The 461,373-nt window shown below is 61.0% G+C and carries 396 protein-coding genes, 19 tRNA genes, 1 other RNA gene and 7 pseudogenes (2 of these 423 running past the window's edge); 182 read left to right on the top strand and 241 right to left on the bottom strand.

Going from position 1 to position 461,373, the window contains the following annotated elements:
* The 6 genes from ACSSVC_RS14870 to ACSSVC_RS14845 form a co-directional block, all read left to right on the top strand.
* Nucleotides 1-547 carry the 3' portion of an HAD family hydrolase gene (locus ACSSVC_RS14870; RefSeq protein ID WP_346631640.1) on the top strand. The gene continues 74 nt to the left of window position 1, outside the view, so the window shows 547 of its 621 coding nt (coding positions 75-621); its start codon lies beyond the left edge, outside the window; its stop codon occupies nt 545-547.
* A 1,159-nt stretch (nt 548-1,706) separates the two neighbouring features.
* Nucleotides 1,707-1,895 carry a DUF1843 domain-containing protein gene (locus tag ACSSVC_RS14865; RefSeq protein ID WP_123724079.1) on the top strand — a complete coding sequence of 63 codons (189 nt, stop codon included), beginning with the start codon at nt 1,707-1,709 and terminating at the stop codon, nt 1,893-1,895.
* Nucleotides 1,896-1,931: 36 nt separating this feature from the next.
* Entirely contained in the window at nt 1,932-2,561 is a 630-nt protein-coding gene (locus ACSSVC_RS14860; protein WP_346631641.1) for a DUF1842 domain-containing protein, read from the top strand.
* Nucleotides 2,562-2,612: 51 nt separating this feature from the next.
* Entirely contained in the window at nt 2,613-3,221 is a 609-nt protein-coding gene (locus ACSSVC_RS14855) for a DUF1842 domain-containing protein (protein WP_346631642.1), read from the top strand.
* A gap of 136 nt (nt 3,222-3,357) precedes the next feature.
* The gene (locus ACSSVC_RS14850) at nt 3,358-4,824 is read left to right on the top strand and encodes a GDL motif peptide-associated radical SAM/SPASM maturase (RefSeq protein ID WP_346631643.1); all 1,467 of its coding nucleotides are present in this window, start codon (nt 3,358-3,360) and stop codon (nt 4,822-4,824) included.
* A 225-nt stretch (nt 4,825-5,049) separates the two neighbouring features.
* Nucleotides 5,050-5,838 carry a helix-turn-helix transcriptional regulator gene (locus ACSSVC_RS14845; protein WP_346631644.1) on the top strand — a complete coding sequence of 263 codons (789 nt, stop codon included), beginning with the start codon at nt 5,050-5,052 and terminating at the stop codon, nt 5,836-5,838.
* A gap of 72 nt (nt 5,839-5,910) precedes the next feature.
* Here the strand turns inward: ACSSVC_RS14845 and ACSSVC_RS14840 are convergent, their stop codons facing one another.
* The 5 genes from ACSSVC_RS14840 to ACSSVC_RS14820 form a co-directional block, all read right to left on the bottom strand.
* Nucleotides 5,911-7,869, bottom strand: a complete 1,959-nt coding sequence (locus ACSSVC_RS14840; RefSeq protein WP_446440555.1) for a MacB family efflux pump subunit — start codon at nt 7,867-7,869, stop codon at nt 5,911-5,913.
* A 2-nt stretch (nt 7,870-7,871) separates the two neighbouring features.
* Nucleotides 7,872-9,023 carry a macrolide transporter subunit MacA gene (macA, locus tag ACSSVC_RS14835; protein ID WP_346631646.1) on the bottom strand — a complete coding sequence of 384 codons (1,152 nt, stop codon included), beginning with the start codon at nt 9,021-9,023 and terminating at the stop codon, nt 7,872-7,874.
* Between the two features lie 148 nt (nt 9,024-9,171).
* Nucleotides 9,172-23,913, bottom strand: a complete 14,742-nt coding sequence (locus ACSSVC_RS14830) for an amino acid adenylation domain-containing protein (protein WP_492612453.1) — start codon at nt 23,911-23,913, stop codon at nt 9,172-9,174.
* A complete protein-coding gene (locus tag ACSSVC_RS14825) occupies nt 23,910-37,025 on the bottom strand; it encodes an amino acid adenylation domain-containing protein (RefSeq protein WP_492612452.1) in 13,116 nt (4,371 codons plus the stop codon). The genes ACSSVC_RS14830 and ACSSVC_RS14825 overlap by 4 nt, the downstream gene beginning before the upstream one ends.
* Before the next feature lie 285 nt (nt 37,026-37,310).
* Complete coding sequence (locus ACSSVC_RS14820) at nt 37,311-43,691, bottom strand: amino acid adenylation domain-containing protein (RefSeq protein ID WP_492612451.1); 6,381 nt, start codon at nt 43,689-43,691, stop codon at nt 37,311-37,313.
* A gap of 641 nt (nt 43,692-44,332) precedes the next feature.
* Between ACSSVC_RS14820 and ACSSVC_RS14815 the strand changes: the two genes are divergently transcribed.
* Nucleotides 44,333-45,133, top strand: coding sequence for a helix-turn-helix transcriptional regulator (locus ACSSVC_RS14815; RefSeq protein ID WP_346631650.1), 801 nt, complete (start codon nt 44,333-44,335; stop codon nt 45,131-45,133).
* A gap of 60 nt (nt 45,134-45,193) precedes the next feature.
* On the top strand, nt 45,194-46,615 hold the full coding sequence (locus ACSSVC_RS14810; protein ID WP_404939092.1) for an efflux transporter outer membrane subunit: 1,422 nt from the start codon (nt 45,194-45,196) through the stop codon (nt 46,613-46,615).
* Nucleotides 46,616-46,635: 20 nt separating this feature from the next.
* On the opposite strand, the gene ACSSVC_RS14805 is transcribed toward ACSSVC_RS14810, so the two are convergent.
* The 9 genes from ACSSVC_RS14805 to ACSSVC_RS14765 form a co-directional block, all read right to left on the bottom strand.
* Complete coding sequence (locus ACSSVC_RS14805; protein ID WP_492612450.1) at nt 46,636-49,740, bottom strand: efflux RND transporter permease subunit; 3,105 nt, start codon at nt 49,738-49,740, stop codon at nt 46,636-46,638.
* Nucleotides 49,737-50,945, bottom strand: coding sequence for an efflux RND transporter periplasmic adaptor subunit (locus ACSSVC_RS14800; protein ID WP_346631653.1), 1,209 nt, complete (start codon nt 50,943-50,945; stop codon nt 49,737-49,739). Before ACSSVC_RS14800 ends, ACSSVC_RS14805 begins: the two co-directional genes overlap by 4 nt.
* 520 nt (nt 50,946-51,465) lie before the next feature.
* Nucleotides 51,466-52,356 (bottom strand): phosphoenolpyruvate mutase, encoded by an 891-nt coding sequence (gene aepX / locus ACSSVC_RS14795; RefSeq protein ID WP_346631654.1) that lies wholly within the window; start codon nt 52,354-52,356, stop codon nt 51,466-51,468.
* Nucleotides 52,357-52,411: 55 nt separating this feature from the next.
* Entirely contained in the window at nt 52,412-53,797 is a 1,386-nt protein-coding gene (fumC, locus tag ACSSVC_RS14790; protein WP_404939953.1) for a class II fumarate hydratase, read from the bottom strand.
* A gap of 87 nt (nt 53,798-53,884) precedes the next feature.
* Nucleotides 53,885-54,715, bottom strand: coding sequence for a hypothetical protein (locus ACSSVC_RS14785; protein ID WP_346631656.1), 831 nt, complete (start codon nt 54,713-54,715; stop codon nt 53,885-53,887).
* 122 nt (nt 54,716-54,837) lie between these two features.
* On the bottom strand, nt 54,838-56,067 hold the full coding sequence (locus ACSSVC_RS14780; RefSeq protein ID WP_346631657.1) for an aminotransferase class I/II-fold pyridoxal phosphate-dependent enzyme: 1,230 nt from the start codon (nt 56,065-56,067) through the stop codon (nt 54,838-54,840).
* 271 nt (nt 56,068-56,338) lie between these two features.
* The gene (locus tag ACSSVC_RS14775) at nt 56,339-57,574 is read right to left on the bottom strand and encodes an MFS transporter (protein ID WP_346631658.1); all 1,236 of its coding nucleotides are present in this window, start codon (nt 57,572-57,574) and stop codon (nt 56,339-56,341) included.
* Nucleotides 57,575-57,674: 100 nt separating this feature from the next.
* The gene (locus ACSSVC_RS14770) at nt 57,675-58,499 is read right to left on the bottom strand and encodes a hypothetical protein (RefSeq protein WP_492612449.1); all 825 of its coding nucleotides are present in this window, start codon (nt 58,497-58,499) and stop codon (nt 57,675-57,677) included.
* Nucleotides 58,500-58,501: 2 nt separating this feature from the next.
* Entirely contained in the window at nt 58,502-59,728 is a 1,227-nt protein-coding gene (locus ACSSVC_RS14765) for an MFS transporter (RefSeq protein WP_492612448.1), read from the bottom strand.
* A 95-nt stretch (nt 59,729-59,823) separates the two neighbouring features.
* Here ACSSVC_RS14765 and ACSSVC_RS14760 point away from each other — a divergent pair, with 95 nt between their 5' ends.
* Nucleotides 59,824-60,741 (top strand): LysR family transcriptional regulator, encoded by a 918-nt coding sequence (locus ACSSVC_RS14760; protein WP_404939082.1) that lies wholly within the window; start codon nt 59,824-59,826, stop codon nt 60,739-60,741.
* Nucleotides 60,742-60,815: 74 nt separating this feature from the next.
* On the opposite strand, the gene ACSSVC_RS14755 is transcribed toward ACSSVC_RS14760, so the two are convergent.
* Nucleotides 60,816-61,736, bottom strand: coding sequence for a hypothetical protein (locus tag ACSSVC_RS14755; protein WP_492612447.1), 921 nt, complete (start codon nt 61,734-61,736; stop codon nt 60,816-60,818).
* A 517-nt stretch (nt 61,737-62,253) separates the two neighbouring features.
* Between ACSSVC_RS14755 and ACSSVC_RS14750 the strand changes: the two genes are divergently transcribed.
* On the top strand, nt 62,254-62,730 hold the full coding sequence (locus tag ACSSVC_RS14750) for a PA2171 family ribosome-binding persister protein (protein WP_346631663.1): 477 nt from the start codon (nt 62,254-62,256) through the stop codon (nt 62,728-62,730).
* 427 nt (nt 62,731-63,157) lie between these two features.
* On the opposite strand, the gene ACSSVC_RS14745 is transcribed toward ACSSVC_RS14750, so the two are convergent.
* Together ACSSVC_RS14745 and ACSSVC_RS14740 are read right to left on the bottom strand one after the other, a co-directional pair.
* Complete coding sequence (locus ACSSVC_RS14745; protein WP_492612446.1) at nt 63,158-63,559, bottom strand: hypothetical protein; 402 nt, start codon at nt 63,557-63,559, stop codon at nt 63,158-63,160.
* A 42-nt stretch (nt 63,560-63,601) separates the two neighbouring features.
* Nucleotides 63,602-64,243, bottom strand: a complete 642-nt coding sequence (locus ACSSVC_RS14740; protein WP_492612445.1) for a hypothetical protein — start codon at nt 64,241-64,243, stop codon at nt 63,602-63,604.
* A gap of 729 nt (nt 64,244-64,972) precedes the next feature.
* On the opposite strand from ACSSVC_RS14740, the gene ACSSVC_RS14735 reads away from it, so the two are divergent.
* Nucleotides 64,973-65,680 carry a polysaccharide deacetylase WbmS family protein gene (locus ACSSVC_RS14735; RefSeq protein WP_346631666.1) on the top strand — a complete coding sequence of 236 codons (708 nt, stop codon included), beginning with the start codon at nt 64,973-64,975 and terminating at the stop codon, nt 65,678-65,680.
* On the top strand, nt 65,677-66,597 hold the full coding sequence (locus ACSSVC_RS14730; RefSeq protein ID WP_492612444.1) for a UDP-3-O-(3-hydroxymyristoyl)glucosamine N-acyltransferase: 921 nt from the start codon (nt 65,677-65,679) through the stop codon (nt 66,595-66,597). Before ACSSVC_RS14735 ends, ACSSVC_RS14730 begins: the two co-directional genes overlap by 4 nt.
* Before the next feature lie 582 nt (nt 66,598-67,179).
* On the opposite strand, the pseudogene ACSSVC_RS14725 reads toward ACSSVC_RS14730, so the two are convergent.
* From ACSSVC_RS14725 to ACSSVC_RS14715, 3 genes and pseudogenes are all read right to left on the bottom strand, one after another.
* A pseudogene (locus ACSSVC_RS14725) lies at nt 67,180-67,694 on the bottom strand (IS3 family transposase); the annotation flags it as partial.
* Nucleotides 67,695-67,763: 69 nt separating this feature from the next.
* The gene (locus tag ACSSVC_RS14720) at nt 67,764-68,306 is read right to left on the bottom strand and encodes an NADPH-dependent FMN reductase (RefSeq protein ID WP_346631668.1); all 543 of its coding nucleotides are present in this window, start codon (nt 68,304-68,306) and stop codon (nt 67,764-67,766) included.
* A 181-nt stretch (nt 68,307-68,487) separates the two neighbouring features.
* Nucleotides 68,488-68,628, bottom strand: a pseudogene (locus ACSSVC_RS14715) (putative metallopeptidase); the annotation flags it as partial.
* A gap of 199 nt (nt 68,629-68,827) precedes the next feature.
* Here ACSSVC_RS14715 and ACSSVC_RS14710 point away from each other — a divergent pair.
* From ACSSVC_RS14710 to ACSSVC_RS14700, 3 genes are all read left to right on the top strand, one after another.
* Nucleotides 68,828-70,006, top strand: a complete 1,179-nt coding sequence (locus ACSSVC_RS14710; protein ID WP_492612566.1) for an MFS transporter — start codon at nt 68,828-68,830, stop codon at nt 70,004-70,006.
* A gap of 124 nt (nt 70,007-70,130) precedes the next feature.
* Nucleotides 70,131-71,351 (top strand): MASE1 domain-containing protein, encoded by a 1,221-nt coding sequence (locus ACSSVC_RS14705; protein ID WP_492612443.1) that lies wholly within the window; start codon nt 70,131-70,133, stop codon nt 71,349-71,351.
* 46 nt (nt 71,352-71,397) lie between these two features.
* A complete protein-coding gene (locus ACSSVC_RS14700; protein WP_346631670.1) occupies nt 71,398-72,720 on the top strand; it encodes a hypothetical protein in 1,323 nt (440 codons plus the stop codon).
* Nucleotides 72,721-72,773: 53 nt separating this feature from the next.
* Here ACSSVC_RS14700 and ACSSVC_RS14695 read toward each other — a convergent pair whose 3' ends face one another.
* From ACSSVC_RS14695 to ACSSVC_RS14685, 3 genes are all read right to left on the bottom strand, one after another.
* Nucleotides 72,774-72,962: a hypothetical protein gene (locus tag ACSSVC_RS14695; RefSeq protein ID WP_346632064.1), complete on the bottom strand. Its 189-nt coding sequence runs from the start codon at nt 72,960-72,962 to the stop codon at nt 72,774-72,776.
* A gap of 47 nt (nt 72,963-73,009) precedes the next feature.
* Complete coding sequence (locus tag ACSSVC_RS14690; RefSeq protein ID WP_492612442.1) at nt 73,010-73,174, bottom strand: hypothetical protein; 165 nt, start codon at nt 73,172-73,174, stop codon at nt 73,010-73,012.
* A gap of 388 nt (nt 73,175-73,562) precedes the next feature.
* Nucleotides 73,563-73,883, bottom strand: a complete 321-nt coding sequence (locus tag ACSSVC_RS14685; RefSeq protein ID WP_346631671.1) for a hypothetical protein — start codon at nt 73,881-73,883, stop codon at nt 73,563-73,565.
* Nucleotides 73,884-74,155: 272 nt separating this feature from the next.
* Here ACSSVC_RS14685 and ACSSVC_RS14680 point away from each other — a divergent pair.
* Nucleotides 74,156-74,509: pseudogene (locus tag ACSSVC_RS14680) on the top strand (site-specific integrase); the annotation flags it as partial.
* A 78-nt stretch (nt 74,510-74,587) separates the two neighbouring features.
* Here ACSSVC_RS14680 and ACSSVC_RS14675 read toward each other — a convergent pair.
* From ACSSVC_RS14675 to thrS, 9 genes are all read right to left on the bottom strand, one after another.
* Nucleotides 74,588-74,664, bottom strand: a tRNA-Pro gene (locus tag ACSSVC_RS14675).
* Nucleotides 74,665-74,752: 88 nt separating this feature from the next.
* Nucleotides 74,753-75,109, bottom strand: a complete 357-nt coding sequence (locus ACSSVC_RS14670; protein ID WP_007920509.1) for a MerR family transcriptional regulator — start codon at nt 75,107-75,109, stop codon at nt 74,753-74,755.
* Nucleotides 75,090-75,392, bottom strand: coding sequence for an integration host factor subunit alpha (gene ihfA / locus ACSSVC_RS14665; RefSeq protein WP_002553164.1), 303 nt, complete (start codon nt 75,390-75,392; stop codon nt 75,090-75,092). Before ihfA ends, ACSSVC_RS14670 begins: the two co-directional genes overlap by 20 nt.
* 3 nt (nt 75,393-75,395) lie before the next feature.
* Complete coding sequence (gene pheT, locus ACSSVC_RS14660) at nt 75,396-77,774, bottom strand: phenylalanine--tRNA ligase subunit beta (protein ID WP_446440543.1); 2,379 nt, start codon at nt 77,772-77,774, stop codon at nt 75,396-75,398.
* A gap of 35 nt (nt 77,775-77,809) precedes the next feature.
* Nucleotides 77,810-78,826, bottom strand: coding sequence for a phenylalanine--tRNA ligase subunit alpha (pheS, locus tag ACSSVC_RS14655; RefSeq protein WP_011060419.1), 1,017 nt, complete (start codon nt 78,824-78,826; stop codon nt 77,810-77,812).
* Nucleotides 78,827-78,936: 110 nt separating this feature from the next.
* Entirely contained in the window at nt 78,937-79,293 is a 357-nt protein-coding gene (rplT, locus tag ACSSVC_RS14650) for a 50S ribosomal protein L20 (protein ID WP_081818697.1), read from the bottom strand.
* A gap of 30 nt (nt 79,294-79,323) precedes the next feature.
* Nucleotides 79,324-79,518 (bottom strand): 50S ribosomal protein L35, encoded by a 195-nt coding sequence (rpmI, locus tag ACSSVC_RS14645; protein ID WP_002553160.1) that lies wholly within the window; start codon nt 79,516-79,518, stop codon nt 79,324-79,326.
* A 60-nt stretch (nt 79,519-79,578) separates the two neighbouring features.
* A complete protein-coding gene (gene infC / locus ACSSVC_RS14640; RefSeq protein ID WP_169893379.1) occupies nt 79,579-80,130 on the bottom strand; it encodes a translation initiation factor IF-3 in 552 nt (183 codons plus the stop codon).
* On the bottom strand, nt 80,130-82,052 hold the full coding sequence (gene thrS, locus ACSSVC_RS14635) for a threonine--tRNA ligase (RefSeq protein WP_346631673.1): 1,923 nt from the start codon (nt 82,050-82,052) through the stop codon (nt 80,130-80,132). The genes infC and thrS overlap by 1 nt, the downstream gene beginning before the upstream one ends.
* A 386-nt stretch (nt 82,053-82,438) precedes the next feature.
* Between thrS and ACSSVC_RS14630 the strand changes: the two genes are divergently transcribed.
* Together ACSSVC_RS14630 and ACSSVC_RS14625 are read left to right on the top strand one after the other, a co-directional pair.
* Nucleotides 82,439-82,738: a hypothetical protein gene (locus tag ACSSVC_RS14630; protein WP_346631674.1), complete on the top strand. Its 300-nt coding sequence runs from the start codon at nt 82,439-82,441 to the stop codon at nt 82,736-82,738.
* A 292-nt stretch (nt 82,739-83,030) separates the two neighbouring features.
* Complete coding sequence (locus tag ACSSVC_RS14625; RefSeq protein ID WP_003179963.1) at nt 83,031-83,243, top strand: cold-shock protein; 213 nt, start codon at nt 83,031-83,033, stop codon at nt 83,241-83,243.
* A gap of 70 nt (nt 83,244-83,313) precedes the next feature.
* Here ACSSVC_RS14625 and ACSSVC_RS14620 read toward each other — a convergent pair whose 3' ends face one another.
* Together ACSSVC_RS14620 and ACSSVC_RS14615 are read right to left on the bottom strand one after the other, a co-directional pair.
* Complete coding sequence (locus tag ACSSVC_RS14620) at nt 83,314-83,625, bottom strand: I78 family peptidase inhibitor (protein ID WP_221808749.1); 312 nt, start codon at nt 83,623-83,625, stop codon at nt 83,314-83,316.
* Nucleotides 83,626-83,787: 162 nt separating this feature from the next.
* A complete protein-coding gene (locus ACSSVC_RS14615) occupies nt 83,788-84,093 on the bottom strand; it encodes a hypothetical protein (RefSeq protein WP_346631675.1) in 306 nt (101 codons plus the stop codon).
* 165 nt (nt 84,094-84,258) lie between these two features.
* Between ACSSVC_RS14615 and ACSSVC_RS14610 the strand changes: the two genes are divergently transcribed.
* Nucleotides 84,259-84,471 carry a hypothetical protein gene (locus tag ACSSVC_RS14610; RefSeq protein WP_123725702.1) on the top strand — a complete coding sequence of 71 codons (213 nt, stop codon included), beginning with the start codon at nt 84,259-84,261 and terminating at the stop codon, nt 84,469-84,471.
* 33 nt (nt 84,472-84,504) lie between these two features.
* Here ACSSVC_RS14610 and ACSSVC_RS14605 read toward each other — a convergent pair whose 3' ends face one another.
* The 8 genes from ACSSVC_RS14605 to ACSSVC_RS14570 form a co-directional block, all read right to left on the bottom strand.
* A complete protein-coding gene (locus tag ACSSVC_RS14605; RefSeq protein ID WP_492612441.1) occupies nt 84,505-85,533 on the bottom strand; it encodes a nucleoside hydrolase in 1,029 nt (342 codons plus the stop codon).
* 42 nt (nt 85,534-85,575) lie between these two features.
* A complete protein-coding gene (gene rbsD / locus ACSSVC_RS14600; protein WP_346631677.1) occupies nt 85,576-85,980 on the bottom strand; it encodes a D-ribose pyranase in 405 nt (134 codons plus the stop codon).
* Nucleotides 85,977-86,894, bottom strand: coding sequence for a ribokinase (gene rbsK, locus ACSSVC_RS14595; RefSeq protein WP_404938934.1), 918 nt, complete (start codon nt 86,892-86,894; stop codon nt 85,977-85,979). The genes rbsD and rbsK overlap by 4 nt, the downstream gene beginning before the upstream one ends.
* A 24-nt stretch (nt 86,895-86,918) precedes the next feature.
* Nucleotides 86,919-87,938: a LacI family DNA-binding transcriptional regulator gene (locus ACSSVC_RS14590; RefSeq protein WP_346631679.1), complete on the bottom strand. Its 1,020-nt coding sequence runs from the start codon at nt 87,936-87,938 to the stop codon at nt 86,919-86,921.
* 3 nt (nt 87,939-87,941) lie between these two features.
* Nucleotides 87,942-88,919 carry an ABC transporter permease gene (locus ACSSVC_RS14585; protein WP_102863626.1) on the bottom strand — a complete coding sequence of 326 codons (978 nt, stop codon included), beginning with the start codon at nt 88,917-88,919 and terminating at the stop codon, nt 87,942-87,944.
* On the bottom strand, nt 88,916-90,469 hold the full coding sequence (locus ACSSVC_RS14580; RefSeq protein ID WP_346631680.1) for a sugar ABC transporter ATP-binding protein: 1,554 nt from the start codon (nt 90,467-90,469) through the stop codon (nt 88,916-88,918). Before ACSSVC_RS14580 ends, ACSSVC_RS14585 begins: the two co-directional genes overlap by 4 nt.
* Before the next feature lie 57 nt (nt 90,470-90,526).
* Nucleotides 90,527-91,483 carry a sugar ABC transporter substrate-binding protein gene (locus tag ACSSVC_RS14575; RefSeq protein WP_123725709.1) on the bottom strand — a complete coding sequence of 319 codons (957 nt, stop codon included), beginning with the start codon at nt 91,481-91,483 and terminating at the stop codon, nt 90,527-90,529.
* Nucleotides 91,484-91,764: 281 nt separating this feature from the next.
* Nucleotides 91,765-92,226, bottom strand: a complete 462-nt coding sequence (locus ACSSVC_RS14570) for a hypothetical protein (RefSeq protein WP_492612440.1) — start codon at nt 92,224-92,226, stop codon at nt 91,765-91,767.
* 339 nt (nt 92,227-92,565) lie between these two features.
* On the opposite strand from ACSSVC_RS14570, the gene ACSSVC_RS14565 reads away from it, so the two are divergent.
* The 3 genes from ACSSVC_RS14565 (at nt 92,566) to ACSSVC_RS14555 (ending at nt 94,821) form a co-directional block, all read left to right on the top strand.
* Nucleotides 92,566-93,654, top strand: coding sequence for an asparaginase (locus ACSSVC_RS14565; protein WP_123725710.1), 1,089 nt, complete (start codon nt 92,566-92,568; stop codon nt 93,652-93,654).
* Nucleotides 93,655-93,857: 203 nt separating this feature from the next.
* Nucleotides 93,858-94,127 (top strand): DUF1654 domain-containing protein, encoded by a 270-nt coding sequence (locus tag ACSSVC_RS14560; RefSeq protein ID WP_102863635.1) that lies wholly within the window; start codon nt 93,858-93,860, stop codon nt 94,125-94,127.
* A 4-nt stretch (nt 94,128-94,131) separates the two neighbouring features.
* The gene (locus ACSSVC_RS14555; protein ID WP_346631682.1) at nt 94,132-94,821 is read left to right on the top strand and encodes an endonuclease; all 690 of its coding nucleotides are present in this window, start codon (nt 94,132-94,134) and stop codon (nt 94,819-94,821) included.
* A gap of 52 nt (nt 94,822-94,873) precedes the next feature.
* Here the strand turns inward: ACSSVC_RS14555 and ACSSVC_RS14550 are convergent, their stop codons facing one another.
* Nucleotides 94,874-95,230, bottom strand: coding sequence for an SPOR domain-containing protein (locus tag ACSSVC_RS14550; RefSeq protein ID WP_492612565.1), 357 nt, complete (start codon nt 95,228-95,230; stop codon nt 94,874-94,876).
* 264 nt (nt 95,231-95,494) lie between these two features.
* Here ACSSVC_RS14550 and csrA point away from each other — a divergent pair, with 264 nt between their 5' ends.
* Entirely contained in the window at nt 95,495-95,689 is a 195-nt protein-coding gene (gene csrA, locus ACSSVC_RS14545) for a carbon storage regulator CsrA (protein WP_007920550.1), read from the top strand.
* Nucleotides 95,690-95,927: 238 nt separating this feature from the next.
* Here csrA and ACSSVC_RS14540 read toward each other — a convergent pair whose 3' ends face one another.
* The 4 genes from ACSSVC_RS14540 to ACSSVC_RS14525 form a co-directional block, all read right to left on the bottom strand.
* Nucleotides 95,928-96,359 carry a VOC family protein gene (locus ACSSVC_RS14540; protein WP_446440539.1) on the bottom strand — a complete coding sequence of 144 codons (432 nt, stop codon included), beginning with the start codon at nt 96,357-96,359 and terminating at the stop codon, nt 95,928-95,930.
* Nucleotides 96,360-96,596: 237 nt separating this feature from the next.
* Nucleotides 96,597-98,063 carry a carbohydrate-binding protein gene (locus tag ACSSVC_RS14535; protein WP_346631684.1) on the bottom strand — a complete coding sequence of 489 codons (1,467 nt, stop codon included), beginning with the start codon at nt 98,061-98,063 and terminating at the stop codon, nt 96,597-96,599.
* 45 nt (nt 98,064-98,108) lie between these two features.
* A complete protein-coding gene (locus tag ACSSVC_RS14530; protein ID WP_346631685.1) occupies nt 98,109-98,738 on the bottom strand; it encodes a lytic polysaccharide monooxygenase auxiliary activity family 9 protein in 630 nt (209 codons plus the stop codon).
* Between the two features lie 346 nt (nt 98,739-99,084).
* Nucleotides 99,085-99,435: a hypothetical protein gene (locus ACSSVC_RS14525; RefSeq protein ID WP_346631686.1), complete on the bottom strand. Its 351-nt coding sequence runs from the start codon at nt 99,433-99,435 to the stop codon at nt 99,085-99,087.
* A 309-nt stretch (nt 99,436-99,744) separates the two neighbouring features.
* On the opposite strand from ACSSVC_RS14525, the gene ACSSVC_RS14520 reads away from it, so the two are divergent.
* Both ACSSVC_RS14520 and prfH read left to right on the top strand, forming a co-directional pair.
* Nucleotides 99,745-100,878, top strand: a complete 1,134-nt coding sequence (locus ACSSVC_RS14520; protein ID WP_346631687.1) for an RNA ligase RtcB family protein — start codon at nt 99,745-99,747, stop codon at nt 100,876-100,878.
* Nucleotides 100,878-101,504 (top strand): peptide chain release factor H, encoded by a 627-nt coding sequence (gene prfH, locus ACSSVC_RS14515; protein WP_492612439.1) that lies wholly within the window; start codon nt 100,878-100,880, stop codon nt 101,502-101,504. Before ACSSVC_RS14520 ends, prfH begins: the two co-directional genes overlap by 1 nt.
* 1,322 nt (nt 101,505-102,826) lie before the next feature.
* Here the strand turns inward: prfH and makC are convergent.
* Nucleotides 102,827-103,261, bottom strand: a complete 435-nt coding sequence (makC, locus tag ACSSVC_RS14510) for an alpha-pore-forming tripartite toxin MakABE regulator (RefSeq protein WP_492612438.1) — start codon at nt 103,259-103,261, stop codon at nt 102,827-102,829.
* A 1,128-nt stretch (nt 103,262-104,389) separates the two neighbouring features.
* Nucleotides 104,390-104,466, bottom strand: a tRNA-Val gene (locus tag ACSSVC_RS14505).
* A gap of 187 nt (nt 104,467-104,653) precedes the next feature.
* Between ACSSVC_RS14505 and ACSSVC_RS14500 the strand changes: the two genes are divergently transcribed.
* Complete coding sequence (locus ACSSVC_RS14500; RefSeq protein ID WP_492612437.1) at nt 104,654-105,937, top strand: NAD(P)/FAD-dependent oxidoreductase; 1,284 nt, start codon at nt 104,654-104,656, stop codon at nt 105,935-105,937.
* Between the two features lie 209 nt (nt 105,938-106,146).
* Here the strand turns inward: ACSSVC_RS14500 and ACSSVC_RS14495 are convergent.
* The 12 genes from ACSSVC_RS14495 to truA form a co-directional block, all read right to left on the bottom strand.
* Nucleotides 106,147-106,223 (bottom strand) — tRNA-Asp (locus ACSSVC_RS14495).
* Between the two features lie 101 nt (nt 106,224-106,324).
* Nucleotides 106,325-106,401, bottom strand: a tRNA-Asp gene (locus tag ACSSVC_RS14490).
* A gap of 59 nt (nt 106,402-106,460) precedes the next feature.
* A tRNA-Val gene (locus ACSSVC_RS14485) sits at nt 106,461-106,536 on the bottom strand.
* A gap of 126 nt (nt 106,537-106,662) precedes the next feature.
* A complete protein-coding gene (locus tag ACSSVC_RS14480; RefSeq protein ID WP_346631691.1) occupies nt 106,663-107,436 on the bottom strand; it encodes an SDR family oxidoreductase in 774 nt (257 codons plus the stop codon).
* Nucleotides 107,433-108,644: an O-succinylhomoserine sulfhydrylase gene (locus tag ACSSVC_RS14475; protein WP_346631692.1), complete on the bottom strand. Its 1,212-nt coding sequence runs from the start codon at nt 108,642-108,644 to the stop codon at nt 107,433-107,435. Before ACSSVC_RS14475 ends, ACSSVC_RS14480 begins: the two co-directional genes overlap by 4 nt.
* 36 nt (nt 108,645-108,680) lie before the next feature.
* On the bottom strand, nt 108,681-110,186 hold the full coding sequence (gene purF / locus ACSSVC_RS14470; protein ID WP_346631693.1) for an amidophosphoribosyltransferase: 1,506 nt from the start codon (nt 110,184-110,186) through the stop codon (nt 108,681-108,683).
* Nucleotides 110,187-110,227: 41 nt separating this feature from the next.
* Nucleotides 110,228-110,785 carry a CvpA family protein gene (locus ACSSVC_RS14465; protein WP_025130180.1) on the bottom strand — a complete coding sequence of 186 codons (558 nt, stop codon included), beginning with the start codon at nt 110,783-110,785 and terminating at the stop codon, nt 110,228-110,230.
* A 98-nt stretch (nt 110,786-110,883) separates the two neighbouring features.
* Nucleotides 110,884-111,537, bottom strand: coding sequence for an SPOR domain-containing protein (locus tag ACSSVC_RS14460; RefSeq protein WP_346631694.1), 654 nt, complete (start codon nt 111,535-111,537; stop codon nt 110,884-110,886).
* The gene (gene folC / locus ACSSVC_RS14455; RefSeq protein WP_346631695.1) at nt 111,521-112,828 is read right to left on the bottom strand and encodes a bifunctional tetrahydrofolate synthase/dihydrofolate synthase; all 1,308 of its coding nucleotides are present in this window, start codon (nt 112,826-112,828) and stop codon (nt 111,521-111,523) included. Before folC ends, ACSSVC_RS14460 begins: the two co-directional genes overlap by 17 nt.
* Nucleotides 112,825-113,745: an acetyl-CoA carboxylase, carboxyltransferase subunit beta gene (gene accD, locus ACSSVC_RS14450; RefSeq protein ID WP_019094939.1), complete on the bottom strand. Its 921-nt coding sequence runs from the start codon at nt 113,743-113,745 to the stop codon at nt 112,825-112,827. Before accD ends, folC begins: the two co-directional genes overlap by 4 nt.
* Before the next feature lie 259 nt (nt 113,746-114,004).
* On the bottom strand, nt 114,005-114,637 hold the full coding sequence (locus tag ACSSVC_RS14445) for a phosphoribosylanthranilate isomerase (RefSeq protein ID WP_346631696.1): 633 nt from the start codon (nt 114,635-114,637) through the stop codon (nt 114,005-114,007).
* Nucleotides 114,638-114,700: 63 nt separating this feature from the next.
* The gene (gene truA / locus ACSSVC_RS14440) at nt 114,701-115,525 is read right to left on the bottom strand and encodes a tRNA pseudouridine(38-40) synthase TruA (RefSeq protein ID WP_346632067.1); all 825 of its coding nucleotides are present in this window, start codon (nt 115,523-115,525) and stop codon (nt 114,701-114,703) included.
* Nucleotides 115,526-115,743: 218 nt separating this feature from the next.
* Here truA and ACSSVC_RS14435 point away from each other — a divergent pair, with 218 nt between their 5' ends.
* Nucleotides 115,744-116,403: a M24 family metallopeptidase gene (locus ACSSVC_RS14435; protein ID WP_492612436.1), complete on the top strand. Its 660-nt coding sequence runs from the start codon at nt 115,744-115,746 to the stop codon at nt 116,401-116,403.
* Nucleotides 116,404-116,476: 73 nt separating this feature from the next.
* Here the strand turns inward: ACSSVC_RS14435 and ACSSVC_RS14430 are convergent, their stop codons facing one another.
* From ACSSVC_RS14430 to leuC, 7 genes are all read right to left on the bottom strand, one after another.
* Nucleotides 116,477-119,062, bottom strand: a complete 2,586-nt coding sequence (locus ACSSVC_RS14430) for a motility hub landmark protein FimV (protein WP_492612435.1) — start codon at nt 119,060-119,062, stop codon at nt 116,477-116,479.
* A gap of 205 nt (nt 119,063-119,267) precedes the next feature.
* Nucleotides 119,268-120,278 carry an aspartate-semialdehyde dehydrogenase gene (locus ACSSVC_RS14425; protein ID WP_346631699.1) on the bottom strand — a complete coding sequence of 337 codons (1,011 nt, stop codon included), beginning with the start codon at nt 120,276-120,278 and terminating at the stop codon, nt 119,268-119,270.
* Between the two features lie 181 nt (nt 120,279-120,459).
* Entirely contained in the window at nt 120,460-121,572 is a 1,113-nt protein-coding gene (gene asd, locus ACSSVC_RS14420; protein WP_102863663.1) for an aspartate-semialdehyde dehydrogenase, read from the bottom strand.
* A gap of 54 nt (nt 121,573-121,626) precedes the next feature.
* Complete coding sequence (leuB, locus tag ACSSVC_RS14415; RefSeq protein WP_102863665.1) at nt 121,627-122,709, bottom strand: 3-isopropylmalate dehydrogenase; 1,083 nt, start codon at nt 122,707-122,709, stop codon at nt 121,627-121,629.
* A 51-nt stretch (nt 122,710-122,760) separates the two neighbouring features.
* On the bottom strand, nt 122,761-123,525 hold the full coding sequence (locus tag ACSSVC_RS14410) for a class I SAM-dependent methyltransferase (RefSeq protein WP_346631700.1): 765 nt from the start codon (nt 123,523-123,525) through the stop codon (nt 122,761-122,763).
* Between the two features lie 95 nt (nt 123,526-123,620).
* The gene (gene leuD / locus ACSSVC_RS14405) at nt 123,621-124,265 is read right to left on the bottom strand and encodes a 3-isopropylmalate dehydratase small subunit (protein ID WP_346631701.1); all 645 of its coding nucleotides are present in this window, start codon (nt 124,263-124,265) and stop codon (nt 123,621-123,623) included.
* Nucleotides 124,266-124,275: 10 nt separating this feature from the next.
* Nucleotides 124,276-125,694 (bottom strand): 3-isopropylmalate dehydratase large subunit, encoded by a 1,419-nt coding sequence (gene leuC / locus ACSSVC_RS14400; RefSeq protein ID WP_446440533.1) that lies wholly within the window; start codon nt 125,692-125,694, stop codon nt 124,276-124,278.
* A gap of 153 nt (nt 125,695-125,847) precedes the next feature.
* Here leuC and ACSSVC_RS14395 point away from each other — a divergent pair, with 153 nt between their 5' ends.
* Nucleotides 125,848-126,738, top strand: a complete 891-nt coding sequence (locus ACSSVC_RS14395; RefSeq protein ID WP_346631702.1) for a LysR family transcriptional regulator — start codon at nt 125,848-125,850, stop codon at nt 126,736-126,738.
* An 84-nt stretch (nt 126,739-126,822) separates the two neighbouring features.
* Nucleotides 126,823-130,101: an EAL domain-containing protein gene (locus ACSSVC_RS14390; RefSeq protein ID WP_492612434.1), complete on the top strand. Its 3,279-nt coding sequence runs from the start codon at nt 126,823-126,825 to the stop codon at nt 130,099-130,101.
* 49 nt (nt 130,102-130,150) lie between these two features.
* Here ACSSVC_RS14390 and ACSSVC_RS14385 read toward each other — a convergent pair whose 3' ends face one another.
* From ACSSVC_RS14385 to gltX, 12 genes are all read right to left on the bottom strand, one after another.
* Nucleotides 130,151-130,597, bottom strand: a complete 447-nt coding sequence (locus ACSSVC_RS14385; protein WP_346631704.1) for an Hsp20 family protein — start codon at nt 130,595-130,597, stop codon at nt 130,151-130,153.
* Between the two features lie 113 nt (nt 130,598-130,710).
* Complete coding sequence (locus ACSSVC_RS14380) at nt 130,711-131,670, bottom strand: tRNA dihydrouridine synthase (RefSeq protein ID WP_346631705.1); 960 nt, start codon at nt 131,668-131,670, stop codon at nt 130,711-130,713.
* A gap of 180 nt (nt 131,671-131,850) precedes the next feature.
* Nucleotides 131,851-132,285 (bottom strand): acyl-CoA thioesterase, encoded by a 435-nt coding sequence (locus ACSSVC_RS14375; RefSeq protein ID WP_346631706.1) that lies wholly within the window; start codon nt 132,283-132,285, stop codon nt 131,851-131,853.
* Nucleotides 132,286-132,331: 46 nt separating this feature from the next.
* Nucleotides 132,332-133,165, bottom strand: coding sequence for an alpha/beta fold hydrolase (locus ACSSVC_RS14370; RefSeq protein ID WP_346631707.1), 834 nt, complete (start codon nt 133,163-133,165; stop codon nt 132,332-132,334).
* Nucleotides 133,166-133,194: 29 nt separating this feature from the next.
* Complete coding sequence (locus ACSSVC_RS14365) at nt 133,195-133,734, bottom strand: TetR/AcrR family transcriptional regulator (protein WP_346631708.1); 540 nt, start codon at nt 133,732-133,734, stop codon at nt 133,195-133,197.
* A gap of 183 nt (nt 133,735-133,917) precedes the next feature.
* A tRNA-Glu gene (locus tag ACSSVC_RS14360) sits at nt 133,918-133,993 on the bottom strand.
* A 78-nt stretch (nt 133,994-134,071) separates the two neighbouring features.
* Nucleotides 134,072-134,147: transfer RNA gene (locus ACSSVC_RS14355), tRNA-Ala, on the bottom strand.
* A gap of 52 nt (nt 134,148-134,199) precedes the next feature.
* Nucleotides 134,200-134,275 (bottom strand) — tRNA-Glu (locus ACSSVC_RS14350).
* A gap of 78 nt (nt 134,276-134,353) precedes the next feature.
* A tRNA-Ala gene (locus tag ACSSVC_RS14345) sits at nt 134,354-134,429 on the bottom strand.
* A 52-nt stretch (nt 134,430-134,481) separates the two neighbouring features.
* Nucleotides 134,482-134,557: transfer RNA gene (locus ACSSVC_RS14340), tRNA-Glu, on the bottom strand.
* 79 nt (nt 134,558-134,636) lie between these two features.
* Nucleotides 134,637-134,712: transfer RNA gene (locus tag ACSSVC_RS14335), tRNA-Ala, on the bottom strand.
* A 279-nt stretch (nt 134,713-134,991) separates the two neighbouring features.
* Nucleotides 134,992-136,473, bottom strand: a complete 1,482-nt coding sequence (gene gltX / locus ACSSVC_RS14330) for a glutamate--tRNA ligase (RefSeq protein WP_446440215.1) — start codon at nt 136,471-136,473, stop codon at nt 134,992-134,994.
* Nucleotides 136,474-136,703: 230 nt separating this feature from the next.
* Between gltX and ACSSVC_RS14325 the strand changes: the two genes are divergently transcribed.
* Both ACSSVC_RS14325 and ACSSVC_RS14320 read left to right on the top strand, forming a co-directional pair.
* Nucleotides 136,704-137,750, top strand: a complete 1,047-nt coding sequence (locus ACSSVC_RS14325; RefSeq protein ID WP_346631710.1) for an HlyD family secretion protein — start codon at nt 136,704-136,706, stop codon at nt 137,748-137,750.
* Entirely contained in the window at nt 137,740-139,290 is a 1,551-nt protein-coding gene (locus ACSSVC_RS14320; protein WP_492612433.1) for an MDR family MFS transporter, read from the top strand. The genes ACSSVC_RS14325 and ACSSVC_RS14320 overlap by 11 nt, the downstream gene beginning before the upstream one ends.
* Before the next feature lie 112 nt (nt 139,291-139,402).
* Here the strand turns inward: ACSSVC_RS14320 and uvrB are convergent, their stop codons facing one another.
* Entirely contained in the window at nt 139,403-141,418 is a 2,016-nt protein-coding gene (uvrB, locus tag ACSSVC_RS14315) for an excinuclease ABC subunit UvrB (protein ID WP_346631711.1), read from the bottom strand.
* Between the two features lie 336 nt (nt 141,419-141,754).
* On the opposite strand from uvrB, the gene ACSSVC_RS14310 reads away from it, so the two are divergent.
* Both ACSSVC_RS14310 and ACSSVC_RS14305 read left to right on the top strand, forming a co-directional pair.
* Nucleotides 141,755-142,951: an amino acid aminotransferase gene (locus ACSSVC_RS14310; RefSeq protein ID WP_346631712.1), complete on the top strand. Its 1,197-nt coding sequence runs from the start codon at nt 141,755-141,757 to the stop codon at nt 142,949-142,951.
* Nucleotides 142,952-143,081: 130 nt separating this feature from the next.
* On the top strand, nt 143,082-143,279 hold the full coding sequence (locus ACSSVC_RS14305; protein WP_253167079.1) for a hypothetical protein: 198 nt from the start codon (nt 143,082-143,084) through the stop codon (nt 143,277-143,279).
* Nucleotides 143,280-143,285: 6 nt separating this feature from the next.
* Here the strand turns inward: ACSSVC_RS14305 and ACSSVC_RS14300 are convergent, their stop codons facing one another.
* The gene (locus tag ACSSVC_RS14300; protein ID WP_346631713.1) at nt 143,286-143,519 is read right to left on the bottom strand and encodes a hypothetical protein; all 234 of its coding nucleotides are present in this window, start codon (nt 143,517-143,519) and stop codon (nt 143,286-143,288) included.
* 269 nt (nt 143,520-143,788) lie between these two features.
* On the opposite strand from ACSSVC_RS14300, the gene ACSSVC_RS14295 reads away from it, so the two are divergent.
* From ACSSVC_RS14295 to ACSSVC_RS14285, 3 genes are all read left to right on the top strand, one after another.
* Nucleotides 143,789-143,864, top strand: a tRNA-Asn gene (locus ACSSVC_RS14295).
* Between the two features lie 604 nt (nt 143,865-144,468).
* A complete protein-coding gene (locus tag ACSSVC_RS14290) occupies nt 144,469-145,626 on the top strand; it encodes an MFS transporter (protein ID WP_346631714.1) in 1,158 nt (385 codons plus the stop codon).
* Nucleotides 145,627-145,721: 95 nt separating this feature from the next.
* A complete protein-coding gene (locus ACSSVC_RS14285) occupies nt 145,722-146,303 on the top strand; it encodes an SH3 domain-containing protein (protein WP_492612432.1) in 582 nt (193 codons plus the stop codon).
* A gap of 62 nt (nt 146,304-146,365) precedes the next feature.
* On the opposite strand, the gene ACSSVC_RS14280 is transcribed toward ACSSVC_RS14285, so the two are convergent.
* From ACSSVC_RS14280 to ACSSVC_RS14270, 3 genes are all read right to left on the bottom strand, one after another.
* A complete protein-coding gene (locus ACSSVC_RS14280; protein ID WP_346631716.1) occupies nt 146,366-147,907 on the bottom strand; it encodes a nucleobase:cation symporter-2 family protein in 1,542 nt (513 codons plus the stop codon).
* Nucleotides 147,908-148,231: 324 nt separating this feature from the next.
* Complete coding sequence (locus ACSSVC_RS14275) at nt 148,232-149,053, bottom strand: hypothetical protein (RefSeq protein ID WP_346631717.1); 822 nt, start codon at nt 149,051-149,053, stop codon at nt 148,232-148,234.
* A gap of 117 nt (nt 149,054-149,170) precedes the next feature.
* Nucleotides 149,171-149,995: an arylamine N-acetyltransferase family protein gene (locus tag ACSSVC_RS14270; protein WP_346631718.1), complete on the bottom strand. Its 825-nt coding sequence runs from the start codon at nt 149,993-149,995 to the stop codon at nt 149,171-149,173.
* A gap of 241 nt (nt 149,996-150,236) precedes the next feature.
* Here ACSSVC_RS14270 and ACSSVC_RS14265 point away from each other — a divergent pair, with 241 nt between their 5' ends.
* Nucleotides 150,237-150,821: a GNAT family N-acetyltransferase gene (locus tag ACSSVC_RS14265; RefSeq protein ID WP_492612431.1), complete on the top strand. Its 585-nt coding sequence runs from the start codon at nt 150,237-150,239 to the stop codon at nt 150,819-150,821.
* A 30-nt stretch (nt 150,822-150,851) separates the two neighbouring features.
* Nucleotides 150,852-151,376, top strand: a complete 525-nt coding sequence (locus ACSSVC_RS14260) for a GNAT family N-acetyltransferase (protein WP_492612430.1) — start codon at nt 150,852-150,854, stop codon at nt 151,374-151,376.
* A gap of 1 nt (nt 151,377) precedes the next feature.
* Here the strand turns inward: ACSSVC_RS14260 and ACSSVC_RS14255 are convergent, their stop codons facing one another.
* Nucleotides 151,378-152,949 (bottom strand): sensor domain-containing diguanylate cyclase, encoded by a 1,572-nt coding sequence (locus tag ACSSVC_RS14255; RefSeq protein WP_346631721.1) that lies wholly within the window; start codon nt 152,947-152,949, stop codon nt 151,378-151,380.
* 183 nt (nt 152,950-153,132) lie between these two features.
* On the bottom strand, nt 153,133-153,993 hold the full coding sequence (locus tag ACSSVC_RS14250) for a LysR family transcriptional regulator (RefSeq protein WP_346631722.1): 861 nt from the start codon (nt 153,991-153,993) through the stop codon (nt 153,133-153,135).
* A gap of 99 nt (nt 153,994-154,092) precedes the next feature.
* On the opposite strand from ACSSVC_RS14250, the gene ACSSVC_RS14245 reads away from it, so the two are divergent.
* From ACSSVC_RS14245 to tal, 9 genes and pseudogenes are all read left to right on the top strand, one after another.
* Nucleotides 154,093-154,743: an FMN-dependent NADH-azoreductase gene (locus ACSSVC_RS14245; protein ID WP_346631723.1), complete on the top strand. Its 651-nt coding sequence runs from the start codon at nt 154,093-154,095 to the stop codon at nt 154,741-154,743.
* Between the two features lie 282 nt (nt 154,744-155,025).
* A pseudogene (locus tag ACSSVC_RS14240) lies at nt 155,026-155,274 on the top strand (ABC transporter permease); the annotation flags it as partial.
* A gap of 20 nt (nt 155,275-155,294) precedes the next feature.
* The gene (locus ACSSVC_RS14235) at nt 155,295-156,569 is read left to right on the top strand and encodes an ABC transporter ATP-binding protein (RefSeq protein WP_492612429.1); all 1,275 of its coding nucleotides are present in this window, start codon (nt 155,295-155,297) and stop codon (nt 156,567-156,569) included.
* On the top strand, nt 156,566-157,942 hold the full coding sequence (locus ACSSVC_RS14230; protein WP_492612428.1) for a polysaccharide pyruvyl transferase family protein: 1,377 nt from the start codon (nt 156,566-156,568) through the stop codon (nt 157,940-157,942). Before ACSSVC_RS14235 ends, ACSSVC_RS14230 begins: the two co-directional genes overlap by 4 nt.
* Before the next feature lie 5 nt (nt 157,943-157,947).
* Nucleotides 157,948-158,640: a 2OG-Fe(II) oxygenase family protein gene (locus ACSSVC_RS14225; protein ID WP_346631726.1), complete on the top strand. Its 693-nt coding sequence runs from the start codon at nt 157,948-157,950 to the stop codon at nt 158,638-158,640.
* 50 nt (nt 158,641-158,690) lie between these two features.
* The gene (locus tag ACSSVC_RS14220) at nt 158,691-160,772 is read left to right on the top strand and encodes a glycosyltransferase (protein ID WP_346631727.1); all 2,082 of its coding nucleotides are present in this window, start codon (nt 158,691-158,693) and stop codon (nt 160,770-160,772) included.
* Nucleotides 160,769-161,872 (top strand): glycosyltransferase family protein, encoded by a 1,104-nt coding sequence (locus ACSSVC_RS14215; RefSeq protein ID WP_492612427.1) that lies wholly within the window; start codon nt 160,769-160,771, stop codon nt 161,870-161,872. Before ACSSVC_RS14220 ends, ACSSVC_RS14215 begins: the two co-directional genes overlap by 4 nt.
* 427 nt (nt 161,873-162,299) lie before the next feature.
* On the top strand, nt 162,300-163,301 hold the full coding sequence (gene dusA, locus ACSSVC_RS14210; RefSeq protein ID WP_404938897.1) for a tRNA dihydrouridine(20/20a) synthase DusA: 1,002 nt from the start codon (nt 162,300-162,302) through the stop codon (nt 163,299-163,301).
* Between the two features lie 178 nt (nt 163,302-163,479).
* The gene (tal, locus tag ACSSVC_RS14205) at nt 163,480-164,406 is read left to right on the top strand and encodes a transaldolase (RefSeq protein ID WP_317072265.1); all 927 of its coding nucleotides are present in this window, start codon (nt 163,480-163,482) and stop codon (nt 164,404-164,406) included.
* A 72-nt stretch (nt 164,407-164,478) separates the two neighbouring features.
* On the opposite strand, the gene rssC is transcribed toward tal, so the two are convergent.
* The gene (rssC, locus tag ACSSVC_RS14200; RefSeq protein ID WP_102863752.1) at nt 164,479-164,961 is read right to left on the bottom strand and encodes an anti-sigma factor antagonist RssC; all 483 of its coding nucleotides are present in this window, start codon (nt 164,959-164,961) and stop codon (nt 164,479-164,481) included.
* Nucleotides 164,961-166,142 carry a two-component system response regulator RssB gene (gene rssB / locus ACSSVC_RS14195; RefSeq protein ID WP_102864100.1) on the bottom strand — a complete coding sequence of 394 codons (1,182 nt, stop codon included), beginning with the start codon at nt 166,140-166,142 and terminating at the stop codon, nt 164,961-164,963. Before rssB ends, rssC begins: the two co-directional genes overlap by 1 nt.
* A 277-nt stretch (nt 166,143-166,419) precedes the next feature.
* On the opposite strand from rssB, the gene ACSSVC_RS14190 reads away from it, so the two are divergent.
* The gene (locus tag ACSSVC_RS14190) at nt 166,420-166,719 is read left to right on the top strand and encodes a PilZ domain-containing protein (RefSeq protein WP_346631765.1); all 300 of its coding nucleotides are present in this window, start codon (nt 166,420-166,422) and stop codon (nt 166,717-166,719) included.
* Nucleotides 166,720-166,785: 66 nt separating this feature from the next.
* Here ACSSVC_RS14190 and ACSSVC_RS14185 read toward each other — a convergent pair whose 3' ends face one another.
* A complete protein-coding gene (locus tag ACSSVC_RS14185; RefSeq protein ID WP_492612426.1) occupies nt 166,786-167,472 on the bottom strand; it encodes an MlaA family lipoprotein in 687 nt (228 codons plus the stop codon).
* A 204-nt stretch (nt 167,473-167,676) separates the two neighbouring features.
* Here ACSSVC_RS14185 and pcrP point away from each other — a divergent pair, with 204 nt between their 5' ends.
* Nucleotides 167,677-168,297, top strand: a complete 621-nt coding sequence (pcrP, locus tag ACSSVC_RS14180; RefSeq protein ID WP_446440204.1) for an HAD superfamily inactivated hydrolase PcrP — start codon at nt 167,677-167,679, stop codon at nt 168,295-168,297.
* Between the two features lie 122 nt (nt 168,298-168,419).
* Entirely contained in the window at nt 168,420-168,683 is a 264-nt protein-coding gene (locus tag ACSSVC_RS14175) for a DUF4404 family protein (RefSeq protein WP_102863756.1), read from the top strand.
* A 60-nt stretch (nt 168,684-168,743) separates the two neighbouring features.
* Here ACSSVC_RS14175 and queF read toward each other — a convergent pair whose 3' ends face one another.
* A complete protein-coding gene (gene queF / locus ACSSVC_RS14170; RefSeq protein WP_492612425.1) occupies nt 168,744-169,574 on the bottom strand; it encodes an NADPH-dependent 7-cyano-7-deazaguanine reductase QueF in 831 nt (276 codons plus the stop codon).
* A 68-nt stretch (nt 169,575-169,642) separates the two neighbouring features.
* The gene (gene copI, locus ACSSVC_RS14165) at nt 169,643-170,194 is read right to left on the bottom strand and encodes a copper-resistant cuproprotein CopI (protein ID WP_446440203.1); all 552 of its coding nucleotides are present in this window, start codon (nt 170,192-170,194) and stop codon (nt 169,643-169,645) included.
* A 158-nt stretch (nt 170,195-170,352) separates the two neighbouring features.
* Here copI and ACSSVC_RS14160 point away from each other — a divergent pair, with 158 nt between their 5' ends.
* The gene (locus ACSSVC_RS14160; RefSeq protein ID WP_346631770.1) at nt 170,353-171,033 is read left to right on the top strand and encodes a heavy metal response regulator transcription factor; all 681 of its coding nucleotides are present in this window, start codon (nt 170,353-170,355) and stop codon (nt 171,031-171,033) included.
* Entirely contained in the window at nt 171,033-172,394 is a 1,362-nt protein-coding gene (locus ACSSVC_RS14155) for a heavy metal sensor histidine kinase (protein ID WP_446440201.1), read from the top strand. Before ACSSVC_RS14160 ends, ACSSVC_RS14155 begins: the two co-directional genes overlap by 1 nt.
* A gap of 54 nt (nt 172,395-172,448) precedes the next feature.
* Here ACSSVC_RS14155 and ACSSVC_RS14150 read toward each other — a convergent pair whose 3' ends face one another.
* The 3 genes from ACSSVC_RS14150 to ACSSVC_RS14140 form a co-directional block, all read right to left on the bottom strand.
* Nucleotides 172,449-173,693: a lipoprotein-releasing ABC transporter permease subunit gene (locus ACSSVC_RS14150; RefSeq protein ID WP_404938891.1), complete on the bottom strand. Its 1,245-nt coding sequence runs from the start codon at nt 173,691-173,693 to the stop codon at nt 172,449-172,451.
* 71 nt (nt 173,694-173,764) lie between these two features.
* The gene (gene lolD, locus ACSSVC_RS14145) at nt 173,765-174,448 is read right to left on the bottom strand and encodes a lipoprotein-releasing ABC transporter ATP-binding protein LolD (protein WP_346631773.1); all 684 of its coding nucleotides are present in this window, start codon (nt 174,446-174,448) and stop codon (nt 173,765-173,767) included.
* 7 nt (nt 174,449-174,455) lie between these two features.
* Nucleotides 174,456-175,706, bottom strand: coding sequence for a lipoprotein-releasing ABC transporter permease subunit (locus ACSSVC_RS14140; protein ID WP_102863763.1), 1,251 nt, complete (start codon nt 175,704-175,706; stop codon nt 174,456-174,458).
* A 94-nt stretch (nt 175,707-175,800) separates the two neighbouring features.
* Here ACSSVC_RS14140 and ACSSVC_RS14135 point away from each other — a divergent pair, with 94 nt between their 5' ends.
* Complete coding sequence (locus ACSSVC_RS14135) at nt 175,801-176,388, top strand: PilZ domain-containing protein (RefSeq protein WP_346631774.1); 588 nt, start codon at nt 175,801-175,803, stop codon at nt 176,386-176,388.
* Between the two features lie 49 nt (nt 176,389-176,437).
* Nucleotides 176,438-177,160: a glycerophosphodiester phosphodiesterase gene (locus ACSSVC_RS14130; RefSeq protein WP_346631775.1), complete on the top strand. Its 723-nt coding sequence runs from the start codon at nt 176,438-176,440 to the stop codon at nt 177,158-177,160.
* A 42-nt stretch (nt 177,161-177,202) separates the two neighbouring features.
* On the opposite strand, the gene sthA is transcribed toward ACSSVC_RS14130, so the two are convergent.
* Nucleotides 177,203-178,597 (bottom strand): Si-specific NAD(P)(+) transhydrogenase, encoded by a 1,395-nt coding sequence (sthA, locus tag ACSSVC_RS14125; protein ID WP_011060278.1) that lies wholly within the window; start codon nt 178,595-178,597, stop codon nt 177,203-177,205.
* Between the two features lie 201 nt (nt 178,598-178,798).
* Nucleotides 178,799-179,719, bottom strand: a complete 921-nt coding sequence (locus ACSSVC_RS14120; RefSeq protein ID WP_346631776.1) for an FAD:protein FMN transferase — start codon at nt 179,717-179,719, stop codon at nt 178,799-178,801.
* 383 nt (nt 179,720-180,102) lie between these two features.
* On the opposite strand from ACSSVC_RS14120, the gene ACSSVC_RS14115 reads away from it, so the two are divergent.
* A complete protein-coding gene (locus ACSSVC_RS14115; RefSeq protein WP_346631777.1) occupies nt 180,103-181,395 on the top strand; it encodes an MFS transporter in 1,293 nt (430 codons plus the stop codon).
* A 159-nt stretch (nt 181,396-181,554) separates the two neighbouring features.
* On the opposite strand, the gene ACSSVC_RS14110 is transcribed toward ACSSVC_RS14115, so the two are convergent.
* On the bottom strand, nt 181,555-183,018 hold the full coding sequence (locus ACSSVC_RS14110; protein ID WP_346632073.1) for a glyceraldehyde-3-phosphate dehydrogenase: 1,464 nt from the start codon (nt 183,016-183,018) through the stop codon (nt 181,555-181,557).
* A 353-nt stretch (nt 183,019-183,371) separates the two neighbouring features.
* Here ACSSVC_RS14110 and mfd point away from each other — a divergent pair, with 353 nt between their 5' ends.
* From mfd to ACSSVC_RS14095, 3 genes are read left to right on the top strand one after another with little or no spacing between them, the layout of a single operon-like run.
* Nucleotides 183,372-186,821 (top strand): transcription-repair coupling factor, encoded by a 3,450-nt coding sequence (gene mfd, locus ACSSVC_RS14105; RefSeq protein ID WP_346631778.1) that lies wholly within the window; start codon nt 183,372-183,374, stop codon nt 186,819-186,821.
* Between the two features lie 10 nt (nt 186,822-186,831).
* On the top strand, nt 186,832-187,398 hold the full coding sequence (locus tag ACSSVC_RS14100) for a CsiV family protein (RefSeq protein WP_346631779.1): 567 nt from the start codon (nt 186,832-186,834) through the stop codon (nt 187,396-187,398).
* Nucleotides 187,399-187,409: 11 nt separating this feature from the next.
* Nucleotides 187,410-190,100, top strand: coding sequence for an SNF2-related protein (locus ACSSVC_RS14095; protein WP_446440197.1), 2,691 nt, complete (start codon nt 187,410-187,412; stop codon nt 190,098-190,100).
* A 52-nt stretch (nt 190,101-190,152) separates the two neighbouring features.
* Here the strand turns inward: ACSSVC_RS14095 and nagZ are convergent, their stop codons facing one another.
* Both nagZ and ACSSVC_RS14085 read right to left on the bottom strand, forming a co-directional pair.
* Nucleotides 190,153-191,151, bottom strand: coding sequence for a beta-N-acetylhexosaminidase (nagZ, locus tag ACSSVC_RS14090; protein ID WP_446440218.1), 999 nt, complete (start codon nt 191,149-191,151; stop codon nt 190,153-190,155).
* Between the two features lie 200 nt (nt 191,152-191,351).
* Complete coding sequence (locus ACSSVC_RS14085) at nt 191,352-192,059, bottom strand: TetR/AcrR family transcriptional regulator (protein WP_016967101.1); 708 nt, start codon at nt 192,057-192,059, stop codon at nt 191,352-191,354.
* 251 nt (nt 192,060-192,310) lie between these two features.
* Between ACSSVC_RS14085 and lexA the strand changes: the two genes are divergently transcribed.
* Nucleotides 192,311-192,916 (top strand): transcriptional repressor LexA, encoded by a 606-nt coding sequence (gene lexA / locus ACSSVC_RS14080; protein WP_123724029.1) that lies wholly within the window; start codon nt 192,311-192,313, stop codon nt 192,914-192,916.
* A gap of 10 nt (nt 192,917-192,926) precedes the next feature.
* On the top strand, nt 192,927-193,400 hold the full coding sequence (gene sulA, locus ACSSVC_RS14075) for an SOS-induced cell division inhibitor SulA (RefSeq protein ID WP_346631781.1): 474 nt from the start codon (nt 192,927-192,929) through the stop codon (nt 193,398-193,400).
* Nucleotides 193,401-193,506: 106 nt separating this feature from the next.
* On the opposite strand, the gene ACSSVC_RS14070 is transcribed toward sulA, so the two are convergent.
* The 10 genes from ACSSVC_RS14070 to ACSSVC_RS14025 form a co-directional block, all read right to left on the bottom strand.
* On the bottom strand, nt 193,507-193,740 hold the full coding sequence (locus tag ACSSVC_RS14070; RefSeq protein ID WP_011060267.1) for a hypothetical protein: 234 nt from the start codon (nt 193,738-193,740) through the stop codon (nt 193,507-193,509).
* A 157-nt stretch (nt 193,741-193,897) separates the two neighbouring features.
* Nucleotides 193,898-194,455, bottom strand: coding sequence for a LemA family protein (locus ACSSVC_RS14065; RefSeq protein WP_346631782.1), 558 nt, complete (start codon nt 194,453-194,455; stop codon nt 193,898-193,900).
* A 3-nt stretch (nt 194,456-194,458) separates the two neighbouring features.
* Nucleotides 194,459-195,475, bottom strand: a complete 1,017-nt coding sequence (locus tag ACSSVC_RS14060; RefSeq protein WP_492612424.1) for a hypothetical protein — start codon at nt 195,473-195,475, stop codon at nt 194,459-194,461.
* Nucleotides 195,475-196,518: a hypothetical protein gene (locus ACSSVC_RS14055; protein ID WP_492612423.1), complete on the bottom strand. Its 1,044-nt coding sequence runs from the start codon at nt 196,516-196,518 to the stop codon at nt 195,475-195,477. Before ACSSVC_RS14055 ends, ACSSVC_RS14060 begins: the two co-directional genes overlap by 1 nt.
* A gap of 50 nt (nt 196,519-196,568) precedes the next feature.
* The gene (locus tag ACSSVC_RS14050; protein ID WP_346631785.1) at nt 196,569-197,093 is read right to left on the bottom strand and encodes a DUF6586 family protein; all 525 of its coding nucleotides are present in this window, start codon (nt 197,091-197,093) and stop codon (nt 196,569-196,571) included.
* Between the two features lie 165 nt (nt 197,094-197,258).
* The gene (gene topA / locus ACSSVC_RS14045) at nt 197,259-199,871 is read right to left on the bottom strand and encodes a type I DNA topoisomerase (protein WP_123724035.1); all 2,613 of its coding nucleotides are present in this window, start codon (nt 199,869-199,871) and stop codon (nt 197,259-197,261) included.
* 114 nt (nt 199,872-199,985) lie between these two features.
* Nucleotides 199,986-200,222 carry a DUF1653 domain-containing protein gene (locus tag ACSSVC_RS14040; protein ID WP_446440193.1) on the bottom strand — a complete coding sequence of 79 codons (237 nt, stop codon included), beginning with the start codon at nt 200,220-200,222 and terminating at the stop codon, nt 199,986-199,988.
* Nucleotides 200,223-200,321: 99 nt separating this feature from the next.
* Nucleotides 200,322-201,497, bottom strand: a complete 1,176-nt coding sequence (fadA, locus tag ACSSVC_RS14035) for an acetyl-CoA C-acyltransferase FadA (protein WP_346631786.1) — start codon at nt 201,495-201,497, stop codon at nt 200,322-200,324.
* A gap of 28 nt (nt 201,498-201,525) precedes the next feature.
* Nucleotides 201,526-203,673, bottom strand: coding sequence for a fatty acid oxidation complex subunit alpha FadB (gene fadB / locus ACSSVC_RS14030; protein ID WP_346631787.1), 2,148 nt, complete (start codon nt 203,671-203,673; stop codon nt 201,526-201,528).
* A 557-nt stretch (nt 203,674-204,230) separates the two neighbouring features.
* Nucleotides 204,231-204,668: a hypothetical protein gene (locus tag ACSSVC_RS14025; protein WP_492612422.1), complete on the bottom strand. Its 438-nt coding sequence runs from the start codon at nt 204,666-204,668 to the stop codon at nt 204,231-204,233.
* A gap of 101 nt (nt 204,669-204,769) precedes the next feature.
* Here ACSSVC_RS14025 and ACSSVC_RS14020 point away from each other — a divergent pair, with 101 nt between their 5' ends.
* Entirely contained in the window at nt 204,770-205,207 is a 438-nt protein-coding gene (locus tag ACSSVC_RS14020; protein ID WP_123724037.1) for a universal stress protein, read from the top strand.
* A gap of 87 nt (nt 205,208-205,294) precedes the next feature.
* Here ACSSVC_RS14020 and ACSSVC_RS14015 read toward each other — a convergent pair whose 3' ends face one another.
* Nucleotides 205,295-207,214, bottom strand: coding sequence for an ATP-binding cassette domain-containing protein (locus tag ACSSVC_RS14015; RefSeq protein ID WP_492612421.1), 1,920 nt, complete (start codon nt 207,212-207,214; stop codon nt 205,295-205,297).
* Between the two features lie 213 nt (nt 207,215-207,427).
* On the opposite strand from ACSSVC_RS14015, the gene ACSSVC_RS14010 reads away from it, so the two are divergent.
* Entirely contained in the window at nt 207,428-209,356 is a 1,929-nt protein-coding gene (locus ACSSVC_RS14010; RefSeq protein WP_346631789.1) for a transglycosylase SLT domain-containing protein, read from the top strand.
* Between the two features lie 135 nt (nt 209,357-209,491).
* On the opposite strand, the gene ACSSVC_RS14005 is transcribed toward ACSSVC_RS14010, so the two are convergent.
* A complete protein-coding gene (locus tag ACSSVC_RS14005) occupies nt 209,492-211,270 on the bottom strand; it encodes an ABC transporter transmembrane domain-containing protein (RefSeq protein ID WP_404938872.1) in 1,779 nt (592 codons plus the stop codon).
* Nucleotides 211,271-211,529: 259 nt separating this feature from the next.
* Here ACSSVC_RS14005 and ACSSVC_RS14000 point away from each other — a divergent pair, with 259 nt between their 5' ends.
* The gene (locus ACSSVC_RS14000) at nt 211,530-211,709 is read left to right on the top strand and encodes a PA1571 family protein (RefSeq protein WP_346631791.1); all 180 of its coding nucleotides are present in this window, start codon (nt 211,530-211,532) and stop codon (nt 211,707-211,709) included.
* A 74-nt stretch (nt 211,710-211,783) separates the two neighbouring features.
* On the opposite strand, the gene pdxB is transcribed toward ACSSVC_RS14000, so the two are convergent.
* The gene (pdxB, locus tag ACSSVC_RS13995) at nt 211,784-212,926 is read right to left on the bottom strand and encodes a 4-phosphoerythronate dehydrogenase PdxB (protein WP_346631792.1); all 1,143 of its coding nucleotides are present in this window, start codon (nt 212,924-212,926) and stop codon (nt 211,784-211,786) included.
* Between the two features lie 188 nt (nt 212,927-213,114).
* Here pdxB and ACSSVC_RS13990 point away from each other — a divergent pair, with 188 nt between their 5' ends.
* The gene (locus ACSSVC_RS13990) at nt 213,115-214,524 is read left to right on the top strand and encodes an MATE family efflux transporter (protein ID WP_492612420.1); all 1,410 of its coding nucleotides are present in this window, start codon (nt 213,115-213,117) and stop codon (nt 214,522-214,524) included.
* Here the strand turns inward: ACSSVC_RS13990 and tusA are convergent.
* Nucleotides 214,521-214,772 (bottom strand): sulfurtransferase TusA, encoded by a 252-nt coding sequence (gene tusA, locus ACSSVC_RS13985; RefSeq protein WP_047302965.1) that lies wholly within the window; start codon nt 214,770-214,772, stop codon nt 214,521-214,523. The genes ACSSVC_RS13990 and tusA overlap by 4 nt on opposite strands.
* A gap of 219 nt (nt 214,773-214,991) precedes the next feature.
* Nucleotides 214,992-216,065, bottom strand: coding sequence for a 23S rRNA (cytidine(2498)-2'-O)-methyltransferase RlmM (rlmM, locus tag ACSSVC_RS13980; protein WP_404938868.1), 1,074 nt, complete (start codon nt 216,063-216,065; stop codon nt 214,992-214,994).
* A gap of 208 nt (nt 216,066-216,273) precedes the next feature.
* On the opposite strand from rlmM, the gene acnA reads away from it, so the two are divergent.
* The 3 genes from acnA (at nt 216,274) to ACSSVC_RS13965 (ending at nt 221,768) form a co-directional block, all read left to right on the top strand.
* Complete coding sequence (gene acnA / locus ACSSVC_RS13975) at nt 216,274-219,015, top strand: aconitate hydratase AcnA (RefSeq protein ID WP_492612419.1); 2,742 nt, start codon at nt 216,274-216,276, stop codon at nt 219,013-219,015.
* A 178-nt stretch (nt 219,016-219,193) separates the two neighbouring features.
* Complete coding sequence (locus ACSSVC_RS13970; RefSeq protein ID WP_346631796.1) at nt 219,194-219,985, top strand: CPBP family intramembrane glutamic endopeptidase; 792 nt, start codon at nt 219,194-219,196, stop codon at nt 219,983-219,985.
* A gap of 217 nt (nt 219,986-220,202) precedes the next feature.
* Nucleotides 220,203-221,768: a methyl-accepting chemotaxis protein gene (locus ACSSVC_RS13965; RefSeq protein WP_346631797.1), complete on the top strand. Its 1,566-nt coding sequence runs from the start codon at nt 220,203-220,205 to the stop codon at nt 221,766-221,768.
* Nucleotides 221,769-221,934: 166 nt separating this feature from the next.
* Here the strand turns inward: ACSSVC_RS13965 and ACSSVC_RS13960 are convergent, their stop codons facing one another.
* A complete protein-coding gene (locus ACSSVC_RS13960; protein ID WP_346631798.1) occupies nt 221,935-222,630 on the bottom strand; it encodes an alpha/beta family hydrolase in 696 nt (231 codons plus the stop codon).
* Between the two features lie 99 nt (nt 222,631-222,729).
* Here ACSSVC_RS13960 and ccoN (ACSSVC_RS13955) point away from each other — a divergent pair, with 99 nt between their 5' ends.
* The 14 genes from ccoN (ACSSVC_RS13955) to hemN all read left to right on the top strand — a co-directional run bounded on the left by ccoN (ACSSVC_RS13955) (nt 222,730) and on the right by hemN (nt 237,028).
* Nucleotides 222,730-224,154, top strand: coding sequence for a cytochrome-c oxidase, cbb3-type subunit I (gene ccoN, locus ACSSVC_RS13955; RefSeq protein ID WP_346631799.1), 1,425 nt, complete (start codon nt 222,730-222,732; stop codon nt 224,152-224,154).
* A 10-nt stretch (nt 224,155-224,164) separates the two neighbouring features.
* Nucleotides 224,165-224,773, top strand: a complete 609-nt coding sequence (gene ccoO / locus ACSSVC_RS13950; RefSeq protein ID WP_123725346.1) for a cytochrome-c oxidase, cbb3-type subunit II — start codon at nt 224,165-224,167, stop codon at nt 224,771-224,773.
* Nucleotides 224,774-224,776: 3 nt separating this feature from the next.
* On the top strand, nt 224,777-225,007 hold the full coding sequence (locus tag ACSSVC_RS13945) for a cbb3-type cytochrome oxidase subunit 3 (RefSeq protein ID WP_123725347.1): 231 nt from the start codon (nt 224,777-224,779) through the stop codon (nt 225,005-225,007).
* Nucleotides 225,004-225,945, top strand: coding sequence for a cytochrome-c oxidase, cbb3-type subunit III (ccoP, locus tag ACSSVC_RS13940; protein ID WP_123725348.1), 942 nt, complete (start codon nt 225,004-225,006; stop codon nt 225,943-225,945). Before ACSSVC_RS13945 ends, ccoP (ACSSVC_RS13940) begins: the two co-directional genes overlap by 4 nt.
* Nucleotides 225,946-226,439: 494 nt before the next feature.
* Nucleotides 226,440-227,882: a cytochrome-c oxidase, cbb3-type subunit I gene (gene ccoN / locus ACSSVC_RS13935; RefSeq protein ID WP_159897364.1), complete on the top strand. Its 1,443-nt coding sequence runs from the start codon at nt 226,440-226,442 to the stop codon at nt 227,880-227,882.
* Nucleotides 227,882-228,490, top strand: coding sequence for a cytochrome-c oxidase, cbb3-type subunit II (gene ccoO, locus ACSSVC_RS13930; protein WP_011060240.1), 609 nt, complete (start codon nt 227,882-227,884; stop codon nt 228,488-228,490). Before ccoN (ACSSVC_RS13935) ends, ccoO (ACSSVC_RS13930) begins: the two co-directional genes overlap by 1 nt.
* 5 nt (nt 228,491-228,495) lie before the next feature.
* Nucleotides 228,496-228,681, top strand: coding sequence for a CcoQ/FixQ family Cbb3-type cytochrome c oxidase assembly chaperone (locus ACSSVC_RS13925; RefSeq protein WP_011060239.1), 186 nt, complete (start codon nt 228,496-228,498; stop codon nt 228,679-228,681).
* Nucleotides 228,678-229,655, top strand: a complete 978-nt coding sequence (gene ccoP / locus ACSSVC_RS13920; protein WP_346631801.1) for a cytochrome-c oxidase, cbb3-type subunit III — start codon at nt 228,678-228,680, stop codon at nt 229,653-229,655. Before ACSSVC_RS13925 ends, ccoP (ACSSVC_RS13920) begins: the two co-directional genes overlap by 4 nt.
* 392 nt (nt 229,656-230,047) lie before the next feature.
* Nucleotides 230,048-231,463, top strand: coding sequence for a cytochrome c oxidase accessory protein CcoG (ccoG, locus tag ACSSVC_RS13915; protein ID WP_446440188.1), 1,416 nt, complete (start codon nt 230,048-230,050; stop codon nt 231,461-231,463).
* Nucleotides 231,464-231,481: 18 nt separating this feature from the next.
* Nucleotides 231,482-232,018, top strand: a complete 537-nt coding sequence (locus ACSSVC_RS13910) for a FixH family protein (RefSeq protein WP_346631803.1) — start codon at nt 231,482-231,484, stop codon at nt 232,016-232,018.
* Nucleotides 232,019-232,118: 100 nt separating this feature from the next.
* Nucleotides 232,119-234,569: a heavy metal translocating P-type ATPase gene (locus ACSSVC_RS13905; RefSeq protein ID WP_492612418.1), complete on the top strand. Its 2,451-nt coding sequence runs from the start codon at nt 232,119-232,121 to the stop codon at nt 234,567-234,569.
* A gap of 21 nt (nt 234,570-234,590) precedes the next feature.
* Nucleotides 234,591-234,821, top strand: a complete 231-nt coding sequence (ccoS, locus tag ACSSVC_RS13900) for a cbb3-type cytochrome oxidase assembly protein CcoS (RefSeq protein ID WP_346631805.1) — start codon at nt 234,591-234,593, stop codon at nt 234,819-234,821.
* Entirely contained in the window at nt 234,814-235,497 is a 684-nt protein-coding gene (locus ACSSVC_RS13895) for a sulfite exporter TauE/SafE family protein (protein ID WP_123725831.1), read from the top strand. Before ccoS ends, ACSSVC_RS13895 begins: the two co-directional genes overlap by 8 nt.
* 148 nt (nt 235,498-235,645) lie before the next feature.
* Nucleotides 235,646-237,028 carry an oxygen-independent coproporphyrinogen III oxidase gene (gene hemN / locus ACSSVC_RS13890; protein WP_346631806.1) on the top strand — a complete coding sequence of 461 codons (1,383 nt, stop codon included), beginning with the start codon at nt 235,646-235,648 and terminating at the stop codon, nt 237,026-237,028.
* Here the strand turns inward: hemN and ACSSVC_RS13885 are convergent.
* Nucleotides 237,025-237,504, bottom strand: coding sequence for a hypothetical protein (locus ACSSVC_RS13885; RefSeq protein WP_492612417.1), 480 nt, complete (start codon nt 237,502-237,504; stop codon nt 237,025-237,027). The genes hemN and ACSSVC_RS13885 overlap by 4 nt on opposite strands.
* Before the next feature lie 153 nt (nt 237,505-237,657).
* Here ACSSVC_RS13885 and fnrA point away from each other — a divergent pair, with 153 nt between their 5' ends.
* Complete coding sequence (gene fnrA / locus ACSSVC_RS13880; protein WP_011060230.1) at nt 237,658-238,392, top strand: Crp/Fnr family transcriptional regulator FnrA; 735 nt, start codon at nt 237,658-237,660, stop codon at nt 238,390-238,392.
* An 81-nt stretch (nt 238,393-238,473) separates the two neighbouring features.
* Entirely contained in the window at nt 238,474-239,022 is a 549-nt protein-coding gene (locus tag ACSSVC_RS13875) for an adenine phosphoribosyltransferase (RefSeq protein ID WP_346631808.1), read from the top strand.
* A 33-nt stretch (nt 239,023-239,055) separates the two neighbouring features.
* Here ACSSVC_RS13875 and ACSSVC_RS13870 read toward each other — a convergent pair whose 3' ends face one another.
* The 5 genes from ACSSVC_RS13870 to dnaX form a co-directional block, all read right to left on the bottom strand.
* Nucleotides 239,056-240,204 carry an acyl-CoA dehydrogenase family protein gene (locus ACSSVC_RS13870; RefSeq protein ID WP_492612416.1) on the bottom strand — a complete coding sequence of 383 codons (1,149 nt, stop codon included), beginning with the start codon at nt 240,202-240,204 and terminating at the stop codon, nt 239,056-239,058.
* A gap of 102 nt (nt 240,205-240,306) precedes the next feature.
* A complete protein-coding gene (gene recR, locus ACSSVC_RS13865) occupies nt 240,307-240,909 on the bottom strand; it encodes a recombination mediator RecR (RefSeq protein ID WP_346631810.1) in 603 nt (200 codons plus the stop codon).
* Between the two features lie 57 nt (nt 240,910-240,966).
* Entirely contained in the window at nt 240,967-242,010 is a 1,044-nt protein-coding gene (gene curA, locus ACSSVC_RS13860) for an NADPH-dependent curcumin/dihydrocurcumin reductase (protein WP_492612415.1), read from the bottom strand.
* 210 nt (nt 242,011-242,220) lie between these two features.
* Complete coding sequence (locus ACSSVC_RS13855) at nt 242,221-242,559, bottom strand: YbaB/EbfC family nucleoid-associated protein (RefSeq protein ID WP_015634779.1); 339 nt, start codon at nt 242,557-242,559, stop codon at nt 242,221-242,223.
* Between the two features lie 66 nt (nt 242,560-242,625).
* Nucleotides 242,626-244,743: a DNA polymerase III subunit gamma/tau gene (gene dnaX / locus ACSSVC_RS13850; protein WP_492612414.1), complete on the bottom strand. Its 2,118-nt coding sequence runs from the start codon at nt 244,741-244,743 to the stop codon at nt 242,626-242,628.
* Nucleotides 244,744-244,882: 139 nt separating this feature from the next.
* Here dnaX and ACSSVC_RS13845 point away from each other — a divergent pair, with 139 nt between their 5' ends.
* Nucleotides 244,883-245,653 carry a substrate-binding periplasmic protein gene (locus tag ACSSVC_RS13845; protein WP_346631813.1) on the top strand — a complete coding sequence of 257 codons (771 nt, stop codon included), beginning with the start codon at nt 244,883-244,885 and terminating at the stop codon, nt 245,651-245,653.
* On the opposite strand, the gene ACSSVC_RS13840 is transcribed toward ACSSVC_RS13845, so the two are convergent.
* A complete protein-coding gene (locus ACSSVC_RS13840) occupies nt 245,626-247,344 on the bottom strand; it encodes a putative bifunctional diguanylate cyclase/phosphodiesterase (RefSeq protein WP_492612413.1) in 1,719 nt (572 codons plus the stop codon). The genes ACSSVC_RS13845 and ACSSVC_RS13840 overlap by 28 nt on opposite strands.
* Before the next feature lie 18 nt (nt 247,345-247,362).
* Nucleotides 247,363-248,928, bottom strand: coding sequence for a methyl-accepting chemotaxis protein (locus ACSSVC_RS13835; protein WP_346631815.1), 1,566 nt, complete (start codon nt 248,926-248,928; stop codon nt 247,363-247,365).
* A gap of 444 nt (nt 248,929-249,372) precedes the next feature.
* On the opposite strand from ACSSVC_RS13835, the gene ACSSVC_RS13830 reads away from it, so the two are divergent.
* The 3 genes from ACSSVC_RS13830 (at nt 249,373) to ACSSVC_RS13820 (ending at nt 251,236) form a co-directional block, all read left to right on the top strand.
* Entirely contained in the window at nt 249,373-249,687 is a 315-nt protein-coding gene (locus tag ACSSVC_RS13830; protein ID WP_011060220.1) for a helix-turn-helix domain-containing protein, read from the top strand.
* Between the two features lie 146 nt (nt 249,688-249,833).
* Nucleotides 249,834-250,205, top strand: coding sequence for a VOC family protein (locus ACSSVC_RS13825; RefSeq protein ID WP_492612412.1), 372 nt, complete (start codon nt 249,834-249,836; stop codon nt 250,203-250,205).
* A 137-nt stretch (nt 250,206-250,342) separates the two neighbouring features.
* A complete protein-coding gene (locus ACSSVC_RS13820; protein WP_492612411.1) occupies nt 250,343-251,236 on the top strand; it encodes a DUF2167 domain-containing protein in 894 nt (297 codons plus the stop codon).
* Nucleotides 251,237-251,279: 43 nt separating this feature from the next.
* On the opposite strand, the gene ACSSVC_RS13815 is transcribed toward ACSSVC_RS13820, so the two are convergent.
* Nucleotides 251,280-252,206 carry a DMT family transporter gene (locus tag ACSSVC_RS13815; protein WP_492612410.1) on the bottom strand — a complete coding sequence of 309 codons (927 nt, stop codon included), beginning with the start codon at nt 252,204-252,206 and terminating at the stop codon, nt 251,280-251,282.
* A 100-nt stretch (nt 252,207-252,306) separates the two neighbouring features.
* Between ACSSVC_RS13815 and ACSSVC_RS13810 the strand changes: the two genes are divergently transcribed.
* The 3 genes from ACSSVC_RS13810 to ACSSVC_RS13800 all read left to right on the top strand — a co-directional run bounded on the left by ACSSVC_RS13810 (nt 252,307) and on the right by ACSSVC_RS13800 (nt 254,671).
* Complete coding sequence (locus ACSSVC_RS13810; protein WP_492612409.1) at nt 252,307-253,173, top strand: LysR family transcriptional regulator; 867 nt, start codon at nt 252,307-252,309, stop codon at nt 253,171-253,173.
* Between the two features lie 122 nt (nt 253,174-253,295).
* Nucleotides 253,296-253,847 carry a kinase inhibitor gene (locus tag ACSSVC_RS13805; RefSeq protein ID WP_346631820.1) on the top strand — a complete coding sequence of 184 codons (552 nt, stop codon included), beginning with the start codon at nt 253,296-253,298 and terminating at the stop codon, nt 253,845-253,847.
* A gap of 5 nt (nt 253,848-253,852) precedes the next feature.
* Nucleotides 253,853-254,671, top strand: a complete 819-nt coding sequence (locus ACSSVC_RS13800) for a helix-turn-helix transcriptional regulator (protein ID WP_492612408.1) — start codon at nt 253,853-253,855, stop codon at nt 254,669-254,671.
* Between the two features lie 10 nt (nt 254,672-254,681).
* Here ACSSVC_RS13800 and ACSSVC_RS13795 read toward each other — a convergent pair whose 3' ends face one another.
* The 7 genes from ACSSVC_RS13795 to ACSSVC_RS13765 form a co-directional block, all read right to left on the bottom strand.
* Nucleotides 254,682-255,185, bottom strand: a complete 504-nt coding sequence (locus tag ACSSVC_RS13795) for a GrpB family protein (RefSeq protein ID WP_404938848.1) — start codon at nt 255,183-255,185, stop codon at nt 254,682-254,684.
* Nucleotides 255,186-255,386: 201 nt separating this feature from the next.
* Nucleotides 255,387-255,483, bottom strand: an RNA gene (ffs, locus tag ACSSVC_RS13790) — signal recognition particle sRNA small type.
* Between the two features lie 141 nt (nt 255,484-255,624).
* Entirely contained in the window at nt 255,625-256,791 is a 1,167-nt protein-coding gene (locus ACSSVC_RS13785; protein WP_404938846.1) for a zinc-binding metallopeptidase family protein, read from the bottom strand.
* 117 nt (nt 256,792-256,908) lie between these two features.
* Nucleotides 256,909-259,281, bottom strand: a complete 2,373-nt coding sequence (gene ligA / locus ACSSVC_RS13780) for an NAD-dependent DNA ligase LigA (protein ID WP_404938844.1) — start codon at nt 259,279-259,281, stop codon at nt 256,909-256,911.
* Between the two features lie 108 nt (nt 259,282-259,389).
* Nucleotides 259,390-260,244, bottom strand: a complete 855-nt coding sequence (gene zipA, locus ACSSVC_RS13775; protein WP_123725813.1) for a cell division protein ZipA — start codon at nt 260,242-260,244, stop codon at nt 259,390-259,392.
* Nucleotides 260,245-260,501: 257 nt separating this feature from the next.
* Entirely contained in the window at nt 260,502-263,990 is a 3,489-nt protein-coding gene (gene smc, locus ACSSVC_RS13770; protein WP_346631825.1) for a chromosome segregation protein SMC, read from the bottom strand.
* 2 nt (nt 263,991-263,992) lie between these two features.
* The gene (locus ACSSVC_RS13765) at nt 263,993-264,652 is read right to left on the bottom strand and encodes a GntR family transcriptional regulator (protein ID WP_346631826.1); all 660 of its coding nucleotides are present in this window, start codon (nt 264,650-264,652) and stop codon (nt 263,993-263,995) included.
* A gap of 266 nt (nt 264,653-264,918) precedes the next feature.
* On the opposite strand from ACSSVC_RS13765, the gene xdhA reads away from it, so the two are divergent.
* The 4 genes from xdhA (at nt 264,919) to guaD (ending at nt 271,032) form a co-directional block, all read left to right on the top strand.
* A complete protein-coding gene (xdhA, locus tag ACSSVC_RS13760) occupies nt 264,919-266,373 on the top strand; it encodes a xanthine dehydrogenase small subunit (protein WP_346631827.1) in 1,455 nt (484 codons plus the stop codon).
* Nucleotides 266,366-268,765: a xanthine dehydrogenase molybdopterin binding subunit gene (xdhB, locus tag ACSSVC_RS13755; protein WP_492612407.1), complete on the top strand. Its 2,400-nt coding sequence runs from the start codon at nt 266,366-266,368 to the stop codon at nt 268,763-268,765. The genes xdhA and xdhB overlap by 8 nt, the downstream gene beginning before the upstream one ends.
* Before the next feature lie 96 nt (nt 268,766-268,861).
* Entirely contained in the window at nt 268,862-269,704 is an 843-nt protein-coding gene (gene xdhC, locus ACSSVC_RS13750; protein WP_492612406.1) for a xanthine dehydrogenase accessory protein XdhC, read from the top strand.
* A 23-nt stretch (nt 269,705-269,727) separates the two neighbouring features.
* Nucleotides 269,728-271,032: a guanine deaminase gene (gene guaD / locus ACSSVC_RS13745; RefSeq protein ID WP_404938838.1), complete on the top strand. Its 1,305-nt coding sequence runs from the start codon at nt 269,728-269,730 to the stop codon at nt 271,030-271,032.
* Between the two features lie 82 nt (nt 271,033-271,114).
* On the opposite strand, the gene ACSSVC_RS13740 is transcribed toward guaD, so the two are convergent.
* From ACSSVC_RS13740 to ACSSVC_RS13730, 3 genes are all read right to left on the bottom strand, one after another.
* Nucleotides 271,115-271,948 (bottom strand): nucleoside-binding protein, encoded by an 834-nt coding sequence (locus ACSSVC_RS13740; protein WP_346631831.1) that lies wholly within the window; start codon nt 271,946-271,948, stop codon nt 271,115-271,117.
* A 148-nt stretch (nt 271,949-272,096) separates the two neighbouring features.
* Nucleotides 272,097-273,047 (bottom strand): LysR family transcriptional regulator, encoded by a 951-nt coding sequence (locus ACSSVC_RS13735; protein WP_404938834.1) that lies wholly within the window; start codon nt 273,045-273,047, stop codon nt 272,097-272,099.
* A 186-nt stretch (nt 273,048-273,233) separates the two neighbouring features.
* Nucleotides 273,234-273,998: a GntR family transcriptional regulator gene (locus ACSSVC_RS13730; protein WP_025128787.1), complete on the bottom strand. Its 765-nt coding sequence runs from the start codon at nt 273,996-273,998 to the stop codon at nt 273,234-273,236.
* 318 nt (nt 273,999-274,316) lie between these two features.
* Here ACSSVC_RS13730 and ACSSVC_RS13725 point away from each other — a divergent pair, with 318 nt between their 5' ends.
* Entirely contained in the window at nt 274,317-275,507 is a 1,191-nt protein-coding gene (locus tag ACSSVC_RS13725; RefSeq protein ID WP_346631833.1) for a benzoate/H(+) symporter BenE family transporter, read from the top strand.
* A 191-nt stretch (nt 275,508-275,698) separates the two neighbouring features.
* Here ACSSVC_RS13725 and ACSSVC_RS13720 read toward each other — a convergent pair whose 3' ends face one another.
* Complete coding sequence (locus ACSSVC_RS13720; protein ID WP_102863834.1) at nt 275,699-276,043, bottom strand: YggL family protein; 345 nt, start codon at nt 276,041-276,043, stop codon at nt 275,699-275,701.
* Between the two features lie 234 nt (nt 276,044-276,277).
* On the opposite strand from ACSSVC_RS13720, the gene dacB reads away from it, so the two are divergent.
* Complete coding sequence (gene dacB / locus ACSSVC_RS13715; RefSeq protein WP_346631834.1) at nt 276,278-277,738, top strand: D-alanyl-D-alanine carboxypeptidase/D-alanyl-D-alanine endopeptidase; 1,461 nt, start codon at nt 276,278-276,280, stop codon at nt 277,736-277,738.
* Nucleotides 277,739-277,783: 45 nt separating this feature from the next.
* On the opposite strand, the gene ACSSVC_RS13710 is transcribed toward dacB, so the two are convergent.
* Entirely contained in the window at nt 277,784-280,183 is a 2,400-nt protein-coding gene (locus ACSSVC_RS13710) for a sensor domain-containing diguanylate cyclase (RefSeq protein WP_492612405.1), read from the bottom strand.
* Nucleotides 280,184-280,319: 136 nt separating this feature from the next.
* Nucleotides 280,320-282,584, bottom strand: coding sequence for a bifunctional 23S rRNA (guanine(2069)-N(7))-methyltransferase RlmK/23S rRNA (guanine(2445)-N(2))-methyltransferase RlmL (rlmKL, locus tag ACSSVC_RS13705; RefSeq protein ID WP_404938828.1), 2,265 nt, complete (start codon nt 282,582-282,584; stop codon nt 280,320-280,322).
* A gap of 545 nt (nt 282,585-283,129) precedes the next feature.
* On the opposite strand from rlmKL, the gene rmf reads away from it, so the two are divergent.
* The gene (rmf, locus tag ACSSVC_RS13700) at nt 283,130-283,345 is read left to right on the top strand and encodes a ribosome modulation factor (protein ID WP_016965693.1); all 216 of its coding nucleotides are present in this window, start codon (nt 283,130-283,132) and stop codon (nt 283,343-283,345) included.
* A 131-nt stretch (nt 283,346-283,476) separates the two neighbouring features.
* Here the strand turns inward: rmf and ACSSVC_RS13695 are convergent, their stop codons facing one another.
* On the bottom strand, nt 283,477-284,499 hold the full coding sequence (locus ACSSVC_RS13695; RefSeq protein ID WP_492612404.1) for a quinone-dependent dihydroorotate dehydrogenase: 1,023 nt from the start codon (nt 284,497-284,499) through the stop codon (nt 283,477-283,479).
* 229 nt (nt 284,500-284,728) lie between these two features.
* Here ACSSVC_RS13695 and ACSSVC_RS13690 point away from each other — a divergent pair, with 229 nt between their 5' ends.
* The 8 genes from ACSSVC_RS13690 to cobA all read left to right on the top strand — a co-directional run bounded on the left by ACSSVC_RS13690 (nt 284,729) and on the right by cobA (nt 296,331).
* Entirely contained in the window at nt 284,729-285,940 is a 1,212-nt protein-coding gene (locus tag ACSSVC_RS13690; RefSeq protein WP_492612403.1) for a CmpA/NrtA family ABC transporter substrate-binding protein, read from the top strand.
* A gap of 15 nt (nt 285,941-285,955) precedes the next feature.
* Complete coding sequence (locus ACSSVC_RS13685; RefSeq protein ID WP_015634757.1) at nt 285,956-286,531, top strand: ANTAR domain-containing response regulator; 576 nt, start codon at nt 285,956-285,958, stop codon at nt 286,529-286,531.
* Nucleotides 286,532-286,893: 362 nt separating this feature from the next.
* Nucleotides 286,894-288,105: a nitrate/nitrite transporter gene (locus ACSSVC_RS13680; RefSeq protein ID WP_346631839.1), complete on the top strand. Its 1,212-nt coding sequence runs from the start codon at nt 286,894-286,896 to the stop codon at nt 288,103-288,105.
* 7 nt (nt 288,106-288,112) lie between these two features.
* Nucleotides 288,113-289,783, top strand: coding sequence for a bifunctional protein-serine/threonine kinase/phosphatase (locus tag ACSSVC_RS13675; protein WP_492612402.1), 1,671 nt, complete (start codon nt 288,113-288,115; stop codon nt 289,781-289,783).
* 313 nt (nt 289,784-290,096) lie between these two features.
* A complete protein-coding gene (nirB, locus tag ACSSVC_RS13670) occupies nt 290,097-292,550 on the top strand; it encodes a nitrite reductase large subunit NirB (protein WP_346631841.1) in 2,454 nt (817 codons plus the stop codon).
* Nucleotides 292,547-292,864 (top strand): nitrite reductase small subunit NirD, encoded by a 318-nt coding sequence (gene nirD / locus ACSSVC_RS13665; RefSeq protein ID WP_123725797.1) that lies wholly within the window; start codon nt 292,547-292,549, stop codon nt 292,862-292,864. The genes nirB and nirD overlap by 4 nt, the downstream gene beginning before the upstream one ends.
* A complete protein-coding gene (locus tag ACSSVC_RS13660; RefSeq protein ID WP_492612401.1) occupies nt 292,864-295,581 on the top strand; it encodes a nitrate reductase in 2,718 nt (905 codons plus the stop codon). The genes nirD and ACSSVC_RS13660 overlap by 1 nt, the downstream gene beginning before the upstream one ends.
* Nucleotides 295,582-295,590: 9 nt before the next feature.
* The gene (gene cobA, locus ACSSVC_RS13655) at nt 295,591-296,331 is read left to right on the top strand and encodes a uroporphyrinogen-III C-methyltransferase (protein WP_346631843.1); all 741 of its coding nucleotides are present in this window, start codon (nt 295,591-295,593) and stop codon (nt 296,329-296,331) included.
* 78 nt (nt 296,332-296,409) lie between these two features.
* Here cobA and ACSSVC_RS13650 read toward each other — a convergent pair whose 3' ends face one another.
* From ACSSVC_RS13650 to ppsA, 8 genes are all read right to left on the bottom strand, one after another.
* The gene (locus ACSSVC_RS13650; protein ID WP_025128772.1) at nt 296,410-297,387 is read right to left on the bottom strand and encodes an OmpA family protein; all 978 of its coding nucleotides are present in this window, start codon (nt 297,385-297,387) and stop codon (nt 296,410-296,412) included.
* Between the two features lie 107 nt (nt 297,388-297,494).
* Complete coding sequence (gene sigX / locus ACSSVC_RS13645) at nt 297,495-298,085, bottom strand: RNA polymerase sigma factor SigX (RefSeq protein WP_011060195.1); 591 nt, start codon at nt 298,083-298,085, stop codon at nt 297,495-297,497.
* Nucleotides 298,086-298,171: 86 nt separating this feature from the next.
* Nucleotides 298,172-298,996, bottom strand: a complete 825-nt coding sequence (locus tag ACSSVC_RS13640; RefSeq protein ID WP_016964357.1) for a mechanosensitive ion channel family protein — start codon at nt 298,994-298,996, stop codon at nt 298,172-298,174.
* 2 nt (nt 298,997-298,998) lie between these two features.
* The gene (locus tag ACSSVC_RS13635) at nt 298,999-299,244 is read right to left on the bottom strand and encodes a hypothetical protein (RefSeq protein ID WP_011060193.1); all 246 of its coding nucleotides are present in this window, start codon (nt 299,242-299,244) and stop codon (nt 298,999-299,001) included.
* Between the two features lie 63 nt (nt 299,245-299,307).
* On the bottom strand, nt 299,308-300,303 hold the full coding sequence (locus ACSSVC_RS13630) for a zinc transporter ZntB (protein WP_346631844.1): 996 nt from the start codon (nt 300,301-300,303) through the stop codon (nt 299,308-299,310).
* Between the two features lie 25 nt (nt 300,304-300,328).
* Nucleotides 300,329-300,820, bottom strand: coding sequence for a ribonuclease E activity regulator RraA (gene rraA / locus ACSSVC_RS13625; protein WP_102863848.1), 492 nt, complete (start codon nt 300,818-300,820; stop codon nt 300,329-300,331).
* Nucleotides 300,821-301,075: 255 nt separating this feature from the next.
* Nucleotides 301,076-302,065: an alpha/beta fold hydrolase gene (locus ACSSVC_RS13620; protein ID WP_346631845.1), complete on the bottom strand. Its 990-nt coding sequence runs from the start codon at nt 302,063-302,065 to the stop codon at nt 301,076-301,078.
* A gap of 102 nt (nt 302,066-302,167) precedes the next feature.
* Nucleotides 302,168-304,543, bottom strand: a complete 2,376-nt coding sequence (gene ppsA, locus ACSSVC_RS13615) for a phosphoenolpyruvate synthase (RefSeq protein WP_492612400.1) — start codon at nt 304,541-304,543, stop codon at nt 302,168-302,170.
* Between the two features lie 174 nt (nt 304,544-304,717).
* Here ppsA and ppsR point away from each other — a divergent pair, with 174 nt between their 5' ends.
* Nucleotides 304,718-305,536, top strand: a complete 819-nt coding sequence (gene ppsR, locus ACSSVC_RS13610) for a posphoenolpyruvate synthetase regulatory kinase/phosphorylase PpsR (protein WP_102863851.1) — start codon at nt 304,718-304,720, stop codon at nt 305,534-305,536.
* A 74-nt stretch (nt 305,537-305,610) separates the two neighbouring features.
* Here ppsR and ACSSVC_RS13605 read toward each other — a convergent pair whose 3' ends face one another.
* Nucleotides 305,611-307,035, bottom strand: a complete 1,425-nt coding sequence (locus ACSSVC_RS13605) for an aminotransferase-like domain-containing protein (RefSeq protein WP_404938820.1) — start codon at nt 307,033-307,035, stop codon at nt 305,611-305,613.
* A gap of 93 nt (nt 307,036-307,128) precedes the next feature.
* Here ACSSVC_RS13605 and ACSSVC_RS13600 point away from each other — a divergent pair, with 93 nt between their 5' ends.
* A complete protein-coding gene (locus ACSSVC_RS13600; RefSeq protein WP_446440176.1) occupies nt 307,129-308,082 on the top strand; it encodes a DMT family transporter in 954 nt (317 codons plus the stop codon).
* Nucleotides 308,083-308,198: 116 nt separating this feature from the next.
* Here ACSSVC_RS13600 and prpD read toward each other — a convergent pair whose 3' ends face one another.
* From prpD to ACSSVC_RS13570, 6 genes are all read right to left on the bottom strand, one after another.
* Nucleotides 308,199-309,683: a 2-methylcitrate dehydratase gene (prpD, locus tag ACSSVC_RS13595; RefSeq protein WP_492612399.1), complete on the bottom strand. Its 1,485-nt coding sequence runs from the start codon at nt 309,681-309,683 to the stop codon at nt 308,199-308,201.
* A 160-nt stretch (nt 309,684-309,843) separates the two neighbouring features.
* Nucleotides 309,844-311,034 carry a 2-methylaconitate cis-trans isomerase PrpF gene (gene prpF, locus ACSSVC_RS13590; RefSeq protein WP_346631850.1) on the bottom strand — a complete coding sequence of 397 codons (1,191 nt, stop codon included), beginning with the start codon at nt 311,032-311,034 and terminating at the stop codon, nt 309,844-309,846.
* A 61-nt stretch (nt 311,035-311,095) separates the two neighbouring features.
* Nucleotides 311,096-313,690 (bottom strand): Fe/S-dependent 2-methylisocitrate dehydratase AcnD, encoded by a 2,595-nt coding sequence (gene acnD / locus ACSSVC_RS13585; RefSeq protein WP_346631851.1) that lies wholly within the window; start codon nt 313,688-313,690, stop codon nt 311,096-311,098.
* A gap of 202 nt (nt 313,691-313,892) precedes the next feature.
* Complete coding sequence (prpC, locus tag ACSSVC_RS13580; protein ID WP_123725785.1) at nt 313,893-315,020, bottom strand: bifunctional 2-methylcitrate synthase/citrate synthase; 1,128 nt, start codon at nt 315,018-315,020, stop codon at nt 313,893-313,895.
* Nucleotides 315,021-315,195: 175 nt separating this feature from the next.
* Complete coding sequence (gene prpB / locus ACSSVC_RS13575; RefSeq protein ID WP_011060181.1) at nt 315,196-316,089, bottom strand: methylisocitrate lyase; 894 nt, start codon at nt 316,087-316,089, stop codon at nt 315,196-315,198.
* Nucleotides 316,086-316,808 carry a GntR family transcriptional regulator gene (locus tag ACSSVC_RS13570; protein WP_346631852.1) on the bottom strand — a complete coding sequence of 241 codons (723 nt, stop codon included), beginning with the start codon at nt 316,806-316,808 and terminating at the stop codon, nt 316,086-316,088. Before ACSSVC_RS13570 ends, prpB begins: the two co-directional genes overlap by 4 nt.
* A gap of 267 nt (nt 316,809-317,075) precedes the next feature.
* On the opposite strand from ACSSVC_RS13570, the gene rloA reads away from it, so the two are divergent.
* The 4 genes from rloA to pabB all read left to right on the top strand — a co-directional run bounded on the left by rloA (nt 317,076) and on the right by pabB (nt 321,627).
* Complete coding sequence (gene rloA, locus ACSSVC_RS13565; RefSeq protein WP_402890994.1) at nt 317,076-317,612, top strand: retropepsin-like aspartic peptidase RloA; 537 nt, start codon at nt 317,076-317,078, stop codon at nt 317,610-317,612.
* A gap of 5 nt (nt 317,613-317,617) precedes the next feature.
* On the top strand, nt 317,618-319,150 hold the full coding sequence (rloB, locus tag ACSSVC_RS13560) for an osmotic stress tolerance membrane protein RloB (RefSeq protein ID WP_346631854.1): 1,533 nt from the start codon (nt 317,618-317,620) through the stop codon (nt 319,148-319,150).
* Nucleotides 319,150-320,136 carry an alpha-L-glutamate ligase-like protein gene (locus ACSSVC_RS13555; protein ID WP_346631855.1) on the top strand — a complete coding sequence of 329 codons (987 nt, stop codon included), beginning with the start codon at nt 319,150-319,152 and terminating at the stop codon, nt 320,134-320,136. Before rloB ends, ACSSVC_RS13555 begins: the two co-directional genes overlap by 1 nt.
* 147 nt (nt 320,137-320,283) lie before the next feature.
* On the top strand, nt 320,284-321,627 hold the full coding sequence (gene pabB / locus ACSSVC_RS13550) for an aminodeoxychorismate synthase component I (RefSeq protein ID WP_404939945.1): 1,344 nt from the start codon (nt 320,284-320,286) through the stop codon (nt 321,625-321,627).
* A gap of 233 nt (nt 321,628-321,860) precedes the next feature.
* On the opposite strand, the gene thrH is transcribed toward pabB, so the two are convergent.
* Nucleotides 321,861-322,478 (bottom strand): bifunctional phosphoserine phosphatase/homoserine phosphotransferase ThrH, encoded by a 618-nt coding sequence (gene thrH, locus ACSSVC_RS13545; protein ID WP_015634738.1) that lies wholly within the window; start codon nt 322,476-322,478, stop codon nt 321,861-321,863.
* Nucleotides 322,479-322,653: 175 nt separating this feature from the next.
* On the opposite strand from thrH, the gene ACSSVC_RS13540 reads away from it, so the two are divergent.
* The 3 genes from ACSSVC_RS13540 (at nt 322,654) to ACSSVC_RS13530 (ending at nt 326,248) form a co-directional block, all read left to right on the top strand.
* Nucleotides 322,654-323,388, top strand: a complete 735-nt coding sequence (locus tag ACSSVC_RS13540; RefSeq protein ID WP_492612398.1) for a phosphoadenylyl-sulfate reductase — start codon at nt 322,654-322,656, stop codon at nt 323,386-323,388.
* Nucleotides 323,389-323,916: 528 nt separating this feature from the next.
* Nucleotides 323,917-325,464 carry an NCS1 family nucleobase:cation symporter-1 gene (locus ACSSVC_RS13535; RefSeq protein WP_492612397.1) on the top strand — a complete coding sequence of 516 codons (1,548 nt, stop codon included), beginning with the start codon at nt 323,917-323,919 and terminating at the stop codon, nt 325,462-325,464.
* Between the two features lie 55 nt (nt 325,465-325,519).
* The gene (locus ACSSVC_RS13530; protein ID WP_446440174.1) at nt 325,520-326,248 is read left to right on the top strand and encodes an aspartate/glutamate racemase family protein; all 729 of its coding nucleotides are present in this window, start codon (nt 325,520-325,522) and stop codon (nt 326,246-326,248) included.
* 36 nt (nt 326,249-326,284) lie between these two features.
* Here the strand turns inward: ACSSVC_RS13530 and ACSSVC_RS13525 are convergent, their stop codons facing one another.
* A complete protein-coding gene (locus ACSSVC_RS13525) occupies nt 326,285-327,208 on the bottom strand; it encodes a LysR family transcriptional regulator (RefSeq protein ID WP_346631859.1) in 924 nt (307 codons plus the stop codon).
* Between the two features lie 126 nt (nt 327,209-327,334).
* On the opposite strand from ACSSVC_RS13525, the gene ACSSVC_RS13520 reads away from it, so the two are divergent.
* Nucleotides 327,335-328,081 carry a 3-oxoacyl-ACP reductase family protein gene (locus tag ACSSVC_RS13520; protein ID WP_346631860.1) on the top strand — a complete coding sequence of 249 codons (747 nt, stop codon included), beginning with the start codon at nt 327,335-327,337 and terminating at the stop codon, nt 328,079-328,081.
* Nucleotides 328,082-328,215: 134 nt separating this feature from the next.
* Here the strand turns inward: ACSSVC_RS13520 and ACSSVC_RS13515 are convergent, their stop codons facing one another.
* The 5 genes from ACSSVC_RS13515 to ACSSVC_RS13495 form a co-directional block, all read right to left on the bottom strand.
* Nucleotides 328,216-328,911 carry an HAD-IA family hydrolase gene (locus ACSSVC_RS13515; protein WP_346631861.1) on the bottom strand — a complete coding sequence of 232 codons (696 nt, stop codon included), beginning with the start codon at nt 328,909-328,911 and terminating at the stop codon, nt 328,216-328,218.
* Nucleotides 328,912-329,063: 152 nt separating this feature from the next.
* A complete protein-coding gene (locus ACSSVC_RS13510) occupies nt 329,064-329,225 on the bottom strand; it encodes a hypothetical protein (protein ID WP_346632082.1) in 162 nt (53 codons plus the stop codon).
* Nucleotides 329,226-329,334: 109 nt separating this feature from the next.
* Nucleotides 329,335-329,700 (bottom strand): glycine zipper domain-containing protein, encoded by a 366-nt coding sequence (locus ACSSVC_RS13505; RefSeq protein ID WP_047302868.1) that lies wholly within the window; start codon nt 329,698-329,700, stop codon nt 329,335-329,337.
* Nucleotides 329,701-330,098: 398 nt separating this feature from the next.
* Entirely contained in the window at nt 330,099-330,563 is a 465-nt protein-coding gene (locus ACSSVC_RS13500) for a hypothetical protein (protein WP_404938807.1), read from the bottom strand.
* Nucleotides 330,564-331,029: 466 nt separating this feature from the next.
* The gene (locus tag ACSSVC_RS13495; protein ID WP_492612396.1) at nt 331,030-331,215 is read right to left on the bottom strand and encodes a hypothetical protein; all 186 of its coding nucleotides are present in this window, start codon (nt 331,213-331,215) and stop codon (nt 331,030-331,032) included.
* Between the two features lie 530 nt (nt 331,216-331,745).
* Between ACSSVC_RS13495 and ACSSVC_RS13490 the strand changes: the two genes are divergently transcribed.
* Both ACSSVC_RS13490 and ACSSVC_RS13485 read left to right on the top strand, forming a co-directional pair.
* The gene (locus ACSSVC_RS13490; protein ID WP_492612395.1) at nt 331,746-332,015 is read left to right on the top strand and encodes a hypothetical protein; all 270 of its coding nucleotides are present in this window, start codon (nt 331,746-331,748) and stop codon (nt 332,013-332,015) included.
* A 1,237-nt stretch (nt 332,016-333,252) separates the two neighbouring features.
* Complete coding sequence (locus ACSSVC_RS13485; RefSeq protein ID WP_492612394.1) at nt 333,253-333,690, top strand: hypothetical protein; 438 nt, start codon at nt 333,253-333,255, stop codon at nt 333,688-333,690.
* Between the two features lie 68 nt (nt 333,691-333,758).
* On the opposite strand, the pseudogene ACSSVC_RS13480 reads toward ACSSVC_RS13485, so the two are convergent.
* A pseudogene (locus ACSSVC_RS13480) lies at nt 333,759-333,869 on the bottom strand (IS5/IS1182 family transposase); the annotation flags it as partial.
* A gap of 548 nt (nt 333,870-334,417) precedes the next feature.
* Between ACSSVC_RS13480 and ACSSVC_RS13475 the strand changes: the two are divergent.
* Nucleotides 334,418-335,647 (top strand): hypothetical protein, encoded by a 1,230-nt coding sequence (locus tag ACSSVC_RS13475; RefSeq protein ID WP_492612393.1) that lies wholly within the window; start codon nt 334,418-334,420, stop codon nt 335,645-335,647.
* Here the strand turns inward: ACSSVC_RS13475 and ACSSVC_RS13470 are convergent.
* Together ACSSVC_RS13470 and ACSSVC_RS13465 are read right to left on the bottom strand one after the other, a co-directional pair.
* The gene (locus ACSSVC_RS13470) at nt 335,633-336,619 is read right to left on the bottom strand and encodes a hypothetical protein (RefSeq protein WP_492612392.1); all 987 of its coding nucleotides are present in this window, start codon (nt 336,617-336,619) and stop codon (nt 335,633-335,635) included. The two genes, ACSSVC_RS13475 and ACSSVC_RS13470, sit on opposite strands and share 15 nt — an antisense overlap.
* Nucleotides 336,592-336,786, bottom strand: a complete 195-nt coding sequence (locus ACSSVC_RS13465) for a hypothetical protein (protein WP_492612599.1) — start codon at nt 336,784-336,786, stop codon at nt 336,592-336,594. Before ACSSVC_RS13465 ends, ACSSVC_RS13470 begins: the two co-directional genes overlap by 28 nt.
* A gap of 411 nt (nt 336,787-337,197) precedes the next feature.
* On the opposite strand from ACSSVC_RS13465, the gene ACSSVC_RS13460 reads away from it, so the two are divergent.
* On the top strand, nt 337,198-338,361 hold the full coding sequence (locus ACSSVC_RS13460) for an Arm DNA-binding domain-containing protein (protein WP_492612564.1): 1,164 nt from the start codon (nt 337,198-337,200) through the stop codon (nt 338,359-338,361).
* 180 nt (nt 338,362-338,541) lie between these two features.
* Here the strand turns inward: ACSSVC_RS13460 and ACSSVC_RS13455 are convergent, their stop codons facing one another.
* A complete protein-coding gene (locus ACSSVC_RS13455; RefSeq protein WP_492612391.1) occupies nt 338,542-339,918 on the bottom strand; it encodes a PIN-like domain-containing protein in 1,377 nt (458 codons plus the stop codon).
* Between the two features lie 1,490 nt (nt 339,919-341,408).
* On the opposite strand from ACSSVC_RS13455, the gene ACSSVC_RS13450 reads away from it, so the two are divergent.
* The gene (locus ACSSVC_RS13450) at nt 341,409-343,256 is read left to right on the top strand and encodes an AAA family ATPase (protein WP_492612390.1); all 1,848 of its coding nucleotides are present in this window, start codon (nt 341,409-341,411) and stop codon (nt 343,254-343,256) included.
* A gap of 121 nt (nt 343,257-343,377) precedes the next feature.
* Here ACSSVC_RS13450 and ACSSVC_RS13445 read toward each other — a convergent pair whose 3' ends face one another.
* Both ACSSVC_RS13445 and ACSSVC_RS13440 read right to left on the bottom strand, forming a co-directional pair.
* Nucleotides 343,378-344,427, bottom strand: a complete 1,050-nt coding sequence (locus ACSSVC_RS13445; RefSeq protein ID WP_492612389.1) for a phage portal protein — start codon at nt 344,425-344,427, stop codon at nt 343,378-343,380.
* The gene (locus ACSSVC_RS13440) at nt 344,427-346,184 is read right to left on the bottom strand and encodes a terminase ATPase subunit family protein (RefSeq protein ID WP_015634867.1); all 1,758 of its coding nucleotides are present in this window, start codon (nt 346,182-346,184) and stop codon (nt 344,427-344,429) included. Before ACSSVC_RS13440 ends, ACSSVC_RS13445 begins: the two co-directional genes overlap by 1 nt.
* Before the next feature lie 151 nt (nt 346,185-346,335).
* Between ACSSVC_RS13440 and ACSSVC_RS13435 the strand changes: the two genes are divergently transcribed.
* The 13 genes and pseudogenes from ACSSVC_RS13435 to ACSSVC_RS13375 all read left to right on the top strand — a co-directional run bounded on the left by ACSSVC_RS13435 (nt 346,336) and on the right by ACSSVC_RS13375 (nt 353,098).
* Entirely contained in the window at nt 346,336-347,214 is an 879-nt protein-coding gene (locus ACSSVC_RS13435; protein WP_492612388.1) for a GPO family capsid scaffolding protein, read from the top strand.
* Between the two features lie 44 nt (nt 347,215-347,258).
* Nucleotides 347,259-348,266: a phage major capsid protein, P2 family gene (locus tag ACSSVC_RS13430; protein WP_492612387.1), complete on the top strand. Its 1,008-nt coding sequence runs from the start codon at nt 347,259-347,261 to the stop codon at nt 348,264-348,266.
* Between the two features lie 11 nt (nt 348,267-348,277).
* Entirely contained in the window at nt 348,278-348,985 is a 708-nt protein-coding gene (locus ACSSVC_RS13425; protein WP_492612386.1) for a phage terminase small subunit, read from the top strand.
* Between the two features lie 115 nt (nt 348,986-349,100).
* Complete coding sequence (locus ACSSVC_RS13420) at nt 349,101-349,562, top strand: head completion/stabilization protein (protein WP_015634863.1); 462 nt, start codon at nt 349,101-349,103, stop codon at nt 349,560-349,562.
* The gene (locus tag ACSSVC_RS13415) at nt 349,562-349,774 is read left to right on the top strand and encodes a tail protein X (protein WP_015634862.1); all 213 of its coding nucleotides are present in this window, start codon (nt 349,562-349,564) and stop codon (nt 349,772-349,774) included. Before ACSSVC_RS13420 ends, ACSSVC_RS13415 begins: the two co-directional genes overlap by 1 nt.
* Nucleotides 349,775-349,819: 45 nt before the next feature.
* A complete protein-coding gene (locus ACSSVC_RS13410) occupies nt 349,820-350,143 on the top strand; it encodes a phage holin, lambda family (protein WP_015634861.1) in 324 nt (107 codons plus the stop codon).
* Nucleotides 350,140-350,982 carry an N-acetylmuramidase domain-containing protein gene (locus tag ACSSVC_RS13405; protein ID WP_492612385.1) on the top strand — a complete coding sequence of 281 codons (843 nt, stop codon included), beginning with the start codon at nt 350,140-350,142 and terminating at the stop codon, nt 350,980-350,982. The genes ACSSVC_RS13410 and ACSSVC_RS13405 overlap by 4 nt, the downstream gene beginning before the upstream one ends.
* Nucleotides 350,979-351,185 (top strand): hypothetical protein, encoded by a 207-nt coding sequence (locus ACSSVC_RS13400; RefSeq protein WP_492612384.1) that lies wholly within the window; start codon nt 350,979-350,981, stop codon nt 351,183-351,185. Before ACSSVC_RS13405 ends, ACSSVC_RS13400 begins: the two co-directional genes overlap by 4 nt.
* Nucleotides 351,182-351,661: a hypothetical protein gene (locus tag ACSSVC_RS13395; RefSeq protein WP_492612383.1), complete on the top strand. Its 480-nt coding sequence runs from the start codon at nt 351,182-351,184 to the stop codon at nt 351,659-351,661. The genes ACSSVC_RS13400 and ACSSVC_RS13395 overlap by 4 nt, the downstream gene beginning before the upstream one ends.
* Nucleotides 351,658-352,101, top strand: coding sequence for an Rz-like lysis system protein LysB (gene lysB, locus ACSSVC_RS13390; RefSeq protein ID WP_492612382.1), 444 nt, complete (start codon nt 351,658-351,660; stop codon nt 352,099-352,101). The genes ACSSVC_RS13395 and lysB overlap by 4 nt, the downstream gene beginning before the upstream one ends.
* Nucleotides 352,016-352,201 (top strand): annotated as a pseudogene (gene lysC / locus ACSSVC_RS13385) (Rz1-like lysis system protein LysC); the annotation flags it as partial. The gene lysB and the pseudogene lysC, both read left to right, overlap by 86 nt.
* A complete protein-coding gene (locus ACSSVC_RS13380) occupies nt 352,198-352,650 on the top strand; it encodes a phage tail protein (RefSeq protein ID WP_492612381.1) in 453 nt (150 codons plus the stop codon). The pseudogene lysC and the gene ACSSVC_RS13380, both read left to right, overlap by 4 nt.
* Nucleotides 352,643-353,098 (top strand): phage virion morphogenesis protein, encoded by a 456-nt coding sequence (locus tag ACSSVC_RS13375; protein ID WP_492612380.1) that lies wholly within the window; start codon nt 352,643-352,645, stop codon nt 353,096-353,098. The genes ACSSVC_RS13380 and ACSSVC_RS13375 overlap by 8 nt, the downstream gene beginning before the upstream one ends.
* Before the next feature lie 83 nt (nt 353,099-353,181).
* Here the strand turns inward: ACSSVC_RS13375 and ACSSVC_RS13370 are convergent, their stop codons facing one another.
* Complete coding sequence (locus ACSSVC_RS13370) at nt 353,182-354,165, bottom strand: DUF4062 domain-containing protein (protein ID WP_492612379.1); 984 nt, start codon at nt 354,163-354,165, stop codon at nt 353,182-353,184.
* Nucleotides 354,166-354,325: 160 nt separating this feature from the next.
* Between ACSSVC_RS13370 and ACSSVC_RS13365 the strand changes: the two genes are divergently transcribed.
* The 14 genes from ACSSVC_RS13365 (at nt 354,326) to ACSSVC_RS13300 (ending at nt 366,610) form a co-directional block, all read left to right on the top strand.
* Nucleotides 354,326-354,898: a phage baseplate assembly protein V gene (locus tag ACSSVC_RS13365; protein ID WP_492612378.1), complete on the top strand. Its 573-nt coding sequence runs from the start codon at nt 354,326-354,328 to the stop codon at nt 354,896-354,898.
* Nucleotides 354,895-355,239 (top strand): GPW/gp25 family protein, encoded by a 345-nt coding sequence (locus tag ACSSVC_RS13360; protein ID WP_492612377.1) that lies wholly within the window; start codon nt 354,895-354,897, stop codon nt 355,237-355,239. Before ACSSVC_RS13365 ends, ACSSVC_RS13360 begins: the two co-directional genes overlap by 4 nt.
* On the top strand, nt 355,236-356,147 hold the full coding sequence (locus ACSSVC_RS13355) for a baseplate J/gp47 family protein (protein WP_492612376.1): 912 nt from the start codon (nt 355,236-355,238) through the stop codon (nt 356,145-356,147). The genes ACSSVC_RS13360 and ACSSVC_RS13355 overlap by 4 nt, the downstream gene beginning before the upstream one ends.
* Nucleotides 356,147-356,770, top strand: coding sequence for a phage tail protein I (locus ACSSVC_RS13350; protein ID WP_492612375.1), 624 nt, complete (start codon nt 356,147-356,149; stop codon nt 356,768-356,770). Before ACSSVC_RS13355 ends, ACSSVC_RS13350 begins: the two co-directional genes overlap by 1 nt.
* Complete coding sequence (locus tag ACSSVC_RS13345) at nt 356,763-358,499, top strand: phage tail protein (RefSeq protein ID WP_492612374.1); 1,737 nt, start codon at nt 356,763-356,765, stop codon at nt 358,497-358,499. The genes ACSSVC_RS13350 and ACSSVC_RS13345 overlap by 8 nt, the downstream gene beginning before the upstream one ends.
* 4 nt (nt 358,500-358,503) lie before the next feature.
* A complete protein-coding gene (locus ACSSVC_RS13340; RefSeq protein WP_492612373.1) occupies nt 358,504-358,932 on the top strand; it encodes a phage tail assembly chaperone in 429 nt (142 codons plus the stop codon).
* Nucleotides 358,933-359,048: 116 nt separating this feature from the next.
* Nucleotides 359,049-360,218, top strand: a complete 1,170-nt coding sequence (locus ACSSVC_RS13335; protein ID WP_492612372.1) for a phage tail sheath protein — start codon at nt 359,049-359,051, stop codon at nt 360,216-360,218.
* A 57-nt stretch (nt 360,219-360,275) separates the two neighbouring features.
* Nucleotides 360,276-360,791, top strand: a complete 516-nt coding sequence (locus ACSSVC_RS13330; protein ID WP_492612371.1) for a phage major tail tube protein — start codon at nt 360,276-360,278, stop codon at nt 360,789-360,791.
* A 53-nt stretch (nt 360,792-360,844) separates the two neighbouring features.
* Nucleotides 360,845-361,174, top strand: coding sequence for a phage tail assembly protein (locus ACSSVC_RS13325; protein ID WP_492612370.1), 330 nt, complete (start codon nt 360,845-360,847; stop codon nt 361,172-361,174).
* Between the two features lie 8 nt (nt 361,175-361,182).
* Nucleotides 361,183-361,302 carry a GpE family phage tail protein gene (locus tag ACSSVC_RS13320; RefSeq protein ID WP_073843658.1) on the top strand — a complete coding sequence of 40 codons (120 nt, stop codon included), beginning with the start codon at nt 361,183-361,185 and terminating at the stop codon, nt 361,300-361,302.
* On the top strand, nt 361,292-363,874 hold the full coding sequence (locus ACSSVC_RS13315) for a phage tail tape measure protein (RefSeq protein ID WP_492612369.1): 2,583 nt from the start codon (nt 361,292-361,294) through the stop codon (nt 363,872-363,874). Before ACSSVC_RS13320 ends, ACSSVC_RS13315 begins: the two co-directional genes overlap by 11 nt.
* 6 nt (nt 363,875-363,880) lie before the next feature.
* The gene (locus ACSSVC_RS13310) at nt 363,881-364,321 is read left to right on the top strand and encodes a phage tail protein (protein ID WP_492612368.1); all 441 of its coding nucleotides are present in this window, start codon (nt 363,881-363,883) and stop codon (nt 364,319-364,321) included.
* Nucleotides 364,318-365,589, top strand: coding sequence for a phage late control D family protein (locus ACSSVC_RS13305; RefSeq protein WP_492612367.1), 1,272 nt, complete (start codon nt 364,318-364,320; stop codon nt 365,587-365,589). The genes ACSSVC_RS13310 and ACSSVC_RS13305 overlap by 4 nt, the downstream gene beginning before the upstream one ends.
* A gap of 79 nt (nt 365,590-365,668) precedes the next feature.
* The gene (locus ACSSVC_RS13300; RefSeq protein WP_492612366.1) at nt 365,669-366,610 is read left to right on the top strand and encodes a DNA cytosine methyltransferase; all 942 of its coding nucleotides are present in this window, start codon (nt 365,669-365,671) and stop codon (nt 366,608-366,610) included.
* On the opposite strand, the gene ACSSVC_RS13295 is transcribed toward ACSSVC_RS13300, so the two are convergent.
* The 3 genes from ACSSVC_RS13295 to ACSSVC_RS13285 all read right to left on the bottom strand — a co-directional run bounded on the left by ACSSVC_RS13295 (nt 366,607) and on the right by ACSSVC_RS13285 (nt 369,153).
* A complete protein-coding gene (locus tag ACSSVC_RS13295; RefSeq protein WP_492612365.1) occupies nt 366,607-367,491 on the bottom strand; it encodes a hypothetical protein in 885 nt (294 codons plus the stop codon). The genes ACSSVC_RS13300 and ACSSVC_RS13295 overlap by 4 nt on opposite strands.
* A 2-nt stretch (nt 367,492-367,493) precedes the next feature.
* Nucleotides 367,494-368,588, bottom strand: coding sequence for a hypothetical protein (locus ACSSVC_RS13290; protein WP_492612364.1), 1,095 nt, complete (start codon nt 368,586-368,588; stop codon nt 367,494-367,496).
* A 148-nt stretch (nt 368,589-368,736) separates the two neighbouring features.
* Nucleotides 368,737-369,153: a helix-turn-helix domain-containing protein gene (locus ACSSVC_RS13285; protein WP_492612363.1), complete on the bottom strand. Its 417-nt coding sequence runs from the start codon at nt 369,151-369,153 to the stop codon at nt 368,737-368,739.
* Between the two features lie 101 nt (nt 369,154-369,254).
* Here ACSSVC_RS13285 and ACSSVC_RS13280 point away from each other — a divergent pair, with 101 nt between their 5' ends.
* The 16 genes from ACSSVC_RS13280 to ACSSVC_RS13205 all read left to right on the top strand — a co-directional run bounded on the left by ACSSVC_RS13280 (nt 369,255) and on the right by ACSSVC_RS13205 (nt 379,287).
* The gene (locus tag ACSSVC_RS13280; protein WP_053157258.1) at nt 369,255-369,503 is read left to right on the top strand and encodes a hypothetical protein; all 249 of its coding nucleotides are present in this window, start codon (nt 369,255-369,257) and stop codon (nt 369,501-369,503) included.
* Nucleotides 369,504-369,543: 40 nt separating this feature from the next.
* Entirely contained in the window at nt 369,544-370,017 is a 474-nt protein-coding gene (locus ACSSVC_RS13275) for a YmfL family putative regulatory protein (protein WP_258611649.1), read from the top strand.
* A 233-nt stretch (nt 370,018-370,250) separates the two neighbouring features.
* Nucleotides 370,251-370,442: a hypothetical protein gene (locus ACSSVC_RS13270; protein ID WP_401021678.1), complete on the top strand. Its 192-nt coding sequence runs from the start codon at nt 370,251-370,253 to the stop codon at nt 370,440-370,442.
* Between the two features lie 2 nt (nt 370,443-370,444).
* A complete protein-coding gene (locus tag ACSSVC_RS13265) occupies nt 370,445-370,735 on the top strand; it encodes an Ogr/Delta-like zinc finger protein (RefSeq protein WP_492612362.1) in 291 nt (96 codons plus the stop codon).
* The gene (locus ACSSVC_RS13260; protein ID WP_492612361.1) at nt 370,732-371,103 is read left to right on the top strand and encodes a hypothetical protein; all 372 of its coding nucleotides are present in this window, start codon (nt 370,732-370,734) and stop codon (nt 371,101-371,103) included. Before ACSSVC_RS13265 ends, ACSSVC_RS13260 begins: the two co-directional genes overlap by 4 nt.
* 76 nt (nt 371,104-371,179) lie before the next feature.
* The gene (locus ACSSVC_RS13255) at nt 371,180-371,413 is read left to right on the top strand and encodes a hypothetical protein (RefSeq protein ID WP_492612360.1); all 234 of its coding nucleotides are present in this window, start codon (nt 371,180-371,182) and stop codon (nt 371,411-371,413) included.
* Between the two features lie 12 nt (nt 371,414-371,425).
* Nucleotides 371,426-374,146, top strand: coding sequence for a bifunctional DNA primase/helicase (locus tag ACSSVC_RS13250; RefSeq protein ID WP_492612359.1), 2,721 nt, complete (start codon nt 371,426-371,428; stop codon nt 374,144-374,146).
* A gap of 56 nt (nt 374,147-374,202) precedes the next feature.
* Nucleotides 374,203-374,331 (top strand): hypothetical protein, encoded by a 129-nt coding sequence (locus tag ACSSVC_RS13245; protein ID WP_492612358.1) that lies wholly within the window; start codon nt 374,203-374,205, stop codon nt 374,329-374,331.
* Between the two features lie 51 nt (nt 374,332-374,382).
* Complete coding sequence (locus ACSSVC_RS13240) at nt 374,383-374,679, top strand: hypothetical protein (protein WP_053149910.1); 297 nt, start codon at nt 374,383-374,385, stop codon at nt 374,677-374,679.
* A gap of 69 nt (nt 374,680-374,748) precedes the next feature.
* Complete coding sequence (locus ACSSVC_RS13235; RefSeq protein ID WP_492612357.1) at nt 374,749-375,012, top strand: hypothetical protein; 264 nt, start codon at nt 374,749-374,751, stop codon at nt 375,010-375,012.
* 2 nt (nt 375,013-375,014) lie between these two features.
* The gene (locus ACSSVC_RS13230) at nt 375,015-375,218 is read left to right on the top strand and encodes a hypothetical protein (protein WP_053149906.1); all 204 of its coding nucleotides are present in this window, start codon (nt 375,015-375,017) and stop codon (nt 375,216-375,218) included.
* Nucleotides 375,219-375,279: 61 nt separating this feature from the next.
* Nucleotides 375,280-375,738 (top strand): DUF2528 family protein, encoded by a 459-nt coding sequence (locus tag ACSSVC_RS13225; RefSeq protein ID WP_492612356.1) that lies wholly within the window; start codon nt 375,280-375,282, stop codon nt 375,736-375,738.
* A complete protein-coding gene (locus ACSSVC_RS13220; RefSeq protein ID WP_492612355.1) occupies nt 375,731-377,530 on the top strand; it encodes a DNA cytosine methyltransferase in 1,800 nt (599 codons plus the stop codon). Before ACSSVC_RS13225 ends, ACSSVC_RS13220 begins: the two co-directional genes overlap by 8 nt.
* Nucleotides 377,527-377,778 (top strand): hypothetical protein, encoded by a 252-nt coding sequence (locus tag ACSSVC_RS13215; RefSeq protein WP_492612354.1) that lies wholly within the window; start codon nt 377,527-377,529, stop codon nt 377,776-377,778. The genes ACSSVC_RS13220 and ACSSVC_RS13215 overlap by 4 nt, the downstream gene beginning before the upstream one ends.
* Before the next feature lie 12 nt (nt 377,779-377,790).
* Complete coding sequence (locus ACSSVC_RS13210; RefSeq protein WP_155499908.1) at nt 377,791-378,000, top strand: hypothetical protein; 210 nt, start codon at nt 377,791-377,793, stop codon at nt 377,998-378,000.
* Between the two features lie 93 nt (nt 378,001-378,093).
* Entirely contained in the window at nt 378,094-379,287 is a 1,194-nt protein-coding gene (locus ACSSVC_RS13205; protein ID WP_492612353.1) for an Arm DNA-binding domain-containing protein, read from the top strand.
* A gap of 133 nt (nt 379,288-379,420) precedes the next feature.
* On the opposite strand, the gene ACSSVC_RS13200 is transcribed toward ACSSVC_RS13205, so the two are convergent.
* Nucleotides 379,421-379,510: transfer RNA gene (locus ACSSVC_RS13200), tRNA-Ser, on the bottom strand.
* A 318-nt stretch (nt 379,511-379,828) separates the two neighbouring features.
* On the opposite strand from ACSSVC_RS13200, the gene ACSSVC_RS13195 reads away from it, so the two are divergent.
* From ACSSVC_RS13195 to ACSSVC_RS13185, 3 genes are all read left to right on the top strand, one after another.
* Complete coding sequence (locus ACSSVC_RS13195; protein WP_123725772.1) at nt 379,829-380,518, top strand: crotonase/enoyl-CoA hydratase family protein; 690 nt, start codon at nt 379,829-379,831, stop codon at nt 380,516-380,518.
* 212 nt (nt 380,519-380,730) lie between these two features.
* Nucleotides 380,731-381,453: a lysophospholipid acyltransferase family protein gene (locus tag ACSSVC_RS13190; RefSeq protein ID WP_346631864.1), complete on the top strand. Its 723-nt coding sequence runs from the start codon at nt 380,731-380,733 to the stop codon at nt 381,451-381,453.
* A gap of 155 nt (nt 381,454-381,608) precedes the next feature.
* Entirely contained in the window at nt 381,609-382,580 is a 972-nt protein-coding gene (locus ACSSVC_RS13185; protein WP_346631865.1) for a magnesium and cobalt transport protein CorA, read from the top strand.
* Between the two features lie 42 nt (nt 382,581-382,622).
* Here ACSSVC_RS13185 and ACSSVC_RS13180 read toward each other — a convergent pair whose 3' ends face one another.
* The 3 genes from ACSSVC_RS13180 to ACSSVC_RS13170 form a co-directional block, all read right to left on the bottom strand.
* Nucleotides 382,623-383,345, bottom strand: a complete 723-nt coding sequence (locus ACSSVC_RS13180; protein ID WP_123725770.1) for an amidotransferase — start codon at nt 383,343-383,345, stop codon at nt 382,623-382,625.
* Between the two features lie 104 nt (nt 383,346-383,449).
* Complete coding sequence (locus ACSSVC_RS13175; RefSeq protein ID WP_346631866.1) at nt 383,450-385,594, bottom strand: 3-hydroxyacyl-CoA dehydrogenase NAD-binding domain-containing protein; 2,145 nt, start codon at nt 385,592-385,594, stop codon at nt 383,450-383,452.
* Nucleotides 385,595-385,619: 25 nt separating this feature from the next.
* Nucleotides 385,620-386,825, bottom strand: coding sequence for an acetyl-CoA C-acetyltransferase (locus ACSSVC_RS13170; protein ID WP_346631867.1), 1,206 nt, complete (start codon nt 386,823-386,825; stop codon nt 385,620-385,622).
* Nucleotides 386,826-387,425: 600 nt separating this feature from the next.
* Here ACSSVC_RS13170 and ACSSVC_RS13165 point away from each other — a divergent pair.
* Nucleotides 387,426-387,875 carry a rhodanese-like domain-containing protein gene (locus ACSSVC_RS13165; RefSeq protein ID WP_492612352.1) on the top strand — a complete coding sequence of 150 codons (450 nt, stop codon included), beginning with the start codon at nt 387,426-387,428 and terminating at the stop codon, nt 387,873-387,875.
* Nucleotides 387,872-388,678 (top strand): c-type cytochrome, encoded by an 807-nt coding sequence (locus ACSSVC_RS13160; protein WP_346631869.1) that lies wholly within the window; start codon nt 387,872-387,874, stop codon nt 388,676-388,678. Before ACSSVC_RS13165 ends, ACSSVC_RS13160 begins: the two co-directional genes overlap by 4 nt.
* 37 nt (nt 388,679-388,715) lie before the next feature.
* Here the strand turns inward: ACSSVC_RS13160 and ACSSVC_RS13155 are convergent, their stop codons facing one another.
* The 14 genes from ACSSVC_RS13155 to ACSSVC_RS13090 all read right to left on the bottom strand — a co-directional run bounded on the left by ACSSVC_RS13155 (nt 388,716) and on the right by ACSSVC_RS13090 (nt 400,291).
* The gene (locus tag ACSSVC_RS13155) at nt 388,716-389,489 is read right to left on the bottom strand and encodes a transglutaminase family protein (protein ID WP_492612351.1); all 774 of its coding nucleotides are present in this window, start codon (nt 389,487-389,489) and stop codon (nt 388,716-388,718) included.
* Entirely contained in the window at nt 389,486-390,436 is a 951-nt protein-coding gene (locus ACSSVC_RS13150) for an alpha-E domain-containing protein (protein ID WP_346631871.1), read from the bottom strand. Before ACSSVC_RS13150 ends, ACSSVC_RS13155 begins: the two co-directional genes overlap by 4 nt.
* An 11-nt stretch (nt 390,437-390,447) precedes the next feature.
* Nucleotides 390,448-391,857, bottom strand: a complete 1,410-nt coding sequence (locus ACSSVC_RS13145; protein ID WP_446440164.1) for a circularly permuted type 2 ATP-grasp protein — start codon at nt 391,855-391,857, stop codon at nt 390,448-390,450.
* 435 nt (nt 391,858-392,292) lie between these two features.
* Nucleotides 392,293-392,634 carry a ribonuclease E inhibitor RraB gene (locus tag ACSSVC_RS13140; protein WP_016964989.1) on the bottom strand — a complete coding sequence of 114 codons (342 nt, stop codon included), beginning with the start codon at nt 392,632-392,634 and terminating at the stop codon, nt 392,293-392,295.
* Nucleotides 392,635-392,845: 211 nt separating this feature from the next.
* Nucleotides 392,846-393,082 (bottom strand): hypothetical protein, encoded by a 237-nt coding sequence (locus ACSSVC_RS13135; RefSeq protein WP_123725764.1) that lies wholly within the window; start codon nt 393,080-393,082, stop codon nt 392,846-392,848.
* Nucleotides 393,083-393,226: 144 nt separating this feature from the next.
* Nucleotides 393,227-393,835, bottom strand: a complete 609-nt coding sequence (locus ACSSVC_RS13130) for an START domain-containing protein (protein WP_346631873.1) — start codon at nt 393,833-393,835, stop codon at nt 393,227-393,229.
* Nucleotides 393,836-393,873: 38 nt separating this feature from the next.
* A complete protein-coding gene (locus ACSSVC_RS13125; RefSeq protein ID WP_346631874.1) occupies nt 393,874-394,128 on the bottom strand; it encodes a YkgJ family cysteine cluster protein in 255 nt (84 codons plus the stop codon).
* Between the two features lie 169 nt (nt 394,129-394,297).
* Nucleotides 394,298-394,807 (bottom strand): translation initiation factor 2, encoded by a 510-nt coding sequence (locus ACSSVC_RS13120; protein WP_404938799.1) that lies wholly within the window; start codon nt 394,805-394,807, stop codon nt 394,298-394,300.
* 76 nt (nt 394,808-394,883) lie between these two features.
* Complete coding sequence (locus ACSSVC_RS13115; RefSeq protein ID WP_011060145.1) at nt 394,884-396,323, bottom strand: aminotransferase-like domain-containing protein; 1,440 nt, start codon at nt 396,321-396,323, stop codon at nt 394,884-394,886.
* 205 nt (nt 396,324-396,528) lie between these two features.
* On the bottom strand, nt 396,529-397,341 hold the full coding sequence (locus ACSSVC_RS13110; RefSeq protein ID WP_346631876.1) for an OmpA family protein: 813 nt from the start codon (nt 397,339-397,341) through the stop codon (nt 396,529-396,531).
* A complete protein-coding gene (locus ACSSVC_RS13105; RefSeq protein WP_346631877.1) occupies nt 397,338-397,694 on the bottom strand; it encodes a DUF4398 domain-containing protein in 357 nt (118 codons plus the stop codon). The genes ACSSVC_RS13110 and ACSSVC_RS13105 overlap by 4 nt, the downstream gene beginning before the upstream one ends.
* A 9-nt stretch (nt 397,695-397,703) precedes the next feature.
* Nucleotides 397,704-398,528 carry a substrate-binding periplasmic protein gene (locus ACSSVC_RS13100; protein WP_346631878.1) on the bottom strand — a complete coding sequence of 275 codons (825 nt, stop codon included), beginning with the start codon at nt 398,526-398,528 and terminating at the stop codon, nt 397,704-397,706.
* Nucleotides 398,529-398,609: 81 nt separating this feature from the next.
* Complete coding sequence (locus tag ACSSVC_RS13095; protein ID WP_011060141.1) at nt 398,610-399,539, bottom strand: electron transfer flavoprotein subunit alpha/FixB family protein; 930 nt, start codon at nt 399,537-399,539, stop codon at nt 398,610-398,612.
* Nucleotides 399,540-399,541: 2 nt separating this feature from the next.
* The gene (locus ACSSVC_RS13090) at nt 399,542-400,291 is read right to left on the bottom strand and encodes an electron transfer flavoprotein subunit beta/FixA family protein (RefSeq protein ID WP_015634720.1); all 750 of its coding nucleotides are present in this window, start codon (nt 400,289-400,291) and stop codon (nt 399,542-399,544) included.
* A gap of 548 nt (nt 400,292-400,839) precedes the next feature.
* Here ACSSVC_RS13090 and ACSSVC_RS13085 point away from each other — a divergent pair.
* A complete protein-coding gene (locus tag ACSSVC_RS13085) occupies nt 400,840-402,504 on the top strand; it encodes an electron transfer flavoprotein-ubiquinone oxidoreductase (protein WP_346631879.1) in 1,665 nt (554 codons plus the stop codon).
* Nucleotides 402,505-402,672: 168 nt separating this feature from the next.
* Here the strand turns inward: ACSSVC_RS13085 and ACSSVC_RS13080 are convergent, their stop codons facing one another.
* Nucleotides 402,673-403,563 carry an AraC family transcriptional regulator gene (locus ACSSVC_RS13080; RefSeq protein ID WP_346631880.1) on the bottom strand — a complete coding sequence of 297 codons (891 nt, stop codon included), beginning with the start codon at nt 403,561-403,563 and terminating at the stop codon, nt 402,673-402,675.
* A 180-nt stretch (nt 403,564-403,743) separates the two neighbouring features.
* Between ACSSVC_RS13080 and ACSSVC_RS13075 the strand changes: the two genes are divergently transcribed.
* Nucleotides 403,744-404,796, top strand: coding sequence for an NAD(P)-dependent alcohol dehydrogenase (locus ACSSVC_RS13075; RefSeq protein WP_346631881.1), 1,053 nt, complete (start codon nt 403,744-403,746; stop codon nt 404,794-404,796).
* A gap of 94 nt (nt 404,797-404,890) precedes the next feature.
* Here the strand turns inward: ACSSVC_RS13075 and ACSSVC_RS13070 are convergent, their stop codons facing one another.
* Nucleotides 404,891-405,370 carry a GNAT family N-acetyltransferase gene (locus ACSSVC_RS13070; protein WP_346631882.1) on the bottom strand — a complete coding sequence of 160 codons (480 nt, stop codon included), beginning with the start codon at nt 405,368-405,370 and terminating at the stop codon, nt 404,891-404,893.
* A 204-nt stretch (nt 405,371-405,574) separates the two neighbouring features.
* On the opposite strand from ACSSVC_RS13070, the gene ACSSVC_RS13065 reads away from it, so the two are divergent.
* Nucleotides 405,575-406,792 (top strand): MFS transporter, encoded by a 1,218-nt coding sequence (locus tag ACSSVC_RS13065; RefSeq protein ID WP_446440163.1) that lies wholly within the window; start codon nt 405,575-405,577, stop codon nt 406,790-406,792.
* Nucleotides 406,793-406,875: 83 nt separating this feature from the next.
* The gene (locus ACSSVC_RS13060) at nt 406,876-407,202 is read left to right on the top strand and encodes a hypothetical protein (protein ID WP_346631884.1); all 327 of its coding nucleotides are present in this window, start codon (nt 406,876-406,878) and stop codon (nt 407,200-407,202) included.
* A gap of 54 nt (nt 407,203-407,256) precedes the next feature.
* Here the strand turns inward: ACSSVC_RS13060 and ACSSVC_RS13055 are convergent, their stop codons facing one another.
* The 20 genes from ACSSVC_RS13055 to ACSSVC_RS12960 all read right to left on the bottom strand — a co-directional run bounded on the left by ACSSVC_RS13055 (nt 407,257) and on the right by ACSSVC_RS12960 (nt 425,224).
* Complete coding sequence (locus ACSSVC_RS13055; protein ID WP_492612350.1) at nt 407,257-408,174, bottom strand: PfkB family carbohydrate kinase; 918 nt, start codon at nt 408,172-408,174, stop codon at nt 407,257-407,259.
* A complete protein-coding gene (locus ACSSVC_RS13050; protein ID WP_346631886.1) occupies nt 408,167-409,633 on the bottom strand; it encodes a purine-cytosine permease family protein in 1,467 nt (488 codons plus the stop codon). Before ACSSVC_RS13050 ends, ACSSVC_RS13055 begins: the two co-directional genes overlap by 8 nt.
* 123 nt (nt 409,634-409,756) lie before the next feature.
* Entirely contained in the window at nt 409,757-410,755 is a 999-nt protein-coding gene (locus ACSSVC_RS13045) for an ADP-ribosylglycohydrolase family protein (protein WP_346631887.1), read from the bottom strand.
* On the bottom strand, nt 410,752-411,465 hold the full coding sequence (locus ACSSVC_RS13040) for a GntR family transcriptional regulator (protein WP_346631888.1): 714 nt from the start codon (nt 411,463-411,465) through the stop codon (nt 410,752-410,754). Before ACSSVC_RS13040 ends, ACSSVC_RS13045 begins: the two co-directional genes overlap by 4 nt.
* 53 nt (nt 411,466-411,518) lie before the next feature.
* Nucleotides 411,519-412,100, bottom strand: coding sequence for a DUF1285 domain-containing protein (locus tag ACSSVC_RS13035; protein ID WP_346631889.1), 582 nt, complete (start codon nt 412,098-412,100; stop codon nt 411,519-411,521).
* Between the two features lie 18 nt (nt 412,101-412,118).
* Entirely contained in the window at nt 412,119-412,721 is a 603-nt protein-coding gene (locus ACSSVC_RS13030) for a DUF4823 domain-containing protein (RefSeq protein WP_102863903.1), read from the bottom strand.
* 100 nt (nt 412,722-412,821) lie between these two features.
* Entirely contained in the window at nt 412,822-413,790 is a 969-nt protein-coding gene (locus tag ACSSVC_RS13025; RefSeq protein ID WP_346631890.1) for a GTP 3',8-cyclase MoaA, read from the bottom strand.
* Nucleotides 413,791-413,928: 138 nt separating this feature from the next.
* Nucleotides 413,929-414,567: a TetR/AcrR family transcriptional regulator gene (locus ACSSVC_RS13020; RefSeq protein ID WP_159897239.1), complete on the bottom strand. Its 639-nt coding sequence runs from the start codon at nt 414,565-414,567 to the stop codon at nt 413,929-413,931.
* Between the two features lie 802 nt (nt 414,568-415,369).
* Nucleotides 415,370-416,161, bottom strand: coding sequence for a TatD family hydrolase (locus ACSSVC_RS13015; RefSeq protein WP_404938787.1), 792 nt, complete (start codon nt 416,159-416,161; stop codon nt 415,370-415,372).
* Between the two features lie 84 nt (nt 416,162-416,245).
* Complete coding sequence (locus ACSSVC_RS13010; protein WP_446440161.1) at nt 416,246-417,232, bottom strand: DNA polymerase III subunit delta'; 987 nt, start codon at nt 417,230-417,232, stop codon at nt 416,246-416,248.
* A complete protein-coding gene (gene tmk, locus ACSSVC_RS13005; protein WP_404938783.1) occupies nt 417,225-417,857 on the bottom strand; it encodes a dTMP kinase in 633 nt (210 codons plus the stop codon). The genes ACSSVC_RS13010 and tmk overlap by 8 nt, the downstream gene beginning before the upstream one ends.
* Nucleotides 417,858-417,876: 19 nt before the next feature.
* Nucleotides 417,877-419,058, bottom strand: a complete 1,182-nt coding sequence (mltG, locus tag ACSSVC_RS13000) for an endolytic transglycosylase MltG (RefSeq protein ID WP_404938781.1) — start codon at nt 419,056-419,058, stop codon at nt 417,877-417,879.
* A 3-nt stretch (nt 419,059-419,061) separates the two neighbouring features.
* Nucleotides 419,062-419,877 carry an aminodeoxychorismate lyase gene (pabC, locus tag ACSSVC_RS12995; RefSeq protein WP_404938779.1) on the bottom strand — a complete coding sequence of 272 codons (816 nt, stop codon included), beginning with the start codon at nt 419,875-419,877 and terminating at the stop codon, nt 419,062-419,064.
* A complete protein-coding gene (fabF, locus tag ACSSVC_RS12990) occupies nt 419,877-421,121 on the bottom strand; it encodes a beta-ketoacyl-ACP synthase II (RefSeq protein WP_011060119.1) in 1,245 nt (414 codons plus the stop codon). The genes pabC and fabF overlap by 1 nt, the downstream gene beginning before the upstream one ends.
* A gap of 110 nt (nt 421,122-421,231) precedes the next feature.
* Complete coding sequence (gene acpP / locus ACSSVC_RS12985; RefSeq protein ID WP_003175607.1) at nt 421,232-421,468, bottom strand: acyl carrier protein; 237 nt, start codon at nt 421,466-421,468, stop codon at nt 421,232-421,234.
* Between the two features lie 196 nt (nt 421,469-421,664).
* Nucleotides 421,665-422,405, bottom strand: a complete 741-nt coding sequence (gene fabG / locus ACSSVC_RS12980) for a 3-oxoacyl-ACP reductase FabG (protein ID WP_011060118.1) — start codon at nt 422,403-422,405, stop codon at nt 421,665-421,667.
* A 16-nt stretch (nt 422,406-422,421) separates the two neighbouring features.
* Nucleotides 422,422-423,360 carry an ACP S-malonyltransferase gene (gene fabD / locus ACSSVC_RS12975; protein WP_016968270.1) on the bottom strand — a complete coding sequence of 313 codons (939 nt, stop codon included), beginning with the start codon at nt 423,358-423,360 and terminating at the stop codon, nt 422,422-422,424.
* Nucleotides 423,361-423,486: 126 nt separating this feature from the next.
* Nucleotides 423,487-424,497: a phosphate acyltransferase PlsX gene (gene plsX / locus ACSSVC_RS12970; RefSeq protein WP_346631896.1), complete on the bottom strand. Its 1,011-nt coding sequence runs from the start codon at nt 424,495-424,497 to the stop codon at nt 423,487-423,489.
* A gap of 3 nt (nt 424,498-424,500) precedes the next feature.
* The gene (gene rpmF, locus ACSSVC_RS12965) at nt 424,501-424,683 is read right to left on the bottom strand and encodes a 50S ribosomal protein L32 (RefSeq protein WP_003179396.1); all 183 of its coding nucleotides are present in this window, start codon (nt 424,681-424,683) and stop codon (nt 424,501-424,503) included.
* Between the two features lie 13 nt (nt 424,684-424,696).
* Nucleotides 424,697-425,224: a YceD family protein gene (locus ACSSVC_RS12960; protein ID WP_011060115.1), complete on the bottom strand. Its 528-nt coding sequence runs from the start codon at nt 425,222-425,224 to the stop codon at nt 424,697-424,699.
* A 105-nt stretch (nt 425,225-425,329) separates the two neighbouring features.
* On the opposite strand from ACSSVC_RS12960, the gene ACSSVC_RS12955 reads away from it, so the two are divergent.
* Complete coding sequence (locus tag ACSSVC_RS12955; protein ID WP_404938777.1) at nt 425,330-425,908, top strand: Maf family protein; 579 nt, start codon at nt 425,330-425,332, stop codon at nt 425,906-425,908.
* Nucleotides 425,909-425,959: 51 nt separating this feature from the next.
* Here the strand turns inward: ACSSVC_RS12955 and sppA are convergent, their stop codons facing one another.
* Genes sppA through rluC form a run of 3 tightly spaced genes read right to left on the bottom strand, consistent with a single transcriptional unit; the run spans nt 425,960 to nt 428,579 of the window.
* On the bottom strand, nt 425,960-426,949 hold the full coding sequence (gene sppA, locus ACSSVC_RS12950; RefSeq protein ID WP_446440159.1) for a signal peptide peptidase SppA: 990 nt from the start codon (nt 426,947-426,949) through the stop codon (nt 425,960-425,962).
* A 21-nt stretch (nt 426,950-426,970) separates the two neighbouring features.
* Nucleotides 426,971-427,633, bottom strand: coding sequence for an HAD-IA family hydrolase (locus ACSSVC_RS12945; protein ID WP_404938772.1), 663 nt, complete (start codon nt 427,631-427,633; stop codon nt 426,971-426,973).
* Complete coding sequence (gene rluC, locus ACSSVC_RS12940; RefSeq protein WP_016965316.1) at nt 427,623-428,579, bottom strand: 23S rRNA pseudouridine(955/2504/2580) synthase RluC; 957 nt, start codon at nt 428,577-428,579, stop codon at nt 427,623-427,625. The genes ACSSVC_RS12945 and rluC overlap by 11 nt, the downstream gene beginning before the upstream one ends.
* Before the next feature lie 716 nt (nt 428,580-429,295).
* On the opposite strand from rluC, the gene rne reads away from it, so the two are divergent.
* Nucleotides 429,296-432,553, top strand: a complete 3,258-nt coding sequence (gene rne, locus ACSSVC_RS12935; protein WP_492612349.1) for a ribonuclease E — start codon at nt 429,296-429,298, stop codon at nt 432,551-432,553.
* A 62-nt stretch (nt 432,554-432,615) separates the two neighbouring features.
* Here rne and ACSSVC_RS12930 read toward each other — a convergent pair whose 3' ends face one another.
* From ACSSVC_RS12930 to ACSSVC_RS12875, 12 genes are all read right to left on the bottom strand, one after another.
* Nucleotides 432,616-433,212 (bottom strand): nucleotidyltransferase family protein, encoded by a 597-nt coding sequence (locus ACSSVC_RS12930; protein ID WP_346631902.1) that lies wholly within the window; start codon nt 433,210-433,212, stop codon nt 432,616-432,618.
* Complete coding sequence (locus ACSSVC_RS12925) at nt 433,209-434,204, bottom strand: XdhC family protein (RefSeq protein ID WP_492612348.1); 996 nt, start codon at nt 434,202-434,204, stop codon at nt 433,209-433,211. Before ACSSVC_RS12925 ends, ACSSVC_RS12930 begins: the two co-directional genes overlap by 4 nt.
* Nucleotides 434,204-436,519, bottom strand: coding sequence for a xanthine dehydrogenase family protein molybdopterin-binding subunit (locus ACSSVC_RS12920; RefSeq protein ID WP_492612347.1), 2,316 nt, complete (start codon nt 436,517-436,519; stop codon nt 434,204-434,206). The genes ACSSVC_RS12925 and ACSSVC_RS12920 overlap by 1 nt, the downstream gene beginning before the upstream one ends.
* Nucleotides 436,516-436,986 carry a (2Fe-2S)-binding protein gene (locus ACSSVC_RS12915; RefSeq protein WP_317072079.1) on the bottom strand — a complete coding sequence of 157 codons (471 nt, stop codon included), beginning with the start codon at nt 436,984-436,986 and terminating at the stop codon, nt 436,516-436,518. Before ACSSVC_RS12915 ends, ACSSVC_RS12920 begins: the two co-directional genes overlap by 4 nt.
* Before the next feature lie 251 nt (nt 436,987-437,237).
* Nucleotides 437,238-438,257 carry a UDP-N-acetylmuramate dehydrogenase gene (gene murB / locus ACSSVC_RS12910; protein ID WP_492612346.1) on the bottom strand — a complete coding sequence of 340 codons (1,020 nt, stop codon included), beginning with the start codon at nt 438,255-438,257 and terminating at the stop codon, nt 437,238-437,240.
* Entirely contained in the window at nt 438,254-438,718 is a 465-nt protein-coding gene (locus ACSSVC_RS12905; protein WP_123725733.1) for a low molecular weight protein-tyrosine-phosphatase, read from the bottom strand. The genes murB and ACSSVC_RS12905 overlap by 4 nt, the downstream gene beginning before the upstream one ends.
* Nucleotides 438,718-439,482 (bottom strand): 3-deoxy-manno-octulosonate cytidylyltransferase, encoded by a 765-nt coding sequence (gene kdsB / locus ACSSVC_RS12900; RefSeq protein ID WP_346631907.1) that lies wholly within the window; start codon nt 439,480-439,482, stop codon nt 438,718-438,720. The genes ACSSVC_RS12905 and kdsB overlap by 1 nt, the downstream gene beginning before the upstream one ends.
* A complete protein-coding gene (locus tag ACSSVC_RS12895; RefSeq protein ID WP_011060103.1) occupies nt 439,479-439,664 on the bottom strand; it encodes a Trm112 family protein in 186 nt (61 codons plus the stop codon). The genes kdsB and ACSSVC_RS12895 overlap by 4 nt, the downstream gene beginning before the upstream one ends.
* Nucleotides 439,665-439,687: 23 nt before the next feature.
* Nucleotides 439,688-440,698, bottom strand: a complete 1,011-nt coding sequence (lpxK, locus tag ACSSVC_RS12890) for a tetraacyldisaccharide 4'-kinase (protein ID WP_346631908.1) — start codon at nt 440,696-440,698, stop codon at nt 439,688-439,690.
* Nucleotides 440,698-441,126, bottom strand: a complete 429-nt coding sequence (locus ACSSVC_RS12885; RefSeq protein ID WP_346631909.1) for an ExbD/TolR family protein — start codon at nt 441,124-441,126, stop codon at nt 440,698-440,700. The genes lpxK and ACSSVC_RS12885 overlap by 1 nt, the downstream gene beginning before the upstream one ends.
* On the bottom strand, nt 441,123-441,758 hold the full coding sequence (locus tag ACSSVC_RS12880) for a MotA/TolQ/ExbB proton channel family protein (RefSeq protein WP_025128684.1): 636 nt from the start codon (nt 441,756-441,758) through the stop codon (nt 441,123-441,125). Before ACSSVC_RS12880 ends, ACSSVC_RS12885 begins: the two co-directional genes overlap by 4 nt.
* 102 nt (nt 441,759-441,860) lie before the next feature.
* Nucleotides 441,861-444,092 (bottom strand): DNA internalization-related competence protein ComEC/Rec2, encoded by a 2,232-nt coding sequence (locus ACSSVC_RS12875; protein WP_492612345.1) that lies wholly within the window; start codon nt 444,090-444,092, stop codon nt 441,861-441,863.
* A gap of 139 nt (nt 444,093-444,231) precedes the next feature.
* Between ACSSVC_RS12875 and ACSSVC_RS12870 the strand changes: the two genes are divergently transcribed.
* The gene (locus ACSSVC_RS12870) at nt 444,232-444,747 is read left to right on the top strand and encodes a DUF2062 domain-containing protein (RefSeq protein ID WP_346631911.1); all 516 of its coding nucleotides are present in this window, start codon (nt 444,232-444,234) and stop codon (nt 444,745-444,747) included.
* A gap of 53 nt (nt 444,748-444,800) precedes the next feature.
* On the opposite strand, the gene ACSSVC_RS12865 is transcribed toward ACSSVC_RS12870, so the two are convergent.
* From ACSSVC_RS12865 to ACSSVC_RS12850, 4 genes are all read right to left on the bottom strand, one after another.
* Entirely contained in the window at nt 444,801-445,580 is a 780-nt protein-coding gene (locus ACSSVC_RS12865) for an ABC transporter permease (RefSeq protein ID WP_102863930.1), read from the bottom strand.
* Nucleotides 445,577-446,509, bottom strand: coding sequence for an ABC transporter ATP-binding protein (locus tag ACSSVC_RS12860; protein ID WP_346631912.1), 933 nt, complete (start codon nt 446,507-446,509; stop codon nt 445,577-445,579). The genes ACSSVC_RS12865 and ACSSVC_RS12860 overlap by 4 nt, the downstream gene beginning before the upstream one ends.
* Before the next feature lie 132 nt (nt 446,510-446,641).
* The gene (locus ACSSVC_RS12855) at nt 446,642-447,265 is read right to left on the bottom strand and encodes a glutathione S-transferase family protein (protein ID WP_404938762.1); all 624 of its coding nucleotides are present in this window, start codon (nt 447,263-447,265) and stop codon (nt 446,642-446,644) included.
* A gap of 42 nt (nt 447,266-447,307) precedes the next feature.
* Nucleotides 447,308-447,967: a transglutaminase-like domain-containing protein gene (locus ACSSVC_RS12850; RefSeq protein WP_346631914.1), complete on the bottom strand. Its 660-nt coding sequence runs from the start codon at nt 447,965-447,967 to the stop codon at nt 447,308-447,310.
* 228 nt (nt 447,968-448,195) lie between these two features.
* Between ACSSVC_RS12850 and ACSSVC_RS12845 the strand changes: the two genes are divergently transcribed.
* A complete protein-coding gene (locus ACSSVC_RS12845) occupies nt 448,196-450,643 on the top strand; it encodes an acyl-CoA dehydrogenase (protein WP_492612344.1) in 2,448 nt (815 codons plus the stop codon).
* An 85-nt stretch (nt 450,644-450,728) separates the two neighbouring features.
* Nucleotides 450,729-451,136, top strand: coding sequence for a PA2817 family protein (locus ACSSVC_RS12840; RefSeq protein ID WP_346631916.1), 408 nt, complete (start codon nt 450,729-450,731; stop codon nt 451,134-451,136).
* Between the two features lie 157 nt (nt 451,137-451,293).
* Here ACSSVC_RS12840 and ACSSVC_RS12835 read toward each other — a convergent pair whose 3' ends face one another.
* Nucleotides 451,294-452,247, bottom strand: a complete 954-nt coding sequence (locus ACSSVC_RS12835) for a LysR family transcriptional regulator (RefSeq protein ID WP_123725726.1) — start codon at nt 452,245-452,247, stop codon at nt 451,294-451,296.
* Between the two features lie 89 nt (nt 452,248-452,336).
* Here ACSSVC_RS12835 and ACSSVC_RS12830 point away from each other — a divergent pair, with 89 nt between their 5' ends.
* A complete protein-coding gene (locus ACSSVC_RS12830; protein ID WP_446440149.1) occupies nt 452,337-452,963 on the top strand; it encodes an alanyl-tRNA editing protein in 627 nt (208 codons plus the stop codon).
* Nucleotides 452,964-453,005: 42 nt separating this feature from the next.
* On the top strand, nt 453,006-453,638 hold the full coding sequence (locus tag ACSSVC_RS12825) for a LysE family translocator (protein ID WP_123725724.1): 633 nt from the start codon (nt 453,006-453,008) through the stop codon (nt 453,636-453,638).
* A gap of 124 nt (nt 453,639-453,762) precedes the next feature.
* Here the strand turns inward: ACSSVC_RS12825 and ACSSVC_RS12820 are convergent.
* The 6 genes from ACSSVC_RS12820 to ACSSVC_RS12795 form a co-directional block, all read right to left on the bottom strand.
* Nucleotides 453,763-453,838, bottom strand: a tRNA-Gly gene (locus ACSSVC_RS12820).
* A 3-nt stretch (nt 453,839-453,841) separates the two neighbouring features.
* A tRNA-Glu gene (locus ACSSVC_RS12815) sits at nt 453,842-453,917 on the bottom strand.
* A gap of 104 nt (nt 453,918-454,021) precedes the next feature.
* Nucleotides 454,022-454,097: transfer RNA gene (locus ACSSVC_RS12810), tRNA-Gly, on the bottom strand.
* 3 nt (nt 454,098-454,100) lie between these two features.
* Nucleotides 454,101-454,176: transfer RNA gene (locus ACSSVC_RS12805), tRNA-Glu, on the bottom strand.
* A 104-nt stretch (nt 454,177-454,280) separates the two neighbouring features.
* Nucleotides 454,281-454,356 (bottom strand) — tRNA-Gly (locus ACSSVC_RS12800).
* A 2-nt stretch (nt 454,357-454,358) separates the two neighbouring features.
* A tRNA-Glu gene (locus ACSSVC_RS12795) sits at nt 454,359-454,434 on the bottom strand.
* 367 nt (nt 454,435-454,801) lie between these two features.
* On the opposite strand from ACSSVC_RS12795, the gene ACSSVC_RS12790 reads away from it, so the two are divergent.
* Entirely contained in the window at nt 454,802-455,572 is a 771-nt protein-coding gene (locus tag ACSSVC_RS12790; protein WP_346631919.1) for a hypothetical protein, read from the top strand.
* Between the two features lie 69 nt (nt 455,573-455,641).
* On the opposite strand, the gene ACSSVC_RS12785 is transcribed toward ACSSVC_RS12790, so the two are convergent.
* From ACSSVC_RS12785 to ACSSVC_RS12775, 3 genes and pseudogenes are all read right to left on the bottom strand, one after another.
* Nucleotides 455,642-456,505 (bottom strand): methyl-accepting chemotaxis protein, encoded by an 864-nt coding sequence (locus ACSSVC_RS12785; protein ID WP_371826160.1) that lies wholly within the window; start codon nt 456,503-456,505, stop codon nt 455,642-455,644.
* Nucleotides 456,503-456,727 (bottom strand): annotated as a pseudogene (locus ACSSVC_RS12780) (HAMP domain-containing protein); the annotation flags it as partial. The gene ACSSVC_RS12785 and the pseudogene ACSSVC_RS12780, both read right to left, overlap by 3 nt.
* A 1,082-nt stretch (nt 456,728-457,809) precedes the next feature.
* The gene (locus ACSSVC_RS12775) at nt 457,810-458,571 is read right to left on the bottom strand and encodes an SDR family oxidoreductase (RefSeq protein ID WP_346631921.1); all 762 of its coding nucleotides are present in this window, start codon (nt 458,569-458,571) and stop codon (nt 457,810-457,812) included.
* A 237-nt stretch (nt 458,572-458,808) separates the two neighbouring features.
* On the opposite strand from ACSSVC_RS12775, the gene ACSSVC_RS12770 reads away from it, so the two are divergent.
* Nucleotides 458,809-459,813 (top strand): NADP-dependent oxidoreductase, encoded by a 1,005-nt coding sequence (locus ACSSVC_RS12770; protein ID WP_346631922.1) that lies wholly within the window; start codon nt 458,809-458,811, stop codon nt 459,811-459,813.
* Nucleotides 459,814-459,882: 69 nt separating this feature from the next.
* Here the strand turns inward: ACSSVC_RS12770 and pyrF are convergent, their stop codons facing one another.
* Complete coding sequence (gene pyrF / locus ACSSVC_RS12765; protein ID WP_213664951.1) at nt 459,883-460,584, bottom strand: orotidine-5'-phosphate decarboxylase; 702 nt, start codon at nt 460,582-460,584, stop codon at nt 459,883-459,885.
* A gap of 316 nt (nt 460,585-460,900) precedes the next feature.
* Here pyrF and ACSSVC_RS12760 point away from each other — a divergent pair, with 316 nt between their 5' ends.
* Nucleotides 460,901-461,373, top strand: the 5' portion of a protein-coding gene (locus tag ACSSVC_RS12760; RefSeq protein WP_346631923.1) for a response regulator. The gene runs 292 nt beyond the window's last position; only the first 473 of its 765 coding nucleotides appear in the window; its start codon is at nt 460,901-460,903; its stop codon lies off the right edge, out of view.

Here is a 461,373-nt window from a genome sequence, read left to right as displayed (position 1 = left end):
ACTGATCCCCGACGACGCCCGTCGCCAGTGGTTCCTCGACACCGTCTGCACCCAGGCCTGGAACACCCGGCAGGACGCCGGGCGGCCCCTGGCCGAAGCGACCCGCAGCCTGGTGGCCGAGCATCCCGAGCATGCACCGCTGATCGAGGCCTATTACGGGCGCTGGCCGGAGATGCTCAAAGGGCCACTGGAGGAAGGCGTGGCCCTGTTGGAAGAGCTGCACCAGGCGCAGATGCCGCTGTTCGGGTTGACCAACTGGTCCCAGGAAACCTTTCCCTATGCCTGGGAGAATTATCCGTTTTTGCAAAAGTTTCGCGACATTGTGGTGTCGGGGCAGGAGCAGCAGATCAAGCCGGATGCCGAGATCTATCACACGGCTTTGGCGCGCATTCGTGCGCATTTGCCGGGGGTGGCGCCTGAGGAGTTGGTGTTCATTGATGATCATGCGCCGAACATCGTCGCGGCCAGGGCGTTGGGGTGGCGGGCGATTCATCATGTGGCTGGGGAGGAGACGCGGAGGCAGTTGGGGGAGTTGGGGGTGGTTTGAGTTCTGAGCCGAGGGTTTGGGGGCATATCCGTTGCTGCGGGGGTGGCGGCTGGCGGTTTCGCTCTTACAGCGGGGTGGGTACATATCCATTCCTGCGGTAACGGCCACTTATGGTTCCGCTCTTACAGCGGCTCACTTTTGAAAAGCGCAAAAGTAAGCAAAACGCTCTGCCCCTCCACTCGGTGCCTCGCCTAGGCTCGGCATGCCCTCACTCCGGCATTGATCCGTGGGCCGCCGCCACCGGCCATCCCTGGCCGGGTGGCGGCTAACCCGGCATCCCTGCCGGGTTACCCACGGCTCAATGCCTGCGTTCGGCCATCGTGGTTAACGGGGCGTTCAGATCAAGATCAAAATCAAAAGCGCGACAGCGGCCTTGCGGCCGGCCTGAAGCTAAGGGTGCGTGCGTTTCTGTAGGAGCTGGCTTGCCAGCGAAGGCGTCCGCCCAGGCGATGCATGTCTTGCGGGCCTCTTCGCCGGCAAGCCGGCTCCTACGGACAGCGCGTAAACGCGCTTGGCTTTTGATCTTGATCTTGATCTTCAGGCCCCTTCCCAGCCGGCCGAGCGTAGGCGTTGCGTAGGGGGCAGCTCGGCATGGATGCCGAGCTAGCCGCCACCCGGCCATGGATGGCCGGGTGGCGGCGGGCCCCCGGAGCAATGCCGGAGAGAGGGCACCCCGAGCCCCAGCGAGGGGCCCATGGAGGGGCAAGCGTTTTTGCTTACTTTTCGCTGGGCCGGCACTCCGGCGTTTGAAAAAAGTGAGTCGCCGTAAGGGCGAAACCCTAAGTGGCCATAACCGCAGCAACGGATATGTACCCCACCCCCACGCCATAAAAACGAACCCACCAGCGGCCGTGACCGCAGCAACAGATATGCACCCCGTCCCCCTCACCCTAAAGGCAAAACCGCCAGCGGCCACCCCGCATCACCGGATCAGCCCCGCGAAAAAACCCACCCCTCTATCGCCATCCGCAATCACCTCCCCCCCTCCATATCGCCCTTTGGAATGCCCCCCAGCCCCCCCCTCGAACCCCCGTGAATCCACCTGTCGGAAACCCACAAAATCAATGTGCCATTACCCCGCCCTTTCCACCCGCGCTGCTTAACTGCAAAAGCTGCCAAGTACCGCAGCACCCATCCACACCCACGGAAGGCACACGCCATGAGCAATGCATCTCAACATGTGATTCCACCCTACGGGGTGGCAATTCAATCGGCGATCTCCGAAGGCAAGCTGCCCCAGATGAAAGCCCTGTTGGCCAAGCGCGGTCCGAAAGAGTCCGAACCCAAGGATCTGCACAACGCCTACGAACAGCTGGCCAAGGAAGTCGCCCGCCTGGAACAGCACTAGTCGCTGTTTCCCCGTCATTGAATGGAGGCAAAGCATATGTCTGGTTCTATCCCCCAAGAAGGCCTGTTCCCCCTGAGCTATCGCATCGGTACCTCGCAACCCGGGGCCCCAACCCTGATCCTCAATCTGTTGGTCTACACCCCCGAGCAAAGCGTGCGCGGTACTTCGTCCATCACTCAGGCGGTCAATCCGCCCCTGGACCTGCATAGCGAAGTCTGGGGTCAGTACACCTACCTGACGGTCATGCCGCCGAGCACCAGCAAGATCCTCATCACCGCCCAGGGCAATCAGGGCGGACCCGGTTCCAACTCCGTCATCAACTTCAAGCTGCATCTGGTGGTCGGCGAGGACTGGAAGGAAGGCGTGGCCAACTACCAGTACTACAACGGACACAGCTGGGTATCGGTCAATCAGGTCCCCGCCCATCTGCAGGAGCCCGTGCAGTCCAGCACCCTCTCGGCCCCTCACCATGGCCAGCCCAACCGCCCACTGCCGCCGATCTCGGCGCTGTACGCTGCACCGATCCACGGCGCCATCGCCAGCGGCGACCTGGCGCAGATGAAGAGTCTGCACAAGGTGGCCACCCAGCAACTGGAGCAGCTGCCGCTGATCCGCACAGCGCTGGATGCGGCCAAGGCCGAGATCAGCAAGCACGAGCGGCGCTGATTCCGGCCGTCCAGCGAACCTGATGTCTTCCAAAAGATAAGGAGTTGCAGCATGACAATCGGACTGTTCCATACCCGCCTCATCGTCGCCAACCCTGTGATCGGAGGGCCGGTGCTGACCCTGGATCTGCTGGTCAACACGCCGCAGAAAAAAGTCAGCGGCGTGGCCCGGGTGACTCAGAGCACCTCGCCACCGGTGCACTTCCTCGCGGATGTCTGGGGCGACTACTCCCAGGTCAAACTGGACCCCTCCAGTGAAGGCCATATCGTCCTCAACCTGGCCGGTAACCCCAGCGGGCCCACCAGCCAGATCGCCGAGACTTTCCATCTGCAGGGCATTCTCGGCCTCGACTGGGCCAGCGGTTTTGCCAGTTATCGCTACCAGTACCAGGGCCATTGGCATGTGGTCCAGCATGCCGCCGTGAGCCAGGCGCCCGTGGATCAAGCGGCCAGCGCCGAGCTGGCGCCCAAGGACGATCAGCGGCATCTGTACCCGCAGCCGCTGTATGCCGTGGCGCTGCAGCAGGCTCAGAGCAGCGGCGATCTGGCGCGGCTCAAGGCGCTGGTGGCCCAGGGCGAGCAGCAACTGGCCAACAGTGACAACCTGAGCCAGGCGGTGCAGCAGTTGCAGGCGGAAATCAGCCGCCTGGAACGTCGCTGAGTTCAGGCACCCGGGGCCGGCCGACAAGGGTCGGCCCCAGGGTTGCGGTAAACCGATCGCGCCATTGCAACACAAGGAAGGCGCGCCTATTTCGATGGGTTGGTGCCGCGCACCGCTGGGTGCGCAAGGATCTTTCATGTCAGACAGTCTCCCCGTCCGCTACCTCAGCGAAACCGACCTCAAGCGCTATGTGCCGGTGCACGTGGTCTGGGAAATCACCCTCGCCTGCGACCTCAAGTGCCTGCATTGCGGCTCCCGTGCCGGGCATCGGCGCCCCGGCGAGCTGAACACCCAGGAATGCCTGTCGGTGATCGATTCCATCGCCGCCCTGGGCACCCGGGAAGTCACCCTGATCGGCGGCGAAGCCTATTTGCGCAAGGACTGGACGCGGCTGATCCAGGCCATTCACGACCACGGCATGTACGTGGCGATCCAGACCGGCGGACGCAACCTGACCCCGGCCAAGATGCAGGCCGCGGTGGACGCCGGGCTCAATGGCGTCGGCGTGTCCCTGGACGGCCTGGCGCCGCTGCACGACGCAGTGCGCAACGTGCCCGGCTCCTTCGACAAGGCCCTGGACACCCTGCGCCGGGCCAAGCAGGCGGGCCTCAAGGTCAGCGTCAACACCCAGATCGGCGCCGCCACCCTGCCCGACCTGCCGGCCCTGATGGAGCTGATCATCGATGCCGGCGCCAGCCACTGGCAGATCCAGCTGACGGTGGCCATGGGCAACGCCGTGGATCACCCCGAGTTGCTGTTGCAGCCCTATCAATTGCTGGAGGTGATGCCACTGCTGGCGCGCCTGTACCGCGAAGGCGCCGAGCGCGGATTACTGATGAATGTGGGCAACAACATCGGCTACTACGGCCCCTACGAACACATGTGGCGCGGCTTCGGCGACGACCGTGTGCACTGGAGCGGCTGCGCCGCCGGGCAGACGGTGCTGGCCCTGGAAGCCGACGGCACGGTCAAGGGCTGTCCGTCCCTGGCCACGGTCGGTTTCTCCGGCGGCAACGTGCGCAGCATGAGCCTGCACGACATCTGGCACTACAGCGAAGGCATGCACTTCGGCCGCCTGCGCTCGGTGGACGATCTGTGGGGCTACTGCCGCACCTGCTACTACAACGACGTCTGCCGTGGCGGCTGCACCTGGACCTCGCACTCGCTGCTGGGCAAGCCGGGGAACAACCCCTACTGCCATTACCGGACCCTGGACCTGCAGAAAAAAGGCCTGCGCGAGCGCATCGTCAAACTCGAAGACGCCGGCCCGGCCTCGTTCTCGGTGGGCCGCTTCGACCTGATCACCGAGCGCATCGACACCGGCGAGGCAGTCTCCAGCGTCAGCGACAGCGGCCAGGTGATCAAGCTGGCCTGGATCAACCAGGGCCAGGCCTCCCCCGAGGAAGGTCGCATCCCGCCGCGCCTGGCCCTGTGCCGCAGTTGCCTGGAGTACATCCACGCCCATGAAAGCACCTGCCCGCACTGCCACGCCGATGTTGCCGCCGCCGAGGCCCGGCACCAGCAAGACCGGCTGCGCCAGCAGGCGCTGATCAACACCCTGCACCAGCTGCTGGGCATGCCCCAGGAGCAACCGCGCCTGTAACCCCCGCCTGCCCCGCCGCCGCGCCGCCCCAGGCGCGGCGACGGTTGTAGCGGCCCCGCCTGCCGTGCAAGTTTTTGCGCACTTCATCAAACAGCCATCACAACCCTGTACTAGGATACGAGGCGACCCTTTGTCGATCCGCGCAAACAGGAGGTAAATCAAGCGAGCCCCAAACTCGTTGTTATAAGGCAGTCCTTCCACACCTTCACATTCATGGATGAAATGATGAACTCACAAGTACTGTTTCCACACATTGGCAAGGTCATCGCCAGCACCGGCAGCCGCAGTTTCCCGCGCATGCTGCACGACCTGATACTCACCCAACTGGCTGTGGACGCCACTCACATCACCCAACTGCGGGCCGACCCGCAACAGGCCAGCGGCAGAACCGGCAATACCTTGATGCAAAGCCGTCACCCGCTGTACAGCGACCTGCACGCCAGCAACGACCCGCTGCTGCGCGCCGGTTTTCCCGAGCAGCCCGACGAACCCTGCGGCAGCCCGCCACTGCTGCGTCACCGGGGCAACGCGGACCCGGCGCAATTGCACCTGACCGGTCGCAAGGATTCGTATCACTTCGTGCTGTCGGTGTACCGCAGCAGCCAGGCCCAGAGCTTTTCCCCCCAGGAACGCCTGCTGCTGGAGGACATCTCGCCGCTGTTGCTGCCCATGGTGGAAAAACACATCAGCGCCCTGCAGCCGCGCAGCGACTCTGCCGAGCAGGACCGCGCCGCCATCGAGGGCCTGGCGACCTTGCGCCTGCGCTTTGCCGAGCGCCTGGAGCAGTCCGGGCTGCGCCTGTCCAACCGCGAGCTGGAAGTCTGTGTCGGGCTGCTGGCCGGACGCACCGCACCGCAACTGGCCGAGCAGCTCAAGCTCAAGGTCAATACCGTCGAGAGCTACCTCAAGCGTGCCGCCATCAAGCTCGGCATCAGTGGTCGCCACTCCCTGCTGCGCTGGATGTACTCGCCCCAGGAAGACGCGCCGGGCACCAGCGATAGCACGCCGGCCTGATCAGACACCGGCCTTGATCCCGTAACCCCGACCCCGCCGGCCCCAGTGCCGGCGGTTCCGTCTGTGGGCCGGTCAATCCCGGGCCAGGGCCTCGATCGGGTCCAGCCGGGCGGCATTGCGCGCCGGAACGAAGCCGAAGACGATGCCGATCAAGGTCGAACAGGCGAACGCGGTGACGATCGAGCCCATGGAAAACACCATTTCCCATTCCTTGATGAACAGGGTGAACAGGTAACCGATGGCAAACGACAGGGCGATGCCGATGGCCCCGCCGATCAGGCAGACCATCACCGCCTCCACCAGGAACTGCTGGCGGATGTCCGACTGCCGCGCCCCCACCGCCATGCGGATGCCGATCTCCCGGGTTCGCTCGGTCACCGACACCAGCATGATGTTCATCACTCCGATGCCCCCGACCACCAGGGAAATCACAGCGATCAGCGACAACAGCAAGGCCAGGGAGCGGCTGGTGCGCTGCACCGTCTGCATGATGCTGTCGAGGTTGTTGGTGAAGAAGTCCTTGGTGCCGTGACGCTGCACCATGAGTTTCTTCACATGCTCCTCCACCACCTTGCTCGGCTGGCCGTCCTTGATCTTCACGCTGATGCTGTCCAGGTGGCGCTGGCCCAGCACCCGTCCCGCAGCCGTCTCGTAAGGCACCCAGACGTTGAGCAGGTTGCTGGCGGCGAACATGTTCTTGTTCTCGGCGGTGACCCCGATCACCGTACACGGCAAGTTGCCCACCAGGATCACCTGCCCCAGGGGGTCGACGTCCGGGCCGAACAGACGGTTGCGCGTGTTGTGGTCGATCACCACCACCTGGGCCTGGCGCCGGGCATCGTTCTCGCTGAAGGCGATGCCGGCCGCAAGCTTGAGATCGCGGACCTTGAAGTACAGGTGGCTGACGCCGTTGACCGTGGCATTGAGGTCGATATTGCCGTAGCGCAGCAACAGGCTGCGGCCCACCATCGGCGTGGCGCTGTCGACGTAGTACAGCTGGTTCAGGGCCGTCACGTCGGCGGGCATCAGGGTCTGGATCGCCGCCGCCCGGCTGTCGCCGAAACTGGCCCCGGGGAAGATGTCGATGGTGTTGCTGCCGATGGCCTGGATGTCCTTGAGCACATAGCGCTTGGCGCCCTCGCCGATGGCCACGATGGACACCACCGAGGTGATGCCGATGACGATGCCGAGCATGGTCAGCAAAGTGCGCATGCGGTGCGAGACCAGCGCCACCCAGGCCATGACGAAGGCTTCCTTGAACAGCCCGAGGCTGGCCACCAGGCGTCGCGCTCCGGCCGGCCGGGTGCTCACCGGAGCCTGCGTCGGCACCTCTTGCGCCCCGTGCGAATTGACCCGGTCGCTGACGATCTCGCCGTCGTGCACTTCGATGATGCGTTCGGCATTGGCCGCCACCTGAGGGTCGTGGGTGACGATGATCACCGTGTGCCCCAGGGCGTGCAGCTCCTGGAGAATGCCCATCACCTCCTTGCCGCTGTGGCTGTCCAGGGCCCCGGTGGGTTCGTCGGCGAGGATCACTTCGCCGCCGTTCATCAGGGCCCGGGCGATACTCACCCGCTGTTGCTGGCCGCCGGACAACTGGTTGGGCCGGTTGGCCAGGTGCCCGGACAGCCCCAGGCGCGCCAGCAGCTCCCGGGCCCGGCCATGGCGCTTGACTTGCGGGGTGCCGGCGTAGATCGCCGGCATCTCGACGTTGTGCATGGCACTCAAGTGCGGCAGCAAGTGATAACGCTGGAAGATGAAGCCGAAATAGTCCCGGCGCAGCTCCGCCAGGGCCTGATCGTCCAGGTCGCGGGTTTCCTGGCCGTTGACCTTGTAGCTGCCGGCCGTAGCGTAGTCCAGGCAACCGAGGATGTTCATCAGGGTCGACTTGCCGGAGCCCGAGGCCCCGGTGATCGCCAGCATTTCCCCGGCCTGGATGCTCAGGTCGATGTGTTTCAGGGCCAGGAACTCCCGCTCCCCGGCGGTGAAGCTGCGGCTGATGCCCTTGAGCTCCAACAATGGCTGGGTCATGGTCAGGCCCCTGCCGTGCCGGGCACCGGATCACCGATCACCACCTTGTCGCCCTCCGCCAGGCCCTCCTTGATCTGCACCTTGACGTTGTTGTTGATCCCGGTGCTGACGTTGCGCGACTGGGCATGGCCCTTGGCGTCCAGCACCCGCACCGCGAAGCTGCCGTCGGCGTTGCGCGGGCCCAGGGCCGCCACCGGCACCATCAGCACATCCTTGGCGGTATCCAGCACGATGCGCACCTGGGCGGTCATGGCAATGCGCAGCCGGTGGTCCGGGTTGGGCACGTCGAACAGGGCGTTGTAGAACACCGCGGTGTTCTGCTTGGGGGTGCCGGCGGTCTGGGTTTCGAGAAAGTTCTGCGGCGCCGGTTCAGTGCCCCGCAGCTTGGCGTAATAACGCCGCTCGGCTTCGCCGAGGATGGTGAAATACACCTCCTGGCCCGGGGCGATATGGATCACGTCGGCCTCCGAGACCTGGGCCTTGACGGTCATGGTGTCCAGGTCCGCCAGTTTCAGCAGCACCGGCGCCAGCTGGTTGGCAATCACTGTCTGGCCTTCCTGGGTCACCACCCCCACCACATCGCCGTCGATGGGCGCGATGATGCGGGTGTAGGCCAGGTTGACCTTGGCGGTGTCGATCTGGATATGGGCGCTCTTGATCTGCGCGTCCAGGGACAGCAGGTTGGCCCGCTGCACCTCGTAGTTGGACTCGGCCGTCTCGAAATCCTGCTGGGAAATCGACGCGTCCGACTGCAAGTCACGGTAGCGCTCGTAGATGGCCTTGGTTTCCTTGAGCTGGGCCGCGGTGGCGCGGCGCTTGGCTTGCAGGTTTTCCTCGTCCACCTGGGCCTGGCGCAGGGTGTTCTGCAGCACCAACGGATCGATTTCCGCCAGCCACTGGCCCTTCTTCACCTTGTCCCCGACCTTGACCTTGAGCGACTTCAACTGCCCGGAAACCTGGGCCCCGACGTCCACCTGCTTGATGCCCTCCAGCAGGCCCGAGGCCAGGACCGCGTTCTCGATGTCCCCCCGTTCAACCTTGGCGGTCAAGTACTGCGGCGGCTCTGCCGGCGCCTGCACCGTATAGAAAATCAATCCGGCCACAACCACCAGCAACAGCCCCATACCGATTTTGCGAAACTTCGACTTTTCCATAGATGACCACAAGTGCGTTGAGAGCGGGCTCCACCGGCCAGCGGCGAGCCCCCTTACAGAACACCGTGCTGCCGTAGTGAGCGGTGTTCCAGATGAATGAAACGCTGTCAGCCAACGGCGGGCACCCGGCCCGCCGCCGCATCCGGGTTCATGACACAGCCTCCCCCTGGGGCAGCGACTGCCCGTCGCGCCACCAGGCCGCCAGATGCTGGACGTTGGGGGCCTTGAGCAAGCTGAAATGGTTGCCCGGTCCCTGCCACAACCCCAGTTCCGTCACCTGCCGGCGCCAGCCCTGGACCATCGCCTCCTGCTCGCGCAGGTTGCCGGCGGCATCCAGGCGCGGATCGTCCGCCAGCACCAGGCGCACCGGTCCTCGGTAAGGGCGTTGCGGCTGGTAGCGGGTCCGCAGGGCGCTGGCGAAGGTTCGCGCCGGCCCCTGCATCGCCCGCGGATCGGCACGCTGGGACAGCAGGCCGACCCGGACCATGCCGGCATGCAGCAGGTGCATCTGCATGCCGTCGTCCTCGGCGGCAAACAGCTGCGGATCGATGCCCAGGCTCTGGCCGCAGGCCAGTTGCATGGACTCGATCAGCCGCAACAGCGCGGCCGTGCTGGTGTAGGGCCGCCCCACCACGCCGTTGCCTCCCGGGGCCTCGCTGTCGATCAGGGTCAGGGAGGCCACTTCGCGGCCTGCGGCCTGCAAAGCCCCGGCCATCTCGAAGGCGACCCAGCCGCCGAAGGAGTGGCCGATCAGGTGCAGCGGCCCATGAGCAAACTCCTGCTCGATGGCTTGCAGGTAGTAGCGCGCCGCCGCCTCCACCTGGGTGTGAGGCACACCGTGGCCATCCAGGCCCCGAGCCTGCAGGCCGAAGATCGGCCAGTCCGGCCCCAGGGCTTCGGTCAGGCCAATAAAGCCGGTGACGCTGTCGCCGGCCCCCGGCACACAGAAGATCGGCGTCTGCCCGGAGCGCCCGCTCTGGATCCGCAGCAACGGCTGATGGGGCGTTGCCCCGGTGCCGGCAGCGACCCGGGCCTGCTCGATGGCCTGGCTCATGGCCTGGCCCAGCTCATGGATGTTCGGCGCCTTCATCATGCTCAGGTGATCCCCGGGCACGCTGATGCAGTGCAGGCGTTTGCCCGGCAGCACCTCGCCCCAGCCCAGGGTCGGGCTGCGCCGGGACAGCTCGGTGGGCCGCTGGGCGGCGCAGAACAGGTGCACCGGCACGCCGATCGGGTGCAGGCGGTAATGGGCCAACGCATGGCCGTGGGCCACCTCGCGGTCCAGGTAATGCCCCAGCGTCTCGGGAGCCGCGCTTGCCAGTTGCTCGAACAGCAGGCCCTGTTCCCGGCAACGTTGCAGCAGGCCGGGGAAGTCCAGGCTGTGCAGTTCCTGGCGCAGCTGTTCGACGACGGCCAGCGGTTGCACTCCCGCCGCGCCCTGGGCGCTCCAGTAGGCGCTGCACTGCAACAGCAGGTGCTGCTTGCGGGCATCATTTGCGGACCAGCGCGCCTTGCCCTGGTCGGTCAGGCGTGGCACATAGCTGTCGATCAGGCCGAGGAACTCCACCTGCTGATCCTGCCCCAGCAACTGCTGGGCGATCTCATAGGCCAGCACCCCACCGAAGGACCAGCCCGCCAGGCGATACGGCCCTTCGGGCTGGACCCGACGCATGACCTCCAGCAAGCGTGTGGCCAGACACTCCAGGGTGCGCAACTGCGGCTGGCCAATGGCGATACCCGGCAGGCCGTAGATGGGGAAGTCCCCTTCCAGGTGCTGCCCCAGTGCCGGGAAGTAGGCGTCCAGGCCGGTGAACTCATGCACCAGGAACAGGGCCGGACCGCTGCCGCCGCTGCGCACCGTGACCCACTCGGGGTCCTGTTGCGGGGTCGCCGGGCGCGCCTCCAGCAAACGCGCCATGGCGGCCACGCTGGGGTGCTGGAACAACTGCGCCAGGCTCACTTCGAGCCCGGCCTGTTGCAGGCGGTTGATCAGTTGGATCGCCAGCAGCGAATGCCCGCCGTGTTCGAAGAAGTGCTCGTGGCGCCCTACTTGATCAAGTTTCAGCACCTGCGCCCAATGGGCCGCCAGGGTCTGCTCCAGGGGCGTTTGCGCCGCTTCAAAACACGCCGTGACCTGCGCCGCGGGCGTCGGTGCCGGCAGCGCATTGCGGTCCAGCTTGCCGTTGTTGGTCAGGGGCAGCGCCTCCAGACGCACATAGGCCTGGGGCACCATGTACTCCGGCAGTTGCTCCAGCAGGTGGTTGCGCAAGGCTTCGACGGCCGGCTCCGGCACCTGTGGCTGCACGCTGTAGTAGGCCACCAGACGCAAGTCCCCGGGCGCCTCCTCGCGCACCAGGACCACCCCATCGCGCAATCCGGGGAAGCTCGCCAGACGCGCTTCGATCTCCCCCGGTTCGATACGCAAACCACGGATCTTCACCTGCTGGTCGTTGCGCCCGAGGCATTCCAGCAGACCGTTCTCCTGCCAGCGCCCCAGGTCGCCGGTGCGGTACATCAGGGGTTCGGGCTCAGAGCTGAACGTTTCAGTGCTGAAGGGATCGGGGAGGAACTTCTCGGCGCTCAGCTCAGGCCGATTCAAGTAGCCCTTGGCCACGCCCTGGCCGCCGATGTAGATCTCTCCCACCACGCCGATGGGCAGCGGCTGGCCCTGGGCATCGAGGATGTAGACGCTGGTGTTGGACAGCGGCCGGCCGATGGGCACGCTGTCGGCGTCGGCCGCCAGGGCCTCGGGCTCATGGGTCACCGCGAAGGTGGTGGTTTCCGTCGGTCCGTAGCCATTCACCAGACGCAGGCCGGGCACCTCGGCCTGCATCCGCCGGAAGGCCACCGGGTCGGCCCGCTCACCGCCGCACAGGAGCATGCGCAGGCCACTGAACGCCTGGGGCATCAGCTGCACGTACTGGTTGAACAGGCTGGTGGTGAGAAACAGCAGCGTGACTCCGCAGGCCTTCAGCAACCCGGCGAAGGCCTCGGGGTCCAGCAGCGTCTGGTGGTCCACCACCACGACCCGGCCGCCGTTGAGCAAGGGCCCCCAGACGTCCATGGTGCTGGCGTCGAAGGCCGGGTTGGAGGCAAAGGCCACCCGGTCCCCGGGGTTGAAATCGGCGTAGCCGTTGTTGATCACCAACCGGGTGATGGCCCGGTGCGGCACCAGCACGCCCTTGGGCACGCCCGTGGAGCCGGAGGTGTACATGATGTAGGCCACCGCCTCGGAGGACTGGGCCAGGGCCGGGTTGTGCCCCGGCAAGCGGTCCAGGCGCAGGCGATCCAGCTCCACCCGCAGCAGCTGCGCCCCCAGCTGTGGGTCACCCGGCGGCGCCACCTCGGGGGCCACCGCCGCGTGCGCAAGCAGCACCCTGGCGCCGCTGTCCTGGAGCATGAACACCTGGCGTTCGGCGGGGGCGTTGATGTCCAGCGGCACATAGGCCGCGCCGCACTTGCTGGCCGCCAACTGCGCCAGCAAAAGGTCCAGGGAGCGTGGCAACAGCAGCGCCACCCTGTCCCCCGGCTGGACCCCGAGCCCCAGCAAGTGATGGGCCAGCTGATTGGCCCGGGTATTGAGCCGGGCATAACTCAGCACTTGCTCGCCATGGACCGCCGCCACCTGCTGGGGATGGGCCAGCACCTGTTCCTCGAAGCGCTGGTCCAGGGTCTGCCGGCGTGGATAGTCGCGGACGGTGGCGTTGAAGTTCACCAGCACCTGCTGACGCTCGGCAGCCGGCAGCACCGGCACTTGGCCGATGGCCAGATCGGGCGTCTGCTCCAGGGCCTGCAGCAGGTTTTCCAGGGCCTCGTGCAGGTAGTTGCAAATGCGCCGGGCATCGATGCCCGCCACCACGGCGGTGAGCATGAAGCCATCCCCCAGGTCGTCGATGCTCAGGGTCAGGGGGTAGTTGCTGCGCTCCTGGGCATTGAGCAACTGCACGCCCTCCCAGGCAGCGCCGGCTTGCCCGGACAGGCCGGCCGACGGCGCGCTGTGACGGTAGTTGAGCAGGCTGCTGAACAGCGGCGTACCCGCCTCCACTGCGCTGCAACGCTGCACCAGGGCCAGGGGCGCCTGTTCATGGCCCAGCAGTTGCGCCAGGCGTTCATGGGTGGCCAGCAGCGCATTGCGCACCGGCAGGTCCCCCAGATCCACCCGCAACGGCAAGGTGTTGATGAACACCCCCAGGGCCCGTTCGGCGCCCTCGCCGCCCTGCATCCGTCCCAGCAGCACGGTACCGAATACCACCTGCTGCTGGTTCGCCAGGCAGCCCAGGACCCGGCCCCAGGCCAGGTGCATCAGGCTCGCCGCGCTGACCCCCAACTGCCGCGCCTGCAAACGCAGGCGCCGGCTCAACAGGCGGTCCAGGGGTTGGCGCGCCTCGCTGAGCGGCGCGCTGGCGCCCTGCACTTCCTGCAAGCCCAGGGGCAGGGTCGGTTGCTGGATATCACCGAGCATCTCGCGGAAGAAGGCTTCATGTTCCGCTTCGCCGATACCCAGTCGGGCCTGGGCCACGTAGTTGCGATAGGGCACGGCGTCACCCAGCCGCTGCTGCTGACCGAGGAGGAAGGCCTGCAGTTCATGCTGCAGCACCTCAAGCGCCACGTGATCCATCACCAGGTGATGGAACAGCAACAGCGCCACCAGCCGCTGGTTGACCGGGTCCCGGGCGTAGACCAGGCGCAACAGCGGCGCCCGGGCAATGTCCAGGCGATAGTGCGTGCTGTGAAAGCGCGCCTGCAACTGACCGAGGATGTCGCCCTGACCCGGGTCGAGGACGATTTCCTCACCCTCCAGGGGCGCCTGGCGCCAGACCACTTGCAGCGGCTCGTCCAGCCCTTCCCAGAGCACCGCGCTGCGCAGGATGTCGTTGCGTTCGATCACCCCCTGCAAGGCCCGGGCAAAGGTTTGCAGGCGTGGCACCGTGTCGAAGGCAAACTGCGCCTGCAACACATAGGGGTCGCCCTGGCCGGCGGCCAGATGGTGAAACAGGATGCCGGCCTGCAACGGCGCCAGGGGGTAGATGTCCTGGACGTTGGCGGTGCCGCCGGGAACCGTGGCCACCACCCGATCGATGGCCGCCTGATCCAGCGTCAGCAACGGCAGCAGCTCAGGGGTGATGCGCGGGCAGTCGCGGTAGATCAGGTTGGCCGGCACCTGCACTTCACGGCCACGGCCCACGGCGGCGGCCAGGGCCGCCAGGGTCGGCTGGCCAAACAGCACCCGCACATCGGCCGAGAGCCCGGCCCGGCGCATGCGGCCGATCAGGCTCACCGCCAGCAGTGAGTGGCCGCCCAGTTCGAAGAAATGATCGTGACGCCCCACCCGCTCGACATTGAGCAACTCGGCCCAGAGCCCGGCCAGGAGGATTTCCACTTCGCCCACCGGCGCCTCGTACTCGCGCACGCTGGCCGCCTCCAGCCCCGGAACCGGCAGGTCCTTGCGCGCCAGCTTGCCGTTGGGGCTCAAGGGCAGCGCCTCCAGGTGCACGAACAGCGCCGGCACCATGTAGTCCGGCAGGTGCTCCAACAGCGCCTGACGCAACTGCTCCACGGCCAGGGCCGGGTGCCCGGCGGCGCAGGTGTAGTAGGCCACCAGGCGCAGATCCCCGGGCACGTCTTCCCGGGCCAGGACCACCGCTTCCTTGACCCCGTCCAGCTGGGTCAGGCGGGCCTGGATTTCCCCCAGTTCGATGCGCAGGCCACGGATTTTCACCTGATCGTCGTTGCGCCCCAGGTACTCGAGAGTACCGTCGGCCCGATAACGGCCCAGGTCGCCGGTGCGGTAAATGCGCGCGCCGGGGGCATCGCTGAACGGGTCCTTGAGGAAGCGCTCGGCGGTCAGCTCATCTCGATTGAGGTATCCCCGGGCCACCTGCACCCCGCCGATGTACAACTCGCCCACCACCCCCAGGGGCACCGGTTGCATCTGCCCGTCCAGCAGGTACATCCGGGTGTTGGCGATGGGCTTGCCGATCGGGGTGTTGTCCGGGGTCTCGGCCAACGGTCCGGCGCAATCCCAGGCGGTGACGTCCACCGCCGCTTCGGTGGGGCCATAGAGGTTGTACAGGGCGACCTGCGGCAACTGCTGCTTGAAGCGCCGTACCAGGCTGCCCGGCAAGGCCTCGCCGCTGCACATCACCTGGCGCAGGCCGCTGCAGTCCCGGGTATCGCCATAGGCCAGGAACACATCGAGCATCGACGGCACGAAATGCACGGTGCTGATGCCTTCATCGCGGATCACCTGGCGCAGGTAGGCCGGGTCCTTGTGCCCTTCGGGCCGGGCCATCACCAGCCGTGCACCGGTGAACAGCGGCCAGAAGAATTCCCAGACCGAAACGTCGAAGCTGAAAGGGGTCTTTTGCAGCACCGCGTCGGCGGCCGTGAGGCCGTACTGCTCCTGCATCCACAGCAGGCGGTTGACCACCGCCCGGTGCTCGTTCATCGCGCCCTTGGGCTGGCCGGTGGAGCCTGAGGTGTAGATCACATAAGCCAGGTGCCCCGGGGTCAGCCCGTTGACCCGGGGATTGACCCGGGGCTGGCGCTCCCAGAGTGGCTGGTCCAGGTCTACCAAGGGCACTGTCGGGCTGCCCGGCAGCTCCCGGGTGGCGCCCTGGACCAGCAGCGCCTGGGGCGCGCTGTCCTGGAGCATGTAGGCGATGCGTTCTGCGGGGTATGCCGGGTCGATGGGCACATAGGCACCGCCGGCCTTGAGGATCGCCAGCAGGCCGACGACCATTTCCAGGCCGCGCTCGACACAGATCGCCACCCGACTGTCCGGGCCCACGCCCAGGTGCAGCAGGTGCCCGGCCAACTGGTTGGCCCGCTGGTTGAGCTGGCGATAGCTCAAGCGCTGTTCACCGGCCTGCACCGCCAGTGCTTCGGGGCTGCGCAGTACCTGGGCCTCGAACAAGCCGTGCAGGGTCTGCTCCAGGGGGTAGTCCCGGGCGGTGGCGTTGAAGCCGTGCAGCAGTTGCCGGCGTTCGCCGGCATCCAGCAGCGGCACCTGCTCCAGCAGCGTCTGGTCGTCCGCCACCATGGCCTGCAACACCCGCTGCAGGTAACCGACATAACGCCTCATGGTCGACTCATCGAACAGCGCCGTGGCGTACTCCAGGCTGCCTTCGATCCGGTCCTGCACCTCCCCCAGGCTCAGGGACAGGTCGAACTTGGCGAAGTGGCTGGCCTCGTGAATGGCTTCCAGGCGCAGGTCCCCCAGCACCAGTTGCGGCCCGTCGCCGTTCTGCCAGGTCAGCAGGGTCTGGAACAACGGACTGTGGGACAGGCTGCGCACAGGACGCAGGACTTCCACCACCTGCTCGAACGGCAGGTGCTGATGGGCCTGGGCTTCCAGGGTCCGGGCCTTGACCTGGGCCAGCAAGGCCTCCACTCGCGGCGCGGCCCCCAGGTCCAGGCGCAGGGCCAGGGTGTTGACGAACAGGCCGATCAGCCCTTCGACCTCGGCGCGCATGCGGTTGGCCACCGGGGTGCCGATCACCACTTCGGCCTGCCCGGACAGCCGCCCCAACAGCAGCCCCCAGGCCGCCATCAGGGTCATGTACAAGGTGGTGCCATGGCGCTGGCTCAAGGCCCGCAGCCCGGCCGTCAAGGCAGCATCGAGGCGCACTTCGACGCTGCTGCCGGCGTAATCCTGCTGGGCTGGCCGCGGCCGGTCGCCGGGCAGCATCAGCAAGGGCGGCGCGCCCTCCAGGGCCTGGCGCCAGTACTGCGCCTGTTGCTCCAGCACCGCGCCGCTGAGCCAGCGCCGCTGCCAGTGGGCGAAGTCGCTGTATTGCACCGCCAGCGGCGGCAGCGGATCGGGCAGACCGCGGCTGAAGGCGGCGTACAGCGCCACCAGCTCCCGGGTCAGCACGCCCATGGACCAGCCATCGCTGACGATATGGTGCAGGGTCAGCAGCAACACGTGATGATCGTCCGCCAGGCTGATCAGGCGACCGCGGATCAGCGGCCCGCGCTGCAGGTCGAAGGGCGCCGAGGCCTCCCCTTGCACCAGAGCCTGCAAGGCTTCGTCGGCCTGTGGATGACCCCGCAGGTTCTCCAGCAGCAGGCCCAGCCCCGCCTCCACGGGTGCGATCAGCACCTCGGCCTCGTCGCCGTACTGGGCAAATCGGCTGCGCAGGGTTTCATGGCGCGCGACGATACGCTCCAGAGCCCGTTGCAGGGCATCGCCGTCCAGCTGCCCGCGCAAGCGCAGGCCAATGGGAATGTTGTAGGCGGTATTGGCCCCCTCCATCTGCGCCAGGAACCACAGACGCTGCTGGGCGAAGGACAAGGGCAACGGCTGATTGCGCGGTGCCGGCAACAGGTCCGGCAGGCTGCTGCGCTCGGCCCGTTCCAGGGCCTGGGCCACGGCGCTGAGCTGGGCATTGGCGAACAGCTCGGCCAGGGCCAGCTCCACCCCCAGGCGCTGGCGCACCTGGGACAGCATGCGCATGGCCAGCAGCGAATGCCCTCCCAGTTCGAAGAAGTGATCGTGACGTCCGACCTGCTGTACTTGCAGCAGCTCGCTCCAGATCTGCGCCAGGGCGATCTCACTGGCGCCCTGGGGGGCCACGTAGTCCCGGGTCAGCAGTGCATCGAGCTCGGGCCGGGGCAGCGCCCGCCGATCCAGCTTGCCGTTGGCGGTCAACGGCAGCGCCTCCAGGCCCACGTAGGCCAGCGGCACCATGTACTCGGGCAAGTGCCCGAGCAATTGGCTGCGCAACGCCGCCGGGGTCACGGTGACGGCCCCGGTCGCGGTGAAATAGGCCACCAGGCGGGTCTGCCCCGGTCGATCCTCCCGGGCCAGCACCACCGCTTCCTTGATCCCGGGCAGCCGGTTGAGGCAGGTCTCGATCTCCCCCAGCTCGATGCGCACGCCACGGATCTTCACCTGATCATCGTTACGGCCCAGGTACTCGATGCGTCCGTCCGCCCGCCAGCGAGCCAGGTCGCCGCTGCGGTACATGCGTGCCCCGGGCCGGTCACTGAAGGGGTCCTGGAGAAAACGTTCGGCCGTCAGCTCGTCGCGATTGAGGTAACCCCGGGCCACCCCGGCGCCCCCCACATAGAGTTCACCGGCCACACCGATGGGCACCGGCCGCTGCAACTCATCGAGCAGGTAGATCCGCGCGTTGGCGATGGGCCGGCCAATGTCCAGGGAACCGCCGGCGTGCATCAGCCCGGAGGTCGCCACCACCGTGGCTTCGGTGGGGCCGTAGTTGTTGATCACGGCGAAACTCTGCGGCTGGTTGAACTGCCGCAGACGGTCGCCACCGATCAACAGGGTGCGCAGCGTCGGATGCCCGAGCGGCTGACTGAAGGCGTATTCCGCCACGGGAGTGGGCAGGAAGCTCAGGTCCAGGGGCTGGGCTCGCCACCACTGCAGGAGCTGGTCGAGGTCCTGGTGGCCGATGCTGTCCGGCGGCAGGTGCAGGGTGGCGCCGCCGCACAGGGTCGGCCAGAACTCCCAGGCCATGGCATCGAAGCTCAGGCCGGCAACACAGGAAGCATGGCGCCCCGGTCCCAGGTCGAACGCCTGGCAGTGCCAGTCCACGAGGTTTTCCAGGGTGCCGTGTTCCACCATCACCCCCTTGGGCAATCCGGTGGAGCCGGAGGTGTAGATCACATAGGCCAGATGTTCGCTGCACAGCCCGGGCACTAGGGGATTGGCCAGGGGCTGCTGGTGCCAGTCCGGCTGCTGCAGATCGATCACGGCAACCGGTGGATCGCCCACCTGGGCGCGGGTGTCTTCCTGCACCAGCACGGCCAGGGGCGCGCTGTCCTGCAGCAGGTAGGCGATACGCTCCAGCGGATGGCTCGGATCGATGGGCACATAGGCGCCACCGGCCTTGACGATCGCCAGCAGACCGACGGCCAGCTCCAGGCCCCGCGGAACACAGATCGCGACCCGGGTATCCGGGCCCACACCCAGCCCGCGCAGATGGTGGGCCAGTTGATTGGCCCGGGCATTCAACTGGCTGTAGCTCAGGCGCAGCTCCCCGGCCTGCACCGCCGTGGCATCGGGTTGCTGGCCGGCACGAGCCTCGAAGCGCTGGTGCAGGGTCATGCCTTTGGGGTAGTCCTGCGTACTGGCGTTGAAGGCTTCCAGAACTTGCCGGCGTTCGCCGTCCTCCAGCAGTTGCACCTGGGCCAGAGGCTGTTGCTCATCCACCACCATGGCCTGCAGTACCTGCACCAGGTAGCCGACATAGCGCTGCACGGTCGCTGCATCGAACAAGGCGCTGGCGTAGTCCAGGGAACCACGGATCTGCCCCTGGCTTTCTCCCAGGCTCAGGGTCAGGTCGAACTTGGCCACCTGACTGGCCCCGGCCACGCCTTCGAGTTTCAGCTCTCCGAGCACCAGGTCCTGGGCGAAATCGTCGACCCAGGTCAGCACCACCTGGAACAGCGGGCTGTGGGACAGGCTGCGCTGGGGCCGGACGATCTCCACCACCTGTTCGAAGGGCAGGTCCTGATGGGCCTGGGCCTCGAAACTGCGGGCGCGGACCTGGGCCAGCAAGGCGGCAACGCTCTGCCCGGCATCCAGGTCCAGGCGCAGGGCCAGGGTGTTGACGAACAGGCCGATCAGCCCTTCCACCTCGGCGCGCATGCGGTTGGCCACGGGAATGCCGATCACCAGATCGGTCTGTCCCGAGAGGCGCCCCAACAGCAAGCCCCAGGCCGCCAGCAGGGTCGTGTACAGGGTGCAGCCATGGCGCTGGCTGAGGCGCTTGAGCTGGGCGCTCAGCGGCCCGTCGAGGAGAATCTCGACGCTGCCCCCGCTGAAGTCCTGTTGCTGCGGCCGTGGCCGGTCGCAGGGCAGCATCAGCAAGGTCGGGGCATCGGCCAGGGTCTGGCGCCAGTAGTCGCCCTGCTGTTGCAAGACCTCGCCACTGAGCCAGCGGCGCTGCCACAGGGCAAAGTCGCTGTACTGCACCGCCAGGGGCGGCAATGGGTCCGGGCGGCCCTGGCTGAAGGCTTCGTAAAGAGCCACCAGCTCCCGGGTCAGCACCCCCATGGACCAGCCGTCGGCGACGATGTGGTGCAAGGTCAGCAGCAGCACATGATGATCGTCCGCCAGGGCCAGCAAGCGCCCGCGGATCACCGGCCCGTGCTCCAGGTCGAAGGCTTGGGCCGCCTCGACCCGAACCCGCTCGGTCAGGTTCCGGGGGGTGTCCCGCAGGTCTTCGAACCCCAGTTCCAGGGCCTCTTCGATGGAGCCGATCAGCACCTGGGGTTGGTCTTCGCAGCGGACAAAACGGCTGCGCAAGGTGGCGTGCCGAGCGACGATGGCCTGCAGCGCCTGTTGCAGCGCCGGGCGATCCAGGCGGCCGCGCAGGCCCAGGCCGATGGGGATGTTGTAGGCACTGCCGGCGCCGTCCATCTGCGCCAGGAACCACAGGCGTTGCTGGGCAAAGGACAGTGGCAGGTCATGGTCCTGGGACGCCGGGAAGATCTCCGGCAACTGGCTGCGTCCGGCCCGGTCCAGCACCGCCGCCACCGCGCAGAGCTCGGCATTGGCGAACAGCTCGCCCAGGGCCAGCTCCACCCCCAGGCGCTGACGTACCTGGGACACCATGCGCATGGCCAGCAGGGAATGGCCGCCCAGTTCGAAAAAGTGATCGTGGCGCCCGACTCGCGGCAGGTGCAGCACCTCTTTCCAGATATCCGCCAGGGTGGTTTCAGTGGGCCCCCGGGGCGCCTGGTACTCGCGGCTGAACAAGGCCGCCTGATCCGGCGCCGGCAGCGCCTTGCGGTCCAGCTTGCCGTTGGCGGTCAGGGGCAAGGCGTCAAGCTGCACATAGGCCATCGGCACCATGTAGTCCGGCAGTTGCGCCAGCAAGTGAGCCCGCAGATCCGCCACCGACAGCGCCGCAGAACCCTCGTGCACAGTGAAATAGGCCACCAGCCGCGGGTTGCCCGGCTGGTCTTCGCGGACCAGCACCACCGCTTCCTTGATCCCGGGGAACGGGTTGAGGCGGCTCTCGATTTCCCCCAGCTCGATGCGCACGCCACGGATTTTCACCTGGTCGTCGTTGCGTCCCAGGTACTCGATACGCCCGTCCGCCAGCCAGCGGGCCAGGTCGCCGCTGCGGTACATGCGCGCGCCGGGCTGGTCGCTGAAGGGATCGGGGAGAAAGCGCTCGGCTGTCAGTTCGTCGCGATTGAGGTAACCCCGAGCCACCCCGGCGCCCCCCACATAGAGCTCGCCCGCCACGCCGATGGGCACCGGGCGCTGCTGTTGGTCCAGCAGGTAGATCCGTGCGTTGGCCACGGGCCGGCCGATGTCCAGGGAACCGCCCGCGGCTATCGGGCCGGACGTTGCCACCACCGTGGCTTCGGTGGGGCCGTAGTTGTTGATCAGGGCAAAACGCTGCTGATGGCTGAACTGGCGCAGACGGTCACCGCCGATCAACAGGGTGCGCAGGGTCGGGTGTTGCAGTTCCTGGCTGAAGGCGTACTCGGCCACCGGGGTCGGCAGGAAGCTCACCTCCAGGGGCTGGGAACGCCACCAGGCGAGCAAGCCATCCACGTCCTCGCTGCCGTCATGGGCCGGCGCCAGGTGCAGGGTGGCGCCGACGCACAGGGCCGGCCAGACCTCCCAGGCCATGGCGTCGAAGCCGAACCCGGCGAGGCTCGAGGTGTGGCTGCCGGCGTGCAGGTCGAAGGCCTGGCAGTGCCAGTCCACCAGATTGCACAGGGTCTGGTGTTCCACCATCACCCCCTTGGGCAGGCCGGTGGAGCCGGAGGTGTAGATCACATAGGCCAGATGGGCCGGGGTCAGCCCCGCCACCTCGAGATTGTCCTGGTCCTGGTCCTGCCAGAGACGCGGGTCGAGCTCGATCACCGGCACCGCCAGCGGCGGCAGGCGCCCCAGCAGATCGGCCTGGGTCAGTACCGCCCGCGGGCCGCTGTCTTGCAGCAGGTAGCCCAGGCGCTCGACGGGATGGGCCGGATCGATCGGTACATAGCAGGCCCCGGACTTGAGGATGGCCAGCAAGCCCACCAGGGTCTCCAGGCCGCGCCGGGCGACGATGGCCACCCGATCGTCGGGCTGCACGCCCAGCCCGCGCAGTTGCCGGGCCAGCCCGTTGGCTTGCCGGTTGAGCTCGGCGTAACTCAGGGCCCGGCCCTGGTGCCAGGCGGCCACCGCCTCGGGGGTGCGGGCCGCCTGGGCCTGGATGCGCCCATGGACGGTCTGGCCCCGGGGGTAATCCACGGTGCTCTGGTTGAAGCCCTCCAGCAGTTGCTGACGCTGGGCCAGGGACAGGATCGGCAGTTGCTCCAGGGCCAGCCGGGGCGTCTGTTCCAGGGCCTGGGCCAGGTGCTCCAGGGTGCACAGCAGATAGTCGAGGATAGGTCGCGGATCGACCTGGGTGCTGGCCAGCAAGGTCAGGCCGAAGCCTGTGCCGAGGTCGTCGACACTCAGGGTCAGGGGGTAGTTGGTGCGCTCCTCGGAGTGCAGGGTGCTGATCCCGGCCCAGGCGGCCTGGGCCTCGGTACTGACGGCGGCGCCGCTGTGGCGGTAGTTGAGCAAGGCACTGAACAGCGGGGTCGGCGCGCTCACGCCGCTGCAGCGCTGGGCCAGGGCCAGGGCCGCATGTTCATGGCGCAGCAAGGTGGTCAGCCGCGCATGGGTGGCCTTGAGGGCCTCATCCAGAGGCCGTTCGTCCACATCCAGGCGAAACGGCAAGGTGTTGATGAAGATCCCCAGGGCCCGGTCGGTGGCCTCGGCACCCTGCATGCGCCCCATCAGCACCGTGCCGAACACCACCTTGCGCTTGCCCGCCAGGGTCGCCAGCACCCGGCCCCAGGCCAGGTGGAACAGGCTCGCGGCGCTGACCCCGGCCTGCCGCGCCCGGGCCCGCAAGTGCTGGCTCAACGACTCCGGCAGGGCCAGGCTGGCTTCCTCGATGGCCCGCCCATCGCCCTGCACATCCTGCAGGCCGAACGCCAGGGTCGGCTCGTCGATATCGCCGAGCATCTGCCGGAAGAACGCCTCGTGCTCCTCTTGCGCGGTGCCCAGCCGGGCCTGGGCCACGTAGTTGCGAAACGGCAGGGCCGGCCCCAGGCGCTCGCCCTGCCCCATGAGCAATGCCTGCATTTCGTGGCGCACCACATCCAGGGCGCTGTGGTCCAGGGCCATGTGATGGAACAGCAGCATGGCGACAATGCGCTGCCCGGCGTCGTCCCAGGCATGCACCAGACGCAGCATCGGCGCCTGGCTGATGTCCAGGCGAAAGTGGCGGGCGTCGAAACGGCCATGCAACTGGGCCATGACATCACCGGCACCCGGGTCGGTTTCGACCTCCTGGAGAACCAGCCCGGCCTCGCGCCAGACCACCTGCATCGGCTGCTCCAGGCCATCCCAAAGCACTGCGGTGCGCAGGATATCGTGGCGCGCAATGACCCCGCGCAAGGCCTCGGCAAAAGCCTCCAGGCGCTCGCGGCTGGCGAAGGCAAACTGCGCCTGCATGACATAGGGATCGCCCTGCACGGCACTGACATGGTGATAGAGAATCCCCTCCTGCAGCGGTGCCAGGGGGTAGATGTCCTGCACATTGCCGACCCCGCCCGGCACCGTGGCGACAATGCGCTCGATGGCCTCCTGGCTGAGGTCGGCCAGGGGCAGCAGGTCCGGGGTGATGTGGCGGGTCGCCGGCGTGATGCCGTTGGCCGGCACCTCGACCTGCCCGGCCTTGGTCGCCGAGTATTTCCCGGCCCTGATCAGCTCGATCAGTTGCGGCTTGTATTCCCGCAACCGGGCCAGCAGGGCCGGTTCGCTCAAGGCCTGCTTGTTGCCCTGGACCACCAGTTGCTCGCCCTTGAGCACCAGTTGCACGTCCTTTTCCTTCAGTGTCGCCAACAGTTCGATCACGCTCACAGGATGATCTCCATTCGTTCGGTCATTGCCGCGTAGCCCGCCAGGGTCGGTTGTTCGAACAGCGCCCTGACATCGGCTTCCATGCCTTCCTCGCGCATCCGGCTGATCAGGCTCACCGCCAGCAGCGAATGCCCGCCCAGTTCGAAGAAATGATCGTGACGCCCCACCCGCTCGACATTGAGCAACTCGGCCCAGAGCCGGGCCAGGGTGATCTCCATGTCACCGATGGGCGCCTCGTATTCGCGCACCAGAGCCGCTTCCCGCCCCGGAACCGGCAAGTCCTTGCGCGCCAGCTTGCCGTTGGGGCTCAAGGGCAGCGCCTCCAGGTGCACGAACAGCGCCGGCACCATGTAGTCCGGCAGGTGCTCCAGCAGCTGCGCCCGCAGGGTCTCGATGGGCAACTGGCGGTCCGTCTCGTGACAGGTGTAGTAAGCCACCAGGCGCTGGTCCCCGGGCACGTCCTCCCGGGCCAGGACCACCGCTTCCTTGACCCCGTCCAGCTGGGTCAGGCGGGCCTGGATTTCCCCCAGTTCGATGCGCAGGCCACGGATTTTCACCTGATCGTCGTTGCGCCCCAGGTACTCGAGAGTACCGTCGGCCCGATAACGGCCCAGGTCGCCGGTGCGGTAAATGCGCGCACCGGGCGCATCGCTGAACGGGTCCTTGAGGAAGCGCTCGGCGGTCAGCTCATCTCGATTGAGGTATCCCCGGGCCACCTGTACCCCACCGATGTACAACTCGCCCACCACCCCCAGGGGCACCGGTTGCATCTGCCCGTCCAGCAGGTACATCCGGGTGTTGGCGATGGGCTTGCCGATCGGGGTGTTGTCCGGGGTCTCGGCCAACGGTCCGGCGCAATCCCAGGCGGTGACGTCCACCGCCGCTTCGGTGGGGCCATAGAGGTTGTACAGGGCGACCTGCGGCAACTGCTGCTTGAAGCGCCGCACCAGGCTGCCCGGCAAGGCCTCGCCGCTGCACATCACCTGGCGCAGGCCGCTGCAGTCCCGGGTATCGCCATAGGCCAGGAACACATCGAGCATCGACGGCACGAAATGCACGGTGCTGATGCCTTCATCGCGGATCACCTGGCGCAGGTAGGCCGGGTCCTTGTGCCCTTCGGGCCGGGCCATCACCAGCCGTGCACCGGTGAACAGCGGCCAGAAGAATTCCCAGACCGAAACGTCGAAGCTGAAAGGGGTCTTTTGCAGCACCGCGTCGGCGGCCGTCAGGCCGTACTGCTCCTGCATCCACAGCAGGCGGTTGACCACCGCCCGGTGCTCGTTCATCGCGCCCTTGGGCTGGCCGGTGGAACCCGAGGTGTAGATCACATAGGCCAGATGGCTCGGGCTCAGTCCGGGGCGTTGGGGATTGGCCTGGGGCTCCTCGCTCCAGACCCAGCGGTCGAGTTCCACCAGGGGCACCCTCAGCCCGCCCGCAAGAGGCCGACCGCCAGCCTGCACCAGCACGGCCTGGGGCGCGCTGTCCTGGAGCATGTAGGCGATGCGCTCGGCGGGGTACGCCGGGTCGATGGGCACATAGGCGCCGCCGGCCTTGAGGATCGCCAGCAGGCCGATGACCATCTCCAGGCCACGCTCGACACAGATCGCCACCCGGGTATCGGGGCCAACCCCCAGTTGCAGCAGGTGCCCGGCCAACTGGTTGGCCCGCTGGTTGAGCTGGCGATAGCTCAGGCGCTGCTCCCCCGCCTGCACCGCCAGGGCTTCGGGGCTGCGCAGCACCTGGGCCTCGAACAGCCCGTGCAGGGTCTGTTCCAGGGGGTAGTCCCGGGTCGTGGCATTGAAGGTGTGCAGCAGTTGCTGGCGCTCAGCTGGCGGCAGGATCGGTACCTGACGCAAGGGCCGCTGGGGCGCCTGTTCCAGGGTGTCCACCAGCGCGCACAGGGCCTGCTCCATGTAGCCGCAGATGCGCTCGGCGCCAATCCGCGCCAGGGTCATGGCGGTCAGCCGGAAGCCCTGGCCGAGGTCATCGACGTTGAGGCTCAGGGGGTAGTTGGTGCGCTCTTCGCTGTGCAGGGTCTGGATGCCCTGCCAGGCCTGTTGCACCGCCGGGCTCGGCACTGCGTCGCTGCCGTGGCGGTAGTTGAGCATGGCGCTGAACAGCGGCAGCGGCGCGACCACGCCGCTGCAACGCTGGGCCAGGGCCAGGGAGGCATGCTCGTGCCCCAGCAAGGCGCTGAGCCGGGCGTGGGTCGCCTTGACCGCCGCCCGGGTGCCGCTGTGGTCCAGGTCGACCCGCAACGGCAAGGTGTTGATGAACATGCCCAGGGCCCGGTCGGCCCCCAGTCCGCCTTGCAGGCGTCCCAGCAGCACGGTGCCGAACACCACGCGCTCCTGGCCCGAGGTGACGCTCAGGACCCGGGCCCAGGCCAGGTGGAACAGGCTCGCGGCGCTGACCCCCAGCAGCCGAGCCTGGGCCCGCAGGCGCGCGCTCAGGTCGGCGTCCAGGGTCCGTTGCAACTCTTCAATGGCCTCGCCGTCGCCCTGCACGTCCTGCAGGCCGAACGGCAGGGTCGGTTCGTCGATGTCCCCGAGCATCTCGCGGAAGAACGCCTCGTGCTCCTCGCGACTGACCCCCAGGCGGGCCTGGGCCACATAGTTGCGATAGGGAATCGCCGTGCCGACAGGCTCCTGCCCCAACAGACAGGCCTGGATTTCCTCGCGAACCACCTCCAGGGCGGTGTGGTCCAGGACGATGTGATGGAACAGCAGGATCGCCACCGTGCGCTGCCGGACCGGGTCCTGGGCATGGACCAGGCGCATCAACGGCGCCCGGGTCAGCTCCAGGCGCCAATGCCGGGCATCGAAGCGTGCATGCAATTGTTCGAGAATATCGCCCTCGGCCGGATCGAGGATGACCTCCTCCACCGCCACCCGGGCCCGGCGCCAGACCACTTGCAGCGGCTGTTTCAGGCCCTCCCAGAGCACCGCGGTGCGCAGGATGTCGTGGCGTTCGCCCACGCGCTGCAAGGCCTGGGTGAAATCCTCCAGGCGCTGGCGGTCGGCGAAGGCCAGATGGGATTGCAGCAGATAAGGATCGCCCTGGCGGGCGCTCAGGTGGTGATAGAGGATGCCCTCCTGCAACGGCGCCAGGGGGTAGATGTCCTGCACGTTTTCCACCCCGCCCGGCACCGTGGCGACGATGCGCTCGATGGCGTCCTGGTCCAGCTCGATCAGCGGCAGCAGCTCTGGGGTGATGCTCTGGCAATCGGTGCCGATCAGGTTGGCCGGCACCTGCACCTCGCGGCCGCTGCCCACGGCAGCGGCCAGGGCCGCCAGGGTCGGCTGGTTGAACAGCACTCGCACATCGGCGCTGAGGCCGATCTGGCGCATGCGCTCGATCAGGCTCACCGCCAGCAGTGAGTGCCCGCCCAGTTCGAAGAAGTGATCGTGGCGTCCGACCTGTTGCACCTGTAGCAGCTCGCTCCAGATCCGCGCCAAGGCGCTTTCCACCTCGCCCTGGGGCGCCTCGAATTCGCGGCTCAGCCAGGCTCCCTGATCCGGTTGCGGCAGGGCCTGGCGATCGAGCTTGCCGTTGGCGGTCAGGGGCAGCGCCAGCAAGCGCACATAGGCCACCGGCAACATGGAGTCCGGCAGTCGGCCCTGCAGGTGATCTCGCAGGTCCTGGAGATCCAGCTCGTGGTTGGAAACCTCGGCATGCTCGGTGAAGTAGGCCAGCAGACGCCCTTCGCGCACCAGTACCAGGGCCTCCTTGAGGGCCGGGTGGCTGAGCAGCGCGGCCTCGATTTCTCCCGGCTCGATGCGCATGCCGCGCACCTTCACCTGATCGTCATTGCGCCCCAGGTAGTCGAGGTTGCCGTCGGCACGCCAGCGGGCCAAATCGCCCGTGCGATACATGCGCGCGGTGGGCTCGGCGCAGAACGGGTCGTCGAGGAAGCGCTCGGCGGTCAGCGCATCGCGATTGAGGTAACCCCGGGCTACCCCGGCGCCGCCCACATAGAGTTCGCCGACCACCCCCAAGGGCACCGGGCGCTGCTGTTCGTCCAGCAGGTAGATCCGCGCATTGGCCATGGGTCGGCCGATGTGCAGCGAGCCGCCCACCGCGATTGGGCCGGACGTGGCCACCACCGTGGCTTCGGTGGGCCCGTAGTTGTTGATCACGGCAAACCCCGGATCGGCCGGGAACTGGCGCAGGCGGTCGCCGCCGATCAGCAAGGTGCTCAGGGTCGGGTGCCCCTGGCCCTGGCTGAAGACGTACTCGGCCACCGGGGTCGGCAGGAAGCTGATATCCAGGGGCTGGGCCCGCCACCAGCCGAGCAACGCTTCAAGGTCCTGGCTGCCCACCTCGGCCGGTGGCAGGTGCAGGGTGGCGCCGCTGCACAGGGTCGGCCAGACCTCCCAGGCCATGGCGTCAAAACCCAGGCCGGCGACGCTGGAACTGTGGCGCCCCGGGCCCAGGTCGAAGGTCGCGCAGTGCCAGTGCAGCAGATTCTCCAGGCTCTGGTGCTCCACCATCACGCCCTTGGGCTGGCCGGTGGAGCCGGAGGTGTAGATCACATAGGCCAGGTGCGCCGGAGTCAGCCCCGGCACCCGCGGATTGTCCAGGGGCGCCTCCTGCCAGACGCAGCGATCCAGATCGATCTGCGCCAGGCCTGGAATGCCCGGCAGCTCGCCGATCGCGCCCTGCACCAACACCGCCAGGGGCGCGCTGTCCTGCAGCAGGTAGGCGATCCGCTCCGGCGGATGGCTCGGGTCGATGGGCACATAGCTCGCCCCGGCCTTGAGAATCGCCAGCATGGCCGTCAGCAGTTGCGGCCCCCGCGGCAGGCACAGCGCCACGCGCTCGTCGGGGCCGGCCCCCAGTTCCAGCAGTTGCCGGGCCAGTTGATTGGCCCGCTGGTTCAGTTGCCGGTAGCTCAGGCGCAACGAACCTTGCACCAGGGCCACGGCCTCGGGAGCATCCTGCACCCGGGCCTCGAACAGGCCGTGCAGGGTCTGTCCACGGGGATAGTCGGCGCCGCTGGCATTGAAGCCTTCCAGCAACTGCTGGCGCTCCGCCACCGGCAATACCGAGAGCTGCCCCAGGTCCAGCTCCGGGGTCCATTGCAGGGCATCGGCCAGTTGCTCCAGAACCCGGAGCATGTAACCGCCCATGCGCTGTGCGCCCATCGCCGACAGCGCCAGCAACGACAGACTGAAGCCCTGGCCCAGGTCGTCGACGCTCAGGCTCAGCGGGTAGTTGCTGCGTTCCTCGCCCCCCAGCAGCTCGACCCCCTGCCAGATATCCAGGCCATCGCCCCGTCCGGCGTCCGCCACGCTGTGCCGGTAGTTGAGCAAGGCACTGAACAGCGGCGAACTGGCTGCCACCCCACTGCAGCGCTGGGCCAGGGCCAGGGACGCATGCTCGTGGCCCAACAGGGCGCTGAGCCGGGCATGGGTCGCGCGGACCCCGGCACGCACGCTGCCGGCGTCCACATCCACCCGCAGCGGCAAGGTATTGATAAACACCCCCAGGGCCCGGTCGGCGCCCTCACCGCCCTGCATCCGCCCCATCAGCACAGTGCCGAACACCACGTGCCGGCGATTGGACACCTGCCCCAGGACCAGGCCCCAGGCCAGGTGCATCAGCGCCGCGGCACTGACCCCCAGCTGCCGCGCCTGCTCCCGCAGGCGCAGGCTCAGGGCATCGGGCACAGGCACCCGGGCCTCTTCGATATCCCGGCCATCGCCTTGCACATCCTCCACGGCAAAGGCCAGGGTCGGCTCGTCGACATCACCGAGCATCTGCCGGAAAAACGCCTCGTGCTCGGCCTGACCGGCCCCCAGGCGCGCCTGGGCCACGTAGTTGCGATAAGGCACCGGGGTGCCCAGGCGCTCGCCGCGGTTGAACAGCAGCGCGCGCATTTCCTCGCCGATCACCTCCATGGCGGTGTGATCCAGGGCCAGGTGGTGGAACAGCAGAATCGCCAGCACCCGCGACTGCCCCGGGACCCGGGCATAGACCAGGCGGATCAGCGGCGCGCGGGCCAGGTCCAGGCGCCAGTGGCGAGCGTCGAAGCGTTGCTGCAGCTGTTCGAGCAGATCGCCGTCCGCCGGGTCCAGCACCTGCTCCAGAACCTGCAGTTCGGCCTGCCGCCAGACCACCTGCAACGGCTGCGGCAAGCCCTCCCAGAGCACTGCGGTGCGCAGGATGTCGTGGCGCTGGATGACCTGTTGCATGGCGCCGGCGAAGCGCTGCAAACGCTCCAGGCTGTCGAAGGCCATTCGCGACTGCAGCAGGTAGGGATCGCCCTGCTCGGCACTCAGGTGGTGATAGAGAATGCCCTCCTGCAGCGGCGCCAGGGGGTAGATGTCCTGCACGTTGGCCACGCCGCCGGGAACGCTGGCCACCACTCGGTCGATGGCCTGCTGGTCCAGTTCGATCAGGGGCAGCATCTGCGGCGTGATACGCAAGCAGTCGAGGCCGATGGCGTTGGCCGGCACCTGCACCTCGCGACCGCTGCCCACCGCGGCGGCCAGGGCCGCCAGGGTCGGCTGGCCAAACAGCACCCGCACATCGGCGCTGAGGCCGATCTGGCGCATGCGCTCGATCAGGCTCACCGCCAGCAGCGAGTGCCCGCCCAGTTCGAAGAAATGATCGTGACGCCCTACCCGCTCGACCTTGAGCAGTTCGCTCCAGATCCGTGCCAGGGCCGTCTCCACCTCACCCTCGGGGGCGACGAAGCCGCGGCTGAGCAGGGCCGACTGATCCGGCGCCGGCAGGCCCTTGCGCTCCAGCTTGCCGTTGTTGGTCAGGGGCAACGCGTCGAGGCGCACATAGGCCAGGGGCACCATGTAGTCCGGCAACTGCTGTTGCAGCGCCTGGCGCAGGGATTCGGCGGACGGTTCCGGGGCGTCGGCCTGCACGGTGTAGTAGGCCACCAGGCGCTTGTCTCCGGGTTCGTCCTCGCGGGCCAGGACCACGCCTTCCTTGACCCCGGGACAGGTCAGCAAGCGGGCCTCGATCTCCCCCAGCTCGATACGCAGGCCGCGGATCTTCACCTGATCGTCATTGCGTCCCAGGCATTCCAGCACGCCGTGCTCCAGCCAGCGGCCCATGTCCCCGGTGCGGTACAGCAGCGCCTGCGGGTGGTCGCTGAAAGGGTCGCGGATGAACTTCTCGGCGTTCAGCTCGGGACGGTTGAGGTAACCCAGGGCCACGCCATCGCCACCGATGACGATCTCGCCCTGGGCCCCCAGGGGCAGCGGCTGCTGGCGCTGATCCAGGACATACACCCGGGTATTGGCGATCGGCCGGCCGATGGGCACGTGCTCGGCGTCGGCCGCCAGTTGCCGGACCTCATGGGTGGTGGCGTAGGTGGTGGTTTCGGTGGGGCCATAACAGTGCACCAGGCGCAGGTGCGGCGCTTGCGCCAAGAGCCGGCGAAAGGCTGCCGGGTCGCCGCGCTCGCCGCCGCAGAGGAGTATCCGCAAGCCCTTGAGGGCCTCGGGAATCAGCTGCACATACTGGTTGAACAGCGCCGTGGTGACGAACAGCACCGTAGCCCCAAAGGTCCTCAGGGCGTGGCCGAAGCGCGCCGGGTCCAGCAGGGTGTGGTGATCGATGACCAGCACTCGCCCGCCGTTGAGCAAGGCCCCCCAGACGTCCATGGTGCTGGCGTCGAAGGCCGGGTTGGAGGCGAAGACCACCCGGTCCTCGGGGTTGAAATCGGCGTAGCCGTTGTTGATCACCAGGCGGCTGATGGCTCGGTGCGGCACCCGTACCCCCTTGGGCGTGCCGGTGGAGCCGGAGGTGTACATGATGTACGCCACGCTCTCGGAGGACTGCGGCAGGTCCGGGTTGTGGGCGGGCAATGCGCTCAGCCGCAGGCGATCCAGGTCCACGCGCCGGGCCGGGCCATCCAGCACCTCGTCACTGCGGGTCAGCAGGACCACGCTGTGACTGTCGCTGACCATGAAGCCCTGGCGCTGGGCCGGGGCGTTGATGTCCAGGGGCACATAGGCCGCGGCGCACTTGCTGATGGCCAACTGGCTGAGCAACAGGTCCAGGGAGCGCGGCAACAGAATCGCCAGGTGGTCCCCGGGCTGCACCCCCAGCTCCAGCAGGTGGTGGGCCAGCTGGTTGGCCCGGGTATTGAGCTCGGCGTAGCTGAGTAGGGCATCACCCTCCACCGCCGCCACCCGCTCCGGATGGGCCAGGGCCTGAGCTTCGAACAGTTGGTGCAGGGTCTGCCGGCGTGGATATTCACGGGCAGTGGCATTGAACTCCACTAGCAACTGCCGGCGTTCGGCCGGGGGCACCACCGGGATCTGTTCCAGGGCCATGCCCGGCATCTGTTCCAGGGCCTGGGCCAAGTGTTCCAGGACACATTCCATGTAGCGGCAGACCCGCTCGCCATTGACCTGGGCCACCGCCTGCAGGGTCAGGCGCAAACCCTCGCCGTCATCGTCGATGTTCAGCGCCAGCGGGTAGTTGCTGCGCTCCTCGGACGCCAGCACGCGAATGCCGTCCCAGGTCGCCGGCCCCTGATCGTCAGCGTCCTCCGGGGGACTGTGACGGTAGTTGAGCAGGCTGTTGAACAGCGGCAGCGCCGCCGGCACGCCGCTGCAACGCTGGGCCAGGGCCAGGGAGGCGTGCTCATGCCCCAGCAGTTGCGCCAGTTGCTGATGGGTACGGCCCAGGGCCTCGGCCACGCCCTGGGTGCCCAAGCCGACCCGCAGCGGCAAGGTGTTGATGAACATGCCCAGGGCGCGGTCGGCCCCCGAGCCGCCGTGCATGCGCCCCAGCAGCACGGTGCCGAACACCACGTCGTCGCGGCCGGACACTTGCCCCAGGACCCGGCCCCAGGCCAGGTGCATCAGGCTGGCGACACTGACGCCGAGGTTCCGCGCCTGCTGGCGCAAACGCCGACACAGTGCCGGCTCCAGCCGCAGCTGCTGCTCGCAGATGCCGCTGCCGTCGCGATTGACGTCCTGCAGGCCGAACGCCAGGGTCGGCTCGTCGATGTCCCCCAGCATCTCGCGGAAGAACGCCTGATGTTCCTGTTCGCCGAGCCCCAGGCGCGCCTGGGCCACATAGTTGCGGTAAGGCGCGGCAGGCGGCAGCTGCGCGCTGCGGCCTTGCAGCACCTCACTGATCTCTTGCACCAGCACCTCAAGGGAGCTGTGGTCCAGGGCCAGGTGATGCAACAACAGGATGCCCAGCCAGCGCTGCTGGTCAGCGTCCCGGGCACAGACCAGGCGCAGCAAAGGTGCCCGGCCCAGGTCAAGGCGATAGTGACGGGGGTCGAAACCGGCCTGCAGTTGCCCGAGTATCGTCCCCCGGGCGGGGTCCAGTTCCAGCACTTCCAACTCCAGGGGGGCCTGGCGCCAGACCACTTGCACCGCCTCGTCAAGGCCTTCCCAGACCAGGCTGGTGCGCAGGATGTCGTGCCGCTGGATCACCTGCTGCAAGGCCAGGGTAAAGGTCTGCAAGACGTCGTCGCTGGCAAACTCGAACTGCACCTGGAGCACATAGGGATCGCCCTCGACGCTGCTCAGGTGGTGATACAGGATGCCCGCCTGCAAGGGGGCCAGGGCATAGATGTCCTGAACGTTGGCCACGCCACCGGGCACCTGGGCCAACACCTTGTCGATGGCCGCTTGATCGAGGTCCGCCAGGGGCAGCAGCGCGGGCGTGATGCGCCGGCAATCGGCGCCGATCAGGTTGGCCGGCACCTGCACCTCGTGCTGCCCACCCACGGCGGCCGCCAGGGCGGCCAGGGTCGGCTGGCCGAACAGCACCCGCACATCGGCGCACAGATCCACCTGCCGCATGCGCTCCATCAGCTTGACCGCCAGCAGCGAATGGCCGCCCAGCTCGAAGAAATTGTCCTGGCGACCGACCTGGGGCAATTGCAGCAGCTCCTGCCAGATCCTCGCGATGGCCTGCTCCACCTCGCCCTGGGGCGCTTCATAGTCGCGTCGGGCGACCGCGGCGCTGTCCGGCGCCGGCAGGGCCTTGCGGTCGAGCTTGCCGTTGGCGGTCAGGGGCCAGGACTGCAGCAGCACGAAGGCGCTGGGCAGCATGTAGTCCGCCAGACTCTGGCGCAGTTGCTCACGCAGCTGCGCGGCGCCCGGAGCCGCTCCCGGCCGGGGAATCACATAGGCCACCAGGCGCTTGTCCCCCGGGGTCTCTTCCCGGGCGATCACCACCGCCTCGCCCACCCCGTCGCAAGCGGCCAGTCGCGCCTCGACCTCCCCCAGTTCGATGCGGAAACCGCGAATCTTCACCTGATCGTCGTTGCGCCCCAGGTACTCCAGGCTGCCATCGGCGCACCAGCGGGCCAGGTCGCCGGTCTTGTACAGCCGCGCCTCCGGCCGGTTGCTGAAGGGGTCGGCAATGAAGCGCTCGGCGCTGAGTTGATCACGGTTGAGGTAACCCCGGGCCACCCCGGCGCCCCCCACATACAGCTCCCCCACCACGCCCGTGGGCAAGGGCTCCCGGCGTGCATCCAGCACATAGAGTTGCAGGTCGGGAATCCGTCGGCCGATGGGGCTGCTGCCCACCCATTGCGCGTCCGCCGCCTGCAACGGCCGGTAGGTCACGTGCACCGTGGTTTCGGTGATGCCGTACATGTTCACCAGTTGCGTGCCGACGTTCTCCAGCCGGGCGTACCAGGGCTTGAGCATCCCCGGCTCCAGGGCTTCGCCGCCGAAGATCACCTGGCGCAGGGAATGCTTGAGCCCGCTCTGGCCCTGGGCCGCAATCAGCGAGCGGAAGGCGCTGGGGGTCTGGTTGAGGATGCTCACCCGGGCCTCGCACAGCAGTGTGTAACAGGCTTGCGGGGAGCGGCTGACGACCTGAGGTACCACCAGCAACTGGCCGCCATGCACCAGGGCGCCCCAGATCTCCCACACCGAGAAGTCGAAGGCGAAGGAATGGAACAGCGCCCAGACGTCGCGCCAGTTGAAATCGAACCAGTCGCGGGTGGCGGAAAACAGCCGGGCGACGTTGCGGTGTTCCACCATCACCCCCTTGGGCAGACCGGTGGAGCCGGAGGTGTAGATCACATAGGCCAGGTTGGCCGGGGTCAGCCCCGGCACTTCGGGGTTGTCCTGGGCCTCATGGGCCAGGGTGCGGCTGTCGAGGTCGATCAGCGGCACCCGCAGGTCGGCCACCAGGGCCTGGGTATCGGCCTGCACCAGCACGGCCACCGGGGCGCTGTCCTCCAGGGTGTAGGCGATGCGCTCCCGGGGATAGGCCGGGTCGATGGGCACATAGGCGCCGCCGGCCTTGAGGATGCCCAGCAGGCCGATGATCATTTCCAGGCTGCGCTCGACGCAGATCGCCACGCGCTGGTCCGGACGCACACCTAGCGCCAGCAAGCGATGGGCCACCTGATTGGCGCGGCGGTTGAGCTCGCCGTAACTCAAGCGCTGCGCCTGGAAAAGCAGCGCCGGCGCCTCGGGCTGGACCCGGGCCTGGGCCTCCACCTGTTGATGGATCAGCGGGCTGTCGGGGTACTGCCCCAGGGGCGTGTTCAGGCCCTGCAGCAGGTAACGCCGCTCGCTGGCCGGGAGCATTTCCAGGCTGTGCAACGGCGCCTCGGGGTTGCTCTGCAGGGCCAGGGCCAGGCTTTCCAGAGTGGTCAGCAGGTAGCCGCTGATGCGCTCGGCCCCCAGGGTGGCGTCCACCAGGGCGGTGATCAGCAGGTCCTCGCCCAGATCGTCGATGTTGACCGTCAGCGGGTAGTTGGTGCGCTCCTGGGCGCCCAGCACCTGGATGCCCGGCACCAGTTCCTGGACTTCGTCGCCATCGGCCCCGTGGCTGTGGCGGTAGTTGAGCATGGCGCTGAACAGCGGGGTCGGCGCACTGACTCCGCTGCACCGCTGGGCCAGGGCCAGGGAGGCGTGTTCATGGGCCAGCAAGGCGCTCAGCCGAGCATGGGTCGCCAGCACGCCGGCGCGCACGCTGTGCGCCCCCACATCCACCCGCAACGGCAGGGTGTTGATGAACATGCCCAGGGCCCGCTCACCGTCCTCGCCCACCTCCATGCGCCCCAGCAGCACAGTGCCGAACACCACCGCCTCGCGCCCGGACAACTGGCCCAGGACCCGGCCCAGGGCCAGGTGCATCAGGCTCGCCACACTCACGCCCAGTTGCCGGGCCTGGCTGCGCAGGCGCCGGCTGAGCTGGCGATCCACTGGCAGCCGGTGCTCTTCGATGCGCCGGGTTGCGCCCTGCACATCCCCCAGGCCGAACGGCAGGGTCGGCTCGTCGATGTCTGCGAGCATGTCGCGGAAAAAGGCTGCGTGCCGCTCTTCGCTCTGCCCCAGACGGGCCTGGGCCAGGTGGTTGCGAAACGGCACCGGCAGCGGCAGTTGCTCGCGCTGCCCCTGCAGGCAGGCCTGGATTTCCTGGCGCACCACATCCAGGGCGGCGTGGTCCAGGGCCATGTGATGGAACAGCAGCAACGCCACCTGACGCGAGTTGACCGGGTCCTCGGCGTGCACCAGGCGCAACAGCGGCGCCTGGCGCAGGTCCAGGCGGAATTGCCGGGAGTCGTAGCGCTGCTGCAACTGAGCCAGGGCATCGCCCCCGGCAGCGTCCAGCTGCAGTGCTTGACACTGCAGCGGCGCCTGGCGCAGGACCACCTGCAGCGGTTCATCGAGGCTTTCCCAGGCAATCGCGGTGCGCAGGATGTCGTGGCGCTCGATCACCCATTGCAAGGCCTCGGCAAAGGCTTGCAGCCGCTCCGGACTGGCAAAGGCGAAACGCGCCTGGAGCACATAGGGATCGCCCTGGGGCGCAGACAAGTAGTGATAGAGCATGCCTTCCTGCAGCGGTGCCAGGGGGTAGATGTCCTGCACATTGGCGGCGCCACCTGGCACGCCGGCGACGATGCGATCGATGGCCGCCTGCTCCAGCTGCACCAGGGGCAGCATGTCCGGGGTGATCCTGAAGGCCGGGCTCAGCCAGTGGCCGCCCTGCTCGGTCACTCGCTGCAGAAGTTGCGCCTTGTGCTGGATCAGGCTGTCCCAGAGTGCGTCGTCCAGGGCCTCGTCATCGCCCTGCACCAGCAGATCCTCGCCGTCCTGTTGAAGTCGGATCGCGAGGGTCGAAAGAACGGCCATCAATTCGCTGAACTGCATGTCGTAACCTGCCTGAGAATTCGGAAATGGTTGAAGAGAACGTCCTTGTTTCAGATGCAACCTTTCAGAGGCGGCGCAGGGCCCGAACGCTGAGCGGCCAGCGGCTTGGGCAAACGCCGCAGACACTGATCCCGCCAGGGCTCCCGGCAGCCTGGAAACGCTAAAACATCCGTTCTTGAGTGTCTGACATGGGAAGTCGGGACACGGCCCCGGCGCTGTCCCGGTCCAGCCGATGCCACGGCGAGCGCCGGCCCTGGGGCCGGCCTGCCGGGCCCCAGAGTTGGTTCAGAGACGCCGCTGGCGCTTGAGCTGGGGAATGGTGGTGGCGGGAATCTCCAGGCGCTGCAACTGACCCAGGGTATGGGCCGCCAGTGCCGCCAGGGTCGGCTGGCTGAACAGCAGTCGGGCATCGGCATGCAGGCCCTCCTGGCGCATGCGCGCCACCAGGCTGACCGCCAGCAGGGAATGCCCGCCCAGCTCGAAGAAGTGGTCATGACGCCCCACCCGCTCGACCTGCAACACCTCGGCCCAGAGCCGCGCCAGGGTCGTTTCCAGCTCGCCCTGGGGCGCCTCGAACTCGCGGCTCAGCACCGCGTCTTCCCCGGGTTCCGGCAACGCCTTGCGGTCCAGCTTGCCGTTGGCACTCAGGGGCAGCGTTGCCAACCGCACATAGGCGGCCGGCACCATGTACTCCGGCAACTGCTCCAGGACATGGGCCCGCAACGCCTCGATACCCGGCGCCGGCTGGTCCGGGTGCAGGCTGAAATAGGCCACCAGGCGCTCATCGCGCATCAGCACCGCCACCTCTCGCAGGGCCGGGTGTTGCGCCAGCCGTGCCTCGATCTCCCCCAGTTCCAGGCGCAGCCCGCGCAGCTTGACCTGGAAGTCGTTGCGGCCGAGGAACTCCAGGTCGCCGTCAGCGTTGTAGCGCACCAGATCGCCACTGCGGTACAGCCGGTCACCGGCCACGAAGGGGCTGTCGATAAAGCGCTCGGCCTGCAGCAGCGGCAAGCCCAGGTAACCCCGGGCCACGCCGACGCCGCCAATATGCAACTGGCCGCTGACCCCCAGGGGTACCGGCTGGTCATGGGCATCGAGCACATACAGCCGGGTATTGGTAATGGCCCGGCCGATGGGCAACTGCACCGCCGGTACAGGGGCCCCGGGCTCCAGGGTCCAGGCGCTGCTGTCCACCGTGGCCTCGGTGGGACCGTAGACGTTGTGCAGACGGGCCTTGGGCAGGCGTTGCTGGAACAGCCGGGCGATGGCCTCGGTGAGCTCGCCACCGCCGCAGAAGACGTCGGTCAGGCTGTGGCACTGTCCGCTCTCCTGCAATTGCAGGAACTGCAGGAGCATCGCCGGCACGAACTTGATCATGGTCACCTGCTGCGCTTGCACCAGCTGCGCCAGGTAGCCTGGATCACGCTGGCCATCGGGCCGCGCCAGCAGCAGGCGCATGCCGCTGACCAGGGGCCAGAACAGCTCCCACACCGAGCCGTCGAAACTGAACGGGGCCTTTTGCAGCAAGGTGCCGCCCGGGCATTGCCCACACAGTCGCGAACTCCAGTGCATCAGGTTGCCCAGGCCACGGTGCTCCACCATCACCCCCTTGGGGTTGCCGGTGGAGCCCGAGGTGTAGATCACATAAGCCAGGTGCCTGACCCCGAGCCCCGGCACCACAGGGTCATCCTCGGCCGGGTGCTGCCAGCGGTCGCGGTCGAAATCGATCAGCGGCACGGCCTGAGCCTGCAGCAGCGCGCGGGTGGGCTGGTGCACCAGCACGACCAATGGCTGGCTGTCATTGATCAGGAAGCTCAAACGCTCCAGCGGGTACTCCGGGTCCAGGGGTACATAGGCGCCACCGGCCTTGAGGATGCCCAGCAGGCCGATGATCATTTCCAGGCCGCGCTCGACGCAGAGCCCGACTCGCACGTCCGGCCCTACCCCTTGCTCGCGCAAGTGATGGGCCAGCTGGTTGGCCCGCTGGTTGAGCTGGGCATAACTCAAGCGTTGCTCGCCGGCCTGCAGGGCAATGGCCTGGGGCGTGCGGCGGACCTGGGCTTCGAACAGCCCGTGCAGGGTCAGCTCGCTGGGGTAGTCGGACCCGGTGGCGTTGAACGCCAGCATCTGCTGCCGATACTCCGCCGCCGGCAGGATGGACAGGCTCTGCAGCAGGGTCTGCGGTGCCTGCTCCAACGCCTGGACCAGCCCCTCGAGGGCGCAGCTCAGGTAGTCCAGCAGGCGCTGCGCGCCGATCCGCCGAGGCGCCCGAGCCCCCAGGCGAAAGCCCGGTTCCAGATCGTCCACCGCCAGCATCAAGGGGTAACTGAGCACTTCTTCGCTGCTCAGCAATTGCGCCCCCGGCACCCCTTGCAACAGGGCCTGGGCGTCGGCGGCGACGTTGTGCCGGTAGTTGAGCAAGGCATTGAACAGCGGAGTCGGTGCCGCCACGCCGCTGCAACGCTGAGCCAGGGACAGGGGCCCCTGCTCATGGGCCAGCAGCGTGCTGAGACGTTCCTGGGTCTGTCGCAGTCCGGCAGCCACCGTCAGCCCCGCCAGTTCCAGGCGCAACGGCAAGGTGTTGATGAACATGCCCAGGGCCCGGTCCGCTCCCGCGCCGGCCTGCAAGCGACCCAGCAGCACGGTGCCGAACAGCAGGTCCTCGCGGCCGCAGGAGCGTCCCAGCACCAGCCCCCAGGCCAGGTGGAACAGGCTGGCGGCACTGACCCCGAACTGCCGCACCTGATGGCGCAGGCGCTGGCTCAGGTCGCGGTCCAGCAGACCGCTGGCGTGTTGCTGATCCACCTGCTCGCCGGGACGCTCCTGCAACTCGAAGGCCAGGGTCGGCTGGTCCACCCCGGCCAGGTATTCCCGGAAGAACGCGGCATGGGCTGCCTGCCCCAACCGCGTGCGAGCCACGTAGTCGCGGTAGGCAAAGGCCGGCGCCAGTTGCTGTTGCCGGCCGTTCATATGGTCGGCAATCTGCGCCATCAGCAACGCTGTGGACGTGGCATCGTTGACCAGATGATGAAAGCGCAGCAGGGCGATCCAGCGCTGGTTCGGCCGGTCCTCGGCCCAGGCCAGGGCCAGCAGCGGTGCCTGGCGGATATCCAGCGGGTGGTGCCGAGGGTGGTAATGCTCGCGCAACTGCTCCGCCAGCGAGCCGCCCGCGGCCTGCGGCAACCACTCCTCCAGCGGCAACCGGGCCTGGCGCCAGACCACCTGCAGCGGCTGCTCTGCCGCATCCCAGACCAGGCTGGTGCGCAGAATGTCATGGCGGTCGATCACCGCCTGCAGGGCCTGGGCGAAGGCGTCCAGGTCCTCGCGACGGGAAAAGGCCAGCAGCGCGTGCTGCTGGTACGGGTCATGCCCGGCAAAGGTCATGTGGTGGTAGAGCAAGCCCTCCTGCAACGGCGCCAGGGGATAGATGTCCTGCACGTTACTCACGCCGCCGGGAACCGTGGCCAGCACCCGGTCGATGCTTTCCTGGTCCAGGTCCACCAGGGTCAGCATCTGCGGGGTGATGCGCCGGCAATCGGCAGGTACGCCATTGGCCGGGATCGCCACGTCCTGCCGGCCCTCCACCGCCGCAGCCAGACTGGCCAGGGTCGGCTGGCCGAACAGCACCCGCACATCGGCATGCAGCCCCTGCTCCTCCATCAGCTGGATCAGTTGCAGGGCCAGCAACGAATGGCCGCCCAGTTCAAAGAAATGGTCATGGCGACCCACCTGTTCCACCTGCAGCACCTGGGCCCAGAGCTGGGCCAGGGTGGTTTCCAGCGGGCCCTCGGGGGCCTGGTACTCGCGGCTGACCAGGGCCTCGGGGCCGGGTGCGGGCAAGGCCTGGCGATCCAGCTTGCCGTTGGCAGTAAGGGGCAATGCATCGAGCCGTACATAGGCCACGGGCACCATGGCGTCAGGCAACTGCCGGCGCAGGAAGTCCCGCAGGTCGCTGATCGGCACGGCCTCGCGGGCCGTGAACCAGGCCACCAACTGTCCGTCCCGGGCCTGGACCAGCACGTCCTGGAGCACGGGATGGGCGCCCAGGCGGGTTTCGATTTCTCCCAGCTCGACGCGCTGGCCACGGATCTTCACCTGGTCGTCATTGCGCCCCAGGTACTCCAGGCGGCCGTCGTCCAGCCAGCGAGCCAGATCGCCGGTGCGGTACATGCGCGCACCGGGCCGGGCGCTGAAGGGATCGTCGAGGAAACGCTCGGCCGTCAGCTCGTCGCGATTGAGGTAACCCCGGGCCACCCCGTTGCCACCGATGTAGAGTTCGCCGGCAATGCCGATGGGCAGCGGGCGTTGTCGCTCATCCAGCAGGTAGACCTGGGTATTGGCGATGGGCCGGCCGATATGCAGCGGCTGCCCGGCCTCGATGACCCCGGAGGTGGCCACCACCGTGGTTTCGGTGGGGCCGTAGTTGTTGATCAGGGCAAAGCGCTGTTCCTCGGGCAACTGACGCAGGCGATCGCCGCCGATCAACAGGGTGCGCAGGGTCGGATGACCGAGCCGCTGGCTGAAGGCGTACTCCGCCACCGGCGTGGGCAGGAAGCTCACCTGCAACGGCTGGGCCCGCCACCAGGCGAGCAACCCATTGAGGTCTTCGGGGCCGTCACTGGCCGGGGCCAGGTGCAGGGTCGCCCCGGCGCACAGGGCCGGCCAGACTTCCCAGGCCATGGCATCGAAACCGAAGCCGGCGAGGCAGGAGGTGTGGCTGCCGGCCTGCAGGTCGAAAGCCCGGCAATGCCAGTCCACCAGGGCCGACAGGCTCTGGTGCTCCACCATCACGCCCTTGGGCAAACCGGTGGAGCCGGAGGTGTAGATCACATAGGCCAGGTGCTGCGCCGTCAGCCCGGGCACCTGGGGAACGAGCGCCGAGCCTGACTGCCACTGAGGGTCGTCCAGCTCGATCAGCGGCACCGCCAGGGCCGGCAGGCGCTCGCGCAAACCGGCCTGGGTCAGCACCGCCACCGGCCCGCAGTCGTCCAGTAGGTAGGCCAGTCGCTCAGGGGGATGCGCCGGGTCCAGCGGTACGTAACAGGCGCCGGCCTTGAGAATTGCCAGCAGGCCGACCAGGGTCTCCAGGCTGCGCTGGGCCAGGATCGCCACCCGCTGATCGGGACCGACCCCAAGCCCTTGCAGGTGCACGGCCAGGGCATTGGCCCGGCGGTTGAGCTGGTCGTAGCTCAGCGCTTGCCCCTGGGCGACCAGGGCCACCGCGCTCGGGGTGCGCTGGGCCCAGGCCTCGATTCGCTTGTGGATGCGCTGCTCGCCAGCCAGTGGCTGACAGGTGGCGTTCCAACTCTGCACGCGCGCGCTCTGCTCTGCGGTCAGCAGCGAAAACTGCTGCACCGGCAAGGCCACGTTCGCCAGCCCCTGCTCCAGCACATGGATCAGGCAAGCGGCCAGCGCCTCGATCTCGTGAGGCTGGAAATACCCCGAGTCGTAGACGTAATGCATCCAGGCGTTGTCGTCGAAACTGTTGCTGCGCAGGTGAATGGCCAGGGGCGTCGGCTCGTGACGATTGGAAACTTTCACCGACGAGGCCACGGCATCGCCGTAGCGGTATTGCATGTCCTCCAGTTCATAGGACAGGGTCAGTTCGAACAATTGCCCGCGGTCTTCACGCAGCAAACCAAGGGCACGATTGAGCTCGCTCAGGGGAAAACGCTGATGGCGGAAATCCTGCTTGAGCACATCCCGCACCGCCACCACCAGCGCTTCGAAACTCAGCTCACGGCCGAAGTCCATGTGCACCGCACTGACCTGGGTGAAGGAGCCCACGGTCACCTTGAAAGCGGCGTTGGGCCGGTTCAGCACCGGCATGCCCAGGACCCACTGGTCGCGCTGGCCGATGCGGGTGAAATACACATGCAAGGCCGCCAGCAGCACATGGAAGGCCGAGGCCCCGGTGCTTCTGCCCAGGGCTTTCATCCGCTCATGCAGGGCTGCGGGAAAGGCCTGCACCAGGGTCGCCCCGGGCGTCCCGGCGTCCTGGCCCGGGCGGTAGCGCGGGCGCAGCAGCGGCTCCGGCAGGCTCTGGTACTTGGCCAGCCAGTAGTCCCGGTCCCGGGCATAACGGCTGGACTGCTGGTAACGGACATCGTCTTCGATGAAATCGACAAAGGACGGTGCGGCAGGGCCGGGTTCTTCGCCCCGCGCCAGGGCGCTGTAGAGATCACCTACGGATTGCGACAACTGGGCGAAGCCCCAACCGTCGAGGATCAGGTGATGGGCCTCGGCCTCCATCAGGTGATGCTCGGGGCTCAAGCGAAACAGCGAGAAACGGCACAGGCGTTCGCCGCTGAGCTTGAACGGCTGCTGCATCTGCCAGTGAATCCGCGCCAGCGCAGCGGCCCGCGGATCGGCCTCGGCGGACAGATCATGAAAGTCCATCTGCACCGGCCAGTGGCGGTCGAAATACTGCAACGGCAGGCCGTCGCTGCAGCCCTCCAGGGACAGCACGGTGCGCAGCACGTCATGCTTGCGCACCACCTCCTGCAACGTGCGCTGCATCAGCGCGGGCTGGATCGGCCCCTTGAGGTCGGCATAACCGCCGATGTTGTACAGCGGCGAGTCGCCGCGGCTCAGTTGATCCAGCCAGATATCCCGTTGCCCGGTGGTCAGCGGCAAGCCTTGGGCAGGCACCGGCCCGGCGCTCATGACAGCACCGGCGCGGAACATCCAGCAGGCAGCGCACCGTGGATGGCAAGGGTGATTTGCGCGACGAAGTCGGCCATGGCAAAGGCAGAAAAACGCGTCATAAGATCCTTCTCATGTGATGGGCCCGGGCACCGGCGTTCGCGGATTTAAGCATCGGCCCCACCCCCTGTATGTCACCCGAAACCCGGACATTCCAGGGCCGGATCGGGGCCTTCAGAATGGCCCTGACAGGTCGCCGGACAATCCCCCACGCAGGCACTTTCGACCGCCTCATCCGCAGCCCCGGAACGCTGCTGCGGATCAGCTGAAATAGCTGTAGGACATTGACCATCCGTACACGAGGCTCATGGCCTGGCCAACCCTCCCGTCAAGGCCGGATGAGCCTGTGCTTACAGTGACTTGCAGAGCCGCGAGGACGAACGTCGGCGGGCGTTGCGAGCCTGTTGCCGGCTCATAGGGGAAACCCCGGTAGCGCTCTGGCGCGGCCTGTCTGTCCCGGTTTACCCCTACAGACGCAAAGTAAATTCTTAGGCTTAAATCAGATTTTTCCGACTCGATCAGGTGCATGAACACTGTGCTGCGGGGCACCGTGGCAACCGCGTTTCGATCAGCGATTTGTCTCGATCAAGGATGATAAGGATATGGGTCTGACCAGCAGTATCGCCAACATGGAAACTCCACCCTTCTACTTCGAACTGGGGCAATTGATCTCCAGTACCGGCCATTGCGGATTCGCCAGGGACATGCTGCAACTGGTGGACAAGCTGGTGCCGGTCAGCCAGTTGCTGCTCAGCGAGTGGACCCTCGACGAACGCCAGGCCAGTTCCCTGGCAATCACCCTGCTGGGGCGTGCCGGGCTGCAAGAGGACCTGCCCCTGCCGGAGCCCCCGCGACGCCATGATCCCCTGCTGCACAAGATGCTGGAAATGGACGACTCGCTGCTGATTCAGATGAATGCCCAGGTCCAGTACGGGCCTTCGCGCAACACCCCGCACCAATGCCATCTGGTCTCGCGCAAAGCCAACCGCCGCTGTGTCATTACCCTCTACCGCGCCCCCTCTCAGGGCGGTTTTTCCCTGGCCGAACTGTCCTTTCTCAAGAGCCTGTCGGAAACATTGCTGCCGCTGTTGGAGCGCCATGCCCAACTGCATCGGCAACAGGCCCTGAAGAACCTGCGCAGCTGGAGCACCCGCCCCCTGGATGCGCGCCAGCAGACACCCCTGCAACGGGAGTTCGACGAGCGCCTGTCCCTGGGGGACATCAGCCTGTCGGCCCGGGAAAAAGAAGTCTGTCTGGGGCTGTTGACTGGAGGTACGGTGCCGGAAATGGCCCAGCGCCTGAGCGTCAAGAACAGCTCCATCGAAACCTATCTCAAGCGTGCCGCCGCCAAGCTCGGGGTCAGTGGCCGCCACGGCCTGGCCAAGTGGATGGTCGGCGCCTGAGGCGCGGTGCCGGCGCCCCCTGTCGTCCACCCTCAGGATGTCCTTGTCACGAGGCTGATCATGCGTAACTCCCCATCGATCCTGGCGGCCCTGGCCCTGACCCTCGGCGGCTGCTCGCTGATCCCGGACTACCAGCGCCCACAGCCGCCGGTGGCGCCCCAGTACCCTCAAGGCCCGGCCTACGCCTCGGCCACAGGCACGCCGGGGGCCGACTGGCAGGGCCTGTTCCAGGACCCCTTGCTGCAACAGTTGATCCACAGTGCCCTGGAAAACAACCGCGACCTGCGGGTGGCGGCCCTGAACGTCGCGGCCTACCAGGCCCAGTACCGCATCCAGCGCGCCGACCTGCTGCCGGCGGTGTCGGCCAGTGTCGACGGCAAGCGCCAGCGTCTGCCCGAGCAGATGACCGGCGGCAAGGCGCTGATCAATTCCAGCTATTCAGCGAACCTGGGCATCAGCGCCTATGAGCTGGATTTCTTCGGCCGCATCCGCAGCCTCAGCCAACAGGCATTGATGACTTACCTGTCCAGCGAGCAAGCCCGGCGCAGCGCGCAGTTGAGCCTGGTGGCCAATGTCGCCAGCGCCTACCTGACCTGGTGCGCCGACCAGGAACTGCTGGAGCTGACCCGCAAGACCCTGGCCGCGGATGAACAGAGCCTGCGTTTGACCACCCGCAACGGCAACGCCGGGAAGATCTCGGCCCTGGACGTGGCCCAGGCCCGCACCAGCGTCGACAGCGCCCGGGCCAGCCTGGCCCGCTACCAGCGCCAGGTGGCCCAGGACCTGAACAACCTGACCCTGTTGGTAGGTGCGCCGCTGCCCGCCGACCTGCCCCAGCGCAGGTTGGCCGAAGGCATGCTGGCCCAGGTGCCCGCGGGGCTGCCTTCGAGCCTGTTGCAGCGACGCCCGGACATTCTCCAGGCCGAGTACCAGCTGCAGGCCGCCAACGCCAACATCGGCGCGGCCCGGGCGGCGTTCTTCCCCAGCGTCAGCCTGACCGCCAATGCCGGCAGCTCCAGCAAGGAGCTCTCGGGGCTGTTCAAGGGCGGCGCCGGCGGCTGGACCTTTCAGCCGCAGATCAACCTGCCGATCTTCAATGCCGGCAACCTGCGCGCCAGCCTGGACTACGCCCGGCTGCAGAAGGACATCAGCGTCGCCCAGTATGAAAAGGCCATTCAGACCGCCTTCCAGGAAGTGGCCGACGGCCTGGCCGCACGCCAGACCTACCAGCAGCAACTGATGGCCCAGGGCAATCTGGTGCAGGCCAGCCAGGACTACTACAACCTGGCCGAGCATCGCTATCGCATCGGCGTAGACAGCAATCTGGTGTTCCTCGATGCCCAGCGCTCACTGTTCAGTGCCCAGCAGGGCCTGATCAACGACCGCCTGGCGCAGTTGCTGGCCGAGGTCGACCTGTACCGGGCCCTGGGCGGCGCCTGGAGCGAGGCACCAAGCCTGGCCCGCTCCGAAGTACAACCCTGACGCCAGCCTCGGCTTGAGCTTCAAGGCTGCGGTGGCCGCACTGCGGCACGGTCCTCCGGGGTGACCGATGTCAGTCGTGCCAGGCGCGGCGCCAGCCACTGGTTCAGGTCGTCCATGTAGCTGAAAACCACCGGCACCAGCACCAGGCTCAACAGGGTCGAGGTGATCAGCCCACCGATCACCGCCACGGCCATGGGCGCGCGGAATCCCGCGTCGGCTCCACTGCTGAACACCGCCGGGAGCATGCCCGCGACCATGGCGATGGTGGTCATGATGATCGGCCGGGCACGCTCGGCTCCCGATTGGATCAGGGCCTGGTGCCGGGGCAAGCCGGCGCGGCGGTTCTCAATGGTGAACTCCACCATCAGGATCGAGTTCTTGGTGACGATGCCCATCAGCATCAGCAGGCCGATGACCACCGGCAAGTCGATGGCCGCGCCATACAGCAACAGCCCGCCAAGGGCCCCACCGATGGACAGCGGCAGCGCGACGAGAATGGTCAGCGGCTGCAGGAAGTCACGAAACAGCAGCACCAGCACCGCAAACACCATCATGATGCCCAACCCCATGGCCACGCCGAACTTGTCGAACATCTCGTTCATGTACTCCGCATCGCCATACTCGACCCGCCGTACCCCCTCGGGCAGCGGGTCCAGGGCCGGCAGTTGGTCGATGGCTTCCAGGGCGGCTCCCAGGGTGAGCCCCGCCAGATCGGCGTCCACCGAGACCCGGCGCAGCCGCGACAAGCGTTCGATCCGCGCCGGCCCGCTGCCGTAGCCGATATCGGCCACCGCGCTGAGGGGCAGCACCTTGCCGCTGTCGCTGCTGACGCCGAGGTTGTTCAGGGCATTCAGGTCGCCCTGCTCGATGGCCGGCAGCAGCACCCGGATCGGCACCTGGCGGTCATGGAAATTGAAGCGTGCCGAACTGGCGTTGATCTCGCCCACGGTGGCGATCCGCGCCACGCTGCCGATGGCCAGGGGGCTGACTCCGGCCCGGGCCGCTTCATCCACCCGGGGCTGGATCAGCAGTTCCGGGCGCAGCAACGGCTCGTTGACCTGGACGTTGGCGATGCCCTCGATGCCGCGCATTTCTCGCTGCAGGGCATGGGCGGCCTGGCTCAGTGCCTGCCCGTCGGCGCCCACCAGGATGATCGAGATGTCCCGGGCTGCGCTCTCGCCGCGAAAGGCGTAGCGCAAGTCGGCAAAGCCGTTGAGCAGCGGCCGCAGGGATTGCTCGAAGGCCTTCTGGCTGAGCTCACGCTGATCCGCCGGCACCAGCCGCACCAGGAGCTGGGCAGTGGCCACATCGGTGGCCCCGGAGGAGTCCTCGCCGCCGGCGGTGGCAAACACCGACAGCACCTCGGGCCGCTGGCGCAACTGCTCGGCCATGCTGGTCAGCACGGTGTCGGTCCGGGCCAGGGAGCTGCCGGGGGGCAAGGACACGTCGATGCGCGACAGGCTGATGTCATTGACCGGCATGAATCCCGAAGGCAGCAGCGGCACCAGGGCCAACGAACCGATCAGGAACAGCCCGGCAATGCCCAGACTCTTGCCCCGGTGCTGCAGGGCCCATTCCAACAGCTTCAGGTAGCGCGCCAGCAAACCCCGGGGCGCTGGCGGGTGCGGGCCATGCCGGGAAGGCGCCTTGGGCTTGAGCAAGTAGGCGGCCATCAGCGGCGTCACCAGACGCGCCACCAGCAGCGATGCCAGTACCGCCGCCGAGACCGTGATGCCGAACGGGGTGAAATACTGGCCGACGAAGCCGCCGATGAAACTCACCGGCAGGAACACCGCGACGATGGTGGCGGTGATCGCCACTACCGCAAAGCCGATGGCGTCGCTGGCATCGATGGCCGCCTGGTAGGGGCGCTTGCCCTGCTCCAGATGGCGCTCGATGTTCTCGATCTCGACGATGGCATCGTCCACCAGGATGCCGATCACCAGGGTCAGGGCCAGCAGGGTGATGCTGTTCAACGAGTAGCCGAAGACGGCCATGACGACGAAGGTCGGCAGAATCGACAACGGCAGGGCAATGGCCGCCACCAGGGTGGCGCGCCAGCTTCTGAGGAATATGAAGACCACCAGGATGGTCAGCAGCGCGCCCTCGATCAGGGTCATGATCGCCGCATCGTAGCTGGCCAGGGTGTAGTCCACCGAGGACGAGATCGGGTGAATCTCCACGTCCGGGTTCTGCGCTTGCAGGCGCTGGAGGGCCGCTGCGACGCCTGCAGCCACCAGGGTGTCGCTGGAGCCCTTGGCGCGGAACACCGCAAAGCCCACCACTTCCTCGCCGTTGAGCCGGGCCCGGGAGCGGGCTTCACTGGCGCCGTCATGGACCCTGGCCAGATCCCCCAGCCGTGCCCAGCGTCCCTCGGGAAGAGCGATGGGGGTGTTGCTCAGGGCCTCCACCGTCAGCGCACTGCCCAGGGTGCGTATGGATTGCTCGTTGTTGCCCAGCCGGGTACGGCCGCCGGGAACGTTGATATTGGTCTGCACCAGTTGCCTGTTGACCTGCTCGGCGGTGATCCCCAGGGCCTGCAGGCGCTCGGCCTGCAGCTCGACCTTGACCTCGCGCTCGACGCCCCCCAGGCGCTGGACTTTCTGCACCCCGGGCACCGCTAGCAGATCGCGACTGAGCACGTCGTCGACGAACCAGGACAGATCCACCAGGCGCCGTTCGCTGCCCTTGAGCGCATAGTTGAGGATCGCCCCGCCCTCGACATCGATGCGGGTGATCATCGGTTCCTCGATGGTCTGCGGCAGGTCGGCACGGATCAGGGCAATGGCGTCGCGAATGTCGTTGGCCGCCCGCCCGGGATCGATACCGAGCTGGAACTCCACAGTGGTCACCGAGATGCCGTCGGCCACTGTGGAGGTGATGTGGCGAATCCCGGCGAGGCCGGACACCGCGCGCTCGACCCGCAGGGTGACCGAGTGTTCAAGCTCGGTGGGCGCAGCGCCCACCTGGGACACGACCACGGTGATCACCGGGAAGTCCACGCGCGGATTGGCGTTGATCGGCAGTTTCACAAAGGCCAGGCAACCGGCCACCGCCAGCACCAGAAACATCACCAGGGTCGGTATCGGGCGGCGAATCGCCCAGGAGGAAAGCTGCAGGCTCATGGTTCAAGGCTCTCGTCATCGGCCAGGACCACCACATCGCCGTCGCGGACGAAGGCCGAGGCCCGTGCCACGACCCGCTCCCCCGCCACCAGACCCGAGAGCACCTCCACCTGGATGCCGTCCCGCCGGCCGACACGGATCTGCCGCAAGCTGGCCACCTCCTGCGCATTGAGCACCACCACCGAAGCCTGGTCATCGCTGGCGAAGGTCAGGGCCCGTTGTGGCAGCACCAGGCCCAGGGTCTGTTGCGGCAGCTCCAGGGTGCTGCTGGCGAAACTGCCGGCGCGCAACCCCGGCTCGGCGGCCAGGGCGATACGCACCCGGCCGCGTCGGGTCAGGGGATCGACTTTCGGCGCCAGCAGGCGGACCTGGCCGGCCACCGGTGTCGCCAGCCCCGCGACCTGGACCTGGACCTCGGTGCCGACCTGCAGGGCGCGCAACGCGCTTTCTGCCACCTCACCATCCAACTCCAGCTGGTTGTCACGGATCAGCCGGAACAACGGCTCGGCACCGCTCAGGGCCCCAACCCGCGCCAGGCGCTCGGACACCACGGCCGCCACCGGCGCCCGTACCGTGGCCTTCTGGCGTTGCGTGCGGGCATCGGCCAGTTGCGCCCGAGCCTGTTCATACTCGGCCCGGGCCGCCGCCAGGCTGGCCTGGGTGGAACGTGCCTGAGCCCGTTGCTGGTCCACCTGTTGCGCACTGGCCGCGCCGAAACCACCCAGTTGATCAAAACGCTCCTGGCTGGTCCGGGCTTCCCCGTACAGGGCCTGTTGCTGACGGATCAAGGCCGCCGTGCGCCCAAGGGCCGCCTCGGCCTGACGCACCTGGGCGTCCAGGGTGGCCGTCTCCAGCTCCGCGAGGATCTGCCCGGCCACCACCCGGTCGCCCTCCTCCACCCGCACTGCGGCCACCCGTTGTTCCTGCAAGGCAGTGCCGATGGCAATCTCCTCCCGGGGAACCAGGGTGCCGCTGATGAAGATGCGCTGCCCGACATTGCCGGGCCGGGCCACGACGCTGCTGACCTTGAGCTCCTGCGGCGCTTGTTCGACACGTTGCACCAGCTCGGTCTCCGGCACCCACAGCGCCACCGCCGCCACCAGCAGGGTCAACAGCGCCGTCGCCAGCAGCTTCGGGGTATGTTGGGCAAGACGCTGCAAACGCCGGGCACGACTCTGCTCGGGAGTGAGATTGCTCAGGTTCATCTGACGGGTACTCGAAGGTTCACGGGCGCCATGGAAGCGGGCGCGATGGAGGCAGCAAGCGATCGATCCACTCTCGACTCGACACTCGGCGCGGGCCGCAAGGTACTGAATAGTCCTGCAACGACCACAGGCTAGCGCGGGGCCTTGGCCGGTGCTGTAAATCTCTGTGAAAAATAGTGCAGTAAAGCACCAGGGGCAGAACGGGAGGTGAGGACAGTACGGATACCGCGGGGGACGCAGAACGCGTCGGGCTTGAAGCGCCGACCCGGCCAGCCAAGGGCAGTAGGCAAAACAGGGACCGGGCAGGCAGGTGCTGCGATGTTGCAGCCCGCCCTGACCAGATACCGCCACTGAGCATGTTGCCTGTGGTACCTGGCCGGGCGAACGGGGCAATTCTAGGCAGCGCCCCCAACAACGTATGTAAGAAAATTCTGATTCCCGTGCATCTTCAGTCGCGCAATCAGCCGAGATAAAACCAGAATTTTCCAAGAACCCTCGGGACCGCCTCTGTCACCCGCGGCTAACGGGTGCCCGGCACCAGATCGAGGATCTCCTCGATGCCCAGGCAACGGGGCTCCACCTCCAGGGTCCGGCCATGTTCGAGAATGCCCACCGCCACATCACGCATCGCCATGTAGGCACTGCGCAGCATGTGGTTGGCATAGATCACCGCGTTGAAACCGGCTCCTTCCAGCTCGTCGAAACTCAAATGGGCATAGCTGGTGGGCACGCAGATCAGCGGCACCCGGGGACAGTGGCGGCGGAACTGGCGGGCGAATTCGAGGATCTCCAGGCCGTCCTTTTTCCGACTGTGGATCATGATCCCATCGGCGCCGGCGGCGACATAGGCCAGGCAACGCTCGATGGCGTCGTCCATGCCCTTGTCGAGGATCAGGCTTTCACAGCGAGCGATGATCAGCAGTTCTTCATGGCTGCGGCTGGCGCAGCCTACGCGGATCTTCTCGCAGAACTCCTCGATGCTGTCCTGGACCTGGCTCACGGCGGTACCGAACAGGGAGTTCTTCTTCAGCCCGCACTTGTCCTCGATGACCACTGCCGAGACTCCGGCCCGGTCCAGCATCTTCACGTGGATGGCGAAGTGTTCGGCCTTGCCCCCGGTGTCGCCATCGAAAATCATCGGCAGCGAACAGACATCGAAGATCTCGCGAATGCCGTGCAGGCGGTTGCTCGGTGAGAGGATCTCGATGTCCGGCAGGCCCTTGTGGGTCGAGTCGGTCAGGGAGCTGGACCAGATGGCGTCGTAGGTCAGGCTGGGCCCGGGCCCGCGCTCCAGCCTGGATTGTTCGGCCAGCAGCGCCGAGATCGGGCTGTGGGCTTCAAGGACCCGCAGACAGCGCTTGCGGCGCAGCAACTGGCTCAGGTTGGTTCGGCGAATATCAGCGTCCTGCATGGGATTCACGCGCCTCTTGTGAGTAGGAACAGCGGGTTGGCTGCGGGTCCTGGGGTCAGGGGTGGGTCATGTCCAGGGCCACCACATAGCGGTCGAAATCCGCGGCCGAAACGTAGCCCAGCTGTTGCGCCACCTCCCGCAGGGACTTGCCCTCGTGGTGGGCGGTCTTGGCGATGATGGCCGCCTTGTCGTAGCCGATGTGCCGGTTGAGGGCGGTCACCAGCATCAGGTTCTTCTCGATGTTGGCCTCGATCCGCGCCCGGTTCGGTTCGATGCCCACCGCGCAATGGTCGTTGAAGGCGCGGCAGGATTCGGCCAGCAAGGTGATGCTTTCCAGCACGTTGTGCACCATCACCGGCTTGTAGACGTTGAGCTGGAAATTGCCCTGGCTGCCGGCGAAGGCCACGCTGGCGTCGTTGCCGAAGACCTGGGCACAGACCATGGTCAGCGCCTCGCACTGGGTCGGGTTGACCTTGCCCGGCATGATCGAGGAGCCCGGCTCGTTCTCGGGGATGTCGATCTCGCCGATGCCGCAGCGCGGTCCGCTGGCCAGCCAGCGCACGTCGTTGGCGATCTTCATCAGGGCCATGGCCAGGGTGCGGATCGCCGCCGAGGTGTTGATCAGCGCGTCATGGGCCGACAGGGCGAAGAACTTGTTGGCGCAGGACTTGAACGGGTAGCCGGTGAGCTCGGCGATGATTCGCGCGCACTCGTCGCCGAACTGCGGATGGGAGTTGAGCCCGGTGCCCACCGCCGTGCCGCCGATGGCCAGGTCGTAGAGGCCGCCGAGGTTGAGTTCGATGGCCCCCAGGGCGTAGTCGATCTGCTCGACCCAGCCGCCGATTTCCTGGCCGAGGGTGATGGGCGTGGCGTCCTGCAGGTGGGTCCGGCCGACCTTGACCACGTCGCGATACTGCTCGGATTTCTCGAACAGGGTGTCTCGCAGGGTTGCCACACCGGGCAGCAGGGTTTCGAAGATTTCCGTCACCACCACCATGTACATGGCCGTGGGAAAGGTGTCGTTGGACGACTGCCCACGGTTGACGTGGTCGTTGGGATGAACCGGCTTCTTGCTGCCCACTTCGCCGCCGAGCATCTCGATGGCCCGGTTGGCGATCACTTCGTTGGCGTTCATGTTGGACTGGGTGCCGGAGCCGGTCTGGAACACCACCAGCGGGAAGTGTTCGTCCAACTGCCCGCTGATGACTTCGTCCGCCGCCTTGACGATGGGCAGCGCGATGGCTTCAGGCAGTTCGCCAAGCTTGAGGTTGGCCAGGGCCGCGGCCTTTTTCAGGATGCCCATGGCACGGATCATCGGCGCGCCCCACTGGAAGCGCGAACGGCCAATGGGGAAGTTGAGGATGGAGCGCTCGGTCTGGGCGCCCCAGTACTTGTTGGACGGTACGGAAATGGAACCCATCGAGTCGGATTCAAGACGCATGTTCATGGTTCTCCAGTCTTTGCTATGCAGCGCGATCAGTCATGGGACGCCGGGCCGTCACCGCGCCCGGCGTGGTTCGCAGGTGCCCTATGCCTTGAGCACGGAGGCCATCTTTTCCAGGTGCGCACAGGCCCGGACCACGTACTCGTCGGAGAGCGCGGCGATGCGCCGGTAGTTGATCTGCTGGCCGGTGGCCTGGGTGTAGAGCTTCAGGGCGTCGGTGGCGTGACGGAAATGCCGGGCCTCGACGGCGCCGCAGTGGACGCTGAGGAAGCCGGCGATGCGGTTGGCCTCCCCCGCCGGATAACCGCAGGATTCGCGCAGCCAGTTCTTCCACAGCGGCGTCATGAGGTTGTATTCGCCGGTGTTGAACAGCTCGGTCAGGGCCATCATCTCCAGGGCTTCCACCAGGTTCGGCGCCAGTGGGCGCTTCTCCCCGACCCAGGTGGAGAACTCCTTGGTGATGGGGTTCAGGTACTTGTCCTGCAAACGCCAGTTGTCGGAGCCGCAGATGGCCGAGGCCATGCGGTGGTACAGCTTGGAATGGTGGGGATGGCCGTGCATTTCGCCGAGGCCGACGTCTTCGACGATGATCTCGCCGCAATGCCGGGCGGCCTCCAGCAGCTTGAGCTTGTTGTCGTCGCCGGGCAGGTCCTCGGACTCCTGCAACAGCCGCACGATGATGCTGGACACGGCGTGGGCCGCGCCATCGGGGCTGCGCCAGCCGCAGAAGAAGGTGCACAGCGAATCCTCGGACCACCTGCTGGACGTCATGCGCTGGTAGGTCTGGCAGTAACCGTCCAGCTTGTCGGGATGGCTTTCAAAGCCGGTCAGCAGTGCCTCCACCAGATTCCGGTCTTCGACATCCACCAATGCCTGGTGCACGTAGCCGATGAACGCTTTGCGGGAACTCTCCATGTTTCTCTCCTGTATTTATTGTTCACTTCACGGACAGCAAGACGAGCGACGCCACCCAGGCCACCTGAGGGGCTCGGGAACAGCGGTGATGACGGTGCAACGATGGGCGACTTGAAGCGCCTTCAATCCATGACGATGGCCGACATGAACTGGGTGAAGCGGCCCAGGCCCTCGATCAACTCCTGGTACTCGACGGCGTAGGAAATCCGGATGCAGTGGGGGTCGCCACAACCCGACCCCGGGACCACGGCGATATGCGCCTCGGTCAGCAGCAGGTCGGCCAGGTGCTCCACATCCCGGACCTGCTCGCCCCGGTAGTAGCCCCCCAGCCGCGAGGAGATATCCAGGTAGAGATAGAAGGCCCCTTCTGGCGGCGCATAGCTGATGCCCTCCAGGCGATCCAGGTACGTGCGGGCGGCATGCAACTGCCGTTGCAGGAACGGATTGACCTCGGCGGCGAACTGGGATGAATCGGCGGTCAGGGTGTTGAGCGCGGCGTATTGGGACAGGCTGCTGGGGTTGGAGGTGGTGTGGCCCTGCAGATTGTGCATCGCGGCAATCACCGCGGCCGGGGCGCAGGCGTAGCCCACCCGCCAGCCGGTCACCGCCTGGCTCTTGGAAAAGGAGTCGATCAGCACGGTCTGCGGTTTCAGCGCCGGGAACAGTGACAGGATGTTGTGATGCGCATGGGGTTCGCGCACCAGGCCGCGATAGCACTCGTCGAACATCACCCAGAGCCCCTGATGGAAGGCCAGTTGGGCGATCGCCAGCAGTTGCTCGCGTTGATAGACGGTGCCCGTGGGGTTGTTGGGAGTGTTGATGACGATCATCCGGGTGCGCTCGGTCAGCGCCCCCTGCACCGCCTCGAGCGTCAGCCGGTAGTCGTCGCCACGGGTCTCGACCAACACGGGCGTGGCGCCCGCCAGGCGGATCTGGGTGGGAAAGGTTTCCCAGTACGGGGTCGGCACAATCACCTCGTCACCGGGGTTGAGCAGCACCATGCAGGCGTTGTACAGGGCCTGCTTGGCCCCGGCGGTCACTGCCACTTCATTGGCCGCGAAGGCCACGCCGGTGCGCTGGCTGACCCGCTGGGCAAGCTTTTCCCGCAGGGCCGGCAGGCCAATGGGCGGGGTGTAGCGATTGCGCGCGTTCTCGATGGCTTCGATGGCCCCGGTGCGCATGTCCTGGCAGGCGTCGAAGGACAATTCGCCGGCGGCGAAGTTGATCACCTTGACCCCGCTTTCCTTCAAGGCGTTGGCTTTGCTGCGCATGCTGGACGTACCGGGGGCACTGAGGCCCAGGGCACGCTTGGACAAGGAAAATCGGCTTGCAGTGGCTTCGCTGTTATTCATGTTCTTACCTGCGAAAACGATCTGGAAACAAGGCGCCCCGGATTCGGGAAACACCCTGCGCAGCCAACCTGGCTGAGGGCTCCAGCCAGGTCTTCTTACATTCTGATGACAGTCAGAATGTCCGGCCAATACCGTTTGCGTCGTGATTGATACTGCAAAAGTAAGAAATATCTGATGGCTGCGAGGCCCCTGCCGCGACCCCGAGCGCAGAACGCATCAGGCCCGGACAGAACAGCCCCGGGCCTGATGATTCAAGGGACGACAGCGAGCGTCAGCCAGGGCTGGACAATGACCGGGCATCCGCGTCCAGGCCGCGCTGCACATACCAGGACAGGGGCAGCGTCAGCAGCAGCGTGGCGGACAGGGCCATCACCGCCAGGGGTATCCCGGTGACGTCCCCCAGGCTGCCGAACAGCACCGGAGCCAGCGCCCCGCCACCGATGGTGCCGGTATAGAACAACGAGAACGCCTGCTCGCGCTTGCCAGCCCCCGCCAGGTCCGGCACCGCGCCATACAGCACCGAGGAGGTGCCGTTCAGGGCCAGGCCCAGCAAGGGCAACATCAGCATCAGGCCGTTGTAGGGCAGAAATACCGCCAGCACGATCAGGCTGGCGGTGGTGAACTCGGTGATCCACACCGTCTTCATCATGCCGATGCGCGCCCCCAGGTAACCGCACAGCAACTTGCCGAAGGCGCCACCGACAAACAGCAGGGTCAGGGCCAGGCCGATGCCGGCGGTGCCGGCGCCCTTGGCCTTGAGCAGAAACGGCAGGAAGGTCAGAAAACCCATGCGCACCGCACTGTCCAGGGTGCCGGTGAGGATCAACGCGCGCATCCCGCTGGCGGAGCCTTGCCCCTTGACCGCCTTGGGCGCCTTCTCGCTCATGGCCGCGGTGACGGCCCGAGAGGGAATCAGCCACCACAGCAACAGCGCGGCGGCCAGCCCCAGGAGGCCGATCAGAGTGACACTGGCGCGCCAGCTGATCACCGTCAGCAACAGGCCCACCAGACCGGGGATCAGGGTCTTGCCGATGTCCCCGGCAAAGTTGTACTGGGACAGGGCCTCCTTGACCCCGCCTCCGGCTTCATGGGTGTCGGTGATCAAGGAAGACGCCAGCGGATGCTGGGTACTGGCCCCCAGGCCGCCCAGCAGCAGGGCCAGGAGCAACACGCTCAAGCCCCCGGCCTGCCCCGCCAGCAGGTAGGCCAGCCCGGCCAGGGCCGTACCGCCCACCAGCAGGCGCTCGCGTCCCCAGCGCTTGGCGGCACGGCTGGCCAGCAGTTGGAACCCGGCCATCATCCCGGAATAGACCCCGCGCAACAGGCCGATCTGGGCATAGCTCATGGCGAACTGCGCCTGCCAGATCGGCAGCAGCACGTAGATCACATCGGTGAGGCCGTCGTGTACCGCATGAGCACTGCAACCGGCCACCAGGGAGCGGCGGCGTACCGAGGTGTCGCTGGCCGGCGAGGCCTCCAGGGAGGCGCTGTGTTTCAGGTCATTCATCTTGGGGGCAGGCTGCGAGGTGGAAGGGATAGGATCAGTCACAGGATAGGCAAGCCTGGGCCGGCCACCAGCCCCGTTGCCAGGGCCGGGCCGCACGCCATCAGCGCAACAGTTGAGTGCAGTCGCGCATCACCCGGGCCTTGCGCTGCAGGTATTCGCAGAAGATCTCCCGCGCCGCGTGGGGGTCGACACGCACCTGCATGGCATCGACGAACCCCTCGACCGCCGCCACCGCATGGGCGAAGTGATTGCTCTCGGTGCCGCCGGTGTGCACCGTGACCCAGGCCACGGTGGTGCGGGCCTTTTCCGCCGGTACGCCCATGTCGCGGACGAACCATTGCTTGTACAGCGGGTGGATGAACTCCACTTCACCGTGGGTATAGACCTCGTGGATCAGGGTGGTCAGCAGGCCCTGGAGCAGGTCGCGATCGCGCAGACGGCGAAAGTCGGTCCAGTCCTTGAAGGCTTGCGCCGAGGGCAGGCAGTTTTCCTTGAGCAGCCACTGGTCGTCGCCGCAAATGGGCGTCGCCATGTTGTAGAACAGGTCCGAATGCAGGGTGTTGCCCAGGGCGCCGAGGTCTTCATCGGTAATGCGCTGCAGGCTGCCACAGGCGCGATAGAGGCCGTCGGCGGCTTCCGAGCCCTGCCCCGAGCGGGCCAGCAAGGTGATGCGGTTGGCCAGGCCGGAAACGCTGGTGGCGGAATTGTTGGTCTTCGACCAGCTGGCGAAGAACTTGCGCAGCACGGCAGGCACGTGGCGGCGCGAGGTGAGCTTCTCGAAGGCATTCTCGATGTCCACCAGGGCGTTCTCTTCGCTCCAGAACGCCTCGAACAGCGCATGCTTCAAGACACTGGCCGGCATGTCGTTCAACACAGGTTCGACGATCTTCAACAACTGGCTCTGCCGGGTCAGTACGTTATTCATGGTCACCTCACGTATTCCTTGTTGGATGATGAATCTAGGGGGTTCACCGGCCTGGGATCGGCAACCGGTGCTTCGGGTTCGAGGGGCTTCCAGCCGCCCCAGGCAATCAGCAGCGACAGCAGTTGGAAGACCACGATCAGCGCCACACAGCCCTGCCAGCCCCAATGGCTCCAGAGCAGTGCCGGGACCACAGCGCCGAAACTGCCTCCCAGGTAGTAGAACGTCAGGTACAGCCCCACCGCCCCGGCCTTGTTGTGGCGGGCGGTGGCGGTGGTAAAGGAGTTGGCGGCGGCCTGGGCCAGGAATACCCCGGTGGAACTCAAGGCCAGGCCCAGCACGATCAGCCACAGGGAAGGCAACAGGGTCAGGGCCGAGCCGCCGACTCCGAGCAGGGCCGCAACCTTGAGCAACTCGGCCTGGGGCCGGGACTTGCTCAGGCGACCGGCGATGGGAATCACCACCAGTGCCAGCAGGAATACGCTGTAGATGGCCCCCAGCGCCGCGGCGCCCAGGTCGAAGGGCGGCAGGCTGAGGTAGAGCCCGGCGTAGGTAAAGGTGGCCACCTGGGAGAACAGCACGCAGAAGCCCACGCCATAGGCCGCCAGCAAGGGCCGGCGGCACAGCTCGCGCAGGGCTCGCACGCGGTTCTGGGCGCTTGTGCTGACCACTGGCGCATTGGCCGGCAACAGGAAATGGATGGCCACGCCGATCAGCAGGCTCAGGCCGGCCAACAGGGCGAAGGCCTCGCGCCAGCCGACGTATTCGGTCATGAAACCGGTGACGAAGCGTCCGGCGAAACCGCCCAGCACGGTGCCGGCCACGTAGAGGCTGGTGACTTCGGTGACGGTGCCGCCGCTCCAGCGATCGCCGATGTAGGCCACGCTGGTGGCGAACACCACCGGGATCAGCATGCCTTCGATGAAGCGCCAGACCAGCAACTGGGCGAAGCTGCCGGCACAGGCCGCCAGCAGCGCCGGCAGCGCCAGCAACAGGGAGGCCAGGACGATCACCGAGCGCTGCTGGAAACGGCCCGTGAAACGGCTGACAAAGGGCGCGGTAATGGCCACTGCCAGGGTGGTCACGGTGATGCTCCAGCCGGCTTCCCTGATGCTCACCTGAAAGCTCTGGGCGAACTCCTGGAGAATGCCCTGGGTTGCATACAGGTTGAGAAAGGCCGCACAACCGCACAAAAACAGGGCGATGCGGGCACAATGCTGGCGCGAATTCATGAAACCTCTCGTTTTATGACGAAAGGCCTTTATAAAATACGCCGCAACTCCAAGACCAATACCGATTTACGACCGATCAATACCCAGGGAACCGGATGCTCGATCTACGCAAATTGCGTTACTTTCTGACTGTCGCCGAGGAGCTGCACTTTGGCCGTGCCGCCCTGCGCCTGCACCTCGCGCAACCGCCGCTGACCCGGCAGATTTCGGCACTGGAAGCCGAGCTGGGGTTTCGCCTGTTCGACCGCACCAGTCGCACCGTCTCGCTCACCGCCCAGGGCCGGCACTTTTTGCCTTACGCCCGGGCTGTGCTGGAGCAGGTGGACCTGACCCAGGTCATGGCCAGCAAGCTGGCCAAGGGCTGCGCCGGGCAACTGGCCCTGGGCTACGCCAGCTCGATCGCCCTGTCGGACCTGTTCAGCCAGGCGATCCAGGCCTTCGCCCAGCGCTTCCCGGACGTACAGTTGACCCTGGTGGAAGGTGCCTCGGTCAGCCAGTGGTCGCAGATCGTCGATGGACGAATCGATATCGGCATGAGCCGTATGCAGCCTCCCAGCGAACAGAGCGAAATCCAGGCCCTGTCCCTGGGGGACGAACCCTTGGTGGCGGCCATCTCCAGCGACAGTCCCCTGGCCGCCCAGGATCAGGTGACCCTGGCCGAGCTCAGCGAACACCCGCTGATCCTGTTTCCCGCGGACTACGGTTCGGGGCTCAACGAGGCGATCGAACAACTCTACCGGCGTAACGGCCTGCCGCTGCGGCCGGGCCCCAGCGGCCGGCAGATCACCTCGATCATCGCCCTGGTCGCCGCCGGCCAGGGCATTGCCCTGGTGCCCCGCTGCACCCAGACCCTGGCCAAGAAAGGCGTGACCTACCGGCCGCTGACGGACCCCGGCGCCACGGCGCAACTGCTGGTACTGACCCGCAAGCAGGGGCGCAGCCAATTGGTGGAAGCCTTCATGGGGGTGCTCGACGAATTGCTGCAGGCGCAACCGGAGGCTGCAGGGCGTTAGTCAGCCGCCCCGAGTAACGGCCACCAGAGCAGGCCGCTGACAATCCATGGTCAACCGGCCTGCCCCTTGCAGCGCTAGCGGCAAACCACCCGAGTCTTTGCCCCACCTCGGGCGATGAGCAGATCGTTGCCGTTGGCGTCGCTGCCCACGAATTCAATGCTGTAGGCATACACCTGCCGATACGCCTTGCCGTCGTAACGGTAGTAACTCAGGTCATGCTCCCCGGCACTGACCCGGGCACTGGTCATCAGGTCGGGCAGGCCATTGCAGGCCGTTTCAAGCACCGCCACCGGGCCATCCTCGACCGCAAGCAACGGCTGGGGGGGCGCCGTGCTCGCCCGGAATAACCATTGGCTCGAATTGACCTGATTGCCGCTCATGCCGCAGCTGACAAACAACCACTTGCCATGGGGGCCGCGGCAGGTCAGCGCCAGCACTTCGTCCTCGGCGCAGGTGCCCGTGATGGCCTGACTTGAGTCCACACCCAACCGTGCCAGCACCTGGCCTGCAGGCGTCTCCACCGGATCGGCTGCACACAGCCCCTGGCCCCTGGGCCATTGTCGCGGAGCACCGAGGTACACCGGTGACAGGGCGGCAATCACACCATCCAGCTCCCGCGCCAGGCACTGGGTGTCCTGGCATCGACTGATGGCCCGGTCTTGCCGGGCGATCTTCTCGTCGAGCTGCCACGGGGTGTAGACCATGGCGATAGCCGCGTGCTGCAGAAACCGCGCCTTGAACAGCTTCTCCACCAGGGCCCCATCCTCACAGGTGCCCGCCGGCAGGGCCTTGCGCGCCTCTGCGGCGCTGCGCTGTGCACTTTCGTCATCGGCAAACCCCAGCGCGGCCACATCCGCACAAGGCTTGAGCAACAACTGCGACGAGAGGTAGCCGCCCGTCGCGTGCTCGCTGCTCGGGATCATCCGCTTGCCTTCTGCCCAGGCAGGCGCGGCCAGCACCAAGGTCCAGGCCAACAACATCACGTTGCGTTTCATTACTGCTCTACCGTCCATTGATTTGCTGCGAGCGTTGCCGCTCTTTCGACCTGTCTCTGCGAGCGGCGTGGCATAGCACCCGCCGCCCTTGCTGATGGCTAGAGGGCCACAAAGCGCGCTATATCAACAGATTCCAGGGCGCTGAGCTGACAATTTTGCAAGGGGTCGCCCGCCCCCACTGCCGAGAGCATTCATCAGCCTTTCGGGTGGTGGTTGATGCGCTACGCCATGGGCGCTGAGCTGTTGATCCATCATCGCAGTCGGCGATGCCTTGCATGCTGATGCAGTACGTTGGGTGCAGGGTCCACACCACGCCAATACCGTGATCTGCACTGCGTAAAGGTCATGTTCGTGCAGTCTGCATGAGGTCCATTGGCCAGCCAGATACGTAGCTCATTGAAATCTCGACGCTTTAAAAATCCGCTCCACTGGCATGGCCAATGCAGCCACTAACGGGACATTCATGAAGTGCCGGCAGAGATCGGCGATCTTCTATCCATGACCGTGAGGCAAAAAAATGAACGCCATCGACCTGCTGAAAGCCGACCATGAAAAGGTGAAGTCCATCCTGACTCAGTTGAGTGAATCGACTGACCGAGCAGTGAAGAAACGCACCGACCTGCTGGACAAACTCGAGCTGGAAATCACCATCCACACTCAACTCGAAGAACAGATCCTGTACCCCGCCTTCAAGCAAGCGGGAGATAAGGAACAGGCCGAAATGTACTACGAGGCCAAGGAAGAGCATCGGACCGTCGACTCGCTTGTCCTTCCTGACCTGAAGAACACCGACCCCACCCAACCCGAATTCGCGGGGCGCGTCAAAGTGGTGAAGGAGCTGCTGGAGCATCACATCGGGGAAGAAGAAAGCGAAATGTTCCCTCAGGCCAAGAAGCTGTTGGGCAACGCCAAGCTCGAAGAACTGGGTGAGCAAATGCTGGTAATGAAGGCCGCCCTCAAGAAAAGCCTGAGCGCCTCTAAACTCGCTGCGTAGCTCGATTGGGCCGCCTCTCGACAAGCCCGGTTCAGCGCCGGGCTTGTTGCCTCAACCCTCCCCGGGCAAGCGTTGGGCAAACACAACCTCAACTAAAGCCCACTACAAGCGCCAGACTTCATTGCCGGAGAAATCAGGTCGCCAACATCCGACCCGCTCCCGCAGCCATGCGTTTGCAGCGCCCTGGTCAAGCTTGGCCCTCCCCCAGGGCAACGACCCGTACCCTGGCAGCGCGTCGCTAACATTTCTTGGCGCAGGTGATTCAGATTACTGGCCCGAGCCAGACAACACAGCTTAGGGCGATGGGTGTGGAGGAGCTAAAAACGCAAAGGCCCCGCACATTCGCGAGGCCTTGCAATAGGTCTAATGGTCTTTCCCTCTGGTAGATGAGTAGGCCAAGAAACATGGCCTCCCCCTCTATCTTTTCTTACAACAGATCGTAAGTGATGTAGGCATTACCGTTATTACTCGTGGAAATCCACAACCCGTAACCGGCAGGAAGAGTAATCGGGTATGGCAGCGTCAACGCGGCTGGACCGGTAGCAGCCAGAATTGGTTTTGAAATGTCGCCCACGCCAGTTGGGGCAACATTACCCGTTGTCACGATACCGCTACTGTTAGCCGAAAAAGCACCTGTACGGATTACTACACCATTGACATTAGCAGCAGGGCTAATGAGCTGAGCCGTACCGAAGATCGAGGCGTTTTTGAATAACGCACCGAGTTTTACTGATTCCATTTTTTCACCTATTGAGTCGGATGTTTTGTCGCGAAGGACACGGTTTTCATGTCGCTCAACGGCGATGAGTTCGAAGCTCCAGGCTTTCAATGAGCTGGCCGCTACTACCTGATAGGACTGAATACCGAATTTTTACTTGGTCATGAGCAGATCGATAGTGCTTGTGTCACAGGTGTAGTTGGCTTTCTTGTCGAGCACCAAGTAAATGGCTGACGACTTGGTGACAGGCACTTTGCTGGCCGAGAACACTGCGCCGTTACCTCTGACCAAGTTACCCGACTGAAGAACCGTGTCCCCCAGATTCAAGGACCAGGCCACACCATCACCACAGCTAGCGTGGATGCTGTTGACCCGACCAAGAATATTGATCTCGCCTACCACGGGGCTCGTCCAGCGGATGATCGTCTGGCTGTTCTGACCTGGGTGAAACGCCACGTCGCCGGCTGCAATGGTAAAGCTGCCGTTCGCAGTGTAGGTGTAAGGTTTCAAGTGGACGGAGACATGAGCCCCAGACACTTGATCCATCCAGCACGTAGCGGGGAGGTTATTGCACGAGTCGGCTTTGAAGTATGGCAATGGGATGTAGTTTTCGGCTTTGTTCACTCCGGAAGAATTCTGCATAAACGTCCAAGGAGAGCCTTGTGGAGCAGTCTCCTTAGCCAGAATTACATCCCTTGCCAGATTCCATGACAGGGCAGTGTCTGCCGAGGCATTCATGCTGACAGCAAAAAGCGCTAACAGGCCAAACAGCGAGACGCTGATAATTTTATTCATCGGTTCACCTATAGAGTCGAATGATTAATCGCGGAGGATTCCGCTTTCATGTCGCTCAAAGGCGATGACTCGAGGCTCACGGCCCTCACTCGGAACATGTAGGGCAAAGCCAGCGCCTGGCTGGCCTTCAGTCCGTGGACGTCCGAAGAGTGAAGCACACTATCTCAACAAAATACTGTACATGCAACCAGTATTGTGTCGATCGTGTCTATCCCCCTTTCGAGCCTGCTCCGCCCAACCAGACGCCGGCGCCAGAACCGAGGGAGGCCCCATCTTTAGGCCTATTTCGGGCACAAAAATCTATGGCACTCCCCTTTTTTGCAATACTGATTAACGGGTGAAGTGGTTGGCTTACTTCAATCTATTCGGCGTTTTTTAGGGCATGCCGCGCGCCACGATGAGAGTCGCGTCTGATGATCCTGAACTACCGGCTGGCGCCCATTTGCACCGCCAACTCTTTGTCCAGTACCTTGATCTGTTCATCTTTTGGAATCGTTATGCCCTTTATTCGGCGAGAGGCGATCAGCAAATACATACCAATCTCAACACTGTATAAAAATCCAGAGTCATGCAGATGACTGGGGATTTTTCAGGATGACGCTGACAGGAGGCTACCCGTACGCCATCAGTGGCGTGTGCCAATATGTTTTCCTTTATATTTTCTCTCAATAGCTACAGAATCTGCGCCCTCAGAAACACCAATCAAATCTGTTTAAGGTGGGGAAAAGGATGGCCAATAAATTTCACGTAACTTTCGATATAGACTGGGCCCCTGACTCTTCTATCGAACTTTGCCTTGAAATTCTTAAATCAAAAAACGTTAAGGCAACGTTTTTTACAACTCACGAGACAGATTTAAATTCTGAAATTGAAAGACAAGGGCACAACTTGGGAATTCACCCAAACTTTCTGCCTGGAAGCTCTCAAGGTGCCAACACTCATGAAATCATAACCACCTGCCTAAAATATGCACCCAACGCAACAACCATGAGAACACATGCACTTGTTCAGTCTTCTCCAATGCTTTACCAAATATTCAAAGAGTTCCCTCAACTTAAGCTTGACGCCTCAATCCTAATGCACAAAGCAAAACATGTTGAACGTTTCAACTGGAACTTTGACGGTGTCAGCTTTGACAGAATAAATTACAACTGGGAAGACGATGCAGAATTTAGCAATCCAAATTTTGACTGGTCAAAAGAGTTCTTCCCAGGAGAAATATCCATCTATGACTTCCACCCAATACATATACATCTAAACTCCTGCAGCAACGATCATTACAGAAATTTGAAATCGTCATTAAATGGCATATCTCTGATGAAGGTAGAACGAAAAAATCTTGACTCGTTCATGAATACAGGCCATGGATCTAGAACCTTCCTTCAGTCCATCGTGAGTTCTGATGCAGAAAGCATTTCACTGGAGAGCATAAAGTGATTGGATTTGACACAAATAAAAACAGATCAGTAAACTCTGAGCTTTATAACGAACTCAAAAGCAAATTCAGCTTTAAAGAGTTCGGCCTTGTGTCTTCCAAATCAAAACAAGTAGTCACATTTATCGACTCTATAAAATTCGCCAGAGATCTGATCAGCAACAGCAACATATCAGTAGTAATTACCACCAATGAAATATCATCACTCTTAACATCCCAAAGACCAGACCTCACCATATACATATCCTCCTCGCCAAGATATGACTTTTATAGTGCATACAACGCACATGCAACAATAAAAAACTCATCAATGGCAGAGAGCAACATAAGCCCAACATCATACATACACAGTAGCTCTTTTGTATCCCCAACAGGGGTAACAATAGAAGATGGGGTCACCATAGAACCAATGGTAACCATTCTACCCGGCACGACAATAAAAAAAGGGGCCTTGATTAGATCGGGCACAACAATAGGCGCTGAAGGGTTTGAGCACAAAAGAACAGAATCAGGCATTCTTTCTGTCGTGCATGATGGAAGAGTAATAATTGGTGAGGACGTTGAGATAGGAGCTAACAACACTATAGCCAGGGGGCTTCTTGGGGTAGACACCGTTATTGGCAGTCAGACTAAGACTGACTGCCTTGTGCATATAGCTCACTCTTCAACTATTGGTGAACGCTGCCTAATTGCGGCATCTGCAATGATTGCTGGCAGCGTCAAGGTGGGGTCAGATGTATGGATAGGTCCGAATGCCACCATTTCATCGGGGATATCGATTGGACGAAATGCAAGTGTAACGCTGGGGTCGGTCGTCACGCGAGATGTTCCGGACCATGAGAGAGTCACTGGAAATTTTGCCATCGAGCACAAGCTCTTCTTGAAACAAATGGCCAAATCGACCAGAACGCAAAAATAAAAGAAAGCTCACAGGGTTGTAATGTAAACCTTGTGAGCTTCTTGGCCATTCGTTAAACGGGCCAATGCCATCATAGACCTGCTCGCACGTCACTCCCCCCGCACCGCGTTGATCAGCAGTTACTGCCAGGTATTGAGCTCTTTGATCAGCGCGCTGAGCACGTTGGCAAGCACCGGGGCTATGCGGGAAGCTGCCGCGATTGCGGCGGCAGTGCAGGAGTTTTTACACCGCCCTGTCGATTGATCGTTGCTAGGTCTGCTCCTTCTCGCGCTCCGCAGCTTCAGCCAGGCCCCAGGACTGTTGGCCGCCTGCGTCGCGAGACTCCTTCGGGACTGCAACTCTTCATCCGTCACTGACATCCCGTAGTGATATGCGCCGTCCAGCGTGCCAAATGCCACTACCAGAAACAGCAGTACGCTCAGGATAATTCCACCGACCTTCACCACCCACACACTCATGCCAGCAGAAGAACAGCAATAAGCGCCTGATGATTCTGAACAAGGTAGCGATGCACGGCCTGCACCGTACCCAGTGTTCCCATATGGGCAAGCAGATCAATTGGGGCATAGACATTTTCCAGCCTCAAAGTGAGGCACTTTCGAAGGCCTCAGGACTGACGCCGCCCAGATAACCGTGAAGACGCGTTCGGTTGTAAAACGCTTCAATGTAATCGAATACATCGGCACGGGCCATGTCACGGGTTTTGTAGATCCTCTTGCGAATGCGTTCTTTTTTCAGGCTGCTGAAAAAGACTCCGCCACGGCATTGTCCCTGCAGTTTCCTCGGCGGCTCATACTCGGCTCTAGTTGGTTGGCCAAACAAAAACGTTTCCAATCATCACTGCCATATTGGTTACCCTGATCCGAATGCACGATGACTCTGGTTTTGGGTTTACGGCGCCATACCGCCATGAGTAATGCCTCCAATGCCAGCTCCTTGCCCAGCGTTGGCTTCATTGACCAGCCGACCACTTTGCAAACATACAGATCCAGTACGACGGCCAGATATAACCAGCCCTGCCACGTCCGGATGTACGTGATATCGGTCACCCAAACCTTATGAGGGGCATTGACAGTGAACGCCCGGTTGAGTCGATTGGAATACCGAAGTCGGACAGATCGGTTAGCTCAAGCAGTGAGAAGGGAGGCACAGGCCTGTTCATTCGCTCACCTTCGCGATTCCTGCATGACCTCAATGTGGCTCTTGAATGCAACCAATGCCGAGACGATCTGCTTACTGATCTCTGGGCTCTCTGCGATGTCCGCCTCATCCATTCCTTTAGCGAGCAGATTCACCGTTATCGACGCAGGCTCGACAACTATTGCGGACATGGTGTTCAGCACCAACCGAAGCGCCGCTTGGGCATGACTCGCACGAGGTGAAGCGTTAAACAGTGCAACCGGCTTACCAGGAAACTCATGGCTGGCCACAAGCCAATCCAAGGCGTTCTTGAAAGAACCAGGTATTCCACGAGCATACTCAGGGCACGAAATAAGGATGCCATCTACCTTACCCACCAAAGCCCGTAACTCTGCGACGACCTGCGGCGGATCATCAGCCAGGTCCGGATCGAAGTGCGGTAATTGACCGACCGCCAGATACTGCTTGATCGACACCCCCTCAGGGCTCAGCACCTCAGCCGCACGTAGCAGTGCGGAGTTAGAAGATGCTGCGCGAATGCTTCCGGACACCGCTAACAATTGGACCATTTGTAAACATTCCATTCCCTAGTGAGATAGCACAGTGTCGCATACGTGAATCAAGACGATCTCAGACATGACTGGAGCCCTGTCCGGGAGGCTCGTTCGATCACCTCCCAGTCGGGCTGCTTGGCACTCATGTTGATTCCTTACTGGTCGCGAGAGGTGCGGATTATCCGAACCTGCCCGCCTGGTTGTGGATGCTTCCGCTATCGGCAAGGATCTCGGCCTGGAGCAATTCCCATACCTCGGGCGCTGGTGTCAGGCGGATGTCGTAGTCAGAGAGTTCGGACAACTCAAGCAGAGATACTGGAGGGCTAGGTCTGTCCACTGATCACCTGAAACTTGAAATAGTGGCGGGATGCCGGTGTTGGTAAGAGTCAAATTAAATGAGGTGCAGCGCATGTCGGAAGCTATTAAAAACATAGGGAAATTCGTTTCGCACACTTACCGAGCGTAAAATAAGGAAATCCAGAGAGCGATGGCGGTATCAACGCCGCAACCCTTGAGTACGGGTACGTGACAGACGCCTGCCAATCAATACAACGAAGACGCCGATGAACGCAGTGATTGATAACCGTAACAAGCTGATCATCACCTTGACGGTGATGATTTTTGGATTGAGCTACGGTTTGAGTGCGCCCTTGATTGCGATCAAGTTGACGACCGCAGGCTTCAGCGAAGTTTACGTTGGCATCAATGCCGCCATGCATGCGGTAGGTGTGTTTGCCATCGCGCCATTTCTACCGATGCTGTGTCGCCGTTTCAGTCCCAGACAGTTGTTGGCCATTTCGCTGGGCGCGCTGGTGGTGTTGTTGGCTGCATTCCCCTTCGTACCCATCGAAACCTGGTTTGTATTGCGCCTGGGCCTCGGGCTGTTCAGCGAAATCATTATGGTGGTGTCAGAAACCTGGCTGAACCACACGACGGTCGAGCAGGCCCGGGCAAAAACGATGGCGATGTATGTGGCCAGCCTGTCTTTGGGATTTGCCCTGGGGCCGTTCATTCTGTCCTGGTTGGGCAATGCGTCGTCGACAGCATTCTTTGTCGGCAGTTTGATTACAATTCTCGCCGGCCTCTCGCTGCTCGGGATCAAAGCCGATGGCCGCCCGATTGCGCACGAAAAGGGCCGCCCGCTCTCACTGTATCTGCATATCGCAACGCTTGCGCTGGTGGCGGCCGCACTGAACGGTGCACTGGAAAGCGCCGGAATGAACATGCTGGTGATTTACGCCATCAACGTGGGCTGGCCGGTGCAGCAGGCCACCTGGTTGCTGTCGATGCTGCTGTTTGGCGCAATCGCTCTACAGTTGCCGATTGGCTGGCTCGCCGACCGCATGGACCGCCGTCGCCTGATCATTGTGTTGTCGGCACTTTCAGCGGTTGGCGCGCTGATCTGGCCCTTGGCACTCACTGAGCGCTGGCTTTCGTATGGGTTGTTGTTTGTCTGGGGCGGTGTATTTGTCGGGATTTATACGGTGGTGGTGACTCAGGTCGGTGAGCGTTTCAGCGGCACCGAACTGGTCGGGGTATACAGCGCACTGTCGGTTGCATGGGGTATCGGCGCGCTGTTGGGCCCGGTATTAGCTGGGGTCTCCATGCAGTTGGGTCTGCACGGTTTGCCCCTGCTCACCGCCGCTTTGTGTGCTCTGTTCACTCTGTTTGCCGTCATGCACACACAGCACACACCCACGCCACCTCAGGCTTGAACCCTCAGCGTCATGGTGCCGTTGCCAGGCAATAAGCCATGACGTAATCCACATCCACATTTTTTGAATCGGAAAAACCCCAGTGATACTACCGAGGGCTCTACTACAGACCGCCAGCTTACTAATGTGGGCGCTGGCCTATTACGTGACGGGCATCATTTCACTCGAGTTCGATGACCCTGCCACCCAGGTGGCCGTGGTGTGGTTCCCGGCGGGCGTGGCCGTCTCGGCGTTCCTCATCTCGCAACGCTCCCGTTGGCCACTGCTATTTGCGGTACTGCTGACCACGCGAATTTTTCTGGACTTCCAGTGGCGACACGATTGGGCCTCCACGCTGGTGCATTCCTGCCTGGCCTTGATTACAGCCATTTGCATTGCCTGGCTGGTGCGCCGTTTTGCCCGGCGCAACGACTATTTACATGCCATTGTGCTTTGGATAGTCGCCACCGTGGTTCTGTGCGCGGTGGAAGCGGCATTGACCGAAACCTGGGTGTCGTTCACACGCGATATGCCACTGCAACATCTGCTGTGGGTGACCTGGATCGCCAACATTACCGGGGTGATCTTCACCACGATTGCGATCATGAGCCTGCTCCATGATGATCTGAATGTATGTCGCAGCGGGTGGCTGGCCAGACTCACGGGAGTGACCGCGTTTGTCCTGATGTGCCTAAGTACCTGGTTTATCTTCGGCGTCAATTCTCCCTGGTTGAAGTCCGGCATTACCGACTCGGCCGGCTCCGCGATGAACTTTGCGCTGGCGTGCATTCCAATCATCTTCTGCGTGGTTGTTTCGGTCACCTGGGCCGGGCGTGGCGCGACTCTGGCGTTGCTGACCCTGGCAACGCTGGTGATTCATCACACCGACAACGGCCAAGGGCCGTTTTTCCTCCAGGGGCTTAACCCGGGAGAACCGCTGCTGTTGGCCCAGTGCTATTTGTGCGCGACCGCCTTGTTGATCATTTTTCTGCGGGTGCTGGCCAAGTCAGCGCGCCGTTACGACCTCGACACCGGCCGGGAGACGGGTGAAGGGGTGATGTACCGGTTGCACCCCGAGTCAGGCGAGATTTACTGGGACGATAACCTTCGTGAAGTACTGGGCATCGACGCGCCGGTATTGTCCACCTTCAATGACGTGCTTGAACGCGTACACCCCAAGGACCAGGAAAAGCTGCGGCGCCATTGGTCGACTCAACAGCGCAGGCAGGGCGGCGCCTCGCTGACGTTCCGCATCACTGCGCAGGGATCGGATACCCGGGTAATCTGCGACAACACCCCAGGCCTGATGGCGGACTCGACCGGCGAAGTGATCGTGGGCAACTGGCAAATCAGTCACTACAAGTAATGATGCGCGACCTCGATTGGTAACGTTGGCAACAAGGAAACATCTCATGATTCAAATCGCATTGATGTTATTCGGCGCAGAGTTCGTCCGCTCCAAAGCCAAAGTGATTGGCTGCATCGGTTTGCTGTGGGGCTTGATTGGCGTGGGTGTGCTGATCGACGGCATGGACGGGGTGTTGTATTTCCCGATGAAGGCGTTCGGCATCCTGCTGTTGCTGGAAAGCCTGGTCACGCTGAGTGTCGCCTCGAGCGGAATCGGTGCGCAAAAGGCCGTGCTGTTTTTCAAGGGCGGCGTGTGTTTCTTCGTGTCCCTGTTGATTCTGGCCAACAAGACCTACAGCAACCTGTTACTGGCGATTATTTTCGGCTTCTCCTATTTCATCTTCGGTTTGCTGGTCATCACGTCCGCGTTTGTCGTCCGGTACCCTCATTGGCGCCTGTCAGTCGTCACTGGCACTGCCAAGGTGATCTTCGCCCTGTTGCTGTTCACGCCCTATCCCGTCGGTTACCAGTCAACCGTCTCGTTTTTCATAGGGTCATTGATGATCGTCAGCGCTATCAGTACCCTGCGCGTGGCCAGGCGCGCCAGCTTACTGGTGCGTGGGACGTCCTCCTTTGAGTTGCTGACGCCTACTGCGCCTGCGCTCAACGTCACAAAAAAGTCGGCAGTCAAACCGCAACTTGCTCAGGTGTCTATCAGCCCGCCAACTCATGAACCGTTGGTGGTGCATATCTGGACGCCGGAAGGCACGGCGGAAAATACGCCGGTGCCGCGACCGGTCATCAATCGTTATATCGCCGCAGTGGACAGCCAGGGGGTTATTTCCACCGGGCACGCAGCCCTGGAGTTGCAACCCTCGATCTATATCAGCCTGTACCCCGCCGCGGATATCGACCGCTCGCCCTCGGAGTTTTTCCGCATACTCAAAGCGACCAAGGACAATGATGTGCCGGGTACTTTCCAGCCTGACTATGAGAAAGAGGCGGCAGATTGGTGCGAATCGGACCGTAAGATAGTGTTCCATTACTACAACAGCGGTGCCCTTGAGCATTTCTGGATGAACTACAGCCTCGATAACCGCTACAACCTGACCTACCGCAACTGTTCAAGCTCAGTCGCTTATGCGCTTGAGGCGTCCCTCGACGGCGTGCTTGCGTTTCGCAGCGAGCGCTGGCGAGGCTGTTTGCGGACCCTGTTCATGCCTGAACTCTGGATTGCGGCGCAGGTACGCCGACGTGCGCTGACCATGGCCTGGACCCCAGGCCTGGTGATGGATTACGCCAGGGCGCTGCGGGCCATCGTGCACCCGGTTCCGCAGTCCTGGTTTCAGCGCATGCCCTGGAAAGCGCGTCACGTTGATAGCATTTAGACGGCCCGGATTCACCTTAAGCGATTCTGACGTCGCAGCCCCCTAAAGCTCATTCAAGTCACCATGATCGCGGTTTGCGAGTGGGCTTGCCCATGCAGCACCACGACGATAACCCCCTGAGGGAGACCGGTAGTCTTGGCGGCGCCTATTGCCTTGGCAATGGCGCCATCCAAATTATTCAAGGCTTTGTTGATGTCCTGGTGCATCGGTAGCGCGTGGCGCAGGCGGGTTACATTGCTCACGTGTTGTGCCCTTCCAGTGGCTGAGCAAAAGTAAACTTCACGCCCTCCTATGGGTAGTGGCAGGAGAAGGCGGCGTTTTGAAGAATCACGCCCTCACCCAGCACCTCTGCGGGAGCATCGCCGTACTTGGCAATGAACGCAGCCTTCAGATCATCTGCCGACAAGGTGAGCGTGATGTCATTGAGTTGGATCAGCGTCTTCTTGATACTCATAACAACCTCATTGCACACCACGACTTGGCGCATTCGAAAACGTGGCGCGGGCTACTTCCTCCGTCGCTCAATGCCGCCCGGCGCCTTGTCACTGCGCAGGCGGTGCTCGCAGTTCAATGTCCGACACAGCCAGACCTTCACCCGCTGCCAATACGTGACCATGAAGACGTGCCGAACGCACCAACCCATCCCGCGGTAAACCAGGTATCAAGCCTCTCGAAGAGGCGATACAGAAACTCCATGCGCTCGACTCCTTGGGCATGATCAAAGAAAGGGCCAGTGTTGGCTCAGGCATAGTCAAAAACGAAAAAGCCTCAGCGTATGCCGAGGCTCTTCGATTCAGCGCATCCGCTAACTAGCTCATTTGGTTCCGTGCACAAATGGCTACTTAGGGCTGCATGTCGTAGGTCATCATAATCGACGCCCTGTCGTTTTCTGGCGACCAGTACACACCTTGGCCAGCCGGCACAAACACCTCATACGGAATAGTCGACCACGCTTCGAGCTTACCCACATAGAACGCGTGATACTGGAGGTACCCACTGGGCTTGGTGGGCTTTACCGTACCTGTGAAGAGGGTTCCGCCATTCACGGAGCAAGTTCGAATAGTTACCCCTGCGGTGTTTTGTGAGGCATCAACAACAGTGACATAGGCTTCTATATAGCCTTTCGATTGATAGAATTTTTCACCGATCTTAACTGGTTGCATGTGTGGATTTCCTTGAGTTTTCAGTGATCACGGCCGATGCCGCATATAGCCGCTCTTGGCGATTACTCGAAGCTCAAGGCCTTCACACGAGTCGAGGAAGGTATGCACCAACGACACGCTGGTTTTCGCTTCTTATACACCCGAGGAGTGGAATGACTATCCCAGCAAAAAACTGTATATACAACCAGTATTTTGTACCCTATTTGCCCCCCTTCTGACTCCATCCAGAAAGATGGTTATGCCTCCCCAGCAGGATCCATCTTCGCCTCAGGAGGCATGACATCGTCTCGCCTTACCTGATCCATCGCCGACCAGACCGCAAGAAGCAGAAACAGTCGCAAACGAAGGACCACTGGACGCAGGTCGAGGAACGGTATTTGACGCAGGCCTTCAAAGAGGCTCGGGAGGCGGCGGGTTGTTACAAGGGGTGGAAAGAGGAGGAAATGCCGGGCTTCCACGAAGTGCGGGCGCTGTCGCTGCACCTGTATCAGAAAGCCGGAAAGGACGGTCAGAAGATCGCCGGCCACGCCAGCGAGGCCATGACCAAAAACTACCAGAAAGACCACGCAGAAATTGTCTGGTCAGAAGCAGTTCCAGACCTAAATATCAGCGAAATTATCGGTTAGTTTTGCGCGGGTTTTGCGCAGACACAAAAAAGCCGATCTAGATGATCGGCTTAAGTGTCTGATTTTCATCAGAAAATATGGTCGGGACGGAGTGATTCGAACACTCGACCCCTAGCACCCCATGCTAGTGCGCTACCGGACTGCGCTACGCCCCGACTAGGCGTGAAACCTGTTTCACTTCTCAGGAAACGTTGAGGAATATACCGCAAGCTTTTGAAAAGTGGAAGTATTTAATACGATGAATTACTTCTTGAGCACCACAAGCACATCTTCCAGCTCAGAGATCATCTGACGGATCAGTTGCTTGTACTGGGTGGTGTCATCTTTGGCCTCATCGCCGGAAAGGCGCAAACGCGCTCCGCCGATGGTAAACCCCTGGTCATAAAGCAACGCGCGGATCTGCCGGATCATCAACACGTCCTGGCGCTGATAATACCGGCGATTTCCGCGGCGTTTGACGGGGTTGAGTTGAGGAAACTCTTGCTCCCAATAACGCAGCACATGCGGTTTGACCGCACAGAGCTCGCTGACTTCACCGATGGTGAAGTAGCGTTTACCCGGAATGACCGGGAGCTCGTCGTTATGACTTGGTTCCAGCATAAGCCTCAACTCGGGCCTTCAACTTCTGCCCTGGACGAAAGGTGACCACACGGCGAGCCGTGATCGGGATTTCTTCACCCGTTTTCGGGTTGCGGCCAGGACGCTGGCGTTTATCCCGAAGGTCGAAGTTACCGAAACCGGACAATTTGACCTGTTCGTTGTCTTCGAGAGCGTGCCTGATTTCTTCAAAGAATAGCTCGACCAATTCCTTGGCCTCGCGTTTATTCAGGCCTAGCTCTTCGTAGAGACGTTCGGCCATTTCAGCTTTCGTCAGAGCCCCCATACGTCACTTCCTTAACGTGGCGTTCAACCTTTGTTCGAGCGAGGTGAGGATGTTTTGTGTCGTGGAATTCACCTCATCGTCATTAAGAGTGCGCGATGGATGCTGCCAGGTCAAGCCGACGGCAAGGCTTTTTCTATGCGGATCAATGCCTTTACCCTGATAGACGTCAAAGAGCCTGAGGTCTGTCAGCCATTCGCCTGCATTTTCACGAATTACGTCCAGAACGGCGCTCGCCGCAACGTCACGATCCGCCAGCAACGCCAGGTCACGGCGCACTTCTGGGAAACGCGAAAGCTCGTGGAACTTCGGAAGACGACCTTGAGCCACCTCACCCAGAACCAGCTCAAACACGTAGACCGGACGATCCAAGCCGAGATTTTTTGCCAATTCCGGATGAATAGCCCCCAGGTAACCGACCTCACGACCATCACGCTCGATACGTGCAGTCTGGCCAGGATGCAGCGCAGGATGCTTGCCCGGAGCAAAAGTGAATTCATCCAGTGCGCCAGCAAGGCCCAGCACTGCCTCGACATCCGCCTTGACGTCAAAGAAGTCCACACCGTCGCGACCTTGCGCCCAACCTTCAGGCAAGCGACTGCCGCAAACGACGCCAGCCAACATTGGCTGCTGCTTCAAGCCTTCCAGTTGACCGACAAAACGCAAGCCGCTTTCGAACATGCGGACGCGATCCTGCTGACGATTCAGATTGTGCTGAAGTGCCTTGACCAGGCCTGGCCACAAGGAGGAGCGCATGGCCGCCATGTCAGCCGAAATCGGGTTGGCCAACAGCAACGGTTCAACACCTGGATTGAACTGCTCAAACAGTTTCGGATCGATGAAGCTATAAGTGATTGCTTCCTGATACCCACGGGCTACCAGCAGGCGCCGCAGGGCAGGCAGATCACCTTGTGCTTCCGCCTTGGCCTGAGGAGCCAGACGAGCCTGCGGATAACGAACCGGCAAGCGGTTATAGCCGTAGAGACGCGCCAACTCTTCGATCAAGTCGACTTCAAGGCTGATATCGAAACGGTGGCTTGGCACTTCAACGCGCCATTGGCCTGCACCATTGGCAGTGACTGCCAGGCCCAACGCGGTGAGCAGACGCTCGACCTCGGAGCCATCGATTTCCAAGCCCAGCATCTGAGTGATGCGTTCAGCGCGCAGCGTTACAGGTGCAACAGATGGCAAGTGCTGCTCGCTGACCGCTTCGATGATCGGACCAGCTTCACCGCCAGTGATCTCAAGCAACAAGCCAGTTGCACGCTCCATGGCCTCGCGAGCCAACTGCCAGTCCACACCACGCTCATAGCGATGAGAAGCATCGGTATGCAGGCCATAGGAACGGGCTTTGCCAGCCACCGAAATCTGGTCGAAGAAGGCGCTTTCCAAAAACACATCGCGAGTGTTTGCGGTAACACCACTGTGCTCACCGCCCATAACACCAGCGATTGCCAGAGCACGGGTGTGGTCTGCAATCACCAGGGTATCGCTACGCAGGGTAACTTCCTGGCCGTCGAGCAGTACCAGCTTCTCGCCCTCTTCAGCCATGCGCACCCGAATACCGCCGTTGATTTCGGCGAGATCGAAAGCATGCAGCGGCTGGCCCAGTTCGAGCATCACATAGTTGGTGATATCCACTGCGGCATCGATACTGCGCACGTCGGCACGACGCAAGCGTTCAACCATCCACAGAGGGGTCGGCTTGGACAAATCGACATTGCGAATAACCCGACCCAGATAGCGCGGGCAGGCCGTCGGAGCCAGTACTTCCACAGGGCGTACTTCGTCGTGCACTGCGGCAACCACTTTCACTTCAGGGCGCTGCACTTTAGCGGCATAGAGCGCACCGACCTCACGGGCCAGACCAGCAAGCGAAAGGCAGTCACCACGGTTTGGCGTCAGATCGACCTCAATACTGGCATCGTCCAGGTTCAGATAGACGCGAACGTCCTCCCCCACTGGAGCATCGGCCGGAAGCTCCATCAGACCATCACTGCCTTCGCCAATCTGCAGTTCGGCCTGGGAACACAGCATGCCGTTGGATTCAACGCCACGCAGCTTGGCTTTCTTGATCTTGAAATCGCCCGGCAGCTCGGCACCAATCATCGCGAATGGGATCTTCAAGCCTGGACGCACGTTAGGTGCACCGCAGACCACCTGGAAGGTCTCTGCGCCGTTGCTGACCTGGCATACGCGCAGCTTGTCGGCATCTGGGTGCTGCTCGGTGCCGAGCACTTCGCCCACCACTACACCACTGAAATCACCGGCGGCTGGCGTTACGCTGTCAACCTCAAGACCGGCCATCGACAGACGAGCAACCAGCTCGTCACGACTCACCTGCGGGCTAACCCAGCCACGCAGCCATTGTTCACTGAATTTCATCCTGCTCTCCTAATAGATTCGTTACGGACGCGCGACTAGCGAAATTGCGCAAGGAACCGCAAGTCGTTGTCGAAGAACAGGCGCAAGTCATTGACACCGTAACGCAGCATGGCCAAACGCTCGGCGCCCATGCCGAAGGCAAAGCCCTGGAACTCTTCCGGATCGATCCCGGACATACGCAGCACATTTGGGTGAACCATGCCGCAACCCATGACTTCCAGCCAACCGGTCTGTTTGCAGACGCGGCAACCTTTACCGCTGCACATCACGCACTCCATATCAACTTCAGCGGATGGCTCGGTGAACGGGAAGTACGAAGGACGGAAACGCACGGCCAGTTCTTTTTCAAAGAACACCCGCAGGAACTCTTCAATGGTGCCTTTCAGGTCGGCAAAATTGATGTCGCGATCCACCAGCAGGCCTTCGACCTGATGGAACATCGGCGAGTGGGTGATATCGGAGTCGCTACGATAGACACGGCCTGGGCAGACGATGCGAATCGGCGGCTGCTGCGATTCCATGGTGCGGACCTGTACCGGCGAGGTATGGGTGCGCAACAGCATGTTCGCATTGAAATAGAAGGTGTCATGCATCGACCGGGCCGGGTGATGGCCTGGGATGTTGAGCGCCTCGAAGTTGTGATAGTCGTCTTCGACCTCAGGGCCTTCGGCGATGCCGTAGCCAATGTGAGTAAAGAACTGCTCAATACGTTCCAGGGTCCGCGTAATCGGGTGCAGACCGCCAGAGGTCTGGCCACGGCCCGGCAGAGTTACGTCAATGCACTCGGCAGCGAGTTTGGCGCTGAGTTCCGCCTCCTCGAAAGCCGCTTTGCGCGCATTGAGAACCTCTGTTACACGCTCCTTGGCAACGTTGATCAGCGCTCCGACTTGCGGACGCTCTTCGGCAGGCAGGTTGCCCAGGGTCTTCATCACCTGAGTCAGTTCGCCCTTCTTGCCAAGGAAGTGAACCCGGATCTGTTCCAGGGCATTGATGTCTTCAGCGTGTTGCACGGCCTCAAGTGCTTGAGAAACCAGCGCATCCAGGTTTTCCATGTACAGACTCCAGATACAAAATAGGGGAAGAGCTTGAAGGCTCTTCCCCTATTTATGACGTTTAACACCAGAGCCCACGAAAGGTGAGCCCGGATGACTGTCGGGGGTACTTAAGCCAAGGTGGCTTTAGCTTTCTCGACAATCGCAGCAAACGCCGCTTTTTCGTTCACTGCCAGATCAGCCAGAACCTTACGGTCGATCTCGATGGAAGCCTTTTTCAGGCCAGCGATCAGACGGCTGTAAGACAGACCGTTAATACGAGCACCAGCGTTGATACGAGCGATCCACAGAGCGCGGAACTGACGCTTTTTCTGACGACGGTCACGGTAGGCGTATTGGCCTGCCTTGATTACCGCTTGCTTGGCAACACGGAATACGCGCGAGCGTGCACCGTAGTAGCCTTTAGCAAGTTTCAGAATTTTTTTGTGACGTTTACGGGCAATGACGCCACGCTTTACACGAGCCATGAGTTACTTCCTCTATTCTTGATCCAAAAATTAACGAAGGCGCAGCATGCGCTCGACTTTTGCCACGTCAGACGGATGCAGCAAGCTGCTACCGCGCAGTTGACGCTTACGCTTGGTCGACATTTTGGTCAGGATGTGGCTCTTGAAAGCGTGCTTGTGCTTGATACCGTTAGCAGTTTTCAGAAACCGCTTAGCAGCACCACTTTTGGTTTTCATCTTTGGCATGTTCGGATACTCCGCATTCAGTTGATAAACATAATCAGAAGGCCTGCCGTGCCCTGTTGATTACTTCTTCTTTTTCGGGGCGATGACCATGATCAGCTGGCGTCCTTCCATCTTAGGATGCTGTTCGACCGAACCGTACTCTTGCAGGTCAGCTTCAACCCGCTTGAGGAGTTCCATCCCCAGCTCCTGGTGGGCCATCTCACGGCCGCGGAATCGCAAGGATACCTTGGCCCTGTCCCCGTCACTCAGGAAACGTACCAGGTTGCGCAGTTTTACCTGGTAATCCCCTTCCTCCGTCCCTGGACGAAACTTGATTTCTTTAACCTGAATCTGCTTCTGGTTCTTCTTCGCAGCAGCAATCTGTTTCTTCTTTTCGAAGATCGATTTGCCGTAATCCATCACCCGGCAAACAGGTGGGACTGCGTCGGCGGAAATTTCCACCAGATCCAGCTTGGCTTCTTCAGCTATACGAAGCGCTTCATCAATCGAGACGATGCCAATCTGCTCGCCGTCAGCGCCAATTAACCGAACCTCGCGTGCCGAGATATTCTCGTTGATCGGGGCTTTCGGTGCAGCTCGTTTATCTTGTCTCATATCACGCTTAATAATAATTACTCCGAATCTTGGCGACCACGCCGGGAAACCGCTTGTGCGAGGAACGCCGAGAATTGGTCCACAGGCATCGAGCCCAGGTCTTCACCTTCACGGGTACGCACAGCGACAGTCTGCATCTCGACCTCCCGATCTCCAATAACCAAGAGATAGGGAACCTTGAGCAAAGTATGCTCGCGGATTTTAAAGCCGATCTTTTCATTTCTCAAGTCGGACTTGGCACGAAATCCGCTTTGATTGAGTGTTTTTTCTACTTCAAGGGCAAAATCTGCCTGTTTATCAGTGATATTCATCACCACGGCCTGAGTCGGAGCCAGCCACGCAGGGAACGCACCCTCGTAATGCTCGATCAGAATCCCGACAAAACGCTCGAATGAGCCGAGAATCGCCCGGTGCAACATCACCGGATGCTTACGGCTGTTGTCTTCGGATACGTATTCAGCACCCAGGCGGATCGGCAGGTTGAAGTCCAACTGCAAGGTACCACACTGCCATACACGGCCCAGGCAGTCTTTCAACGAGAACTCGATCTTCGGACCATAGAACGCTCCCTCACCCGGCTGCAGATCATACGGCAACCCGGCACTATCCAAAGCCGCAGCCAGCGCATTTTCCGCACGGTCCCACAACTCATCGGAACCCACGCGCTTTTCAGGGCGAGTGGAAAGCTTCATCTCGATGTCCTTGAAGCCGAAGTCGGCATAGACATCCATAGTCAGCTTGATGAACGCAGCGGACTCGGCCTGCATCTGATCTTCAGTACAGAAGATGTGAGCATCGTCCTGAGTAAAACCACGCACACGCATGATGCCGTGCAGCGCTCCCGAAGGCTCGTTACGGTGGCAAGCACCGAATTCGGCAAGTCGCATCGGCAGCTCGCGGTAGCTCTTCAGGCCCTGATTGAACACCTGCACGTGGCACGGGCAGTTCATGGGCTTGATCGCGTAGTCGCGACTTTCCGATTCGGTGGTGAACATGTTCTCGGAATAGTTGGCCCAATGCCCGGACTTTTCCCAAAGGCTGCGATCGACCACTTGCGGAGTCTTGATCTCCAGATAGCCGTTTTCACGCTGCACTTTGCGCATGTACTGCTCAAGCACCTGGTACAGGGTCCAACCATTGGGATGCCAGAACACCATGCCCGGCGCTTCTTCCTGGGTATGGAACAGCCCCAAACGTTTGCCGATCTTGCGATGGTCGCGCTTTTCAGCCTCTTCGATACGCTGGATATAGGCAGCGAGCTGCTTCTTATCCGCCCAGGCAGTACCGTAAACCCGCTGCAACTGCTCGTTCTTGGCATCGCCGCGCCAGTAGGCACCCGACAGCTTAGTCAGTTTGAACGACTTCAGGAAACGCGTGTTCGGCACGTGCGGACCGCGGCACATGTCGACATATTCTTCGTGATAGTAGAGGCCCATTGCCTGTTCATTCGGCATGTCCTCCACCAGGCGCAACTTGTAGTCCTCGCCACGAGACTTGAACACATCAATCACTTCGGCTCGCGGAGTGACCTTCTTGATAACGTCGTAGTCTTTCTCGATCAGCTGCTGCATGCGCTGCTCGATAGCGGCCATGTCTTCGGGCGTGAAGGGACGCTCATAAGCGATGTCGTAATAGAAACCTTCATCGATGACCGGGCCGATGACCATCTTGGCGGTCGGATACAGCTGCTTGACCGCATGCCCTACCAGGTGAGCGCAAGAGTGGCGAATGATCTCAAGCCCCTCTTCGTCCTTTGGCGTGATGATTTGCAGGGTTGCGTCGCCGTCAATCACATCGCAGGCGTCGACCAGCTTGCCATTGACCTTGCCGGCCAGGGTGGCTTTAGCCAAACCTGCGCCAATGGATGCAGCGACCTCAGCTACGGAAACCGCATGATCGAATGAACGTTGACTGCCGTCGGGAAGAGTAATAGTGGGCATGGCGCCTCCTCTCCTAGTGGTGACCCCTACCAAAGGTCACGTGGGTTGGGATGAGCCAGTACGCGATTCAGTCCGACCGTTCTGTAACAAACGCCTGCCTCACAGTGGCAAGAGCCTTGCGGCCAACCGATAAACCGAACCAGAGTGACTGGGGTTCAAATCAAAATTAATGAGGCATAGACCGCGAGGGAGAAATGAAACACCCAAAGCTTGAAAACACCCAAGCCGGGCATGCTAGCACAGATAAATCGCAATCACCGCGCAGCAAGTTTCCCAAAAGATACTTTCCAGTCTTTTATTGAGGAAAGTGAACTTGCGATGTACGCCGAACCTCAAATACCCGGAGAATCGTCGTCCTTGCTATCGACCTCAGGAGAACTCGACTCATGCGCCTTACCCAATTATTTGCCCTTGCCACCCCACTCGCCCTGCTCCTGCCCTTGAGCGCACAAGCTGCATGGCCTGCCGGAGCTCGTGCCGACTATATGAAGGACTGCACTGCAGCAGCCAGCCAAAGCATCGACGCCAAAAGCGCCGAGAAACATTGCGCCTGCGGTGCAGACAAGCTGAATGAAAAATTCACCACCGAGGAAATCAAGGAGCTGATGAGCAAATCCAAGCAGCCTAGTGCTGAGCTGAGAACCCGAGCTCTGGACGCCATCGCTGCTTGCCGAGTGGTCAAATAACCTGACAAGGCTCGAAACAGTCTGTGCCAACGCCTGTCAGGAGGCCTGAAACGCGGTTTTTTTCACAATTTACGCAGCTTTTACGGGTTTTTTTATCACCGTTTGTTTTCCGTGAAAGCCCCTTAAACCGGGGCCTGCAGCCAACTCGAACGGTAAAATACACGGACACATCGGGCAAAGAGCACCTACAGGGGGCTCCCAAGCCGAACATTTCGACTATGATAGCTCGGTGTGCCCAGTTGGCCTGAGCAGCACAGCACTACTGAAAATATATGTTTCTTGGAGATACACCATGTCTAATCGCCAAACCGGCACCGTAAAATGGTTCAACGATGAAAAAGGCTTCGGCTTCATCACTCCTCAAGGTGGCGGTGACGACCTGTTCGTACACTTCAAAGCTATTGAAAGCGACGGTTTCAAAAGCCTGAAAGAAGGCCAAACCGTTTCCTTCGTGGCTGAGAAAGGCCAAAAGGGTATGCAAGCTGCACAAGTTCGCCCTGAGTAAGTTCTCAGCGAGCTAAAAAAACCCCGTCCATGTGACGGGGTTTTTTATGGGCGGGAAAAAAAACTAAGCCTCAACCACAGTTGACCCGAGTAACCACCAGACCAGCATCGGTATTGAGGTTCAGGCGGTCGGAGCGGTACTCCAGAGTAATCATGTCATTAGGCTTGAGGAAACGCGCATATTGCGCTCCTGCGCGAGTACGGGCCTGCTCCAACAGCTCGGGAGAAGCCTTCTTGCCGACGGCAAATTCGGCAGCTGTTGCTTCACAACGAGTGTGCCCGGACTCAGAGGCCACAGGTTCCTTTGTCGACCCGGTGGCGCTGCATCCACTGAGTACAACAGCGGCCAACAAGGTTCCGAATGAAGCGAGCTTCCAAGGCATGAAGCCTCCTTTTCAAAATTAAGCAGAGATCGTGCGACAGCCGATTAGCCTTTTGGTTTCAAAACAAAATGGCCTTTTGCCCTATGCCACGGACAGCGGATAAGTCTGCCTCAGGCATTGCGACATATTCACAGGACAATCGTCACTGAATATGAACAAGAATCAATAGACATCGATGTAGTCGAACGCCGGCTTCGGCCAGTTCTGCTTCAGCGCATTGAATATCTGCATTACCCAGACCTCATCGCTGGCCGCCACGTTTCCGACATAGCCGGACCCAGCGGCCCAGGTTTCCAGGCGAAACAACAAACCCTCGATCTCGACACCTCCCACAACTCCCGAAGAGATGTAAGCAATCCCGGTCTTGGTGACACGCAACTGGGTATGAACGTTGTCACTGGCCGACGCCAGAAGCTGGCGCACCGCCTCCAGAGTCAGGGCATCAGGCTGATTCAAATCGATTTGCACAAAAGCTTCCTTGAGCGCAGGAAAAGCGCCAGTGTCGCATAGCCCCCCGCTTGATGCCTAAGTCGGAGTGCCAAACGTCCGGCAACATGGTTAACTCTGCGACGCAGCAAACACCCGCCCAGGCCCAGCCCTGGTGCCCGCCTTATCCGAATTCGTGAGACTTTCATGGCCACCGTGAGTATCGACGCCGACATCAAAGCCAAATGGCCACAGGGCCAGTGCTCCTATAGCCCAGGGAGCCCGGAAGAGTTGGCGATCATTGGCATAGACCTGCTGGTCAAGGAACTGGGAACCCAGTCCGCCCGAGCGTTCATCGAGCAGGTTTTCGAGAAGTACCCGGCCGATCACCCGGGCGCACAGGACCCGGAACGAGAATAGAACCCCGCAGGCAGGAGCCTGCGGGGGCTCTGCTTACTTGAGGCGAGCCAGACGCTCGGTGAGCAAGTCGAAGAAGCCCTGAGCATTACCGCTCTCAACCCAGAACACGTTCTTTTCCTGCTTCAGACCGTCGTACCAGTCAACGATGGTCTGGCCGAACGTCGGCCCTTCACGACTGTCGACAACCATGTTGGCCTGACGTCCGCTGAACAGCTCAGGCTTTAGCAGATAAGCGATCACCGTCGCGTCATGCACCGGGCCACCAGGAATACCGTAGTGCTCCATGTCGCCCTTGACGTACTCATTGAGGATATCCCCTACCACCTTGCTGGCATTGTTGTTCAAGGCGGCGATCTTCTGCAGTCGCGCCTCGCTGGTCAGCACCTTGTGGGTCACGTCCAGTGGCAGGTAGGTCAGCTTGACGCCACTCTTGAGCACCACTTCGGCCGCTTGAGGATCGGCGAACAGGTTGAACTCCGCCACCGGGGTGATATTGCCGCCATTGAAGTGCGCCCCCCCCATGACCACCACTTCCTTGATGCCCTGGGTAATATCCGGCGCCTGGATCAATGCCAGTGCCAGGTTGGTCTGCGGACCCAACATGGCGATGGTGATGCTGTGGGGCTTGGCCGCCCGCAACGTATCGATCAGATAGTTGATCGCATTACCTTTGGCCAGTGGCGCCTTGGGCTCATGCACAGTTACCCCGGAAATGCCTTCCTTGCCGTGGATATTCTCGGCATAGATTGGCGTACGCAGCAGCGGTTTTGGCGCCCCGGCGTAGACCGGGACTTCATCGCGACCAGCCCACTCACGGGCCAGACGAGCATTCCGCGAGGTCTTGTCCAGGCGCACGTTGCCCGCCACCGTGGTCAAGGCACGAATATGCAACTCCTCGGGTGAGGCCAGGGCGAACAACAGAGCCACCACATCGTCGGCCCCCGGATCGGTGTCGATGATCAGATCGATTTTTTCCGCCGCCTGAGCGCCGGTAGCAGTGAGTAGAGACAAGAGCAGCAGACTCCGGAACCAGTGTTGAAACAGCAGAGCATAGCGGTGCATGGCGCACTCCTTGTGCAAGATAAGGAAAAGCCGGACAGCGGCCTAGAAGGTCACCCCGGCAACCAGGGCGATGTTGCAATACGGCTGGCACTCTCCCGTGCGAATCACCGCACGAGCCTGACGACTGAGCACCTTGAAATCTTCGTGACTCATCAATCTCCGGGTCCCCAGTTCGCCACCGAGGTTCAGCACGTCCAGCCCCAACAAGGGCTGCGGCCGCTTGAGCAGAATCTCCTCGGCCAGCACATGACTCTCCACCTGCATCTCGCTGAGCACTACCTTGAGGGTGCCGAGAAAATCGGGAACGCCGTGAGTCAGGGCCAGATCGATCAACTCGACGCCAGGAGGCACAGGCAGGCCGGCATCACCAATCACCACGATGTCACCGTGGCCCAAAGAGGCAATCAAGCGTGACAGGGCAATATTGAGCAAAGGTGTCTTTTTCATGAAGGGACAAAGGCCTGAACGTCGGACAGCGTGGGAATGGAAGGTTGTGCACCGGCACGAGTCACCGACAGCGCTGCGGCGACCTGACCAAAGCGAATCGCCTCGGCCTCACTCTTGCCGGCAGCCAGGGCGGCGGCAAAACCACCGACGAAGGTATCCCCCGCTGCCGTGGTGTCGATGGCCTTGACCTTAGGCGCCGGAAAATGCTCGAAACTGCGGCCATTGGCAAACAGCGAACCTTGCGCCCCCAGGGTGATGATGACCTTACCGGCTCCAGCGGCGATCAAGCGACCTGCCGCAGTCTCGGCACTCGCCAGGGAGTCCACCGCCACGCCACTGAGCGCGGACGCCTCGCTTTCATTGGGGATCAGGTAGTCGATCGAGCCGTACCACTGCGCCGGCAGCGGGCCACTGGCCGGCGCCGGATTGAGAATCACCGTCTTGCCCAGTTCACGCCCGCGCTTGAGGGTGTACCCCACCGTTGCCAAGGGCACCTCCAACTGACAGATGATCACGTCGGCCTCCTGCAACACCCGATCGAACCCCGCAACCTTCTCGGGGCTGAGCAGGCCGTTGCCACCGGCGACGATGACAATTGCATTCTGGCTACTGTCATCCACCACGATCAGAGCGACGCCGCTGGAACCCTCCACCACGCTCACCGCCTGGCAATCGATCTGCTCGGCGAGCAAGGCACTGCGCAATTGCTCGCCATAGGCGTCATCGCCGACACAGCCGACCATCGACACCTGCGCCCCCAGCCTGGCCGCCGCCACTGCCTGATTGGCCCCCTTGCCACCGGATACCGTGGCAAAGGATTTGCCAATCAGCGTCTCGCCCCCTCGCGGCAGGCGCTCGGCCCGGGTCACCAGGTCCATATTGAGGCTTCCCACTACCACTACTTTTGCTGGCATACATCGATACTCAATCGTTTGGATTCAGCGGAACTCGGCAAATGCGCTGCTGAGCGGCGCAGTCGATTCCCGCAAGACAATATTCGGCGTAACGATGCGCTGGTCGACCGGCAAATCCCGCGAGGCAATACGGCGCAGCAGCAACTCTGCCGCGGTTTCACCCAGTTGCAGGATCGACTGACCCACCGTGGTCAGCGCCGGGTAGACATAACGGCTCATGAGGATGTCGTCGAAGCCAATCACCGAGAGTTCACTGGGCACACGGATATTGCGCTCCGCCGCAGCCCGCAACACACCGATGCCCATCATGTCGTTGGCGGCGAAAATTGCGCTTGGCCGGCGCCCCTCAAGCAACTGCGCCGCAGCGCGATAACCACCGGTGCTACTGAAGTCACTTTCCAGGATGCGCCCTGCCGGCGCCTCGACGCCGGCCTCCTGCAATGCCTGGCGAAACCCCGCCAGGCGCATTTGCGCCACACTGGTGTTGGCCGGGCCACCGATGCAGGCGATGTCCCGGTGACCTAGCTCCAGAAGGTGCCGGGTCGCTAGGTAGGCACCGTAATGGTGGTCGATACGCACCAGATCGGCGTCCACCCCTTCCAGCCCGCGGTCGACAATCACCATCGGCGTGCGCACCCCGGCCAGGCCCTGAGCCAGGCCACTGTCGCCACCAGCGGATGTCACGATCAGTCCATCAATGCGCTTTTCCAGAAGCACCCGCAGATAGTTGCGCTGCTTGTCCGGGTTATCGTCGGAGTTGCAGAGGATCACGCAGTAACCGTTGCGCTCGCAGTAGTCCTCGATCCCTCGTGCCAGTTCGGCGAAGTAAGGGTTGAGACTATTGGGCACCAGCAGGCCGATGGTCGCGGTGGTCTTGGCCTTGAGTGAACGAGCCACTGCACTGGGTACATAGTCGAGGCGCTTGATCGCCGCCTCGACCTTGACCCGCACCTCTTCACTGACCGGCCGCGTCTTGTTCAGTACATGGGACACCGTGGTGTAGGAAATCCCCGCCAGCGCCGCCACATCCTTGATTGTTGCCATGAATCAAACCCGCCGATTGGCGCGCTGGCTGCGATAGGTATCCAGCACCACGGCAATCACAATGACCGCACCGGTGATGATGCGCTTGGTCGGTTCTGATGCGCCGATTTGCGCCAGGCCTGCAGCCAGCACGGAAATAATCAAGACGCCGAAGAAGGTACTGATCACCGAACCGCGTCCGCCCATCAGGCTGGTGCCGCCAATCACCACCGCGGCGATGACCTGCAACTCCAGACCGGAGCCCGCATTCGGGTCTGCCGCTTCCAGGCGAGAAATTTGAAACAGCGCTGCAATGCCCGCCAACAACCCCATCAGGCTGAACACCAGGATCTTGTAGGGTTTGGGATTGATCCCCGCCAGACGCACCGCCTCTTCGTTGGTACCGATACCGATCAGGTAGCGGCCGAACACGGTGCGCGTCAGCACCGCCTGGGCCAGGAAGATAATCAGCAGGGCAATGATAAACGACGGCGAAATGCCAAAGGCAATTGGATTCGACAACCAGGCGAAAGCATCACCGATATAGGCCGTGCGCGAGCCGGTCATCTGGTAGGCAACGCCCCTGGCCATTTCCAGCACCCCCAGGGAAACGATGAACGACGGGATGCGCCAGGCCACAGTGATCGAGCCCGTGATGGTTCCCGCCAACGCCGCACAGGCCATGCCCAGCAACGCCGCAGGCACCACGCTCCAGCCCCAGCCGAGAATTGCCACGCTGACCGTCGAGGCCGCCAGGGCCAGCACCGACCCCACGGACAGATCGATACCACCGATGATCAGGACGAAGGTCATGCCTACCGCCAGCACCATCAGGTCGGGGATCTGGTTGGCCAGGGTGCTGAAGGTGTCATAGGAAAGGAAGTGGCTGCTGAGCAGGGAGAACAGAACGATCATCCCCAACAACGCCCCCGCCAGGCCCAGGTAGGTGCCGAGGCCGTAGTAATGGCCGCCTCGCTTGCCGCTTGCAGGTGCAGTTTTCATGATGCATTCCTAGGCGTCGCTTCGCTGAGCAACGCATCTCGTTTTTGATAGCCGGCAAAGGCGGCGGCAAGCAATTCATCCTGGGTCCAGCTGTCACGCTCGAAGGTGTCGATCAGACGCCCGGCCGAGAGCACGCCAATGCGATCGCAGATCAGCATCAACTCACGCAAGTCGCTGGACACCACTACCAGGGCCTTGCCCTGGCGGGTCAACTCCCCCAGCAAGCCATAGATATCGAACTTGGCGCCGACGTCGATACCGCGAGTGGGCTCGTCGAACAGCAACACCGAACAGTCGCGCTCCAGCCAGCGGCCGATCACCACCTTCTGCTGGTTGCCGCCGGACAATTCGGACACCAATTGCGCCGGACTGGAACTGCGAATGCGCATGGCATCGATCTGCCGCTGGGCCAGTTGCTCTTCGTCCTGAGCATTGACCAGGCCGCCGCTGGAAATCGCCGGCATGTTGCCCAAGGCGATATTGGCGCTGATGGACTGGGTCAGCAGCAGCCCTTCGCCCTTGCGATCTTCAGTGATCAACGCAATGCCGTTGGCCACCGCATCCACCGGGGAGCGAATGCTTACTGGCCGGGCCGGCGTGCCCAGGGCAATGCTGCCGCTGTCGGCGACGTCGGCACCAAAGATAAGCCGCAGCAACTCGGTACGCCCTGCCCCGATCAGGCCGGAAATACCGAAGATCTCGCCACTGCGTACCTCGAAGGACACATCACAAACCTTGTCCGAGCGACTGAGGTTGTTCACCGTCAGCGCCGGCGCACCAATCTTGCGCTCACCCAGATCAATGTGTTCGCCCAGCTCGCGCCCCACCATCAGGTTCACCAGCTGTTCGCTGTTGTAGTTGGCCATGGGCTCGACACACACCAGGCAACCATCACGCAACACAGCAATGCGCTGGGCTACGCGGGCCAGTTCTTCCAGGCGATGGGAGATATAGATGATGGACACGCCCCGGGCCTGCAGGCGGGTGATCTGCTCGAAGAGCATCTCCACCTCACGGGAAGTGAGCATGGCCGTCGGCTCATCGAGAATCAGCACATGACAATCACCGATCAGATTGCGGGCGATCTCCACCATCTGCTGATGACCGATGCCCAATTCACCCACCAGCGTGTCGGGATCGATAGCGTCCAGGCCGACCTGGGCCATGGCCTCGATTGCCGCCTTGCGCAATTGCTTGCGGCTGATCCAACCACCGTTGCTGGGCAGGTTGTCGAGAAACAGATTCTCGGCCACCGACAGGGTTGGCAACAGGTTGAGCTCCTGCATGACCATGCGAACCCCCGCCTCTTCCGCTTGGGTCCGGCTACCGGGACGATAGTCCTGGCCGTTGAACTGCATGTGGCCGGTGGTGGGGCTGACCAGGCCACCGATGATCTTCGACAAGGTGCTCTTGCCGGCGCCGTTCTCACCGGTCAGGGCCAGCACCTCCCCGCGCATCAGCGTCAGGTCGATGCCGGTCAATACCGGTTGTGCATAGGTCTTGCCGATACCGCTGACCGAGAGGACAGCGTTCGCAGCGGAAACTGACATAAGAAACTCTCCATGCGCTCGCCTGAACGGGCGAGCGCCGTTGTGCCGCCGGAAGGACTACTTGGTGACCAGCTCGACTGGAGTTTCGATCACGCCGTTGGCACCGCTGTCGACTTTCTCGCCCTTGAGGATCTTCAGTGCGGTCTCGATGCCGAACACCGCCTGCTTGGCAGCGAACTGGTCGGCAGTGGCCAGGACCCGGCCATCCTTGAGCATTGGTTTGATGGCGTTGATATTGTCGTAGCCCACCACCTGGACCTTGCCTGCCTTACCGGCAGCCCGCACCGCGGAGACCGCCCCCACTGCCATGCTGTCGTTACCGGCCAGCAATGCCTTGAGATTCGGGTATTCACTGAGCATTGCCGAAGCCACACGGTTGCCTGCGTCGATTTCCCAGTCGCCGGATTGCAGCGAGACCACCTTGATCTGCGCGGCGTCCATTGCGTCCTTGAAGCCAGCAGTGCGCTGCTGTGCGTTAGTGGTGGTGGAGACCCCTTCGATGATCCCCACTTCGTCGCCGGCCTTCAGTTGCTTGGCCAGGTACTCACCCACCAGGCGAGCCCCCTTGCGGTTGTCCGGACCTACGAAAGGTACGCTGATGTTCTTGCTTTTCAGCACACCGGGATCGAGTTGGTTGTCGATATTGATCACCGTGATCCCGGCATCCACCGCCTTCTTGATCACTGGCACCATGGCCTTGGAGTCGGCGGGTGCAATCACCAGGGCATTGACCTTGGAGACGATCATCTGCTCGACGATGCGGATCTGGTTGGCGGTGTCGGTTTCGTCCTTGATGCCGTTGGACACCAGGTCGAAATCGGCGGAATGCTCTTTCTGATAAGCCTTGGCGCCGTCTTCCATGGTCAGGAAGAACTCGTTGGCCAGGGACTTCATGACCAGGGCGACCTTGGGTTTCTGCGAGGTCTCGGCATAGGCCGATGAGAGAGGGAGGGCAGCGGATGCAGCAGCCAGAACAGCAACAGCGAGTAAACGTCCAGCGAAGGGCAGCTTCATGAATTCACTCCGATCTTATGATTATTGTGAGCAGCGTTCGCACGGCAGGGTGAGCAGGCCGTCATCGGCATGGATGGGAGGCCGGTGCCGACCCTGGAAAGATAGACGATTGTCGTTATCCAAAGGCCGCGCAAACGTTTGCGTAAAACGAACTATGCGAACCTCGCCAGAGTTTGTCAACGCCGATCAGAGCCTGGAAAAAGGACACAGACAGCGGGGAAAACCCAGCTGTACGAGAGGAGAAGCCTGTCCGCACCGTAGCGGCGAACAGGCTCTGAGGGTCATGCAGTGGTGTTTAACAGGCCGCCTGAGGAGGAGGAGGAGGAGGAGTCCTTGGCCAGCTCACGAACCAGATTGCCCGATACCTCTGCCAGGGCCCCGTTGGTTTGGGCGATCTGCCCTTGAAGCCCCATGACCACGGTCTGCTTGGCTTCAGGGGTCGGATAGTCGGCGGCCTGGGCGGCAGCCAGTTGCTGTTGCTGCTGTTTGAGCTGCTCCTGCAACTCTTGCATGCGCTTGAGCAGCATCTTGACGACGATACTCTGATTATCTCCACCCGAGTCTGCGGCTTCGGACTTTTCGGCCTGCTTGCTGGAACCAACCCGGAGGGTGCCCGACTCATCGGTACCCAGCGCCGTGGATGCCTCCTCGGCAGCGGCCTTACTCAATGCATCAATGGTCGCCGGCGATTTGCCATTGATCAAAATCGCTCCTGCGCCAGGAAATCCGACTGACAGAGACATATGAACTCCTGAAAAAAAGATCCTGTCGGGTCATCGACCGCCCCGCGACATTCTTTAATGACGGCCCCTCCCCCCTTGTGCCGAACCACTGACGGGCATTTTCGGATTGCCGAACGCCCACCCGCGCAAACGTTCGGAAACCCGGACGCGCACCACTCCGCCGTCATCAAAAATAGAAATAAAATTGATATAAATCAGTAACTTAAAATACTTATCAGGCCAAGGTAGCGCTGGTACAGATCCTGCTCAATCCTCACTGCCTCGCCGCATACAGATCTGCGGCCGAGGTGTTTCTAGATGAACCTGCATCAGCACCGTCTCACTACTAGAGAGAAAATAATGAAATCTGCCTTCAAAACCTTCGTTCCGGGCGCTTTGGCCCTCCTCCTGCTTCTGCCTGCGGCCGTGCAGGCCAAAGAGGCTGAAACCCAACAGAAACTCGCCAACGTCGTGGTCCTCGCCACCGGTGGCACCATCGCCGGCGCCGGCGCCAGCGCCGCCAACAGCGCCACCTACCAAGCAGCCAAAGTCGGCATCGAACAACTGATCGCCGGCATCCCCGAGCTGAGCCAACTGGCTAACGTGCGTGGCGAGCAAGTCATGCAGATCGCCTCGGAAAGCATCACCAACGAGAACCTGCTGCAACTGGGTCGCCGCGTCGCCGAGCTGGCCGACAGCAAAGACGTCGATGGCATCGTCATCACCCACGGCACCGACACCCTGGAAGAAACCGCCTACTTCCTCAACCTGGTGGAAAAGACCGACAAGCCGATCGTGGTCGTCGGCTCCATGCGCCCAGGCACCGCCATGTCGGCTGACGGCATGCTCAACCTGTACAACGCAGTAGCCGTAGCCGGCAGCAAGAACGCCCGCGGCAAAGGCGTGCTGGTTACCATGAACGACGAAATCCAATCCGGTCGCGATGTCAGCAAGATGATCAACATCAAGACCGAAGCCTTCAAGAGCCCATGGGGCCCACTGGGCATGGTAGTGGAAGGCAAATCCTACTGGTTCCGCCTGCCTGCCAAGCGTCACACCATGGATTCGGAGTTCGACATCAAGAACATCAAGAGCCTGCCTGACGTAGAAATCGCCTACGGCTACGGCAACGTCAGCGACACTGCCTACAAGGCCCTGGCGCAAAGCGGCGCCAAAGCCATCATTCACGCCGGTACCGGTAACGGCTCTGTGTCCTCCCGCGTAGTGCCAGCCCTGCAAGAGCTGCGCAAGAATGGCGTGCAGATCATTCGCTCTTCCCACGTCAATGCTGGCGGCTTCGTACTGCGCAACGCCGAACAGCCTGACGACAAGAACGACTGGGTTGTGGCTCACGACCTGAACCCACAAAAAGCCCGCATCCTGGCCATGGTCGCCCTGACCAAGACTCAGGACAGTAAAGAACTGCAACGCATGTTCTGGGAATACTGACAGCCCCCCGCTCGACCGGTTCCGGTCGAGCAGGCGTCAACCACTCGCCCCCTCCGGGCGAGTGGTTCCGCCCCCCTGACAGCCTCGCCGCACCCTCCCCCCGTAAAAAATCTCCCCCACCCGCGAGACAAATGCGTAAAGCGTGGTCAGAGGAACTTCTTGAATCTTAAGCAGTTGCGAAATGTCCTACAGTTAAATACTGTATACACGTACAGCTTATTAAGGATTGTTCCGTGGCCACGACCCAAACGCCCCTCAGCTCCTACGAACGCCTGGGAGTACGCATCCAGAAAATCATCAACTCCCCTACCGCACAGAAAGCCAAGGCAGCCCTGATTTTCCGTCTCGCCGATGAGCCTCAGGACGAGTGGGAACGGCTCCTGGAGGAAATCGCCGAGAACGACAACGTCACCCTCGCCTATCGCGACGATGGTGGCGTGCAAATTTTCTGGGTCGTACCGAAGGAAGACTGAGTTGATGAGTGTCCGCTGTTTTGCCGTACTGCTGTTTTTCGTCACCTTCACCGCCCAAGCCGATGCCCCACGCACCTTCAGCGAAGCCAAGAAAGTTGCCTGGAAACTCTATGCCCCTCAATCAACCGAGTTCTACTGCGGCTGTAAATACAACGGCAACCGGGTAAACCTCGCCGCTTGCGGCTATGTACCGCGCAAGAACGCCAAGCGCGCAGAACGCATCGAATGGGAACACATAGTGCCGGCCTGGCAAATCGGTCATCAGCGCCAATGCTGGCAGCAAGGCGGGCGCAAGAACTGCACCCGTACCGACTCGGTTTATCAGCGCGCCGAAGCCGACTTGCACAACCTGGTACCAAGCATTGGCGAAGTGAATGGCGACCGCAGCAACTTCAGTTTCGGTTGGCTGCCGGAGCAATCGGGGCAATATGGCTCATGCCTGACCCAGGTGGACTTCAAGGCCAAGAAGGTCATGCCCCGCCCTTCGATTCGCGGCATGATCGCCCGCACCTACTTCTACATGAGCAAGCAATACGGTCTGCGCCTGTCGAAACAGGATCGACAGCTCTTCGAGGCCTGGAACAAAACCTATCCGGTGCAGGATTGGGAACGCCAACGCAATCAAAGCGTGGCTTGCGTGATGGGGCGCGGAAACGAGTTTGTCGGAGCCGTCAACCTCAAGAGCTGCGGCTGACCCAGAAGCGCCCCCTGGATACGGGCGCCTCTCGATGTGGCGGGAAGAGGATTTACTGCGCAGCCTGGTGCTCGATGACCGTGACATCGATGTCACGTTTCTTGGCCTTCACGAGTTTCTCGACCACTTCAGTCTTTTTCGCCTCGGCCTCGGCCTGGGAAGCAAAAGGCCCGAGCAGCACCCGCTTCTTGCCTTCCACGGTCACCACATTGGACATGATCCCGTGCTCGATCAGCCAACCGGTGAGATCACTTATCGCCAGGGGCAGTTCGCTGCCCACCCACACATCCCACTGCGGCGTGGTGGAGGCCTGAACCGGCTGAACCTGCGCCGCCGCTGAAGCACTCTTGTTCGCCTCGACTTGCTTGCCTTCGCCGCAACCGGCCAATGCCAACGCCGCCATCATCATCGCTACTTTGCGCACAACCTACCCCTAGAAAGTCTGAGGCGGCGATTTTAGCACTCAAGGCACGAGAGACCTCGTCACAAAATCAGGTCGAAACAGGAAGAATGATATTTATTGGCTCTGTATAGTTGCGCCTTGGGAATTAATAGATCGTATGCGCGTCAGAAAGAGGCACCCACTCAGTGGAACTTCGCACTAATCTATACCTAAGACCGACCTCTGCACTGTTTGAATCTGGTGCCCTACAAAGCCATCAAGGAGAAGATCATGCTGATACTCACCCGCAAAGTCGGTGAAAGCATAAACATCGGTGACGACATTACGATCACCATTCTTGGCGTCAGCGGCCAACAGGTCCGCATCGGTATCAACGCGCCAAAAGACGTCGCGGTACACCGCGAGGAAATCTATCAACGCATTCAAGCCGGACTGACCGCCCCGGACAAACGCGAAACCCCATGAATCCAATGAGCACCCGCTCCCTGCCTGTGCCCAACAGCTGGCGCGGCGCGTGCCCTGTTTGCCTTGAGCTTCTCCCACAGAACACCTGCATGCTCTGACCGGATTGCGGCTACAACAGATTCCCGCCCACTGGATTATCGTCAAGCACTGACTATCGCCCTTTTCTGGCAAATAACCGACCGCGGCCTCCCGGTACGCGGCGCCTCAGCAATGCAGGCGTCGCACCGGGGTTCGGCGGTCAGGCGCTGACCACTGGCTTGAACCCCAGATCCTCAGTGAACCGCAGCAAGTAGCCGTCCGGATCGAGCACTAGCAGGTTCAATTCACCGTGCAGCAACTCATCATGCCGGTACCAGCACTCCTGGATCTCCCTGCGCAGGGCGAAACCGGCATGCGCCAGAGCGGCAGCCAGTTGGCGAATGTCCGGGCACTCGATGGACAAGTTCATGCCTCGGCCAAAAGGCGCCTGCAAGGGGCCGACGCGCCACGCGGACTCCTCTTGATCATCCTGTTCCAGCATCAACTGAGCGCCATTGAAAGAGAGAAAAGCAAAGAAGTGTTCCGGACGCTGATACTCCACCTTGAAGCCGAGGGTATCGCGATAGAAAGACAGGCTGCGCTCCAGGTCCGTGACCAGCATTTCCGGAACCAGGTTATTCATTTGAAACATCGCAAGCTTCCATTGCTCATTGATCGAGCCGCGAGACTACTCCCAAGCCGCCCCCAGGTGCACCCCCGCTTACCAATGATTACAACTGGGCCAAAGTCACACCCCGCGCCATGCCCACACACCTGCCGCCGGTCAGCCATGGACAGCCTTCAGGAGACAAATAAAGGCGACCCGCATTCGGATCGACAACATCCGTGCGGGTCGCCTTGCCATTGAGCAGAACAATGACGTCACTGCTCAGCCATGACGCTCCAGCAACACCTTGCTCCACAGGGTGAAAGCCACCGAGGGCGTCCATGCCGGGTTTGAAGTGTGCTCTTGAAGGCAGAGATAGCGATTACCCTCATAGCTCACTCCGTCCTCCCGGAGATAGCGCTGGTTGGTACGCCACTCAGGGAAACTCGGATCGACGACGCCACCCGCGGTCCTGACACTCAGGCTACGACTGGGCAACGATTCACGACCCTGAGTATCAGTGGCCGTGACGAAGTAGCTGTACTGGGTATCGGCACTCAACCCTTTGTCTTCGAAGCCCAGGGAAGTCGCCTGCCCCACTGCATTGCCATCGCGGTACAGGGTGTAGAACTCCACCGGACGCACACCACTGGAAGCGCTCCAACTCAAACTGACGCTACTGCGACTGGTGCCCACCACCTGCAGATTGCCCGGCGCCCCGGGACGCTCAGGCTCTGCGCCATCGCCATGGATCAGCGGCGCATAACGGTTACGGAACTCCCAGTTGTACTGCACACCCTGCCGGCTGACTCCGGCATCCCAGTTCACCGACCAAGTCATCAAGCCCTTGATGGCGTGACCAGCATCCTGCAGGCGCTTGAACGCATTGCTCACAGCCGCAGGATCGATGACATAGCCAGTGGCCGCAGCATCGACGTTGCTGGGCAAACCGATTACCAGCTTGTCCGCCGCAATTCGGGTGTAACCGCGAGAGCCCGAAGCCAGGCTATCAGTCAGGTAGAACAGGAAGTCCTCCTTCATCTGATCATTGTTCTGGGCAATCCATGCACCCTGCCCGCCGTTGGCCTCCTGCACCCAGAGTCCATCGCCACCCTGGTTGTAGTATTGCGGTGCGACAAAGTCGTAATAGCCCTCCAGGGCTTGCAGGTAAGCCACGTACTTGCCGTTGCTGGTCAGGTACGGAAACTCCGGCGCCATGCTGATGATGAAATGCTTGCCCTGGCCTGCATAGTGATCCTTCACCAGCTTCAAGGCTGCCGGCAGCACGCTCTTGTTGTCGGCGTAATCAATGGCACTCTGCTCCAGATCGATATCCAGACCATCGAAGCCGTATGTCTCCACCAGGCGGATGATTTCGTTGGCCAAAGGCTGCTCGTTGCCCTTGTGCAACTCGATATGCGCATCAGCACCGCCCAGGGAAATCAGCACGGCCCGCCCCTGGCTGTTAAGCACACCGACCTGACGCCGGAACTCGGCGTCCGAGAGGTTGTAGGGCTTGAAGGTGGGAATGCCGTTGCCCTTCATGAAGGCTACCGCCACCACGTTGTATTCCTTGGGGACATCCAACAGGTTCAGGTTGGCAAACTGCCCCTGCTGATAACCATCGGCAGGACCGGCGGCCCAGTTATGCCAGAAACCCATGAGGATCTTCTTGCCGGCAATGCTCGGCATCATGGATGCCGCATCTGCTGCTTGACTCTTGATTAATGCAAAGTCGATTTTATTCACGCTCTAATCCTTCAGAACTGTTAAAGGGTGCTGTACGACCGAGACTTACTTGAAGTCCAGATCGAAGGCCTGATAAAACCCGTTGCCAGTATTGGCGACAACCCACACCAGCACCACAACATGGTGGCCTTTCTTGTTTTTTGGCAGCACAACTTCATGATTAGTTTTGGCCTTCAATACCGAGCCGAACTTGTCGAATGGAACTTCGGTATAAAAATCCTGATAAAAAGCCTGAGGCTCCAGCTGCGCGCGACTGATGCGCTGCTTAGGGTCCCAACCATCTTTAGTGATGAACCAGCTGTAGCCACGAGTGACGTGAGGCGCGGTGTACTCCCATTGCACCTGGAATACCTGGCCGGGGTCCACATTGAGCAGCGGCCAGCTGAAGGCACGATTGATTTTCTTCGACATTTCCTCATTGGTGAAGTTGATGCAGTCGCGCTCATCCACCTTGCCACCACTGAGAATGTGGCCATCTGCGGGTGGTACGGCGCTCCCTACATCGCTGTCGTAAGGTTTCGGGAAAGGCCCGGCGGTCAGAGCCGGGAAGTTTTTCCCGCCTTCCATTTCATTCACCTGCCAGGTTCCCAGCAATCCCAGCTCTACAGCAACCGCACCACGACTGGAAGGCGAAACGACGCGACCATGTTTAAGTTGAGCTTGTGGCTTGTTCATATATTTCACTCCATTGATTAATTAAGTCTTGCTCCTTGTTGAGCACCTTTAACTTAGCGCACTTTTCTCGACTTTTTTCATCACGCCACAAACTAACCATTCAGAACAATTTGCACAACTCAGCGCCAGCCCTATTAAACCCTAGGCTTCGTTATTTGAACTGACACTTTAAAGAGTCAATGTATTACACGCTTTTCTACACTAAAACTCATACTTTCTACCGAGATAAAATATCAAGCCGCACAACTTGCGTTGAAAACACGACACCCAGAAACAACAAAACCCGGCGATTGCCGGGTTTGCTGCCAGAAAGGCTGAGTGCCTGCGCCTGAAGCGCTGCCTGGGCTTACAGACAGGTCGCCAACGCCGCCAGTCGACGCTTCGAAACAGAGTTGTCCTCGATCGCGAAATAGTGGACAGCGGTGCCCGAGGGCTCGGCCTTGATATCCACGAAGACTTCCGCAGAACGGGTATACACCGTATATCCGCCTACCTTGCCAGGTTGCAGGTAGGCCGCCGCATCCACACCAAAGACCGCTTCATCCTGCCAGGCGAACTGTACGCATTGCGCCACCAGTTGATCGGCCTTGGTCGAGGTCAGGGTCTTGTTGGGTGTTCTTGTCCGGGCATCGTCCATGGTGGAACTCGCACAGCCAGCCAATAACACTGCAACCATCACTGCCATCAAAACCCGCATGCTGCCACCTCGTCCATAAAACGCGAGAGTATCGCTTACACGGCGGGAAAAAGCCGTTTGGGCAGAAGAAAAAATGCCGCGAGGCCAGATGCCTTTTGTTTACAAACCCCATTGCCAGGCCTCAGGCAAAGGATTAATCTTCGCGCCCCTTCCCACACTTTTGCCAAGGAGATCCACCATGCAACAGCTGATCACCCCTTGCAGGACGTGCCTGGTTTAAACGCTGTATCCGCTACCCGTTAGCGTCTTCGCTTAACCCCGTTCCGTCCTGCCACTACCTGAATATTTTTTTCCAATCAGGAATTGGACATGGACACTTGCATCCGTCATTTGTCGAATGGCGTCTCTCTTATCGCCTCCGACACCACCTGGATCGAAGACAAAGCGCTCCAACAACTGCACACCACCGCCCAACTACCCGGCATGCGCCAGGTTGTCGGCATGCCGGACCTGCACCCAGGCCGGGGCTACCCGGTGGGTGCGGCATTTTTTTCCACCGAGCGGGCCTACCCGGCCCTGGTGGGCAATGACATCGGCTGCGGCATGGCGCTGTGGCAAACCGACCTCTCCAGCAGCCGCCTCAACCTCGACAAGCTGGAAAAGAAAATTGGCAATATCGACCTCCCTCTGGATGAACAGTGGGATGAAGAACGAGCGCAACTGGGACTGCCCCTCACCGGCCACGAGCACTCACTGGGCACCATTGGCGGCGGCAATCACTTCGCCGAACTGCAGCAGCTCGATCAGGTGTATGACGCCGCAGCCTTGCAGGCTCTGGAACTGAATCCAAAAACCTTGTTGCTGCTAGTGCATAGCGGCTCTCGAGGCCTGGGAGAGGCCATCCTGCGGCGCCATGTGGATCAGCACAGGCACAACGGTCTGGAGATGACCAGCGCCGCTGGCATCCGGTACTTGCAAGAGCACGACGAAGCCCTGCGCTTCGCCGAAGCCAACCGACGACTGATTGCCGAACGCCTGCTGCACAACCTGCGAGCCAAGGGGCACGCCACTCTGGACATCAACCACAACCTGGTGTCCCCGGCGAATATCGATGGCGTCGCGGGCTGGCTGCATCGCAAGGGCGCCACACCATCGGACCAGGGTCCGGTGGTCATTCCGGGCTCCCGGGGTGACTACAGCTACCTGGTACAGCCCAATCCGACGCCTGTCAGCCTGTTCTCCCTGGCCCACGGCGCCGGACGCAAATGGCTGCGCAGCGACTGCAAGGGCCGGCTGGCGACCCGCTTCAGCTTCGACCAGCTCAAGCGCACTCAACTGGGCAGCCGAGTGATCTGCGAGGACCGCGGATTGATGTACGAGGAAGCACCCGAAGCCTACAAGAGCATCGACAGCGTAGTCGGCAGCCTGCGGGACGCCGGCCTGGTACAGATCATCGCCCGGCTCAAGCCGGTACTGACTTACAAACGCCGGGGGTGCTGCTGATGCTGCTCTTACAACTGTCCTCTGCCCAGGGGCCTGCCGAGTGCGAGCTGGCGGTGACCAAGGCTTTGCGTCTCCTGTATCGCGAAGCCGAGGCACAAGGCGTACTTACCAGCCTCGTCGAGCAGGTAGCTGGCCACGCCCGGGACACCCACAAGTCGGTCCTGATAAGCCTCGATGGCGAACAGGCTGCAAGACTGGCCGAACGCTGGACCGGCACCCTGCTCTGGACCTGCAAGAGCCCGTTCCGGCCTGGACACAAACGCAAGAACTGGTATTTCGCCGGACAACTGTTCAAGACTCCACAGGACAGCATGGACGGCCAAATCCGCTTTGAAGCCATGCGCGCCTCAGGTCCGGGCGGGCAACACGTGAACACCACCGACTCCGCCGTACGCGCCACGCACCTGGCAACCGGAATCAGCGTCAAAGTGCAGTCCGAACGCAGCCAGCACGACAACAAGCGCGTAGCACGCCTGCTAATCCTGCAGCGCTTGGCAGATCGGCAACAACAATCCGAGGAAGCACTGCGCCTGCAACGCCGCGACGCCCACCACCGAGTGGAGCGCGGCAACCCGGTACGCAGCTTCAACGGCAACGGATTCACCCCTCAAGACCACGTGCCATAGGATAATCGCTCCGAAGTCCTCGGAACCATCACTTATGCAATGCAACACCCTTCGGTCGTCAATAAAATCGCCTCACTTCTGGGATTTGAAATATAGTCCCAGACCCGACCCTCTATGTCGGAGGGCTCTCAATGATGTTTAAAGACGACTTCTTAAACTCTCACATTGACAACAGCCATGACAGCTCGAGAAATCTTTACCGACGCTTAAACTTGCTTTATTACGCCCCTCCAGACTGAACACTTGAAAGTGGAGAAACCCTTGAGCACTGGGATGACAAAGTAAAAACCCAAAAGACTATTACTTCAAAACTCAATCGACTAGTCGCAATGGAAACAAATAAAACTTCCTGACACTCAGCCAGCGGAGTAAATATCGATTTTCCACGCTGCTGCGTTTCAAATTACTACTTCTCTAAAACCGCTCCGGATAGTGACGAATACTTTCACGTTACATCTTCCAATGGAAGGCCCACTGAGACTGAGCGCCGGATAATTAGCATCCTTGATAATAACGCAAGAAATATTGTATCCAAGCCCCTTAAAATTGGACGAGAATAAGAACCAGGCCAACAACACAAGAAAAATTGATAACTCATACCTCCTGAATCCAGCCGCCAAGTCCACTCTCACCATAAAGCGCATGGCGGCACATACTGTTAAAAAGCCACTACAACCAGCCCAAAGACGAACAGCAGCAAAACGATGATCTGCTTACTAAAGCTCCCCGCCCTCGAACTGAGTTCAAATGGATTACTGAAGAGCGGGCATCTTTAAAAGCTCGCTGCAGACATTACCAAGGAGCGCAACCGAAGCAGTCCTTTATCATGCGCACTCCAATAGACACATTTAGCTGACGCTCAGGAGCAATCCTAATGGTTATCACATCTGCCTGAGCCACCATCTACTCACAGTAAAGGCAACGGAAAACTGCCAGGTTCAATCAAACATTCGTGACCGGAGAGCGAGCGGATTCTATGGTTTGCAATCGAATTAGATACGCCGTATTTCCCTCTGTCCGCCGAGGAGGACCACAACGTCGACGCCCCACTGCATCGATCTCGCCATTCCAGTCTCGCGCTACCCCGAAAGCAGGTGAAGCAAGGGTGCGCGGGCTGTCAGTGTTGATTCAGTTCACTGCACCATACGGCTCTCGACATCTAGATCTTCCCGAGGGCTATCCTGGATACAGACAGATAAAAAACACAAAAAAGCCCAGTTCGATGACAGGGCTTTTTTAAACTTCATACTGAGGCAACCAAACAAACTGCCTACAAGCAAAAGCAATTTACCTGTAGTTTATCTACGCCGTGACTACGCTCCTCACAATTTCTGGCTCACCTGAATGAATGCCTTGCACTTCAGAACCGCACCATTCATTTCAAGAGCAACTTCGTATTCCCACCGACCCGTTTTACTCCGCGACTGGATCTGACCGCGAAAGTGATGATCGCCAGGGCTCTTTATTTCCATTGGCACGCAGATTTCTTCGGCAATCATCGGCCCGTAAAAGCTGATGATTTTTACATGGTTCTGAGGCACAACCGGGGCCACACGCCAGTTGACGAACTGCCCATTCAGACAGGCTGTAATGAGCCCTGACCGGCCTTCAGAAACAGACCCTGAGCTTTTATTATTGTCCACCAAATATGCATTATCCTCTAGGTCTTTCGTTGCCAAAGCATTCTCAACATCCACCACAACCAAGACATTGATATCTTTGAAGCCAGCAGCGTTTCCAGTATCAACATTCGCCATAACAACACTCCTTTTGTATAAGTTATCCGCCTAACTCCATTCAAACAATCCTGACGGAAACTTGAGAGCAGCACTTTTTCTTGAAAGCAAATTTATCGATAGCTATCAAAAAACCTAACTTACCGCATCAATCATTGTGCAAATCTGTACCAAAAGCGGATCAGATAGTGCCTAAGCACTAAAGCAGAGCTTTGCTCAAATAAATTAGTAAGCCATCACCTAGATTGTCGATATCAAAAACTCGACCAACGGCGCCAACATCACCCCGCCCAGCAAATATATAAGACGAAGACAGACAAACTGCCTTAGCACTGCGCTATCGGCTTATAAGTATCCAGATCGCCTGTGAGGCCGACTTTGCCGTGGATGAATTTCAGGTAATAAAAACCCGACTCAATGTTCGGGTTCGGACATACGTGCGCGTGTCGCGTTACTTGTGCGCCATGGGAAAGCTGATCATCGACGCCGCGACCTCGCCGCCCTGGCTGAAGCGCGCAATCCGCCTCCCCTAGCCAGCCTTCAGCGCCGGGACGACATCGTGACCTGACTGAAGTCGGCTGCCGACATAGAGAAGAACACGCCAACCGTTTCGCCAGGAAAGCCCCAGGACAATGAAAACCCTGCGCACCTCAAAATCACCATGGACGCTGAGCTTCGGGACGTGGTCAGGGAATGCCTGCGCTCGCAACTGGGCTCGCCATACCCATCCACTACAAGCCCAAGGCCCGCCGGCGGGAACAGATCGACGCCAAGAACCACTAGACGTCGGTCACACCTGACTACCCGACCAAGAAGCGCAGTAAAGCCAGGGACGCAGCGTACGCACATGACCAAGTTCCAGCCGGTGAGCGCCCCACTTTTCATCAGATCCGGGCACTGGGCGCCTGGCTGTATGAGCAGCAGCAATTCCCCCAGGAATACATCCAGACGCTTATGGGCACTCGGACGAGAAGATGACAAAACACTATCAAGAGGGGCACGGCGAAAAGAAGATCAAGTACCTGGAGGTAGGCGCCGAATTGGCGTTCTGAGGTGGGCGTTTTGCAAAGCCTTGAAAATCGCAGACAACAAAAAAGGGCCCACCTTTCGGTGAGCCCTTCTAGACCGCCCAGCAGAGCGGATTTTGTTTGGTAGGCGCGATTGGACTCGAACCAACGACCCCCACCATGTCAAGGTGGTGCTCTAACCAACTGAGCTACGTGCCTGCTGTGAGGCGGCATTCTACGGAATTCCAAAGGGGTGTCAACACCTTTTTTGCAGCTAAGCCTATGAATATGCGAATTTTTTAATTCCGGGGCTGCGAAGAAGTTTTTCTTCCTGTCTGGTAGCGGATTTTCAACTCAGGTAGCATCGACGCACTCGTAAAATATATTAAACACATGAGGTCGCAGGATGGCGAACATTCCTTACCCACAGTCCTATTACGCTGCTTCCGCCAATGCGGCCCCGGAACGCCCACAATTGCAAGACGAGGTTGAAACCGACGTCTGCGTGATCGGCGCAGGTTACACCGGCCTGTCCAGCGCCCTGTTTCTTCTGGAAAACGGTTTCCGGGTGACCGTGCTCGAGGCCGCCAAGGTCGGCTTCGGCGCATCCGGCCGCAATGGCGGACAGATCGTCAACAGCTACAGCCGCGACATCGATGTGATCGAACGCAGTGTCGGTCCCAAGCAAGCACAACTGTTGGGCCAGATGGCGTTCGAGGGCGGCCGTATCATCCGCGAGCGCGTCGCCAAGTATCAGATCCAGTGCGATTTGAAAGATGGGGGCGTGTTTGCCGCACTGACCGGCAAGCAGATGGGCCACCTGGAGTCGCAGAAGCGTCTCTGGGAGCGCTATGGGCACACTCAGCTGGAGTTACTGGACGAGCGGCGGATTCGTGAAGTCGTAGCCTGCGACCAGTACAAGGGCGGCATGCTCGATATGAGTGGCGGCCACATCCACCCACTGAACCTGGCCCTGGGTGAAGCGGCTGCCGTGGAATCCCTGGGCGGGACCATTTACGAACAATCCCCAGCAGTACACATCGAACGAGGCGTCAGCCCTGTAGTGCATACCCCGCTGGGTAAAGTCCGCGCCAAGTTCATTATCGTCGCCGGCAACGCCTACCTGGGCAACTTGATTCCAGAGCTGGCAGCCAAATCCATGCCTTGCGGCACCCAGGTGATCACTACCGAGCCCTTAGGCGATGAGCTGGCAGCCAGCCTGCTGCCTCAGGACTACTGCGTCGAGGACTGCAACTACCTGCTGGACTACTACCGCCTCTCCGGCGACAAGCGCCTGATCTTCGGCGGCGGAGTAGTGTATGGCGCCCGTGATCCGGCCAATATCGAAGCGATCATCCGGCCGAAGATGCTCAAGGCCTTCCCGCAACTGCAAAACGTGAAGATCGACTACGCCTGGACCGGCAACTTCCTGCTGACCCTGTCGCGCCTGCCACAAGTTGGCCGCCTGGGAGACAACATCTATTACTCCCAAGGCTGCAGCGGACACGGCGTGACCTATACCCACCTGGCGGGAAAGGTCCTGGCAGAGGCCCTACGCGGCCAGGCAGAGCGTTTTGACGCCTTCGCCGACCTACCCCACTACCCTTTCCCTGGAGGCCAGTTGCTGCGCACCCCATTCACGGCACTAGGAGCCTGGTACTACAGCCTGCGAGACAAGTTCGGTTTCTGATAAAAGACCTTTCTGCGCCCCAATAAAAAACCGCCCAACAGGCGGTTTTTTTATGCTCGGACATTGCCACTCAAACAGCACAACCACCCCACGCTGATCGCAAAAACAAAAAACCCCGGTCTTTCGACCAGGGTCTTTGCTATCGATGCGAATCAAACCAAAGGCTTGTTCCGTTGCCTCAAGGTGTTCAGTGATCCTTGAGGCTGATATGGCGCAGCGGACGGGACTCGAACCCGCGACCCCCGGCGTGACAGGCCGGTATTCTAACCGACTGAACTACCGCTGCGTATCGCTTGGACTTGCGTCCATGTGAACCGTTTAAATCGTCTGACTAAAAAGCCTTAAAACTTTTCAGTCTCAAACCAGGTAAGCCTGATCTGGAAAATATGGCGCAGCGGACGGGACTCGAACCCGCGACCCCCGGCGTGACAGGCCGGTATTCTAACCGACTGAACTACCGCTGCGCGTCGGTTGGAGGCTTCCGTGGAAGCTTCCGTCTTTCTTGCGAAAGACACTCAGGAAATGGTGGGTGATGACGGGATCGAACCGCCGACATTCTGCTTGTAAGGCAGACGCTCTCCCGGCTGAGCTAATCACCCTTTGCTTCGCTGAGGCCGCGAAATTTACGCAGGTAACGAAGCTAAGTCAATAGCAGGCTTGAAGTTTTTTTAAAAAAACAGCAGCAAGCGACACGCTGCGAGGCTCAGGCAAAAGCCGAGACCGCATCATCCTTGATAAATCATTTTCTTGGTCATACCACCGTCCACCACGAACTCTTGGCCAGTAACGAATCCCGAGTTGCGCGACAGCAGCCAGGCCACCATCGCCGCCACGTCTTCCACCGTCCCTACCCTGCCCGCTGGGTGCTGGGCATGATCCGCATCAGACAATGGTTCGGCACGTCGCGCTACCGGATCACGAGCATCGATCCAGCCAGGACTCACTGCGTTGACCCGGATTTCCGGCCCCAGGCTGATTGCCAGAGCGTGAGTCAAGGCCAGCAAACCACCCTTGCTCGCCGCATAGGCCTCGCTGTCGGGCTCTGATTGCCGAGCACGGGTAGAAGCCAGATTGACGATAGAACCGCCATGGGCACGCAGATAAGGCGCGCAATGCTTGGCCAGCAGCATGGGCCCGCCAAGATTCACCGCCAGCACCCGATTCCAATAGGCCAGATCCAGGCTTTCCAGGGTAATGTTGTGGGGGTCGGCCACCGCAGCATTGCAGACCAGGGCGTCCAGGCGCCCGAACTGCCCCAGCACCTCAGCCACTCCCTGAGCCACCTGAGTTTCATCAGCCACGTCCATAGTGATGAACCAGGCGCTTTCACCCAGCACCTTGGCCACCTTGGAACCCCGCTCCCGATCCAGGTCGGTCAGCACCACTTGCCAACCTTCACTGATCAGCCAAGCAGCGATCCCCAGGCCAATGCCCCGCGCCGCGCCGGTGACCAGCGCGACACGACCATTGCCGCCTTGAGGCGTGGACAACTCGATCACAAGGCTGCCAGACCGCGAGCCAGGTCGGCCTGCAGGTCAGCCACATCCTCCAGCCCCACCGCAATGCGGATCAGACTGTCACGAATACCGGCAGCCTCGCGTTCCTGAGGCGCGAGACGCCCATGGGAAGTGGTACTCGGATGGGTAATCGTGGTTTTGCTGTCGCCCAGGTTGGCAGTGATCGAAATCAGCCGAGTCGCATCGATAAAGCGCCAGGCGCCCTCTTTACCACCCTTGACCTCAAAGCTCACCACCGCACCGAAGCCACGCTGCTGACGCTTGGCCAGTTCGTGCTGCGGATGACTGGCAAGACCTGCGTAGTGCACCTTCTCGACACCGTCCTGCTGCTCCAGCCATTGCGCCAGGGCCAGGGCATTGGAGCAGTGGGCACGCATCCGCAGGCTCAGCGTTTCCAGGCCCTTGAGGAAAACCCACGCATTGAACGGACTCAGGGTCGGCCCTGCAGTACGCAGGAAACCCACCACCTCTTTCATCTGTTCGCTGCGGCCAGCCACCACACCGCCCATGCAACGGCCCTGACCGTCAATGAACTTGGTCGCCGAATGCACCACCACGTCCGCGCCAAGCTTCAGCGGCTGCTGCAACGCAGGGGTACAGAAACAGTTGTCGACCACCAGCATCGCGCCCTTTGCATGAGCTATCTCGGCCAGCGCAGCGATATCCACCAACTCGGCCAGGGGATTGGATGGCGACTCGACAAACAGCAGTTTGGTGTTGCTCTTGATTGCCGCATCCCAACCGGACAGGTCCGCCAGGGGAACGTAATCAACCTCAACACCAAAACGCTTGAAGTACTTCTCGAACAAGCTGATGGTCGAGCCGAATACACTGCGCGACACCAGCACATGATCCCCAGCACTGCAAAGGCTCATGACCACCGAAAGAATGGCCGCCATGCCGGTGGCCGTGGCGACTGCCTGTTCCGCCCCCTCCAACGCTGCGATTCGCTCTTCGAACGAGCGCACCGTGGGGTTGGTGTAGCGCGAGTAGACGTTACCGGGGACCTCGCCAGCGAATCGCGCAGCCGCATCGGCGGCTGTACGGAACACATAACTGGAGGTGAAGAACATCGGATCACCGTGCTCGCCTTCCGGCGAGCGGTGTTGGCCGGCGCGCACCGCCAGGGTATCGAACGCTACGCCTTCAAGGTCGCTATCCAGCCGACCGGCATCCCAATCCTGACTCATGCCGCCTACTCCTAATGTCTTCTTAAATGCTCTGGATCAGTTGTTGTACAGATCGATGATGGCGCTGACCGCCTGGGTCTTGGCCTTGGACGCATCATTACGAGCGCTCTCGATCTTGTTCAGATAGGCCTCATCCACATCGCCAGTGACGTACTTGCCATCGAACACGGCGCAATCGAAGCTCTCGATCTTGATCTTGCCGCCACCGACCGCTTCGATCAGGTCCGGCAGGTCCTGATAGATGAGCCAGTCGGCACCAATCAGGTCAGCCACATCCTGGGTCGAACGATTATGGGCAATCAGTTCGTGAGCGCTTGGCATGTCGATGCCATACACGTTCGGGTAGCGCACAGCCGGGGCCGCCGAGCAGAAGTAGACGTTTTTCGCACCAGCTTCACGGGCCATCTGGATGATCTGCTTGCAGGTGGTGCCACGAACGATGGAGTCGTCCACCAGCATCACGTTCTTGCCACGGAACTCCAGCTCAATTGCATTGAGCTTCTGGCGCACGGATTTCTTCCGCGCAGCCTGGCCCGGCATGATGAAGGTACGACCGATGTAGCGGTTCTTCACGAAGCCTTCGCGGAACTTGACCCCCAAGTGGTTGGCCAGTTCCAGCGCCGCGGTGCGGCTGGTGTCCGGAATAGGGATCACCACGTCGATATCGTGCTCTGGACGCTCGCGCAGAATCTTCTCGGCCAGCTTCTCACCCATACGCAGGCGCGCCTTGTACACCGAGACACCATCGATGATCGAGTCGGGGCGAGCCAGATAAACGTGCTCGAAGATGCACGGAGTGAGCTTTGGATTGGTCGCGCACTGGCGGGTGTAGAGCTTGCCCTCTTCAGTGATGTAGACCGCCTCGCCGGGCGCCAGGTCGCGGATCAGGGTGAAACCCAGCACATCCAGGGAAACGCTTTCCGAGGCAATCATGTACTCCACGCCTTCGTCGGTATGACGCTGGCCGAAGACGATCGGACGGATACCATGGGGATCACGGAAACCGACAATGCCGTAACCGGTGATCATCGCTACCACTGCGTAGCCACCGACGCAGCGGTTGTGCACGTCAGTCACCGCGGCGAACACGTCTTCTTCAGTAGGCTGCAGCTTGCCGCGCTGGGCCAGCTCGTGAGCGAACACGTTGAGCAACACCTCGGAGTCGGAGTTGGTGTTGACGTGGCGCAGGTCGGACTCGTAGATCTCCTTGGCCAACTGCTCGACGTTGGTCAGGTTGCCGTTGTGCGCCAGGGTGATGCCGTACGGCGAGTTGACGTAGAACGGCTGAGCCTCGGCCGAAGTCGAGCTGCCCGCAGTCGGGTAACGCACATGGCCAATACCCATGTGACCGACCAGACGCTGCATGTGCCGCTGCTGGAACACATCACGAACCAGGCCATTGTCCTTGCGCAGGAATAACCGGCCTTCATGACTGGTCACGATACCGGCAGCGTCCTGGCCGCGGTGCTGGAGGACGGTTAGCGCGTCATACAGCGCCTGATTGACGTTCGACTTACCGACGATACCGACGATGCCACACATGCGACGCAACCCCTACTTAATGAAACTGAACTGAACACATCTTACTGAGGCGTTTTGGCCGGTAAGAGGTGCTCCTTGAACGGTATATCAGCGGGTACGCTGATACCGCTGGCCAGCCACTGACTGCTCCACCCCAGAATGAGGTTCTTGGACCAGTCTGCAACCAATAGAAATTGTGGCACCAGTCGCGACTGTTGCCACCAGGAATCCTGCTGAACCGGCCCCAGGCTCAAGAGCCCGACTGCCACGACCACCAGCAACGCGCCACGCGCCGCGCCGAAGGCCATGCCGAGAAATCGATCGGTCCCGGAGAGGCCGGTGACGCGAATCAATTCGCCGATGAGATAGTTGACCATTGCCCCCACCAGCAAGGTGGCGACAAACATGATTGCGCAGCCCGCGATCACGCGAGCCGAAGGAGTTTCGATATAACCGCCGAGGTACTCGGACAGTGAGCCACCAAACATCCAGGCAACGACTCCTGCGATGATCCAGGTAAGCAACGACAAGGCTTCTTTGACGAAACCGCGGCTCAAACTGATCAAAGCGGAGATGGCGATTATTGCAACGATCGCCCAGTCAACCCAGGTAAATGGCACAGTGCAGCCTACAGACGGATAAGGCGGCGCATTTTAACAGAGCGCTTGGCTGTCGGTAAGCTGCGATTCACTGTGCTTTTGAAATCAACCAGATAGCCTCAGCCACGCTCCGGCTGAAAGCGCACCACAAACCCCTTGAGGTTGTGCTGACGACCCAACAGGTCACGCAGACGGTCGGCCTCGGCACGCTCGATCAACGGCCCGACAAATACCCGATTCTTACCTTCAGCGGAACGGATATAAGCGTTATAGCCTTGGCTGCGCAGGGTTTTCTGCAGGTTTTCCGCACTTTCACGGCTCGACAGGCTGGCCAACTGCACCGACCAACTGATGGACAGACCATTGGCATCGACCCGACTCTGACTGGTATCAGGCTTGGTAGCGACAATCGGCTGGGCCGGGGCCGGGGCCGGCACAGGAGCAGGCTTTGGCGCAGGCTTGCTAGCCACTACAGGTGCCGGTGCAACCGCTGGCGTACTCGGAGCAATCGGCATCGACGGTGCAACCTGCTGGACCACGGGCTCCTCGACAGGAACCGACTCCTGAGGCAACACCTGGGGCTCAGGCACAACCACCGGTTCAACCTGAACCTGAGGCATGGCCGAGGCCTGTGGCGCTGGCGGCGCCTCAACCGTTACGTGGCGCTGCTCATCCTCTCGCGAGAACAGCATCGGCAGAAAGATCACCGCCAAAGCCACCAACACCAGCGCTCCAACCATTCGCTGCTTGTAGACCTTATCCAGCATTGCCATGTGCAGCTTCCTCCGTGGAGCGCCGGGCGAGCCACTCAAGCGCCTCGGCAACACAATAAAAAGATCCGAACAGCAGAATTTCGTCATCTGCGGTCGCTTGTGCACATTGCGCATCCAACGCCGCAGCGACACTGGCATAAGACGCTACCGAAGCACCAAGGTTCTCCAAGGCGGCCTGCAGATCTTCCACTGGACGCGCCCGAGGCGAATCCAGGGGGGCTACCGCCCAGTGCTGGACCGAGGACTGCAAACTGCCGACCACCCCTGACAGATCCTTGTCCGCCAGCAGGCCAAAGACCGCCAAGCGCTTGCCTGCTACGGGTCGACGCGCCAGGCGCTCAGCCAGATACTGCGCGGCATGGGGATTGTGCCCCACATCCAGCAGCAGGTTCAGACGCTTGCCCTGCCATTCGATCTGCCGACGATCCAGACGACCGGTCACCCGTGTCATCTGCAGAGCGGCACCGATCAGCTCAGGCTGCCAGGGCAACCCGGTAAGCAGGTAGGCCTGCAAGGCCAATGCCGCGTTTTCCATGGGCAGATCGAGCAGCGGCAGATCCCGCAGCTCGACCTGATTGCCCCCGGCATCCAGACCGCGCCATTGCCAATATTCTTCGGTGAGCCCAAGGTCGAAATCTCGCCCCCGAAGGAAAAGCGGACAACCCAGCTCCCGCGCCTTGTCCAGCAATGGCTGCGGCGGATTCAGGTCACCACACAACGCCGGCGCGCCGGCACGGAAGATTCCAGCCTTCTCGAAAGCCACGGACTCCCGGGAATCTCCCAGGTACTCGATGTGATCGACACCAATGCTGGTGACCAATGCCAGGTCGGCATCCACCAGATTGACCGCATCCAGACGCCCACCCAGCCCCACTTCCAGGACGACTGCATCCAGGGCCGCACGCTGGAACAGCCAGAACGCCGCCAGGGTGCCCATCTCGAAATAGGTCAGGGAGACACCACCACGCCCCGCCTCCACCGCAGCGAAGGCCTCGCACAGTTGCTGATCAGTGGCCTCAAGACCGTTGATCTGCACCCGTTCGTTGTAACGCAGCAGATGCGGCGAGCTGTAGACCCCTACCTGCAGGCCCTGGGCCCGCAACAGGGAAGCGACAAAGGCACAGGTAGATCCCTTGCCGTTGGTACCGGTGACCGTGATCACCCGAGGCGCCGGCTTGCCCAGCCCCATCCGGGCCACTACCTGCTGCGAGCGCTCCAATCCCATATCGATGGCCGAAGGATGCAACTGCTCAAGGTAGGCGAGCCAATCGCCCAGGGTACGCTGGGTCATAGGTTTGCTGGAGCCGGCGGAACCACGATCGGCTCAACGGGAGCAGCCACGAACTCCGGCGTCGGCAGCCCCATCAGCTGGGCCAGCAGGTTACCCAGACGTGGACGCAACTCCTGACGGGAGATGATCATGTCGATGGCACCGTGCTCCAGGAGGAACTCACTGCGCTGGAAACCTTCCGGCAGTTTTTCCCGCACAGTCTGCTCGATCACTCGCGGACCAGCGAAGCCCACCAGAGCTTTAGGCTCAGCGACGATCACATCACCCAACATCGCCAGACTGGCGGAAACACCACCGTAGACCGGATCGGTCAGCACGGAGATGAATGGAATGCCTTCTTCACGCAGACGCGCCAGCACGGCGGAGGTCTTGGCCATCTGCATCAGGGAGATCAGTGCCTCCTGCATCCGCGCACCACCGGAGGCGGAGAAGCAGATCATTGGGCAGCGATTTTCCAGGGCGTAGTTGGCCGCGCGGACGAAACGCTCGCCAACGATGGCGCCCATGGACCCGCCCATGAAGGAGAACTCAAAGGCCGAAACCACGACCGGCATGCCCAGCAGGGTGCCACTCATGGAAATCAGAGCGTCCTTCTCGCCCGTCTGCTTCTGCGCCGCTGTCAGGCGGTCCTTGTACTTCTTGCCGTCACGGAACTTCAGACGGTCAACCGGCTCCAGGTCAGCGCCCAGTTCGGCACGGCCTTCGGCGTCGAGGAAGATGTCGATACGGGCGCGAGCACCGATGCGCATGTGGTGATTGCACTTGGGGCAAACATCCAGGGTCTTTTCCAGCTCCGGCCGATAAAGCACCGCCTCGCAGGACGGGCACTTATGCCAAAGACCTTCAGGCACCGAGCTTTTCTTCACCTCGGAACGCATGATCGAAGGGATCAGTTTGTCTACTAACCAGTTGCTCATGCTTTCTTTCTCCAGTACCGGCGGCCCGAACGCTCTGGTTCGCAACCCCGCGTATGCCCTTGAGCTAAATTCATGTGTGCGGCGATGATCACTTCGCTACCGCGGTCAGCACCGGGCTCGACCTGCCTGCAACGAAATGCTCCTCAGCCATCTCGACAACCCGCGATAGAGCGGTTGCCACTCGATTCCGACCCCGCCTGAAGGCGGCGCCTGCCTGTTTTGTACAGTGGTGTTATGGACGGCGGCAGACTGCCAGCCGTCACATCGACTCGTTGCTGCGACGCACTGCCTGCATAAATGCCTGAATCTTTGCCGAATCCTTGATGCCCTTGCTCTGTTCCACACCGCCACTGACATCCACCGCATAGGGACGAACCCGAGCGATGGCCTCGGCGACGTTCTGCGCTGACAGCCCACCGGCCAGAATGATCGGCTTGCTCAGCCCCTGAGGAACCAGGGACCAGTCAAAAGCCTCGCCAGTTCCCCCCGGCACCCCCTCGACATAGGTATCCAGCAGAATCCCGCTGGCACGCGGATAAGCCTGGCAGACCGCGGCAATGTCATCCCCGGCTTTGACTCGCAGCGCCTTGATATAGGGACGGTGATAACCCTCGCAATCCGCCGCCGACTCATCGCCGTGAAACTGCAGCAGGTCCAGCGGCACAGCATCGAGGATTTCCCCCAACTCGCAGCGACTGGCGTTGACGAACAGCCCGACCGTGGTCACGAACGGCGGCAAGGCGGCGATGATCGCCCGCGCTTGCTGCACACTGACCGCCCGCGGACTCTTGGCATAGAACACCAGACCGATGGCATCGGCCCCCGCCGCCACCGCTGCCAACGCATCTTCTATGCGGGTAATCCCGCAAATCTTGCTGCGAACAGCTGACATGTCGTTTGAACCTCGGGGGCAAATTCGGAAAGTTCCGGATGGTAGCAAATGCTTTTCCGGGCGTCAGCCGTCAAGTTCAGACCAACCGGTGAGGAAATGTGGCCCGATGTATCGCTCCGGCAACTGGAACTCATCCTTGTATTCCACCTGCACCAGATACAGGCCGAAAGGATGGGCGGTGACCCCACCCGTGCGGCGAATCCGGCTCTCCAGCACTTCCCGCGCCCACTCAACCGGCCGTTCGCCCGCACCGATGGTCATCAAGACCCCGGCAATATTGCGCACCATGTGATGCAGGAACGCACTGGCGCGAATATCCAGGACAATCATCTTGCCGTGCCGGGTGACCCGCAGGTGGTGAATCTCCTTGATTGGTGACTTGGCCTGACACTGGCCGGCCCTGAACGCACTGAAATCATGGGTGCCCACCAGAAACGCGGCAGCCTGAGCCATCCGTTCGATATCCAGCGGCCGGTGATTCCAAGTGACCTCCTCATTGAGATGGGCCGGACGGATCTGATCGTTGTAGATCACATAGCGATAGCGCCGGGCGATGGCCTTGAACCGAGCATGAAAATGCGCCGGCATCTCCTGGGCCCAACTGACACTGATGTCGTGAGGCAGGTTGATATTGGCCCCCATGACCCAAGCCTTCATCGAACGCACGGCCTGAGTATCGAAATGCACCACCTGACCACAGGCATGCACGCCGGCATCGGTACGCCCCGCACAGGCCACCACCACGGGAGAGTCCGCGACCCTGGACAAGGCCTTCTCCAGGGTTTCCTGGACGCTGGGCACACCAGAAGCCTGACGCTGCCAACCGCGATAGCGCGAACCTTTGTATTCAACACCCAGAGCGATGCGGGAAAAGCCTGCGGCCGCCATTTCGGCAGCCGGGTTATCTATATTTGCCAAGAACTTACAGCCTGCTGATATGCGCAAAGGCGCTCATTATAAGGCTGCTGGGGGCAGACGCCATGCGCTGCCGCGGTTTAGTTGCAGATTGATTCCCATCGACAACGATTGCATCAACCCTCAGGTCGCCGCTATATAGCAATCTACATAACGATAGAGAACCCAACACCCTGACCGAGAGCCGATGAATGATCGCAATCAACAAAGAAGCCGTAGGCCTGGCCTACAGCCTGGAAGGCATGCTCCACGCCAAGCGCATGACCTGGGAGGCCATTGCGCAAATAGCCCGACGGATCAAGCCCGGCATGCACGAATCCGCCGCCAGGGAGATGGGCCTCGAAGTACTGCAGGACTTGGGCATGGACCGTATATGGCACCCACTGCTGATTCGTTTTGGCGCCAACACCCTGAAGACCTTCAAGCAACGCTCCGACGGCGATCCTCAACTGGAGGAAAACGACCTGTTCTTCATTGACCTCGGAGTCGTCTGGGATCGCCACGAAGGCGATTGCGGAGCGACTTTCGTCGTAGGTCGCGACGAGGAAATGCACGCCTGCGCCGCTGCCGCCAAGAGCCTGTTCGATCAGGTGCACGATCACTGGAAAACCCATCGAGTGGCCGGCCCCGAGCTGTACCGCTACGCCGAAGAGCAGGCCCGCGCAGTGGGCTGGGTGCTCAATCTGGAGATCAAGGGACATCGGGTCAGCGACTTCCCCCACGCGATCTATCGCGCCGGAGACTTGGGGGACTTCTCCGACTGTCCACAAGTGGGCCTGTGGATCCTGGAAATCCAGATCGCCCACCCTACCCGCCCCTTTGGCGCCTTTTACGAAGACCTGCTGGTCTGAATGACCGCCAAAAGTGCCACAAACAAAAACGGCAGCCTTATCGGCTGCCGTTCTGCTCAAGCATCGGGCCGCTTCAGGCCAGTCGTGCGAGCATTTCCTGCGCTTCGCTCTTCTGCCCTTCGCTACCCTCGCTGAGCACTTCGCCCAGGATGTCCCGCGCGCCGTCGTTGTCACCCATATCGATATAGGCCTGGGCCAGGTCCAGCTTGGTGGCCACTTCATCGCTGCCGGAAAGGAAGTCGAAATCCGCCTCCTCAGGTGCCGCCGCAGCATCTTCAGCCGTGAAGCTTGGCGTTTCCGGCTCCGGCTGATCCAGGCTCTGGGCCAGACGATCCAGCTCGGCGTTGACATCATCCAGCTCGGAGGCAAAGGCGTCCTTGGGCTCCGCCGCCGCATCCATCTCATCAGCCAGGGACAAATCGAAATCTGCCGACAGATCCAGATCATCCAGGGTCGACTCGGTGACGGTAGGCACATCGCCGGCCGGCAGATCCTTGAGATCGTCTTCCAGACTCAACAGGAAGTCGTCATCACTCTGGGTCGCCGTCGGCAGGTCCGCTCCGAGATCCAGGTCGAAATCCCCCAGATCATCCAGGCTTTCCTGGGCCGCAGTCTGCTGCTCAAGAACCGAGCCGAAGCTCAGGTCGTCGTCCAGAGGGAACTCCTCCAGCTCAACCTCAGGTTCGGCCGCCACCACCGCTGGCGAGGCAGCCTCCAGGTCATCCAGACTCAGATCGAAATCCGCATCCAGGCCTTCCACAGGCGCTGCAGGCTCAGCGGGCTGAGGTTCATCCAGCAGCAGCTCTTTAACGTACTGGGCATCCAGCTCCGCAGCCGCTGCCGCCGCAGCCAGACCCGCTGTCGCCGCCACCGCCACCATCGCCGGGAAACGACTCTTGAGCTGTTCGACCTGAGCGTGGTTATCGCCATTGGCTACCAGCTGCCGCTCCTGAGCGACAAAGGCGCTGCGATCACCCTGATGCGCATAGACCTCCATCAGCTTGAGGCGCAGATCACTGCGCTGCGGCTCGAGCTTGACTGCCTCTTCAAGAATGGCCGCTGCCTGGTTCAGGCGGCCTCCGTCGATATGGTTCTGCGCCTGCCCCAGCACATCGGTGGCTCGCTCAACCGGCGCCGCCGGAACTGGCGTCACCAACGGAGCCGGTTCTGGAGCTGGAGCTGGAGCTGGAGCTGGAGCGAGCTTGACGCTTGGCGGAGGGACTTCAAGACCTTCGAAGCTACCTTCAGGAAGGTCCAGCTCCTCGGCGAAATCGCTATTTTCCTCGGACAACGCCCGAGCCATGCGCAGATGCTTTTCCGCTTCTTGCTGAGCCTTGCGACGACGTGCCAGCAACAGCAACAGCAGCAACACAGCCACTATCGCACCGCCGCCGACCAGCCCGAGGAGGATTGGATTGGTCAGCAGATCACCATATTTATCTTCGTCAGCCTGGGCCGCTGGCACATCCGGAGCCGGACTGGCAGCCGGCTCACTGACCGGGACCGCCGGAACCACTGGCGTCGCCGCAGGAACCTCAGGCTTGGCCACCAGCTCAGCAGGCATCGCCGGCGCTGACGGAGCGACAGGGGCCGCGCCTTCAGCCTGCAGTTTGGCCAACTGGTTGTTCTTCAATTCGATCAGGCGCTGCAACTTGTCCAGTTGGCTCTGCAGATCCGCCATGCGCTCTTTGAGTTCGGCATTGTCGCGGCGGGTTGCGTCCAGGCTTTCCTGAGTCACCGCCAGCTTGTTGTTCAGGGCCTTGCTGTCACCCGCGGCGCCCTTGCCGCGAGCCTTGCCGTTCTCCGCAGAAACCAGGCTCAGGTTGTCCTTGGTGTTGACCTGCTTGGGCGCCTTGTCGGCCCCTGCACGACGAGTCGCATCCACCTGTTGCTGGCCTCGGGCACCGGCGCGACGCCCCTGACGCCAGGCGGCATTCTGCGCGGCAACTTCGGCAATGGCCTTGGGCTGCGGCAACGCGGTGCTCTGCACCACGTCAGGCAGGCGCAGAACCCTGCCGGTCTTCAACCGGTTGATGTTGCCATCGATGAAGGCATCCGGGTTCAAGGCCTGGATTGCCAGCATGGTCTGCTGAATCGATGCGCCATTGCGATTCCTGGCAGCGATCTCCCACAGCGTGTCACGGGCCGAAGTGGTGTACTGCGCAGGTTTACTGGCCTTGTTGGCGCGAGTGACCGGGGCATTCACCGCCGGGCCACTGACCGGCGCAGCCTGGGCAGCAGCAGCGGCTTGCGGGGAAAACTTCGACGGGTCCAGCAGCACGCTGTAATCACGCAGCAGACGACCGTTGGGCCACATCACCTGCACCAGGAACTTGACCATCGGCTCAGACAACGGCTGGCTCGAGGTCACCCGCAGCACACTCTTGCCGCCAGGATTGAGAACTGGAGTAAAACTCAGGTCATTGAGGAAGGCCTGGCGATCAACACCGGCCTTGGCGAACTCTTCTGCCGGGGCCAGGCTGGGCACCACTTCCGCAGCAGTAAGGTCCTTGATATCGAGCAATTCGATTTCTGCTACCAGAGGCTGGTTCAGACTCGACTTCAGGGTCAGCTCCCCGAGCCCAAGCGCCTGCGCCATACCGGAGGACAGCGCCGAGGCGGCCGCTATTGCTAACACCAGTTTGCGAACTTGAACCATAGCCTCATCCTTTGTTTGAACATTCCTCGGCCAGCGAGAAGGTTTTGTAGCGGCTGCCATAAGGCACTGCGCGGGATCATGAACGACCGCCACGCGGGATTATTTACTGCATGCCCCGGGAGCACCTGACGGCCACTCACCTCCAGCAACTTGCCAAGCATAGCGCCCAGCTAGATTCATTCTGCAAATTGTTGCCAAGTATCTTTTACAGCAGGTCTTTTATCAACAATTCAGCCAGCTGCACAGCGTTCAAGGCCGCACCTTTACGGACGTTGTCCGAGGTCAGCCACAGATTCAATTCCGCCGGATCATCGACACCACCACGAACCCGCCCCACATAGACTACGTCCTGGCCCACGGCGTCACCCACGGCAGTGGGATAATCACCGGCGTCTACCAGTTCCAGGCCGGGAGCCGACTCCAATGCCGCATTCACCGCGGCCAGGTCGACGTCGGCACCTGACTGCAAAGTCACGCTATAGCTATCGCCAAAAAACACCGGCGCTTGAATGCAAGTGACAGAAATCTTTAATAAAGGCTGCCCCAGCACTTCCCGCAACTCTCTCACCAGACGCTTTTCCAACAGGGTGTGTCCCTGGGCATCCGGCGTACCGACCTGAGCCAGCAGATTGAAGGCTACTTGGCGGTCGAAGAAACGCGGCTCCAACGGACGTACATTGAGCAGTTCGGCAGTTTGCCGAGCCAGCTCGCTGACGGCCTCACGTCCCTGGCTGGAAATCGCCAGGCTGGCAGTCAGGTTAACCCGCTGGATATCCAGCAAGTCCTTTAACGGCGCCAGCGCCACTGCCAGCGCCGTGGCCGACGCGCTGGGGCTGCTCAGTTGCACGGGCTTCTTCAGGCCGACCAGTACCCGGGCATTGGCCTCAGGCACCACATTGGGCGCCTGGGCCGACGGCAAGGCACCGGAGAGATCGATCACTGCACAATTGGCCGCTGTGGCACGGGGAGCGAAGCTCAGGGTCACCGCCGGGCCCGCGGCGAAAAACGCCAGCTGGACCTTGCTGAAGTCGAACTCGTCGACTTCCCGCACACGGACGTTCTTGCCGCGAAACGGCACCGAGTGACCGGCCGACTCGCTGCTGGCCAGCAGGTGCAGGTTAGCAACGGGAAAATCACGTTCTTCGAGAATCTGCACCAGGGTTTCGCCAACCGTGCCGGTGGCGCCGATCACGGCAATATCAAAGGACGGGGTCATGGTGCTACCTCAGGCGGAACGGGGGGAGCGGCACTTTACCCGGCACGGGGTGACGAGGCAATTCGCAGGGGGGAAGTCGTGGTTGGGCGGCAGCATTCTTCGCGGGCAAGCCGGCACCTGCATGGGCATGAAAAAGCCCGCGCCTTGTGCAAGGGACGGGCCTTTTCAAACGTTCAGAGAATCAACGTTCCAGCAAGATCCGCAGCATGCGGCGCAGCGGTTCGGCTGCACCCCACAACAACTGGTCGCCCACGGTGAAGGCACCAAGGAACTGCGAGCCCATGTTCAGCTTGCGCAGACGGCCAACCGGGATGTTCAGGGTGCCGGTGACCTTGGTCGGACTCAGCTCCTGCATGCTGATGTCGCGCTGGTTCGGCACCAGTTTGACCCAGGGGTTGTGCTGGCTGATCAGCCCTTCGATATCGGCGATCGGCACATCCTTGTTGAGCTTGATGGTCAGCGCCTGACTGTGGCAGCGCATGGCGCCGATACGCACGCAAATGCCATCCACCGGGATCGGGCTCTTGAAGCGACCGAGTATCTTGTTGGTTTCGGCCTGAGCCTTCCACTCTTCACGGCTCTGGCCGTTAGGCAGTTCCTTGTCGATCCACGGGATCAGGCTGCCGGCCAGCGGCACCCCGAAGTTCTCGGTCGGATAGGCATCGCTGCGCATGGCTTCGGCCACTTTGCGGTCGATGTCGAGGATGGCGCTGGCCGGGTTGGCCAGGTCATCAGCGACGGCCGCGTGGGTCGCGCCCATTTGCTTGATCAGCTCACGCATGTTCTGCGCGCCGGCGCCGGAGGCCGCCTGGTAGGTCATGGCGCTCATCCACTCCACCAGACCGGCTTCGAACAGGCCGCCCAGGCCCATCAGCATCAGGCTGACGGTGCAGTTGCCACCGATGTAGTTCTTGGTCCCGGCATCCAGTTGCTGGTCGATGACCTTGCGGTTCACCGGGTCAAGGATGATCACCGCATCATCCTGCATGCGCAGGCTGGAAGCGGCGTCGATCCAGTAACCCTGCCAGCCAGCTTCACGCAGCTTGGGGAAGACTTCGCTGGTGTAGTCGCCACCCTGGCAGGTCAGAATCACGTCGAGGGTTTTCAACTCTTCAATGTTGTAGGCGTCCTTCAGCGGAGCAATGTCCTTGCCCACCGACGGCCCCTGGCCACCGACATTGGAAGTGGTGAAAAACACCGGTTCAATAAGATCGAAGTCCTGCTCTTCAAGCATCCGCTGCATGAGCACGGAACCGACCATACCGCGCCAACCGATCAGACCTACACGTTTCATCGCAACTACACCTATACAAAAGTGGGCCACCGTCTGTGCGGTGGGCCCGAAAGATTACAGATTCCGCAGCGCGGCGACTACTGCATCGCCCATTTCCTGCGTACCGACTTTGGTGCAACCGGCCGACCAGATGTCACCGGTGCGCAAACCTTGATCCAGCACCCGGCTCACCGCCTGCTCGATGGCATCCGCCGCGTCGTTCAGGTTGAAGCTGTAACGCAGCATCATCGACACCGAGAGGATGGTCGCCAGCGGGTTGGCAACACCCTGGCCGGCGATGTCCGGCGCCGAACCGTGGCAAGGCTCGTACATGCCCTTGTTGTTGGCATCCAGGGAAGCCGACGGCAGCATGCCGATGGAACCGGTGAGCATCGAAGCCTCATCGGAGAGGATGTCGCCGAACATGTTGTCGGTGACGATCACGTCGAACTGTTTGGGGGCGCGCACCAACTGCATGGCAGCGTTGTCGACATACATGTGGCTCAATTCGACATCCGGGTAGTCCAGGGCCACCTGCTCCACCACTTCGCGCCACAGCTGGCTGGAAGCCAGGACGTTGGCCTTGTCCACCGAGCAGAGCTTCTTGCCACGTACCCGTGCCATGTCAAAGCCGACCCGGGCGATACGGCGGATTTCACTCTCGCTGTACGGCAAGGTGTCGTAGGACTGACGCTCGCCATTTTCCAGCTCACGGGTGCCGCGAGGCGCGCCGAAGTAGATGCCGCCGGTCAACTCGCGAACGATGAGGATATCCAGGCCCGAGACAATTTCCGGCTTCAGGCTCGAGGCATCGGCCAGTTGCGGATAGAGGATCGCCGGGCGCAGGTTGCCAAACAGGCCCAGCTGCGCACGAATCTTCAGCAAGCCGCGCTCAGGACGGGTGTCACGCTCGATCTTGTCCCACTTGGGTCCACCCACCGCACCCAGCAGCACGGCATCGGCGGCACGAGCACGATCCAGGGTCTCATCGGCCAGGGGCACACCGTGCTTGTCGATGGCAGCGCCACCGATGACGTCGTGACTCAGCTCGAAGCCCAGGCTGTACTTGTCATTGGCCAATTCCAGCACCTTGACCGCCTCGGCCATGATTTCCGGACCAATACCGTCACCTGGAAGAATCAGAATCTGCTTGCTCATGCGTTCCTCATTTGCTCTGTCGGCCCGCCCGCAGGCGCACCCGGAAAAGTTCTATCGCTCGGCCCACAGCACCAGTACATCTGTACTGAACGAACCATCGGCCTCAATCTCAAAATATTCGCGCACTTCATTGCCCATCGCCTGCTGCAGCTCGCGAATCGCCACCCGCAGCACCTCTGGCGTGCGCATGCGCTCGACCCAGGAGTTGTACTCCAGACGCAGGCGCTGACGAGCGGTACTGCGGGTATGCAGCCCCGCCTCGCTGACCTGGCGCAACCACTCCCCTGCCGAATAGTCACGGACATGACTGGTATCACGCAGCACTTCGACGCTTTGCAGGTAAGTGTCCAGCAGTGGACTGCCCGGCGACAAGACATCAATGAACGCCGCCACGCCACCGGGCTTCAGCACCCGGCGCACCTCTCTCAGGGCCAGGCCCAAATCGCTCCAATGGTGAGCCGAGTAACGACTGAAGACGAAATCGAACTCGCCGTCGGCGAACGGCAAGCGCTCGGCTGCACCTTTAACGGTGCGGACGTTGTGCAGATTACGCTCCTGCGCGGCTGCCGACACTACATCCAGCATCTGCTGGGAGAGGTCGTAGGCCACCACTTCCTTGACCAGCGGCGCAACGTGGAAGCTGACATGACCGGCGCCGCAGCCCAGGTCCAGGACTCGGGCATGGCCCTGGCCCGCCACTTCGGCTTGTAGCAGCGCGAATTCGGCGCCTTGAGCGTGTACGGCACTGCTCAGGTAGGCCGAGGCCTGCTCACCGAACTGCTTCTGTACCACCTGGCTATGGGCGTTGCTGGTCATGCTGTGGTCCTTTTGATCTGGGGGAACAGCGTTCGCTGGCAAGCCTGCTCCTACAACACAAACCTGTAGGAGCCGGCTTGCCGGCGATCAAGCGATCAGGCGTCGCGGAACAACCAGGGCTGGCTGGCCCGATGCTTGGCTTCAAAGGCGGCAATGGCGTCGCCGTCCTGCAAGGTCAGGCCGATGTCGTCGAGACCATTGAGCAGGCAATGTTTGCGGAATGCATCAATCTCGAACTTCAGTACCTTGCCGTCGGGACGGGTCACGGTCTGTGCCTCGAGGTCGATGTGCAGCTGGTAACCCGGAGTGGTTTCGACCTGCTGGAACAGCTCGTCGACTTCAGCATCGCTCAAGATGATCGGCAACAAACCGTTCTTGAAGCTGTTGTTGAAGAAGATGTCGGCATAGCTCGGCGCGATGATGCTGCGGAAACCGTACTCTTCCAGGGCCCAGGGCGCGTGCTCACGGCTCGAGCCGCAGCCGAAGTTCTCCCGCGCCAGCAGCACGCTGGCCCCTTGGTAACGCTCGGCGTTGAGGACGAAATCCTTGTTCAACGGACGCTTGGAGTTGTCCTGGTAAGGCTGGCCCACGTCGAGGTAGCGCCACTCATCGAACAGGTTCGGACCGAAGCCGGTGCGCTTGATCGACTTGAGAAACTGCTTGGGGATGATCTGGTCGGTGTCTACGTTGGCACGATCCAAAGGCGCGACCAAACCATTGTGCTGGGTGAAAGCTTTCATGCTGCGCTCCTTAGATCAATTCACGGACGTCGACGAAACGACCGCTGACAGCGGCGGCGGCGGCCATGGCCGGGCTGACCAGGTGGGTACGCCCACCAGCGCCCTGGCGCCCTTCGAAGTTGCGGTTCGACGTCGACGCGCAATGCTCACCGGACTCCAGGCGATCCGGGTTCATCGCCAGGCACATCGAGCAGCCCGGCTCACGCCATTCGAAACCGGCTTCGAGGAAGATCTTGTCCAGGCCTTCCGATTCGGCCTGGGCCTTCACCAGCCCCGAACCTGGGACCACGATCGCCTGCTTGATGGTGGAGGCCACTTTACGGCCCTTGGCGATCACCGCCGCGGCACGCAAGTCTTCGATCCGCGAGTTGGTGCAGGAACCGATGAACACGCGATCCAATTGAATGTCGGTGATTGCCTGGTTGGCGCTCAAACCCATGTACTTCAAGGCACGGACGATGGAGTCGCGCTTGACCAGATCCATTTCCTTGGCTGGGTCCGGCACGTTCTGATCCACGGCCAAAACCATTTCCGGCGAAGTGCCCCAGCTGACTTGCGGCTTGATCTGCGCGGCGTCGAGCTCGACCACGGTGTCGAACTGGGCATCGGCATCGGACACCAGGTCTTTCCAGGCCTCGACGGCCAGATCCCATTCAGCGCCCTTGGGGGCGAATGGACGACCCTTGACGTAGGCCACGGTCTTTTCATCCGCCGCCACCAGCCCGACACGGGCACCGGCTTCGATGGACATGTTGCAGATGGTCATGCGGCCTTCAACGGACAGTTCACGAATCGCGCTGCCGGCGAACTCGATGGCGTGGCCGTTGCCACCGGCGGTGCCGATCTTGCCGATCACAGCAAGGACGATGTCCTTGGCGGTCACGCCAAACGGCAAGGTGCCTTCCACGCGCACCAGCATGTTCTTCATCTTCTTGGCCACCAGGCACTGGGTGGCGAGCACGTGCTCCACCTCGGAAGTGCCGATGCCATGGGCCAGGGCACCAAAGGCGCCGTGGGTCGAGGTGTGGGAGTCACCGCAGACCACGGTCATGCCCGGCAAGGTCGCGCCCTGCTCCGGACCGATCACGTGGACGATGCCCTGGCGCACGTCGTTCATCTTGAATTCGACGATGCCGTATTCGTCACAGTTGTCATCGAGGGTCTGCACCTGCAGACGGGAGACCTGATCGGCAATCGCTTCGATCCCACCCTTGCGCTCAGGGGTGGTCGGTACGTTGTGGTCCGGGGTGGCGATGTTGGCATCGATGCGCCAAGGCTTGCGCCCGGCCAGACGCAGGCCTTCGAACGCTTGCGGCGAGGTCACTTCATGGATGATGTGACGATCGATATAGATCAGCGCCGAACCATCGTCGCGCTGCTTGACCAAATGCGAATCCCAGAGCTTGTCGTAGAGCGTCTTGCCGGCCATCGGACCATTCCTCATCAGCTTGTTTCTATGCCCCGGGCCCTGATCGTCGGCCGATCAATAACCCCTTGGCTTGTGAGGCTGATGCTATGGCGTTAGATTAAATAACTCAAATTCATATTTTTCATGCTTTGGATAACCAACTGGAATACGATCATGGACCTGGCCAATCTCAACGCCTTTATCGCCATCGCCGAGACCGGCAGCTTCTCCGGCGCCGGCGAACGCCTGCACCTGACCCAGCCAGCCATCAGCAAGCGTATCGCCGGGCTGGAGCAGCAACTCAATGTACGGCTGTTCGATCGCCTGGGCCGCGAGATCGGCCTGACTGAAGCCGGACGCGCGCTGCTGCCCCGGGCCTACCAGATCATCAACGTGCTGGACGACACCCGCCGCGCCCTGACCAATCTCACCGGAGAAGTCAGCGGCCGCCTGACCCTTGCCACCAGCCACCACATTGGTCTGCATCGCCTGCCCTCGCTGCTGCGGGCCTTTACCCGACGCTACCCCCAGGTGGCCCTGGACATACAGTTTCTGGATTCCGAAGTGGCTTATGAGGAAATTCTCCATGGCCGCGCCGAACTGGCGGTGATCACCCTGGCGCCCGAGCCCCACAGCCTGATCAAGGCGACTGCGGTCTGGGACGACCCCCTCGACTTCGTCGCAGCTCCGGAGCATCCGCTGGTCAGCAACGGCCAGGTCAGCCTGGCGGACATCGCCCTGCACCCGGCGGTTTTCCCCGGCGGCAATACCTTTACTCACCATATTGTCCAACGCTTGTTTGAAGCCCAGGGCCTGACACCGAACATCGCCATGAGCACTAACTACCTGGAAACTATAAAGATGATGGTTTCCATCGGTCTGGCCTGGAGCGTCCTGCCCCGCACCATGCTCGACGATCAAGTGGCGCGCATTCCTTTACCGGGCATACAGCTGCGACGCCAGCTAGGCTATATCCTGCATACCGAACGGACGCTGTCGAATGCTGCGCGGGCTTTCATGGCCTTACTGGATGCACAAGTCGATTGGCCAGGGAACCCGGCATAGCTTTTCCGGGTATAGCCCGTGCCACGCCGCACTGTCATGAGTATCCCGCGCCAAACGAATGACTCAGCTCAAGGCCTGACACCCATGCCAAAACCCGCTGACCGTATTCCACCCATGCCGCGCATCCATGCTGTCGACCCCCGGGAGTCGGAACAAAGCTGGGAAAGCGCGCCGCAGCTGCTCGCCGCCCTCAATGGCGCACGACTGGGAGCCTGGTATTGGGATATTGAAAGCGGACAGATCAGCTGGTCCCGGGGCACTCAGGCACTGTTCGGCTTCGATCCGCGCAAACCCCTGCCGGAAAACCTCGAATACCTCGATCTGCTCCCCATCGAAGACCGGGCCAGGACCGTGCGGGCTTTTCACTCGGTGCTGGCGGGGGCGCCCCTGGAACACGCCATGCACCACCGCATTCGCTGGCCCGATGGCAGTCTGCACTGGCTGGAGATCAACGGCAGCGTGCTGCCGGACAAGCACGGCAAGCCCCGAATGATCGGGGTGATCCGCGAGATCACCCACCAACGCCAGCGGGAGGAGGCCCTCAGCAGTTCGGAAAAACGTTTCGCCACCCTGTTCCACCTGTGCCCCAACATGGTGCTGCTGACCCGCCTGGAAGATGGCCTGATCAGCGAAGCCAACCAATACTTCGAAAGCCAGTTCGGCTGGCCCGCCGAGCACGTGATAGGCCGCACCACCCTGGAGATCGGTCTGTGGGTCAATCCCGAACAGCGAGCCCAACTGATCAAGGCCGTACAGAAAAAGGGCCAGGCCGCCAGCCTCGAAGTCCAATTCCGCGCCAGCAATGGCCAGATCCACGACGGCATTCTCAGCGCGCAGAAAATCGAACTGGAAGGCAAGCCCTACCTGCTGAGCACCTTTCTCGATACCAGCGAACGCAAAAGAGCCGAACAAGCCCTCAAGGACAGCCAGGAACGCCTCGACCTGGCCCTGGACTCGGCGCAACTGGGCACCTGGGATTGGCACATTCCCAGCGGCATGCTCTATGGCTCGGCCCGTGCCGCGCAATTGCACGGCCTGGAGCCCGCGCCCTTCCATGAATCCTTCGAAGCCTTTTTCGAGGGTGTACCCACTGAAGAACGCGACAGCATGCGCGATGCCTATCGCAGCCTGCGAGAAGGCCCTGCGGGCAACTACCAACTGACCTATCGGGTGCAGTTGGCGGACGGCAGCTCGCGCTACCTGGAGAGCCGCGCCCGCCTTTATCGCGACGAGCAGGGCAGTCCACTGCGCATGGCCGGAACGCTGCTGGACATCACCGAGCAGGTGGAACGCGAACAGCGCCTGATCACTTCCGAGGAGAAATTCGCCAGCCTGTTCCAGGTCAGCCCAGACCCTATCTGCCTGACCCTGCTGGAAACCGGCCAGTTCATCGAGATCAATTCAAGCTTCACCCAGACCTTCGGCTGGACCCAGGAAGATGTGATCAACCGCAGCGCCGAGCAGATCGGCTTCTGGGAAGACTCCGCCCCGCGCCTGCGGCGCATCGAACAGGTGATTCGCGAACAGGCACTGAACAACGTGGCAGTGGTGGTCAATCACAAGAACGGCCAGGCGCTGACCTGCATCATTTCCAGCCGCCTGATTACCGTCGACAAGCAGCCGTGCATCGTCACCACACTGCGAGACATCACCCAGCAACAGCGTTCCGAGGCCGCTCTCAAGGCCAGCGAAGAGAAATTCGCCAAGGCCTTCCACTCCAGCCCCGACGCCATCACCATCACCGAGCGCGACACCGGCCGCTACCTGGAGGTCAACGACGGCTTCTGCCGCCTGACCGGCTACCGCACCGATGAAGTGCTCGGCCGCACCATGTACCAGGTCGGCATCTGGGCCGAAGAAGCCCAGCTCGCCACGCTGCTGGCGGAGCTCAGGCTCAAGGGCCGGGTGCATCACCTGGAAATGCTCGGGCGTAACAAGCGCGGGGAAATCCTCACCCTCGAGGTCTCGGTGGAGCCGATCATCCTCAATGAGACCCCATGCCTGCTGCTCACGGCCCGGGACGTCAGCCTGCTGAAGAATGCCCAGGCACAGATCCGCCACCTGGCCTACCACGATCCCTTGACCAACCTGCCCAACCGCGCCCTGCTGATGGACCGCCTGAGCCAGCAGATCGCTCTGCTCAAGCGCCACAACCTGCGGGGCGCCCTGCTGTTCCTCGACCTGGACCACTTCAAGCACATCAACGACTCCCTGGGGCACCCGGTGGGCGATACCGTTCTGAAGATCATCACCGCCAGACTGGAAGCCAGCGTGCGCATGGAAGACACCGTCGCGCGCCTGGGCGGCGATGAGTTCGTGGTACTGCTCAGCGGCCTGGAAGGCTCGCGCAACGAGGTCAGCGAACAAGTTCGGCAACTGGCGGGAACCCTGCGCGAGCTGCTCTCGGAACCGATGTTCCTCGACGGCCAGCGCCTGCAAGTCACCCCCAGCATCGGTGTGGCGCTGATTCCCGATCACGGTTCGACCCCCACCGACCTGCTCAAGCGCGCCGACATCGCCCTTTACCGTGCCAAGGACTCCGGGCGCAACACCACGCAGATGTACCACAACACCATGCAAAAGGCCGCCAGCGAACGCCTGCGCATGGAAACCGACCTGCGTCTGGCCCTGTCCCGCGGCGAATTCAGCGTGCACTTCCAGCCTCAGGTGGATGCCCGCGACAACCGCATCGTCGGCGCCGAGGCCCTGGTGCGCTGGCAGCACCCGGAGCTGGGGGCGCAATCACCGACGGAGTTCATCAAGGTACTGGAGGACAGCGGCCTGATCCTTGAAGTGGGCACCTGGATTCTCGATGAGGCCTGCCTGGCCTTCAGCCAACTGATCGAACAAGGCCTGGTGGACCCGTACCACTTCAGTCTGTGCGTCAACATCAGCCCACGACAGTTTCGCCAGAACGACTTTGTCGAAAGAATCGAACACAGCCTGAGCGCCCATGCCCTGCCCTCATCATTGCTGAAGCTGGAGATCACCGAAGGCATCGTGATCCAGAATCTGGATGACACCATCAACAAGATGCGTCGACTGAAAAAACTCGGTGTCAGTTTTGCCATGGACGACTTTGGCACCGGCTACTCCTCCCTGACGTACCTCAAACGCTTGCCGGTAGACACCCTGAAGATAGATCAGTCATTTGTCCGCGATGCGACCCACGACCCCAACGATGCGGAAATCATCCGAGCTATCGTTGCCATGGCTCGCAGCCTGAACCTGAAGGTGATCGCTGAAGGCGTGGAAACACCGCAGCAACTGGAGTTTCTGCAGGGACTGGAGTGCCACCTGTACCAGGGCTACCTGCACAGCCGGCCGCTGCCCTTGAGCGAGTTCATGAAACTGCTGAAGTGACGGCCACAAAAAAGGGCGCCACCAGGGCGCCCTTTTTTTTGCAGCGGTCTTAGTGTTGCAGAGCCGGCTGCTGCGCACCGTTGATCGGGATGCGCTTGGCTTTGGCCTCTTCCGGCACGACCCGCAGCAGGTCGATATTCAGCAGACCGTTGCTCAGGGCCGCCGCCTTGACCTCGATATGGTCGGCCAGACGGAAGGACAGCTTGAATGCCCGCTGGGCAATGCCCTGATGCAGGTAGGTAACGCCTTCATTGGCGTCACGCTTGCCACCGCTCACGGTCAACACGCCTTTTTCCACTTGCAGCTCCAGGTCTTCTTCCTGGAAGCCGGCGGCCGCGATGACGATGCGGTACTCATCATCGGCGTGTTTCTCAACGTTGTAGGGTGGGTAGCTGCTGCCCGGTTCGTTACGCAGTGCCGACTCGAACAGATCATTGAAACGGTCGAAGCCGACAGAGGAACGGAACAGTGGAGCCAAGGAAAATGCAGTACTCATGGGTATTTCTCCTGATAGTCAGCGAGTGGTTATCTCCGCGACCCGAATTCGGCGTCGCGTACCCAAGAGATAGGGATAGGCCCTGACATTTCAAGAGGCGCTTTTTGAATTTTTTACGCCGCCTCGCTGTGGGGCATGCCCAACAGCCGCCCCACCTGATCCAGATCGGTTTCCCGACGCAGGGCGGTAAACAGCTCAACTGCCTCCGGATAGTTGCGGGTCAGCATGGCCAGCCATTGCTTGAGACGGCCCGGCGCCGAACGGGGTGTCAGTTGCACCACCACCTGGGCCCAGAAGTCCTGGAGCATGGGCTGCAGATCAGCCCAGGACATTTCCACCACCTCCTCTCCCGCCCGAGCCGCAGCGATCTGCCGGGCCAGATCCGGACGCGAGACCAGCCCACGACCGAGCATGATGTCCTCCACGCCACTGATCTCCCGACAGCGCCGCCAATCCTCGACGCTCCAGATATCGCCGTTGGCGAACACCGGCACCTTGACCACGTCCTGCACCCGTGGAATCCACTCCCAGTGGGCCGGCGGCTTGTAGCCATCGACCTTGGTCCGTGCGTGAACCACGATATGCTCCGCGCCGCCCTCGGCCAGCGCCGTAGCGCACACCAGCGAACCGTCCGGACTATCGAAACCCAGGCGCATTTTTGCCGTGACCGGGATATGCGCGGGCACTGCTCGCCGCACATGCTCGACAATCTGATTCAGCAGTTCGGGCTCCTTAAGCAGCACCGCCCCGCCCCGGGACTTGTTGACGGTCTTGGCCGGACAACCGAAGTTCAGGTCGATCACCTCGCTGCCCAGCTCGCAGGCCAACGCGGCATTTTCCGCCAGGCACACCGGATCGGACCCCAGCAACTGCACGCGCAAAGGCACGCCGGCAGCAGTGTGCGCGCCTTGCAGTAACTCGGGGGCGAGCTTGTGGAAATAGGCAGGCGTCAGTAGACGGTCATTGACGCGGATGAACTCGGTGACACACCAGTCGATCCCGCCAACACGAGTCAATACATCCCGCAGGATGTTGTCGACCAACCCCTCCATGGGCGCCAAGGCAATTTGCATGAAACACACTCAACGAAAAATCAGGCGAAAAAACGTCCGCCAGTTTACTGGGTTTCACCCGACAACAGGAGTTTTGTAGGAACGGCCTGGGGACGTTGCGCTAGCCAGCGAATGGACCCTGCCGCCCCCCATGAATACGTCTTCGCCGGCAAGCCAGTTCCTACGGAGAGGGAAAGGTGATCACGAGCCCTGCAGGGCCGGACCGTAGCCCTCAAGGAATTCGGTGGGCATGCGCTTGGGCTTGCCGCTGGACAGCTCGATGCAGACAAAGGTGGTTTGGGCCCGCAACAAGGTAGTGCCATCGCTCGGACGGACCAGCTGGAAACGTCGAGTCATCTTCAGACGCTGGTCCCAATCGACGATCCAGGTGGCCAGTTGCAACTCATCCCCTTCGTAAGCCGCGGCCAGGTAGTCGATCTCATGCCGTACCACGGCCATCGCCCGATCCAGGCGACGGTACTCGGCCAGATCCAGCCCGAGTCGTTGCGAATGACGCCAGGCGCAACGCTCCAGCCAAGTCACGTAGACCGCATTGTTGGCGTGCCCCAGGCCATCGATATCCTCGGCCACTACCTGCAGATCGATAACGAATGGCGTTGCCAGATCCCAACTCATGCCCAACTCCCGGTCAGATTTTTGACCGGGGCAGTGTAACGGATGCTCAGGCCGATTGGCGCGCCTGGAGATGGCGTCCGGTGACCAGGGTAATCACGGCATCGATCACTCGGGGGTCAGCCAATACCCGCTGATGACCACCCTCACTCAAGCGCAGCAAGCGACTGTCGAACCAGGCCTGGTGGATCAATTCCGACTCCTTGACCGATACAAACCGATCATCTTCGGCATGAATGATCAGGCCAGGCATCTCCAACTGATATTGAGCCACGTCCAGGGTCGCCGCGCGCATCCCCACATCCTTCTCCACTTGACGGATAAAGGCCGAGCGCGCCCTGGGCGGCAAGCGCATGTAGCGGGCGAAACCTCGCAACACACCAAGAATCCGAGCCGGCGCGGCGATACTGACCAGGGTTTCGGTGCGCAGCCCCAACTGCACAGCGAGCATGGCGCTGGCACCGCCCATGGAGTGGCCAATCACTGCGCGCAAGGGCGGCAATTCCGCCGCAGCTTCCAACATCGCTCGGGCAAACAACACCACATTGGCCTCATCTCCCGGAGAGCGGCCGTGAGCAGGACCATCCAGCGCTACTGCGGTATAACCAGCCGCCACCAGCGCCTCGATCAGGCTGGCAAATTGAGTGGGTCGCCCTTCCCAGCCATGCATCAGCAACACTGTCGGCCCCTGCCCCCAACGCAAGGCAGAAAGACCAAAGCGCAAGGTCAGACGCTCAGCACACTCCAGCAGGGGTAACTCCCACTCTCGGGGCGGCAGCTCACGGGGAGTCATGAACAACTGGCGCATCCGATTCGCCGCCCACTGAGGAGCTACCCAGCCCAGAGTGCCATTGACACCACGAATCCAGCTCAATCCGCTCATCACCCACTACCTCGCAACCGAACTTCAGGTCATAGAACTGCCGACTTGGCGGCACGCAGCAGACGATCGGACAACTCACCTGGCCCCAGAGCACGCGCCAGGGACAGCCCGCCAACCATCAGCGCCATATCCGCCAGGGCTTTGTCCGTGTCTTCGGGACTGGCGGCCAACTGCGCAACCATCAGCTCCATATGCTCGCTCAAAGCCTTGCGAAAACTCTCTGGAAGCCGCCCCAGCTCACCCACCGATGCCGGAATCGGGCAGGCCTGCTCAGTGGAGTCGCGGTGCTTGCGCGATAGATAGAACGCTGCCGTCAGCGCCCTGCGCTCTTCACCACTCAAACCTGCATCCATCTCATCGAGCAAGCCACGTCGGTGGGCGAGTAATTGGGTGAACGCCTCAAGCATCAGCGCATCCTTGCTCTCGAAGTGCGCATAGAAGCCACCCACCGTCAGCCCGGCAGCCCCCATCACCTCACCCACACTCGGTTCGGCCGGGCCGCGCTGGATCAACGCCGAACTGGCAGCCTGGAGAATACGTTCGCGGGTTTGAGCTTTTTTATCGTTCATCGTTGCCTCCGAATATTACGGACAAAATATTATTCTCATAATAATTTTCCGCAAGTCGCCAGTGTGACCGCCGGTCAGAAGTGCAGGCTGAGGAAGAAAGTAAGAGTTGGCCGGACGCCAGAAAAACAAAAGGGCCATTCAATGATTGAATGACCCTTAAAAATCCCGCATAGCGGGTAAACGTGGCGTCCCCTAGGGGACTCGAACCCCTGTTACCGCCGTGAAAGGGCGGTGTCCTAGGCCACTAGACGAAGGGGACACATACCCTTCTAACAGCTGATCAGTGCTGAGTACTGATCGATTCAAGGCCGGTGTGGCCAGGCCTTGAACTGTAAATTGGTGGAGCTAGACGGGATCGAACCGTCGACCTCTTGCATGCCATGCAAGCGCTCTCCCAGCTGAGCTATAGCCCCGGATTTTCGCCTCGCGGCGCAGCGACATCTTGCAACATCGCTTGTGTAAAACTGGCGTCCCCTAGGGGACTCGAACCCCTGTTACCGCCGTGAAAGGGCGGTGTCCTAGGCCACTAGACGAAGGGGACACATACCCTTCTAACAGCTGATCAGTGCTGAGTACTGATCGATTCAAGGCCGGTGTGGCCAGGCCTTGAACTGTAAATTGGTGGAGCTAGACGGGATCGAACCGTCGACCTCTTGCATGCCATGCAAGCGCTCTCCCAGCTGAGCTATAGCCCCGGATTTTCGCCTCGCGGCGCAGCGACATCTTGCAACATCGCTTGTGTAAAACTGGCGTCCCCTAGGGGACTCGAACCCCTGTTACCGCCGTGAAAGGGCGGTGTCCTAGGCCACTAGACGAAGGGGACGCAAACCCTTCTAACAGCTGATCAGTGCTGAGTACTGATCGATTCAAGGCCGGTGTGGCCAGGCCTTGAACTGCAAATTTGGTGGAGCTAGACGGGATCGAACCGTCGACCTCTTGCATGCCATGCAAGCGCTCTCCCAGCTGAGCTATAGCCCCTCGTCGGTGAGGACGGGGCGAATCTTAAGGGGCGATCGGAAGGCTGTCAATTTTTTTTCCGCATTTTGAAAAAAAATTTGCCGGGATAACAACCACTTACCGCCCCGCCCTAAAAACCCTGGCTTTTTCAGTCTCACCAGCCCGCGCCAACTCCCGTAAAAGGGGCGCCGCGAGCCGCCAGTAGCCTACTTGGTCAGCGATCAACCCGCCTCGCGCCTGAGACTCAAGCGTAGTCGAAAAGCCCGCTGCCCCTGGCAGCTCCCCTGCCGCGAAGCGCTATCAGCCGATGGCGCTCAGCAGTTTTTCCCATTCCTTATTTTCTTTCTTCGATACGCCGCCGAGCAGGTCGATAGCCTGGCGCAGACGGAAACGAGTCAGGTCCGGGCCAAGGATCTCCATGGCATCGAGCACCGACACCGAGCTGGCCTGGCCAGTGATCGCGGCGAACATCAGCGGCATCGCGTCACGCAGCTTCAGCTCCAAGGATTCGACCACTGCCTGAATGGTCGCGGTGATGCTGTCTTTCTCCCACTGGCGCAGGCTTTCGAGCTTCCACAAGATCAACTGCATCAGTTGCCGCACCTGATCGCCAGAGAGCTTCTTGGATTCGAACAGCTTGGCATCCGGGGTCACGCCACCGGCGAAGAAGAAGCCGGCCAACGGTGCGATCTGACTGAAGGTCTCCACCCGCCCTTGCACATGAGGCGCTATCTTCATCAGGTACTCAGGATTCAGCGCCCAGGTCTGCACACGGCTGGCGAACTCTTCCACCGGCAGGTCACGCAGCCACTGGCCGTTGAGCCAGGACAGTTTCTCGATATCGAAGATCGGCCCACCCAGGGATACCCGCGAAAGGTCAAAGTTATCGACCATTTCCTGCAACGAGAACTTCTCGCGCTCGTCCGGCATCGACCAACCCATGCGCCCCAGGTAATTGAGCATGGCTTCCGGCATGAAGCCCATGCGCTCATAAAAGGTCACAGAGGTCGGATTCTTGCGCTTGGACAGCTTGCTCTTGTCCGGATTGCGCAGCAATGGCATGTAGCACAGCTGCGGCTGCTCCCAGCCGAAGTACTCGTAGAGCAGGATCAGCTTCGGTGCCGAAGGCAGCCACTCTTCGCCACGCAGCACGTGGGTGATGCCCATCAGGTGGTCATCGACCACGTTGGCCAGAAAGTAGGTCGGCAGGCCATCGGTCTTCATCAACACCTGCATGTCCATGCGATCCCACGGGATCTCGACATCGCCACGCAGCAGGTCTGGCACCACGCAGACACCTTCAGTCGGCACCTTCATGCGGATCACGTGAGGCTCGCCGGCCGCCAGACGCTGGGCCACTTCTTCCTTGGACAGCAGCAAGGCACGGCCGTCATAACGCGGGGTTTCGCCACGAGCCATCTGCTCGGCGCGCATCTGATCCAGCTCTTCAGCAGTGCAGAAGCACGGGAAGGCGTGGCCCAGGTCCACCAGTTGCTGAGCGTACTTCTGGTAGATGTCGCCGCGCTCGCTCTGGCGATACGGACCATGGGGACCGCCCACATCCGGCCCTTCGCTCCAGTTGATACCCAACCAGCGCAAGGCATCGAAAATCTGCTGCTCGGATTCGCGAGTCGAACGCAACTGATCGGTGTCTTCGATCCGCAGGATGAACTCACCGCCGTGCTGCTTGGCAAAGCAATAGTTGAACAAAGCGATGTAAGCGGTACCTACGTGGGGGTCCCCGGTAGGCGATGGCGCGATGCGCGTGCGGACGGTGGTCATGGCATGTCTCGAAAAGATAGAAAAACGAGGAATAAAACAGGGGGCGAATGGTAACAGGCGACCCCGGCCCGGCTCCAGTGAGGAGGGCATTTAAGCCAAGGTTGCGACTACAGACCGCTGCCGAGCCCATGAATGGCCAAATATCAGCACCTGGCATTTACCACCCACGAGCTATCTGACAGATTCGCCCACTGATAAATTTCCTTACACTTTTTGACTACAGCCTGCCCATGCCTGCCCAACTCAAGCGTCGCCTGTTCGTTTTCCTGTCCCTGGTGCTACTGGTCGTCCTGGGCTTCCTCGCCCACTGGTGGTTTCATGGGCGCTTTTATGAAACCACCGACAACGCCTATGTGCAGGGTGAAATCACCCGGGTCTCCAGCCAACTCAGTGCACGGATCGACGAAGTCCTGGTGCAAGACAACCAGCATGTGGCCAAGGGTCAATTGCTGGTACGCCTGGAGGGCAAGGATTTCCAACTGGCGGTGGACCGCGCCCAGGCCGCCCTCGCCACCCGTGAAGCCGAACGCCTGCAAGCCCAGAGCAAACTGACCCAACAAGCCAGCCTGATTGCCGCGAGCCAGGCCCAGGTTGCATCGAGCCAAGCCAGCCTCGGCCGTTCGCAGATCGACCTTTCCCGGGCCCAGGCTCTGCGCAAACCCGGTTATGTCTCTGAAGAACGGGTGACCACCCTGTCCGCCGACAACCATATCGCCCGCTCCCAGGTGACCAAGGCCGAGGCCGACCTGCAAGCCCAGCGCCAGCAAGTCAACGCACTGAGCGCCGAAATCAAGCGCCTCGATGCACAGATCGCCAATGCCCAGGCAGACTTGGCCCAAACCCAACTGAATCTGACCCGCAGCGAAATCCACGCCCCCATCGGCGGCATCATCGGCCAACGCGCCGCACGCAACGGCCAGGTGGTGCAAGCAGGCGCCTACCTGCTGTCGATCGTTCCGGACCAGGACATCTGGGTCCAGGCCAACTTCAAGGAGACCCAGATCGGCCACATGCTGCCCGGACAAAAGGCCGAACTGACCTTCGACGCCTACGGCGACACACCGATCCAGGCCCGGGTCGACAGCCTGTTCGCCGCCTCCGGCGCACAGTTCAGCCTCCTGCCACCGGACAATGCCACCGGCAACTTCACCAAGGTGGTACAGCGCATTCCGGTAAAGCTGACCTTCGCTGCCGATAATCCCCTACAGGGCAAGATCCGCCCGGGCATGTCGGTCACTGTCAAAGTGAATATCAAAGACCCTGTCGATGGCCGGTGATCAACTGCTGCGTCCGCAAGGCGAGCCCAGCCGGCGCGACTGGATCGCGGTGATGAGCGCCATGCTCGGCGCCTTCATGGCGGTGCTCGACATCCAGATCACCAACTCCTCGCTGAAGGACATCCAGGGCGCACTGTCCGCCACCCTGGAGGAAGGCTCGTGGATCTCCACCTCCTACCTGGTGGCGGAGATCATCATGATTCCCCTCACTGCCTGGCTGGTGCAGTTGCTATCGGCACGGCGGCTGGCGGTCTGGGTCTCGGTGGGTTTCCTGATCGCCTCCCTGCTCTGCTCTATGGCCTGGAGCCTGGAAAGCATGATCGTGTTCCGCGCCCTGCAGGGTTTTACCGGCGGCGCGCTGATTCCCCTGGCGTTCACCCTGACCCTGATCAAGCTCCCCGAGCACCATCGGGCCAAGGGCATGGCGATGTTCGCCATGACCGCCACCTTCGCCCCGTCTATCGGACCGACCCTGGGCGGCTGGCTCACGGAAAACTGGGGCTGGGAGTACATCTTCTATATCAATGTACCGCCAGGCTTGCTGATGATCGCCGGTCTGCTCTATGGCCTGGAGAAGAAGGAAGCCCACTGGGAGCTGCTGAAAAGCACCGATTACGTCGGCATTTTCACCCTCGGCCTGGGCCTGGGCTGCTTGCAGGTGTTCCTGGAAGAGGGGCATCGCAAGGACTGGCTGGAATCGAGCCTGATCGTGACCCTGGGCAGCATTGCCCTGATCAGCCTCATCACCTTCGTCATCGTGCAACTCTCCCGGCCCAATCCTCTGATCAACCTGGGCATCCTGCGCAATCGCAATTTCGGCCTGTCGAGCATTTCCAGCCTGGGCATGGGCGTTGGTCTGTACGGTTCGATCTACCTCTTGCCGCTGTACCTGGCGCAAATCCAGAACTACAACGCCCTGCAGATCGGCGAAGTGATCATGTGGATGGGCGTGCCGCAGCTGTTCCTGATTCCGCTGGTGCCCAAGCTGATGCAATTCGTTTCGCCAAAATGGCTATGCGCCCTGGGATTTGGCCTGTTCGGGCTGGCGAGCTTTTCTTCCGGGGTGCTCAACCCGGACTTCGCCGGGCCGCAGTTCAATCAGATCCAGATCATCCGCGCCCTGGGCCAGCCGCTGATCATGGTCACCATCTCGCTGATTGCCACGGCTTATATACAACCCCAGGACGCGGGATCGGCTTCCAGCCTGTTCAACATCCTGCGCAATCTCGGCGGTGCCATTGGCATCGCCCTGCTGGCAACATTGCTGGACGCCCGAACCAAGACCTACTTCGACTATCTGCGTGAAGCGTTGGTACCGAGTAATCCCCAGGTGGCGGAACGCCTGGCGAACCTCACCGACAAATTCGGCAATGAAACCGCGGCACTGGGCAAGCTCAGCGAGATCACCCATCAGCAGGCGATGATCATGGCCTACAACGACGCCTTCCACTTTGTCGGCATCGCCCTGGGCATCAGCATGCTGGCGGTGCTGTTGACCAAAGCCCTACCCAAGGGTCTGAAGGCAGGAGAAGCCCACTGACCCACGAATTGCCTGCTGGGGCTGGCTTGCCAGCGAAGAGACTCTCGATCCATGCACAGAACTTGAGCGCCTCTTCGCCGGCAAGCCGGCTCCTACGAGGGATTAAGCGGCGTCAAACGGTGAGCAAGCGCTCGCGCAACTTGGTGATTTCGTCGCGCATCTGCGCCGCCGCTTCGAACTCCAGGTCCCGGGCCAGTTGGTACATTTTCTCTTCGAGCTGGCGAATGCGCTTGGTGATCTCGCTGGGCGAACGCAGTTCGTTTTCGTAACGGGCACTTTCTTCGGCGGCCTTGGCCATGCCCTTGCGCTTCTTGCTGCGCGACCCCGGCACTGTGGCGCCTTCCATGATGTCGGCGACATCCTTGAACACCCCTTTGGGGGTGATGCCGTTGGCCAGGTTGAAGGCAATCTGCTTGTCGCGCCGGCGTTCGGTCTCGCCAATCGCCCGCTCCATAGAGCCGGTGATGCGGTCAGCATAGAGAATCGCCCGGCCATTGAGGTTACGCGCGGCCCGGCCGATGGTCTGGATCAGCGAACGCTCGGAACGCAGGAAGCCTTCCTTGTCGGCATCGAGAATCGCCACCAGGGACACTTCCGGCATGTCCAGGCCTTCACGCAGCAGGTTGATCCCCACCAGCACATCGAAAGTGCCCAGGCGCAGATCGCGAATGATTTCCACCCGCTCCACGGTGTCGATGTCCGAGTGCAGGTAACGTACGCGCACGCCGTGGTCGGCCAAGTAATCGGTGAGGTCCTCGGCCATGCGCTTGGTCAGGGTGGTCACCAGCACTCGTTCTTCCACCGCCACGCGCTTGGTGATTTCCGATAGCAGATCGTCCACCTGGGTCAGGGCCGGGCGCACCTCCACTTGCGGGTCCACCAGACCGGTGGGGCGTACCACCTGCTCCACCACGCGCCCGGCGTGTTCAGCCTCATAGTTGCCCGGGGTGGCGGAAACAAAGATGGTCTGCGGGCTGACTCCTTCCCACTCATCAAAACGCATCGGCCGGTTGTCCAGCGCCGAAGGCAGGCGGAAGCCGTATTCCACCAGGGTTTCCTTGCGCGAGCGGTCGCCCTTATACATGGCACCGACCTGCGGCACGCTGACGTGGGATTCGTCGATCACCAGCAACGCATCCGCCGGCAGGTAGTCGTACAAGGTGGGTGGCGCGGCACCGGCGGGACGGCCGGAGAGGTAGCGCGAGTAGTTCTCGATGCCGTTGCAGTAGCCCAGTTCGAGAATCATCTCCAGGTCGAATCGGGTGCGTTGCTCCAGACGCTGGGCTTCCACCAGCTTGTTGTTGGAGCGCAGGTATTCCAAGCGTTCCTGCAGTTCCACCTTGATCCCCTCGATGGCGTCCAGCAGGGTTTCCCGCGGGGTCACGTAATGGCTCTTGGGGTAGAAGGTGAAACGCGGCAGCTTGCGAATCACTTCGCCGGTCAGGGGATCGAAGGCGCTGATGCTTTCCACCTCGTCGTCGAACAGCTCGATGCGGATCGCTTCCAGGTCGGATTCCGCCGGGTAGATGTCGATCACATCGCCGCGCACACGGAAGGTGGCGCGGGCAAAGTCCATGTCGTTGCGGGTGTATTGCAGGTCCGCCAGACGCCGCAGCAAAGCACGCTGGTCAAGTTTGTCGCCGCGGTCCACGTGCAGGACCATTTTCAGGTAGGTTTCCGGACTGCCCAGACCATAGATGCAGGACACCGTGGTCACGATGATCGCGTCCTTGCGCTCCAGCAACGCCTTGGTGGCAGACAGGCGCATCTGCTCGATATGGTCGTTGATCGAGGCGTCCTTCTCGATAAAGGTGTCCGAGGACGGCACGTAAGCTTCGGGCTGGTAGTAGTCGTAGTAGGAAACGAAGTACTCAACCGCATTGTTCGGGAAGAAGGCCTTGAACTCACCGTACAACTGCGCGGCCAAGGTCTTGTTCGGCGCCAGCACCAGGGTCGGGCGCTGTACCTGGGCGATCACGTTGGCGATGCTGAACGTCTTGCCCGAACCGGTCACACCGAGCAGGGTCTGGTGCGCCAGCCCGGCCTCGATGCCTTCGACCATCAGACGGATGGCTTCCGGCTGGTCGCCGGCGGGCTGGAAGCGGGTGACTAGCTGGAATTCGGACATAACGTACCTCTGGGATCATTCGTGCGCGGCGATACCGTACAGGAACGAGAAAGACCGCGTACGACCCATGTCGCCGAGGAAAAAACGGGAATGTGCTAGATGTGGAGCCAAATACTACGGCTTTCAAGGGAAAGGCCTGACACCCGCTAACACCCAGGATGTTGCAATAAGACTAACGGTCGAAAAATAAAGCGAAAAACTTGCCGCAAAAGGTCAATCGGCTGTCGCCCGCCGCGATGATGGCCTCTATACTAGCTCCCCGTTTGTGCACCGCTCTAGTGCATTCGGCTGGAGCGCGACACGTCCCTCCACACTCCATTCAGAGCCGCCGTAAAAATGAGCCTGTTCTCCGCTGTCGAAATGGCACCACGCGATCCAATCCTGGGCCTCAACGAAGCATTCAACGCCGACACCCGTACCAACAAGGTCAACCTTGGGGTGGGCGTGTACTGCAACGAGGAGGGACGCATTCCACTCCTGCGCGCCGTTGTCGAAGCCGAGACGATTCGCGCCGCTCAACACGCTTCCCGCGGCTACCTGCCGATCGACGGTATCGCTGCCTACGACCAGGCGGTACAGAAGCTGCTGTTCGGCAACGACTCGCCCCTGCTGGCCGCTGGCCGCGTAGTGACCACCCAGGCCGTCGGCGGTACTGGCGCACTGAAGATCGGTGCCGACTTCCTCAAGCAACTGCTGCCCAACGCCGTGGTCGCTATCAGTGATCCAAGCTGGGAAAACCACCGCGCGCTGTTCGAAACCGCCGGCTTCCCGGTGCAGAACTACCGTTATTACGACGCCAGCACCCACGATGTGAACCGTACCGGTCTGCTGGAAGACCTCAACGCCCTGCCGGCCCAGTCGATCGTGGTGCTGCACGCCTGCTGCCACAACCCGACCGGTGTCGACCTGAGCCCTCAGGACTGGAAAAACGTCCTGGAAGTGGTCAAGGCGAAAAACCTCGTGCCATTCCTCGACATGGCCTATCAGGGCTTTGGCGACGGCATCGACGAAGACGCCGCCGCAGTGCGCCTGTTCGCCGAGTCGGGCCTGACCTTCTTCGTCTCCAGCTCGTTCTCCAAGTCGTTCTCGCTGTACGGCGAGCGTGTCGGTGCCCTGTCCATCGTCAGCAGCTCGAAGGAAGAAAGCGCTCGCGTGCTGTCCCAGGTCAAGCGCGTGATCCGCACCAACTACTCCAACCCGCCAACCCATGGCGCAACCATCGTTGCCGCAGTGCTGAACAACCCGGAACTGCGCGCCCAGTGGGAGCAGGAACTGGCGGAAATGCGCCTGCGGATTCGCGGCATGCGCACCCAGATGGTCGACTTGCTGGCCAAAGGCGCCCCTGAGCACGACTTCAGCTTTGTCGGTCGCCAATGCGGCATGTTCTCCTACTCGGGCCTGACCGTTGAGCAAGTGACCCGCCTGCGCAACGAGTTCGGTATCTATGCCCTGGACACCGGCCGCATCTGCGTGGCCGCGCTGAACCAGAACAACATCGACGTGGTGACCAAGGCCATCCTGCAGGTGATCTGATTCACCGCAGCGCTAACAAAAGGGGAAGCCAACAGGCTTCCCCTTTTTTTGTCGGCGTCGCGCCATTCCCCTGCCTGGCCCCACAGCCTCTAGACTGTGACCCTGTGTTCCCCTGCTGATCGAGAAACCGATGAAAAACGATGACCTGCGGGCCGACCGCGACGAACTGGAGCATTACCTGCCTCGCTCGCAAAAACGCGAGAAAAGCCTGGTACTGCAAATTGCTCTCGGCGTATTTCTCGGCGGGCTGGCCTTGTGGCTGGTGCAACTGGCGGCCAGCTCGCTGATGGCCAAGCTGATGCTCGGCACCCTGACCTTTGGTGGCTGAGCAGCCTCAACCCTTCAGTTCAGCCAAGCGTTGGCTAGCGGCATCATCAAAGGCCACGTACAGCGCCTCGGCCACCTGGCTCTTGATGGCCTTGGCACTTTCCAGCCCGAGGACAAAACCTTCGGCCTTACCGCCGGCACGATTCAGATCGGGCGCCGATCCGGCCTGAACAATGGCGTCCAACAGCTTGCTGGCCTGAGGCCCCACCCCTTTGGGCAGATTGATCTGCTCGATGCTCATGACAGCACCCCGCAGCGAGGTGCGAAAAACCGGGAAGGAACCTGGGACAAATCGAAGCGAATCATAAAGGTTTACCTCTGCGACTTAAGGCCGGCAGCGCGTGAAACCACTTCCGGGGAGCCATGGTAGCCCCTATCGGATCACGTATAGGCCCGCTAGCCGATAAAACCCTCGAAGTAATGTCAGCAGATCATTCAAATCCTCGCTGCACTGAAAAAATATTCACGGCTTGTTGACTTCCCTTTCTGAATCAGTAAGATACGGCGCATTCCGCGATAGCTCAGTTGGTAGAGCAAGTGACTGTTAATCACTGGGTCCCTGGTTCGAGTCCAGGTCGTGGAGCCATATTCCTATACTGATTTGCCTTTTTCATCATGAGAGCGCCCTGCTCTTTCGGCCAATCAGCTCAAGCAAAACTCCCCAACAAATAAATAATCCGCCTGTCAGTCAGACCTGCGGATGCATCAGCGTTGCACGGCAGAAACTCCCTCGCCCCCCCCTGTTGCATTACCGCAAAGGCCTGACGTAGGCTGTGCGCCTCTCTATCCAAGCAGCCAGACGATGTGATGTTTCTGCCAGCACAGTCACCGTGCCCCTCCCCCTCGATGAGCCCCTCGGCAACCCTGGCTGTTGCCCAGCATGACTGCGCGATCAATCGTCGGCGCCGTAGCGTCCTGTTTGCCTTCACCTTCTCTCCGCACCCGGGCACTCGCTAGCCGCGATTGAGCCTGGCACCGCGCCGCCACCTTTGCGCCGGTTGCAGGAGCTGACTCGCTAGCGAAGACGTCCTGACGAGCAACTACCACTCGATGACTGCTTCGCCGGCAAGCCGGCTTCTACGCCAATGGCACATGCCCGGCCATCGCCCGTATCTCGGCGTGCGTTGTTACGCAGCGTGCGCAACACCTCTATTGTTTGCCGCCTGAACCTTCAGGCGCGAGTCTTGATCATGAACAAAGCCTTGCTAGCCGCCCTGATCCTGGGCATTTCCATTGTCGGCCTGAGCATAGGTTCCACAGTGCCGATCCTTGCCCTGCGCCTGTATCAGGCCGGCGCGTCGAACAACCAGATTGGCATCATGTCAGCCCTGCCTGCGGCGGGCATGATGCTTTCGGCATTCCTGGTCAATGCCCTGTGCCAGCGCCTGACCCGGCGCCAGATCTACCTGCTGTGTTTCAGTTTCTGTGCCCTGAGCGTGGCAGCCCTGGAACTGCCGGGCGCCAGCCTCTTCAGCCTGGGATTGGCCCGAGTCGCCATGGGACTTGGGGCGGGGCTGATCATTATCCTCGGGGAAACCTGGGTCAATGAAATGGCCGAAGACGCCACCCGCGGCCGCTTGGTGGCGGTCTACACCACCTGTTTCACCTTCTTCCAACTGCTGGGCCCAGGCCTGGTGTCACTGCTGGGCACCGAGGGGCCGCTCGTACTCGCCATTGTCAGCCTAGGTTATGCCGTGGCGATCGCCGTGGTCTGGCTGACTCTGCCCCAGGAAGACACCCCAAGCCCTCACGAGGAAAGCCGGACCTTCTCGGTGCTGGGCTTTATCCGCATCGCCCCGGCGCTGTGCGTGGGCATATTGTTCTTCGCCTTCTTCGACAGCGTGGTGCTGTCACTATTTCCGGTGTACGCGGCTACGCATGGCTACAGCATCAAACTGGCGGCACTGATGGTGACCATCATTCTCCTGGGAGATACAGCGTTCCAGTTCCCCCTGGGCTGGCTCTCGGACAAGCTGGGGCGCCCGGGGATCTACCTTGGCTGCGGCATCATCGCCCTGCTGATCGGCCTGTGCCTGCCGCTGTTGATGGCGTCCCCCGGCCTGCTCTGGCCGAGCCTGGTCATCCTCGGCGCGGCGGCGGGCGGCATCTACACCCTGGCGATCGTGCTGATCGGGCAATCCTTCAGCGGAGCGGATCTGGTGACCGCCAATGCCAGCGCCGGTCTGCTCTGGGGCATCGGCAGCCTGCTGGGACCGCTGCTCAGTGGTGCCGCCATGAGTGGCGGCAGCTATGGCTTGCCCCTGACCCTGTCGGCCGCTGCCGCAGTGGTGGTGGTATTTGCTCTGTCCCTGGTGCGCCAGGGGCAGTTCAGCAAAGTCACGGAGTAAGTCACGCTTTTCGAAGAGGCGGCCTGGAAACATTCACAGGCGGCCTCTTTGTCATTACCATCGCGCCATCCGAATCCCCTGATGGAAACTCTGCGATGGACCGACCTCTGCGCCTGCTGTCCCTGTGCGGGCTGTTGTCTGTGTTACCCCTGCCGGCCCTGGCCGCCTCCACGGTGGATTGCGCCACTCTGAGCGACAACGCCTCCCTGGAAGCCGGCGAATACAGACCGCCCCTGAAAGCCAAGGTCATAGGCGAAGGACGGCTGCACTTTCACAGCGCGCCGAACGCCGCCTGCGTGAACCAGAAACTCTATGTGATTCCGGGCGACGGCCTGACCCTGTACGCCTCCACCGACAGCGGCTGGGCCCAAGTCATGTACATCGCCAAAAACGGCGAGGACTACAGTGGCTGGGTCGAGGAAAAACGCCTGCAACTGGGCGGTCACTACGGCGGCCCACAGCTGCCGGCCGAGGTCACGGCCTTTATCCTGCGTCACGAAGATTGCCAGCACTTTGCCGGCGAGGAAGCGTATGACGAGGAGCGCCGGGCCGAATTGGAGAAAGCCGTCAATGACGTCTGCGTCGGCCATGATCGCCAGCTCGCAACCTTGCGCGGGCAGTACAAGGACAACCCCGAGGTCTTGCAAGCCCTGGAGCCCCTGGACAACCTCGAATAATCACTCTTCCATAAAAAACGGCGCCTTTCAGGGCGCCGTTTTTTATGGCGAAACGATTGCACTCAGTGCGTGGTTTGCGCACTGCCTCGAGCATGGCTCGGTGCCGAACCGTCTCCTGGCGAATTCGACGACTGCCCCGAAACCTCAGCCACCAGCGGCACTTCATTGCCTTCGGCATCGTGCAGCTTGCCACCGCTGAAGTAGTCCCCTTCACGCAGCACGGCGATGTCCTGGAAGCGCAGGCTGCGCTCGGTGCCGGCGACGAACACCGACTGCTGGTCAGAGTTGCCCGCGGTGAAATGGTTGAACGCCAGGTTCAGCAGGATCGCCATGATCGCCGACGAGCTGATGCCCGAGTGGAAGATCGTCGCGAACCAGCTAGGGAAGTGATCGTAGAAGCTCGGCGCAGCAATCGGGATCATGCCGAAGCCGATGGAAGTTGCGACGATGATCAGGTTCATGTTGTTGCGGTAGTCGACCTTAGACAGGGTACGAATGCCACTGGCCGCCACGGTGCCAAACAGTACGATACCGGCACCGCCCAGCACCGAGGTGGGCACCGCAGCGATCACCCGCCCCATGAAGGGCAGCAGGCCGAGGATCACCAGAAACACGCCCCCGGTAGCCACCACAAAACGACTCTTGATTCCGGTGACCGCCACCAGCCCGACGTTCTGGGCAAAAGCACTCTGAGTAAAGGAACCGAAGATCGGCGCGATCATGCTCGACAGCATATCGGCACGCAAGCCATCTCCCAGGCGCTTGGAGTCAACCTTGGTATGGATGATTTCACCCACCGCCAGGATGTCCGCCGAGGTTTCCACCAGAGTCACCATGACCACGATGCACATCGACAGGATCGCCGCGACATGGAAAGTCGGCATACCGAAGTGGAACGGCGTGGGCAGGCCGAACATCGGCCCCTGGGCAACACCGGAGAAGTCCGCCATGCCCAGAAACACCGCGATCACCGTACCAATGACCATGGCCAGAAGAATCGACAGCCGGGAAATCGCCGCGCTGCCGATCTTGCTCAACAGCAGCACCAGCACCAGGGTGAGAGCCGCCAGACCGATGTTCGACATGCTGCCGAAATCCGCCGCGCGGCTATTGCCGCCCATGGCCCAGCGCGCCGCCACGGGCATCAGCGTCAAGCCGATGGTGGTGATGACAATGCCGGTGACCAGCGGGGGAAAGAACTTGGTAATGCGAGAGAACACCGGCGTAATCAGCAGGCCGATCAGCGAAGCCGCAATCACCGCCCCCAGAATTGACTGGAAGCCGCCCTCCCCGCTGCTGGTGACAATCGCCACCATGGTCGAAACGCCCGCAAAGGACACCCCTTGAACCAACGGCAGCTTGCAGCCGAAAAACGGCACACCAAGCGTTTGCAGCAAGGTTGCCAGCCCCCCTGCGAACAACGAAGCGGCGATCAGCAGGCCGATTTCCGCCGGCGACAGACCGGCTGCCTGGCCGACGATCAGTGGCACCGCAACGATACCGCCATACATGGTCAGAACGTGTTGCAGGCCATAAGCCATATTCGCGGCAATACCCAAATTTTCATCTTCGGGACGTTGCTGTGAAACCTGGGGCGTATTCATGGTGTGGGGTTCCCTGTTTTTGTTATGCGCACACTGTATGCAACAACAAAGACAACTGTCCATAGGATTGTATACAGTTTATCGGTCAACCTTCGGGCACTTTCCCCCTGCTGATTCACCGATAAAAAGCCCTGCTCGGACTGCGTGGATCACCCTCTTTCCAGCCTGAAAGGCCGCCCCAGAGCCACCACTCAACATCGGATTCACAGGGGCTGTGCAGCGCCCCTCCCCCCCCTCGACCCCAGACCCACCTTCTGAAACGCAACGCAAAAAAAAGGTCGATCCATTGGCTGGATCGACCCTTACTGCACACAAAAAGACGAATCAGTTGGCCGGCACGCGGATCTTGTACACATTAGGTGCGATACGAATCCACTGATCGCTGACCAGCGGATAGACCCGGGTCCGCGCCGACAAGCGCAGCAGCTGCGAGTTGATGTCGGCCAGGGTCTTCACGTTGCCGTCACGCTGATAGCTCAGCATGTTGTCGCGCACATTGATGATGGTGTTCCAGGTGTCCTTGTTGTTGATGATGTACTGGGCATTGGTTTCGAATTGCTCACCCGGGTCATCATTGCGACCATTCGGACCGAGAAACAGGTTCCAGGGCATCCAGGTGTAGAAGCCATGGAAGGTGTCCCAACCCAGAGGCCGTGGCGGCACGCCCGCATTGGCCCGCACCACGCCCCGACCGATCTCCTCGAGCAAAGTCTTGGCCTGGTCATAGTCCGCCGCTACCGGCGGGGTGACGTTGACCCGATTGTCCTGGCCATAGCTGAGGAAACGCCCGCCAAAACCGTCCCAGAAGCCCTTCAGCTCCTTCAAGTGCCCACGCTGCACCACGGACATGTAGAAATCCCGCAGTTGGTTATAGGCGATGATGTGGTGCCGGCTCACCGGCACCGTGAACGCTGGCCCGACTCCGGAAGTCTTGAGATCGGCGCTGTAGTTGTCGGACGGTGGATAGGGCGACCCGGCCCGGGCGTCCATGCTCAAGTTGTAGTTGCCGTCGGGGTTGGGGACCGCGAAGCTGCTGGTGGAACACAGGCTGACCACTGCCAGCAGCGCGGCGAACAGCCCCTGCTTGAAACGCCGCAGCGGTGTTGCGGTACTGCTGGACACCGTGGATCGATATATTTTCTGCATGATTCTCTCCATAGAAAATTGCCGGTTTGCCGGTGGATTCTATGGAGCGCCAGTCTGGGAATTTAATCGGGAAGCACTTCCGTATTCGGCTCCCACCCCCGGTGCGGCAGGTCGTGATCAGTCCTCCAGCAAGCCTTCGAGCACTCGCGACAGCTCGGGATGCTCCGGCAGACGCAAGGCAAACTCGTCTCGCAACAACTGCATCAGTTCCCCCGCATCGGTGATCTGCCGCCGCTCGCTGGGCAGCCCCATGCGATGCAAGGCGTAGTTGCCGTTATTCAGGGTTCGACGCACCCCCGGCCCGATCAGCGCCACCTTCAACTGGCCGAGGAAAGGTGAATCACGGTGAGTCGAGACGTACCAGTTGCCCATTTCGTAGTCCACATCGCCCTGTATCTGCAGATCGAAGACGTACAGGGCCCGCCACTCATCCATGACCTTGGCGCGCAGGGTGTAACTGCCGTCTCGCTGGGTAATGCGATAGGGCTCGTGGGGCGTCGCCTGCTCTGCTTCGGTATCCAGCAGCAAGGGCGCCGTGGGCACCATGCCGCCGAAGCCGACATCGGCGATGTAGCGCTGTCCGTCCAAGTGCACCAGCGTCAACCTGTGACTGCGCGCGGTGAGCGCATCTTCCGGCCCCCCCATGACCACCCGCCCGGTGATGCCTCGGGCCTCGTAGCCCAGATGCTGCAACAACACCAGGAAGGTCTGATTGAGTTCATAGCAATACCCACCGCGCCCTTCTTGGAGAATCTTGCGTTCCACCGTACCCAGGTCAATGGGCACCGGCAGCCGCAACAAGGTGGAAAGGCTCTCGAAGGCAAACTCGCAGACATGCCGCCATTGCAGCTCCCGCAGGGTTTCCAGGGTCGGCGGCGGCGCGCTGGGGTAACCCAGTCGGCGTAAATAGAGGTCAATGTTCATCAGGTGCGGCTGGCTCATGCACAAATCCTTGAAATGAGTGTCGCGCAGGGCTGCGGAGAATCTTGTGCCGATCCGTTTGTCCAGCACCGGCCCCTGCCAGGTCGAGGATATGTATAAGCCAGAAACGGGGTAATCCAACAATCGATTCGGCTGATATTTTTTATCGCATTGGCCCCGGATTGGCTCTTGCCAAGGCCTGGCGGTGATTCTGTAATAGCCAGCGCCCTGCCCCTTCGCGCCACCTGGAGAGCCACACGCCATGCCACCACTGGAAGGCCCGCGGATCATTCTGCGTCCCCTGCAAGCCAGCGATGCCGACGCCCTGGTCAATGCCGCACAAGACGGTGAACTGTGGAACCTGCCCTTCACCGTGGTGCCCTCTCCCAGCACCATCGATCATTACCTGGAGGTGGCGCTCAAGGGGCGCGAGGCCGGCAGCGTGCAACCCTTTGTCACCTTGCTCAAGTCCACAGGCGAAGTCATAGGCTGTACCCGCTTCTGGAAGATCGACCCGAACAACCGCAAGCTGGAAATCGGCAGCACCTGGATCGCCAGCCGCTGGCAGCGCAGCTTCGTCAACACCGAGGCCAAGTACCTGATGCTGCGCCACGCATTCGAAGACATGGCCTGCGTACGGGTGCAGTTCACCACCGACGAAATCAACCATAAATCCCGCGCGGCGATCCTGCGTCTCGGCGCACACCAGGAAGGCATTGTGCGTCACGAGCGCATCATGCCCGATGGCCGCAAGCGAAACTCCGTACGGTTCAGCATCATCGATGATGAGTGGCCTGCCGTACGCCAGCATCTGCAACACCTGCTCGGCCAGTCCTGGCCGCGCTGAATCTCGGCAATCACCTACAAGGATGCAGTCATGTCTACCCCCCTCTCCTTTCGTCAAGGCCGCCTTGAGGACGCCCTGTGTATCAGCGGCCTCGCCACCCAGGTCTTCCTCGACACCTATGCCACTGACGGCATGCGTGCCGATCTGGCCGAGGAAGCCTTGAGCGTCTACGCGCCTCAGCAGTTCCAGCAGCGCCTGGCGGACCCTCACAGAATCCTGCTGCTGGCAGAACGCAATGAACACGTGCTGGGCTTCGTGGAAATCGCCAACAGCACCCGGGCGCCCCAGGCACATCTGGCTCAAGGAATGGAGTTGGTGCGGTTGTATGTACAGCGACACGCTCATCGACAAGGCGTCGGCCAAGCGCTGTTGCGGCAAGCCGAAAACTTCGCCCGGACGCAACGGGCACCCTGCCTGTGGCTCACCGCCTGGTCGGAAAATCATTCGGCGCTGGCCTTCTACCGGGCCCAGGGATATGACGCTACAGGCACCACCACCTATGAGTTTGGTGGCAATACCTACGCCAATCAGATCTTTTGCAAAGCCTGGCAATGACTCAACGGTCGGAGCGCTGTAGCAGGTCCTCGGCGCTCTCCACAGCCAGGGCCATCACCCGGTTGCGACCCGTGGCCTTGGCCTGATACAGCGCAGCATCCGCCCGCTCAATGAAGACCTCGATGCTGTCACGCCCCGAGGGCACGAAGGAGTAGCAGCCCAGGCTGATGGTCACGCGCCCCACTGGAGAGCCGGAGTGGCTGATGTTGTGCTCCATGACGCTCTGGCGAATCTGTTCGGCCATGGCCAGGGCACCGTGTATATCGGTATCGGGCAGCAGCACCGCGAACTCTTCCCCGCCATAACGCACGGCCAGATCGGTCTTGCGTTGACAGCATCCCTTCAGCGCCTGAGCCACTTGCGCCAGACAATGGTCGCCGGCCACATGGCCGTAGGTGTCGTTGTAACGCTTGAAGTAATCGATATCGGCCATGATCAGGCTCAGCGCAGTGCCCTGCCGTGCCCCACGACCGAACTCGATCTCCAGGGAGCGTTCGAACAGACGCCGATTGCCCAGACCGGTCAGGCTGTCATGGGTGGCAATCACCTCCAACGCCTCCTGGGCCTTGCGCAGGTCGGTTTCGATCCGCTCGTTGTTGCGCACCTGGCTCACGAACACCCAGCCGAACAGCCCCACTCCCAGCAGCACCAGAGCGACGATGGCTGTGGATTGATAGGCCGAGGCGTACCAGCCCTTGAGAATAGAATCCTTGGAGTTTGCCGCCGCCACCACCAGCGGATACGCCTGCAACTGGCGATAGCCATACAAGCGCGTCACCCCATCCACGATCGAGGTGATCATGGCGTTGCCGGAGGTGGCCTCGGGCAGGTACTTGCTGAAGATCTCGCCCCGGGACAGGGAGGCGCCCACCTGCCGCTCCTCGAACGGCCGCCGTGCGATCAGGGTGCCATCGGACAACGCCAGGAACATCACGCCCTGCTCGTCGATATTGAAGCTTTTGAAGAATTGGTCGAAGTACGCCAGCTTGATGCCGGCCATCAGCACTCCCTGGAAATTCCCGTCCTGGTCATTGATCCGCCGCGAAATGGGGATGATCCACTCGCCATTAGCGCGACTGCGAATCGCCGGGCTGATATGCGCCTGCAGCGAAGCGTTCTGCTGGTGGAACCTGAAGTAGTCGCGGTCCGCCACATCCTTGCCGTGAGGCGAATCGTTAAAGGAACTGACGACCCACTGGCCTTCCTTGTCATAGAGAAACACCCCGCTGAGCTGCACCAGGGCCTGTACCCGGCGGGCAAAGATCTGTTGCAGGCGCTGGCGCTGACGGGGCCCTTCACCGATGGCCTGGATCCACTCGGAAAGGCTCATCAACACTAGGTCGGCTTCCATGAAGGTGTCCTCCGCCTGCTGGGCAATGGCCCGAGTCAGGTTGGTGGAGTTGACCTCTGCCTGCATCAGGTCATGGCGCCAGGACTGCTCCAGCTGGAGGTAGAGCAAACCGCACAGGCACAGGAACACCGTGGCGATGAAGGCCACCGCGGCCTTGAGCAGCGGCAAACGCTTCAGGGTGCCGCCCGGGGCGTGTTGAGAATCGTAAATGGGGACAGGCAAAAGGATCGTCCTGACGGGAAAGGCCTGAGCTACAGGGCAGATCCCTGGTTGTTTTCGAGACTGGCTCAATGACCAGCTCCCTGTAAAGCATCGGTTCCGTGGCATTCGAACGCAGGCTGGGGCCGCTCGCAACCGCATTCGATCTTGCCCCACCCAGGGGTTATCGGCCGCAGAAGGCGATGCCTAAAGCGCGGATCGCCGGCTGGAACAATATTCGACGATGACCTGAGTCAGCGCCGCCACAACGGCCGGGTCCGCGTCGGGGGCAGTAAACAGTCGAAACTGAGCCTGAGGCAACTCTGGCAAACCGTATTCCGCCCCCAGTGCACAGAGCCCGGCTCCCAACTGACTGACCGCCATGGGCGCCACGGCGAAGCCCGACAGCACCGCTGCACGCAAGGCCGAATTGCTGCTGCAGAGCATGGCGGTACGCTGGGCAATGCCGGCTTTGGCCAACCGCCCCAAGGCCACCGCCCGATAAGGACAAGGCTCAGGAAACAGCGCCAGAGGCAAAGGCTCGGGCAAGGGCGTCACTGATGGCGGCAGACCGGCCCAGACCAGGGGTTCGGACCAGAGCAACTGGCCCGGCGCTGCTGTTTCGCACAAGGACCCCACCACCAGCTGCAAACTGCCCTGGGCCAGAAGATCCAGGAGGGTACCAGGAATGCTCACCTGCACATCAAGCTGGATCCCCGGGAACTGCCCGGCAAAATCCAGCAATGCACGCAGCAGACGGGGCTCGGCAAAATCCTCCGACAATCCAATTCCTACACGTCCGTGGAACGGCACCCGGGTCAACTCGGTCCAGGCGTCGCGGTTCAACGCCAGAATGGCCCGGGCGTAGGCCATCAGCCGCTCGCCATCGGCTGTCAGTTGCTGTGAACGGGTGGTGCGTTGCAACAGCGGCTTGCCGACCTGCTGTTCCAGGCGCCGCAGATGGCCGCTGACCGCCGACTGGGTCAAATGCAGTTTGTGCGCCGCACGACTGAACCCCTGCTCATCGACAACCGCGACAAAGGTGCGGAGTAGCAAGGCATCAAACATATTTCAATACGCCATCAATAAGACTGCAATCGACAATTTATATTTAAAAAACAACTATGTTGCAATAGCGGTCATCCCTGCCCACCAAGAGACTCGTTCATGACCCGGCTTCTGCACATCCAATGCTCCCCTCGCTTGCGTCGCTCCGCCTCCCAGGAAATCGCCCGCAGTTTTATCCAGCGCTATCAACAACAGGTACCCGACACCCAAGCCAGCACCCTGGACCTGTGGAGCCTGGAACTGCCGGAGCTCGATCAAACGGCAATGGACGCCAAGTACGCCCGACTCGCCGGCCAGCCGTTGAATGCTGGCGAGCAAGCCGCTTGGGACCGACTCCAGGAACTCGCCGCCCCTCTGCATCAAGCCGACCTGCTGGTGCTCTCCGTACCGCTGTGGAATTTCAGCATTCCCTACAAGCTCAAGCATTTCATTGACCTGGTATCGCACCAGGGAGTCCTCTTCAGCTTCGACCCCGAGCACGGGCTGCAGGGCCTGTTGCGCAACAAGACAGCGGTGGTGAGCTACGCCCGCGGCCTGGATTTTTCAGCCCAGTCGAACACTCCGGCCCAAGCGTTCGATTTCCAGAAACCCTACATCGAGGCCTGGCTGAACTTCATCGGCATTGCCGACCAGCACTCGCTGGTGGTGGAGAAAACCATTCTCGGGCCTGACATCGACCAGGCCTCCCGGCAAGCGACCGCGCGCCAGGCACAAGACCTGGCCGAGTATCTGGCAGCACGCCGCCCCTGATCCCCGTAAAAGGCCGGTGGAGCAGTTGACAGCTTCCGCCGGTTCCCGACCTGCCTGCGCCCCCTCACCCAGACGGAACTCCTTCCGCTTCTTCGTCTTTTCTCAACAGGCATCCCCTCATCGACGTGGGTCATCAAAAAGCTCACAAAAACACCGTCGAATCATGCATTTGTGGTCTATACACAACTCATAAAATATTCGATTCAAACCGCCGTCCCGTTCCTGTGAATTTCCAGGTCGTACGGATGGCGGTGTTGGAAGCTGATCACCAAGGAGCGGACGTTGATTGGGGGTAACACGCTTAACCGTTTCACGTTCAGGCCCTGGCACCATCGGGAACTGCTATTGGCACTGATCGAGCGTGAGGTCACAGGCCGCTATCGAGGATCGATCGCCGGCCTGCTCTGGTCCTTCCTCAACCCTCTGCTCATGCTGCTGGTGCTCACCGGCATGATGATCTTCAACCTATTTTCAGAATGCATCAGCCGTGCACCGGGACTGATCCCGAGTAACGTCAACTACGTGAAAGAAGGCCCACCAGGGGTTTGCCGATGTGCTCTGATCCAGTGATCAAGACCCAGGGCCTGGGCAAGTGCTATCAGATCTACGACCAGCCTCGGGATCGTCTGCTGCAATTGCTGCTGCCCCGCGGCAAACAGCGCTATCGCGAATTCTGGGCCTTGAAAGAGGTCTCCCTGGAGATTCGCAAAGGCGAAGCCCTGGGCATCATCGGGCGCAACGGCAGCGGCAAATCGACCTTGCTGCAACTGATTTGCGGCACCACCGGTGCCTCTTGCGGCAGCCTGACCCGCCACGGCCGGATCGCTGCCTTGCTGGAGCTGGGCTCGGGATTCAATCCGGAGTTCACCGGCCGCGAGAACGTCTACCTGAACGGTGCGGTGCTGGGGCTCAAGCGCGCGGAAATCGAAGCACGTTTCGAGGAAATCGCCGCCTTCGCCAATATTGGTGAGTTCATCGACCAGCCCACCCGGACCTACTCCAGCGGCATGCAGGTACGCTTGGCCTTTGCCGTCTCGGTGTGCGTGGAGCCGGACATCCTGATTGTCGATGAAGCCCTGGCCGTCGGCGACGCGTCCTTTCAGTTCAAGTGCCTGGAGCGCCTCGATCGCCTGACGCGGCAAGGCATGACCCTGCTGTTCGTGTCTCACGACATGAGCCTGATCAAGCGCTTCTGCAACCGCGCTGTGTATCTGCGCAACGGCGAAATCCGCGCCAGTGGCGCGCCGGAAACGATGGCCGAGCTCTACCTGCTGGACATGCGCGACGAACAGCGACGCTGGGCCAGCGCCGGCGCCGTCCAGGTCACGGCCAAGACAGCGCTCAACCCGGAACACGGCATAGCTTTTGGCACCAATGAAGGACGCATCACTTCGGCGGTCTTCAGCAACACCGGGGCGTTGTACTCGAGCTTTGTCCATGGCGACACCATCGAGATCGCCATCGACACGCTCGTCAGCGACACCGTCACCCGCCCCAACATCAGCCTGACCATCCAGGAGGCCAGGCTGCTGGTGATCAGCGGAATCAATGCGCCTCTGCAGAGCAGCGCCTCGGAAGATGGCTGGCGCCGCGCTTCGATCCGTCTGCAGTTCGCAGCCAACCTGGCTGCCGGGCGTTACCACATCACCCTCAAGCTGATGGATGGCGAAACGGAAGAAACCTCCCACCTGATTGAAAAGCAGGTCGCCCTCCTGGCCTTCGACACTCTGCCGGGCAACAAGCACTTTCTGGGCATGGTCGACTTGCACATCAAGCCCGTCACCCGCGAAGGGCAAACAACCAGGACGATCGAGGAACACTCATGAAGGACAAGGAGTGGCAGGTAGCGATCTTCGGTACCTTTGACGTGGCCAACTACGGCGATCTGTTGTTTCCCCTCATCGCCGCAGCCGAGTTGCAGGCGCGCTTGGGCACTGTGCACCTGCATGCTTTCTCCTATAACGCCCGCACCACACCACAGTGGCCCTACACCGTCACCTCGGTCAGCGAGCTGCCCCGGTTGATCGAGACCCTGGACGGGGTACTGATCGGAGGGGGGTTCATCATCCGCTTCGACAAACTGGTGGCCCCGGGGTATTACCCGCCAGACCCGCAGATCCACCATCCCACGGGTTATTGGCTGTCCCCCGCACTGATTGCCCTGCAGCACGATGTACCACTGATCTGGAATGCCCCGGGCATGCACTGCAACAACGTGCCGACCTGGGCGGCCCCTCTGGTCAAACGGGCCCTGGAACTCAGCCCCCACGTACAAGTACGGGATACCTTGTCTCAAGACACCCTGTCGGCGCTGAGCGATCAGGCCCGGGTCGAGGTACTGCCGGATACCGCATTCGGCCTGCCCAACCTGATCGACCTGCAGCAGCCCTCCGTGGAATACCGCCAACTCTGTGAACAGGCCGGCTTGCACGGGCCCTATCTGGTGTTGCATGCGATTGCCGGCCTGGAGGGGTTCCTGCAACTGTGGAAAACCCACAACCCGCTGTTTGCCCAGTGGCAGTTGCTGCTGTTGCCCATCGGCCCGGTACTGGGAGATCACGAATCGATTCTTGGCGACGACCTGCCAAGGGCCATATGCCTGCCCACTTGGCCAGCACCGCTGCTGCTGGCCGAAATCCTCGGCCACGCCCAAGGCGTGATCGGCCACAGTTACCACCTGGCGATCACCGCCCTGGCCTTCGGTGTGCCCCTTTTCAGCTCGGCCCGCCTGGACCTGGGCAAGTACACCGCCCTCAGGGACTACGAGGGAATCCATCCCCTGCACGCTGTTCAAGAGATAGATCCCCAGTGGTTCCTGGAGCGCCTGGTGCGGCGTACGCCCTGCCCGCGCCTGGTCGATGCCCGAGAGCAATTGCAGCGCCATTGGGATCGAGTGGCCGAACTCATCAGCCAGGGCCGCCGCCCCACCCGCCAGTCAATGGACCGACTCTGGCAGACACTGCCTGGACTACTGGAAGAGAGTCATCTGGACTGGCGTGAGGAATGCCTGGAAAAACAGGCTGAGCTGGAGGCAATGCACAAGCAAATGGAACAGTTGAAACAACAACAGTGGCAACAACAGGAACTCATGGGACACGCCTGCGGCGAACTCGATCGGGTATATCGCTCCAGCTCCTTTCGCATCACTGCGCCACTGCGTTCCCTTCGACGCCGTTTCAACCATCTACTGGGAAGATGAACAGGATGCTAGATCTGACGATGCTCACCAAACGGCCGTTGCACAGCCAACCTTTTCGCTGGGGCCAGATCGATGGTCTGTACACAGCGCAAGACGCTGCTGCGTTGGCAGCGACCTACCCCCATGACGCCTTCAAGCGGGTCTATGGATATGGTGGCGAAAAAGACTATGAGTACCAGGCGCGGCAATTGGTGGAAATGGGCACTGGGCGCATCGTCCACCCCGAAGGGCTTAGCCCCGCATGGCTGGCGCTCGCTACAGAACTGACCTCAGCGGCCTATCGTCTGGCGATGTCGACACTGACTGACCTGGACCTGCGCACAGCCCCCATGGAAATCAATGTATTTCACTATGGACCGCAGGCCTGCCTGGGCCCCCATCCCGACCTCAGCGACAAGCTGGTGACCCATATCCTGTATTTCAACGAATCCTGGGACATCAAAGAGGGTGGCTGCCTGAACATCCTCGGCTCTGCGGATCCGACAGATGTGGTAGCAGTGATCCCGCCTCTGGTCGGTAACTCTGCCGTCCTGGTGCGTGCCGAGCATTCATGGCACGCCGTATCGCAGGTAGTGGACAACTGCCGGACCTCACGCCGCAGCATGACCGTGACCTTCTACCGTGCCGGCTCTCTCAGCTCGATGTGGCCAGCCGATGAACAGACTCCTCTGCATGACTATGAAGGGCCTCATGACTAAACCCTGCGCAAACCTGAATGGCAACGTCATAGCCCTAAAGGAAACCGGGAATGTCACGGCCTGACCCCAAAGCGATGTTCAGGCACCTGCACAACACCTATCGGAGACTGCCACTGCCCTATCCTCTGCGTGCCTTGCTGAGCCGAATTTATCGCCAAATGTCGTCAATGCGGCGAGCACTGCGCCGCCAGGCAATAACCGACCGTCTGTTTCAACCTCCCCTTTGCCCCTTGCAGGAGCCGCTGGAGAATTCGCCCGACTACATATTCTGGGGCGTCATCGACTGGGATTTTCGACACCAGCGCCCGCAACACCTGGCCGAGCAGTTGAGCCTTGGCGGACGCCGCGTGTTCTACATCGCGGCCGCTCTGGAGGATGACCCACGCGACGGTTTTACGCTGCGCCCTCTTGATGAAACGGGGCGCCTGTTCGAAGTGCGGCTCTTTGCCCACACCGCGCCGATCATTTACCACGCAGTACCGGATGAAACCTTGATCTGGCAGTTGCGGCGCAGCGTCGGTGAGCTCCTGAGTTGGGCGAACTCGCCCCAGGTGGTATCGCTGATCCAGCACCCTTTCTGGGCTCCCGTGGCTGGAGTGCTGCCCAACAGTCGCGTGGTCTATGACTGCATGGATCACCATCAGGGGTTTGGCAACAACGCCGCGCAGTTGCAACAAGTGGAGTGCAGTCTGATCCGCGAAGCCGATGTGGTGCTGTTTGCCTCGGCATGGCTTGAACAGCATTGGCACCCGCAGATTCCAAGCACACCTGCCCAGCAGCGAGCGGTTCTGCGAAACGCCGCCGACTTCGACTACTTCTCAACACCCACGGAGCACTGCTATCAAGATCCGGAGAAACGCCCTGTAATCGGCTACTACGGTGCATTGGCCCATTGGTTCGACGTGGACCTGGTGTCTGCCATAGCCGAAGCATTTGCCCACTGCAGCGTACTGCTGATCGGCGCTGATACCGCGCGTATCGGCGCACGGCTGCGGGGTCACACCAATATCAAGCTCACGGGCGAGATTCCTTATGCGCAGCTGTCCGCGTATCTGCAGGCTTTCGACGTCTGCATCCTGCCGTTCCGTATCGAACCGCTGACCCTGGCCACCAACCCGGTCAAGGTCTATGAGTACCTGAGCGCCGGTAAACCGGTAGTGACGGTGGATCTCCCTGAGCTGCACGAGTTCAAGCAACAGGTCGCCATCGCCGAAGACACACCGGCTTTTATCAATGCCATCGCCCGAGCGTTGCAGGAGCCTGGATGCAGTGCTGCTTCTCGGCAACGCCAGGCCTTTGCCGCGCAGCAGACCTGGCAGCACCGGATACAGGCCCTACTCGCCCTGACTGAGAGCGTTGACCCGCAACCGCTGGTGAGCGTGATAGTGGTGACCTACAACAACCTGGCCTTCACTCGGGACTGCCTGGCGAGCCTGGCCGCCGATCCCCTGGGCGAGCCGCTGGAAGTCATCGTCGTGGACAACGCCTCCACCGATGGCAGCGTCGAGTTCCTCCAGCAGTGGTCAGCGAGCAGCGGACACTCGCTGATTCTCAACAGCAGCAACCTGGGTTTCGCCGCCGCCAACAATCAGGGCCTGGCCCTGGCCAAGGGCGAGTTCCTGGCACTGCTCAACAATGACACCCAGGTCACCTGCGGCTGGGCACAGACCCTGCGCCGCCACTTGCAGCGCGACCCTGGGCTCGGTCTGATCGGACCGGTTACCAACAACATCGGCAATGAAGCAAAGATCGACATCCGCTATCAGGACTCACGGGAGATGGCCATCCGTGCCCGCCAATACACCTGGCGCCACGCCGGCCTGAGCGTGCCTTGCGCCACCCTCGGTTTCTTCGCGGTGATGATGTCCAGGTCGACCTATCAGCGCATAGGCCCCCTGGACGAAGCCTTCGGGCTGGGCTTTTTCGAGGACGACGATTATTGCCGCCGGGTCGAGCAAGCCGGCTTGTCCTGTGCCTTCGCTGAGGACGTGTTCGTTCATCACCACCTGTCCGCGTCCTTCGAGCAGATGCCCGAGAACCAGCGCCAGCAACTGTTCAACCGCAACAAGGCTTTCTATGAAGCCAAGTGGGACCGCCCATGGGTCCCGCACGCCTCCCGGGAGGAGCCATGAGACTGGTCTATCTGTCGCCTGTCAGTTGGCACAGTTTCGACCAGCGGCCCCATGAACTGGTTCGACAGTTCCATGCCAGCACCCAGGCTCCGGTGCTGTGGATCGAACCCTATCCCACTCGCCTCCCGGTTCCCCGTGACCTGTTGCAGCAGCACTCGCCCGCCCCTCCCAGTGAACCTCTGCCTGACTGGCTGACCTTGATCCGCCCTTGGGCCCTACCGATAGAGCCCCTGCCCGGTTCGGGGTGGTTGAATCGACTGTTCTGGGGACGCCTGATGCAGCAGGTCAGGCACTTCGCTCAGGAACCGACCCAGCTAGGCATCGGCAAGCCCTCGCGACTGGCCCTGCAACTGCTGCGTGAGCCGATCTTCGTCGGCAGTTTCTATGACGTGATGGACAACGTGCCGGCTTTCTATAGCGGCTGGTCCCGGCGCGCCATGCAGCAACGCCAGCTCGAAACGGCCAGAGCCGTGACCACCGCCCTGACCTCCTGCTCGAGCCTGCAGCACTATTGGTTGCAGCAACAGGTCAATGCACGCCTGCTGCTCAATGGCTGTGCCAGCGAACGGCTGCCGTCCCTGCCACTGTGCCGATCCACGGCCCATGCGGCTCGCCCCGTATTCGGCTACATCGGCACCCTCGCCAAGTGGTTCGACTGGGACTTCATCCTCGCCCTGGCCCAGGCCTTCCCCGAAGCCGAAGTACGCCTGATAGGTCCGCAACACGGCGCCTCTCCCGTCGTACTACCCGCCAATGTCCTGCGCTTACCGGCGCTATCGCACCCAGCCGCATTGGTGGCGATGAGCGAATTCGACGTCGGGCTGATTCCGTTCAAGAGAAACGACATCACCCGCTTTGTCGATCCGATCAAGTACTACGAATACCGAGCCCTGGGCCTGCCGGTGGTCAGCACCGTCTTTGGCGAAATGAACGTTCGCCGCCACACACCAGGAGTCTTTCTCAGTGACACCGCCGCGGACATCGCCCAAGTGATGCGCCAAGCCCTGGCGTTCAGCGAGCCGCTGGCGAATACCCTGCAGTTCCGCGAGGCCAACTCCTGGGCGAAACGTTTCGAGGTGGCCCATGCCGCAATCCTGTGATGTGGTGGTCCGCGCCCTCAACCTGTCGGGCCTGGCCTGGCTATCGCCCCGCTTGTTTTCCGACTTTCTCCAGCACCGCGAGCCCTGCCGGCCCGGCCAACCAACTTCGAAGCCATTTCCGGCGCCTGCATGCTGGTCAAGCGCATAGCCCTGGACAGCGTCGGCGGCTGGGACGAAGGTTCTTTCCTGGTGCATTTGCGCGGGGGTATGGCTGAGGTTCGGCGTCATGGTCGGGTATTACTCCGCGGTGCGATTGGGGCGGATAGTTGGCGTAACTCGTTAACTTGCCAATCACCCCCCGTCGATCCCGGGGACAAACAAATTGCCCCTGCGCTTTCCTGATAAACTCCGCGCTATCAGATTTTTTTGTTCACGATGCGAAGAAGCTTGCTTCATTTGCCGCCGTAACGTCTCAAAGCAGAACCTCATGCCCTTGAACACCGAAGCTTCCCTACAGCAAACCTTTTCCCGTCGTTTCTCCGTGGCGCCGATGATGGATTGGACCGACCGTCACTGCCGATTCTTCCTCCGTCTACTGTCCAAACACACCCTGCTCTACACCGAGATGGTCACCACCGGCGCCTTGCTCAACGGCGATCATGAGCGCTTCCTGCGCTATCACCAGTCCGAACATCCTCTGGCGCTGCAACTGGGCGGCAGTACTCCAGCGGATCTGGCGGCCTGTGCGCGCATGGCCCAGGAGCACGGTTATGACGAGGTCAACCTGAATGTCGGTTGCCCCAGCGATCGGGTGCAGAACAATATGATCGGCGCCTGCCTGATGGGGCATCCGGCGCTGGTGGCCGATTGCGTGAAGGCCATGCGCGATGCGGTGTCGATTCCGGTGACGGTCAAGCATCGAATCGGGATCAACGGTCGCGACAGTTATGCCGAACTGTGTGATTTCGTCGGCCAGGTCCAGGATGCCGGCTGCACCAGTTTTACCGTGCATGCGCGAATCGCGATTCTCGAAGGGCTCTCGCCCAAGGAGAACCGGGATATTCCACCACTGCGCTATGACGTGGCGGCACAGTTGAAAGCGGATTTCCCGCAGTTGGAAGTCATCCTGAACGGTGGAATCAAGACCCTGGAGGCCTGCCATGAACATCTGCAGACCTTTGACGGGGTGATGCTGGGTCGCGAGGCTTATCACAATCCCTATCTGCTGGCCGAGGTGGACCAACAGCTGTTCGGCAGCACCGCACCGGTAATTTCCCGGGCCGAAGCTCTGGCGCAACTGCGACCTTATATTGCCGAGCATCTGGCTTGTGGTGGCGCGATGCACCACATCACTCGCCATGTGCTGGGACTCGGAACCGGGTTCCCCGGGGCTCGCAAGTTTCGCCAGTTGTTGTCGGTGGATATTCACAAGACCAAGGACCCGTTGGGCCTGCTGGATCAGGCTGGGCAACTGCTTGAAGGGCGTTAACCGTCAGCCGGGTTGAACCTGATCCGGCTTTTGGTATCTCAATTACCTGAGTCACGTCCCTGCATTCAAACACCTGTTTTCAGGTCACAGCCCTCGGGGCCGCTGTAAGCCTTCCGCGCCCTTGAGCGCCTGACAGCGCTCGGGTAATGTCATCAGACCCATAGGACAGAGCACGCTCATGACTTCCAAGCTGGAACAACTGAAGAAAATCACTACCGTGGTAGCCGATACCGGCGACTTCGACGCCATCGCCCGGGTCAAGCCGGTGGATGCCACCACCAACCCTTCGCTACTGCTCAAGGCCGCGGCCATTCCTGGCTATGCCGACCTGTTGAACGCTTGTGTCAGTGACTGCAAGGGCGATGTTGGCCTGGCCAGCGATCGCTTTGGCGTAGCTGTCGGCCAGGAGATTCTCAAGGTCATTCCCGGTCGCATTTCCACCGAAGTGGACGCTCGGCTGTCGTTCGACACCGACGCGATGCTCAAGCGTGCCCATCGCTTGGTCGAACTCTATGAAAAAGCTGGCGTAGGGCGCGATCGAGTGCTGATCAAGATCGCTTCCACCTGGGAAGGCATCCGTGCCGCCGAGAAGCTGGAGCGCGAAGGCATCCAGACCAACCTGACCCTGCTGTTTTCCTTCGCCCAGGCCGTGGCCTGCGCCGAAGCCGGAGTTTTCCTGATCTCGCCATTCGTGGGTCGGATCTACGATTGGTACAAGAAAGCCAACGGCAGCGACTACACCGGCGCCGATGATCCAGGCGTACAGTCGGTAACCCGCATCTACAACTACTACAAGGCCAACGACTACAAGACCGTGGTCATGGGTGCCAGCTTCCGCAACCTGAACCAGATCGAGCAACTGGCCGGCTGTGACCGCCTGACCATCAGTCCGGACCTGATCGAGAAGCTCGCAGCCGACACTGGCAAGCTAGAGCGCAAGCTGAGCCCGGGCAAGCCCGGCGAAGCCCGTCAGAGCCTGAACGAATCCCAGTTCCGCTGGGCCTCCAATGAAGACGCCATGGCCACCGAGAAACTGGCCGAAGGCATTCGCCAGTTTGCCCGTGACCAGGAAAAGCTCGAAGCCCTGCTGGCTGCCAAGCTCTGATTGCTCAGTGGTAACGCAAAAAGGGCGAACCCTCACGGGTTCGCCCTTTTTTATGTCGTGCGTTTCAGCGAATCAGTGACGCTCCAGGGCGTTCACCAGATCGTGGAAGGCTTCGCGGTTGGAGTCGTTGAGGCCCATCAGGATCTTGTGAGCCTCCAGGACCTTGATCCGCACTACTTCTTCCGACTGGTCCTGGGAAGGCAAGTCAGCCAGGCATTCCGGGCAAGGAATCGGACGATCGACGATGTTGAACACCTGATCGAAACCCATGGACTGCAACAGCCGGGTAATGTCTTCGTGGGTGGTGACGACGGTGGGCAATAGACCTACCTTCTGCCGCGACAGAATCGACAACTTGGCCAGCAGGCCCAGAGTGGTGCTGTCGATGCTGCGGGTTTCAGTCAGGTCGATCACGATCGCCGAGAAGTTCAGCGCAGTGAAAATCCGCTCAATAGTTGCATCCAACGCCGAACACAGGGTCAGGCGCACTTCACCGATGAACTTCAGAACGAAGGTGCCGTCCTGCTCGGCGAACTGGATTCTACCGGTACTCATTAAAGGTTCCTGCTCAACACTAACAGGGCGATATCATCCGGCATCTCCCCTAGCGTGGCCAATCCAAAAACTTGCCGCAGGCCATCCAGGCTGCCGCCCGCCGCTCTCACCCGTTCAGGCAAGGCCGCTTCTTTTTCTTTGAGTGTAGGTTCGGGCAAAAGGTCCAGAATGCCGTCGGACATCAGCGTCAGGCTGAACACCGGGGGCAGTTCCAGAATGTGGTCCTCATAGGTAGCCTCGTTGAACAGGCCCACCGGCAAACCACGCCCTTCCAGATAACGCACACTGTCTGGGGTATACAACACCGGCAACGGCAAGTGCCCACCAATGCTATAGGTCAACAAACCAGTCTCCTCGTCGATGACTCCACCGACCATCGTGACGTGTTTGCCCAGCTTACAACTGATCAGGCCACGGTTGATATGGCCCAGTACTTCCGAAGGCTTGAATTCCGGCAAGGTACCGTTGCGCTTGGATTCGAACAGCAGGCGCGTGGTCATGAACTTCAACAGCACGGTGACGAAGGCTGATGACGCACCATGGCCGGAAACGTCAGCCAGGTAGAAGGCTACCCGACGCTCGTCGACACGGAAGTAGTCGACGAAATCCCCCGACAGGTAGAGCGAAGGGATGATCTGGTGCGCGAAATTAAACTCATCGATCGACCAGGGACTGGTGGGCAGCATGTTCATCTGCACCTGGCGACCGGCGTTCTGATCTTCCTGAAGCAGATTGAGGCTGGCCTCGAGTTCGCGGTTGGCGGCTTCGAGCTTTTCTCGATAACGCTGGTTTTCCAGAAGCAGGCGCGCACGATCCAGGGCTCGACGCACCGAGTGCTCGAGCACGGCCAAGTCTTCCAGAGGCTTGATCAGGTAGTCCGCCGCACCCAGGCGCAGCGCTTCAACCGCGTCGTTCATCACGCCCGCGCCCGAAACTACTATCACCGGGGTTTGCGGCGACAACTCGGTCACTTGACGGATAAGTTCGAGACCGCCCATCTGCGGCATGCGCAGATCGCAGATCACCAGATCGGGGTTGTCGCGCTGGAATACCTGAAGACCCTGCTGGCCGTTAGCAGCCTGCAGTACGCTGAAGCCACTGTCTTCCAAATAGGCCGCGAGACTCGCGCGTACTACTTCGTCGTCATCGATTATCAGCAGCGTGGCACTGGTTTTTTGCATGTGGGCAAACGGCGCCAGAATTAGGTTGGCGTAGGTGGCTCGGCCCGGGAGGCAGGCGCACGCTACTGGATTCGCTTTCTAGCCACTCTGGAAGTGGAGCCAGGACCTTCAGCCCTGCACGCCCGCTTATCAGAGGTGCCCTTCTAAGGCGCAGACGGTACTCCCATCCGCGGGGCGTTTCAAGCTCATGCCGATGGTCGCCTGACGTCTTTACACCGCAAATCACCGGGAGTTATAAAAACCGCTAAAACCGCAACTCAATCGCAGGATGGAACCCATGAATCAAAACCAGCGTGACTACAGTGAAAAGCGCGATTACATCCGTATGCGGGTGGATGCCGAGGTCACGCTGATCCACCAGGGACAGGTGATAGAAGCGGTCTGCATTGATCTTTCCAGCAGCGGTATGCAGGTCCAGGCACCCCGCTCATTCCAGGTCGGCGACCAACTGAGTGTGCGTATCGACTCGGAGCACGCAGCCCTCAGAGGCCTGGAAGCGGAGACGGAAGTGGTCTGGGTCAACTCACAGGAGGGTGGAAGCCAGAAACTTGGGCTTACAATCCTTAAGATGAAGTAAACGTCTCCCCCATGAAAAAGGCGGCCTGAAGGCCGCCTTTTCAGTTTCTGCAGGACAATCGCCTGATCAGAAGTCGTCTTCGACCTGACCATCCTTGACCTTGAATTCGCGGTTCTGCAGATAGGCATTGCGAATGAAGGTATAGCGATCACCGCGGATCAGCTTGTCCGCAGCCAGCAGGCTGGCACGAGTATCAACCACGTTCACGCCCATGGTGATGTTGCGCGCGGGAATGTCGTTCATGTAGCGATAAGGCAAGGTGTAGCTGTCCACATACTTGGCCGGCGCATCACGCAGGGTACTAGGGCCCAGCAACGGCAACATCACGTAGGGACCGCTCCCCACGCCCCAGTAGCCGAGGGTCTGTCCGAAGTCTTCGTCGTTGCGCTGCAGCCCCATCTTGGTACCGACGTCAAAGAAGCCCGCCAGACCCAAAGTGGTGTTCATCAGCAGGCGCGCAGTATCCACACCGGCGGCACGGGGCTTGGCCTGGAGGACGTCGTTGGCCAGGTTGCCGACGTCACCGAGGTTGCGGAACATGTTGTGGATGCCGTCTTCCAGAAACTGCGGCGTTACAGCCTGATAGCCTTGAGCCAATGGCTTCAGGGCATAAGTGTCGAGGGTGTCGTTGAACGTGAAGATGGGACGGTTGATGCTTTCCCATGGGTCCTCTTCGGCCGCGTGGGCGACCAGGGGAGCCAGCGTCACACCGGCACTCATACATAGCGGAACTAGATAACGGCTCCAGCGCATAGCAGGAAACTCCTTGGATTGTTCTCTCGTGGGGCTATGCCCTGAGGTTAGGCTCAGGAGTATAAAACGGATAGGCCTGTTTAGGCAGCATCACTGCAAGCAGCCTTCACGCATCAGTCAGTCAATCCTGTTCGCATTCACCTCACTGTCACCTGCATGTCATCTTCCCCGGCTAGCCTCGAAAGGAATTTCAAGGACGTTGATATGCCCCACGCCGATGCCTTAGCCCAGACTGCAGCGCCTTTGACCGCCGTGCTCTTCGGCCTCAGTGGCTGCCTGGTGGATTTCGGTGCGCGCTCGCGCCTGCAAACCACCACGCGCCCTGGCCCGGAACAGGCCCGCACCACTCCCGGTGCGCTGGATACCTTGCGTGATCTGCAACAACTGGGCATTCCCTGTGCCTGGCTCGAGCAACTACCCTGCGCCAGCAGCAGCCACCTGGCAGCCGCCCTGCCCGACTGGATCAAACCCACTCCCGCCGTCCCCGCTCCCTGGCCCGCTCCCGACGCCTGCTGGCAGGCACTGATGACCCTCAAGGTGTCCCACCTCGATGGCTGCGTACTGGTCAGCGGCGAACCACAACTTCTGCAGTCGGGGCTCAACGCCGGTCTCTGGACCATTGGCCTGGCTTCCTGCGGCTCCCTGTGCGGCCTGACGCCCAGCGAATGGCAAGCGCTGAGCGAGCAAGAGCGCGAACTCAAGCGCGGCAAGGCCACCATGCAACTTTTCGGTCTGGGGGTGCACTCGGTTATCGACCACCTGGGGGACTTGAACACCTGCCTGGCGGACATCGAACTGCGCCGGCTCAAAGGCGAAAAACCCTGACATAAGCCTGTTGATCAGGATCATGCACAGTGCCTGGGAGTGGATTACTCTAAGCCGTGGGCATGGACCTTTGCCTCAACCGCGCGGTCCATCCCTGTGCCTATCAATAAAGGGAGAACGCCATGCCTGCCCGCGAACTGCAAGAACAACTCGATACCCTGCGCGAGCAATTGGAGCAGAACCCACCGCTTTCGGAAGCCGAGCGCGCCAATCTGCAGGAACTGATGCAGCAGATCGAGCTGCAACTCAAGCTGGAGACCAGCACCCACGACGCCAGCCTCGCCGACGGCGTCAACCTGGCAGTGGAACGCTTCGAACTGGAACATCCGGCCATCGCCGGAACCCTGCGCAATATCGTCCAGACCCTGGGCAACATCGGTATCTGATGGCGCCCGACAACACCACCCCATAAAAACAAAGCCCCGCATCATCTGCGGGGCTTCTGCTTACTGGCGAACCAATCGCTGATTGGCGAACTCCGCCGTTTCGGTACTGCGGTACGGATTGATATCCAGCCCGCCACGACGCACATAGCGAGCGTAGACGGTGAGTTTCTCGGGTTTGAGCAACCGCTGCAGATCAAGGAAGATCCGCTCCACGCATTGCTCATGGAAGTCCGAGTGCTGACGGAAACTCACCAGATAGGCCAGCAGGCTGGCGTGATCCAGCGCCGCACCACGGTACTCCACCACGACACTGCCCCAGTCCGGCTGGCTGGTCACAGGGCAATTGGATTTGAGCAAGTGGCTGTGCACGCTCTCCTCCACCACTTGCGAGTCATCGCAACGCAACAGTTCCGGTCGCGGATGCTCATAGCTGTCGACGCTGATATCCAGCTCGTCGATGCAGATGCCTGGCAGTGCCACTACACCTTGCGCCTCGACCTCCCCAAGGCTGCGAATACGCACCCCCACAGGCTTGCCTGCCGCGGCTGAGAGATCCTGACGCAAAATCGCCTCAAGCGTCGCTCGATCAGCGAATGGAGTCTGGTTCAGCGAATTGAGGTACAGCTTGAAAGACTTGGACTCGATGATATTCGGCGAATCAGCAGGAATGCTGAATTCGCCAATGGCCACCACCGGCTTGCCCGAAGGCAGCAGCCAGGACAATTCGAAGCAGTTCCAGAAATCCACTCCCTTATACGGCAGGGTATCGGCACTCAAGCCCAGCTCGGCCCATTTCGCCGCCCGAGGAATCGGGAACAGCAGGGATGGCGTGTAAGTGGAAACGTATTCACTGGACTTGCCCAGCGGCGAATGTTCGGCTGCGGGATGCATGGCGGAAACCTGACTGAAGAATCAGCGGATTCTACCAGCCTTTGCTTCCACCTTTGAGCCCCGAGCGCTTACGGACTGACCGTCAGCTTGCCGACCATGCCCGCCTGGTAGTGCCCGGGAATATTGCAGGCGAACTCCAGGCTGCCGCTTTTGCTGAAGGTCCAGGTCAGCTCGGCCTGCTTGCCCGGCTCCACCAGCACACTGTTGGGATCATCATGCTGCATGCCGTGATCCATGCCCGCCATGGAGCCGTGCCCCATGGCTGCGTGATCCATGGTTTTCATTGCCGTAGGCGTAAGCATCCCGCTTTGCTGCATCTTGAGCATCTCCTGCTGGTGCTCGGCATGCATCGCCGCATTGCCCAAGTTGAACTCATGGAGCAGCTGCCCCTTGTTGATCAACACAAAACGTACGGTCTCGCCGGCCTTGATCTCCAGGGCCTTGGGACTGAACGACATATCGCCCATCACCACCTCGACAACCCGAGTGGCCTTGGCGGCTGCGGCCGGCTGACCGAAGTCATAAGAGGCTGCCGGTGATGCCCATAGCGGAACGCTCAACAGCATCAGACAGCCTCCCACGGCCGAGCGGCTTCGCAACAACAGGTTTTGCAGATTCATCATCAGGCTCCAACAAGATCAGGATTGAGCATGTGGCAAACTCTAACGGCCCAGCGCTGCCAGCCAGCTGACGGCTAGATTACAACTTTGTCAGTTTGATCTGCCCAGGGGCCCCGGCAAGGTATAAAGCCCGGGCTCCACAAGCCACGAGTGCCACCATGAAACTGTTGATCGTCGAAGACCAGCCGAAAACCGGCCAGTACCTGCGCCAAGGCCTGAGCGAGGCCGGCTTCAATGCCGAGCTGGCGGCAGATGGCAATACCGGCCAGCACCTGGCGCTGACCGGTGACTACGCGCTGTTGATTCTCGACGTGATGCTTCCGGGGCGCGACGGCTGGCAGATCCTCCAGGCCGTACGCAGCGCCGGCCTGGACATGCCAGTGCTGTTTCTCACCGCCAGGGACGCCGTGGAGGACCGAGTCCACGGCCTGGAGCTGGGAGCCGACGACTATCTGGTCAAGCCCTTCGCCTTCTCCGAACTGCTGGCCCGGGTTCGCAGCCTGCTGCGCCGGGGCAGTGTGATTGCCCAGGAAACCACTCTGCAACTGGCTGACCTGCGCCTGGACCTGATCCGCCGCCGCGTAGAACGCAGCGGCCAGCGCATCGATCTGACCGCCAAGGAGTTCGCCCTGCTGGAAATGCTCCTGCGACGCCAGGGAGAAGTCCTGCCCAAATCGCTGATCGCCTCCCAGGTCTGGGACATGAACTTTGACAGCGACACCAACGTCATCGAAGTGGCGATCCGCCGCCTGCGCCTGAAAATCGATGACGATTACCCGAACAAGTTGATCCATACCGTACGCGGCATGGGTTATGTGCTCGAAGAGCATCCGGCCTGATGCGCCGCCTGTCACTCAGCGCACGCCTGGCGCTGCTGTTCGCCGCCTGCACTGCCGTGGTCTCGTTGTTGGCAGGGGTGCTGTTCAGTCGCGCCAGCGAAGCCCACTTCATCGAGCTGGACCAGCAACTGCTGGACGGCAAGCTGATCGCCCTGCGCAGCGTCTTGCGGGATGTGACCGAGGCCAGGGATTTTGCCCGGCATCAGGCAAGGCTGCAGGATGAGCTAAGCCATCAACCGGACCTGGCCCTGCGGATCATCGGCAGCGACGGCCAGCTCTGGTTCGACAGTGCTCCTGCCCTGCCCGCCTCCTTGCCCAGCGACACCGGCCTGCACAGCCTGAATCTGAGCAGCGCCGCCTACCGGATCTACACCGCGCCGCTCAAGCCAGATCAAGCCGACTCGCCACGGCTGGCCCTGCTGCTGGATATCACCCACCACCAGCACTTTCTGCAGCGCATGCAGCATCTGATCTGGCTCACCGTAGGCCTCTCGGCCCTGGCCACTGCCCTGCTTGGCGCCTGGTCCGCCCGCAGCGGTCTGCGCCCCTTGCGCCGCATGAGCGCAGTGGCCGCAGGAGTATCCGCCAGCTCCCTGACCCAGCGCCTGCCCCAGGCACAGATGCCCGCCGAACTGGCCGACCTGGCCAGCAGCTTCAACGCCATGCTCAGCCGCCTTGAGGAATCCTTCCAACGCCTTTCGGCCTTTTCCGCCGATATTGCCCACGAATTACGCACGCCCCTATCGAACCTGCTGACCCATACCCAAGTCACCCTGACCCGTCCGAGACCGATCGAAGACTACCGCGAAGCCTTGCACAGCAACCTCGAGGAACTGCAGTGGATGGCACAACTGGTCAACGACATGCTGTACCTGGCCAAGGCCGACCACGGGCTGCTGGCCCCGAAACGCGAAGCACTGGAGTTGGCCGAGGAAACCGACATGCTATTGGAGTTCTATGGGCCTCTGGCGGAAGACACGAACGTCAGCCTGAGTCGTGAAGGCCATGCCGGCTTTGTCGGCGATCGCAGCATGCTGCGCCGAGCGCTGTCCAACCTGCTGGACAATGCCCTGCGCTTCACTCCCCCTGGAGGATCGGTCCAGGTACGGATCAGCGACAGCCCACAGAACTTGAGCCTGAGCATCGAAAACAGTGGAGAGGGTATTGCCAGGGAGGTACTGCCGCGCTTGTTCGACCGCTTTTACCGGGCAGACCCGGCGCGGCGCGAGGGCAGCAGTGAACATGCGGGATTGGGGCTGGCGATCACGCAATCGATCATTCGTGCCCATGGCGGGCAGATCCGTTGCGAATCAGAGGCGGGCTGGACCCGCTTTGTGATCGAGTTGCCGAGCAAGCGTTAAGAGCCGGCTCCTACACCAATCAGGCAGGAGCCGGCTTGCCGGCGAAAGCGGATCTCAGGAATACCGCAAAGCGTGAGCCGGCTCGACTTTGGACGCGCGCCAGGCCGGATACACAGTCGCCAGGAAACTCAGAACGAAGCCGGCACCGCAGATCAGCGCCACATCCCCACCCTGCAGTTCGGAAGGCAGATTGCTGACGAAGTACACGTCGGAACTGAAAATCTGCTGGCCGCTGATCCGCTCCAGCCAGCCCACCAGCTCGCTCACGTTCAACGCCGCAATGACCCCCAGCACGCCACCAATCAAGGTACCGACAATCCCGATTACCGTGCCCTGAACCATGAAAATCGCCATCACTTGCCGCGGCGTGGCGCCAATAGTGCGCAGGATCGCGATGTCCGCGCCCTTGTCGTTCACCACCATGATCAGGGTGGCAATGATGTTGAACGCTGCCACTGCGACAATCATCAGCAGCAACAGACCGATCATGGTCTTTTCCATCTTCATCGCGCTGAACAGGCTGCCTTGGGTGTGGGTCCAGTCATCGGCCCGGAAGTCCGCACCCAAGCCCTTGGCGATATCCACCGCTACCTGTGGTGCGGCATACAGATCCTTGACCGCCAGGCGCACGCTCTGCACCTGATTGGGCTGCCAGTGCTGCATCTGCGCCGCATCGGCCATATGGATCAGGCCCATGGAGCCATCCAGTTCGGCGCCCACCTTGAACACCCCCACCACGTTCAGGCGCTGCATACGCGGGGTGATGCCCCCTGGCGCCGTGCTCACTTCAGGCACGATCAGGGTCAGCTTGTCGCCGACATTCAAGCGGAAACGCCGGGCCGTGATCTCGCCGATCACCACGCCGAATTCGCCGGGTTTCAGGTCTTGCAGGCTGCCCTGGACAATATGCTGGGCAACGATGGACACCTTGCCCTCCTGGGCCGGATCGATACCGCTGATCTGGATCGGTTGCATCGCCCCCTTGTAGGAGAGCATGCCCTCCATCTCGGTAAAGGGCACCGCCGCAGTGACTTCCGGATTCTTCAGCGCCGCAGCGGCCACTGGCTGCCAGTCATCGATGGGCTTGACCCCCACGATGGTGGCGTGAGGCACCATACCGAGGATGCGCGAGCTCATTTCCCGCTGGAAGCCGTTCATCACCGACAGCACCACGATCATCGCCAGCACGCCCAGGGCGAGGCCGATCATCGAGGTCATGGAAATGAACGAGACAAAACGATTGCGCCGCTTGGCGCGGGTGTAGCGCGTGCCGATAAAGATCGATAAGGGTCTGAACATGGGCAAGGCACCCTGGAAAAATTAATGACCCGGTGTCGACGGACAAGCCGCCGACACCGCGTGCGGCCGCATCAGATGGCGACCAGGTGACCTTCTTGCAGGTGCAGTACGCGATCCATCTGCCGGGCCAGGTTCATGTCGTGCGTCACCACCAGGAAGGCGGTACGCATCGAAGTGCTGAGCTCCAGCATCAGGTCCTGAATGCCCTGGGCAGTATGGGAGTCGAGGTTACCGGTGGGTTCGTCGAGCATCACCAACCCCGGCTGGTTCACCAGGGCCCGAGCGATGGCTACTCGCTGACGTTCACCGCCGGACAGCTCGGCCGGCTTGTGCTCCAGGCGATGACCCAGGCCGACTCGCTCCAGCAGAGCGGTTGCACGCTGACGGGCTTCAGGGATCGGCGTGCGGCCAATCAGCAGCGGCATGCAGACGTTTTCCAGAGCGGTGAACTCTGGCAACAAGTGGTGGAACTGATAAACAAAACCCAGGGCACGATTGCGCAATTGACCCCGGGCCTTTTCACCCAGTGCCGAAAGCTCCTCGCCGGCCAGCCAGACACTGCCTTTGGTCGGTGTATCCAGACCGCCCAGCAGGTTGAGCAAGGTACTTTTGCCAGAACCGGACGTACCCACGATGGCCACTCGCTCCCCCGGATGCAGCTCCAGTTGCAGGCCGGAAAGGACCACCACAGACTCCGGGCCTTCCTCGTAGGACTTGCCCAGGTCACGGCAGCTCAGGATTGCTTTTTCACTCATGCCCAACTCACTCATAACGTAGCGCCTCCGCAGGCTGGGTGCGCGCTGCACGCCAGGCTGGATACAGGGTGGCGAGGAAACTCAGGACCAGCGCCGCACCGCAGACCATCAACACGTCCTCGGCCATCAGTTGCGACGGCAGGTAGTCGATGAAGTACACGTCGGCGTTCAGGAATTTGTGTCCGATCAGGCCTTCGAGGGCGGAGATCGCGGCGCTGACATTCAACGCGGCAAGCATCCCCAGCACAGCGCCGATCAGGGTACCGACCACACCGATCACCGTGCCCTGGACCATGAAGATCGCCATGATGGTGCCCGGCGTGGCGCCCAGGGTGCGCAGAATGGCGATGTCGCCCTTCTTGTCGTTCACCACCATCACCAGGGTCGAGATAATGTTGAACGCAGCCACCGCGACGATCAGCAGCAACAGCAGGCCGATCATGGCTTTTTCCATGCGGATGGCCTGGTACAGGTTGCCGTGGGTACGGGTCCAGTCACGGGCGTAGAAATGATTCTCACCCAGTTGCTGGGCGATTTCCCAAGCAGTGCGTGGAGCCTGGAACAGGTCGTCGAACTTCAACCGCAGGCCCTGGACCTGATCCGGCTTCCAGCGATGCAGGCGCCCCAGGTCTTCAAGGTTGGTCAAGCCCAGGTAGCCGTCGATCTCGCCAGCGCCAACGTGAAAGATGCCCACCACGGTAAAACGCTTCATCCGCGGGAACATGCCGGCGGGGGTTACCGTGACCTCCGGGGCAACGAAGGTCAGCTTGTCTCCCAGGCCAACACCCAGCTTGGCGGCCGCCTTGTCGCCGATGACGATACCGAAACTGCCAGGAGCCAGAGCATCCAACTGCCCCTGCTGCATGAAGTGGTCGATGATCGACACCTGCCGCTCTTTGCCAGGATCTATGGCGTTGAGCAGCACCTTCTGCACCTGGCCATTGTTGGTCAGCAGGCCCTGCATCTGGGTGAAGGGTGCCACCGCCAGCACTTTCGGGTTCTGCTTGACCTTGTCGGCCAGGCTTTGCCAGTCGCTGATGGGTTCACCGGATTCGATGGTGGCGTGGGGAACCATGCCCAGCACGCGGGTGCGCATCTCATGATCGAAGCCGTTCATCACCGACAGCACCACGATCATCACGATCACGCCGAGGGCGAGTCCGATCATCGAGGTCAGGGAAATGAATGACACAAAATGATTGCGACGCTTTGCACGGGTGTAACGCGTGCCGATAAAAGCAAACAGAGGTCTGAACATGTCGGGGCTTGTGCAGAGGAAAAGAAGACGTCCTTGTGGCGGGGCCTGGTAAGCAGCTTTACACTCAGACCACTGCCTCTACCATGGGTTCGCCATGTCGACATTAGATGAAGAAGATCGCCGCGAATACTACCGTATCGAGGACACGATCGCACTGGAAATTAGCCCCTTGTCCGCCCACGACGCGGCGAGCAAGGAAGTGTTGCAGGATGAGTCTCCGCTGTTCAATTTGCTCAGCGAACTGCACCTGAGTGAATTCGAATCCCAGCACCTGCTGCGCCAGGTCAGCGAGCGCGATCGCACCCTGGCCAGCTACCTCAAGGCCATGAACAAGCGCATCGACCTGCTCAGCCAAGTGGTGGCGCAGACGGTGTTCGGCAAGTTCGGGGAGCCGCAGCGGGTCACCCTTTCCGAAGGCGGCATCGAGTTCAACCACCATCTTAGTTATCCCAGCGGCAGCCAACTGGCAGTGAAACTGCTCTTGATGCCGCAAGCCCTGGGCCTGCTGCTGCGAGCTCGGGTCACCCATTGCGAGCCACACAGCTTCGGCACCTTCGAGATCGGCACCGAATTCGAAGCATTGACCGATGCCCAGCGCCAGCTACTGGCGCGCTATATCCTGCAAAAACAGGCCCAGCAACGCCGCCTGGCCCGGGAACAGAGTGATCCCGCCGCTGGTTGAGCCGCAAGCCTGACCCCTCTTAAGGAACAACATCCGTGAAGGAGCAATTGTGACCCTGATCTATGGCCATCGCGGCGCTAAAGGCGAAGCACCGGAAAACACCCTGACCAGCTTTCAGGAATGTCTCAAGCACGGCGTGCGCCGTTGCGAGCTCGACCTGCACCTGTCCATGGACGGCGAGCTGATGGTGATTCACGACCCGACCCTCAAGCGCACCACCGACCGGCGCGGCAAGGTGGTAGAGCATTCCGCCGCCGAACTGGTGACCTACGATGCGCGCAAAGGCGGCCCGGGCTGGGTCAACCCCTGTCCCATTCCGCGCTTGGAAGAACTGTTCGAAAAATGCGATTTCGAACACTGGCAGCTGGAGGTCAAGAGCGCCTCGCGCACCCGCGCCGCCACCACCGTGCTGGCAATTCGGGAAATGGCCCAACGCTTCGGCCTGCTGGACAAGGTCACGGTGACCTCAAGTTCTCGGGAAGTGCTGAAAGCCGCAGTCGAGCTGACCCCGGACCTGTCTCGCGGGCTGGTAGCCGAATACGCCTGGCTCGACCCATTGAAGGTCGCCCAGAGCTATGGCTGCGAGATTCTTGCGCTGAACTGGACCCTGTGCACCCCGGAGCGGCTGCAACGAGCGCAGCGTCAGGGCTTGCATGTGTCGGTGTGGACAGTCAACGAGCCTGCGCTGATGCGCAGGCTCGCCGACTTCGGCGTAGATAGCCTGATTACAGACTTTCCCGGTTTGGCCAGCGCCACTCTCGAGAATTACTGAAATCGGTCTCCCCGGCCGGCTCAGGCCACCGGCCGGAGCCGCTCAAAAAAGCCGGTTGAGGCCGTCGTACGCCGCTACCCGATAGGCTTCGGCCATGGTCGGGTAGTTGAAGGTGGTGTTGACGAAGTACTTCAGGGTATTGAGCTCGCCCGGCTGGCTCATGATCGCCTGACCGATATGCACGATCTCCGAAGCCTGGTAGCCGAAGCAGTGCACGCCAAGGACTTCCAGGGTTTCGCGGTGGAACAGGATCTTCAGCATGCCTTGCGGCTCGCCGGCGATCTGCGCACGGGCCATGCCCTTGAAGAACGCCTTCCCAACTTCGTATGGCACCTTGGCTTGGGTCAGCTCCTGCTCGTTCTTGCCGATGGAGCTGATCTCGGGAATGGTGTAGATCCCGGTCGGTACGTCGTTGACGAAGCGCCAGCTACCGTTGTCGACAATGCTGCCGGCAGCGGAGCGACCCTGGTCATGGGCGGCACTGGCCAGGCTCGGCCAGCCGATCACGTCACCGGCGCCATAGATGTTTGGCACGCAGGTGCGATAGTTCTCGTCAACTTCGATCTGGCCGCGGCTGTTGACCTTGACGCCGATGTTCTCCATGCCCAGCTTGTCGGTGTTGCCGGTACGGCCGTTGCACCAGAGCAAGGCATCGGCCTTGATCTTCTTGCCCGACTTCAGATGCAGGATCACTCCGTTGTCGACACCCTCAACGCGGTCGTATTCCTCGTTGTGGCGCACGGTGATGTTGTTGTTGCTGAAGTGGTAGCTCAGGGCCTGGGAAATCTCCGAGTCCAGGAAACTCAGCAACTGGCCACGGTTGTCCACCAGCTCAACCAGCACGCCAAGACCACTGAAGATCGAGGCGTATTCGCAGCCGATGACCCCGGCGCCATAAACGATAAGTTTGCGCGGGGTGTGGCCGAGGCTGAGGATGGTGTCGCTATCGTAGATACGCGGGTGGCTGAAATCGATGTCCGCCGGGCGATACGGGCGCGAGCCGGTGGCGATGATGATGTGCTTGGCTACCAGCTTTTCCACCACGCCATTGGCACAGACCACTTCCACGGTCTGCTCGTCGGCAAAGCTGCCAGTACCGAAGAACACATCGACCCGGTTGCGGGCGTAGTAACCGGTGCGCGAAGCCACTTGTTTGGAGATGACCTTCTCGGCGCTCTTGAGCACGTCCGGGAAAGAGAACCAGCGCGGCTCGCCAATAGCCCGGAACATCGGGTTGGTGTTGAACTGCATGATCTGCCGGACCGAGTGACGCAGGGCCTTGGACGGAATGGTACCCAAGTGGGTGCAGTTACCGCCGACCTGGCGACGGCTATCGACCATCGCCACTTTGCGTCCTGCTTTCGCGGCGTTCATTGCCGCACCTTCTCCAGCGGGGCCTGAGCCCAGCACCACTACGTCGTAGTTGTAGACAGCCATGCGTACTCCTCAGAACAGGCCGAGATGCCCTTCTGGCATCTCCGGCTAAATCATGCCGCGGCCAGCGACATGAAGGATCAATTTGGCTCGGTTACGAACCCGGGCACAGTCTATAGAAGCGTCAACGCCGCGCACATTAACCCTTGGTCGCGTCGTAGGCTACTTTTGCCTGCACTACAGGACCCACAAGCGTGCGCAGAGTTATTGTTTTTGCCCGCCCAGAAACGCATCGAAGGCCGGGTTGCTGCGTGTGACGAAACCTTTATCGGCACGCATCACAAAAAATGCGCCAATGCGGTGTTTTTCCGCGTAGTCCCAGCCCGCTTCGGGCCCAAGAATCAGTAACAGCGTCGACAGGCCATCGGCCATGAGTGCCGAAGGATGAATCACTGTCACTGAGGCCAGCTTGTGAGTGATGGGCTTGCCGACCCGGGCATCGAACGTATGGGAAAAACGCTGACCGTCCTGCTCGAAATAATTACGGTAGTCGCCGGACGTGGATACGCCATAACCGTCCAGGGCGATCACCCGCTGGGCCACCTGCTGGTCGTCCCTCGGCTCCTCCAGGGCGATGCGCCAGGGCGAGCCGTCCACCTTGTGGCCCACCGCCTTGAGCTCGCCGGTGGCCTCAACCAGAAAGTTGTCGACGCCCAATTCCGTGAGCCGGGCAGCCATTCGATCCACAGCGTAACCAGCGGCAATGCTGTTGAAATCCACCTCCACGGCCGCGTCCTTGCACAGCTGCGCACCCTCGATACGCAAGTTTCCATGCCCAACCCGCTGCTGTACCTGCGCCAACGCCGGGGCACTGGGGACCTTTTCCTCACGCCCCTGGGGGCCAAAGCCCCAGAGATTCAGCAAGGGCTCCACTGTCAGGTCGAAGGCCCCGTCACTGTCACGAGACAACTGTTCGCCGACACGCACCAATTGCAGCACCGGCTCTGGCATCGACTGGCAGCTGTTGGCCGGCAGCTCATTGAAACGCTCGATATCCGAGTCACTGCGATAGGTGGACATCTGCCGGTCGACCTCAGCGAGGATCCCGTCGATTTCGCGCTTGACCAAAGACACTGCCGGGCCATTGGAATGACGCACGTACTGTACGGAGTAGGTGCTACCCATGGTCGAACCAGAGATGCTTTCCAGGCGATCGCCACCGCATCCCTGCAAAAGCACTGCCGCCCCCCACAATGCGCCCCCTAGATACCGACACTTACCCAACAAGGCTATCCCTCCTGATCAACCGCCCCGGAGGGTCGATTCGCCACACAAGACGCCATTATGCGACAGACGGAACCTGCTCGCGCGCCTCCCCTCACCCCTCGTTTACTGCATAAGCCTTGACCTAGAGCCATCAAACCCATCCAAGAGTTTTTGTTGCCTGAAGGCCCTCATACACATATGGTTACAAAACTGTTCAGCGTGCAGCCTCGAGCCCCGACTTTGCAGTAAGGGACGCATAACGACCAGGGATTGCTAACAAGACAGCCAAAGTGAGTGAAAAAATGTCCACGACCACGGGCAAAGGCAAGGCGATCTTTCGCGTTGTCAGCGGCAACTTTCTCGAGATGTTCGACTTCATGGTCTATGGCTTCTACGCCACGGCAATCGCCAAGACCTTCTTTCCTGCCGACAGCGCCTTCGCCTCACTGATGCTGTCTCTGGCCACTTTTGGCGCCGGCTTCCTGATGCGCCCCCTGGGGGCGATCTTCCTCGGTGCCTACATCGACCGTCACGGCCGCCGCCAGGGCCTGATCATCACCCTGGCACTAATGGCCGCGGGCACCGTGCTGATTGCCTGTGTGCCGGGCTACGCCACCCTCGGCGTCGCCGCCCCGCTGCTGGTGCTACTGGGTCGCTTGCTGCAGGGCTTCTCCGCGGGCGTGGAGTTGGGCGGCGTGTCGGTGTACCTGGCCGAGATCTCGACGCCGGGCCGCAAGGGCTTCTTCGTCAGCTGGCAATCGGCAAGCCAACAGGCGGCCGTGGTGTTTGCCGGCTTGCTGGGGGTGGGTCTGAACCACTGGCTGAGCCCCGAACAAATGGGTGAATGGGGCTGGCGCGTGCCGTTCCTGGTGGGCTGCATGATTGTTCCAGCGATCTTCATGATCCGCCGCTCTCTCGAGGAAACACCCGAGTTCCAGGCCCGCAAACATCGCCCTACCTTGCAGGAAATCATCCGCTCCATCGGCCAGAACTTCGGCATCGTCATCGCCGGCATGGCCCTGGTGGTAATGACCACCGTGTCCTTCTACCTGATCACCGCCTACACCCCGACCTTCGGCAAGGCCGAGCTGCACCTGTCGGACTTCGACGCCCTGCTGGTGACCGTGTGCATCGGCCTGTCGAACTTCTTCTGGCTGCCGGTCATGGGCTCGCTGTCGGACAAGATCGGCCGCAAGCCACTGCTACTGGGCGCGACCATCCTGGCCATCTTCACCGCTTACCCAGCGCTGTCCTGGCTGGTAGCCAACCCCAGCTTCAGTCACCTGCTGATCGTCGAGCTGTGGCTGTCCTTCCTTTATGGCTCGTATAACGGCGCGATGGTGGTGGCGCTGACTGAAATCATGCCAGTGGAAGTGCGCACCACCGGCTTCTCCCTGGCCTACAGCCTGGCCACTGCGACCTTCGGCGGCTTTACTCCAGCGGCCTGCACCTACCTGATCCATGTACTGGGTAACCAGGCAGCACCGGGCATCTGGCTCAGTGGCGCGGCGGTGCTGGGGCTAATCGCTACCCTGGTACTGTTCCGTGGCAACCGCCACGAACTGCGTACCGCGCAAGCGGCTGGCGGCGCCTGATACACAGCTTCGCCGGCAAGCCGGCTCCTAAGGGATCATGCCGGCGTGGCTTGTCGGCGAAACCTGCGGGAACGACGTTGTTGCAAGAATCGACTTGCCGGCGATAGCCGCAAACAAAAACGCCCCGACGAGTCGGGGCGTTTTCATTTCAGCTGTCGCTTAGCGTGGGAACGCTGGCGGGTTGACCCCAGCCATGTCTTCCATCACGCGTACTACCTGGCAGCTGTAACCGAACTCGTTGTCGTACCAGACATACAGAACAACGCGGTTGTCCTGAACGATGGTCGCTTCAGCGTCGACCACACCGGCGTGACGCGAACCCACGAAGTCGGTGGATACCACTTCCTGCGAGTTGACGAAGTCGATTTGCTTGTGCAGATCAGAATGCAGCGCCATGTAGCGCAAGTACTCGTTCATCTCTTCACGAGTGGCGGCTTTCTCAAGGTTCAGATTGAGAATAGCCATCGACACGTTTGGCGTCGGAACGCGGATCGCGTTACCGGTCAGCTTGCCGGCCAGCTCAGGCAGGGCCTTGGCAGCAGCGGTAGCAGCACCGGTCTCGGTGATGACCATGTTCAGCGCGGCGCTACGGCCACGGCGATCGCCCTTGTGGAAGTTGTCGATCAGGTTCTGGTCGTTGGTGTACGAGTGAACGGTTTCGACGTGACCATTGATGATGCCGAACTTGTCATTCACAGCCTTCAGCACCGGCACGATGGCGTTGGTGGTGCAGGAAGCGGCGGACACGATCTTGTCGTCAGCGGTAATCTCGGCATGGTTGATACCGTGCACGATGTTCTTCAGCTTGCCTTTGCCAGGCGCGGTCAGAACAACGCGGTCGATACCCGGGCAGGCCAAGTGCTGACCCAGACCATCGGCGTCACGCCATACACCGGTGTTGTCCACCAGCAGCGCGTCTTTGATGCCGTACTGGGTGTAATCCACCTCGGTCGGGTTCTTCGCGTAGATCACCTGGATCAGGTTGCCGTTGGCGGTGATGGTGTTGTTTTCTTCGTCGATGGTGATGGTGCCGTTGAAAGAACCGTGCACCGAATCGCGACGCAGCAGGCTGGCGCGCTTGGTCAGGTCGTTTTCGGCGCCTTTGCGCACGACGATGGCACGCAGACGCAGGCCGTCGCCACCACCGGTTTTCTCGATCAGGATGCGCGCCAGCAGACGGCCGATACGACCGAAACCGTACAGCACCACGTCAGTGCCTTTGCGAGCCGAAGCATTTTGCTGGCCAACCACATCAGCCATTTCTTCGCGAACGAACTGCTCGGCGCTGCGGCCATTGCCTTCGTTACGGAATTTGAACGCCAACTTGCCCAGGTCTACCGAAGCCGCGCCGAGCTTGAGCTCGCTCATGGCTTTAAGCAGAGGGAATGTTTCGTGGACGGAGAGTTCGCTATCGTCGGAGGAACGGTGGCGAGCAAAGCGGTGGGCTTTGAGAATCGCGATGACAGACTGGTTGATCAGGCTGCGGCCATAGATCGAGCTCACCACATTGTTATTGCGGTAAAGCTGACCGATAAGCGGAATCATCGCTTCTGCGAGTGCTTCACGGTCGATCCATTCACCAAGACACTGGTCGGGCTTCTGAGTCACGGGAACCTTCCACATGTAGGGGCAGAAAAAAGGGGCTACATTATGACGCCGAGTCCCTCTCGTAGCAATGCGCGCCTGTCGTGCAGAAGGTAACAAAAAGCCCTTGCAAAAAAATATCACTGCGCTACAGCCCAGTAAAACCGGGGCTTCCAGCACCGTCAATTTTTTGAACACGCCGGCAACCTGTCTGTAACCCTCCGTAACACCAGCCCGATCCGGCACTACATTTCGCTGTAAAAAGCGCATTTTGTTGTCATAGCCACTACATTTCCCCTAACCGGCGTAATAGACGCATCAGCCACTGACAGTGGCCGCCCGGGACCGTTACAATTACCGACTTTGTCGCAACGCTTGGAGCTTGACCGTCCGTGCCCGTCCTGCGTCTACCGCTACTCCCTGCCGCCGCCGGTAAACAGCATTGGGGCAATCTGCCCGGTGCCGCCCTGAGCCTGGCCATCGCCGAAGCCGCCAGCGCTGCCAAGCGCTTTACCCTCCTGCTGACTGCCGACAGCCAAAGCGCTGACCGGCTGGAACAGGAGCTGAGCTTCTTCGCCCCGGATCTGCCGGTGCTGCATTTCCCCGATTGGGAAACCCTGCCCTACGATCTGTTCTCGCCCCATCAGGACATCATTTCCCAGCGCATCGCCAGCCTGTATCGACTTCCGGAACTGGAGCACGGTGTGCTGGTGGTGCCGATCACCACCGCCCTGCACCGCCTGGCGCCGACCCAGTTCCTGCTGGGCAGCAGCCTGGTGCTGGACGTTGGCCAGAAGCTCGATGTGGAACAGATGCGCACCCGCCTGGAAGCCAGCGGCTACCGCTACGTCGACACTGTCTATGAACACGGCGAATTCACCGTGCGCGGCGCCCTGATCGACCTGTTCCCCATGGGCAGCAAGTTGCCTTACCGCATCGACCTGTTCGACGACGAAATCGAGACCTTGCGTACCTTCGATCCGGAGAACCAGCGCTCCATCGACAAGGTCGACTCGGTGCGCCTGTTGCCGGCCAAGGAATTCCCTCTACAGAAAGAAGCGGTGACCCGTTTCAAGGCGCGCTTTCGCGAACGCTTCGACGTGGACTTCCGCCGCTGCCCGATCTTCCAGGACCTGAGCAGCGGGATTACCCCGGCCGGTATCGAGTACTACCTGCCACTGTTCTTCGAAGACACCTCGACCCTGTTCGACTACCTGCCCCAGGACACCCAGGTGTTCTCCCTGCCGGGCATCGAGCAGGCCGCCGAAAACTTCTGGAACGATGTGCGCAACCGCTACGAAGAGCGCCGCGTCGATCCATCGCGCCCCCTCCTACCTCCAGCAGAACTGTTCCTGCCGGTGGAAGACTGCTTCGCCCGCCTGAAAAACTGGCCGCGCGTGGTGGCCAGCCAACAGGATATCGAGACCGGCGTCGGCCGCGAACGTTTCCCAGCCCACGAATTGCCCAACTTGGCCATCGAGGCCAAGGCCAACCAACCGTTGGCGGCGCTCTCGGGCTTTCTTGACGAATTCCCCGGCCGAGTGCTGTTCACCGCCGAATCCGCCGGCCGCCGGGAAGTGCTGCTGGAGTTGCTGGAACGCCTCAAGCTGCGGCCGAAGACCGTCGACAGCTGGCCGGATTTCGTCGCCAGCAAGGAGCGCCTTGCGATCACCATCGCTCCACTGGACGAAGGTTTGGTGCTGGACGATCCGGCCCTGGCCCTGGTGGCGGAAAGCCCGTTGTTCGGTCAGCGAGTGATGCAGCGCCGGCGCCGGGAAAAACGCGCCGATGCCAACAACGACGCGGTGATCAAGAACCTCACCGAGCTGCGTGAAGGCGCGCCGGTCGTGCACATCGATCATGGTGTCGGCCGCTACCTGGGGCTGGCCACACTGGAAATCGACAATCAGGTCGCCGAATTCCTCACTCTGGAATACGCCGAGGGCGCCAAGCTCTATGTGCCCGTGGCCAACCTGCACCTGATCGCCCGCTACACCGGCAGCGACGATGCACTCGCCCCACTGCACCGCCTGGGCTCGGAAGCCTGGCAGAAAGCCAAGCGCAAAGCCGCCGAACAGGTGCGGGACGTGGCGGCCGAGCTGCTGGACATCTACGCCCGCCGCGCCGCCCGGGAAGGCTATGCCTTTGCCGACCCTAAGGCCGACTACGCCACCTTCAGCGCCGGCTTCCCCTTCGAGGAAACCCCGGACCAGCAAAGCACCATCGAGGCCGTGCGCGAAGACATGCTCTCGGGCAAACCGATGGACCGACTGGTCTGTGGCGACGTGGGCTTCGGCAAGACCGAAGTGGCCATGCGCGCCGCTTTCATTGCAGTCCACGGCGGCAAGCAAGTGGCAATCCTGGTGCCTACCACCCTGCTCGCCCAACAGCATTACAACAGCTTCCGCGACCGTTTCGCCGACTGGCCGGTGACCGTGGAAGTGATGAGCCGCTTCAAATCGACCAAGGAAGTGAATGCCGCAGTGGCGGACCTGGCCGAAGGTAAGATCGACATCGTCATCGGCACCCACAAGCTGCTGCAGGACGATGTGAAGATCAAGAACCTGGGGCTGGTGATCATCGACGAAGAACACCGTTTCGGGGTGCGCCAGAAGGAACAGCTCAAGGCCCTGCGCAGCGAAGTCGACATCCTCACCCTGACCGCTACGCCGATCCCTCGGACCCTGAACATGGCGGTCTCGGGCATGCGAGACCTGTCGATCATCGCCACGCCACCGGCGCGACGCCTGTCGGTGCGCACCTTTGTCATGGAGCAGAACAAGAGCACGGTCAAAGAGGCTCTGTTGCGAGAACTGCTGCGTGGCGGCCAGGTGTACTACCTGCACAACGACGTGAAAACCATCGAGAAATGCGCCGCCGACCTGGCGGAACTGGTGCCCGAAGCACGGATCGGCATCGGCCATGGGCAGATGCGCGAACGCGAACTCGAACAGGTGATGAGCGACTTCTACCACAAGCGCTTCAACGTGCTGATCGCCTCGACCATCATCGAGACCGGGATCGACGTGCCGAGCGCCAACACCATCATCATCGAGCGCGCCGACAAGTTCGGCCTGGCCCAACTGCACCAGTTGCGTGGCCGGGTCGGCCGTAGTCACCACCAGGCCTACGCCTACCTGCTGACACCACCGCGCCAGCAAATCACCCCGGACGCCGAAAAGCGCCTGGAAGCTATCGCCAACACCCAAGACCTGGGGGCCGGTTTCGTGCTGGCCACCAACGACCTGGAAATTCGTGGCGCCGGCGAACTGCTGGGCGACGGCCAGAGCGGGCAGATCCAGGCTGTGGGCTTCACCCTTTATATGGAGATGCTCGAGCGCGCGGTGAAAGCCATCCGCAAGGGCGAGCAGCCGAACCTCGACCAGCCTCTGGGGGGCGGCCCGGAAATCAACCTGCGCCTGCCGGCACTGATTCCCGAGGACTACCTGCCGGATGTCCACGCCCGCCTGATCCTCTACAAGCGCATCGCCTCGGCGACCGACGAGGACGGCCTGAAGGATCTGCAAGTGGAGATGATCGACCGCTTCGGCCTGCTGCCCGAGCCCACCAAGAACCTGATCCGCCTGACCCTGCTGAAACTCCAGGCCGAAACCCTGGGAATCAAGAAGGTCGACGGCGGCCCTCAAGGCGGGCGCATCGAGTTTGCCGCGGATACTCCAGTGGACCCATTGGCGCTGATCAAACTGATCCAGGGCCAACCCAAACGCTACAAATTCGAAGGCGCAACCCTGTTCAAGTTCATGGTGCCAATGGAACGCCCGGAAGAGCGCTTTAATACACTGGAGGCGCTGTTTGAACGCCTCACCCCGAAAACTGCTTGAAGGACGCCCCATGCGCCTGTTCCGCTCCCTGACCCTGCTCCTGACTCTGGTCGCGCCGATGGCGTTTGCCGACGACCTGTATCAGGTGGAAATGATCCTTGTCCGGCAGAACGCCGAGCCGCAGATCCTCAGCCGTGCCGCCCCGGAAGACTGGGCCACCGGCGCTCAACATCTGAGCCCGGACAGCCAGCGCACCCCATCCCTGGGCGGGATCGTCGAGAAGCTCAATGCCAGCGGCAACTACAGCGTGCTGCTGCACAAGGCCTGGCAGCAGACCCTGGGGGAAACCCCGGTCAAGGTGGCCCTCAGCGACGGGCCGGAACAATTCGGCCAGTTCCCCATCGAAGGCACCCTGAACCTCAAGCTCGGGCGCTTCACTGATGTGGACGCGGATTTCTGGATCAACCAGATCGACAGCAATGGCCTGGTGACCCGTAGCGAGCGCCTGAAGCAGCAAAGTCACACCAAGAACGGTCAGCTCAACTACCTGGATAACGGCCATCTGGCGCTGCTGATCAAGATCACCTCGCTCACCGCACCGGCACCTCGCCCTGCTCCAACTGAAATACCGGACTGATCGAAGTCCCTATGACCCCGCCCCTGACCAAACCCCTGGCCCCATCCTGGGTCAATCGCTTCAAGGAACAAACCTTGGAGCGCGGCCGGCGCTACACCCTGGAAAGACGTGTACGCATCGTTACCGCTGGAGACAGCGCTATCACCGCCAGTTGCGAAGGCTCCGGAGGCAATGTCTATCGGCAGAACATCAGCCTGCGGGAATCGAGCAAGGGCAACCTGCTGCTGATCGACGCCCATTGCACCTGCCCGGTCCGCAGCAACTGCAAACACATCGCCGCCGTGCTGCTGCAAGTGGAAGAAACCCTGGCCTTCCCCGCCGCAGCCAAGGATGCCGAACTGCTGGAAAAGCTCTCCGCCGTCCTCGACAGTCGCCGCCCCGCCGCCCTGCCACAGCACTTGCTGGATGATGTTCAACCCGTACCGCGCCTGTGGCTGGCAAGCATCGAATTCAGCGCCTTCGAACCACGCAACGGCAAGATGCAACGCTATATCCAGCACCGTGCCGCACTGTCATTCAACTACATGGGCGAGTACGTCAGCGGCCAGAAGAATGCCGATGTGATCATCCGCCAGGAACATCAGACCCTGCGCATAAAGCGCCACCCCGAGCTGGAACAAGGCTGGCGCGAACAGCTGCGAAACCTGGGCTTCAAGATCGCCACTCGGCAGAGCAAGGCATTACCGGAAAGCGCCGGCGAGTTGTTCGAGATGGTCAACGACAGCGCCTGGCTGACCTTCACCCTCAATGAGCTGCCCAAGCTGCGCAACCGGAACTGGGAGCTGCAGATCGACGAAGGCTTCGGCTTCGACCTGACCGCCGTGGACGACTGGTACGCCAGTGTCGACGAAGCCCCTGGGCGCGACTGGTTCGACCTGGAGCTGGGGATCATCGTCAATGGCGAGCGTCTGAGCCTGCTGCCGATCCTGCTCAACCTGATGCGCTCCCACACCGAGATCCTCAACCCGGAGCGCCTGGCCAGGCGCCGTGACGACGAGTTGATCCTGGTGAACATTCCTAACCGACCCAACTCCTTGCACGGCCCGCTGCAAGTGGCACTGCCCTACGGCCGCCTGAAACCGGTGCTGGCAACCCTGGGGGAGTTCTATCTGCAGGAGCCCGGAGAAACCACTCTGCGCCTGAGCAGCGCCGATGCCACACGCCTGAACCCACTGCAGGACCTGCCGCTGCTCTGGGAAGGCGGTGAACATATCCGCACATTTGCCCAGCGCCTGCGCGACATCAAGGACTACTCGGCGCCGGTACCGGAGGGGTTGAATGCCACCCTGCGCCCCTATCAGCAGGAAGGCTTGAGCTGGATGCAGTCCCTGCGCCAACTGGAAGTGGGCGGCATCCTCGCCGATGACATGGGCCTGGGCAAAACCCTGCAGACCCTGGCGCATATCCTCAGCGAGAAAAACGCCGGCCGCCTGGACCGCCCTTGCATGGTGGTCATGCCCACCAGCCTGATTCCCAATTGGCTGGACGAAGCGGCGCACTTCACTCCCCAGCTCAAGGTGCTGGCACTGTATGGTGCCGGGCGCAAAAAACACTTCAAGCAGTTGGCCGAATACGACCTGTTGCTGACCACCTACGCATTGCTGCCCAAGGACGTCGAGCTGCTGGCAGCCCAGCCCTTGCACATGCTGATTCTGGATGAGGCTCAATACATCAAGAATCCGTCGAGCAAGGCTGCCCAAGCCGCGCGGGAGCTTAATGCCCGACAGCGTCTGTGCCTCTCCGGCACGCCCCTGGAAAACCATCTGGGTGAACTCTGGTCGCTATTCCACTTCCTGTTGCCGGGCTGGCTCGGCGACGCCAAGAGCTTCAACCGCGACTACCGAGTGCCCATCGAAAAGCACGCCAGCGAAGTGCGCCTGCAGCACCTCAACGGCCGGATCAAACCCTTCCTGCTACGCCGTACCAAAGAGCAGGTGGCCACCGAGTTGCCGCCCAAGACCGAGATCATCCATTGGGTCGAGCTCAACGAGGCGCAACGTGATGTCTACGAAACCATGCGCCTGGCCATGGACAAGAAAGTCCGCGACGAGATCACTCGCAAAGGCGTGGCGCGCAGCCAGATCATTATCCTCGAAGCCCTGCTCAAGCTGCGCCAGGTGTGCTGCGACCTGCGCCTGGTCAACGACTCGCCCCCGGCACGGGGCAGCTCGTCGGGCAAACTCGACAGCCTGATGGAGATGCTTGAGGAGCTGTTCGAAGAAGGCCGGCGCATTCTGCTATTTTCGCAGTTCACCTCGATGCTGAGCCTGATCGAAGCCGAGCTCAAACGACGCAAAATCGCCTACGCCCTGCTCACCGGCCAGACCCGGGACCGGCGCACGCCAGTGCGGGATTTCCAGAGCGGCAAGCTGCAGATCTTTTTGATCAGCCTCAAAGCCGGCGGCGTAGGTCTCAACCTCACCGAGGCCGACACCGTGATCCACTACGATCCATGGTGGAACCCGGCGACCGAGAGCCAGGCCACCGACCGTGCCTACCGCATCGGCCAGGAAAAACCGGTGTTCGTCTACAAGCTGATTGCCCGGGGCACCGTGGAGGAGAAGATCCAGCTCCTGCAACAAGAGAAGTCGGACCTGGCGGCAGGCGTGCTGGACGGGCGCAAGGCCGGCGACTGGAAGCTGCAGAGCGAAGACATCGAAGCCCTGTTCGCCCCGCTGCCGGACAAGAAAGCTGGCCGCTGACCCAATGTGGGCACCCGGGAGTTGCTCCTGGCGCCCATTTAGTCAGGCGTCCTCAGTCAATCAACTGGGCAGCCCTCAACGCCTCCAGGGCCTTGAGCCAGCGAGGGTCCTGCTTGTACTCGACATTGGCAAACGCCTGGCCACGCATCCGTGCAATGCGCGGCGACGGCTGCACTTTAAGGCGTTGAGCCGCGCTCAATGCCAACTCGGCCGCAGCACGGTCATTACACACCAGGCCCATGTCACAACCGGCGCCAAGAGCAGCTTCGATCCGGCTCGCGGCATCCCCCACCACATGAGCGCCGGCCATGGACAAGTCATCACTGAAGATCACCCCGTCAAATTGCAGTTCGCCGCGCAGGATGTCCTGCAACCAGCGCCGAGAGAAACCGGCCGGCTGGGGGTCGACTTGCGGGTAGATCACATGAGCCGGCATCACTGCCGCCAGCTGCTTGCTCAGACGAGCGAACGGCAGCAGGTCCTTGGCGCGAATCTCATCCAGGCTGCGCTCGTCGTTGGGGATCGCTACATGGGAATCGGCCTCGGCCCAGCCATGTCCGGGGAAATGCTTGCCCGTGGCCGCCATCCCGGCGCTGTTCATACCGCGGATAAAGGCCCCGGCCAACAGCGCCGCGCGCTCCGGATTCCCCTCGAAAGCCCGACTGCCCACCACCGCACTACGCTGATGATCAAGGTCCAGGACCGGAGCGAAGCTCAGATCCAGCCCCACCGCCAGCACTTCAGTGGCCATGATCCAGCCACACTGTTCAGCCAGGTACTCGGCATTCGGGTTGTCCGCGAGTGCGCGCATGGCCGGCAGACGAACAAAGCCCTGGCGTAGCCGCTGCACCCGGCCGCCTTCCTGATCCACCGCCAACAGCAGGTCTGGACGGATGGCGCGGATCGCCGCACTGAGCTCGCGCACCTGGCGCGGATGCTCGATATTGCGAGCAAAGATGATCAATCCACCCACTTCCGGCTGACGCAGGAGTTGGCGATCTTCAGCCGTCAGCCAGGTACCGGCGACGTCCACCATCAAGGAGCCTTGCAGGCCAACGGTCATAAAATTTCCTTAAACACAAATGCGCGCGCCATCAACGATGGCTTCCTGGAGACGCAGGCAGGGCCGCATCCGCGATGGGCACGACCGAACCGATCGACATCGACGAGAGGAAAGCACAGGGGGTAAAAACGAGAATCGGCATGGGCGGCTAGCTTAGCGGATGTAAGCTGTCGCGCCCACCCGTGAGGTCAAGCCTTGGCGACTGCCGGGGCCGACTTGCTACGCGGCTTGAGCTGAGCGCTAGCCATGGCTTCGTCCGTGACCCCGGTTTCGGCACGCATGCCGGCAGCGAGGAACGGCACCATCAGCCGCATCACCTGCTCGATGGAGGTATTGACCCCGAAATCAGTCTCGGCGATGGCGCGCAGCGCCTTGATCCCGGACATGCTGAAGGCCGCAGCACCCAGCATGAAGTGCACACGCCAGAACAATTCGATGGGAGGAATACGCGGCGCTGCTTCGTTAACCAGCAACATATAGCGGCGGAATACTTTGCCGTACATGTCTTCCAGATAACGCCGCAAATGGCCCTGGCTCTGACTAAAGGCCAGTCCCAGCAGACGCATGAAAATCGACAGGTCGTTGCCGCTGCGAGGCTGCACCACCAGCGCCTGCTCGACGAGGATTTCCAACAGTTCCTCAAGACTCGGCTTGCTGTCCGGTTTTGACTGACGCCGCTCCAGCTCGCGATCAAGACTGATGCAGAAAGGCCCAAGAAAGCGCGAGAACACTGCCTGGATCAACGCCTTCTTGGAACCGAAATGATAGTTGACTGCCGCCAGGTTGACCCCGGCCTTGCTGGTGATCAGCCGCAACGAGGTTTCGGCAAAACCTTTTTCCGCGAACAACTGCTCGGCAGCATCGAGAATGCGTTCAACGGTTTCCGACTGGGCCATGGCTACTCCGCCTGACAAACACTTGTTTGAAACATACGTTTCAGGCTCTGCAATGTCAAGCCTGCCAGCCTCTGCAGAGGCCGTTCGGCGCGCTATTTAATCATACCTGCCGACCTCTGTAGCCAGGCATCGGCGACGGATTCCACCATCAGGATGACGACCGCCCGGCCGACCCGGGAAAAAGGAGGATTGCCAAGTGACGTTCACTGTATATAATCCCAGTCACTGTATAAAAAGACAGAGCGATCGACATGCTAAAACTGACGCCACGCCAAGCTGAGATTCTGGCTTTTATCAAACGCTGCCTTGAAGACAACGGGTATCCCCCCACACGCGCCGAGATTGCCCAGGAGCTGGGCTTCAAGTCGCCCAACGCCGCCGAAGAACACCTCAAAGCTCTGGCCCGCAAAGGCGCCATCGAGATGACTCCGGGAGCCTCTCGCGGCATCCGTATCCCCGGCTTCGAAGCCAAAACCGACGACTCGCTGCCCATCATTGGTCGTGTTGCCGCCGGCGCCCCCATTCTGGCCCAACAGCACATCGAAGAGTCCTGCAACATCAATCCGACCTTCTTTCACCCTCGCGCCGACTACCTGCTTCGGGTCCAAGGCATGAGCATGAAGGACATCGGCATCTTCGACGGCGATCTGCTCGCGGTGCACACCACCCGCGAAGCCCGCAATGGCCAGGTTGTAGTCGCACGGATCGGCGACGAGGTAACAGTCAAACGCTTCAAACGCGAAGGCAGCAAAGTCTGGCTGATCGCCGAGAATCCGGAATTTGCCCCCATCGAAGTCAACCTGAAAGATCAGGACCTGGTGATCGAAGGCTTGAGTGTCGGCGTCATTCGCCGCTAAAGGAGGCTCCATGCAGTTCCCCCAGACACCACAGCAAGCACAACTGCCACTGTTCGAAGCGTTCCTGGCCCAGCCACTGGCGCCCGTACTCAAGGAAGCAGTCGAATCGCCCTGGAACAAAGATCCAGAAGCCTTCAGTGAACTGTCGTTACGCGGCGCCACCGGGAACTGCCTGAACCTTCTGGCCCCCATTCTCAGGGAGCTGAGCCAGGATCAGGACGCTCGCTGGCTGACCCTGATCGCCCCTCCATCCAGCCTGACCCAGAGCTGGTTGCGAGAGGCTGGACTGAATCGCGAGCGCATCCTGCTGCTGCATCCACGGGGCAATCAAAGCCCGCAGCAGCTGGCTTGTGAAGCCTTACGACTGGGCCGCAGCCATACCGTGGTCAGTTGGCTGAACCCGCTAAGCGGCAGCGCCCGGCAACAACTGATCAGCGCCGCACGCACGGGTGATGCGCAAAGCCTGAATATTCGCCTGGGATAAACACCGGGAAGTCGCTGTAAATGCGCTTGAATGACGCGAGGCTTCTCCAGGATTGAGAAGCCGAAATAAATATGACGAATAACCGGAAGAAAACCGATAAACGGGCTTAGTGGAGAACCCGTGGACCGTCTTCTTTATCGATTTCACCTTCAACCAGGCGTCCGGCCATCTGCACGCCGACGCTCAACATGGCCTTGGCCACTTCCACATGCTGACCTTGCAAAAAGGCTTTGGCATCCTCGGAGAAATCCAAAGTAACCAGAGAACCCTCGTCCTCAGCTCTGCGCAGCTCGATACGGCCGTCTGGCAATTCGACAATTTCTAGAAAGGACGTTGGCATAAAGGTCTGGTCTCCACGAAAGGCGGGGATTATATCAGTCATAACCCCAGCCTCGCTCAGGATCTTGCATGGCAGCGGCTACTGCTCGACGCTCCCCTTCCCTTCTCCACCCGATGAACGCTAACCCGAACCTGCCACAGAGGCGCAGCAGAGCCCCTCAGAAATTCGGCTTGTATTCAAAACCCGCCGACGCCTGGCTGTCGGAAAACGGCGTGACCCGTGACTTTCTCAGGGTCAACCGATTGACCAGCGAGCCGGGAAACAACTGAATGCTGTTATTGAAATGCTCCACATTCAGATTGAACAGTGTAATGGCGCCGCTGACATTGCTTTCCTGCTCGGCAACTTCACGCATCAAGTTGTTCATCAGCCCAGCGGACTTGAGCTCAGGATAGGCTTCAAACGCCAGATTCAACCCTCCCAGCAACGCCTTGGTACCCTGATCCACCGACTTCAGCGCATCGCCATCCGCCACAGACGGCAAGCTGGCGATTGCGCCACGGAGCCCGACTATTTTCTCCAGCAACTGGCTCTCGTAAGCCTGAAAACCGGCCACTTGCGGCTCAAGCACATCCAGCACCTTGATCTTCTGCCTCTGGTAGGTCAGCACATCCGACCAGGCCCGCTGCACACGGTTATATGCACCGACGATCTTGTTATAATGCACATAGGCAAGAACACCCAAGACAATCGCAATGACTAGCAACAACTCCATAACCTACTGCTCCATATCATCAGTGACTGTCAGCGGAAGCTCGAAATTGTTGTCCTGCAACTCCGCCAACTCGTGCACAAGGGCCAGAACCGGAAACAGGTTCGGCAATTTCAGCCCCTGCTCGATCTTTGCGTAGAAGCCCGGCAGATCCTCTAGGGTTCCCGGGTCCTGATAGGCCATGACTTCGGCATCATCGAAGCTCAGGCACAAGTGGCCCTGGCTGGAAAACTCCAGATTCACGTTCTTCAGCCGCTGGCAAAGACTCAGCAAGAAAACCAGGGTGGTGGGCGTTGCGAACCTCGCGCAGGCCAGCTCGCTATCGCCACAAAACATGAAAGTCCTGTTGAAGTCATCGAAGGTGGTCTCGAAAACCTTGCGCTTGGCAATTTTCTTATCCGGGAGATTGCTGCGCACTGCCACGCCCTTCACCCAGGGGAAGTCCACTACCAGGCTGAAGCGATCGAAGCTCTCGTACACCCGCTCGGACTCGCCATCGGATTTGTTCTTGATATGAGAGTTCACATAACGCAGGTGGTGAAAGACAAAAGACAGCTCATGCCGAGCTCCCTGATAGGTTCCCTTGGCCGAAGCCTCGATGCGACGACTGTCATTGCCACGGTCATAGTCGTCAAACTCATCACTCAGCTGACTGAAACGCTCATCAGCTGATCCACCCGGGTCCCACAGTCCATTACTGAGGAGCGAACACTTACGAGCTATCTTCTTCGGCAGCTCGTCAAAGGCTGCCTTACGGCTCATCCAGATGTACAGACTGGCAAAACCCAGGCAAGCCGCAACAAACACCATCGGGATCACACCGGCCATCGCAGGCACGGCCGCAGCAATAGCCAGCATCAACAGCACCAGGGGCTGGGCATGATCGAACGCCAACCCCCCCTTGAAGGTACGGAGCTTGTCGATGACCTTCAGCAGATCCTCGTTGGACCTGGCGCGCGCAACTTCCGAATCGCAGTTGGCCAACAACCGGACCAGCTCGGCATCATGCTTGAGAAACCGCATCACTTTTCCTTGATCAATTCGCCGGATTCAGCAGCCTGTGGAACGCTAGCAGGAACAACATGACCGTCGTACTGCTGGGCCAGCCGCTCTATCAGCCCCAACAACGGATACAACTTCGGCAACTCGATGCCAGCCTCGATCCGCTCACGAAAGACCGCCAGATCACTCAACAACCCCGGATCGACATAAGCCATGGTGTCTTCATTGTTGAAGCTCAGGCAGAGCCGTCCCTGGCTGGAGAACTCCAGATTGACCCCATGGAGCTGACGCGAAAGCTCCATCAACAAATCCAGCGTCGCAGGCCTGGCGAAGTGCTCGCAAAGGGCCGAGTCCATGCCGCGCAGCACAAAGGTCTGATTGAAATCGTCGCGGTCGGTCTTGAAGGGCTGTCCCGACAGCTGTATTTCCAAGGGACTGGATCGAACCGCAATCTCCCTCACCCAAGGAAAATCCACCACCAGACTGTAGCGGTGGTAGTTCGTGTAAACCGTCCTGAAGTCTCCGCTGGCCCCGCGCTCGCGACTGGAGATCACATATCGTAGATGGTGATACTCGAATGCCAGCGAATGCCACTCTCCTCGATACACCCCCTGGAGCGAGTCCAGGATACGGCGCCGCTCACTCTCGCTGCCCCGCTGGTAATCGGTGAACTCGTTGTCCAGTCTCTTCAGGCGCCAGTCAGCGCTACTGTCGAGTTCGCTCAAATCGTTGCCCAACATCATGCACTTGCGGGTAATGCTCGCCGCCAGATCCGTCAACGTCCCAGAGACGCCTTTGCTGACCCGGTAGCTGAAGAAACAAAGAGCCACAAACACCCAGAACATCCCGCCCATGCCATCCATCAACAACCCAGCCGCGAGCGCGGCAAACGCCAGCACCAAGAGCGTTATTGATTGCACATGATCGAATTCCAGGCCGCCGGGGAATATCTCCAGCCGGTCGAGCACTTCCAGCAGATCCGCCTTGGACTGAGCGTTGATGACTCGCATCTGGCAATCGCTCAGCAGGCGAACCAGCGCCTGGTCACGCAAGAAGAACAACATGAATCTTCCTTGATCAATTAAACGCGCCGCGCATCAAGCGACGCTAAGGTTCAACACTCGTTCAAGCCGTCACGAAAGCGAATGGCCAGGGCCTTGAGGTTTTGTCGCCAGCTTTCCAGCTCTTCACGACTCAACTCCTCTTCCGACTCCTCTTCATTCAGGTTGACCGCCACAATCAGCGGCTGAGTCACGTCCCCCTTGGGCTTGTGCGGCGCACGCGGCGGCTGGAACAGCTCCCCGTAAGCGGACAACAATTGCGCCAGCCAGGTTTGCGGGCTATGCGCCAGTTCCACCAATTCCGCCAGTTCGGGAATGGCAATGCTCTGCAGCACTTCACGATTGAGGATCTGCTCGACCCGGGGAGCATTGGCCTGGGGCAAGCGGTAGAAGCCGGCAATCTCGTGACAAAGCCCCAGCAAGGCTCCATAGAGATGAAACAACACCGACTCGCGCCCGGCCTGGACCAGCGCCTGGGCGTTCATCGCCCGCCCCTCTTCAGCCCGACCCAGGGCTTCCAGGGACAAGCCGGCAAAGTAGATCTTCTGATTGGTACGGGTATAGAGCTCGTGGGCCATATAGGCAGCCTCCACTATAGGAAGAGAACCGGATGCGGATGGCACAGTTTCAAGGATCACTCCAACTTGCCGCAAGACAAAAGAAAGGCCGCATGACACCCGAAGATGTCATGCGGCCTTTTTCATCGATGTGCCAGAAAACAAGTCCCCCAGCACGACAGTCGCTTAGCGCTTGTCTTCGACCTTCCAAGTGCCACCATCGTAGAAGGCACGCCAGCCGGTAGGCTTGCCATCGACCTCGGTCTGCACGTACTGCTCCTTGGTCTTGCGGCTGTAGCGCACCACGGCTGGACGACCATCCGGGTCCTTCTTCGGCGCTTCGCAGAGGAAGTGATACTTCGGATCGATCTCATCCTTGTGCGGGATCAGCTCCAGCACCAGCGGTGCACGGGTCTCGCGGTTCTTCGGGAACTGGCTGGCAGCCAGGAACAGGCCCGAAGCACCGTCGCGCAGGATGTAGGTGTCGTTGACCTTCTCGCATTTCAGCTCAGGCATCTTCACCGGGTCCATCTTCGGCGGCGCCGCATCACCGCTTTTCAGCAGCTTGCGGGTGTTCTTGCAGGTCGGGTTGGTGCAACCGAAGAACTTGCCGAAACGACCTGTCTTGAGCTGCATCTCGCTGCCGCACTTGTCACATTCCAGGCTCGGACCTTCATAGCCCTTGATCCGGTAGCTGCCCTCTTCGATCTCGTAGCCGGCGCAATCCGGATTGTTACCGCAGATGTGCAGCTTGCGCTTCTCATCCAGCAGGTAAGCATCCATTGCCGTACTGCAGATCGGGCAACGGTGCTTGCCGCGCAGTACCAGGGATTCAGATTCACCCTCGTCGTCCGCAGCGATCTCGTCGCCCGGCACCAGGTTGACGGTGGCCTTGCAACGCTCTTTGGGTGGCAGGCTGTAACCCGAGCACCCCAGGAACACGCCAGTGGAGGCGGTACGAATCTGCATCGGCCGACCACAGGTCTGGCACGGAATATCGGTCATCACCGGCTGATTGGCACGCATGCCGGTTTCAGCGCCCTCGGCCACTTCGAGCTTCTTCTTGAAGTCGCCATAGAACTCGTCAAGGACGTTTTTCCAGTCGCGCTCGCCTTGAGCCACGTCATCGAGGTTCTCTTCCATACCGGCAGTGAAGCCGTAGTCCATCAGGTTGGAGAAGCTCTCGGAGAGACGCTCAGTGACGATATCGCCCATCTTTTCCGAATAGAAACGACGGTTGTGCAAGGTCACGTAACCGCGATCCTGGATAGTGGAAATGATTGCCGCATAGGTCGAAGGACGGCCAATACCGCGTTTTTCCATTTCCTTCACCAGGCTGGCTTCAGAGTAACGCGCCGGCGGTTTGGTGAAGTGCTGGCTCGGGTCGAGCTTGATCAACTTCAGCACTTCGCCCTGAGCCATGTCCGGCAATACGTCGTCGTCTCCCGGCTTGCTGATCTGCGGCATGACCCGGGTGTAACCGTCGAACTTGAGGATGCGGCCCTTGGCGCGCAGTTCGAAGTCGCCAGCAGCGACGCTGACGGTGGTGGACAAGTATTGCGCCGGCAGCATCTGGCAGGCGACGAACTGGCGCCAGATCAGCTCGTAGAGGCGCTCAGCGTCACGTTCCATGCCCGACAGCTTGCTTGGATGGGTATTCACGTCGGACGGACGAATCGCTTCGTGCGCCTCCTGAGCCCCTTCCTTGCTGCTGTAGACGTTAGGCGAGGCCGGCAGGTACTTATTGCCGAACTCATCTTCGATATAGGTCCGCGCCATCGCCACGGCATCAGCCGAGAGGTTGGTGGAGTCGGTACGCATATAAGTGATGTAACCAGCCTCATACAGACGCTGGGCCATCATCATGGTCTTCTTCACCCCGAAGCCCAGGCGATTGCTCGCGGCCTGCTGCAGAGTGGAGGTAATGAACGGCGCCGACGGCTTGCTGCTAGTGGGCTTGTCTTCACGCTTGGCGACACTGTAGGCCGAAGCCTTGAGCTTCTCCAGGGCAGCCATCGCCTGTGTTTCATTGAGCGGTTTGAAGGCCTCGCCGTTTTCACGGGCTACTTCAAAACGCACATTCGAGCCCTTGGCTGTGCCCAGGTCGGCGTGTACTTCCCAGTATTCTTCAGGGATGAAGGCACGAATCTCACGCTCGCGCTCCACCACCAGCTTCACCGCAACCGATTGCACGCGGCCGGCAGACAGGCCACGGGCAATCTTCGCCCACAGCAGCGGCGAGACCATGTAGCCCACCACACGATCGAGGAAGCGACGAGCCTGTTGGGCGTTGACCCGATGAATATCCAGCTCGCCCGGCTGGGAGAAGGCTTCCTGGATTGCCTTCTTGGTGATTTCGTTGAACACCACGCGCTTGTAGCGGCTGTCGTCACCGCCGATGGCTTCCCGCAGGTGCCAGGCGATGGCTTCCCCTTCGCGGTCCAAGTCCGTTGCGAGATAGATGGTGTCGGCATCCTTGGCAAGGCGGCGCAGCTCTTCAATGACCTTTTCCTTGCCAGGAAGGATTTCGTACTTGGCCTTCCAGCCGTGCTCGGGGTCGACGCCCATGCGTGACACCAGCTGCTTGCGCGCTTTTTCCTTCGGCGACAAGGCCGGGGCTTCGCCCGCAGCGGCCTTGCCACGCTTGGCGGCTGGCTCTTTGGCGGCACTCGCCGAACCGCTGGTGGGCAGGTCTCGGATATGGCCGATACTCGACTTCACCACGTATTGGTTGCCCAAGTACTTGTTGATGGTCTTGGCCTTAGCCGGGGATTCCACAATGACCAGCGATTTGCCCATGGATCAGAAAATTCCTGAATTCGAGAAGTGAAAGGCGGTTGGCGCCTGACGCGGCCCCGCTATATATAGTGGCAACAAGGTGAGGTCAAGCGCAGGGTACTGCGCGACCTGCGCTCAAGCCGGTGAAAAAAGACTGAGTTCAGCCTGCACCAAAGCAAAGCGTGGGACCTGCTCGCCGTCAACTTCGACCGACTCCAGGAACATGCTCAAGGGGCGTACCCAAAAGCCGTAATCCCCATACAGGGCTTGGTAAAACACCACTTCTTCTTCCGTTTCCGAGTGCCGCGCCACGCTGAAAACGCGGTACTGCGGCCCCTTGTAATGCTGATAGAGCCCGGGTTGTAACTGCATGCTCTGGCCCTCGTGCAATTCTTTTCAAAATAAAAACAAATAAATCTACAGAAAAACAAAAACCGGGGCACAGGGCCCCGGCTTCCATCAACCCAACGCTTAAACGCGTTCGAAGACGGTCGAGATGCCCTGGCCAAGGCCGATGCACATGGTGGACACACCGAAGGTGCCGCCATTCTGCTTCATGACGTTGAGCAGGGTCCCGGAGATACGCGCACCGGAGCAACCGAATGGGTGACCCAAGGCGATCGCGCCGCCGTGCAGGTTAACCTTCTCGTTCATCTTGTCGAGCACTTTCAAATCTTTCAGCACTGGCAGGGCCTGTGCGGCGAAAGCTTCGTTGAGCTCGAAGAAGTCGATATCGTTGATGCCCAGGCCCGCGCGCTTCAGGGCTTTCTGCGTGGCTGGTACTGGACCATAGCCCATGATGGCCGGATCCACACCCGCCACCGCCATGGAACGGATCACTGCCAGCGGCTGGATGCCCAGATCCTGGGCACGCTGGGCCGACATCACGATCATGCACGAGGCGCCGTCGGTGATCTGCGACGAAGTACCGGCAGTCACGGTACCACCTTTAGGGTTGAACGCCGGCTTCAGGGCCGCCAGGCTCTCTAGGGTGGTCTCGGGACGGATGGTTTCGTCGTAATCGAACAGTTTCAGGAAACCGTTCTCGTCGTAGCCCTGCATCGGGATGATCTCATCCTTGAACTTGCCTTCCACAGTCGCCTTGTGGGCGAGCTGGTGGGAACGCACGCCGAAGGCGTCCTGCTGCTCACGGGTGATGCCGTGCATCTTGCCCAGCATCTCGGCGGTCAGGCCCATCATGCCCGAGGCTTTGGCCGCGTACAGGGACATGTGCGGGTTCGGATCGACACCGTGCATCATGCTCACGTGCCCCATGTGCTCGACGCCGCCGACCACGAACACGTCACCGTTGCCGGTCATGATCGCTTGCGCAGCAGTGTGCAGGGCACTCATGGACGAGCCACACAGGCGGCTGACGGTCTGGCCAGCCGAGGTGTGCGGGATCTGGGTCATCAGCGACGCCATGCGCGCGATGTTCCAGCCCTGCTCCAGGGTCTGGTTGACGCAGCCCCAGATCACGTCCTCGACTTCCGCCGGGTCGACCTTGCTGTTGCGTTCCAGCAGTTTGCTGATCAGGTGCGCCGACATGTCTTCGGCGCGGGTGTTGCGGTGCATGCCGCCCTTGGAGCGGCCCATCGGAGTACGACCGAAGTCGACAATCACGACGTCTCTAGGATTCAAGCTCATATGTTCACTCTCGCTCTAGTGTGGGCGCTTAACCGAAGAAGCTCTGGCCGTTCTTGGCCATTTCACGCAGCTTCGCGGTCGGGTGGTACAGCGCGCCCAGATCGGCGTACTGGTCGGCCAGGGCAACGAACTCGGCAACACCGATGGAATCGATGTAGCGCAGCGCACCGCCACGGAATGGAGGGAAACCAATACCGTAGACCAGGCCCATGTCAGCTTCGGCAGCGGTTTCAACGATGCCGTCTTCCAGGCAACGAACGGTTTCCAGGCACAGCGGGATCATCATCCAGTTGATGATGTCTTCGTCGCTGACTTCACGCTGTTCGTAGACGATTGGCTTGAGCACTTCCAGCACCGATGGATCGGCAACCTTCTTCTGCTTGCCCTTCTTGTCGGTCTCGTAGGCGTAGAAACCTTTGCCGTTCTTCTGGCCCAGGCGCTTGGCTTCGTAGAGCACGTCCACGGCCGAACGACGATCATCCTTCATGCGATCCGGGAAGCCTTCAGCCATCACGTCACGCCCGTGGTGACCAGTGTCGATGCCGACCACGTCCATCAGGTACGCCGGGCCCATTGGCCAGCCGAATTTTTCCATGATCTTGTCGATGCGCACAAAGTCCACACCGGCACTGACCAGCTTGGCGAAACCGCCGAAGTACGGGAACAGTACGCGGTTGACCAAAAAGCCCGGGCAGTCGTTGACCACGATCGGGTTCTTGCCCATTTTCTTGGCGTAGGCAACGGTGGTCGCTACCGCCAGTTCGCTGGACTTCTCGCCACGGATCACTTCAACCAGCGGCATCATGTGCACCGGGTTGAAGAAGTGCATGCCGACGAAATTTTCCGGACGCTTGAGGGCCTTGGCCAGCAGGCTGATGGAAATGGTCGAGGTGTTGGACGCCAGGATGGTGTCTTCCTTGACCTGACCTTCCACTTCAGCCAGCACGATCTGCTTGACCTTGGGGTTCTCGACTACGGCTTCGACCACCAGGTCGACGTTGCCGAAATCACCGTAGGACAGGGTCGGACGAATGCCATTGAGCACTTCGGCCATCTTCGCTGCGGTCATGCGGCCTTTATCAACGCGGCCTACCAGCAGTTTCGCGGCTTCTGCCAGACCCTGCTCGATACCGTGCTCGTTGATGTCCTTCATCAGGATCGGCGTGCCCTTGGAGGCAGACTGATAGGCGATACCGCCGCCCATGATGCCGGCGCCCAGCACGGCAGCCTGCTTCACATCCTTGGCGATCTCGTCGTAGGCCTTGGCCTTTTTCTTCAGCTCCTGATCGTTCAGGAACAGACCGATCAGGCTCTGTGCGGCAGAGGTCTTGGCCAGTTTGACGAAGCCGGCGGCTTCCACTTCCAGAGCCTTGTCGCGGCCAAAGTTGGCGGCTTTCTGAATGGTCTTGATCGCTTCCACCGGCGCCGGGTAGTTCGGACCCGCCTGGCCGGCAACGAAACCTTTGGCAGTTTCGAAAGCCATCATCTGCTCAATGGCGTTGAGCTTGAGCTTTTCCAGCTTAGGCTGACGCTTTGCCTTGTAGTCGAACTCGCCGGAAATGGCGCGCTTGACCAGGGCCAGAGCGGCATCCTTGAGTTTATCGGGAGCAACCACAGCATCGACGGCACCGACTTTCAGCGCGTCTTCAGCACGGTTTTCCTTGCCAGCAGCGATCCACTCGATGGCGTTGTCGGCACCGATGATGCGCGGCAGACGCACGGTACCGCCGAAGCCCGGGTAGATGCCCAGCTTGACTTCCGGCAGGCCGATCTTGGCACTGGCAGCCATGACGCGGTAATCCGCGGCCAGGCACATTTCCAGACCACCGCCCAGGGCGATGCCATTGATCGCGGCAACGGTCGGCACGTTGAGGTCTTCGAAATCGCTGAAGATCTTGTTGGCTTCGAGGTTGCCAGCCACCAGCTCGGCATCCGGCAGCTTGAAGTTGTCGACAAACTCGGTGATGTCGGCGCCGACGATGAACACGTCCTTGCCACTGCTGACGATCACGCCCTTGATCGAAGCATCTGCCTTGATGGTGTCAACAGCCTGACGCAATTCATTCAGGGTTAGACGGTTGAACTTGTTGACGGACTCACCCTTGAGGTCGAAATTCAATTCGACGATGCCACTTTCAAGAGCCTTAACCGTGATGGCTTTACCTTCGTAAATCATCAACTGATCTCCACGATATGGAAGCTGAACAGTACACGTCGGACGCTGACTTCTGGCTTGGCACTAACGTCACCGTCGATGCTAACGCCAATCCGCCAGGCACACCCGCCAACGCGATAGTCGGGATTCTGTATAGAGCCGCCTGCGATGCAAACGCTCATTTCATACGCCCGTTTGATTTGGGTACGCCACATTCAGGGAAAATCCGACAATTGTCAATCGTACAAAACGCTGTTTGAAACGCGACTTTGCGGTCACTTCACTGCTCCCCGGACGATCAACACGACCCTGCATTCATCGCCATTCATAGGATCAATATTTAGAAAAATCGCCCTAAATCGTCCGCCCACAGGGAACGATAACGACTAAGCTGGGGATATATCTGAAGAAAAGATCAGAAAGTTTTTATCGAGTAGGGGCACAGCCCAGACAGCAAGAAGCCACCCGAGAGTGGCTCAAACAAGATTACCGGCCTGCCTGGCCATCCCGCCCGATGCTGAGTCGGGCTTTTTATTGCCAAACACCCACGATTGCGGCGGGTGCCCTCCTCTATGGCGTCAGGCCAAGGCCTTGAGCACCGAGGCGATATCCTGCAGAACACTGACCTCGCCGCGCTCGCTCCAGTACAGGGCAATCAGCTGCTTGTCCGCTTCAACCTTGAAGACCCCTGGCGGCAAGGTCTGCAGATGCTGGAGCAGCGACTCATCGACACAGGGCTCACGCCACTGATTGACCCAGCTCCCGGGGGCTATCTGCCAGTAACTCCAGCAGGCCGATTGTGCGCCGCGCCTCGGCCGGTGGTATTGCGGGCAAGGATTGGGCGGCTCCTGACCCAGCCAATGCGGCCATTCCTGGGGTGCCAGTTGCATGGCCAACCCCATGCGCCGCGCCTCCATGCGCAAGGCGATCAAGCCGCTCTGGCGGCGCGAGGGCCGCAGCCACGCCAACGGGCTCAGAACCACCGCAAGGATTGACACCACTATCCAGACCGTCATATCAGTACTCTCGATTTTTTGATGAGCGGGGCCTGGGTGAAACCAACCCGCTTGAAACCAGCCATACTTGAAGCTATTGCAATCCTCAGGAGGAGCGCCTCATGTCCTACCACCATATTCTGGTCGCCGTAGATTTAACCGAAGAGTGCGATCCTGTTATCCACCGCGCTCGCGAGCTGTCGGTGAGCAATGGGGCCAAGCTGTCCCTGGTGCACATCGTCGAACCGATGGCCATGGCCTTCGGCGGTGACGTGCCCATGGATCTTTCGCAACTGCAGCAGCAACAGTTCGACCAAGCCAAGGAACGCCTGGATCGACTGATCCACAAGTACCCAGAGCTGACCAAGGAATACAGTCACCTGACTTATGGACAGCCGCGCCAGGAAATACACCATCTGGCCAAGGAACAGGAATGCGACCTGATTGTGGTGGGCAGCCACGGCCGTCATGGCCTGGCCCTGCTGCTGGGCTCCACCGCCAATGACGTCCTGCACGGCGCACCGTGTGACGTGCTGGCTGTGCACCTGGCCAAACGCTAAGCCCTCGCCCGACAGCTGCCAAACCGGTAACTGCTGCGAAAAAAAGCCCGACGCTGAAGTCGGGCTTTTTTATCACTCGCCAATCACTCAGGCATCCAGTTCGGCCCAGCGCTCGACCATCTGCTCCAGCTCGGCATTCAACTGCTCCAACCGGGCAATGACCGCAGCGGTTTCAGCCGCCGGGCGCTGATAGAAGCCGGCATCGGCCATTTCCGCCTCGACCCCGGCGATCTGTTGCTCCATGGCATCGATCTGCCCCGGCAACGCCTCAAGCTCACGCTGCAATTTGTAGCTGAGCTTCTTCTTCGCCGGAGCCTCCTGCACAGGGGCTGGCGCTGCGGCTTGCACCGGCGCAACCACGGCGGAATTCAGTTCGGCCTTGCCGGACTTGTTCTCGGTAACCCCCAGCAACCGCGGCGAGCCGCCCTGGCGCAGCCAGTCCTGATAACCGCCAACGTACTCGCGAACCTTGCCTTCACCCTCAAAGACCAGGGTGCTGGTCACCACGTTGTCGAGGAAGGCCCGGTCGTGGCTGACCATCAGCACCGTGCCCTGGAAGGTCAGCAACACCTCTTCCAGCAGCTCGAGGGTTTCCACATCAAGGTCGTTGGTCGGTTCGTCGAGGACCAGCAGGTTGGCCGGCTTGCTGAACAGCTTCGCCAACAACAACCGGGCACGCTCACCGCCAGACAATGCCTTGACCGGCGTACGAGCACGTTGCGGGCTGAACAGGAAGTCACCGAGGTAGCTGAGGACGTGACGGCTCTGCCCATCGATCTCGATGAAGTCACGACCTTCGGCAACGTTGTCGATCACGGTCTTTTCCAGGTCCAACTGATGGCGCAACTGGTCGAAGTAGGCCACGTCGATCCGCGTCCCCTCTTCCACCTTGCCGCTGCTAGGCACCAGGCCGCCGAGCATCAGCTTGAGCAACGTGGTCTTGCCGGTGCCGTTGGCGCCCAGAAGGCCAATGCGGTCGCCGCGCTGCAGGACCATGGAGAAGTCCTTGACCAGGAACGGGCCGTCCGGGTGAGCGAAGCTGACATTCTCCAGCACCATCACCTGTTTGCCGGACTTGTCGGCGGTTTCCAGCAGGATATTGGCCTTGCCGGTACGCTCGCGACGTTCGCTACGCTCCACGCGCAGCGCCTTGAGGGCCCGCACACGCCCCTCGTTACGGGTACGCCGGGCCTTGATGCCCTGGCGAATCCACACTTCTTCCTGGGCCAGACGTTTGTCGAACAGTGCGTTGGCGGTCTCTTCAGCCGCCAACATGGCTTCCTTGTGTACCAGGAAGCTGGCGTAGTCGCCGTTCCAGTCGATCAGGCCACCACGGTCCAGTTCGAGGATGCGGGTGGCCAGGTTCTGCAGGAAGGAACGGTCGTGGGTAATAAAGAGGACGGCGCCCTGGAAATCCTTCAGCGCCTCTTCCAGCCAGGCAATGGCGCCGATGTCCAGGTGGTTGGTCGGCTCGTCGAGGAGCAGCAGATCTGGCTCGGATACCAGGGCCTGCGCCAACAGCACGCGACGCCGCCAGCCACCGGACAACTCGGCGAGGGTCTTGTCGGCGGGCAGCTGGAGGCGGCTCAGGGTGCTGTCCACCAGTTGCTGCAGGCGCCAGCCGTCACGGGCTTCGAGGTCGTGCTGGACGTGCATCAGTTTTTCCAGATCGGCGTCGGTGACGATGTTCTGGCTCAGATGGTGGTACTGGGCCAGCAGCTCGCCAACACCGTCCAGGCCCTGGGCAACCACGTCGAACACGGTCCGCTCGTCGGCCACAGGCAGTTCCTGGGGCAATTCGCCGATCTTCAGACCGGGTGCGCGCCATACGGAGCCGTCGTCGGGCTTCTGATCGCCCTTGACCAGCTTCATCATGCTGGATTTGCCAGTACCGTTACGGCCGATGATGCACACCCGCTCACCACGGGCGATCTGCCAGGACACCTTGTCCAACAACGGCATGGCGCCGAAAGCAAGGGACACATCGCTGAATTTGAGCAGGGTCATGTTCTTCTCCAAAAACCGGGCGCGCATTCTACCTGACTTGCGCCCTCAGAAGGCCCGCTATTTCGCCACCGGCGACCCCGAAGGCACTTTTGTTGCCAACTGATGCCAAGGGCTCGGCAAAGCTTTCACCGGTTGCTGGCAAAAGGCTAAGCTAGTGAACAATCAGTGTTGGCCCTGTCGGCACTTGTCATGATTTCTCTGCCCGGATGTCTCATGCGCAGTCGCCTTTTCAGCCTTTTATCCTGTCTGCTTCTTTCCGCCACTGCCGTCCAATCCACACAGGCGGCGGACCTGACCCAGCAACGCCAATATTACGATGAAGCCAAGCGCGCCCTGGCCAAGGGCGATTCAGGCCCTTACTTCCGTTATGCCGATGCCCTGCGCGACTACCCGCTGGAGCCTTACCTGGCCTATGACGAACTTACCGCCCGCCTGAAGAGCGCCAGCAACGCCGAGATCGAGAAATTCCTCGCCGAACATGGCGACCTGCCTCAAGCCAACTGGATGAAACTGCGCTGGTTGCGCTGGCTGGCGGAACGCGGCGACTGGGCCACCTTCACCCGGTATTACGACCCAAAACTCAACTTCACCGAGCTGGACTGCCTCAACGGCCAGTACCAACTGGGCCATAACCTCAAGGCCGAGGGCTACGCCGCCACCGAAAAGCTCTGGCTGACCGGCAAATCCCAACCGGCCGCCTGTGACGCGCTGTTCGCCCAATGGGCCGCCGAAGGCCAACTGACCGAACAGAAGCGCTGGCAGCGGGCCAAGCTGGCGGCCGAAGCCCGCAACTATCCCCTGGCCAACAGCCTGGTCAAGAGCATGACCACCCTCGCGCCCCAGGGCCGCCTGCTGGTGGACGTGGCACAAAAACCGGAGCTACTGAGCCAGCCTTCGCGCTTCCAGCCCGCCGATGAAGCGATGTCCGACGTGGTCGGCCTGGGCCTGCGCCGCCTGGCTCGCCAGGACCCGGACAAGGCCATGGCCCTGCTGGACGGCTATGCCAGCAGCATGCACTTCTCCCGTGACGAAAAAGTGGCCATTGCCCGCGAAATCGGCCTGACCCTGGCCCGGCGCTTCGATAGCCGCGCTCTGGACGTCATGACCAAGTACGACCCCGAGCTGCGGGACAACACCGTCTCCGAATGGCGCCTGCGCCTGCTGCTGCGTCTGGCGCGCTGGGAAGATGCCTACCAGTTGACCCGCAAGCTGCCTCAGGACCTGGCCAGCACCAACCGCTGGCGCTACTGGCAGGCGCGCAGCCTGGAACTGGCCCAGCCAAAGAACCCCCAGGCCCTGGTGTTGTTCAAAGGCCTGGCCCGGGAGCGTGACTTCTACGGTTTCCTCGCCGCCGATCACGCCAAGGCCCCTTATCAGCTGAATAACCAGCCGCTGATGTTGAGCCAGGCGGTCATCAACAAGGTGCGCAATACCCCAGGCGTGCGTCGCGCCCTGGAGTTTCATGCCCGAGGCCAGATCGTCGACGGTCGCCGTGAGTGGTACCACGTCAGCCGGCACTTCAACCGCGACGAAATGGTGGCCCAGGCCAGGCTGGCCTACGACCTGAAATGGTACTTCCCGGCCATTCGCACCATCAGCCAGGCCCAGTACTGGGATGACCTGGACATCCGCTTCCCCATGGCTCACCGCGACACCCTGGTGCGCGAAGCCAAGGTCCGCGGCCTGCATTCCAGCTGGGTGTTCGCCATCACCCGCCAGGAAAGCGCCTTTATGGACGATGCCCGTTCCCACGTGGGCGCCAGCGGCCTGATGCAATTGATGCCCGGCACTGCCAAGGAGACCGCGCGCAAGTTCAGCATTCCCCTGGCCTCTCCCCAGCAAGTGCTGGACCCGGACAAGAACATCCAACTGGGTGCGGCGTACCTGAGCCAGGTCCACAGCCAGTTCAACGGCAACCGGGTACTGGCATCTGCCGCCTATAACGCGGGGCCTGGACGGGTGCGTCAATGGCTCAAGGGCGCCGACCATTTGAGTTTCGACGTGTGGGTGGAAAGCATTCCCTTCGACGAAACCCGCCAGTATGTGCAGAACGTGCTGTCCTACTCGGTGATCTACGGCCAGAAGCTCAACTCGCCACAGCCGCTGGTCGACTGGCATGAGCGCTACTTCGACGATCAGTGAAACCAGCCTCCCCACAAGCCCGCAGTGATGCGGGCTTTTTATTGGGCTGCCACCCCCACGGGAGCTGGCTTGCCAGCGAAGAGGCCTTCGAGCTCGGCGCCAACCTGATGGCCGCTTTCGCCGGCCAGCCGGCTCCTACACAGGTGCCTGAGGGCCGTCGTTGAATTGCAGGGCCGCCAGGCGCGCATACAGCGGGTTGCTGGCAATCAGTTGCTGATGAGTGCCCACGGCCACCAGCCTGCCCTGGTCCATGACCGCAATCCGGTCGGCATTTTTCACCGTGGCCAAGCGATGAGCGATCACCAGGGTGGTACGGTTCTTCATCAGGCTGGGCAAGGCTTGCTGAATCAGATGCTCACTCTGCGCATCCAGGGCGCTGGTGGCCTCGTCCAGCAACAGGATCGGCGCATCCACCAACAGCGCGCGAGCGATTGCCAGACGTTGTCGCTGTCCGCCGGAAAGCCCCAGCCCGCCATCCCCTAGATGAGTCTGATAACCCTCTGGCATCTGCTCGATAAACTCGTGGGCATAGGCGATCTTCGCCGCGTCCTGGACCTGGCTCAGGGTCGCATCAGGATTGCCGTAGCGAATGTTCTCTTCGATGCTGCCGTAGAACAGCGCCGGACTCTGCGACACCAGGGCAAAACAGCGCCGCAGATCCAGCGGATCGAGCTGGGTCAGGGGCACGCCATCCAGCAGTATCCGCCCCTGCTGCGGGTCGTAGAAACGCAGCAGTAGATCGTAGAGGGTGGATTTGCCCGCCCCCGACGGCCCGACCAACGCCAGGGTTTCTCCGGCATGGATCTTCAGGCTCAGGCCATCGACGGCGTAGCGGTCCGGCCGTGACGGATAGGAAAAGCCCAGGCCGTCCAGTTCCAGATCACCCCGCACGCGTGCCGGTAAGCTCACCAGGCCGCTACTGGGTGCCTGGATGATGTTGTCCGCCCGCAGCAGTTCGGCGATCCGCTCCGCAGCCCCGGCAGCGCGTTGCAGTTCGCCTATGACCTCACTCAAGGTGCCGAAGGCGCTACCGACGATCAGGCTGTAGAACACGAACGCCGCCAGCTCACCACCGGAAATGCGCCCGGCGATCACATCCATGCCACCGACCCAGAGCATCACCCCCACCGCGCCCAAGACCAGCACGATCACCAGGGTGATCAACCAGGCACGTTGGACAATACGCTTGCGCGCGGTATCGAAGGCCTGCTCCACCGTCACGGCAAAACGCTGCTCGTCCTGGGCCTGGTGGTTGTAGGCCTGGACCGTCTTGATCTGACCAAGCGTCTCGGACACATAGCTGCCGACATCGGCGACCCGGTCCTGGCTCAGCCGCGACAGACTACGCACCCGACGGCCGAAAATCAGGATCGGCACCAGCACCAGAGGCAAGGCCACCACCACTATGCTGGTGAGCTTGGGATTGGTGACGAACAGCAAGACGATCCCCCCCAACACCATCAGCGCATTACGCAGGAACAACGACAACGAAGAACCGATCACCGACTGCAGCAAGGTGGTGTCCGCCGTGAGTCGCGACTGGATCTCCGAACTGCGATTGTTCTCGTAGAATCCGGGATGCAGGTAGATCAGGTGATTGAACACCTGGCGCCGGATATCCGCTACACAGCGCTCACCGATCCAGGACACCAGATAGAAACGCACGAAAGTGCCTACCGCCAGGGCCAGGACCAGCAGCAGGAACAGAGCAATGGACTGATTCAGCAAATGCGGGGACTGGGTCATGAAACCCTGATCCACCAAAAGGCGAATCCCCTGCCCCATGGACAGGGTGATGCCCGCAGTGACAATCAATGCCAGCAAGGCACCAAGCGCCTGCCAACGGTAGGGAGCGATAAAACGGCTGGCCAGATGCAACGCCCGGCGATGACGAGAAGAGAGCATGCAGTTCATCCATTGGCGCACCGGCGACCGACCCGTTGTAGCGGCAGCAACGAGAGGAGTTCGCAGGAACTTTGCTAAATCACAATGAGTCAGGTTGATTATGACCGCTGACACTAGAGCCTAGAGATTATCGGTCTAATCTGTGGCTGGCACTCCCCGGGCATTTCTGTTGGAGTGAAGTCGCCGGGCCAGCCCTTGCGGAGTTCTGTAACAGCTTGGTCACCCGGCCATTCTAGAGTAAGCACACAACCTGATGAGGAGACAGGCCATGTCCTTGCAACACAGCAGCAATGACAAGATTCAAGTGATCCGTACCCAGCCGAACCAGTCTCTGGGGTGTGCCATCATCGACGCCCAGGGTCGCGAAGTACCTATTACTGAAGACATGATCCAGAACGCCTGCCGCGAACTGGAAAAGCGACTGGTCAAGCCTGCTCAGCAAGATTGACACTCAGCCTCACGTCCTCTTGACCCGGCCAGACGGCCGGGTTTTTTATGCGCGCGCAATCTGCTTGCACGGGTTCAGAGTTCGCTGGCGCCCAGGGCTCGGACGATCTGGCTCAGAGCTGGCGAATCACCCTGAATCCGCACTTGCAGCCCGTCGATCTCGCGACGCTCCGGATAATGCTTGCGCAGGCCATCAAAGGCGCTGCGTTGCTGGGCGACATCATCCGCCAGGCTGCGGCGAAAATCCGCATCATCACGGCGCGGGTCGTACACCGCCCGACAGATCATCGCTAGGGCCCAGGCCGGGTCGGCATTGGCATTCAGGCTGACTTGCGACACCCACGGCGCCGGCAGCAAGGTGGCCAGGCCGACCTGTTCAGCCTGACCGAGGAAGCGGCAATAGGCCTGGTAGATCTGCGCCGTGCCACGCTGCTTGCCATCCAGGCTGTAGCCGGCGATATGGGGCGTAGCCAGCACGCAGAGGTCCGCCAGCTCGCGATCCACTGTCGGCTCCTCTTCCCAGACATCCAGCACCGCCTGCAAATCCTCACGCTGCAGCAACACTTCACGCAGCGCCTGGTTATCCACCACCGGGCCACGGGCCGCATTGATCAGCCAGGTACCTTGCTTGAGCTGATTCAAGCGCTGCCGATCCAGCAGGTGCCAGGTGGAATGCTCGCCCTGCCGAGCCAGAGGCGTATGCAGGCTGATGACGTCGCAACGTTCAATCAATTGCTCCAGGCTGACGTAGTCACCGCCTTCCGCTGCCTGTCGCTGCGGGTCACAGACCAGGACCTGCCAACCCAGACCACGCAGGACCTTGATCAAACGCCCGCCGACTTCACCGGCCCCCACCACGCCGTAACAGCGTTGAGCCAGATCCGCCCCTTCGATCTCGGCCAGGGTCAACAGACTGCCCAGCACATAATCCACCACACCACGGGCATTGCAGCCCGGCGCACTGGACCAGCTGATCCCCGCTTGCTGGAAGTAGTCCAGGTCCAGATGATCGGTGCCGATGGTGCAAGTGCCGACAAACCGCACCGGACTGCCTTCCAGCAATTGGCGGTCGACTTGCGTCACCGAGCGCACTAGCAACACATCCGCCTGCTCCACGGTAGCCCGATCAATGGCGCGCCCGGGGAAACGCCGGATCTCGCCGAAACCGGCAAAGAACTCTTCGATCAGGGGAATATTTTCGTCGGCAACAATCAACATGGCAGGCTCCTCGTGCGGAGCCGCAGTGTAGGCGCAGATGACAGGGCGAGCCAGCACGGCTTGAGGCCGAGCGCTCATTTCCCGGCGGCGGGCCATTACAAATCCACAACACTGGATTTTTTCCTGACCAGAGTGTCAACGCGTAGACTGTCGCGTCCCGCGCAACACACCTATGGACGCTACGCCCCGTGAATTCCGTGACCGACACCCCCCTCACCCCTGCCACCAGCCGCCCTGCCCGGGTCGGGCGCGAACTGCGCGACCTGCTGCGCCTGGCCTTGCCCATCATGATTGCCCAGGTGGCCACCACCGCCATGGGCTTTGTCGACGCCGTCATGGCCGGTCGGGTCAGTCCCCGGGATCTCGCGGCCGTAGCCCTGGGCAACTCGATCTGGATTCCGGTGTTCCTACTGATGACCGGCACTCTGCTGGCCACCACACCCAAGGTGGCGCAGCGCTTTGGTGCCGGCACGCTGCATGAGATCGGTCCGCTGGTGCGCCAGGCCTTGTGGCTGGCTGTAGTGACCGGCATCTCGGCCACGCTGATACTGATCAGCGCCGAACCGATACTGCACCTGATGAAGGTCGACCCGGAACTGATCAAACCCTGCATGGGCTATCTGCACGGCATCGCCAGCGGCCTGCCGGCAGTCGCGCTGTACTACGTGCTGCGCTGCTTGAGCGACGGACTGGGCCGCACAGTGCCGAGCATGGTCATCGGGCTTTGTGGCCTGGCCCTCAACATCCCCATCAACTACATCTTCATCTATGGTCACTTCGGCGTGCCGGCCATGGGTGGCGTCGGCTGTGGCTGGGCCACGGCGATCGTGATGTGGGTCATGATGCTGGGCATGGCCGGCTGGGTTCACTGGGCGCCGGCCTATCGCAAGATCCAGCTGTTCAACCAGTTCGACTGGCCACAATGGGCGGTGATCAAGCGTCTGGTGAGTATCGGTCTGCCCATTGGCATCGCGGTATTCGCCGAGTCGAGCATCTTCGCGGTGATTGCCCTGTTGATCGGCAGCCTGGGAGCCACAGTAGTGGCCGGACACCAGATCGCCCTCAACGTCAGCGCCCTGATGTTCATGATCCCCTACTCCCTGGCCATGGCCGTAACGGTACGGGTCGGCCAGTCTCTGGGGCGCCAGCAACCGCGCGACGCACGCTTCAGCGCCGGAGTCGGCATGGGCGCGGCACTGGCCTACGCCTGCTTGTCGGCGAGCCTGATGTACCTGCTGCGCGAACCCATCGCCTCGATCTACACCAACGACCCGATGGTGATCCAGGTGGCCTCGATGCTCATTGTGTACTCGGCGTTGTTCCAGTTTTCCGATGGCATTCAGGTCACCGCCGCCGGCGCACTGCGGGGCTATCAGGACACCCGGGTGACCATGATCCTGACCTTGTTCGCCTACTGGGGGATTGGTTTGCCGGTGGGCTACGCCCTGGGCCTGACCGATTGGTTCGGAGCGGCGCGGGGCCCGAGCGGTCTGTGGGAGGGGTTGATTGCCGGTTTGACCTGCGCAGCGCTGATGCTGTTGATCCGCCTGACACGCAGTGCGCGCAAGCAGATCCGCATCGGCCGTTCGGCGGGTTAATCGAGCTTCTTGCGAATCCAGTAGAGATAGGTGCCAGCCTCTTCCTGCTGCGCCACCAGTTCGTGATCAAGGAACACACAGAACTTGGGAATGTCGCGGCGGGTGGAGGGGTCGGTAGCGATCACTTTCAACAACCCGCCGGCGGGCAGGTCACGAATGTGCTGGTGCAGCATCATCACCGGCTCGGGGCAATTGAGACCGGTGGCGTCGAGGGTGCCGTCAACCGGCGTATCGATGATTTGACTCATGGTTCACTCCTGAAACAGGCGGCCATTGTCGCGCAATGGCGCCATCCGGTCATCTGTTGCGGTGATCCTGCGGGCGTCACCACAACACCCCGCGCCCGCAAGAGCTGGCGGGTGTAGGCGCTGGCTTGCCAGCGAAAACGTCCTCCTGGGCAACACAAGGCTCCAGGGCCCTTTCGCCGGCAAGCCGGCTCCTACGGGGCGTTGCGTGGTATGGCGGGGCTACGCCGATTTGGGCTTTTTCACATCCAGACGGCGCAGGTGGCAAGTGACTTCCTCGCGGTCGTGATACAGCTGCTTGCAGCCGATCGCCACACGAATCCCCCGCGCTTTAAAGCCCTCTTCAATCCGCTCCAGCAAACGCTTCACTTCGGCGTAACGCTGCTTCATCGGCAGTTTCAGGTTGACCACGGCCTCGCGACAATGACCCTCGCCGATCCAGGTTTCCAGAAGTGCGGCGTTGCGCGCCGGCTTCTCGACGATGTCGCAGACCATCCAGTCCACCGGCTGCCGTGGTTTGAAGGTAAAGCCGTCCGCCATCAGGTGCTGCACCAGGCCGGTGTCCATCAGGCTTTCGGCCATCGGGCCGTTATCGACGGCCGTCACCAGCATGCCGCGATTGACCAACTGCCAGGTCCAGCCGCCCGGCGCCGCGCCCAGGTCGACTCCGGTCATGTCGCTGTGCAGACGCTCGTCCCACTGATCCCGGGGGATGAAGTGATGCCAGGCCTCTTCCAGTTTCAGGGTCGAACGGCTTGGCGCTTCCCGCGGGAACTTCAACCGTGGAATGCCCATCGGCCACATGGCCGAGTTGCCGGCATCCGCCAGTCCGACAAAGACTTCACGCCCACTCTTGAAGGTCAACAGCAAGCGCGGCTTGGCGGCATCCTCCACCAGCTTGCCGGCAGCAGTCAGGGCCTTGCGCAGCGGACCTTCGAACTTCTTGCAGAAGTTCGACAGTTCCTTGCCGTCGTTGGTGTCCACCACTTCCAGCCACAGGCTGCCGCACTGGGGGAAGTGGGCCAGATGGGCGAGGATCACACTGATGCGGTCGGTTTCCGGCAGCTCGACGAAACCGCCACGGGCCCACTGCCGGGGGAAGATCAGGTCGGCAAAGTGCAGCCCCTGCATCAGGCGCTGGGTGCCGTCGTCCTCGGTACAGATGAACTCGGCGCAGGCGGTGCTGGGTTTGGCCTTGGCGTAGCCGGCAACATTCAGCCGGGCCGCGTGGTCGGCGATCTCGGAGCAGACTTCACCCTCGAAACCGGGCCGGCAATGGATAAACAGGGTGTTCATTGAATCTCCTGGGCAAATGGCGACGAATCGATGCGCAAACCTGCCCTGTAGCAAAGCCTGTCACGAAAACCGGCGCATGATAACCGAGTTCGGAACCTTGGACTGAACCCAGGAGTCCAGTGATTAGCTATAAGCCCCAAACAGAGCTAGGTTAACTCTCTGTCCGTATCACAGGCCCGTAGCCGTGCGGGCCACAAGGAGTCATTCAATGCCATCCCTCGATAGCCTGAAAACCCTTAAAACCCTAAAAGTCGACGACAAGACTTATCACTATTTCAGCCTGCCGGACGCCGCCAAGAGCCTGGGCGATATCGACGCCCTGCCCATGTCACTGAAAGTCCTGCTGGAAAACCTACTGCGCTGGGAAGACGACAAGACCGTCACCGGTGCCGACCTCAAGGCCCTCGCCGCCTGGCTCAAGGAGCGTCGCTCCGACCGGGAAATCCAGTACCGCCCCGCTCGTGTCCTGATGCAGGACTTTACCGGCGTGCCCGCCGTGGTCGACCTGGCCGCCATGCGCGCCGCCATGGCCAAGGCCGGTGGCGATCCACAACGGATCAACCCGCTGTCCCCCGTGGACCTGGTGATCGACCACTCAGTGATGGTGGACAAGTTCGCCAGCAGCAGCGCCTTCGAACAGAACGTCGACATCGAGATGCAGCGCAACGGCGAACGCTATGCCTTCCTGCGCTGGGGCCAGAGCGCCTTCGACAACTTCAGTGTGGTACCGCCGGGCACCGGCATCTGTCATCAGGTCAACCTGGAGTACCTGGGGCGCACGGTCTGGACCAAGGACGAGGACGGCCGCACCTACGCCTTCCCCGACACCCTGGTGGGCACCGATTCCCACACCACCATGATCAACGGCCTCGGCGTGCTGGGCTGGGGCGTGGGCGGGATCGAAGCAGAAGCGGCGATGCTGGGCCAGCCGGTATCCATGCTGATCCCGGAAGTCATCGGCTTCAAACTCACCGGCAAGCTCAAGGAGGGCATCACCGCCACCGATCTGGTGCTGACGGTGACCCAGATGCTGCGCAAGAAGGGCGTAGTGGGCAAGTTCGTCGAGTTTTATGGCGATGGCCTGGCCGACCTGCCCCTGGCAGACCGCGCCACCATTGCCAACATGGCCCCGGAATACGGCGCCACCTGCGGCTTCTTCCCGGTGGATGAGATCACTCTCGACTACCTGCGCCTGTCCGGGCGCCCGAGCGAACTGGTGAAACTTGTCGAGGCCTACAGCAAGGCCCAGGGCCTGTGGCGCCTGCCGGGCAAGGAGCCGGTGTTCACCGACAGCCTGGCCTTGGACATGGGCACCGTGGAAGCCAGCCTCGCCGGACCAAAACGGCCGCAGGACCGGGTTGCACTGCCCAATGTGGCCCAGGCTTTCAGTGACTTCCTCGACCTGCAGTTCAAGCCCACCAGCAAGGAAGAGGGTCGCCTGGAAAGCGAGGGCGGCGGCGGTGTCGCCGTGGGCAATGCCGATCTGGTGGGAGAAACCGACTACCAGTACGAAGGCCAGACCTACCGCCTGAAAAACGGTGCGGTGGTCATTGCCGCAATCACCTCCTGCACCAACACCTCCAACCCCAGCGTGATGATGGCGGCCGGGCTGGTGGCGAAAAAAGCTGTAGAGAAAGGCCTGCAACGCAAGCCCTGGGTCAAGAGCTCACTGGCCCCTGGCTCCAAGGTGGTCACCGACTACTACAAGGCCGCCGGGCTCACGCCTTACCTGGACCAGTTGGGCTTCGACCTGGTGGGTTATGGCTGCACCACCTGCATCGGCAACTCCGGTCCGCTACAGGAGCCGATCGAGAAAGCCATCCAGCAAGCCGACCTCACCGTGGCTTCAGTGCTGTCGGGCAACCGCAACTTCGAAGGCCGGGTGCACCCGCTGGTCAAAACCAACTGGCTGGCCTCCCCGCCCCTGGTGGTGGCCTATGCCCTGGCCGGCACAGTGCGTATCGACATCAGCAGCGAACCGCTGGGTCAAGACAAGAACGGCCAGCCGGTGTACCTGCGGGACATCTGGCCCAGCAGCAAGGAGATCGCCGAGGCTGTGGCCCAGGTCAACACGCGGATGTTCCACAAGGAATACGCCGAGGTGTTTGCCGGTGATGCCCAATGGCAAGCCATTGACGTGCCCCAGGCCGCCACCTATGTCTGGCAGGACGACTCCACCTACATCCAGCATCCCCCTTTCTTCGACGACATTGCCGGCCCCCTGCCGGAAATCAAGGACGTCAGCGGTGCCCGGGTACTGGCGCTACTGGGGGACTCAGTGACCACCGACCACATCTCTCCCGCCGGCAATATCAAGGCCGACAGCCCTGCCGGCCGTTACCTGCGGGACAAGGGCGTGGAACCCCGGGACTTCAATTCCTACGGCTCGCGTCGGGGCAATCACCAAGTGATGATGCGCGGCACCTTCGCCAACATCCGCATCCGCAACGAAATGCTCGGCGGCGAAGAAGGCGGCAATACGTTCTACATCCCCAGCGGCGAGAAAATGCCGATCTACGACGCAGCCATGAAATATCAGGCCTCGGGCACGCCGCTGGTGGTCATCGCCGGTCAGGAGTACGGCACCGGCTCCAGTCGTGACTGGGCCGCCAAGGGCACCAACCTGCTGGGGGTCAAGGCGGTGATTGCCGAAAGCTTCGAGCGTATTCACCGCTCCAATCTGGTGGGCATGGGGGTCTTGCCCTTGCAGTTCAAGCTCGACCAGAACCGCAAGAGTCTGAAACTCACCGGCAAGGAGACCCTGGACATCCTTGGCCTGAGCGATGTGGAACTGACTCCACGGATGAACCTGCCCCTGGTGATCACCCGCGAGGATGGCAGCCAGGAGAAAATCGAGGTGCTGTGCCGCATCGATACCTTGAACGAAGTCGAGTACTTCAAGTCTGGAGGGATCCTGCACTACGTGTTGCGACAGCTGATTGCATCCTGATCCGCTACGAAACCAGACACCGCCTTAGGGCGGTGTTTTTCGTCGGGCTGTCGTACAAAACTCAGCTGGTTATACTTGCCGCCCGCCGAAGCTGACTCACCGGTCGCAATGGCTACTACAGATCCGGCGCTGAACAACGTTTCTGCAACACCCCTTTCTTTTGCAACAAGGATTCCACATGACCGCTTTGCCATGGATGTATCTGGCACTCCTTTCTATTGGCTACGCACTGGCTCTGAGCTACGGGCAACTGGGACTGCTGGCCGCCCTCTCGATCTTCCTGCTGCTCTGCGCCGGATTCGCCGTACGCCAGCAACGCAGCCGCATCGGCCAATACCTGGGCCACGGCCTGTTCGTGGTGATCGCCCTGGCCCTGGCCATGCACTGGCTGCCAGGCTTTTACAACGGCCGGGCCATTGATCCGCAGCGTTTTACCGACGACGCCGTGCCCTTCTCCATGTACCTGAATCAGGACAAACCGCTGATCGGCTTCTGGCTGCTGCTGGTCTGCCCCTGGATCGTCGGTCGGCGCTCGCTGCGCCTGTCGCTCTACGCCACGGTGCTGGCCCTGGCGGTGTGCGCAGTCGCCGCATTGGGTGGCGCATTGCTGCTGGGAATCATCAGTTGGGCGCCGAAATGGCCGGATCAGGCCTGGTTGTGGGTATTGAACAATCTGCTGCTGGTGACCCTGGTGGAGGAAGCGCTGTTCCGTGGTTACATCCAGGGCGGCCTGGGCCGGAGGTTCAAGGCCCTTCCCTATGGCGAGAACCTGGCACTGCTGTGTGCGGCCCTGCTATTCGGCCTGGTACACCTGGGTGCTGGCTGGCAATGGACCCTACTGGCGGCCATCGCCGGGGTCGGCTACGGTCTGGCCTATCGCTTTGGTGGCCTGGGTGCGGCAATCGCCACTCACTTTGCTCTCAATCTGCTGCATTTCGGCTTGTTCACCTATCCGATGCTCGCCGGATAACCCAGCGAAAAGTTGTCAAAACCAGTACTTCAGGACAATTGACTATCAAGGAAGAAGGTCAATGATTAGCGCCTCGCCAAAGCCACCGGAACCTCGGTGGCGCATTTTGCAAGCGACAGCTTCTGCCAATGAGACCCAGCGCCGATTATTGAAAAATAATTTCAATAATCGGCTGAAGCGGCCGACAACCCATCAAAGCCTTGCGGATTGAAAAACCATGCGTAATAACCAGCCTGTCACTCAGCGCGAACGTACCTTCCCGGCTCAACAACGGTTGATTTCCACCACCGACGCCAAAGGCGTGATCACCTACTGCAACGATGCTTTTGTCGAGATCAGTGGGTTCTCCCGTGAAGAACTGGTTCGCGCGCCGCACAACCTGGTCCGTCACCCTGATGTACCCGCGGCAGTGTTCGCGCACATGTGGGGCACCTTGAAACAAGGCTTGCCATGGATGGGCATCGTCAAGAACCGCTGCAAGACCGGCGACCACTACTGGGTCAACGCCTATGTGACACCAGTGTTCGAAGGCAACCAGGTGGTGGGCTACGAATCGGTACGGGTCAAGCCCACCGCCGAACAGGTGCGCCGCGCCGAAGCCCTCTATCAGCGCATCAACCAGGGCAAGTCGGCCATTCCCAAGCGTGACAAGTGGTTGCCGATCCTTCAGGACTGGCTGCCGTTCATTCTGGTCAGCCAACTGAGCTTCATGATCGGCGCCTGGCTCAACTCCCACTGGGGCTTTGCCCTGGCCGCAGCCCTCTCGGTGCCGCTGGGCCTGTTGGGCCTGAGCTGGCAGCAACGAGGCCTCAAGCGCCTGCTGCGCCTGGCCGAACAAACCACTTCCGACCCACTGATCGCCCAGATGTACACCGACAGCCGTGGCGCCCAGGCGCGCCTGGAAATGTCGATCTTGAGCCAGGAAGCCCGCCTAAAGACTTGCCTGACCCGCTTGCAGGACACTGCGGAGCACCTCAACGAACAGGCCCGACAGTCCGACACCCTGGCCCACAACAGCTCCAGCGGCCTGGAACGTCAGCGGGTCGAGACCGAGCAGGTGGCCACAGCGGTCAACCAGATGGCCGCCACCACCCAGGAAGTGGCCAGTCACGTACAACGCACCGCTGACGCTACCCAGGAGGCCAATCGTCTCACCGGTCGCGGCCGGGATATCGCCGGGGAAACCCGCGAAGCCATCCAGCGCCTGTCGGTGGTGGTGGGCGAAACCGGCCTGACCGTGACCCAACTGGCCAAGGACAGCGACGAGATCGGCGGCGTAGTGGATGTGATCAAGGGCATCGCCGACCAGACCAACCTGCTGGCCTTGAACGCCGCCATCGAAGCGGCGCGCGCTGGGGAAATGGGCCGCGGCTTTGCCGTGGTCGCCGATGAAGTGCGCCAGCTGGCGCAACGCACCAGCGAGTCCACCGGACAGATCCACACCCTGATCGCCAAGCTGCAACAAACCGCCGCCACCGCAGTGCAAACCATGGATGCCGGTCACCGTCAGGCCGAAGAAGGCGTGGCCCGGGTGCTGGAAGCCGACCAGGCGCTGGTGGGCATCAGTGAAGCGGTGGCCAACATCACCGACATGACCACCCAGATCGCTGCAGCCACCGAAGAGCAAAGCTCGGTGGCCGAAGAAATCAGCCGCAACATCAGCACCATCGCGCAACTGGCGGACCAGACTTCGGAGCAGGCCCAGCACTCGGCCGAACTCAGCGAAGCCCTGACCCGCACGGCGCACACGCAGTACTCGCTGGTGGAGCGCTTCAACCGCTGAGTCCCTGGACTGGCGACAAAAAACCGGAAGCCAAGGCTTCCGGTTTTTTTATGCCCGCAAACCCGCCCAACAAATGTTGGAGCGAGCTTGCTCGCGATAAATCTTCACCGCGATACAAGTTCGAGGACCGAGTGAACGCTTCGCGAGCCAGCTCGCTCCTACAGGATCAGGTCGGCGCTTGCAGGAACGCAGCGACCTTGGTCGCCGCGGACTCCAGGTGCTGCTCGTGGGTGAAACCGGAAGCCTTCAGGGGCTTGAGATCGTGATCAGCGGCCGTCAGCCAGTGCAACTCGATAGCAGGTGCCAGTGAGTAGGCTTCGACCGCCTGGCGATTACCCAGGGCGTCACGCTCGCCCTGCACGATCAGGGTCGGCGTCACCAGTTCGGCCAGGTGCGCCACTCGCGGCTTCTCCGGCTTGCCGGCGGCATAGAAGGGATAGCCCAGGCACACCAGGGCATCGGCAGCCAGCTCATCGGCCAACAAGCTGGCCATCCGCCCGCCCATGGACTTGCCGCCCACCGCCAAAACCCCAGTGACATAAGGTCGCACCAAGGCATGCACCTCGCGCCAGCACTCCAGAAGCTTGGGTGCCGGGTTGGGCGGTCGCTTGCCACCGTCCAGGCGCCGCTGGGCCATGTAGGGAAACTCGAAGCGCAAGACGTTCACCCCATGCCCGGCAAGGCGTGCAGCGATGTCGCTCATGAACCCGCTGTCCATTGGCGCGCCGGCACCGTGGGCCAGGATCAGGGTCGGTGCCTGCAACGGGTCGGCAACAGCGGCGACCTCCCATAACCAGCCCCGCTCGCGCACGCACTGCGCCCATTGATCCCCGTCAATACTGGCCTTGTGCTCATTGCTCATGCTTGCCTCGCTTTTAGTCTGCCTATAACTCCAGACGAAGTGAGCGCGCCTTGCCGTGCGCAGTCGCTTTCACTTCAGCTGAACCGTGGATGGGGAACCATGAACACTTCTATCAGTACCGCCTACAACTACAAGGTGGTCCGCCAATTCGCCATTATGACGGTGGTGTGGGGCATCGTCGGCATGGGGCTCGGGGTTTTTCTCGCTGCCCAGTTGGTCTGGCCCGAACTCAACTTCGATCTACCGTGGACCAGCTTCGGCCGTCTACGTCCGCTGCACACCAACGCAGTGATCTTCGCCTTTGGCGGCTGCGCACTGTTTGCCAGCTCGTTCTACTCGGTGCAACGCACCTGTCAGACCCAGTTGTTCGCGCCGAAAATCGCCGCGTTCTGCTTCTGGGGCTGGCAGCTGGTCATCCTCTTGGCGGCTATCAGCCTGCCACTGGGCTACACCAGCTCCAAGGAATACGCTGAACTGGAATGGCCGATCGATATCCTGATCACAATTGTCTGGGTGGCCTACGCCATCGTGTTCTTCGGCACCCTGGTGAAGCGCAAGACCAAACACATTTATGTGGGTAACTGGTTCTTCGGCGCCTTCATCATCACCGTGGCCATCCTGCACATCGTCAACAACCTGGAACTGCCGGTCAGCTTCACCAAGTCCTACTCGGTGTATGCCGGTGCGACCGATGCGATGGTGCAATGGTGGTACGGCCACAACGCCGTGGGCTTCTTCCTGACCGCGGGCTTCCTGGGGATGATGTACTACTTCGTACCCAAGCAGGCCGAGCGTCCGGTTTACTCCTATCGCTTGTCCATCGTGCACTTCTGGGCACTGATCACCCTGTACATCTGGGCCGGTCCGCACCACCTGCACTACACCGCTCTGCCGGACTGGGCACAATCCCTGGGGATGGTGATGTCCCTGGTACTGCTGGCGCCAAGCTGGGGCGGCATGATCAACGGGATGATGACCCTCTCGGGCGCTTGGCATAAGTTGCGCAGCGACCCGATTCTGCGCTTCCTGGTTGTGTCGCTGGCGTTCTACGGCATGTCGACCTTCGAAGGTCCGATGATGGCGATCAAGACCGTCAACGCCCTCTCCCACTACACCGACTGGACCATCGGCCACGTACACGCCGGCGCTCTGGGCTGGGTGGCGATGATCTCCATTGGCGCGCTGTACCACCTGATCCCGAAAGTCTTCGGTCGCGAGCAGATGTACAGCGTCGGCCTGATCAACACCCACTTCTGGCTCGCCACCATCGGTACCGTGCTCTACATCGCTTCGATGTGGGTCAACGGCATCGCCCAGGGCCTGATGTGGCGTGCAGTCAACGAAGACGGCACCCTGACCTACTCGTTCGTCGAAACCCTGGTGGCCAGCCACCCAGGCTTCATCGTGCGACTGGTGGGTGGTGCGATCTTCCTCAGCGGCATGTTCCTGATGGCCTACAACACCTGGCGCACCGTACGTGCCGCCGTGCCAGCCGAAGTCAACGCCGCTGCGCAGATGGCCTGAGGAGTCCGCCATGAAACACGAAACGATTGAAAAAAACGTCGGCCTGCTGATGCTGCTGATGGTCTTCGCGGTGAGCATCGGCGGTCTGACCCAGATCGTCCCGCTGTTCTTCCAGGACGTCACCAACAAGCCGGTGGAAGGCATGAAGCCCTACACCGCCCTGCAACTGGAAGGCCGTGACATCTACATCCGCGAAGGCTGCGTACAGTGCCACTCGCAGATGATCCGTCCGTTCCGCGCTGAAACCGAACGCTATGGTCACTACTCGGTGGCCGGTGAAAGCGTCTGGGACCACCCGTTCCTGTGGGGTTCCAAGCGTACCGGTCCGGACCTGGCCCGTGTCGGCGGCCGCTACTCCGATGACTGGCACCGTGCGCACTTGTACAACCCGCGCAACGTCGTGCCCGAGTCGAAGATGCCGGCCTACCCGTGGCTGGTAACAGCACCGGTGGACAGCAGCCATACCGAAACCAAGCTCAAGGTCATGCGCACCCTCGGCGTGCCCTACACCGACGACGACATCGCCGGGGCCACCGCCTCGCTCAAGGGCAAGACCGAGATGGACGCCCTGGTGTCCTACCTGCAAGTGCTTGGCACTGCGATCAAGAGCAAGAGGTGAGCCATGGGTTTTGAACTCGATAGCGGCATGATCCGCGGGCTCGGGACCCTGGTGGTGATGATCGCCTTCATCGGCCTGTCGATCTGGGTATTCAACGCCAAACGCAACCCCGAGTTTGCCCAGGCACGCCTGCTGCCCTTCGCCGACGATCCGGCGCCGGGCGCGGCGCACGCCGGCCATTCATCTGATGACGCTCAACCTCAAGAGCCTGCGACAAGGAGCATTCGGCCATGACCACCTTCTGGAGTACGTGGATCTGCGTACTGACCATCGGCAGCCTGATCGGCCTGACCTGGCTGCTGGTCGGCACCCGCAAGGGTGAAACCAAGGGCAGCGTGGACCAGACCATGGGCCACGCTTTCGATGGCATCGAGGAGTACGACAACCCCCTGCCGCAATGGTGGTTCCTATTGTTCGCCGGGACCCTGGTGTTTTCCGTGGGCTACCTGATCCTCTACCCGGGTCTGGGCAACTGGAAAGGCATCCTGCCGGGCTATGAAGACGGCTGGACCCAGACCAAGGAATGGGAAAAGGAAATGGCCAAGGCGGACGTGAAATTTGGGCCGATCTTCGCCAAATTCGCTGCCATGCCCGTGGAAGAAGTGGCCAAGGACCCACAAGCACTGAAGATGGGTGGACGCCTGTTCGCTTCCAACTGCTCGGTGTGCCACGGCTCTGACGCCAAGGGTGCTTTCGGCTTCCCCAACCTGGCGGACGACAACTGGCGGTGGGGCGGCAGCGCTGACACCATCAAGGCCACCATCATGGGCGGCCGCATGGCGGCCATGCCGGCCTGGGGTGAAGTGCTCAAGGAAAACGGGGTGAAGAACGTTGCGGCCTATGTTCGTCATGAACTGGCCGGCCTGCCTCTGCCTGCAGACAGCGATGCTGACCTGCTGGCCGGACAGCAAGCATTCAGCACCACCTGCGTAGCCTGCCACGGCGCCAACGGCAAGGGCACCGAGATCATGGGCGCGCCCGATCTGACCCAGCCTGCCGGCTTCATCTACGGCACCAGCCTGGCGCAACTGCAACAGACCATCCGCCACGGTCGCCAGGGCCATATGCCGGCGCAGAGCGAACTGCTCGGCAATGACAAGGTGCAACTGCTGGCCGCCTACGTGTACAGCCTCTCCCACGGCAACAAGCAACAAGCCGCAAACGACCAGTAAGGCAACATCCGCAGGCTGCAGGTTTTCAACTTGCAGCCTGTCACTTGAAGTTCCCCCTGCCTCTTTGCGACCAAGTGTCGCACCCCTCTCCCCCGCCGCGTTTGCACTGATCCGAATCAGGTCTAAGCTTGCCCCGAAGCGCACTGGCAATGACCGGTCACAGGCCATCGGTATCCTAGACGTTCGAAGCTTTCGCTCGATGACAGGCCGCAAAGGCTGGTTTATACCGGCTGTCGACTGGCTTACCGCCTGTCAGCTGATCCGCGGGCTTCCACACACCCGGTTACATCTGACCTGACACCCCGAGTTTTTTGTCCACTGCGACATTTTGTCCGAGGGCATTTTTTGTCCCTACTCGGCATAGGGAAAGGCCGCAGAATCAGGCATGGAACGCATTGACCCAGGTCATGGCGCGTTGCAATGACCCCCTGCTTTCTCCATACTTGCGGCCGATTTTTATCCCTAATAAAACACCCAAACCGTGGAACCTTAGAATGAGCACAGCAATCAGTCCGACTGCTTATAACTATAAGGTAGTCCGCCAGTTCGCCATCATGACGGTGGTCTGGGGGATCCTTGGCATGGGGCTCGGTGTCTTCATCGCCTCGCAACTGGTCTGGCCGGAGTTGAACTTCGGTCTGCCATGGACGACCTTTGGACGCCTGCGCCCGCTGCACACCAACCTGGTGATCTTCGCCTTCGGTGGATGTGCATTGTTTGCCACCTCTTACTATGTCGTGCAGCGAACCTGCCAGACGCGACTGATTTCCGACAGCCTTGCGGCCTTCACCTTCTGGGGTTGGCAAGCGGTGATCGTCGGTGCGATCGTGACCCTGCCACTGGGTTACACCACCACCAAGGAATACGCCGAACTGGAATGGCCTCTGGCTATCCTGCTGGCGATCGTCTGGGTCACCTACGGCCTGGTGTTCTTTGGCACCATCACCAAGCGCAAGACCAAGCACATCTACGTCGGTAACTGGTTCTACGGTGCCTTCATCGTGGTGACCGCGATGCTGCACATCGTCAACCACGCCTCCCTGCCGGTCAGCTTCTTCAAGTCCTACTCGGCCTATGCCGGTGCGACTGACGCCATGATCCAGTGGTGGTATGGCCACAACGCCGTGGGCTTCTTCCTGACCACCGGCTTCCTGGGGATGATGTACTACTTCGTACCCAAGCAGGCCGAGCGTCCGATCTACTCCTATCGCCTGTCCATCGTGCACTTCTGGGCGCTGATCACCCTGTACATCTGGGCCGGTCCGCACCACCTGCATTACACCGCTCTGCCGGACTGGGCCCAGTCCCTGGGCATGGCCATGTCGATCATCCTGCTGGCACCCAGCTGGGGCGGCATGATCAACGGCATGATGACCCTGTCGGGCGCCTGGCATAAGCTGCGCACCGACCCGATCCTGCGCTTTTTGGTGGTATCCCTGGCGTTCTACGGCATGTCGACCTTCGAAGGTCCGATGATGGCGATCAAGACCGTCAACTCGCTCTCGCACTACACCGACTGGACCATCGGCCACGTACACGCCGGCGCTCTGGGCTGGGTAGCGATGATCTCCATCGGCGCTCTGTATCACCTGATTCCGAAAGTCTTCGGTCGTCAGCAGATGCACAGCACCGGCCTGATCAACACCCACTTCTGGCTGGCTACCATCGGTACCGTGCTCTACATCGCCTCGATGTGGGTCAACGGTATTACCCAGGGTCTGATGTGGCGTGCAATCAACGATGACGGCACCCTCACCTACTCCTTCGTCGAAGCACTGCAAGCCAGCCACCCGGGCTTTATCGTCCGTGCTCTGGGCGGTGCGTTCTTCGCCACCGGCATGCTGATCATGGCGTACAACGTGTTCCGTACCGTTCGCGCCTCGAACCCGGCTGAAGCTGAAGCCGCCGCTCAGATCGCTGTAGTTGGAGCTCACTGATGAAGCACGAAGTAGTCGAGAAGAATATTGGCCTACTGGCCTTCTTCATGGTCATCGCCGTCAGCATCGGCGGCCTGACCCAGATCGTCCCGCTGTTCTTCCAGGACGTCACCAACAAGCCGGTGGAAGGCATGAAGCCGCGCACCGCACTGGAACTGGAAGGCCGCGACGTGTACATCGCCAACGGCTGTGTCGGCTGCCACTCGCAGATGATCCGTCCGTTCCGTGCTGAAACCGAACGCTACGGTCACTACTCGGTGGCCGGCGAAAGCGTCTGGGACCACCCGTTCCTGTGGGGTTCCAAGCGTACCGGCCCGGACCTGGCCCGTGTCGGCGGCCGCTACTCCGATGACTGGCAGCGTGCGCACCTGTACAACCCGCGCAACGTTGTTCCCGAGTCGAAGATGCCGGCTTATCCGTTCCTCGTAGAAAACAAGCTCGACGGCAAAGACACCGCGAAGAAAATGGAAGTCTTGCGCACGCTCGGCGTCCCTTACACCGACGAAGACATCGCCGGTGCCAAGGATGCCGTGAAGGGCAAAACCGAAATGGACGCGCTGGTGGCCTATCTGCAAGGCCTGGGCACCATCATCAAAAGCAAACGGTGATCTAGATGGATATCGGGATGATTCGTGGCCTGGGCACCCTTGTTGTGATGGTGGCCTTCATCGGCTTGGCGCTCTGGGTGTTCAGCCCCAAGCGCAAGTCCGAGTTTGAAGACGCGACCTTGCTGCCGTTCGCGGATGATCCCGACGCCATCAAGCACGTCGAGCAAGCTTCTAGGAGTAACAAAGAATGACTACGTTCTGGAGTCTGTACGTCACAGTCCTCAGTCTGGGTACCATCTTCGCCCTGACCTGGCTGCTGCTGTCGACCCGCAAGGGCCAGCGCACCGAGCAGACCGACGAGACGGTCGGCCACTCCTTCGACGGGATCGAGGAGTACGACAACCCCCTGCCGAAGTGGTGGTTCATGCTGTTCGTCGGCACCATCGTCTTCGCCCTGGGTTACCTGGTGCTGTACCCGGGCCTGGGCAACTGGAAAGGCGTCCTGCCTGGCTACAACTACCTCGATAACGAGAAGCAGACCCCGTTCGCCAACGGCCAGTCCGGCTGGACCGGCGTGCATGAGTGGGAAAAGGAAATGGCCAAGTCGGACGCCAAGTTCGGTCCGATCTTCGCCAAATACGCCGCCATGCCTATCGAAGAAGTGGCCAAGGACCCGCAAGCCCTGAAAATGGGCGGTCGCCTGTTCGCTTCCAACTGCTCGGTCTGCCACGGTTCCGACGCCAAGGGCGCCTATGGCTTCCCCAACCTGACCGACGCCGACTGGCGCTGGGGCGGCGAGCCGGAAACCATCAAGGCCACCATCATGGGCGGTCGCCACGCGGTGATGCCCGCCTGGGTGGACGTGATCAAGGAACAGGGCGTCAGTGACGTTGCCGCTTATGTCCTGACCAACCTCGACGGCCGCAAACTGCCGGAAGGCATCAAGGCCGACCCGGTCAATGGCCAGAAGCTGTTCGCCGCCAACTGCGCGGTCTGCCACGGTCCGGAAGGCAAAGGCACCCCAGCCATGGGCGCCCCGAACCTGACTCACCCGGCAGCGTTCATCTACGGCTCGAGCTTCGCCCAACTGCAGCAGACCATTCGTCACGGCCGTCAGGGCGTGATGCCTGCTCAGGAACAACTGCAAGGCAATGACAAGGTTCACCTGCTGGCGGCTTATGTCTACAGCCTGTCCCACGGTGACAAGAAGGCCGACGCCGAGTAAGAGCGACGACTGAAAGCAACACTCAACGGCCCCGCCAATCAGCATTGGCGGGGCCGTTTTGTTTGCGCCTTACATCGGCTGAGCTCGACGGTGGATCACCCTTCGCGGCAACCCGGCAGTAACGTTTCTACAATATGGAGGACTTCGAGGCCTGCTGCGTAGGCCTGATCAACCCATGGAAGAATTGAACGGCGCGCCGTGCAAAACGGTCCATAATCCACAAGTCAATTGATTCAAGTCATTACACCATCAGTTGATTTCCCCCAACGCGACCAAAGGTCGCACCCTTGCGCTAGAGCTACAGGCGTATCATTGCGCCACTGCAACACCCCTTTTGACCCCGGCCGGCATGTACTGGCCGAGGCATTTTTCCACTGCCGTGGGATGCAATGATGAGCAACCAGATTCCCGTACAAGACGTTACCCCGCCTGCCAAAAACGCGACCAACAGCGTCGACCTCTACGCCTCCAGGGAAAAAATCTACACCCGCGCCTTCACTGGCCTGTTCCGTAACCTGCGCATACTGGGCGGCGCCGGATTATTCCTGCTGTACTTCGGCACCGTGTGGCTCAACTGGGGTGGCCACCAGGCTGTCTGGTGGAACCTGCCGGAACGTAAATTCTTCATCTTTGGCGCCACGTTCTGGCCCCAGGACTTCATCCTGCTCTCGGGCCTGTTGATCATTGCCGCTTTCGGCCTGTTCTTCATCACCGTCTATGCCGGACGTGTCTGGTGCGGCTACACCTGCCCGCAGAGCGTCTGGACCTGGATCTTCATGTGGTGCGAAAAAGTCACCGAAGGCGATCGCAACCAGCGCATCAAGCTGGACAAGGCGCCCATGAGCGCCAACAAGTTCCTGCGCAAGCTCAGCAAGCACAGCCTCTGGCTACTGATCGGTTTCGTCACTGGCATGACCTTCGTCGGCTACTTCTCGCCCATCCGCGAACTGGTCATCGACTTCTTCACTGGCCAGGCCGATGGCTGGTCGTACTTCTGGGTGGGCTTCTTCACCCTGGCCACCTACGGCAACGCCGGCTGGTTGCGCGAGCAAGTGTGCATCTACATGTGCCCCTATGCGCGCTTCCAGAGCGTGATGTTCGACAAGGACACCCTGATCGTTTCCTATGACCCACGCCGTGGCGAAAGCCGTGGCCCACGCAAGAAAGGCGCCGACTACAAGGCCCAGGGCCTGGGCGACTGCATCGATTGCACCATGTGTGTCCAGGTCTGCCCCACCGGCATCGACATCCGTGATGGCCTGCAGATCGAATGTATCGGCTGCGCCGCCTGTATCGACGCCTGTGACAGCATCATGGACAAGATGGAGTACCCCCGCGGGCTCATCAGCTACACCACCGAACACAACCTCTCCGGACAGAAAACCCATAAACTGCGTCCGCGCCTGATCGGTTACGCCCTGGTGTTGCTGGCCATGATCAGCCTGCTGGTCACCGCGTTCTTCATGCGTTCACTGGTGGGCTTCGATGTCAGCAAGGACCGGGTGCTGTACCGCGAAAACTCAGAAGGCCGGATCGAAAACGTCTATAGCCTGAAGATCATGAACAAGGACCAGCGCGACCACACCTACGTGCTCGATGCCGCTGGCCTGCCGGACCTGAAGCTGCAGGGCAAGCGCGAGATCCATGTGGTGGCCGGCGATATCGTCAGCATGCCAGTGGAACTGTCCATCGCTCCAGAGCAACTGCCATCGACCACCAACGAGGTGAAATTCATCCTCAAGGATGCCGACGATGACAGCGTCCACGTTGAAGCCAAGAGCCGGTTCATCGGCCCACAAATTCGTTAAGAGCCAAGAGAAGTGATCATGCCCGCAGCTACCACCACCAGCCCCTGGTACAAACACCTCTGGCCCTGGATCATCATCGGCATCCTCGCCTGCTCGGTGACCCTGACCCTGTCCATGGTGACCATTGCCGTGAACAACCCGGACAACCTGGTGAACGACAACTACTACGAGGCCGGCAAGGGCATCAACCGCTCCCTGGACCGCGAGTTGCTGGCCCAGACGCTGAAGATGCGCGCCAACGTGCACCTCGACGAACTGACCGGCGAAGTGGAGCTGCGCCTGAGCGGTAACAGCCAGCCCAAGACCCTGGAGCTGAACCTGATCTCGCCGACCCAGCCGGAGAAAGATCGCAAGATCAACCTCACCCGCAGCGAAACCGAACAAGGTCGCTACATTGGCCAGTTGACCGATCAGGTCGAAGGCCGGCGCTTCGTCGAACTGCTGGGAGTCGAAGGCGACAAGACCTGGCGCATGTTCGAAGAGGAACAAGTCAGTCACGACAAGGACCTGCTGCTGGGCGATGAGCCGCTGCAAGGGGCGGAAGACCTGAACTGATCAACACCTGTCGTCCATCGCCGGCGCGCCGCCTTTGCCCTCACCCGGGTTGCAGGCGACTTGCCGGCGATGAGTTTTTCCCCGACCACAAAGACCGCCGATGACCACGCCACTGCCTTGCTACCACTGCGCCCTGCCGGTTCCCACCGGCAGCCGGTTCACCGCCGTCGTGCTCGGCGAATCCCGGGAGTTCTGCTGCCCGGGTTGCCAGGCGGTCGCCGAGGCCATTGTCGCTGGCGGCCTGGAGCATTACTACAGCCACCGCAGTGAAGCCTCGGCCAACCCCGAAGCCTTGCCTGTGCAGTTGCTGGATGAGTTGGCGCTATACGATCGTGCCGACGTGCAACAACCCTTTGTCCGCCACGAAGGCGAGCTGGCGGAAACCACTCTGCTGATGGAAGGCATCAGTTGCGCCGCCTGTGGCTGGCTGATCGAAAAGCATCTGCGCAGCCTGCCGGCAGTGGTCGAGGCCCGCCTCAACCTTTCCAACCACCGCCTGCATGTGCGCTGGGCCGATAGCCAGCTCCCGCTGAGCCAAGTCCTTAGCGAGCTACGACACATCGGCTACGCTGCCCACCCCTATCAACCGGACCGCGCCTCTGAACAACTGGCCAGCGAGAACCGCCTGGCGCTGCGCCAGCTGGGGGTCGCCGGGTTACTGTGGTTCCAAGCGATGATGGCAACCATGGCCACCTGGCCGGAATTCAATATCGACCTGAGCCCGGAGCTGCACACCATCCTGCGCTGGGTTGCGCTTTTCCTCACCACCCCCATCGTGTTCTACAGCTGTGCACCTTTCTTCAAGGGCGCCATGCGCGACTTGCGCACCCGTCACTTGACCATGGATGTTTCGGTGTCCCTGGCCATCGGCGGAGCCTATCTGGCCGGGATCTGGACTGCCATCAGCGGCGTCGGCGAGCTGTATTTTGACGCCGTGGGCATGTTCGCCCTGTTTCTGCTGGCCGGACGCTACCTGGAACGCCGGGCCCGGGAACGCACTGCAGCAGCCACCGCACAACTGGTCAACCTGCTGCCAGCCTCCTGCCTGCGCCTGAGCGAAGACGGCCAGAGCGAACGCATCCTGCTCACTGAGCTGCGCCTGGGGGACCGGGTGCTGGTGCATCCCGGCGCGGTACTGCCGGCGGATGGCAAGATCCTTGACGGCCAATCGAGCATCGACGAGTCCCTGCTCACTGGCGAGTACCTACCCCAGCCCCGCAGTCAGGGCGACATGGTCACCGCAGGCACGCTGAACGTCGAAGGTGCATTGACGGTGGAAGTCCAGGCCCTGGGCCAGGACACCCGGCTGTCAGCCATCGTGCGCCTGCTGGACCGGGCTCAGGCAGAGAAACCTCGACTCGCGGAGGTCGCCGACCGCGCGGCCCAGTGGTTCCTGCTGTTCTCGTTGATCGCCGCTGCGGCCATCGGCCTGCTGTGGTGGCAACTGGACGCCTCGCGCGCCTTCTGGATCGTCCTGGCCATGCTGGTTGCCACCTGCCCTTGCGCGCTGTCCCTGGCCACTCCAACGGCCTTGACCGCCGCCACCGGCACCCTGCACAAGCTCGGCCTGCTGCTGACCCGCGGCCATGTGCTCGAAGGCCTGAACCAGATCGACACGGTGATTTTCGACAAGACCGGCACCCTCACCGAAGGACGCTTGGCACTGCGCGCCATTCGCCCCCTGGGTTGCGTGACCAGCGATGACTGCCTGAGCCTGGCGGCGGCCCTGGAGAACCGCTCCGAGCACCCTATCGCTCGGGCTTTTGGCCGCGCCCCAGTGGCGGCCGAAGAGGTCACCAGCAGCCCGGGACTGGGCCTGGAAGGTCTGGTGGGCACACAGCGCTTGCGCATCGGCCAGCCGGCATTCGTCTGCGAACTCAGCGGCTGCCCGGTGCCCTCGATGCCTGATGAAGCCGGCCAGTGGTTGTTGTTGGGTGACAGCCTGGGCGCCCTCGCCTGGCTGGTGCTCGATGACCGGCTGCGCAGCGACGCCCCAGCCCTCCTGGCCACCTGCAAGGCTCGCGGCTGGCATACCTTGCTGCTTTCCGGGGACAGCTCACCGATGGTGGCCAGCGTCGCCGCCGAACTGCAGATCGACGAAGCCCGTGGCGGCCTACGCCCGGATGACAAGCTGCAGGTACTGCAACAGCTGCATCAACAGGGCCGCAAAGTGCTGATGCTCGGCGACGGGGTCAACGATGTGCCGGTACTAGCCGCCGCCGACATCAGCGTGGCCATGGGTTCGGCCACTGACCTGGCCAAGACCAGCGCCGATGCAGTGCTCCTGTCCAACCGCCTGGACGCACTGGTGCAGGCCTTCAGCCTGGCCCGTCGGACCCGCCGGGTAATCATCGAGAACCTGCTCTGGGCCGGGCTGTACAATGGCCTGATGCTGCCGTTCGCCGCCCTGGGCTGGATCACTCCGGTCTGGGCTGCGGTCGGCATGTCCATCAGTTCCCTGACCGTGGTGCTCAATGCCCTGCGCCTGACCCGCATGCCGCGGTCAGCCGACAGCGCCGGCGCCCCCGAAACCCGCCTGTTGCCGGCCTGAGCCGCCGGGCCTGGAGTCCAGATGCCAGCTCTTTATGTGATGATTCCGGCCGCCCTGCTGATCGTGGCCATCGCCATCTACATCTTCTTCTGGGCCGTCGACAGCGGTCAGTACGACGACCTCGACGGCCCGGCCCACAGCATCCTATTCGACGATCAGGACCCTAGCCACACCGCAGCGGTGGACGAAGCCAAGGGCCAGACAGACAACGACGCCGAGCCGGTCAAGAAAGCGGAACCACCCCATGCTTGAGCTGGCTCCCCTACTGGTTTCGGCGGTGATCCTTGGCTTGCTGGGTGGAGGGCATTGCCTGGGCATGTGCGGCGGGCTGATGGGCGCTCTGACCCTGGCCATTCCCCAGGACCAACGCAGCCGGCGTTTCCGACTGTTACTGGCCTACAACCTCGGGCGCATCCTCAGTTATGCCCTGGCCGGCCTGCTGCTGGGTCTGGCTGGCTGGGCCGTGGCCAGCAGTCCGGTGGCGCTGTTCATGCGGGTACTGGCTGGCTTGTTGTTGATCGCCATGGGCCTGTACCTGGCCGGCTGGTGGAGCGGCCTGACCCGTATCGAAGGCCTTGGACGGGGCCTGTGGCGGCATATCCAGCCAGTCGCCAACCGCCTGCTGCCGGTTTCCAGCCTGCCTCGCGCACTGCTCCTGGGTGCGCTCTGGGGCTGGCTGCCTTGCGGTTTGGTGTACAGCACCCTGCTGTGGTCGGCGAGCCAGGGCAACGCCCTGGATAGCGCTCTGCTGATGCTGGCGTTCGGCCTCGGCACCTGGCCTGTGCTGTTGGCCACTGGTCTTGCGGCGGAACGGGTTACCGCCCTGCTGCGCCGTCGCAGCGTGCGCATGGCCGGAGGACTGTTGGTCATGCTGTTCGGCATCTGGACCCTGCCGGGGCCTCATCAGCACTGGCTGATGGGCCACTGATCCCTGGAAAGGGCCCGGCTACAGGGCTTGTACGCCCCGTCGGCGCTACCTCAGCGGCTCCCGAACACCCTTGATACAAATCAAGATGGCCGCAGCCCTAACCCCCTAGACTCGCGAACACTGCCAGCCTATCCGGGGGAATTCCCGCATGCTCGACGCCATTCGTTGGGACACAGATCTGATCCGCCGCTATGACCTGGCGGGACCACGCTACACCTCATATCCGACCGCGGTGCAATTCAACAGCCAGGTCGGCGCCTTCGATCTGCTGCACGCCCTGCGCGACAGCCGCAAGGCCCAGCGTCCGTTGTCGCTTTACGTCCACATCCCGTTCTGCGCCAACATCTGCTACTACTGCGCCTGCAACAAGGTCATCACCAAGGATCGCAGCCGCGCCCTGCCCTACCTGCAACGCCTGGAACAGGAGATGCAACTGATTGCCTGCCACCTGGCGCCCAACCAGCGGGTCGAGCAACTGCACTTCGGCGGCGGCACCCCGACCTTTCTCAATCACGATGAGCTGCGCCAACTGATGGCGCTGCTGCGCAAGCACTTCAACCTGCTGGACGATGACTCCGGGGACTACGGCATCGAGATCGACCCCCGGGAAGCCGACTGGTCCACCATGGGACTGCTCCGGGAGCTGGGCTTCAATCGGGTCAGCATTGGCCTGCAGGATCTGGACCCGGCGGTACAACGGGCGGTCAATCGCCTGCAGAGCCTGGAGGAAACCCGGGCCGTGATCGAAGCGGCCCGCACCCTGCAGTTCCGCTCCATCAACATCGACCTGATCTACGGCTTGCCCAAGCAGACCCCAGAGCACTTCGCCCGCACCGTGGAAGAAGTGATCAGCCTGCAACCGGATCGCCTCTCAGTCTTCAACTATGCCCATCTGCCCGAGCGCTTCATGCCGCAACGGCGGATCAATGGCAATGAGCTGCCGGCTCCGGCAGAGAAACTGGAGATGCTGCAACGCACCATCGAGCAGTTGACGGCAGCCGGTTATCGCTACATCGGCATGGACCACTTTGCCCTGCCCGACGACGAGCTGGCGATCGCTCAGGAAGAGTCGACCCTGCAACGCAACTTCCAGGGTTACACCACTCATGGCCATTGCGACTTGATTGGGCTGGGAGTATCGGCCATCAGCCAGATCGGCGATCTCTACTGCCAGAACAGCAGTGACTTGACCCAGTATCAAAATGCCTTGGCGGGCGCACAACTGGCCACTAGTCGTGGTCTGGTATGCAACGCCGACGACCGTCTGCGCCGTGAAGTTATTCAACAACTGATCTGCAACTTTAGTCTTAAGTTCGAAGATATAGAGAAGGCATTCAATATCGACTTTCGCGGCTACTTCAACGAACTATGGCCGGACCTGCAGGAGATGGCCGACGATGGCCTGATTCAACTCAGCGCCGAGGCCATTACCGTACTTCCGGCAGGACGCCTGTTGGTGCGTTCGGTGTGCATGATCTTCGATGCGTATCTGGGCCAACAGAATCGCCAGCGTTTTTCCCGGGTCATCTAGGACTTCATGATCAGGGAAGCGGCTTTCATCACCTGCTCGGGGCTCAGGCCTGCCTCTTTCATCGCCTTGGCCAGGGAGGCGTTGGCCGTCAGCAAACCGCTGTTCAGGGCCGCCAGGGCAGACTGCAGGCTGCCGATCCGGGCCTTGGCCTCTTCCGGGCTCAGGCGTTTGTCGGCCATGACCGCCTGAAGCCGGGCAAGCTTCTCAGTAATCCGTTGTTGCAATTTTCTGATCATCTTGAGGAGTTGTTGAATATTTTCGGGCAGGCCGCTTTCCTCGATGTCACGGTCATCGCCCGCAGCACTGGAGGATTTCTGTAGTCCAACACCCGACAGCGACACTTTGACGCCCTCTCCGACCACAGATTCAGCAACTAGTGGAGAGCCCTTTAGTTCATCGTCATCAATGCCTTTCGAGGTCTCGGAAAGTAGCTGCAAGTTGTTGCTGCCATTAGTAATACCGCCAACAGAGGACATAGTTGCAGCTCTCCAAGTTACTTTCGTTAACAGGTTATCGACTCATAAAAGGAATGCTTTACGACTAACAGTCAATACGGCACGGACTGGCCGGAACCTCCTCCCGTGAGTTACCCTTACGGCTTATGTGTGTTTTCCCACAAGGATTCTAGAATGTCCGAGCCAGTTAAACTGCGCGCTCATAACCAGGCCCATTGCAAGGATTGCAGCCTGGCCCCTCTGTGCCTGCCACTTTCCTTGAATTTGGAAGACATGGACGCGCTGGACGAAATCGTCAAACGTGGCCGCCCATTGAAAAAAGGCGAATTCCTGTTCCGTCAGGGTGACGGCTTCGACTCGGTGTATGCCGTGCGTTCAGGTGCCCTGAAAACCTTCAGCCTCAGTGACAGCGGCGAAGAACAGATCACCGGCTTCCACCTCCCCAGCGAGCTGGTGGGGCTGTCCGGCATGGATACCGAAAGCCATCCGGTTTCGGCACAAGCCCTGGAAACCACCTCGGTGTGCGAGATCCCCTTCGAACGCCTCGACGAACTGGCTCTGCAACTGCCGCAACTGCGCCGCCAATTGATGCGAGTCATGAGCCGTGAAATCCGTGACGATCAGCAGATGATGCTGCTGCTGTCGAAAAAGACCGCAGACGAGCGCATCGCCACCTTCCTGGTCAACCTCTCCGCGCGTTTCCGCGCACGGGGCTTTTCGGCCAACCAGTTCCGCTTGAGCATGTCGCGCAACGAAATTGGCAACTACCTGGGCCTGGCAGTGGAAACCGTGTCCCGGGTATTCACCCGTTTCCAGCAGAACGAACTGATTGCCGCCGAAGGCAAGGAAGTGCACATCCTCGATCCGATCCAGCTCTGCGCCCTGGCCGGCGGCTCGGTAGAAGGCTGAACCACAGCGCTTGCGACTGAGCCAAGCCGCTCGGTCGCGGGTATACTGGCGCGGCCTATTTGCCCGCCAGGACACCTGAAGATGGCCTTCGATTCCTTCGACATCAAATCCCTGATCCGCCCCGTCATCGACTTCCCGAAACCGGGCGTGATCTTCCGCGACATTACCCCTCTGTTCCAGTCTCCCCGGGCCCTGCGCCTGGTGGCCGACAGTTTCGCCCAGCGTTATGTCGAAGAAGACTTCAGCCACATCGGTGCCATGGACGCCCGGGGTTTCCTGATCGGCTCAATCATCGCCTACCAACTGAATAAACCGCTGATCCTGTTTCGCAAACAGGGCAAGCTGCCTGCGGACGTACTCGCCGAGGGCTATCAGACCGAATACGGCGAAGCCTTCCTCGAAGTCCACGCCGACAGTCTGTGCGAAGGCGATTCAGTACTGATGTTCGATGACCTGATTGCCACCGGCGGCACCCTGATTGCCGCGGCCAATCTGGTACGGCGCATGGGGGCGAAGATCTACGAGGCCGCTGCCATCATCGACCTGCCGGAACTGGGCGGCTCGCAGAAGCTGCAAGACATGGGCATACCCACCTTCTGCCTGACGCAGTTTTCGCTGACTGAGCGCTAGAGTCCACCCGCGTGTTCATCGGCAAGCAGGTTCCTACAGGCCCATCTGCTTGCTGATGATTTCGTTCATCACCTCGCGGGTGCCGCCACCGATCGAGAGAATGCGGTTGTCGCGATACAGGCGCTCCACCAGGCTCTCGCGCATGTAGCCCATGCCACCGAGTATCTGCACCGCATCATGGGTAATACGGTCAGCGGTGTCGGTGGCAAAGTTCTTGGCCATGGAAATCTCCTTGATCACGCTCTTGCCGGCGGCCATCTTCGCCGCCTGGCGATAGGTGAACTCCCGTGAGACCTCCAGAGCCGTAGCCATCTCTGCCAGACGATGCTTGAGCACCTGGAACTTGGCGATGGGCTTGCCGAACGCCTCCCGCTCGCGAGCCCACTTCAGGCTTTCCTCCAGGGCCATCTGTGCGGTCATGTTGGCCATCAGCGCCAGGGCCAGGCGCTCGCTCTGGAAATTGCCCATGATGCAGGCAAAGCCCATGTTCTCGGCGCCGATCAGGTTGCCCACCGGCACCCGGCAATCGTCGAAGAACAACTCGGCAGTGTCCGAGGCCCACCAACCCATCTTTTTCAGCTGTCGACCGATAGTGAAGCCCGGCGCGCCCTTTTCGATCAGCAGCAAGCTGATACCGCCGTAACCGGACTCACCGGTACGCACCGCAACGGTATAGAAATCGGCGCGTACGCCGCTGGTGATAAAGATCTTGCTGCCGCTGACCCGATAATGATCGCCGTCGCGCACAGCGCGTGTCTGCAGATTGGCCACGTCCGAGCCGCCCCCGGGCTCGGTCACCGCCAGAGCGCAGATTTTCTCTCCGGACAGCACTTGGGGCGCCACTCGGTCCCGCACCTCGGGACGGGCCCATTTGACGATGGGCGGCAGGCCGATATCCAGGGAGCCCAGCCCCGCTACCAGGCCACCGGAACCGCTGCGCATCAGCTCTTCACTGGCGGCGATCTTGGCGAACAGGTCACCTTCGTGACTGCCCCCCAGCGCTTCGGGATAACCGATACCCAGAATCCCTGCAGCACCGGCCTTGAGATACAGCCCGCGGGGGAAGCTTTCAGCCTCCTCCCACTGATCGATCTCGGGGAGAATTTCCCGTTCGACGAAACGTCGCACGCTGTCACGGACCAACTGGTGGCTGGGGTCGAAGTATTCCTGGCAGGCAGACATCGGCAAGCTCCTCTGAAGGGTCGAGGAAACTTACCAAGCGCTTGCTTGGTTTTCAAGAAGATGTGTGACGCCTCTTTCGCCGGCAAGCCGGCTCCTACCGCGTTATAGCGCTATGGGTTTGCGGCCGGCGAAAGAATGGGCCAGGGTGCCGCCATCCACCAGCTCCAGCTCGCCACCCAGGGGCACGCCGTGGGCGATACGCGAGGTGATAAGGCCTTTGTTGGTCAGCAACTGGGCAATGTAATGGGCCGTGGCCTCACCTTCCACCGTGGGGTTGGTGGCCAGGATGACCTCGGTAAAGCTGCCCTGCTCTTCAATCCGCGTCAGTAACTGAGGGATGCCGATGGCTTCCGGGCCCAGGCCGTCCAAAGGTGAAAGATGCCCCTTGAGCACGAAGTAGCGACCGCGGTAACCGGTCTGCTCCACCGCGTAGACATCCATCGGCCCCTCCACCACACACAACAAGCTGTCGTCACGGCGAGGATCGGCGCACTGCGGGCACAACTCGTCTTCAGTCAGGGTCCGGCATTGACGGCAATGGCCCACCCCTTCCATGGCCTGGCTCAGGGCCTGGGCCAGGCGCAAACCGCCACTGCGATCACGTTCAAGCAGCTGCAAGGCCATGCGCTGGGCGGTTTTCTGACCCACGCCCGGCAAGGTGCGCAGGGCATCGATCAGTTGGCGAATCAGGGGGCTGAAGCTCATGAGCAAAGGTCCGACAAAACAACGAGACGCGGTTTATACCCGCGCCTCAGGGTAGCGTCAAATACTCGCGTGCGCGGCAACCTTGACCACCAGCTTGCCGAAGTTGCGCCCTTCCAGCAGGCCGATGAAGGCTTCAGGCGCCTGCTCCAGGCCTTCGACCACATCCTCCTTGAACTTGACCTTGCCTTCGCGCACCCAGGGCGCCATGGCCTTGATGAACTCTGGATGCCGGTCGCCATAGTCGTCAAAAACGATAAAGCCCTGAATCCGCACCCGCTTGGTCAGCATGGTGCGCTGCAACAGCGGCAGGCGGTCCGGACCCGGCGGCAGCTCTTGGGCGTTGTACTGGGCGATCAGCCCGCACAGAGGAATGCGCGCCTTGGGATTGAGCAACGGCAGAACGGCATCGAACACCTTGCCACCGACGTTCTCGAAGTAGATATCCACACCCTTGAAGCAGGCCTGGGCCAGTTCATCGGCAAAACTGGCGCTCTTGTGATCGATGCAGGCGTCGAAACCCAATTCCTCGACCACGTAACGGCACTTGTTCGCACCGCCGGCCACACCCACCACCCGCAGCCCCTTGAGCTTGGCCACTTGCCCCACAACAGAGCCCACAGCTCCGGACGCCGCAGCCACCACCAGGGTTTCCCCGGCCTTGGGCTGACCGATGTCCATCAGCCCCATGTAGGCGGTCATCCCGGGCATGCCCAGCACGCCCAAGGCCATGGAGGGGCTGGGCAGGCCGGAAGGCACGGGAATCAGGTTACGGCCATCACTGATGCAGTGGCTCTGCCAGCCAGTGGCCCCCACCACCAGATCGCCTTCCTGGAACTTCGGATTCAGCGAACGTTCGACCCGACTCACTGCGCCACCGGTCATGACTTCATTGATTTCCACCGGTGCGGCGTAGGACGGTGCGTCGCTCATGCGGCCACGCATGTAGGGGTCCAGGGACAGGTAGAGGGTCTTCAGCAGGACCTGGCCGTCCGCCAGTTCCGGCAAGGCGACCCGCTCCAGGCGGAAGTTCTCAGGGACCGGTGCACCCTGGGGACGAGAGACCAGCACCACACGCTGGTTGAGGGTCAATGTTTGCGGCATCACAGACACTCCTGTATCGAGGGTTGGATAGGACTGTATAGGGTGCAGACCCTGAGAGGGCCGTGGCGTTCGATGTTTCTGCAGAGAGATCGGGGGGCGGCCTTCGCCGGCAAGCCGGCTCATGCGAACAGCGCAGTGCTTATCGACAGGATAAAAAAAGCCAGGCTCAAGGCCTGGCTTTTTTACGTCCATCCGAAACGCCCGGGCGAATCAGAACGGCAGTTTCATGCCTGGAGGCAGTTGCATGCCGGCAGTCATGCCGGACATTTTTTCCTGGCTGTTGGACTCGATCTTGCGCACGGCATCATTGACCGCCGCCGCAAACAGATCTTCCAGCACTTCACGGTCATCTTCGCTGACGCCTTCCAGCAGGCTCGGGTCGATGCTCACACGCTTGATGTCGTGACGACCGGTCATGACCACAGTGACCATGTCGCCGCCGGCCTTGCCGGTGACTTCGGCGTTGGCCAGTTCTTCCTGCATCTTGGCCATTTTTTCCTGCATCTGCTGTGCCTGCTTCATCAGGCCGGCCATGCCACCTTTCATCATGGGAATTACCTCAAAGTACGGGGATTGAAACAGCGCCCGGCCCATGGCCCGACGCCCTTTAAGTGATCAACCCTGAGCGACCAGGGCCTCGACAGGTTCAATAGTATCCTGGCGCACCACGGCACCGAACTCCTGGACCATCTGCTGGATGAACGGATCGCCGTGAATCGACTCCTCCGCCTCGCGCTGACGGTCGGCCCGGCGCCGTGAAGCCGCCTGGGCCGGGGTTTCCTGCTCGGGCTTGATCAGCTCGATGGCCAGGGTCAGGGTACGTCCGTGGTACTGGTTCAGCGCGTCATTGAGGCGGCGCTGCTGAGTGGCGTTGAACAGCGCGCTGTGGGCCGGGTCCAGGTGCAACAGCCAGTTGTCGCCCTCTACGGCCATCAGGGTGCAGTTGGCGGCGATGCTGCCAGTCATGCCGGAGATCGGTAGTTTCGGGAACAGCTGCAGCCATTCCAGGGCCAGGCCGGTGGCCGGCTTGGCCGCGGGTTCCGGCTCGGGTTCCGGGGCCGGATCGGCGGCGTGCTCACTGGCCAGCTCGTCAAGATAGCTGTAGGCCGAGTCCATGTCCGGCTCGATGTAGTCCTCGTCCAGGGGCGGCTCGTCATCCAGATCGATGCCCGGGGTGGCAGCCTCGACCTCGGCGACACTCGGCTCAGGCACCGGCGCACTGACCCACTCCGGCGCATCCGGCACCACACTGTCGGGCGTTGGAGTTGGCATTGGCGTCAGCTCGGGCTGTTCGGCCACCACTTCCAGCACCGGTTCAACAGCTGGTTGCTGCTCGATCTGCGGCGCTACCGGATCGTTCCAAGGCAGGTCGACCACCTCCTCGGCGGCCACCGGCCCAGGCTCGACGTCAACCGCTTCGACGGCAACCGCTTCGGCAACCGGCGGGGCGACAGGTACAGGCGCAACCGGCGGAGCGGGAATCGGAGCCGGAGCCGGAGCGGCTGCCGGTGCGACCGGCGCGCTGGCAATCGGAGTAACGGGAGCCACAGGCACAGCAGGTGCTGGTACCGCCACGGCTTGGGCGGAATCAACTGTGGCCTGGCTGATCCCCACTGGCTTTAGCGGCTGTCTCGGCGCATCCGCGGTGTCCGCCGGACGGAAGGCCAGCATCCGCAGCAAGACCATTTCGAAGCCCCCCCGCGGGTCCGGAGCCAATGGCAGATCGCGACGGCCGATCAGGCCCATCTGGTAATAAAACTGTACGTCTTCGGCCGGCAGCGCCTGGGCCAGGGCCAGTACCCGGTCACGATCGCCATGACCGTTGTCGACCCCTTCGGGCAATGCCTGGGCAATCGCCACCCGGTGCAGCACGTTGAGAATTTCCGAGAGCACGCCGTTCCAGTCCGGGCCCTGCTCCGCCAGATGGCGCACAGCCTCCAGCAACGCCTTGGCGTCACCATTGATCAACGCATGGAGAACGTCATAGACCTGGCCGTGATCAAGGGTGCCGAGCATCGCTCGCACATCGGCGGCCATGACCTTGCCTTCACCGAAAGCAATGGCCTGGTCAGTCAGACTCATGGCGTCACGCATCGATCCGTCGGCGGCACGGCCCAGCAGCCACAATGCGTCGTCTTCGAACGGCACGTTCTCCACACCCAGCACATGACTCAGGTGCTCGACCACCCGTTCGGGCGTCATGTTCTTCAGGGAGAACTGCAGGCAACGGGACAAAATGGTCGCCGGCAGCTTCTGCGGGTCGGTGGTTGCGAGGATGAACTTGACGTAGGGTGGCGGCTCTTCGAGGGTCTTGAGCAAGGCGTTGAACGAGTGACTGGAGAGCATGTGCACTTCGTCGATCAGGTAGACCTTGAAGCGTCCGCGGCTTGGTGCGTATTGCACGTTATCCAGCAATTCACGGGTGTCCTCGACCTTGGTCCGGCTCGCGGCGTCGATCTCGATCAGGTCGACGAAGCGCCCTTCATCGATCTCGCAGCACACCGAGCAGGTGCCGCACGGTGTGGAAGTGATGCCTGTTTCACAATTCAGACATTTGGCAATGATCCGCGCGATGGTGGTCTTGCCCACCCCGCGGGTGCCGGTAAACAGATAGGCGTGGTGCAGCCGCTGGCTGTCCAAGGCATTGATCAGAGCCTTGAGCACATGGGTCTGGCCGACCATTTCGCGGAACGAGCGCGGACGCCATTTACGTGCAAGAACCTGATAACTCATCGAAAACCGTCGCAACTGGAAAGCGGAAACCGGTAATGCTAGCGGAGCAAGGGCGAAATTGCATCCGGCGCGCTCGTCTAATCTGTCTAAGCTGCATTTTGCAAAGGATTGCTCGGCCGTTTGAACCGTGGGAGACCGTATGCGTTTGACCTGGGGCGCCCTGCTACTCCTGAGCACCAGCCTGGAAGCCGCCGAAGCGCCTTTACGCTTTGTCATCGCCGACAGCTGGGCCATGCCGACCATCGAGGTCGATGGCGAGCAGCCCACCGCCGGCATCCTTTACGACACCATGAACAGCCTCGCCCGACATATGGGCACCCGCGCCGAGTTCCACGTCCTGGCCCGCGCCCGGGTGCAGAACGCCATGGCCCAGGGCGAAGTCGATGTGCGCTGCTTCGCCGCCCAGGCCTGGCTACCGAACCTGTCCGGGGATTACCTGTGGAGCGTGCCGCTGTTCGTGCAACGCAACCTGCTGGTCAGCGATCGCTACCATCATGAGCCGATCAATCCGCAGGAGTTGCCCACTCAGCACATCGGCACCGTACTGAGCTACACCTACACGTCGCTGCAACCCCTGTTCGAGAGCGCCCGGTTGATTCGTGACGATGCCCGCAACGAGGAGCAAGTCCTGCAAAAGCTTCAGATAGGACGCTACCAGTACGCAGTCGCCAGCCAGTGGACCCTGGACTGGTTCAACAAGACCCAGGCCTCCAGCAAACCCTTGCACCGCGTCGCGCTGCTGCAGGAACAAGCCGTGGGCTGCTATGTGCGCAATGACCCTGCAGTACCGGCCCAGCGGATTCTGCGGACCCTGCTGAAGATGAAGATGTCCGGCGAGATCGATGCCATCGTCCAGCGCTACGTCGACCCGCAGACCGGCGCTCAGGCCTCCGACACCGCCTCGCCCTGAAGCGTGCCGCACCGCCACGGCAGCGGCGGCTCGAAACTGCTGACCCACTCCAGCACGGCGTCGGCGGGCATGGGCGCAGCAATGAAATCCCCCTGAGCCACCTCACACCCGAGGGCCATCAATCGCTCCCCATGGGCCAGGCTTTCCAGGCCTTCCGCCACTACTTGGCGGCCAAACGCCCGGGCCAGCCCGACCAGAGCCTGGATCAGGGCCTGATCATCCTGGTCGTGAAGCATGTCGCGGACAAACAATCGATCGATCTTGATGGTCTGGGTACGCAGACGCTTGAGGTAGCTGAGGGACGAATGCCCAGTGCCGAAATCCCCCAGGGAGAACTGCACACCAAAGCCCTGACAGGCATCGAGGCAATCGCTGACACGCTGGATATTGTCGATGGCCACCGACTCGACGATCTCCAGATCCAGCAAGACCGGTGACACATCCGGGTAGCGATCGAGCATCCCCTTGAGCCGCTCGACAAAATCCGTGCGCTGGAAATGCCGGGCCGCGACGTTCAGGCTCACCGGCCAGACATGGCCCGCCGCCTGCCAGCGTTGCAGTTGGCTCATCACCTGATCCATGACCCACTCGCCGATGTCGACGATCAGGTCGGTCTCCTCCACCTGAGGCAGGAATTCCTGGGAACCCAACATCCCGCGCTGCGGGTGCTGCCAGCGCAACATCGCCTCGAACCCCACCACCGCGCCGCTGCGCATGTTGACCTTGGGCTGGAAATACAGATGCAGCTCGCCGCTGTTCAGCGCCTGGCGCACGTGCTCTACCGTCTGGTAGGTGACCATCACTTCGCGATCACGCAGAACATCGAACAGGTGGAAGCGGTTGCGCCCGCTTTGCTTGGCCACGTACATCGCCTGGTCGGCGTGGCGCAACAAGGTATCGGCATCATGGTTATCGGTGGGAAACAGAGTCACTCCAATGCTGGCAAAGACATTGATGTCCTTGCCCTGGATCGAATACGGCTGGGAAATGCTCGCCAACACCCGCTGCAGCGCAGCCCGCAGCTCCAGCATGTCCCGTACGTAACGCAGGATCAGCACGAACTCGTCCCCGGCCAGGCGCGCCACTACATCCTCGCCCCTGATGATCGAACGCAGGCGCGCAGCCACTTCCACCAGCAGCAGGTCGCCACAGGCGTGACCGTAGCCATCATTGACCGCCTTGAAGCCGTCCAGATCGAGCATGCATACCGCCAGGGGGATATTCTCCTGGCGGGAGAAATCCAGGGCCTGATGCAGCAAATCGGAAAGGAAGGCTCGATTGGGCAGACCAGTGAGCACGTCATGCCCAACGCGCCATTGCAGCGAGTGCAGCAACTGGCGCTTCTCACTGACATCGAAGCGGATCGACACGTAGCGCATCACCTTGCCGGAACGCTGGTCCACCAGGGGCACCATGGTGCTGTCGACCCAGTACAGGCTGCCATCCTTGGCACGGTTGCAGATCTCCCCCTTCCACACCCTGCCCTGGACAATGGTCTGCCACAGCTCGGTAAAGAACTCCGGAGGGTGTAGTCCCGAACTGAGCATCCGGTGGTTGGCTCCGATCAACTCTTCACGGCTGTAGCCCGATACCTGGCAGAACAGGTCGTTGACATAGGTGATGCAACCGCCGAGATCTGTCTCGGAGAAGATGGCGGCAGCATCGACGGCCCTGCGGTATTTCTCATCCATGAGTCGAACTCACTGTCGCTAGCGGTTGAACCGCTCGACCAAGGCACGTAGCCCGGAAGAGATGTTTTCCAGCTCCGCGCCGCGAACCACGCCAGCGCTGGCATTCTCGGCAGTGCGCTGCACCGTGGCGGCGACACTGTTGATCTGTTCGGAAACCGATTCCGCTACATGGGACTGCTCCTGGGACGCCGCAGCCATCTGCTGGCTCATGTCGGTGATGCGCTCCACCGCCGCGCCTATGCCCTGCAACGCCTGCTGCGCCTGCAAGACCTGTTGCACCCCTTGCTCGGCCTCCTCGATGCCGAGGCTGGCGATCTGCACCGCCTCGTCGGCACCGGCCCGCAGGCTTTGGATGATGCCCTGGATCTGCTGGGTGGACTCACGGGTCTTGCCGGCCAAGGCGCGCACCTCGTCGGCCACCACGGCAAACCCGCGCCCCTGCTCACCGGCGCGAGCGGCTTCGATGGCTGCGTTCAAGGCCAGCAGGTTGGTCTGGTCGGCAATCGCCTGGATCATACTCGCCGCCACCATGATGTCCTGGGTCTGCCCGGCCAGATCGCCCACCGCCTGGTTGATCTGGGTAACAGTGCGTGCCAGCAACTGGATGGCGTCACGGGAAGTGCCCGCCACCTGACTGCCCTGCTGGGCCAGCAGGTTGGCTGTGTGGGCCTCGCTGGCGGTGTGCTGTACGTGTTCGGCAACCTCGGTGATCGAAGCGGCCATCTGGGTCATGGCGGCGGCCGTCATATCGGTCTCCGCTCGCTGCTCCAGTAGCGCCGACTCAGTACGGCTGGACAGCTGGCTGGAGTCGGCGGCCGCCGTTGCCATCTGTCGGGCCAGGTCGCTGAGGCGGGTCAAGGCGGTTTTCAGCCGCGCCTCTTCACTGAGCAGAATCAGTTGCAACTGCGCCGCTGGCCCCAGTGCGTCGCTGTAAGCCAGGGCACAGATCGGATCGGCAAAGGTGTTCGCAGTGCTACGCACAATCTGCTTGAGCTGCTGCCCCAAGCGGCGCTGGGCCAGCAGCCCGACAGCCACGAATCCCGTGACCGTCAGTCCCTGGGCCACCAACGTCGGCAGCCAGGTGAATGCCGCCAGGCAACCCACCGCCACCGCCACCGGCAATAGCAATGGCCTGGCTGCAGCCTCCAGGCGCCGCCAGGCCGAGACCGGTGCCTTGTCGGCGCGCAATCGCGCGTAGAGGATTTCAGCGCGGTTCACTTGCTCCCGGGTCGGCTTCACCCGCACCGACTCATAACCCACCAGTCGCCCCTCTTCGAGGATGGGCGTGACATAGGCGCTGACCCAGTAGAAATTGCCGTTTTTGCAGCGGTTCTTCACCACACCCATCCAGCTCTGTCCCGCCTTGAGATACCCCCACATCGACTCGAACACCGCTGCCGGCATGTCCGGGTGGCGCACCAGATTATGGGTGCTGCCGATCAGCTCGGCCTGGCTGAAACCACTCATCGCGGCAAACTCGGCATTGCAGTAGGTGATGTGGCTGTTGGTATCGGTGGCGGATATGAGCCGCTGCTGGTCGGGAAAGGTCTGCTCAACAGAGGTGACCGGCAAATTGAGACGCACTTTAGAACTCCATAGACAGCCTGCGATCAACAGTACCGGGAGGCCGGCAACAGCTTGATTCGCGACGTACTTTCCTGGCGGCACGACTCAATCGAAAGGTTCGCCCTGATTGCAGCCGTACAGCGGTTTGCGCGGCAGTTGACCATCGATTCGACGAAGATCAACTAGGATCAGATAAGGCGTCAGGTGGGGACGGCGGACGGAACGTTGGCGGGATTTACGAGACGGTCGGGCCTCTGCCAAGTCCTCGGTTTAGGTGAACAAGGGAAATGCAATGATTTCTTGTTTCATAAACCTGCCTTCTGAAACTAGATCACCAAATACCTGTCCGAAGCGCCGATTCTACGAAATGCATCACATTTTGCAAAGCAAGGTGATGAACCATGGTGTTGTCTAATGCCAATATTTATCGTTAAGTTCTTGATTCTAAATGGGAATTGAGCGATGCAAATTTCAAGTTTGGGTGCAGCCATCAAGCGTTATCGAAAGGTAGCGGGGCTTACTCAGGCTGAACTAGGTGAAAAAACCGGTTTTGACCCAAAAACCATCAGCCGCTTCGAAACCGGCACCTACACCCCCAGCGTTGAAGCTCTATTTCTGCTAGCCGAAGTACTGGGAGTGAAGCTGAAAGCCTTCTTCGCCGATCTGGGCGACGAAGAGGAACAGCGGGCTTATTTGTTCGGTGTCATTCACAAAGCCACCCCGAAGGATCTGGGAAAGCTGATAGCAGCGGTAGACCAGGCCTTGTCCAAGCCTTGAGCCCCGCAACAAATCAACGAGAAGAGGCACGCTTATCAACCCTGATAAGTTGGCCTCTTTTTTAATCCACGACTCCTGACAGGAACTGACAGACCCAGCCCATAAGCTTGTGCCCACAACACAGCCCAAAGGACCCAGGAGTCGTCATGATCACTAACACCTACTTCCTGCTTTATGTGGACAGCCCGACCGCCAGCGCGGAGTTCTACAGTCGCCTGCTGGACAAGCCACCGGTGGAGTCATCGCCGACCTTTGCCCTGTTCATCCTCGATTCGGGGATCAAGCTCGGCCTCTGGTCCCGCCACACGGTTGAACCGAGCGCCCAGGCAACCGGTGGTGGCGGCGAACTGGGCTGGGCCGTGGACAGTCGAGAAGCCGTGGACGAACTGCATCACCACTGGCAGGCCCTGGACATGACCATCGCCCAGCCCCCCACCCAGATGGATTTCGGCTACACCCTGCTCGCCCTTGATCCGGACGGGCATCGCTTGCGCGCGCTCTATCTCACTGTCGACTGAGCCCATGACCCAGCAGAGGCGCCGATACCGGCGCCTTCCTCGCCCCAGACGGAAAATTAATAGAAACGTCTCATTGAGCGCCCCGACACTCATCGTTATCCTCCCCGCCGACTTGTCACAATTTGTAAGGGAATACGATGAAGTACCTGCGCCTCCTCATGGCGATGGCCGTCCTCTGCGCCACGCCACTCCTTGCCTTTGCTGCCACGCCGAACGAGAGCAAAGACGCCGAATCCCAGACCGCCGAACAGTTTCTCGCCTCGCTCTCCCCACGCCACGGTAACGTCAAGCTACCCGGGGATATTGCCAGCCTCGACCTGAGCCAGGAGTTCTACTACCTCAATCCCAAGGACACCGAGAAGCTGCTGACCGAAGGCTGGGGCAACCCGCCCGGCTTCACCACCTTGGGCATGATCGCGCCCAGCGCAGTCAGCCCGCTGTCCGCCGAAGGCTGGGGCGTAATCATCAGCTACAAGAATGACGGCCACATTTCCGACGACGACGCGGCGAAAATCGATTACCAGGACCTGCTCAAGCAAATGCAGGAAGCGGACGAGGAAGACAATAAGCAACGCAAGGAACAGGGCTACGGCGCCATCCACCTGCTGGGCTGGGCCGAACAGCCAAGCTATGACGCGCAATCCCACAAGATGTACTGGGCCCGCGAACTCAAGGCCGAAGGCGCCCAGAGCAACACCTTGAACTACAGCATCCGCGTGCTGGGACGCGAAGGCGTGCTGGAACTCAACGCAGTCGCTTCCATGGACGACCTGGCAACTATCAAACGCGAGATTCCCAAGGTCCTGGCCTTCACCAACTTCACCGACGGCAACCGCTACGCCGACTACAACCCCAGCACCGACAAACTGGCGTCCTATGGCCTGGCCGCTCTGGTGGCCGGAGGCCTGGCCAGCAAGGCTGGCTTGTTCGCCAAGCTGGGGGTACTGCTCCTGGCCGGCAAGAAGTTCATTGTCATAGGCGTGCTCGCCCTTGCCGCGTTCGCCGGCCGGCTGTTCAAGAAGAAAGGCTGACTGCAAGCTGCAACGCCCCTGCATGACGGGGCGTTGCAGCTCATCAACCATCCTGTTTCACCTGCACATCACACTCTTTCTCAGGCGATGTCCGCAGCCGCCAACGTCCTTCCAATTGCATGGCCATCACACTGCCCAGCACCACGGCCGCCCCCAGCACCACAGAAGATTGCACCCTCTCTGCAAGGACCATCGCAGCCAGCAGCATCGCCACCGGCGGAATCAGATACATCGCGATCGATGCCCGGCTGACCTCCACCCGCGCCAACACGTAAGCCCAGGCCAGATACGCCAGAGCACTGGGAAACAGCCCCAGCAACAACACCGCCAGATTCACCCGCCACGACGCCTGTGCCACCGCCTCGGGTAACCCGGGCGCATACACCGACAACAGCAACGTGCCGCCCCAAACCATGTAGCACACCGTGGTCAACACTCCGTAGCGCCCGGAAAAGCGCCGCTGCAAAACGAAGTACAAGCCCCAGGAAAACGCCGCCAACAACACCAGCAATCCACGCGGCTCGATCGATCCCAGCCCCTTGTCGGCGGCAACCACCAGCACCGCCCCAAGCAAACCCGCCAGCACGCAGCCCCAGCGCCAACCACTGACCGGCTCCTTGAGCCAGAAGAAGGCGATCAGCGTGCTGAAGATCGGCGCCGACTGCGCCAGCACGCTGGACGCTCCGGCACTCAAGCCCTGCTGACCATAGTTGAGGCTGACGTGATGCAGGGCGATGGCAAAGAACCCCAGCACCAGCAGCCAGGGCAGATCACGCCTACGCGGCAGGGATATTTTCAACACCACTGCCATTGCCGCCATGAACAGCGAAGCGATCAGGAAACGCAACAGCGCCAGATGCCCAGGACTGTAGCCCTCAAGGCCAATATGGATGCCCACCGGCGAATAGGCCCAGCACAGAATGACCGCAGCGGTAGCCAGCAATAGCTTGAACCCAGGTAAGCGCTTCACGACACAGGCATCCAGACAGAGAGAAGAAACCCAGTCTCTCGCCCTCCACAACTCACCACAACTAACCGATACTAAGGCCATTCCTCACTGGAAATGAGCAATGGAACTGACCCAACTGAAGATGGTGAAAGCCGTGGCTCGCACCGGCAGCATTGCCCGCGCGGCCGAGCAATTGCATTGCGTACCCTCCAACATCACCAACCGCCTCAAGCAGCTGGAGAACGAGCTCGGTACCCCGCTGTTCACCCGGGTCGGACGCGGCCTGAAGATCAGCCCGGCCGGGGACATATTCCTCGGCTACAGCGAGCGCATCCTGGCCCTGGTCGACGAAGCCAAACGCGCCGTGGACAGCCAGGCGGAGCCCAGCGGGTTGCTGCGCCTGGGCTCGATCGAATCCTGCGCCGGCGGCCGTTTGCCACCGCTGCTGGCGCAATACCACCGACGCTATCCCCAAGTGAATGTGGAACTGGTGACCGGCACCTGGTCGCAACTCTTTGAAGAACTGCAACACCAGCGTATCGACGGCGCCCTGGTGGCCATCGACACCTTGCCGGCAAAGCTGCAGCAAACCGTGCTCTACCACGAGCCGCTGGTACTGATTTCCAGTGCAGGCACCGCCCCCATCCGCAACGCAAGCGATTTGCAGGGGCAAAATCTGTTCATGTGGCCACCGGGCTGCCCTTATCGCCGCGCCCTGGAAAACTGGCTGGCCAGGCACGGCCTGAACCTGCCCATTACCGGGTATGCCAGTTGGGGCACCATTATCGGCTGCGTCAGTGTGGGTGCCGGCGTCTCGCTGATACCGGAAGGCGTGCTGGAGCGCTATTCACAGTCGGCGACCCTGAACGTGCAGCGTTTCAGCGACCTGCTGCCAGTGGACAACCGCTTTGTCTGGCACCAGGACGTGCAGCGACACAGTGCGCGGGATGCGTTTGCCCAGCTATTACGGGAACAGTTGGGGGCATGACGACGCCCCTCCTCGGCAAGCCAGCGAGCGTTTCGGCACAATGCACGAGCGCCCCGGCACAACAGCGGATTCTGCCTGCCCATAAACTCGTCTTTCATCACCAACACCCAGACGAGCCCCTCATGAAAAACCGACTTTTACTCAGCGCGCTTTCCTTGGGTCTGAGCCTTGGCGCTCACGCCGCCGAGTTCAGCATCAGCAGTCAAGACATCAGCGACGGCCAACCCTTGAGCCCTGGTGAAGTGTTCCAGGGCTTTGGCTGCGAAGGCGGCAACACCTCTCCCGAACTGTCCTGGAAAAATGCCCCACCGGGCACCAAAAGCTTTGCCATCACTGTTTATGATCCGGACGCCCCCACCGGCAGCGGCTGGTGGCACTGGACCCTGGTCAACCTCCCGGCTTCCACTCAGCAATTGCCCAGGGGCGCCGGCAGTGCCAAAGGCGAGCAACTGCCACCCGGCGCCATCCAGGGTCGTACCGATTACGGCCAACCCGGCTTTGGCGGCGCCTGCCCGCCAACGGGCGATAAACCGCATCGTTATCAGTTCACCGTCTGGGCATTGAAGGTGGATAAACTGCCCGTCGATGCCCAGGCCAGCGGCGCATTGGTGGGCTACATGCTCAACGCCAACGCCCTGGCCAAGACCACACTGACCGCTACTTACGGACGCTAGTAACGATGAACGCCCCTGCCGGCCTGCAGCATCATGAAAGCCGTATCGACACCTGCATCATCCGCGCCCGGCAAGCCCATGCCCTGCAACGGGTACCGATTTTCGTCAGCGCTCTGTGCCGAGTGCGCCAGGGCGAGAAACGCATGGACTGGGACGACCGCGAAATGCGCGTGGGCGGCCAGCACCTGATCCTGCTACCGGCGGGACGCGAAGTGGGCATCAGCAACTATCCGGGCGCGCAAGGTCACTACATCGCCGATGTCGTGACCTTTCCTGCCCCGGCCTTGCGGGCGTTCAGCCTGCGCTACCACCAGCAGATCATTACCCGTCCCGGGCGCAGCGGCGCGGACCTCTGCGTCCCCCTGGAGCGGCACACCGCCCTGGCCTGGGACAACCTGCTGGAATGCATTGCCAGCAATGCACCGGATGCCCTGCGCAGCCACTACGGCGAGGCGGTGCTGCTAGCCCTGGCCCTTGGCGGCTGGATTGGTCCGTTGTTGCTGGATCGTCACGACCCACTGTGCGAACGGGTGCAACAGATACTCATGAGCAACCCGGCGCGGGACTGGACGGTAGCCTGCGTTGCCGAGCGCTTGAACCTCGGGGCTTCCACATTGCGCCGCCAGCTGGCGCACGAGGACAACAGCTTCAGCAACATCCTCGAGAACGTCAGGCTGGGCCTGGCCCTGCAGTGGCTGCAAACCACGCCACGTCCCATCGGTGAAATCGCCGCAGCCAGCGGCTACGCCTCGGCTTCACGCTTTGCGGTGCGCTTTCGCAAGCATTACGGGCTTTCGCCCCGAGCACTGCGGGCAGCGATCTAGCCAGCGCGCCTCACCGCGACAGGCCATCCATCACCGCATCGATGAAGGGAGCCTTTTGCGCGAGATACTCGCCAATGCCCTCGCGATTGCGAACTTCAAGCTCAAGCTTCAGGTTTTGGTATTGCTGGCGCAGATCGCCGTCCTGGCGCAGCAGGTCGCGAAAATGCAGCATGCGCTCGATCTGCTCATGACCCGAGAGACAGACATGCACTTTGTGGGTGCGCACGCCATCGACATCACGACGATAAAAATGATGTCCCTGGCTAAGGTTACTGCCTCGGACATAACCCAAAGTGACCATGAAGGCATTGCGCGCCAGTTCATCTCGGTGTTCTGCAACCACGACCAGCAGATCGATTTCCGGCTTGGCCGCCAACCCGGGAACAGCAGTGCTGCCCACGTGATGTACATCCATCAGTTCGCAACTGAAACCTTTGGCTATGCGCTCCTTCTCAGCTCTGAATGCCGCAGGCCACTGATCGTCATAGAGGGAAATCTTACTGGTAAGCGCCATGACCACTCCTTGATGCAAAGGCGTTGGATATTCCAGGAACGAACCGCACGGGCTGACTGGACAAGGGATTCGCGAGCCAGAAACCGGGCGCACGACAAAAAACACGCCAACAGAAATACTGCGCGAGTTCGAAGATTTTCAAGTGCTTTAAGAGTTTTGATCAATCTCGTTGAGGACCAACGAGAGGCGTTATGGAGGCAACCCCACCAGCCACACCCCGGCACACAATGTTCCCGCTGTGGCTGCTGCCTTCCGGCTCTGACCAGGTTCACGGGTAATCGTTGCGGGGGGACCGATGGGGTCACCATAACGACGCTCACCTGACGGCGAGCCGCGCCATTGTACCTATCTGAGTTGAACTTACAACCGCTCGTTGCAGATTAAAAAATCCGATGAGCTTCAAGCACTTGGATGTGGTCCGCCGACCGTACGGAGAGGCTCAGTCCAGGGACAGCACTTCGTCGGCGCGGCCACCTTCTTGCTGGATCACCAAGTGGATGAAATGCAGCTTGGCAATCACCGCCGGCGGCAGGATGAAGGGATAGAAATCCGGCTGGCCCATGCTGCGGGACAGTTCGTTGAGCATCCCCGCCAGTTCGATCCAGGCGTTGACGAAGGCCAGGAACGCCGGGCCGCCAGGGTGCTGCGGGTCGTACAGGCTGCTCAGGGGAAACGGCTGGTAGTCGAGATCGACGTCGCGGGCACTCATGCCAAAGCCCAGGGCGGTGTCCACCGCGTCCATCATGTGCAGGTAGTGAGCCCAGGTTTCCGCCCAATCCTCCCAGGGGTGCATGGTGGCGTAGGCGCTGACGTGGCTGTGTTGCCAGCCGTTTGGTGCGCCCTTCTGATAGTGCCGCTCCAGAGCCTCAGCGTAGCTATAGCGCTCGTCGCCGAACAGGCTGCGAAACGACTCCAGCCAGGGGCTATTGGCAATCAGCCGATCCCAGTAGTAATGCCCTACCTCATGACGGAAGTGCCCAAGCAGGGTGCGGTAAGGCTCATGCATCTGTGCCCGTACCCGCTCGCGATGGGCGTCATCGGCTTCCTTGATGTCCAGGGTGACCAGGCCATTGGCGTGTCCGGTAATCGGCGCCCTGCCCTCAAGATCGACACCAATGAAGTCGAAAGCCAGGCCCCGTTCTTCGTCGTCGCTCTTGGGGATCACTTGCAGGCCGAGGGCAATCAGCTGTGCTACCAGGCGGCGCTTGGCAATTTCCACTTTGCGCCAGCGCTCCGGATTCTCCGGGACGGACAAGTCGGGGATGGTGCGGTTAAGGTTGCAGGCTACGCACAGGGTGTCGGTCAGGTGGGCCGGCAGCAGCCAGTTACAAGCCGCGGGAGTATCGAGGTTGGCGCAGCGCTTGAAGGCACCCGCCTCAGGCTCGGCATCCAACACCCAGGTCCCAACAGCGGGTCCCGGCTGCAGGGACGACAGACAGCCCAGTTGCGGCGCGTAACCGAGCAAGGCCGAGCACGCCAGGCACTGGCTGTTGCGAAAGAACAGCGACTGCCCACAGCGGCATGACCAGAGTTTGCTGTTGCGTGAGCGGTCACCGACGAAGGGCGCGGCGATCCGGGAACTGAGCTGCTCGAAGAAACGGTACATGGCGCATCCTCCCTGGGGCTTGCCAAGACTAGATCATCCTGGCTGCCTCATCGTTCCCTCGGCCAGTCAGGAGCCGGCTTGCTGGCGAAACCATCACTGCCCAGCCGGCTCCAAGGATCACGCGGGGACGGGGATGCCGTGGTCGCCGAGGAAGGCAACAAAGGCCGCTTCATCCAGGACCTTGAGCCCCAACTCATTGGCCTTGGCCAGCTTGGAACCGGCTCCGGGGCCCGCGACGACGCAGTGGGTTTTCGCCGAAACGGACCCCGCTACCTTGGCGCCCAGGCTCTCCAGCTTTTCCTTGGCCACATCGCGACTCATCAACTCCAGGGAGCCGGTGAGCACCCAGGTCTTGCCAGCCAGGGGTAGGCCTTCGACCACCTTCTTCTCGCTCTGCCAATGCATGCCAAAGGCCTTGAGCTGCTCCTCGATGGCCTGGGCCAACCGAGCATTGGCCGGGATGTCGAAGAACTCCCGCACCGACTTGGCCTGCTTCTCCGGCAGGGCCTGGCGCATATCCAGCCAGTCTGCCGCAATCACGCCCTGCAGGGAGCCGAACTTGTCCGCCAGTTTCTGCGCCGCACCCGGCCCCACCGAGGGGATATTGAGCTTGTCGAGCATGCCGCCCAGCGTGGTACTGGCGGCGAACTCCGCCCCCAGCTCGCCCTGATCCTGCAACACCAGGCCGCATTGATCCGCGGCCAGCAAGGCACCAATCACATCCTGGTTATGGCTGTCTTCGAAGAAACTGTGAATCTCATGAGCCACTTCCAACCCCACATCCGGCAGGTAGGTCAGCACCTGGGGCAAAGCCTGCTGGACCCGCTCCAGGGTTCCCAGGGAACGGGCCAGGACCTTGGCGGTTTCCTCGCCTACGTCAGGAATACCCAAGGCATAGATGAAGCGAGCCAAAGCTGGACGCTTGCTGTCTTCGATAGCCTTGAGCAGCTTGTTGCTGGAAACCTCGGCAAAACCTTCCAGGTCGATGATCTGCTCGTACTTGAGCTGATAGAGATCCGCGGGCGAAGCGATGAGCTTTTCGTCCACCAGTTGCTCGATGGTCTTGTCCCCCAGGCCTTCGATGTCCATGGCGCGACGGGAAACGAAGTGGATGATCGCCTGCTTGAGCTGGGCACCGCAGGCCAGACGACCGACGCAGCGATACACCGCGCCTTCGCTGACGGTTTCCCGGCCCTTGCTGCGCTTGACCAGTTGCGTGCGCTCGACATGAGAGCCACAGACCGGGCAGCTTTGCGGAATCTGCACCGGCCGAGCGTTTTCGGGGCGGCGCTCAACCACCACTTGCACCACTTGCGGAATCACGTCACCGGCGCGGCGGATGATCACGGTGTCGCCGATCATCAGCCCCAGGCGCGCCACCTCATCCATGTTATGCAAGGTGGCGTTGGACACAGTGACTCCCGCCACCTTGACTGGCTTCAGGCGTGCCACAGGCGTCACGGCGCCGGTGCGGCCAACCTGGAATTCCACATCCAGCAACTCGGTGAGTTCTTCCATGGCCGGGAATTTATGGGCAATGGCCCAACGCGGCTCCCGGGCACGGAAGCCCAGTTCACGCTGAGAGGCGATGCTGTTGACCTTGAACACCACACCGTCGATCTCATAGGGCAGCGCGTTGCGTCGCTCGCCGATCTCACGGTAATAGTCCAGGCATTCGTCAACCCCTTTGGCCAGGCGTAGCTCTCGACTGATGGGCATGCCCCACTGCTTGAGTTGCTCCAGGTTGCCGATATGGGTGTCGGCAATGTCGGCAGTGACCTGGCCCAGGCCGTAGCAGCAGAACTCCAGCGGCCGGCTGGCAGTGATCTTCGAGTCCAGCTGGCGCAGGCTACCCGCCGCGGCGTTGCGCGGGTTGGCAAAGGTCTTGCCACCCGCCTCGAGTTGCGCCGCGTTCAGGCGCTCGAAACCAGCCTTGGACATGAAGACTTCGCCGCGCACTTCCAGGGTCGCCGGCCAGCCGCTGCCTTGCAGCTTGAGCGGAATATTGCGCACGGTACGCACGTTGACACTGATGTCTTCGCCGGTGGTGCCATCGCCACGGGTGGCGCCCCGGACCAATACGCCGTCCTGATACAGCAGGCTGACCGCCAGGCCGTCGAGCTTGGGCTCGCAGCTGTACTCCACCGCCGCGCCACCACCGAACAGATCGCCCGCCGGCAGGTCCAGGCCTTCGTTGACTCGACGATCAAACTCGCGCATGTCGACTTCTTCGAAGGCGTTGCCCAGGCTGAGCATGGGGATTTCATGGCGCACCTGAGTGAAGGCCGAGAGCGCCGCGCTGCCCACACGCTGGGTAGGCGAATCGCTGGTGACCAACTCCGGGTGCTCGGCCTCCAGGGCCTTGAGCTCGTGGTACAAGCGGTCGTACTCGACGTCCGGAATGCTCGGCTCGTCCAGTACGTGGTAACGGTAGTTGTGTTGGTCCAGCTCAGCGCGCAGCTCAAGAATGCGGGTTTCAGCGGCGGTCATGGGGTTCTCTCATAAAGCAAAAGAGCAGCCTAGGCTGCTCGATCTGAAGATGGGGGCAAGGGCTTCGCTGGCAAGCCAGCTCCTGCGAGAGGAGCTGACTGTGGAAGCTTAGCGCTTTTGGGTCAGAGCACGGCGTTCGAATTCGACGATACGCTGACGGTAGTGCTCGATGGTCTGGGCAGTCAGCACGCTGCGCTGGTCGTCCTTGAGTTCGCCGTTGAGCTCCTGGGACAGCTTGCGCGCCGCCGCCACCATCACGTCGAAGGCTTGCTTCGGGTGACGCGGGCCAGGCAAGCCGAGGAAGAAGCTCACCGCCGGAGTGCTGAAGTGATCGATATCATCCAGATCGAACACACCGGGTTTGACCGCATTGGCCATGGAGAAAAGCACTTCGCCATTGCCTGCCATGCTTTCGTGGCGGTGGAAGATATCCATCTCGCCAAAACGCAGGCCGCTTTCAAGGATGTTCTGCAACAGTGCCGGGCCTTTGAAACCGGCGCTGTCGCGGCAGATCACACTGATCACCAGGACTTCTTCGGCTTGCGGCTGTTCCTTGTCACTGTGACCGGCGGCCTTGCCTTCATCCGCCGGGAAGTCATCGTCGCGGCTACTGAAGCTTGGGCCGCTATCCAGATCCAGGTCCAGATTGAGGTCGCCCTGATGAGGCTCGCCACCGCGCTTGCCGCGCTTGGATGAAGAACTTTCCCGGGGCTCGCGGGCAGGCATGCTGACTGACGGCAGATCGTGCTCGTCCAGTTGCGGTTCTTTATGAGTATCCAGCACCCGAGGCGGACCCAGAAGTTCGGCACTGCCTTCATCATCCGGCAGATTGGAAAGACTTCGATCAAGACGGAACTTCAACTTCCCCTTGCCGCCGCGCATACGCCGCCAGCCATCAAAAAGAATACCGGCGATAACAATAATGCCGATGACGATCAGCCACTCGCGCAGACCGATTTCCATGTAATCCCGTGCCTCTATAAAAAATGCTGAAAAATAAGGGGTTTACAATCTGTAAACCGCTTTAAAACGTGGCGCCAACTCTATGTTCTGAATGGCGTTTTGCCCACGCATAGGAAAAATTGACATTAAACTAGCACGACCAAAGGCAACTTTACACCGTCTGTCGCAACGGTTACGGCCAATATGTCGATTGGCCAGCTTGGTAATGGGAAAAATCCCCTGAATTGCCCTCCAACAGTCGCCTTAGTCGCACGGACTCAAGCGTCCACCATCGCCATCGCCTCCTCGACATCCACGGCTACCAACCGCGAACAACCGGGTTCGTGCATCGTCACCCCCATCAACTGATCGGCCATTTCCATGGCGATCTTGTTGTGGGTGATATAGATGAACTGCACAGTCTGCGACATCTCTTTAACCAATCTTGCATAGCGTCCAACGTTAGCGTCATCCAGCGGCGCGTCAACTTCATCGAGCATGCAGAACGGCGCCGGATTCAACTTGAAGATAGCGAATACCAGAGCCAATGCAGTCAATGCCTTTTCGCCACCCGAGAGCAAATGAATGGTGCTGTTCTTCTTCCCGGGAGGACGCGCCATGATCGTTACCCCTGTATCGAGTAGATCTTCGCCCGTCAGTTCCAAATAAGCGCTGCCGCCACCGAAAACTTTTGGAAAGAGTGCCTGCAAACCGCCGTTGATCTGATCAAAGGTATCCTTGAATCGATTGCGGGTTTCCTTGTCGATCTTGCGAATCACGTTTTCCAGGGTTTCCAGGGCTTCCACCAGATCGGCGTCCTGGGCATCCAGATAGCGCTTGCGCTCGGACTGCTGCTGATACTCGTCGATGGCCGCCAGGTTGATCGCGCCCAAACGTTGAATTCTTGCCGCAATGCGTTCCAGCTCTTCTTCGGCGGCCTGCTCGCTGGCCTCCCCGGTCAGGGTCGCCAGCACGCCGTCCAGGTCGTAGCCATCGGCCAGCAACTGCTCCTGCAAGGTCTTGCGACGCACGGTCAGGGCTTGCCATTCCATGCGCTGCTGTTCGAGCTGGCCGCGGATCAGCTGGGATTGCTGCTCGGCCTGGTTACGGCGCTTCTCGGCATCGCGCAGTTCGCGATCGGCATCTTCCAGGGCGATCTGCGCGGTCTTGAGCTCGACATCCACGGTCATGCGCTTTTCCAGCAGCTCTTCGAGCTTGAGGCGCAGTTCTTCCAGTGGCGCCTCGCCCTCCTCCAGGTTGAGGCTGAGCTGTTCGCGCTTCTCGGTCAGACGCTCGGACTGCAGCTCCAGGCGCTCCAGGGCCTGACGCGTGGAATCATGCTGGGCCTTGAGGGAGCCCATGCGCACCGCCAATTGATGAGCATGATCCTTGTGCTGGCGTGCCTCCTGGCGCACCCGATCAAGGCGCTCGCGCAAGCTGTCGCGCTGAGCCAACAGCAACTCACGCTGCTCGGTATCCAGGGCCATGCTGTCGAGGGCTTCCTGCAACTGCAGGCGCGCCTCGCCCACCTGTTCATGCTCCAGCTCACGCTGTTCGCCAAGCTCTACCAATTCTTCATCGAGGCGAGTACGACGCAGATTCAACTGCTCGGCCTTCGCCTTGCCGGCGGACAGCTTGGCTTTCAATTCACCCTGCTGGCGAGCCTCGTCCTGCAACAGGCGACGCAAGTGTTCGCGACCGTTCTCCTGCTGACGTTGCTGGGCCCGCAAGTTGAGCAATTGGCTCTCCAGGGCTTCAACACTGGCTTCGCGTTCATCGCGCTCCAGCGTCAATTGCTGGATTTCCTGGCCCCGTGCCAGCACGCCACTCTCCGCTTCACTGGCCCGTCGCACCCGCAGGAAATGCCGACCGACCCAATAGCCGTCGCGGCTGATCAGACTCTGCCCGGCTGCCAGTTGCCCACGCAGGGCCAGGGCCTGTTCGAGATTTTCCACCGGTTTGACCTGACCCAGCCAGGGCGACAGATCCACTGTGGATTCCACCTTGTCCAGCAGGCTGCCGGGGATGCGCAAGGCATCGCCCTGCAGGCTCAGCAGACGCAGATCGCCTTGTTGGAAACCGGCCAGATCGATGCCGGAAAAATCGTCCACCAACACCGCTTGCAGGTCGGCACCCAGCACGGTTTCCACTGCCAGCTCCCAACCCGCCTCCACGTGCATGCCATCGGCCAGGCGCGGACGCTCGGCCAACTGCTGCTCACGCAACCATTCTGCAGTGCCGGTGCCAGGGTCCAGCGCAGCCTGCTGCAAGGCTTCCAGGGACGCCAGCCGGCCATTGAGGCGCTGCAATTCACCCTGGGCCTGCTGCTGTGCCTGGGTCGCCTGCTGTAATTGCTGGCGCAGTTGTTCCAGGCGCTCGACCTGGGATTCCTCGCTGGCTTGCAGGTCTTCCAGAGTTGCTTCGCTGGCAGCCAGTTGCTCGTTGAGCTCGAGGATCGCCGCGTCTTCCGGGTCGGCCGAGAGCAACTCGCGCTCCTCCCCCAGGCGCCGCTGGCGCTCGGACAAACGCTCCATGCTGCCTTCGAGCTGCTGGATCCGCGACTGCTGCACTTCCGCCTGGCGCCGCGGCTCGGCGGAGCTCAGGTTGAAGGCGTCCCACTGCTCCTGCCAGCCATGCATGGTGGTTTCGGCTTCTTCCAGGGTCGCGGCAGCTTCCTCCGCGGCGGCCGCCGTGACCTCCTGCTCGGGCTCGAGCATGGCCAGCTCTTCCCCCAGGGTTGCCAGCAAGGTGCGGTCGTGCCCCAGGTGCGACTCGGTCTCCAGGCGCGCACGCTCGGCTTCCTTGAGATCGTCCTGCAACTGCCGCAGGCGCTGCTGGCCGTGCTGGATGCTTTGCTCGACCCGAGCAATGTCGCCACCCACCGAGTAGAAGCGCCCCTGCACCAGATTGAAGCGCTCGGACAATTCATGGTGACCGTCACGAAAGCGTTCGATAGCAGCATCGGCATTACGCTGCTCGGCCACCAGGGCCTCGAAACTGACTTCCTGGCTACCGATCACCGACTCGCGCTGGCCAACCTGCTCATTCAATGCCTGCCAGCGCAGAGCCGACAGTTGCGCCTTGAGCTGGCGCTCCTCGGCCTTGTATTCCTGATACTTCTCGGCGGCCTGGGCCTGGCGATGCAGACGCTCCAGCTGACGCTCCAGCTCTTCGCGCAGGTCGGTCAGGCGGGCGAGGTTCTCGTGGGTGCGGCGGATGCGGTTTTCCGTCTCGCGCCGGCGCTCCTTGTACTTGGAGATGCCCGCGGCTTCTTCGATGAAATTGCGCAGATCCTCCGGCTTGGCCTCGATCAGCTTGGAGATCATGCCCTGCTCGATGATCGAGTAGCTGCGTGGCCCCAGGCCGGTGCCAAGGAAAATGTCGGTGATATCCCGACGGCGGCACTTGGCGCCGTTGAGGAAATAGCTGTTCTGGCTGTCGCGGGTCACCTTGCGGCGGATGGAGATTTCCGCATAGGCGGCGTACTCGCCCACCAAGGTGCCGTCGGAGTTGTCGAACACCAGTTCGATACTGGCCTGGCTCACCGGTTTGCGACTGGTGGAGCCATTGAAGATGACGTCGGTCATCGACTCGCCGCGCAGGTTTTTCGCCGAGCTTTCGCCCATCACCCAGCGCACGGCGTCGATGATATTCGACTTGCCGCAGCCATTGGGGCCCACCACTGCCGCCATGTTACTGGGGAAGTTCACCGTGGTCGGATCGACGAAGGACTTGAACCCCGCCAGCTTGATGCACTTGAGTCGCACGCTTAAGCATCCGCCAACGCAGACACCACCAGATCGCTGCTGCGCTGGGCGTAGGCCGTCAACACCTGGCGGATCTGCTCCAGATCACGGGCCAGCACCGCGGCCAGCAACTGCTCGAACAACGCCAGGTACTCGCTCATCGACGCCTTGCGCTGATCCAGTGCCAGGTAATAGGCACGGCTCATGGCCGGCTGCAGGTTCTCGACGGTTTCCTGCAGATAAGGGTTGTTGGCGAAAGGATAGGCCGCGCGCATCACGCTGAAGCTGTCCTCGACGAAGGCGCGGATGTCCTGGCGCTCGTAGGCGCCCTCCAGGCGCTGCTGAATCTGCAGGAACGGCGTCATGTCGCTCTGCTGCGCCCAGCCGCTGGCCACCGAATTGCCCAGTAGGATGTACAGCTCGCTCATCAGGGTGCAGAGACTGCGGACCTTGTGCTCGGTGAGCTCGGTCACATGAGCACCACGGCGCGGCAGGATGGCAATCAGATGGCGGCGCTCAAGAATCAGCAAGGCCTCGCGGACCGAACCACGGCTGACATTGAGGGCCAAGGTGACCTTCTGTTCCTGGATGCGCTCTCCAGGCTTGAGATCCCCGCGAATGATACGTTCGGCGAGGTGGTGAGCAATCTGCTCGGCGAGGCTGTCCGGCGCCTTGAACGTCATGGTTTTCCTTCAAAATCTTTAATCGGCACAAGCGGCGCAGTGTAGCGCAATTGCTACATCATCGCGGAGTGCCCCGACAGGGGAATTTGGCATGAAACAAGCAGATTGATGTTGATTCAAGGGTTTCTCAAATGCCGTTCATACTTGAAATGTTGAGCATGGAAAATTCCTGACCTCAAAGTCAGAAAATCATTGACCGAAAAGTCAGACATGACTAAATTCGGCTCAGTTCGCTTAACAACAATAAAGAGTCTGCGAGGCCTTCCGTGATCCAGTTTTTACTCAACCAGGAACTCCGTAGCGAGCACGCCCTGGACCCAAACCTGACCGTGCTCAACTATCTGCGCGAGCATCTGGGAAAACCCGGTACCAAGGAGGGCTGCGCCAGCGGTGACTGCGGCGCCTGCACCGTGGTGGTGGGCGAGTTGCAGATGGATGCCCAGGGCGGCGAATCCATTCGCTATCGCAGCCTCAACTCGTGCCTGACCTTCGTCTCCTCCTTGCACGGCAAACAGCTGATCAGCGTCGAAGGCCTCAAACACCAGGGCCAACTGCACAGCGTGCAGCAGGCCATGGTCGAGTGCCACGGTTCACAATGCGGCTTCTGCACCCCCGGGTTCGTCATGTCGCTGTTCGCCCTGCAAAAGAACAGCAGCGAGCCGAACGCCCACAAAGCCCATGAAGCCCTGGCCGGCAACCTGTGCCGTTGCACCGGCTACCGGCCGATCCTCGCTGCCGCCGAGCAGGCCTGCTGCGGCCAGCAGAGCGATCAGTTCGACGCCCGCCAGACCGAGACCATCAGTCGCCTCAAGGCCATCGCACCCAAGGACACCGGTGAACTCAACAGCGGCGACAAGCGCTGCCTGGTGCCGCTGACCGTGGCCGACCTGGCCGACCTCTACGACGCCTACCCCCAGGCACGGCTGCTGGCCGGCGGCACGGACCTGGCCCTGGAAGTCACCCAGTTCCACCGCACCCTGCCGGTGATGATCTACGTCGGTAACATTGCCGAAATGAAGCGCATCGAGCGCTTTGACGATCGCCTGGAGATTGGCGCGGCCACAGCCCTCACCGACTGCTACGACGCACTGCACGCCGAGTACCCGGATTTCGGCGAATTGCTCCAGCGCTTCGCCTCGTTGCAGATCCGCAACCAGGGCACTCTGGGGGGCAATATCGGCAATGCCTCACCCATCGGCGACTCACCGCCCCTGCTGATCGCCCTGGGCGCACAAATCGTACTGTGCAAGGGCGAGGTACGCCGCACCCTGGCCCTGGAAGACTATTTCATCGATTACCGGGTCACGGCCCGTCAGGACAGCGAGTTCATCGAGAAGATCATCGTGCCCCGGGCCAGCGCCGAACGGCTGTTCCGTGCGTACAAGGTCTCCAAGCGCCTGGACGACGATATCTCCGCGGTCTGCGCGGCCTTCAACCTGCAGATTGAAAACGGCGTGGTCAGCGACGCCCGCATTGCCTTCGGCGGCATGGCGGCGATCCCGAAACGAGCCAAGAGTTGTGAAACCGCACTGATTGGCGCGTCCTGGAACCTGTCCACGGTGGAGCGCGCCTGCGCCGCCCTGGCAGAGGATTTCACCCCGCTTTCGGATTTTCGTGCGAGCAAGGAATACCGCCTGCTGAGTGCACAGAACCTGCTGCGCAAGTACTTCATCGAACTGCAAACACCGCACATCGAGACCCGGGTGACCGCTTATGTCTAATCATCACAAAGTCGAGAAGACTCAAGCCGAACTGACGGCCCTGTTTCACCAGGACCTGACCACGGGCGTCGGCCGCAGCGTCAAGCACGACAGCGCCGACAAACACGTGTCCGGTGAGGCGCAGTACATCGACGACCGCCTGGAATTCCCCAACCAGTTGCACGTCTACGCGCGACTGTCGGACCGAGCCCACGCCAAGGTCATCAGCATCGATACCGCGCCCTGCTATGCCTTCGAGGGTGTGCGCATCGCCATCACCCACGAGGACATTCCCGGCCTGAAGGACATTGGCCCGCTGATGCCCGGCGATCCGCTGCTGGCCATCGACACCGTACAGTTCGTCGGCCAACCGGTGCTGGCGGTGGCGGCCCACGATCTGGAAACAGCGCGCAAGGCGGCCATGGCCGCGATCATCGAGTATGAAGACCTGGAGCCGGTGCTGGACGTAGTGGAAGCCCTGCGCAAGCGTCACTTTGTGCTGGACAGCCACACCCACCAGCGCGGCGACTCGGCCGGCGCGCTGGCCAGTGCCGAACACCGCATTCAGGGCACGCTGCACATCGGCGGCCAGGAACACTTCTACCTGGAAACCCAGATTTCCTCGGTAATGCCCACCGAGGACGGCGGCATGATTGTCTACTGCTCGACCCAGAACCCCACCGAAGTGCAGAAACTGGTGGCGGAAGTGCTCGACGTGTCGATGAACAAGATAGTGGTCGACATGCGGCGCATGGGCGGCGGTTTCGGCGGCAAGGAAACCCAGGCTGCCAGTCCCGCCTGCCTATGCGCCGTGATCGCCCGCCTCACCGGCCAGCCGACCAAGATGCGCCTGCCACGGGTCGAAGACATGCTGATGACCGGCAAGCGCCACCCCTTCTACGTCGAATACGACGTGGGCTTCGACAGTACCGGACGCCTGCACGGCATCCAGCTGGAACTGGCAGGCAACTGCGGCTGCTCACCGGACCTCTCGGCGTCCATCGTCGACCGCGCCATGTTTCACTCCGACAACTCGTACTACCTGGGCGATGCCACCATCAACGGCCATCGCTGCAAGACCAACACCGCGTCGAACACTGCCTATCGCGGCTTCGGCGGCCCGCAAGGCATGGTTGCCATCGAGGAGGTGATGGACGCCATTGCCCGCCACCTGCACCTGGACCCGCTGGCGGTACGCAAGGCCAACTACTACGGCAAGACCGAGCGCAACGTCACCCACTACTACCAGACCGTCGAGCACAACATGCTCGAAGAGATGACTGCCGAATTGGAAGCCAGCAGCCAGTATGCCGAGCGCCGCGAAGCCATACGGCTGTACAACGCCAACAGCCCGATCCTGAAAAAGGGCCTGGCACTGACCCCGGTGAAGTTCGGCATCTCCTTCACCGCCAGTTTCCTCAACCAGGCCGGCGCGCTGATCCACATCTACACCGACGGCAGCATCCACCTGAACCACGGCGGCACCGAAATGGGCCAGGGCCTGAACGTCAAGGTGGCCCAGGTAGTGGCCGAAGTGTTCCAGGTGGATATCGAGCGGGTACAGATCACTGCCACCAACACCGACAAAGTACCCAACACCTCACCGACCGCTGCATCCAGTGGCGCCGACCTCAACGGCAAGGCCGCGCAGAACGCAGCGCAGACCATCAAGTCGCGCCTGGTGGAGTTTGCCGCGCGCAAGTTCCAGGTCAGCGAAGAAGATGTGGAATTCCACAACGGCCACGTGCGTGTCCGCGAGCATATCCTGACCTTCGAGGAACTGATCCAGCAGGCGTATTTCGCCCAGGTGTCGCTGTCCAGCACCGGTTTCTACAAGACCCCGAAGATCTACTACGACCGCGCCCAGGCTCGGGGTCGGCCGTTCTACTACTTCGCCTTTGGCGCAGCCTGCGCCGAGGTGATAGTCGATACCCTGACCGGCGAGTACAAGATGCTGCGTACCGACATCCTGCACGACGTCGGTGCCTCGTTGAACCCGGCCATCGACATCGGCCAGGTAGAAGGCGGTTACATCCAGGGCATGGGCTGGCTGACCACCGAAGAACTGGTGTGGAACGCCAAGGGCAAACTGGTGACCAATGGTCCCGCCAGCTACAAGATCCCGGCGGTGGCCGACATGCCCCTGGACCTGCGGGTCAAGCTGGTGGAGAACCGCAAGAACCCGGAAGACACAGTGTTCCACTCCAAGGCCGTGGGCGAGCCGCCGTTCATGCTTGGCATCGCCGCCTGGTGCGCGATCAAGGACGCAGTGGCCAGCCTTGGCGACTACCGCCATCAACCGCAGATCGATGCCCCGGCGACACCGGAGCGAGTGTTGTGGGGCTGCGAGCAGATGCGTCGCTTGCAGGTGACCAGGGCCGCGGATCAGCAAGTCGAGCTGGCGCCGCTGTAACGGCCTTCGCCGGCAAACCCGCTCCTGCCTCACGCCCGTAGGAGCCGGCTTGCCGGCGCAGAAGCCTGAACAGACCACCAAGATGTCGAGGTAAACATGTACAACTGGATCAGCGCCCTCGCCGACCTGCAGACCCAGGGTGAACCCTGTGTGCTGGTGACCATCATCGAGGAGCTCGGCTCGACGCCGCGTAACGCCGGTTCGAAAATGGTCGTCAGCGCCACCCAGGCCTTCGACACCATCGGCGGCGGGCACCTGGAATACAAGGCCATGCAGATCGCCCGAGACATGCTCGCCAGCGGCCAGCAGGCCACCCATCTGGAGCGCTTCAGCCTCGGCGCCAGCCTTGGCCAGTGCTGCGGCGGCGCCACGGTGCTGCTGTTCGAACCCATGGGCCAGGTGCAAGCGCAGATCGCCGTATTCGGTGCCGGCCATGTCGGCCGCGCCCTGGTGCCGCTCCTGGCCAGCCTGCCGTGCCGGGTACGCTGGATCGATTCCCGGGAACAGGAATTCCCCGAACAGATTCCCCAGGGCGTGCGCAAGATCGTCAGCGACGAGCCGGTGGAGGAAATCGATAACCTGCCGCCTGGCAGCTATTGCATCGTCATGACCCATAATCACCAACTGGACCTGGAGCTGACCGCCGCCCTGCTCAAGCGCAACGATTTCGCCTATTTCGGCCTGATCGGCTCGAAGACCAAGCGGGTGAAGTTCGAGCACCGCTTGCGCGATCGCGGCTTCGACGCGGCCACCTTGCAGCGCATGCGTTGCCCGATGGGGCTCGCTGAAGTCAAAGGCAAGTTGCCCGTGGAAATCGCCATCTCCATTGCCGGTGAGATCATTGCTACCTACAACGCCCATTTCGGCCAGTCCAGCGCCAGCGCCGAACCCATTGCCAAACTGCTGCCGGCCTCGCGCCGCAGCCAGACTTCGAACTGACAAGCCACACACTGAGAACGACCATGCCTTTGACTCGCAAAGCCTACCGTGCCGCCATCCTGCACAGCATCGCCGACCCGGCCGAAGTCGGAATCGAAGCCTCCTATGAGTATTTCGAAGACGGCCTGCTGGTGGTCGAGGACGGCCGGATCAGCGCCCTCGGCCACGCCAGTGAACTGCTTGCCGGCCTGCCCGCCGATGTGCAGATCAATCATTACCCCGACGCCCTGATCACCCCGGGCTTCATCGACACCCACATCCATCTGCCCCAGACCGGCATGGTCGGTGCCTATGGTGAACAGTTGCTGGACTGGCTGAACACCTACACCTTCCCCTGTGAGAGCCAGTTCGCCGATCAGGCCCACGCCGATGAAGTGGCGGACATCTTCATCAAGGAACTGCTGCGCAACGGCACCACCACCGCGCTGGTGTTCGGCAGCGTGCACCCACAGTCGGTCAATGCCTTCTTCGCCGCCGCCGAGAAACTCGACCTGCGGATGATCGCCGGCAAGGTGATGATGGACCGCAACGCCCCGGACTACCTGACCGACACCGCAGAGTCCGGCTACCTGGAAAGCAAGGCACTGATCGAGCGCTGGCACGGCAAGGGCCGCCTGCACTACGCGGTGACCCCGCGTTTCGCCCCGACCAGCACCCCGGAACAACTGACCCTGGCCGGCAAACTGCTGACCGAGTACCCCGATCTCTACATGCAGACTCACATCAGTGAAAACCTGCAGGAGATCGAATGGGTCAAGGAACTGTTCCCGGAGCGCAAGGGTTACCTGGACGTATACGACCACTACCAACTGCTGGGGGAGCGCTCGGTATTCGCCCACGGCGTGCACCTGTGCGACGACGAATGCGTGCGTCTGGCAGAAACCGGTTCGGCCGTGGCCTTCTGCCCAACCTCGAACTTCTTCCTCGGCAGCGGCCTGTTCAACCTGCCCATGGCGGAAAAACACAAACTCAATGTCGGCCTGGGCACCGACGTCGGTGGCGGCACCAGCTTCTCGCTGCTGCAGACCCTGAACGAAGCCTACAAAGTCATGCAGTTGCAAGGCGCACGCCTGAGCCCGTTCAAGTCCCTGTACCTGGCAACCCTGGGCGGCGCCCGCGCCCTGCGCCTGGAAGAGCGGATCGGCACCCTGCACCCTGGTACCGACGCCGACTTCGTGGTCCTCGACTACCACGCCACGCCCTTGCTCAGCTATCGCCTGAAGCAGGCCAACAGCATCGCTGAAACCCTGTTTGTGCTGATGACCCTGGGAGATGATCGCACCGTGCTGCAAACCTACGCCGCCGGCCGGCCAGTCCACCAGCGCTAACCCCGCAAACGAAAAATCCCCCGCTCGCCGAACATCGAACGGGGGATTTTTCATGCCTGAGTCCCAGGCGATCAGGTGAAGACTAGAACGTCACTTCCATGTTCAAGGTCGGCGCCGTGGTCCGCGTACCCCGTCCACCGTCCACCCCGAACTTGTTGTGCCAGTACTCGTAGCCGACGCCCAGGTACAGGTTGGGCTTGACGTTCTTGCCCGGCAGCACCGCAAACATCAGCGACGTCCGCACCAGGGTTTCCGGCGCAGTGTCTCGGTAGTTGTAGTCGTGGCCCTTTTCCCCGATGTAGTTGACGAAGCCCTGGAACTTGGCGGCGTGACTGCCAACTTCGAAGGGGCGCATCCAGGCCAGGTTGAGCAGGTAGGTATCGTCGAAGGTGTGATCCGGGTCCTTGGCCCCGGGGATGCCGGAATGGTTGTTTTCCTTGTAGTACAGCAAGCTCAGGTCCAGCACGCCGACGGTATTGAACTTCAGGGTCGGACCGAAGACCAGGGCGCGTTTCTTGGCCGAGCCCAGGTTGTTGTTGCGGCTGGCATCGAAGCCCAGGGTCAGCGCGTAGTCCTTGACGAGGCCAGTGCCCAGGGGCGTATCGAACACCCGGGACGCGAAGAGCTGGTGACGATAGACGCCGTAGACTTCGCTGCTGCCCTTGTTGGTGCCCTTGCGCGGATCGTCGTTGTCGGAGAGCAGTACGTCCAGGTGCAGGTAGTTGCTGCCGTACTGGTAGCCACTGGCGTGGGTGAAACTGTAGATACGCTTGCTGATGTAGTGCGGATTGTTCGGGTTGGTGAACTCCTTGCCGTACCGAAAGCCGACGCTGTTGTTCATCCACTCCAGGGCGGCTGCTTCCCCTGCTCCGATCAATGTCATCAGCAGGGTTGCGCCTTGTAATGCCTTTTTCATTTTTATTATGTCCTGTGGCGGTGTGGCGTAAGGCAGCTTCGCTGGCTGCCGTCCGCACGCAGTATCGGCACAAGCACCACAGGGCCCAAAGAACAGAATATCGATCAGCGCGCTGCCAAAACGGCAACAGCCGCCCACAGCCATGGACTCAGAGCACTGGCTGGCCGAAGGCGCGCTCGGCCCGCTCGCGAATGGCGATCTCCTCGCCGAGCAGATGCGCCAGCGCCTCCACCGCGCTGGGCAGATCTCGACCGCTGCGGGCATAGAGCCCCAGGTCGCTGTAGATACCACCCTGGTCGCTCAGCGGGATATGCACCAGTTCTCCCTTGCTCAAGTCGCCCTCGACCCCGACCCGGGTCTGGAAGGCCACCCCCATGTTGTGCCGGGCCATCTGCCGCGCCAGCTCCATGGAGTTGCTCTGCAAGGGCGGCTTGTCCAACAGGCCCAGGCGCTTGTGCAACGGCGCCAGCAAGTGATGGATCGACAGCTCGCTCTTGGCCAGGATCAGCCCGTGCTCGGCGCAAGTGGCGAAATTGACGCTGCCCCGCTCGGCCAGGGGATGATCGGGGCTGACCAGGGCCCCCAGGCGAAAATGACCGACGCTCAACGGGCGGATCTCCGGCGCCCTGGGCAGGGCGAACGCCAGGCCCAGGTCCGCACGACTGTTGATCAACGCCTGGGGAATGGATTGCGAGCCCTGTACCGTGACGCCGATGGTCACCTGTGGATAGAGATCGCGCATGCGCTTGAGCACCGAGGGCAGCAGGTCCACCGTCGCGCCTTCCACAGCGGCGATCTCCACATGCCCGCTCTTGAGGCCACGCAAGGCATCGAACTCCAGGCGCACCCGCTCCAGGTCCTGCAGCACCAGATTGACATGACGGCTCATGACCTCTCCCGCCAGTGTCAGGCGCAAGCCGCCCGGCAGGCGTTCGAACAGTGGCGCGCCAATTTCATCCTCGATCTTCAGGATCTGCCGGTTTACCGCCGAAGACGCGACATTCAGGCGCCGAGCGGCCTCGCGGATCGAGTGACAGCGGCGAACCATATCGAAGTAATGGATGGCGGAAGAATGAATGCGTAGCGTTCTACCGATCATGCCGCGGCTCCTTTCGCAGGACCAGAGGCGCACCGATTGCCGGCCGTGAGCCTCGAAGCAGGCACTGTATACAATCCTAGCAAGAATATAAAACAATCTTCCTACTCAGCAGGCAGACCCGCCGCCAAACAAAAATCCCCCGCTGCATAGGGTTACGCAGCGAGGGATTTTCAGTCTGATCGAGGCTTACAGCTTGGCGGTCGGCCGTCCCGGCTTCTTGGTTTGCAGCAGGTGCGAGAACACGGCATGCAGGTCGTCCGAGGCGCTTTCCTCGTCCAGGTTGAGCTTGCTGTCGATGTGATCCATGTGATGCATCATCAGGTTCACCGCCAGCTCGCCGTCTCGGGCCTCGATGGCGTCGATCAGCTGAGTGTGCTCATCGTAGGAGCAGTGGGAGCGGTTGCCGCTTTCGTACTGAGCGATGATCAGCGACGTCTGGGACACCAGGCTGCGCTGGAAGCTGATCAGCGGTGCATTCTTCGCCGCTTCCGCCAGCTTCAGGTGGAATTCCCCGGACAGGCGGATACCGGCACCACGATCACCTCGGGAAAAGCTGTCGCGCTCCTCGTTGACCATCTGCCGCAACTCCAGCAACTGCTCGGCGGTGGCGTGCTGGACCGCCAGCTCGGTAATGGCTCGCTCCACCAGACGCCGGGCGAGAAATACCTGACGGGCTTCCTCGACGCTCGGGCTGGCAACCACCGCCCCCCGATTGGGCCGCAACAGGACCACGCCTTCATGGGCCAGCCGCGACAATGCACGGCGGATGATAGTCCGACTGACTCCGAATATTTCCCCAAGCGCCTCTTCACTCAACTTGGTGCCGGGCGCCAGGCGCTGCTCGAGGATGGCCTCAAAGATGTGCGCGTAGACAATATCGTCCTGGGTTCCGCTGCGACCGGCTTTGCCTGCTCGCGGTTGTTTCTTGAGAGGTTGCAACTGTTCGTTCATGGGCACTCGGGTCGGGAGGACTGCGGCGATTTCGGCGTGACTTTAATACGCCACGGTGGGTCGCTGGCAAGTATCGCGTTAAAACAGGGGCACATTGTACACAACCGCTGGGGATCATTAGCAAAAAGTGTTACCGGCCCCACCACTTATTCAACGACTGTACGGCTATTTGTAGTCACGGCTGTATTGCAATGCAAAGTTGCTTTTAAGTTTAGGCTTGAACCTTGAACCCTATTACCGGCTCGTTGCTTGCGCAGGCTGCAAGCAGCGTTAGCTGGGTGTGGGGTTTGCGTCTTTCAAGAACAAGGAATAGCAGTAATGTCCGATGCCACCCACGCGCAATTACGCCCCCTAGCGGACACTTCGCCCTCCGCCATAGTCGCCGGTTTCATCGCCATGATGACCGGCTACACCAGCTCCCTGGTGCTGATGTTCCAGGCTGGGCAAGCCGCCGGCCTGACCAGCGGTCAGATCTCCTCCTGGATCTGGGCCATCTCCATTGGCATGGCGGTGTGCAGCATCGGCCTGTCCCTGCGCTATCGCACCCCCATCACCATCGCCTGGTCCACACCCGGCGCCGCCCTGCTGATCACCAGCCTGTCGGGGGTGACTTACGGCGAAGCCATTGGCGCCTACATCACTTGCGCGGTCCTGGTGACCATTTGCGGACTCACCGGCAGCTTCGAGCGCCTGGTGAAAAAGATCCCCGCGTCCCTGGCTGCCGCCCTGCTGGCCGGAATCCTGTTCAAGATCGGCAGTGAAATCTTTGTGGCGGCCCAGCACCGCACTGGTCTGGTACTGGGCATGTTCTTCACCTACCTGGTGGTCAAGCGCCTGTCGCCACGTTATGCCGTTCTCGCGGCCCTGCTGATCGGCACTGCACTTTCCGGGCTGATGGGCTTGCTGGACTTCAGTGGCTTCCACCTGGAAGTGGCGACCCCGGTCTGGACCACGCCGCACTTCTCCCTGGCGGCCACCATCAGCATCGGTATTCCGCTGTTCGTGGTAGCCATGACCTCGCAAAACATGCCCGGGATCGCGGTGCTGCGCGCCGACGGCTACAACGTCCCGGCCTCGCCACTGATCACCGCCACCGGCCTGGCTTCGTTGCTGCTGGCGCCGTTCGGTTCCCACGGCATCAACCTGGCGGCCATCAGCGCTGCGATCTGCACCGGCCCCCACGCCCATGAAGATCACAGCAAGCGTTACACCGCCGCAGTGTGGTGCGGAATTTTCTATGGCATCGCCGGGGTCTTCGGCGCCACCCTGGCCGCACTGTTCGCGGCCTTGCCCAAGGAACTGGTGCTGTCCATCGCCGCCCTGGCGCTGTTCGGCTCGATCATCAACGGCTTGAGCATCGCCATGAGTGAAGTGAAGGAGCGAGAAGCGGCGCTGATCACCTTTATGGTGACGGCCTCGGGGTTGACGCTGTTTTCCATTGGCTCGGCATTCTGGGGAATTGTCGCGGGGGTGGTGACCTTGATGATTCTGAATTGGCGCAGCGCCTGATGGGCTTCGCTGGCAAGCCAGCTCCTACACAGACCGGCGCCCGCTGCAGGAGCCGGCCTGCCGGCGAATAGCGCCCACGACAAAACCCGGGGCTGGCCCGTGGCAGAGGCAAGGATACAAAGGGGAAAATCGACAGGTTGCCCTGGGGCAACAACGCATGAGCGACCCGGACGGGCCGCTCATGTATGACATCACGCGACTGGGTTGATCGCGTTGTCCGGGTACCAGACGTCCAGCAGCGGGCTGACTTCAACGCTGGTCAGCTCGGTACGGCCTTTGAGCCAGGCTTCAACAGCTGCACGCTGTGCTTCGCTGACGGAACCGCGCTTGCTCAGGCAAACCAGACCGAAGTCATCGCCGCCGACATAGCCCAGACCGTTGGCTTCCATCGCTTCTTTGAGGAACGCGTCGAGGAAAGCGTCAATAGCTTCTTCAGCCAGATCTTCTTTGAAATCCAGGTTCAGCTCAAAACCCAGCTCCTGAAATTCATCTACGCAGAGTTTTTTGCGCAGACGGCGGGAACGGTTAGTGGCCATGGAACAATCCTCATAAGTAATAACGGGCGGCACTTTACCAGTTTAGGCGGGCGATTGCCTGACTCTATGAGGATGCAGGACCGCCATTGGTAAAAAAAATACCGCCCTGGCGGCCCGTGGCACGGCACAAGCCGCTATACCTTGGGGCATAATGCCGACACTTTCATGACCACTGAGGGATTTTATCTGCATGCCCTCGCCTTTTTTCCCCTCGACTGCAGGGTTCCACTTCATATGATCAAATCGTTGCGTCCTCTGTTGCTTGCCAGTGTTTTTCTTCCCCTGGCATTCCCTGTCTCCGCGGCTCCGGTCAACACCACCCTGACCCCCAAGGTTCAACAAGCCCTCAAAGCCAGCAAACTCCCGGACAACGCCCTGTCGCTGGTGATGATTCCCCTTAACGGCCCTGGCACGCCGACGATTTTCAACGCCGATGTCTCGGTCAACCCGGCCTCCACCATGAAGCTGGTGACCACCTACGCGGCCCTGGAAATGCTCGGCCCGACCCATCAATGGAAGACCGAGTTCTACACCGACGGCACCCTCAGCGGTGGGATTCTCAACGGTAATCTCTATCTCAAGGGCGGCGGCGATCCCAAGCTGAACATGGAGAAGCTCTGGCTGCTGATGCGTGACCTGCGGGCCAATGGCGTGCAGCAAGTCACCGGCGACCTGGTGCTGGACCGCAACTACTTCGTGCAACCGCAATTGCCGGAGTTCAATGACGACGGCAACGACGAGAACAAGCCGTTCCTGGTCAAGCCCGACGCGCTGATGGTCAACCTCAAGGCCCTGCGCTTCGTCGCCCGCAATGATTCCGGCCGAGTACTGGTGTCGGTGGAGCCGCCGATCGCCAAGATCCGCATCGACAACCAGGTCAAGGCCGTCAACACCAAGCAGTGCACTGGCGATGTTCGCTACAACCCGGTGACCCAGGCCGATGGCAGCGTGATCGTCACCGTTGGCGGCCAGCTCGGTGATGGCTGCAGCTCCCAGACCTACCTGTCGCTGCTGGACCATGCCACCTACACCGCCGGCGCGGTGCGGGCGATCTGGAGCGAGCTGGGCGGCAGCATCCAGGGCAAGGACCGCCTCGCGGTAGTCCCCAAGGATGCCAAGGTCCTGGCCCGTGCCTTCTCTCCGGACCTCGCGGAGATCATCCGCGACATCAACAAATACAGTAACAACACCATGGCCCAGCAGCTGTTCCTGAGCCTGGGGGCCAAGTACCGCAACGAAGCCGACGGCGATGACGCCAAGGCGGCCCAGCGCGTGGTGCGCCAGTGGCTGGCGAAAAAAGGCATCACCGCGCCGCATCTGGTGATGGAGAACGGCTCCGGCCTGTCTCGTGCCGAACGGGTCAGCGCCCGAGAAATGGCCGGCCTGCTGCAAGCGGCATGGAAGAGCCCCTACGCCGCCGAGTTCATCAGCTCCATGCCCATTGCCGGCATGGACGGCACCATGCGCAAGCGCCTGAAGCGTACCGCCATGTCCGGTGAGGCCCACATCAAGACCGGCACCCTGAACACCGTGCGCGCCATCGCCGGCTATAGCCGCGACGACAACGGCAACACCTGGGCGGTGGTGGCGATCCTCAACGATCCACGCCCCTTCGGCGCCTCTTCGGTGCTGGATCAGGTGCTGCTGGATCTGTATCGCCAGCCAAAACTGGCCACCAGCGCATCAGTTCTGTAACTCGCTGTTCCGACAGTGGCGGCCCCGCTCCGCCACTGTCAGCGATCAGGGCAGCTCTGGCTGGACTCGATCGCGTCCGGCCTGCTTGGCGGCATAGACCCCGGAGTCGGCCCGCAACAGCAAGCCATCCGCCCCCTCGCCTTCGCGCCAGCTGGCAATGCCAAAGCTGGCGGTGACACTGCCCACGGGCTCGATCGGCGAGCTGCGCAGTCCCTGCCACAGTTCCTGAGCCAGGATCAGCGCCTGCTGGGCACTGGTGCCCGGACACAGCACCATGAACTCCTCACCGCCGAGGCGGCAGAACACATCGGTACGCCGCAGACGCCCGCCAATGCGAGCACACAACCCCCGCAACACTTGATCCCCCACTCCGTGCCCGTACTGGTCGTTGATCCGCTTGAAATGATCGATGTCCAGCATGATCACCGCCATATCGCCTCCGACACGTTCCAGACGCTGCATTTCATTCTGCAACTGTTCCTGGAAATAGCGCCGGTTGTGAATGCCCGTCAGGGAGTCGGTCACCGACAATGCGCGCAACTCTTCCTCGACCCGCTTGAGGTCTGAAATGTCCGAGATATAGCCGTGCCAGAGCACCCCGCCGCCCTTCAGGCTTTCCGGGGTCGCCGCGCCACGCATCCAGCGCAGCCTCCGTTGCGGCAGGCAGACCCGGTACTCCTCGCGCCACGGACTGAGCTGCTGAGCGGAAACCTGGATCGACTTGCGTACCCGCTGCACATCCTCGGGATGGATACGCTCGAACACCGCCTCGGCATTCTCCTGCAGCAACTGCGGCTCGATCTCGTAGATTTCGCGAATGCCATCGCTGGCATAGGTGAAGCTCGCGTGTCCGGCGGCATCCAGCTTGAACTGGTAGATCCCTCCGGGAACATGGGCACTGAGCCTTTTCAACAGGCGATCCCTTGCCGCCAGGGCTTCGTGCACCCGCTTGCGCTCGGTGATGTCAATGCAGATGGCCAGGTGACCGATCCACAGCCCCTGGTCATCCAGCACCGGAGTCGCCAGCATATTCACTTGCAGGTGGCTGCCGTCACGCCTGACCAGCGTCCACTCCCGCGCCTCATGGCCACCGGCCAGGCCTTCTTCCACCAGCATGGCCTGAGACACCGGAATCGCCTTGCCATAGCGCTGGGTAAGACTCTGGGCCCAGCTTTCCAGCTCCTGGGGCAGGTGCAGGCTTTCCAGGGTCAGGTGGCCCACCGCTTCACTGCTGCTGTAGCCGAGCATCTGCTCGGCCCCGGCATTGAAGGTACTGATGACCCCACGCAGGTCCGTGGCGATGATCGCCACCTGGGTAGCGGCATTGAGGACGCAACGCAACTGACTGTGAGTGCCGCGCAATTCCTGTTCGCGACTGCGCAGCTCCCCAGTGCGTTGCTCCACCAGGGCCAAAGCCCGTTGCCGCTGGCTCACCAGCACATAGAGCAAGGCGCTGAGCAGCAGACTGAGCATGCCACCGAGAATCACCAGACTGCTCAGGGAAGAGTGGTTGGCATGCAGGAACGCCGCGCTGGGGCGAATATCTACCTGATAATCCCGGTCCGCCAGGCGTAGCAGGCGGCTGGCCGTCAGGTGACTGGTGATCGGTGGATTGTTCGATTCATAGAGCACCTCGTGCTGACCCTCGGTGGACAGATCGAGAATCCGCACCGACAGGTTGTCGCTGGCCGGCACCGGCAAGCCGTCCGCCACCAGTTGCCGCAGGCTGATCACCGCCAGCACATAACCGTAGGGCCTGGCCTGGGGCAAGGGGCTGTCCTGGGGTCGCCTGACCGGCGCCGCCAGCAGCACACCCCGGGCATAGGCAGGGTCCACGGCAACCAGATGCAAAGGCGGTGAAACCGCCAGGCCGTTGAGCTCCCTGGCCCGCTCCAGAGTAGCCCGGCGCTGAGGCTGGGCCAGCAAGTCATACCCCAGAGGCGAGCCCAGAGGGCTTTGGGTCTGGCTATACAGAACCGGGGCAAAGTCTTCCTGCTCACCCGCCGGCTCCATCTGGCCGCTGGCGTTCAATTGCAGAATGGTAAACCCCGGAACGCCCTGATCCCGCACCGCCTGTTCGAACGCCGGCCGCTGGGCACGACTCACCAGAGGCGCCCAGGCATAGGCCTGGGTGCGCCGCAGCAAGGGCTTGGCGTAACCATCGAAGTCCTGGCGGGTTACCAGATCGGAATTAACAAAGAAACGCCGCAAACCGTCCAGGCGTTGCTCCTGGTCTTGAAAGCGCTCTTCGATACGGCTGTAGCGTTCGCTGGCCAGCAATTGAAAGCGTTGGCGCAGCTGCTGTTTGTTCAGGTTGTAAGTGGACCAGGCCAGCAGCCCGGTGAGAATGCTGCCCGCAAGCAACACCAGCACGGCCACTAGCCAGGCAGATACTTCTTCACTAATGAAACCCAGGATTTTCGGGCGTACCACATGCAACGGCATAAGTAGAACTCATCACGCCAGCGAGTTTGGGTGTCATCCGGACTTGGTGTGAGTTATAGCTATTAGCCATTAATTTGACCAGCGTTAAACAGCCCCCAAAGCCCGAAAAAACGGGCTTTGGGGACTTATCCGGCCATCAGCGGGCGCTGATTTTCCAGGCGCGGTGAATTTTGCTGTTACGGGCAAAATCCGGGTCGATGGTTTTCGCCGTGATCTCCTCGACCTGATAGCGCGCGGCGAGGTTCTCATCCAACTGGAACTTGCGGAAGTTGTTGGAGAAGTACAGCACGCCACCCGGGGCCAGGCGGGCCATGGCCAGGTCCAGCAACTGCACCTGGTCACGCTGGACGTCGAACACCCCTTCCATGCGCTTGGAGTTGGAGAAGGTCGGCGGATCGATGAAGATCAGGTCGAACTCGTCACGGCAGCTGTCCAGCCAGGCCATCACATCGCCCTGCTCCAGACGGTTCTTGTCGGAGAAACCGTTGAGGGAGAAGTTGCGTCGCGCCCAGTCCAGGTAGGTTTTCGACAGGTCGACACTGGTGGTGCTGCGGGCTCCGCCCTTGGCCGCGTGCACACTGGCGGTGGCGGTGTAGCAGAACAGGTTGAGGAAACGCTTGCCGGCAGCCTCTTTCTGAATGCGCATGCGCATCGGCCGATGATCGAGAAACAGCCCGGTATCCAGGTAGTCGGTCAGGTTCACCAGCAGCTTGACTCCGCCTTCGCGGACTTCGGTGAACTGGCCCTGGGCGCTCTGGCGCTCGTATTGCTTGGTGCCGCTCTGACGCTCGCGACGCTTGATCACCACCCGGCTCTTGTCCACGTTCAATGCCTGGGGAATCGCCGCCAGGGCATCGAACAGACGCGCCTGGGCCTTCTCCGGGTCCACCGACTTGGGCGCCGCGTACTCCTGAACGTGCACCCAGTCCTGATACAGGTCGATGGCCAGGGAGTATTCCGGCATGTCGGCGTCATAGACCCGGTAGCACTCGACACCTTCGCGCTTGGCCCACTTGCCCAGCAGCTTGAGGTTCTTTTGCAGACGGTTGGCAAACATCTGCCCGCCCTCGCTCAGGCGGGCCTGCTCGACCACCGGAGCCGGGGTCGGAGCCGGCTTGATCGGATTGCCGTTCTTGTTGTACTGGCGCACTGGCGCTTCGTCAGCAGCGGCCTGGGCCTGCTCGCGTTCCACCTGACGCTGCTCGGCAGTGCGACGCTCGCCGGTGACGAACTGATCCGGCAGCACCTTGATCAGCAGCAGCTTGCACGGCAAGGCGCCGTTCCAGAACGAGTACTGCTTGTGGCTGCGAATGCCCATGCGCTTGCCCAGGTCCGGGGCGCCGGTGAACACCGCCGCTTCCCAGTTCAGGCAGGCCTGACGCAGGCGCTCGCCGAGGTTCTGGTAGAGGTAAAGCAGGCTGGCTTCATCACCCAGGCGCTCGCCGTAGGGCGGGTTGCAGATCACCAGGCCTTTCTGGTTCTGGTCCGGGCGCGGCTCGAACGTGCCCACTTCGCCCTGGTAGATCTTGATCCAGTCGCTGAGACCGGCGCGCTCGACGTTGTTGCGACCCGGCTGGATCAATCGTGGATCGGCCTCGTAGCCGCGAATCCACAGCGGTGGCTTGGCCAAGCCGGCCTGGGCCCGAGCCAGTGCTTCATCGTGCAGTTTGCGCCACAGCGCCGGCACATGGCCGAGCCAGGCGGTAAAGCCCCACTGCTCGCGCTTGAGGTTGGGGGCAATGTCCGCGGCAATCATCGCCGCTTCCACCAGGAAGGTGCCGACACCGCACATCGGGTCAGCCAGTGCTCCGCCTTGCGCGGCGATACGTGGCCAGCCGGAGCGGATCAGGATCGCCGCCGCCAGGTTTTCCTTTAGCGGCGCGGCGCCTTGCTGCAGGCGGTAGCCGCGCTGGTGCAGGCTGTGGCCGGAAAGATCCAGGGACAGGATGGCTTCACCGCGATCCAGGCGCAGGTGGATGCGCAAGTCCGGATTGAGCTTGTCCACCGAAGGACGCTCACCAGTAGGTGTGCGCAGCTTGTCGACAATGGCGTCCTTGACCTTAAGGGCGCCGAAGTGGGTGTTGTCGATGCCTGAACCGTGACCGCTGAACTCCACCGCCAGGGTGCCATCGGCCAGCATATGGTCTTGCCAGTCGACATCCAGCACACCGTGGTAGAGGTCCTCAGCGTCCTTCATTGGAAAGCGCTTGAGGACCAGCAGCACCCGGTTGGCCAGGCGCGACCACAGACACAACCGATAGGCCGTCTCCATGTCAGCCATGCCGCGCACGGCAGAAGTGTGCTCACGCGCTTGCTCAAGGCCAAGCCCGACGGCTTCCTCGATCAGCAGGCCTTCAAGGCCTTTGGGACAGGTGAGGAAGAGTTCGTAACGATCCGACATGGGAGTACCAGGGCCTTTAGCAATAAGTGAACGGACAACGCATCGCCCGTTCGGTTTTCAATCAAGCGCTTTTCTTCAAGAGCGCTCGTGTGGCACGAAACTGTGCCGTCCCACCCCGGCAGGCAGGCTTTCTTGCAGGGCAAAAGAGCTTAGAGGCCGGGACAGATAAAAAGTCAGGGCAACAAAATGACATAAGTCGACCCTTCGTCGAATAGTAGTTGAGTGCAACCGTTCGACATTCTCACTAAAGCATTAACCTCATCATCTAGTGAGAGGCTGATCACAGCGGGCTTTGCCTGACAAACAGGCTAAAAAACCCGCCCCGGCTTATGGCCTGGACAGCATTTTCGTTACGTCCTTATGACAAAACGATCATTCACTTGCTGTGACCTATTGGTTAGAACTCAACACAGGTTGGCGCCGCAATGGCGTCAACATCAAGGCTCGCGACGCCGGCAGCGAGCACCAACGGCAGAGACAATCTGCCCGACCTCAGAAGAAGGTCGACGGGACATAAGACAGTCAACAAGTGAGGGAAACACCCTATGAGAAGACTAAAGCGTGATCCGTTGGAAAGAGCATTTTTACGCGGATATCAGTATGGCGTTAATGGCAAGTCCCGTGAGCTTTGCCCATTTACTCTACCGTCGGTACGCCAAGCCTGGATTAACGGCTGGCGAGAAGGACGCGGCGACAACTGGGACGGTATGACAGGCACTGCGGGCATCCACAGACTCAACGAACTTCGCGCTGTCGGCTGATCAGGGCACATTCCGACACCTAAAACTTGAATAGATAACGACTTAACCACGCACGCCCCATCCGGGCGGCGGGCTTCGGCCCAGGGGCTCCTTCGAGGAGCCCTTTTTTATGCCCGCGCTTGCGCCCGTTCTTATCGGCCCATGGCCGCGATAGCATCCACCGACTCGCGAATCAACGCCGGCCCCTTATAGATGAAGCCCGAATACAGCTGCACCAGGCTGGCGCCCGCGGCGATCTTCTCAGCCGCGTGCTTGCCTTCAGTGATGCCGCCCACGGCAATGATCGGTAAACGGCCGGCCAGCTCAGTCGCCAGTACCTTGACCGTATGGGTGCTCTTGTCTCGCACCGGCGCGCCGGATAGACCGCCCGCCTCGTCGCCATACTCCATGCCTTCGACGCCTTCACGGCTCAGGGTAGTGTTGGTGGCGATCACTGCGTCCATGCCGGTTTCCAGCAGGGCGCGGGCCACTTCCACGGTTTCCTCGTCGCTCATGTCCGGGGCAATCTTGATGGCCAGCGGCACACGCTTGCCGTGGATTGCGGCCAATTCCTGCTGGCGCTGGCTCAAAGCCGCAAGCAGCTGCTTGAGGGACTCGCCGAACTGCAGGCTGCGCAAGCCCGGGGTGTTGGGCGAGCTGACATTGACCGTGACATAGCTGGCATGGGCATAGACCTTGTCCAGGCAGATCAGGTAGTCATCCACCGCTCGCTCTACCGGCGTGTCGAAGTTCTTGCCGATATTGATCCCCAGCACGCCCTTGTATTGGGAGGCAGCGACCCGCGCCAGCAGATTATCGACCCCAAGATTGTTGAAGCCCATGCGGTTGATGATGGCTTCGGCCTGAGGCAGACGGAAGATCCGCGGCTTGGGGTTGCCCGGCTGCGGACGCGGGGTGACGGTGCCGATTTCGACGAAGCCAAAGCCCAGTTGAGCGAAGCCGTCGATGGCGGCGCCGTTCTTGTCCAGACCGGCAGCCAGACCCACCGGATTCGGAAACTCCAGGCCCATGACCTGCACCGGCAACTGCGCCGGCGCCTTGCACAACAGACCGTTAAGGCCCAAACGCCCGCCCGCACCGATCAGGTCCAGGGACAGATCGTGGGAGGTTTCCGGGGAGAGTTTGAACAACAGCTGGCGGGCCAGGGTATACATGGGCGGGATGAACTCGGTTGGCGGCGAATAAGGCGCCGATTATAGCCGCGCCCGGGGCTTGCAGGCGAGGCGCAGAATGAAATCCCCGGCAATGGCATATGCCTTGCACCCACTTGCTTCATCAGACCTGCGCCAATGGCGGTCCAGGTTCAAGGACAACGGCGTCGTCACCCGCACGGGCTTTGCCTGGCCAGTGGGTACGACGCTTTTTTATGCAAGGTGCCAAGCCATGACTGAACACCCCAACTCCGCGCTGGCCTGGGTCAACGGCAGCGACGCCCCGGAAAAGTCCGCCATCAACCTGGGCTTCATGGCCCTGACCGATTGCGCCTCAGTGGTGGTCGCCGCCACCCAGGGCTTTGCCCAGCCCTACGGGCTGACCCTGAACCTCAAGCGCCAGAGCTCCTGGGCCGGGCTGCGGGACAAGCTGGTGAGCGGCGAACTGGACGCAGCCCACAGTCTGTACGGCCTGATCTACGCCGTGCACCTGGGCATCGGCGGGACCCATGCCTGCGACATGGCCGTGCTCATGGGCCTGAACCAGAACGGCCAGAGCATCAACCTGTCCCGGGAACTGCAGGCCCTCAAGGTGACCAGCCCTGATGCATTGGACCGCCATGTGCACCAAAGCCGGGCACGACTGACCTTCGCCCAGACCTTCCCCACCGGTACCCACGCCATGTGGCTGTACTACTGGCTGGCCAGCCAGGGTATCCACCCGCTGCAGGATGTCGACAGCGTGGTGGTGCCGCCGCCGCAGATGGTGGCTCATCTGCAGGCCGGGCGCATCGACGGGTTCTGCGTCGGCGAACCCTGGAGCGCCAGTGCAGTGCAGCAGGATCAGGGCTTCACCCTGGCCACCAGCCAGGCGATTTGGCCGGATCACCCGGAAAAAGTCCTTGGCTGCACCCGTGCCTTCGTCGAGCAATACCCCAACACCGCCCGGGCCCTGGTGATGGCGATTCTCGAAGCCAGCCGCTTTATCGAGCAAAGCCCGGAAAACCGCCGCAGCACTGCCCAGTTGCTGAGCGCCGCCGATTACCTGAATGCACCGCTGGACTGCATCGAGCCGCGGCTGCTGGGGGATTACGCCGACGGCCTGGGCAATCGCTGGCAGGACCCCCACGCCCTGCGCTTTCACCACCATGGCGCCGTCAACCTGCCCTACCTGTCCGACGGCATGTGGTTCATGACCCAGTTCCGGCGCTGGGGCCTGCTGCGTGAGGACCCGGATTACCTGGGCGTCGCTCGCCAGGTGCAGCAGCTTGAGCTGTACCGCGAGGCCGCCACCGCGCTGGGCATCGCCGCCTGGGGCCAGGACATGCGCAGCAGCCAGTTGATCGATGGCAAGGTGTGGGACGGTTCTAAGCCTGCCGCCTATGCCCGCAGCTTCCGCCTGCATGCGCTGAACGACACCCCTCCCCTTGTTGCCCAGCGCTGACCGGAGCCCGCGAACATGCTGCGTATCCTGCTGATCAACGACACCGCGAAAAAAGTCGGAAGGCTCAAGGCCGCCCTCAGCGAAGCCGGTTTCGAGGTGATTGACGAATCCGGCCTGACCATCGACCTGCCGGGCCGCGTCGAAACGGTGCGTCCGGACGTGATCCTGATCGATACCGAGTCACCCAGCCGCGATGTCATGGAGCAAGTGGTGCTGGTCAGCCGCGATCAACCACGACCCATCGTGATGTTCACCGATGAACACGATCCGGGGGTGATGCGCCAGGCGATCAAGTCCGGGGTCAGCGCCTACATCGTCGAGGGCATCCAGGTCCAGCGCCTGCAACCGATTCTCGACGTGGCCATGGCACGTTTTGAAAGCGACCAGGCCCTGCGCGCGCAACTCCAGGCCCGGGACCAGCAACTGGCCGAACGCAAGCGCATCGAGCTGGCCAAGGGCCTGTTGATGAAGATGAAAGACTGCGACGAAGAACAGGCCTACACCCTGATGCGCCGCCAGGCCATGAGCAAACAACAGAAGCTGATCCAGGTCGCGGAACAGATCATCGCCATGCAGGAACTGCTGGGCTGACCCCCGCCCCGTAGGAGCCGGCTTGCCGGCGAACAGGCGTCTGAACCTTGGGCCAGTCTTGAGGACGTCTTCGCTGGCAAGCCAGCTCCTACAGCCAGCTCCACAGCCGGCTCCTGAGCCAGTTCCTGCCGCCGGTGTCGACCGGGGTTGGCGCGGCTCTTGCTATCAGATCCACAACGGTAACCAACGGCGGTTGCCCCACCTACGACAAAGACGTCGCGCACCCTGCTCGCCCTCAACGAGCCGGGTGCCGACGTTTTTTCGTTTTGGCCCCATTGACCGGGGTCGGTGGCGCGGCCGTGGCGGCGCTCCACCTGCAAGCTCATGACGACTCCAACGACTCTTATCAGCTGAGGTGCGCGATGAATTCAAGCTTCTGGAAATCCGGCCACACCCCGACACTGTTCGCGGCCTTTCTGTATTTCGACCTGAGCTTCATGGTCTGGTACCTGCTGGGCCCCCTGGCGGTGCAGATCGCCGCCGACCTGCACCTGAGCACCCAGCAACGCGGGCTGATGGTGGCCACGCCGATCCTTGCCGGCGCGGTACTGCGCTTCATCATGGGCCTGCTGGCCGATCGTCTGTCGCCCAAGACCGCTGGCCTGATCGGCCAGGTCATCGTCATCGGCGCCTTGTTCGGCGCCTGGAAGCTGGGCATCCACAGCTATGAGCAAGCGCTGCTACTGGGGGTATTCCTCGGCATGGCCGGCGCCTCCTTCGCCGTAGCCCTGCCCCTGGCGTCGCAGTGGTATCCGCCACAACACCAGGGCAAGGCCATGGGCATCGCCGGTGCCGGCAACTCCGGCACCGTGTTCGCCGCACTGATCGCTCCGGTGCTGGCGGCGGCTTTCGGTTGGAGCAATGTCTTCGGCTTCGCCCTGATCCCGCTGATCCTGACACTGGTGCTGTTCGCCTGGCTGGCGAAGAACGCCCCCGAGCGGCCGCGAGCCAAATCCATGGGCGACTACTTCAAGGCCCTGGGGGACCGCGACAGCTGGTGGTTCATGTTCTTCTACAGCGTGACCTTCGGCGGTTTCATCGGCCTGGCCAGCGCCCTGCCCGGTTACTTCAATGACCAGTATGGCTTGAGCCCCGTCACCGCCGGCTACTACACCGCCGCCTGTGTCTTCGGCGGTAGCCTGATGCGCCCTCTGGGCGGCGCCCTGGCCGACCGTTTCGGCGGTATCCGTACCTTGCTGGCGATGTACAGCGTGGCGGTGATCTGCATCGCCGCCGTGGGTTTCAACCTGCCCAGTTCCTACGCTGCCCTGGCCCTGTTCGTCTGCACCATGCTGGGCCTCGGCGCTGGCAACGGCGCGGTGTTCCAACTGGTACCGCAACGTTTTCGCCGGGAAATCGGGGTCATGACCGGGCTGATCGGCATGGCCGGCGGCATCGGCGGCTTTGCCTTGGCCGCCGGCATGGGCGCGATCAAGCAAAGCACCGGCAGCTATCAACTGGCGCTGTGGCTGTTCGCCAGTCTCGGGGTCCTGGCCTGGTTTGGCCTGCACGGGGTCAAGCGCCGCTGGAGAACCACCTGGGGCTCCGCCGCCGTGACTGCGGCGCGAGTCTGAGCGCGCCATGGGCCTGCAACTGAGCCACGCCGAGGCCAGCGCCACCGGACCGCGGGCGGAGAATCAGGACGCCTTGCGCCGGGTCACCCCGGCGCCGGATCTGGCGGCGAGCAAAGGCCAGCTGTTCGCCATCGCCGATGGCGTCAGTCAGTGCGCCGACGGCGGCCTGGCAGCGCGTTCGAGCCTGCAGGCCCTGGCCCTGGATTACTACGCCACCCCGGAAACCTGGGCCGTGGCCGAGGCCCTGGAACGCCTGCTGACCGCTCAGAACCGCTGGCTCCAGGCCAACGGCGGCGGTCAGCCCCTGCTCACCACCCTCAGCGCCCTGGTGCTGCGGGGCCGACGCTTTACCCTGGCCCATGTTGGCGACTGCCGGGTCTACCGCTGGCACCAGCAGCAGTTGCAACGCATCAGCGAGGACCACGTCTGGGATCAGCCGGGTATGCAGCATGTGCTCAAGCGTGCCCTGGGCCTGGACCAGCATCTGGTGCTGGACTTCCTCGATGGCGAACTGCGCCATGGGGAAAGCTTTCTGATGCTCAGCGACGGGGTCTGGGCCACCCTGGGCGACAGCGCCATCGCCGCCATTCTGCGGGACCAGCCCGACCTGGACAGTGCGACACAGACCCTGGTCAACGCCGCGCACCTGGCCGGTAGCCAGGACAACGCCAGCGCGCTGCTGGTGCGGGTCGACGAGCTCGGCGAAAGCAGCCTTGGCGATGCCCTGCTGCACCTGCGGCAATGGCCCTTGCCGCCGGCGCTGAAACCCGGGCAGCGCTTTGAGGGCTGGCAGGTCGAGGCGCTGATCAACCAGAGCCAGCAATCTCTGCTGTACCGAGTACGTGACGAGCAGCACCAGGCCTGGCTGCTGAAAACCCTGCCCGAAGCCCTGCATGACGATCCCGGCGCCTGCCAGGCGCTGCTGTCCGAAGAATGGCTGCTGCGGCGGATCGCCGGCCGCCACTTTCCCCAGGTACATGGCAGCCCTTCGCGCCAGCATCTGTATTTTCTGATGCGCGAGTACCCCGGCCAGACCCTGGCACAACTGTTCCAACAACACGGCCCCCTGCCCCTGGCTCAGTGGCAGTCCCTGGCCGAGCGCCTGTTGCGGGCCGTGGGCCTGCTCCATCGGCGGCAGATTCTGCACCGGGACATCAAGCCGGAAAACCTGCTGTTGGGGGACGATGGCGAACTGCGGGTGCTGGATTTCGGCCTGGCCTACTGCCCGGGCCTGTCGGCCGACCCGGCGCATTTGCTGCCCGGCACCCCGAGTTTCATCGCCCCGGAAGCGTTCAATGGCGAACCGCCCAGCCCACAGCAAGACCTCTACGCAGTGGGCGTGAGCCTGTACTTCCTGCTGACCGGGCACTACCCCCATGGTGAGATCGAAGCCTTCCAGCGTCCGCGCTTCGGCGTGCCGACCAGCCCCAGCCGCTATCGCCCGGACCTGCCGGAATGGCTGGAGCAGAGCCTGGAACGCGCAGTGGCCAGCACCCCGGCACAGCGCTATGAAACCGCCGAAGAATGGCTGCTGGCACTGGAACAGGGCGAACGCCGCAGCCTGAACAGCCGACCCCGGCCCTTGCTGGAACGCGAACCGCTGAAGGTCTGGCGCGGCATCGCCCTGGCCGCCCTGCTGCTCAATCTGCTGCTGGTATTGCTGTTGCTGCATCGCTGACTGCCACTGCGGCAGCGCCTAGCAGTACCGAAAGGGGGCGTGGCGCCTCGATTCGGTGCAGCGCTCAACATCGGCCAGGACGAAATCTGTGCCTGAGCCCGGTAAAACCGCGCCCTCGGCAACTTGGCACAAGCGCTGCATTAGATCAGGCAACAGACATAAAGCCCGGCCTTCAACGACGAAGGCAGGCTTCCCGAGAGAACGGGATCGGACAAAGGCGTCCTCGTCAGGCCACTGACGGGACGCCTTTTTTGTTTGCGCGCATTTTGTCGAGCCAGGCCTCACTGACCCTGCCTGAGCTCCGGAGAAGCCCATGAAAAGACTCAAACTGGTGATGATCGGCAACGGCATGGCCGGGGTACGTACCCTGGAAGAGCTGCTCAAGCTGAGCGATGAGCTGTACGACATCACGGTCTTCGGCGCCGAACCCCACACCAACTACAACCGCATCTTGCTATCGCCAGTGCTGGCCGGTGAACAGACTTTCGAGGACATCGTCCTCAACGACCTGGACTGGTACCTGGACCACAACATCAAGCTGCTGCTCAACCGCAAGGTGGTAGAGATCGACCGGATCAAGCGCCGGGTAATCGCCGAGGACGGCAGCGAAGCCGAGTATGACCGTCTGCTGATCGCCACCGGCTCCACGCCCTTTATCCTGCCGATTCCCGGTAAGGACCTGCAGGGGGTGATCGGCTATCGCGACATTGCCGACACCCAGGCGATGATCGACACGGCCAGGACTCACAAGCATGCGGTGGTGATCGGCGGCGGCCTGCTGGGCCTGGAAGCCGCCAACGGCCTCAAGCTGCGCGGCATGGACGTGACCGTGGTGCATATCGGCGAATGGCTGCTGGAACGACAACTGGACCAGACCAGCGGCCAGTTGCTGCAAAGCGCCCTGGAAAACCGCGGCCTGAAGTTCCGCCTGTGCGAACAGACCCAGGCCCTGATCGATGCCGGCAATGGTCGGGTCGGGTCGGTGCAGTTCAAGAATGGCGAGATCATCCCCGCCGATCTGGTGGTGATGGCCGCCGGCATCCGCCCCAACACCGAGCTGGCGGAACGGGCCGGCCTGCCCTGCAACCGCGGAATACTGGTCAACGACACCCTGCAAACCTTTGACCCGCGCATCTACGCCATCGGCGAGTGCGCCAGCCACCGCGGTATCGCCTACGGGCTGGTGGCGCCGTTGTTCGAACAGGCCAAGGTCTGCGCCAACCACCTGGCCCAACTGGGTTTCGCCCGCTACCAGGGCTCGGTGACTTCCACCAAGTTGAAGGTCACTGGCATCGATCTGTTTTCCGCCGGGGATTTCATGGGTGGCGACGGCACCGAAACCATCACCCTCGCCGACCCCATTGGCGGGGTCTACAAAAAGCTGGTGATCAAGGACGACGTGCTGGTCGGCGCCTGCCTGTATGGCGACACCGCGGATGGCGGCTGGTACTTCCGGCAAATCCGCGAGCAGCAGGCCATCGGCGAGATCCGCGACCACCTGATGTTCGGTGAGAACGCGTTGGGCGACGTCGGCCATCAGGGCCAGGACAAGGCCATGAGCATGGCCGACACCGCCGAGGTCTGCGGTTGCAATGGGGTGTGCAAGGGCACCATCGTCAAGGCCATTCAGGAACAGGGGCTGTTCAGCGTCGACGAGGTCAAGAAGCACACCAAGGCCGCCAGTTCCTGCGGCTCCTGTGCCGGGCTGGTGGAGCAGATACTGATCAACACCGTGGGCGGCGCGGCGGACGTCAAGCCGAAAAGCGAAAAAGCCATCTGCGCCTGCAGCGACCTGAACCACGGGCAGATCCGCCAGGCAATTCGCGACCAGCATCTGCTGACCATCGCCGGCACCATGAGCTACCTCAACTGGCGCACCCCCAACGGTTGTGCCACTTGCCGTCCGGCGCTGAACTACTACCTGATCTCCACCTGGCCGGGGGAAGCCCGGGACGATCCGCAATCGCGGCTGATCAACGAGCGGGCCCACGCCAACATCCAGAAAGACGGCACCTATTCGGTGGTCCCCAGGATGTGGGGCGGCGTGACCAATCCGTCCGAGCTGCGACGCATCGCCGATGTCGCCGACAAGTACCAGGTGCCCATGGTCAAGGTCACCGGCGGCCAGCGCATCGACCTGCTGGGCATCCGCAAGGAAGACTTGCCCGGAGTCTGGAAAGACCTGGACATGCCATCTGGCCACGCCTACGGCAAATCCATCCGCACCGTGAAGACCTGCGTCGGCAGCGAGTTCTGCCGCTTCGGGACGCAGAACTCCACCCAGCTGGGGATCGAGCTGGAACACGACCTGTTCAACATGTGGTCACCGCACAAGGTCAAGCTGGCGGTCTCCGGTTGCCCGCGCAACTGCTCGGAAGCCGGGATCAAGGACGTGGGCATCATCGGCGTCGATTCCGGCTGGGAGATGTACATAGGCGGCAACGGCGGGATCAAGACCGAGGTGGCGGAGTTTTTCGTCAAGCTCAAGACCGCCGAAGAGGTGCGCGAGTACAACGGCGCCTTCCTCCAGCTGTACCGCGAAGAAGCCTTCTACCTCGAACGCACCGTGCACTACCTGCAACGGGTCGGCATGGAGCACGTGAAAAAGGCCGTGCTGGAAGACCCCGAACGGCGCAAGGCGCTGAACGAACGCTTGCAGTTCTCCCTGTCCTTCGAGCAGGACCCATGGCAACAGCGTCTGGCCGAGCCGCAGCTGAAAAAAGAGTACGAGTCGATCCCCGTAAAACAACTGGAGGTGCCGGCATGAACTGGCTGGATATCTGCGCCCTGGAAGAGATCAATGCCCTGGGCTCGCGCATCATCAAGGGCCCCAAAGGCGATATCGCGATTTTTCGTACCAGCGATGATCAAGTCTTCGCTCTCGACGATCGCTGCCCGCACAAGGGCGGCCCCCTGTCCCAGGGATTGATCTACGGCAAGCGCGTGGCCTGCCCACTGCACAACTGGCAGATCGACCTGGAATCCGGCGAAGCCCAGGCCCCGGACACCGGCTGCGCCCATCACCATCCGGCGCGGGTGGAAAGTGGCCGGGTGCAGTTGGCCCTGCGGGATGCTGGCTGATGAAGCCCCAGAGCACGGCCTCGACCTGTTGCTACTGCGGGGTCGGCTGCGGTGTGCTGATCGAACATGACGGCCGGCAGATCCTCGGGGTTAGCGGCGATCCGGCGCACCCGGCCAACTTCGGCAAGCTGTGCAGCAAGGGTGCCAGCCTGCATTTGACCGGCGATCGCGACGCCCGCGCCCTGCACCCGGAACTGCGCCTGGGCAAGGATCTGGCTCGCAGCCGCTGCGACTGGGACAGCGCCCTGGAGCATGCCGCCGGGGTGTTCGCCCAGACCATCACCGAACACGGCCCGGACAGCGTGGCCTTCTATGTCTCCGGGCAATTGCTGACCGAGGACTACTACGCCTTCAACAAACTGGCCCGGGCCCTGGTAGGCACCAACAATATCGATAGCAACTCCCGACTGTGCATGTCCTCGGCGGTGGTGGGCTACAAACGCAGCCTGGGGGCCGATGCGCCACCTTGCAGTTATGAGGACCTGGAGCACAGCGATTGCGTGGTGATCGTCGGCAGCAACATGGCCTATGCCCATCCGGTGCTGTTTCGGCGCCTGGAACAGGCGAAAAGCCAGCGTCCGGACATGAAAGTCATCGTCATCGACCCGCGCCGTACCGATACCTGCGATCTGGCCGACCTGCACCTGGCGATACTCCCCGGCACCGATGTCGCACTGTTCCACGGGATTCTCCACCTGTTGCTGTGGGAGGACTGGGTCGATCGGGATTTCATCCGTGAACACACCGAGGGCCTGGCCGAGCTGAAAACCCTGGTCCGCGACTACACCCCGGCGATGGTGGCGCAACTCTGTGGTATCAGCCTCGAGCAACTGCAGCAGTGCGCCCAATGGATAGGCACGGCGCCCAGTTTCCTGTCGCTGTGGTGCATGGGCTTGAATCAGTCCAGCGCCGGCAGCGCAAAAAACAGTGCGCTGATCAATCTGCACCTGGCCACCGGGCAAATCGGCCGAGTGGGTGCGGGCCCCTTCTCCCTCACCGGTCAGCCCAATGCCATGGGCGGGCGCGAAACCGGCAGCCTGAGCAACCTGCTCCCCGGGCACCGGGAAGCCGCCGACCCTCAACATCGTGCTGAGGTCGCCGCTTATTGGGGGGTGGAACAGTTGCCCGCCAGCCCCGGACTGACCGCTATCGAGTTGTTTGAACAGCTGCAAAACGGTCGCATCAAGGCCTTGTGGATCGCCTGTACCAACCCGGCGCAGTCCCTGCCGGACCAGAACGCTGTGCGCGCAGCACTGCAGCACTGCCCTTTCGTGGTCCTGCAAGAAGCCTTCGCCACCACGGAAACCGCGGCCTTCGCCGACCTGCTGTTACCTGCCGCCAGTTGGGGCGAAAAGGAAGGCACGGTGACCAACTCGGAACGGCGGGTTTCTCATGTGCGCCAGGCCGTGATCGCGCCCGGCGAGGCACGACCTGATTGGGCCATTACCGTGGATTTCGCTCAACGCCTGGAGCAACGCCTGCGTCCCGGGCAGCCGAGCCTGTTTGGCTTCGATTCCCCCGCCCAGCTATTCGATGAGTACAAAGGCCTGACCCGGGGCCGCGATCTGGACCTGTCCGGCCTCAGTCACGAGTTGATCGACCGTCTCGGCCCGCAGCAATGGCCCTTCCCCAGCGGCGCGACACAGGGCACGCCGCGCTTGTATGGGAATGGGCGTTTTCCCACCGCCACTGGCCGTGCGCACTTTGTCAGTGATCCTTACCTGGCCGCCAAGGAACAACGGGATGCACGCTTTCCCCTGACCCTGATCACCGGTCGGCTGCGGGACCAATGGCACGGCATGAGCCGCACCGGTACCGCGGCGCAGCTGTTCGGCCATGTCAGCGAAGCGCTGCTGAGCCTGCATCCGGACGAACTGCGGCGCCAGCGGCTACGGGAGGGTGATCTGGTCAACCTGAAAAGCCGCCGTGGCAGCGTGATCGTCGCCGTCAGCAGTGATGACAGCGTGCGCCCCGGCCAGGCCTTTCTGCCGATGCACTGGGGCGATCGCTTCCTCAAGGGCGGGGTCAATGCCGTCACCCAGCCGGCCTTCGATCCTCTGTCCAAACAGCCGGAACTCAAACACAGCGGTGTGCGCCTGGAGCCGGTGCAGTTGCCTTGGCAATTGTTTGCCCTGATCGAGGGCGACGTGCAGGCGCACTTCAGGGCGCTGCGCCCCCTGTGCGAAGCCTTTGCCTATGTCAGCCTCAGCCTGACCGGTCGCGAACGTCCGGCCCTGGTGATTCGGGCCGCTCACCAGGCGGCGCCGCAGCCGGCGTTGCTCAAGCTCATCGATCAGCAGTTGGGGCTGGAAACCGGGCCGGTGCTGGCCTATGACGATCCGCGTCGGGCCATCGGCAAACGGGTGCGCATCGAACAAGGGCGGATCACCGCGATTCGCCTGGCCGGGGAAACCCTGGCCCAGCACTGGCTGCAAAAACTGTGGCTCGAAGGGCGCGCCGATGAGCAACTACGACGCTGGCTGCTGGCGCCGATGAGCAGTCCGCCGGGGGCCAGTGGCCTGGGCGGGGAACGGGAGCGCACCCTGTGCAACTGCAAGAACGTCAGCTACCAGGCGGTCCGTGCCGGTATCGCTGAAGGCCTGAACCTCGACCAACTGAAACAACAACTGGGTTGCGGTAGCCAATGTGGCTCCTGCGTGCCGGAGATCAAGCGCCTGCTGGCGGCTCCGGTGCAACCTGTCGCCGTCCCTGTGTGAGGAAAACGTATGAGCGCAAAAGTCTGGCTGGTAGGAGCAGGGCCTGGAGACCCCGAGCTGTTGACCCTCAAGGCCGTACGCGCCCTCGGCGAAGCCGATGTGGTGTTGATCGACGATCTGGTGAACAGCGCGGTGCTGGAGCATTGCCCCACGGCGCGGGTCATCCCGGTGGGCAAGCGCGGTGGCTGTCGCTCCACGCCCCAGGCCTTCATTCATCGCCTGATGCTGCGCTATGCCCGTCAAGGGCGCTGCGTGGTGCGCCTCAAGGGTGGCGATCCATGCATTTTCGGGCGTGGTGGCGAGGAAGCCCAGTGGCTGAAGGAACGTGGAATCGAGGTGGAGTTGGTCAACGGCATCACTGCCGGACTGGCGGGTGCAACCCGTTGTGATATTCCCCTGACCCTGCGTGGTGTGGCTCGGGGCGTGACCCTGGTGACCGCCCACACTCAGGATGACAGCAGCCTGAACTGGCAGGCTCTGGCTCAAAGCGGTACGACCCTGGTGATCTACATGGGGGTGGCGAAGCTGGCGGAGATTGCCAAACACCTGCGTGACGGTGGTCTGGCAGCCGATACGCCGGTGGCGATGATTGAAAATGCCTCGCTGCCTGAACAGCGGGAATGCCGCAGCGATCTGACGGGAATGGAGCGCGATGCCCTGCGCTTCGAGTTGAAGAGCCCGGCGATCCTGGTGATCGGTGCAGTGGCGGCCACTGAGTCCGCCATCCAAGCCTGCGCGCGACAAGCCTGAGTCGCACCTCTGGGCCAGGTAAATCGCAGACAAAGAAAAACCCGGCCTAGGCCGGGTTTTTCCAAGCTACAAGGCTAATTACTTAGCTTGAGCTTCAACCGAGGCTTCTACGCGACGGTTAACTGCGCGACCAGCTTCAGTTGCGTTGTCGGCAACTGGGCGGGACTCACCGTAACCAACGGATTGAACGCGGTTAGCGCCAACGCCGTACTGGTTGACCAGAACTTGTTTAACGGCGTTTGCACGACGCTCAGACAGCTTCTGGTTGTAAGCGTCAGGACCGACGGAGTCAGTGTGACCTTCAACAACGGTGGTGGTCTGTGGGTACTGATTCATGAAATCAGCCAGGTTTTTGATGTCAGCGTAGCTGTTAGGCTTAACGACCGACTTGTCGAAGTCGAACTTCACGTCCAGCTCAACACGAACAACTTCAGCAACTGGAGCTTCTGGAGCTGGCTCAGGAGCCGGAGCTGGAGCTACTGGAGCTGGAGCAACTTTGCCGCCGCTGCCACCGAAGTTCACACCCAGACCGATAGTAGGAGCGTAGTCCCACTTGCCGTTGTCCAGCTTGTAGTCAGCTTCAACGCCGGCACGGGCGAACAGGTTGTCGGTGAAGTAGTACTTAACACCAGCGCCTGCAGTCAGGAAAGTCGACTGGTCGCGGCCGCTGTGACCGTCAGCGATCACGTTGGTCATGCTCTTGTGAGCAACACCGCCGGAAACGTATGGACGCAGAGCGTCACCCACGGTACCAAAGTGGTACTGAGCGTTCAGGCCGAAGTTGTCGCCTTTGATTTTCTGGTTACCAGTACCGTCGTTAGAACGGGTGTGGTTGGTCTTGTCGTAGGTGGCGTTCAACGACAGATCGTCGGTCAGGAAGTAACCGATCGATGCGCCTGGGTTGAAGCCGTCTTCAACGTGATTAACGCTGTCGTTGTACTGTTTTTTGTAAAACAGTTCACCCTCGACCGCGCCTTGGCCTTGCGCCAGAACGCCGAACGAAGTCACGGCAACAATAGAACCAATGGCAATGCCCAAGGTGTTTTTCAGTTTCATCCGTTAAATCCCCATCTGGTGATTGTAAAGCAGTCCCACATACCGGGGGACAACTCGGCGGTAAGTCTATCAGAACTCACCTAGACGTAAGAGATATTTGCGCCGAACTAAGTTTCAGCAATGCCTGCAAATTTCTCACGCAATTTATCAAGAGCACGTTTGTAACGCATCTTTGTAGCACTCAACCCCATATGCATGATGTCCGCGATCTCCTGAAACTCCAGCTCTGCGACAAATCGTAGCACCAGAATCTCCCGATCAATCGGGTTCACATGCACCAACCAGCGGTCAAGTCCGCCCTTCTCCTCAGGTTTCGGCGCCTTCTCTTCAGAGGCCTCCTCGAGGGGGTCAAGACTTAAAGCGTCCATCAACCGACGCTTGCGCCGCTCCTTGCGATACTGCGTGATGCATTCGTTGTACGTGATGCTATATAGCCATGTCTTGAACTTCGATTTACCCTCAAAGTTCTTAAGGCCATACAGCACCTTCAACATCACTTCCTGACAGACATCATCCGCATCCCGATCGTTCCCTAGATAACGTGCACAAACATTAAATAGGGTCCTCTGATAGCGCCGCATCAACTCTTCATAGGCGCGTGTTACGTGAAACAGCTCCGTATGTGAGCGCGCAACCAACTCCTCATCAGAGAGCTCACGGGGGTCATAGCGCGTGGATAGCGATTGGGTTTTATTCAAAACGAGTCGTGCCGACAGTCAGGTCAATGTCCGCCGCTGCCCGGTGGGGCATTTTGCGGCGGCATACATTAGCAGGGTTTGCCGGGTTAGCGGCTACTTACATGCTGCTCCAGCAGGATCCGATTGGACAGAGAGACTAGCTCACCCTCCTCGGTCAGCAATGTAGTTTTAACCGTGCCGATCTCTTCGATCTGGCCTTCGACCTCACCAACACGTACTTGTTGCCCAACCTGATACAACTCACGCACATAGATTCCCGCAAGAATCTGTCCGGCAATTTCCCGGCTTCCCAAACCCATGGCCAGCGCAACGGCCAGACCAACGGTAATCAACACGATCACGATCACATGGTTGAGCAGGTCGGTTTTGACCTCCAACTGACTGATCGCAACGGAAATACTGATGATGATGACCAGCCCCTGGGCAATCCGTCCCAGGCCACTGGCATAATCGAGGCCTACACCTTCCGCGGCTCCGCGCACCAGGCCGTTGGCCAATTGCGCCAGCAGAACCCCCACCAACAGCACCAGCGCAGCACCGAAAACCTTCGGCAAATACAGCGCAAGCATGTCGAGCGTAGCCGAAACTCGCTCAAGTCCAAGGGATTCAGCAGCAGAAACCAGAAAAATAAGCAGAACAAACCAATAGACGATCTTGCCGATCAAGGTTGAGATCGGTACTTGCAAGCCAGCGCGGGACAGCAATTTGGTCAAACCGGTACCGCCCATCAGGCGATCCAGGCCCAGCTTGGCCAGCAATTTCGACAGCAGGGTATCCAGCAGCTTGGCCACCACGAAGCCCAGCAACAGCACCACCAGCGCGCCGAACAGGTTCGGAATGAAGTTCGCCACCTTGGTCCACAAGGCAGTCATCGCCGTGACGAGGCTCTGCGTCCAGAGATCAAGTTCCATATTCAATCAGCCTTATCAGCAGTGCGAGCAGAAGATTTACGACGGGAAACCGGCGCGATATGGGCCGATCCGTTATTCAAGGCGATCATCAGCGCCGGCAGCCAACGGCCCAGCAGGCTGAACAGATCCCCCGCCCCAACCTGACGGTTGGCGGTTTTCAGTACGCGGCCCAGGCAGGCATCGTCATCGCGGCTCGATGGCGAAGCTTTGAGCATGTCACGCAAAGACTGTTCAAACGGATCGTGCATACGCACCTCTGGTGATGTCTGGAAAAGACGCGATCAGATTTATTCGGGTCACATGACGCATCATCACACCCAGCGCAAACGGCGAAACAACCACCATTGTCCCAGGGCCACCGACACCAGCAGCAGGCAGGCGATGATGAATCCGTAAGGGCTGGCGGAGAACGGAATGCCGCCAACGTTGATCCCCAGAAGACCGGTGAGAAAACTCATGGGCAGGAAGATCCCGGTGATGATTCCGAAGCGATACATGGTGCGATTCATGCGTACGCTCAAGCGTCGGTCTTCGGCCTCCAGCGCAAGCCCCACGCGCTCTCGAGTCAATTCCAGCTCTTCCAGGTAACGGGTCAGGCTGTTGTGCAGTTCGTTCCAATAGTCACCATCATCGACGGCGAACCAGGGCAGTTTTATTCGACTCAGTTGAGAGAAAATATCCCGCTGCGGCGCCAGAAAACGCTTCAACCCGGCAGCCCGGCGACGGATCTGCAAAATGCTTCCATGCTCAGGGGTATACCGTTCGTCGGCATCTAGCTTTTCCTCTTCAGCATCGACCACTTCAGACAGGTCGCTGACCAGATCCTGCACTTTATGGGTCAGGTACTCGGCCATATAGAGGAGGAGTTCGGCGGCGGTTTTCGGCCCCTTGCCCTCGGCCAGCTGCAACAACAGCTCATCGGTGGCCCGCAAAGGCCGCAAACGCAGGGAAATGACCCGCTGTGCAGACGCAAAGATGCGCACCGAGACCATGTCTTCAGGCTCGGCACCCGGATTGAGATTGATGCCCCGCAGAAACAGCAGCAGTTCCGACTCCGGCAAGGCCAGCAAGCGCGGCCGGGTATTTTCCTCCAGCAGCAGATCACAGCTGAATTCGCTCAAGCCACTGGAGCGGCGCAACCAGGTCTGGGTTTGCGGATGACTGCGATCCCAATGCAGCCACAGGCTTTCATGGGCCTGCAGCTGCAGAGCGTCAAGCTCAGTCCGGGCAATCGAACGCGCACCGCCTTCACCATCCAGTACCAGGGCATGCACCAGCCCCCATTGCGCGTTTTCTTCCTCGAACATCCTCATCCCTTGTCAGGCCAATTGCTTATTCAGGCATTTTCAGCGGGCTCGGCGATACGATCACGCCGTTGTTATCGGCGTAGACATACTGGCCCGGACGGAAAGTCACACCGGCGAAGGTCACCGCTACATTGAGATCACCAATGCCACGCTTGTCGGTCTTCATCGGGTGACTGGCCAGGGCCTGAACACCGAGGTCAGTCTGTGCAATGACATCCACATCGCGGATACAACCGTAGATCACCAGACCTTCCCAGCCATTCTTCGCCGCCTTCTCGGCCAGCAGGTCGCCCAGCAGCGCGCGACGCAGGGAACCACCGCCATCGACCACCAGCACCTTGCCGTGACCTTTGAGTTCCACTTGCTCCTTGACCAGCGAGTTGTCTTCGAAGCACTTGATGGTGACGATTTCCCCGCCAAAGGAATCGCGACCACCAAAGTTGCTGAACATGGGCTCAACCACCTGGACCAGGTCCGGGTAAGCGTCGCATAGGTCGGGAGTGAGGTAATGGTTCATCGAGAAACTCCTGTAGCAGAAAGAACACGATCGAAGGTATCGGCAAATTCCAGGGGCTGCCTTGAAAATACGAGCTCAGGCGGCAGATGTTTAACCCGCAGTGCCTGAGGCGCTGACCGGCCTGTCGCGTATTTTGCAGCCGCACCACTGGAACGGAAAGTCGACTCAATAACTGAATGTGACCAAAACAGCACAATTCGTCATATCTTAGCCGCAAGCGCTATCGAGCGAAATGCCCTTGTCAGAGCCTTCGCGTCAGACCACAGCCACCTGCTCGGACGCGGAAACCAGCAACGGCGTCTGCTGATCCCTGAGCCAGCGCTCCACTAACGGCCAGACCTCAGTCTGCGCCGGTTTGCTCACCAACATCTCGACATGACCGAAATTGCTACTGAACCCTAGCTCACGGCCCAGGCAGACAAATTGTTTCTGCTCGCTGGCCAACTGATCGAACAACTTGCGACAGGCCCAGGTCGGGTCCTGATGATCCCCAGTTGCACTGACCGCCAGCGCCGGCACTGAAACCTCCGCGAGCCCCGCCCACCAATCCTTCTCGGCATCACCAAAACGACCGAACAGGCCATGCCAGCGCATGCTTTCCAACGCCAGGCCAATAGGCTCGTCTTCCGGACCGCGCTTGAGCCGGGAACCGGAGAGTTGAGCAAAGCGCTTGATCACCAGGCGCCCACCCCACTCCACCATAGGAATCTTCAGCGGCCAGTAGGTGCGACTGACCTGTGTGCCGAAAAACGCCGCCGAAGCCACCCCCGCATCCCCCAGATACTGCCCGCCCAAAGCCGCCGCCAGGGTGGTACCGCCCAGGGAATGGCCAATCCAGTGGGGTATTTGCGCACTTTGCTCACGAACGAAGGCAGCAATCGCCGGCAGGTCGTAACGGGCGTAGTCGGCCACCCGATTCTTGCGGTAATCGGCGTTGCGTCGCGACAGACCGTGGCCGCGCATCTCGGGAATCCACACATCAAAGCCCGCTCGGGCCAGATAGGCCCCGAGGCCAATGCCCTTGGGCGAATACCAGAAACGCCGGTTGGAAAAACTGCCGTGAAGCAGGACCACAGGCACACCCCGGGCTTCGGGCTCATCGGCCAGCCCCAGACGGGTCACCGCCAGCTCCACGGAGCTGTCCGGACTGTTGCCGGGTTTCAAGCGATAGACATCTTCGCTGAGGTCGCCTCGACGCTCGGCACTGATCAAGGCGACGGGAAATAGGTTGCTGCTGCTTTGCATATTCTTCTTGCACAAAAAAGGGCGGCATCCAGAAGAAGCACGCCCTGCTTGAATCTTCAAGAGCCGGCCAGTCTCACGAGCGACCGGCTCTTCGTTCACCGATTACGCCGCGCCCTGGCCTTCAGCCAGGAAGAACCAGGTTTCCAGCACCGAATCCGGGTTCAACGAAACGCTTTCAATGCCCTGCTCCATCAGCCACTTGGCCAGGTCCGGGTGATCCGAAGGCCCCTGGCCGCAGATGCCGATGTACTTGCCGGCCTTGTTACAGGCGGCAATGGCATTGGCCAGCAGCTTCTTGACCGCAGGATTACGCTCGTCGAACAGGTGAGCAATGATCCCCGAGTCACGGTCCAGGCCCAGGGTCAGCTGAGTCAGGTCGTTGGAACCGATGGAGAAACCATCGAAGTACTCGAGGAACTCATCCGCCAGGATGGCGTTGGATGGCAGTTCGCACATCATGATCACGCGCAGACCGTTTTCGCCGCGCTTGAGGCCGTTTTCAGCCAGCAGATCCACCACTTGGCTGGCTTCGCCCAGGGTGCGCACGAACGGCACCATGATTTCGACGTTGGTCAGGCCCATCTCGTTGCGCACGCGTTTCAGCGCGCGGCATTCGAGCTCGAAGCAGTCACGGAAGGATTCGCTGATGTAACGCGAAGCACCGCGGAAGCCCAGCATCGGGTTTTCTTCTTCCGGCTCGTAGAGCTTGCCGCCGATCAGGTTCGCGTATTCGTTGGACTTGAAGTCCGACAGACGCACGATGACCTTCTTCGGCGTGAACGCTGCCGCCAGGGTGCTGATGCCCTCGACCAGCTTGTCGACATAGAAGTCCACCGGATCGTGGTAACCGGCGATGCGCTTGTCGACGCTGTCCTTGATCTCTTGCGGCAGCCCGGCGTAGTTCAGCAGCGCCTTGGGGTGCACGCCGATCATGCGATTGATGATGAACTCCAGGCGGGCCAGGCCCACGCCGGCATTGGGCAGCTGGGCGAAGTCGAAGGCACGATCCGGGTTACCGACGTTCATCATGATCTTGAACGGCAGCTCCGGCATGGCATCCACGGAGTTCTTCTTGATGTCGAAGCCCAGTTCGCCTTCGAAGATGAAACCGGTGTCACCCTCGGCGCAGGAAACGGTCACACCCTGACCATCCTTCAGCAGCTCGGTGGCGTTGCCGCAACCGACCACTGCAGGAATACCCAGCTCGCGAGCGATGATCGCGGCGTGACAGGTACGGCCGCCACGGTTGGTGACAATGGCGCTGGCGCGCTTCATCACCGGTTCCCAGTCCGGGTCGGTCATGTCGGAGACCAGCACGTCACCCGGCTGAACCTTGTCCATCTCGGAAACGTCCTTGATGATCCGCACCTTGCCGGCGCCGATGCGCTGACCGATGGCACGGCCTTCCACCAGTACGGTGCCGGTTTCCTTGAGCAGGTAGCGCTCCATGACATTGGCCTGGGTGCGGCTCTTCACGGTTTCCGGACGTGCCTGGACGATGTACAGCTTGCCGTCATCGCCGTCCTTGGCCCATTCGATGTCCATCGGGCACTGATAGTGCTTCTCGATGATCATCGCCTGCTTGGCCAGCTCGCTGACTTCCGCGTCGGTCAGGCAGAAACGTGCGCGATCGACCGCGTCCACGTCCACGGTTTTCACCGAACGGCCGGCCTTGGCTTCATCGCCGTAGATCATCTTGATCGCCTTGCTGCCCAGGTTGCGGCGCAGAATGGCCGGACGACCGGCTTCAAGGGTGTTCTTGTGGACGTAGAACTCGTCCGGGTTGACCGCACCCTGAACCACGGTTTCACCCAGGCCGTAGGCGCCGGTGATGAACACCACATCACGGAAGCCCGACTCGGTGTCGAGGGTGAACATCACGCCGGCAGTGCCGGTTTCCGAACGGACCATGCGCTGCACACCGGCAGACAAGGCCACCAGCTTGTGGTCGAAACCCTGGTGTACACGGTAGGAAATGGCGCGATCGTTGAACAGGGAGGCAAACACTTCCTTGGCAGCGCGAATCACGTTCTCCACGCCACGGATGTTGAGGAAGGTTTCCTGCTGGCCGGCGAAGGACGCATCCGGCAAGTCTTCGGCAGTGGCCGAAGAGCGCACAGCCACGGCCACTTCGGGATTGCCCGCCGACAGTGCAGCAAAGGCAGTACGGATCTCGGTGTTGAGGCGCTCGGGGAATTCGGCGTCCATGATCCATTGACGGATCTGCGCACCGGTCTTGGCCAGGGCATTCACGTCATCGACATCCAGCGCATCGAGCGCCGCATGGATCTGGTCGTTCAGACCACTCAACTCAAGAAAATCACGGTAAGCCTGAGCTGTCGTGGCGAAGCCACCAGGGACCGATACGCCCGCACCTGCGAGGTTGCTGATCATCTCGCCCAGGGATGCGTTCTTGCCCCCCACATGCTCAACATCGTGTTTGCCGAGCTTATCGAGGGAAACTACGTACTCTACCAAGGTGATCTCTCCACTAACTGTGTTGGAAAAGCTCAGAAGCCGGCTGCTCTTTGGAGCGTTTGCCCGCTATATGGCCTGGACCTGGAAAATAAGTGAGAATGCGGGCCATTCCCGGCCGACAAATCGCGCCTATCATATCCAAGAATCGTCACTAGCTTAAGGCCCAAGCCGCAAATGAAACGATCTGCTTTCTTTATCTCCGACGGTACCGGCATCACAGCGGAAACCCTCGGCCAGAGCCTGTTGGCGCAGTTCGAAAACGTTACCTTCAGCAAATTCACGCGGCCGTATATCGACAGCATGGAAAAAGCGCGGGCCATGGTACAACAAATCAATATAGCCGCCGAAAAAGACGGCTATCGACCGATTATCTTCGACACCATCGTCAATCAGGACATTCGTGAGATTCTCGCGACCTCCAATGGTTTCATGATCGACATCTTCTCGACCTTCCTCGCGCCCCTGGAACAGGAGCTCAGCGAGCATTCTTCCTACTCCGTCGGCAAGTCCCATTCCATTGGGCACAACTCCAACTACATGGAACGGATCGAGGCGGTGAACTTCGCCCTGGACAACGACGACGGCGCCCGCACCCACTACTACGACAAGGCCGACCTGATCCTGGTGGGCGTGTCCCGCTGTGGCAAGACCCCGACCTGCCTGTACATGGCCATGCAATTCGGCATCCGTGCGGCCAACTACCCGCTGACCGAAGAAGACATGGAGCGCCTGCAACTGCCCAACGCCCTGCGCGCCCATAAACACAAGCTGTTTGGCCTGACCATCGACCCGGACCGCCTCACCGCGATCCGCAACGAGCGCAAACCCAACAGTCGCTACTCCAGCTATGCCCAGTGCGAGTTCGAAGTGCGAGAAGTGGAAAACCTGTTCCGCCGCGAAAACATCCCCCACATCAACTCCACGCATTTCTCGGTGGAAGAGATTTCGGCCAAGATCCTCGTGGAAAAAGGTGTGGAACGGCGCTTCAAGTAAGCATCGACGCCACTTCAGCCGATCCGAGGTGGCAAGGACCCGTCCTTGCCACCTCCCCTTGCTCCTTCAGCGCCTCACCACCCCGGCAATCCGGGTTCCTGACTCAGCGCCGTCGCCAGCGCAGCAAAGCCCTCGGTCAGTTTCCGATCATCGGCAGTGGTATTGCAGACACTGGCACGAATGAACTGCGGCACCGCCGCCTGGCCTACGGCAAAGGCCTCGGCCGTGGCCACCAGATAGTGCTGCTGCTTCAGATGCACTTCGATCTCCGAGGCCCGCCAAGGCTCGGGGACCCGGACCCAGAAATGCGGACACGCCTGCGGACTGCGCCACTCCAACCCTTGCAGCAAACCCGCCACCAGCTCCTTGCGACGAGTGATCTCGGCCATTTGCTGCTGACGCAGGCGCTCGGCAATGCCGTCGTCGATCCACCCGGCAGCAAGCTCCAGGGCTAACGGAGTGGCCATCCAGCAGGTCGCGCGCAATGCTGCGGCCAATCGTCCCACCAAAGGCTGCGGCCCATGCACGAAGCCGACCCGCAACCCAGCCGCCACGGCCTTGCTCAGGCTGCTGATCAGCACCGTGCGCTCCGGGGCAAAATGCGCCAACGGCGCCGGGCGCCGATCCATCAGCACGGCATGGGTTTCGTCCTCAAGAATCAACAGATTATGCCGCCGACAGACCTCGGCAATGGCCCCCCGTCGCGCCGGGGATTGCACCGCAGTGCTGGGGTTCTGCAAGGTCGGCGTGCAATACAGAGCTGCCAGTCGGTGATGTCGGCAAGCTTCCTCCAACGCCTCGGGCAGCAGCCCCTGCTCATCCATGGGCAAACCCAGCAACTTGATCCCCAACATCCGCGCGGTACTGATCAGGCCAGGATAGGTCAGGTGCTCGGTGGCCAGGGTATCCCCGGCCTTGAGCAGCGCCAGCAAGGCGATATGCAGGCCGTGCTGGGCCCCGTTGACACAAATGACCTGACGGGGATCGACCTGCAACCCCTCCTGGGTCAGCCAGCGCGCCCCGGCCTCACGATAGCGGGGCAACCCGGCCTCGGGACTGTAGCGAGCCACCTCCAGCAGCCCGTGGGGATCTTCCGCCAGTGCCCGCAGGCTCTGGGCGATAAAACGACTCTCCGGTCCGGGAATATGGGTATTGCGACTCATGTCGAACAGCGTGGGCGATTCGTCACCGGCAGTGCGGAATCCCGAGTCGCGCTGACGCTGTAAGCCGTCCTGGCGCACATAAGTGCCATCGCCGACCCGCGCCACCACCTGCCCCAGGCGCTCCAGTTCAGCATAGGCACGGCTGATGGTGCCGATGGTCACGCCCAGTTGGTCGGCCAGCAGCCGATGGGGGGACAGTTTGCTGCCGGGCGCCAACAGCCCTTGATCAATGCCTTGCTCCAGCGCCTCTGCCAGACGCTTGTACTTGGGCCCCGAGCCATCTCGCAACGCGGAACGCAACATTGACACCATGTCAATACTTACTTTGACAGCCATCACTTACCCCAATAACGTGCTTTACAGGTTCAATCACCGGAAATGACTCGCTAAATATAGGGGTCAATTGCCGATCACGAAAGGAATGTCAGTGTGAGCACGACCACGGCAGCACCCATTACTCAGGCGCCTTCGCGCCGCTGGCTCGCCGTTCTGGTGACCTGCAGCCTGTTCCTGATTGTCTGCCTGAGCTGGGGTACCACCTGGCTGGGGATCAAGATGGCCGTAGAAAGCACTCCCCCCTTGACCGCTGCCGGACTGCGCTTTCTGATCGCCTTCCCGCTGTTCGCCTGTTTTGCCTGGCTGCGGCGCGAACCCTTGATGTTTCCCAAGGGCAGCCGCGGCTTTCTGCTGTTTGTGACCCTGTGCTACTTCAGCCTGCCCTACACCCTGCTCAACTACGGCGAGTTGCACGTGTCTTCCGGCCTCACTGCATTGCTGTTCAGTTGCATGCCGGTATTCATCCTGATTTTTTCCGCCCTTCTACTGCGGGAAAAGATCCATCTGGCGCAAATGCTCGGCATCGCCATCGGCTTTGCCAGCCTGTACCAGATCATCCGCGGCCAGGGCCTGCACCTCGATCACCAAGGACTCAGCGGCGTACTGGCCATACTCGGCGCGGCGCTGCTGCATGCCTTGTGTTACGTGGTCACCAAGAAACATGGCAGCGCCATCAGCGTCATCACCTACAACACCCTGCCCATCGGCATCGCCGGCCTGCTGCTGTGCCTGGCAGGACTCTGGATCGAGCACCCGGATTTTGCCGCCATCACGCCACGCTCCTGGGGCGCCCTGCTGTACCTGGGGCTGGCGGCTTCGGTGGGTGGGTTCATCGTCTATTTCTTCCTGCTCAAACGCCTGAGCCCGGTCATCCTGTCCTTTGTCTTCATCATCTTTCCGGTGTTCGCGGTGATCATCGGCGCCTGGTATGAAGGCCAGAGCCTGTCCCGGGACTTGCTGCTGTACTGCGCCACCCTGCTCGGCGGCTTCGCCATCACCAAATTGCCATTGGATAAATGGCTGTCCACAAAGCCCACCCAACGCTAAAGAGACACTGTAGGAGCGAGCATGCTCGCGAAGCTTCTCGGAACGCCAGGTTCGCCCGGCAAACCCATGTCATCGTTGACGTTCATCGCGAGCAAGCTCGCTCCTACAAGGGGGGATCAGATCACCAGCAGGTCGACGAACCGGTGCACCGGCGTTGCCTCAAGCCGAGCCGGGTCCTTGCACAGTTGGAAAATCTGCGTCGAACGCTGGGCGGTGAAGCGCGTGGCCAGGTTGGCCCTGAACTTGTCCTCCAGCAATGGAATGCCTTCGGCGCGGCGACGACGGTGACCGATGGGATATTCCACCGCCACCTGTTCGGTGCTGGAGCCGTCCTTGAAGAACACCTGGATCGCATTGGCAATGGAGCGTTTGTCGGCCTCCAGGTATTCACGGGTGTAACGCGGGTCTTCGACGATCTCCATCTTGCCCCGCAACTGATCGATGATCGGATGCGCAGCATGGAAATCATCTTCGTAATGCTCGGCCACCAAGGTGCCGAAGGCCAGGGGCACTGCGGTCATGTATTGCAGACAATGGTCGCGGTCGGCGGCATTGGCCAGCGGCCCGACCTTGGAAATGATGCGGATCGCCGATTCATGGGTGGTGATGACGATCCGCTCGATCTCGGGCAAGCGATTGCGCACCAGGGGGTGCAGAGTCACCGCCGCTTCACAGGCGGTCTGCGCGTGGAACTCCGCCGGGAAGCTGATCTTGAACAGTACGTTTTCCATCACGTAACTGGCGTACTTCTGCGGCAGGCTGAAACAGCGCTGCGCCTCGGGCTTCAACGCCAGGTCCTTGTTGGTGTGACTGAACAGCACGTCATAGAAGCCCCACTGCGGCGCCGTCAGGACACCGGGAATGCCCATTTCACCACGCAGGGCGATGTCCGCCAGACGCACCCCACGGCTTGAAGCATCCCCCGCCGCCCAGGATTTGCGCGAACCGGCATTGGGGGCATGACGATAGGTGCGCAGCGCCTGGCCGTCGACAAAGGCATGGGACAGCGCCGCCAGCAACTGCTCGCGGTTAGCGCCCATCAGCTTGGCGCAGACCGCTGTGGAGGCAACCTTTACCAACAGCACATGATCGAGACCGACCCGGTTGAAGGAGTTTTCCAGGGCAATCACCCCCTGGATCTCATGAGCCATGACCATCGCTCGCAACACATCGCCCATGGTCAACGGCGCTTCACCATTGGCCACACGCTTTTGCGAAAGATGGTCGGCCACCGCGAGAATGCCGCCGAGGTTGTCCGAGGGATGCCCCCATTCGGCCGCCAGCCAGGTGTCGTTGTAATCCAGCCAACGCACGATGCAGCCGATATCCCAGGCCGCCTTCACCGGGTCCAGACGATAGCTGGTGCCTGGAACCCGGGCACCGAAAGGCACCACGGTGCCTTCGACAATCGGTCCCAGGTGCTTGGTGCATTCGGGGAAACGCAGGGCCAGCAGGCCGCAGCCCAGAGTATCCATCAGGCAATTGCGCGCGGAATCGAGGGCTTCTCGGGAGTCGATGGCATAGTTCAGGACATAGTCGGCAATGTCCTGCAGGACCGGGTCGTAATCGGGACGGTTGTTCAGGTCAACGTTGGCGCTCATGAGTGTGTCACTCCAGTTGCAAGGTTGTAGGTGGGGTCATTCCTCAGGTACAGGTCAATAACGGCATCGCAGGTCTGCGCCTGCTCAGCGATTCAATAACAATGTCACGACTGGCGGTTGTGGCGAGGGAGCCCCGCCACCACCGCCAGCATTACTCTGCCTAGAAACTGTCGCCGGGCACTCGCACCCAGCCTTCCATCAGCACGCGGGCGCTGCGACTCATGATGGCCTTGACCACGGTCCAGTCACCGCCGCTTTGAGTGGCTTCGGCGCCGACGCGCAAGGTGCCCGAAGGGTGACCAAAACGTACCGCGCTGCGCGCACCGCCCCCGGCCGCCAGATTGACCAGGGTCCCGGGAATCGCCGCCGCGGTGCCGATGGCCACCGCTGCGGTGCCCATCATCGCGTGGTGCAACTTGCCCATGGACAGGGCGCGCACCAGCAGGTCGACGTCCCCGGCCTTGATCGCCTTGCCGCTGGAAGCCTGGTAATCCGCCGGCGCGGCGACAAAGGCCACTTTCGGCGTGTGCTGACGCTGGGCGGCTTCGTCCAGGTGCTTGATCAGCCCCATGCGCAGGGCACCGTGGGCGCGGATGGTCTCGAACATGGCCAGGGCCTTGGGGTCGCCATTGATATCGCCCTGCAGCTCGGTGCCGCGATAACCAAGGTCCGCCGCGTTGATGAAGATGGTGGGGATCCCGGCATTGATCAGGGTCGCCTTGAAGGTGCCGACACCGGGCACTTCCAGGTCGTCCACCAGGTTGCCGGTGGGGAACATCGAACCGCCGGCGCCCTCTTCCTCGGCCGCCGGATCGAGAAACTCCAACTGCACTTCGGCCGCCGGGAAGGTCACTCCATCCAGCTCGAAGTCACCGGTTTCCTGAACCTCGCCGTTGGTGATCGGCACGTGGGCAATGATGCTCTTGCCGATATTGGCCTGCCAGATGCGCACCACCGCCACGCCGTTCTGCGGAATGCGACTGGCGTCCACCAGGCCGCTGCTGATGGCGAAAGAGCCCACCGCCGCCGAGAGGTTGCCACAGTTGCCGCTCCAGTCGACGAAGGCCTTGTCGATGGCCACCTGACCGAACAGGTAGTCGACGTCGTGATCGGCCTTGATGCTCTTGGACAGGATCACCGTCTTGCTGGTGCTGGAGGTGGCAGCGCCCATGCCGTCGATCTGCTTGTCATAGGGATCGGGGCTGCCGATCACCCGCAGCAGCAGGGCATCACGCGCCGCGCCCGGCAGCTGGGCCACCTCGGGCAGGTCCTGCAGATTGAAGAACACACCCTTGCTGGTGCCGCCACGCATGTAAGTGGCAGGAATCTTGATTTGCGCTACAAATGCCATGGATTTCTGGTCCTGATAAAGACCGGGGGCGGCACCTTGCGGCCCGCCCCCGGTACGTCACTTAGCTGGCTACTGCCGATTCCAGGAAGTCCTGGGCGAAGCGCTGCAACACCCCGCCCGCGTCGTAGATCGACACCTCTTCGGCGGTGTCGAGGCGGCAAGTCACTGGCACCTCCAACCGCTCACCGTTGCGGCGATTGATCACCAGGGTCAACTGCGCCCGTGGTGTGCGCTCGCCGATCACGTCATAGGTTTCGGTGCCGTCGATACCCAGGGTCTTGCGGTCGGTGCCCGCCAGGAACTCCAGGGGCAGCACGCCCATGCCCACCAGGTTGGTGCGGTGGATACGCTCGAAGCCTTCGGCAACGATCGCCTCCACCCCGGCCAACCGTACGCCCTTGGCCGCCCAGTCCCGGGACGAGCCCTGACCGTAGTCGGCACCGGCAATGATGATCAGCGGCTGCTTGCGCTCCATGTAGGTTTCGATGGCTTCCCACATCCGCGTGACCTGGCCTTCCGGCTCGATCCGCGCCAGGGAACCCTGCTTGACCTTGCCGTTTTCCTCGACCATTTCGTTGAACAGTTTCGGGTTGGCGAAGGTCGCACGCTGGGCGGTCAGGTGGTCACCACGGTGGGTCGCGTAGGAGTTGAAGTCCTCTTCCGGCAGGCCCATTTTCGCCAGGTACTCGCCGGCCGCGCTGTCGAGCATGATGGCGTTGGACGGCGACAGGTGGTCGGTGGTGATGTTGTCCGGCAGCACCGCCAACGGGCGCATGCCCTTGAGGCTGCGCTCCCCGGCCAGGGCTCCTTCCCAGTAAGGCGGGCGGCGGATGTAGGTGCTCTGTGGACGCCAGTCGTAAAGCGGTTCGACTTTCGGGCCGGTGTCTTCGTGAATGGCGAACATCGGAATGTAGACCTTGCGGAACTGCTCCGGCTTGACCGCCGCTTTGACCACCGCGTCGATCTCTTCATCGCTCGGCCAGATGTCCTTGAGGCGGATTTCGCGGCCGTCGGCGTCCAGGCCCAGCACGTCCTTCTCGATATCGAAACGGATAGTGCCGGCAATGGCGTAGGCCACCACCAGCGGCGGCGAAGCCAGGAACGCCTGCTTGGCGTAAGGGTGGATACGCCCATCAAAATTGCGGTTGCCCGAGAGCACCGCGGTGGCGTACAGGTCGCGGTCGATGATCTCTTTCTGGATCACCGGGTCCAGGGCGCCGGACATGCCGTTGCACGTGGTGCAGGCAAAGGCCACCACGCCAAAGCCCAGTTGCTCCAGCTCATGGTCCAGGCCGGCCTCTTCCAGGTACATGGCCACGGTTTTCGAACCCGGGGCCAGGGACGACTTGACCCACGGCTTGCGGGTCAGCCCCAGCTTGTTGGCATTGCGCGCCAGCAGGCCGGCCGCGATCACGTTGCGCGGGTTGCTGGTGTTGGTGCAACTGGTGATGGCGGCGATGATCACCGCGCCGTCCGGCATCTGCCCCGGGGTTTCGGACCACTGCCCAGCGATGCCCTTGGCCGCCAGATCGCTGGTGGCGACCCGGGCGTGAGGGTTGCTCGGCCCGGCCATGTTGCGCACCACCGACGATAGATCGAACTGCAGGCCGCGCTCGTAGCGTGCGCTCTTCAGGCTGTCGGCCCACAGGCCAGTGTGCTTGGCATAGCTCTCCACCAGGCGCACTTGTTCGTCTTCACGGCCGGTGAGCTTGAGGTAGTCGATGGTCTGCTGGTCGATGTAGAACATCGCCGCAGTGGCGCCGTATTCCGGAGCCATGTTGGAGATGGTGGCGCGATCGCCCAGGGTCAGCGCCGCGGCGCCTGCGCCGAAGAACTCCAGCCAGGCACCCACCACTTTCTGCTTGCGCAGGAACTCGGTCAGCGCCAGCACCATGTCGGTGGCAGTGATGCCCGGTTGCAGCTTGCCGGTGAGCTCGACGCCGATGATTTCCGGCAGGCGCATCCACGACGCGCGACCGAGCATGACGTTCTCGGCTTCCAGGCCGCCCACACCAATGGCGATGACCCCCAGGGCATCGACGTGGGGGGTGTGACTGTCGGTGCCGACGCAGGTATCAGGGAAGGCCACCCCGTCGCGCACCTGGATCACCGGGGACATTTTCTCCAGGTTGATCTGGTGCATGATGCCGTTGCCCGGCGGGATCACGTCGACGTTCTTGAAGGCCTTCTTGGTCCAGTTGATGAAGTGGAAACGGTCTTCGTTGCGCCGGTCTTCGATGGCGCGGTTCTTGTCGAAGGCGTCCGGGTCGAAACCGCCGCATTCCACAGCCAGGGAGTGGTCGACGATCAACTGGGTCGGCACCACCGGATTGACCAGCGCCGGGTCACCACCCTGGTCGGCGATGGCGTCGCGCAGGCCGGCCAGGTCCACCAGCGCGGTCTGGCCAAGGATGTCGTGGCACACCACGCGGGCCGGGAACCACGGGAAGTCGAGGTCATCGCGGCGTTCGATCAGTTGGCCCAGGGACGCGTTGAGGGTCGCCGGATCACAGCGACGCACCAGGTTTTCCGCCAGCACGCGGGAGGTGTAGGGCAGGCTGTCGTAGGCGCCTGGCTGGAGCGCATCGACCGCCGCACGGGCGTCGAAATAGTCCAGCTGGCTGCCGGGCAGCGTCTTGCGAAATTCAGTGTTCATGGTCAGGGGACTCGATCACGGTAGTTTCAAAGGGAGCGCCTGGCACCGTGTTGAATGGACATCTATCCCTTGTAGGAGCGAGCTTGCTCGCGATGACCGAAGCAGATCCGACATGGCTGTCGGCTGATCCATCGCTATCGCGAGCAAGCTCGCGCCTACAGGTGTGTGGTTCATTCAATGAACAGTGTCGGCACCCTCCCGGTCAGCGACGTTCGATTGGCACGAACTTGCGCTGCTCGACGCCGATGTACTCGGCGCTTGGACGGATGATGCGGTTGTTGCCACGCTGCTCGAACACATGGGCCGCCCAGCCGGTCAGGCGCGAACAAACGAAGATCGGCGTGAACAGCTTGGTGGGGATGCCCATGAAGTGGTACGCCGAGGCGTGGTAGAAGTCGGCGTTGGGGAAGAGTTTCTTCTGCTCCCACATGGTCTGGTCGATGGCCTCGGAAACCGGAAACAGCACCTTGTCGCCCACTTCGTCGGCGAGTTTTTTCGACCAGCCCTTGATCACCTCGTTGCGCGGATCGTTGTCTTTGTAGATCGCGTGGCCAAACCCCATGATCTTGTCCTTGCGCTCCAGCATGCCGAGGGTGCCCTTGATCGCCTCTTGCGGCGAACTGAAGCGCTCGATCATTTCCATGGCCGCTTCGTTGGCGCCGCCGTGCAGCGGGCCACGCAGCGAACCGATGGCCGCGGTGATGCAGGAGTACAGGTCGGACAGGGTCGAAGCACAGACCCGGGCAGTAAAGGTCGAGGCGTTGAACTCATGCTCGGCGTAGAGGATCAGCGATACGTTCATCACCTTGACGTGCAGGTCGCTGGGCTTCTTGCCGTGCAGCAGGTGCAGGAAATGACCGCCAATGGAAGGCTCGTCGCTGACACAGCTGATGCGCACGCCTTCGTGGCTGAAGCGGTACCAGTAGCACATGATCGCCGGGAAGGCCGCCAGCAGGCGGTCGGTGACGTCATGCTGCTGGGAGAAGTCTTTCTCCGGCTCGATGTTGCCCAGGAACGAGCAGCCCGTACGCATCACGTCCATCGGATGGGCCTGGGCCGGAATCCGCTCCAGCACTTCCTTCAGCGCCTGAGGCAGGTCGCGCAGCTTGCCCAGCTTGCTGGTGTAGGCCGCCAGTTGTTCCTGGGTCGGCAGATCGCCGTACAACAGCAGGTAGGCGACTTCCTCGAACTGCGCATCGGCCGCCAGTTCGCGCACGTCATAGCCGCGATAGGTCAACCCGGCACCGGCCTGGCCCACGGTGGACAGCGCGGTTTGCCCGGCCACCTGGCCGCGCAGACCTGCGCCACTCAATACTTTTGCTTCGGCCATTGCTCTCTCCAATCTTGAATTTGTTAGGGACTTGGCAACTTCGTTGGTCGGGACTCACCCCGACCATGGAGGAGCGAGCTTGCTGGCGATCTGGGCCCGCGCGCCCCAGCGTGTCAGGGATTGCGCGTCATTGTTGGTGGCCATCACGAGCACGCTCGCTCCCACAGGGATTGATTCAACCTTTCTTCTGGGCGAACAGCGCATCGAGCTTCTGCTCGAAGCTGTGGTAGTCGATGCGCTCGTAGAGCTCCATGCGGGTCTGCATGGTGTCGATCACGTTCTGCTGGGTGCCGTCACGACGGATCGCGGTGTAGACGTTTTCCGCCGCCTTGTTCATGGCACGGAACGCCGACAGCGGGTACAGCACCAGGGAAACATCCACGGATTTCAACTGTTCGGTGGTGTACAGCGGGGTTGCGCCGAATTCGGTGATATTGGCCAGGATCGGCGCTTTCACCCGATCGGCGAAGATCTTGTACATCTCAAGCTCGGTGATGGCTTCCGGGAACACCATGTCGGCGCCGGCCTCGATGCACGCCGCGGCACGCTCCAGGGCCGACTCCAGACCTTCCACCGCCAGGGCGTCGGTGCGCGCCATGATCACGAAGCTGTCGTCGGTGCGGGCATCCACCGCGGCCTTGATGCGGTCGACCATTTCCTGCTGGGACACGATCTCTTTATTGGGACGGTGACCGCAGCGCTTGGCGCCCACCTGGTCTTCGATATGGATCGCCGCGGCGCCGAACTTGATCATCGACTTGACGGTGCGGGCCACGTTGAACGCCGAAGAACCGAAACCGGTGTCCACGTCCACCAGCAATGGCAGGTCGCAGACGTCGGTGATGCGGCGCACGTCGGTGAGGACGTCGTCGAGGCCGGTAATGCCCAGGTCAGGCACGCCGAGGGAACCGGCGGCGACCCCGCCACCGGACAGGTAGATCGCCTTGAAACCGGCGCGTTTGGCCAGCAACGCATGGTTGGCGTTGATCGCACCCACCACTTGTAACGGCTGTTCGCTGGCGACCGCATCGCGGAAACGCTGGCCTGGAGTGCTCTTGTTGGAACTCATGACTCACCTCGTGGAGTGGCTGTCTGATGGGCGCTGTCCTGGTAGTGACGCGCGATGTTGCGTTTCGAGGCGCCGATGTGGCGGCGCATCAGTAGCTCGGCCAGTTCGCCGTCGCGATCGGCAATGGCGTCGAGAATCCGGTGGTGTTCGGCAAAGGCCTGGTGCGGACGGTTGGGGGTCGCGGAGAACTGGATGCGGTACATGCGCACCAGTTGATACAGCTCGCCACAGAGCATTTGCGTGAGGGTGCGGTTGCCGGCGCCCTGGATGATCCGGTAATGGAAGTCGAAATCCCCTTCCTGCTGGTAGTAGCCGACGCCAGCCTGGAACGCCGCATCGCGCTCGTGGGTATCGAGCACCCGGCGCAGCTCGTCGATTTCCTCGGTGGTCATGCGCTCCGCCGCCAGGCGACAGGCCATGCCTTCCAGGGATTCGCGGATTTCGTAAAGCTCGATCAGCTCGGCGTGGCTGAGGGACACCACCCGGGCGCCGACATGCGGCACTCGTACCAACAGGCGCTGACCTTCCAGGCGATGGATGGCCTCGCGCAGCGGACCACGACTGATGCCGTAAGTACGGGCCAGTTCAGGCTCGGAGATCTTGCTGCCCGGGGCGATCTCGCCCTTGACGATGGCGGCCTGGATCCGCCGGAAGACGTTTTCGGACAGGGTTTCAGAATCGTCCTGCGTCGGCAGCGGATGTTCCAGTTGATCCAGCATATTGTCGACACCTTGAAAATCAATTAGGCAAAAATTAGCCAATACACCCTAAACAGTCAAAGGAAAAATTGAGATTGTCGACAATCGTCTAATAACCCTTTGCACCAAAACGAGACAAAAGGCCCGCCCCCGACGCTGGCGCCATAAAACCAGCATGCTAGAATGCCGCCCGCATTGGCCTGTCATCTTTTTATGGCACGCATACGAGGGAGCTTGCGCAGCAATGCCGGTCGCCTTGAACTGAAGAACCCAAGCCCATCAGGATCTATGAGACTCAAGGCCCTTCCCCTACTCCTCTGTCTGCTTGCCCTGCCCGGCATCAGCGCCGCCGCCGGCAAGACGGTCTACGGTTTGAACGAGTACGCGCAACTGTCAGGTATCGACCTGGAAGTTGCAGCCAAACTCGACACCGGTGCCAAGACTGCTTCCTTAAGTGCCCGCGACATCAAGCGCTTCAAGCGCAACGGCGAATCCTGGGTGCGTTTCTACCTGGCCATCGACGCCGCCCATTCCCACCCCATCGAACGGCCGCTGGCCCGAGTCAGCAAGATCAAGCGCCGCGCCGGCGACTATGACCCCGATGAGGACAAGAACTACACCGCGCGTCCGGTGATCGCCCTGGATGTCTGCATGGGCAGTGCCTTGCGCAGCATCGAAGTGAACTTGACCGACCGCAGCGCCTTCCAATACCCGCTCTTGATTGGCTCCGAAGCCTTGAAACGCTTCGATGCGCTGGTCGACCCCAGTCTTAAATACGCTGCTGGCAAACCCGCCTGCGCCACCGACGCTCATACCGCAGAGTAATTCCAATGCGCTCTCTTACCCTTCATCTGAAAGTCCTGATCGCCATCCTGGTGGTGCTGGGCATTTCGATCACGGCCTATCAGATCTTCGTGCTCGGCATTCCGGTGACCGAAGACGCCACCGACGATCTGTGGAACATCGATGCCAAGGTCGAGTTCGTCGCCAACGGCAAGGACCCGATCAAGATCCAGATGTTCGTGCCGCCCCTGAGCCGCGACTATGTGAGCCTCAACGAGAGCTTCATTTCCAACAACTACGGGGTGGCGGTCAACCGCGTCGACGGCAACCGCAAGGTCACCTGGTCGGCACGCCGGGCCAAGGGCAACCAGACCCTGTACTACCGCCTGGTACTGACCAAGCGCTACAGCGCCGAGAAGTCCAAGATCAAGGGCCCGACCTTCCGCGACAGCATGGCCGTGGAAGGCCCGGAAAAGATCGCCGCAGAAGCCCTGCTGGCGCCGATCCGCCAGCACTCGGCGGACGTCGAGACCTTCATCAGCGAGGCCATCAAGCGCGTCAACAACGCCAATGACGACAACGCCAAGCTGCTGCTGGCCGGCGACCCGTCCAGCGCCAACAAGGCCAAGATCGTCGAACTGCTGCTGTCCATCGCCCACGTGCCGATGGAGAAGGTCCATACCATTCGCCTGGTGGCCGATCAGCCGCAGACTCCGGAACTCTGGCTGCGCAGCTTCAACGGCACCGACTGGCTGTACTTCAACCCGGAAACCGGCGAACAGGGCATGCCCAGCGATCGCCTGCTGTGGTGGACCGGCGATGACAACCTGATCACCGTCGATGGCGGCAAGAAGGCCAACGTCACCTTCAGCCTCAACAACAGCGAAATGAACGCCATTCGCCTGGCCAAGCTGACCGACGAGAACACCGACGCCAACTTCCTCGAATACTCGCTGTACGGCCTGCCGCTGCAGACCCAGCAGACCTTCATGATCATGGTGATGATTCCCATCGGCGTGCTGGTGATCCTGATCCTGCGCAACCTGATCGGCCTGCAGACCCTGGGCACCTTCACCCCGGTGCTGATCGCCCTGGCCTTCCGCGAGACTCAACTGGGCTTCGGCATCGTGCTGTTCACCGTGATTACCGCGCTCGGGCTGTCACTGCGCTCCTACCTGGAACACCTCAAGCTACAGATGCTGCCGCGGCTTTCGGTAGTGCTGACCTTCGTGGTGGTGCTGATCGCCGCCATTAGCCTGTTCAGCCACAAGCTGGGCCTGGAACGCGGCCTGTCGGTGGCGCTGTTCCCGATGGTGATCCTGACCATGACCATCGAACGCCTGTCCATTACCTGGGAAGAACGCGGCGGCGGCCATGCGATGAAAGTCGCCATCGGCACCCTGTTCGCCGCGTCCCTGGCACACCTGATCATGAGCGTGCCGGAGCTTACGTACTTCGTCTTCACCTTCCCGGCGATGCTGCTGATCCTGGTGGGCTTCATGCTGGCGATGGGTCGCTACCGCGGCTACCGCCTGACGGAGCTGGTGCGCTTCAAAGCCTTCGTCAAGGCCGACTCCTGATGTTCGGCCTGTGGAAGACCTGGAAAGCCCTGGAAGCGCGGGGAATCATGGGCATCAACCGGCGTAACGCCGACTACGTGCTCAAGTACAACAAGCGCAGCCTGTACCCCATCGTCGATGACAAGATCATCACCAAGGAACGGGCGATCAAGGCCGGCATCCATGTACCGGAACTGTACGGGGTGATCTCCACCGAGAAGGAAATCGACAAGCTCGACGAGATCATCAAAGGGCGCAACGACTTCGTGATCAAGCCGGCCCAGGGCGCCGGCGGTGACGGCATCATCGTGATTGCCGACCGCTTCGAGGGCCGCTATCGCACGGTATCCGGCAAGATCATCAGCCATGAGGAGATCGAGCATCATATCTCCAGCATCCTCACCGGCCTGTATTCCCTGGGCGGTCACCGCGACCGGGCACTGATCGAATACCGGGTGACCCCGGACCAGATCTTCAAGAGCATCAGCTACGAAGGCGTGCCGGACATCCGCATCATCGTGCTCATGGGCTACCCGGTGATGGCCATGCTGCGCCTGCCGACCCGCCAGTCCGGAGGCAAGGCCAACCTGCACCAGGGCGCCATCGGCGTCGGCGTCGACCTGGCCACCGGCCTGACCCTGCGCGGCACCTGGCTGAACAACATCATCACCAAGCATCCGGACACCACCAATGCCGTGGACGGTGTGCAACTGCCCTACTGGGACGGTTTCATGAAGCTGGCGGCCGGCTGCTACGAGCTGTGCGGCCTGGGCTACATCGGCGTGGACATGGTGCTGGACCAGGACAAGGGCCCGCTGATTCTCGAACTCAATGCCCGGCCCGGGCTGAATATCCAGATCGCCAACGACTGCGGCCTGACCCAGCGCACCCACGCCATTGAAGCCCACCTTGAGGAACTCAAGGCTCGTGGCATCGAGGAAACCGTCGCAGAGCGTGTGCGCTTCGCCCAGGACCTGTTCGGCCACATTCCTCCCGTCGAAGGCTGACAGCCCCGGCTGTAGCCGCTGCCCCAGGCAACGGCTACAGGTCGGTAAATGCGCCGTTCAAGGGGCAATCGCCGACATCCCCTCTAGGAGCAACTCCTGCAGAGGCATACAATCGCCAGCCGCGCTCCGATGGCTGATCTGCACCGCATGTTGACCTGCTCCGTACACCCGCTTCCCTATCGCGCCAACCCCGCCGAGTATTTCGCGGCAATCGAACACGCCCCCGGTGCCGTGCTACTGGACAGCGGCCGCCCCAGCGCCGAGCGCGGCCGTTATGACCTGCTCAGCGCCTGGCCCCTGGCAGAACTGACCCTGGCCGCTGACGAGCCTGGCGGCGACTTCCTGCAACGCCTGCGCGATAACCTCCAGCACCTGGGCCAGGCCCAAGTGCCCGCGCCTTATGAATTGCCCTTCGCCGGCGGCCTGATCGGCTACCTCAGCTACGATTTCGGCCGACACCTGGAGCGCCTGCCGAGCCAGGCCCGGGATGACCTGCAATTGCCCGAGGCACGCTTTGGCCTGTATGCCTGGGCGCTGATCAATGACCACCAGACGGGCACCAGCCAACTGCTGTTCCACCCCAGCCTGGAAGCCTCCGAGCGCCAGCGCCTGATCCAGCTGTTCAACCAGCCGCCCATGACGGCAGCAGCCTCGTTCAAGCTGACCAGCGCCATGCGGGCCGACCTGAGCGCCGAGGATTACCGCCAGGCCTTCCAACGCATCCAGCACTACATCCAGGCCGGCGACTGCTATCAGGTGAACTTCGCCCAGCGCTTTCGCGGCCAGTACCAGGGCGATCCCTGGGTCGCCTACTGCGCCTTGCGCGCCGCCTGTCCGACCCCGTTCTCGGGCTTCCAGCGCCTGCCGGATGACGGCGCGGTGCTCAGCCTGTCGCCGGAGCGTTTCGTTCATGTCAGCCAGGGCCGGGTGGAAACCCGGCCGATCAAGGGCACTCGTCCCCGGGGTCGGGATGCCGCAGAAGACGCCGCCAACGCCGCCGAGCTGCTGGCCAGCCCCAAGGACCGGGCGGAAAACCTGATGATCGTCGACCTGCTGCGCAACGACCTGGGGCGCACTTGCCGCACCGGCTCGGTGCGCGTGCCGGAGCTGTTCAGCCTGGAAAGCTACCCCAATGTGCACCACCTGGTGAGCGCCGTGACCGGCGAGCTGGCGGACGACAAGGATGCTCTGGACCTGATCGCCGGCAGCTTCCCCGGCGGCTCGATCACCGGGGCGCCGAAGATCCGTTCGATGCAGATCATCGACGAACTGGAGCCCACCCGGCGCGCGTTGTACTGCGGCTCGCTGCTGTACCTGGACGTACGCGGGGAGATGGACAGCTCCATCGCCATTCGCAGCCTGTTGGCCAAGGACGGGCAGATCTGTTGCTGGGGCGGCGGCGGGATCGTCGCGGATTCGGACTGGCAGGCGGAGTACCAGGAATCCATCACCAAGGTACGGGTGTTGCTGGAGACATTGCAGGGGCTTTAGGGCCTATTCGCCGGCAAGCCGGCTCCTACAAGAGCCCGTCGTTCTCCCACCCGTAGGAGCTGGCTTGCCAGCGAAGGCGTCGGCAGGATTTGCGCACAATCCAAAGGCCTGTTCGCCGGCAAGCCGGCTCCTACAAGAGCCCGTCGTTCTCCCCCCCGTAGGAGCTGGCTTGCCAGCGAAGGCGTCGACAGGATTTGTGAAAAATCCAAGGGCCTCTTCGCCGGCGAACCGGGTTACAGGCTCAGGGTGCGATTGGAAGCCTTGATGAACTCCTGCTTCAACTCGGCAAAGCTGTGCACCGCGGGGAACTGCGGGAACTCGCGAATCACGTTGTCCGGCGCATGGAACAGGATGCCGGCGTCGGCCTCCCCCAGCATCGTCGTGTCGTTGTAGGAATCCCCGGCAGCGATGACCCGGTAGTACAGGCTCTTGAAGGCCAGCACCGACTGGCGCTTGGGGTCTTTCTGACGCAGTTGATAGCCGGTCACCCGGCCACCGTCATCGGTGATCAGGCGGTGACACAGCAGGGTGGGGAAACCCAGCTGGCGCATCAAGGGCTGGGAAAACTCATAGAAGGTGTCGGAGAGGATCACCACCTGGAAGCGCTCGCGCAACCAGTTGACGAACTCCACCGCACCATCCAGAGGCTTGAGGGTGGCGATCACTTCCTGGATATCGGAGAGTTTCAGGCCGTGCTCGTCAAGAATCCGCAGGCGCTGCTTCATCAATACGTCGTAGTCGGGAATATCCCGGGTGGTTGCCTTGAGGGATTCAATCCCGGTTTTTTCGGCAAAGGCGATCCAGATTTCCGGGACCAGTACACCTTCCAGATCGAGACAGGCAATTTCCACAAGACACTCCCATTGGTTCTGATTATTTAAATTGAGCGAGCAAAAGGACTGCCGAACTCTAGCGATTCGCCTGCGCAGGCGCAACGCAGAGGAGCGCGCCAGGGCCGGGTGGATTTTGTTAAGATCGCCCCCCTATAGAGCGCACAGCGCCACCGACCTGTAGGAAACCGCCCTGATGAACCCATCGTTCGACGTCGCTGAACTCGCTGCGACCTATGCCAACAAATCCGCCCAGGACATTCTCAAGCTGGCCTTCGCCCAGTTCGGCGATGACCTGTGGATTTCCTTCAGCGGCGCCGAGGACGTGGTGCTGGTAGACATGGCCTGGAAGCTGAACAAGAACGTCAAGGTATTCAGCCTCGACACCGGCCGCCTGCACCCGGAAACCTATCGCTTCATCGATCAGGTGCGCGAGCACTACAAGATCGACATCGAGCTGATCTCGCCGGACCACAGCAAGCTCGAACCCTTCGTCAAGGAAAAGGGCCTGTTCAGCTTCTACAAGGATGGCCATGGCGAATGCTGCGGCATCCGCAAGATCGAACCGCTGCGACGCAAACTGTCCACCGTCAGCGCCTGGGCCACCGGCCAGCGCCGCGACCAGAGCCCGGGCACCCGCAGCCAGGTGGCGGCACTCGAGATCGACAGCGCCTTCTCCACGCCGGAACGCCCGCTGTACAAGTTCAACCCGCTGGCGCAGATGAGCAGCGAAGAGATCTGGGGCTACATCCGCATGCTCGAGCTGCCTTACAACAGCTTGCATGAACGCGGTTTCATCAGCATTGGCTGCGAGCCCTGTACCCGTCCGGTGCTGCCGAACCAGCACGAGCGCGAAGGCCGTTGGTGGTGGGAAGAAGCCACCCAGAAGGAATGCGGCCTGCACGCCGGCAACCTCATCAGCAAAGCCTGACCCCTCCCTTCTTCTGTAGCAGCCGGCTTGCCGGCGAATGAGCCCTCCCCCCTGAGGACGCCTTCGCTGGCAAACGCAAGGCGCCCGTCCCCCCACAACCAACATGTACACATAAATGTCACTATCAGTGCCATTTTTGTGTGCACTTTCAGCAGCTACCGCCCCAAAAGGTTACAGACCTTTCTTCCGTCAGATTTCATGACATGCGCTGTCGTGCCTGACGAAAAATAAATACCTGTTCAAACGGTCAATTTTTAATCTCACTGTTTCATACAGTTAGGGACAACTCATAACAAAACGAAATCAGCAGCCCATTTCATAGCTGCGCAATTGGCACAGAAGTGGCTTTAGTCGATCTATGTTTTGTATACAAAAAAATCAAAACATACATACACTAACCGTCCGCACGCCTGATCCACGACTCAAGCTGCAGATGCCCCGAACCCAGTGATTCCTCCCCTGCGACGAAGATTGTCGAGCCTTGGGCTCAAGCACAGTCATCCAGGGCCGGAATCAGGAGCCGCCGGAATGCACACCAGCCCTTCCAACAACATCGCACTGGATCTGCCCTCCTCGCCGCACTCGCACAACCTGCAACAGCCCATCACTGCAACCGATCCGGACAGCGTCATCCTCAGCCCGCGCCTGCACAACCGCGACCTGGCGCCGACCAAGGTCGAAGGCCGCCGCTGGGGCGGCTACAGCATCTTCGCCCTATGGACCAACGATGTGCACAACATCGCCAACTACTCCTTTGCCATCGGCCTCTACACCCTGGGCCTGGGCGGCTGGCAGATCCTCCTGTCCCTGGGAATAGGCGCGGCGCTGGTGTACTGCTTCATGAACCTGTCCGGCTACATGGGCCAGAAGACCGGGGTGCCGTTCCCGGTGATCAGCCGCATCAGCTTCGGCATCCATGGCGCACAGATTCCGGCACTGATCCGCGCGGTGATCGCCATTGCCTGGTTCGGCATCCAGACCTACCTGGCCTCGGTGGTATTTCGCGTGTTGCTGACTGCGATCCATCCGGGCTTCGCCGATTACGACCACAATTCGATCCTCGGCCTGTCCACCCTGGGTTGGGTCTGCTTCGTGCTGATCTGGCTGGTGCAATTGGTAATCCTCGCCTACGGCATGGAGATGATCCGCCGCTACGAAGCCTTCGCCGGGCCGATCATTCTGCTGACCGTGGCCTGCCTCGCCGGGTGGATGTACTCCCAGGCCGATGGGCAGATTGCCTGGTCGATCCGCGAACCTTTGACCGGTGGCGAAATGTGGCGGCAGATCTTCGCCGGCGGCGCATTGTGGCTGGCGATCTATGGCACCCTGATTCTCAACTTCTGCGACTTCGCCCGCTCCTCGCCGTGCCGCAAGACCATCAAGGTCGGCAACTTCTGGGGCCTCCCGGTGAACATCCTGGTGTTCGCCACGATCACCGTGCTGCTGTGCGGCGCACAGTTCCAGATCAACGGCCAGGTCATCGAAAGTCCGACCCAGATCATCGCCTCGATCCCCAACACCCTGTTTCTGGTCCTGGGCTGCCTGGCGTTCCTGATCGTCACCGTCGCTGTGAACATCATGGCCAACTTCGTAGCCCCGGCCTTCGTCCTCAGCAACCTGGCGCCCAAGTACCTGACCTTCCGCCGCGCCGGGCTGATCAGTGCCGCGCTGGCGGTGCTGATCCTGCCGTGGAACCTGTACAACAGCCCGCTGGTGATCGTGTATTTCCTCTCCGGCCTGGGCGCCCTGCTGGGCCCGTTGTACGGGGTGATCATGGTGGACTACTGGATCCTGCGCAAAGCCCAGATCCACGTGCCGCAGCTGTACAGCGAAGACCCGCAAGGCGCGTACTTCTACAGCCGCGGGGTCAATCTGCGGGCGGTGGCGGCCTTCGTGCCCGCCGCGCTGATTGCCATCGTGCTGGCCCTGGTGCCGGGCTTTGCCAGCGTCTCGCCCTTTTCCTGGCTGATCGGCGCCGGTATCGCCGGCCTGCTGTACCTGATCATCGCCAAGCGCCAACCCGGGTACGCCGATGTCAGCGGCGAATCCATCGCCGTGGACAACGTCAGTCATTGAACCTGAACGGCCCGGCGCGCCGGGCCTTGAACTGCCCAACCTGTAAGGAACCCCCATGCGCATTCTCGTGGTCAACGTCAACACCACCGACAGCATCACCCAGGCCATCGCCCGCCAGGCACAAAGCGTGGCAGCGCCGGGCACGGAAATCGTCGGACTGACCCCCTACTTCGGCGCCGAATCGGTGGAAGGCAACTTCGAAAGCTACCTGGCGGCCATCGCGGTGATGGATCGCGTACTGGCCTACGACCAGCCCTATGACGCGGTGATCCAGGCCGGTTATGGCGAACACGGCCGCGAAGGTCTGCAGGAGTTGCTCGATGTTCCGGTGGTGGACATCACCGACGCCGCCGCCAGCACGGCGATGTTCCTTGGCCACGCCTACTCGGTGGTGACCACCCTGGATCGTACCGTGCCACTGATCGAGGACCGGCTGAAGCTGTCCGGCCTGTATGAGCGCTGCGCCTCGGTGCGGGCCAGCGGCCTGGCGGTACTGGAACTGGAAGAAGACCCACTACGGGCGGTGGAATCCATTGTGCGCCAGGCCGAGCTGGCGGTGACCCAGGACAAGGCCGAGGTCATCTGCCTGGGTTGTGGCGGCATGGCGGGGCTGGATGAGCAGATCCGCCAGCGCACCGGGGTGCCGGTGGTGGACGGGGTCACGGCGGCGGTGACCATCGCCGAGTCGTTGGTACGCCTGGGGTTGTCCACATCGAAGGTGCGGACCTATGCGACGCCGCGGCCGAAGAAAGTGCTGGGTTGGCCGATGCGCTTGGGGCGCTGAGCCAGGCCACGAGCGGATTCGCCGGCAAGCCGGCGCCTACAGGGCGCTGAAGGTTTGCGCCAGGCCCTGTTCGGCGAACTGCTCGATGACGAAGTCGACGAAGGCCCGGGTCTTGCCCGGGAGCATCTTGTGTTCGGCGTAGTAGATCGAGGTGTAGCCGTCATCGACGTACCAATCCGGCAAGACCCGCTGCAGAGCGCCGCTGCGCAGGTAGTTGACGGCAAACGGCATGCTCACCAGGGCCAGCCCCAGTCCCTGGGCCGCAGCGACGCAAGCCGCTTCGGAATCGCTCATGGTCATGCTGGCCTTGAGCTCCAGTGGGCGCACACCGCCGGCGCGGCCAGTCAGTTGCCAGGTGCGGATGCGCCCGGTCTGCGGTGAGCGAATCAGAATCCCCCGGCAATGCCGTAGATCCTCCGGCTCGCCAATCGACGCCCGCCCTGCGAGATAGGCCGGGCTGGCCACCAGCACCCGATGGGCCGGTGACAGGCGACGGGCGACCACCCCTTGCGGCAGTTCGAAACCGCCACCGATGGCGGCGTCGAAGCCCTGGCCGATCAGGTCCACTTGGCGATTGTCGAAATGCCAGTCCGGCTGGATGTCCGGGTAACGCTGCAGGAAGGCCCCCAGCATCGGCACTATGTACAGACAGCCAAACACCGTTCCCATGCTGACCTTGAGCGTGCCCGCCGGACGCCCCTGGACGTTGGACAGGCTGCTCACGGCATTCTGGATGGTCAGCAGACTGTCACTGACTTCTGCCAGGAACAAGCGTCCGGCTTCGGTCAGGGTCAAACGTCGAGTACTGCGCTGAAACAGCCGCACACCGACCCGGGCCTCCAGCTTGGCCACGCTTTTTCCTACCGCGGCCGGGGTCAATCCCAAGCGTCGCGCGGCCTCGGCAAAGCTGCCGACTTCAGCGCTGCGGACAAAACATTCGATACTGCTGAAAGCTTCCATTACCAGGGATTCCAAACTTTTGGTTTACACAGAGTATAGGGATTACCCGCTACACAGAGGCCAATCGACGGTCGATACTCGACGCCAAGCACAAGGCAACCCGGCCTTCAATCTCTGGAGAAGCACATGAGCAAGCACAACCTCAGCGGCAAAGTGGCCTTGATCCAAGGCGGTTCCCGCGGCATCGGCGCCGCCATCGTCGAGCGCCTGGCGGCCGAAGGCGCCAGCGTCGCCTTCACCTACATCAGTTCCGCGAACAAGGCGCAAACCCTGCAGGACAGCATCATCGCCAAGGGCGGCAAGGCCCTGGCGATACAGGCCGACAGTGCCGACGCCGGCGCCATTCGCGATGCCGTGAACAGCACCGTCCAGGCCTTCGGACGCCTCGATATCCTGGTGAACAACGCTGGCGTACTAGCGGTGGCGCCGCTGGACGAATTCAAACTGGAAGACTTCGATCAGACCCTGGCCATCAACGTGCGCAGTGTGTTCATCGCCACCCAGGAGGCCGCACGCCACATGGGCGAAGGCGGACGCATCATCAACATTGGCAGCACCAACGCCGAGCGCATGCCCTTTGCCGGTGGCGGCCCCTACGCCATGAGCAAGGCTGCACTGGTGGGCCTGACCAAAGGCCTGGCACGGGACCTGGGCCCGCGGGGCATCACCATCAACAACGTCCAGCCCGGACCGGTGGACACCGACATGAACCCGGCCGACAGCGATTTTGCCGACAGTCTGATGGACTTCATGGCCGTGCGTCGCTATGGCCGGGCCGAGGAAATCGCTGGCTTCGTGGCCTATCTGGCCGGGCCCGAAGCGGCCTACATCACCGGCGCCAGCTTGAGCATCGACGGCGGTTTCAGCGCCTGATCGGTCAACACAAAAAATAACCGGGCCACCTGTATCAGGTGGCCCGGTTGCTTACGCAGCATCCGCCAGCCGCTGCCGCAGAGGGCGAACCGGCGCGCAACGCCCTGCTTCTCTCTAACAGCGATCTGCTGACCTCAGGCCCAGACCAGATGCGGCAAACCACAGGCGGCGGGCTGAAACCCCTTGAGCGAGCGCAGAATCCCGTCAGCGTGGGCGAACTTGGCATCCGCCATGGCCGGATCGGGCACCGCAAGCACCCGCATCCCCGCGGCCTTGGCAGCCGTCACGCCGAAGGGCGAGTCCTCGAACACCAGGCATTCCTCTGGAGCCACACCCAGGCGCCGGGCTGCCGTGAGAAAGATATCCGGCGCCGGCTTGGCCGCCGTCACTTCCGGATCATCGGCGGTGACAATGGTGTCGAACAACGCGAACCAATCGCCATGACGAGTGATTTTCTCGCCGAAGGACATCTGCGACGAGCTGGTGCCCACTGCGATAGGCACCTGGTGTTGCTTCAAATGACGCACCAGTTGCTGAGCCCCCGGCATGGCCTCGGCTCGAGGAAAGCGCTCACGCATCAATGGCTCACGCATGACCAGGAACTCTTCGGCGCTGATGGGCAGGTCCAGTGCCTCGACCACGTAACGCGCCAGATCGGCGGCGCCACGTCCGATGATGTTTTGCTTGATGGTCCAATCGTAGGTGCGGCCATAACGCTCGGCGATCAACTGCGTGATCTCGGTGTAGATACCTTCGGTATCCAGGAGCAGACCGTCCATATCGAAAATGACCGCCTTGATCGGCCCCAAATCATTCAACTGTGCATTCATCGCATCTGATCCGTTAGCAAAAGTACATTCCAGGGAGCGGCTCAGGTACGGCCCGTTATGTTCGGCAACACGTCAATTAAAGGGTTCAGCAGCATAGCGGCGGGGCTGGGTCAGGAGCAACCGAGGGGCATGGCACAGGGAGCTGGATAGTTTCAGTCGCCAGGATCGAGCTCGTCGTCACCTTCTTCAGGTCCTTCCTGCAGCGGCACCAGCGCATCATCCATCAAGGAGCCGGGATCTTCATTCCCCGGGTCATTGATCACCAACGGTTGCGCTGGGGCTGGCTCGACATTACCTGGCATTTCGCGGGGCATGATCCTCTCCTTAAACAGCGGGACTGGCTGCATCAAGTATGGCGAAGCCCTGGGTAACGCGCACAAAAAACCCGGCGCAGGGCCGGGTTTTTTGAACGTTGCGCCTAAATCAATGACGCTTCTTGTGCCCCATGCTGCTGCCCAGGGCACCGCCCGCCGCACCACCAATGCCGGCACCCACGGTGGAACCGGTGCTGCCGCCCAGGCGATTGCCGATCAGCGAGCCACCGGCCGAACCCAGACCACCGCCTATCGCGGCCTTGGCCCGGCTGCCCTTGCGCGCGCCCGCCGCACTACCGGCAGCCCCGGCAACTCCCGCACCAATGGCCGCGCCGGTACTGCCGCCGAGCTGTTGCCCGACCACGTTGCCCAGCGCACCGCCGAGACCGCCGCCAATGGCGGCAGTGCCATCGCCGGCCATCGCGCCTTGAGCCAGCAGAAGTCCCACAACCAGGGCAGGTAGAGTTGAACGCATGACTTGAACCTCAAAAAAAGACTGTCGAACTGACACAAAAACCCAGCGCCGCGCGCCCTGCTACGGAGCGTCACGGCAACACCCGGTTGCTCTCCGGTGGCTTGGACAGCGGATTCTAAAAGAGTTTTATCGCCGCGCAAAAAAAAGCCCGCTGGGGAACGGGCTAGGGGTATTGCTTTTAACGGATGGTTTGAGCGTACTCAGGCAGATGTGAAGATTCTGTGAAAAGTACCCGCGACTGGGAGCAACAGACGCGGATCACACCATTTCTCATCCTGCCAACATCTTCAGTTCACCTTCTGAAGATGCTCGAAGCCGATCAATGCAGGTCAGCCCCTTGGTTGGCTGCCCCGCCACCGCTTCGATAGCGGCCTGAACGCTCACTGGCAACAGTGTTCTCAGCGAATGCTGCGAATGTTGCCCTTGTTGCCTTTGACAGTGACCGAGACTTTCTTGAAGACGAAGTAGTTTTCTTCGCTGACTTCATAGCGTGGAGCCACGATCAGGTCGGCGCCGGAAGACTTGACCGCCTTGAAGGCAGCAGCCGACTTGACTGCACTCACTGGATCCAGGCCCAGACCACCCAGACCGCCGCCGGTATCGCCGCCGTAGGTCACACCATCAGCAAACTGGTTATCGCCACCAAACTGCAGGAAACCAAAGAGGATATTCACCGACGACTGGCCCGAAATTGCCTCGCCCACTGCTACATCTGCCTTCAGGTCAGCCTTGACCTGGCTATCGATGGGCGACGATGGCTGGCTGATGTTGTAGCTGGTGCAACCAGAGGCTGCGGCTACGAGAGTGGACAGTGCGAGGAGTTTGAAAATAGCTTTCACGTTTATTTCCTTATCGCTTTTCATATAAAGGCATCATCGCTGGATGCGCAGCCCCGTTTGAATCGGGATAAAGAACATATCGCCAGTTATAGCCAATTGAGATAAGAAAATTCCTAAAAGCACAAAGGATGCCTCTTTACTTAACCCATCTCACTGGCGACAAACAATTAATACGACTACCCAAAATTGGAAAAAAAATTAATACACAAACAATGACCAAGAAAGTTATGACCTCAATCAACCACCGCAAATGAACCTGACAACTTTGTGACCGGCCCTCACCTCCAGCAGAACCACCCAAGCCCCTTCACAGAGCATCGTCCGGCGCAAACAGGAAGCTCTATCGCCAACAGGGCTGTTGGCCATATCAGGATTTTCCTCAAATTACCCATACCCTCGGATTGCAACTTCAATCCTGATAGACGTCCGGATTTAACTTTTTGCGGACAATAAAAAGCCCCGCATCAAACGGGGCACTCAGAACTAAATATTACTTTCTCTTTGGCATGGCCTTGGGAAAGAACATCGTATTACTGGCTACCGGCAGCGTTGCAGTTTTTTTCCTGCTACTGACCCGGGATTGTTCTTCAACATCGAATGCGGCCTGACCGCAACGCACCAAGTTGTTGATTGGGAACTCATCCCCGTCGTCTTCGATATAGGCAAGACTCCTCATATCCCAGCTCCCTCCAACAACCGATCAGTACCGGCAAGCTCCTGATTGCCTGGAAAATACTAACCGTCACGGCGTCTCAGACTAGCCAGTCATTTGTAGACCTGCCGTCCAAACCAGGCAAGCACCGACGAGCGGCAAGAGACCAGAGAAAAAAATGATCCAGAGCAAATTTCCGGACTCATGAACCCGACGGCCGCTTGATATGGCAGCACGTCCATTTAGAAATTAGCGGGGGCTTTGCGTCCAATTGCTTTATGGGGTGGCGGTGTACCCGCCTAGAAATGGAGACATTTCAGGGAAAACATTAACAACAGGCTCGTCAAACTCGAACTCTCGGGCCGGCCCTCCAATGAAAATCCAGGCTTTTACCATTTTGTCAATAGTGCTGTTGAGCGACTGTGCGGAAGGCAGCACAGTAGTAGGCTTTCATGGCGCCACACTGCGCGAGTGCCCGATCTGTTCGGATTACTGATAAAGGCAGGTCAGGCTAATGCACAAGCCGCATGTCAGATACCTGAAAGGATTCGAACATGAAAAAGTCCATAGCTGCTCTGGCCGTATCCGCAACGCTCGCTTTCACCGCAACTGTCACGAACGCCTCCGTGCATCCGACCCCCATCAAGGCTCCTCAGACCGTTAATCAGGTGACAGCCTCTGTTGACACTCCTTTCGGAACCCATCGGGCAGCTGGTGAAATCCAGATGGCCAGCCTGGCCAGAAGTTGCTCCGATGATCGATATTCCTGGTGGGAATACAGCGGCTGGGAAATCGTTGGCTGCCTCATAAGCGGCCAGTGGTAACTATTCAGCCAGGCCTGGTGCGTGACTTACTTAATCAGTACGCACCAGAGCCTGCTAGTCCAGCCACATGCGACTTCGAAGATACAGATTCCCTCATACTGCTTACGCAACAATAGCCTTCGCCGGCAGACAATTGCTGGGGGTTTAGAGGCGAGCCTTGTTGCGTATTCGAGCTGGGACTTCAGCAACAAAATACCTTTTCATGCGCATGCTGCCGACGCTTAACGCTCAACGCTCGTCGAATTCGGCCTCGGTCATTTCGCCGAGATCGCTGCAGCCATCTACTACGCAAAGGGCGAACTTTTTAAGCAGATGTTATCCATTCAACGCTACCGAAAAACACCTGCCAGCCCCCTATTGGCCCCATAGGCCATTTTTCAAACGCCAAAAACCACAAACCCCCGACTTTCACTAGGAAAATCAGGGGTTTGTGTTTTCAGAATGTGGCGGTGAAGGAGAGATTCGAAACTACCCGCAAAGTTACTCCCATTATGCAAGTACCCGGTTTACAAGGGCTGCAGGCCGATTGCTTTCGTGAAAATCGAGGCTCGCCAGTCCCATGGCAGTCCCATGGGTTTGTAAGCCAGGATGCTGCGAGAGGCCAAAAATGCCATCCACCCCGATTTATGTTGAGCCCTGGGAAAAAGGTAATTTTGGTAATGCGTTGTCAGAACCCAAAGAAAACCCAATGAAATCAGTAATTTGGCGAACCTATCAATAGGTAATAAAAAGGTAAGTGAAAGGTTAGAAAATTACCTTCAGTCCGAGTAATACCTAACAGCCCCAAACCCCAGCAAAATAAGGGTTTGAACAGAATATTACCTTTCTTATTACCTAAAATTACCCTCCAAGGTAATGTCTGAAAGCCACGCTCTACAAGGGCTCCAGCCCGTTTTGACCCATCGATTACCAAAATTACCTTTTTCCCAGCCCTCATCTGAAAAACGGTCCTGAATCATCAGTCCAGGTACTTTTTCACGTCCTCTATAGAGGGTGCAATGTATAATAGTTGCCATTTTTCAATAGAAAATAGACACTTGGCTGCCTTTAATCCTGCATGGGTTGAAATTTACAAATTAATTTAGTGAACCTTAAAGGTCCAGTTGTTAGTAAAGTATTTCTGGGTCGTTTCGAGCCTATCGGAGGTGAGGAAAAAATATTGTATTAGCTAAGACCTTAGAACAAGAATGAACTAAACATTTACTATTAGATGCTGGACTGATAAAAGGAGGAAGGCATGAGTAGCAATGCAAAAGAGTCCCCTGGCGAGGCCGATTATCAAGAGTACTCCATGTGGAAGTATGACGATGAGAGCGAACTTTACTACCCAGTTACTTCTCCGAAAGACTTGCCAGAGTCAGAGTCAGATTTGTCGATACATACAAGATTTACGCTACCTAATGGCAAAAATGTAGAAGGTTATACTGTTGGGGTTGAACGTGTATTTTCAATGGGCTTATTTAGCGGAAATAATATATTCTTCATAAATAAAAACATGCCAGATATCTCCACTGAACAAATTAAGTTTTTTTTAGCAGAGCAGCCACTTCTTGAAATAGAAAAGGTTTCCGACATATTTCCCTTGAAGTATAAAACACTAATTAACACAGAGGGCTTTTCCGATGTAACCGGTACTTTTGACATGGGCGAGACATTCGGACTTACAAATAAGTGATTTTTTTTAATTTGAAGACTTAATCGAAGCGATTGCTTTAATGTTGTTACCTTGTTTTTTTTCGAAAGTTACTGCCACATACAACGCAGCTTGCAGAGCAATGTGGCTATAGCTGCACAGTTCCTCGCCAGCTTGTCATAGTGGGTACCTATTCTGCGGTTCTCTTTTAGCCAGCCATGGCGATGCTGTGCAATGCTGCAGAACATGAGATAGCCACGCTGGCTGGGCCTCCCGCTGTTTTGATATCAAACTGGTCGGTGACTTGCGCGCACCTGGTGCCAACGACATCAAAAACGAAAACCTAACCTTCCGCAGCTTTTCGCAACTGCCGACCTTGTAAACCGGGCGTCTCCTCTCCCAGACCAATTCGTCAGAACCGCATACCACCGTGCAAGGCCGCTGCACTTCTTCACAAAACCTTGCACACCGTGAAATCACCAAATACCCGACAGACCCCGCAGCGGGCCTGGGCGGGGGCATGGTTTGCACTACCACCGGGTTTTGCACAAAAAAGGAACGCAGAGCCCGTCGGCGGGAGGGGGATAAGTGATTTTCTATCCAGATTTTTTTCGCCGCCTGCGATTTTCCAGCGTCATGGCTGCACCTAGTCGGAAACGACTATATTGGAATTCGTACTGAGAGGGTTTGAGGTGATTGATGGATGCGCCTATGCACAACCCTGATGTTTATCGCTTAGACTGAGTTCAACCAAGCAAGGAAGCATGCAATGAACGCTGAATGTGTGTATTGCGGTCAAGCTAATGAGTTCAATGGGGAACACATGTTTCCAGCTGGTTTAGGCGGCGACGACAAACGATTCATGATAAAGGACTGTGTCTGCGAGGTTTGTAATACCTATTTTTCTAAACTTGAGGGTGAGCTATCCAGAAGAACCCCAAGTGCATTGGCCAGACTTATTAAACAGTCACAAGGGCGCAACCGCGGTAGGAAATCAAGCGAGCCTGTTATTCAAACCGAAAGCAGCTACATCATCGATGACGGTCGGCTTCTCGAGGCAAAAATTTCTGCAAAGATGACTGCCAGCCTAGTTCCACAAATACATGTGGACGGGATGAGAATACTATTTACTGCTAACGAGCATCATACACTTGAAGCTTTTCTTGAGGCGTGCAGAGAAGTCTTACTCGCTCCCGAGATAAGACTTATTGAGAAAAAGACCGAAGCTTCGGGAACGCATTATTTAGTGCGTGTAGTCAGTTATGACGGGGAGAAGCCAACAATTGGTGACTATATAGTTACGAATAAAGCACCAGTTAAATCAGTGTGGATCAAAGAACCTTTGCAGAAGAGCAAGCACAACAGCGACGGCAACGTGGCCAATCTGACCCCCCGATTTTATCACCACGAAGGGCGAACGATTACCTATAAATCTCCTGACCCATCGAACATCTTAGAAGACATAGCTAAAGTCAGGCAATTCCTAGCTGCTCCCAATGTAGAAACCTCTTATACAGACAGTACAATCGATAGTCCGCTGGTGTCGGTTGAAATGGGGTTTGATATTCTAAGTGTGTTCCAGGCTTATGCAAAAATTGGAATGAACTTCATCATTCATCTTGGGGGGCATGAGTACGCACGTGAATCCGGCTTCGCCAGTATAAAATCAAAAATCCGGAAGCAAGGTTCGGAAATACAGGTAAGGGCAATAGATGAAACCGATCCATTTTATCATGCCTTGGGTATTTACCCTGCCGAAGCTCACTGCATGGCACTGCACAGCTTCGCCATAGGTGAAGGGCGATCTTCAATTTTTTTCCACCTGAAGCTTTATGGCGGACCTATACATGAAATTGTCATAGCAGAAAGTGTCCCAACTCCAGCGTGGGGAATAGAATCGAAATACGCACTTATTTATTTCAACGAACACCGAATAGAATTACTCGACGAAAATGAGTACTTTTCAATTCAGGCAAAATATTCGTCAACTGCCCGCTAGCGATAGGGTCACTAATTTCGTTCTTGTGGCCATCAGTAGTGCAGATGCGGCAGCTTGAGAGAACGCCAACGCATTGTTCGGCGGCGGCGTCACTCCATGAGTATGGCCAGCAAGCTGGGTGTTCATCTGCTCCACCAGGTCGAGTAGCTCGCACACCACCTGCAACACGTTGACCGACTCCGACCCGATCCAGGTTTTGGGCGCCTGGAGGCGCTGACTGATCCCGCTCACGCTCTTGCGCAGCCCCTGGATCTGCTCCTGCATGTCGCCGCCCACTGTGGCGTTGTGCTTCTGGCTCACCACCAGGTTCAGGTCGCGGCCGGTGGCCTGGTGCAGGTCGTCCACGGCCGCCAGGCTGACGGACCCGCCGGAAAGCAGCTTGAGCGCCCCCATGGCCTCGATCTTCTTGACCCCTCCCACTGACTCGGTCGAATGGTCGTCTACCGTTCTGGTGTGATTCTGGAAGCGCTCGGCATTGTCCAGGGCTTCCACCTCGCGTTCGATCGCCTTGTCCTGGATCTTTCCATCAGTCTGGCGCAGCCAGTTGCCGTCGGCATCGACCCGCTGCTGGCAGGCCTCGCTGTGCTGCCATACCTGATCACCTTTCGGCACCCGGGGCAGGCTCAGGCCGTGGGGCAGGATCTGCTGGATAAAGGGCTTGTGGGGCAGTCCATAGGCGAAGCACACCACCACCGTGGTGTTTTCCTCGGGGAAGCCGAACATGCCGGCCTCTTGGCCGCCCATGGGCGCCGGCAGCGGCAGGCCGGCCAGGATCGGCAGATCCGGGTCCGGCTCGCCGTCGGGCAGCAGTACCTGGACGTCCACGCCGTAGCGCGGCCGGAAGTCATCGCACAGCCCGGGCGCCGCCGGCGCATCCGGTACCGCGACCACACGGCCGAAGCGTGGCAGGTGATAGCCGCCGGTGAGTTCGGGGAATTGCCGCTCTACGCTGCGGCGGATTGCGTCTTCCATTTGATGGCCATCTGGTTGCCGGTAAGCGTCACGCTGGTGACCCGCTCGCCCTGGTTGAAAGTGGCGCCCGGGCGCAGTCCTGGAAGAACCGCGATCATGGCGCTCTGATTGCCCTGGTAGTGGCCACCGCGATCATCGGCGCGGCGGTCATTGGCTACCAAGTGCATAAAACCCCTGAATCACGAACCCGACTCAAAAGCTTGAGCCAGATGGCCAGCACCTTGGGAGATCTGAGCGACGCAGACGCTGCTGTCTTCGCCCAACTGCTCGCCGACCCTACCGATGGGGGCAAGTCAGGCCATGCCTAACAACACCGCAACAACGCCCGCACGGCGCTTTCCCTGGAACATTGACTACACCAGCGTTTGCGACCAGTGCGGCAAGTGGCGTGCCCAGGGCAATCATAAAAAATGCAGTCGGCGATGCCAGTTGCTGAATGCCCATCTACGCCAACACAAGCCCAAGCCATAGGCCGCGTCCACCAGAAGATGCGCACTTAGATACTTGGCCCGGAAACGGGCCTTTTTTGTTTTCGATCATCAGACTGTCGATACACCAGTACAGCGTTAGGGGTTTACATAAGCGGGGTCGAAGCTCGCGGAAATTCCGTGAGAATCTATTTTCAGTACAACGGGGAAAAGTGCAGGGAATCAATCCCAGGAGGCAACAAACCAGCAACCATTGCCCAGGCAAAGCGCCTGATCGACATCATCGAATACGAGATCCAGACCGGCACCTTTGATTACGCAAGGCACTTCCCTAATTCGTCCAAGCTGGTCGAAAACACTTTCGGCCACTACCTGGATCTGTGGTTGAAGATCAAAGCCAACAGCGTGGCAGCATCAAGCTATCGAGGCTACGCAAACAAGGCGGAGGTGCACGTACGGCCACGCTGGGGGAGGGTGCAGATCAACGCAATTGATCACCTGGACCTGCAGGAGTGGATCCAGGGCACCCTGTCGAAGACGCTCAAGAACAAGACCATCCGCGACATCATTAGCAACGTGCGACAGGTGTTTAGGCTGTACCGCACCAGGATGAAAGTTGCGCACGACCCCACCGAGGGCCTGATGGTCCGCCTGCCAGATCCCGAGGCACCAGACCCATTCACCAGGGCGGAGATCAGACAGATCCTCGAAACTCCGACCAGCCGCACGCAAGAGCTGTTGATGGTTCAGTTCATGATTTGGGCTGGTCCTCGAGTATCCGAAACCATCGCCCTGGCCTGGGAGGACGTAGACCTGGAGCAAGGCACCGTGACATTCCGCAGGTCAAAGGTACGCGGAGCCTACCGAGTGACGAAAACCCGCCGATCGACACGCAAGGTGCGCCTGCTCGCTCCCGCATGGGATGCACTGCGCAAGATCGATGCACTCAATAGAAAGAAGAAGGCAGAAACAGTCGAAGTCGTTGAACGGGACAACAAGACGGTCAGGAAACACAAACTGCACTTTGTATTCCTGAACACCAAAAGCGGTCTGCCCCACGTCAATGACTTTGTGGTGCGAGACAGGTTCTTCAAGGCACATTTGCTAGCGGCCGGGGTTCGCTATCGCGGCCCCGGCCAGTGCCGGCACACCTACGCCAGTCAGTTGCTGACAACCGGCGTGGCCTCGATCGACTGGATAGCCGAGCAGATGGGGCACACCAATGGGAACATGATCCGCCAACATTACGGGACGTGGATCAATGAAGATGGGCCAGATATTGTTGGAATGCTGCAGCTTGCGTTAAAGCTGTAGCAAACCAGACTTCCTTAGATCGGTGTACTAGTATTGGGACGTCCGATATCCAGAGAACAATAAAAAGGCTCCGCACTTAGTCAACGTGCGGGGCCTTTTATACATAAATGGTGTTATCGGTACCGAGCACTATCTTTCGCTACCCACATGCATAGAGCATTCTGCATTTTTAAAGACCTGCTACTCATCCCTATCCCTATCTTTTGGGTATACATCACCCATGCCACCCCAAATATCCTTATCAAGTTCATCCAACTGTTCCCTTGCTATAGCCATCTTGACTTGATCCAAGCGCCCCCTATAAACATTCAATTCTTCCTCCATCTCGGAAAGTTTTCGAACGTCGAGCAGTTTTGAATATTTTTCAAGGAGGTCCATTTTATCTTCAGGAGTTTTTGCATTTTTGTAGTATGCATATAACTCGCTCGCCACCGATCGTTTGGTGCCGTGCGCTAATCTATTTAATAGGGACTTGCGAACCTTGTCATACTTATATGACTCGTAGTCATCAAAGTTAAAATATACAGGGTTTCCGTCTTCACCAACAAACACATGCGGTACAGTGCCAAGAGGGCTGGTGATGGTGGACGCGGCACGTTCCTGAATCCCGAGCATATTCTTTTCGTACGCGTCTTCGATTGAACTCTGATGTATCTTACTATTCAAAAACCCTTTACTTTCCTCTAAAAACTCAGAGGTCGTATACATATGAAAAAACTCAACCCCCTTTACTTTATATATTTCAGACTTCAAGCCCTCATGAGGTCCAATTATTTTTTTCCCTCCAGAGTCTATTATGTTCCACCAGTCTTTTTTCGAATCGTCTGTAACAAATATCACACTTGAAATATCGGGCTCCGCTGCCTTTATTAACAACTGCTTCCACATTATCAAATCGCCGAACTTTCTTTGATAGCTCAAGCCACCATGCTGGAATATTGCATCCTCCAGATCTCCCTTACCTTTATTTCTATCTTCGAATCCAGGCGGGATTTTTTTTTCGTAACGCAACTCGCCATCTTTATAGAGATCATCTAGCCATTGTTGACTTTCAGGTTGAGGACCGATTTTCCCATTTGTTACTTCATGAATTTGATCGAGAATCAAATCCACAGACCTCACATCCGGCTGTCGCTTATTCCAATCTGAAACTTTATCCTTGCACGTCTCAATTTCTTTGCCTATGTTTCTTACTAACTCCTGAAGGTGAGCATCAAGTTCAGGATCTTTTTTCCACATTGCATAATTTTGAAGCTCAGAACTGATTTCACTCGGAATTTTCTCGAGAATATTTTCAATATCTCTAAAAACCTTCTTCTCGTTCTTAATAACACTTAGTCGCCGACGATGATACTCCAGACCAACTTGATAAGGAATCCAGATTTTATCCCTTATACCATTGGCAACGTTAAAGAAGTCTTTTCTTGTTTGCTCGGCATATCCGTATAAATTCAAAAAAACATTTGTATCAAATACAAACAATGTACCTTTGCTTCGCCAAGCGCTTTTTACAATATCTTCACTTGGATTTATGAAACTACTAAATATATCCTTCAAAACCAACCTCCATAAATAATACCTAAATATAAATCTTCCTTAGAGCACGGAAGACCTGTATCAATTTAATTAATTGACATCGAAAAATCCACAAAAATATCTGACCGTCCAATCCGCACTTTTAGTTAACCAGATACCATCGCTATCTGTCCCGGCATGGCCGGACGCGATCCACACGCGCTGCAGACTTATAACGTTTAAATTATTAATTTCAAATCTATAACTATCTATAAAATCGCGTCCCCGCAGTGATTCAACTGAGGGTCTCATTACGTTTTTGAGAAGGCTTCTGCAAGCGTCATCGCCTGTAGAGGTCAGCTAAACGTAGGTCAAGTCGTTGCAGCCAGATTTAATGCTACATACGCACTCATTCACTGCCTCTATTTACGCACCACAATAGTGCATCGGTCCCACGATGGTCCCATGGGGCCATTTTTCAGACGCCAAAAACCACAAACCCCCGACTTTCTCTAGGAAAATCAGGGGTTTGCGTTTTCAGAATGTGGCGGTGAAGGAGAGATTCGAAAGTACCCTCACCCTCGATCGCCCAGGCAGCGCCCCGGTTTACAAGGGCTCCAGCGGTGCCAGCAGCGAGAAAACGTTCCCACGCCATTCCCATGGCCCTCAACGTACAGCTCAGTACGTGCGCGCATCACACGCATAAGGGGCTGAAATCCAAGGTGTAGGGGGGTATCAAAAAAAGAGTAACATCAGTAATCCTGACCGAAAAAGCCACGCAAGCCATTGATTTACAAGGCTTCTTGTCGAGTATCAAAAGGTAATTTTCAAGTAACCTAAGAGTAATCAGATTACCTATTTACAAGGTGATATTTGTCTTTATAAAAATCCTTACATTTCAATAACTTAAGAATTAATTACTCTTCACATTACTCCTGTGTTACTCGTCTTTGTAATCTCTGAGGCCTTGATTTATGGGGCCTCCAGAGCAGAACCAGTCCCTGGTTACTGAAATTACTCTTTCTCAGACATCCCCACCTGCCCCCAACAATCTGGAAGCCTCTAAGCCTCCTCATAAATTCGGCCTCGGTGCAGGGTTCCGCAGGCTTTTCAGCCCCCAGAAAAGCCCAGAAGACGCCCGGCCGGGACCGTCGAGAATGATCTGCAGGGGCGCAGAAAAAGAGACCCATTTAGCCCGCAGGCGAGGTGGGGGGACGACGGCGCGCGCCAGGTTATGAAGCACGTCACTGCCCCAGCTTGTGGCACATCACTGCCCGCGGTGGCTGCTGAGCACTCGTTTTGAGAGAAACTCTCTGAGAAGTAGATGATGCCCTTTGTGGCAGGCACTTTAGAGTCAACGGCTGCGCTTCGTGACAGACAGCCGTCGGCCAATAGCTGCCATTCATAATCGACAGTTTCCAGCCACGAGACGCCATTGAATCGCCATCAATGTTTGATCTTCTGCGCCTGTCTGTGTAAAAACAGACGCTCACCAACAAGCGCGGTTAGTCGGTAGGTTCTAGGGAAGAAACATGCAAGTTCGGCTCGATAAAATAGTCATCAATGACTTCAAGCGGATAGAGTCACTCGAAATAGACTTACGGCCACTTACTGCTCTTGTAGGCGGTAACACGAGCGGTAAAAGCAGCGCATTGCAGGCAGCGCAGCTCGGCGTCTCAATCTTGCAGGCGGCCTTTCGCGGTATTCGCGGTAGTGGCGTCCCTGATTTCGCTGGGACGGTCGCCAACGATGCGGTGCTCTTCCGACCCACCGAACGATTGCTAGACTTAAGGCGTGGGGATAGTGCGACGCAGAATCTCGGCTATTCGATCACCTACTGCGGCGTAGATCTCGAGACAAATGCGGATAAGGCGGTAACGATTGAGATCCGCCGCGGGAAGAACGCGAATATTGCAATCACCCGCCGGGGGGATGACGACCTGGCTGCCGTCCTTGCTAGTAGCGCTCGCCCCTTCTCAATATTTACACCTGGTTTATCTGGAATACCGATCCGAGAAGAATGGCGATCAAAGGGAGCAATGGATGCCGCAGTCATGCATGGTGACGCTAATCTTTATTTACGCACCGTACTTGATCATCTCTTCACTCGCGACCTGGATGGAATGGCGAGGACTGCCTGGTGCCAGGATCGCAACATTGCCCTATTACCGGACTGCGGTTGGAAGACCTTTTCCAAACTTCTTGAGCGCTGCTACACCGGTACACGCGTCATAGTAAGTCATGATCAGCAAAAAGATCGCTACGTCAATGTTGAAATCGAAACACCTAACGCTACTGTCACACTTGACATGGCCTCGACAGGGATGTTGCAAGTTATTCAGATCATCGCTTACGCCTGCTTCTATGCACCGCCTCTGATCCTGCTCGACGAGCCGGATGCGCACTTGCATGCCGATAGCCAGGCGCGACTCTATGATGCGCTCAAAAGCGTCGCCACCGAGACTCAAACACGTATTTTGTTCGCCAGCCATTCGCCCCAACTAATCCAACGCCTTATGTACGATCCAGACGCTGGTGTTGCATGGATGAGCGAAGGCGCACAAGTTCCTGTCGACGATTCTCAACGTCCCGCGATTCCCATTCTGATGACCCTTGGAGCGCTATCAGCCGGCGCCGAAGCATTCGATCCTGCAAGGCCCGTTATCTTGATGACGGAGGACAAACTGACACGACCAGTTACAGTACTAGCGAAGGCGAACGGCGCACCTGATAACCTCGTTGTACTCTCCTACAACGGGTGCGGAAACCTTCCGGCAGCAAGGTTACTTGCAAACATGATCACTGACATGCGCCCAGACGCCCGAATCATCTTGCACCGGGATCGAGACTTCCGAACCGAACAAGAAATGCATTTCGAGTTATTAACTGCTGCCTCGGAACGCCAGCGCAACGGCGTGACCCGTGTCACGGAGGTTTTCACACCGTTGAACGACGTCGAACATTCGTTTGCTCAGGCGGCACATCTGAAAGAGGTCTTTAACGAGCTTGCCCCTGAACTAATCGACGCTGCGATTACAGACGTGACCGTGTTCAAGCGTGACAGTCTAGTGAACGCTGCCCGCGTCGCCCGAGGACAGATTCTCTCATCTCTTTATGATGTTCCGCGCAAGCGCGGGAAGCCAGAATGGGCAGAATCAGGAATGCCCAACAATCCTCCGCATGAAAATGCTTTCATTCCCGCAAACGGACTGATTCCAGTCTCGTTTCAGCACTCTCACGGCAAGATGCTTATGGATGGACTTCGGCCGAAAATCCATCACCACATTGGAGGGGCTTCGCAGACATCGGACAATAGAATATACACCGAGACTGGCCAGCTCCGAGCACAGAGCTGGAGTGAAGCATTTCTTCCCCATTAATATAAGATGCTTGTAGCTTCTCAAGTGACAACTTTGGGTCGATTCTGCCTCCTATGCAGTTCAAATCCCCACGCTTACTGTACCCGGGACCGCGCTCCGCGGTTCTTAAGAGGATATCGCCCTACGAGCCCGTTACTAGTTCAAACGGCTTAAAGCTGACAACCTCCTCGCCCAACCACTCATTGACCTGGGCAAGCCGCGATTGCAGCGGCTCTAGCTCGTTCTCCGTCCAGACCTGGGCAGCCTCCCGCAACGATCCGAAACCACCCGCGTTCTGCGGCACGATGCCCATCAACTGCGGCGGAATGCGCAAGGCTGCGAGCAGGTCGTCGCGGCTGATGTTCTTGATTGAGCTGAACTCGTCCTTTGCCGCCACCTCACTGACCGGGATCAGCTGGATGCCGTCCTTCTTCCCGGCGGGTGCGTAGACGAACAGGTTGCGGAAGTTGCCCGGGCCTTTCGAGTTCTTCAGCGCGGTGCGCAGCGAATCAATGTCCTCTTCCTTCTGCGCCGCGTCGGTCATGTAGAGGATGAAGCCGGCGTGACTGCCGTTGTTGTAGTACTTGCGGCGAAACAGGGTGGCGCTCTCGTTCAGCAGCGCGCTTTGCAGCGCCGCCAGCCACTCCGGCAGCCCGTAAATCTCCTGGTTGATATCAGCCTCGCGCAGGTGGCAGATGGAACCCGGGGCGAACTCGTGCTCGTCCTTCCAGCCCCGCACCTGGTAGTAGGTCACCAGATCGGCACCGCGGCGCATGTACTTCGCCAGCGGCGGAACCAGGCCCAGGGTGTTGCGCAGCATGTTGTTGCGCTTCTCCAGGTAGCAGTTGCCACACCAGAGCCAATCCAGGGCGAACTGCTCGAAGGCCTGACGGCTGAGCAGCTTGTGGGGGATGAAGGTGCGGGCCAGCATGTTGCGCTTGAAGTTCAGCCCCGATTGCAGATACACGCTGGCCCGGGTGGTCTTGGCTAGGCCATCCATAGACATCGGCGTTTCGTACCAGCGGCCGTTGAGCCAGCACTGCAGGTAGTCGAGGATCTCGCGGCCATCCAGGACCGGCGTCGGGTCCCCGAAGGTGAAGGCCTCCACCGGGCCGGCCTCGGCCTGCAGCAGCTCCCCTTCTTTCGGGGCATTGGCGGTTACCAGCTGTTTTTCGCGGTTACGTCTGCTCATCAATAGGACTCCATAAATCCGGTGTTCGCCGTGGTCTGCCCTTCGAGGGGTTCGTTGTGCAGGGCGTGGAAGGTCGCCCACGCCAAGTCGGCATGGCCGGTTTCGTCGGTGCGACCGGCCGTGTAGGTGAACTGGCGCCCGGAGGCGGTGACGGTCTTTCGAATAGCCATCAGCGACTGGGCCATATCCGTCCAGCCGGCATCGAACTCCAGGCGGCCGTTCTTGATCACGTCGTAGGCCTTCAGCACCAAGCGGGTTTTGACTTCGGGCGAGTAGCTGAAGGTGGTGATGTTCGGGAAAAACGACTTCACCAGCTGCGCCACGCCTGAGCCCATGCCGGTTATGTCGATCCCGATGTAGGTCACCCAGTAGCGCTGGGTGACCTGGCGGATGGCCTCGGCCTGGGCCGCGAAGTCCATGCCCCGGAACTGGTGCCGCTCAAGGATTCGGAACTTGCCGCCGGGCACCATGGGGGGCGCGATCACCACCATGCCTGCACTATCGCCGTTTTCTGCCGGGTCATAGCCCACCCAGACCTGGCGATCGCCGAACGGCCGTGCGGCGAAGGGCTTGTAGTCCTCTGCCCAGAGGTCCCAACTGTCCACCATGCAGGGCTGTAGCATCGCCAGCGGGAAGATACTGGCCCCGTCATCAATGAACTGGCACATCAGCAGGTTCTGGAAGGCCTCGGCGTCGTACTCAAGCCGCAGCTCGTCCAGATCGAACAGATCACAGCCCCGCCCTTCCGCGTCCAGGATGGTGACGATCTGGCGCCAGATCCGGTCCTCGCAGAGCCGCCCCTGCTGCAGGGCGTTGTGGGACACGTCGAGCTTGATCCGCTGAGCCGCCGGCTTGCCCTTGTTGAAGCGCTCACCGGTCCAGAAGGTGTAGGCCTCATGCGCCATGCTCGACGGCGTCGAGAAGTAGGTCCGGCGGTATTGCTTCTGCATCGCCATGCCGCTGGCGACCTTGTTGAGTTCCTTGAACTTGAAGGTCCAGAAGAATTCGTCGAAGTAGAAGTTGCCGTGATAGCCCTGGGCGGTACGGGCGTTGGTCCCCAGGAAGTGCAGCTCGGCGCCGTTGCCCAAGATGATCGGATCACCTGTCAGCTCGATACCGACAGTCTCACGGGCGAATGCCTGGATGTAGGCCTTGAAGATGTGCGCCTGATTCTTCGAGGCCGACAGGAAGATCTGATTGCGCCCGGTGGTCAGCGCATCGATCAGCGCCTCCCGGGCGAAGTAGAACGTCGCGCCGATCTGCCGGGACTTTAGGATGGCGCGGGTACGCTGGTTGCCCGCCTTGTACCAATCCAGCTGATAGCCGAAGCAGCCATCGATGAACGCCTCGGTCAGCTTTTCGATGTGTTCTTCATCGAACTCGTTGCGCTTGGGCGCCTTCTTCGGCCCCTCGTTGCGCTTGGCCAGGTTCGGGTTCAGTTCGGTTTCGGTACCGCCCTCGGTAAAGCGCCGGATCCGCGCCTGGCGCTCCAGCTGGCGGTGCAGCAGGTCGATTTCCTTGTAGTCCGCCCCTGACTTGGGGTCCTTGAGGATCAGTTGCACCAGGCGCGCTTCGGTGGCCGCTTCGATGCGCTCCAGCGGCGTGGCCCGGTCCCATTCGTCCCGGGCCTTCCAGCTGTGCAGGGTCTTTTCCTTCTCCCCGATCAGCTCGGCGATCTCGCACACGCGATAGCCCTGCCAATACAGGTGTTTGGCGTGGCGGCGATGATCGGTGGGCAAATCGACGATGGCATTCATGGCGCAGATGCTGCCGCCCGCGCGCGAACACTTCCCGCGCCGCCCCTTGTACGCCGCGGATCTACAACAGCGCCTCGTTGCCCGTCTCGCCCGTGCTCAACAACATGCCCTCATCGCCAAGGCACACAGCCACCGCACTGAGGATTCACGCATGGCCGGCAAAACCGACACCCCAACCAAGAAACACCGTTCCAAGTTCTTCCGCGTCGCCGTTGAAGGCGCCACCACCGATGGCCGCCAGATCGAACGGCAATGGTTGGTCGACGCTGCCGAGACCTACAGCCTGAACACCTACGGCGCCCGGGTCTGGATCGAACACATGCGTAGCATGCTGCCGGACAGCCCATTCCGTGCCTACGGCGACGTGGTCGCGTTGAAGACCGAAGAGGTCGAGATTGCCGGCGTCAAGAAGCTCGCACTGTTCGCCCAGATCGAACCCACTGCCGACCTGGTGAACATGAACAAGGCCCGGCAGAAGCTCTACACCAGTATCGAGATCCGCCCGAAGTTCGCCGACACCGGCCGCGCCTACCTGGACGGCATCGCGGTGACCGATACCCCGGCCAGCCTGGGTACCGAAATGCTCACGTTCAGCGCCCAGAATCCGGACAAAAACCCGCTGGCAGCCCGCAAGCGCGACGCTAGCAACCTGTTTTCCGAGGCCATCGAGGTGGCCCTTGAATTCGAGGAAGTCGAGGACGAAAGCGGCAAGGTCGCTGGCCTGTTCAGCCGCGTGCTCGACCTGCTCGGTAAGAGCAAGGACAAGGAAGGCAAGGACGCCGCTCTATTCACCGAGCTCGGCGAGGCCGTCGAGGCCATGGCTGAGCACGTCGCCGGCCAGGGCCAGGCCTTCGCCGCCGAAAAGGCCGCCCGCGAAAGCCTGCTGGCCAAGCACGAGAAACTGGCTGCCGACTTTTCGGCACTGGTGGAAAAACTCGAAAAGACGCCGGCCGGTAGCAGCCAGCAACCGCAGTTCACCGCTCGCCCCGCGGCTACGGGTGGTGACGGGGCTCTCGTCACCGACTGCTGATCCCAACACGGACACCACCAAGCCAAGGAACATCGGAGAACACCATGCGTAACGATACCCGCGTCCTCTTCAACGCCTACCTGCAACAACTCGCGCAACTGCACGGCGTGAGCGACGTCACCACCAAATTCACGGCCGCCCCCAGCGTTGCCCAGACCCTGGAAACCCGCATTCAGGAGTCCAGCGCGTTCCTCAGCGCCATCAACGTTTACGGCGTCTCCGAACAATCGGGCGAGAAGATCGGCATCGGCATCGACGGGACCATTGCCAGCACCACCGACACCACCGTCAAGGACCGTGAGCCCCGCGACCCGAGCGGCCTGGACAATCGCGGGTACACCTGTACCCAGACCAACTTTGACACCGGGATTCGCTACCAGAAGCTCGATCAGTGGGCCAAGTTCAAGGACTTTCAGGCGCGCATTCGTGACGCCATCATCAAGGCCCAGGCCCTCAACCGGATCATGATCGGGTGGAACGGCACCAGCCGCGCCGCGACCTCCAACCCATCCACCAACCCGCTGTTGCAGGACGTGAACATTGGCTGGCTGCAGAAAATGCGCCTGGAAAACGCCGCTCGCGTGTTGCACGAAGTGGTCGACGGCAGCGGCAAGATCCAGATCGGTGCGGGCAAGGACTTCGAAAACATCGACGCCCTGGTCGTCAGCATGGTCAATGAGTTCATTGAGCCATGGTACCAAGAAGACACCGAACTGGTGGTGGTCTGCGGTCGCCAGCTACTGGCCGACAAGTACTTCCCGATCATCAACAAAACCCAGGCGCCAACCGAGATGCTCGCGGCCGACATCGTCACCAGCCAAAAGCGCATTGGCAACCTGCCAGCCGTTCGGGTGCCGCACTTCCCGGCCAACGGCCTGTTGGTGACCCGCCTCGACAACCTGTCGCTGTACTGGCAGGAAGGCACCCGCCGCCGCACCGTCGTCGACAGCGCCAAACGCGACCGCATCGAAAACTTCGAATCGGTCAATGAAAGCTACGTGATCGAAGACCTGGGCTGCGCTGCCATGGCCGAAAACATCACCCTGAGCTGAGGCCGGCAATCATGACCAACCCCTGCCGTCGTCACTTCCAACGCGTAACAGCAGCCGTTGCAGCGGCTGCTGTCGCCGGGCCAGCCCTGACCATGGAAGGCGCCACCATTTACGAGCTGCACCTCGCCAAGCTCCAACAGGACTACCTGCGGCTGAAACAGGTGCAGTCCACCGAGGGCAAGGCAGAGCTCAAGCGGCAATTACTGCCGGAGTACGAGCCCTACGTCGAAGGCATGCTCGCCGAGGGCAAAGGCGCCCAAGACCAGGTGCTGACCACCCTGATGGTCTGGCGCATGGACGCCGGCGACTTCAAGGGTGCCCTGGACATCGCCGCCTACGTGATCGAGCACCAGCTGCTGATGCCGGATCGCTTCGAGCGCACCACCGGCACCATCGTCGCCGAGGAGATCGCCGAAGCCGCGTTGAAGGCCCAGAAAGCCGGCAGCAGCTTTGACCTGGAATTGCTGCTGCGCACCGAGCAGATCACCACCAAGGAAGACATGCCGGACCAGGCCCGGGCCAAGCTGCACCTGGCCATCGGCAAGGCGCTTTCTGCTCAGGTCGCTGATGACGCCCCCGCAGACACTGCCCTGCAGCCCCTGGAACAGGCCAAGACACACCTGGCCCGCGCCATCGAACTGCACAGCAACTGCGGCGGCAAAAAGGATCTGGAGCGCGTCGAGCGCCTCCTCAAGAAACACACTGCGCCCGCCCCTTAAGGGCGCGCAGTTAACCGAGCGTCCCCACGCACCCCGCCGGCTCGGGGCGGATCGGCCAGACCGCTCCGCCTGAACGTGAAGCCCCGACCACCGGCGACTTATTGAGCGCAGCACCATGAGCGGATTCGTAGCCGGCGGCACCACGCCAAGCGGCCACATCAACACCGACCCATTCTGGCCCTCGATCGACCTGGACCAACTGCGCGCCACCTTGCGCATCGACAGCAGCGTCACCCCGGCCCGTCTGGAAACAGCGGTGATCAACGCCGCCATCAGCGTCAACCGGGAGCTCGATGACTGGCGCATAGCCCAGCAAGCTGCAGGCTATGCCGAACTGAAAGACGTCCCCAGCCCCCTGGTCAAGGATGAATCCGCCCAGGTCCACCTGTACCGCCGAGCGATCGAGGCCGGCGTTGGCGCTGAGGTCTGTGAACGCTACCGCTCCTATGACAGCACCAACACGGGCAACCGCAAGGCCGAAGAACTGGCCCCGAACATCGATGACTACCACCGCGACCAACGCTGGGCCATCCGCGATTTCCTAAGAACCAAGCGCACCACCGTGGAGCTGATCTGATGGCTGTCACCCTTCGCGCCCTGCAAAACGACACCGTCGACGCCCTCTGCTGGCGTCACTACGGCCGCACCGCCGGCGTCACCGAGGCGGTGCTCGAAGCCAACCCCGGGCTGGCTGATCACGGCCCCACCCTGCCGCAAGGCCTCGCCGTTCAAATGCCCGAAGCCCAGACCACAGCCCCACAGCGGCAGATGGTGAACCTATGGGACTGATCCATTTGAGCCGCCTCCTTGAGACCTACCACCCTGGACCCTGGAATGAAGCGAATGCCTGACCGTCCCGACACCTGGGCCTGGCTCGCCGCCTGGCTCGAACAGAACTGGCCGACCCTGTACGCCGGCGTCCTGGCGCTGATCATCGCGGCCCTACGGATCATGTACGGCGGGGGCACCCTACGCCGGGTGCTGATCGAGGCGCCGCTCTGCGGGGCGCTGGCCCTGGCTGCCAGCCACGGCTTGGCGTTGCTCGGCATCCCGGCATCAACCGCCCCGTTTTTCGGTGGCGTGATCGGCCTGCTTGGCGTCGAGGGCACCCGCGCCGCAGCCCGCAAGTTTTTCAACCGCAAGGTAGAGCAGCTATGAACACACTCCGGCACGGCGATCGCTCGCAGGCGGTACGCAGCCTGCAGAAGAACCTCAACAGCCACGGGGCCATCCTGGTGGTGGACGGCGACTACGGCAACGCCACCGAAAAGGCCGTGCGCGCCTACCAGCTCAAGGCCGGCCTGGTGGTGGACGGTATCGCCGGCGAGAAAACCCAAACCAGCCTGGCCGGTGGCGATTGCGCTCAGTTGCTGAAGAACGCCGACCTGATCAGCGCTGCCCAGCGTCTGGATCTACCCCTCGCCAGTGTCTACGCAGTCAATGAGGTCGAATCGAGCGGCAAAGGCTTCTTCGCCAACGGCAAGCCGGCGATCCTGTTCGAGCGGCACATCATGTACCGCCAGTTGAAGACGCCACGCCATCCAGGTGACGACCCGGCAGAACTGAAGCGTCACGCCGACGAGCTCGCGGCGCAGTACCCGGCCATCATCAACCCGAACCCCGGGGGCTATGCCGGCGGCCCCGCTGAGCATCAGCGCCTGGCCACCGCCCGCCTCATCGATGACACCGCAGCCCTCGAATCCGCTTCCTGGGGCGCCTTCCAGATCATGGGCTTTCACTGGAAGCGCCTGGGCTATGCCAGCGTGCAGGACTTCGTGACGGCCATGAGCGCGAGCGAGTCCCGCCAGTTCGACGCCTTCGTCCGCTTCATCGAGACCGATCCGGCCCTCCACAAGGCGCTGAAGGCCCGCAAGTGGGCCGACTTCGCCAGGCAGTACAACGGGCCGAACTACCAACGCAACCTGTACGACACCAAGCTCCAGCGCGCCTTCGAGCGGCACAGCGCCTGCAGCTGCGGTCAGGAGGTACCGGCATGATCGATCTCGAAGCGGTGCACAAGCTGAAGGTTCAAGACGGTGATGTCCTGGTCGTGCCGGAAAACACCGAGCCAGAAGCCATGGAGCTGCTGGCCGAGGCGCTGCAATTTGTCGATCCAGGCTGCCGGGCAATTGTGATTCGCGGCCCGCTCGAACACCTGGACGTCGGCGCCATGAACAAACTGGGTTGGTACCGGGCATGACCGGCAAGATCGCCTACCTCGAAATCTCCGGTCGCCAGACAGGGAAGACCACCCGCCTGGTGAGAATCGCAAACGACCTCACCGCCCAGGGCGAGACGGTGATTTTCGTCACCCCACAAGCGGAGGATTTACACGGGCGCCTGCCAGGGGTCGTCGTACTTTCGGACCGTCAAGCCCCTCCTGATGACCTCGACCTGGAACAAGCTAACTGGATCTACGACGAGTTCGATTGGCTCAAGTCGGCCAAGGTCCGCAACGGCGGGTACTACGCAACAACGGCGAGCCGAGTCCGCGACTTGGGGATTGATACCCCGGAAACGGATCTGCTGTTGCAACTGATCGAGCTCAACGGCGGCAGCTATCAGCGCCATCTTCTGACACCGGGGGTAATCGATGAGGCCTACTTCAATGAGGCCCGCGCGGCCTACACCGATGAGCAGTACCGCCAGTTGATCCTGGGGGAGTTCCTCAAATGAGCACCATTCGCCAGATCCTGCTGGGCCTGGCCCTGGTCGGCGTGCTGGGCCTACTGGCTTGGAATCAGGAACAACGCATCGAGGTCGCCGACAAGAACCGGGAGCTGGCCGAGAAAGACACCCGGGATGCGTTGGCCGCGGCCGGGCGCAGCGAGGGCAAAGCCAACGCCCTGGAGGCTGCTCTTTCCCGCGAACGCGAGGCCCAGGCCCGTCTGCGCACGGAACAGGACCTGCTACGCCAAGGGCTCGCCAAACGACAACTCACCATCGAGGGGCTGAAACGTGAAAACGCTGATCTGCGCGCTTGGGCTGACCAGCCTTTGCCTGATGTTGCTCGCCGGCTGCGCGAGCGCCCAGCCCTCACCGGCGCCGACGCTTATCGTCAGTGGCTGTCCGGCCGTGGTGCCCTGCAGCCTGCCGGCGACCAGCCCCAGCAATAACGGCGACCTGATCACCGACCAGGACCGTAGCGAGGCCGCCTGGGCCGAATGCGCGGGCCAGATCGACATGATCTATCGCTACCAGCAGGCCAAACCATGAACAAACCCGACAGCCTGCGGGCCTTCCTGCTGGAACAGATCCCGGAACTGCGCCACAGCCCCGACCGGCTGCTGATCTTCATCGACAACGGCAAAGTCCGCTGCACCGCGGCCCCCACCCTCTCGTTCGAATACAGCTATGACCTGCAGGTGATCCTGACCGACTTCGCCGGCCATCCGGACAGCGTCATGCTGCCGCTGTTGGCCTGGCTCCGCGTAAATCAGTCCGAACTACTGGAGAACCTCGACAAGTCCGCCGACGGCATCAAGTTCGAGGCCGACCTCATCGACAAGAGCAAGGTCGACATGAGCTTGACCCTTCCCCTCACCGAGCGCGTGGTCGTTCGTACTGATGATGCAGGCAACACCACTATCAGCCACCCAGGTGAACCCCAGCGCAACCCCACATGGCCCGAGAGCGGCCCGGAATGGATAGTGCCCAATGGCTGATCTTGAAGCACTGGAGGACTGGGCCGCGGGCCTGCTGGGGCAGTTGCAGCCCGCTGCACGCAATCAGCTCGCCCGAAGCATCGGCCAGGCCCTGCGCCGCAGCCAGCAACAGCGAATCATTGCCCAGCGCAACCCGGACGGGAGCAAGTACGCACCGCGCAAACAGCGGAACCTGCGGGGCAAACAGGGACGCATCAAGCGCCAGGTGAAGATGTTCAAGAAGCTTCGCACGGCGAGCTTCTTGAAGGTTCAGGGGGACGGTAATGCGATCAGCGTTGGGTTTACTGGGCGGGTAGCCCGTATTGCGCGCGTGCATCAATACGGGCTGAGGGATCGGGCCGAGCGCGGGGCTCCAGATGTGAAGTACGAGCAGCGGGAAGTGCTCGGTTTCACCCAGGCGGATTTAGATCTTATCCGCAACAGACTATTAGAAATTCTGGCTAAGTAAAACAACTATTCACCCCCACCAAACTTAATAATCCTTCGCCCACCCAATACATAAATTAAATAAAAACTTACAAACCACATACTTTATCGCTTCTTCCGAACCACTCGCGACTCAATCATAAAACTCTCCCCCTTAGAAGTCAGACGCCATATCTTATTCCCAACAGCACCAACTTCAGTCGTTATCAACCCCAACGCCCTCAACTGAATCGCTATAGTATAAATATCATCAGAGGACACTGAGGAATTTATTCCATCGGGGATTTTACCCTCCGCAGACAACATACCGCAAAGCGCCCCACTTACATAGGTCTGATCAAACCCCCCTTCAAGAAAAGGAGAAAGACAATAAAACACTCTATTCCAAGTCAGAGCCACCTCCCATGGCTCGTTATCATGACCAGTAAATGTAAACCCCCTAAAAACAAATTCATCATCAAGATCAGCCAGATCGGAAACATCAAGCACAGTACCTTTTAACGAATCAGAACTCTCCTGATACTGCTTCAATATATTGTTCTCTTTACGGAGTTCATTTATCTCTCTCAACAGTTCCTCACTGGAACCTTCTGACGCACGAACCCAACCTATAGCAGGAAAAGCCTTAATTGTTTTCGACAAACTTAGCGAAACTAATCCAGGTAATTCATTTCCACTTTCCCAATATTTAACAAGCCTACCTGTCGACACTTTTACACGGAACGCGTCAAGCTTCTTTCTAGCTTCATCACTCACATCTGTCTTATTTGATGGTAACTCTCCCGGGCTACCGTGAACTAAAGCTACAACTCTAATCCCTCTCTCCACTGCATAATCAAATTCTTGCTCTGTATAGCTTATCCCCTCAGAGCTCAACGAGCCATAACGTCCACCGATGATAAGAAGATAGTAATCGCAATCATCTATTATCTTCTTTATAAACTCCCATTGCTCTTCATCCGTAGCTGGAAACAACTCCATTCCCGCAGGAATACAATCCATTTCCATAAGCGTCTGATTTACTTTTTGACGCTCTTCCTTCAAATCAACATATGTAGAACTCACAAAAACTTGATACCGCTTATCCATCAGCCTCACTCCTATTTAAGCTTACACGCAGTAGCTATAAAGCAGGTGCAAAATCCATTACAAACTCAACACAACATAAAAATCAGAGCCGACTTGTATACCAAAAAAATACAAGCCGCCAGAAAAGTTCTACCACAATTCCAACCACATAATCTTCCCTATGAACGATCTAGCCACCCTCGCCCGTCTGATTGAAAACCTCGTCCGCCTCGGCGTTGTCGCCGAAGTCCAGATGACACCTCCCCGCGTGCGAGTGAAAACCGGTGAACTGACCACCACCTGGCTACCGTGGCTGACACTGCGTGCCGGAGCCGACAAGGAGTGGGACCCGCCCACCGCCGGCGAGCAGGCCCTACTGATCAGTCCTTCGGGCCAGCTCGGCAACGGGGTGGCCTTGACCGGCCTGTTCAGCGACAACGCGCCGGCCAACGGTGATCGCGCCGGCCTGCACCGCCGCACTTACAGCGACGGCACGGTGATCGAGTACGACAGCGTCGCCCATCACCTGAATGCCACCCTAGCCTTGGGCGGTACCACCAATCTGGTCAGCGACGGCGGCATCACCATCGTCGGCCCAATCACCCACCAGGGCGACTACACGCAGACCGGCAATCAGACCGTCACCGGCAAGGTCACTGTTTCAGAGGACGTTGTCGCGGCCGGCATCAGCCTGGTCAAACACCTGCATGGCGGCGTGCTGCCTGGTGGCGCCAAGACGGGAGTACCGGAATGAACAGAGAAACCGGCGCCGCGCTCAGCACCGAAGAACATATCGTCCAGTCCTGCACCGATATCCTGACCACGCGCCTCGGTACCCGGGTGATGCGCCGTGAATACGGCAGCGTCCTGGCCGAGTTAGTGGACCACCCGTTCAACGACGCAACCCGTCTGCGCGCTTACGCGGCCACCGTGATGGCCCTGATGCGCTGGGAGCCACGGATTACCCTGAGCCGCGTGCAATTCGTCGGCGCGACGCTCCAGGGCCAGTCGGTAATGGACATTGAATGCAGCCGTGTCGACACCAATGAGCCGCTGAACCTGAGCGTACCGCTGCAACTGGGGGCCAGCGTATGAGCACCTTTGTCGCTATCGACCTGGGCCAGCTGCCGGCGCCGCAGATCGTCGAGCAGATCGACTACGAGCAGATCCTCGCCGAACGCAAGGCCTACGCCATCAGCCTCTGGCCCGTGGAGGAGCAAGCCGAGATTGCCGCCCGACTGGCGCTGGAATCTGAGCCACTGACCAAGCTGCTGCAGGAGAACGCCTACCGGGAAACCATCTGGCGCCAGCGGGTCAATGAGGCCTCTGTCGCCAACATGCTGGCCCTGGCCAAGAACTCCGACCTGGACAACCTCGCGGCAAACTACAACGTCGCCCGCCTGGTGGTGCAGGAAGCCAACCCCGCGGCCGTGCCACCGATTGCCCGCATCATGGAGACCGACGACAGCCTCCGCGAGCGTGCCCAGATGGCCTGGGAAGGCCTGAGCACCGCGGGGCCGCGCAACAGCTACATCTTTCACGCGCGCTCCGCAGATGGCCAGGTTGCCGACGCCACGGCAGAAAGCCCGGCGCCGGCCGAGGCAGTGATCACTGTGCAATCCCTGCTCGGCGACGGTACGGCCTCGTCTGCCCTACTCGCGGCGGTCAAGACCTACCTCAGCGACGACGACCGCCGGCCCGTCGCCGACCGGCTGACCGTCCAGGGCGCCGAGATCATCAATTACCAGGTCAAGGCCACGCTCTACATGCTGAGCAACGGCCCCGAAAACGAGCTAGCCCTCGCCGCCGCCCAGTCCAGCCTGCAGGCATTTGTGCACCAGCGCCGGCGGCTGGGCCTGGAAGTGTCCGAATCGGTGGTGCATGCCCGGCTGCACGTCGAAGGCGTGCGCAAAGTCGTGCTGCAGGACTGGGTGGATATTGTTGCCACGCCCTATCAGGCGCCTTTCTGTACCGCTATTACCCTGGCGCTGGGAGCTGAGTGATGGCCGAACAGCCCCTATTGCCGCGCAATTCCACGCCGCTGGAACGCCAGGCCGCCCAGGCCCTGGCCCAGATCCAGCGCGTGCCGATTCCACTGCGTGAGTTGTACAACCCGGATCTGTGCCCGGCTCACCTGCTGCCGTACCTGGCCTGGGCCTTCTCTGTCGATCGCTGGTCCAGCCAGTGGACGGAGGCAACCAAGCGTGCCGCGATCCGTGCGGCGTACTACATCCACTCACACAAGGGCACCATCGGCGCCCTGCGCCGGGTGGTGGAGCCGCTGGGTTATCTGATCGAGGTCGTCGAGTGGTGGCAGAAGGTGCCCAACGGGCCGAGGGCGACCTTTGCGCTCAAGGTCGGCGTGCTCGATACCGGCATCACCGAAGAGATGTACCAGGAACTGACCTGGCTGATCGACGATGCCAAGCCCCTCACCCGCCACCTGATCGGCCTCGATATCACCCTTGAAACCCGCCTGAAGGCCTACACAGGCGTCACCGTTTTCGACGGTGATGAGATCGACGCCTACCCCTGGACCAACCCGGACCTGGACGTCGTGATCCAGGGCTATAGCGGCGTCAGCGAATACACCCTCGACGAACTGGACGTGTACCCCCATGGTTAATCAGAACTCCATTTTCGGCGGCATGCTCACCAGCCTCGGCGCCGCCAAGAAAACCAACTGCGACGCCCTGGGCATCCCGTGGGAGCCCAGCTACATGCTCATCGGTGACGCCAATGACACCGACCCGGTGCCAAGCCCTGGGCAAACGCAACTGGTCCGCCAGGTCTACCGCGCGCCACTCAATGCGCTGTACGTATCGCCGACCGATGACAAGGTGCTGATCGCCGAACTCGTGCTGCCGCCGGAAGTCGGCGGCTGGTGGATTCGGGAGCTGGCGATCGAGGACAAGGACGGCGTGTTTTGTGCGGTCGCCAACGTGGCCCCCAGCTACAAGCCACTCCTCGCCCAGGGCTCCGGGCGGAATCAGGTCGTGCGGATGCACATCATCACCAACAGCACGACCAACATTCAGTTGAAGATTGACCCGAGCGTGGTCCTTGCTACGCGCTCCTACGTCGATCAGCGCATTCTTGAGGAGCTGAGCAAGCAGGACTTCAAGCATTCGGTGCTGGTGGCAACCTCTGGAGCCATCACCCTCAGCGGCCTGCAGACAATTGACTCGGTGGCCCTGACCGCCGGCAATCGTGTCCTGGTCAAGAACCAGACCCAGGCCAAGGATAACGGGCTGTACGTTGCGGCTGCGGGCGCCTGGTCGCGAACCCAGGACGCCGATACCAGCCTTGAAGTTACCCCCGGGCTGTTTGTCCACGTCGAGAAAGGCGAAGCCAATGGCGATAGCGTCTGGCAGTTGGTGACCGATGGGCCGATTGTGCTCGGTACCACGGACCTGGCCTTTGAGATGGTTGCCGGCCGAACGGGCGTCAACGCCGGTTCGTATCGTAGTGTCACGGTCGACAAGTATGGCCGAGTGATAGCCGGTACAAACCCGGTGGTAGCGATTGCTGAAGGTGGCACAGGAGCAACAACCGCCGCCGCTGCTCTAGCGGCCTTGGGCGGTGCTCCGGTTGCTGCTGCTATTCCCTCTGTTTCACAGCTAGATAGCACTACCGACTTTGACTCCCTGGTCGATGCGGGATGGCAGGCGGCCTTGTATGGCGGCGCCGCAGGCGAGCGCAATCCAAATCATCCAGATGGTCAGCTACCAGTGTCAGCCGAGAGTGGCATTGCAAACTACTACTGGGGGATGGTTGCGAAGTACGCAAGCAACCTGATTCAGGTAGCGTTCCCTTATGTGTCGTCAGCGGACACAGCGCTCGCGACCATCAAGTTTCGGCTGTTCGGAGGCGACGAGAAATCCCCCTGGCGTTCATTGCTCCATCTCGACTACTTCCGTTCGGCTGCTGCAAACGCGACTGAAGCCCTGCGTGGAGTTCTTCGAATCGGCAACCAAGGAGAAGTCAATGCGGGTGCGCTAGACACTGTGGCAGTAACCCCTAAGAAACTGTTCAACGGTGCGGTGATCATTACAGGCAACTATGCGGCGCTGAAGCTACCAAGCTGGCTCGGCGGCTGGACTCTTCAAAAAGGCAGTGTGACTGTCACAGCTGAAGGGAGCGGCGGTGCATCGATTTCGGTAACCCTTCCTATCGCCTACACAAGCTCTTATGCGCTAAATGCGACATTCGTCTATTCAGGCGGCAGGGTAGATAACGGAAACGTTGCGCAAGTGCGCGACAAGTCCTTAAACGGGTTCACGATTGATAATCAGTGGATGGGTTCCGGTTCGAGTCTTGCCGGTGTTATTGACTTTTTCGCGTTCGGGAAGTGACCAAATGTTCTACGCAAACTGGGTTCCAGTTGACCAGCGCTTTTCTTTTTCCGTTGACGAAAATGGTGGTGTCGCTATCACAGCTGAACGCCATAGCGAGCTCTTTTCAGCACTGGCTGAAGGCAAGACCCTGATACCGAATGCCGATGGAGCTCCGACAATCGCAGATCCACTACCAGTTGATTCGTCTCCAGCAACACTTGCCAGACTTGAGCGGGCCTGGCGGGATGTTGAGTTGTCGTCAGTGGTTTGGTTACGTGAACGTCATCGTGATCAGCTTGAGATAGAAACACAAACCACACTTACAGCCGAACAATTCAAGGAGCTGCTGGTGTACATGCAGGCTTTGCGCAACTGGCCGCAATCACCGGACTTTCCCGACCTCCAACACCGCCCCACTGCGCCAGAGTGGATTGCGGAGCAAGCCGAGTAACCCGGCTCCGCACCTTCTGCCTGTATCCCCCTCCCCTACAACCCGCCGCGCTCGCCGATCCGACGCGCGCGCGGCAGCCTGTGCACTGTCACCCCATTACTGCGCAGGCAAAACCCATGGCCGATTATCTTCACGGCGTGCGGGTCCTCGAGCTCAACGACGGCACCCGCCCCATTCGCACCATCCCCACCGCTGTTATCGGCCTGGTTTGCACTGCCGACGACGCTGATCCGCTGGCATTCCCGCTCGACACCCCGGTCCTGCTGACCAACGTTCAGACCGCGGTCGGTAAAGCCGGCACCAAGGGCACCCTGGGCGCCAGCCTCCAGGCCATCGCCGACCAGACCAAGCCCTACGTTATCGTTGTACGTGTCAAGAGCGGCGAAACCGAAGCCGCGACCACCAGCGCCCTGATCGGCACCACCACCGCCGATGGCAAATACACCGGCATGAAAGCCCTGCTCGCGGCCAAGGCCCGCGTCGGCATGGTGCCGCGCATCCTTGGCGTTCCAGGCCTCGACAGCCTGCCGGTGGCCACCGCCCTGGTCTCGATCGGCCAGCAACTGCGGGCGTTCTGCTATGTCAGCGCCTGGGACAGCAAGACCAAGGAAGAGGCCGTCGCCTACCGCGAGAACTTCGGCGCTCGGGAGGCAATGGTGATCTGGCCAGACTTCCAAAATTGGGACACCGCCACCAACGCAACAGCGAAAGCATCCGCCGTCGCTCGCGCCCTGGGCCTGCGGGCAAAGATCGATCAGGAAACGGGCTGGCACAAGACCCTGTCCAACGTCGCGGTCAACGGGGTCACCGGCATCAGCGCCGACGTGTTCTGGGACCTGCAGAACCCGGCTACTGATGCCAACTACCTCAACTCCAACGAGGTGACCACTCTGATCAACGAGGGCGGCTTCCGCTTCTGGGGCAGCCGGACCTGCAGCGAAGACCCGCTGTTCGCCTTCGAGAACTACACCCGCACCGCGCAGATCCTCGCCGACACAATGGCCGAGGCGCACATGTGGGCCGTGGACAGGCCCATGACCCCAACCCTGGTGAAAGACATCATCAACGGCATCAACGCCAAGTTCCGCGAGCTGATCTCAGCCGGGTACCTGATCGGTGGCAACTGCTGGTACCAGGAAGACGCCAACGACAAGGACACCCTCAAGGCCGGCAAGTTGTTCATCGACTACGACTACACGCCGGTTCCACCGCTGGAAGACCTCACCCTGCGGCAGCGGATCACCGACCGCTACCTGATGGACTTCGCCAGCAAGATCAACAGCTAACCAGGGGCTCCCCCGCGAAGGGAGTCACCCCGTGCCAGGACACCGGAGAACACCGCCATGGCCATGCCTCGCAAACTGAAAAACCTCAACCTGTTCAACGACGGCAACAGCTACCTGGGCGTGGTCAAGTCGGTCACCCTGCCGCCCCTCGGCCGCAAGATGGAAGCCTACCGGGGCGGCGGCATGAACGGCTCGGTCAAGGCAGACCTGGGCTTCTCCGATGATGGCATCCAGTTCGAATGGAAGACCGGCGGCCTGGACCTGATCGCCCTGCGCCAGTTCGGCTCGGTGAATGCCTCCGGGATCATGCTGCGCTTCTCCGGTGCCTTTCAGCAGGACGACACCGGCGACGTCAGCACCGTCGAGGTGGTGGTACGTGGCCGGCACGAAACCATCGAGATGGGCGACGCCTCCCCCGGCGAAGACACCGAGCACAGCATCACCACCACCTGCAGCTACTACAAGCTGACCGTGGACAACGAAGACATCATCGAAATCGACCTGCTCAACTTCATCGAGAAGGTCAACGGCATCGACATGCTGGAGAAACAGCGCAACGCCATCGGCATCTGATCCCCTGCCGCTCTCAGCCCGAGAGCGGATAGCACTGCAACCTGGAGCACTCAATGAACACCGACGACAACACCCAAGCCCCTGCCGAAGTCGAAGACAACACCGTGGTCCTCGACACCCCGATCACCCGGGGCAAGACCACCATCGACAAGATCACCCTGCGCAAACCCCAAGCTGGCGAGTTGCGCGGCGTGCACCTGGTCGAACTGCTGAACATGGACGTTACCACCCTGATCAAGATTCTGCCGCGTATCAGCAGCCCAGGCATCACCGCCCCGGAAGCCGCAGCCATGGACCCTGCCGACCTGCTGGCCTGTGGCAGCAAGATCTCCGGTTTTTTGTTGCAGAAGTCGATGAAGACGGAAGTATCCCTCGTTGCGTAGAGGACGCCATGGCCGATTTGGCCGTGGTTTTTCACTGGGCGCCGGCTGACATGGACCAGCTGGGCCTGCAGGAACTGATGGACTGGCGCGAGCGCGCGCGGATTCGGAGTAGCGTCGATGGCAAATGATTTGAAACTGCGCGTGCTGCTCAACGCCATCGACAAAGCCACCGGACCGCTCAAGCGCATCATGGGTGACAGCAACGAGACCGCCAGGGCCTTGAAAGCCACCCGTGATCGCTTGAAGGAACTCAACAACCAACAAAAGGACGTGAGTGCCTGGCGTACACAACGCACCGCCGCCGAGCAGACGGAAAAAGCCCTTGGCGCAGCACGCGCAAAGATCAAGGCACTGAGCCAGCAAATCAGTGCCGCCGGCGCTCCGACAAAAGCCCTGAGCAATGACTTCAAGCGCGCGGTACGTGATGCCAGCAACCTGAAGCAACAGCACCAGCAACAGAACGCACAACTTCAGACGCTACGCACCTGCCTGAGTGCTGCCGGTATCAGTACCAAAAACCTGTCCAGTCATGAACGCACCTTACGCAGCCAAATCGCCACTGCAAATACCAGCATCAGCGACCAGACAAACAGACTCAAACGCCTCGCGGCCCAGCAAGAGCGCTTAAAACGCGCAAAGACTGCTTATGGCAAAGGCGTACAAACGACTGCATCCATGGCAGGCACCGGCATGGCTGCACGCGGCACAGGCATGTATGCCGGGGAGAAGCTGCGGACCATGCTCGGGGTCGGCTACGACTTTGACGCCATCATGTCATCCACCCAGGCTGTCACCCGTGTGGCCGATAAAAACAGCGAGGCCATGCAAGCCCTGCGAAACCAGGCCAGAACACTGCCGCTCAGCAGCAAATTCACCGACAGTGAAGTGGCCCAGGGTCAGTACTTTTTAGGGCGAACCGGCTACAACCCCAAGCAAATCCTCGGTGCCATGCCCGGCATGCTCAACCTGGCCGCAGCCGGTGATATGGATCTGGGACAAACCGCTGATATCGCCTCGAACATTCAGACAGCGATGGGTATTCCTGCCGAGCAAATGGGCAAGGTCGCCGATGTGCTAACTGCTGCGTTCACCCGTAACAACGTTGATATCCAAATGCTCGGGGAGTCGTTGAAATATAGCGCCGGAGTAGGCCGCGAATACGGCCAAAGCCTTGAGACCGTAACCGCGGCTACTGCACTGCTCGGCAACGCCGGAGTCCAGGGCAGCATGGCAGGCACTGCCATGCGGTCAGTTCTGACCCGCATAGGCACCTCCAAGGCTGTCGCCAAACTGGGAGTCAACACCCAGGACAAATCCGGCAACATGCGGGACATGCTCGATATTCTCAAAGACATCAATGAAAAGACCAAGGGTATGGGCAACGTTCAACGTGGTGCGGTCTACAAAGATATTGCTGGCCAATACGCAGTCACCAGCTTTGGCACGCTGATGCGTTCAGTTGAAACCGGTCAGTTTCAGAGCATGCGCGGTAGCCTGAACAACTCCAAAGGAGAGGCTGCCCAAGTTGCAGCAACTCAGCTCGATAACCTCAAGGGCGACATGACCATGCTGCACGCCGCCCTTGAGAACATCTCCGTCGAGTTGTTTGACAAAAATAGTCCCTGGTTGCGTGAGCTCGCCGCAGACCTTAGCGGCCTACTGCACAGAGTCGGCGAGTTCCTTAAGGCAAACCCAGCCGTCAGCAAGGCTATCGTAATCGCTGTGGGTGGCTTCGCTCTCCTGATGGCCACTTTAGGCAGTCTCACCATCGGTTTCGCCGGAGTGCTCGGCCCCATGATCGCCATGCGCTTTATGCTGGCATCGGTAGGCATTCGTCTGCCCGGCATCATCGGCCTACTGAAACTCTTCGGTACAGGGATTCGTCTGCTCTCCGGGATCTTGATAGGCCCCTTAATGGCGGGTTTACGCATGGTCGGTATCGCACTATGGGGCCTGGCTGCCAACCCTATTGCATTGGCCATTGCTGCGGTCATTGTCGCTCTCGCGGGAGCCGCTTATCTCATCTATCAGAACTGGGACGCAGTGAAGGCCTATGTCATCAACCTCTGGAACGAGATCAAAGCCGGGTTCGACGGTGGCATTGGCGGCATCTTGACCGTCCTGGCCAACTTCAGCCCTATCGGGATCATCTATCGGGCATTCGCCGAAGTGCTGAACTACCTGGGCCTCGATCTCCCGACCAAGTTCACCGAGTTCGGCAACATGATCGTCAATGGCCTGGTGAATGGCCTCCTCGCCGGCATGGGCAAGGTGAAAGAAACCATCACCGCGATCGGCGACTCAACCATTGGTTGGTTCAAGGAAAAGCTCGACATCCACAGCCCATCGCGGGTGTTTGCCGAACTCGGCGGTTTCACCATGGAGGGGCTGACACAAGGATTGCAGGCCGGCCAGAAAGGCCCGCTGAACGCGGTGAACAACCTCGGCCAGCAGCTCACCACGGCGGGCAGCCTGGGCCTGGGCGTTGCTGCCATGCCCGGCCTCTCGGTCGATACGCGCGCGCCCATCAGTCCAGCCGCTGCGACCACCTACGACAGCCACGACAACTACGAAATCAACATCCACCCCACGCCAGGCATGGATGCCTTGGCAATCGGCCGCGCCGTGCGGGCAGAACTTGCGCGCATTGAAAGCGAAAAAGGCGCACGCAAGCGCAGCCAACTGTCCGACCTGGAGTAAATCGCCATGATGATGGCCTTGGGCATGTTCGTCTTCAGCCTTTCCACAGCCGCCTACCAGGAGCTGCAACGACAGACCGAGTGGCGGCACGTCAGCAATACCCGCATCGGCGCCGCTCCAGCCAGGCAGTTTGTGGGCCGAGGCGATGACTCGATCACCTTACCTGGCATCATCCTCCCCGAGTTGGCCGGATCTGTACTGAGCCTCGACACCCTGCGGCTGATGGCGAACACCGGCAAGGCCTGGCCCATGGTCGAAGGCAGCGGCCGGATCTATGGTTTGTGGGTGATCGAGAGCCTGAGCGAGACCAAGACGGTGTTTTTCCGTGATGGCACACCCCGGCGTCTGGAGTTCACCCTCAACCTCAAGCGCATCGATGACGACCGGATAGACCTGATCGGCGCCGCCGGCAGCACTGGCGTAAGTATCTTGAGGATGCTGCTGTGATTGATGCCGCCCTCGCCCGTGTTACGGGCTTTATCGAAGACGCTGCCGACCGGTACCGCCACGACGCCGCCTATGCTGTCCCGGCCTTCCGCATCACCGTAGACGGCAACGATATCGCCCAACTCATCAGCCCACGCCTGATGAGCCTGCAACTGACCGACAACCGCGGCATTGAAGCCGATCAGCTCAGCATCACCCTGAGCGATCACGACGGGCTGCTGGCCATTCCGCCGAAGGGTGCCGTGGTCAGGCTATGGCTGGGCTGGAGTGATACTGGCCTGGTGGACAAAGGCACCTACACCGTCGACGAGACCGAGCACAGCGGCGCTCCGGACGTGCTCAGCATCCGGGCGCGCTCGGCCGATCTGCGCAAAGGGCTGAAAACAAAGCGCGAGCGGAGCTGGAGCAACACCACCCTCGGCGATGTCCTGGGCGATATCGCCATCGACAACGGCCTGACTGCTAGCATCGCCGGCGCCCTGGACGGCCTGCCCATCCTGCAGCTGGACCAGGCCAACGAATCAGACGCCAACCTGATCAGCCGAGTCGGTGAAGAGTTCGACGCCGTGGTCTCCGTCAAGGCTGGATGCCTGCTGTGCATCCCGGCCGGAGGCGGGAAGACCGCCAGTGGCATGGAGCTCCCTCACATCACCCTCACCCGTAGCGACGGTGACCAGCACCGCTATCTGCAGGCCGACCGCGACAGCTACGACGGCGTGCGTGCCTACTTCTACGACGTGAACAGTGCCAAGAAACAAGAGGCCATTGCCGGCGGCGGCGACAACCTCAAGGACCTGCGTCACACCTTCAGCGACCGCCAGTCAGCACTGCGAGCCGCCCGGGCCGAATTCAACCGCCTGCAGCGTGGCAGTGCCACCCTGAGCTACACCCTGGCCGTGGGCCGGCCGGACCTGATCCCCGAACTGACCTATACCCTGGAAGGCGTGAAGCCAGAGATCGATGCGATTATCTGGTACGGCGGCAACGTGCAGCACAGCCTCAGTGCTGATAGTGGCTACACCGTCAGCCTGGAGCTGGAAAGCAAGTTGCCCGAAGACACCGTCGAAGGGTTGGCAGAGGAGAACAAAGGCGATTACACAGGGATCATCGCCTACTACCGTGACAAGAAAACGGGGAAGGAAAAGGCGATTACCTCGGGGGATCAGACGAAGCCGAGACGGTTACGGTGGTTGTATGCCAGTGAAAAGACGGCTAAGCGGGCGGCTGAAAGGGAGCTGAAGAGACTGAAGGCATATAGCCATCCATAGGTACACATCATAATCTCACGCATAGCCTGTATTAAACCTGACGAATCCGTATAATCGCCGGCGCTTAAGGGGAATACGAATGCCAACAGCTGTATCATTATTTTCAGGGTGTGGTGGGTCAGACGCCGGAATTTTAAGGGCGGGATTTGACGTGCTCATGGCTAACGACATCCTGCATTACGCGCGCGAGGTATACCTCGCGAACCATCCTGAGACAGACTATGTCCGCGCCAGCATATCAACAGTTGAACACTTCCCTGCTGCGGAATTACTTGTCGGTTGCTATCCATGCCAAGGCTTCAGCCAAGGAGGACTGAGAAACCCCGACAGGAAAATTAATACTCTTTATCTTGAGTTTGCACGCGCACTGAATCAAATCAAGCCAAAAGCTTTCATTGTTGAAAATGTATCCGGTATGTTTCGCAAAAACTTTAGGCATTTGCTTGAAGACCAGTTAAAAGTCTTCACCGATGCTGGATACAAAGTAAATGCTGAAATACTAAATGCGGCGGAATTTGGAGTTGCGCAAGAGCGTAGAAGAATCTTTATAGTCGGCATTAGGAACGACTTCAACATTGAGTATAAGTTTCCCCAACCAACACATGGCGTCGGTGAAGCCTTAGAAAAGGTCACTATTCGACAAGCCCTTCAAGGAATGGTCGAATGGCCTGAAGGGGAGTTTTACGACAGACCATTTCACTGGTATTACCTTTCCCGTGATAGAAGGAACGGATGGGACGACACTTCCAGAACAATTGTCGCGAACCCTCGCCACATGCCACTTCACCCCCTGAGCCCTCAGATGGTTAAAGTAGAGCATAACGTATGGAGATTTGAACACGATGGCCCAGCTAGACGATTTAGCTATCGGGAAGCTGCCCGTCTACAAGGGTTCGGAGATCTAATTTTTCCTGAAACAAAAAACGCGTCTCAAATGCAGCGGTATACCGTTGTCGGTAACGCTGTCCCACCACCTTTATTTGAAGCGGTGGCACGCGCCCTTCCGGACATATGGGACTAAATAGCTAAAACGGGGAAGCTTTTGAATAATCTCTTATCCATGGATATTTTCAAAAGCCTCAATCTATCAACGATGATTGCAATGCCTATATCACTTTTATAGGCCCAATCCCCATCATCTCGTCTCAGATCAAGTGGCATAAAGTAAAAAGTCGACCAAGGGTGCATTACAGGCAAATTTCTCAGATGCTTACTCGGAGACGCCTCTAATTGTTTAAACTTCCAGTCTTCTTTGGAACATCCACACTGGGCGAATGCTATAGGCAACCCTTCCCTATTATCATACATCGGGTGCCAGGCAATTAAATCTATACCTCCATCCCCACGATCCTTCTCTTTAAAGTCATCAGCAGAAAAATTTGCAGCACAGCGGATGTCATTGGCTAATAATTTTAATTTTTCAAAAAGTGTACCTGTATAGACTACACTCGAACCGCCCCCCGCCCAAGTAGCACGAATTTCACTACCTGCCGGCATCAATTCCGAGAATGCAAAAAAACATACTTCCTCAAAAAAACGAGCGACAACAACTCTTTGAGCCGGTGTAAGATGCCGCATACCAGAGGCGATTAATAAGTTCGAATAGCATGTATGCTCATCACTACCCGAATGAGCATAATGAATAGTGTCATTATCTTCAGCTATTACAAACGGATAGCTTTCACCAAAGCAAGCAGCTCTGTTCTGTGAAAAATCCAAGACCTCCCTCCACTTAATTTCAGGATTGAAATTAATCCCCCTATCTTTCCCTCTTTGCGCAACACCTACTAAGTCACCTCGGGAAAAGCATTTATCCGCACTCCCCATCGCATTAATTTCTACGAAATCAGTCCAAAAAAAAGAGTCTGAATTACCAGGCGGAGAGTCCAACTCTTGAAACATCTCTATTCCTCAACCTTATTCCGAACATGATTTCTAATATCTTTAGACAAGTTGAAAAGTGTATCTGCCTTATCAAGATGTTCCGCACTTAGTACAAGCGTAGGTTTAGAAAACATTTTCCATACAACATTAAGCTTGGCTTGAGCATCATCAATAGCTCGAGTTAACGCTGCCAACGGACCATCTGTATAAAGATAAGCCTCATCTCTCCTGCCTGTTTCATCAAGGACTTTTTCCGCATCCTCACTCGCAACAATATCTGCCATTTCAGATAGGTTTCGAGTTTCTCCAAGGACAGTATATCCGTTGGAGTCTTTAGAAAACATCCAAGCAAAGAGCTTTCTCAAACGATCCACATTGAGATTGGACATTTCCGTGTCAGCTTTACTTTCCAAACCTAGCCAAACACAGATGCTTTTGTAATTTAGAGCGGTAGTAATATAAGAAAACTCGATACTATTAGCATCTATCGGCAAACCAAAGAATTTTTCTCTTTCGGCAACAGCATAAAGATTCAGAGCAGTAAGTAACTGAGAGACGTAGTCAGACCGACTACCAATATCCTTAGCCAAGGATTTAAATTGCTCAACGGCCCCCAAGCCATTATAAAACTCATCACGCAGTTGCGCTAAGTACTTCGCCTTCGACAAAGAGTCCCACTCTTTGATTCCGGTAATATGACGATATCCCAGATAACGAAGAATATCTTTACGATCTGTATAAACCAAACAAGGCAAATCAAATGGAGGAGAGACTACTACCTCTGCCTTTATCGTTTCAATACTCTTCTCTCTACGAGAAGAAGGAGCTAATTGCCCATTTAAAAGCTTAGTCGCAGTAAGACGTCGATTCCCTTCGATAACCAAATAGAAACCATCAACATCAGGCCCGGTAACAAGAAGTGGCTCGCCAGGAAAATACCCCTTCTGCCCAATTGACAACATAATATCCTGAACGCGCTCATCCTCGAGCATTTCGTCCACGACTTCTGCATCAGATGCATGAGAGCTCATCCTATAAAACCGGGGATTCTCAGGGTCAAACTTGAGCTTATCTGTGGGGATCGTCTGAATCTTGTCAGGGGATGACTTCGCCATGAAAGATCTCATCTATTACTCAAAAGGACTTTCTATTCTCAGAAAATCGAAACTAAATGCTGGCCATTTATCTACAATCGCCAACCCATCTCTAAATATATAAATCAACATTGCTCCCTTTTCAGGGAATGTTCTAAAGAGGAACAGATTAGGCCGGGCGCTGCGCTACGGCAAGGGCTTCAGTCAATTCCTTGAGGCGCTGCTCGATATCCCTTATGCGTTTCTTTTCCTCAGCAGCGCTTTGTATCTCTCGCCTGTCAGCCTCTTCCAATGAGCGAAAGAGTGTCAGGATAGCTTCCTCTTGTGGATTACTAGCCAACACCTCAGGTACTGCGCCAGCTTCCCCGCGCAACATCGCCCCCTCTCCAGTAAGCAGCCAGTCCAAGGACACCCCTCGCTCCTCAGCAACACTTACACATAATGTGTAAGGGACAGAATTCCTAGACCGCCAATTACCCATGGTTTGACGATTGGTCCCCGTCGCCTCACACAGCTGTGAGTCATTCGCCACGCCAAAGACGATATGAAGGCGATCTAAGACCGAAGCTGCACTTTTATTACTCAATTTGGAGAACCAACCATTGACTTACCCAATATGTTGAATTACGGTTACACGCAATGAGTACATCTTAACCAACTAGGAACACTCCAACCATGAGCGAAGCCATGGAAAAGCGCCAGATCCAGGCACGACTGATCGAGCGAGGCAGCAACTTCCGCCAGTTCGCCCTCAGCCATGGCTACGAGGTGCGAACGGTTACGCAAGCAGTTCAACGCTGGGCGGGCCACAAAACGTTGCCTCGTGGACGACTGACCTTTCAGATTCTGCGGGACCTGTCCCAAGTGATCGGCAAAGAGGTTTTACCCGGAATCCTCGCTGACAACGACGAACAACCATCCGTACCGGCGCTGTAAACGCACAGTAGGGGCGATGACTCCAAGGAGAAACCAGAAGATGAAACGCCCGGTTCTAGTAACCAAACGGCAGGTGATGAGCGCGGTGATCTGCGATTACCCGGGTGGTCGTGAATGTGCAGCCGCACGTCTCGGCTACGAACTCAAGAAGTTCGACAACCACGTTTACGAGAACGCCGGCAGCCGGCCACTCAGCGATGAACAGATACACCTGCTGGAACAGGACTCCCGCACGACTCATTTACCCGAGTACATCGCCAGCCTCTACGGCGGCATGTTTGTGCCACTGGCCAAGCCCGAAACCCTGGACAACGTCGATCTCTATAGCCGCTCCGTGAATGCCGCCGCCAAGCGCGGCTATGTCGACCAGATCATCGTCAAGGCCCTGGAAGACGGCGTTATCGAACCTGGAGAAGCCGAGGCCATCCTTGGCGCACATCAACGCTACATGTCGGCGCGACATGCCGAGGTGCTGGCCACAATTCAACTACACAGCAAGGCAGGTGCACATTGAAGACGTTAAGGCATCAGCCCTTCCCCAACTGGGATTTGATTTCCTTCAAAGCGGTAGACACATCGTCGACAGCGAAACGTATGTCTTGGCCCTTAATGGCCCTTCCGGGTTCGGAGCCAGTCAAAGTGGTGTGCGTTGCCTCTCGGAAGCCTTTCATGACTTTCAACAGAGCCTCACACCGCTCGTTCAATCGTCGCTCCAGCTCTTCAACTGTCCTGTTTGGATGAATTGCCATGAATGATCTCCTTGAAAATGAACGTGAAAATCTGCTCCAGCTTCTGGCAAAAGCCCAGCAGCGGCTAGACACCCTAAAGGAAACCGTAAAGACGGCCAATGGAGGCCTTGCGGGTATGGATATCCGTATCGCAATTGGCGACGCAATCACACCGTTGAATATCGCCTTCGATATTGCCGAGCCCATCTGAGCATGAGCACCTACAAGCTTGTCTGCCCTCACTGCCTCAGCCGCATGCGCATTCGCACCAGCGAAGGCACTCATATTTTCCTGCGGGTGGCCTACCTGCAGTGCACAAACGAGGCCTGTGGTTGGTCAGTACGCGCTGAATTCGAGATGACCCACGAGATGAGCCCCAGCGGCATGGCTAACCCATCTGTGCGCCTTCCAGTCGCCGACATCGCTCTACGCCGTGCGGCGATGAAGACCACCAACGATCAACCCGATCTGCTCGACCAAATGGAAATGGAGTGTGCGCCATGAATCACGAACACCTGCCCCATGACTACCGCAGCAGCATGCAACGTGCGGCATTTGCTTATCTGCAACGACATGAAGCGCAGTACTTGGTGGGCTCCGACAGGCTCTACGACAACTGCGTCCGACACCTGACGACTGCCCTGGAAGTGCCGGTGTTCATGGCTGAACAGCTGGTGCACAACGCCTGGACCGAGCTGCAGGTGGTCAAGCAGCGCAAATGGATTGGTATCGATTGGGGATCCAGTCCTGGCTGCAAGGTCGTGCATTTGATCGATACCCGAGCAGATCTGCGCTACCCAGTCCCAGCAAGGCTTCTGCCACAGACTCTGCTCACCCAGCGCGCCTCTGCGCACAAGCCGCACCCTCGATAACACCCTTTTAAAACACCCTGCCCTGCCCCGCTTCCTGTGGGTTTGGGTGAGCTTTGCCCGAAATTTGAGGTGGACCATGGAAGTCGACATCGCCATTACCGCAAAACTGCCCCGCGAACAGGCCGAAGCCCTGCTTCAAGCACTCCGGGCTGACTACAGCGCCCAGTTCAACGAGCACTGGTATGACGACCGCTTTCGCATGATCCCCGAAGGCCTCCGGCACGGTTCGCTGCTCGTGGCCTTTCCGGTCATGGCTGCGCAAAAACGCCTGATTGGCGCCCTGAAACATAGTCTCGACGAAGCGAAGTAAGCCACGATGGAAATGGAACATAGGCTGCGAGCCGAAGTCATCCAACGCATTGAGCGGGATTACCAGCTCAAACACATGCCCGGCACCAACTACATGCGCAAGGGTGTTTGCCCTGCGCCAAGTTGCGGCCAGAAGACCCTGTACACCTTCTACGACTCGCCCTGGACGTTGATTTGCGGACGACCAGAAAAGTGCGACCACCGCGTCCACGTAAAGGACATCTACGACGATCTGTTCAACGACTGGAGCAAGACCGCTCCGTCGACGCCAGACAACCCGCTCGCCACGGCGCGCGCCTATCTTGAGTTTGCGCGGGGCTTTAAGTTTGAGCTGATCGCCGGTTGGTTCACCCAGGAACACTACTGGGACAGTCGCCTCAACATCGGCAGTGCCACGGTGCGTTTTCCCCTGGAAAAAGGCGGCTACTGGGAGCGCCTGATCGATCGGCCCGAGCGATTCGGCAAGATGAAGGCGCGCTTCCGCCCCACCGGCGAGGGCCAGCCAGGTTACAAAGGCGTCTGGTGGTGCCCACCAAGCCTGGATCTGCTGGAAGTCGACGAGCTCTGGGTCAACGAAGGGATCTTTGACGCCATTGCCCTGGGCCACAACGACGTCTCGGCCGTGTCCATGATGTCCAGCGCCCCCTGCCCTATCGATTCCCTCAAGGCATTGGTCAAACTGCGCCGCGACGCTGACAAACCCCTGCCACGCCTGGTGTGGGCGCTCGATAACGAGCCAGTCGCCAAGGCCAATATGCGCCGCTGGGCTAAGGATGCGCGCGACCTGGGCTTCACCTGCAAGGCAGCAGTTATCCCCCAGCCCAATGGCAAAAAAGTCGATTGGAACGACCTGCACCTACGCTGGAAATCTATCGAGGGTGAGGACGAACGAGCCGAACGCATCCAGCAAGACCTGGAAGAGGCCCGTCACCAGGGCGACCTGCTGCTTGCCGATTCAGCTGAAGAAAAGGGCTTTCTGATCTACCTGCGCGACGAGCGTAAGGAATTCCACTTTTCGTTCCGCAAGCGCCTGTATTGGTTTCGGCTGGACCTTGAGCGCTACGACCGCGCCATGAACGACCTGGAGAGCTCAGAGCGTCATGAAGACCAGTTGCTCAGTGATGAACAGCGCCGCTACAAGGCCCTGCGCCAGTCAGGCTCAGTGACCAGCATCGCCAACTGCAACTTCCAAGCGCTGTACTACATGCGCAACGACCTGACCGATGAGGCCTGGTACTACTTCCGCATAGAGCGCCCGCAAGGGGCCGTCATCAAAAGCACCTTCACGGCCAAGCAGCTCACCTCGGCGCCTGAGTTCGCCAATCGCCTGCTCAACGTCTCCAACGGTGCAATGTTCGAGGGCAGCGCCCAACAGCTGAAACGGATTCTCGCGCCCCAGCTCGATTGCCTGAAAACCGTGAACACCATCGAATGGATCGGCTACAGCCGCGAGCACGGAGCCTACGTTTTCAACGACCTCGCCTTCTTCGGCGGGAAAATCCAGATGCGCAACAAGGAAGACTTTTTCGACCTTGGAAAACTGAGCATCAAGTCGCAGAGCCAGTCGCCGGTGCTGCACATCAATACCGACCTCAACACCTACAACGAAGGCTGGTTCGATATCTACTGGCGCTGCTTTGGCGTGCAGGGCTTGGTAGTGCTGGCCTGGTGGCTGGGCGCCTTGCACGCCGAGCAGATCCGCCAGATCCATAAATCACTGATGTTCCTGGAGCTGGTAGGGGAAGCCGGCTCGGGTAAAACCACCCTGGTGGAGCTGTTGTGGAAACTGGTCGGCCGTACCGACTACGAAGGTTTCGACCCATCCAAAGCGACTGCCGCCAGCCGTGCGCGCAACTTCTCGCAGGTCAGCAACCTGCCGGTAGTGCTGATTGAGTCGGAGCGTGAGCAAAAGGAAGGCCAGCCGGTGAAGCACTTCGACTGGGACGAACTGAAAACCGCCTACAACGGCCGCAGCGTTCGCTCTACCGGCGTCAAGAACAACGGCAACGACACACACGAACCGCCCTTTCGCGCCGCCCTGCTGATCGCTCAGAACAACCCGGTGAACGCCTCGGAGCCGATCCTGCAGCGACTCTGCCACGTCCACCTGACCCGGGAGCACCACACCCCGGAAACCAAGCAGTTCGCCGAGCAACTGGAACGCATGCCGATGGAGAGCATCAGCGGCTTCCTGATCAAGGCACTGCAATGCGAAGCCAACACCATGCGCCTGATGGAGGAAAACACCTCCGGCTACGAGCAGGAGCTGCTGGCCCAGCCCGGCGTTCGTACCGTACGTATCGCCAAGAACCATGCACAACTGCGCAGCCTGGTGGATGCATTGGCAGACGTGGTGCCCCTCGGCGAACACCGGAAGGCCCTCGCACACGCCGAGATCAACCGCATGGCCCTGGAGCGCCAGCAGGCCATCAACGCCGATCACCCGACCGTGCGCGAATTTTGGGACCTGTACGAATTCCTGAACGGCATGGATGAGAAAGGCGCGCTCAACCATGCGCGCAAGGACGGGTTAATCGCCGTGAACCTCAACGAATTCGTCGAGATGGCTGCCAACAAACGCCAGCAGGTGCCTGCGCTCAGCGATCTGAAGCGCCTGCTGAAGACGAGCAAGTCACCCAAGTTTCTGGAGTCGAACAAGGGCGTCAACTCAGCCCGGTTGCTGGACGCGTTCGACAAACCGAAAACCATTCGCTGCTGGGTATTCCAGCCCTGAACCCCACCACCGAAGCGCTGCAAAGCTTCGGCCCCCCCCCCCAAAGGAGAAGCACCATGCAAAACGAAAACGAACCGACCTTGAGTGACAGCGCGATCACGTTGACCTGCAGCGCCGCGACGCTGGCTGTCCTGATTGTCCTGGGTAACCTCGCACCGGACGTACTTCTGGCCATCGTCCGCTAACCCAACCGCCCAGGTGCTGCAACGCCTGGGCAACCCCAAAGGAGAAGCACCATGCATATCAAGGTCATCAAAGGCGCCAGGGAAACGGGAAAGACCCGCCAACTAAGGCAGATCGAGGAGCAGCGAAACGCGCAAGGAAAGCCCACCAGCATCATCCACGCGGATGCATACGCCCAAGAGGGCCTGCTTTCGATCATGGAAGTAAGGATTGAGCGCGGAGAACGCACATTGCTCGTGGATGACTGCACCCGCCAGCAAATCGACGAAGTATTGAAGTGGCAGACAGCTCACGACGAGAACGATGGTTTGAAGGACCTGGAAATTTTCCTGGTTCGCATCGCCGGCTGAATTGTTCCGAAAGAGTGGTGCCGAGGGACTGCAATCCCTCGACACCGACCACCCCAAAGGAGAAGCACCATGCAAGTGAATCAACCCCAAGGCGGCACCGCAAAGGCTACCACAACCCCACTCGCTGTCGGCGACAAGGTCAGCTACGTCGCAATCAGCGGCGGCGGCCGCAGCTACCGTTTCAGCGCGCGCAAAGGCGTTATCGTCGAGATCAACGGCAACGTCGCGACCTTGCGCGCAGCCAACGGCCGTCGCATTACCCACCCGCTCGACAAGCTGACACCAGACGGTCAACCGAACGCGCTCACCCGCATGTTGTGCGGAGAGCGCTGAACATGGCCGAACGCTCCCGCCCGGCGATGGCAAGCCATCGCCTGGACCTGCCGAGCCGCTGTGACATCTGCGGCAAAGCCAGATCCACCCGCACTCACCAACGCTGCAGCAAGGCCCGCCAACAGCGCAAAACAGCGGAGTGGGCAGCATTCATGGCCGAACAGGCCGCAGCCAAGCAGAACAAGCCTCGGCGCTTCGCGCGCTGAACTTGAAAACGGGCGTTCAACGGGGAGCTGCAACTCCCCATCGCCCCAAAGGAGAAGCACCATGCAAACCATCCAACCTGCGGCCACCGTGCCCCAAGCCAGCAACACAGCGCTTTACCGTGTGGAGGAAACGTTCGGGGGCAACAACGTCCTGCTCGAAGTTGACCTCAATAAGCTGACACCTGAGCGGGCTACCGAGCTCTGTAACTTCTGGAGCTGTTCAGGGGGTTACGTCGAATCCGAAAACGGGAACCCAGTCCGCGCAGCCGTGCGCCTTTTCGGCAGTTGGATCATCAGCGACATGAGCCAAGAAGGTGGAACCGACTTCAGCGCTGATTACGAGTCCCCAGATGGTGACCCGCATCCTGGGCTGATCTGGTCGGCTGATGTTCATGAGGCAGACGGCTGGGGCGGTACTGACGACAGTCCTTTTGGCTGGTGTGGCATCCGCTGCGTAGCGGCAGAAGTTGCGTCCATCAACTTCTACAGCGTCGAGTTGAAGGAGGTGCAGCATGCTTAATCGCATCTTCAAGCACTTTCACTTCTGCTGCGGCCTCGGCGGCGGCGCCAAGGGTTTCAACCAAGCCAGGTCGGTAGTCGGCAACATGCTGGGCACCTGGCAATGCATCGGGGGCGTCGACGTTGACCCGGTGGGCCTGCGCGACTTCGAACGCCTCGCCGGCGTCCCGGGCACCCAGCTGGACCTGTTCACCCGCGATCAATACGTTCGCTTCCACGGCAAGGAGCCACCACCAGGGTGGCGTGAGGCAACGGCAGAGGACATTCGACGGGCGGCCGGGTATCAGCGACCAGATGCGATATTCATTTCCAGCCCCTGCAAAGGTGCCTCGGGCCTGCTGTCCGAGAAAATGAGCCTCACCCCGAAATACCAGGCCCTGAACGAGTTGACGTTGCGTTGCATCTGGCTCATGGGCGAGGCCTGGCCAGATGATCCGGTGCCGCTGATCGTCTTCGAAAACGTGCCACGGCTCGCTACCCGCGGCCGGCACCTGCTGGACCAGATCAACAAGCTGCTGAGCCACTACGGCTATGCCTCGGCTGAAACCACCCACGACTGCGGCGTCATCGGAGGCCTGGCCCAGAGTCGCAAGCGGTTCCTGCTGGTGGCCCGCCACATCGAGAAGGTGCCGCCCTTCCTGTATGAGCCTGAGAAAAAGACGCTCAAGTCAGTGGGATCGATCCTCGGCCGCATGCCGATGGCCGGCGATATCGAGGCCGCGGGCCCCATGCACCGCGTGCCGTCACTGCACTGGAAAACCTGGGTGCGCCTGGCACTGGTCCAGGCCGGCAAGGATTGGCGCAGCCTGAATGACCTGGCCATCGAGGACGGGTATCTGCGCGACTTCGTGATAGTGCCCGAGGCTTACGGCGGCTATCTGGGGGTCAACCGGTGGGACGACTCAATGGGCGTTGTCGCCGGCCGGAGCCGGCCAACCAACGGCGCGTTCTCCATGGCAGATCCACGGGCAAGGAACGGCGCGCTGCAATACCAGCAGTACGGCGTGCGGCGCTGGGATGAAACCAGCGGTGCGGTGATTGGCGTCAAGTCACCCGGGCAAGGGACGTTCAGCGTTGCTGACCCGCGTCAGCCGGAAGGTAGCTTTGGCAAGTACCTGGTAACACCGTGGGAGCGCCCCAGCACCACAGTAATCGCTGGCAGCACCACCGGCCAGAGCGCTTTCGCCGTGCAAGATCCTCGCTACGTCAACTGGCACGCCGACGCAAGCACCAGAAAGCTTGGGGTTTGCCCTTGGGACAAGACGGCTGGAACTGTTACTGGTTCGCAACAGGTGGCCAGCGGGGCACTGTCGATCGCTGACCCTCGCCCGGGAATGAAGCGCGACAAAGGCGACGCCTACTTCGCCGGTGGCCATTACGGGGTTGTCGACTGGAGCGGCCAGGCCGGAGCTGTTTCGGCGAGTGCCCGCCAGGACAACGGCCGTTGGTCCGTCGCCGACCCACGCATGCCGGAGCCCAATGAAAAGCTCGCCTGTGTCATCGAAAGCCTCGACGGCACCTGGCACCGCCCCTTCACCACCCTGGAGCTGGCCGCCCTGCAGAGTCTGGTCGAGCCCGAGGAATGGCTTGAGCTGGACGGCCTGAGCGACCAGGCCTGGCGGGAACGGATCGGCAACGCAGTTCCACCAGCAGCAGCCGAAGCGATCGCCCAGGTAATGGGCACCACGCTCCTCCTGGCCGAGGCCGGTGAAACGTTCATGCTCAACAGCATGCCGGTCTGGGTTCAGCCCGTAGCGATCGCGCTGAGCGTTGCGCAGCAGGAGGCTCCATGAACGTATTCCTTTTGCTGTACCTGTGCACCAGTGCCGCCCGCACGGATTGTCAGGTGACCCCGGTTCAACGCTGGATTGGGCCTGACTCATATCAGCAGTGCAGCACCACCGCCCGACAACTCACGGCGGACCTCACCGATAGGAACCGCAAAAGACTCTATTTCGTTTGCGATATCCAGCCAGCCGGCGACATCGATGCTGCCCAGCAGTTACAACCGCAACTGAACCATCAATCGTTTCGGATGTGATGGGGGGACTCCATGAGCAACAACAAATCCTTCCCTTGGAACCTAGACCTGACCGGCATCTGCGACCAGTGCGGAAAATCCCGCGCCCACGGCAACCACCAGAAGTGCAGCAAAGCACGTCAGATCCTCAATGCACGACGACGGGCCGAGGAAGCTCGTTCCGGGGTTGCTCCCGCACCTAGAAAAAGTGCCGGCCTGTTCTGGTTACTTCGCCAACAGTGATCGGCAACACTAAACCCAGAACGCAAAGGCCCGGCAACGGGCCTTTTTTCTTTCAGCATGCTGGATCTTTCAATACATCGCGTGGGGACGCATATGGCAGATGGCATAGAGGCCCGTGGCAATTCGGTACGGGTCTATTTCCGTTTCAATGGCGAGCTTTGCCGGGAGCTGGTGCCCGGCGGCAACACACCGGCCAACCGCGAGCATGCAAAGCGCCTGGTCACGGTGATCGAGTACGAGATCCAGGCCGGTACCTTCGATTACCGCCGGCATTTTCCCGAGTCGACCAAGCTCGCTGAGAACAGCTTCGGGCATTACCTGAACTTGTGGCTGACGATCAAGAGCAACAGCGTGGCAGCGACCTCTTTCCGAGGGTACAAGAACAAGGCAGAGGTCCATGTGCGACCACGCTGGGGTGACATTCAGATCGATCAGATTGACCACCTGGACCTGCAGGAGTGGATTCAAGGGCCACTGTCAAAGCGACTGAAGAACAAGACCATTCGCGACATCATCAGCAACGTGCGCCAGGTGTTCCGGCTCTACCGCACCCGGAAGAAAGTCGCGCATGACCCCACAGAGGGGCTATTCGTGCGCCTTCCCGATCCAGAAGCGCCCGATCCGTTCACCAGAGCGGAAATCAAGCAGATCCTGGAGACACCCACCAACCGCACCCAGGAACTGCTGATGGTGCAATTCATGATTTGGGCAGGCCCGCGTGTGTCAGAGACCATTGCGCTGGCCTGGGAGGACGTCGATCTGAAACAGGGGACAGTGACTTTCCGCCGGTCCAAGGTGCGCGGAGCCTACCGCGTGACGAAAACCCGGCGCTCGACGCGCAAGGTGCGCTTGCTGGAGCCGGCGTGGGATGCCCTGCGCAAGCTTGACGCCATCAACCAGCTCAAGACCGTGGACACCATCGATGTTGTGGAGCGGGACAACAAGACAGTCCGCAAGCACAAGCTGCACTTCGTGTTCCTGAACACCAAGAGCGGCCTGCCGCACGTCAGCGACTTTGTCGTAAGGGACAGGTTCTTCAAAGCCCACTTGAAAGCGGCTGGCGTCCGCTATCGCGGTCCAGGCCAGTGCCGCCACACGTACGCCAGTCAGTTGCTGACCACCGGTGTGGCATCGGTCGACTGGATCGCGGAGCAGATGGGCCACACCAGCGCAAACATGATCCGGCAGCACTACGGCATGTGGATCAACGAGGACGGCCCGGACGTCATCGGCATGCTTCAACACGCCCTGGGCTTGCAGCCATCAGGTGGTGACGAGATCCCGTAAACCGGGGCTAGGACGCGGGCAATCCAGCAGCCTGTGTTCCCATGGATGTTCCCATATGGGCCTTTTTTGCCCCCTTTAAAACACAAAACCCCTGAAAACTTTAACGTTTTCAGGGGTTTAGTCGTTTCAAATTTGGCGGTGAAGGAGAGATTCGAACTCTCGATACAGTTTCCTGTATACACACTTTCCAGGCGTGCTCCTTAAGCCACTCGGACACTTCACCGTATCTCTTCAAACCGATTCAGTCTGTCGAGGCGCGCTAATGTAGTCGATAGCTTTTCAGATGGCAAACTTTTTTTTCAGAATTTTCATGCGCTTAAGGCCGATCCCTCCTTGAAGGGGTTCGCCCCCCATCGACGACAAGGCAAACCGGCCATTCTCCAGCCTCGCCCACAGCTATATAGAAGAAACCACCCGTTACCCGCAGCGCCATGCAGGCCGATGTCGGGCCACAAGCCTGACTCACCAGTCAGTCATGGCGCTTTACCAGATCTGTCGTGGTGGGTAACTTCTGCTGCACTTCAATACAAGGAATTGCGTCATGAGTGAGTTGATTTCCTACCATCTCGAAGACGGTATCGCGACCCTGACCTTGAGCAATGGCAAGGTCAATGCCATCTCCCCGGACGTGATTGCCGCTTTCAATGCCGCGCTTGATCAAGCAACGGCCGATCGCGCAGTGGTGATCATCACCGGTCAGCCGGGGATTCTTTCCGGCGGTTACGACCTCAAGGTGATGACCGCCGGCCCTAAAGAAGCGGTGGCGCTGGTGACCCTGGGTTCGACCCTGGCTCGCCGCCTGCTGTCCCACCCCTTCCCGGTGATCGTGGCCTGCCCCGGTCACGCTGTGGCCAAGGGCGCCTTCCTGTTGCTGTCGGCGGACTACCGTATCGGGGTCGACGGGCCGTTCAGTATCGGCCTCAATGAAGTACAGATCGGCATGACCATGCACCACGCAGGCATCGAACTGGCCCGTGACCGTCTGCGGCGCTCGGCCTTCCATCGCTCGGTGATCAATGGCGAGATGTTCGATCCTCAGAGCGCTGTGGATGCCGGCTTCCTCGACAAAGTGGTGAGCGCCGAGGAACTGCAAGGCGCGGCCCTGGCTGCCGCCCGGCAACTGAAGAAGATCAACATGCTGGCCCACAAGAACACCAAGCTGAAAGTGCGCAAGGCTTTGCTGGAGACGTTGGACAACGCCATCATCCAGGATCAGGAACACCTGAGCTAAAACACCCGCTGCCTCTGAACCAGCCCGACCTTCGTGTCGGGCTTTTTGCATTCGGCTGAACAACCAGCACCAACCGCTCTAGACCGCTGCTGGCCATCACAATCGGAAACATGCCCTTAAACATCGCCCATCTCCCGGCTGAGAACGGTAATTGCCGAAAACAGTGCACATCCGTACACTGCGCCACCTTTTGTCCCCGGTGGGCCGTTTAGATGCTGTATCTGTTTCGTATGTCGTTGATGGGCCTGCACTTTATCCTGGCCGGCAGCCTGGGCCTGCTGTTGGGGCTGTGCCGCCCGTTCAACCCGGACAACAGCCGCCTGTGCGCCCGCTTCTACGCCTGGCCGGCAATGTGCATTCTGCGCCTGCGGGTCAAAGCCGAAGTCGGGCCACTGATGGACAAACCCGAGAGCTGCGTGATCATCGCCAACCACCAATCCAACTACGACCTGTTCGTGTTCGGCAACGTGGTACCACGGCGCACCGTGTGCATCGGTAAGAAAAGCCTGAAATGGGTGCCTCTGTTCGGTCAGCTGTTCTGGTTGGCGGGCAACGTACTAATCGATCGCGGCAACCCGCACAAGGCCCGACGCTCGATGCTCACCACCACCCACACCCTGCAGCACAAGGACACCTCGATCTGGGTCTTCCCGGAGGGCACACGCAACTTCGGCGAAGAACTGCTGCCCTTCAAGAAAGGCGCCTTCCAGATGGCCATCGCCGCCGGCGTGCCGATCGTGCCGGTGTGCGTCAGCAGTTACATCAAGCACATGCGCCTGAACCGCTGGAACAGTGGCAAGATCCTTATCCGTTCGCTGCCGGCTATCCCTACGGCAGGGTTGACCATGGAGGACATGCCAATGCTGATTGCCCAGTGCCGCGAGCAGATGCGCGAGTGCATCGCCAATATGGATCGCCAACTGCAAGCGGCCTGAAGCTGCCGCCCCATCAGTGACGCCGCCAAGCCCGCCTCGCGCGGGCTTTTATTTGTCGCCGAACTCAAGCTCCGCCAGTGACTCTGATGCTGCATTGCAGGCTAAGCTGCTGATCTGTCATCGCCACCATTGATAAGAAGAAGTGAACCGCAACCATGGGTAGAGTTGTTGCTGCCGCCGTATATAGCGGCGGGAAGAAAGTCGCTGATATCAGCCTCGACGAAGGGGCTGCCTGGGCCGCGAAACCCGGCCACTTCGTCTGGATCGGCCTGGAAGAACCCAATGCCCACGAGCTGGCCAATCTGCAACGCCAGTTCAACCTGCACGAACTGGCCATTGAGGACGCCCTGGAGAAACACAGTCGGCCCAAGCTGGAAACCTTCGGCGACGCGCTGTTCATCGTCACCTACTCACCGGTACGAACCGACGGCAAGCTGGAGTTCATCGAGACCCACATCTTTGCCGGCAACGGCTACATCATCACCGCCCGCAACGGCCACTCGGCGTCCTACGGCTATGTCCGCCAGCGCTGTGAGGCGCGCCCGCTGCTGCTGGAGCACGGCGAAGACTTCGTCCTCTATGCCTTGCTGGATTTCGTCACCGAGAACTACCAGCCAGTCAGCGAGGCCATCCACGGGGAAATCGACGAGCTGGAACGCAACGTGCTGTGCAATTCACTGAACGAGCGGGATATCCAGAACCTTCACGGCCTGCGCCGCGACGTGCTGCGCCTGCGCCGGTATGTGGCGCCCATGGTGGAGATCAGCGAGGAGCTGCAGAAACTCAGCTTTCCGTTCATCGACAAGAACATGCGCCCGTACTTCCGTGATGTGCAGATTCATGTCACTCGGCAAATGGAAGACCTGTCGACCCTGCGCGACATCGCCAGCCAGACCATCGAGATCGGCGTACTGCTGGAGGCTTCTCGGCAAAGCATCGTGCAACGCAAGTTCGCCGCCTGGGCAGCGATCCTGGCGTTTCCAACAGCGGTAGCAGGGATCTACGGGATGAACTTCCAGAACATGCCGGAGCTGAGCTGGCACTACGGCTACTTCGGGGTATTGGGCTTCATCAGTGTGGGCTGTGTCGGTCTCTGGGCCAGCTTCAAGCGTTCAGGCTGGCTCTGAAGAGACAATGGCCCTGCCCTCGCGGCAGGGCCACAGTCGCACTCAGGCGGCTTCCGGCTTGTGAGCGACAAAGCGCATCATCCACTCCGCAACGGTGGTGCCGTGATGATCATGCTCAAGGCTGGCCAGACCTTTCTGGTAGACCTGCTCACCGAGAAACTCCTGGCGCAGATCCAGCAGGGCCCGGGAATAATCGTGAATGAACTCAGGATGCCCCTGGAAGCACAGCACCTGGTCGTTGATGTGGTAGGCCGCGAACGGGCAGAAATCGCTGGAGGCGATCACCGTGGCATTTTCCGGTAACGCGGTGACCTGGTCCTGGTGGCTGATCAACAGGGTCAGTTCCTCCACCACCGGGCTCATCCACGGCGCCTTGGCCGCCAGCTTGTAGTTGTGGGTTCCCACACCCCAGCCCTGACTCGCCCGCTCGCTCTTGCCCCCCAGGAGCAACGCCAGCAACTGATGACCAAAGCAGATGCCCAACAGCTTGTCGCCGCGCTCGTAGCGACCCAGCAGGTAGGTCCTGAGGGTTTCAATCCAGGGATCGGTACCGAAGGAATCGGCCTTGCTGCCCGTCACCAGATAGGCATCGAACTCCAGCTCATCGCCGGGATACTCGCCCTGGACCACGTTGTAGACACTGAATTGGGCGGCGATGGGCTGCTGGGAAAACAGACGCTGGAACATCTGCCCGTAACCCTGATATTGATCGACCAGTTCGGGACGCAGGATATCGGTTTCAAGAATGCAGATGCGTAGCGACATAAAAAATTCCTGACAAGGCGATGGCAATAATGAACACCCCAGAGCCTGCCTTGAAATACCACGGCAAGGCAAGTCCCGGGGATGTCATTTACTGCCCGCTTATGTCAGAACAACTGGCCCTGGCGCGCCTTTTCCAGGAGCAGCGTCGGCGGGGTGAAACGCTCGCCGTACTGCTCCGCCAGGTATTGCGCGCGAGCGACAAAATCCTGCACCCCGTACTGATTGATGAACTGCAGGGCGCCACCGCTCCAGGCCGCAAAACCGATACCGAAGATCGAGCCGATATTGGCGTCAGCGGTGGACTGCAAGACGCCCTCCTCCACACAGCGCACGGTTTCGATGGCCTGGATGAACAGCAGGCGGTCGCGCACATCCTGGGGCGAGATCTGCCCGTCGGCCTTGTAGAAGCGCGTGCGCAATTGCGGCCACAGGTGCTTCTGACCGCCGGCCGGGTAGTCGTAGAAACCGCCACCGGCAGCCTTGCCCGCTCGCTTGTATTCGTTGAGCAGCAAATCGATCACGGCAAATGCCGGATGCTCGATGGCAGGCCGGCCTTCGGCCTGCAAATCCTTGGCGGTCTGCAGGCGAATGTGGCTCATCAGGCTAAGGGAAACCTCATCGGAAATTGCCAGCGGCCCGATGGGCATCCCGGCCTTGCGCGCCTCGGCTTCGATCATCGGCGCCGCAATGCCTTCGCCCAGCATGGCGATACCTTCGTTGGTGAACGTGCCGAACACCCGGGAGGTGAAGAAGCCACGACTGTCATTGACCACGATCGGGGTCTTCTTGATCTGCAGGACGAAGTCGAAACCTCGAGCCAGGGTTTCGTCACTGGTCTTCGCCCCTTTGATGATTTCCACCAGGGGCATTTTCTCCACCGGGCTGAAGAAATGCAGGCCGATGAACTTGTCCGGATTGGGTACTGCGGTGGCCAGTCCGGTAATGGGCAAGGTGGAGGTATTGGAAGCAATCACGGCGTCCGCGCCGACCACCTGCTGGGCAGCCCTGGACACCTTGGCCTTGAGTTCTCGATCCTCGAACACGGCTTCGATGATCAGGTCGCAGCCGGCCAGGTCGGCCTCTTCGGCCGTGGTGAGAATCCGGGCCAAGGTCGCCTCCCGCTGCTCGTTGCTCAGTTGTCCGCGAGCGACTTTTTTCTCCAGTAGCGCTGCCGAGTGGGCCTTGCCCTTCTCCGCCGCTTCGCGACTGATGTCCTTGAGCACCACCTCGATGCCCGCCACGGCACTGACGTAGGCAATCCCCGCGCCCATCATCCCGGCACCGAGCACCCCGAGTTTTTTCGTGGTCTGCGGCGCTATGCCTTGAGGACGTGAACCGCCGGCATTGATCTCGTTGAGCTGGAACCAGAAGGTACCGATCATGTTCTTCGCCACCTGGCCGGTGGTCAGCTCGGTGAAGTAGCGTGTCTCGATCAGTTGTGCGGTGTCGAAGTCCACCTGGGCGCCTTCGACGGCGGCGCAGAGGATCTTCTCCGGTGCCGGGAAGCAGCCCTGGGTCTTGTTCCGCAGGATCGACGGGGCAATGGCCAGCATTTGCGCCACTTTTGGGTTCGCCGGCGTGCCTCCGGGAATCTGATGGCCGCGCACATCCCAAGATTGCCTGGCCGCCGGATTGGCCTGAATCCAGGCCCGGGCCTTGGCCAGCAGGTCGTCGCGGTCTGTCGCCAGTTCGTCGATCAGGCCGGCCTGCAGCGCCTGCTGCGGACGCACTTTCTTGCCCTCCAGCAGATAAGGCAAGGCCTTCTCCAGCCCCAGCATGCGCACCATGCGCACCACACCACCGCCACCGGGCAGCAGGCCCAGGGTCACTTCCGGCAGACCGATCTGCACCGAGTTGTCGTCCAGTGCAATTCGGCGATGGCAGGCCAGACAGATCTCCCAGCCACCGCCCAGGGCGGCACCGTTGATCGCGGCGACCACAGGCTTGCCCAGGGTTTCCAGGGCACGCAACTGGCCTTTGAGGGTCAGCACCATGTCGTAAAAGTCCTTGGCCTGCGCCTTGCCGACCTTGATCAGCTCATTGAGGTCACCACCGGCAAAGAAGGTCTTTTTCGCCGAGGTAATGATCACCCCGGCAATGGCATCCTGCTCGGCCTGCAGGCGGGCCACGGCAGCGGCCATGGCATCGCGGTACACCGCGTTCATGGTGTTGGCGCTCTGGCCCGGCATATCGATGGTCAGGACAACGATCTGGTCCTGGCCCTTTTCGTAACGGATGGCATCGGTCATGAAGGAAATTCCTTGAAGTCGGGGCTCAGAGGCGTTCGATGATGGTGGCGATACCCATACCGCCGCCGACACACAGGGTGGCCAGGCCATAGCGCAGGCGCCGGACTTCCAGTTCGTCGAGCAAGGTGCCGAGAATTGCGCAACCGGTGGCGCCCAGTGGATGACCCATGGCGATGGAGCCGCCGTTGACGTTGACCTTGGCCGGATCGATGGCCATGTCCTTGATGAACTTGAGTACGACCGAGGCAAAAGCTTCGTTGACCTCGAACAGGTCGATGTCCTCGACTCGTAGCCCAGCCTTGGCCAGGGCCTTGCGAGTGGCCGGCGCCGGACCGGTCAGCATGATGGTGGGATCGGTGCTGGTCACCGCAGTGGCAACGATCCGCGCCCGGGGCTTGAGACCCAGCTCACGCCCTTTGGCTTGCGAGCCGATGAGCATCAGCGCCGAACCGTCGACGATCCCTGAACTGTTGCCCGGGGTGTGCACATGGTTGATACGTTCCACATGGCTGTAGACCCGCAGCGCAGTGGCGTCGAAACCCATCTGCCCCATCATCTCGAAACTCGGCTTGAGACTACCCAGGCCTTCCAGGGTCGAATCGGCACGAATGAACTCGTCATGCTCCAGCAGCACGATGCCGTTCTGGTCCTGAACTGGCACCAGGGACTTGCTGAAGGCACCGCTGGAGCGCGCACGAGCGGCCTTCTGCTGGGATTGCAGGGCGAACCGGTCGACGTCCTCGCGGGAGAAACCTTCCAGGGTCGCAATCAGGTCGGCACCTATCCCCTGGGGCGTGAAATGACTGTGCATATTGGTCTCGGGGTCCAGTACCCAGGCGCCGCCGTCGCTGCCCATGGGGACCCGCGACATGGACTCAACGCCACCGACCACCACCAGTTCCTCGAAGCCCGAGAGCACCTTCATCGCGCCCAGGTTGACCGCTTCCAGCCCCGAGGCGCAGAAGCGATTGATCTGTACCCCCGCCACGCTCACATCCCAGTCCGCTGCCTGGACGGCGGTCTTGGCGATGTCGGCCCCTTGATCGCCGATGGGGGTCACGCAGCCCAGAACCACATCATCCACCTGGCTGGTGTCCAGCTCGCAACGTTGTTGCAGGGCCCTCAACAGGCCGGCTACCAGATTCACCGGTTTCACACTGTGCAAGGCGCCATCAGCCTTGCCTTTGCCACGGGGCGTGCGTAACGCATCGAATATCAAAGCTTGGGTCATGACGTCCTCGAACCGCTATCCAGGGGAAAATGTCGAGCTCCCACCTTAGGCGCGGCAGCGGCGGATTCAATGACCGATGCGCTCAGCCGCCTTGACGGTGACGCTCAGACGAACGGTAGGCAGCTAAGCGACCCCGCGATCAAGGGTCGCGAGCTGTCTAGCCAAAGGGCGGCCACCCGGTATCCGGGCGGATTTATAGCTTTTTAAGGGAATGCAGCTATAACTTCATACGAATTGGATCTAAGCCAGAGGATTCAAGGCCCCTAAGGTAGAAACTGTAGGAAGTCCCAGACGGATTCTGCGCCGGGACAGATCAGAGAAAGGACACATAGCCGGCTCATCGTAAAAATCAGCGACCGGCATGCATTGATGCTCAGGAATAACAACAAAAGGCATTCAGCCATGTTCAAACATTCGAAAGTACGTCAGGCGGGGCTCATTCTCTTCGCAACCACACTGCTGTTGATCTTGCCGAACCTCACCAAAGTGATCGGCTGATCTGTGGCTGCTCGATCAACGAGACAGAAAATCGTACCCCGGTTCCTACCGGGGTTCAGACTTGTGTGCCAATCTTCCTGAGGAACTGGACGAGGAAGATTCATGCGCCATTGGATTGCACTTGCCACACTCTTGAACGCTTGCGGCGCTCACGCCGGAATCATCGACGTCAACCGTGCGGTAGACGAAATCAATGACGGTGCGCTAATCCTCGATCTGCGCAACGAAAGCGACTTTGCCGCCGGCAACGTCCACAACTCGCTGCAGGTCAATCTCGAACTGGAGGACGGCACCGGCATCAGCGCCGAGGGCCTGGCCTTCCAGTTGCGCAAGGTGGTGCTGGACCCCAACGCTACGGTGGTGATCTACAGCGACACCAACCAGCATGCCCTGGAAGCCGAAGATACCCTGGTCAAACGTGGCTATTTCGGTATCGTCAACGGCGGTAACTACGAAGAACTCCGGGACGCCCTGTTCGACCATGTGTCGCGACCAGACGATGTACTCCCCGGCGACGAACCCACTGACGACGATCCGACGGCCATCAATTGAAAGCTCTCATCCTTTGCGCTGCTCTGTTGTCGAGCAGTCCGCTATACGCTGCGCAACTGTTGATCGACCTGGGCTCAGGCAGCCGCACCTGGCAAACCGAAGAACTGCTCAAGCACCCCGAAGCCCGGGACATCCGCATCAAGGACGATGTGTCCTACAAGCGCGAGATGCAGTACCGAGCCGTTCCCATGGCGACCCTGCTCAAGGGCCTCAAGGCCGATGACCATCTGCAGGCCGTGGCCCTGGACGGCTTTGCCGCAGAGTTGAACGCCGCGCCCCTGCTCAACCGCAAGGGCGCCCAGGCCTGGTTGGCCATTGAGGACCCTGACAAGCCCTGGCCGGCACTGGCAGCAGACAAGCCCAGCGCCGGACCTTTCTACCTGGTCTGGAGCAATCCTGCGGCCGGGCACATCAGCCCAGAGCAATGGCCGTTCCAGGTTGCGCGCATTCAGCGCCTGGCGCCGGTGGCGGAGCGCTTCCCGGCCCTGGGCCCGGACCCGAAGCTGGCGGTCGATGATCCAGTCAACCAGGGGTTCGCCCTGTTCCAGAAGAACTGCCTGGCCTGCCACCGACTCAATGGTGCCGGCGACTCCCAGTTCGGACCGGATCTGAATATCCCCTATAACCCCACCGAGTATTTCGGCGGCGATTTTCTCAAGCGCTATATCCGCGATCCGCAAAGCCTGAGGCGCTGGCCCCAGGCGAAGATGCCGGGATTCAGCAGCAGTGTCCTGCCGGATGGGGAGTTGGAATTGTTGCTGGAGTATCTTCGGCATATGGCGGGGCGCAAGCAGACTCCTTGAGCCCCTGTCATCGGCGAGCCAGCTCCTGCAGGAGTGACTATTGCTGCAGAATCCTGGCATGCATCTGTTCGCCAGCACCGCCCCGGCGCATGCCCCGCACCGGGCAGGCATCCAGGTAGTCCAGGCCCACCGCCAGCTTCAGGTGGCGCTCGGGACGAACCAGTTGATGGGTCACATCGAAGCTGTACCAGGCGCCGTCCAGCCAGGCTTCGGCCCAGGCGTGGCTGACCAGTTCCACGCTGTCCTGGCGATACAGGTAGCCGGAGACAAAGCGCGCCGGGATTCCCAGGCTGCGAGCGCAAGCCAGAAAGGCGTGGGTGTGATCCTGACAGACGCCGGAGCGCCCGGCGAAAGCCTGGGCCGCGCTGGTAGCCACATCCGTTGTCCCCAATGTGTAGGCCATGTGCTGGTGGAGCCCGTGCATCAGGTCGATCAGCCCGATGCGATCGCGGCGCCGTGCGCATTGCTGGCTGGCAAATTCGCGCAGCGCCTCGTCGGGTTCGGTCAGGCGAGTGAAACGCAGGAACGGCAGGGCCGACTGAGGTTCATGCTCGGCTTCACGCCGCTCATCGATCTCCACCTGGCCACGGGCGCCGATGATCACGGCCTCATGGGGCTCATCCAGAGTCAGTACATGAAGGATGTTGCCGAAGGGGTCCAGTTGCGCCCGCACGGGTCGAGGCAGGTCGAGCTGCCAGCAGAGCACCTGCTGGCGCTCGCTGTCGTGGGGTGTCAGGCGCAGGTACTGGATGCTGGCCCGCACCGGATCCTGGTAGTGATAGGCGGTTTCATGACTGATGGAGAGTCTCATGCAGCCTCCAGGTAGGCGCGGTGAATGGCATCGCCCAACTGGCGCACCAGGGGAATGAAGTCGGTCAGCCAGGCATGCAGGCCCTCGTCGAGAATTTCATCGATGCCGATGTAGCGCAGACGCGCATCCATCTCCGCCGCCAGACGCTGGGCCGGACGCCCGTTATCCCCTGGCAGGCTGGCGAGTATCTGGTCGATTTCTTCGGTGCAGGCGCGCAACGAGCGCGGCACGTCGGCACGCAACAGCAGCAACTGGGCTACATGCCGGGCACCGGGAGCTTCGCGGTAGATCTCGGTATAGGCCTCGAAAGACGACAGGGCACGAAGCAAGGCGCTCCATTGATAATACGCGTGGGCGGTACCGTCACTGGCCGCATCAACCTGATCGCCAGCCATCTCGTAGCGGGCGTCCAGCAGGCGCAGGGTGTTGTCGGCCCGCTCGATAAAGGTGCCCAAGCGGATAAACCGAAAGGCATCATTACGCATGATGGTGCCGTAGGACGCTCCGCGAAACAGGTGGGAGCGCTCCTTGATCCATTCACAGAAGCGGTTCATGCCGTAGGTACTGAGGCCTTGGCGAGCAATCTGGTGAATATCCAGCCAGGTGGCATTGACGTTTTCCCACATATCGGCGGTGATCCGCCCGCGTACCGCATGGGCACAGGCCCGGGCCGATCCCAGGCAACTGTAGATACTGGCGGGATTGGCGGCATCCAGTGCAAAGAACTGCAATAGCCGCTCGGCATGCAGCGTCTCATGGCGGGCCCGGTAATCTTCCAGGGTGTCGGTGATCAACAGCGGCATGGCCAGTTCGTGCAGACCGTCACCGTGCCCATCCTGGGGCATCAACGACAACGAATAGCTGACGTCGAGCATCCGCGCGAGGTTTTCCGCGCGCTCCAGATAGCGGGACATCCAGTACAGGTCCGAAGCGGTTCGACTCAACATGGCAGGCTTCCTTAATCCTCCACTACCCAGGTGTCCTTGGTGCCGCCACCCTGGGAGGAGTTCACCACCAGGGAGCCTTCCCGCAGGGCCACACGGGTAAGACCACCAGGCACCACACGGGTTTCACGACCGGCGAGGACAAAGGGGCGCAGATCGATATGCCGTGGAGCGATACCGTTCTCGACAAAAGTCGGGCAGGTGGACAGGGACAGGGTCGGCTGAGCGATATAGGCCTGCGGTCGGGCCTTGATCCGGGCACGGAAGGCCTCGATTTCCGCAGCGCTGGCGGTCGGCCCCACCAGCATGCCGTAGCCACCGGAGCCTTGGGTTTCCTTGACCACCAACTCCGGCAAATGCGCCAGCACGTGGGACAGCTCCTCGGGCTTGCGACACTGCCAGGTGGGCACGTTCTTGAGGATCGGCTCCTCGTCCAGATAAAAACGGATCATCTGGGTGACAAAGGGGTACACCGACTTATCGTCGGCCACTCCGGTGCCGATGGCGTTGGCCAGCACCACATTGCCCGAACGATAGGCCGCCAACAGCCCCGGAACACCCAGCATGGAGTCGGGGTTGAATGCCAAGGGATCCAGGAAGGCGTCATCCAGGCGCCGGTAGATCACGTCCACCGCCTGGGGGCCATCGGTGGTGCGCATGAAGACCCGATCGTCGCGAACGAACAGGTCGGCGCCCTCCACCAGTTCCACACCCATTTCCCGGGCCAGGAATGCATGTTCGAAGAAAGCGCTATTGAAGCGGCCCGGGGTCAGCACCACGACACTCGGATCGTCCATCTGGCTGGAGCTCTTCAGGGTATCGAGCAGCAGATTGGGGTAATGATCGATGGGAGCGACGCGCTGGGCGGCGAACAGTTCGGGGAACAGCCGCATCATCATCTTGCGGTCTTCGAGCATGTAGCTGACACCGCTGGGGGTACGCAGATTGTCCTCCAGCACGTAATAGCTGCCGTCGCCGTCACGCACCAGGTCGATGCCGCTGATATGGGAGTAAATGTCCCCGTGCAGATCCAGATCCTGCATGGCCAATTGGTACTGATCATTGGCCAGGACCTGCTCGGCGGGAATGATTCCGGCGCGGATAATTCGCTGCTGATGATAGAGGTCAGCAAGAAACAGGTTCAGCGCCCGCACTCGTTGAATGCAGCCGCGCTCGATGATCTGCCATTCACTGGCCGGAATAATGCGCGCAATGGTGTCGAAGGGAATCAGGCGCTCGGTGCCCAGCTCGTCGCCGTAAAGGGTGAAGGTGATACCGGCGCGGTGGAACAGCAGATCGGCCTCACGACGACGGCGGGCCAGAAGCTCGTCGGGGGTGCGCTCCAACCAGCTGGCAAACTCTCGATAGTGCGGACGAACCTGACCATCGGCCCCATGCATCTCATCAAATCCGCTGCAGTTCATGCCGCACTCCCTGTCACCCGGACATCAGGGCCTGGCAAGCCCCGTGTCATCGGCATAAGCGCCTTGAAATCCAAAAATTGCAGCAATCTGGTGCCCTCCGTTGCGCGGAGCCGCTGCCCTCCCTTGCGCATAATGGCCAGGCACGGGTTTTGGCTATCACCAGCATAGTCAGAGTTGATTTCACTGCCGGGTGGCACACGGGGATAATCGCCCCATCGAGCAAACACTTCGCCAAGCCTGATGAAGTCGCTGCTGCAACCTTGATGACGCCGATGACAACCGGGTCCGGGCTCTCCCGACCGGTTCCCTCTCCTGACCGGTCTTCCCTTTTAGCCACCCTCTCGGGTGGCTTTTTTTTGCCTTTTCAGCCCCTGAAAACACAATTGGCCGACCCGAAGGTCAGCCAATTGCCAGTCTCGATGCACACAACCTGGGTTATACCAGTCGCCCACGGATTTCCTGTTTCACCCCCCAGCCTTCAATGATGCCGCCCAGGGGTTCGACCACTGCCTCGAAGTCCTGTTCAAAATCCCCGATGCCGCCATGAGTGGCGTACATCACCTTGCTCAACTCCAGATACCAGGCGCCGTCGTCACGCACGCTGACCTGGGCATTCAAGGATTCACCGCGAAACTGTCCTGCCGCCCTGCGCGCCCGCTCCTCATCCGGAAAAATGGCGTAGAACTCGATGGGATGGAATCGTGAAAAGTCAAAACCGCCTTCTTTCATGCGGCGCAACACACTGCTGCTGAGGTCTTCTTGAACGGCTGTGCTCATGAAACGTCCTCCTCAAACCGATGGATAGACTTTCCGTGCTTCCCGACCCGCCAGCCAAAAGTGACCGGCATCACGACCCGGGGTGGGTCGTCAGGAAACAAGCATGGAGCTGACAAGATCAGAGCTTAGCGAAGAATTCGCTGATCTCGTTTGCAGATTAGCGCCAACACCTGGACGACGCCAGAAATTGCTGTCGGAGCCCTCTCTGCTCTCATTGCATCGGCGTAATGCTGAGAATCTGAATGCTGTTCTGCTCTTTCAGGCTCTTGAGGGTGGGGGCATCGGTGCGCCCGTCCAGATCATTGAGATCCAGTTCGGCACTCACCGGCAGCAACCTGGCCCGCACCAATTGTGCGGCGCGCTCCAACGTCGGTTGCTGCTCGCAATCGAACTGCTCGACGGACTGGACGCCATGATCATCCACGAAAGTGACTTGCCACTTTTGCATCAACGCCTCCTCGATAGCCCCATGAGTGGGCCTACAGCATCTCGACCTTGAGTGACGGGCAAACGTTCCACAGTGCCGGCGGGCCAAACCAATAAAAAGACCGCCCGGAGGCGGCCTTGATGAATCCCTTGGACAATCAGCCGATTACGGCTTTTCGGCACGGGCCTTGAGTGCTTTCAAGGTGTTGAAGGGCGCATCCACCACGAACTTGTTGGCCAGCCAGGACGGCACGCTACCACCCGGCTCGGTGTGCACCTGATAGGTCACTTCCACCTGATCGGCACCTTTGGGCACAAACTTCCAATAACCCTCGACCTGAGACACACGCACGAAGCCTTTCTCCTCGGGAATGTAGGTCGGCACGCCTTCCAGCTTACGGATCAGGCTGCCATCGGCGGCTTCGCTGCTGGTGATGTGCAGTACCGAGTCACGGGCAGTGACCGGCCAGGGGGTATTGAACTGGGTGTAGGTCCAGCTTTGATCGCCCTCATGCTTGAGCAGCTTCTGGGTCTTGCACTCGTGAATCCAGGAGCAGGCACCGGCCACGTCTTCCTGCAGCGCGCGAAGCTTGGCGATGGAGGTCTTCATGGTGGTGACGCCGCGATAAGCCTTGTACTTGGAACCGGCCACTTCACTCAGGGAGATCTTGATGCCGTCTTCATCCTTGGCCGTTTGCCAGTCTTCGGCGTGGGCCGTTGCCGACAGCAGCACGGTTAAACCACAGAGCACAGCAATTCGATGCAGCGAACCCATTGTCTTATTCCTTATTGTTGAAGTTCCGTTCATTAAAACTAAGCAGCCGTCACTTGTTCCCACCAACCGAGCAAACGGATGGCATCTTCTCGGCTTTCGCCACACACCTCAGGATCCGCCTGAAATGCCCCACAGACCGCTGGCCGCTCCGGCATGCCGAAAAGACCACACAGGTGTTCGACAGAAAGGTGCAGGCAACGTTCTCCCGCCGGTTTGCCATTGGGCATTCCGGGAATCGGCGTACTGATGGAAGGGGCAATGCAGCAAGCGCCACAACCTTCACGGCAGTTCATGACGAAAAGCTCCTCGCGACAAGCATAGTGTTGAATGAGGCCGGACAAGAGTAACCGCTAAAACAGCCGTTTAAAATTACTCAAAGAACGGATTTGACGCACAACCGTGCGTGACTGATCAGTCTCCGACAAAGTGTCGGTCAACTCGGTCACAGAGAGGTTGAAGAATTTATTGCTTGAACTCGAAATCCAGGGCCGCACCCTCGATATCCCGACGCTCCTCGTTGCGTAACTGCAACTGCATTTCGTTGCTGAGCAACCGGCCGTTGAGTTGGAACGGAGTGCTTTCCTTGGGCTTCTCGCCAAACATCTGCGGCAGCAGAGGCTCGCGCTTGGGCAGCGGCACCGCCCCCACAGGCTGCAAGTGCTTGACCATTTCCGGAGGCAGGCTCAAGTCGAGTTTGGGAGTGGACAGAGGTGTCTTGATATCTTGATAGGCCCACTTGGACTTGGTCTGGGCCTTCTTGGGCGCAGGCTTGGCCTTTTTCTTGGGCTGGGCTTTGCTGGCATTGGCGGAGGGTTTGGTCTTGCTCGCCGGAGCCTGCTTGGCGCTGGAGGCCTTGCTTGAATGAGTAACGCTGGCAGCCGGTTTGTCCGGGGTCGAGGCCGCCTGGACAGGCGCCGCAACGACTCCCAAGAGGCAGGCACTCAACCAGATGGCAGGAAAAAAGGCTTTCATAAAGGCAGGTAGATCGACAAAAGGTGCCCTATGCTCGCTTGTTGCAAGCCCCATGACAAGCACGGGACCGCAGTGTTTAGAATCCGCCGGCCGCTTCTTGGCACAACTGACTGGCGAGCATGCCCAGGGTCATCAAGGCTCGCTCGGCCTCACGATTCCAGGGAGTCCCGCAATTCAGGCGCACGCAGTGGTTGAACTGCTCGGTGTTACTGAAGATCAGCCCCGGAGCGATGCTGATGCCCTGCTGCAAGGCCCGCACGTGCAGTTCCTGGGTATTGACCCGACCCGGCAGGCTGACCCAGAGGATGAACCCTCCGTTGGGCCGGGTAATCTGCGTGCCCTCCGGAAAATACTGCTGCACCGCCAGTTGAAAGGCGCTGAGGTTCTTGCGGTACTCCTGGCGGATGTAGCGCAGATGCCGGTCGTAACCACCATTCTCCAGATACGCCGCAACCCCCATCTGCGTCACACTGCATGCAGAATGGGTACTGAAGGTCTGCAGACGCTGGATCTCCTGCTGATACTTGCCAGCGATCATCCAGCCGATACGCACTCCCGGCGATAGGGTCTTGGAGAAGCTTGAACAGTAGATCACCCGGTCCAGGCGGTCATAGGCCTTGAGGGCCTTGGTGCGCCCCACTTCGAACATCAATTCGCCGTAGATATCGTCCTCGACCACCTGGATATCAAAGTCCGAAGCCAGGCGCAGCAGTTGCTTCTGCCGCTCCTCCGGCATGGTACCGCCCAGGGGATTGCTCAGGCGCGTTGTCAGTACCAGGGCCTTGATCGACCACTGGTTGGCTGCCAGTTGCAGAGCCTCAAGACTCATGCCCGTTGAGGGATCGCTGGGAATCTCGATGACCTTGAGCCCCAGTAGGTCCGCCAGTTGCAGCAACCCGTAATAGGTCGGCGATTCCGCGGCGATCAGATCACCCGGCCGGGTCAAGACCCGCAGGGACATCTGCAGGGCATCGACGCAACCATGGGTAATCACCACTTCCGAAGGGTCGACCACCACCCCGGCATCGCGCATGCGAATCGCCACCTGGCGCCGCAAGGGCTCGAATCCCGGACTGAACATGTAGCTGAACGCCCGCGGACTGTGAAAGCGCGTGACCTTGGCCAATTGCTGATGCAGCGCCCGTACCGGCAGATAGTCAACGCTGGGCACCGCGGCCCCCAGGGGAAACACCCCTTCACGACGGGACTCCACCAGCACCTGCTGGATGATGCTGCTGCGAGTGACCAGTCCCGGACGTTCGACCCGGGCAATGTCCGGGGTCGGCGCGGTCAGCGCTGGAGTCTGGTGCACGTAATAACCCGATTGGGGACGCGCGCGGATCAGCCCCTGGTCTTCCAGATTGGCGTAGGCCTGGAGCACCGTGGCGTGGCTGACATTGAGCTGCGAGCTCATCTTGCGCACCGACGGTACGCGCTCCCCCGGCTGGTAGACACCACGGCGAATATCCTCAGCCAGTTGCTGAGCGATACGTTGATAGAGCAAGAGATTGGTCATGGCGCAGCACTCGATTTCACGGCGTTTTATTCTTGTGTGAAACAATACCGGCACAGTTTAGAAGTGTACTGGGACAGTTTCTACAATAGTCGAGGACACGGGGCAGTGAAAAGTAGAACTCTAGGGTTTTTGCGACACCCTCAGACATAAAAAAACCCGACGCTTGCGAGGCGTCGGGCTTTTCGGGGGCAAAGGGGTCAGTGTTTCAGCGAGCAGCGCCGAGCTGGCCCTTGTCGTCGGAAAAGACAATTTCCACCCGACGGTTCTGCGCCCGACCCCGCTCGGAGGCATTGGCTTCCACTGGGTAGTCGTCGCCATAGCCCTCGACATGGATACGCTTCTCGTCGAGCCCCAGGTCCACCAGCACATCGGCCACCGCCTGGGCACGATCGCGAGACAGCTGCAGGTTGCTCTGGCGCTCCCCGGTGTTATCGGTGTAGCCCTCGATGCGCACTACCCGCTTGGGGTTCAGCTGGAGGAACTGCACCACCTTGAGCACGGTGCGGTTCGCCGAGTTCTTCAACTCAGCTTCACCGGTGTCGAACAGCACGTCTCCCAAAGTCATCACCAGGCCGCGATCGGTCTGGGTGGTGGCGAGGCTGATGATCTGCTCTTCGAGCCATTTGCCCTGCTGCTGCACGCTCAGCAGCTTGGCCTCACGCAGGGCCAGTTGCAGGCGTTGACGCTCCAGCTCGAGCTTGGCCGCACGCTCCTGATTCAGCGCCTGTTCAGTGTGCTCACGGGCGATTTCGCTGTAACGACGGCTCAGGTAGGCATAGTGCTCTACGTCGCCACCGCTGCCCCAGTAGGTCGACAGGCGATCGGCGCGGGCCAGGGACTCACCGGCGCGTATCACGTCCTTGGGCGCGATACGCAGCACATTGGAGTCTTCCTTGACCTTCTGGAAGTCGTTGCCGGCTTGCTGCAAGGCTTCCTCGCTGTGCTGGCCGGCACAACCATAGAGACCGGCACAGGCCAACAGCACAGCGCCGCCGAAAATACGGATAGAGAGGCTCATTGGGCGTCTCCCAGTTGCTTGCGCAGACGCGTGATGCGGGTATTGAGCACATTCACCTGCTCCTGGCTTTTCTGGGTCAGGACCTTGGCCTCTGCCAGACGCGCATCCAACTCGGCCTGCTCGGCGCGCATCCGCGCCTTCTTGTACGACTCATCCTGCATATTGCCCTGGGCCCGGGAGAACTTGTCTTCGGCCAGTTTCAACTCAGGCATGTCCTCGGCCGAAGCCCCCACGGCCTTGGCTTGTTCCAGGGCCTGGGCAGTGAGGCGCATCTGCTCGTTGGGCGCCGGATCGGTTGCACAACCCGCCATGGCCAGCAGGGCCAGGGCAGCGAAAAGAGGTCGAATAGTCACACGTGATTCCTACGGTTTTGGGCTGCTGACGGGTTGCTGCAACTGGGCCTTCCAGCGCTCCAGATTGCGCTGCAGCAAGGCCTCCGTCAGACCGGACGCGGGCAATTCTGTCATCTTTTTTGCCAGCTGTCCGCGCAACCATGGATCATTGCAGGCGGAGTTGTGGGACAGGGCAAGGAACAGCCCCGGTTTGTCGACCGGCTGAGCAAAGGACGCCAGATCCGCCGCCATCCCCAAGGACTGGGCCATGGCCATGCCCGCGTAACGCGGCGCCAGAACGTAGTCCACTTCCCCCAGGAGCAAGGTCTGGAAGACCTGGGTCAGGTTCGGCAGACGCTTGAGTTGCAGATGCTCCTTGGCCATCGCCTGAAAGGGCTGGGTCAGCCTGGCCTTTTCCGATACCGCGCCGGGATGGCCGGCAAGATCCGCCGGCTGGGTATAGCTCAGGGTCGAGTCCTTGCGGGTCCATACAAGGTAGTCATTCTGCACCAGGGCCGGATGGATGTAGTCCAGGGACTCCAGCTCGTTCAAGGTCAGGGGCGCGTCGGCCAGCAGATCCATGCGCCCGCTGCGCACTTCATCCAGGGCCTCGGAACGTTTGCCGGCATACAGCAAATCGACCTTGAGCCCCAGCTCTCCCGCCACCTGCTGCAACAGGTCGGCGCTGGCCCCGATCAGGTGCTTGGGATTTTGCGGGTCGCGCCACAGGTACGGCGGTGCATCCGGGCTACCGGTAACCACCAGGCGTTCGCACTTGCCTGCAGCCATCGACAGCGATGGCAACAACGTCAGGCCCAACAGCGCTGACCAGCCACTCATGCGGCGCAGATCCATGGCGAAATTCTCCCCAGCAAAAAAAACACATAAAAAAAGCCCGGCCAAGGGGCCGGGCTCTTTATAAGTGAAGCCGCCGGATTAGACCAGCTTCTCCAGCTCAGGTACGGCTTCGAACAAGTCCGCCACCAGGCCGTAATCGGCCACCTGGAAGATCGGAGCTTCTTCGTCCTTGTTGATCGCAACGATCACCTTGGAATCTTTCATGCCTGCCAGGTGCTGGATCGCGCCGGAGATACCGACGGCAATGTACAGCTGTGGCGCAACGATCTTGCCGGTCTGGCCGACCTGCATGTCGTTGGGCACGAAGCCTGCGTCCACGGCTGCGCGAGAAGCGCCGACCGCTGCGCCAAGCTTGTCGGCCAGGGCGTACAGGTGCTTGAAGTTGTCACCGTTCTGCATGCCACGGCCGCCGGAAACGACGATCTTGGCAGCGGTCAGTTCAGGACGATCGGACTTGGCCAGCTCTTCGCCAACGAAGCTCGACTTGCCGGCATCATGAGCGGCGCCAACGGTTTCAACGGCCGCCGAACCACCTTCGGCAGCCACGGCGTCGAAGCCGGTAGCCCGCACGGTGATGACTTTCACTGCAGCCGAGGACTGCACGGTAGCAATGGCGTTACCGGCATAGATCGGACGCTTGAAGGTATCAGCGCTTTCTACCGAGATGATCTCGGAGATCTGGTCAACGTCCAGCTGAGCGGCAACCCGCGGCAGGATGTTTTTACCGTTGGAGGTAGCGGCAGCCAGAATGTGGCTGTAGCCAGCACCCAGCTCGGCCACCAGCGGCGCAACGTTTTCCGGCAGTTGGTGAGCGTAGGCGGCGTTGTCGGCCACCAGCACTTTGGCCACGCCAGCAATTTTTGCAGCGGCTTCAGCCACGGCGCCAACGCCCTGGCCGGCTACCAGTACATGCACGTCACCACCGATTTTGGCGGCGGCGGCAACGGTGTTCAGGGTGGCCGGAGCCAGCGCCTTGTTATCGTGTTCGGCGATTACCAAGATAGTCATGATCAGATTACCTTCGCTTCGTTTTTCAGTTTCTCGACCAGTTCAGCCACCGACTTGACCTTGATACCCGCGCTGCGTGCAGCCGGCGCTTCGACTTTCAGGGTCTTGTTGGTGGAGGCGGTGGAAACGCCCAAAGCATCAGGAGTCAGCGTTTCAAGCGGCTTCTTCTTGGCTTTCATAATATTTGGCAGAGACGCATAGCGCGGCTCGTTCAAACGCAAGTCGGTGGTGACGATGGCTGGCAGGTTCAGCGCAACGGTCTGCAGGCCGCCGTCGATTTCGCGAGTGACGTTGACCTTGTCGCCGGACACTTCGACCTTGGAGGCGAAGGTGCCTTGAGCGTAACCGCTCAGGGCCGCCAGCATCTGGCCGGTCTGGTTGTTGTCGCTATCGATGGCCTGTTTGCCCAGGATCACCAGTTGTGGCTGCTCCTTGTCGACCACAGCCTTGAGCAGCTTGGCCACAGCCAGGGAGTTCAACTCTTCAGCGGACTCGACGAGGATTGCGCGATCGGCACCCAGTGCCAGGGCGGTACGCAGTTGCTCTTGAGCAGTAGCAGGACCGATGGAGACGACGACGATTTCAGTCGCTACGCCTTTCTCTTTCAGGCGTACGGCTTCTTCCACTGCGATTTCGCAGAAAGGGTTCATCGACATCTTGACGTTGGCGAGGTCGACGCCGGAGTTGTCCGCTTTGACGCGAACCTTGACGTTATAGTCGACCACTCGTTTGACAGCTACAAGAACCTTCATGGATTCCTCGTTACTCTCCGGTGAAAAGAAAGTCGCCTAGGCGAGAACCTGGCGGTTGATGCTCATCGGCACAAGGGCACCTCCAAAAACGCTGGCGCATATCAGGTTGACCTTGCTCACGGGGTGATGACCGTTCGTCAGTGGTGACCGACGAGTCATTCATTATCGCGGCGTGTAAACTGCGCACTTTCAAGCTGCGCGGTGCGTCACCTTTATTGCCTTTGCCCTGTCTTTAGAGGTGCTCTTGAAACCAACAGTCAGCCTACGGCGAGCGCAAAACCGACCGTATCTTGACCGGAACGCCTTTTCCGGTCAATACGGCAAAATAGCCGTTTATAAGCCGCGCTTCTTTGATTTATCTGGGCTGCGGCAAATTCAAACAAACGTTTGTATTGGACGCTGAGAGTGGTGTAGATATAATGCGCCGCCCAGAGAGAAAGGTCGGCCGTCCTCCCCTTCTCCCCCCATGCGCGATGGGAGAAAGCGGGGATGCAACGCCAAACCTCCAATTAGAAAAAACCGTTGAGCCTTGAGTAGGAGATAGCCTAGTGGAACGCGAATACATGGAATTCGACGTGGTCATCGTCGGTGCCGGCCCCGCAGGCTTGTCCGCCGCTTGCCGCCTTAAGCAGAAGGCCGCTGAAGCCGGTAAGGAAATCAGCGTCTGCGTGGTTGAAAAAGGCTCCGAAGTCGGTGCTCACATCCTTTCCGGTGCCGTGTTCGAGCCTCGGGCCCTGAATGAACTGTTCCCGGACTGGAAGGAACTGGGCGCCCCGCTCAACACCCCGGTCACCCGCGACGACATCTATGTCCTGCGCAGCGGCGAAACCTCCACCAAGGTTCCAGACTTCTTTGTGCCCAAGACCATGCACAACGAAGGTAACTACATCATTTCCCTGGGCAATCTGTGCCGCTGGCTGGCCCAGCAGGCCGAGAACCTGGGCGTGGAAATCTACCCGGGCTTTGCCGCCCAGGAAGCCCTGATCGATGAAAATGGCGTGGTCCGCGGAATCATCACCGGCGACCTGGGTGTCGACCGTGAAGGCCATCCGAAAGACGGTCTCTATACCCCAGGCATGGAACTGCGCGGTAAGTACACCCTGTTCGCCGAAGGCTGCCGTGGCCATATCGGCAAGCAGCTGATCAAGCAGTTCAACCTGGACAGCGACTCCGATGCCCAGCACTACGGCATCGGCCTCAAGGAAATCTGGGAAATCGATCCGGCCAAGCACCAGCCGGGCCTGGTGGTCCACACCGCCGGCTGGCCGCTGGAGATCATGGGTAACGAGAACACTGGCGGTTCCTTCCTCTATCACCTGGAAAACAACCAGGTCGTGGTGGGCCTGATCGTCGACCTGTCTTACGCCAACACCTATCTGTCGCCGTTCGACGAGTTCCAGCGCCTCAAGCATCACCCGGTGCTCAAGCAGTACCTGGAAGGCGGCAAGCGCATCAGCTACGGCGCCCGCGCCATCTGCAAAGGTGGCCTGAACTCGTTGCCGAAGATGGTATTCAAGGGCGGCGCCCTGATCGGCTGCGACCTGGGCACCCTGAACTTCGCCAAGATCAAGGGCAGCCACACTGCCATGAAGTCCGGCATGCTGGCCGCCGATGCGGTGGCCGACTCGCTGTTCACCGGTTCCGAAGGTGCTGATGAGCTGAAGGGCTATGTCGACTCGTTCAAATCCAGCTGGTTGTACGAAGAACTGTTCGCCAGCCGCAACTTCGGCCCGGCGATCCACAAGTTCGGCGCTATCGTCGGCGGCGGCTTCAACTGGGTGGACCAGAACATCTTCGGCGGCAAACTGCCCTTCACCCTGCGTGATACCAAGCCGGACTACGCCTGCCTGAAGCTGGCCAAGGACTGCGCGAAGATCGACTACCCGAAACCCGACGGCAAACTCAGCTTCGACAAACTGAGCTCGGTGTTCATCTCCGGTACCAACCATGAAGAAGAGCAGCCTTGCCACCTCAAGCTGACCGACCCGAGCATCCCTCTGGGCCGCAACCTGCCGCTGTACGACGAGCCTGCTCAGCGTTACTGCCCGGCCGGCGTGTATGAAGTGATCACTCAGGAAGACGGCGAGAAGCGCTTCCAGATCAACGCCCAGAACTGCGTGCACTGCAAGACCTGCGACATCAAGGACCCGGCCCAGAACATCACCTGGGTCACCCCGGAAGGTGCTGGCGGCCCGACTTATCCGAACATGTAAGTCACCGCGGTACAAAAAAGGCCCCCTTTATGGGGGCCTTTTTCATGCTCGGGATTCGCTGGCACAGCCCCCTGTAGGAGCCGGCTGCCGGCGAAGCCCCCCCAAGCCTTGATCCGGCCCAAGGGCGCATTCGTTGGCAAGGCAACTCCTACAAGGTGCGCGGAGTTTTCAGGCGGCGCGCTCATCCCCGGGATTACGCTCGAAGTAGCGCTTGTACTCGCGACTGAACTGCGAGGTGCTCTGATACCCCACACGATGCGCCACCTGAGCCACCCCCAGCCCCTCCCCCAGCAACAGTTGCTGAGCCTTGAGCAGCCGCAAACGCTTGAGGTACTGCACCGGCGAAAGCAGGGTGCTGCGCTTGAAATGCTCGTGGAAGGTCGAGGTGCTCATGTTGGCGCAGCGGGCCAGAGTCTCGACGTTCAACGGCTCGGTGTAATGCTCGTGCAGATGATTGAGCGAAGCGGCGACCCGGGCGAACTGCCCCTGCTGTTCCACCAGCGCCCGCAACGCATCGGCCTGGGGCCCGCGCAAGGCGGCGAAGAGCAATTCGCGTACCCGCGACGCCCCCATGATCTTGCACTCCAGGGGATCCTGCAGGCAGCGCAGAAGCCGCTCCACGCAGCCGCGCATATGATCGTCGAGTACCGCCGAAGTCATGGACTCCAGAGTCTGCGCCGACGCCGCACGGCCCTCGGTGATGCCCATGGCCAGCACCAGTTCTCCCAGGACCGCCCGGTCGATGGCGATGGAAACCCCCAACAGCGGTGCATTGGGCAGGGCGAAGGTTTCACATTCGAAGGGCACCGACAGGGCCTGGATCAGGTAGTGCCCGGCGCCATACTCCAGGGTCCGCGTCCCCAGGTACGCCAGCTTGCTGCCCTGAACGATGACCATCAGGCTCGGCTCGTAGATCTGCGGTCCCCGGGCCACATCCCGGCTGGCCCGCAGGATCTGCACGCCCGGCAAGGCGGTAGCGACGAAACCCTCGCGACTGGCAAGGGGCTGAATCAGCGAAACCAGGGTGGCGTTGGCGTCCAGATGACGAGTCAGCAGCATGCAGAAATCTTCACGAAAAAAGGGATGAAAACATCATCGCAGGTCTGCTGGCCAATGCCGTGCAAAAACCGCCAATGCCGGAGGAATAGGCATGACATGCCGAGGAATCGCCATGGTTGCCCTCAGGCTCGACGCCGAGAATGCACCGCCTCACTTGTCAGCGTTTTTGCGAGGTTCATCATGTACACCGCCATCGGTTATGCCGCCCAATCGGCCACCACTCCCCTCGCCCCCATGAGCTTCCAGCGCCGCAGCCCCCGTGCGGATGACGTCGCCATCGAGATCCTCTACTGCGGCGTCTGTCACTCCGACATCCATCAGGCTCGCAACGAATGGGGTATCGCCGTCTACCCGTTGATGCCAGGCCACGAGATCGTCGGCAAGGTCACCGCCGTCGGCGCCAATGTCAGCAAGCACAAGGTCGGCGACCTGGTGGGCGTCGGCTGCATGGTCGACTCTTGCCGCCACTGCGAAGCCTGCGCTGCGAACCTGGAACAGTACTGCCTGGAAGGTCCGACCATGACCTACGCCACCCCGGATCGGGTCGATGGCAGCAACACCATGGGCGGCTACTCCGACAGCATCGTGGTCAGCGAGCACTTTGTCGTGCGCATCCCGGAGAAACTCGACCTGGCCAGCGCAGCACCGATTCTCTGCGCCGGCATCACCACCTACTCGCCCCTCAAGCACTATGGCGTCAAGGCCGGTGACAAGGTAGGGATTCTCGGCATGGGCGGCCTGGGCCACATGGGCATCAAGTTCGCCAAGGCCCTGGGCGCCGAAGTGACCCTGTTCACCCGCTCGGCGAGCAAGGCTGAAGAAGCCCGCCGCCAGGGTGCGGACCACGTGATCGTGTCTACCGATGCGGCCCAGATGCAGTCGGTAGCCGGGCATTTCGACTTCCTCCTGGACACCATCCCGGTGCCCCACGACCTCAATCCCTACCTCGACACCCTGCGCTTTGACGGCGTACACATCCTGGTGGGCCTGATCGAGCCGGTGGACCCGGCACTGCACGCCGGCAAGCTGGTGATGAGCCGTCGAGTACTGGCCGGATCGCTGATCGGCGGCATTGCCGAGACCCAGGAAGTGCTGGACTTCTGCGCCGAGCACGGCATTACCTGCGATATCGAAATGCTGGATATTCGCCAGATCAATGAGGCCTACGAGCGCATGATCAAAGGGGGTGTGAAGTACCGCTTCGTGATCGACATGGCGACCTTGAAGGTCTGAATCTCGATGCCATGACGCTCCGGCTTGTCGCTGGGAGGCGCTCCACGGAGTACGCCTTCGTCGGCAAGCCGGCTCCTACAGCGGCCAGCAGACGTCAGCCCCGAGCGAAAGCCCGCAGCACTTCGCCGTCCATGCGGTACTTGACCCACTCCTCCTGAGGCTGCGCGCCCAGGGACTTGTAGAACTGGATCGCCGGTTCATTCCACTCCAGGACACTCCATTCGAAGCGTCCGCAATCGTTGTCACAGGCGATCTGCGCCAAGTGCCGCAGCAGTTGCTTGCCCGCCCCGCCACCGCGCTGTTCCGGGGTGATGTAGAGATCCTCCAGGTAGAGGCAGTTGCTGCCCAGCCAGGTGGAATAACTGAAGAAAAACACCGCAAAGCCGATCGGCACGCCGTCACGCAAGCAGATCAGGCCGTGGGCCGTGGCACCTTCACTGAACAGGCTGCGCTCGATATCGGCGACGCTGGCAATCACTTCGTGACGAGCCCGCTCGTAGTCGGCGAGTTCAGTGATGAAAGCAAGAATCTGTGGGGCATCGCTGGGCAGTGCTGGACGGATTACGACGGTCATCGACGGTTCTCTTGGCGGAATCAGGCGGCCATATTAGAACGACAGCCGAAATACATGCACGGGCATTTACGCGCTGCTGATTCCTCGACCCGAGGCTTACTCCGCTATCGACTAACCATGAGGCCTGCAGGATCACAACAAACAGCGCAGAGGGCCATGTTAGAAAGCCTCCCACGACTACAAGCATAAGAGAGAGGCGCTTTCATGTCCGTGCGGACTATGCAGGAATCCAGGGCCCCGGGCCCCTTGTTCGGGTTGTTTTGTCTGGGCAGCTATCTGTTGTCGCTGTCTTACGGTTCGACCTTTCTCCTGTCCTTGCTGATCAGCAGCCGCGGCGGCAATGAGCACAACGCCGGCAGCGTGATTTCGGCAGCGATGCTCAGCACCTTCGTCGCGGTGATCGGTTCCGGGCACCTATCGGACTGGCTCGGCGCCGCACGTTCGGTGGCGCTGTTCGGCTGCCTGCTGGCCCTGGCCAGCCTGGGCTTTGCCCTGACCCCCGGGTTCGGCGACACCCTGCTGCTTTTCGGCCTGACCCTGGGCCTGGGCTGGGGAGTGTTCTACACCCTGGGGCCGATCATCGTGGCGATGCTGGTGGAGCCCGCGCAACGGGCCCGTTACTTCGCCCTGCTGTCGGGCAGCATGATGACCGGCATAGGTTCCGGGCCGCTGCTGGGACGTCTGGGCAGCGCCCTGGGCTATCCCGTGACCAGCGCTTTTTTCATTGCAGCGGCGGCCAGCCTGCTGGGGGTGCTGATCTTTTGGCGACTGGGCGCCCGCTTGAGTCGCGAACCCAATCACCTGGGCACTGCGGCAGCCCGGATCACCTGGAGCGGTGCAGCACGCGTGCTGTCTTCCAAGGCCCTGTGGCCAATCCTGATGGTCGGCCTGGGCGGCTGCGTGTTCGGCGGGCTGTCGAGTTTCCAGACCAGCTACGGACCGTCCCGGGGCGTGGACTATTCGCTGTTCTTCCTCGGGTTCATGAGCGCCGCCATCGCCAGCCGGATGCTGATCGCCGGCATTGTGGTCAAGCGTGACCCCTATCGCGCTTGCTGCTTGCTGTCGGGGTTGATGGTGGTGTCGATCCTGCTGTTCCTGTTTGTCGTCGACAGCAGCACCAGCTACCTGCTGGCCGCAGTGATACTGGGGGTTGGCTATGGCCTGACGTACTCGGTGATCAACGGCATGGCCGCCAACGAAGCACCTGAGGGCAGCACCTCGCAGGCACTGCTGTTGTTCAGCCTGTCCTACTTTGTCGGGGTGTTCGGCTTTCCCTGGCTGGCTGGACGGATCATTGTCGAGGCCGGCATGCAGGCGCTGCTGTTCACCGTACTGGCCGTTGCCCTGCTGAACTGGTTGATCAGCCTCGGCCGCCTGGGCTGGCGCCGAGCGTTGCAACTGCGTATGGCCCACAATCCATAGCGCCGTTCGTCGATAATCCGGCACCAACCCCACGCCAGGGCAGACCAATATCAGGTAGCGACTCTAACAATGGAGGCAACACCATGATCAAGGTCCAACTCTCAGCCCTGGCCCTGGCCGGACTGTTGTCCAGCGCCGCCCTGGCGGGCACCACAGGCCCCACCAATCCGGTAGAAGGCCCACAATCCCCAGCCCCCCAGAGCACACCGAAGATCAACATCAACCCGCCGGCCATGGACGAAGGCTCGCTGCCGCCGGCCACCGGCACCGACCCACGAATCCAGGGCAACGACAACGGCCGCCAGGGCGGCGCCGGCACCCTGGATGCCACGACTCCGGATAACGGCAAGACCGGTAGCGGATCGAAAACCACCACCGGCGGCGCAGGCTCTGAAGGCAGCAGCCAGTAACATCTGCCGCCGGTGCAATCCAACTGGCCCTGCGCAAGGCTGGCTGAAGGCCCATCAGGCCCGCAACATTGCGTCCACTTCAGCGCTGCACGGCGCGGTGGCCGGGCCACGGCGGGTCACCGCGATAGCCGCCGCCGCATTGGCCCGACGGGCCGCTGCCAGCGGTTCATGACCCGCAGCAAGCGCCGCAACGAAGACACCGGCATGAGCATCGCCGGCACCATTGCTGTCCACTGCTTCGACCTTGAACCCCGGCACCAGAACAGACCGCCCCTGCTGGCCGATCCAGCAACCCCGGGGGCCGTCCCGCAGTACCAGCAAGGCTTTGGGCGACAACAGTGAGCCGAGCTGCTGCAAGGCTTCGACAATCTCCGAGCTGGCACTCAAGCGCAGCGCCTCGACTCGGTTACTGCTCCAGATATCGATACGTGGCAGCAAAGCCGCCATCAACGGAGAATCCGCCGATTCCACCAGCGGCCCCGGGTCGAACATCAGAGGCACCGAGGGTGGCAATGCCAGCAGCCAGTCGACCAGGGCCTTTGCCTTGCTCGCCTGAAGCAGGCTGTAGCCACTGACGTAGAGGTAGTCCCCCGCCCTCACCTCGACCTGCGCCAAGTCTTCGACCGTTAGCTCGCCCTCGGCACCGATATGGGAAATGAAGGTGCGCTCGGTAGAGGCTTCAGTCAGGGCCACGCATAGACCGGTGTCGGCCCCCAGACTGGGTTCCAGGCTCATCTGGATGCCTTCGGCCTGCATCGCCTGCCGCGCCAGCTCACCAAAGCGCCCCTGGCCGTGACGGCCGAGATAGACCACTGGCAGGCCATTACGCGCGGCCGCGGCCATGACATTGAAACCGCCACCAGCCTCGAAACTGGCCGACTGTGCCAGCACATCACCGCCAGAATCCGGCAGGCGATCCACCGCCATCACCAGGTCGACGATCACCTGGCCACTGTGGAGCAATCTAGGCATTGGCATTCTCGACGAAAGCCCCACGCCGGTCGCGGGCGCCGCCCAGCAAGCCATAACCACCGCCGGCCACGAGAAAGGTGACGATCCAGCCCAGACCGTTTTGCCCCAACCAGGAATCGGCCAATGGCCCGGTGAACCAGACATCCTCGGCCGTGGTGCCAATGCTGGTGAAACAGAAGCCCAGGACGATGGCCAGCACCCAGGCACCAAAGGCCCGCCATTCGATGCCGCCCTGATACCAGTAAGCACCGCTCGGGCCCATATTCAGTAAATCATCGGCGCTGTAGTAGTGGCGATGGATCAGGTCCACCACGAAGATCCCCACCCAGGCCGTGATCGGCACCGCCAGCAAGGAAATGAAGCTGATGAAGGGGCCGTAGAAACTGTCGGCGATCAGCATGAAGTAGATCGAACCCAGGAAGATCGCCACGATCTCCACCAGTACCGCGTAGACCCGCTTGACCTTGAGGCCCAGGGTCAGCACGGTGAGACCGGCGGAATACACCGACAGGTTGTTGGACAGCAGCAGGCCACCAAAGGCGGCGATCAGGTAAGGCACGGCCATCCAGGTTGGCAGCATGTCGCGGATCGCGATGATCGGGTCCACCGCTGAAGCCAGATGATCATTGCCGACCGACAGCAAGCCTCCCAAGGTGATCAACAGCACCAGCGGGATACCGGCACCGAAGGCCGCCGAGGCCACCAGCCGTCCGGCGGTGACCGAACGTTGCTGATAACGAGACATGTCTGCCCCAGAGCTGGCCCAGCCGATCCCGGTGCCTGCGGCCATGGTGCCGATGCCGATGATCATCGCGCTCATGGGCGCGGGGGAGGCATTGAACACGGCGTTCCAGTCGATGGTGGCACAGAGAAAACCGCCCACCAGTATGTTCAGCGCGCCGAATCCATAGGTGGCCCACTTCTGGATCACCAGCAACGTGGCATGGCCCAGACCGGACACACTCAGCGTCATGAGCACAAAGAGGCCGATGAACAGCAGGGTCAACAGCGGCGCGTCCTTGGCCGAGGCCGGGGTGTGGAACAGGATCGAACTCAGGGACAGCAGAACAAAAGCTGCGGTGGTGGTATTGACCGTCTCCCAACCGACTCGCGACAGCATGGACACCAGGGTCGGACCGATATTGCCGCGCACACCGAAAATGGCCCGGGACAGGGTCAGGCTCGGCGCCCGACCACGACGACCGGCCACTGATATCAGCCCGACCACCGCGAACGACCCCACCGAGCCCAGAATCGCCACCAGCAGCACCTGCCAGATCGACAGGCCGCGAAACGCTACCAGGGTCGCCCCCAGGGGCAAGCCGAGAATACTGATATTGGCCGCGAACCAGACCCAGAACAGCTGCAAAGGATGGCCGTTGCACTCCGCTTCCGGAACCGGCTCGATGCCACGGGTTTCCAGTTGCCCGGCACCAGGCCCGACGGTCGATGAACTCATGAATAAGGCTCCTGTTGCCATTGTTGTGGTTTTTGGCAATTTCGGAAGTCACTGAACATCCCGGCATTCCTGGCCGCGTTTTTTAGCTTTCCATAGCCATGGGTGTTGTCAGAGCAAGATGGCTCAGCGCAGAGCCAGCAGCTCTTGTACCAGAGGCTGCAGATCCAGTTCATTGACCTGCTGCACCCGGTCGATCAAATCGCTGGGCCACGCCTCCAGTCCGAGGCAGGCGCCGAGCATGGCCCCAAGAATCGCGGCAATCGTGTCGGTATCGCCCCCCAGGCTGGCAGCCATGCACAAGGCCTCGAAGGCTTCCAGATGCCCCAGCGCCACTTGCCCGGCCAGGGCAAAGCTGGTCACCACCGACTCCTGGGAAGCCACCGAGGTACCCACCAGCTCATAGAGCATCCGGGCAAACCCCTGCTTGTCGCCATCCACGCTCAGCGTGGCGGCCCACTCCAGGCGCGCGGCAATATTGGCACCGGCGACCCAGTACCCTTGAGCCTGCGCCTGCCGGGCAATCTGCACCCCAAGGGGCAACGCGTCGGCCAGGCATGTGCCATTGATCCCGGCCGACACCACCGCCGCCACCGCCGCTGCACTGGCGATACCCAGGCTGGTGTTGTGGGTGACCTGGCACGCCTGGACCACTGCCTGGATGAAACCGTCGGAGTGGCCGACATCGCTGGCGATGCCCACTGGTGTGATACGCATCGCGGCGCCATTGGTGGTGCCGTAGCGGCCGGCCTCTTCCACCGAATGGCCAGCGAGGATCAGTTCAATCGCGTGTTTGGTGGAAGGGCCGAGCAGGTCCTGGGAGCCTTTGGCCTGCATCGCGGCTTCCCATTCGATGAGGCTCCTGGCCAGCGCAGTGGGAGCGATCCGGCCTTGGCCCTGGACCAGTAGGCGGCCCACCAGGATCGCCTGCTCGGTATCATCGGTAATGGAACCGGCTGGCATGTTCGCCGCGATCGGCTGGTCCGGGCCGGCATCTTCCAGGCTACGGATAGCGCCGAAGCGCTGCTGGATCTGTTCACGACTCAGGGACTGGGTCGGCATGCCCAGGGCATCGCCCAGGGCCAATCCATAAAAAGCTCCAAGCGCCCGCCGGAGCAGGCTCACCGCGACTCTCCAAATTGCAGGTGCATGCGAAAATGCTGCGGGTCCAACAGGCTCTCCACCTGCTCCATGAAGCGTCCCTGACGGTCATAGGTGGTGCGCAGGGCCTTGAGGAACACCTCCCCGGGAGCACGGCCCAGTAGCTCGGCGTCTTCGGCACTCAAGGGTTCAGCGCCGATCCACTGATCGCCACGCTCGCCGATATAGCCGTAGGCGGCCAGGGTAATGGTCAGAGAATCATCGATCAGGCCAACCCGGGGCAGGCCTTCAAGCTCGCCGGATGCCGGGATCAGGGAACGTTCAAGGGATAGCACCCGGCCCTCGGTGCTGCGACGGCGACGGTCCAGGGCAATGAATTGGTCTGTGCCCAGGCGGTGCTTGAGGTCGGGACGGCAGATCGCTTCCAGGCGCAACACCTCGGTATTGACCAGCGCTCCGCTGTCGGCCAGGGCCTGGGCCCACCCATGATGCTGGTCCAGGGCCACACCGTCGAAGGTGACGATGGAGCCGACGCCGCTCTGTGTGGCGATGTAGTTGCGACGCTTGAGCTCGGCCAGGGCCTCGCGCAAGGTGCCGCGACTGACACCGAACTCCTCGGCCAACTGGTGCTCCCCCGGAAGCTGGAAGCCGTCTTCCATCAGACCGCTTTCAATGCGCCGGATCAGCTCGTCGACCACTCTTGTTTTCTTATCGAATCGGACATGTTTGATCATGTCCGGTTTGATACATGAAAGGTCGGATCAAGAGCAAGAAATATCTTCTTACATCAGCTTGAAACGTCTGCCTGAGGCTCAAGACCTATGGGGAAAAACGTTCCGCTGCTCCACACGCCCAACCAGCTCTGTCCATCAAGGGTGCGCGTCTGCGCCAGCTCCACCAATTGGTAGAAGACGTTGCGATGGATCAGCGCCTCAAGATTGTGTCGCACCAGAATATAGGGCGCGGGCTCCTGGGTCTGAGGATCGATCACCACGCGCAAGGGATGTTCAGCGCTGGCAACCACCTGTTCATCGACATGAGTGGTGAAGCGCAGCACCTGGCTTTCGCCCTGCCCTTCGACCTCCAGGGTCACGGCAACGAAGGGTGCGTCATCAACCTTGATCCCCACTTTCTCCACCGGAGTGATGAGAAAGTACTGGTCGCCATCGCGACGGATGATCGTGGAGAACAGCTTGACCATCGGCTTGCGGCCGATGGGTGTGCCCAGGTAATACCAGGTCCCGTCGCGAGCGATGCGCATGTCGATATCGCCGCAGAAATCGGGGTTCCACAAGTGGACCGGCGGCAGGCCCTTCTCGGCCTTGGGAATCTGCGCCAACAGGTCGTTGGCCTTGCCTGGTCCACTCATACCGCTCTCCTCAATCAATCAGTCGCTCAAGCCCAGCAAACCGCGGGCGTATTGCTGCAACGGCGGGCCGAGCAGATCCTGGGGCTTGTTGTCGTGGAACGTCAGTAAACCGCCACGACTGCGAATACGTGCCGAATCGATCAGATACTGGGTACTGGTTTCGATCAGCATGATCTGGATGGTACTGGTATCGACCCCCAGGCGGTCGACGGCTTCCTGATCCAGCCACTCATCGGAGTTGCCGATACGGTCATCCGCCTTGGCAAAACGGGCATAGAGCAGATAATGCGCCCCCAGTTCCCGGGCTTCGGCCATGGCTTCGTTGAGGCCTTCGGCTGCACGGGCGCGACGCACCATGGGGAAATATTCGATAAAGCCGTTGAAGGCTTCCTCCGCTACCACGTTGGGTCGCGGGTAAGCGCTGCCTGGGGGAGCAAAAGGCCCCTGGGCGATGAAAATGAACGAATCCGGCTGAATGCGAAATGAGCTGGTACGGCGGGTGTCACTGTGGTCGAGCACCCCAGCGTCACTCAAGTGATAACGCACCCCTTCGCCCATATCACTGACATTCATGCAGCCGCCGAGCGCCAAAAAGGCCAGCAGCAAAACCAGGCTACGCATCCTACCCTCCAAAATCCGGTGACGGAAAACCGGCGAATGGCCACGGGATGCAGCTTCCGCGCCAGCTACGCGATTGAAGGAAATTCACTGAAGATCAGCCTCACCCACCGATGATCTTCATCACCGTGGCACCACCGGAAAAGGCCACATCCTGCTTGTCTCCCAAGGCCTTGACCAACAAGCGCTGTAGGGCCGGCAAGGCTTGATGGCGCGGCTTGTCCAGCAGATCGCCAACATAGTGACGATTGCTCGAAGACAGGCAGCCGTGCAACCAGCCAGTGGAAGACAACCGCAGGCGCGAGCAGGTCCGGCAGAACGGCACACTCTCGTTGGCAATCACTCCGAAATGGCCAAGGCCGGGAATCTCGTAGCGCACGGCCGTGGCATCCAATGGCGCGTCGGCCTGGAGGTAGTCGTAACGCTGGCCGATCAAGTCCAGCAACTGTTGCAGGCTGACAAACTGCTGCAGGAAAGCATTGCCATCACTGGCCAGGTGGCCCATGCGCATCAATTCGATGAAGCGCAATTCATAGCCCTGCTGCAGGCAGTAGTCGAGCAACGGCATGACCTGATCCAGGTTCTGTCCGCGCAACGGCACCATGTTGACCTTGATCTTCAACCCCGCCGCACGAGCTTGCTGCATGCCATCCAGCACAGTGGCCAGATCCCCGCCGCGGGCGATACTGCGAAACGCCTTGGCATCCAGAGTGTCGAGAGAAACGTTGATTCGACGGATCCCTGCGTCCAGCAACAATGGCAGCTTGCGCGCCAGCAACTGGCCGTTGGTGGTCAGACTGATGTCATCCAGGCCCATCCGCCCCACCGCCCCCATGAAGGCTTCCAGCTTGGGGCTGACCAGGGGTTCACCGCCGGTGATGCGCAAGCGTTCGATGCCAGCCGCTTCGATCAGATACGCCACGCCCCGAGCCATCGCCTGGGCCGACAACTCATCCTGGGCAGCCACCAGCCGCTTGCCGTTGGGCACGCAGTAGGTACAGGCGTAGTTGCAGGCAGACGTCAGACTGATCCGCAAGTTGCGAAAGCGCCTGCCTTGACGATCAACGATCATGGATGACTCCGGCGTAAGAAGGGAGAACCGGCAAAACCTGACTCAAAAATCAGGTTTTAGCAAGTCCCATGCCTGAGTATATTCCTCGGACACAGCGCCATACAGTTACCCGATGGCGCAATACAACGGGCAAATGCCTCAGCCGTTGGAAGTGTCGGGGTCGCGCTTGCGCTTGTTACCCATGCGCACGCCAATGTCCATCAGGAACTGGAAGAAACCTTCCTGATCCTCAAGCACATTGCTCCAGAACGGCGAGTGGTACAGCGCCACAGCACCGTGCACCAGCGCCCAGGAAGCGCAGTAGTGGAAGTAAGGCGGCACGTCTTCCAGCTTGCCTTCGCTGATGCGGCCCTTGATCAGCAGGGTCAGGCGCTCGAAGTTGGAAGCACGGATCTTGTGCAGTTCCTCGACCATCTCCGGCACCTGATTGCCCTTGACCACCTTCTCTTCCAGGCGGTCGAACAACCGGTAACGCTGCGGATCGCGCATGCGGAACTCGAAGTAGGCCCGGGACAGTGCCTCCTTGTCCTTGTCGACATCGGCAGAGTGCAGCAGCTCGTTCAGGTCGCGCTCATAATCGAGCATCAGGCGCAGGTAGATCTCCGCCTTGGACTTGAAATGCTTGTAGATGGTCCCTTTGCCGATACCCACGGCATCCGCAATCATCTCGACGGTGACGCTGTCTTCACCTTGTTCGAGGAACAGCTTGAGCGCGGTATCGAGAATTTCTTGCTCACGGCGACGAAACTCACGGACCTTACGAGGTTCTTTCTGCATAAGAAAAGGTCTGTTCGGGGTCAAAATCGAAGCCGCGTATTATGCCTAACTTGCACCAAAATGCACGGATCATCCGTCGTTGCCACTGTTTCTGACGTAAAAGCCCACTAGACGAAAGGACGCAGATGCGTCGCAAACATCCGGAAAATCCAGTGAATACGGGGCCGGCAAGTGGTTCAAATAGAAAACATCGATAGCTACAAAGCCTCGGATCAGACCATAAAGTCTCGCTTTTTCTGTAATCAGGTCTCGATACCAGCCTCTGCCCCACACTCGACGAAAACTCTGCAATGAGTCGCAATGGCTTCACTGCTTCGCAGGAGTGTTGCCATTATCAGCACCAGGAAATATCACCGATGTGCCTCGAAAGAGCCATCCAGGACAGGCGACAGGTCTGAAAGTATCGATGCCATTGATGGGGATCAGGCTTCCGGGAAATTAAACTGCAACAGCTTGTGTGTTTAACAGGGCGGGGAAAATCGTCTAAATCGCGCAAATTTTGCAAAAAAAGGCTGATATTTGATGATTTTCAGCGAAGTAAGCCCTAAAACAGGGCAAATGAGAACTCAACCGAAGCGCCCGTATTCCAAATTTGTTTAAAAAACGAGCAGGGCCAACTGGACTGAATGCAATAGTGATCAATACTTGAACTGTCGGCGGGACATCTCCCCCAAGTGAAACGCCGATCAAGGTACCGAAGGACCGCGTGCCTTAGTTTTACTCCTAATGGTCTTAACCCGGATTCACCCCCCAGAACCCGGGTTTTTTTTGCCTGGAATTTGCCCTCCCACGCACTGGCGGCTCAGGCCTCGCCCTTGACTCGCGCCAGGGGAAACAGACGCTTGAAGTTGGTCGTGGTCTGTTCGGCAAAGGCGTCATAGGCTTCGCCCCGCAGCATCGCCAGGAACTCCGCCACTTCACGTACGTACTGCGGCAAGTTGGGCTTGCCGCGATAGGGAATAGGCGCCAGATAAGGCGAATCGGTTTCCACCAGCAAGCGATCGGCAGGCACCTGCCGCGCCACATCGCGCAACGCGTCGGCATTGCGGAAGGTGACAATGCCCGACAGAGAAATATAGAACCCCAGGTCCAGAGCCGCCTTGGCCATGCCCCAGTCCTCGGTGAAGCAATGCAGTACGCCGGCATTGGGCAATGCCGCTTCACGCAACAGCGCTAGCGTATCGGCCCGGGCACCGCGGGTATGCACTACCACCGGCTTGCCAGTCTGCTGCGCAGCCTGCAGGTGCAAGCGGAAGGACTCCTGCTGCAACTCGGCAGCTTCCGGCTCGTAGTGATAATCCAGGCCGGTCTCGCCGATGGCCACCACCCGCGGGTGGTTCAATTCGTCCAGCAACCAGTCCAGCGCCGGTGCCGCCCCCGGTTGCACATCCAACGGATGCACCCCCACCGAACAATCGACGTCGTCATAACGCTCGGCCAGGGCTTTGACGTCCGCCGCGTTGTCGGCACTGACGCCAATGCACAGAAAATGCCCGACACCGCGCTGACGGGCCGCCTCAAGCGCGGCATCCAGTGAGCCGTCGTGGGCGGCAAGGTCGAGACGATCAAGGTGGCAATGGGAATCTACGAGCATAAGAGGCTGCAACTACATCCGATAAATGAAAGGGCCGGACTGCACAGTCCGGCCGGATACAGGCTTGATTCTAGGTGTTGCCCGTCAGCGCTGGGTAGGCAGCGCCGACCACTGCACCAACAGCGCTTCCAACAGCAACACGCGGTTAAGGTTGGCCTTGCTCAGCACCTTTTGCCGCTGGGCCAGGATCCAGTCCTGGATCGCCAGCACCTTGTCCTGGCTGGACTTTTGCGCCAGGTACTGCAGCACCTTGCGCATGTCCTGCAAACCCAGGCCGTCTTCGTCCTGGGTCAGTTGGTACCGCAGGATCAGGTTCGACCAGTCACAGAACCAATCGAACAGCAGCAACAAGGGAATGGCATTCCAGGCCTCGGCCAACTGGGTTGGCGACTGTTGCTGCTTGAGCAACTTCTTCACCCCCTCAACCACCAACGCCCGCTGCTCACGCACGCCTTGTGCCTGCAGGCCGACGGCAGCCAGCGGCGATCCCGCTGCCAGGGTCAGCAGCTCCAACCGCTCCTCCTCGGTGCATTCGGGCAAGGCCTGGGACAGCCACTGCCGACTCATTGCCGAGCTGGGCAATGGGCACGCCTGCTGTACACAACGGCTCTTAATGGTGGGCAACAGCCGGCTGGGCTGATGGCTCACCAGCAACAACACAGTGTCGCCTGAAGGCTCCTCAAGGCTTTTCAACAAGGCGTTGGACGCATTGATGTTCATCGACTCCACCGGCTCGATCAGCACCACCTTGCGCCCGCCCAGTTGCGCAGTCTGGACCACGAAGCTCACCAGATCACGAACCTGGTCGACCTTGATCGCCTTATCCGCCTCTTCGGGCTCCAGCACGTAATTGTCCGGATGACTGCCCGCCTGCAACAACAGGCACGACTTGCACTGACCGCAGGCATCCAGCCCATCGGGGCGCTGGCACAACAACCGCGCCATCAGGCGCTCGGCCAGGGCCCGCTTGCCAATTCCCGCCGGGCCGTGCAGCAGGTACGCGTGAGCATGCTGCGCGCGCCCCGCCAACTGCTGCCAGAGGCCGTCCTGCCAGGGGAAGACTTCAGCCACGGGCGCGCTCCAGCAATTGTGGCAGCAAGGCATCCAGGGACTGCTGGACCTGCGCCAGTGGCTGCGCCGCATCCACCAGGAAATAACGCTGTGGAGCAGCTTCGGCGCGCTTCAGGTAAGCCTCACGGACCTTCTGGAAAAACGCCTGGCCTTCCTGTTCGAAACGATCCAGCCGGCCACGGGCACTGGCGCGGGCCAGACCGACGTCCACCGGCAGGTCAAAAACCAGGGTCAGATCCGGGCGCAGCTCGCCTTGGACGAAATCCTCCAGGGCAGCGATGCGCGCAAGGCTCAGGCCACGACCAGCACCCTGATAGGCGTAGGTCGAATCAGTGAAGCGGTCGCACAGCACCACCGCGCCCCGGACCAATGCCGGGCGAATCACGGTGGCCAAGTGCTGGGCGCGGGCAGCAAACACCAACAGCAGCTCGGTATCGGCATTCATGACCTCCTCACCCGGAGTCAGCAACACTTCGCGAATCCGTTCAGCCAAGGGCGTGCCACCAGGCTCGCGAGTCAACACCACTTCGATACCTGCGGCGCGCAAACGCTCGGCGAGGTACTCGCGGTTGGTGCTTTTGCCGGCACCTTCCGGGCCTTCCAGGGTAATAAACAAGCCAGTCACAGGCAGTCCTTAATCAGAGTCATTGCGGGCTTTTCAGCGCGGGTTCGGGCTCCACCGGAGTGGGAGCTACAGCCGGCTCAGGCGACGCTGGCGGCGAGCTCTCCGGAGCCGCCTGAGGCGCGACTGCCGGCGCCGGACTCTCGGCTTCGGAAGCAGCCGGAGCAGTTACAGGCGCCGGGCTGGAACGATAGTCGGCGCGACGCTTGAGCTGAAATTCGCGCACGGCGCTGTTATGGGCATCCAGATCATCGGAGAACACATGGCTACCGTCGCCGCGGGCCACAAAATACAGGCTCTTGCCCGGTACCGGATTGAGAGCGGCATGAATCGCCTCGCGCCCGACCATGGCAATCGGCGTGGGTGGCAAACCGGCGATCACATAGGTGTTATAGGGTGTGGCTTCCTTGAGGTGCGCCCGGGTCAGCTTGCCGGTGTAGCGCTCGCCCAGGCCATAGATCACTGTAGGATCGGTCTGCAGCAGCATGCCGATCTGCATGCGCCGCACAAAAACCCCGGCGATCTGTCCACGCTCCTGGGGCACGCCGGTTTCCTTTTCCACCAGCGACGCCATGATCAGCGCCTGATAGGGGTCGCTGTAGGGCGCATCGTCCGCACGCTTGCCCCACTCCTTGGCCAACACTTCGTCCAGACGATCGTAGGCCTTCTCCAAGAGTTCGGCATCAGTCATGCCCCGCACAAAACGATAGGTATCGGGGAAGAAACGCCCCTCGGGAAACACGCCGCCGTGACCGAGTTTCTCCATCACCTGGCTGTCGCTGAGACCAGCCAGGGTCTGTTGCAATTTGTCGCTCTTGGCCAGGGCACTGCGCACCTGACGGAAGTTCCAGCCCTCCACCAGGGTCAGGCTGTACTGCACCACCTCGCCTCGCTGCCAGAGACCGATCAGGCCTTCGGCAGTCATGCCCGGAGTCATACGGTACTCGCCGCTGTGCAAAGGCTGGCCCGGCAAGTTGAAACGCCAGTACAGGCGCAGCCAGAACGCATCCTGGATCACGCCATCAGCCTGCAGACGATTGAAGGTTCCGGTGGGCGTAGAACCGGCGGGAACATCAAGCAACTGCTCCTGACCCAGGTTCAGCGGTTGTTCCAGGGCCGAGTGCAGTTTCCAGGCACTCGCGCCCAGCAGCAGCCCTGCCAGGACCAGTCCGGTTTCCAGCAGGAGCAGAAGTTTACGTCTCACGAATCAAGCATCCAGTAGTGCGCGGGTAATGCCCTGCAGTTTACGGGTGAGCGGTCCTGTCGACCAGCGCATCCCGGCGCAGGCACGCACCGGCCAGATGCCATAGACACTGTTGCAGACAAAGACCTCGTCCGCCTGTTGCAGTTGATCGAGACTGATATCCGCCACTTCAACGGGGATGCCTTGTGACTTGGCCTGAAACAAAATTTCAGCGCGCATCACTCCTGCCACACCGCAGCGGCTCAGATCAGCCGTCAGGAGACTTCCTTGGCTGACCAGAAACAGATTGCTGAATACGCCTTCGATCACCCGTCCGGCACCATCAAGCATCAAGCCTTCGGCGTGCTCGGGATCGCGCCATTCAGCGCGAGCCAGAACCTGTTCAAGGCGATTGAGATGCTTGAGGCCCGCCAACAGCGGTTGCTCGGATAAACGCGTGACACAAGGAAATAGCACAACCCCCTGATCGGCATGAACCGCAGGATAGGCCGGCAAAGCGCCGCCCTGGAGAATCCGCCGCGCAGCGCCTGCAGGATCGGCGGCATATCCTCGCAGACTGTCGCCCCGGGTCAGGATCAGCTTGAGCACGCCCTCACCCAGAGCGGCCGCATAGGCCAACACTTCACTGCGGATCAGCGACTGATCCGCATTCAGAGCAAGACGTCGACAGCCTTCGGCCAGACGCTGCAGATGCCGCTCCAGCAGTTGCGGCTGCCCGGATCGGACAGCGATGGTCTCGAACAGACCATCGCCATAGGCCAGGCCGCGGTCCTTGAGCGACAGTGCGTCAGCCGGCCGACCGTCGACCCAGCTATGCATCACTCGGAGAACCGGCGGAACACCAGAGAGCCGTTGGTGCCACCAAAGCCGAAGGAGTTGGAGAGCACCACATCGATGTCCATGCTGCGCGCAGTGTGCGGCACAAAATCGAGGTCACAGCCCTCATCCGGTTCATCCAGGTTGATGGTGGGCGGCGCGGCCTGACTGTTGATTGCCAGTACGCTGAAGATCGCCTCGATCGCCCCGGCAGCACCCAGCAGGTGACCGGTCATGGACTTGGTGGAGCTGACTGCGAGCTTGTAGGCATGGTCGCCAAACACGCTCTTGATCGCTTCGGCCTCTGCCAGGTCACCGGCCGGAGTCGAAGTGCCATGGGCGTTGATGTACTGCACTTGATCGACATTGAGCTTGGCGTCGCGCAAGGCGTTGGCGATGCAGCGAGCGGCACCGGCACCATCGGCGGGCGGCGACGTCATGTGATAGGCATCGCCGCTCATGCCGAAGCCGATCAGCTCAGCGTAGATCGTGGCGCCACGGGCCTTGGCGTGCTCCAGCTCTTCCAGAACCAGCGCGCCGGCGCCGTCGGACAGCACGAAACCGTCACGACCCTTGTCCCACGGCCGGCTGGCGCGGGTCGGCTCGTCATTGCGAGTCGACAGCGCACGGGACGCACCGAAGCCCCCCATGCCCAGGCCACAGGCGGCCATTTCGGCGCCGCCGGCAATCATCACGTCGGCTTCGCCGTAGGCGATGTTGCGCGCAGCCATGCCGATGCAATGGGTACCGGTGGTACACGCCGTTGAAATGGCGTAGTTCGGCCCCTGGGCACCCAGGTGGATGGACAGGAAGCCGGAAATCATATTGATGATCGAGCCAGGCACGAAGAACGGAGAAATCCGTCGTGGTCCGGAATCGTGCAGGATGCGGCTGGTTTCTTCGATATTGGTCAAACCGCCAATACCTGACCCCATGGCCACGCCAATGCGCTCACGGTTGGCATCGGTCACTTCCAGGCCGGCGTTACGCACCGCCTGAAACCCGGCCGCCAGACCGTATTGAATGAACAGGTCGAGTTTGCGGGCCTCTTTGACCGACAGGTATTCCTCGACATTGAAGCCCTTTACCGAGCCGCCAAAACGGGTGGAATAGGCAGAAAGGTCGGTGTGTTCGATCAGACCAATGCCACTTTGGCCAGCCAGAATGCCCTGCCAGCTACTCGGTACATCCGTACCCAGTGGCGACAACATACCCATACCGGTGACTACGACGCGTCTACGCGACACAGCACTCTCCTTTTTCTAATGACGACACTTTGTATCAGGCCTAAAGAAAAAACCGCACGCCGTAACGGCAGTGCGGTTTTTCCATGACAGCAAAAGACGACTACAAACGATTAAGCCTGGTGGCTGGTAACGTAGTCGATAGCTGCTTGAACGGTAGTGATCTTTTCAGCTTCTTCGTCAGGGATTTCGGTCTCGAATTCCTCTTCCAGAGCCATCACCAGCTCAACGGTGTCAAGGGAGTCGGCACCCAGGTCTTCAACGAAGGAAGCGGTGTTCACAACTTCTTCTTCTTTAACGCCCAGTTGCTCAGCAACGATTTTCTTGACGCGCTCTTCGATGGTGCTCATACCTTGTTTTCACTCCTAATGGACAAATTCAGGCAGCTGGCCAGTGGGTAAGTGTATAGAAAGGCTTTTCAGCTTTTCAACTGAAAGCTTCATCCCTCAAACCCTTTGGCCATCTGCCTATAAATTGATTGCAGCTTTATAACGGATTTTAGACAGCTCGTATGACATTTTTTTGAAGCAATCCGTCACATTTGACTCACATATACATCCCGCCGTTGACCGGGATTGTAGCCCCAGTAACGTATGCCGCACCGTCGGATGCCAGAAAAGCGACCACTTGCGCGATCTCTTGAGCCTGACCCAGACGACCCAGCGGAATTTGCGTCAGCAGGGCTTCACGCTGTGCTTCCGGTAGCTCGCGGGTCATATCGGTATCGATAAAACCTGGAGCAACCGAGTTTACAGTGATCGACCGCGAACCCACTTCACGCGCCAGGGCACGGCTGAAACCTTCCAGACCGGCTTTGGCGGCGGCGTAGTTTACTTGGCCTGCGTTGCCCATGGCACCCACAACCGAGCCAATACTGATAATTCGACCCCAACGAGCCTTGGTCATGCCACGCAGAACGCCCTTGGACAGGCGATACAGACTGTTCAAGTTGGTATCGACCACGTCATACCACTCGTCATCTTTCATGCGCATCATCAGGTTGTCGCGAGTGATACCGGCATTGTTCACCAGAATCGCTGGCGCACCGAACTGCTCGGTGATGCTGGCCAGGACCGCAGCCACGGACTCGTCGCTGGTGACATTGAGCTCAAGACCAGTGCCTTGAATGCCGTTTTCCTTGAGGGTGGCGGCGATGCGCTCGGCCCCCGAAGCGGAAGTGGCAGTACCCACTACAGTGGCGCCCATACGCCCCAGCTCAAGCGCGATGGCCTGGCCGATCCCACGGCTGGCGCCGGTCACCAGTGCAACTTTACCTTGCAGACTCATGCAAGCTTCTCCTAGTTCAGGCCAACGCTGCACGAGCGGCAGCGAAAGCATCTGGGGTATTCAGGTTAGAGGTCGATACGCCTTCAGCGCAGCGCTTGTTGAGACCGGCAAGGACCTTGCCCGGACCGCACTCGACCAATTGGGTAGCGCCTTGGGCCGCGAGGGTCTGCACCGACTCGACCCAGCGCACTGGCTTGTACAACTGCTCCAGCAGGTCGCGCTTGAGGGTGTCCAGATCGGCCGCTACAGCGGCGCTGACATTCTGCACCAGCGGAATCTGCGGAGCCTGCCAGTTGATCGCAGCAATCGATTCAGCGAAACGCTCAGCCGCAGGGCGCATCAGTTCGCAATGGGATGGCACGCTGACCGGCAATGGCATGGCACGCTTGGCACCACGAGCCTTGCAGCCCTCAATGGCACGATCCACCGCAGCCTTGGCACCGGCGATGACCACCTGGCCCGGGGAGTTATAGTTCACCGCGCTGACGACTTCGCCTTGTGCCGCTTCAGCACAAGCGGCAACTACGTCGGCGTCGTCCAGGCCAAGAATCGCAGCCATGCCGCCCTGCCCCGCAGGCACGGCTTCCTGCATCAACTGACCACGGCGCTCCACCAGCTTGACCGCTTCGGCCAGGGTCAGGCTACCGGCGGCTACCAGGGCACTGTATTCACCGAGGCTGTGACCCGCGACGAAGGCCGGACGCGCACCGCCCTCAGCCAGCCATACGCGCCACAGGGCGATGGAGGCAGTGAGGATGGCCGGTTGAGTCTTGTCGGTCTGATTGAGCAGCTCTTCGGGACCTTGCTGGGTCAGAGCCCAGAGGTCGTAGCCCAGAGCATCGGAGGCTTCTTTGAACGTGTCGAGGATCAGCGGGTACTGCGCGCCCAGCTCGGCCAACATGCCGAGGGACTGCGAGCCCTGTCCTGGAAAGACGAATGCGAGGGATGCAGACATGTAACAAGCCCCTAATGATCTTGTCGTCGGAGAATTGACGTCACACCGCAGTGGACGCAAGAAACTGACAGTTGGATGGCCAATTGAACTGAGCGGTCACATTTAAGCACTCCACAGGTAAAACGCCTAAAGCAACAAGTCTTCAAGACGCCCATGCAGGCGTCGCGGCAAGTCTTCCTGGATTTCAATCAGCGCACGCTGAATCGCACTCTGAAAACCCTGAACCCCTGCCGAACCGTGGCTTTTCACCACAATCCCCTGCAGCCCGAGGAAACTAGCGCCGTTGTGCCGAGCAGGCGCCAGGTCCGCCTGCAGCCGCCGCATCAAAGGCAAGGCCAGCACCCCTACAGCCCGAGACAACAGATTCCGCTTGAACAGCGCCTCGATACGGGAGGCAATCATGGTGGCCAGGCCCTCGCTGGACTTGAGCAAGATATTGCCGACGAACCCGTCGCACACCACTACATCCGCCTCACCCCGATACAACCCGTCACCTTCGACAAAACCTATATAGTTCAAGCCACGAGCCTGCTGCAGCAGGCTCGCCGCCAGCTTGACCTGCTGGTTGCCCTTGATGTCTTCGGTACCGATGTTCAGCAAGGCAACCCGTGGCCGGACGATGCCCAGGCTTTGCGCCGCAACCGACCCCATGATGGCGAACTGCAACAGGTGCTCGGCACTGCAATCGACATTGGCCCCCAGATCCAGCAACTGGCAATAGCCGCGCTGAGTGGGGATGGCAGCCACCATCGCCGGACGATCGATGCCGGGCAGGGTCTTGAGTACGTAACGCGACAGAGCCATCAGCGCCCCGGTATTACCAGCACTGACACAGGCCTGGACCTTTTCATCCCGCAATAGCTCAAGAGCCACCCGCATCGACGAATCAGGCTTGCCACGCAATGCCTGAGCAGGCTTCTCATCCATGGTGATCACTTCGCTTGCCGGAGTAATCGTCAGGCGCGCGCGATCCACAGCCGAATGACCGGAGAGCAGCTCTTCAAGAAGGGAGGGTTGACCGACCAGGGTCAGGTGCAGCGAGGGGGTAGCAGACAGGCAAGCAATACTGGCCTGAACAATGCTGCGGGGACCGAAGTCCCCGCCCATTGCGTCAATCGCGATGACTTGAGCGGACAAGGATTACTCGTCAGCGCCCTTGTCGATCACTTTACGACCACGGTATACGCCTTCTGGCGATACGTGGTGACGCAGGTGAACTTCACCGGTGGTCTTTTCTACGGACAGGGTGCTAGCCTCGAGAGCATCGTGGGAACGACGCATGTCACGGGCAGAGCGGGATTTTTTGTTCTGCTGAACAGCCATAATTGATTAACTCCTAAACGTTTGGGTCACGCTTTAACTGCGCCAATACACTGAACGGGTTGGACCGCGTTACCTCGTCCTCGCTCGGTTCGGGCTCATCGAGCCCCGCCGGCTGCTGGCATTCTTCCGGATGATGAGCAGGCACGATGGGCAAGGCAAGCAAAAGCTCTTCCTCGACCAACGCCTGCAGATCCAAAGGATCTTCGCCCAGTTCCAGCACGTCATAACCTTTCGGCAACGACTGGGTATTCGCACCCTCCTTCACCACGGCATAACTGCACTCGCTGTGGATCGGCAGGGTGACCAGCTCAAGACAACGCTGGCAAACCATTTTGACTTCGACGTCGATGGAGCTGTGAATAACCACAGCTTTACGCTCGTCACGCTCGAAAACGAATTTAGCCTGCACCGTACCGACATTGTCGGAAAGCGGGTCGCAGAGTCTCTCCAAATCGGCCAGCAGCAGTTCACCTTGAAGGGTGGTGCCACGGTCAGCCAATTTGCGCGGGTCAACGTGAGGTGGAATCGGGTCATTCAACATAGGCGCAGCATTATAGGGATGCCCCCGGCCATGTCAAAGGAAATTCAGCCCTGTCCGTCACTTGCGAGCCCCGCTAGAATTCCAGCCCCACCCCAGGAGATGCGCATGCTGCCTTTATTACTCGCTTCGAGCTCGGTGTACCGCCGGGAATTGCTGTCTCGCCTGCAACTCCCCTTCACCTGCAGCTCTCCTGATATTGACGAAAGCCACCGCCCCGGCGAGCCCGCCATAGAGCTGGTGAAACGCCTGGCGGAGGAAAAGGCTCGCGCCCTCGCAACCACTCACCCGGCACACCTAATCATCGGCTCGGACCAGGTAGCGGTACTAGGGGAGCGCATCATCGGCAAGCCTCACACCTTCGACAAGGCCCGCCAGCAACTGCTGGACGCCAGCGGCGCGAGCGTGACCTTCCTGACCGGCCTGGCCCTGCTCAACAGCCAGACCGGCCAATGCCAGGTGGACTACGTCCCCTTTACCGTCAACATGCGCACCCTCGACAGCGCCCGCATAGAACGCTACCTGCACACAGAGCAACCCTTCGACTGCGCCGGCAGCTTCAAGGCCGAAGGCTTGGGAGTCAGCCTGTTCCAGAGCACTGCCGGCAGCGACGCCACCAGCCTCATAGGCCTGCCCCTGATCCGCCTGGTGGACATGCTACTGGTCGAAGGCGTGGAAGTACCCTGAGCAGGCACTAAAAAGCCGGCACTGCGGCCGGCTTTTTTACTTACCCCGGAGTCAACGCAGGGTTGGCCCCTGAAAGCCCATCCACATGGCGATCTGTTCAGCAACGCTGGCACCAAGTTTCTTCGAGAAACGATCAAAAGGCGATTCCTGAACAGTAAAATCCACCACCTCCTTCTCACCGATCACATCCCGCGCGACCGAACTGGTGTTGCCCAGACCGTCGATCAAACCCAGCTGCAATGCCTGCTCGCCAGACCAGACCAACCCTGAGAACAGCTCAGGATGCTCCTTATCCTTGAGACGCTCGCCACGCCCCTGCTTGACGCTGGCGATGAACTGACGATGAGTTGTGTCCAGCACGCCTTGCCAGAACTGGGTCTCTTCTGGCTTTTGCGGCTGGAACGGATCAAGGAACGACTTGTGCTCACCCGAGGTGTAGGTACGGCGCTCGACCCCCAGCTTCTCCATGGTGCCGACAAAACCGTAACCGGCAGCCGTCACCCCAATGGAGCCCACCAGACTCGCCTTGTCGGCATAGATCTGATCAGCAGCACTGGCAATGTAATAAGCACCGGAAGCACCAAGATCGGAAATCACCGCATAAACCTTGGTGTCCTTGTGCAGAGCCCGCAAACGGCGAATCTCGTCATAAACATAGCCAGACTGCACCGGACTGCCGCCAGGACTGTTGATACGCAAAACAATGCCCTTGACCTTGGGATCATCAAAGGCCGTGCGCAAGCTACCGACAATATTGTCCGCACTTGCAGACTCCTTGTCGGCAATCACCCCCGTGACATCGATCACAGCGGTGTAGCTGCCGCCACGAGTGGCGTTCTTTTCCATGGTCATCAACGGAGTAAACAGCGCCAGCGCAACAAACAGGTACACAAAGGTCAGCAACTTGAAGAAAATCCCCCAACGCCGCGAACGACGCTGCTCCTGAACGCCGGCCAAGAGGGTCTTTTCCAACAACTTCCAACTCTTATCGTCACCACCTTCAGCGCCGGCCTTGCTTGGCGCCTTCCATTCATCAGTCATGCTTGCTACCCCAGCGAAAACTTAATCGGCACCCTGGCTGAGCCAGGCGTGCAACTCAGGAAAACGGTCGATGGACAGGCGCGGTTCAAATGCCTGCAAAGCCTCAATGGACTGAGCACCGTAGCTCACAGCCACCGAATCCATGCCCGCATTACGCGCCATCAACAGATCAAAGGACGAATCCCCAACCATCAACGCTTGCCGAGGCCCGACACCGCAATGAGCAAGAATTTCCTCCAGCATCAAGGGATGGGGCTTGCTGGCAGTCTCATCGGCAGCCCGGGTGATATCGAAATACTCTTCCCAACCATGAGCTCTCAACACCCGGTCCAAGCCCCGACGCGCCTTGCCCGTAGCGACCGCCAACCGATACCCCTCAGCCCGAAAGGCCTCGAGAGACGACACCACTCCGGCAAACAACGGTGAAGGCTCAGCCTCAAGCGCTATGTAGTGATCCGCATAATGCTGACGAAAGGCTACCAACTGGCCGTCGTCGATATCCGGATACAAGGTACGAATCGCCTCCGGCAAACCAAGCCCGATGATGCCCTTGACGGCAAAGTCATCACGCCGAGGAAAACCGGATCGATCGGCAGACACGTGCATCGACTCAACAATCCGACCAATGGAATCAGCCAGAGTGCCGTCCCAATCGAAGATCAGCAGCTGGTAATCAGGGTGCACTCAAGCGCTCCACGGTTTTGGCCCACATTTCGTCCACCGGGGCCTGCAACTTCAGCTCACCACCGTCCGGCAGCGGCACCGTCAACATATAGGCATGGAGAAACAGGCGTTTGCCGCCCAACTCGCGAATCTCACGCGTGAAATCATCGTCGCCGTACTTGCTGTCGCCGGCGATGCAGTGCCCGGCGTGCAGGGTGTGCACGCGAATCTGATGCGTACGCCCGGTGACCGGCTTGGCCTCAACCATGGTGGCGAACTCACCGAAGCGGCGCAGCACCTTGAACACCGTCAAGGCCTCCTTGCCCTCTTCGTTCACTTCCACCATGCGCTCGCCTGAGCGCAGATTGCTCTTGAGCAACGGCGCTCGTACCTGTTTCAGAGCGGTAGCCCAGTGCCCACGAACCAGCGCCATATAGCGCTTATCCACACCATCCCCCCGCAAGGCGGCATGCAGGTGGCGCAACATGCTGCGCTTTTTCGCGATCATCAACAGGCCAGAGGTATCACGGTCGAGGCGATGCACCAGCTCCAACTCCTTGGCGTCCGGACGCAACTGACGAAAGGCTTCGATCACCCCGAAGTTCAGGCCACTACCGCCATGCACAGCAATGCCTGCGGGCTTGTTGATCACAATCAGGGCCTTGTCTTCGAAAACGATTGAGGCCTCAAGACGCTGCAGCAGACCTTGCGCCAGCGGCACCGGCTCGTCGCGCTCAGGCACGCGCACCGGCGGCACGCGCACCACATCGCCCGCCTGCAGCTTGTATTCGGGCTTGATCCGCCCCTTGTTCACTCGCACTTCGCCTTTGCGCAAAATGCGATAAATCAAGGTCTTGGGCACGCCTTTGAGCCGAGCAAGAAGGAAGTTATCAATTCGTTGGCCGGCATATTCCGGCGAGACCTCAAGCAATTGAACGCCTGGAGTCGAGGGGGCAGTAGTCGTCATGGCGCGAATGATAACAATTTTTTATGGATTTGAAGCACTTAATGATTGCTGCTATAGTCGCGAACGCCGCCAAAAGCGGCTGGACAGCGGAACAGCGGCAACTAGCCGGCCCTGACCAACGCAATTCATAAGGACGCAAGGCCGTCCTACGCAGCTCTCGCTACATACCGGAAGAGTTTGACGTTGTAACAAGCGCAGGTGACATGAGGCCTGAAACCCGTAGAAAGCAGAGTTATCACTCGCCTTTATACGCAGCGATTAACGGCCAGTTCACAAAGTGCAGTCGGCGACAGACGACCCCGAGCGAAGGTTACGGAAACAACGCCTTTAGCCATGATGCGTGACCTCCCCTTTCGGAGTTCACGGTAAATGCCAACCCGCTGCGGATTCTGCGCGCGGCAGCACCCGAATTATCAGGGATACGTGTAGGGTGGAGATGCACAACCGTCGAACTGTGTAGCATTAGGCTTTATTCAAGACGCTTCATCTCGTCCACAGTCGCCGGTTGATTCCTCCTCCTGACAGACTTTTGCTTAAGCGGTGCCTTAGTCACCACAGCAAGCAGGACGCGTGAGTCGCGACTTCGTTCTTAGTTATTCGGACGAACCTCGCTAGACACTCGAGTGGTCAACCACTCCTGACGCACCTGACACCGACCGTGAGAAGTCGTGTGTGCCGAACGCCGTTTCCGGCAGCCCGGAAACCGACGGTACTACATGAAAAGAATGCTGATTAACGCAACTCAACCCGAAGAGTTGCGTGTTGCCCTGGTAGACGGCCAGCGCCTCTACGACCTGGACATCGAGTCCGGTGCACGCGAGCAGAAAAAGGCCAACATCTATAAAGGCCGCATCACTCGTATCGAACCAAGCCTTGAGGCTGCCTTTGTCGATTTCGGCTCTGAGCGCCACGGCTTCCTGCCCCTCAAAGAAATCTCCCGCGAATACTTCAAGAAAGCCCCTGAAGGCCGCGTCAACATCAAAGACGTCCTGAGCGAAGGCCAGGAAGTCATCGTCCAGGTCGAAAAAGAAGAGCGTGGCAACAAGGGCGCTGCCCTGACCACCTTCATCAGCCTGGCCGGTCGCTACTTGGTGCTGATGCCGAACAACCCGCGTGCCGGTGGCATCTCCCGTCGCATCGAAGGCGAAGAGCGCAACGAACTGCGTGAAGCGCTGAACGGCCTGGTAGCTCCTGCCGACATGGGTCTGATCGTGCGCACTGCCGGCCTGGGCCGCAGCAGCGAAGAAATGCAGTGGGACCTCGACTACCTGCTGCAACTCTGGACCGCCATCAAAGAAGCGTCGCTGGATCGCTCCGCGCCATTCCTGATCTACCAGGAAAGCAACGTGATCATCCGCGCGATCCGCGACTACCTGCGCCAGGACATCGGCGAAGTGCTGATCGACAGCGTTGAAGCCCAGGACGAAGCCCTGACCTTCATCCGCCAGGTGATGCCGCAGTACGCCAGCAAGATCAAGCTGTACGAAGACAGCGTTCCGCTGTTCAACCGTTTCCAGATCGAAAGCCAGATCGAGACCGCCTTCCAGCGCGTCGTTGAGCTGCCTTCCGGCGGCTCCATCGTCATTGACCCAACCGAAGCCCTGGTGTCCATCGACATCAACTCGGCCCGCGCCACCAAAGGCAGCGACATCGAAGAAACCGCCCTGCAGACCAACCTGGAAGCAGCGGAAGAAATCGCTCGCCAGTTGCGCCTGCGTGACATCGGCGGCCTGATCGTCATCGACTTCATCGACATGACCCCGGCCAAGAACCAGCGCGCCGTGGAAGAGAAAGTCCGCGAATGCCTGGAAGCCGACCGCGCCCGCGTGCAGATCGGTCGCATCTCGCGCTTCGGCCTGCTGGAAATGTCCCGTCAGCGCCTGCGCCCATCCCTGGGTGAAAGCAGTGGCATCGTCTGCCCGCGTTGCAACGGCACCGGCATCATCCGTGACGTCGAGTCGTTGTCCCTGGCGATCCTGCGCCTGATCGAAGAAGAAGCCCTGAAAGACCGTACCGCCGAAGTTCGCGCCCAAGTGCCGATTCCGGTCGCAGCCTTCCTGCTCAACGAAAAACGCAACTCGATCACCAAGATCGAACTGCGTACCCGTGCCCGCATCGTCATTCTGCCGAACGATCACCTCGAAACGCCGCACTTCGAAGTACAGCGTCTGCGCGATGACAGCCCGGAAGCCAACACCAACCAGTCCAGCTACGAAATCGCTGCTGCTGCTGCCGAAGCCGAAGAAGTTCAGCCAACCGCCGCCACCCGCACCCTGGTTCGCCAGGAAGCCGCGGTGAAGACCGCTCCGGCCCGCGCCAACGCACCAGTGCCAACCGAAGCCCCTGCCCCGGTTGCCGCTCCAGCCCCGGTTGTTGCCGAGCCAAGCCTGTTCAAAGGCCTGGTGAAGTCCCTGGTCAGCCTGTTCGCCACCAAGGAAGAGCCAGCGGCTCCGGTTGTGGTCGAGAAGCCAGTGACCGAACGTCCTGCACGCAGCAACGAAGAGCAACGTCGCAATGGCCGCCAACAGAGCCGCAACCGCAACGGTCGCCGCGATGAAGAACGCAAGCCGCGCGAAGAACGTGCTCCACGTGAAGAACGTGCTCCACGTGAAGAACGCGCACCGCGGGAAGAGCGTCAGCCGCGAGAAGTTCGTGAAGCCCGTGAAGAAGTACAAGGCGTAGCCCGCGAAGAACGCGCTCCACGCGCCCCTCGTGAAGAACGTCAACCACGCGCCCCTCGCGAGGACCGCAAGCCACGTGGCGAACGTGAAGAACGTGTTCGCGAACTGCGTGAGCCTCTGGATGCCGCTCCGGCTGCAGCCGCCGCTACCGCCGCTGTAGTGACTGAGGAGCGTCCAGCTCGCCAGCCACGTGAAGAGCGCCAGCCACGTCAACCGCGTGAAGAGCGTCAACCACGTGCCGAGCAGGCTCAGGCCGCTGCCGCCAGCGAAGAAGAAGTGCTGCCGAACGAAGAGCAACTGCAGGAAGAAGGCCAGGACAACGCCGAAGGCGAACGTCCACGTCGTCGCTCCCGCGGCCAGCGTCGTCGCAGCAACCGTCGTGAACGTCAGCGCGATGCCAACGGCAATGTGATCGAAGGCTCGGAAGAGAATGGCGAAGAGCCAAGCAGCGCCGATCTGGCTGCCGGCCTCGCGGTTACCGCCGCTGTTGCCAGCACCGCCATCAGCGCCAACGCTGAAGCCGAAGCTCATCAGCAGGCTGAACGCGCTACGGCCGCGGTTGAAGAAAAGACTCCAGAAGCACCTTCGGTTGAGGCGACCACTGCAGTGGAAGCTCCAGCAGCTCCAGCGGTTGAAGTTGCTCCTGTAGCCGAAGTGGCCCCGGTTGTTGCAGAACCAGCCCAGGTTGAAGTCGCTGCAGAACCTGCCGTGGTTGTGGAAGCACAGCCAGTGGTTGCCGAGCAACCTGTTGCAGAACCTGTAGCCCAAGCGCCAGCGGCTGAAGAGAAAGCCATCGAGCCGGTTCAGGAAGCTCCAGCGCCTGCAACCGAGCCTGTAGCTGTCGAGCAGCCAGTGGTTGCCCAGCAGCCAGCCCAGACTGAAGAGCCTGCTCCGGTTGCCGCCCCCGTGGTTGCCGAAACACCTGCTCCAGTGATCGAGGCTGCTCCTGCCAGCGCCCTGACCAGCAACGGTCGTGCACCAAACGATCCGCGTGAAGTGCGTCGTCGCAAGCGTGAAGCCGAGCGCCTGCAGAAGGAAGCCGAACTGGCCGCCGCTGCTGCCCCGGTTGAAGCCGTGGTCGCTGCCGAGCCTGCTCCGGTAGAAGCGCCAGTGGTCGTCGAGGCCGCTCCAGCGCCTGTCGAAGCAACCGAAGCAGCACCTGCACCAGTCGCCGAACCTGCGATCGAGCACGCTGCCCCAGCCGTGGAAGAGGCTCAGCACAACGTCGAACACGCCGTTGAGCACGTAGCCCACGTCGAGGAAAAACAGCACGAGCCTAAACCTCTCGTCTGATTCCATCGGCAATGAAAAAGCCCCGCCCGGTTAACCGAGCGGGGCTTTTTCATGCCTGCCATTCAGCGATCCCGATAGACCAGCGCCTCGGGTCGATCCACATCCCATACCACTCCCGGGTCGTTCACTGACACTTCGACCACCTTGCCCGGGGCGAACAGGCACCTGGCGCCACGATCGCCGGACAAGCCTTGCAATGCGGCGCCATAAGCCCGACCAAACCCCACCGGATGCCCCAGATCGTCACCCCGCCGAGGCACGCTGATGCCCTCCTCGGTCAACCCCTCGATCACCCGCGTTACGCTGGAAGGCAAGATAAAGGGCATATCTCCCAGCAAAATCAGCCAACCACCGGCATCGGCACTGGCAGCCACCGCCGCCGCCAGACTCTGGCCCATGCCAAGGGAGTCCAGCAACAGCACCTGGCAGCCATAAGCCCGCGCCAGCGCCGCCACCTGCGGCCGTCCCGGCGTCGTGACCAACACCCGCCGAGGCATTTCCACCGGCAGGTTGACCAACACCTGCTCCAGCACCGGCCGCAATACGCCATCGCGACCTCTACAAGGTGCCAGCAACTTATCCTGATCGCGCCCTGCCGCCTGTCGATAACGACTGCCCTGCCCCGCCGCCAGGATGATGGCGCAAGGCAGAGGAGTCATGTGGTCGCCTCGGTTGCGCGGGCCAACGGCTTCTTCTGCAGGGGCTCGACACCATTCTTGATCGCCACGATCTCCGCCATCAGCGACAAGGCAATCTCTGACGGCGTATGACTGCCAATGTGCAGCCCCACCGGGCCATGCAAACGCTCGATGGCCCGCGCCGACAGCCCCAAGAGCGCCAGATTGTCCCGCCGTTTCTGGCTGTTGACCCGGGAACCCAGCGCTCCGACATAAAACGCCGGGGAGTCGAGCGCCGTCAGCAGGGCCATATCATCCAGACGCGGATCGTGGGTCAGGGCCACCACCGCCGTGCGCTCATCAGGCTCGATACTCAGCACCGCATCGTCAGGCATGCCCGCGACAAAGCGTCCATCCTGATCCTCCCAGCCCTGCACGAACTCCTGGCGCGGATCACAGACCAGCACCTCGAAGTCCAGCAGACGAGCCATTTGTGCCACATAGCGGGAAAGCTGCCCGGCACCGATCAACAACAGACGCCAGCGCGGCCCATAGATCGCCCGCAAAGTGAGCCCGTCGAACGCCAGTTCATCCGTCTTGCTCGCGGCCTTGAGCAGCACCTGCCCACTGCTCAGGTTCAACTCCCGAGCCACGATCTGGTGCGCTTCGCAGCGCGCCAGCAACTCGGCGACCCAGGACGGATCGCCGACCCGCTCCTCGGTCAGGCGCAAGGTACCGCCACAAGGCAGGCCAAAGCGCGCCGCCTCCTCCAGGGTTACGCCATAGGTCAGCAACTGCACCGGCGGCCCGGACAGGGACAAGCGTCCATCCGCCAGGCGCGTGATCAAGTCATCCTCGATACAACCGCCGGACACCGAGCCAATCACCACCCCATCGTCGCGCAAGGCCAACATGGCCCCCGGTAGCCGGGGCGCACTGCCCCAGGTCTGGACCACGCTATAGAGCACCACCGTGCGCCCGGCGCGGCGCCACTCCAGAACACTGCGCAGAACGTTCAGGTCGACGCTGTCCATCAGGCACCCGCCTGCTGCCAACCCTGCAGCTGGTAGCGCACGGGCAAATTGCGGATGCGCTTGCCGGTAGCGGCGAAGATGGCATTGCACAGGGCCGGCGCAATGGGCGGTACACCCGGCTCACCAACGCCCCCCAGCGGCACCTCACCCGGCGGAGTCAGCAAATGCACCTGCACCTCTTTCGGCGCCAGGGACATGCGTGCTACCTCATACATATGGAAGTTGTCCTGCTGCACCTTGCCGTCCTTGAAGCTGATCTCCCCCAACACCGCATTGCCCAGGCCCATGACACATGCCCCTTCGAACTGTGAACGAATGCGCTCAGGGTTGATCTGCGGACCGCAATCCACGGCGATGTCGGCCTTGTGCACGATCAGCGTGCCATCCTCCTTCACCTCCACTTCGATCACCGCTGCCACATAGGTCACGAAGCTGTAGTGCACTGCCAACCCCAGACCGCGCCCCTTGGGCAACGAACGCCCCCAACCGGCGGCCTTGGCCGCCGCTTCCAACACGCCACGCAGGCGCCCGGTATCGATGGGATAACGCTCGGGGGACTCGCCGTAATTCCACTCTTCGCTCAAGGTTCGCGGATCGATCTGACGATCCGGCCCCAAGAGTTTCAGCTGGTACTTCAGCGGGTCCTGGCCGGCCTTATGGGCCAGTTCGTCGATAAAACTCTGAATGGCAAAGCCGTGGGGAATATTCGACACCGAACGGTACCAGCCGACCCGGGTATGGGCTGCGGCCTCGGGGTTCTCCAGACGTACATTGGGGATTGCATAGGCCATGTTGGTGAAACCCATGCCCAGCTCGAAGGCGCCTTCATGGTTCATCCCCGGGGCGAACAACGCGGTAATGCTCGGTGCCACGGTGCGATGCAGCCAGGCGGCGGGCATGCCGTCCTCGTTCAGCCCGGCCTTGAGGTACTCCGCCGACACCGTATGGAAGTAGGAGTGGTGAATATCGTCTTCCCGGGTCCATTGCACCCGCACCGCCTTGCCGGGAAACGCCTTGGCCAGAATGGCCGCTTCAAGAATGAAGTCCGGCTTGGATTTGCGTCCGAAGCCGCCGCCCAGCAGGGTGACGTTGACCGTGACTTGGTCAAAGCCGATTCCCAATCGCTCGGCAATCCGCTCGCGGGTGACCTGTGGTGCCTGACTCGGCGCCCAGGCTTCGCACCGGCCATCCATGAAGCGCGCCACGGCCACCATCGGCTCCATGGGTGCCTGGGCCAAGTGCGGCAGGTAATAGGTGGCTTCCAGGCTGCTCTGCGCACCACTCAGGGCTTCATCGAGGTTGCCGGTGCTGCGCACCACCTTGCCCGGCTTTTGCGCCGCCGCCTCCAACTCCTTGCGATATTCGATGGAGTTGTACCCGGCATTGACTCCGTCGTCCCACTCGATCTTCAAGGCATCGCGGCCCTTGATCGCCGCCCAGGTGTTGCTCGCCACCACCGCCACACCGCCCAGGGGCTGGAACTCGGAGGGCAACGGACGGCCATCGATAGGCATGACCTTGATCACCCCAGGCACCTTCAGGGCAGCACTGTCATCCACGGACTTGACCTTGCCGCCATAGACCGGGGGCCGCGCCACCGCCGCGAACAGCATGCCTTCGAAGTGCACGTCGGCGCCGTACACCGCGCGGCCATTGACGATGTCCTGGCCGTCGATGGCGCGGGTCGCCTCTTTACCGATATAGCGAAACTCCGACGCCTGCTTCAGCCGCAGGCTGTCCCGGGCCGGCACAGCCAAGGCCCCCGCCGCTGCGGCCAGAGTGCCATAGCCCAGCTCGCGCCCGCTGGGTTGGTGAACCACTTTGTGCAACTGCGCCCGGCACTCGGTCAACGGTACTTGCCATTGCTCGGCGGCGGCCTGTTCCAGCATGGTCCGCGCGGCGGCGCCGCAACGACGCATGGGCTCGTACCAATGGCGCATGCTGCGCGAACCGTCGGTGTCCTGGTTGCCAAAGCGTGCCTCGTCCCCTGGCGCCTGCTTGACCTTGACCTGAGCCCAATCGGCATCCAGCTCGTCAGCCACCACCATGCTCAGGCTGGTACGCACACCCTGGCCCATCTCCGAACGGTTGCAGATCACCGTCACACTGCCATCGCTGGCGATACTCACATAGACCTTGGGATCATCGACCCAGCCATGAGGCATGCCATCGGCACCGAACTTATTGTCTTCGGCAAACGCCTCCTGCCAACCCCAGCTGGCAGCCAGCACCAGGGCCCCGGTGGCGCTCACGCCCTTGAGAAAGCTCCGGCGGCTGAGGTTGCTCAGGGCAAAATCACTGGGTAGGTGGTTCATGCCTTGGCCTCCTGCAGATGGTTGGCGGCCTGGCGAATTGCGGTCTTGATCCGGTTATAGGTACCGCAGCGACAGATATTGCCGAGCATCGCCTCCTCGATCTGCTCGTCGCTGGGATTGGGATGGGTCTTGAGCAATGCAGTGGCGGACATGATCTGTCCGCCCTGGCAGTAACCGCACTGGGCCACCGCTGTATCCAGCCAGGCCTGCTGTACCACCTGCCCGATCGGATCGTTGTGCAGGTTATCGATGGTGCTGATGTTCTTGCCCAGCACCGAGCCGGCCGGAGTAATGCAACTGCGCGCCGGATCACCGTCGATATGAACGGTGCAGGCGCCGCACAGGCCCATGCCGCAGCCGAATTTGGTACCGCTGTAACCCGCCACATCGCGGATGGCCCACAACAGCGGCATGTCCTCGGTGACGTCCAGTGGATGATCTTGACCGTTGAGCTTCAGGGTAATCATGGGCACGCCCGCATTCTATGAGGTGATGGGGTCGAGCCATCTGCCACGCAGCAGCGCGGCTGCAATACGCGCAGATCGGCTCAGGCTAATCGGGCTCTCTTGTGAAGACGGGGCTTCACCAGGCCTTTGGGGACGACAAATACTCACATTGTTAGCAAGCTAAGTTAAGTCGTCATGCATAAAAAAGCCTTGCAGGGTGTCAACCGTGCAAGGCTTTGGACTCAAGCGCTGAGCTTAGTTCAAGAGCGGCCTCAATACAGATTCGGCTCCATCTCCAGCTCGACACCGAAGCGCTCGGCAATATCGCGCTGGATGCGCCGGGACAACTCCAACAGCTGCAAGCCTGTGGCCGTACCGTAGTTCACCAGCACCAGGGATTGCAGGCGATGAACGCCGGCATCGGCATCGCGAAAGCCTTTCCAGCCCGCCTGCTCGATCAGCCAGCCGGCCGCCAGCTTCACTTGCCCATCGGCCTGGGGATAACCCACCAGCCCCGGATGCGACTGCTTGATCTGCGCCGCCAACATCGCCGATACCACCGGGTTCTTGAAGAAGCTGCCGGCATTGCCAAGCACCGCCGGGTCGGGAAGTTTCTCGCTGCGGATACTGCAAATCGCCCGGCTGACATCCCTGGCGGTCGGCTGTTCGATGCCCTGTTCACTCAGGCGCTGACGCACCGGACCGTATTCCAGATGCAGGTGATCGACACGATTGAGGGCAAAACGCACCCGCAGAATCAGCCAGCGACCGGCCTGATGCTTGAACAGGCTGTCGCGGTAGGCGAACTGGCACTGGGCCAGATCGAAGTCCCGCAGCTCGCCGGTCTGCCGGTCCAGGGCGGTGAGACCGACGAACACGTCCTTGATCTCGACACCATAGGCACCGATGTTCTGCATTGGCGCGGCGCCGACGGTGCCGGGGATCAGGCTGAGGTTCTCCAGCCCGGACAAGCCCTGCTCCAAAGTCCACTGCACAAAGGGATGCCAGGTTTCGCCGGCCTCGGCTTCCACCACCACCCGCTGCCCATCATCGCTGAGCAAGCGAATGCCACGGGTGGCCATGCGCAGCACCAGTGCCCGGATATCCGCAGTCAGCAGCAGGTTGCTGCCACCGCCAATCACCAGCAGTGGCAACTGCTGATCGGCGCAATAGGCCAGGGCCTCGCGCACGTCGTCATCACTGTGGGCCTGGGCGAACCATTGCGCCCTGACCTCGACCCCGAAACTGTTGAACGGCTTGAGGGACACATCGGATTGAATGTCCAGGCTCATAACCGCCCCTTCAATTCGATCACCAACCGGTCACAGGCATCCTCGATCAGGTCCAGTACCTGCTCGAAGCCCTGCTCACCGTCGTAATACGGGTCCGGCACTTCATCCAGCGGCGCCTCGTAGCGGCGCAGGAATAGGTCCAGCTCGGCTTTGCCCCGGGCCGGCTGCAAGGCCTTGAGGTTGCGCAGGTTGCTCTGGTCCATGGCGAAAATCAGGTCATACACGGCGAAATCGGCGCTGCCGACCTGCTGCGCCCGTTGCGCAGAAAGGTCGTAGCCGCGCCGCAAGGCCGCCTGCTGGCTGCGCTTGTCCGGCGCCTTGCCGACGTGCCAGTCGCTGGTACCGGCGGACGCGACCTGAACCTGATGACCCAGGCCGGCTTCATCCAATTTGCGGCGCAGCACGCCTTCGGCGGTGGGCGAGCGGCAGATATTGCCCAGGCAGACAAACAGAACCCGCATCAAGCCTCCAGCAGGCGCCGAACGCGCTCAAGGTCTTCGGCGGTATCGACGCCGGTGGGAGGCGCTTCCAGAGCATCGGCGACGTGGATGCGCACGCCGTGCCACAGGGCACGCAACTGCTCCAGGGACTCGGTGTTTTCCAGCCAGCACGGACCCCAGCTGACGAAGTCATGGAGAAAACCCGCACGGTAGGCGTAGATACCGATGTGCCGGCGATAAGGCACGCCTTCCGGCAGCTGATCACGACACTTGGCAAAGGCATCCCGGGCCCACGGCAAGGTGGCGCGACTGAAGGTCAGGGCCAGGCCGTTGAGGTCAGTGACCACCTTGACCACGTTCGGATTGAACAGGGTCTCTGCGTCCTCGATCGGCTCGGCCAGGGTGGCCATGCGCGCTTCGGTATGGGCCGCCAGGTTGGCCGCCACCTGATCGATCACCGAAGGTGGAATCAGCGGCTCATCGCCCTGGACGTTGACCACAATGGCATCTGCCGCCAAGCCGAGCTTGCCCGCGACTTCCGCCAAACGATCGGTACCCGAGTTGTGATCTTCCCGAGTCAGCAGCGCTTGCGCGCCAAAGCCCTGGCAGACCTCGACGATACGCTGATCATCGGTGGCCACCACCACCCGCTCGGCGCTGCTCTTGCAGGCCTGCTCCCAGACCCACTGGATCATCGGCTTACCGGCGATCAGTTGCAGGGGTTTGCCTGGCAGGCGGGTGGAGGCGAAACGCGCCGGGATGACCACGGTGAAGGCGCTGCTCATTTGTCCAGACGCTCTTCGGTGGTCAGGGTACGGGCCTCGCTTTCCAGCATCACCGGAATGCCATCGCGAATCGGATAGGCCAGGCCGGCGCCCTTGCTGATCAGCTCGGTCTTGTCGGCGCTGAGTTTAAGAGGGCCTTTGCAGATCGGGCAGGCCAGGATGTCGAGCAGTTTGGTGTCCATGAGGATTCCCTGGATAAAAGCTATTAAGGCAACAGACGATCAGGCAGCAGACGCATCAGTTGGGTATCGAACCAGGCGATGAAGGCCGCGGACGGCACGGCGTCCACCGCCAGGTACCACCAGTCGGCAGCCGCAAAGTCACGGCACTTGACCGCATCTTTTTCGGTCATGACCAGCGGCAATGACGGGGTGAAGGCCAAGGCCTGCGCACTGTATTGGGCGTGATCGGCAAATGCATGGGGGACAGGCCGCCAGTGTAGCGTTTCAAGGGTATTGAAGAAACGCTGGGGGTTGCCGATACCGGCCACCGCGTGCACCGCCTGCCCTGGCGCGAAGTGCTCCACCGGGCGGCGCTCGCCGCTCTGCAGATTGACCAGCGCCGAAGGCTTGAGGTGGAAGGCAAAACCGTCGGCGCGATCATCAAAGGCGCCGTTGTAGAGCAGTGCATCGACACTCTCCAGGCGCTCCACCGGCTCGCGCAGGGGGCCGGCCGGCAAACAGCGGCGATTGCCCAGGCCGCGGGCCGCGTCGATCAGCACCAGCTCCAGATCACGGGCCAGGCGGTAATGCTGCAGGCCATCGTCGGAAAGAATCAGGTCCAGCGGTTCGGCAGCCAGCAAGGCCTGCACCGCGCGGCTGCGATCCGGGTCGATCATCAGGGGCACGCCACAGCGCTGCACGATCAACAGCGGTTCGTCGCCGGCCACCCCGGCACTGTCAGCGGCAGTCACCCGCCAGGGCAATTGCGGCGGCTTGGCGCCATAGCCGCGACTGACCACCCCGACCCGCAGGCCCAGGCGCTGGCAGTGCTCCACCAACCACAGGATCAACGGCGTCTTGCCGGTGCCACCGACGGTGATGTTGCCCACCACGATCAAGGGCACCGGCGGTTGATAGATAGCCCCCTCACCTGCCAGGAAACGCTGGCGCTTGCCCACCACCACGCGGCGGTACAGCCATTCCAGGGGCTGCAGCAGTTTCAGCGCGGGATGGCCGTTGTACCAGGCGGCGAGCAGACGATCAGAAAGTGCCATCAGGGTGCCGGCGCCGCCTCGACGGTGGTCATGCGCAAATGGCTGAAACCGAGCTTGCCGGCCGCGTCCATGGCAGTGATCACCGCTTGATGTTGTGTCTTGCCGTCGGCACTGATGGACAGCGGCAGGTTGGTGTCTCCCGCCGACTCCTTCTGCAAGGCGTCCATCAGGGTCGCCAGGTCATTCTTGGGCAGCAACTGATTGTTGACCGAGAACACGCCATCGGCGCTGATGGCGATATCCAGCTGCTTGACCTGCTGGTCTTCGGCGGGCGAGCCGCTGACCGCTTCCGGCAGATCGACCCGCAGTTGGGTCTCCCGGGTAAAGGTGGTGGTGACGACGAAAAACAGCAGCAGGATGAACACCACATCGATCAACGACGCGAGGTTGATGTCCACGGTTTCCCGGGGTTTGCGACGGAATTTCACGCTTTGCCCTCAGCCAGGTCGACATCGCGGTCGCCCTGGATCACTTCCACCAGCTTGATCGCTTCCTGCTCCATGCCCACCACCAGTTCATCGACCCGGCGCTGCAGGAAACGGTGGAAGAACACCGAAGGAATACCCACCATCAAGCCTGCAGCCGTGGTGATCAGTGCCTTGGAAATACCACCGGCAAGGACTGCGGCGTTGGTGGTCATCCCCGACCCCATGAACGAACTGAAGATATCGATCATGCCCAGCACCGTGCCCAGCAGGCCCAGCAGGGGCGCCATCGCGGCGATGGTGCCGAGGGCGTTGAGGTAGCGTTCCAGTTCGTGAATGACCCGGGCCGCGGCCTCCTCGATGCATTCCTTCATGATCTCGCGACCATGCTTGGAATTGGCCAGGCCCGCCGCCAGAATCTCTCCCAGGGGCGAATCGGCACGCAGCTCCTTGAGTTTTTCCTTATTGAGTTGCTTGTCCTTGATCCAGCGCCAGACCTGACCCAACAAATGGGGCGGGGTGACTCGGCTGGCCCGCAGGGTCCACAAACGCTCGGCGATGATGCCCACAGCCGCGATGGAACTCAGAATGATCGGCAACATCATCCAGCCGCCGGATTTGACCAATTCCCACACAGTGACAGTCCCCTCGAAAAAGTGCGCCACTCTAACATAGGGGCTGGACGCACCGAAGACCGTGATGTCGCATGCTCAGGGGCTTTAATAACCCACGGTTATTTAAGGCATTGCTGGCGAGTCGCGCCAGAAACGCCGCTGTTGCCGCAGGCTTTCAGGCTGCCCGAAAGCCCCCAGTCGCAGCTTCAGTGCGCCTTGCTCGGCACTGTCATGGATCGCCACGCCCAGTTGCCGGTAGCGCGCCACCACCTGGGGGTGAGGATGGCCAAAGGCATTGCCCCGCCCCCGGGAAATCAGCACCGCCTTCGGTGCCAGCCGCCGGAGCAAGGCCATGGACGATGAGGTACGGCTGCCATGATGGGGCGCCTGCAACCAATGAGTGCGAACCGCCAGCGGACTGTCGAGCAAGGCCCGCTCAGCATGGACGTCGATATCGCCGGTGAGTAGCAGGCGTTCGCCGCCGGCCTCGACCAGCAGCACACAGGAAGCCTGGTTGCCGTCTGCAGCCGCCGCCCACTGCCAAAGAGTGAAGCGTGCACCATTCCAGCCCCAGCTCAGTCCGCTATCACAGGGGGCTGATTGCAGGGCGGCGGGCAAGGCCCCGGGCTCACCACTGCGCACCTGGCTCACCGGTATCCCGCGCTGGACTGCCAGGGCGCCACCGGCATGATCGTTATCGGCATGGCTGAGCAGCATCAAGTCCAGCCGTTGAATGCCAAGCTTACGCAGCGTCGGCAGCACCACTCGCTCCCCCAGGTCGAAATCCGCGACTCGCGCACCGGCGTCATACAACATCGCGTGATCACGGGTACGCAGGATAAACGACAACCCCTGCCCCACATCCAACTGCCAGACCTCCACCTCTCCCTCGGGCACGGGGTCCTGGGGAGGCCAGACCGCCAGCAGCAACAGCGGCCAACCCAGCACCCGCATTGGCACGCCCTTGGGCAACAGCAACAACAGCGCCCCCAAGCTGCTGATGCCCCAAAACCAAAGGGGTATCAACGGCGCCACCCAGGCTGGCCATAATCCGGCCATCGCCCCCAATAACCGGAACAACCCATCCAGCAAGCCCCCCGCCAGCCATAACAGGCCTTCGCCCACATAAGGCACAGGCAGCAACAGACAGCCCAGCAACGCCGGGGGCAGGACCAGCAGACTGATCCAGGGCACGGCCAGCAGATTGGCCAACGGACCACTGAGACTGATGGGCAAGCCAAGGGCCAGCAATGGCGGCAACAGGCCGATACCCATCAGCCACTGGGCACGGGTCCAGCTCTGCCACCAGCGCCAGGTGCCCAGGCGCCCGGCAAAGGTGAAGATGAGTACCGCCACTGCCGCAAAGGACAGCCAGAACCCAGGCTGCAAGCTGGCCAGGGGCTCGAACAACAGCACTGCATTCAACGCCAGCAACAAGGGCCACCAAGCCCGCAGATGACGAAAGCGCAAGCGCCAGAGCAGCACCAGCGCCACCATCACGCAGGCCCTCTGCACCGGCACATCGAACCCTGCCAGCAGGCCGTAGCCCAGTGCCCCGCCAAAGGCCAGGGCACAAGCCCAGGGCAGCCAGGGCCAGCGCGCGGGCCAGAGTCCGTAACGGGCCAGCCCTGCCACTGCAAGGTAGATCACTCCAGCCAACAGGCTGATGTGCTGCCCGGATATCACCATCAGGTGCACCGTGCCGGTGTCCTGCAACAGTTGCCAATCTTCCCGCGTCAGCCCCGAACCGTCGCCCATCACCAACGCCGCCAGGCCTGCGGCGCGGCCGTGGGCCTCGACCTCAAGTACACGCTGGCGCAGACCGTCACGCCAGGCCTGACGAGCCGGCGCCAGTAGTTGTCCGTCCTTGACCGTGCCGGTGGCCCCAATGCGCCGGGCCAACAGCCAGGCCTCGTAATCGAAACCGTGAAGATTGAGCAGACCCGCAGGCCGCCGCAGCTTGACCGCCAAGCGCCAGCGCTCGCCGCTATTGACGGGCGGCCCACCGTGCCAGGCCAGGCGAATTCGCCGTGGCAGGCGCTCTCGCCGGGACTGAGCATCCTTGAGCTCAAAGCGCACCACGCCCGCTCCCGGTTCCGGCAAGCCGAGCACCCGCCCTTCCAGCCAACGGGTTTGCCCATCCAGAGACTGAGGCAGGCGATCATCTAGCGCCCATTGCCCGGATGCACAGGCCCAGGCCAGACCGAACAAAAAAAATGCCACCGGATGTGTACGAAAAGGCAGCAACATCAGCCCCCCTATCGCCATCAGCAGCAACAACCAGCCGGGCGGCAGCACCGGCATGAAACCCAGCGCCAGCAGCCCTGCGGCCAACGCCAGCATCGCCATAGCCATCAGTCAGCCCATCCTTGGCAGTCCCTACTCTTGGCTTAGCCGAGGATCGCAGGTGCGGCTTTATCATTTGTCACAATGTCTGAATTTTCGCCGACTAGAATCCGGTCATAATCGTCGCCTGACCTGACCGAGAAGCCTTATGCCCCGGCACTTATTCAAACGTTACATGCCAGATCCGGTCAGCATCCGGGAACACAAGTCCTTACGCTTTCTCGGCACACTGCTGCATGACGCCAACCTCTGGCACCTCAATCGTCACTCGGTAGCCCGAGCCATGGCTGTAGGCCTGTTCGCGGCCTTTATCCCGATCCCGATGCAGATGCTGCTGGCTGCAGTGCTGGCCATCTGGTTGCGGGGCAACATGCCCATCAGCGTCAGCCTGGTCTGGCTGACCAACCCCATCACCATGCCGCCGGTGTTCTTCTGTACCTATCAACTGGGCGCCTGGCTGATGAATGTGCCGCCGCGCACCCTGCCCGACGAACTGACCTGGGAATGGATCAGCAGCCAGCTCAGTACCCTGTGGCAACCCTTCCTTCTCGGCTCGGTGGTGGCCGGACTGGTGCTGGGGGCGCTGGCCTATTGCCTGACCATGCTCTACTGGCGCTGGTGGGTCGGCCGCCAATGGCACAGGCGCAAGCAACAGCGGCGATGACAAACGAAAACGGCCTCCCAAAGGAGGCCGTTTTCAGTACACCATCACGGCGTTTACTGACGCATGCCGCGCCCGCTGACCAGCAGTCGGGCACAACCGATATAGAGCACCACGGTGGCTACCAGCATGAAGGTGATGGCCACGCTGATCTTGATGTCCGAAACCCCGAGAATGCCGAAACGGAAGGCGTTGACCATGTGCAGCACCGGGTTGGCCAGGGACACGGTCTGCCAGAACGGCGGCAACAGATTGATCGAGTAGAACACTCCGCCCAGGTAGGTCAGGGGCGTCAGCACGAAGGTCGGAATAATCGAGATATCGTCGAAGTTGCGCGCGAACACCGCGTTGATAAAGCCCAGCAGCGAGAAGATAGTCGCCGTCAGCACCACCACCAGCACGGTCACGCCCAGGTGATGCACCTGCAGCTTGGTGAAGAACAGCGACAACAGGGTCACGATGATCCCCACCATCAAGCCCCGCAGGACCCCACCCAGGGTGTAGCCGATGAGAATGGTGTGGGGCGATACCGGCGACACCATCAATTCCTCGATGGAGCGCTGGAACTTGCTGCCGAAGAAGCTCGACACCACGTTGCCGTAGGAGTTGGTGATCACCGACATCATGATCAGCCCGGGCACGATGTACTCCATATAGGTGAAACCACCCATATCGCCGATCTGCCGACCGATCAGGTTACCGAAGATGACGAAGTACAGAACCATGGTAATGGCCGGCGGCAGCAGGGTCTGCGGCCAGATCCGGGTAAAGCGTCGGACCTCGCGATAGACAATGGTGTTGAGCGCCACCAGATTGGGTTTCAACTCCGAACTCATACCGCCACCTTCGACAAATTCTTCTCCACCAAGGACACGAACAACTCCTCAAGTCGGTTGGTTTTGTTACGCAGGCTCAAGACCTCGATGTTCTGCAGAGCCAGTTGGCCGAACAGCGCCGTGATACCCACAGCCTTGTCCACCTGGACTTCCAGGGTGTGGCTGTCCACCAGCCGAGTCGGGTAGCCCACCAGTTGCGGCGCCACATTGAGATCGTGCTTGAGGTCGAGCAGGAAGGTTTCCACATGCAACTGGCCCAGCAACTGACGCATGCTGGTGTTCTCGACGATGGTGCCGTGATCGATGATGCCGATGTTGCGGCACAGCTGCTCAGCCTCTTCCAGGTAATGGGTGGTGAGGATGATGGTGATGCCTTTCTGATTGAGCTCGGTGAGGAAGCTCCACATCGAACGGCGCAGCTCGATATCGACCCCGGCAGTGGGTTCGTCGAGGATCAGCAGGCGCGGCTCGTGGACCAGGGCCCGGGCAATCATCAAGCGGCGCTTCATGCCGCCGGACAGGGAGCGTGACGGCACATCGCGCTTGTCCCAGAGGCCGAGCTGGGTCAGGTACTGCTCGGCCCGCTCCTTGGCGATCTTCGCCGGAATGCCGTAATAGCCGGCCTGGGTGACGACGATGTCGAAGGTCTTTTCGAACTGGTTGAAGTTGAACTCCTGCGGCACCACACCGATGCAGCGCTTGAGCGCCGCCGGTTCACGATCCAGATCGTGACCGAAGACATTCACGGTGCCGCTGGTCTTGTTCACCAGGGTCGAAAGAATGCCGATGGTGGTGGATTTACCGGCCCCGTTAGGGCCAAGCAGGGCGAAAAAGTCACCTTCGGCGACATCCAGATCGATACCACTCAGGGCCTGGAAACCGTTGCCGTAGGTTTTGGTTAGCTGCCGGATGGACAGAGCGGAACTCATATCGGATTCATGCACCAAGATGGGGGAATTTTATAAGTAAGGGCGGCCTGGCTGGATTGCAACGACGCCAGGCGCTCGCCATGTTGCGGGTCGAGGCCACGCAAGTACAGTCACCCGTATCGATAGTGGGTATTAAGTCAACGCGGTCATCACCGCCTGACGATAGGCCGGACGCTGCTTCAAACGCTGGTACCAGGCCTCAAGATGGTGCATCGACGGCCGTTCGATGGGCATCTCGAACCAGGCATAGATAAAGCTGCCAAGCGGGATATCGCCCACACCGATTTCTTCTCCCGACAGATAGGGCTGCAAAGCCAGCGCCTGATCGACCCGGGTCAGCAGCTCGGCGCAAGTGGCCTTGGCGGCATTGATCTGTTGCCAGTCCTGCTGCGCTGCGGGGGTGCGCAATACGCCCCAGAACAAATGCCGGAACGGTTCAGCGAAGGTCGAGGTGGTCCAGTCCATCCACTTCTCGGCGCTGGCCCGGGCCTGCACATCGGCCGGGTACCAGTGGCTATTGGCGGCATGCCGGGCTGCCAGGTAACGCACGATGGTGTTGGACTCCCAGAGCACAAAGCCATCGTCTTCAATCAGTGGGATGCGTCCATTGGGGTTCAGTGCCCGATACTCCGGGGTGTCCACTACGCCAAAGGCACCGCCGGCATCCAGGGACTCATAAGCCAGCCCCAGCTCTTCAGCACACCACAGCGCCTTTCTGACATTCGACGAGTTCTTGCGACCCCAGATCTTCAGCATGACCATCCCTCAGTAATGAATGCCGGGGCAGTCTACGCCTGATCAGCCGCGACTCAAATCGCCGTGCATGTCCCCCAGCGCCACAGGGCTCTGCTCATTGAACAGATGGGGATAGCACTTTTCCAGGTGAGCAAAGAACAGGCTCTGCGGTACATCGGCGAAGCGCCCGTGGTCCACCAGGTATTCCATGGACTGGTCGCCCTGGCGGTTGAAGGGGTGGAAAACGCTGTCCTGCACACCGTCAAAATCCAGCGGCGCCACATCGAACAGCTCGCACAGGCTCTGATTGAACGCTGGCGTCGCCTTGACCCAGCGTCCGTGCAGATACAGCTCGGTGTAGCCGTGCATGGCGAACACATCGCTGCGCAGCAACTCAAGCAGACGGGGCGTCGACAGATGATTGCGCACATCCGCCAGACCGATACGTGCAGGAATCCCGCAATGACGGGCGCAGCCGGCCAGCAAAGTGGCCTTGGGTACGCAATAGCTTTCGCCGCTGGCCAGGGCATGGCTGCCCCGCAAGGTCTCGGGATCGCGACTGAAGGCGTAGAAGTTGTAGCGCACGGCCTCACGCACTGCGTAGTACAGGCTCACCGCCTGCTGTCGCGGATCACCACTGGCACCGCGATGAGATTCGGCGAACTCCACCACGGCAGGGTGGTCACTATCGATGAAGCGGCTGGGACGCAGGTACTCGTGCATGGGCAAAACCTCCGAGCGAAGCCTGGAGTCTATCGAGGCGTCCGCCCCAGCGATAACGACGTTTCGGCCAAAGGTCAGGGTCGGCTCGATCCAATCGGGCCGGGTTTGCAAACCCTGGCTCGACGGCAAAGTCCACTGCTGTACCCGCACCGCCCCGATCACCCGCTTTGTCGGAGGCCGACTAAGCTCTGAAGGTGATTTGGCCCCTGGTTTCATGGAGGATTGAATATGCTGTTGTTGTGGATACTGGTTCTGCTGGTTGGGGTGGCCTATCTGGCGCACCGCCGAACCGCCCCTCTGCCCGCCCTGGGCGCAGTGGCCGTTTTCCTGCTGGCCATGGGCGCCTTCAGCCGAGCACCCGGCTGGCTGTTGCTGGTTTTCTGGGTAGTGCTGGCGGCCGTTGCCGCGCCTTTGCTGCTGCCGGACCTGCGACGCAAGTACTTCAGCGCACCGCTGTTCAGCTGGTTCCAGAAAGTACTGCCACCGATGTCGCAAACCGAACGCGACGCCATCGACGCCGGTACCGTGTGGTGGGACGGCGAACTTTTCAGCGGCCGCCCGGATTGGAACACCTTGCTGGCCTATCCCAAGGCCCAGCTGACCGATGAAGAACAAGCCTTTATCGACGGCCCCACCGAAGAACTCTGCGCCATGGTCAGTGACTGGCAGATTGGCCAGCATATGGACCTGCCGCCCGCGGCCTGGACCCATATCAAGGAACATGGCTTCTTTGCCCTGATCATTCCCAAGGAGTACGGCGGCAAGGGCTTTTCCGCCTACGCCCACTCTCAGGTGGCGATGAAGCTGGCGACCCGCAGCGGCGACCTGGCCTCCACGGTCATGGTCCCCAACTCCCTGGGCCCTGCGGAACTGCTGCTGCATTACGGCACCGACGAGCAACGCAACCACTACCTGCCACGCCTGGCTCGTGGCGACGACATCCCCTGCTTCGCCCTCACCGGCCCGCTGGCGGGCTCCGACGCCGGGGCCATGCCGGATACCGGCATCATCTGCAAAGGCCAATGGCAAGGCGAGGAAACCCTCGGCCTGCGCCTGAACTGGGAAAAGCGCTACATCACCCTGGGCCCGGTAGCCACCCTGCTGGGGCTGGCTTTCAAGGCCCACGACCCGGATCACCTGCTGGGGGACGAGGAAGATCTGGGCATCAGCCTGGCGCTGATTCCCACCGACACCCCGGGGGTCGACATCGGCCGTCGTCACTTGCCTCTGGGCGCCGCCTTCATGAACGGCCCCAATTCCGGAAAGGACGTGTTCATCCCCCTGGACTTCCTCATTGGCGGTCAGGAAATGCTCGGCAAGGGCTGGATGATGCTGATGAACTGCCTGTCGGTGGGCCGTTCCATCTCACTGCCAGCGGTGGGCACCGGCGCCGCCAAGTTCACCAGCCTGGTGACCGGCCAGTACGCCCAGGTACGGGAGCAGTTCAATGTGCCCCTCAGCGCCTTCGAGGGGATTCAGGAAGCCCTGGCCCGCCTCGGCGGCAATGCCTGGCTGATGGACAGCGCGCGCATGCTGACCGCCAACGCCGTGGACCTGGGAGAGAAACCCTCGGTGCTGTCGGCGATCCTCAAGTACCACCTCACCGAGCGCGGACGCGAGTGCATCAGCCACGCCATGGACGTGCACGGTGGCAAGGGCATCATCATGGGCCCCAACAACTACCTGGGCCGCAGTTGGCAGGGCGCGCCGATCTTCATCACCGTGGAAGGCGCCAATATCCTCTCGCGCAACCTGATGATCTTTGGCCAGGGGGCAATCCGCTGCCACCCCTTCGTGCTCAAGGAAATGGCCCTGGCCGGGCGCGAGGACCATGACCAGGCACTGAAGGAATTCGATGCCCTGCTGCTCCAGCACATTGGTTTTGCCGTAAGCAACGCCGCCAGCACCCTGGTGCTGAACCTGGGCCTGGGCCACTTCGAACAGGCCCCGGGAGACAAGCTCAGCCAAGGCTACTTCCGCGCCCTGAACCGCCAGGCTGCGGCCTTCGCCCTGCTGGCCGACGTGTCCATGATGCTCCTGGGGGGCGAGCTCAAGCGCCGCGAGCGTCTGTCGGCGCGCCTGGGCGACGTGCTCAGCCACCTGTACCTGGCCTCGGCAGCCCTCAAGCGCTATCACGATCTGGATTCACCGGAGTACCTGCGGCCCCTGCTGGCCTGGGCCCTGGAAGAAAGCCTTGGCCACTCCGAACGCGCCCTGGACGAGTTGCTCAGCAACTTCCCCAGCCGAGTGTTCGGCTGCCTGCTACGGATATTGGTGTTCCCCTTCGGCCGTCGCCATACCGGGCCGTCGGACCGCCTGGATGCCGAAGTGGCGGCGATCATTGGCCGCGCCCAGGGCGACCCGGCCCTGGAAGCGGTGCTCGCCGGCTGCTATCGCCCGCAATCCACGGACGATCCGGTAGGCGCCCTGCAACACGCCTGCAACCTGCTGAGTGCAGCTCATCCACTGCAGAAAAAACTCCACGAAGCACTGAAAAGCGGCCAGGTCAAACCGGCTGCGGGCGAGTCGCCCATCGATGCAGCCCTGGAGGCGGGCGTGCTGCAAGCGGCCGAAGCCCAGAGCCTGCGGGACGCCGAAGCGGCGCGACGCAAAGTCATCGACGTGGATGATTTCGCCAAGGAAGAACTGACCTTGAGCGAGGGCAAGACCCGCTAAGCGGGTCCCTCGGGACAGGTCGATTATGAAACCGGGCGCGGGGGCTATATACTCCCGCGCCCGTTTTGCTCTTGAGGACCCTGTCATGTCCAACGTCGTCGCCGATCATCTCGTCCTCCTGGACCACCTGCGCAGCATTCTGGTGGCGGTGGGAGAAGCCGAACAGGTTCCCGAAGAAAGCCACGCGCTGTTCCTGGAGCGCTTCGATGAACTGCGCGCCTCGCTGCCGATCGACCCGATCGAAAGCCAGTACCTGGGCCAGGACCTGCTGTGCCAGATCATGCAGCGCTATCCGCAGATCGCTCATCTGGTGCCTCGCGACCTGCTGTGGTTCTTCGCCGGTGACTGCCTGCACTACATGCCCGATGAAGAAATCGACCTGTACCAGACCCTGGAAGAGCGTCGCTTCGAAGCCGAGCAGAACGACGAGCCCTTCGACTGGAACCAGGAAAAACAGCTGCTGGCGCTCTCCGCCCAGGACAGCAAGCACTGATCGCCGCGCCTCGCGCAGCCAAGGCCCGCCCGGTTTTTCCGGCGGGCCTTTTTTGTTCCCGCCTTAGCGCGTCGTCCTCGTAGGAGCCGGCTTGCTGGCGAAGAGGCCCTTGGGTCTTGCATCGCCCTCAGAGACACCTTCGCTGGCAAGCCAGCGCCTACAAGATGCGTTCTCCTTTGCCGGGGCGGTTCAGGGTCGGCTCCCTGGCCAAGCACTCCACCAGATAATCGATAAAGACCCGCAGCTTGGGCGGCAGGTAACGGGTCGGCGAATGCAGGAGCCAGGCACCGCCGTGGTAGGACGCAAGAAAGGTCCACTCCGGCAGCACCTGGACAATCAGTCCCTGTTCCAGAGCGTGACGCGCGGTGAAATACGGCAGGCTGCCAATGCCCAGGTGCTGGAGCACTGCATCCAGACGCACCCCTGTATGGTTAGCGGCATAACGCCCGCGCACGCCGACAGTCACCGCCTTGCCGCCCTGGGTAAATTTCCACCGCGCATCGCTGGGGGTTTCGCCAAGATAGATGCAACTGTGCTGGCGCAGGTCCTGGGGGTGCAACGGCGTGCCCTGTTCTGCCAGATACTGCGGGGTGGCACACAGCAGGTGATCAATGCGCAACAACTGACGGCCAATCAATCCTGGCGGCGGGCGGTCGGTGATGCGGATCGCCAGGTCGACATTGTCTTCAATCAGGTCGATATCCCTGTCTTCATGCAGCAGTTCGACATCCACCTTCGGGTAGCGCCGAAGAAACTCCGGCATATGGGGATGCACCACGAACCGCCCCACCGCCTTGGGCACACTGACCCGCACCACGCCCTCGGCCTCGTGGGTGAACTGACCGCTGATCTCCATGACCGAACGGGCCGCACTGACCATCTCGCTGCAGCGCTTGAAAACCTCTTCGCCGCCATCGCTCAAGCGCAACTTGCGGGTGGTGCGTTGCAGCAGACGCGTGGCCAGGGCCTTCTCCAGCCGCGAGATGCTGCGGCTCACCGCCGACGGCGAGGAGCCCAGCTGACGCGCCGCTTCGGAAAAGCTGCCGGTTTCAACGACCCTGACGAAGATGGCCATTTCTGCCAGTAAAGGCAGGGGGAGATTTATGCTCATGACGCAATAGTCCATTGAGTTTTGAACGGATTATCACGCAATTGCTCAAGCCTCATAATAAAAAAACACTTGGTTCCAGGGTTTGAGAAATGACGCTTCGCCTGTACTACGAACATGACCTGCTGACTGCCCCGGTAGAACTGCTGACCTGCGTGCCCCGAGATGACCTGTTCGCTGCGACCCTTCACGCCACGCCCTTTCATCCCCAGGGTGGCGGCCAACCCAGCGATACCGGTTTTATTGGCGAGGCCCGCGTGCTGCGGGTCACCCAGGAAGGCGAGCAGATCGTGCATTACCTGACCCAGCCGCTGATGCCGGGAAGCCATGAAGCTCGCGTCGATGAAGAGCAGCGCCTGTTCAACAGCCGCATGCATTCCGCCGGGCACTTGATTGGCCACTTCGTGCAAAGCCAGGGCTGGATACCGGTCAAGGCTCATCACTGGCCGGACGAGGGGCGGGTGTCGTTCAAGCCCGGCGAACAGCCAGGAGAAATCGACTGCGCCAGGGTGCAGAACGCCCTCGCACAATGGATCAGCGAGGATTTCCCCCGGCACATCTCCCTGGCCGCCGGATCGCGCCAGATCAGCTTCGGCCAGTTGCCCGCCTACGGTTGCGGCGGCACTCATGTCCAGCGCCTGAAAGAGCTGGGACGGGTGATCATCGACTCGGTCGCAGAGAAAAAAGGCACCCTTTCGGTCAGCTACAGCCTCGACTGAGCCCCCACGTCTTTACCCACCTTCCTGCCTTGCGGAGTCCGCATGCTGTCCAATTATCTTGGGGAATTTCTTGCCCTGGCCGTCGTTCACTTTCTTGCCGTGGTCGCCCCAGGCCCGGACTTTGCCGTCACCATCCGCCAGAGCGTGCGCTTTGGCCGAATGACTGGTGTCTGTACCGCCCTGGGGATCGGTGCCGGCATTTCGGTGCATGTGCTCTACACCCTGCTCGGGGTCGGCGCACTGATGCACGCGACACCCTGGCTGCTGAGTGCCGCCAAGCTGCTGGGCGCTGCCTACATTCTGTACCTGGGCGTCAGTCTGTTGCGCAGCAAGGCCAAGACCAGCATCCCAGGCGACACGGCGCCGGATGAACCGCAGCAGACGTTGCTGCGGGCCTTTATCACCGGCTTCCTGACCAACGCCACCAACCCCAAGGCGACCCTGTTCTTCCTGGCGATCTTCACCACCCTGGTCAGCGCCACCACGCCATTGAGCATTCAGGCGCTGTATGGCGCCTGGATGTGCCTGGTGAACGCCCTGTGGTTCGTCATCGTCGCGCTGTTCTTTTCCAGCGCTCGGGTCCGCCTGCTGTTCATGCGTCTGGGCCACTGGTTCGAGCGCTGCATGGGGCTGATCCTGCTGCTGTTCGCCGGACGCCTGCTGCTGTCGCTGTAAGCGACCCACGACAAAGGCCCGCACAGTCATCTGACTGGCGGGCCTTTTTTTGTCCATGGCAGGACGAAGCGTTGAATCGCAGACAAACAAAAACGCCGCTCAGTGAGCGGCGTTTTTGTGAGATTGGAGCGGGAAACGAGACTCGAACTCGCGACCCCGACCTTGGCAAGGTCGTGCTCTACCAACTGAGCTATTCCCGCAAATGGCGTCCCCTAGGGGACTCGAACCCCTGTTACCGCCGTGAAAGGGCGGTGTCCTAGGCCACTAGACGAAGGGGACACGCTACCCGGAACACATGGTGTGTGTTTCGGTGTCCAGATCCGTATCCGAAGACTTGGTTCTGGTTTCACTCGACCCTGCCCGAAAGCAGTGCCGTTTAAAATTGGAGCGGGAAACGAGACTCGAACTCGCGACCCCGACCTTGGCAAGGTCGTGCTCTACCAACTGAGCTATTCCCGCAAATGGCGTCCCCTAGGGGACTCGAACCCCTGTTACCGCCGTGAAAGGGCGGTGTCCTAGGCCACTAGACGAAGGGGACACGCTACCCGGAACACATGGTGTGTGTTTCGGTGTCCAGATCCGTATCCGAAGACTTGGTTCTGGTTTCACTCGACCCCGCCCGAAAGCAGTGCCGTTTAAAATTGGAGCGGGAAACGAGACTCGAACTCGCGACCCCGACCTTGGCAAGGTCGTGCTCTACCAACTGAGCTATTCCCGCATTGGCGTCCCCTAGGGGACTCGAACCCCTGTTACCGCCGTGAAAGGGCGGTGTCCTAGGCCACTAGACGAAGGGGACACGCTACAGCATTCACTTCCTTCAACGTTTTGCTATTTGCTTTCCGTTGAAAGTGGCGCGCATTCTATGGATGCTTTGGGAGGCCGTCAACCCCCAGATATAATTTTATTTAAATCAATGACTTCGGAGTAGTTTTAGGCCCACTTGGGGCTTTTCTGCCGTCCGCGCTTTGACGCCTATATTCTGGCACTCGACAAGACGTTATAGTCCTCCGCAGCCGGTGATGGCAATTTGAACCTAGGGATGACCCTGGCGGTTCTATACCTATATAAGCAGCACAACTCATGCCCGGCTCGTCGAGCGGCGCTATGCGTCTAAATGCCAAGCCACTACACTCGCACGCGAATCCTATAACGAGGTTTTAACGGTGACACCACTCATGATCACCCTGCTGGTAATAGCCGGGATCGCACTATTGATCGCCATTGGCTACATGAACCATGTGGTGGAAAACAACAAACTGGAAAAGGCCCGCACCAAAGTCGAACTCAATGATCGCCTGCGGCGCTGCGGCGAGATCACCGAAACCTTCCCTGGCCAGTTCATGTCACCGGCCCTCAAGCTGCTGCTGACACGCCTGGAACTCAATGTTGTGCAGCGCATGCTCAACCTCGACAAGACGGACACCGCTCTCAAGGCGCGCCAGGCCGAACTCAATACCTTGGTGGGTCAGGGCGAATCGATTCCGGTGAACAATCCGCCATCGCCCATCCAGACCGAGGCCAAAGCCAAGGATGTACGCTTCCTGCTGGAGGCCATGCACGGCCAGGTAACCCGTGCCGCCCACGACGGCTTCCTGCAACCCAATGAAGCCAAGCGCTGGATCAAGGAGATCCGCCACATCCTGGTGCTGCTGCATATCGAGTTCTTCAACAACCTGGGGCAATACGCCCTGCAACAGAACCAGCCAGGCCAGGCCCGCCTGGCCTTTGAGCGCGGCGTGCAATACCTGCGCAAGCAACCGGACCCGGCGGTCTACAAGGAGCAGTTGGAATACCTGGATAAGCTCCTGGCCCGCGCCAACTCCATGGTGCTGTCGACCCTGGAGCCGGCGCCAGACGAGGACAACGAGCTGACCCAAGGCCTGAAGACCGTGGAAGCCGACGCCGACTGGAAGAAGAAAGCCATCTACGACTGATATGAAAAACCCCTGCCTGGCACATTCGGCGCCAGGCAGGGGTTCGCTGCAACAGCGCCCTCCTCGCCGCTACAAGCGGAAATGCCCCACCATCCCCTTCAACTCGACGCCCAACTGCGCCAGCTCAATGCTCGATGCTGCATTGCCTTGCATGGCCAGGGAAGATTGGTCGGCACTGGCACGAATGCTGGTGACGCTGCGATTGATCTCTTCAGCCACCGAACTCTGTTGCTCAGCGGCGGCGGCAATCTGCTGGTTCATCTGCTGAATCAACGACACCGCCGCAGCAATACTGCCCAAGGCACTTTCAGTCTGCAGGGCATCGCTGACCGCCAGCTTCACCAGCTCACCGCTGCTCTGGATCTGCTGCACTGAAGAGTCGGCAGCTGCATGCAGTGCAGTCACCAGGCGCGCAATCTCCTCGGTGGACTGTTGGGTACGTTTGGCCAGGGCTCGCACTTCATCGGCTACCACCGCAAAGCCCCTGCCCTGCTCCCCCGCCCTTGCCGCCTCGATGGCAGCATTGAGGGCCAGCAGGTTGGTCTGCTCGGCAACGCTCTTGATGACATCCAGCACGCTGCCGATGTTGTCGATCTCTGCGCTCAGGCTCTCGATGCCGCTGCTGGCACGGGTCGCGGAATCCGCCAACTGCTCGATCCGCTGCATGCTCTGGCGCACGACCTGCTGGCCACTCTCCACCTTGTCATCCGCCGCCTGGGCGGCCTGGGCCGCTTGCTCGGCATTACGCGCCACATCATGCACCGTGGCGGTCATCTGGTTCATGGCGGTGGCCACCTGTTCGGTTTCTTCCTTCTGGGTACTGACTTCAAGGTTGGTCTGCTCGGTCACCGAGGACAGTGACTGGGCCGAACTGGCCAGTTGCTCGATCCCGGCCTGCAGCCCACTGACGATACCGCTCAGGCCACTGCCCATCTGCTGCATCGCCTGCATCAGCTGGCCGATCTCGTCACGCCGGGTCACCGCCACCGTGGTGCTCAGGTCCCCCGCAGCGATCTGCTGGGCCACATGCATCACACTGCGTAGCGGACGAACGATCAGGCGAGTGATGCTCAAGGCCGCCAGCAGCCCCACCAGCAGCGCCAGGGCCGAAGAGCCGATGATCAGCAGGGTGTTTTTCTCCAGTTCCCCCTGCATCGACAGATCTTCAGCGGCATAGGCCTGATCGACCCGCGCCATCACCTGGGCGGCGCGCTCATGCAACGTCTGATAGACCTGTTTCTCCTGGGCCAACAGGCCGGTGTATTCGTTGAGCTTTTCGCTGAAGTTGCCGATGTGCCCAGCGACCTCGTTGAGCACCGTCTGGTAGCCCGCGTCCTTGACCGCGGCCTTCAACTGTTCGGCTTGGGCCTGGGCCTGTTCGGCCTGTTCGATCTTGCCCTGCTCGGCACCGCCCTGCTCATCACCCTTGCGATTCTGGTCCAGGCGCACCCGGGCTTCGTTCATGGCTTGCAGCATCAGGCGCGAGACCTGGCTGATCTGGTTGGCCTGCTCGATGAACTCCGCGCCCTCCTTGCCCTGGGAATCCTTGAGCGTATAGGCGCCGTCATCTGCCAGCCCGGCCTGTAGCACATCGAGGTTGTTGGCCACACTGGACACCGACCAGCTGGCCATTTCCAGGGCTAGGTCCTTGGCCTGGGTGAGCTCGACGAATTCATCGAAGGCCTTGCGATAGTCCGCCAGCGCCAGCTCGACCTCCCCCATCACCGCCTGATTGGCGGACGACTGCCCCTTGAGCTGCTGGGCCAGGAGCAACAGTGCATCCAGGCTTTCATGCAGGCTGTCCACCGTCTTGCTATCGCCGTGCAAGGCATAGTCCTGCTCCAGCAGTCGCACCTTGAGCACGCCACTGTTGAGCTGGGACATCTGCTTGAGGCCATCGAAACGCTGGCTGATGGTTTGCAGGGACCAAACGCCGATACCGGCCACCAGGGCCGTCAATAGCAACACCAGGGCAAAACCGATTCCCAGTTTCTTTGCCATGCCCAGGTTGGCAAAACGTCCACTCGCGGCCGAAGTCATGGTGCGCAGTCCCCTTCCAATCCCCAATGGCAATAGGGCCATTTTGTCTTTGCGAAGGGTCGCAACGGCGTGTACCGGCGCACAAGTCTCTGACGTCGGAATAATGGCAAAAAGCTACGCCGAGGTCGTTTTCAGGACACTGAAGGTCGATTCCATCGGGGCCCGGCGGGCTGTTGCGCCAAGGCCCGAGCCTGCACTCAGATGGCCGTGGCGCCGCCGTCGACGGTCAAGGCGTGTCCGGTGGTGAAGGCGGCGCCATCACTGCACAGATAGAGCACCGCACTGGCGATCTCCTCGACCTTGCCAATACGCCCCACCGGGTGCATCGCCGCGGCAAATTCGGCCTTCTTCGGGTCAGACTCATAGGCACGGCGGAACATGTCGGTGTCGATCACCGCCGGGCAGACGGCATTCACCCGAATCTTCTTTTTGGCGTACTCAATGGCCGCTGACTTGGTCAGGCCGATCACTGCATGCTTGGACGCCGCGTAGATGCTCATCTTCGGAGCTGCACCCAGACCGGCCACCGAAGCGGTATTGACGATCGCGCCGCCGCCCTGGGCAAGCAGCAGTGGCAACTGGTATTTCATGCACAACCAGACCCCTTTGACGTTGACCCCCATGATGGCGTCGAACTCATCCAGGGAGCCTTCCGCCAAGCGCCCCTTCTCGATCTCGATCCCGGCATTGTTGAAGGCATAGTCCAGACGGCCATAAGCCTCGACTGTCCGGGCCATGAGGTTCTGCACATCCGCCTCCTGGGTGACGTTGCAAGACACGAACAGCGCCTCGCCTCCAGCCGCCTGGATAAGCGCCACCGTCTCTTCGCCTCCGAGCACATCCAGATCCGCCACCACCACCTTCAAACCTTCTGCGGCGAACGCCTGGGCAGTCGCCCGGCCGATACCGTTGGCCGCGCCGGTCACCAGGGCCACCTGGCCGGAAAACGTCATGCTCATTGCTCAGATCCTCGATCAAGTACGGGTCAGCTACCCAATCCAATCTAGCCACAGCCGGCCATGGTCACGTCAGCACTATCAAAAGGCCGGTTGAGGTCTTATGCATCCCGGTGATGAAAGCACCCCCTTCTACATCACCACACTGGATTGCCCCCCATTCGCTGGACTGGCAAACCTTGCGGCAACGTCCTTGAGGGTCTATCAACTAGAGCTTCATTCACCCCTTGAGTGCCTGCCATGACCACCCTGACCAATCGCCAGTTCCTGCTCGCCAAACGTCCCGTCGGGGCGGCCACCCGCGAGACCTTTACCTACCAGCAGGTTGCCGTCGGCGAACCGGCACCGGGGCAGATTCTGGTGAAGAACGAATACCTGTCCCTGGACCCGGCGATGCGCGGCTGGATGAATGAAGGCAAGTCCTATATCCCGCCGGTGGGAATTGGCGAGGTCATGCGCGCCCTTGGGGTGGGCCAGGTGATTGCCTCGAACAATCCGGGATTCGCAGTCGGCGATTACGTCAATGGGGCCCTGGGTGTGCAGGACTATTTCCTGGGCGAGCCCCGCGGCTTCTATAAGGTCGACCCCAAGCTGGCCCCTCTGCCGCGCTACCTGTCCGCCCTGGGCATGACCGGCATGACCGCCTATTTCGCACTGCTGGATGTCGGCGCGCCCAAGGCCGGTGAAACCGTGGTGCTGTCCGGTGCGGCAGGCGCGGTGGGCAGCATCGCCGGGCAGATCGCCAAGATCAAAGGCTGCCGGGTGGTGGGCATTGCCGGCGGCCAGGACAAGTGCAAGTTCCTCATCGACGAACTGGGCTTCGACGGCGCCATCGACTACAAGAGCGAAGACGTGCACGCCGGGCTCAAGCGTGAGTGCCCCAAAGGCGTCGATGTGTATTTCGACAACGTCGGAGGCGACATTCTCGATGCGGTGCTCAGCCGCCTGAACCTCAAGGCCCGGGTGGTGATCTGTGGCGCCATCAGCCAGTACAACAACAAAGAGGCGGTCAAAGGCCCGGCCAACTACCTGTCGCTACTGGTCAACCGTGCGCGCATGGAGGGGTTCGTGGTGATGGACTATGCCTCGCAGTTCGCCGCCGCCGGACAGGAAATGGCCGGCTGGATGGCCAAGGGGCAACTCAAGAGCAAGGAGGATATTGTCGAAGGCCTGGAGACCTTTCCGGAAACGCTGACCAAGCTGTTCAGCGGTGAGAACTTCGGCAAGCTGGTACTGAAGGTCTAACCTGCTGGAGCCGACTTGCCGGTGAACCGCAGCATGCGTTTCGCCAGCAAGCCAGCTCCTGCAGCAGGCTTAGAGGGCCAGTTCGGCCACTACGTCGGCCAGGGCCTTGGCCGGATCGGCCGCCTGGCTGATGGGACGACCAATCACCAGGTAATCGGAGCCGGCGTCCAGAGCCTGACGCGGGGTGAGAATCCGCCGCTGGTCGTCCTGGGCGCTGCCCGCCGGACGAATTCCCGGGGTCACCAGTTGCAGGGAAGGATGGGCGCTCTTCAGAGCTTGGGCCTCTAGGGCCGAGCACACCAGACCGTCCATGCCGGCCTTTTGTGCCAGGGCGGCCAGGCGCAGTACCTGCTCCTGGGGCTCGATGTCCAGGCCGATACCGGCCAGGTCCTCACGTTCCATGCTGGTAAGCACGGTGACGCCGATCAACAGCGGTTTGGGACCTGTACGCTGATCCAGCACCTCGCGGCAGGCTGCCATCATGCGCAGGCCGCCAGAGCAATGCACGTTGACCATCCACACGCCCATTTCCGCAGCAGCCTTGACCGCCATGGCGGTGGTGTTGGGAATGTCGTGGAACTTCAGGTCCAGGAACACTTCGAAACCCTTGTCGCGCAGGGTCCCGACAATCTCGGCGGCACAGCTGGTGAACAGCTCCTTGCCGACTTTGACCCGGCACAGTTTCGGGTCCAGTTGATCGGCCAGTTTCAGTGCGGCGTCACGGGTGGGGAAATCCAGGGCGACGATGATAGGAGTCTGGCAGGCGGACATGAAGGGGCTCTCAGGCAAGTCGAAATCGGCGCGGATTGTAGCGCAAGCCGTGGCGATCCGGGACCCGATGAAAGGTAAATCATCCTCAACGGTGGTCGAGAATGCCGATCCGGCCAACAAATCCCCCGGGGGACGCGGTCTTTGTATCAAACCGGATACACTGACGACACGTCAGCAACAACCCCCGACGCTACCCTCCCCAGCCGCAATACCCTCGAACAGCACTTCCAGCCCCCGGGCCGGACGCCTATGCTGAAGCCACAACCTCGCCGTCACCGTCTGGTGGCCGGTAGCCTACCTGGCAGATGAACGCCCCATGCATAACACTCCAGCCCCTCTCAACGACGACTCCAAAGCTGCAGTCAATGGCGACGACAAGCGCTGGAACACCCGGGCCCTGATCGTCGACGACGACGTACCGATCCGCGAACTGCTGATCGACTATCTGGCGCGTTTCAACATCCACGCCAGCGGCGTCACCGACGGAGCTGCGATGCGTCAGGCCCTGCAGGCCGAACACTTCGACGTGGTGGTACTGGATCTGATGCTGCCCGGAGAGGACGGCCTGTCCCTGTGCCGCTGGCTGCGCACCGAATCGGATATTCCGATCCTCATGCTCACTGCCCGCTGCGAACCCACCGACCGCATCATCGGCCTGGAACTGGGGGCCGACGACTACATGGCCAAGCCCTTTGAACCCCGAGAGCTGGTGGCGCGAATCCAGACCATCCTGCGCCGGGTCCGTGATGATCGCAGCGAACAGCGAGCCAATATCCGCTTCGACAACTG

This window comes from Pseudomonas sp. E1BtOHC1 (genome assembly GCF_058744285.1).
This window is presented reverse-complemented; position numbering and strand designations above follow the sequence as displayed.

What these genes read in the sequence shown, in the direction of transcription:
- ACSSVC_RS13885 (WP_492612417.1), bottom strand. Translation starts at nt 237,504, where the DNA reads ATGTCCTCTGTTGGCGGTATTACTAATGGCAGCAACAACTTGCAGCTA.
- ACSSVC_RS13060 (WP_346631884.1), top strand. Translation starts at nt 406,876, where the DNA reads ATGATCAAGGTCCAACTCTCAGCCCTGGCCCTGGCCGGACTGTTGTCC.
- ACSSVC_RS13210 (WP_155499908.1), top strand. Translation starts at nt 377,791, where the DNA reads ATGAGCAACAACAAATCCTTCCCTTGGAACCTAGACCTGACCGGCATC.
- ACSSVC_RS12825 (WP_123725724.1), top strand. Translation starts at nt 453,006, where the DNA reads ATGCTGTCCAATTATCTTGGGGAATTTCTTGCCCTGGCCGTCGTTCAC.
- ACSSVC_RS14160 (WP_346631770.1), top strand. Translation starts at nt 170,353, where the DNA reads ATGAAACTGTTGATCGTCGAAGACCAGCCGAAAACCGGCCAGTACCTG.
- ACSSVC_RS14630 (WP_346631674.1), top strand. Translation starts at nt 82,439, where the DNA reads ATGCGCCTTACCCAATTATTTGCCCTTGCCACCCCACTCGCCCTGCTC.
- ACSSVC_RS14395 (WP_346631702.1), top strand. Translation starts at nt 125,848, where the DNA reads ATGGACCTGGCCAATCTCAACGCCTTTATCGCCATCGCCGAGACCGGC.
- ACSSVC_RS14245 (WP_346631723.1), top strand. Translation starts at nt 154,093, where the DNA reads ATGACCCGGCTTCTGCACATCCAATGCTCCCCTCGCTTGCGTCGCTCC.
- ACSSVC_RS13805 (WP_346631820.1), top strand. Translation starts at nt 253,296, where the DNA reads ATGAAAAACCGACTTTTACTCAGCGCGCTTTCCTTGGGTCTGAGCCTT.
- ACSSVC_RS13405 (WP_492612385.1), top strand. Translation starts at nt 350,140, where the DNA reads ATGAACACACTCCGGCACGGCGATCGCTCGCAGGCGGTACGCAGCCTG.
- ACSSVC_RS14685 (WP_346631671.1), bottom strand. Translation starts at nt 73,883, where the DNA reads ATGCAACCAGTTAAGATCGGTGAAAAATTCTATCAATCGAAAGGCTAT.
- ACSSVC_RS14380 (WP_346631705.1), bottom strand. Translation starts at nt 131,670, where the DNA reads ATGCAAATTGCCTTGGCGCCCATGGAGGGGTTGGTCGACAACATCCTG.
- pheT (WP_446440543.1), bottom strand. Translation starts at nt 77,774, where the DNA reads ATGAAATTCAGTGAACAATGGCTGCGTGGCTGGGTTAGCCCGCAGGTG.
- rloB (WP_346631854.1), top strand. Translation starts at nt 317,618, where the DNA reads ATGCGCTCTCTTACCCTTCATCTGAAAGTCCTGATCGCCATCCTGGTG.
- ACSSVC_RS14430 (WP_492612435.1), bottom strand. Translation starts at nt 119,062, where the DNA reads ATGGTTCAAGTTCGCAAACTGGTGTTAGCAATAGCGGCCGCCTCGGCG.
- ACSSVC_RS14390 (WP_492612434.1), top strand. Translation starts at nt 126,823, where the DNA reads ATGCCAAAACCCGCTGACCGTATTCCACCCATGCCGCGCATCCATGCT.
- fabG (WP_011060118.1), bottom strand. Translation starts at nt 422,405, where the DNA reads ATGAGTCTGCAAGGTAAAGTTGCACTGGTGACCGGCGCCAGCCGTGGG.
- ACSSVC_RS13430 (WP_492612387.1), top strand. Translation starts at nt 347,259, where the DNA reads ATGCGTAACGATACCCGCGTCCTCTTCAACGCCTACCTGCAACAACTC.
- lexA (WP_123724029.1), top strand. Translation starts at nt 192,311, where the DNA reads ATGCTAAAACTGACGCCACGCCAAGCTGAGATTCTGGCTTTTATCAAA.
- ACSSVC_RS13220 (WP_492612355.1), top strand. Translation starts at nt 375,731, where the DNA reads ATGCTTAATCGCATCTTCAAGCACTTTCACTTCTGCTGCGGCCTCGGC.
- ACSSVC_RS13425 (WP_492612386.1), top strand. Translation starts at nt 348,278, where the DNA reads ATGACCAACCCCTGCCGTCGTCACTTCCAACGCGTAACAGCAGCCGTT.
- ACSSVC_RS13795 (WP_404938848.1), bottom strand. Translation starts at nt 255,185, where the DNA reads ATGGCGCTTACCAGTAAGATTTCCCTCTATGACGATCAGTGGCCTGCG.
- ACSSVC_RS14370 (WP_346631707.1), bottom strand. Translation starts at nt 133,165, where the DNA reads ATGAGCGGATTGAGCTGGATTCGTGGTGTCAATGGCACTCTGGGCTGG.
- ACSSVC_RS14840 (WP_446440555.1), bottom strand. Translation starts at nt 7,869, where the DNA reads ATGACCCAGCCATTGTTGGAGCTCAAGGGCATCAGCCGCAGCTTCACC.
- ccoN (WP_346631799.1), top strand. Translation starts at nt 222,730, where the DNA reads ATGAACACTTCTATCAGTACCGCCTACAACTACAAGGTGGTCCGCCAA.
- ACSSVC_RS14720 (WP_346631668.1), bottom strand. Translation starts at nt 68,306, where the DNA reads ATGGTCCAATTGTTAGCGGTGTCCGGAAGCATTCGCGCAGCATCTTCT.
- rplT (WP_081818697.1), bottom strand. Translation starts at nt 79,293, where the DNA reads ATGGCTCGTGTAAAGCGTGGCGTCATTGCCCGTAAACGTCACAAAAAA.
- ACSSVC_RS12785 (WP_371826160.1), bottom strand. Translation starts at nt 456,505, where the DNA reads ATGGGCAGTGGCCTGAGCGGTATCGTCAGTGGGCTGCAGGCCGGGATC.
- ACSSVC_RS13100 (WP_346631878.1), bottom strand. Translation starts at nt 398,528, where the DNA reads ATGGATCTGCGCCGCATGAGTGGCTGGTCAGCGCTGTTGGGCCTGACG.
- ACSSVC_RS14100 (WP_346631779.1), top strand. Translation starts at nt 186,832, where the DNA reads ATGCGCCTGTTCCGCTCCCTGACCCTGCTCCTGACTCTGGTCGCGCCG.
- ACSSVC_RS12835 (WP_123725726.1), bottom strand. Translation starts at nt 452,247, where the DNA reads ATGAGCATAAATCTCCCCCTGCCTTTACTGGCAGAAATGGCCATCTTC.
- ACSSVC_RS14590 (WP_346631679.1), bottom strand. Translation starts at nt 87,938, where the DNA reads ATGGCAACAATCAAGGATGTGGCGGCGCTGGCGGGGATTTCCTACACC.
- folC (WP_346631695.1), bottom strand. Translation starts at nt 112,828, where the DNA reads ATGACCCAGCGTACCCTGGGCGATTGGCTCGCCTACCTTGAGCAGTTG.
- ACSSVC_RS14155 (WP_446440201.1), top strand. Translation starts at nt 171,033, where the DNA reads ATGCGCCGCCTGTCACTCAGCGCACGCCTGGCGCTGCTGTTCGCCGCC.
- ACSSVC_RS13290 (WP_492612364.1), bottom strand. Translation starts at nt 368,588, where the DNA reads ATGGCGAAGTCATCCCCTGACAAGATTCAGACGATCCCCACAGATAAG.
- ACSSVC_RS13125 (WP_346631874.1), bottom strand. Translation starts at nt 394,128, where the DNA reads ATGAACTGCCGTGAAGGTTGTGGCGCTTGCTGCATTGCCCCTTCCATC.
- ACSSVC_RS14085 (WP_016967101.1), bottom strand. Translation starts at nt 192,059, where the DNA reads ATGGCCCAGTCGGAAACCGTTGAACGCATTCTCGATGCTGCCGAGCAG.
- ACSSVC_RS13320 (WP_073843658.1), top strand. Translation starts at nt 361,183, where the DNA reads ATGGCCGATTTGGCCGTGGTTTTTCACTGGGCGCCGGCTGACATGGAC.
- ACSSVC_RS14860 (WP_346631641.1), top strand. Translation starts at nt 1,932, where the DNA reads ATGTCTGGTTCTATCCCCCAAGAAGGCCTGTTCCCCCTGAGCTATCGC.
- ACSSVC_RS13495 (WP_492612396.1), bottom strand. Translation starts at nt 331,215, where the DNA reads ATGAGGAGTCTTGCCTATATCGAAGACGACGGGGATGAGTTCCCAATC.
- ACSSVC_RS13910 (WP_346631803.1), top strand. Translation starts at nt 231,482, where the DNA reads ATGCCCGCAGCTACCACCACCAGCCCCTGGTACAAACACCTCTGGCCC.
- ACSSVC_RS13380 (WP_492612381.1), top strand. Translation starts at nt 352,198, where the DNA reads ATGAACAAACCCGACAGCCTGCGGGCCTTCCTGCTGGAACAGATCCCG.
- ACSSVC_RS14850 (WP_346631643.1), top strand. Translation starts at nt 3,358, where the DNA reads ATGTCAGACAGTCTCCCCGTCCGCTACCTCAGCGAAACCGACCTCAAG.
- ACSSVC_RS14760 (WP_404939082.1), top strand. Translation starts at nt 59,824, where the DNA reads ATGCTCGATCTACGCAAATTGCGTTACTTTCTGACTGTCGCCGAGGAG.
- ACSSVC_RS13870 (WP_492612416.1), bottom strand. Translation starts at nt 240,204, where the DNA reads ATGTCTGCCTGCCAGGAATACTTCGACCCCAGCCACCAGTTGGTCCGT.
- ACSSVC_RS14310 (WP_346631712.1), top strand. Translation starts at nt 141,755, where the DNA reads ATGAGCCTGTTCTCCGCTGTCGAAATGGCACCACGCGATCCAATCCTG.
- ACSSVC_RS13395 (WP_492612383.1), top strand. Translation starts at nt 351,182, where the DNA reads ATGACCGGCAAGATCGCCTACCTCGAAATCTCCGGTCGCCAGACAGGG.
- ACSSVC_RS13635 (WP_011060193.1), bottom strand. Translation starts at nt 299,244, where the DNA reads ATGCACGATCCGTTTGAACAGTCTTTGCGTGACATGCTCAAAGCTTCG.
- nirD (WP_123725797.1), top strand. Translation starts at nt 292,547, where the DNA reads ATGAACTGGCTGGATATCTGCGCCCTGGAAGAGATCAATGCCCTGGGC.
- ACSSVC_RS13725 (WP_346631833.1), top strand. Translation starts at nt 274,317, where the DNA reads ATGTCCGATGCCACCCACGCGCAATTACGCCCCCTAGCGGACACTTCG.
- dnaX (WP_492612414.1), bottom strand. Translation starts at nt 244,743, where the DNA reads ATGAGTTATCAGGTTCTTGCACGTAAATGGCGTCCGCGCTCGTTCCGC.
- ACSSVC_RS13960 (WP_346631798.1), bottom strand. Translation starts at nt 222,630, where the DNA reads ATGAGCAATGAGCACAAGGCCAGTATTGACGGGGATCAATGGGCGCAG.
- ACSSVC_RS13075 (WP_346631881.1), top strand. Translation starts at nt 403,744, where the DNA reads ATGTACACCGCCATCGGTTATGCCGCCCAATCGGCCACCACTCCCCTC.
- makC (WP_492612438.1), bottom strand. Translation starts at nt 103,261, where the DNA reads ATGGCGAATGTTGATACTGGAAACGCTGCTGGCTTCAAAGATATCAAT.
- ACSSVC_RS14290 (WP_346631714.1), top strand. Translation starts at nt 144,469, where the DNA reads ATGAACAAAGCCTTGCTAGCCGCCCTGATCCTGGGCATTTCCATTGTC.
- ACSSVC_RS13905 (WP_492612418.1), top strand. Translation starts at nt 232,119, where the DNA reads ATGACCACGCCACTGCCTTGCTACCACTGCGCCCTGCCGGTTCCCACC.
- ACSSVC_RS13660 (WP_492612401.1), top strand. Translation starts at nt 292,864, where the DNA reads ATGAAGCCCCAGAGCACGGCCTCGACCTGTTGCTACTGCGGGGTCGGC.
- ACSSVC_RS14755 (WP_492612447.1), bottom strand. Translation starts at nt 61,736, where the DNA reads ATGAAACGCAACGTGATGTTGTTGGCCTGGACCTTGGTGCTGGCCGCG.
- ACSSVC_RS12855 (WP_404938762.1), bottom strand. Translation starts at nt 447,265, where the DNA reads ATGCTGAAGATCTGGGGTCGCAAGAACTCGTCGAATGTCAGAAAGGCG.
- ACSSVC_RS12930 (WP_346631902.1), bottom strand. Translation starts at nt 433,212, where the DNA reads ATGACTCCTCTGCCTTGCGCCATCATCCTGGCGGCGGGGCAGGGCAGT.
- ACSSVC_RS14785 (WP_346631656.1), bottom strand. Translation starts at nt 54,715, where the DNA reads ATGGAGAGTTCCCGCAAAGCGTTCATCGGCTACGTGCACCAGGCATTG.
- ACSSVC_RS14460 (WP_346631694.1), bottom strand. Translation starts at nt 111,537, where the DNA reads ATGGCAATGCTGGATAAGGTCTACAAGCAGCGAATGGTTGGAGCGCTG.
- ACSSVC_RS13735 (WP_404938834.1), bottom strand. Translation starts at nt 273,047, where the DNA reads ATGATCGGTAGAACGCTACGCATTCATTCTTCCGCCATCCATTACTTC.
- ACSSVC_RS13135 (WP_123725764.1), bottom strand. Translation starts at nt 393,082, where the DNA reads ATGCAAAAGTGGCAAGTCACTTTCGTGGATGATCATGGCGTCCAGTCC.
- ACSSVC_RS14190 (WP_346631765.1), top strand. Translation starts at nt 166,420, where the DNA reads ATGAATCAAAACCAGCGTGACTACAGTGAAAAGCGCGATTACATCCGT.
- ACSSVC_RS13620 (WP_346631845.1), bottom strand. Translation starts at nt 302,065, where the DNA reads ATGCAAAGCAGCAGCAACCTATTTCCCGTCGCCTTGATCAGTGCCGAG.
- ACSSVC_RS13650 (WP_025128772.1), bottom strand. Translation starts at nt 297,387, where the DNA reads ATGAAACTGAAAAACACCTTGGGCATTGCCATTGGTTCTATTGTTGCC.
- ACSSVC_RS13710 (WP_492612405.1), bottom strand. Translation starts at nt 280,183, where the DNA reads ATGCCGTTGCATGTGGTACGCCCGAAAATCCTGGGTTTCATTAGTGAA.
- fnrA (WP_011060230.1), top strand. Translation starts at nt 237,658, where the DNA reads ATGTCCGAGCCAGTTAAACTGCGCGCTCATAACCAGGCCCATTGCAAG.
- ACSSVC_RS14215 (WP_492612427.1), top strand. Translation starts at nt 160,769, where the DNA reads ATGAGACTGGTCTATCTGTCGCCTGTCAGTTGGCACAGTTTCGACCAG.
- ACSSVC_RS14690 (WP_492612442.1), bottom strand. Translation starts at nt 73,174, where the DNA reads ATGAGTATCAAGAAGACGCTGATCCAACTCAATGACATCACGCTCACC.
- dacB (WP_346631834.1), top strand. Translation starts at nt 276,278, where the DNA reads ATGATCAAATCGTTGCGTCCTCTGTTGCTTGCCAGTGTTTTTCTTCCC.
- ACSSVC_RS13325 (WP_492612370.1), top strand. Translation starts at nt 360,845, where the DNA reads ATGAACACCGACGACAACACCCAAGCCCCTGCCGAAGTCGAAGACAAC.
- ACSSVC_RS13225 (WP_492612356.1), top strand. Translation starts at nt 375,280, where the DNA reads ATGCAAACCATCCAACCTGCGGCCACCGTGCCCCAAGCCAGCAACACA.
- ACSSVC_RS14775 (WP_346631658.1), bottom strand. Translation starts at nt 57,574, where the DNA reads ATGAATGACCTGAAACACAGCGCCTCCCTGGAGGCCTCGCCGGCCAGC.
- ACSSVC_RS14805 (WP_492612450.1), bottom strand. Translation starts at nt 49,740, where the DNA reads ATGAGCCTGCAGCTTTCCTCCTGGGCGATTCGCCGCCCGATACCGACC.
- ACSSVC_RS12875 (WP_492612345.1), bottom strand. Translation starts at nt 444,092, where the DNA reads ATGGCTATGGCGATGCTGGCGTTGGCCGCAGGGCTGCTGGCGCTGGGT.
- leuC (WP_446440533.1), bottom strand. Translation starts at nt 125,694, where the DNA reads ATGGCCGGCAAGACGCTCTACGACAAGCTCTGGGATTCGCATTTGGTC.
- ACSSVC_RS13740 (WP_346631831.1), bottom strand. Translation starts at nt 271,948, where the DNA reads ATGAAAAAGGCATTACAAGGCGCAACCCTGCTGATGACATTGATCGGA.
- prfH (WP_492612439.1), top strand. Translation starts at nt 100,878, where the DNA reads ATGCTGCTCTTACAACTGTCCTCTGCCCAGGGGCCTGCCGAGTGCGAG.
- ACSSVC_RS12865 (WP_102863930.1), bottom strand. Translation starts at nt 445,580, where the DNA reads ATGAGTTCGGAGTTGAAACCCAATCTGGTGGCGCTCAACACCATTGTC.
- ACSSVC_RS13275 (WP_258611649.1), top strand. Translation starts at nt 369,544, where the DNA reads ATGAAACGCCCGGTTCTAGTAACCAAACGGCAGGTGATGAGCGCGGTG.
- ACSSVC_RS14845 (WP_346631644.1), top strand. Translation starts at nt 5,050, where the DNA reads ATGAACTCACAAGTACTGTTTCCACACATTGGCAAGGTCATCGCCAGC.
- rraA (WP_102863848.1), bottom strand. Translation starts at nt 300,820, where the DNA reads ATGAACCATTACCTCACTCCCGACCTATGCGACGCTTACCCGGACCTG.
- ACSSVC_RS14220 (WP_346631727.1), top strand. Translation starts at nt 158,691, where the DNA reads ATGTCACGGCCTGACCCCAAAGCGATGTTCAGGCACCTGCACAACACC.
- ACSSVC_RS13020 (WP_159897239.1), bottom strand. Translation starts at nt 414,567, where the DNA reads ATGCAGAAAGAACCTCGTAAGGTCCGTGAGTTTCGTCGCCGTGAGCAA.
- ACSSVC_RS13175 (WP_346631866.1), bottom strand. Translation starts at nt 385,594, where the DNA reads ATGACCGATGCCATCCGTTACGAAAAGGGCCAGGACCAGATCGTTGTC.
- ACSSVC_RS13310 (WP_492612368.1), top strand. Translation starts at nt 363,881, where the DNA reads ATGATGATGGCCTTGGGCATGTTCGTCTTCAGCCTTTCCACAGCCGCC.
- ACSSVC_RS12775 (WP_346631921.1), bottom strand. Translation starts at nt 458,571, where the DNA reads ATGAGCATGACGTTTTCCGGCCAGGTGGCCCTGGTGACCGGCGCGGCC.
- ACSSVC_RS13680 (WP_346631839.1), top strand. Translation starts at nt 286,894, where the DNA reads ATGAATTCAAGCTTCTGGAAATCCGGCCACACCCCGACACTGTTCGCG.
- pdxB (WP_346631792.1), bottom strand. Translation starts at nt 212,926, where the DNA reads ATGTTGATTGTTGCCGACGAAAATATTCCCCTGATCGAAGAGTTCTTT.
- ACSSVC_RS14025 (WP_492612422.1), bottom strand. Translation starts at nt 204,668, where the DNA reads ATGACGGTCTGGATAGTGGTGTCAATCCTTGCGGTGGTTCTGAGCCCG.
- ACSSVC_RS13015 (WP_404938787.1), bottom strand. Translation starts at nt 416,161, where the DNA reads ATGCTCGTAGATTCCCATTGCCACCTTGATCGTCTCGACCTTGCCGCC.
- ACSSVC_RS13830 (WP_011060220.1), top strand. Translation starts at nt 249,373, where the DNA reads ATGCAAATTTCAAGTTTGGGTGCAGCCATCAAGCGTTATCGAAAGGTA.
- ACSSVC_RS14865 (WP_123724079.1), top strand. Translation starts at nt 1,707, where the DNA reads ATGAGCAATGCATCTCAACATGTGATTCCACCCTACGGGGTGGCAATT.
- ACSSVC_RS14385 (WP_346631704.1), bottom strand. Translation starts at nt 130,597, where the DNA reads ATGAGTACTGCATTTTCCTTGGCTCCACTGTTCCGTTCCTCTGTCGGC.
- ACSSVC_RS13195 (WP_123725772.1), top strand. Translation starts at nt 379,829, where the DNA reads ATGAGTGAGTTGATTTCCTACCATCTCGAAGACGGTATCGCGACCCTG.
- thrS (WP_346631673.1), bottom strand. Translation starts at nt 82,052, where the DNA reads ATGCCCACTATTACTCTTCCCGACGGCAGTCAACGTTCATTCGATCAT.
- ACSSVC_RS14015 (WP_492612421.1), bottom strand. Translation starts at nt 207,214, where the DNA reads ATGACCCTGCTCAAATTCAGCGATGTGTCCCTTGCTTTCGGCGCCATG.
- ACSSVC_RS14810 (WP_404939092.1), top strand. Translation starts at nt 45,194, where the DNA reads ATGCGTAACTCCCCATCGATCCTGGCGGCCCTGGCCCTGACCCTCGGC.
- ACSSVC_RS13360 (WP_492612377.1), top strand. Translation starts at nt 354,895, where the DNA reads ATGAACAGAGAAACCGGCGCCGCGCTCAGCACCGAAGAACATATCGTC.
- rloA (WP_402890994.1), top strand. Translation starts at nt 317,076, where the DNA reads ATGAGACTCAAGGCCCTTCCCCTACTCCTCTGTCTGCTTGCCCTGCCC.
- ACSSVC_RS13345 (WP_492612374.1), top strand. Translation starts at nt 356,763, where the DNA reads ATGGTTAATCAGAACTCCATTTTCGGCGGCATGCTCACCAGCCTCGGC.
- ACSSVC_RS14020 (WP_123724037.1), top strand. Translation starts at nt 204,770, where the DNA reads ATGTCCTACCACCATATTCTGGTCGCCGTAGATTTAACCGAAGAGTGC.
- ACSSVC_RS13035 (WP_346631889.1), bottom strand. Translation starts at nt 412,100, where the DNA reads ATGAGTGGACCAGGCAAGGCCAACGACCTGTTGGCGCAGATTCCCAAG.
- ACSSVC_RS13570 (WP_346631852.1), bottom strand. Translation starts at nt 316,808, where the DNA reads ATGCTGGATCAACTGGAACATCCGCTGCCGACGCAGGACGATTCTGAA.
- kdsB (WP_346631907.1), bottom strand. Translation starts at nt 439,482, where the DNA reads ATGAGCAGCGCCTTCACCGTGGTCATCCCGGCGCGTTTCGCCTCCACC.
- ACSSVC_RS13265 (WP_492612362.1), top strand. Translation starts at nt 370,445, where the DNA reads ATGAGCACCTACAAGCTTGTCTGCCCTCACTGCCTCAGCCGCATGCGC.
- ccoS (WP_346631805.1), top strand. Translation starts at nt 234,591, where the DNA reads ATGCCAGCTCTTTATGTGATGATTCCGGCCGCCCTGCTGATCGTGGCC.
- ACSSVC_RS13050 (WP_346631886.1), bottom strand. Translation starts at nt 409,633, where the DNA reads ATGAGTTCATCGACCGTCGGGCCTGGTGCCGGGCAACTGGAAACCCGT.
- ACSSVC_RS13535 (WP_492612397.1), top strand. Translation starts at nt 323,917, where the DNA reads ATGCACACCAGCCCTTCCAACAACATCGCACTGGATCTGCCCTCCTCG.
- prpC (WP_123725785.1), bottom strand. Translation starts at nt 315,020, where the DNA reads ATGGCCGAAGCAAAAGTATTGAGTGGCGCAGGTCTGCGCGGCCAGGTG.
- ihfA (WP_002553164.1), bottom strand. Translation starts at nt 75,392, where the DNA reads ATGGGGGCTCTGACGAAAGCTGAAATGGCCGAACGTCTCTACGAAGAG.
- ACSSVC_RS13435 (WP_492612388.1), top strand. Translation starts at nt 346,336, where the DNA reads ATGGCCGGCAAAACCGACACCCCAACCAAGAAACACCGTTCCAAGTTC.
- ACSSVC_RS14270 (WP_346631718.1), bottom strand. Translation starts at nt 149,995, where the DNA reads ATGAGCCAGCCGCACCTGATGAACATTGACCTCTATTTACGCCGACTG.
- ACSSVC_RS13165 (WP_492612352.1), top strand. Translation starts at nt 387,426, where the DNA reads ATGCGCCATTGGATTGCACTTGCCACACTCTTGAACGCTTGCGGCGCT.
- ACSSVC_RS14275 (WP_346631717.1), bottom strand. Translation starts at nt 149,053, where the DNA reads ATGCAGAAAATATATCGATCCACGGTGTCCAGCAGTACCGCAACACCG.
- lysB (WP_492612382.1), top strand. Translation starts at nt 351,658, where the DNA reads ATGAGCACCATTCGCCAGATCCTGCTGGGCCTGGCCCTGGTCGGCGTG.
- ACSSVC_RS13205 (WP_492612353.1), top strand. Translation starts at nt 378,094, where the DNA reads ATGGCAGATGGCATAGAGGCCCGTGGCAATTCGGTACGGGTCTATTTC.
- ACSSVC_RS14575 (WP_123725709.1), bottom strand. Translation starts at nt 91,483, where the DNA reads ATGAAGCTGCCCTTCGCTGGACGTTTACTCGCTGTTGCTGTTCTGGCT.
- ACSSVC_RS13155 (WP_492612351.1), bottom strand. Translation starts at nt 389,489, where the DNA reads ATGAGACTCTCCATCAGTCATGAAACCGCCTATCACTACCAGGATCCG.
- guaD (WP_404938838.1), top strand. Translation starts at nt 269,728, where the DNA reads ATGCCTTTGACTCGCAAAGCCTACCGTGCCGCCATCCTGCACAGCATC.
- ACSSVC_RS13330 (WP_492612371.1), top strand. Translation starts at nt 360,276, where the DNA reads ATGGCCATGCCTCGCAAACTGAAAAACCTCAACCTGTTCAACGACGGC.
- ACSSVC_RS13515 (WP_346631861.1), bottom strand. Translation starts at nt 328,911, where the DNA reads ATGAATGCACAGTTGAATGATTTGGGGCCGATCAAGGCGGTCATTTTC.
- ccoN (WP_159897364.1), top strand. Translation starts at nt 226,440, where the DNA reads ATGAGCACAGCAATCAGTCCGACTGCTTATAACTATAAGGTAGTCCGC.
- prpF (WP_346631850.1), bottom strand. Translation starts at nt 311,034, where the DNA reads ATGGCATTTGTAGCGCAAATCAAGATTCCTGCCACTTACATGCGTGGC.
- asd (WP_102863663.1), bottom strand. Translation starts at nt 121,572, where the DNA reads ATGAAACGTGTAGGTCTGATCGGTTGGCGCGGTATGGTCGGTTCCGTG.
- ACSSVC_RS12895 (WP_011060103.1), bottom strand. Translation starts at nt 439,664, where the DNA reads ATGGACACCAAACTGCTCGACATCCTGGCCTGCCCGATCTGCAAAGGC.
- zipA (WP_123725813.1), bottom strand. Translation starts at nt 260,244, where the DNA reads ATGGAAATCGGTCTGCGCGAGTGGCTGATCGTCATCGGCATTATTGTT.
- ACSSVC_RS14800 (WP_346631653.1), bottom strand. Translation starts at nt 50,945, where the DNA reads ATGAACCTGAGCAATCTCACTCCCGAGCAGAGTCGTGCCCGGCGTTTG.
- rluC (WP_016965316.1), bottom strand. Translation starts at nt 428,579, where the DNA reads ATGACGACTACTGCCCCCTCGACTCCAGGCGTTCAATTGCTTGAGGTC.
- ACSSVC_RS13095 (WP_011060141.1), bottom strand. Translation starts at nt 399,539, where the DNA reads ATGACTATCTTGGTAATCGCCGAACACGATAACAAGGCGCTGGCTCCG.
- ACSSVC_RS13690 (WP_492612403.1), top strand. Translation starts at nt 284,729, where the DNA reads ATGACTGAACACCCCAACTCCGCGCTGGCCTGGGTCAACGGCAGCGAC.
- ACSSVC_RS13180 (WP_123725770.1), bottom strand. Translation starts at nt 383,345, where the DNA reads ATGTCGCTACGCATCTGCATTCTTGAAACCGATATCCTGCGTCCCGAA.
- ppsR (WP_102863851.1), top strand. Translation starts at nt 304,718, where the DNA reads ATGAAACGATCTGCTTTCTTTATCTCCGACGGTACCGGCATCACAGCG.
- sppA (WP_446440159.1), bottom strand. Translation starts at nt 426,949, where the DNA reads ATGACTGATGAATGGAAGGCGCCAAGCAAGGCCGGCGCTGAAGGTGGT.
- ACSSVC_RS14765 (WP_492612448.1), bottom strand. Translation starts at nt 59,728, where the DNA reads ATGAATTCGCGCCAGCATTGTGCCCGCATCGCCCTGTTTTTGTGCGGT.
- cobA (WP_346631843.1), top strand. Translation starts at nt 295,591, where the DNA reads ATGAGCGCAAAAGTCTGGCTGGTAGGAGCAGGGCCTGGAGACCCCGAG.
- ACSSVC_RS13235 (WP_492612357.1), top strand. Translation starts at nt 374,749, where the DNA reads ATGCAAGTGAATCAACCCCAAGGCGGCACCGCAAAGGCTACCACAACC.
- prpB (WP_011060181.1), bottom strand. Translation starts at nt 316,089, where the DNA reads ATGAGTTCCAACAAGAGCACTCCAGGCCAGCGTTTCCGCGATGCGGTC.
- ACSSVC_RS14540 (WP_446440539.1), bottom strand. Translation starts at nt 96,359, where the DNA reads ATGTTTCAAATGAATAACCTGGTTCCGGAAATGCTGGTCACGGACCTG.
- ACSSVC_RS14750 (WP_346631663.1), top strand. Translation starts at nt 62,254, where the DNA reads ATGAACGCCATCGACCTGCTGAAAGCCGACCATGAAAAGGTGAAGTCC.
- ACSSVC_RS14670 (WP_007920509.1), bottom strand. Translation starts at nt 75,109, where the DNA reads ATGCTGGAACCAAGTCATAACGACGAGCTCCCGGTCATTCCGGGTAAA.
- rssB (WP_102864100.1), bottom strand. Translation starts at nt 166,142, where the DNA reads ATGCAAAAAACCAGTGCCACGCTGCTGATAATCGATGACGACGAAGTA.
- acnD (WP_346631851.1), bottom strand. Translation starts at nt 313,690, where the DNA reads ATGAACACTGAATTTCGCAAGACGCTGCCCGGCAGCCAGCTGGACTAT.
- ACSSVC_RS13400 (WP_492612384.1), top strand. Translation starts at nt 350,979, where the DNA reads ATGATCGATCTCGAAGCGGTGCACAAGCTGAAGGTTCAAGACGGTGAT.
- ACSSVC_RS13520 (WP_346631860.1), top strand. Translation starts at nt 327,335, where the DNA reads ATGAGCAAGCACAACCTCAGCGGCAAAGTGGCCTTGATCCAAGGCGGT.
- ACSSVC_RS13820 (WP_492612411.1), top strand. Translation starts at nt 250,343, where the DNA reads ATGAAGTACCTGCGCCTCCTCATGGCGATGGCCGTCCTCTGCGCCACG.
- ACSSVC_RS13375 (WP_492612380.1), top strand. Translation starts at nt 352,643, where the DNA reads ATGGCTGATCTTGAAGCACTGGAGGACTGGGCCGCGGGCCTGCTGGGG.
- ACSSVC_RS13030 (WP_102863903.1), bottom strand. Translation starts at nt 412,721, where the DNA reads ATGCGTAGCCTGGTTTTGCTGCTGGCCTTTTTGGCGCTCGGCGGCTGC.
- ACSSVC_RS14225 (WP_346631726.1), top strand. Translation starts at nt 157,948, where the DNA reads ATGCTAGATCTGACGATGCTCACCAAACGGCCGTTGCACAGCCAACCT.
- ACSSVC_RS12955 (WP_404938777.1), top strand. Translation starts at nt 425,330, where the DNA reads ATGCTGCCTTTATTACTCGCTTCGAGCTCGGTGTACCGCCGGGAATTG.
- ACSSVC_RS12770 (WP_346631922.1), top strand. Translation starts at nt 458,809, where the DNA reads ATGACCACCCTGACCAATCGCCAGTTCCTGCTCGCCAAACGTCCCGTC.
- rpmF (WP_003179396.1), bottom strand. Translation starts at nt 424,683, where the DNA reads ATGGCTGTTCAGCAGAACAAAAAATCCCGCTCTGCCCGTGACATGCGT.
- ACSSVC_RS12925 (WP_492612348.1), bottom strand. Translation starts at nt 434,204, where the DNA reads ATGGACAGCGTCGACCTGAACGTTCTGCGCAGTGTTCTGGAGTGGCGC.
- ACSSVC_RS13170 (WP_346631867.1), bottom strand. Translation starts at nt 386,825, where the DNA reads ATGACCCAAGCTTTGATATTCGATGCGTTACGCACGCCCCGTGGCAAA.
- xdhC (WP_492612406.1), top strand. Translation starts at nt 268,862, where the DNA reads ATGTACAACTGGATCAGCGCCCTCGCCGACCTGCAGACCCAGGGTGAA.
- ACSSVC_RS13465 (WP_492612599.1), bottom strand. Translation starts at nt 336,786, where the DNA reads ATGCACTTGGTAGCCAATGACCGCCGCGCCGATGATCGCGGTGGCCAC.
- ACSSVC_RS13365 (WP_492612378.1), top strand. Translation starts at nt 354,326, where the DNA reads ATGAACGATCTAGCCACCCTCGCCCGTCTGATTGAAAACCTCGTCCGC.
- rmf (WP_016965693.1), top strand. Translation starts at nt 283,130, where the DNA reads ATGAGAAGACTAAAGCGTGATCCGTTGGAAAGAGCATTTTTACGCGGA.
- ACSSVC_RS13300 (WP_492612366.1), top strand. Translation starts at nt 365,669, where the DNA reads ATGCCAACAGCTGTATCATTATTTTCAGGGTGTGGTGGGTCAGACGCC.
- rlmM (WP_404938868.1), bottom strand. Translation starts at nt 216,065, where the DNA reads ATGAACACCCTGTTTATCCATTGCCGGCCCGGTTTCGAGGGTGAAGTC.
- ACSSVC_RS14780 (WP_346631657.1), bottom strand. Translation starts at nt 56,067, where the DNA reads ATGAATAACAGCGAAGCCACTGCAAGCCGATTTTCCTTGTCCAAGCGT.
- ACSSVC_RS14585 (WP_102863626.1), bottom strand. Translation starts at nt 88,919, where the DNA reads ATGAAAACTGCACCTGCAAGCGGCAAGCGAGGCGGCCATTACTACGGC.
- ACSSVC_RS13240 (WP_053149910.1), top strand. Translation starts at nt 374,383, where the DNA reads ATGCATATCAAGGTCATCAAAGGCGCCAGGGAAACGGGAAAGACCCGC.
- ACSSVC_RS13845 (WP_346631813.1), top strand. Translation starts at nt 244,883, where the DNA reads ATGCGTTTGACCTGGGGCGCCCTGCTACTCCTGAGCACCAGCCTGGAA.
- ACSSVC_RS13720 (WP_102863834.1), bottom strand. Translation starts at nt 276,043, where the DNA reads ATGGCCACTAACCGTTCCCGCCGTCTGCGCAAAAAACTCTGCGTAGAT.
- ACSSVC_RS14620 (WP_221808749.1), bottom strand. Translation starts at nt 83,625, where the DNA reads ATGCCTTGGAAGCTCGCTTCATTCGGAACCTTGTTGGCCGCTGTTGTA.
- ACSSVC_RS13120 (WP_404938799.1), bottom strand. Translation starts at nt 394,807, where the DNA reads ATGAAAGCCTTTTTTCCTGCCATCTGGTTGAGTGCCTGCCTCTTGGGA.
- ACSSVC_RS14365 (WP_346631708.1), bottom strand. Translation starts at nt 133,734, where the DNA reads ATGAACGATAAAAAAGCTCAAACCCGCGAACGTATTCTCCAGGCTGCC.
- acpP (WP_003175607.1), bottom strand. Translation starts at nt 421,468, where the DNA reads ATGAGCACCATCGAAGAGCGCGTCAAGAAAATCGTTGCTGAGCAACTG.
- ACSSVC_RS13925 (WP_011060239.1), top strand. Translation starts at nt 228,496, where the DNA reads ATGGATATCGGGATGATTCGTGGCCTGGGCACCCTTGTTGTGATGGTG.
- uvrB (WP_346631711.1), bottom strand. Translation starts at nt 141,418, where the DNA reads ATGTCCGAATTCCAGCTAGTCACCCGCTTCCAGCCCGCCGGCGACCAG.
- ACSSVC_RS14235 (WP_492612429.1), top strand. Translation starts at nt 155,295, where the DNA reads ATGTGCTCTGATCCAGTGATCAAGACCCAGGGCCTGGGCAAGTGCTAT.
- ACSSVC_RS13055 (WP_492612350.1), bottom strand. Translation starts at nt 408,174, where the DNA reads ATGCCTAGATTGCTCCACAGTGGCCAGGTGATCGTCGACCTGGTGATG.
- ACSSVC_RS13965 (WP_346631797.1), top strand. Translation starts at nt 220,203, where the DNA reads ATGCGTAATAACCAGCCTGTCACTCAGCGCGAACGTACCTTCCCGGCT.
- copI (WP_446440203.1), bottom strand. Translation starts at nt 170,194, where the DNA reads ATGAATCTGCAAAACCTGTTGTTGCGAAGCCGCTCGGCCGTGGGAGGC.
- ACSSVC_RS12845 (WP_492612344.1), top strand. Translation starts at nt 448,196, where the DNA reads ATGCTGTTGTTGTGGATACTGGTTCTGCTGGTTGGGGTGGCCTATCTG.
- ACSSVC_RS13470 (WP_492612392.1), bottom strand. Translation starts at nt 336,619, where the DNA reads ATGGAAGACGCAATCCGCCGCAGCGTAGAGCGGCAATTCCCCGAACTC.
- ACSSVC_RS13695 (WP_492612404.1), bottom strand. Translation starts at nt 284,499, where the DNA reads ATGTATACCCTGGCCCGCCAGCTGTTGTTCAAACTCTCCCCGGAAACC.
- ligA (WP_404938844.1), bottom strand. Translation starts at nt 259,281, where the DNA reads ATGACCGCCGCTGAAACCCGCATTCTTGAGCTGCGCGCTGAGCTGGAC.
- ACSSVC_RS13855 (WP_015634779.1), bottom strand. Translation starts at nt 242,559, where the DNA reads ATGATGAAAGGTGGCATGGCCGGCCTGATGAAGCAGGCACAGCAGATG.
- ACSSVC_RS14770 (WP_492612449.1), bottom strand. Translation starts at nt 58,499, where the DNA reads ATGAATAACGTACTGACCCGGCAGAGCCAGTTGTTGAAGATCGTCGAA.
- ACSSVC_RS13540 (WP_492612398.1), top strand. Translation starts at nt 322,654, where the DNA reads ATGAACCCATCGTTCGACGTCGCTGAACTCGCTGCGACCTATGCCAAC.
- ACSSVC_RS14815 (WP_346631650.1), top strand. Translation starts at nt 44,333, where the DNA reads ATGGGTCTGACCAGCAGTATCGCCAACATGGAAACTCCACCCTTCTAC.
- ACSSVC_RS13530 (WP_446440174.1), top strand. Translation starts at nt 325,520, where the DNA reads ATGCGCATTCTCGTGGTCAACGTCAACACCACCGACAGCATCACCCAG.
- ACSSVC_RS14115 (WP_346631777.1), top strand. Translation starts at nt 180,103, where the DNA reads ATGTCCACGACCACGGGCAAAGGCAAGGCGATCTTTCGCGTTGTCAGC.
- pcrP (WP_446440204.1), top strand. Translation starts at nt 167,677, where the DNA reads ATGCCCCACGCCGATGCCTTAGCCCAGACTGCAGCGCCTTTGACCGCC.
- ACSSVC_RS14570 (WP_492612440.1), bottom strand. Translation starts at nt 92,226, where the DNA reads ATGTCTCTGTCAGTCGGATTTCCTGGCGCAGGAGCGATTTTGATCAAT.
- ACSSVC_RS13115 (WP_011060145.1), bottom strand. Translation starts at nt 396,323, where the DNA reads ATGACCAATCTCTTGCTCTATCAACGTATCGCTCAGCAACTGGCTGAG.
- ACSSVC_RS14135 (WP_346631774.1), top strand. Translation starts at nt 175,801, where the DNA reads ATGTCGACATTAGATGAAGAAGATCGCCGCGAATACTACCGTATCGAG.
- rssC (WP_102863752.1), bottom strand. Translation starts at nt 164,961, where the DNA reads ATGAGTACCGGTAGAATCCAGTTCGCCGAGCAGGACGGCACCTTCGTT.
- ACSSVC_RS14605 (WP_492612441.1), bottom strand. Translation starts at nt 85,533, where the DNA reads ATGCACCGCTATGCTCTGCTGTTTCAACACTGGTTCCGGAGTCTGCTG.
- rbsK (WP_404938934.1), bottom strand. Translation starts at nt 86,894, where the DNA reads ATGCCAGCAAAAGTAGTGGTAGTGGGAAGCCTCAATATGGACCTGGTG.
- ACSSVC_RS14175 (WP_102863756.1), top strand. Translation starts at nt 168,420, where the DNA reads ATGCCTGCCCGCGAACTGCAAGAACAACTCGATACCCTGCGCGAGCAA.
- ACSSVC_RS14700 (WP_346631670.1), top strand. Translation starts at nt 71,398, where the DNA reads ATGATTCAAATCGCATTGATGTTATTCGGCGCAGAGTTCGTCCGCTCC.
- purF (WP_346631693.1), bottom strand. Translation starts at nt 110,186, where the DNA reads ATGTGTGGCATCGTCGGTATCGTCGGTAAGTCGAACGTCAATCAGGCG.
- ACSSVC_RS13675 (WP_492612402.1), top strand. Translation starts at nt 288,113, where the DNA reads ATGGGCCTGCAACTGAGCCACGCCGAGGCCAGCGCCACCGGACCGCGG.
- ACSSVC_RS13040 (WP_346631888.1), bottom strand. Translation starts at nt 411,465, where the DNA reads ATGATCAAACATGTCCGATTCGATAAGAAAACAAGAGTGGTCGACGAG.
- ACSSVC_RS13130 (WP_346631873.1), bottom strand. Translation starts at nt 393,835, where the DNA reads ATGGGTTCGCTGCATCGAATTGCTGTGCTCTGTGGTTTAACCGTGCTG.
- ACSSVC_RS13140 (WP_016964989.1), bottom strand. Translation starts at nt 392,634, where the DNA reads ATGAGCACAGCCGTTCAAGAAGACCTCAGCAGCAGTGTGTTGCGCCGC.
- ACSSVC_RS13070 (WP_346631882.1), bottom strand. Translation starts at nt 405,370, where the DNA reads ATGACCGTCGTAATCCGTCCAGCACTGCCCAGCGATGCCCCACAGATT.
- ACSSVC_RS13415 (WP_015634862.1), top strand. Translation starts at nt 349,562, where the DNA reads ATGGCTGTCACCCTTCGCGCCCTGCAAAACGACACCGTCGACGCCCTC.
- ACSSVC_RS13260 (WP_492612361.1), top strand. Translation starts at nt 370,732, where the DNA reads ATGAATCACGAACACCTGCCCCATGACTACCGCAGCAGCATGCAACGT.
- curA (WP_492612415.1), bottom strand. Translation starts at nt 242,010, where the DNA reads ATGCCGCAAACATTGACCCTCAACCAGCGTGTGGTGCTGGTCTCTCGT.
- ACSSVC_RS14525 (WP_346631686.1), bottom strand. Translation starts at nt 99,435, where the DNA reads ATGCGGGTTTTGATGGCAGTGATGGTTGCAGTGTTATTGGCTGGCTGT.
- rpmI (WP_002553160.1), bottom strand. Translation starts at nt 79,518, where the DNA reads ATGCCAAAGATGAAAACCAAAAGTGGTGCTGCTAAGCGGTTTCTGAAA.
- nirB (WP_346631841.1), top strand. Translation starts at nt 290,097, where the DNA reads ATGAAAAGACTCAAACTGGTGATGATCGGCAACGGCATGGCCGGGGTA.
- ACSSVC_RS14055 (WP_492612423.1), bottom strand. Translation starts at nt 196,518, where the DNA reads ATGTTGTTCTTCTTGCGTGACCAGGCGCTGGTTCGCCTGCTGAGCGAT.
- ACSSVC_RS14410 (WP_346631700.1), bottom strand. Translation starts at nt 123,525, where the DNA reads ATGACCAGCAACGCCCATAGCCAGGTGGTACAGAAGCAGTTCGGTGAG.
- pyrF (WP_213664951.1), bottom strand. Translation starts at nt 460,584, where the DNA reads ATGTCCGCCTGCCAGACTCCTATCATCGTCGCCCTGGATTTCCCCACC.
- ACSSVC_RS13640 (WP_016964357.1), bottom strand. Translation starts at nt 298,996, where the DNA reads ATGGAACTTGATCTCTGGACGCAGAGCCTCGTCACGGCGATGACTGCC.
- tusA (WP_047302965.1), bottom strand. Translation starts at nt 214,772, where the DNA reads ATGAGTCAAATCATCGATACGCCGGTTGACGGCACCCTCGACGCCACC.
- ACSSVC_RS14735 (WP_346631666.1), top strand. Translation starts at nt 64,973, where the DNA reads ATGGCCAATAAATTTCACGTAACTTTCGATATAGACTGGGCCCCTGAC.
- macA (WP_346631646.1), bottom strand. Translation starts at nt 9,023, where the DNA reads ATGGAAAAGTCGAAGTTTCGCAAAATCGGTATGGGGCTGTTGCTGGTG.
- ACSSVC_RS14425 (WP_346631699.1), bottom strand. Translation starts at nt 120,278, where the DNA reads ATGACCCCGTCCTTTGATATTGCCGTGATCGGCGCCACCGGCACGGTT.
- topA (WP_123724035.1), bottom strand. Translation starts at nt 199,871, where the DNA reads ATGGGCAAATCGCTGGTCATTGTGGAATCCCCGGCTAAGGCCAAGACC.
- ACSSVC_RS13410 (WP_015634861.1), top strand. Translation starts at nt 349,820, where the DNA reads ATGAAGCGAATGCCTGACCGTCCCGACACCTGGGCCTGGCTCGCCGCC.
- ACSSVC_RS13340 (WP_492612373.1), top strand. Translation starts at nt 358,504, where the DNA reads ATGTTCTACGCAAACTGGGTTCCAGTTGACCAGCGCTTTTCTTTTTCC.
- accD (WP_019094939.1), bottom strand. Translation starts at nt 113,745, where the DNA reads ATGAGCAACTGGTTAGTAGACAAACTGATCCCTTCGATCATGCGTTCC.
- ACSSVC_RS13800 (WP_492612408.1), top strand. Translation starts at nt 253,853, where the DNA reads ATGAACGCCCCTGCCGGCCTGCAGCATCATGAAAGCCGTATCGACACC.
- ACSSVC_RS13490 (WP_492612395.1), top strand. Translation starts at nt 331,746, where the DNA reads ATGAAAAAGTCCATAGCTGCTCTGGCCGTATCCGCAACGCTCGCTTTC.
- ACSSVC_RS13315 (WP_492612369.1), top strand. Translation starts at nt 361,292, where the DNA reads ATGGCAAATGATTTGAAACTGCGCGTGCTGCTCAACGCCATCGACAAA.
- ACSSVC_RS13065 (WP_446440163.1), top strand. Translation starts at nt 405,575, where the DNA reads ATGTCCGTGCGGACTATGCAGGAATCCAGGGCCCCGGGCCCCTTGTTC.
- ACSSVC_RS13270 (WP_401021678.1), top strand. Translation starts at nt 370,251, where the DNA reads ATGAATGATCTCCTTGAAAATGAACGTGAAAATCTGCTCCAGCTTCTG.
- ACSSVC_RS14530 (WP_346631685.1), bottom strand. Translation starts at nt 98,738, where the DNA reads ATGAACAAGCCACAAGCTCAACTTAAACATGGTCGCGTCGTTTCGCCT.
- ACSSVC_RS14010 (WP_346631789.1), top strand. Translation starts at nt 207,428, where the DNA reads ATGCGCAGTCGCCTTTTCAGCCTTTTATCCTGTCTGCTTCTTTCCGCC.
- ACSSVC_RS12960 (WP_011060115.1), bottom strand. Translation starts at nt 425,224, where the DNA reads ATGTTGAATGACCCGATTCCACCTCACGTTGACCCGCGCAAATTGGCT.
- ACSSVC_RS13185 (WP_346631865.1), top strand. Translation starts at nt 381,609, where the DNA reads ATGGGTAGAGTTGTTGCTGCCGCCGTATATAGCGGCGGGAAGAAAGTC.
- leuB (WP_102863665.1), bottom strand. Translation starts at nt 122,709, where the DNA reads ATGAGCAAGCAGATTCTGATTCTTCCAGGTGACGGTATTGGTCCGGAA.
- recR (WP_346631810.1), bottom strand. Translation starts at nt 240,909, where the DNA reads ATGAGCTTCAGCCCCCTGATTCGCCAACTGATCGATGCCCTGCGCACC.
- ACSSVC_RS12920 (WP_492612347.1), bottom strand. Translation starts at nt 436,519, where the DNA reads ATGAACCACCTACCCAGTGATTTTGCCCTGAGCAACCTCAGCCGCCGG.
- ACSSVC_RS13190 (WP_346631864.1), top strand. Translation starts at nt 380,731, where the DNA reads ATGCTGTATCTGTTTCGTATGTCGTTGATGGGCCTGCACTTTATCCTG.
- ACSSVC_RS14820 (WP_492612451.1), bottom strand. Translation starts at nt 43,691, where the DNA reads ATGAGCGCCGGGCCGGTGCCTGCCCAAGGCTTGCCGCTGACCACCGGG.
- ACSSVC_RS14435 (WP_492612436.1), top strand. Translation starts at nt 115,744, where the DNA reads ATGATCGCAATCAACAAAGAAGCCGTAGGCCTGGCCTACAGCCTGGAA.
- rne (WP_492612349.1), top strand. Translation starts at nt 429,296, where the DNA reads ATGAAAAGAATGCTGATTAACGCAACTCAACCCGAAGAGTTGCGTGTT.
- ACSSVC_RS13025 (WP_346631890.1), bottom strand. Translation starts at nt 413,790, where the DNA reads ATGATCGTTGATCGTCAAGGCAGGCGCTTTCGCAACTTGCGGATCAGT.
- ACSSVC_RS13250 (WP_492612359.1), top strand. Translation starts at nt 371,426, where the DNA reads ATGGAACATAGGCTGCGAGCCGAAGTCATCCAACGCATTGAGCGGGAT.
- tal (WP_317072265.1), top strand. Translation starts at nt 163,480, where the DNA reads ATGACTTCCAAGCTGGAACAACTGAAGAAAATCACTACCGTGGTAGCC.
- ACSSVC_RS12860 (WP_346631912.1), bottom strand. Translation starts at nt 446,509, where the DNA reads ATGAGTTCCGCTCTGTCCATCCGGCAGCTAACCAAAACCTACGGCAAC.
- hemN (WP_346631806.1), top strand. Translation starts at nt 235,646, where the DNA reads ATGCTCGACGCCATTCGTTGGGACACAGATCTGATCCGCCGCTATGAC.
- ACSSVC_RS14000 (WP_346631791.1), top strand. Translation starts at nt 211,530, where the DNA reads ATGTCCTTGCAACACAGCAGCAATGACAAGATTCAAGTGATCCGTACC.
- ACSSVC_RS13295 (WP_492612365.1), bottom strand. Translation starts at nt 367,491, where the DNA reads ATGTTTCAAGAGTTGGACTCTCCGCCTGGTAATTCAGACTCTTTTTTT.
- ACSSVC_RS13150 (WP_346631871.1), bottom strand. Translation starts at nt 390,436, where the DNA reads ATGTTGAGTCGAACCGCTTCGGACCTGTACTGGATGTCCCGCTATCTG.
- ACSSVC_RS13525 (WP_346631859.1), bottom strand. Translation starts at nt 327,208, where the DNA reads ATGGAAGCTTTCAGCAGTATCGAATGTTTTGTCCGCAGCGCTGAAGTC.
- ACSSVC_RS13230 (WP_053149906.1), top strand. Translation starts at nt 375,015, where the DNA reads ATGGCCGAACGCTCCCGCCCGGCGATGGCAAGCCATCGCCTGGACCTG.
- ACSSVC_RS13110 (WP_346631876.1), bottom strand. Translation starts at nt 397,341, where the DNA reads ATGAGCCTCTCTATCCGTATTTTCGGCGGCGCTGTGCTGTTGGCCTGT.
- ACSSVC_RS12905 (WP_123725733.1), bottom strand. Translation starts at nt 438,718, where the DNA reads ATGCGGGTTCTGTTTGTCTGCCTGGGCAATATCTGCCGCTCGCCCACC.
- ACSSVC_RS13730 (WP_025128787.1), bottom strand. Translation starts at nt 273,998, where the DNA reads ATGAACGAACAGTTGCAACCTCTCAAGAAACAACCGCGAGCAGGCAAA.
- ACSSVC_RS14555 (WP_346631682.1), top strand. Translation starts at nt 94,132, where the DNA reads ATGAGTGTCCGCTGTTTTGCCGTACTGCTGTTTTTCGTCACCTTCACC.
- sulA (WP_346631781.1), top strand. Translation starts at nt 192,927, where the DNA reads ATGCAGTTCCCCCAGACACCACAGCAAGCACAACTGCCACTGTTCGAA.
- ACSSVC_RS14375 (WP_346631706.1), bottom strand. Translation starts at nt 132,285, where the DNA reads ATGAGTTGGGATCTGGCAACGCCATTCGTTATCGATCTGCAGGTAGTG.
- rlmKL (WP_404938828.1), bottom strand. Translation starts at nt 282,584, where the DNA reads ATGTCGGATCGTTACGAACTCTTCCTCACCTGTCCCAAAGGCCTTGAA.
- ACSSVC_RS12870 (WP_346631911.1), top strand. Translation starts at nt 444,232, where the DNA reads ATGCCCCGGCACTTATTCAAACGTTACATGCCAGATCCGGTCAGCATC.
- ACSSVC_RS14855 (WP_346631642.1), top strand. Translation starts at nt 2,613, where the DNA reads ATGACAATCGGACTGTTCCATACCCGCCTCATCGTCGCCAACCCTGTG.
- ACSSVC_RS13080 (WP_346631880.1), bottom strand. Translation starts at nt 403,563, where the DNA reads ATGCTGCTGACTCGTCATCTGGACGCCAACGCCACCCTGGTTTCGCTG.
- ACSSVC_RS14120 (WP_346631776.1), bottom strand. Translation starts at nt 179,719, where the DNA reads ATGGGTAGCACCTACTCCGTACAGTACGTGCGTCATTCCAATGGCCCG.
- ACSSVC_RS14150 (WP_404938891.1), bottom strand. Translation starts at nt 173,693, where the DNA reads ATGTTCAGACCCTTATCGATCTTTATCGGCACGCGCTACACCCGCGCC.
- ACSSVC_RS12915 (WP_317072079.1), bottom strand. Translation starts at nt 436,986, where the DNA reads ATGATTACCCTGAAGCTCAACGGTCAAGATCATCCACTGGACGTCACC.
- ACSSVC_RS12840 (WP_346631916.1), top strand. Translation starts at nt 450,729, where the DNA reads ATGTCCAACGTCGTCGCCGATCATCTCGTCCTCCTGGACCACCTGCGC.
- ccoP (WP_123725348.1), top strand. Translation starts at nt 225,004, where the DNA reads ATGACCACCTTCTGGAGTACGTGGATCTGCGTACTGACCATCGGCAGC.
- ACSSVC_RS13355 (WP_492612376.1), top strand. Translation starts at nt 355,236, where the DNA reads ATGAGCACCTTTGTCGCTATCGACCTGGGCCAGCTGCCGGCGCCGCAG.
- ACSSVC_RS14320 (WP_492612433.1), top strand. Translation starts at nt 137,740, where the DNA reads ATGGCCGGTGATCAACTGCTGCGTCCGCAAGGCGAGCCCAGCCGGCGC.
- fabD (WP_016968270.1), bottom strand. Translation starts at nt 423,360, where the DNA reads ATGTCTGCATCCCTCGCATTCGTCTTTCCAGGACAGGGCTCGCAGTCC.
- ACSSVC_RS14110 (WP_346632073.1), bottom strand. Translation starts at nt 183,018, where the DNA reads ATGTGGAAGGTTCCCGTGACTCAGAAGCCCGACCAGTGTCTTGGTGAA.
- ACSSVC_RS13605 (WP_404938820.1), bottom strand. Translation starts at nt 307,035, where the DNA reads ATGGCTGTCAAAGTAAGTATTGACATGGTGTCAATGTTGCGTTCCGCG.
- prpD (WP_492612399.1), bottom strand. Translation starts at nt 309,683, where the DNA reads ATGAGCGCCAACGTTGACCTGAACAACCGTCCCGATTACGACCCGGTC.
- ccoG (WP_446440188.1), top strand. Translation starts at nt 230,048, where the DNA reads ATGAGCAACCAGATTCCCGTACAAGACGTTACCCCGCCTGCCAAAAAC.
- ACSSVC_RS13350 (WP_492612375.1), top strand. Translation starts at nt 356,147, where the DNA reads ATGGCCGAACAGCCCCTATTGCCGCGCAATTCCACGCCGCTGGAACGC.
- fadB (WP_346631787.1), bottom strand. Translation starts at nt 203,673, where the DNA reads ATGATTTACGAAGGTAAAGCCATCACGGTTAAGGCTCTTGAAAGTGGC.
- murB (WP_492612346.1), bottom strand. Translation starts at nt 438,257, where the DNA reads ATGAGCCTGGACATTCAATCCGATGTGTCCCTCAAGCCGTTCAACAGT.
- ACSSVC_RS14095 (WP_446440197.1), top strand. Translation starts at nt 187,410, where the DNA reads ATGACCCCGCCCCTGACCAAACCCCTGGCCCCATCCTGGGTCAATCGC.
- ACSSVC_RS13445 (WP_492612389.1), bottom strand. Translation starts at nt 344,427, where the DNA reads ATGAGCAGACGTAACCGCGAAAAACAGCTGGTAACCGCCAATGCCCCG.
- ACSSVC_RS13255 (WP_492612360.1), top strand. Translation starts at nt 371,180, where the DNA reads ATGGAAGTCGACATCGCCATTACCGCAAAACTGCCCCGCGAACAGGCC.
- ACSSVC_RS13335 (WP_492612372.1), top strand. Translation starts at nt 359,049, where the DNA reads ATGGCCGATTATCTTCACGGCGTGCGGGTCCTCGAGCTCAACGACGGC.
- ACSSVC_RS14250 (WP_346631722.1), bottom strand. Translation starts at nt 153,993, where the DNA reads ATGTTTGATGCCTTGCTACTCCGCACCTTTGTCGCGGTTGTCGATGAG.
- csrA (WP_007920550.1), top strand. Translation starts at nt 95,495, where the DNA reads ATGCTGATACTCACCCGCAAAGTCGGTGAAAGCATAAACATCGGTGAC.
- truA (WP_346632067.1), bottom strand. Translation starts at nt 115,525, where the DNA reads ATGGCGGCCGCAGGCTTTTCCCGCATCGCTCTGGGTGTTGAATACAAA.
- ACSSVC_RS13785 (WP_404938846.1), bottom strand. Translation starts at nt 256,791, where the DNA reads ATGTACCGTTTCTTCGAGCAGCTCAGTTCCCGGATCGCCGCGCCCTTC.
- ACSSVC_RS14065 (WP_346631782.1), bottom strand. Translation starts at nt 194,455, where the DNA reads ATGGAGTTGTTGCTAGTCATTGCGATTGTCTTGGGTGTTCTTGCCTAT.
- ACSSVC_RS13215 (WP_492612354.1), top strand. Translation starts at nt 377,527, where the DNA reads ATGAACGTATTCCTTTTGCTGTACCTGTGCACCAGTGCCGCCCGCACG.
- ACSSVC_RS13555 (WP_346631855.1), top strand. Translation starts at nt 319,150, where the DNA reads ATGTTCGGCCTGTGGAAGACCTGGAAAGCCCTGGAAGCGCGGGGAATC.
- ACSSVC_RS13500 (WP_404938807.1), bottom strand. Translation starts at nt 330,563, where the DNA reads ATGAAAAGCGATAAGGAAATAAACGTGAAAGCTATTTTCAAACTCCTC.
- ACSSVC_RS14520 (WP_346631687.1), top strand. Translation starts at nt 99,745, where the DNA reads ATGGACACTTGCATCCGTCATTTGTCGAATGGCGTCTCTCTTATCGCC.
- ACSSVC_RS13450 (WP_492612390.1), top strand. Translation starts at nt 341,409, where the DNA reads ATGCAAGTTCGGCTCGATAAAATAGTCATCAATGACTTCAAGCGGATA.
- ACSSVC_RS14060 (WP_492612424.1), bottom strand. Translation starts at nt 195,475, where the DNA reads ATGCGGTTTCTCAAGCATGATGCCGAGCTGGTCCGGTTGTTGGCCAAC.
- ACSSVC_RS14325 (WP_346631710.1), top strand. Translation starts at nt 136,704, where the DNA reads ATGCCTGCCCAACTCAAGCGTCGCCTGTTCGTTTTCCTGTCCCTGGTG.
- ACSSVC_RS14475 (WP_346631692.1), bottom strand. Translation starts at nt 108,644, where the DNA reads ATGAGTCAGGATTGGGATGCCGGTCGGCTGGATAGCGACCTTGAAGGC.
- ACSSVC_RS14445 (WP_346631696.1), bottom strand. Translation starts at nt 114,637, where the DNA reads ATGTCAGCTGTTCGCAGCAAGATTTGCGGGATTACCCGCATAGAAGAT.
- ACSSVC_RS13245 (WP_492612358.1), top strand. Translation starts at nt 374,203, where the DNA reads ATGCAAAACGAAAACGAACCGACCTTGAGTGACAGCGCGATCACGTTG.
- queF (WP_492612425.1), bottom strand. Translation starts at nt 169,574, where the DNA reads ATGCATCCCGCAGCCGAACATTCGCCGCTGGGCAAGTCCAGTGAATAC.
- ACSSVC_RS13875 (WP_346631808.1), top strand. Translation starts at nt 238,474, where the DNA reads ATGGCCTTCGATTCCTTCGACATCAAATCCCTGATCCGCCCCGTCATC.
- ACSSVC_RS12850 (WP_346631914.1), bottom strand. Translation starts at nt 447,967, where the DNA reads ATGCACGAGTACCTGCGTCCCAGCCGCTTCATCGATAGTGACCACCCT.
- ACSSVC_RS13090 (WP_015634720.1), bottom strand. Translation starts at nt 400,291, where the DNA reads ATGAAGGTTCTTGTAGCTGTCAAACGAGTGGTCGACTATAACGTCAAG.
- ACSSVC_RS13945 (WP_123725347.1), top strand. Translation starts at nt 224,777, where the DNA reads ATGGGTTTTGAACTCGATAGCGGCATGATCCGCGGGCTCGGGACCCTG.
- ccoO (WP_011060240.1), top strand. Translation starts at nt 227,882, where the DNA reads ATGAAGCACGAAGTAGTCGAGAAGAATATTGGCCTACTGGCCTTCTTC.
- ACSSVC_RS12830 (WP_446440149.1), top strand. Translation starts at nt 452,337, where the DNA reads ATGACGCTTCGCCTGTACTACGAACATGACCTGCTGACTGCCCCGGTA.
- lolD (WP_346631773.1), bottom strand. Translation starts at nt 174,448, where the DNA reads ATGAGTGAAAAAGCAATCCTGAGCTGCCGTGACCTGGGCAAGTCCTAC.
- ACSSVC_RS14580 (WP_346631680.1), bottom strand. Translation starts at nt 90,469, where the DNA reads ATGTCAGTTTCCGCTGCGAACGCTGTCCTCTCGGTCAGCGGTATCGGC.
- ACSSVC_RS14305 (WP_253167079.1), top strand. Translation starts at nt 143,082, where the DNA reads ATGAAAAACGATGACCTGCGGGCCGACCGCGACGAACTGGAGCATTAC.
- ACSSVC_RS14265 (WP_492612431.1), top strand. Translation starts at nt 150,237, where the DNA reads ATGCCACCACTGGAAGGCCCGCGGATCATTCTGCGTCCCCTGCAAGCC.
- ACSSVC_RS14040 (WP_446440193.1), bottom strand. Translation starts at nt 200,222, where the DNA reads ATGCAGTTACAACCCGGGCTCTATCAGCATTACAAGGGGCCGCAGTAC.
- ACSSVC_RS13685 (WP_015634757.1), top strand. Translation starts at nt 285,956, where the DNA reads ATGCTGCGTATCCTGCTGATCAACGACACCGCGAAAAAAGTCGGAAGG.
- ACSSVC_RS14070 (WP_011060267.1), bottom strand. Translation starts at nt 193,740, where the DNA reads ATGCCAACGTCCTTTCTAGAAATTGTCGAATTGCCAGACGGCCGTATC.
- ACSSVC_RS14185 (WP_492612426.1), bottom strand. Translation starts at nt 167,472, where the DNA reads ATGCGCTGGAGCCGTTATCTAGTTCCGCTATGTATGAGTGCCGGTGTG.
- ACSSVC_RS13420 (WP_015634863.1), top strand. Translation starts at nt 349,101, where the DNA reads ATGAGCGGATTCGTAGCCGGCGGCACCACGCCAAGCGGCCACATCAAC.
- lpxK (WP_346631908.1), bottom strand. Translation starts at nt 440,698, where the DNA reads ATGGCACTTTCTGATCGTCTGCTCGCCGCCTGGTACAACGGCCATCCC.
- ACSSVC_RS14565 (WP_123725710.1), top strand. Translation starts at nt 92,566, where the DNA reads ATGAAATCTGCCTTCAAAACCTTCGTTCCGGGCGCTTTGGCCCTCCTC.
- ACSSVC_RS14280 (WP_346631716.1), bottom strand. Translation starts at nt 147,907, where the DNA reads ATGAATACGCCCCAGGTTTCACAGCAACGTCCCGAAGATGAAAATTTG.
- ACSSVC_RS13370 (WP_492612379.1), bottom strand. Translation starts at nt 354,165, where the DNA reads ATGGATAAGCGGTATCAAGTTTTTGTGAGTTCTACATATGTTGATTTG.
- ACSSVC_RS14610 (WP_123725702.1), top strand. Translation starts at nt 84,259, where the DNA reads ATGGCCACCGTGAGTATCGACGCCGACATCAAAGCCAAATGGCCACAG.
- ACSSVC_RS14230 (WP_492612428.1), top strand. Translation starts at nt 156,566, where the DNA reads ATGAAGGACAAGGAGTGGCAGGTAGCGATCTTCGGTACCTTTGACGTG.
- ACSSVC_RS14140 (WP_102863763.1), bottom strand. Translation starts at nt 175,706, where the DNA reads ATGTTCAGACCTCTGTTTGCTTTTATCGGCACGCGTTACACCCGTGCA.
- ACSSVC_RS14500 (WP_492612437.1), top strand. Translation starts at nt 104,654, where the DNA reads ATGGCGAACATTCCTTACCCACAGTCCTATTACGCTGCTTCCGCCAAT.
- aepX (WP_346631654.1), bottom strand. Translation starts at nt 52,356, where the DNA reads ATGCAGGACGCTGATATTCGCCGAACCAACCTGAGCCAGTTGCTGCGC.
- leuD (WP_346631701.1), bottom strand. Translation starts at nt 124,265, where the DNA reads ATGAAAGCTTTCACCCAGCACAATGGTTTGGTCGCGCCTTTGGATCGT.
- ACSSVC_RS13765 (WP_346631826.1), bottom strand. Translation starts at nt 264,652, where the DNA reads ATGACGTTCAAGGCGCCGGACAGCCTCGCCGAGCAGATTGCTCACCAC.
- ACSSVC_RS14285 (WP_492612432.1), top strand. Translation starts at nt 145,722, where the DNA reads ATGGACCGACCTCTGCGCCTGCTGTCCCTGTGCGGGCTGTTGTCTGTG.
- ACSSVC_RS14625 (WP_003179963.1), top strand. Translation starts at nt 83,031, where the DNA reads ATGTCTAATCGCCAAACCGGCACCGTAAAATGGTTCAACGATGAAAAA.
- ccoO (WP_123725346.1), top strand. Translation starts at nt 224,165, where the DNA reads ATGAAACACGAAACGATTGAAAAAAACGTCGGCCTGCTGATGCTGCTG.
- ACSSVC_RS13440 (WP_015634867.1), bottom strand. Translation starts at nt 346,184, where the DNA reads ATGAATGCCATCGTCGATTTGCCCACCGATCATCGCCGCCACGCCAAA.
- fadA (WP_346631786.1), bottom strand. Translation starts at nt 201,497, where the DNA reads ATGAGCTTGAATCCTAGAGACGTCGTGATTGTCGACTTCGGTCGTACT.
- ccoP (WP_346631801.1), top strand. Translation starts at nt 228,678, where the DNA reads ATGACTACGTTCTGGAGTCTGTACGTCACAGTCCTCAGTCTGGGTACC.
- ACSSVC_RS13145 (WP_446440164.1), bottom strand. Translation starts at nt 391,857, where the DNA reads ATGAACTGCAGCGGATTTGATGAGATGCATGGGGCCGATGGTCAGGTT.
- ACSSVC_RS13895 (WP_123725831.1), top strand. Translation starts at nt 234,814, where the DNA reads ATGCTTGAGCTGGCTCCCCTACTGGTTTCGGCGGTGATCCTTGGCTTG.
- fumC (WP_404939953.1), bottom strand. Translation starts at nt 53,797, where the DNA reads ATGCGTCTTGAATCCGACTCGATGGGTTCCATTTCCGTACCGTCCAAC.
- ACSSVC_RS13280 (WP_053157258.1), top strand. Translation starts at nt 369,255, where the DNA reads ATGGAAAAGCGCCAGATCCAGGCACGACTGATCGAGCGAGGCAGCAAC.
- ACSSVC_RS13825 (WP_492612412.1), top strand. Translation starts at nt 249,834, where the DNA reads ATGATCACTAACACCTACTTCCTGCTTTATGTGGACAGCCCGACCGCC.
- ACSSVC_RS13630 (WP_346631844.1), bottom strand. Translation starts at nt 300,303, where the DNA reads ATGTTCGAGGAAGAAAACGCGCAATGGGGGCTGGTGCATGCCCTGGTA.
- ACSSVC_RS14300 (WP_346631713.1), bottom strand. Translation starts at nt 143,519, where the DNA reads ATGAGCATCGAGCAGATCAATCTGCCCAAAGGGGTGGGGCCTCAGGCC.
- ACSSVC_RS13485 (WP_492612394.1), top strand. Translation starts at nt 333,253, where the DNA reads ATGAGTAGCAATGCAAAAGAGTCCCCTGGCGAGGCCGATTATCAAGAG.
- ACSSVC_RS13970 (WP_346631796.1), top strand. Translation starts at nt 219,194, where the DNA reads ATGACCGCTTTGCCATGGATGTATCTGGCACTCCTTTCTATTGGCTAC.
- ACSSVC_RS14260 (WP_492612430.1), top strand. Translation starts at nt 150,852, where the DNA reads ATGTCTACCCCCCTCTCCTTTCGTCAAGGCCGCCTTGAGGACGCCCTG.
- rbsD (WP_346631677.1), bottom strand. Translation starts at nt 85,980, where the DNA reads ATGAAAAAGACACCTTTGCTCAATATTGCCCTGTCACGCTTGATTGCC.
- ACSSVC_RS14005 (WP_404938872.1), bottom strand. Translation starts at nt 211,270, where the DNA reads ATGAACTGCATGCTCTCTTCTCGTCATCGCCGGGCGTTGCATCTGGCC.
- xdhB (WP_492612407.1), top strand. Translation starts at nt 266,366, where the DNA reads ATGTCTAATCATCACAAAGTCGAGAAGACTCAAGCCGAACTGACGGCC.
- ACSSVC_RS14705 (WP_492612443.1), top strand. Translation starts at nt 70,131, where the DNA reads ATGTGGGCGCTGGCCTATTACGTGACGGGCATCATTTCACTCGAGTTC.
- ACSSVC_RS14740 (WP_492612445.1), bottom strand. Translation starts at nt 64,243, where the DNA reads ATGAATAAAATTATCAGCGTCTCGCTGTTTGGCCTGTTAGCGCTTTTT.
- ACSSVC_RS13475 (WP_492612393.1), top strand. Translation starts at nt 334,418, where the DNA reads ATGAACGCTGAATGTGTGTATTGCGGTCAAGCTAATGAGTTCAATGGG.
- gltX (WP_446440215.1), bottom strand. Translation starts at nt 136,473, where the DNA reads ATGACCACCGTCCGCACGCGCATCGCGCCATCGCCTACCGGGGACCCC.
- ACSSVC_RS13505 (WP_047302868.1), bottom strand. Translation starts at nt 329,700, where the DNA reads ATGCGTTCAACTCTACCTGCCCTGGTTGTGGGACTTCTGCTGGCTCAA.
- ACSSVC_RS14050 (WP_346631785.1), bottom strand. Translation starts at nt 197,093, where the DNA reads ATGGCCCACGAGCTCTATACCCGTACCAATCAGAAGATCTACTTTGCC.
- dusA (WP_404938897.1), top strand. Translation starts at nt 162,300, where the DNA reads ATGCCCTTGAACACCGAAGCTTCCCTACAGCAAACCTTTTCCCGTCGT.
- acnA (WP_492612419.1), top strand. Translation starts at nt 216,274, where the DNA reads ATGCCATCCCTCGATAGCCTGAAAACCCTTAAAACCCTAAAAGTCGAC.
- pabB (WP_404939945.1), top strand. Translation starts at nt 320,284, where the DNA reads ATGTTGACCTGCTCCGTACACCCGCTTCCCTATCGCGCCAACCCCGCC.
- ACSSVC_RS13810 (WP_492612409.1), top strand. Translation starts at nt 252,307, where the DNA reads ATGGAACTGACCCAACTGAAGATGGTGAAAGCCGTGGCTCGCACCGGC.
- pheS (WP_011060419.1), bottom strand. Translation starts at nt 78,826, where the DNA reads ATGGAAAACCTGGATGCGCTGGTTTCTCAAGCACTTGAGGCCGTGCAA.
- ACSSVC_RS14825 (WP_492612452.1), bottom strand. Translation starts at nt 37,025, where the DNA reads ATGCAGTTCAGCGAATTGATGGCCGTTCTTTCGACCCTCGCGATCCGA.
- ACSSVC_RS13510 (WP_346632082.1), bottom strand. Translation starts at nt 329,225, where the DNA reads ATGCCCCGCGAAATGCCAGGTAATGTCGAGCCAGCCCCAGCGCAACCG.
- ACSSVC_RS13840 (WP_492612413.1), bottom strand. Translation starts at nt 247,344, where the DNA reads ATGGATGAGAAATACCGCAGGGCCGTCGATGCTGCCGCCATCTTCTCC.
- sthA (WP_011060278.1), bottom strand. Translation starts at nt 178,597, where the DNA reads ATGGCTGTCTACAACTACGACGTAGTGGTGCTGGGCTCAGGCCCCGCT.
- pabC (WP_404938779.1), bottom strand. Translation starts at nt 419,877, where the DNA reads ATGCATAGCTGGGTCGACGGTCGGCCGGCTGACGCACTGTCGCTCAAG.
- ACSSVC_RS14550 (WP_492612565.1), bottom strand. Translation starts at nt 95,230, where the DNA reads ATGATGATGGCGGCGTTGGCATTGGCCGGTTGCGGCGAAGGCAAGCAA.